Annotated in this window: 442 protein-coding genes, 4 tRNA genes, 4 pseudogenes and 1 other annotated feature (2 of these 451 running past the window's edge); of the genes and pseudogenes, 340 read left to right on the top strand and 110 right to left on the bottom strand. The window is 42.2% G+C overall.

The window, feature by feature from the left end:
• The 14 genes from ACZ5C4_RS07590 to ACZ5C4_RS07655 form a co-directional block, all read left to right on the top strand.
• Window positions 1–82: the 3' portion of a sodium:solute symporter family protein gene (locus ACZ5C4_RS07590; protein WP_464520467.1), read on the top strand. 1,448 nt of this gene lie to the left of the window's left edge; only the last 82 of its 1,530 coding nucleotides appear in the window; its start codon lies beyond the left edge, outside the window; the stop codon is at window positions 80–82.
• A 146-nt stretch (window positions 83–228) separates the two neighbouring features.
• Entirely contained in the window at window positions 229–360 is a 132-nt protein-coding gene (locus ACZ5C4_RS07595) for a hypothetical protein (protein ID WP_464520468.1), read from the top strand.
• A gap of 134 nt (window positions 361–494) precedes the next feature.
• Complete coding sequence (locus ACZ5C4_RS07600; protein ID WP_464520469.1) at window positions 495–2,111, top strand: hypothetical protein; 1,617 nt, start codon at window positions 495–497, stop codon at window positions 2,109–2,111.
• Window positions 2,112–2,896: 785 nt separating this feature from the next.
• A complete protein-coding gene (gene recA, locus ACZ5C4_RS07605; protein ID WP_464520470.1) occupies window positions 2,897–3,985 on the top strand; it encodes a recombinase RecA in 1,089 nt (362 codons plus the stop codon).
• A 3-nt stretch (window positions 3,986–3,988) separates the two neighbouring features.
• Window positions 3,989–4,603 carry a regulatory protein RecX gene (locus tag ACZ5C4_RS07610; RefSeq protein WP_464520471.1) on the top strand — a complete coding sequence of 205 codons (615 nt, stop codon included), beginning with the start codon at window positions 3,989–3,991 and terminating at the stop codon, window positions 4,601–4,603.
• Window positions 4,604–4,685: 82 nt separating this feature from the next.
• The gene (rny, locus tag ACZ5C4_RS07615; protein ID WP_186874950.1) at window positions 4,686–6,239 is read left to right on the top strand and encodes a ribonuclease Y; all 1,554 of its coding nucleotides are present in this window, start codon (window positions 4,686–4,688) and stop codon (window positions 6,237–6,239) included.
• A gap of 107 nt (window positions 6,240–6,346) precedes the next feature.
• A complete protein-coding gene (locus ACZ5C4_RS07620) occupies window positions 6,347–6,892 on the top strand; it encodes an NUDIX hydrolase (protein ID WP_464520472.1) in 546 nt (181 codons plus the stop codon).
• A 52-nt stretch (window positions 6,893–6,944) separates the two neighbouring features.
• Window positions 6,945–7,484, top strand: a complete 540-nt coding sequence (locus tag ACZ5C4_RS07625) for a stage II sporulation protein M (RefSeq protein WP_464520473.1) — start codon at window positions 6,945–6,947, stop codon at window positions 7,482–7,484.
• Window positions 7,485–8,297: 813 nt separating this feature from the next.
• The gene (locus tag ACZ5C4_RS07630) at window positions 8,298–9,608 is read left to right on the top strand and encodes a phenylacetate--CoA ligase family protein (protein WP_464520474.1); all 1,311 of its coding nucleotides are present in this window, start codon (window positions 8,298–8,300) and stop codon (window positions 9,606–9,608) included.
• A 1-nt stretch (window position 9,609) separates the two neighbouring features.
• On the top strand, window positions 9,610–11,355 hold the full coding sequence (iorA, locus tag ACZ5C4_RS07635; RefSeq protein ID WP_464520475.1) for an indolepyruvate ferredoxin oxidoreductase subunit alpha: 1,746 nt from the start codon (window positions 9,610–9,612) through the stop codon (window positions 11,353–11,355).
• Window positions 11,356–11,357: 2 nt separating this feature from the next.
• Window positions 11,358–11,927, top strand: coding sequence for an indolepyruvate oxidoreductase subunit beta (locus tag ACZ5C4_RS07640; RefSeq protein WP_186874945.1), 570 nt, complete (start codon window positions 11,358–11,360; stop codon window positions 11,925–11,927).
• Between the two features lie 23 nt (window positions 11,928–11,950).
• Window positions 11,951–12,373 carry an ACT domain-containing protein gene (locus ACZ5C4_RS07645; RefSeq protein WP_464520476.1) on the top strand — a complete coding sequence of 141 codons (423 nt, stop codon included), beginning with the start codon at window positions 11,951–11,953 and terminating at the stop codon, window positions 12,371–12,373.
• Window positions 12,374–12,408: 35 nt separating this feature from the next.
• The gene (locus ACZ5C4_RS07650; protein WP_464520477.1) at window positions 12,409–13,740 is read left to right on the top strand and encodes a phenylacetate--CoA ligase family protein; all 1,332 of its coding nucleotides are present in this window, start codon (window positions 12,409–12,411) and stop codon (window positions 13,738–13,740) included.
• Window positions 13,741–13,758: 18 nt separating this feature from the next.
• Complete coding sequence (locus tag ACZ5C4_RS07655) at window positions 13,759–14,202, top strand: amino acid-binding protein (protein ID WP_464520478.1); 444 nt, start codon at window positions 13,759–13,761, stop codon at window positions 14,200–14,202.
• A 134-nt stretch (window positions 14,203–14,336) separates the two neighbouring features.
• On the opposite strand, the gene ACZ5C4_RS07660 is transcribed toward ACZ5C4_RS07655, so the two are convergent.
• Window positions 14,337–14,534: a cold-shock protein gene (locus tag ACZ5C4_RS07660; protein ID WP_004840409.1), complete on the bottom strand. Its 198-nt coding sequence runs from the start codon at window positions 14,532–14,534 to the stop codon at window positions 14,337–14,339.
• Between the two features lie 348 nt (window positions 14,535–14,882).
• Here ACZ5C4_RS07660 and ACZ5C4_RS07665 point away from each other — a divergent pair, with 348 nt between their 5' ends.
• From ACZ5C4_RS07665 to ACZ5C4_RS07710, 10 genes are all read left to right on the top strand, one after another.
• Window positions 14,883–15,635 carry a DeoR/GlpR family DNA-binding transcription regulator gene (locus ACZ5C4_RS07665; RefSeq protein WP_464520479.1) on the top strand — a complete coding sequence of 251 codons (753 nt, stop codon included), beginning with the start codon at window positions 14,883–14,885 and terminating at the stop codon, window positions 15,633–15,635.
• Entirely contained in the window at window positions 15,632–16,552 is a 921-nt protein-coding gene (pfkB, locus tag ACZ5C4_RS07670) for a 1-phosphofructokinase (protein WP_464520480.1), read from the top strand. Before ACZ5C4_RS07665 ends, pfkB begins: the two co-directional genes overlap by 4 nt.
• A gap of 13 nt (window positions 16,553–16,565) precedes the next feature.
• A complete protein-coding gene (locus ACZ5C4_RS07675) occupies window positions 16,566–18,500 on the top strand; it encodes a PTS fructose transporter subunit IIABC (RefSeq protein ID WP_464522318.1) in 1,935 nt (644 codons plus the stop codon).
• Window positions 18,501–18,551: 51 nt separating this feature from the next.
• Entirely contained in the window at window positions 18,552–18,809 is a 258-nt protein-coding gene (locus tag ACZ5C4_RS07680; RefSeq protein ID WP_186874938.1) for an HPr family phosphocarrier protein, read from the top strand.
• Window positions 18,810–19,000: 191 nt separating this feature from the next.
• Window positions 19,001–19,525, top strand: coding sequence for an RNA polymerase sigma factor (locus ACZ5C4_RS07685; RefSeq protein ID WP_464520481.1), 525 nt, complete (start codon window positions 19,001–19,003; stop codon window positions 19,523–19,525).
• A complete protein-coding gene (locus tag ACZ5C4_RS07690) occupies window positions 19,515–19,892 on the top strand; it encodes a hypothetical protein (protein WP_464520482.1) in 378 nt (125 codons plus the stop codon). The genes ACZ5C4_RS07685 and ACZ5C4_RS07690 overlap by 11 nt, the downstream gene beginning before the upstream one ends.
• The gene (locus tag ACZ5C4_RS07695; RefSeq protein WP_464520483.1) at window positions 19,889–20,779 is read left to right on the top strand and encodes a zinc ribbon domain-containing protein; all 891 of its coding nucleotides are present in this window, start codon (window positions 19,889–19,891) and stop codon (window positions 20,777–20,779) included. Before ACZ5C4_RS07690 ends, ACZ5C4_RS07695 begins: the two co-directional genes overlap by 4 nt.
• 267 nt (window positions 20,780–21,046) lie before the next feature.
• Window positions 21,047–22,378 (top strand): putative DNA modification/repair radical SAM protein, encoded by a 1,332-nt coding sequence (locus tag ACZ5C4_RS07700; RefSeq protein WP_464520484.1) that lies wholly within the window; start codon window positions 21,047–21,049, stop codon window positions 22,376–22,378.
• A 21-nt stretch (window positions 22,379–22,399) separates the two neighbouring features.
• On the top strand, window positions 22,400–23,203 hold the full coding sequence (locus ACZ5C4_RS07705; protein ID WP_464520485.1) for a TIGR03915 family putative DNA repair protein: 804 nt from the start codon (window positions 22,400–22,402) through the stop codon (window positions 23,201–23,203).
• A 46-nt stretch (window positions 23,204–23,249) separates the two neighbouring features.
• Window positions 23,250–25,616 (top strand): ATP-dependent DNA helicase, encoded by a 2,367-nt coding sequence (locus ACZ5C4_RS07710; RefSeq protein ID WP_464520486.1) that lies wholly within the window; start codon window positions 23,250–23,252, stop codon window positions 25,614–25,616.
• On the opposite strand, the gene ACZ5C4_RS07715 is transcribed toward ACZ5C4_RS07710, so the two are convergent.
• Complete coding sequence (locus ACZ5C4_RS07715; protein ID WP_464520487.1) at window positions 25,613–26,491, bottom strand: LysR family transcriptional regulator; 879 nt, start codon at window positions 26,489–26,491, stop codon at window positions 25,613–25,615. The two genes, ACZ5C4_RS07710 and ACZ5C4_RS07715, sit on opposite strands and share 4 nt — an antisense overlap.
• A gap of 102 nt (window positions 26,492–26,593) precedes the next feature.
• Between ACZ5C4_RS07715 and ACZ5C4_RS07720 the strand changes: the two genes are divergently transcribed.
• The 7 genes from ACZ5C4_RS07720 to ACZ5C4_RS07750 all read left to right on the top strand — a co-directional run bounded on the left by ACZ5C4_RS07720 (window position 26,594) and on the right by ACZ5C4_RS07750 (window position 34,126).
• Window positions 26,594–27,274 carry a TIGR01906 family membrane protein gene (locus ACZ5C4_RS07720; RefSeq protein WP_464522319.1) on the top strand — a complete coding sequence of 227 codons (681 nt, stop codon included), beginning with the start codon at window positions 26,594–26,596 and terminating at the stop codon, window positions 27,272–27,274.
• A gap of 146 nt (window positions 27,275–27,420) precedes the next feature.
• Window positions 27,421–31,173, top strand: coding sequence for a phosphoribosylformylglycinamidine synthase (locus tag ACZ5C4_RS07725; protein WP_464520488.1), 3,753 nt, complete (start codon window positions 27,421–27,423; stop codon window positions 31,171–31,173).
• A 267-nt stretch (window positions 31,174–31,440) separates the two neighbouring features.
• Window positions 31,441–31,513 (top strand) — tRNA-Val (locus tag ACZ5C4_RS07730).
• Window positions 31,514–31,526: 13 nt separating this feature from the next.
• Window positions 31,527–31,600, top strand: a tRNA-Met gene (locus ACZ5C4_RS07735).
• 366 nt (window positions 31,601–31,966) lie between these two features.
• Window positions 31,967–32,428 carry a hypothetical protein gene (locus ACZ5C4_RS07740; RefSeq protein WP_464520489.1) on the top strand — a complete coding sequence of 154 codons (462 nt, stop codon included), beginning with the start codon at window positions 31,967–31,969 and terminating at the stop codon, window positions 32,426–32,428.
• Between the two features lie 3 nt (window positions 32,429–32,431).
• Window positions 32,432–32,983 (top strand): 2-C-methyl-D-erythritol 2,4-cyclodiphosphate synthase, encoded by a 552-nt coding sequence (ispF, locus tag ACZ5C4_RS07745; RefSeq protein ID WP_464520490.1) that lies wholly within the window; start codon window positions 32,432–32,434, stop codon window positions 32,981–32,983.
• Between the two features lie 18 nt (window positions 32,984–33,001).
• Window positions 33,002–34,126 (top strand): GNAT family N-acetyltransferase, encoded by a 1,125-nt coding sequence (locus ACZ5C4_RS07750; RefSeq protein ID WP_464520491.1) that lies wholly within the window; start codon window positions 33,002–33,004, stop codon window positions 34,124–34,126.
• Between the two features lie 93 nt (window positions 34,127–34,219).
• On the opposite strand, the gene ACZ5C4_RS07755 is transcribed toward ACZ5C4_RS07750, so the two are convergent.
• Window positions 34,220–35,266, bottom strand: coding sequence for a LacI family DNA-binding transcriptional regulator (locus ACZ5C4_RS07755; protein ID WP_464520492.1), 1,047 nt, complete (start codon window positions 35,264–35,266; stop codon window positions 34,220–34,222).
• Between the two features lie 337 nt (window positions 35,267–35,603).
• On the opposite strand from ACZ5C4_RS07755, the gene ACZ5C4_RS07760 reads away from it, so the two are divergent.
• The 14 genes from ACZ5C4_RS07760 to udp all read left to right on the top strand — a co-directional run bounded on the left by ACZ5C4_RS07760 (window position 35,604) and on the right by udp (window position 48,664).
• Complete coding sequence (locus ACZ5C4_RS07760; RefSeq protein ID WP_464520493.1) at window positions 35,604–36,887, top strand: ABC transporter substrate-binding protein; 1,284 nt, start codon at window positions 35,604–35,606, stop codon at window positions 36,885–36,887.
• A 106-nt stretch (window positions 36,888–36,993) separates the two neighbouring features.
• Window positions 36,994–37,881: a carbohydrate ABC transporter permease gene (locus tag ACZ5C4_RS07765; RefSeq protein WP_464520494.1), complete on the top strand. Its 888-nt coding sequence runs from the start codon at window positions 36,994–36,996 to the stop codon at window positions 37,879–37,881.
• Window positions 37,878–38,717 carry a carbohydrate ABC transporter permease gene (locus tag ACZ5C4_RS07770; protein WP_464520495.1) on the top strand — a complete coding sequence of 280 codons (840 nt, stop codon included), beginning with the start codon at window positions 37,878–37,880 and terminating at the stop codon, window positions 38,715–38,717. The genes ACZ5C4_RS07765 and ACZ5C4_RS07770 overlap by 4 nt, the downstream gene beginning before the upstream one ends.
• Window positions 38,718–38,719: 2 nt before the next feature.
• Window positions 38,720–40,078, top strand: coding sequence for a glycoside hydrolase family 32 protein (locus ACZ5C4_RS07775; RefSeq protein WP_464520496.1), 1,359 nt, complete (start codon window positions 38,720–38,722; stop codon window positions 40,076–40,078).
• Window positions 40,075–41,511: a hypothetical protein gene (locus ACZ5C4_RS07780; protein WP_464520497.1), complete on the top strand. Its 1,437-nt coding sequence runs from the start codon at window positions 40,075–40,077 to the stop codon at window positions 41,509–41,511. Before ACZ5C4_RS07775 ends, ACZ5C4_RS07780 begins: the two co-directional genes overlap by 4 nt.
• A complete protein-coding gene (locus ACZ5C4_RS07785) occupies window positions 41,498–42,598 on the top strand; it encodes a glycoside hydrolase family 172 protein (protein WP_464520498.1) in 1,101 nt (366 codons plus the stop codon). Before ACZ5C4_RS07780 ends, ACZ5C4_RS07785 begins: the two co-directional genes overlap by 14 nt.
• 98 nt (window positions 42,599–42,696) lie before the next feature.
• Window positions 42,697–42,920, top strand: a binding site (T-box leader).
• A gap of 55 nt (window positions 42,921–42,975) precedes the next feature.
• The gene (gene epsC, locus ACZ5C4_RS07790) at window positions 42,976–43,662 is read left to right on the top strand and encodes a serine O-acetyltransferase EpsC (protein ID WP_464520499.1); all 687 of its coding nucleotides are present in this window, start codon (window positions 42,976–42,978) and stop codon (window positions 43,660–43,662) included.
• A 29-nt stretch (window positions 43,663–43,691) separates the two neighbouring features.
• Entirely contained in the window at window positions 43,692–45,098 is a 1,407-nt protein-coding gene (gene cysS / locus ACZ5C4_RS07795) for a cysteine--tRNA ligase (protein ID WP_464520500.1), read from the top strand.
• Window positions 45,083–45,535, top strand: coding sequence for a Mini-ribonuclease 3 (locus ACZ5C4_RS07800; RefSeq protein ID WP_186874918.1), 453 nt, complete (start codon window positions 45,083–45,085; stop codon window positions 45,533–45,535). The genes cysS and ACZ5C4_RS07800 overlap by 16 nt, the downstream gene beginning before the upstream one ends.
• Before the next feature lies 1 nt (window position 45,536).
• Complete coding sequence (rlmB, locus tag ACZ5C4_RS07805; RefSeq protein ID WP_464520501.1) at window positions 45,537–46,286, top strand: 23S rRNA (guanosine(2251)-2'-O)-methyltransferase RlmB; 750 nt, start codon at window positions 45,537–45,539, stop codon at window positions 46,284–46,286.
• 20 nt (window positions 46,287–46,306) lie between these two features.
• Window positions 46,307–46,918, top strand: a complete 612-nt coding sequence (locus ACZ5C4_RS07810; RefSeq protein ID WP_464520502.1) for a sigma-70 family RNA polymerase sigma factor — start codon at window positions 46,307–46,309, stop codon at window positions 46,916–46,918.
• 25 nt (window positions 46,919–46,943) lie between these two features.
• On the top strand, window positions 46,944–47,390 hold the full coding sequence (gene dtd, locus ACZ5C4_RS07815; RefSeq protein ID WP_464520503.1) for a D-aminoacyl-tRNA deacylase: 447 nt from the start codon (window positions 46,944–46,946) through the stop codon (window positions 47,388–47,390).
• Window positions 47,391–47,423: 33 nt separating this feature from the next.
• On the top strand, window positions 47,424–47,831 hold the full coding sequence (cdd, locus tag ACZ5C4_RS07820) for a cytidine deaminase (RefSeq protein WP_464522320.1): 408 nt from the start codon (window positions 47,424–47,426) through the stop codon (window positions 47,829–47,831).
• Between the two features lie 41 nt (window positions 47,832–47,872).
• Complete coding sequence (udp, locus tag ACZ5C4_RS07825; protein WP_464520504.1) at window positions 47,873–48,664, top strand: uridine phosphorylase; 792 nt, start codon at window positions 47,873–47,875, stop codon at window positions 48,662–48,664.
• A 110-nt stretch (window positions 48,665–48,774) separates the two neighbouring features.
• On the opposite strand, the gene ACZ5C4_RS07830 is transcribed toward udp, so the two are convergent.
• Together ACZ5C4_RS07830 and ACZ5C4_RS07835 are read right to left on the bottom strand one after the other, a co-directional pair.
• Window positions 48,775–48,847 (bottom strand) — tRNA-Thr (locus tag ACZ5C4_RS07830).
• Window positions 48,848–48,982: 135 nt separating this feature from the next.
• The gene (locus ACZ5C4_RS07835) at window positions 48,983–49,954 is read right to left on the bottom strand and encodes a helix-turn-helix domain-containing protein (protein WP_464520505.1); all 972 of its coding nucleotides are present in this window, start codon (window positions 49,952–49,954) and stop codon (window positions 48,983–48,985) included.
• Between the two features lie 216 nt (window positions 49,955–50,170).
• On the opposite strand from ACZ5C4_RS07835, the gene ACZ5C4_RS07840 reads away from it, so the two are divergent.
• From ACZ5C4_RS07840 to ACZ5C4_RS07850, 3 genes are read left to right on the top strand one after another with little or no spacing between them, the layout of a single operon-like run.
• Window positions 50,171–50,749 carry an MptD family putative ECF transporter S component gene (locus tag ACZ5C4_RS07840; protein ID WP_464520506.1) on the top strand — a complete coding sequence of 193 codons (579 nt, stop codon included), beginning with the start codon at window positions 50,171–50,173 and terminating at the stop codon, window positions 50,747–50,749.
• Window positions 50,746–51,486 (top strand): energy-coupling factor transporter transmembrane component T, encoded by a 741-nt coding sequence (locus ACZ5C4_RS07845; RefSeq protein ID WP_464520507.1) that lies wholly within the window; start codon window positions 50,746–50,748, stop codon window positions 51,484–51,486. Before ACZ5C4_RS07840 ends, ACZ5C4_RS07845 begins: the two co-directional genes overlap by 4 nt.
• Window positions 51,487–51,491: 5 nt before the next feature.
• On the top strand, window positions 51,492–53,072 hold the full coding sequence (locus ACZ5C4_RS07850; protein ID WP_464520508.1) for an ABC transporter ATP-binding protein: 1,581 nt from the start codon (window positions 51,492–51,494) through the stop codon (window positions 53,070–53,072).
• On the opposite strand, the gene ACZ5C4_RS07855 is transcribed toward ACZ5C4_RS07850, so the two are convergent.
• On the bottom strand, window positions 53,008–54,000 hold the full coding sequence (locus ACZ5C4_RS07855; protein WP_464520509.1) for a helix-turn-helix domain-containing protein: 993 nt from the start codon (window positions 53,998–54,000) through the stop codon (window positions 53,008–53,010). The two genes, ACZ5C4_RS07850 and ACZ5C4_RS07855, sit on opposite strands and share 65 nt — an antisense overlap.
• A gap of 199 nt (window positions 54,001–54,199) precedes the next feature.
• Here ACZ5C4_RS07855 and ACZ5C4_RS07860 point away from each other — a divergent pair, with 199 nt between their 5' ends.
• From ACZ5C4_RS07860 to ACZ5C4_RS07900, 9 genes are all read left to right on the top strand, one after another.
• Window positions 54,200–54,784 carry an MptD family putative ECF transporter S component gene (locus ACZ5C4_RS07860; protein WP_464520510.1) on the top strand — a complete coding sequence of 195 codons (585 nt, stop codon included), beginning with the start codon at window positions 54,200–54,202 and terminating at the stop codon, window positions 54,782–54,784.
• Window positions 54,781–55,524, top strand: coding sequence for an energy-coupling factor transporter transmembrane component T (locus ACZ5C4_RS07865; RefSeq protein ID WP_464520511.1), 744 nt, complete (start codon window positions 54,781–54,783; stop codon window positions 55,522–55,524). Before ACZ5C4_RS07860 ends, ACZ5C4_RS07865 begins: the two co-directional genes overlap by 4 nt.
• A 16-nt stretch (window positions 55,525–55,540) precedes the next feature.
• On the top strand, window positions 55,541–57,022 hold the full coding sequence (locus ACZ5C4_RS07870) for an ABC transporter ATP-binding protein (protein ID WP_464520512.1): 1,482 nt from the start codon (window positions 55,541–55,543) through the stop codon (window positions 57,020–57,022).
• Between the two features lie 226 nt (window positions 57,023–57,248).
• The gene (locus ACZ5C4_RS07875; protein ID WP_464520513.1) at window positions 57,249–57,863 is read left to right on the top strand and encodes a TetR/AcrR family transcriptional regulator; all 615 of its coding nucleotides are present in this window, start codon (window positions 57,249–57,251) and stop codon (window positions 57,861–57,863) included.
• Window positions 57,864–58,021: 158 nt separating this feature from the next.
• Window positions 58,022–59,776: an ABC transporter ATP-binding protein gene (locus ACZ5C4_RS07880; protein WP_464520514.1), complete on the top strand. Its 1,755-nt coding sequence runs from the start codon at window positions 58,022–58,024 to the stop codon at window positions 59,774–59,776.
• Entirely contained in the window at window positions 59,773–61,539 is a 1,767-nt protein-coding gene (locus tag ACZ5C4_RS07885) for an ABC transporter ATP-binding protein (protein ID WP_464520515.1), read from the top strand. The genes ACZ5C4_RS07880 and ACZ5C4_RS07885 overlap by 4 nt, the downstream gene beginning before the upstream one ends.
• A 75-nt stretch (window positions 61,540–61,614) precedes the next feature.
• Complete coding sequence (locus tag ACZ5C4_RS07890) at window positions 61,615–62,214, top strand: MptD family putative ECF transporter S component (RefSeq protein ID WP_464520516.1); 600 nt, start codon at window positions 61,615–61,617, stop codon at window positions 62,212–62,214.
• Window positions 62,214–62,909: an energy-coupling factor transporter transmembrane component T family protein gene (locus ACZ5C4_RS07895; RefSeq protein ID WP_464520517.1), complete on the top strand. Its 696-nt coding sequence runs from the start codon at window positions 62,214–62,216 to the stop codon at window positions 62,907–62,909. The genes ACZ5C4_RS07890 and ACZ5C4_RS07895 overlap by 1 nt, the downstream gene beginning before the upstream one ends.
• On the top strand, window positions 62,906–64,294 hold the full coding sequence (locus tag ACZ5C4_RS07900; protein ID WP_464520518.1) for an ABC transporter ATP-binding protein: 1,389 nt from the start codon (window positions 62,906–62,908) through the stop codon (window positions 64,292–64,294). Before ACZ5C4_RS07895 ends, ACZ5C4_RS07900 begins: the two co-directional genes overlap by 4 nt.
• 76 nt (window positions 64,295–64,370) lie before the next feature.
• On the opposite strand, the gene ACZ5C4_RS07905 is transcribed toward ACZ5C4_RS07900, so the two are convergent.
• Entirely contained in the window at window positions 64,371–65,342 is a 972-nt protein-coding gene (locus ACZ5C4_RS07905) for a helix-turn-helix transcriptional regulator (RefSeq protein ID WP_464520519.1), read from the bottom strand.
• Window positions 65,343–65,524: 182 nt separating this feature from the next.
• Here ACZ5C4_RS07905 and ACZ5C4_RS07910 point away from each other — a divergent pair, with 182 nt between their 5' ends.
• The 21 genes from ACZ5C4_RS07910 to ACZ5C4_RS08010 all read left to right on the top strand — a co-directional run bounded on the left by ACZ5C4_RS07910 (window position 65,525) and on the right by ACZ5C4_RS08010 (window position 91,687).
• Window positions 65,525–66,136 carry an MptD family putative ECF transporter S component gene (locus ACZ5C4_RS07910; protein ID WP_464520520.1) on the top strand — a complete coding sequence of 204 codons (612 nt, stop codon included), beginning with the start codon at window positions 65,525–65,527 and terminating at the stop codon, window positions 66,134–66,136.
• Window positions 66,133–66,855 carry an energy-coupling factor transporter transmembrane component T gene (locus ACZ5C4_RS07915; protein WP_464520521.1) on the top strand — a complete coding sequence of 241 codons (723 nt, stop codon included), beginning with the start codon at window positions 66,133–66,135 and terminating at the stop codon, window positions 66,853–66,855. The genes ACZ5C4_RS07910 and ACZ5C4_RS07915 overlap by 4 nt, the downstream gene beginning before the upstream one ends.
• Window positions 66,856–68,334, top strand: coding sequence for an ABC transporter ATP-binding protein (locus ACZ5C4_RS07920; protein WP_464520522.1), 1,479 nt, complete (start codon window positions 66,856–66,858; stop codon window positions 68,332–68,334).
• Entirely contained in the window at window positions 68,331–70,097 is a 1,767-nt protein-coding gene (locus ACZ5C4_RS07925; RefSeq protein WP_464520523.1) for an ABC transporter ATP-binding protein, read from the top strand. Before ACZ5C4_RS07920 ends, ACZ5C4_RS07925 begins: the two co-directional genes overlap by 4 nt.
• Window positions 70,087–71,796 (top strand): ABC transporter ATP-binding protein, encoded by a 1,710-nt coding sequence (locus ACZ5C4_RS07930; RefSeq protein ID WP_464520524.1) that lies wholly within the window; start codon window positions 70,087–70,089, stop codon window positions 71,794–71,796. Before ACZ5C4_RS07925 ends, ACZ5C4_RS07930 begins: the two co-directional genes overlap by 11 nt.
• A 61-nt stretch (window positions 71,797–71,857) precedes the next feature.
• A complete protein-coding gene (locus tag ACZ5C4_RS07935) occupies window positions 71,858–72,808 on the top strand; it encodes a helix-turn-helix domain-containing protein (protein ID WP_464520525.1) in 951 nt (316 codons plus the stop codon).
• 127 nt (window positions 72,809–72,935) lie between these two features.
• On the top strand, window positions 72,936–74,750 hold the full coding sequence (locus ACZ5C4_RS07940) for an ABC transporter ATP-binding protein (RefSeq protein ID WP_464520526.1): 1,815 nt from the start codon (window positions 72,936–72,938) through the stop codon (window positions 74,748–74,750).
• Between the two features lie 2 nt (window positions 74,751–74,752).
• Window positions 74,753–76,489 carry an ABC transporter ATP-binding protein gene (locus tag ACZ5C4_RS07945; protein ID WP_464520527.1) on the top strand — a complete coding sequence of 579 codons (1,737 nt, stop codon included), beginning with the start codon at window positions 74,753–74,755 and terminating at the stop codon, window positions 76,487–76,489.
• Between the two features lie 138 nt (window positions 76,490–76,627).
• On the top strand, window positions 76,628–77,236 hold the full coding sequence (locus ACZ5C4_RS07950) for a TetR/AcrR family transcriptional regulator (protein WP_464520528.1): 609 nt from the start codon (window positions 76,628–76,630) through the stop codon (window positions 77,234–77,236).
• Window positions 77,237–77,295: 59 nt separating this feature from the next.
• Window positions 77,296–79,098 (top strand): ABC transporter ATP-binding protein, encoded by a 1,803-nt coding sequence (locus ACZ5C4_RS07955; RefSeq protein WP_464520529.1) that lies wholly within the window; start codon window positions 77,296–77,298, stop codon window positions 79,096–79,098.
• Window positions 79,017–80,867 (top strand): ABC transporter ATP-binding protein, encoded by a 1,851-nt coding sequence (locus ACZ5C4_RS07960; RefSeq protein WP_464520530.1) that lies wholly within the window; start codon window positions 79,017–79,019, stop codon window positions 80,865–80,867. Before ACZ5C4_RS07955 ends, ACZ5C4_RS07960 begins: the two co-directional genes overlap by 82 nt.
• Window positions 80,868–80,968: 101 nt before the next feature.
• Window positions 80,969–81,910, top strand: a complete 942-nt coding sequence (locus tag ACZ5C4_RS07965; RefSeq protein WP_464520531.1) for a helix-turn-helix domain-containing protein — start codon at window positions 80,969–80,971, stop codon at window positions 81,908–81,910.
• Between the two features lie 158 nt (window positions 81,911–82,068).
• Window positions 82,069–82,650, top strand: a complete 582-nt coding sequence (locus ACZ5C4_RS07970; protein WP_464520532.1) for an MptD family putative ECF transporter S component — start codon at window positions 82,069–82,071, stop codon at window positions 82,648–82,650.
• On the top strand, window positions 82,647–83,339 hold the full coding sequence (locus ACZ5C4_RS07975; RefSeq protein ID WP_464520533.1) for an energy-coupling factor transporter transmembrane component T: 693 nt from the start codon (window positions 82,647–82,649) through the stop codon (window positions 83,337–83,339). The genes ACZ5C4_RS07970 and ACZ5C4_RS07975 overlap by 4 nt, the downstream gene beginning before the upstream one ends.
• A gap of 14 nt (window positions 83,340–83,353) precedes the next feature.
• Entirely contained in the window at window positions 83,354–84,829 is a 1,476-nt protein-coding gene (locus ACZ5C4_RS07980; RefSeq protein WP_464520534.1) for an ABC transporter ATP-binding protein, read from the top strand.
• Window positions 84,830–84,851: 22 nt separating this feature from the next.
• Window positions 84,852–85,853: a class I SAM-dependent methyltransferase gene (locus ACZ5C4_RS07985; protein WP_464520535.1), complete on the top strand. Its 1,002-nt coding sequence runs from the start codon at window positions 84,852–84,854 to the stop codon at window positions 85,851–85,853.
• Window positions 85,854–86,005: 152 nt separating this feature from the next.
• Complete coding sequence (locus ACZ5C4_RS07990; protein ID WP_464520536.1) at window positions 86,006–86,617, top strand: TetR/AcrR family transcriptional regulator; 612 nt, start codon at window positions 86,006–86,008, stop codon at window positions 86,615–86,617.
• Window positions 86,618–86,741: 124 nt separating this feature from the next.
• A complete protein-coding gene (locus ACZ5C4_RS07995; protein WP_464520537.1) occupies window positions 86,742–88,682 on the top strand; it encodes an ABC transporter ATP-binding protein in 1,941 nt (646 codons plus the stop codon).
• Window positions 88,679–90,463, top strand: a complete 1,785-nt coding sequence (locus tag ACZ5C4_RS08000) for an ABC transporter ATP-binding protein (RefSeq protein ID WP_464520538.1) — start codon at window positions 88,679–88,681, stop codon at window positions 90,461–90,463. Before ACZ5C4_RS07995 ends, ACZ5C4_RS08000 begins: the two co-directional genes overlap by 4 nt.
• A 169-nt stretch (window positions 90,464–90,632) precedes the next feature.
• The gene (locus tag ACZ5C4_RS08005) at window positions 90,633–90,962 is read left to right on the top strand and encodes a hypothetical protein (RefSeq protein WP_464520539.1); all 330 of its coding nucleotides are present in this window, start codon (window positions 90,633–90,635) and stop codon (window positions 90,960–90,962) included.
• Between the two features lie 20 nt (window positions 90,963–90,982).
• Window positions 90,983–91,687 carry an NUDIX domain-containing protein gene (locus ACZ5C4_RS08010; RefSeq protein ID WP_464520540.1) on the top strand — a complete coding sequence of 235 codons (705 nt, stop codon included), beginning with the start codon at window positions 90,983–90,985 and terminating at the stop codon, window positions 91,685–91,687.
• Between the two features lie 106 nt (window positions 91,688–91,793).
• Here the strand turns inward: ACZ5C4_RS08010 and ACZ5C4_RS08015 are convergent, their stop codons facing one another.
• Window positions 91,794–92,684 (bottom strand): LysR family transcriptional regulator, encoded by an 891-nt coding sequence (locus ACZ5C4_RS08015; protein WP_464520541.1) that lies wholly within the window; start codon window positions 92,682–92,684, stop codon window positions 91,794–91,796.
• A gap of 150 nt (window positions 92,685–92,834) precedes the next feature.
• On the opposite strand from ACZ5C4_RS08015, the gene ACZ5C4_RS08020 reads away from it, so the two are divergent.
• The 4 genes from ACZ5C4_RS08020 to ACZ5C4_RS08035 are packed head-to-tail and all read left to right on the top strand — an operon-like array spanning window position 92,835 to window position 95,151.
• A complete protein-coding gene (locus tag ACZ5C4_RS08020; protein ID WP_464520542.1) occupies window positions 92,835–93,317 on the top strand; it encodes a cyclophilin-like fold protein in 483 nt (160 codons plus the stop codon).
• 25 nt (window positions 93,318–93,342) lie between these two features.
• On the top strand, window positions 93,343–94,212 hold the full coding sequence (locus tag ACZ5C4_RS08025; RefSeq protein WP_464520543.1) for an aldo/keto reductase: 870 nt from the start codon (window positions 93,343–93,345) through the stop codon (window positions 94,210–94,212).
• Window positions 94,213–94,229: 17 nt separating this feature from the next.
• Complete coding sequence (locus ACZ5C4_RS08030) at window positions 94,230–94,763, top strand: flavodoxin family protein (RefSeq protein WP_464520544.1); 534 nt, start codon at window positions 94,230–94,232, stop codon at window positions 94,761–94,763.
• Window positions 94,764–94,782: 19 nt separating this feature from the next.
• Window positions 94,783–95,151 carry a cyclophilin-like fold protein gene (locus ACZ5C4_RS08035; RefSeq protein WP_464520545.1) on the top strand — a complete coding sequence of 123 codons (369 nt, stop codon included), beginning with the start codon at window positions 94,783–94,785 and terminating at the stop codon, window positions 95,149–95,151.
• Between the two features lie 147 nt (window positions 95,152–95,298).
• Here the strand turns inward: ACZ5C4_RS08035 and ACZ5C4_RS08040 are convergent, their stop codons facing one another.
• Entirely contained in the window at window positions 95,299–96,303 is a 1,005-nt protein-coding gene (locus ACZ5C4_RS08040) for an NADH:flavin oxidoreductase (RefSeq protein WP_464520546.1), read from the bottom strand.
• A gap of 109 nt (window positions 96,304–96,412) precedes the next feature.
• Here ACZ5C4_RS08040 and ACZ5C4_RS08045 point away from each other — a divergent pair, with 109 nt between their 5' ends.
• The 8 genes from ACZ5C4_RS08045 (at window position 96,413) to ACZ5C4_RS08080 (ending at window position 101,088) form a co-directional block, all read left to right on the top strand.
• Window positions 96,413–96,757, top strand: a complete 345-nt coding sequence (locus ACZ5C4_RS08045; RefSeq protein ID WP_464520547.1) for a winged helix-turn-helix transcriptional regulator — start codon at window positions 96,413–96,415, stop codon at window positions 96,755–96,757.
• 38 nt (window positions 96,758–96,795) lie between these two features.
• Window positions 96,796–97,692: a LysR family transcriptional regulator gene (locus ACZ5C4_RS08050; protein WP_464520548.1), complete on the top strand. Its 897-nt coding sequence runs from the start codon at window positions 96,796–96,798 to the stop codon at window positions 97,690–97,692.
• Between the two features lie 231 nt (window positions 97,693–97,923).
• Window positions 97,924–98,148, top strand: coding sequence for a MerR family transcriptional regulator (locus ACZ5C4_RS08055; RefSeq protein WP_464520549.1), 225 nt, complete (start codon window positions 97,924–97,926; stop codon window positions 98,146–98,148).
• Window positions 98,149–98,158: 10 nt separating this feature from the next.
• Window positions 98,159–98,806, top strand: a complete 648-nt coding sequence (locus ACZ5C4_RS08060) for an aldo/keto reductase (RefSeq protein ID WP_464520550.1) — start codon at window positions 98,159–98,161, stop codon at window positions 98,804–98,806.
• Between the two features lie 13 nt (window positions 98,807–98,819).
• The gene (locus tag ACZ5C4_RS08065) at window positions 98,820–99,671 is read left to right on the top strand and encodes an aldo/keto reductase (RefSeq protein WP_464520551.1); all 852 of its coding nucleotides are present in this window, start codon (window positions 98,820–98,822) and stop codon (window positions 99,669–99,671) included.
• Window positions 99,672–99,688: 17 nt separating this feature from the next.
• Complete coding sequence (locus tag ACZ5C4_RS08070) at window positions 99,689–100,201, top strand: nitroreductase family protein (RefSeq protein WP_464520552.1); 513 nt, start codon at window positions 99,689–99,691, stop codon at window positions 100,199–100,201.
• Between the two features lie 96 nt (window positions 100,202–100,297).
• On the top strand, window positions 100,298–100,771 hold the full coding sequence (locus ACZ5C4_RS08075) for a flavodoxin (RefSeq protein WP_464520553.1): 474 nt from the start codon (window positions 100,298–100,300) through the stop codon (window positions 100,769–100,771).
• A 20-nt stretch (window positions 100,772–100,791) separates the two neighbouring features.
• Entirely contained in the window at window positions 100,792–101,088 is a 297-nt protein-coding gene (locus tag ACZ5C4_RS08080) for a Dabb family protein (protein ID WP_464520554.1), read from the top strand.
• A gap of 421 nt (window positions 101,089–101,509) precedes the next feature.
• On the opposite strand, the gene ACZ5C4_RS08085 is transcribed toward ACZ5C4_RS08080, so the two are convergent.
• Window positions 101,510–102,970: a sodium-dependent transporter gene (locus ACZ5C4_RS08085; RefSeq protein WP_464520555.1), complete on the bottom strand. Its 1,461-nt coding sequence runs from the start codon at window positions 102,968–102,970 to the stop codon at window positions 101,510–101,512.
• Between the two features lie 218 nt (window positions 102,971–103,188).
• Between ACZ5C4_RS08085 and ACZ5C4_RS08090 the strand changes: the two genes are divergently transcribed.
• Both ACZ5C4_RS08090 and pdxR read left to right on the top strand, forming a co-directional pair.
• Window positions 103,189–104,856 carry a glutamine--tRNA ligase/YqeY domain fusion protein gene (locus tag ACZ5C4_RS08090; RefSeq protein ID WP_464520556.1) on the top strand — a complete coding sequence of 556 codons (1,668 nt, stop codon included), beginning with the start codon at window positions 103,189–103,191 and terminating at the stop codon, window positions 104,854–104,856.
• 301 nt (window positions 104,857–105,157) lie between these two features.
• Window positions 105,158–106,573 (top strand): MocR-like pyridoxine biosynthesis transcription factor PdxR, encoded by a 1,416-nt coding sequence (gene pdxR / locus ACZ5C4_RS08095; RefSeq protein WP_464520557.1) that lies wholly within the window; start codon window positions 105,158–105,160, stop codon window positions 106,571–106,573.
• 62 nt (window positions 106,574–106,635) lie between these two features.
• Here pdxR and ACZ5C4_RS08100 read toward each other — a convergent pair whose 3' ends face one another.
• Window positions 106,636–106,905, bottom strand: a complete 270-nt coding sequence (locus ACZ5C4_RS08100) for a hypothetical protein (protein ID WP_464520558.1) — start codon at window positions 106,903–106,905, stop codon at window positions 106,636–106,638.
• A 200-nt stretch (window positions 106,906–107,105) separates the two neighbouring features.
• Here ACZ5C4_RS08100 and cls point away from each other — a divergent pair, with 200 nt between their 5' ends.
• On the top strand, window positions 107,106–108,665 hold the full coding sequence (gene cls, locus ACZ5C4_RS08105) for a cardiolipin synthase (protein ID WP_464520559.1): 1,560 nt from the start codon (window positions 107,106–107,108) through the stop codon (window positions 108,663–108,665).
• Between the two features lie 121 nt (window positions 108,666–108,786).
• Here cls and ACZ5C4_RS08110 read toward each other — a convergent pair whose 3' ends face one another.
• On the bottom strand, window positions 108,787–109,341 hold the full coding sequence (locus ACZ5C4_RS08110) for a DUF5067 domain-containing protein (RefSeq protein ID WP_464520560.1): 555 nt from the start codon (window positions 109,339–109,341) through the stop codon (window positions 108,787–108,789).
• Window positions 109,342–109,629: 288 nt separating this feature from the next.
• Window positions 109,630–110,733, bottom strand: coding sequence for a serine/threonine protein kinase (locus ACZ5C4_RS08115; protein WP_464520561.1), 1,104 nt, complete (start codon window positions 110,731–110,733; stop codon window positions 109,630–109,632).
• A 103-nt stretch (window positions 110,734–110,836) separates the two neighbouring features.
• On the opposite strand from ACZ5C4_RS08115, the gene ACZ5C4_RS08120 reads away from it, so the two are divergent.
• On the top strand, window positions 110,837–111,259 hold the full coding sequence (locus ACZ5C4_RS08120) for a helix-turn-helix domain-containing protein (RefSeq protein WP_464520562.1): 423 nt from the start codon (window positions 110,837–110,839) through the stop codon (window positions 111,257–111,259).
• A 119-nt stretch (window positions 111,260–111,378) separates the two neighbouring features.
• The gene (locus tag ACZ5C4_RS08125) at window positions 111,379–112,659 is read left to right on the top strand and encodes an adenylosuccinate synthase (RefSeq protein ID WP_464520563.1); all 1,281 of its coding nucleotides are present in this window, start codon (window positions 111,379–111,381) and stop codon (window positions 112,657–112,659) included.
• A 304-nt stretch (window positions 112,660–112,963) separates the two neighbouring features.
• Here the strand turns inward: ACZ5C4_RS08125 and ACZ5C4_RS08130 are convergent, their stop codons facing one another.
• Window positions 112,964–114,421: an IS1182 family transposase gene (locus ACZ5C4_RS08130; protein WP_464520564.1), complete on the bottom strand. Its 1,458-nt coding sequence runs from the start codon at window positions 114,419–114,421 to the stop codon at window positions 112,964–112,966.
• 305 nt (window positions 114,422–114,726) lie between these two features.
• Here ACZ5C4_RS08130 and ACZ5C4_RS08135 point away from each other — a divergent pair, with 305 nt between their 5' ends.
• The gene (locus tag ACZ5C4_RS08135; protein WP_464520565.1) at window positions 114,727–114,894 is read left to right on the top strand and encodes a hypothetical protein; all 168 of its coding nucleotides are present in this window, start codon (window positions 114,727–114,729) and stop codon (window positions 114,892–114,894) included.
• Here ACZ5C4_RS08135 and ACZ5C4_RS08140 read toward each other — a convergent pair.
• Window positions 114,880–115,122, bottom strand: a complete 243-nt coding sequence (locus tag ACZ5C4_RS08140) for a hypothetical protein (RefSeq protein ID WP_464520566.1) — start codon at window positions 115,120–115,122, stop codon at window positions 114,880–114,882. The two genes, ACZ5C4_RS08135 and ACZ5C4_RS08140, sit on opposite strands and share 15 nt — an antisense overlap.
• 196 nt (window positions 115,123–115,318) lie before the next feature.
• Here ACZ5C4_RS08140 and ACZ5C4_RS08145 point away from each other — a divergent pair, with 196 nt between their 5' ends.
• The 9 genes from ACZ5C4_RS08145 (at window position 115,319) to ACZ5C4_RS08185 (ending at window position 123,365) form a co-directional block, all read left to right on the top strand.
• Window positions 115,319–115,834, top strand: coding sequence for an SEC-C metal-binding domain-containing protein (locus ACZ5C4_RS08145; protein WP_464520567.1), 516 nt, complete (start codon window positions 115,319–115,321; stop codon window positions 115,832–115,834).
• Window positions 115,835–116,584 (top strand): YdcF family protein, encoded by a 750-nt coding sequence (locus tag ACZ5C4_RS08150; protein ID WP_464520568.1) that lies wholly within the window; start codon window positions 115,835–115,837, stop codon window positions 116,582–116,584.
• A gap of 30 nt (window positions 116,585–116,614) precedes the next feature.
• The gene (locus ACZ5C4_RS08155) at window positions 116,615–116,821 is read left to right on the top strand and encodes a hypothetical protein (protein ID WP_464520569.1); all 207 of its coding nucleotides are present in this window, start codon (window positions 116,615–116,617) and stop codon (window positions 116,819–116,821) included.
• A gap of 300 nt (window positions 116,822–117,121) precedes the next feature.
• Window positions 117,122–117,988, top strand: coding sequence for an aldo/keto reductase (locus ACZ5C4_RS08160; RefSeq protein WP_186874898.1), 867 nt, complete (start codon window positions 117,122–117,124; stop codon window positions 117,986–117,988).
• A gap of 93 nt (window positions 117,989–118,081) precedes the next feature.
• Entirely contained in the window at window positions 118,082–120,016 is a 1,935-nt protein-coding gene (gene thrS / locus ACZ5C4_RS08165) for a threonine--tRNA ligase (protein ID WP_464520570.1), read from the top strand.
• A gap of 51 nt (window positions 120,017–120,067) precedes the next feature.
• A complete protein-coding gene (locus ACZ5C4_RS08170) occupies window positions 120,068–120,394 on the top strand; it encodes a DUF1540 domain-containing protein (RefSeq protein ID WP_464520571.1) in 327 nt (108 codons plus the stop codon).
• Between the two features lie 123 nt (window positions 120,395–120,517).
• A complete protein-coding gene (locus ACZ5C4_RS08175; protein WP_464520572.1) occupies window positions 120,518–121,897 on the top strand; it encodes an AI-2E family transporter in 1,380 nt (459 codons plus the stop codon).
• Window positions 121,875–122,795: a homoserine O-acetyltransferase MetA gene (metA, locus tag ACZ5C4_RS08180; RefSeq protein WP_464520573.1), complete on the top strand. Its 921-nt coding sequence runs from the start codon at window positions 121,875–121,877 to the stop codon at window positions 122,793–122,795. Before ACZ5C4_RS08175 ends, metA begins: the two co-directional genes overlap by 23 nt.
• A gap of 30 nt (window positions 122,796–122,825) precedes the next feature.
• Window positions 122,826–123,365, top strand: coding sequence for a cob(I)yrinic acid a,c-diamide adenosyltransferase (locus ACZ5C4_RS08185; protein ID WP_464520574.1), 540 nt, complete (start codon window positions 122,826–122,828; stop codon window positions 123,363–123,365).
• A 52-nt stretch (window positions 123,366–123,417) separates the two neighbouring features.
• Here the strand turns inward: ACZ5C4_RS08185 and ACZ5C4_RS08190 are convergent, their stop codons facing one another.
• A complete protein-coding gene (locus tag ACZ5C4_RS08190; protein ID WP_464520575.1) occupies window positions 123,418–124,770 on the bottom strand; it encodes a dicarboxylate/amino acid:cation symporter in 1,353 nt (450 codons plus the stop codon).
• A gap of 342 nt (window positions 124,771–125,112) precedes the next feature.
• Between ACZ5C4_RS08190 and ACZ5C4_RS08195 the strand changes: the two genes are divergently transcribed.
• The 14 genes from ACZ5C4_RS08195 to ACZ5C4_RS08260 all read left to right on the top strand — a co-directional run bounded on the left by ACZ5C4_RS08195 (window position 125,113) and on the right by ACZ5C4_RS08260 (window position 141,552).
• Window positions 125,113–126,627: a YjjG family noncanonical pyrimidine nucleotidase gene (locus ACZ5C4_RS08195; protein ID WP_464520576.1), complete on the top strand. Its 1,515-nt coding sequence runs from the start codon at window positions 125,113–125,115 to the stop codon at window positions 126,625–126,627.
• Between the two features lie 19 nt (window positions 126,628–126,646).
• Window positions 126,647–127,825, top strand: a complete 1,179-nt coding sequence (locus ACZ5C4_RS08200) for a PucR family transcriptional regulator (RefSeq protein WP_464520577.1) — start codon at window positions 126,647–126,649, stop codon at window positions 127,823–127,825.
• A 200-nt stretch (window positions 127,826–128,025) separates the two neighbouring features.
• Window positions 128,026–129,240, top strand: a complete 1,215-nt coding sequence (locus ACZ5C4_RS08205) for a M20 family metallo-hydrolase (RefSeq protein WP_464520578.1) — start codon at window positions 128,026–128,028, stop codon at window positions 129,238–129,240.
• Window positions 129,237–130,508 carry a dihydroorotase gene (locus ACZ5C4_RS08210; protein WP_464520579.1) on the top strand — a complete coding sequence of 424 codons (1,272 nt, stop codon included), beginning with the start codon at window positions 129,237–129,239 and terminating at the stop codon, window positions 130,506–130,508. The genes ACZ5C4_RS08205 and ACZ5C4_RS08210 overlap by 4 nt, the downstream gene beginning before the upstream one ends.
• On the top strand, window positions 130,492–131,235 hold the full coding sequence (locus tag ACZ5C4_RS08215; protein WP_464520580.1) for a dihydroorotate dehydrogenase electron transfer subunit: 744 nt from the start codon (window positions 130,492–130,494) through the stop codon (window positions 131,233–131,235). Before ACZ5C4_RS08210 ends, ACZ5C4_RS08215 begins: the two co-directional genes overlap by 17 nt.
• A complete protein-coding gene (locus ACZ5C4_RS08220) occupies window positions 131,236–132,138 on the top strand; it encodes a dihydroorotate dehydrogenase (protein ID WP_464520581.1) in 903 nt (300 codons plus the stop codon).
• Window positions 132,139–132,297: 159 nt separating this feature from the next.
• Window positions 132,298–133,479 carry an aminotransferase class I/II-fold pyridoxal phosphate-dependent enzyme gene (locus ACZ5C4_RS08225; RefSeq protein ID WP_464520582.1) on the top strand — a complete coding sequence of 394 codons (1,182 nt, stop codon included), beginning with the start codon at window positions 132,298–132,300 and terminating at the stop codon, window positions 133,477–133,479.
• A gap of 152 nt (window positions 133,480–133,631) precedes the next feature.
• The gene (gene nrdD / locus ACZ5C4_RS08230; RefSeq protein WP_464522321.1) at window positions 133,632–135,752 is read left to right on the top strand and encodes an anaerobic ribonucleoside-triphosphate reductase; all 2,121 of its coding nucleotides are present in this window, start codon (window positions 133,632–133,634) and stop codon (window positions 135,750–135,752) included.
• Window positions 135,753–136,244, top strand: coding sequence for an anaerobic ribonucleoside-triphosphate reductase activating protein (gene nrdG / locus ACZ5C4_RS08235; RefSeq protein ID WP_464520583.1), 492 nt, complete (start codon window positions 135,753–135,755; stop codon window positions 136,242–136,244).
• A gap of 70 nt (window positions 136,245–136,314) precedes the next feature.
• Window positions 136,315–136,827, top strand: a complete 513-nt coding sequence (locus tag ACZ5C4_RS08240; protein WP_464520584.1) for a dCTP deaminase/dUTPase family protein — start codon at window positions 136,315–136,317, stop codon at window positions 136,825–136,827.
• Between the two features lie 147 nt (window positions 136,828–136,974).
• The gene (locus ACZ5C4_RS08245) at window positions 136,975–137,640 is read left to right on the top strand and encodes a transglycosylase domain-containing protein (RefSeq protein WP_464520585.1); all 666 of its coding nucleotides are present in this window, start codon (window positions 136,975–136,977) and stop codon (window positions 137,638–137,640) included.
• 123 nt (window positions 137,641–137,763) lie between these two features.
• Complete coding sequence (locus ACZ5C4_RS08250) at window positions 137,764–139,131, top strand: spore germination protein (RefSeq protein WP_464520586.1); 1,368 nt, start codon at window positions 137,764–137,766, stop codon at window positions 139,129–139,131.
• A 125-nt stretch (window positions 139,132–139,256) separates the two neighbouring features.
• Complete coding sequence (locus ACZ5C4_RS08255; protein ID WP_464520587.1) at window positions 139,257–140,654, top strand: MATE family efflux transporter; 1,398 nt, start codon at window positions 139,257–139,259, stop codon at window positions 140,652–140,654.
• Window positions 140,655–140,688: 34 nt separating this feature from the next.
• The gene (locus tag ACZ5C4_RS08260; RefSeq protein WP_464520588.1) at window positions 140,689–141,552 is read left to right on the top strand and encodes a DegV family protein; all 864 of its coding nucleotides are present in this window, start codon (window positions 140,689–140,691) and stop codon (window positions 141,550–141,552) included.
• Between the two features lie 104 nt (window positions 141,553–141,656).
• Here the strand turns inward: ACZ5C4_RS08260 and ACZ5C4_RS08265 are convergent, their stop codons facing one another.
• Both ACZ5C4_RS08265 and ACZ5C4_RS08270 read right to left on the bottom strand, forming a co-directional pair.
• Window positions 141,657–143,012, bottom strand: a complete 1,356-nt coding sequence (locus ACZ5C4_RS08265) for a sodium-dependent transporter (protein WP_464520589.1) — start codon at window positions 143,010–143,012, stop codon at window positions 141,657–141,659.
• A 191-nt stretch (window positions 143,013–143,203) separates the two neighbouring features.
• Window positions 143,204–144,532 (bottom strand): sodium-dependent transporter, encoded by a 1,329-nt coding sequence (locus ACZ5C4_RS08270; RefSeq protein ID WP_464520590.1) that lies wholly within the window; start codon window positions 144,530–144,532, stop codon window positions 143,204–143,206.
• 341 nt (window positions 144,533–144,873) lie between these two features.
• Between ACZ5C4_RS08270 and infC the strand changes: the two genes are divergently transcribed.
• The 11 genes from infC (at window position 144,874) to ACZ5C4_RS08325 (ending at window position 156,198) form a co-directional block, all read left to right on the top strand.
• Window positions 144,874–145,368, top strand: coding sequence for a translation initiation factor IF-3 (infC, locus tag ACZ5C4_RS08275; RefSeq protein WP_464520591.1), 495 nt, complete (start codon window positions 144,874–144,876; stop codon window positions 145,366–145,368).
• 56 nt (window positions 145,369–145,424) lie between these two features.
• On the top strand, window positions 145,425–145,622 hold the full coding sequence (gene rpmI, locus ACZ5C4_RS08280) for a 50S ribosomal protein L35 (protein WP_464520592.1): 198 nt from the start codon (window positions 145,425–145,427) through the stop codon (window positions 145,620–145,622).
• Between the two features lie 29 nt (window positions 145,623–145,651).
• A complete protein-coding gene (gene rplT, locus ACZ5C4_RS08285) occupies window positions 145,652–146,008 on the top strand; it encodes a 50S ribosomal protein L20 (RefSeq protein ID WP_186874876.1) in 357 nt (118 codons plus the stop codon).
• Between the two features lie 279 nt (window positions 146,009–146,287).
• Entirely contained in the window at window positions 146,288–146,893 is a 606-nt protein-coding gene (locus ACZ5C4_RS08290) for an MptD family putative ECF transporter S component (protein ID WP_464520593.1), read from the top strand.
• A 1-nt stretch (window position 146,894) separates the two neighbouring features.
• Entirely contained in the window at window positions 146,895–147,575 is a 681-nt protein-coding gene (locus ACZ5C4_RS08295; RefSeq protein ID WP_464520594.1) for an energy-coupling factor transporter transmembrane component T, read from the top strand.
• A gap of 12 nt (window positions 147,576–147,587) precedes the next feature.
• On the top strand, window positions 147,588–148,991 hold the full coding sequence (locus ACZ5C4_RS08300) for an ABC transporter ATP-binding protein (protein WP_464520595.1): 1,404 nt from the start codon (window positions 147,588–147,590) through the stop codon (window positions 148,989–148,991).
• 59 nt (window positions 148,992–149,050) lie between these two features.
• On the top strand, window positions 149,051–150,019 hold the full coding sequence (locus ACZ5C4_RS08305) for a helix-turn-helix transcriptional regulator (protein WP_464520596.1): 969 nt from the start codon (window positions 149,051–149,053) through the stop codon (window positions 150,017–150,019).
• A gap of 59 nt (window positions 150,020–150,078) precedes the next feature.
• Complete coding sequence (locus ACZ5C4_RS08310) at window positions 150,079–151,860, top strand: ABC transporter ATP-binding protein (RefSeq protein WP_464520597.1); 1,782 nt, start codon at window positions 150,079–150,081, stop codon at window positions 151,858–151,860.
• Window positions 151,853–153,631: an ABC transporter ATP-binding protein gene (locus ACZ5C4_RS08315; RefSeq protein WP_464520598.1), complete on the top strand. Its 1,779-nt coding sequence runs from the start codon at window positions 151,853–151,855 to the stop codon at window positions 153,629–153,631. Before ACZ5C4_RS08310 ends, ACZ5C4_RS08315 begins: the two co-directional genes overlap by 8 nt.
• Window positions 153,632–153,679: 48 nt before the next feature.
• Window positions 153,680–154,225 (top strand): nitroreductase family protein, encoded by a 546-nt coding sequence (locus tag ACZ5C4_RS08320; RefSeq protein ID WP_464520599.1) that lies wholly within the window; start codon window positions 153,680–153,682, stop codon window positions 154,223–154,225.
• A gap of 587 nt (window positions 154,226–154,812) precedes the next feature.
• A complete protein-coding gene (locus ACZ5C4_RS08325) occupies window positions 154,813–156,198 on the top strand; it encodes a TrpB-like pyridoxal phosphate-dependent enzyme (protein WP_464520600.1) in 1,386 nt (461 codons plus the stop codon).
• Between the two features lie 297 nt (window positions 156,199–156,495).
• Here the strand turns inward: ACZ5C4_RS08325 and ACZ5C4_RS08330 are convergent.
• A tRNA-Leu gene (locus ACZ5C4_RS08330) sits at window positions 156,496–156,580 on the bottom strand.
• A 197-nt stretch (window positions 156,581–156,777) separates the two neighbouring features.
• Between ACZ5C4_RS08330 and ACZ5C4_RS08335 the strand changes: the two genes are divergently transcribed.
• Window positions 156,778–157,119, top strand: a complete 342-nt coding sequence (locus ACZ5C4_RS08335; protein WP_464520601.1) for a helix-turn-helix domain-containing protein — start codon at window positions 156,778–156,780, stop codon at window positions 157,117–157,119.
• Between the two features lie 83 nt (window positions 157,120–157,202).
• On the opposite strand, the gene ACZ5C4_RS08340 is transcribed toward ACZ5C4_RS08335, so the two are convergent.
• Together ACZ5C4_RS08340 and ACZ5C4_RS08345 are read right to left on the bottom strand one after the other, a co-directional pair.
• On the bottom strand, window positions 157,203–157,757 hold the full coding sequence (locus tag ACZ5C4_RS08340) for a sugar O-acetyltransferase (protein WP_464520602.1): 555 nt from the start codon (window positions 157,755–157,757) through the stop codon (window positions 157,203–157,205).
• Window positions 157,758–157,869: 112 nt separating this feature from the next.
• On the bottom strand, window positions 157,870–158,088 hold the full coding sequence (locus ACZ5C4_RS08345; RefSeq protein ID WP_186875762.1) for a helix-turn-helix transcriptional regulator: 219 nt from the start codon (window positions 158,086–158,088) through the stop codon (window positions 157,870–157,872).
• Window positions 158,089–158,235: 147 nt separating this feature from the next.
• Here ACZ5C4_RS08345 and ACZ5C4_RS08350 point away from each other — a divergent pair, with 147 nt between their 5' ends.
• Entirely contained in the window at window positions 158,236–158,577 is a 342-nt protein-coding gene (locus ACZ5C4_RS08350; protein WP_186874707.1) for a helix-turn-helix domain-containing protein, read from the top strand.
• A gap of 504 nt (window positions 158,578–159,081) precedes the next feature.
• A complete protein-coding gene (locus ACZ5C4_RS08355) occupies window positions 159,082–159,291 on the top strand; it encodes a hypothetical protein (protein WP_464520603.1) in 210 nt (69 codons plus the stop codon).
• A 321-nt stretch (window positions 159,292–159,612) separates the two neighbouring features.
• On the opposite strand, the gene ACZ5C4_RS08360 is transcribed toward ACZ5C4_RS08355, so the two are convergent.
• Window positions 159,613–160,791: an iron-containing alcohol dehydrogenase gene (locus ACZ5C4_RS08360; RefSeq protein ID WP_464520604.1), complete on the bottom strand. Its 1,179-nt coding sequence runs from the start codon at window positions 160,789–160,791 to the stop codon at window positions 159,613–159,615.
• Between the two features lie 314 nt (window positions 160,792–161,105).
• On the opposite strand from ACZ5C4_RS08360, the gene ACZ5C4_RS08365 reads away from it, so the two are divergent.
• The 23 genes and pseudogenes from ACZ5C4_RS08365 (at window position 161,106) to ACZ5C4_RS08475 (ending at window position 184,677) form a co-directional block, all read left to right on the top strand.
• Entirely contained in the window at window positions 161,106–163,037 is a 1,932-nt protein-coding gene (locus ACZ5C4_RS08365; protein WP_464520606.1) for a BglG family transcription antiterminator, read from the top strand.
• 41 nt (window positions 163,038–163,078) lie between these two features.
• The gene (locus ACZ5C4_RS08370) at window positions 163,079–163,537 is read left to right on the top strand and encodes a PTS sugar transporter subunit IIA (protein WP_464520607.1); all 459 of its coding nucleotides are present in this window, start codon (window positions 163,079–163,081) and stop codon (window positions 163,535–163,537) included.
• Window positions 163,538–163,573: 36 nt separating this feature from the next.
• Window positions 163,574–163,882, top strand: coding sequence for a PTS fructose transporter subunit IIB (locus ACZ5C4_RS08375; RefSeq protein WP_464520608.1), 309 nt, complete (start codon window positions 163,574–163,576; stop codon window positions 163,880–163,882).
• A complete protein-coding gene (locus tag ACZ5C4_RS08380) occupies window positions 163,882–164,967 on the top strand; it encodes a PTS fructose transporter subunit IIC (protein ID WP_464520609.1) in 1,086 nt (361 codons plus the stop codon). The genes ACZ5C4_RS08375 and ACZ5C4_RS08380 overlap by 1 nt, the downstream gene beginning before the upstream one ends.
• A 414-nt stretch (window positions 164,968–165,381) precedes the next feature.
• Entirely contained in the window at window positions 165,382–166,572 is a 1,191-nt protein-coding gene (locus ACZ5C4_RS08385; protein WP_464520610.1) for a CaiB/BaiF CoA transferase family protein, read from the top strand.
• Between the two features lie 32 nt (window positions 166,573–166,604).
• Window positions 166,605–167,015: a MaoC family dehydratase gene (locus tag ACZ5C4_RS08390; RefSeq protein WP_464520611.1), complete on the top strand. Its 411-nt coding sequence runs from the start codon at window positions 166,605–166,607 to the stop codon at window positions 167,013–167,015.
• Window positions 167,016–167,020: 5 nt separating this feature from the next.
• A complete protein-coding gene (locus ACZ5C4_RS08395; protein WP_464520612.1) occupies window positions 167,021–167,785 on the top strand; it encodes an enoyl-CoA hydratase/isomerase family protein in 765 nt (254 codons plus the stop codon).
• Window positions 167,786–167,797: 12 nt separating this feature from the next.
• Window positions 167,798–168,541: a 3-oxoacyl-ACP reductase FabG gene (gene fabG, locus ACZ5C4_RS08400; RefSeq protein WP_464520613.1), complete on the top strand. Its 744-nt coding sequence runs from the start codon at window positions 167,798–167,800 to the stop codon at window positions 168,539–168,541.
• 253 nt (window positions 168,542–168,794) lie between these two features.
• Complete coding sequence (locus tag ACZ5C4_RS08405) at window positions 168,795–169,679, top strand: class II fructose-bisphosphate aldolase (protein WP_464520614.1); 885 nt, start codon at window positions 168,795–168,797, stop codon at window positions 169,677–169,679.
• Between the two features lie 21 nt (window positions 169,680–169,700).
• Window positions 169,701–170,336: a nuclease-related domain-containing protein gene (locus tag ACZ5C4_RS08410; RefSeq protein ID WP_464520615.1), complete on the top strand. Its 636-nt coding sequence runs from the start codon at window positions 169,701–169,703 to the stop codon at window positions 170,334–170,336.
• Window positions 170,337–170,348: 12 nt separating this feature from the next.
• Window positions 170,349–170,573, top strand: a complete 225-nt coding sequence (locus tag ACZ5C4_RS08415; protein ID WP_464520616.1) for a hypothetical protein — start codon at window positions 170,349–170,351, stop codon at window positions 170,571–170,573.
• Between the two features lie 15 nt (window positions 170,574–170,588).
• A pseudogene (locus ACZ5C4_RS08420) lies at window positions 170,589–171,524 on the top strand (class I adenylate-forming enzyme family protein); the annotation flags it as partial.
• 117 nt (window positions 171,525–171,641) lie between these two features.
• The gene (locus tag ACZ5C4_RS08425) at window positions 171,642–171,959 is read left to right on the top strand and encodes an AMP-binding enzyme (RefSeq protein WP_464522322.1); all 318 of its coding nucleotides are present in this window, start codon (window positions 171,642–171,644) and stop codon (window positions 171,957–171,959) included.
• Entirely contained in the window at window positions 171,953–173,536 is a 1,584-nt protein-coding gene (locus ACZ5C4_RS08430) for an acyl CoA:acetate/3-ketoacid CoA transferase (RefSeq protein ID WP_464520617.1), read from the top strand. Before ACZ5C4_RS08425 ends, ACZ5C4_RS08430 begins: the two co-directional genes overlap by 7 nt.
• 14 nt (window positions 173,537–173,550) lie before the next feature.
• The gene (locus tag ACZ5C4_RS08435; RefSeq protein WP_464520618.1) at window positions 173,551–174,429 is read left to right on the top strand and encodes a 3-hydroxyacyl-CoA dehydrogenase family protein; all 879 of its coding nucleotides are present in this window, start codon (window positions 173,551–173,553) and stop codon (window positions 174,427–174,429) included.
• A gap of 39 nt (window positions 174,430–174,468) precedes the next feature.
• Window positions 174,469–175,647: a thiolase family protein gene (locus ACZ5C4_RS08440; protein WP_464520619.1), complete on the top strand. Its 1,179-nt coding sequence runs from the start codon at window positions 174,469–174,471 to the stop codon at window positions 175,645–175,647.
• A gap of 208 nt (window positions 175,648–175,855) precedes the next feature.
• Window positions 175,856–177,403, top strand: a complete 1,548-nt coding sequence (gene pap, locus ACZ5C4_RS08445; RefSeq protein ID WP_464520620.1) for a polyphosphate:AMP phosphotransferase — start codon at window positions 175,856–175,858, stop codon at window positions 177,401–177,403.
• Window positions 177,404–177,483: 80 nt separating this feature from the next.
• The gene (locus ACZ5C4_RS08450) at window positions 177,484–178,485 is read left to right on the top strand and encodes a deoxyguanosinetriphosphate triphosphohydrolase (RefSeq protein WP_464520621.1); all 1,002 of its coding nucleotides are present in this window, start codon (window positions 177,484–177,486) and stop codon (window positions 178,483–178,485) included.
• Between the two features lie 59 nt (window positions 178,486–178,544).
• Window positions 178,545–180,320: a DNA primase gene (gene dnaG / locus ACZ5C4_RS08455; RefSeq protein WP_464520622.1), complete on the top strand. Its 1,776-nt coding sequence runs from the start codon at window positions 178,545–178,547 to the stop codon at window positions 180,318–180,320.
• 54 nt (window positions 180,321–180,374) lie between these two features.
• Complete coding sequence (gene rpoD / locus ACZ5C4_RS08460; protein ID WP_464520623.1) at window positions 180,375–181,493, top strand: RNA polymerase sigma factor RpoD; 1,119 nt, start codon at window positions 180,375–180,377, stop codon at window positions 181,491–181,493.
• A gap of 10 nt (window positions 181,494–181,503) precedes the next feature.
• Complete coding sequence (locus ACZ5C4_RS08465) at window positions 181,504–182,208, top strand: tRNA (adenine(22)-N(1))-methyltransferase (protein WP_464520624.1); 705 nt, start codon at window positions 181,504–181,506, stop codon at window positions 182,206–182,208.
• Window positions 182,198–182,980: a Nif3-like dinuclear metal center hexameric protein gene (locus tag ACZ5C4_RS08470; protein WP_464520625.1), complete on the top strand. Its 783-nt coding sequence runs from the start codon at window positions 182,198–182,200 to the stop codon at window positions 182,978–182,980. The genes ACZ5C4_RS08465 and ACZ5C4_RS08470 overlap by 11 nt, the downstream gene beginning before the upstream one ends.
• Before the next feature lie 26 nt (window positions 182,981–183,006).
• Complete coding sequence (locus tag ACZ5C4_RS08475) at window positions 183,007–184,677, top strand: uridine kinase family protein (RefSeq protein ID WP_464520626.1); 1,671 nt, start codon at window positions 183,007–183,009, stop codon at window positions 184,675–184,677.
• A gap of 10 nt (window positions 184,678–184,687) precedes the next feature.
• Here the strand turns inward: ACZ5C4_RS08475 and ACZ5C4_RS08480 are convergent, their stop codons facing one another.
• Window positions 184,688–185,398 (bottom strand): hypothetical protein, encoded by a 711-nt coding sequence (locus tag ACZ5C4_RS08480; RefSeq protein ID WP_464520627.1) that lies wholly within the window; start codon window positions 185,396–185,398, stop codon window positions 184,688–184,690.
• Between the two features lie 196 nt (window positions 185,399–185,594).
• On the opposite strand from ACZ5C4_RS08480, the gene ACZ5C4_RS08485 reads away from it, so the two are divergent.
• The 7 genes from ACZ5C4_RS08485 (at window position 185,595) to ACZ5C4_RS08515 (ending at window position 193,483) form a co-directional block, all read left to right on the top strand.
• Window positions 185,595–186,626: a glycosyltransferase gene (locus tag ACZ5C4_RS08485; protein ID WP_464520628.1), complete on the top strand. Its 1,032-nt coding sequence runs from the start codon at window positions 185,595–185,597 to the stop codon at window positions 186,624–186,626.
• A gap of 15 nt (window positions 186,627–186,641) precedes the next feature.
• Window positions 186,642–187,238, top strand: coding sequence for a hypothetical protein (locus ACZ5C4_RS08490; protein ID WP_464520629.1), 597 nt, complete (start codon window positions 186,642–186,644; stop codon window positions 187,236–187,238).
• Between the two features lie 10 nt (window positions 187,239–187,248).
• Window positions 187,249–188,277 carry a lysylphosphatidylglycerol synthase transmembrane domain-containing protein gene (locus ACZ5C4_RS08495; protein WP_464520630.1) on the top strand — a complete coding sequence of 343 codons (1,029 nt, stop codon included), beginning with the start codon at window positions 187,249–187,251 and terminating at the stop codon, window positions 188,275–188,277.
• Window positions 188,278–188,346: 69 nt separating this feature from the next.
• Window positions 188,347–190,161, top strand: a complete 1,815-nt coding sequence (locus ACZ5C4_RS08500) for an ABC-F family ATP-binding cassette domain-containing protein (RefSeq protein ID WP_464520631.1) — start codon at window positions 188,347–188,349, stop codon at window positions 190,159–190,161.
• Window positions 190,162–190,281: 120 nt separating this feature from the next.
• Complete coding sequence (ilvN, locus tag ACZ5C4_RS08505) at window positions 190,282–190,782, top strand: acetolactate synthase small subunit (RefSeq protein WP_186874684.1); 501 nt, start codon at window positions 190,282–190,284, stop codon at window positions 190,780–190,782.
• Window positions 190,783–190,884: 102 nt separating this feature from the next.
• The gene (gene ilvC / locus ACZ5C4_RS08510) at window positions 190,885–191,904 is read left to right on the top strand and encodes a ketol-acid reductoisomerase (protein ID WP_464520632.1); all 1,020 of its coding nucleotides are present in this window, start codon (window positions 190,885–190,887) and stop codon (window positions 191,902–191,904) included.
• A 220-nt stretch (window positions 191,905–192,124) separates the two neighbouring features.
• A complete protein-coding gene (locus ACZ5C4_RS08515) occupies window positions 192,125–193,483 on the top strand; it encodes an MATE family efflux transporter (RefSeq protein ID WP_330604842.1) in 1,359 nt (452 codons plus the stop codon).
• 47 nt (window positions 193,484–193,530) lie between these two features.
• Here the strand turns inward: ACZ5C4_RS08515 and rpsT are convergent, their stop codons facing one another.
• Complete coding sequence (gene rpsT, locus ACZ5C4_RS08520; RefSeq protein WP_117975538.1) at window positions 193,531–193,794, bottom strand: 30S ribosomal protein S20; 264 nt, start codon at window positions 193,792–193,794, stop codon at window positions 193,531–193,533.
• Between the two features lie 257 nt (window positions 193,795–194,051).
• On the opposite strand from rpsT, the gene gpr reads away from it, so the two are divergent.
• The 24 genes from gpr (at window position 194,052) to ACZ5C4_RS08640 (ending at window position 222,087) form a co-directional block, all read left to right on the top strand.
• A complete protein-coding gene (gpr, locus tag ACZ5C4_RS08525) occupies window positions 194,052–195,029 on the top strand; it encodes a GPR endopeptidase (RefSeq protein WP_186874682.1) in 978 nt (325 codons plus the stop codon).
• Between the two features lie 57 nt (window positions 195,030–195,086).
• Complete coding sequence (locus ACZ5C4_RS08530) at window positions 195,087–195,239, top strand: hypothetical protein (RefSeq protein WP_464520633.1); 153 nt, start codon at window positions 195,087–195,089, stop codon at window positions 195,237–195,239.
• A gap of 62 nt (window positions 195,240–195,301) precedes the next feature.
• Window positions 195,302–196,417 carry a stage II sporulation protein P gene (gene spoIIP, locus ACZ5C4_RS08535; RefSeq protein ID WP_464522323.1) on the top strand — a complete coding sequence of 372 codons (1,116 nt, stop codon included), beginning with the start codon at window positions 195,302–195,304 and terminating at the stop codon, window positions 196,415–196,417.
• Window positions 196,418–196,512: 95 nt separating this feature from the next.
• Window positions 196,513–198,435, top strand: a complete 1,923-nt coding sequence (locus ACZ5C4_RS08540; RefSeq protein WP_464520634.1) for a DNA gyrase/topoisomerase IV subunit B — start codon at window positions 196,513–196,515, stop codon at window positions 198,433–198,435.
• Window positions 198,436–198,477: 42 nt separating this feature from the next.
• The gene (locus ACZ5C4_RS08545) at window positions 198,478–200,721 is read left to right on the top strand and encodes a DNA gyrase/topoisomerase IV subunit A (protein ID WP_464520635.1); all 2,244 of its coding nucleotides are present in this window, start codon (window positions 198,478–198,480) and stop codon (window positions 200,719–200,721) included.
• A gap of 187 nt (window positions 200,722–200,908) precedes the next feature.
• Window positions 200,909–201,376 (top strand): ribosome maturation factor RimP, encoded by a 468-nt coding sequence (rimP, locus tag ACZ5C4_RS08550; protein ID WP_186874676.1) that lies wholly within the window; start codon window positions 200,909–200,911, stop codon window positions 201,374–201,376.
• A gap of 19 nt (window positions 201,377–201,395) precedes the next feature.
• Window positions 201,396–202,595 (top strand): transcription termination factor NusA, encoded by a 1,200-nt coding sequence (gene nusA / locus ACZ5C4_RS08555; RefSeq protein ID WP_186874675.1) that lies wholly within the window; start codon window positions 201,396–201,398, stop codon window positions 202,593–202,595.
• Between the two features lie 20 nt (window positions 202,596–202,615).
• Window positions 202,616–202,894 carry an RNase P modulator RnpM gene (rnpM, locus tag ACZ5C4_RS08560; protein ID WP_186874674.1) on the top strand — a complete coding sequence of 93 codons (279 nt, stop codon included), beginning with the start codon at window positions 202,616–202,618 and terminating at the stop codon, window positions 202,892–202,894.
• On the top strand, window positions 202,881–203,201 hold the full coding sequence (locus ACZ5C4_RS08565; RefSeq protein ID WP_186875758.1) for a L7Ae/L30e/S12e/Gadd45 family ribosomal protein: 321 nt from the start codon (window positions 202,881–202,883) through the stop codon (window positions 203,199–203,201). Before rnpM ends, ACZ5C4_RS08565 begins: the two co-directional genes overlap by 14 nt.
• A gap of 15 nt (window positions 203,202–203,216) precedes the next feature.
• The gene (gene infB / locus ACZ5C4_RS08570) at window positions 203,217–206,048 is read left to right on the top strand and encodes a translation initiation factor IF-2 (protein WP_464520636.1); all 2,832 of its coding nucleotides are present in this window, start codon (window positions 203,217–203,219) and stop codon (window positions 206,046–206,048) included.
• Between the two features lie 40 nt (window positions 206,049–206,088).
• Window positions 206,089–206,457, top strand: a complete 369-nt coding sequence (rbfA, locus tag ACZ5C4_RS08575; protein ID WP_464520637.1) for a 30S ribosome-binding factor RbfA — start codon at window positions 206,089–206,091, stop codon at window positions 206,455–206,457.
• A 12-nt stretch (window positions 206,458–206,469) separates the two neighbouring features.
• Window positions 206,470–207,444: a DHH family phosphoesterase gene (locus tag ACZ5C4_RS08580; protein WP_464520638.1), complete on the top strand. Its 975-nt coding sequence runs from the start codon at window positions 206,470–206,472 to the stop codon at window positions 207,442–207,444.
• Window positions 207,441–208,361 (top strand): tRNA pseudouridine(55) synthase TruB, encoded by a 921-nt coding sequence (truB, locus tag ACZ5C4_RS08585; protein WP_464520639.1) that lies wholly within the window; start codon window positions 207,441–207,443, stop codon window positions 208,359–208,361. The genes ACZ5C4_RS08580 and truB overlap by 4 nt, the downstream gene beginning before the upstream one ends.
• A gap of 5 nt (window positions 208,362–208,366) precedes the next feature.
• Window positions 208,367–209,305, top strand: a complete 939-nt coding sequence (locus tag ACZ5C4_RS08590; RefSeq protein ID WP_464520640.1) for a bifunctional riboflavin kinase/FAD synthetase — start codon at window positions 208,367–208,369, stop codon at window positions 209,303–209,305.
• 143 nt (window positions 209,306–209,448) lie between these two features.
• Window positions 209,449–209,715, top strand: coding sequence for a 30S ribosomal protein S15 (rpsO, locus tag ACZ5C4_RS08595; RefSeq protein ID WP_186874668.1), 267 nt, complete (start codon window positions 209,449–209,451; stop codon window positions 209,713–209,715).
• A gap of 488 nt (window positions 209,716–210,203) precedes the next feature.
• Window positions 210,204–211,058, top strand: coding sequence for a PRD domain-containing protein (locus ACZ5C4_RS08600; RefSeq protein ID WP_464520641.1), 855 nt, complete (start codon window positions 210,204–210,206; stop codon window positions 211,056–211,058).
• Between the two features lie 96 nt (window positions 211,059–211,154).
• Entirely contained in the window at window positions 211,155–212,585 is a 1,431-nt protein-coding gene (locus tag ACZ5C4_RS08605; RefSeq protein WP_464520642.1) for a PTS transporter subunit EIIC, read from the top strand.
• 38 nt (window positions 212,586–212,623) lie between these two features.
• Window positions 212,624–214,048 (top strand): 6-phospho-beta-glucosidase, encoded by a 1,425-nt coding sequence (locus ACZ5C4_RS08610; RefSeq protein ID WP_464520643.1) that lies wholly within the window; start codon window positions 212,624–212,626, stop codon window positions 214,046–214,048.
• A 93-nt stretch (window positions 214,049–214,141) separates the two neighbouring features.
• Complete coding sequence (locus ACZ5C4_RS08615; protein ID WP_464520644.1) at window positions 214,142–214,945, top strand: ChbG/HpnK family deacetylase; 804 nt, start codon at window positions 214,142–214,144, stop codon at window positions 214,943–214,945.
• 2 nt (window positions 214,946–214,947) lie between these two features.
• Window positions 214,948–215,421, top strand: coding sequence for a PTS sugar transporter subunit IIA (locus ACZ5C4_RS08620; protein ID WP_464520645.1), 474 nt, complete (start codon window positions 214,948–214,950; stop codon window positions 215,419–215,421).
• 57 nt (window positions 215,422–215,478) lie between these two features.
• Window positions 215,479–216,666 carry a MupG family TIM beta-alpha barrel fold protein gene (locus ACZ5C4_RS08625; protein WP_464520646.1) on the top strand — a complete coding sequence of 396 codons (1,188 nt, stop codon included), beginning with the start codon at window positions 215,479–215,481 and terminating at the stop codon, window positions 216,664–216,666.
• Between the two features lie 18 nt (window positions 216,667–216,684).
• A complete protein-coding gene (gene nagA, locus ACZ5C4_RS08630; RefSeq protein ID WP_464520647.1) occupies window positions 216,685–217,833 on the top strand; it encodes an N-acetylglucosamine-6-phosphate deacetylase in 1,149 nt (382 codons plus the stop codon).
• Between the two features lie 556 nt (window positions 217,834–218,389).
• Window positions 218,390–220,477: a polyribonucleotide nucleotidyltransferase gene (locus ACZ5C4_RS08635; protein ID WP_464520649.1), complete on the top strand. Its 2,088-nt coding sequence runs from the start codon at window positions 218,390–218,392 to the stop codon at window positions 220,475–220,477.
• Between the two features lie 293 nt (window positions 220,478–220,770).
• On the top strand, window positions 220,771–222,087 hold the full coding sequence (locus tag ACZ5C4_RS08640; RefSeq protein ID WP_464520650.1) for a replication-associated recombination protein A: 1,317 nt from the start codon (window positions 220,771–220,773) through the stop codon (window positions 222,085–222,087).
• Here the strand turns inward: ACZ5C4_RS08640 and ACZ5C4_RS08645 are convergent.
• From ACZ5C4_RS08645 to ACZ5C4_RS08660, 4 genes are all read right to left on the bottom strand, one after another.
• Entirely contained in the window at window positions 222,073–222,960 is an 888-nt protein-coding gene (locus tag ACZ5C4_RS08645; protein WP_464520651.1) for a sensor histidine kinase, read from the bottom strand. The genes ACZ5C4_RS08640 and ACZ5C4_RS08645 overlap by 15 nt on opposite strands.
• Window positions 222,961–223,008: 48 nt before the next feature.
• The gene (locus ACZ5C4_RS08650; protein ID WP_464520652.1) at window positions 223,009–223,836 is read right to left on the bottom strand and encodes an ABC transporter permease; all 828 of its coding nucleotides are present in this window, start codon (window positions 223,834–223,836) and stop codon (window positions 223,009–223,011) included.
• On the bottom strand, window positions 223,829–224,743 hold the full coding sequence (locus ACZ5C4_RS08655; RefSeq protein ID WP_464520653.1) for an ATP-binding cassette domain-containing protein: 915 nt from the start codon (window positions 224,741–224,743) through the stop codon (window positions 223,829–223,831). Before ACZ5C4_RS08655 ends, ACZ5C4_RS08650 begins: the two co-directional genes overlap by 8 nt.
• Window positions 224,744–224,827: 84 nt before the next feature.
• Entirely contained in the window at window positions 224,828–225,493 is a 666-nt protein-coding gene (locus ACZ5C4_RS08660; protein ID WP_464520654.1) for a response regulator transcription factor, read from the bottom strand.
• A 217-nt stretch (window positions 225,494–225,710) separates the two neighbouring features.
• On the opposite strand from ACZ5C4_RS08660, the gene spoIIIAA reads away from it, so the two are divergent.
• The 32 genes and pseudogenes from spoIIIAA to ftsH all read left to right on the top strand — a co-directional run bounded on the left by spoIIIAA (window position 225,711) and on the right by ftsH (window position 261,189).
• Complete coding sequence (gene spoIIIAA / locus ACZ5C4_RS08665; protein ID WP_464520655.1) at window positions 225,711–226,667, top strand: stage III sporulation protein AA; 957 nt, start codon at window positions 225,711–225,713, stop codon at window positions 226,665–226,667.
• Window positions 226,640–227,158 (top strand): stage III sporulation protein AB, encoded by a 519-nt coding sequence (locus tag ACZ5C4_RS08670; protein ID WP_186874660.1) that lies wholly within the window; start codon window positions 226,640–226,642, stop codon window positions 227,156–227,158. Before spoIIIAA ends, ACZ5C4_RS08670 begins: the two co-directional genes overlap by 28 nt.
• 97 nt (window positions 227,159–227,255) lie before the next feature.
• A complete protein-coding gene (gene spoIIIAC, locus ACZ5C4_RS08675; protein ID WP_178057698.1) occupies window positions 227,256–227,450 on the top strand; it encodes a stage III sporulation protein AC in 195 nt (64 codons plus the stop codon).
• A 25-nt stretch (window positions 227,451–227,475) separates the two neighbouring features.
• Window positions 227,476–227,862 (top strand): SpoIIIAC/SpoIIIAD family protein, encoded by a 387-nt coding sequence (locus ACZ5C4_RS08680; RefSeq protein WP_186874659.1) that lies wholly within the window; start codon window positions 227,476–227,478, stop codon window positions 227,860–227,862.
• Window positions 227,859–229,076, top strand: coding sequence for a stage III sporulation protein AE (locus ACZ5C4_RS08685; RefSeq protein ID WP_464520656.1), 1,218 nt, complete (start codon window positions 227,859–227,861; stop codon window positions 229,074–229,076). Before ACZ5C4_RS08680 ends, ACZ5C4_RS08685 begins: the two co-directional genes overlap by 4 nt.
• 38 nt (window positions 229,077–229,114) lie before the next feature.
• Window positions 229,115–229,471 (top strand): stage III sporulation protein AF, encoded by a 357-nt coding sequence (locus tag ACZ5C4_RS08690; RefSeq protein WP_464520657.1) that lies wholly within the window; start codon window positions 229,115–229,117, stop codon window positions 229,469–229,471.
• Window positions 229,461–230,057, top strand: coding sequence for a stage III sporulation protein AG (locus tag ACZ5C4_RS08695; RefSeq protein WP_464520658.1), 597 nt, complete (start codon window positions 229,461–229,463; stop codon window positions 230,055–230,057). Before ACZ5C4_RS08690 ends, ACZ5C4_RS08695 begins: the two co-directional genes overlap by 11 nt.
• Window positions 230,058–230,068: 11 nt before the next feature.
• A complete protein-coding gene (locus ACZ5C4_RS08700; protein WP_186874655.1) occupies window positions 230,069–230,680 on the top strand; it encodes a SpoIIIAH-like family protein in 612 nt (203 codons plus the stop codon).
• Window positions 230,681–230,824: 144 nt separating this feature from the next.
• Window positions 230,825–232,417: a peptide chain release factor 3 gene (locus ACZ5C4_RS08705; RefSeq protein ID WP_464520659.1), complete on the top strand. Its 1,593-nt coding sequence runs from the start codon at window positions 230,825–230,827 to the stop codon at window positions 232,415–232,417.
• A 107-nt stretch (window positions 232,418–232,524) separates the two neighbouring features.
• Entirely contained in the window at window positions 232,525–232,908 is a 384-nt protein-coding gene (locus tag ACZ5C4_RS08710; RefSeq protein WP_186874653.1) for an Asp23/Gls24 family envelope stress response protein, read from the top strand.
• Window positions 232,909–233,089: 181 nt separating this feature from the next.
• A complete protein-coding gene (nusB, locus tag ACZ5C4_RS08715) occupies window positions 233,090–233,488 on the top strand; it encodes a transcription antitermination factor NusB (protein ID WP_464520660.1) in 399 nt (132 codons plus the stop codon).
• 13 nt (window positions 233,489–233,501) lie between these two features.
• Entirely contained in the window at window positions 233,502–234,707 is a 1,206-nt protein-coding gene (xseA, locus tag ACZ5C4_RS08720; protein ID WP_464520661.1) for an exodeoxyribonuclease VII large subunit, read from the top strand.
• A 28-nt stretch (window positions 234,708–234,735) separates the two neighbouring features.
• The gene (xseB, locus tag ACZ5C4_RS08725; RefSeq protein ID WP_464520662.1) at window positions 234,736–234,951 is read left to right on the top strand and encodes an exodeoxyribonuclease VII small subunit; all 216 of its coding nucleotides are present in this window, start codon (window positions 234,736–234,738) and stop codon (window positions 234,949–234,951) included.
• Window positions 234,941–235,837, top strand: a complete 897-nt coding sequence (locus ACZ5C4_RS08730) for a polyprenyl synthetase family protein (protein ID WP_464520663.1) — start codon at window positions 234,941–234,943, stop codon at window positions 235,835–235,837. The genes xseB and ACZ5C4_RS08730 overlap by 11 nt, the downstream gene beginning before the upstream one ends.
• A 13-nt stretch (window positions 235,838–235,850) precedes the next feature.
• On the top strand, window positions 235,851–237,743 hold the full coding sequence (dxs, locus tag ACZ5C4_RS08735; RefSeq protein WP_464520664.1) for a 1-deoxy-D-xylulose-5-phosphate synthase: 1,893 nt from the start codon (window positions 235,851–235,853) through the stop codon (window positions 237,741–237,743).
• A gap of 14 nt (window positions 237,744–237,757) precedes the next feature.
• Window positions 237,758–238,585 carry a TlyA family RNA methyltransferase gene (locus ACZ5C4_RS08740; protein WP_464522324.1) on the top strand — a complete coding sequence of 276 codons (828 nt, stop codon included), beginning with the start codon at window positions 237,758–237,760 and terminating at the stop codon, window positions 238,583–238,585.
• A gap of 10 nt (window positions 238,586–238,595) precedes the next feature.
• A complete protein-coding gene (locus ACZ5C4_RS08745) occupies window positions 238,596–239,429 on the top strand; it encodes an NAD(+)/NADH kinase (protein WP_186874647.1) in 834 nt (277 codons plus the stop codon).
• A 4-nt stretch (window positions 239,430–239,433) separates the two neighbouring features.
• A complete protein-coding gene (argR, locus tag ACZ5C4_RS08750) occupies window positions 239,434–239,892 on the top strand; it encodes an arginine repressor (protein ID WP_186874646.1) in 459 nt (152 codons plus the stop codon).
• Between the two features lie 8 nt (window positions 239,893–239,900).
• Window positions 239,901–241,613 (top strand): DNA repair protein RecN, encoded by a 1,713-nt coding sequence (recN, locus tag ACZ5C4_RS08755; RefSeq protein WP_464520665.1) that lies wholly within the window; start codon window positions 239,901–239,903, stop codon window positions 241,611–241,613.
• A complete protein-coding gene (gene spoIVB / locus ACZ5C4_RS08760; protein WP_464520666.1) occupies window positions 241,585–242,757 on the top strand; it encodes a SpoIVB peptidase in 1,173 nt (390 codons plus the stop codon). The genes recN and spoIVB overlap by 29 nt, the downstream gene beginning before the upstream one ends.
• A 126-nt stretch (window positions 242,758–242,883) precedes the next feature.
• Entirely contained in the window at window positions 242,884–243,675 is a 792-nt protein-coding gene (spo0A, locus tag ACZ5C4_RS08765; RefSeq protein ID WP_186874644.1) for a sporulation transcription factor Spo0A, read from the top strand.
• Window positions 243,676–243,790: 115 nt separating this feature from the next.
• Window positions 243,791–245,239: a glycogen synthase GlgA gene (gene glgA, locus ACZ5C4_RS08770; protein ID WP_464520667.1), complete on the top strand. Its 1,449-nt coding sequence runs from the start codon at window positions 243,791–243,793 to the stop codon at window positions 245,237–245,239.
• Window positions 245,240–245,278: 39 nt separating this feature from the next.
• Window positions 245,279–246,154, top strand: a pseudogene (gene metF / locus ACZ5C4_RS08775) (methylenetetrahydrofolate reductase [NAD(P)H]).
• Between the two features lie 4 nt (window positions 246,155–246,158).
• Complete coding sequence (locus ACZ5C4_RS08780) at window positions 246,159–246,809, top strand: vitamin B12 dependent-methionine synthase activation domain-containing protein (protein WP_464520668.1); 651 nt, start codon at window positions 246,159–246,161, stop codon at window positions 246,807–246,809.
• On the top strand, window positions 246,806–249,196 hold the full coding sequence (locus ACZ5C4_RS08785) for a homocysteine S-methyltransferase family protein (protein ID WP_464520669.1): 2,391 nt from the start codon (window positions 246,806–246,808) through the stop codon (window positions 249,194–249,196). Before ACZ5C4_RS08780 ends, ACZ5C4_RS08785 begins: the two co-directional genes overlap by 4 nt.
• 125 nt (window positions 249,197–249,321) lie before the next feature.
• A complete protein-coding gene (locus ACZ5C4_RS08790; protein WP_464520670.1) occupies window positions 249,322–250,833 on the top strand; it encodes a 4Fe-4S dicluster domain-containing protein in 1,512 nt (503 codons plus the stop codon).
• Between the two features lie 32 nt (window positions 250,834–250,865).
• Window positions 250,866–253,505 (top strand): alanine--tRNA ligase, encoded by a 2,640-nt coding sequence (gene alaS / locus ACZ5C4_RS08795; protein WP_464520671.1) that lies wholly within the window; start codon window positions 250,866–250,868, stop codon window positions 253,503–253,505.
• 125 nt (window positions 253,506–253,630) lie between these two features.
• Complete coding sequence (gene rpsU / locus ACZ5C4_RS08800) at window positions 253,631–253,807, top strand: 30S ribosomal protein S21 (protein WP_004054229.1); 177 nt, start codon at window positions 253,631–253,633, stop codon at window positions 253,805–253,807.
• A 267-nt stretch (window positions 253,808–254,074) separates the two neighbouring features.
• Window positions 254,075–254,611 carry a putative ABC transporter permease gene (locus ACZ5C4_RS08805; RefSeq protein ID WP_464520672.1) on the top strand — a complete coding sequence of 179 codons (537 nt, stop codon included), beginning with the start codon at window positions 254,075–254,077 and terminating at the stop codon, window positions 254,609–254,611.
• Window positions 254,612–254,896: 285 nt separating this feature from the next.
• Entirely contained in the window at window positions 254,897–256,231 is a 1,335-nt protein-coding gene (gene gdhA, locus ACZ5C4_RS08810) for an NADP-specific glutamate dehydrogenase (protein WP_464520673.1), read from the top strand.
• A gap of 438 nt (window positions 256,232–256,669) precedes the next feature.
• Window positions 256,670–259,285 (top strand): cation-translocating P-type ATPase, encoded by a 2,616-nt coding sequence (locus ACZ5C4_RS08815; protein ID WP_464520674.1) that lies wholly within the window; start codon window positions 256,670–256,672, stop codon window positions 259,283–259,285.
• A 65-nt stretch (window positions 259,286–259,350) separates the two neighbouring features.
• Entirely contained in the window at window positions 259,351–261,189 is a 1,839-nt protein-coding gene (gene ftsH / locus ACZ5C4_RS08820; RefSeq protein ID WP_464520675.1) for an ATP-dependent zinc metalloprotease FtsH, read from the top strand.
• 186 nt (window positions 261,190–261,375) lie between these two features.
• On the opposite strand, the gene ACZ5C4_RS08825 is transcribed toward ftsH, so the two are convergent.
• Together ACZ5C4_RS08825 and ACZ5C4_RS08830 are read right to left on the bottom strand one after the other, a co-directional pair.
• On the bottom strand, window positions 261,376–262,134 hold the full coding sequence (locus ACZ5C4_RS08825; protein ID WP_464520676.1) for a type 1 glutamine amidotransferase: 759 nt from the start codon (window positions 262,132–262,134) through the stop codon (window positions 261,376–261,378).
• Window positions 262,131–263,492: a MurT ligase domain-containing protein gene (locus ACZ5C4_RS08830; RefSeq protein WP_464520677.1), complete on the bottom strand. Its 1,362-nt coding sequence runs from the start codon at window positions 263,490–263,492 to the stop codon at window positions 262,131–262,133. The genes ACZ5C4_RS08825 and ACZ5C4_RS08830 overlap by 4 nt, the downstream gene beginning before the upstream one ends.
• Window positions 263,493–263,643: 151 nt before the next feature.
• On the opposite strand from ACZ5C4_RS08830, the gene ACZ5C4_RS08835 reads away from it, so the two are divergent.
• Together ACZ5C4_RS08835 and ACZ5C4_RS08840 are read left to right on the top strand one after the other, a co-directional pair.
• On the top strand, window positions 263,644–266,079 hold the full coding sequence (locus ACZ5C4_RS08835) for a cation-translocating P-type ATPase (protein WP_464520678.1): 2,436 nt from the start codon (window positions 263,644–263,646) through the stop codon (window positions 266,077–266,079).
• Window positions 266,070–267,101 (top strand): 3-deoxy-7-phosphoheptulonate synthase, encoded by a 1,032-nt coding sequence (locus tag ACZ5C4_RS08840; RefSeq protein ID WP_464520679.1) that lies wholly within the window; start codon window positions 266,070–266,072, stop codon window positions 267,099–267,101. Before ACZ5C4_RS08835 ends, ACZ5C4_RS08840 begins: the two co-directional genes overlap by 10 nt.
• A gap of 35 nt (window positions 267,102–267,136) precedes the next feature.
• Here ACZ5C4_RS08840 and ACZ5C4_RS08845 read toward each other — a convergent pair whose 3' ends face one another.
• The 6 genes from ACZ5C4_RS08845 to ACZ5C4_RS08870 form a co-directional block, all read right to left on the bottom strand.
• Window positions 267,137–268,606, bottom strand: a complete 1,470-nt coding sequence (locus ACZ5C4_RS08845) for an ABC transporter ATP-binding protein (RefSeq protein WP_464520680.1) — start codon at window positions 268,604–268,606, stop codon at window positions 267,137–267,139.
• A complete protein-coding gene (locus ACZ5C4_RS08850; RefSeq protein ID WP_464520681.1) occupies window positions 268,603–269,286 on the bottom strand; it encodes an energy-coupling factor transporter transmembrane component T in 684 nt (227 codons plus the stop codon). Before ACZ5C4_RS08850 ends, ACZ5C4_RS08845 begins: the two co-directional genes overlap by 4 nt.
• The gene (locus ACZ5C4_RS08855) at window positions 269,283–269,879 is read right to left on the bottom strand and encodes an MptD family putative ECF transporter S component (RefSeq protein ID WP_464520682.1); all 597 of its coding nucleotides are present in this window, start codon (window positions 269,877–269,879) and stop codon (window positions 269,283–269,285) included. The genes ACZ5C4_RS08850 and ACZ5C4_RS08855 overlap by 4 nt, the downstream gene beginning before the upstream one ends.
• Window positions 269,880–269,969: 90 nt before the next feature.
• Window positions 269,970–270,953: a helix-turn-helix domain-containing protein gene (locus ACZ5C4_RS08860; protein WP_464520683.1), complete on the bottom strand. Its 984-nt coding sequence runs from the start codon at window positions 270,951–270,953 to the stop codon at window positions 269,970–269,972.
• A 109-nt stretch (window positions 270,954–271,062) separates the two neighbouring features.
• Window positions 271,063–272,799, bottom strand: coding sequence for an ABC transporter ATP-binding protein (locus ACZ5C4_RS08865; RefSeq protein ID WP_464520684.1), 1,737 nt, complete (start codon window positions 272,797–272,799; stop codon window positions 271,063–271,065).
• 2 nt (window positions 272,800–272,801) lie between these two features.
• Complete coding sequence (locus tag ACZ5C4_RS08870) at window positions 272,802–274,619, bottom strand: ABC transporter ATP-binding protein (RefSeq protein ID WP_464520685.1); 1,818 nt, start codon at window positions 274,617–274,619, stop codon at window positions 272,802–272,804.
• 302 nt (window positions 274,620–274,921) lie between these two features.
• On the opposite strand from ACZ5C4_RS08870, the gene ACZ5C4_RS08875 reads away from it, so the two are divergent.
• Together ACZ5C4_RS08875 and ACZ5C4_RS08880 are read left to right on the top strand one after the other, a co-directional pair.
• Window positions 274,922–276,964 carry a DNA/RNA helicase domain-containing protein gene (locus tag ACZ5C4_RS08875; RefSeq protein WP_464520686.1) on the top strand — a complete coding sequence of 681 codons (2,043 nt, stop codon included), beginning with the start codon at window positions 274,922–274,924 and terminating at the stop codon, window positions 276,962–276,964.
• The gene (locus ACZ5C4_RS08880; protein WP_464520687.1) at window positions 276,951–277,337 is read left to right on the top strand and encodes a (deoxy)nucleoside triphosphate pyrophosphohydrolase; all 387 of its coding nucleotides are present in this window, start codon (window positions 276,951–276,953) and stop codon (window positions 277,335–277,337) included. Before ACZ5C4_RS08875 ends, ACZ5C4_RS08880 begins: the two co-directional genes overlap by 14 nt.
• Window positions 277,338–277,535: 198 nt before the next feature.
• Here ACZ5C4_RS08880 and ACZ5C4_RS08885 read toward each other — a convergent pair whose 3' ends face one another.
• Window positions 277,536–279,290, bottom strand: coding sequence for an IS1182 family transposase (locus ACZ5C4_RS08885; RefSeq protein WP_464522314.1), 1,755 nt, complete (start codon window positions 279,288–279,290; stop codon window positions 277,536–277,538).
• A 198-nt stretch (window positions 279,291–279,488) separates the two neighbouring features.
• On the bottom strand, window positions 279,489–280,532 hold the full coding sequence (locus tag ACZ5C4_RS08890; RefSeq protein ID WP_464520688.1) for a LacI family DNA-binding transcriptional regulator: 1,044 nt from the start codon (window positions 280,530–280,532) through the stop codon (window positions 279,489–279,491).
• Window positions 280,533–280,837: 305 nt separating this feature from the next.
• Between ACZ5C4_RS08890 and ACZ5C4_RS08895 the strand changes: the two genes are divergently transcribed.
• The 13 genes from ACZ5C4_RS08895 (at window position 280,838) to ACZ5C4_RS08955 (ending at window position 295,491) form a co-directional block, all read left to right on the top strand.
• Entirely contained in the window at window positions 280,838–282,187 is a 1,350-nt protein-coding gene (locus ACZ5C4_RS08895; protein ID WP_464520689.1) for an ABC transporter substrate-binding protein, read from the top strand.
• A gap of 97 nt (window positions 282,188–282,284) precedes the next feature.
• Complete coding sequence (locus tag ACZ5C4_RS08900) at window positions 282,285–283,163, top strand: carbohydrate ABC transporter permease (RefSeq protein ID WP_186874619.1); 879 nt, start codon at window positions 282,285–282,287, stop codon at window positions 283,161–283,163.
• A 16-nt stretch (window positions 283,164–283,179) separates the two neighbouring features.
• Window positions 283,180–284,010, top strand: a complete 831-nt coding sequence (locus ACZ5C4_RS08905; RefSeq protein WP_464520690.1) for a carbohydrate ABC transporter permease — start codon at window positions 283,180–283,182, stop codon at window positions 284,008–284,010.
• Between the two features lie 6 nt (window positions 284,011–284,016).
• The gene (locus ACZ5C4_RS08910) at window positions 284,017–286,128 is read left to right on the top strand and encodes an ADP-ribosylglycohydrolase family protein (protein WP_464520691.1); all 2,112 of its coding nucleotides are present in this window, start codon (window positions 284,017–284,019) and stop codon (window positions 286,126–286,128) included.
• A 2-nt stretch (window positions 286,129–286,130) separates the two neighbouring features.
• Window positions 286,131–287,048, top strand: coding sequence for a carbohydrate kinase family protein (locus ACZ5C4_RS08915; RefSeq protein ID WP_464520692.1), 918 nt, complete (start codon window positions 286,131–286,133; stop codon window positions 287,046–287,048).
• Window positions 287,041–288,171 carry an SIS domain-containing protein gene (locus ACZ5C4_RS08920; RefSeq protein WP_464520693.1) on the top strand — a complete coding sequence of 377 codons (1,131 nt, stop codon included), beginning with the start codon at window positions 287,041–287,043 and terminating at the stop codon, window positions 288,169–288,171. The genes ACZ5C4_RS08915 and ACZ5C4_RS08920 overlap by 8 nt, the downstream gene beginning before the upstream one ends.
• 13 nt (window positions 288,172–288,184) lie before the next feature.
• Window positions 288,185–288,589, top strand: coding sequence for a secondary thiamine-phosphate synthase enzyme YjbQ (locus ACZ5C4_RS08925; RefSeq protein WP_464520694.1), 405 nt, complete (start codon window positions 288,185–288,187; stop codon window positions 288,587–288,589).
• Between the two features lie 14 nt (window positions 288,590–288,603).
• Window positions 288,604–289,539 (top strand): nucleoside phosphorylase, encoded by a 936-nt coding sequence (locus ACZ5C4_RS08930; RefSeq protein ID WP_464520695.1) that lies wholly within the window; start codon window positions 288,604–288,606, stop codon window positions 289,537–289,539.
• A 5-nt stretch (window positions 289,540–289,544) separates the two neighbouring features.
• Window positions 289,545–290,528: a nucleoside hydrolase gene (locus tag ACZ5C4_RS08935; protein WP_186874612.1), complete on the top strand. Its 984-nt coding sequence runs from the start codon at window positions 289,545–289,547 to the stop codon at window positions 290,526–290,528.
• Window positions 290,525–291,256, top strand: a complete 732-nt coding sequence (gene deoD / locus ACZ5C4_RS08940; RefSeq protein WP_464520696.1) for a purine-nucleoside phosphorylase — start codon at window positions 290,525–290,527, stop codon at window positions 291,254–291,256. Before ACZ5C4_RS08935 ends, deoD begins: the two co-directional genes overlap by 4 nt.
• A 1-nt stretch (window position 291,257) precedes the next feature.
• Window positions 291,258–292,493, top strand: coding sequence for an MFS transporter (locus ACZ5C4_RS08945; protein WP_464520697.1), 1,236 nt, complete (start codon window positions 291,258–291,260; stop codon window positions 292,491–292,493).
• A complete protein-coding gene (locus ACZ5C4_RS08950) occupies window positions 292,481–293,671 on the top strand; it encodes a hypothetical protein (protein WP_464520698.1) in 1,191 nt (396 codons plus the stop codon). Before ACZ5C4_RS08945 ends, ACZ5C4_RS08950 begins: the two co-directional genes overlap by 13 nt.
• A gap of 542 nt (window positions 293,672–294,213) precedes the next feature.
• Window positions 294,214–295,491, top strand: coding sequence for a hypothetical protein (locus ACZ5C4_RS08955; RefSeq protein WP_464520699.1), 1,278 nt, complete (start codon window positions 294,214–294,216; stop codon window positions 295,489–295,491).
• A gap of 363 nt (window positions 295,492–295,854) precedes the next feature.
• On the opposite strand, the gene ACZ5C4_RS08960 is transcribed toward ACZ5C4_RS08955, so the two are convergent.
• Together ACZ5C4_RS08960 and ACZ5C4_RS08965 are read right to left on the bottom strand one after the other, a co-directional pair.
• Window positions 295,855–296,754, bottom strand: coding sequence for a B12-binding domain-containing radical SAM protein (locus ACZ5C4_RS08960; RefSeq protein ID WP_464520700.1), 900 nt, complete (start codon window positions 296,752–296,754; stop codon window positions 295,855–295,857).
• Window positions 296,755–297,170: 416 nt separating this feature from the next.
• Window positions 297,171–297,845, bottom strand: a complete 675-nt coding sequence (locus ACZ5C4_RS08965) for a transposase (protein WP_464522325.1) — start codon at window positions 297,843–297,845, stop codon at window positions 297,171–297,173.
• Here ACZ5C4_RS08965 and ACZ5C4_RS08970 point away from each other — a divergent pair.
• The gene (locus tag ACZ5C4_RS08970) at window positions 297,777–297,977 is read left to right on the top strand and encodes a hypothetical protein (protein ID WP_464520701.1); all 201 of its coding nucleotides are present in this window, start codon (window positions 297,777–297,779) and stop codon (window positions 297,975–297,977) included. The two genes, ACZ5C4_RS08965 and ACZ5C4_RS08970, sit on opposite strands and share 69 nt — an antisense overlap.
• 65 nt (window positions 297,978–298,042) lie before the next feature.
• On the opposite strand, the pseudogene ACZ5C4_RS08975 reads toward ACZ5C4_RS08970, so the two are convergent.
• A pseudogene (locus ACZ5C4_RS08975) lies at window positions 298,043–298,294 on the bottom strand (transposase); the annotation flags it as partial.
• Window positions 298,295–298,464: 170 nt separating this feature from the next.
• Here ACZ5C4_RS08975 and ACZ5C4_RS08980 point away from each other — a divergent pair.
• From ACZ5C4_RS08980 to ACZ5C4_RS08995, 4 genes are all read left to right on the top strand, one after another.
• Entirely contained in the window at window positions 298,465–298,791 is a 327-nt protein-coding gene (locus tag ACZ5C4_RS08980; protein ID WP_464520702.1) for a winged helix-turn-helix transcriptional regulator, read from the top strand.
• Window positions 298,792–299,035: 244 nt separating this feature from the next.
• Window positions 299,036–299,674 carry a Fic family protein gene (locus tag ACZ5C4_RS08985; RefSeq protein WP_464520703.1) on the top strand — a complete coding sequence of 213 codons (639 nt, stop codon included), beginning with the start codon at window positions 299,036–299,038 and terminating at the stop codon, window positions 299,672–299,674.
• 481 nt (window positions 299,675–300,155) lie between these two features.
• Window positions 300,156–301,322, top strand: coding sequence for a hypothetical protein (locus ACZ5C4_RS08990; protein ID WP_464520704.1), 1,167 nt, complete (start codon window positions 300,156–300,158; stop codon window positions 301,320–301,322).
• Window positions 301,323–301,487: 165 nt separating this feature from the next.
• A complete protein-coding gene (locus ACZ5C4_RS08995) occupies window positions 301,488–301,946 on the top strand; it encodes a low molecular weight protein-tyrosine-phosphatase (protein ID WP_464520705.1) in 459 nt (152 codons plus the stop codon).
• Here ACZ5C4_RS08995 and ACZ5C4_RS09000 read toward each other — a convergent pair.
• On the bottom strand, window positions 301,935–302,648 hold the full coding sequence (locus ACZ5C4_RS09000; RefSeq protein ID WP_464520706.1) for a J domain-containing protein: 714 nt from the start codon (window positions 302,646–302,648) through the stop codon (window positions 301,935–301,937). The genes ACZ5C4_RS08995 and ACZ5C4_RS09000 overlap by 12 nt on opposite strands.
• A 184-nt stretch (window positions 302,649–302,832) precedes the next feature.
• Between ACZ5C4_RS09000 and ACZ5C4_RS09005 the strand changes: the two genes are divergently transcribed.
• A complete protein-coding gene (locus ACZ5C4_RS09005) occupies window positions 302,833–303,882 on the top strand; it encodes an alcohol dehydrogenase (protein WP_464520707.1) in 1,050 nt (349 codons plus the stop codon).
• 75 nt (window positions 303,883–303,957) lie between these two features.
• Complete coding sequence (locus ACZ5C4_RS09010) at window positions 303,958–304,731, top strand: C39 family peptidase (RefSeq protein ID WP_464520708.1); 774 nt, start codon at window positions 303,958–303,960, stop codon at window positions 304,729–304,731.
• A gap of 194 nt (window positions 304,732–304,925) precedes the next feature.
• Here the strand turns inward: ACZ5C4_RS09010 and ACZ5C4_RS09015 are convergent, their stop codons facing one another.
• On the bottom strand, window positions 304,926–305,645 hold the full coding sequence (locus ACZ5C4_RS09015) for a FadR/GntR family transcriptional regulator (RefSeq protein ID WP_464520709.1): 720 nt from the start codon (window positions 305,643–305,645) through the stop codon (window positions 304,926–304,928).
• Window positions 305,646–305,895: 250 nt separating this feature from the next.
• Between ACZ5C4_RS09015 and ACZ5C4_RS09020 the strand changes: the two genes are divergently transcribed.
• The 40 genes from ACZ5C4_RS09020 to ACZ5C4_RS09215 all read left to right on the top strand — a co-directional run bounded on the left by ACZ5C4_RS09020 (window position 305,896) and on the right by ACZ5C4_RS09215 (window position 349,163).
• On the top strand, window positions 305,896–307,188 hold the full coding sequence (locus tag ACZ5C4_RS09020; RefSeq protein WP_464520710.1) for a nickel pincer cofactor-dependent isomerase, group 22: 1,293 nt from the start codon (window positions 305,896–305,898) through the stop codon (window positions 307,186–307,188).
• A 14-nt stretch (window positions 307,189–307,202) separates the two neighbouring features.
• On the top strand, window positions 307,203–308,348 hold the full coding sequence (locus tag ACZ5C4_RS09025; RefSeq protein WP_464520711.1) for a substrate-binding domain-containing protein: 1,146 nt from the start codon (window positions 307,203–307,205) through the stop codon (window positions 308,346–308,348).
• 44 nt (window positions 308,349–308,392) lie between these two features.
• The gene (locus ACZ5C4_RS09030; protein ID WP_464520712.1) at window positions 308,393–309,880 is read left to right on the top strand and encodes a sugar ABC transporter ATP-binding protein; all 1,488 of its coding nucleotides are present in this window, start codon (window positions 308,393–308,395) and stop codon (window positions 309,878–309,880) included.
• Window positions 309,881–309,900: 20 nt separating this feature from the next.
• A complete protein-coding gene (locus ACZ5C4_RS09035) occupies window positions 309,901–310,920 on the top strand; it encodes an ABC transporter permease (protein WP_464520713.1) in 1,020 nt (339 codons plus the stop codon).
• 2 nt (window positions 310,921–310,922) lie between these two features.
• The gene (locus ACZ5C4_RS09040; RefSeq protein WP_464520714.1) at window positions 310,923–311,624 is read left to right on the top strand and encodes a cyclase family protein; all 702 of its coding nucleotides are present in this window, start codon (window positions 310,923–310,925) and stop codon (window positions 311,622–311,624) included.
• A 74-nt stretch (window positions 311,625–311,698) separates the two neighbouring features.
• On the top strand, window positions 311,699–312,520 hold the full coding sequence (locus ACZ5C4_RS09045; protein ID WP_464520715.1) for a transketolase: 822 nt from the start codon (window positions 311,699–311,701) through the stop codon (window positions 312,518–312,520).
• Window positions 312,520–313,452 carry a transketolase family protein gene (locus ACZ5C4_RS09050; RefSeq protein ID WP_464520716.1) on the top strand — a complete coding sequence of 311 codons (933 nt, stop codon included), beginning with the start codon at window positions 312,520–312,522 and terminating at the stop codon, window positions 313,450–313,452. Before ACZ5C4_RS09045 ends, ACZ5C4_RS09050 begins: the two co-directional genes overlap by 1 nt.
• A gap of 68 nt (window positions 313,453–313,520) precedes the next feature.
• The gene (locus ACZ5C4_RS09055; RefSeq protein ID WP_464520717.1) at window positions 313,521–314,384 is read left to right on the top strand and encodes a phosphogluconate dehydrogenase C-terminal domain-containing protein; all 864 of its coding nucleotides are present in this window, start codon (window positions 313,521–313,523) and stop codon (window positions 314,382–314,384) included.
• Window positions 314,385–314,411: 27 nt separating this feature from the next.
• The gene (locus ACZ5C4_RS09060; protein WP_464520718.1) at window positions 314,412–315,380 is read left to right on the top strand and encodes a D-2-hydroxyacid dehydrogenase; all 969 of its coding nucleotides are present in this window, start codon (window positions 314,412–314,414) and stop codon (window positions 315,378–315,380) included.
• A 169-nt stretch (window positions 315,381–315,549) separates the two neighbouring features.
• On the top strand, window positions 315,550–316,791 hold the full coding sequence (locus ACZ5C4_RS09065) for a D-alanyl-D-alanine carboxypeptidase family protein (RefSeq protein WP_464520719.1): 1,242 nt from the start codon (window positions 315,550–315,552) through the stop codon (window positions 316,789–316,791).
• Window positions 316,792–316,929: 138 nt separating this feature from the next.
• Complete coding sequence (locus ACZ5C4_RS09070; RefSeq protein ID WP_464520720.1) at window positions 316,930–317,820, top strand: metallophosphoesterase; 891 nt, start codon at window positions 316,930–316,932, stop codon at window positions 317,818–317,820.
• 67 nt (window positions 317,821–317,887) lie between these two features.
• On the top strand, window positions 317,888–318,652 hold the full coding sequence (locus tag ACZ5C4_RS09075) for a segregation and condensation protein A (protein WP_186874554.1): 765 nt from the start codon (window positions 317,888–317,890) through the stop codon (window positions 318,650–318,652).
• On the top strand, window positions 318,634–319,203 hold the full coding sequence (gene scpB, locus ACZ5C4_RS09080; RefSeq protein ID WP_464520721.1) for an SMC-Scp complex subunit ScpB: 570 nt from the start codon (window positions 318,634–318,636) through the stop codon (window positions 319,201–319,203). The genes ACZ5C4_RS09075 and scpB overlap by 19 nt, the downstream gene beginning before the upstream one ends.
• Before the next feature lie 59 nt (window positions 319,204–319,262).
• A complete protein-coding gene (locus ACZ5C4_RS09085) occupies window positions 319,263–320,513 on the top strand; it encodes a D-alanyl-D-alanine carboxypeptidase family protein (protein ID WP_464520722.1) in 1,251 nt (416 codons plus the stop codon).
• A gap of 100 nt (window positions 320,514–320,613) precedes the next feature.
• Window positions 320,614–322,605 carry a 2-isopropylmalate synthase gene (locus tag ACZ5C4_RS09090; RefSeq protein ID WP_464520723.1) on the top strand — a complete coding sequence of 664 codons (1,992 nt, stop codon included), beginning with the start codon at window positions 320,614–320,616 and terminating at the stop codon, window positions 322,603–322,605.
• A gap of 854 nt (window positions 322,606–323,459) precedes the next feature.
• On the top strand, window positions 323,460–324,899 hold the full coding sequence (locus tag ACZ5C4_RS09095) for an acyl-CoA carboxylase subunit beta (protein WP_464520724.1): 1,440 nt from the start codon (window positions 323,460–323,462) through the stop codon (window positions 324,897–324,899).
• A 14-nt stretch (window positions 324,900–324,913) separates the two neighbouring features.
• Window positions 324,914–325,690, top strand: coding sequence for an OadG family transporter subunit (locus tag ACZ5C4_RS09100; protein ID WP_464520725.1), 777 nt, complete (start codon window positions 324,914–324,916; stop codon window positions 325,688–325,690).
• A 16-nt stretch (window positions 325,691–325,706) separates the two neighbouring features.
• Complete coding sequence (locus tag ACZ5C4_RS09105; protein WP_464520726.1) at window positions 325,707–326,078, top strand: biotin/lipoyl-containing protein; 372 nt, start codon at window positions 325,707–325,709, stop codon at window positions 326,076–326,078.
• A gap of 20 nt (window positions 326,079–326,098) precedes the next feature.
• Window positions 326,099–327,250: a sodium ion-translocating decarboxylase subunit beta gene (locus ACZ5C4_RS09110; RefSeq protein ID WP_186874547.1), complete on the top strand. Its 1,152-nt coding sequence runs from the start codon at window positions 326,099–326,101 to the stop codon at window positions 327,248–327,250.
• A 17-nt stretch (window positions 327,251–327,267) separates the two neighbouring features.
• Complete coding sequence (locus ACZ5C4_RS09115; protein WP_464520727.1) at window positions 327,268–328,683, top strand: oxaloacetate decarboxylase subunit alpha; 1,416 nt, start codon at window positions 327,268–327,270, stop codon at window positions 328,681–328,683.
• Window positions 328,684–328,841: 158 nt separating this feature from the next.
• A complete protein-coding gene (locus ACZ5C4_RS09120; RefSeq protein ID WP_464520728.1) occupies window positions 328,842–330,626 on the top strand; it encodes an aminopeptidase P family protein in 1,785 nt (594 codons plus the stop codon).
• A gap of 23 nt (window positions 330,627–330,649) precedes the next feature.
• Window positions 330,650–331,573, top strand: coding sequence for a MurR/RpiR family transcriptional regulator (locus ACZ5C4_RS09125; protein ID WP_464520729.1), 924 nt, complete (start codon window positions 330,650–330,652; stop codon window positions 331,571–331,573).
• On the top strand, window positions 331,566–332,804 hold the full coding sequence (locus ACZ5C4_RS09130; RefSeq protein ID WP_464520730.1) for a BaiN/RdsA family NAD(P)/FAD-dependent oxidoreductase: 1,239 nt from the start codon (window positions 331,566–331,568) through the stop codon (window positions 332,802–332,804). The genes ACZ5C4_RS09125 and ACZ5C4_RS09130 overlap by 8 nt, the downstream gene beginning before the upstream one ends.
• A 478-nt stretch (window positions 332,805–333,282) precedes the next feature.
• Window positions 333,283–334,824 carry an ABC-F family ATP-binding cassette domain-containing protein gene (locus tag ACZ5C4_RS09135; RefSeq protein ID WP_464520731.1) on the top strand — a complete coding sequence of 514 codons (1,542 nt, stop codon included), beginning with the start codon at window positions 333,283–333,285 and terminating at the stop codon, window positions 334,822–334,824.
• Between the two features lie 47 nt (window positions 334,825–334,871).
• Window positions 334,872–335,546 carry a response regulator transcription factor gene (locus tag ACZ5C4_RS09140; protein WP_464520732.1) on the top strand — a complete coding sequence of 225 codons (675 nt, stop codon included), beginning with the start codon at window positions 334,872–334,874 and terminating at the stop codon, window positions 335,544–335,546.
• Window positions 335,547–335,632: 86 nt separating this feature from the next.
• Complete coding sequence (locus ACZ5C4_RS09145) at window positions 335,633–336,550, top strand: ABC transporter ATP-binding protein (protein ID WP_464520733.1); 918 nt, start codon at window positions 335,633–335,635, stop codon at window positions 336,548–336,550.
• Window positions 336,543–337,382, top strand: a complete 840-nt coding sequence (locus ACZ5C4_RS09150) for an ABC transporter permease (protein ID WP_464520734.1) — start codon at window positions 336,543–336,545, stop codon at window positions 337,380–337,382. Before ACZ5C4_RS09145 ends, ACZ5C4_RS09150 begins: the two co-directional genes overlap by 8 nt.
• Before the next feature lie 16 nt (window positions 337,383–337,398).
• Window positions 337,399–338,307: a sensor histidine kinase gene (locus ACZ5C4_RS09155; protein WP_464520735.1), complete on the top strand. Its 909-nt coding sequence runs from the start codon at window positions 337,399–337,401 to the stop codon at window positions 338,305–338,307.
• Window positions 338,308–338,396: 89 nt separating this feature from the next.
• Window positions 338,397–339,053, top strand: a complete 657-nt coding sequence (gene cmk, locus ACZ5C4_RS09160; protein ID WP_464520736.1) for a (d)CMP kinase — start codon at window positions 338,397–338,399, stop codon at window positions 339,051–339,053.
• Between the two features lie 11 nt (window positions 339,054–339,064).
• The gene (gene ispH / locus ACZ5C4_RS09165; protein ID WP_464520737.1) at window positions 339,065–339,919 is read left to right on the top strand and encodes a 4-hydroxy-3-methylbut-2-enyl diphosphate reductase; all 855 of its coding nucleotides are present in this window, start codon (window positions 339,065–339,067) and stop codon (window positions 339,917–339,919) included.
• On the top strand, window positions 339,900–340,997 hold the full coding sequence (rpsA, locus tag ACZ5C4_RS09170; RefSeq protein ID WP_464520738.1) for a 30S ribosomal protein S1: 1,098 nt from the start codon (window positions 339,900–339,902) through the stop codon (window positions 340,995–340,997). Before ispH ends, rpsA begins: the two co-directional genes overlap by 20 nt.
• Window positions 340,998–341,172: 175 nt before the next feature.
• Complete coding sequence (locus tag ACZ5C4_RS09175) at window positions 341,173–341,808, top strand: CatA-like O-acetyltransferase (protein ID WP_464520739.1); 636 nt, start codon at window positions 341,173–341,175, stop codon at window positions 341,806–341,808.
• A 267-nt stretch (window positions 341,809–342,075) separates the two neighbouring features.
• Window positions 342,076–343,395, top strand: coding sequence for an electron transport complex subunit RsxC (rsxC, locus tag ACZ5C4_RS09180; RefSeq protein ID WP_464520740.1), 1,320 nt, complete (start codon window positions 342,076–342,078; stop codon window positions 343,393–343,395).
• 14 nt (window positions 343,396–343,409) lie between these two features.
• Window positions 343,410–344,342 (top strand): RnfABCDGE type electron transport complex subunit D, encoded by a 933-nt coding sequence (locus ACZ5C4_RS09185; protein WP_464520741.1) that lies wholly within the window; start codon window positions 343,410–343,412, stop codon window positions 344,340–344,342.
• Window positions 344,342–344,956: an RnfABCDGE type electron transport complex subunit G gene (locus ACZ5C4_RS09190; protein WP_464520742.1), complete on the top strand. Its 615-nt coding sequence runs from the start codon at window positions 344,342–344,344 to the stop codon at window positions 344,954–344,956. Before ACZ5C4_RS09185 ends, ACZ5C4_RS09190 begins: the two co-directional genes overlap by 1 nt.
• Entirely contained in the window at window positions 344,949–345,668 is a 720-nt protein-coding gene (gene rsxE / locus ACZ5C4_RS09195; RefSeq protein ID WP_464520743.1) for an electron transport complex subunit RsxE, read from the top strand. Before ACZ5C4_RS09190 ends, rsxE begins: the two co-directional genes overlap by 8 nt.
• 12 nt (window positions 345,669–345,680) lie before the next feature.
• The gene (locus ACZ5C4_RS09200; RefSeq protein ID WP_464520744.1) at window positions 345,681–346,271 is read left to right on the top strand and encodes an electron transport complex protein RnfA; all 591 of its coding nucleotides are present in this window, start codon (window positions 345,681–345,683) and stop codon (window positions 346,269–346,271) included.
• 13 nt (window positions 346,272–346,284) lie between these two features.
• Window positions 346,285–347,079, top strand: coding sequence for an RnfABCDGE type electron transport complex subunit B (locus tag ACZ5C4_RS09205; RefSeq protein ID WP_464520745.1), 795 nt, complete (start codon window positions 346,285–346,287; stop codon window positions 347,077–347,079).
• 776 nt (window positions 347,080–347,855) lie between these two features.
• The gene (locus ACZ5C4_RS09210) at window positions 347,856–348,761 is read left to right on the top strand and encodes an Rpn family recombination-promoting nuclease/putative transposase (protein ID WP_464520746.1); all 906 of its coding nucleotides are present in this window, start codon (window positions 347,856–347,858) and stop codon (window positions 348,759–348,761) included.
• Between the two features lie 6 nt (window positions 348,762–348,767).
• On the top strand, window positions 348,768–349,163 hold the full coding sequence (locus ACZ5C4_RS09215) for a hypothetical protein (protein ID WP_464520747.1): 396 nt from the start codon (window positions 348,768–348,770) through the stop codon (window positions 349,161–349,163).
• 45 nt (window positions 349,164–349,208) lie between these two features.
• On the opposite strand, the gene ACZ5C4_RS09220 is transcribed toward ACZ5C4_RS09215, so the two are convergent.
• Entirely contained in the window at window positions 349,209–350,183 is a 975-nt protein-coding gene (locus tag ACZ5C4_RS09220) for an FAD:protein FMN transferase (protein ID WP_464520748.1), read from the bottom strand.
• Between the two features lie 122 nt (window positions 350,184–350,305).
• Between ACZ5C4_RS09220 and ACZ5C4_RS09225 the strand changes: the two genes are divergently transcribed.
• From ACZ5C4_RS09225 to ACZ5C4_RS09280, 12 genes are all read left to right on the top strand, one after another.
• Window positions 350,306–350,662, top strand: coding sequence for a NusG domain II-containing protein (locus ACZ5C4_RS09225; RefSeq protein ID WP_464520749.1), 357 nt, complete (start codon window positions 350,306–350,308; stop codon window positions 350,660–350,662).
• Between the two features lie 34 nt (window positions 350,663–350,696).
• A complete protein-coding gene (locus ACZ5C4_RS09230; protein ID WP_464520750.1) occupies window positions 350,697–351,194 on the top strand; it encodes a Gx transporter family protein in 498 nt (165 codons plus the stop codon).
• A gap of 60 nt (window positions 351,195–351,254) precedes the next feature.
• A complete protein-coding gene (gene ruvA, locus ACZ5C4_RS09235) occupies window positions 351,255–351,854 on the top strand; it encodes a Holliday junction branch migration protein RuvA (RefSeq protein WP_464520751.1) in 600 nt (199 codons plus the stop codon).
• A gap of 46 nt (window positions 351,855–351,900) precedes the next feature.
• Complete coding sequence (gene ruvB, locus ACZ5C4_RS09240) at window positions 351,901–352,893, top strand: Holliday junction branch migration DNA helicase RuvB (RefSeq protein WP_464520752.1); 993 nt, start codon at window positions 351,901–351,903, stop codon at window positions 352,891–352,893.
• Window positions 352,894–353,249: 356 nt separating this feature from the next.
• The gene (locus ACZ5C4_RS09245; protein WP_186874521.1) at window positions 353,250–353,660 is read left to right on the top strand and encodes a cell division protein ZapA; all 411 of its coding nucleotides are present in this window, start codon (window positions 353,250–353,252) and stop codon (window positions 353,658–353,660) included.
• Between the two features lie 147 nt (window positions 353,661–353,807).
• A complete protein-coding gene (locus ACZ5C4_RS09250) occupies window positions 353,808–356,240 on the top strand; it encodes a U32 family peptidase (RefSeq protein WP_464520753.1) in 2,433 nt (810 codons plus the stop codon).
• A 14-nt stretch (window positions 356,241–356,254) separates the two neighbouring features.
• Window positions 356,255–357,712 (top strand): FtsW/RodA/SpoVE family cell cycle protein, encoded by a 1,458-nt coding sequence (locus ACZ5C4_RS09255; protein ID WP_464520754.1) that lies wholly within the window; start codon window positions 356,255–356,257, stop codon window positions 357,710–357,712.
• A 37-nt stretch (window positions 357,713–357,749) separates the two neighbouring features.
• Window positions 357,750–359,099 (top strand): peptidoglycan D,D-transpeptidase FtsI family protein, encoded by a 1,350-nt coding sequence (locus ACZ5C4_RS09260; RefSeq protein ID WP_464522326.1) that lies wholly within the window; start codon window positions 357,750–357,752, stop codon window positions 359,097–359,099.
• 36 nt (window positions 359,100–359,135) lie between these two features.
• Entirely contained in the window at window positions 359,136–359,486 is a 351-nt protein-coding gene (locus ACZ5C4_RS09265) for a hypothetical protein (protein ID WP_186874519.1), read from the top strand.
• The gene (locus tag ACZ5C4_RS09270) at window positions 359,486–360,379 is read left to right on the top strand and encodes a DUF2953 domain-containing protein (protein WP_464520755.1); all 894 of its coding nucleotides are present in this window, start codon (window positions 359,486–359,488) and stop codon (window positions 360,377–360,379) included. The genes ACZ5C4_RS09265 and ACZ5C4_RS09270 overlap by 1 nt, the downstream gene beginning before the upstream one ends.
• Window positions 360,380–360,415: 36 nt before the next feature.
• Window positions 360,416–360,829 (top strand): GerW family sporulation protein, encoded by a 414-nt coding sequence (locus tag ACZ5C4_RS09275; RefSeq protein ID WP_186874517.1) that lies wholly within the window; start codon window positions 360,416–360,418, stop codon window positions 360,827–360,829.
• A 54-nt stretch (window positions 360,830–360,883) separates the two neighbouring features.
• On the top strand, window positions 360,884–361,021 hold the full coding sequence (locus tag ACZ5C4_RS09280) for a hypothetical protein (protein WP_186874516.1): 138 nt from the start codon (window positions 360,884–360,886) through the stop codon (window positions 361,019–361,021).
• Between the two features lie 80 nt (window positions 361,022–361,101).
• Here the strand turns inward: ACZ5C4_RS09280 and rpmB are convergent, their stop codons facing one another.
• Complete coding sequence (rpmB, locus tag ACZ5C4_RS09285) at window positions 361,102–361,287, bottom strand: 50S ribosomal protein L28 (RefSeq protein WP_186875747.1); 186 nt, start codon at window positions 361,285–361,287, stop codon at window positions 361,102–361,104.
• 193 nt (window positions 361,288–361,480) lie between these two features.
• Between rpmB and ACZ5C4_RS09290 the strand changes: the two genes are divergently transcribed.
• The 8 genes from ACZ5C4_RS09290 to ACZ5C4_RS09325 all read left to right on the top strand — a co-directional run bounded on the left by ACZ5C4_RS09290 (window position 361,481) and on the right by ACZ5C4_RS09325 (window position 368,399).
• Window positions 361,481–362,086, top strand: coding sequence for a cytidylate kinase-like family protein (locus ACZ5C4_RS09290; protein ID WP_186874515.1), 606 nt, complete (start codon window positions 361,481–361,483; stop codon window positions 362,084–362,086).
• 95 nt (window positions 362,087–362,181) lie between these two features.
• Window positions 362,182–362,541, top strand: coding sequence for an Asp23/Gls24 family envelope stress response protein (locus ACZ5C4_RS09295; RefSeq protein ID WP_186875746.1), 360 nt, complete (start codon window positions 362,182–362,184; stop codon window positions 362,539–362,541).
• A gap of 14 nt (window positions 362,542–362,555) precedes the next feature.
• On the top strand, window positions 362,556–364,214 hold the full coding sequence (locus ACZ5C4_RS09300; RefSeq protein ID WP_464520756.1) for a DAK2 domain-containing protein: 1,659 nt from the start codon (window positions 362,556–362,558) through the stop codon (window positions 364,212–364,214).
• Window positions 364,215–364,218: 4 nt separating this feature from the next.
• A complete protein-coding gene (recG, locus tag ACZ5C4_RS09305) occupies window positions 364,219–366,279 on the top strand; it encodes an ATP-dependent DNA helicase RecG (RefSeq protein ID WP_464520757.1) in 2,061 nt (686 codons plus the stop codon).
• Window positions 366,280–366,455: 176 nt separating this feature from the next.
• Window positions 366,456–366,662: an alpha/beta-type small acid-soluble spore protein gene (locus ACZ5C4_RS09310; protein WP_087160530.1), complete on the top strand. Its 207-nt coding sequence runs from the start codon at window positions 366,456–366,458 to the stop codon at window positions 366,660–366,662.
• 90 nt (window positions 366,663–366,752) lie between these two features.
• A complete protein-coding gene (rsmD, locus tag ACZ5C4_RS09315; RefSeq protein WP_186874512.1) occupies window positions 366,753–367,322 on the top strand; it encodes a 16S rRNA (guanine(966)-N(2))-methyltransferase RsmD in 570 nt (189 codons plus the stop codon).
• Window positions 367,316–367,816 (top strand): pantetheine-phosphate adenylyltransferase, encoded by a 501-nt coding sequence (gene coaD, locus ACZ5C4_RS09320; RefSeq protein WP_186874511.1) that lies wholly within the window; start codon window positions 367,316–367,318, stop codon window positions 367,814–367,816. The genes rsmD and coaD overlap by 7 nt, the downstream gene beginning before the upstream one ends.
• On the top strand, window positions 367,809–368,399 hold the full coding sequence (locus ACZ5C4_RS09325) for an ATP synthase subunit B family protein (RefSeq protein WP_464520758.1): 591 nt from the start codon (window positions 367,809–367,811) through the stop codon (window positions 368,397–368,399). Before coaD ends, ACZ5C4_RS09325 begins: the two co-directional genes overlap by 8 nt.
• Here ACZ5C4_RS09325 and ACZ5C4_RS09330 read toward each other — a convergent pair whose 3' ends face one another.
• A complete protein-coding gene (locus ACZ5C4_RS09330) occupies window positions 368,400–369,344 on the bottom strand; it encodes a transporter (protein WP_464520759.1) in 945 nt (314 codons plus the stop codon). It lies immediately after the preceding gene.
• A 163-nt stretch (window positions 369,345–369,507) separates the two neighbouring features.
• Here ACZ5C4_RS09330 and ACZ5C4_RS09335 point away from each other — a divergent pair, with 163 nt between their 5' ends.
• The 29 genes from ACZ5C4_RS09335 (at window position 369,508) to rsfS (ending at window position 394,336) form a co-directional block, all read left to right on the top strand.
• Window positions 369,508–370,347, top strand: coding sequence for a M23 family metallopeptidase (locus ACZ5C4_RS09335; protein ID WP_243207043.1), 840 nt, complete (start codon window positions 369,508–369,510; stop codon window positions 370,345–370,347).
• Window positions 370,348–370,416: 69 nt separating this feature from the next.
• On the top strand, window positions 370,417–371,808 hold the full coding sequence (locus ACZ5C4_RS09340; protein WP_464520760.1) for an RsmF rRNA methyltransferase first C-terminal domain-containing protein: 1,392 nt from the start codon (window positions 370,417–370,419) through the stop codon (window positions 371,806–371,808).
• Between the two features lie 18 nt (window positions 371,809–371,826).
• Entirely contained in the window at window positions 371,827–372,531 is a 705-nt protein-coding gene (locus ACZ5C4_RS09345) for a pseudouridine synthase (protein ID WP_464520761.1), read from the top strand.
• Complete coding sequence (locus tag ACZ5C4_RS09350; protein ID WP_464520762.1) at window positions 372,525–373,199, top strand: HAD family hydrolase; 675 nt, start codon at window positions 372,525–372,527, stop codon at window positions 373,197–373,199. Before ACZ5C4_RS09345 ends, ACZ5C4_RS09350 begins: the two co-directional genes overlap by 7 nt.
• Before the next feature lie 3 nt (window positions 373,200–373,202).
• The gene (locus ACZ5C4_RS09355; protein ID WP_464520763.1) at window positions 373,203–375,083 is read left to right on the top strand and encodes a YgiQ family radical SAM protein; all 1,881 of its coding nucleotides are present in this window, start codon (window positions 373,203–373,205) and stop codon (window positions 375,081–375,083) included.
• Window positions 375,080–375,847: an SDR family NAD(P)-dependent oxidoreductase gene (locus ACZ5C4_RS09360; protein ID WP_464520764.1), complete on the top strand. Its 768-nt coding sequence runs from the start codon at window positions 375,080–375,082 to the stop codon at window positions 375,845–375,847. The genes ACZ5C4_RS09355 and ACZ5C4_RS09360 overlap by 4 nt, the downstream gene beginning before the upstream one ends.
• A gap of 12 nt (window positions 375,848–375,859) precedes the next feature.
• Window positions 375,860–376,438 (top strand): hypothetical protein, encoded by a 579-nt coding sequence (locus ACZ5C4_RS09365; protein ID WP_464520765.1) that lies wholly within the window; start codon window positions 375,860–375,862, stop codon window positions 376,436–376,438.
• Window positions 376,439–376,456: 18 nt separating this feature from the next.
• The gene (locus ACZ5C4_RS09370; protein ID WP_464520766.1) at window positions 376,457–377,458 is read left to right on the top strand and encodes an RluA family pseudouridine synthase; all 1,002 of its coding nucleotides are present in this window, start codon (window positions 376,457–376,459) and stop codon (window positions 377,456–377,458) included.
• Window positions 377,439–377,972 (top strand): Holliday junction resolvase RecU, encoded by a 534-nt coding sequence (locus ACZ5C4_RS09375; protein ID WP_464520767.1) that lies wholly within the window; start codon window positions 377,439–377,441, stop codon window positions 377,970–377,972. The genes ACZ5C4_RS09370 and ACZ5C4_RS09375 overlap by 20 nt, the downstream gene beginning before the upstream one ends.
• A gap of 76 nt (window positions 377,973–378,048) precedes the next feature.
• The gene (gene hisZ / locus ACZ5C4_RS09380; protein ID WP_464520768.1) at window positions 378,049–379,302 is read left to right on the top strand and encodes an ATP phosphoribosyltransferase regulatory subunit; all 1,254 of its coding nucleotides are present in this window, start codon (window positions 378,049–378,051) and stop codon (window positions 379,300–379,302) included.
• A 12-nt stretch (window positions 379,303–379,314) separates the two neighbouring features.
• On the top strand, window positions 379,315–379,977 hold the full coding sequence (hisG, locus tag ACZ5C4_RS09385; RefSeq protein WP_186874499.1) for an ATP phosphoribosyltransferase: 663 nt from the start codon (window positions 379,315–379,317) through the stop codon (window positions 379,975–379,977).
• Window positions 379,967–381,265, top strand: coding sequence for a histidinol dehydrogenase (hisD, locus tag ACZ5C4_RS09390; protein WP_464520769.1), 1,299 nt, complete (start codon window positions 379,967–379,969; stop codon window positions 381,263–381,265). The genes hisG and hisD overlap by 11 nt, the downstream gene beginning before the upstream one ends.
• Before the next feature lie 2 nt (window positions 381,266–381,267).
• Window positions 381,268–381,855 (top strand): imidazoleglycerol-phosphate dehydratase HisB, encoded by a 588-nt coding sequence (hisB, locus tag ACZ5C4_RS09395; protein WP_464520770.1) that lies wholly within the window; start codon window positions 381,268–381,270, stop codon window positions 381,853–381,855.
• Window positions 381,856–381,869: 14 nt separating this feature from the next.
• On the top strand, window positions 381,870–383,153 hold the full coding sequence (gene hisIE, locus ACZ5C4_RS09400; RefSeq protein ID WP_464520771.1) for a bifunctional phosphoribosyl-AMP cyclohydrolase/phosphoribosyl-ATP diphosphatase HisIE: 1,284 nt from the start codon (window positions 381,870–381,872) through the stop codon (window positions 383,151–383,153).
• Window positions 383,154–383,323: 170 nt separating this feature from the next.
• Window positions 383,324–383,638 (top strand): hypothetical protein, encoded by a 315-nt coding sequence (locus ACZ5C4_RS09405; RefSeq protein ID WP_464520772.1) that lies wholly within the window; start codon window positions 383,324–383,326, stop codon window positions 383,636–383,638.
• A gap of 81 nt (window positions 383,639–383,719) precedes the next feature.
• Entirely contained in the window at window positions 383,720–385,585 is a 1,866-nt protein-coding gene (locus tag ACZ5C4_RS09410; protein ID WP_464520773.1) for a TIGR03960 family B12-binding radical SAM protein, read from the top strand.
• Window positions 385,569–386,285: a TIGR03936 family radical SAM-associated protein gene (locus ACZ5C4_RS09415; protein WP_464520774.1), complete on the top strand. Its 717-nt coding sequence runs from the start codon at window positions 385,569–385,571 to the stop codon at window positions 386,283–386,285. Before ACZ5C4_RS09410 ends, ACZ5C4_RS09415 begins: the two co-directional genes overlap by 17 nt.
• A 20-nt stretch (window positions 386,286–386,305) precedes the next feature.
• The gene (locus tag ACZ5C4_RS09420) at window positions 386,306–387,523 is read left to right on the top strand and encodes a ribonuclease E/G (protein WP_464520775.1); all 1,218 of its coding nucleotides are present in this window, start codon (window positions 386,306–386,308) and stop codon (window positions 387,521–387,523) included.
• Between the two features lie 94 nt (window positions 387,524–387,617).
• Window positions 387,618–388,097 carry a Cys-tRNA(Pro) deacylase gene (ybaK, locus tag ACZ5C4_RS09425; protein ID WP_464520776.1) on the top strand — a complete coding sequence of 160 codons (480 nt, stop codon included), beginning with the start codon at window positions 387,618–387,620 and terminating at the stop codon, window positions 388,095–388,097.
• A 105-nt stretch (window positions 388,098–388,202) separates the two neighbouring features.
• A complete protein-coding gene (locus ACZ5C4_RS09430; RefSeq protein ID WP_464520777.1) occupies window positions 388,203–389,522 on the top strand; it encodes an aspartate kinase in 1,320 nt (439 codons plus the stop codon).
• A 31-nt stretch (window positions 389,523–389,553) separates the two neighbouring features.
• Window positions 389,554–389,967, top strand: a complete 414-nt coding sequence (locus ACZ5C4_RS09435) for a CBS domain-containing protein (protein ID WP_186874489.1) — start codon at window positions 389,554–389,556, stop codon at window positions 389,965–389,967.
• Between the two features lie 135 nt (window positions 389,968–390,102).
• A complete protein-coding gene (gene rplU, locus ACZ5C4_RS09440; protein ID WP_186874488.1) occupies window positions 390,103–390,411 on the top strand; it encodes a 50S ribosomal protein L21 in 309 nt (102 codons plus the stop codon).
• A gap of 12 nt (window positions 390,412–390,423) precedes the next feature.
• Complete coding sequence (locus tag ACZ5C4_RS09445; RefSeq protein ID WP_186874487.1) at window positions 390,424–390,756, top strand: ribosomal-processing cysteine protease Prp; 333 nt, start codon at window positions 390,424–390,426, stop codon at window positions 390,754–390,756.
• Window positions 390,757–390,761: 5 nt separating this feature from the next.
• Complete coding sequence (rpmA, locus tag ACZ5C4_RS09450; RefSeq protein ID WP_059069518.1) at window positions 390,762–391,046, top strand: 50S ribosomal protein L27; 285 nt, start codon at window positions 390,762–390,764, stop codon at window positions 391,044–391,046.
• Between the two features lie 100 nt (window positions 391,047–391,146).
• Window positions 391,147–392,430 (top strand): GTPase ObgE, encoded by a 1,284-nt coding sequence (gene obgE, locus ACZ5C4_RS09455; protein ID WP_464520778.1) that lies wholly within the window; start codon window positions 391,147–391,149, stop codon window positions 392,428–392,430.
• Window positions 392,431–392,448: 18 nt separating this feature from the next.
• Entirely contained in the window at window positions 392,449–392,739 is a 291-nt protein-coding gene (yhbY, locus tag ACZ5C4_RS09460; protein WP_464520779.1) for a ribosome assembly RNA-binding protein YhbY, read from the top strand.
• A gap of 9 nt (window positions 392,740–392,748) precedes the next feature.
• Window positions 392,749–393,402, top strand: a complete 654-nt coding sequence (gene nadD / locus ACZ5C4_RS09465) for a nicotinate-nucleotide adenylyltransferase (RefSeq protein ID WP_464520780.1) — start codon at window positions 392,749–392,751, stop codon at window positions 393,400–393,402.
• A complete protein-coding gene (yqeK, locus tag ACZ5C4_RS09470; RefSeq protein ID WP_464520781.1) occupies window positions 393,395–393,973 on the top strand; it encodes a bis(5'-nucleosyl)-tetraphosphatase (symmetrical) YqeK in 579 nt (192 codons plus the stop codon). Before nadD ends, yqeK begins: the two co-directional genes overlap by 8 nt.
• 12 nt (window positions 393,974–393,985) lie before the next feature.
• On the top strand, window positions 393,986–394,336 hold the full coding sequence (gene rsfS, locus ACZ5C4_RS09475) for a ribosome silencing factor (protein WP_464520782.1): 351 nt from the start codon (window positions 393,986–393,988) through the stop codon (window positions 394,334–394,336).
• A gap of 147 nt (window positions 394,337–394,483) precedes the next feature.
• Here the strand turns inward: rsfS and ACZ5C4_RS09480 are convergent, their stop codons facing one another.
• The 3 genes from ACZ5C4_RS09480 to ACZ5C4_RS09490 form a co-directional block, all read right to left on the bottom strand.
• Window positions 394,484–394,810, bottom strand: a complete 327-nt coding sequence (locus ACZ5C4_RS09480) for a thioredoxin family protein (RefSeq protein WP_464520783.1) — start codon at window positions 394,808–394,810, stop codon at window positions 394,484–394,486.
• 20 nt (window positions 394,811–394,830) lie between these two features.
• Window positions 394,831–395,793 (bottom strand): permease, encoded by a 963-nt coding sequence (locus ACZ5C4_RS09485; RefSeq protein WP_464522327.1) that lies wholly within the window; start codon window positions 395,791–395,793, stop codon window positions 394,831–394,833.
• A gap of 132 nt (window positions 395,794–395,925) precedes the next feature.
• Window positions 395,926–396,234 carry an ArsR/SmtB family transcription factor gene (locus tag ACZ5C4_RS09490; RefSeq protein WP_464520784.1) on the bottom strand — a complete coding sequence of 103 codons (309 nt, stop codon included), beginning with the start codon at window positions 396,232–396,234 and terminating at the stop codon, window positions 395,926–395,928.
• A gap of 222 nt (window positions 396,235–396,456) precedes the next feature.
• Between ACZ5C4_RS09490 and ACZ5C4_RS09495 the strand changes: the two genes are divergently transcribed.
• From ACZ5C4_RS09495 to ACZ5C4_RS09505, 3 genes are all read left to right on the top strand, one after another.
• Window positions 396,457–397,065: a recombinase family protein gene (locus ACZ5C4_RS09495; RefSeq protein ID WP_464520785.1), complete on the top strand. Its 609-nt coding sequence runs from the start codon at window positions 396,457–396,459 to the stop codon at window positions 397,063–397,065.
• Between the two features lie 205 nt (window positions 397,066–397,270).
• A complete protein-coding gene (locus tag ACZ5C4_RS09500) occupies window positions 397,271–397,732 on the top strand; it encodes a hypothetical protein (RefSeq protein WP_464520786.1) in 462 nt (153 codons plus the stop codon).
• Window positions 397,711–398,316 carry a BppU family phage baseplate upper protein gene (locus tag ACZ5C4_RS09505; RefSeq protein ID WP_464520787.1) on the top strand — a complete coding sequence of 202 codons (606 nt, stop codon included), beginning with the start codon at window positions 397,711–397,713 and terminating at the stop codon, window positions 398,314–398,316. Before ACZ5C4_RS09500 ends, ACZ5C4_RS09505 begins: the two co-directional genes overlap by 22 nt.
• Window positions 398,317–398,447: 131 nt before the next feature.
• Here the strand turns inward: ACZ5C4_RS09505 and lexA are convergent, their stop codons facing one another.
• On the bottom strand, window positions 398,448–399,065 hold the full coding sequence (lexA, locus tag ACZ5C4_RS09510; protein ID WP_464520788.1) for a transcriptional repressor LexA: 618 nt from the start codon (window positions 399,063–399,065) through the stop codon (window positions 398,448–398,450).
• A 216-nt stretch (window positions 399,066–399,281) separates the two neighbouring features.
• Here lexA and ACZ5C4_RS09515 point away from each other — a divergent pair, with 216 nt between their 5' ends.
• The 3 genes from ACZ5C4_RS09515 (at window position 399,282) to ACZ5C4_RS09525 (ending at window position 401,918) form a co-directional block, all read left to right on the top strand.
• On the top strand, window positions 399,282–399,695 hold the full coding sequence (locus ACZ5C4_RS09515; protein WP_464520789.1) for a LysM peptidoglycan-binding domain-containing protein: 414 nt from the start codon (window positions 399,282–399,284) through the stop codon (window positions 399,693–399,695).
• A gap of 353 nt (window positions 399,696–400,048) precedes the next feature.
• Window positions 400,049–401,125 carry a tyrosine-type recombinase/integrase gene (locus ACZ5C4_RS09520; RefSeq protein WP_464520790.1) on the top strand — a complete coding sequence of 359 codons (1,077 nt, stop codon included), beginning with the start codon at window positions 400,049–400,051 and terminating at the stop codon, window positions 401,123–401,125.
• Between the two features lie 40 nt (window positions 401,126–401,165).
• Window positions 401,166–401,918 carry a tRNA 2-thiocytidine biosynthesis TtcA family protein gene (locus ACZ5C4_RS09525; protein ID WP_464520791.1) on the top strand — a complete coding sequence of 251 codons (753 nt, stop codon included), beginning with the start codon at window positions 401,166–401,168 and terminating at the stop codon, window positions 401,916–401,918.
• A gap of 85 nt (window positions 401,919–402,003) precedes the next feature.
• Here the strand turns inward: ACZ5C4_RS09525 and ACZ5C4_RS09530 are convergent, their stop codons facing one another.
• From ACZ5C4_RS09530 to ACZ5C4_RS09560, 7 genes are all read right to left on the bottom strand, one after another.
• Window positions 402,004–402,651 (bottom strand): cytidylate kinase-like family protein, encoded by a 648-nt coding sequence (locus tag ACZ5C4_RS09530; protein ID WP_186874475.1) that lies wholly within the window; start codon window positions 402,649–402,651, stop codon window positions 402,004–402,006.
• 168 nt (window positions 402,652–402,819) lie between these two features.
• Window positions 402,820–403,734, bottom strand: coding sequence for an RluA family pseudouridine synthase (locus tag ACZ5C4_RS09535; RefSeq protein ID WP_464520792.1), 915 nt, complete (start codon window positions 403,732–403,734; stop codon window positions 402,820–402,822).
• A 2-nt stretch (window positions 403,735–403,736) separates the two neighbouring features.
• Entirely contained in the window at window positions 403,737–404,276 is a 540-nt protein-coding gene (gene lspA / locus ACZ5C4_RS09540) for a signal peptidase II (protein ID WP_186874473.1), read from the bottom strand.
• Window positions 404,277–404,306: 30 nt separating this feature from the next.
• Window positions 404,307–405,104, bottom strand: coding sequence for a YlmH family RNA-binding protein (locus ACZ5C4_RS09545; protein WP_464520793.1), 798 nt, complete (start codon window positions 405,102–405,104; stop codon window positions 404,307–404,309).
• Between the two features lie 26 nt (window positions 405,105–405,130).
• Window positions 405,131–405,679: a cell division protein SepF gene (locus tag ACZ5C4_RS09550; RefSeq protein ID WP_186874471.1), complete on the bottom strand. Its 549-nt coding sequence runs from the start codon at window positions 405,677–405,679 to the stop codon at window positions 405,131–405,133.
• 72 nt (window positions 405,680–405,751) lie between these two features.
• Window positions 405,752–406,450, bottom strand: a complete 699-nt coding sequence (locus ACZ5C4_RS09555; protein ID WP_186874470.1) for a YggS family pyridoxal phosphate-dependent enzyme — start codon at window positions 406,448–406,450, stop codon at window positions 405,752–405,754.
• Window positions 406,451–406,470: 20 nt separating this feature from the next.
• Complete coding sequence (locus ACZ5C4_RS09560) at window positions 406,471–407,859, bottom strand: biotin/lipoyl attachment domain-containing protein (protein ID WP_464520794.1); 1,389 nt, start codon at window positions 407,857–407,859, stop codon at window positions 406,471–406,473.
• Window positions 407,860–408,020: 161 nt separating this feature from the next.
• On the opposite strand from ACZ5C4_RS09560, the gene ACZ5C4_RS09565 reads away from it, so the two are divergent.
• The gene (locus tag ACZ5C4_RS09565; protein ID WP_186874468.1) at window positions 408,021–408,227 is read left to right on the top strand and encodes a DUF378 domain-containing protein; all 207 of its coding nucleotides are present in this window, start codon (window positions 408,021–408,023) and stop codon (window positions 408,225–408,227) included.
• A gap of 64 nt (window positions 408,228–408,291) precedes the next feature.
• Here ACZ5C4_RS09565 and ACZ5C4_RS09570 read toward each other — a convergent pair whose 3' ends face one another.
• The 38 genes and pseudogenes from ACZ5C4_RS09570 to ACZ5C4_RS09755 all read right to left on the bottom strand — a co-directional run bounded on the left by ACZ5C4_RS09570 (window position 408,292) and on the right by ACZ5C4_RS09755 (window position 444,578).
• Window positions 408,292–409,329, bottom strand: coding sequence for a D-alanyl-D-alanine carboxypeptidase family protein (locus ACZ5C4_RS09570; RefSeq protein WP_464520795.1), 1,038 nt, complete (start codon window positions 409,327–409,329; stop codon window positions 408,292–408,294).
• Complete coding sequence (locus tag ACZ5C4_RS09575) at window positions 409,313–409,708, bottom strand: methylglyoxal synthase (RefSeq protein WP_059070455.1); 396 nt, start codon at window positions 409,706–409,708, stop codon at window positions 409,313–409,315. The genes ACZ5C4_RS09570 and ACZ5C4_RS09575 overlap by 17 nt, the downstream gene beginning before the upstream one ends.
• 16 nt (window positions 409,709–409,724) lie before the next feature.
• Window positions 409,725–410,834 carry an FtsW/RodA/SpoVE family cell cycle protein gene (locus ACZ5C4_RS09580; protein ID WP_464522328.1) on the bottom strand — a complete coding sequence of 370 codons (1,110 nt, stop codon included), beginning with the start codon at window positions 410,832–410,834 and terminating at the stop codon, window positions 409,725–409,727.
• A gap of 23 nt (window positions 410,835–410,857) precedes the next feature.
• On the bottom strand, window positions 410,858–411,067 hold the full coding sequence (locus ACZ5C4_RS09585; RefSeq protein ID WP_186874466.1) for a cell division topological specificity factor MinE: 210 nt from the start codon (window positions 411,065–411,067) through the stop codon (window positions 410,858–410,860).
• 10 nt (window positions 411,068–411,077) lie between these two features.
• Window positions 411,078–411,869, bottom strand: a complete 792-nt coding sequence (gene minD / locus ACZ5C4_RS09590; protein WP_186874465.1) for a septum site-determining protein MinD — start codon at window positions 411,867–411,869, stop codon at window positions 411,078–411,080.
• 35 nt (window positions 411,870–411,904) lie between these two features.
• A complete protein-coding gene (locus ACZ5C4_RS09595; RefSeq protein ID WP_186874464.1) occupies window positions 411,905–412,549 on the bottom strand; it encodes a septum site-determining protein MinC in 645 nt (214 codons plus the stop codon).
• 20 nt (window positions 412,550–412,569) lie between these two features.
• Window positions 412,570–415,410 carry a penicillin-binding transpeptidase domain-containing protein gene (locus ACZ5C4_RS09600; protein ID WP_464522329.1) on the bottom strand — a complete coding sequence of 947 codons (2,841 nt, stop codon included), beginning with the start codon at window positions 415,408–415,410 and terminating at the stop codon, window positions 412,570–412,572.
• Between the two features lie 28 nt (window positions 415,411–415,438).
• A complete protein-coding gene (mreD, locus tag ACZ5C4_RS09605) occupies window positions 415,439–415,972 on the bottom strand; it encodes a rod shape-determining protein MreD (RefSeq protein ID WP_464520796.1) in 534 nt (177 codons plus the stop codon).
• A 14-nt stretch (window positions 415,973–415,986) separates the two neighbouring features.
• Window positions 415,987–416,850, bottom strand: coding sequence for a rod shape-determining protein MreC (gene mreC / locus ACZ5C4_RS09610; RefSeq protein ID WP_186874462.1), 864 nt, complete (start codon window positions 416,848–416,850; stop codon window positions 415,987–415,989).
• Window positions 416,851–416,852: 2 nt separating this feature from the next.
• Window positions 416,853–417,872 carry a rod shape-determining protein gene (locus tag ACZ5C4_RS09615; RefSeq protein WP_464520797.1) on the bottom strand — a complete coding sequence of 340 codons (1,020 nt, stop codon included), beginning with the start codon at window positions 417,870–417,872 and terminating at the stop codon, window positions 416,853–416,855.
• 21 nt (window positions 417,873–417,893) lie between these two features.
• Entirely contained in the window at window positions 417,894–418,589 is a 696-nt protein-coding gene (gene radC / locus ACZ5C4_RS09620; RefSeq protein ID WP_186874460.1) for a RadC family protein, read from the bottom strand.
• Window positions 418,590–418,665: 76 nt separating this feature from the next.
• Complete coding sequence (locus ACZ5C4_RS09625) at window positions 418,666–420,243, bottom strand: NAD(P)/FAD-dependent oxidoreductase (RefSeq protein WP_464520798.1); 1,578 nt, start codon at window positions 420,241–420,243, stop codon at window positions 418,666–418,668.
• The gene (locus ACZ5C4_RS09630) at window positions 420,236–421,456 is read right to left on the bottom strand and encodes a BaiN/RdsA family NAD(P)/FAD-dependent oxidoreductase (RefSeq protein ID WP_464520799.1); all 1,221 of its coding nucleotides are present in this window, start codon (window positions 421,454–421,456) and stop codon (window positions 420,236–420,238) included. The genes ACZ5C4_RS09625 and ACZ5C4_RS09630 overlap by 8 nt, the downstream gene beginning before the upstream one ends.
• The gene (locus ACZ5C4_RS09635) at window positions 421,453–422,760 is read right to left on the bottom strand and encodes a methionine gamma-lyase family protein (protein WP_464520800.1); all 1,308 of its coding nucleotides are present in this window, start codon (window positions 422,758–422,760) and stop codon (window positions 421,453–421,455) included. Before ACZ5C4_RS09635 ends, ACZ5C4_RS09630 begins: the two co-directional genes overlap by 4 nt.
• A gap of 7 nt (window positions 422,761–422,767) precedes the next feature.
• The gene (gene miaA / locus ACZ5C4_RS09640; RefSeq protein WP_464520801.1) at window positions 422,768–423,733 is read right to left on the bottom strand and encodes a tRNA (adenosine(37)-N6)-dimethylallyltransferase MiaA; all 966 of its coding nucleotides are present in this window, start codon (window positions 423,731–423,733) and stop codon (window positions 422,768–422,770) included.
• An 11-nt stretch (window positions 423,734–423,744) separates the two neighbouring features.
• Window positions 423,745–425,727, bottom strand: coding sequence for a DNA mismatch repair endonuclease MutL (mutL, locus tag ACZ5C4_RS09645; protein WP_464520802.1), 1,983 nt, complete (start codon window positions 425,725–425,727; stop codon window positions 423,745–423,747).
• A 29-nt stretch (window positions 425,728–425,756) separates the two neighbouring features.
• On the bottom strand, window positions 425,757–428,408 hold the full coding sequence (mutS, locus tag ACZ5C4_RS09650) for a DNA mismatch repair protein MutS (protein WP_464520803.1): 2,652 nt from the start codon (window positions 428,406–428,408) through the stop codon (window positions 425,757–425,759).
• Between the two features lie 119 nt (window positions 428,409–428,527).
• Window positions 428,528–428,944 (bottom strand): putative ABC transporter permease, encoded by a 417-nt coding sequence (locus ACZ5C4_RS09655; RefSeq protein ID WP_464520804.1) that lies wholly within the window; start codon window positions 428,942–428,944, stop codon window positions 428,528–428,530.
• Window positions 428,945–429,021: 77 nt separating this feature from the next.
• Window positions 429,022–430,467: a tRNA (N6-isopentenyl adenosine(37)-C2)-methylthiotransferase MiaB gene (miaB, locus tag ACZ5C4_RS09660; protein WP_464520805.1), complete on the bottom strand. Its 1,446-nt coding sequence runs from the start codon at window positions 430,465–430,467 to the stop codon at window positions 429,022–429,024.
• Window positions 430,468–430,483: 16 nt separating this feature from the next.
• Window positions 430,484–430,666, bottom strand: coding sequence for a DUF4250 domain-containing protein (locus tag ACZ5C4_RS09665; protein ID WP_186874452.1), 183 nt, complete (start codon window positions 430,664–430,666; stop codon window positions 430,484–430,486).
• Entirely contained in the window at window positions 430,636–431,217 is a 582-nt protein-coding gene (locus ACZ5C4_RS09670) for a 5-formyltetrahydrofolate cyclo-ligase (protein WP_464520806.1), read from the bottom strand. Before ACZ5C4_RS09670 ends, ACZ5C4_RS09665 begins: the two co-directional genes overlap by 31 nt.
• Window positions 431,195–431,416, bottom strand: a complete 222-nt coding sequence (locus ACZ5C4_RS09675) for a DUF896 domain-containing protein (RefSeq protein WP_464520807.1) — start codon at window positions 431,414–431,416, stop codon at window positions 431,195–431,197. Before ACZ5C4_RS09675 ends, ACZ5C4_RS09670 begins: the two co-directional genes overlap by 23 nt.
• A gap of 83 nt (window positions 431,417–431,499) precedes the next feature.
• Window positions 431,500–431,859: a hypothetical protein gene (locus ACZ5C4_RS09680; RefSeq protein WP_464520808.1), complete on the bottom strand. Its 360-nt coding sequence runs from the start codon at window positions 431,857–431,859 to the stop codon at window positions 431,500–431,502.
• A gap of 48 nt (window positions 431,860–431,907) precedes the next feature.
• Window positions 431,908–433,581: a putative polysaccharide biosynthesis protein gene (locus tag ACZ5C4_RS09685; protein ID WP_464520809.1), complete on the bottom strand. Its 1,674-nt coding sequence runs from the start codon at window positions 433,579–433,581 to the stop codon at window positions 431,908–431,910.
• A gap of 16 nt (window positions 433,582–433,597) precedes the next feature.
• Window positions 433,598–434,095: an rRNA maturation RNase YbeY gene (gene ybeY / locus ACZ5C4_RS09690; RefSeq protein WP_464520810.1), complete on the bottom strand. Its 498-nt coding sequence runs from the start codon at window positions 434,093–434,095 to the stop codon at window positions 433,598–433,600.
• Window positions 434,095–435,084, bottom strand: coding sequence for a PhoH family protein (locus tag ACZ5C4_RS09695; RefSeq protein ID WP_464520811.1), 990 nt, complete (start codon window positions 435,082–435,084; stop codon window positions 434,095–434,097). The genes ybeY and ACZ5C4_RS09695 overlap by 1 nt, the downstream gene beginning before the upstream one ends.
• The gene (locus ACZ5C4_RS09700; protein WP_464520812.1) at window positions 435,047–436,312 is read right to left on the bottom strand and encodes a sporulation protein YqfD; all 1,266 of its coding nucleotides are present in this window, start codon (window positions 436,310–436,312) and stop codon (window positions 435,047–435,049) included. Before ACZ5C4_RS09700 ends, ACZ5C4_RS09695 begins: the two co-directional genes overlap by 38 nt.
• A complete protein-coding gene (locus tag ACZ5C4_RS09705; RefSeq protein WP_464520813.1) occupies window positions 436,309–436,623 on the bottom strand; it encodes a YabP/YqfC family sporulation protein in 315 nt (104 codons plus the stop codon). The genes ACZ5C4_RS09700 and ACZ5C4_RS09705 overlap by 4 nt, the downstream gene beginning before the upstream one ends.
• Window positions 436,624–436,697: 74 nt before the next feature.
• Window positions 436,698–437,222 carry a DUF3877 family protein gene (locus tag ACZ5C4_RS09710; RefSeq protein WP_464520814.1) on the bottom strand — a complete coding sequence of 175 codons (525 nt, stop codon included), beginning with the start codon at window positions 437,220–437,222 and terminating at the stop codon, window positions 436,698–436,700.
• A 189-nt stretch (window positions 437,223–437,411) separates the two neighbouring features.
• Window positions 437,412–438,002, bottom strand: a complete 591-nt coding sequence (locus ACZ5C4_RS09715; protein WP_464520815.1) for a hydrolase — start codon at window positions 438,000–438,002, stop codon at window positions 437,412–437,414.
• Window positions 438,003–438,055: 53 nt separating this feature from the next.
• Window positions 438,056–438,760, bottom strand: coding sequence for a 3'-5' exonuclease (locus ACZ5C4_RS09720; RefSeq protein WP_464520816.1), 705 nt, complete (start codon window positions 438,758–438,760; stop codon window positions 438,056–438,058).
• A 116-nt stretch (window positions 438,761–438,876) separates the two neighbouring features.
• Entirely contained in the window at window positions 438,877–439,938 is a 1,062-nt protein-coding gene (locus tag ACZ5C4_RS09725) for an FUSC family protein (protein ID WP_464520817.1), read from the bottom strand.
• 297 nt (window positions 439,939–440,235) lie between these two features.
• Complete coding sequence (locus ACZ5C4_RS09730; RefSeq protein ID WP_464520818.1) at window positions 440,236–440,517, bottom strand: DUF3990 domain-containing protein; 282 nt, start codon at window positions 440,515–440,517, stop codon at window positions 440,236–440,238.
• Window positions 440,518–440,657: 140 nt separating this feature from the next.
• Window positions 440,658–440,738: pseudogene (locus ACZ5C4_RS09735) on the bottom strand (cysteine-rich KTR domain-containing protein); the annotation flags it as partial.
• A 48-nt stretch (window positions 440,739–440,786) separates the two neighbouring features.
• Window positions 440,787–441,581 carry a CPBP family intramembrane glutamic endopeptidase gene (locus ACZ5C4_RS09740; protein WP_464520819.1) on the bottom strand — a complete coding sequence of 265 codons (795 nt, stop codon included), beginning with the start codon at window positions 441,579–441,581 and terminating at the stop codon, window positions 440,787–440,789.
• A gap of 95 nt (window positions 441,582–441,676) precedes the next feature.
• On the bottom strand, window positions 441,677–441,973 hold the full coding sequence (locus ACZ5C4_RS09745) for a hypothetical protein (RefSeq protein ID WP_464520820.1): 297 nt from the start codon (window positions 441,971–441,973) through the stop codon (window positions 441,677–441,679).
• Window positions 441,974–442,053: 80 nt separating this feature from the next.
• The gene (gene rlmH, locus ACZ5C4_RS09750; RefSeq protein ID WP_464520821.1) at window positions 442,054–442,533 is read right to left on the bottom strand and encodes a 23S rRNA (pseudouridine(1915)-N(3))-methyltransferase RlmH; all 480 of its coding nucleotides are present in this window, start codon (window positions 442,531–442,533) and stop codon (window positions 442,054–442,056) included.
• Window positions 442,530–444,578: a HelD family protein gene (locus tag ACZ5C4_RS09755; protein ID WP_464520822.1), complete on the bottom strand. Its 2,049-nt coding sequence runs from the start codon at window positions 444,576–444,578 to the stop codon at window positions 442,530–442,532. Before ACZ5C4_RS09755 ends, rlmH begins: the two co-directional genes overlap by 4 nt.
• A gap of 205 nt (window positions 444,579–444,783) precedes the next feature.
• Between ACZ5C4_RS09755 and ACZ5C4_RS09760 the strand changes: the two genes are divergently transcribed.
• The gene (locus ACZ5C4_RS09760; protein ID WP_464520823.1) at window positions 444,784–445,314 is read left to right on the top strand and encodes an FKBP-type peptidyl-prolyl cis-trans isomerase; all 531 of its coding nucleotides are present in this window, start codon (window positions 444,784–444,786) and stop codon (window positions 445,312–445,314) included.
• A gap of 56 nt (window positions 445,315–445,370) precedes the next feature.
• Here the strand turns inward: ACZ5C4_RS09760 and ACZ5C4_RS09765 are convergent, their stop codons facing one another.
• From ACZ5C4_RS09765 to alr, 15 genes are all read right to left on the bottom strand, one after another.
• Window positions 445,371–445,862: a pyridoxamine 5'-phosphate oxidase family protein gene (locus ACZ5C4_RS09765; protein WP_464520824.1), complete on the bottom strand. Its 492-nt coding sequence runs from the start codon at window positions 445,860–445,862 to the stop codon at window positions 445,371–445,373.
• Between the two features lie 39 nt (window positions 445,863–445,901).
• A complete protein-coding gene (locus ACZ5C4_RS09770; protein ID WP_464520825.1) occupies window positions 445,902–446,306 on the bottom strand; it encodes a C-GCAxxG-C-C family protein in 405 nt (134 codons plus the stop codon).
• Between the two features lie 109 nt (window positions 446,307–446,415).
• On the bottom strand, window positions 446,416–447,810 hold the full coding sequence (gltA, locus tag ACZ5C4_RS09775; RefSeq protein ID WP_464520826.1) for an NADPH-dependent glutamate synthase: 1,395 nt from the start codon (window positions 447,808–447,810) through the stop codon (window positions 446,416–446,418).
• Window positions 447,810–448,697 carry a sulfide/dihydroorotate dehydrogenase-like FAD/NAD-binding protein gene (locus tag ACZ5C4_RS09780; protein ID WP_186874427.1) on the bottom strand — a complete coding sequence of 296 codons (888 nt, stop codon included), beginning with the start codon at window positions 448,695–448,697 and terminating at the stop codon, window positions 447,810–447,812. The genes gltA and ACZ5C4_RS09780 overlap by 1 nt, the downstream gene beginning before the upstream one ends.
• Window positions 448,698–448,834: 137 nt before the next feature.
• Entirely contained in the window at window positions 448,835–450,016 is a 1,182-nt protein-coding gene (locus ACZ5C4_RS09785; protein WP_464520827.1) for an iron-containing alcohol dehydrogenase, read from the bottom strand.
• Window positions 450,017–450,132: 116 nt separating this feature from the next.
• Window positions 450,133–451,584 carry a chitobiase/beta-hexosaminidase C-terminal domain-containing protein gene (locus ACZ5C4_RS09790; RefSeq protein WP_464520828.1) on the bottom strand — a complete coding sequence of 484 codons (1,452 nt, stop codon included), beginning with the start codon at window positions 451,582–451,584 and terminating at the stop codon, window positions 450,133–450,135.
• 11 nt (window positions 451,585–451,595) lie between these two features.
• Window positions 451,596–452,435, bottom strand: a complete 840-nt coding sequence (gene folD / locus ACZ5C4_RS09795) for a bifunctional methylenetetrahydrofolate dehydrogenase/methenyltetrahydrofolate cyclohydrolase FolD (protein ID WP_464520829.1) — start codon at window positions 452,433–452,435, stop codon at window positions 451,596–451,598.
• Between the two features lie 12 nt (window positions 452,436–452,447).
• Entirely contained in the window at window positions 452,448–454,118 is a 1,671-nt protein-coding gene (locus ACZ5C4_RS09800) for a formate--tetrahydrofolate ligase (RefSeq protein WP_464520830.1), read from the bottom strand.
• A gap of 36 nt (window positions 454,119–454,154) precedes the next feature.
• Entirely contained in the window at window positions 454,155–456,680 is a 2,526-nt protein-coding gene (locus tag ACZ5C4_RS09805) for an FtsK/SpoIIIE family DNA translocase (RefSeq protein WP_464520831.1), read from the bottom strand.
• A gap of 68 nt (window positions 456,681–456,748) precedes the next feature.
• Window positions 456,749–457,486 (bottom strand): ClpP family protease, encoded by a 738-nt coding sequence (locus ACZ5C4_RS09810; RefSeq protein WP_464520832.1) that lies wholly within the window; start codon window positions 457,484–457,486, stop codon window positions 456,749–456,751.
• A gap of 226 nt (window positions 457,487–457,712) precedes the next feature.
• Complete coding sequence (locus tag ACZ5C4_RS09815) at window positions 457,713–458,987, bottom strand: O-acetylhomoserine aminocarboxypropyltransferase/cysteine synthase family protein (protein WP_464520833.1); 1,275 nt, start codon at window positions 458,985–458,987, stop codon at window positions 457,713–457,715.
• A 24-nt stretch (window positions 458,988–459,011) separates the two neighbouring features.
• Window positions 459,012–459,764 carry a CFI-box-CTERM domain-containing protein gene (locus tag ACZ5C4_RS09820; RefSeq protein WP_464520834.1) on the bottom strand — a complete coding sequence of 251 codons (753 nt, stop codon included), beginning with the start codon at window positions 459,762–459,764 and terminating at the stop codon, window positions 459,012–459,014.
• Between the two features lie 12 nt (window positions 459,765–459,776).
• Window positions 459,777–460,508 carry a YebC/PmpR family DNA-binding transcriptional regulator gene (locus ACZ5C4_RS09825; RefSeq protein WP_464520835.1) on the bottom strand — a complete coding sequence of 244 codons (732 nt, stop codon included), beginning with the start codon at window positions 460,506–460,508 and terminating at the stop codon, window positions 459,777–459,779.
• 118 nt (window positions 460,509–460,626) lie between these two features.
• Window positions 460,627–460,974, bottom strand: a complete 348-nt coding sequence (locus tag ACZ5C4_RS09830) for a type II toxin-antitoxin system PemK/MazF family toxin (protein ID WP_186874417.1) — start codon at window positions 460,972–460,974, stop codon at window positions 460,627–460,629.
• Window positions 460,975–461,108: 134 nt separating this feature from the next.
• Window positions 461,109–461,373 carry the 3' portion of an alanine racemase gene (alr, locus tag ACZ5C4_RS09835; RefSeq protein ID WP_464520836.1) on the bottom strand. Its footprint extends 902 nt past the window's final position, so only the last 265 of its 1,167 coding nucleotides appear in the window; its start codon lies beyond the right edge, outside the window; its stop codon occupies window positions 461,109–461,111.

Consider the following 461,373-nt stretch of genomic DNA (forward strand, 5'->3'; position numbering starts at 1 on the left):
GAAAAAAGAAAAAACAAGCCAAATATTCCAGTGCTATGAAGAAAAAGTGACAAGTACAAAGAAAAGATCACTGGAGATATAAATATACAGGCATAAATCCATCTCCTGCTAACAGATGGCTGAACTGACACCAATAAAATCCTTTCAGCTGAAAAATGATTGAACTTTTAAGAAAAAACAGCTATAATTACTGCATATAATTTTATTTCAAATGGAGGATTGACAGAAATGAGAGCACAGAGCATACTTTTGGCAAGCAAGCAAGCAAGCAAGCAAGCAAGCAAGCAAGCAAGCAAGCAAGCAAGCAAGCAAGCAAGCAAGCAAGCAAGCAAGCAAGCAAGCAAGCAAAGTAAAGTGTAACTCTGTCCTTTTTCATGTCAAGTCTCAAAACATACAAAAAAGTAAAGGCGTATTCTGCCCGATTTACAAGGGGAGGAATGCGCCTTTTTGTATGCATGAAATTCTATATTTTATTTAAAGAAAGGGAAATTGCTATGAAAACAAAATTGAAAAGTAAAATAGTATCCGCGCTGCTGGTCTGCATGCTTGTAGTTGGATTTGTGCCGACAACTGTTTTTGCGGCAGATACGGCAACAGTAGAAATCAACGGACAGCAGCTGGAAGATGGTGTACCGGTACAATGCGGTGAAGGAACTGCTGTTTTGGATACACAAAACAAGACACTGACACAAAACAATGCGACGCTTACTGAAACAAATGATTCATCTGTTATTAGAGTTACAACAGGAGAACTGAAAATTATTCTGAATGGTGAAAACAAGATTATATCAAATGATAAGCGGCCATTTTACGGTCAATATGCCGATATTACAATTCAAGGAACGCAGGCAGACTCGCTGACAGTGGAAACAGATTCGGACGGGATACAGGCAGATCAAGGCAATTTAACGGTCGATGGCTGTAATATTCATGTGACCTCGACAGCTTGGGGAGGACTGATGTGCTGGGACGGCACCTTAGCCATAAAGAATCAGGCAAATATAACAGTTGACAGTTATGAAAATCCCATTGTAGGTAGCAATGGAATTTCGATCACTGACAGTACGGTAAACGCTACCTCAAACAGGGACGGAACAAATGTAATCAACAGTAATGGCGATATTTCCATTGACAATTCCAACGTGACAGCAACCGGTACATCAGAAGAAGCCTATCCTTCTATTTATGCGGCAGGGAATATAAATGTTACGAATAAAAGTGATGTTACCGCAACATCCGAGGGGATGCGGGGAATCTTTACGGACAGTAATATGACAGTAAATGACAGTACTGTGGCTGCTACAGCTACGACGCAAGAAGGAATGGTTGTAGTGGGAACGCTGAATTTAACAAATTCAAGGCTGGCAGCTTCCAGTAAGCCAGATGATATTATTCCCGCTATTGTGACAAAAAGCTTTAACATTACTAATTCAGAGGTAACTGCAAACGGTGGTTTGGATTTGTTCGACTGGAATAGCGGTGAAACAGATGGTATCTCTTTCAGTATTACACCTGGTAATGAAAAATTGATGGAATTTAAAGTGGATGGCAATAACTGGGATGGTTCTGCGGCTATACATTTTAAAGAAGGGAGCCAATCGCCCTATGATACAGTAATAAACTTTAGTGCTGATGAGATGAACTGGCTTGGTGCGTACCGCTATATTTACATTGGTGAACATATTCATACAGGCGGCACTGCAAATTGTGAAATGCCTGCTATTTGTGAGGATTGCGGCAGACAGTATGGAAATAGTAATCCTGATTACCATCAATATATAGTAAAAGTCAAAGAAAAAGAGGCAACCTGTACCGAAGAAGGCTATACCGGTGATAAAGTCTGCAAAGTATGCGGAGAAATAGTGGAAAAAGGAAAAGTGACTGCCAAAACCGCACATAACTTCAAAGACGGAAAATGTACTGTTTGTAAAGCCGCTGATCCGGATTATGTATCGGTAGAACCAACTGCTTCTGACAAGGGAAATACGGATTCCCCTCAGACTGGAGATTCCGCCAATATTGTTCTTTGGCTTGTTGTTATGCTGGCGGCAGGTGCGTCTCTGACCATTACGGCCTTTTTAACGAAAAGAAAAAATAAAGCAGGTAAATAGTATTAAGCAGGATTGGTTTCCCATTTCTGCAGACCTTCAATTAGAAGTATCTATACTACTTCCGATTGGAAATGCATAGCAACGTGAAGCCGATTTTTTCCGCCCGGAACTATAAACTTAAGCTGCGAAAATGTGAGTGTGAAAGAGATGCTTTGCGTGAGTGAGGAATTTCGGCGAAGCCCTGACGAACGTTGCAAAGCATCTCTTTCACACGTCCCTTTTGCCAATTTCCGCAGTGCCAGCTCAATTCCGCATACGCTTCATTTCGCTATCGGCAGTCGCCGAATGAAAAGAAGCAGACAAACTTCTGTTTACATGCAAGCATGACACAGAGTTTGCCTGTTCTTTTCGTACTGCTTGTTGCTTCGTTAAATTTATATTTAGTCTTGTTTGTGAGGCGTGCACGTGTTATGATAAATGAGACACAGGATTTTAGTTTCTGACACAACAGCATTCATGGCGTTTCTGCCGGCTGGTTTTGTTAAATTTTCCCAATTATAATGATTAAATGTAATTTGTTTTAGAGAGTAAAAAATAATGCAAATGGCAGAAAAAGGATCTTAGATGTAACAGTAACTGCTGGTTTGCCGGAATAAATGCAAGTAATTGAGTAATGAGAGATTTATTTTTAAAGAAGAAAAAGGAAAGATAAGACCGTTTTATTGTACATGTAATATTGTATAATAAAAACAAGAAAATTCTATTGACATTTTCGAAGCAATATAATACTATAATAAACAGAATCGAACGATTGTTCGAAAAAGCGAAAAGGAGTAACGGATACTATGGCAAATAAAATAGAGATGACAAAGGCTGTGAATACGGAAGAAAAGAAAAAAGCTCTGGATGCAGCGATTGCAAAATTAGAGAAGGATTTTGGAAAAGGAACAGTTATGAAGCTTGGAGAGCCGGGAGCGCAAGTGGCGGTTGAGACAGTACCTACAGGATGCTTAAGCCTGGATTTGGCGCTGGGACTTGGTGGTGTACCCAAAGGACGCGTCATAGAGGTATATGGTCCGGAATCCAGTGGTAAAACTACAGTGGCGCTGCACATGATTGCAGAAGTACAGAAAAGGGGCGGTATTGCAGGGTTTATTGATGCAGAACACGCGTTGGATCCGGTATATGCGAAAAACATAGGGGTCGATATTGACGAATTATATATTTCCCAGCCGGACAGCGGAGATCAAGCCTTGGAGATTGCAGAAACAATGGTACGCTCTGGAGCAATTGATATTATTGTTATAGATTCCGTTGCGGCGCTTGTACCAAAGCAGGAAATTGAAGGGGATATGGGGGATAGTCATGTAGGGTTGCAGGCAAGATTGATGTCCCAGGCGCTTAGAAAACTGACGCCGGTTATCAGCAAGTCTAATTGTGTAGTTATTTTCATCAACCAGCTTCGTGAAAAGGTGGGAGTGATGTTTGGAAATCCAGAGACAACAACAGGAGGACGAGCGCTGAAATTTTATGCTTCTGTCCGTATGGATGTCAGAAGAACGGAGACATTAAAACAAAGCGGAGAGATGGTTGGAAACAGGACTCGTATTAAAATTGTAAAAAATAAAATTGCACCTCCGTTTAAAGAGGCGGAATTTGATATTATGTTTGGAAAAGGAATTTCGCGTGCTGGAGATGTGCTGGATCTTGCAGCAGGAATTGATCTGGTGAAAAAAAGCGGGGCATGGTATGCTTACGAAGGAGAGAAGATTGGGCAGGGGCGAGAAAATGCAAAAGCTTATTTAGAATCTCATCCAGAAGTAATGGAAGAATTAGAACAGAAAGTAAGAGCACATTATCATTTGAACGGCGAAGGGGATTCTGGAGAAACGGCAGAGGATTTAAAGCTTACTCCTAAAACAGAAAAGGAATAAGGTATGGTTGTCACAAAGATCGAGGCGTTGACAAAGATAAAATATAAAATTTACATAGATGGACAGTTCGCTTTTGTTTTATATAAAGGCGAACTGTCATGCTATGGCGTTGCAGAGGAAGAAGAGATTTCGCAGGAGACTGTTGAGAAGATCCGGACAGAGATTGTACTGAAAAGAGCAAAACGGCGTGCGCTGCATCTTTTGGAGGATATGGATAGAACAGAAGAGGAGCTTTCCAGAAAACTGATACAAGGAATGTATCCAGGGGATATTGTAGAAAAGGTGTTGGAATATGTAAAATCTTTTGGATATTTGAATGATTTACGTTATGCAGAACAGTTTATTTTAAGTCGGAAAGATAAGAAAAGCCGTAAAGAAATATATGCGCTGCTTACGCAGAAAGGAATTGATAGAGAAAAGATAGATCAGGCATTTGTTACCTGTTATGAGGAGGAAGCAGAAAAAGAAGCGATATTAGCAGTATTTCGTAAAAAGCGGATAGACCCAAGAAAAATGGACGAAATGCAGATGCATAAAATATACGCGTATTTGGCGCGAAAAGGGTTCCGATATGAGGCAGTCCGTCAAGTGATACAAAATTGTAATGACAATGCTTGACAGAGTTGTGAAAACAGTATAAAATTTAAGTGTTGTATTTAAGTGAATTTGTACAATGAAAATTAAATAAGGAGGTGCTCCTGTGCCGATAATTGGATGTGTAGTTATTGCTGTGGCCCTCGCGTTGATAGTTGGTATCATTACTCATTTTGTAACGATTTCTAATCTGAAAAAGAATGCAGAATCTAAGATAGGAAATGCGGAAACGAAAGCAAGAGAAATCATTGATGATGCTGTGAAAACTGCTGAAGCGACGAAAAAGGAAGCTCTTTTGGAAGTCAAGGAAGAGTCAATTAAGACGAAGAATGAACTGGAAAAAGAGACAAAGGAGAGACGGACTGAATTGCAGCGCTATGAAAAAAGAGTGCTAGCGAAGGAAGAAGCCGTAGATAAACGTTCAGAGGCTATCGAACATCGAGAAGCTAAATTTGTAGCGAAAGAAGAGCAATTAAGACAACGTGAAGCCAAGGTAGAAGAACTGAATCAGAAAAGAGTACAGGAACTGGAACGAATCTCAGGATTAACCTCCGAACAAGCAAAAGAATATCTGTTGAAAACTGTTGAAGAAGATGTGAAGCATGATACAGCTAAAATGGTCAGAGAATTGGAGTTACAGGCGAAAGAGGATGCAGACAAAAAAGCGAAAGAATATGTTGTCAATGCAATTCAAAGATGTGCGGCTGACCATGTAGCTGAGACTACAATTTCAGTTGTGCAGCTTCCAAGTGATGAGATGAAAGGCCGAATTATAGGGAGAGAAGGAAGAAATATCAGAACTCTCGAAACACTGACAGGTGTAGAATTGATTATTGACGATACACCAGAGGCGGTTGTTTTATCCGGCTTTGATCCTATTAGAAGAGAAGTTGCGCGAATTGCCCTAGAAAGACTTATTGTGGATGGGCGTATCCATCCCGCCAGAATAGAAGAAATGGTGGAAAAGGCTCAAAAGGAAGTCGACGCCATGATACGGGAAGAAGGAGAAGCGGCGGCAATCGAGGTCGGTGTACCCGGTATTCATCCGGAACTGATCCGACTTCTCGGACGTATGAAGTTCAGGACAAGTTATGGACAAAATGCATTAAAGCATTCTATAGAAGTGGCACAGCTATCGGGGCTTCTTGCCGGAGAAATCGGGCTGGATGTAAGAATGGCAAAGCGTGCAGGACTTTTACATGACATTGGGAAGTCAATCGATCATGATGTAGAAGGATCGCATATACAGATCGGAGTAGATTTGTGCAGAAAATATAAAGAATCTGCTACGGTTATTAATGCGGTGGAATCACATCATGGAGATGTGGAACCGCAGACATTAATTGCGTGTGTAGTTCAGGCTGCAGATACAATATCCGCAGCAAGACCAGGGGCAAGAAGAGAGACAATTGAAACGTATACCAACAGATTAAAACAGTTAGAAGAGATCACCAATCAGTTTAAAGGTGTAGATAAATCTTTTGCTATTCAAGCGGGAAGAGAGATTCGTGTAATGGTAGTTCCGGAGCAAGTATCTGATGACGATATGGTACTTATGGCCAGGGATATCGCGAAGCAGATTGAATTTGAATTGGAATATCCAGGTCAGATTAAAGTAAATGTAATTCGTGAATCACGGGCTACAGACTATGCCAAATAGATAGAATCAGAACAAGCCAGTGAAAGCAAAGCCTTTGTCAGTTGACAAGGGCTTTCTTTAGTTAAAAGCGGTATTCTGTATGATAGAAAAATAGAAGGAGGAGAATAATGGAAAATAAAATTAAAAGGCTTAGTAGAGAGCTAAAATTTAAAGGGGAAATTTTGGAATTTTATCAGGACACAATGGAGATTGACGGAACACATACAGCAACCTGGGATTTTATCAAACATAAAGGTGCGGCCGCGGTTGTACCTGTTACAGATGAGGGGAAAATTTTAATGGTCAGGCAGTATAGAAATGCGTTGGAGAGATATACATTGGAAATTCCGGCGGGTGCGCTTGACAGTACAGATGAACCGGGAATTTCCTGTGCATCAAGAGAATTAGAAGAAGAAACAGGATTCCGCAGTGAACATCTAAAGTGGTTGATTACCTTGCGGACGACGGTAGCATTTTGTAATGAAAAAATCGAAGTATATGTGGCAGATAAGCTGATACCTTCCAGACAACATTTGGATGAAGATGAGTTTATTGAGATACAGGCATATACAATAGAAGAATTAAAAGAAAAAATATTTACAGGAGAAATAGAAGATGCAAAAACAATCTCCTCTCTTCTTGCGTATGATGTGAAATATGGAAAGAAAGAATAAATAATAGTAGCGGGCATATAATGAAATATCTTAACGATAGGGGGAACACCTTGTGAAGATACTTCATACGAGAAAGCAGCTATTTATTTTCTTTATGCCTGGATTTCTTGCCGGTATTCTTTATATTAATCTGCTTGCAAAACAGTATGTAGCAGAGCCGGGGATTTTCAGCGATTATTTTTTAAAGCAGTTTGGAAATGTTGAAATTATTATGGAGGAATATATTTGGTATTTGCTGCGATTGCGTATTCTTCCGTTTTTGGTTCTGCTGGGATTGTCATTTACAAAAATGAGAAAGATTTCAGCAATCCTGTTTTTGGTGTGGACGGGCATTTCCAGCGGTATCTTGATTTCAGCAGCGATATTAGAACTAGGAATTAAAGGGAGTTTGTTGTGTATTGTTGGAATTTTTCCGCAATTTCTGTTTTATATACCGGCCTATGTGGTTCTTATCTGGTATTGCTATTCCTATCCGCAAAACCGATGGAATTCACAGAAGTCCATTTTTGTTGCTATTATGATATTTATAGGAATAATTGTAGAGGCATATGTGAATCCCATACTAGTAGAAGCTTTTTTATCAACTTTATAAAATATAAATTTAACGAAGCAACAAGCAGTGCGAAAAGAACAGGCAAACTCTGTGTCATGCTTGCATGTAAACAGAAGTTTGTCTGCTTCTTTTCATTCGGCGATTGCCGATAGCGAAATGAAGCATATGCGGAATTGAGCTGGCACTGCGGAAGCTGACAAAAGGGACGTGTGAAAGAGATGCTTTGCATCGTTCGTCAGGGCTTCGCCGAAATTCCTCACTCACGCAAAGCATCTCTTTCACACTCACACTTTCGCCAGCTTAAGTTTATAATTCGTAACGGAAAAAATCGGCTTCACGCTGCTATGCATTTCCAATCGGAAGTAGTATAGATACTTCTAATTGGAAGTCTATAACAACGTGAAGCCGTTCTCTTTTTTATGATTTTCAGTTAGGGTGCCACCTTCCTATAGACGAAGGAAAAACTTCTGACTGGGAGTCTGCAGCAGTGTGAAACCGGTTCTGTTCTGTCTGAAATTGTGAATTTAATTGGGGAAGAACGTAAGCAGAAAGAGAAGGCAGTGCATAAGCAGGGAATTTTAAGCGGAGCGTGGTAGATACAGATTGTTCTGTTTGTTAAGTGGGAAGCATGGAGTTCTAATGGACGATATGCTTCTACACTGTTACAAACATTCAATCGGATTTACCACAGTGGAGCCCTGACCTGCGTTGCACTGCCTTCTCTTTTTGCGTACCATTCTTTCGTCAATTAACTTTATATTTCATTTTTTCTCTTTGCTACTTTAATTCGAAAAAGTATTGTGGTATACTGGAAAAGACAAATGTTTGAAAGCCTAAAGGAGGAAAAAGGACATGATATGGGCAAAGGAAGAAACCCTGCCAAGAAGCGAAATTGAAAACATCCAGCTTAACAAGCTAAAGGAAACGGTTCATTATATTTATGACCGCGTCCCGCCTTACAGAGCTAAGATGGATAAGGCAAAAGTAAAGCCGGAGGATATCGTTTCTTTAAAAGATTTGAAAAAACTTCCGTTTACATATAAAGCGGATTTTCGGGATAATTATCCGGACGGTCTGTTTGCGGTAGACAAAAAGGAGCTTGTTCGTTATCACGCCAGCTCGGGCACGACGGGAAAGCCTACAGTTGTAGGATATACAAGAAAAGACTTAGATGTGTGGCTTAACAATGTGGCGCGTATTGCCTGTATGGGCGGAGCGACACAGGAGGATGTAGCACAGATTTCATTTGGCTACGGAACATTTACTGGAGCATTAGGCCTGCATGGAGGTTTGGAGAAAATCGGTGCTTCTGTTATTCCGATGTCATCGGGAAACACAAACAAACAGATTATGTTTCTCCAGGATATGGGGGTAACACTGCTTGTAGCAACGCCTTCCTATGCACTTCATTTAGGTGAGGTGTTAAGAGAACGGGGAATCGATCCGGCGAAAGATTTGAAAATCCATATCGGGCTGTTCGGCGGAGAAGGTATGACAGAGCCGATGAGAGAAGAAATGCACAAGGTATGGGGAGAGCAGTTTGTCTGTACACAAAATTATGGGATGAGTGAATTGTGCGGTCCGGGAGTCTCGGGGGAATGTACGGAATTATGCGGCATGCACATCAATGAGGACTGGTTTATACCGGAGATTATTGATCCTGAGACAGAGGAAGTGCTTCCGCCGGGAGAGACAGGGGAACTGGTGATTACCTGTTTAGGAAAGGAAGCGCTGCCGCTTGTCAGATACCGCACAGGAGATTTGACCAGACTTATGTATGAACCATGCAAATGCGGAAGAACAACGGCAAGAATGGCGAATCTGTCCGGACGTGCAGATGATATGCTTGTGATACGCGGTGTCAATGTATTTCCGGGACAGATTGAGGAGGTGCTGTTTAAGATAGAGGAAATCGGCCCTCACTATGAGATTTTGGTGGAGAGAAAGAACCGCCTGGATGTTATGACGATCACAGTAGAGTTAGTGGACGACAGACTGCTTGACAGTTATGGGAAATTGAGTGCTCTGGAGCTGCGTATCAAGTCGGCTTTAAAATCACAGCTTGGACTTGCTACCCAGATTCGCCTGGTAGCTCCGAATTCTCTGCAGAGATTCGAGGGAAAAGCAAAGAGAGTAACAGATTTACGAAAGGATGGGCTGTAAAATGGCAGAAAAAGTAATCATGCTCGGTAATGAAGCGATTGCCCGCGGCGCATATGAAGCAGGAGTGAAAGTGTCCTCTGCATATCCGGGAACACCGAGTACAGAAATCAGTGAATATCTGGTACAGTACAAAGAGGATGTCTATGAAGAATGGGCGCCGAATGAGAAAGTGGCGGCAGAAGTAGCAGTGGGAGCGAGCCTTTCTGGAGTTCGGGCTATGGCATGTATGAAACATGTAGGATTAAATGTGGCGGCAGATCCGCTGTATTCGGTTTCCTATATGGGAGTAAACGGCGGATTGGTTCTGGTTGTTGCAGATGATCCAGGGCTGTACAGCTCTCAGAATGAGCAAGATACACGTATGGTAGCGCGTGCGGCACAGATTCCAGTTATCGAACCGTCAGACAGTGCAGAGGCAAAGGACTTCTTTAAAACGGCATTCGAATTAAGTGAGAAGTATGATCGTCCGTTTATCTTCCGCACAACAACACGTCTTGCGCACTCTCAAGGACTTGTGGAATTAAAAGAGAGAGAAGAAATACAGGACAAACCATATGAAAAGCAGATTCAAAAGAATGTTATGATGCCGGGGAATGCAAAGCTGCGTCATATCGAAATTGAAAAACGGAATCTGGAGCTTGCCGAAGCAGCCAATACACTTTCTATAAATAAGGTAGAGATGAACGATACCAAAATCGGCGTCATTACAAGTGGAATTCCTTACCAGTATGTGAAAGAAGCTCTGCCGCAGGCCTCTGTCTTAAAGCTTGGAATGGTAAACCCTCTTCCGAGAAAATTGATCGAAGAATTTGCAGCTAAGGTAGAGACGCTGTATATCGTAGAAGAACTGGATCCGGTGATTGAAGAGCAGGTAAAAGCTTGGGGAATCCAGGCGATCGGAAAAGAAATTTTCACTGTACAGGGAGAATACAGCGCCAATATGCTGCGCAAGGGAATTTTAAAAGAAGAGCTTGCGTTGGAACAGCCGGCAGCCGCGCCGGGGCGCCCGCCGATTTTATGTCCAGGATGTCCACACAGAAGCGCATTTTACGTATTGAAAAAGTTAAATATGCATGCGGCTGGCGATATTGGCTGTTATACGTTGGGAGCTGTGCCGCCTCTTGGCGTAATTGACACAACGATGTGTATGGGCTCTAGTATATCTACTCTGCATGGTATGGAGAAGGCAAAGGGAAAAGAATATATTAAAAACTGGGTTGCGGTGATCGGAGATTCCACTTTTTTACATACAGGTGTCAATTCGTTGATGAACATGGTATATAATAAGGCGACCGGAACAGTGATGATTCTGGATAATTCTACCACAGGAATGACCGGCCATCAGGATCATGCAGCTACGGGCAAGACATTGCAGGGAGACATAACCTACGCGATAGATATTGCGGGGCTGTGTCGAGCAATGGGAATTAAAAATGTAGTGGAGGTCAATGTCTTTGACCTTGCACTTTTAGAAAAGACAATCAAAGAAGAAGTAGCAAAAGACGAGGTTTCTGTTATCATTACAAAATCTCCGTGTGTCCTTCTAGATAAATCTAAAAAGCCTTTATACGTTGCGCATGAGGACAAATGCAAAAAATGTGGCATGTGTATGAAACCAGGATGTCCGGCGATGACAAAAAATGCGGACGGAACCATTCATATTGACGATACAATGTGTACGGGATGTGGTCTGTGTGAATCCTTATGTAAATTCGGTGCAATAGAACTGGTAAAGGCAGGTGAATAAAGATGGCAGCAAAAAATATTATGATAGTAGGCGTCGGCGGACAAGGAACACTGCTTACGAGTCGGATTTTAGGAGGGCTTACGATTGCAGGCGGATATGACGTAAAATTATCAGAGGTACATGGAATGGCACAGCGAGGCGGAAGTGTTGTTACATTTGTACGTTATGGGGAAAAGGTAGCTGAGCCGATAGTGGAAGAGGGGCAGGCAGATGTTATTATTGCATTTGAACGGTTGGAGGCGCTTCGGTACGCACATTTTCTGAAAAAAGACGGGGTGCTGATCATCAATGATTGGCGTATTGATCCTATGCCGGTTGTAATCGGAGTGGCAGAATATCCGCAGGGAATTATAGAGAAGCTTGAGAAGGAGCATAAAGTTTATAAAGTGAATGCCACAGAAGAATCCAAAAAGCTGGGAAATCCGAAAGTGTTTAATTTAATTGTTTTAGGGGTTGCTGCACAGCATATGGATTTTACAAAAGAGCAGTGGTATGACGTAATTGAAAAGACAGTACCGCCCAAAACAATAGAAATTAATAAAAAAGCGTTTGATGTAGGGTATCATTTATAATAAAAAAGAAGGCAGGTGAAAGGATGATTAAACAGATTTCAGTATTTGTAGAAAATCAGCCGGGAAGTATGATGAAAGTAACATCTGCCCTGGTTGAGGCACACATTAATATTCGGGCGATTTCTACGTTTGATACACCAGAATTTGGAATTATGCGTTTGGTCGTAGACAAGCCAAAAGAGGCAAAGGAGTATTTGACAAAGAGGGGATTTGTAGTACGTGTCAGCGAGGTGATTGGAGCAGAATTAAAAGATGAGAAGGGAAATTTGAATCAGATGCTTACAATTCTGGCAGAAGGAAAGATCAATATCAATTATATCTATTCTTTTGTGATTCGTGCTGGCAAGGCACCGGTAATGGTGTTTCACACCGATGATTTCAGTCGGGCTGAGGAAGTGTTAAAAGCAGCGGACGTCAGGATTGTGGAAGAGGACGGGCTGGATTAAAATAAGAAAATATCAACAGATAAGGAGTAAAAAAAATGGCAGCAGTATCGTTGGAGAACTGGAAGGAACGAATCAGAGATCCGAAAATTGAGTGTATGAGCAGTGATGAAATGACGCATCTGCAAAGTGAACGTCTTGTAGATGTGGTAAACAGAGCTTACCGCAATGTGGAATTCTATCATAAAAAGATGAAGGAGCAGGGAGTGGAACCTGGAGATATAAAAGGAATTGAGGATATTCATAAGCTCCCATTTACGACCAAAGAAGATTTGAGAGACAACTACCCCTTTGGACTTCTGGCAATTCCGAAAAAGGATGTTGTACGAGTGCAGGGAACATCTGGAACGACAGGAAAACTTACCATTGCACCCTACTCTAAAAAAGATGTGGAAGTGTGGGGAGAATGTGTGGCCAGATGTCTTACAATGGCAGGTCTTACGGCGGAGGATATACTCCATGTTTGTTATGGCTATGGACTGTTTACGGGTGGACTGGGTTTGGATTACGGCGCGCAGGCACTCGGTGCGATGGCGATTCCGATGTCTGCCGGAAATACAAAAAGACAGATGATGTGTATGGAGGATTTGGGAGCAACCGCGTTTGCGTGTACACCGTCCTATGCGCTTCATCTCGCTGAGTCTATGCAGGAGGCAGGTGTTGTAGAGCGCTTGAAAATCAAAGCAGGAATCCACGGAGCAGAGCCCTGGACGGTAGAGATGCGCAAGAAGATTGAAAGTATTCTTCATATCAACTGTTTTGATATTTATGGATTGTGTGAGATTTCTGGGCCTGGCGTAGCGCAGGATTGTATTCACCACGAAGGACTGCATGTACATGCAGACTATTTCTACCCAGAAGTGCTAAATCCATCTACACATGAAGCATGTGGAGATGGGGAGACGGGAGAGCTGGTATTTACAACACTGGCGAAGGAGGCGATGCCGCTTATCCGGTACCGCACAAAGGATTTGACAAGTATGAATCGCAGCAGATGTAAATGCGGAAGAACACTGCCGCGTATTTCTAAATTTACGGGACGTACAGATGATATGAAAGTCATCAGAGGAGTAAATGTATTCCCAACACAGGTAGAGACAGCACTTTTGAGTATGGGTGGAGCAGTAGCACCACACTATATGATGATTGTGGACAGAGAAGACAACATGGATGTACTGACAGTTATGGTAGAAGTCGATGAGAGTATGTTCTCTGATGAAATCCGTAAACTGGATGCACTGCGTGACAAGATTGGAGCAGTATTAAAACAGGCATTGGGTGTGTCCGCGCGTGTGAAGCTGGTAGAGCCAAAGACGATCCAGAGAAGCGAAGGCAAAGCAGTGCGTGTAATTGACAACCGGAATCTGTAGGAAAGAGAGGAAAAGACAATGGGTATCACAATTCAACAATTATCTGTATTTCTGGAAAACAGGGAAGGCAGGCTAGATGAGGTGTTGTCGGTGCTTGCAGGAAATGAGATCAATATCGTGGCATTGAGTCTGGCGGATACGTCAGACTATGGAATGCTTAGAATGATTGTGTCTGATCCAAATAAAGGCAAAGCAGTGCTAAGAGATAACGGCATTACGGCGATGCTTACGGATGTGGTGGCGCTGCGCGTACCGCATGAGACAGGCTCCTTAAGCAAGGCAATGCACCAAATTGTGGAAGGAGAGGTAAACATAGAGTATATGTACGCTTTTGCAAATGGAACGGACGCATCCGCCGTACTAAAAACCGATGATCCTGCCAGAGTCGTGGACATTCTAAGAGGCAGTGGATTTGATGTGTGGGAAGCATCTGAAGCATATGTTTCCAACATCCGTGAATAAATAAAAGGAATTGGAAAAGAGCCGTACGCACGATAAATTCGTGCGGCGGCTCTTTTTTTAATCTCATTTCTCTGTATTGCTTTTAAATATTAAATCCACAATTTATATATTAAAAGGTACATAAAAAAATCTGATTAAAGTTTTACTACGTTTGTTGCCTGAGGTCCTTTGGCGCCTTCTGTCACTTCGAATTCAACAGCCTGGCCTTCTTCTAAGGATTTGAATCCGTCCATAACCAATCCGGAATAATGTACGAATACATCATTTCCTTCGGAATCGGAAATAAATCCATAGCCTTTTTGGTTGTTAAACCATTTCACTGTACCTGTCATTTTGTTGTCCTCCATAAAAATTGAAAATAATATAGTTCTATATCGTTTTAACTTTGAAAAACGATACTGTGTCAGTTTAGCATGTTTAACAATAAAAGTCAACGGATTTATTGAAGGTTTCGTAAAAGTATACAAAAAGTGTCGAAAGACAGTGCTTTGCCTGGATTTTTAAGCCTGAAAAGAGTTATAGACGGGGTGAATTTCCTATAAGTTCATATAGATGAAAATGGAAATGTATGTTTGTGCGTGGCTGAATTTGGAATAATTTGATTGAATATAGAAGAAAGTGATTGACATTGGTTGGAAATGAGTGTATCTTATAATTAGAAAAAGAAAGAAGGTGGCGTTATGTTGACAGAAGAGCGATTTTCAGAGATTTTAAAAATCGTAAATGCGAGAAAATCAGTGACAGTCCAGGAATTAAAAGAAATGCTTGAAACCTCAGAATCTACTATACGAAGAGATTTGACAACACTTCATAAAAAGAAGCTTTTAAAGAAGGTTCATGGAGGCGCTACAGCGATCGGGATGAACTATGAAACAAAAGATATGACGGTGGCATCGCGAATGGATATGAGTTCTGAGGAAAAGGAACAGATTGGAAAATATGCTGCACAGCAGATTCAAAAGGGAGATTTTGTTTATCTGGATGCAGGGACAAGTGTCAGCCATATGGTGGAATATATCACCGAGACAGACGCTGTCTATGTCACAAACGGTATTTCCAATGCCCAGCAGCTTTCGAAAAAAGGGTGTCGTGTATTTTTGCTCGGAGGGAGATTTAAAGCTGCTACAGAAGCCACTGTAGGGACAGAAACGATCAGGAGTCTGAAAAAATACAATTTTACAAAAGGCTTTTTCGGAACGAATGGGGCGGACAGGGAACATGGATTTACAACACCGGATGAAAGTGAAGCGGCAACAAAGGAGACGGCAATGCAGCGCTGCCGACAGAAATATGTGCTTGCTGATACGACAAAGATAGGAAAGATTTCCTCCGTACAATTCGGGGAATTTGAAGAGGCATTTATTATTACTACAGAAATTCAGGATGAAAAGCTGAAAAAAGAAAAGAATATAATTGAGGTGAAGAAAAAATGATTTATACAGTTACATTCAATCCATCTTTGGACTATGTCATACAGATAGAGAATATGGAGCTGGGCCGGATCAACCGGACAAAAAAAGAGAACATTTATCCGGGCGGGAAGGGAAACAATGTATCGGTCATTCTGTCAAATTTGGGGCTTGAAAACAGGGCGCTTGGATTTAAAGCGGGCTTTACAGGGGAAGCAATGGAGGAAATGTTAAAAGAATATGGATGCCAGACAGACTTTATTTCACTGCCGGAGGGAAATAGTCGGATCAATGTCAAGATAAAATCGGATAAAGAAAGTGAAATCAATGGACAGGGGCCTGAAATATCAAAGGAAGCTGTGGAGCAACTGTATACAAAATTAAAGAGCCTGACTCCGGATGATGTTCTTGTATTGGCGGGCAGCATCCCAGATACGCTTCCTAAAGACGTATATGAGCAGATTATGGGATGTCTGACTGAAAAAGAGGTACGTGTTGTGGTGGATGCAACAGGAGAGCTTTTAAAAAAGGTATTGAAATATAACCCTTTTCTCATCAAACCTAATCAGTATGAATTAGGAGAGCTGTTTGGAGTCAACATTCAAACAGAGGAAGAAATCATTGAGTATGCAGGAAAACTACAGAATATGGGCGCGGTGAATGTACTGGTTTCTTTGGCTGAAAAAGGTGCGCTTTTATTGTCAGAGGATGGAAAGATCAGGAAAATGAAGCCGCCTAAGGGAAAGGTAGTAAATTCGGTAGGAGCAGGAGACTCTATGGTAGCTGGCTTTCTGGCAGGATATTTGAATACAAAGGATTATGAGAAGGCACTGGAACTTGGGACTGCGGCGGGAAGTGCCACAGCGTTTGTTTCCTGGCTTGCGACAAAGGAAGAAATTATTGGAAAACTTGTAAGACCGGCATCTGAATATGGATTATAGGGAGGAGAAAGTGATGAGGATTACAGATTTGTTGAAACCGTGTAGTGTAGAATTAAATGGGACGGCTTCCTCAAAAGAAGAAGTTATCTGTAAAATGGTAGATCTGATGGCGGAGGCTGGAAATATCAGCGATAAAGAAGCATACAGGGCTGGTGTCTTTAAAAGAGAAGAAGAAGGTACGACGGGAATTGGAGAGGGAATTGCAATACCACATGCCAAGACAGAGGCAGTAAAAGCGCCTGGTCTTGCGGCGATGGTACTTCGAGATGGCGTGGACTATGATGCGTTGGATGGCGAGCCGGTACATCTGATTTTTTTGATTGCTGCGCCGAATACAAAAGATAACGTGCATCTGGAGGTGTTAAGCCGCCTTTCCATGCTCTTGATGGATGAAGGCTTTAAAGAGCGTCTCATAAACGCAGAAAGCGTAAAAGAATTTTTGGAATATGTGGATCAAGCTGAACATACAAAGGCAGAAGAAAATAAAGAAAAAGAGGCGCCTGCACAGGGGTATCAGATACTCGCTGTTACAGCATGCCCGACTGGAATTGCACACACATATATGGCGGCAGAAAGCCTGGAAAATGCTGCAAAAGAGATGGGATGCAGTATCAAAGTAGAAACCAATGGTTCCGGCGGAGATAAAAATGTCCTGACAGCCGAAGAGATTGCCCAATGTACGTGCATTATTATCGCCGCGGATAAAGATGTAAAAATGGCAAGATTTGATGGAAAACCAGTGATTGTGACAAAGGTGGCAGATGGAATTCATAAACCAAAGGAGCTGATAGAAAAAGCATTGAGTAAAACGGCGAGTATCTATCATAGTAGTGGGACAGATAAGAGTGAAGCCGGAAGTATCGGAGAGGAGAAGCTGGGGAGAAAAATATATAAGGCACTGATGAATGGAGTGTCTCATATGCTTCCATTTGTAATTGGCGGTGGAATTCTGATTGCACTTTCTTATATCTGCGACAGTGCAAATGCAGGGACAGAGGTCTTTGGAACAGGAACGGAACTGGCGAGGTTCTTTAATTTGGTTGGAAATGTATCCTTTGGGATGATGTTTCCTATTTTAGCGGGCTATATTGCAATGGCGATTGCGGACAGGCCTGCCTTGATGCCGGGAATTGTCGGGGGATTACTTGCAAAAGCCGGCACTTCGGTGGCTTTGCCGGAAGAACAATGGATTTCCTCTGGCTTTTTTGGAGCTTTAATTGCAGGTTTTCTGGCAGGGTTCTTCATGCTCTTGATAAAAAAGCTCTTAGAAAAGCTTCCGCGTGCACTGGAGGGAACAAAGCCGGTACTCTTATATCCGTTTTTAGGAATACTGTTTATGGGTGCTGTGATGATTTTTGTCGTAAATCCTCCAGTGGGGGCGTTTAATACGTGGCTGAATGACGGTCTTTCGAGTATGGGAGAGGGAAGCAGGATACTGCTGGGACTTCTCTTAGGAGGAATGATGGCGATCGATTTTGGAGGACCTTTTAATAAGGCGGCATATGTATTTGGGACAGCGTCTATTGCGAGTGGACAGTTTGATATTATGGCGGCAGTTATGGCAGGAGGAATGGTACCTCCGATTGGAATCGCTTTGGCGACAACATTTTTCAAAAATCGTTTTACAAAGAATGAACAACAGACAACAGTGACAAACTATATTATGGGGCTTTCATTTATTACAGAAGGTGCGATCCCATTTGCAGCGGCAGATCCGCTTAGGATCATACCGCCGAGTATTGTAGGCGCCGCAGTGGCAGGAGCGCTGTCCATGGTATTTGAGTGCGGATCGCGGGCGCCTCACGGAGGAATTTTTGTAATTGGAATTATGGATCATGCGCCGATGTTTCTGGCAGCAGTTTTAGCAGGGGCGGTGGTCAGCATGCTTGGCATTGTTTTATTAAAAAAACCTATAAAAGTAGAGAAAACGCAGATTGAAAAACAATAGAACATGGTATATACTTAATTCATAATTACCATATCAAGGAGGAAATGAAAAATGAAAGAATTCAAATATGTGGTTACAGATCCGGAAGGAATCCATGCAAGGCCGGCAGGGATACTTGTAAAACAGGCAGCAGGTTATCAGTGCGATGTAAAAATTGCAAAGGGAGATAAAAAAGCAGACGCAAAGAGAATTTTCGGAGTTATGGGGTTAGGTGTTAAGACTGGGGAAGAAGTGACGATCTCCGCAGATGGAGCAGATGAGGACAAGGCGATTGAGGAGCTGGAGGCATTCTTCAAAGAGAATTTATAAAAGCAGATAAAAGAATCAGCGCTGTGAAAGAAAGTGTGTAGGTTTGAGAAGAGCAAATTCAAAACTTACACACTTTTTATTGTGCGGGAAACTTCGTTCCCTATACAATAAAACATGCACACTGCAGAAAAAAATGAACCTCATACAAAGTTATGGCGAATATAGGGTGAACAGGCAGTGGAGGTGAAACGGTGAATGCAAGAGAAGTGGAAAAATGTATAGACGATTTCGGTACAGACATATATAGATTTTGCTTGAAACTCTGCGCGGACAAGACAGATGCCGAGGATTTATATCAGCAGACTTTTTTAAAAGCATTAGAAACAGACTGGACACTTGACTGGGAGAAAAATCCGAAAGCGCTGTTTTTCTCTCTGGCATATAACCTTTGGAAAAGTGACAGGAGAAAACAGGCGCGCAGGAACAGGATTGCCCCTTGCAGCAGCTATGAAGATGAAATAGAAACAGCAGTACATTGTGAAGAAAATATTGAAGAAAGCTATCTTCAAAAGGAATTTGTTACGGAAGTCCGTCAAATCATACAGAATCTTCCGGAAAAATTTCAAGTACCATTGATATTATTTTATTTTTCCGATTGTTCCATAGAGCAAATAGCGATGATTATAAAGAAACCGCCTGGTACTGTGAAAAGCCGATTGTTCAAGGGAAGAAACTTAATTAAAAAAAGATTGGAGGATGCTGGTTATGAAAGATAATCGTTCCGATATAGAAATGGAAGAAGCTATTCGGGCTTCTATGAAAATGACAGATATTCCGGCACCGGAGCTGGATAAGAAACTCAAAGTGGCTTTGTACCAAAAAGAAGCCATCCTGCAAAAACAACATGCCGTGCATAAAGTATCGCTTTGGTATCTGCCAATGGTTTTGAATTTGTTAACCTTTTCTCTGCTGGCTCTTTTGGCCCTGTTGATGATTGAAAATATATATGTATCTTACCTTGTCGCCGGTATCTGTCTCTATGTGGGAATGGCTGGCATATTGCTTACCATAGCAGGAGTAAAAAAAGCGAACATAAAAGAGGATATTACAATACGCATTGAGAAACGAGGTGTATGTGTATGAAGCATGTGAAAAAGAAGAAACTTCTGTTTTATATTGGGATTCTGGTTATTTTATTACTGCTCTTTCTCAGGTTTGGCTTGTATTATCTGAAAAGTGATGGTTTTAGTGGACTTTCCATGTTACTTCCTGTGCTGCTGTTCTGCTTTCTCTTTTTCGCGGCATGCACCGCGGCTTTTTTTGCGGCATGGGTGTATCAGGACTGCAAAAAACGTAAGGCTGACCCTGTATTATGGGTGGTTGTAGTTTTTGTAGCTACGCCCTTTATCGGATTACTGATTTATTTTCTGCGCCGTCCGGAAATCAAAACGATATGTCCGGCTTGCGGCCAAAGAATTTCAGTCAAGGCAAAGTATTGTGAGGAGTGTGGAACATATATTGAAAAGGAGGAAAATGATAGTATGGTTAAAGAAGGAACACATCACTTAAAATTTATTGCTGCGGGTATTGCGAGTATGGTGCTTATGCTGGTATGCCTGACAGGGTTTGTTGTTAGTGTGGCTGCGGGAAAGGGGATTAATACGAATGTGGCTTCCAGTGAGAGGGTCTGGAATATGGGGGTGATCACTATGGAGTACAGCACTTATCTGGACGGGGTATGGAATCTGGATTTTAAGAGCGCCAGCAATGGTTTTGTGGAAGAACAGAATATGATGATTACGGATGCAGACACGCAACTGCTTTACGCAGACATTTCCTGCGGTACGGTGCCAGATGGAGCAACACTTGTCTTGTGGCTGGTGCAGAAAGATGTGGTAAAATCTATAGATGTTACAAATCTTGACAAACCATTGGAATACCCTTTGCATGAGTTTGAGAATGGAAAGGTTCATGTCAGACTGCAAATCAATGGTGTGGAGAATACTGTTTCAGAAATATCTATTCAATAATCAGTAAAGCAGTGGCGGTTCGGTAATGACGAACCGCCTTTATTATTATTAAGAAGCTCCTTTCCCTATACAATAAAACCCTCCGGGGATGCATAGCGCGCAAGTGGAAAATAGCTGCTCACTTAGCCGCGCTTCAGTGCGAGAATACGCAAAGCACGTTCTGCTTTATATAAGATTTAAAAATGCATTTTAAGTTCTTGTAATTTGACAAGGCTTGTGATATTATAAAAACAGAACATATGTTCTGTATAAAACGGAGGGACTGGGATGTACGATAAGATTCAAGAAAAGATGTCTATTTATGATAAATTGCATATATTGTCTGACGCGGCAAAATATGACGTGGCATGTACCTCCAGTGGTGTAGACAGAAATGGAGACGGCAGAGGAATGGGAAACTGCAGCAGTGCGGGGATTTGCCACAGCTTTTCTGCGGATGGAAGATGTGTATCTCTGCTGAAAATTTTGTTTACAAATGAGTGTATTTATGACTGTAAATATTGTATTAACAGAGCTTCGAATGATGTGCTTCGCACCTCTTTTACACCGGAGGAGGTATGTACGCTTACGATGGAATTTTACCGCAGAAATTATATTGAAGGTCTGTTTTTAAGTTCTGGGGTATTGAAGAGCCCTGATTATACAATGGAGCTGATTTATGCGACATTGTACCAGTTGCGGCATGTGTATCATTTTCAGGGGTATATCCATGTAAAAACGATTCCGGGAGCAGATGCAGAAATCATAAAGAGAGTTGGATTTCTGGCAGACAGGATGAGTGTGAATCTGGAATTGCCTACAGCCGAAGGGCTGAAGCTGTTGGCGCCGCATAAAAACCGGAGGAATATTCTGGCTCCTATGCGGCTTGTACAGAATAAGGCGAATGAGAACAAACAGGAGATTGCCTTGTACAAAAACACGCCGCAGTTTGTTCCGGCGGGACAGAGCACCCAGATGATTATTGGAGCAACGCCGGAGACGGATTTTCAGATTTTGAATGTAGCGGAATCTTTATATAAGAAGTTTGAACTAAAACGAGTATTTTATTCTGCTTTTGTGCCGGTGAATAAAGAGTGTTCTCTGCTTCCTAAGCGGACGGAGGAGGGGCCGCCTCTGCTAAGAGAGCACCGACTGTATCAGGCGGATTGGCTGCTGCGTTTCTATCATTTTGAGGCACAAGAATTGCTGGATGAAAAGAACCCTAATTTTAATGTTTTTCTGGATCCAAAATGTAACTGGGCACTGAAGCATCTGGAGTATTTTCCAGTAGAGGTAAACCGAGCTGATTACAGAATGTTATTAAGAGTACCGGGAATTGGATGCAAGTCGGCGTCCAGGATTGTGAAGGCGCGAAGGTTTGGAAATTTGCGGTTTGAGGATTTAAAGAAAATGGGGGTGGTGCTCAAGCGGGCGCTCTATTTTCTGACATGCAGCGGAAAGATGTTATATCCTGTGAAAGTAGAAGAGGATTATATTACAAGGAATCTTCTGCGTACAAAGGAGAAACTGCCGGACAGCATGACATACCAGCAGTTGTCTCTGTTTGACGACATGGGATTTGGAGAAAAACAGGCAAGGCAGATTGTCAGCCAGTCGTAAAAGAAAAGTGAGGCAGACAAAGTGAGAACGATTAGAAAAATAGAAGGAGGTGCCGGACAAATGACAGATGTCTATCTGTGCTGTGATACGATAACGGGACTGTATTCCGCTATTTATGACGCCTGGAGAGAACACCGGGAAGGAGAGGCAAAGATCGCGGTGCAGGGGAATATGGAGCCGGAGCTATTCTGTGAATACCAGGAAGTAAAAGAGTCTCAGAAAAAAGCGCGGGCAGTAGAGCAGTTGATTCGCGTGAATCTTGGAGAGGAGGCTTATAAGGAACTGTATTACGCCCTTTTATCAAAAGATGCCGGCAAAGGAAATGCAGTGTTTTGGACAATGCAGGAAGCAAGGAAATTAAAAGACAGCAGAAAAATCATGGAACATCTGGATCATCCTGCTGTGGCAAAGGTATTTGAACTGAGTAGAAATGTTGCGAATGAAGCCCATTGTTTTATTGAATTTATAAGATTCAGAGAACTGAAAAACGGGATTCTTTTTTCGGAAATAGCGCCCAAAAACCAAATACTGACTTGCATAGGGGAACATTTTGCCGACAGATTTCCTCTGGAAAATTTTATGATTTTTGACAAAACGCATCAGGTGTTTCTGGTACACAAAGAGAAAAGTCCCTGGTATCTTCTGTGGGGAGAAGTTCCAAGCGAAGAGGCAATCCACTGTGTCTCAGACAAGGAATTAGAATATGAAAAACTTTGGAAAAACTTTTTTCATACCATAGCTATCGAGGAACGTAAAAATCCGGCTTGCCAAAGGAATCATCTTCCTGTGCGCTATCGTGCGGATATGCTGGAATTTGGCGAATGAAGGAAAAGATTGGTCTTGTGCCGTCAAATGAGGTATAATAGACTGCATGGAAAAAGAAAAAATAATGAAAATATCAGTCCGCAGTCTCGTAGAGTTTATTTTGCGGGAGGGGGACATTGACAACCGAATATCAGGCGGAATGGAAAAGGACGCAATGCTGATGGGAAGCCGTCTTCACCGAAAGATTCAAAGGAGGATGGGATCGGATTATCACGCAGAGGTGAGCTTGAAAATACAGGTGCCCTGTGAGGGATTTCTTTTGCAGGTGGAAGGCAGAGCAGATGGAATTATAAAGAAAGAAGATACAGACGAAGTTACAGTAGATGAAATCAAAGGTGTCCTAAGAGACTTAGAATATCTTACTGCACCGGTTGGAGTACATCTGGCACAGGCAAAGTGCTATGCCTATATGTATGCGAAACAGGAGGCATTAAAAAAGATATACGTCCAGATGACATACTGCCATCTGGAAAGTGAAGAGCTGAAACAGTTTACAAGGGAATATTTGTTTGAAGATTTGGAGGAATGGTTTCTAAGTCTGGTTGGGAAATATGAAAAATGGGCAAAATTTCAGATTATGTGGAGGGAAAAACGAAATACGTCTATTCAGGGGCTTATCTTTCCTTTTTCCTACAGAGATGGACAGAGAGAATTGGCCTACAGTGTGTACCGGACGATCCTGCGCAGAAAAAAGCTGTTTATTCAGGCGCCTACCGGAGTGGGGAAGACAATGGCCGCTGTATTTCCGGCTGTAAAAGCAGTGGGGGAAGAACTGGGGGAGAAGATTTTTTATCTTACTGCGAAAACGATCACGCGGACAGTCGCAGAACAGGCATTTTTGACCTTAAAAGATCAGGGGCTCTCCTGTAAAGTGCTCACACTGACTGCCAAGGAAAAAATTTGCTTCATGGAACAGACAGTCTGTAATCCGGAGGCCTGCCCTTATGCAAAAGGGCATTACGATCGTGTCAACGACGCTGTGTTTGACCTGCTTACCGCACAGAGCACATTCACACGAGGCGTACTAGAAGAGCAGGCGCAAAAATACAGAGTATGTCCCTTTGAAATGTCTCTGGATATATCCAATTGGGTGGATGCGGTGATCTGTGATTATAATTATGTTTTTGACCCGAACGCGCATCTGAAGCGGTTTTTCTCTGAAAGTACAAAAGGAGAATACCTCTTTTTGATTGATGAGGCACATAATCTGGTAGAACGAGGGCGAGAAATGTACAGTGCAGTCCTGTACAAAGAGGACTTTCTTTTGGCGAAACGCCTTGTTAAAGGGGAGGACAGAAAGCTGCACGGAAGGCTTGGAGAGTGCAACAGGCTTCTGCTTGCCTTGAAAAGAGAATGTGAAAATTATGAAGTTTTAAACAGTGTTTCTCATATTGTGTTGAAGCTGATGAATCTAATGTCAGAGATAGAACGATTTCTTGAAGAATGTAGTGATGAGGAGAAACGGGAAAAAATTTTAGAACTTTATTTTCGGGCGCGGGATTTTGTCAATATACATGATTTACTGGATGAAAATTATGTAATCTATACAGAACTGGAACCAGACGGAAGATTTAAGCTTAAGCTGTTCTGCGTAAACCCGTCGGTGAATCTTGCCTCTTATTTAGAACAAGGGAACAGCACGATATTCTTTTCTGCCACATTGCTTCCTGTCAATTATTATAAGAAGCTGCTCAGTGTGGAAGAGAAGGATTACGCGGTATATGCAAAATCTTCTTTTCCAGAGAAAAATCGGCTTCTTTTGCTGGGAACGGATGTAAGCACAAAGTATACTATGCGAGGAGACGTGATGTATGAAAGATTTGCCGATTATATTTTGAAAATGGCAGAATCGCGGAAGGGGAATTACATGGTCTTTTTTCCTTCCTATCGTTTTCTAGAAGATGTCTATGAAAGATTTGCAGGAAGAACGGCAGATAGGCCAGAACTGGAGAGTATCATACAGTCTCCCTATATGGGGGAAGAACAAAGAGAACAATTTCTTGAGAAATTCGAAGAAGACAGGGAGACGACATTGATTGGGTTTTGTGTCATGGGCGGCATTTTCTCTGAGGGGATCGATCTGTCCAGAGACAAACTAATCGGCGCTGTTATCGTTGGAACCGGATTGCCGCAGGTATGCAACGAGCGAGAGATATTAAAACAATTTTTTGACAAAAGAAATATGCGGGGGTTTGACTTTGCCTATCTATATCCGGGAATGAATAAGGTTCTGCAGTCGGCAGGAAGAGTGATTCGCACAGAAAAGGACAAGGGGGTTATCCTTCTGCTGGACGAACGGTTTCTGGGAAGTCGGTATCAGGAAATTTTCCCGCGGGAATGGAACCAATACCAAACATGCAGCCTGGAAAATGTAGAAGGACTGGTCAGAAACTTCTGGGACAGCCGAGACTAGGAAGAAAAATAGCTTAAGAATTCCTGGGCTGCTTTGGAAAGAGGAATCTGTTCATTGTACGCGATTACCAGTTCTCTTCCAGGCAGCTCTTCTTTTGTTTCCACAATGAACAGTCCGGACATATTGCCTGCGATACAATAGTCTGGAAGAAAGGCAATGCCAAGTCCGATCCGCGCCAGATCGATAAGCAGATCGTTGCTTGTCAGCTCGATCTCCGGCACAAGATCCAGCTGATGCTGCTGAAAGAGCCGGTGGAGAAATTCATTGGTGGTACTATTTTTATCCAGCATTAAGATTGGATAATGAGAGAGCTCTCTTAAGGTAAGCCGTTCATTTTTCAGGCTCTTAAAAGCGTCTCCTGCAATAAAGATATCGTGAAATGTCTTTATTTTCTGGATAGAGGAGACATTACTTAAATAGGTGTTTGGATAATTTACCACAATTAAATCTACCTGCCCATTTTCTAAAAGCTCCACACATTTGACGGAGGTCTGGTTTATAACTTTGATATGGGCATTAGGAAAAGACTTGTGAAAACGTTCCAGATAAGGGACAAGAAAATACCGGCAAATGGTGTCGCTGGCGCCAATGCGGATTTGCCCGCCGGTAGACGCCGCATCCAAAAGCTGTGCTTCTCCGCGCTGAATCAGATGCATGGCAGGCTCAATGTGGCGCAGAAGAATTTCCCCTTCAGGGGTGAGCTGTACCCGTTTTGTACTGCGGATAAAAAGCGTCTGATCCAGTTTGCGTTCCAGTGTCTTGATGGACTGGCTGACTGCGGACTGGGAAATAAAAAGAAGCTTAGACGCCTCGGAAAAGCTTAAGGTAGATGCCACGTGAAAAAAAACTTTATATAATTCATAATTGATGTCCATTCATTAGACCTCCTAATAAGTACTGCTTGTATTATAAGGTAAAAATGGATGAATTACAATGTGAAATTTGATATGATAGAAAAAACGGGAAAGGATAAGGACATGAAAAAACTACACTGGTTTCTGGGAATTCTATGTTCTTTTTCATTGATTGTTATTTTGCTGATTTCAAGCTTTGAAGCGGCAATGTATGCAGATTTTGGATTTTATGAAAAGGAATATGAGAAATATGATGTACTGCCTGAGCTGGACATGGAGATGGACGACGTAATGTATGTAACCCGGGAGATGATGGCGTATCTTAAGGGGGACAGAGAGACTCTGGAGGTCTATACGACAGTGGAAGGAAGAGAGCAGGACTTTTTTAATGAACAGGATCGCTTCCATATGGCAGAGGTAAAGGAGCTTTTTATCGGAGGACTACATATCAGGTGGGGAGCTCTGGCAGTGGCAGCAGTATGTCTGCTCTTGCTGCTTTGTATGAAGGCAAGGTTAAAATTTTTGCTCTGTCGTTCGTACCAGATTGCACTTGCGGTGTCAGGCGGACTGACACTGCTTCTGGGAATTGCCGCTGCGGTTGATTTCAATGCCGTATTTATAAAATTTCATCATATCTTTTTTGACAACGATCTTTGGCTGTTTGATCCTGCAGAAGACTATATGATTCGCATGTTGCCGGAAGGATTGTTTGCAGACATGCTTGGACGAATTGGAATTTTGTTTGGAGGAGGACTATTGCTCCTTCTGGCGGTGAGTATTTTATTAGGAAGAAAGAAAAATTAATTGTACTTATTAATTAGTTTAATTATATTAATTGTACTAATGAGAATGAGTATGGTAGGATAGAAAACAGGAACTATGGGTGTGAAAAATACAGCAGGACGATTTTAAGAAGCTTTTAGAGTCTGGGAGAGAAAAGGAGAGAATGTATGAGCAATGTAAGACGGGTATATGTGGAAAAGAAGCCAGAATTTGCCGTTCAGGCAAAGGAACTGAAACATGAAATCAAACACTATCTCGGGATTGGTACAGTGACATCCGTTCGTGTGCTGATTCGATATGATGTAGAAAATATTTCGGAGGATACGTTTCAAAAGGCCTGCCAGGGTATATTTGCAGAACCACCTGTAGATGTACTCTATCAGGAGAGCTTTCCGCGAAAAGAAGGAGACTATATCTTTTCTGTTGAATATCTGCCGGGACAGTTTGATCAAAGGGCAGATTCTGCAGAGCAGTGTGTCCAGTTTATCAAAGAAGAGGAAAAACCGGTGATAAAAACTGCGGTGACATATGTGTTGGAGGGAACTCTTTCTGAGGAAGAGCTTGCCGCTGTAAAAAATCACTGTATCAATCCAGTAGATTCCAGAGAGACAGGATTAGACAAGCCAGAAACACTTGTAAGTGTATTTGAAGAACCAGAAGATGTAAAGATATTCGAAGGCTTTAAAGATATGCCGCAGGAGGAGCTAAGAGAGCTGTATGCTTCTTTGAATCTGGCCATGACATTTAAGGATTTCCTGCATATCCAGACGTATTACAGCACAAAAGAGCACAGGAATCCTACTATGACAGAAATACGGGTATTAGATACGTATTGGTCCGACCACTGCCGGCATACAACCTTTTCAACAGAATTAAAAGAGATTGCTTTTGAGGAAGGCGATTATAAGGAACCCATTGTGAATACATATAAGCAGTATCTAAAAGATCACAGTGAGATATTTGCCGGAAGAGAGGATAAGTTTATATGTCTGATGGATTTGGCTCTGATGGCGATGCGAAAGTTGAAAAAAGAAGGAAAATTAAAGGATCAGGAAGAATCCGAAGAGATCAATGCCTGCAGCATTGTTGTGCCAATTCGGGTGGATGGTGTGGAAGAGGAGTGGCTGATTAACTTTAAAAATGAGACACACAATCATCCCACAGAGATTGAGCCATTCGGAGGTGCGGCAACCTGTCTTGGCGGTGCAATCCGCGATCCGCTTTCAGGACGTACGTATGTATATCAGGCGATGCGCGTAACTGGCGCGGCAGATCCGACAGTTTCAGTAAAACATACACTGAAAGGAAAGCTCCCGCAGAAAAAGCTGGTAAGAGGCGCCGCCCATGGATACAGCTCTTATGGCAATCAGATAGGGCTCGCGACCGGAGGGGTCAAAGAAATTTATCATCCGGATTATGTTGCAAAACGTATGGAAATCGGAGCTGTTTTGGGAGCTGCACCGCGGCGCGCGGTTATTCGTGAAACTTCCGATCCGGGAGATATTATCATTCTCTTGGGAGGAAGAACCGGAAGAGACGGATGTGGAGGAGCTACAGGATCTTCAAAGGTACATACAGAAGCATCTATTGAGACATGCGGCGCAGAGGTACAGAAAGGAAATCCACCTACAGAGCGCAAGATACAGCGTTTATTCCGCAGAGAGGAAGTAAGCAGGCTAATCAAAAAGTGTAATGATTTTGGCGCAGGCGGCGTCTCTGTGGCAATAGGAGAATTGGCAGATGGACTGCGGGTAGATCTGGACAAAGTACCGAAAAAATATGCAGGTCTGGACGGAACAGAGATTGCAATTTCTGAATCCCAGGAGAGAATGGCTGTTGTAGTAGACAAAAAGGATGTAGAGCAGTTCCTTATGTATGCAAAGGAAGAAAATCTGGAGGCAACCGAGGTGGCAGTTGTGACAGAGGAACCGCGTCTGGTGCTTGTATGGCGTGGAAAAGAGATTGTAAACATATCCCGCGCATTTTTGGATACGAATGGAGCACATCAGGAGACAAGCGTGGAGGTAGAAATACCGGCGCGCAAAGACAGCTTATTCGTGAAAAAGGAAGTGAAGGATGTAAAAAAAGAATGGCTGCGTACTTTGAGTGACTTAAATGTGTGTTCCCAGAAAGGGCTGGTAGAAATGTTTGACGGCTCTATCGGGGCCGGCTCTGTCTTTATGCCTCACGGAGGAAAGTATCAGATGACAGAGACGCAGGCAATGGTGGCAAAAGTACCGGTACAAAACGGAAAGACGGACAGCGTCTCTATGATGAGCTATGGATTTGATCCATATCTGTCCAGTTGGAGCCCGTATCATGGCGCTGTTTATGCGGTGACAGAATCTGTGGCAAAGATAGCAGCGGCAGGCGGAGACTGCCGGAAGATACGCTTTACTTTCCAGGAATATTTCCGCAGGATGACAGAAGATCCGAAGAGATGGAGCCAGCCATTTGCAGCACTTTTAGGCGCGTATGCGGCACAGCTTGGATATGGGCTTCCTTCCATAGGCGGAAAAGACAGTATGTCGGGTACTTTTCAGGATATAGATGTGCCGCCGACATTGGTTTCCTTTGCAGTAGATATGGCGGTAGAAAAAGAGATCATTACACCAGAGCTGAAAAAGGCAGGGAATAAATTAGTATGGATGCGCATAGAAAAGGACGAGTATGAACTTCCGGTGTACAGTCAGGTGATGGGAGCATACGGGAAAATCACCGAGGATATTCACAGCGGCCGGATTGTATCTGCGTATGCACTGGACCGTCATGGTGTGATTGCGGCAGTCAGTAAGATGGCATTTGGAAACGGATTGGGGATAAAACTGGAACACAGCATGGATGCGGGAGAGATGTTTTCTCCTGCGTTTGGAGATATTGTTGCAGAAGTTCCGGCAGAGCAGGTAGGAAATCTTTGTATTTCGTACACTGTGATTGGAGAAGTGACACAGGAGAAAAAATTCACATACGGCAGTACAGAGATTTCTTTGGAGGAAGCACAAGAGGCATGGACAGGAACACTTGAAAACGTATTTGCGACAAAAGCTTCAGATAATACAGAAGTAATAGAGGAGAAACTTTACCGGACATCAGACATTCATATATGCAGCCACAAGATCGGACAGCCTACTGTATTTATTCCAGTGTTCCCGGGAACAAACTGTGAGTATGACAGCAAAAAGGCGTTTGAACGTGCGGGAGCAAAGGTGATAACGAAAGTATTTAAAAATTTAGATGCAAAGGATATTCGGGATTCTGTGGCAGAGTTTGAAAAAGCAATCAGACAAGCGCAGATGATCATGTTCCCTGGCGGATTCAGCGCGGGAGATGAGCCGGACGGCTCAGCGAAATTCTTCGCAACGGCATTCCAGAATGAGAAGCTCAAAGAAGCGGTGGAAAAACTACTCGGTGAAAGAGACGGGCTGGCGCTGGGTATCTGTAACGGTTTCCAGGCACTTATTAAACTAGGGCTGGTACCAAATGGGAAAATTACCGGACAGACAGAGGAGTCTCCTACACTTACTTATAATACTATCGGCCGGCATATTTCCAAAATGGTCTATACGAAGGTTGTCACTAATAAATCGCCATGGCTTATGAAGGCACAGCTGGGGGGAGTATATACAAATCCGGCATCCCACGGCGAAGGAAGATTCGTGGCGAGCGAGGCTTGTATTAAGAGCCTGTTTGAGAATGGACAGGTGGCGACGCAATATTGTGATTTAGAGGGAAAGATTCGTATGGATGAGGAATGGAACGTCAATGGGTCTTACTGCGCTATTGAAGGAATTACAAGTCCTGATGGAAGAGTGCTCGGAAAGATGGCACATTCTGAAAGACGGGGAGACGGTATTGCAGTAAATATTTACGGAGAGCAGGATATGAAGATCTTTGAGTCCGGAGTAAGCTATTTTAAATAAGAGACAGTAACGCCGGTGTACAAGAGGAGAGGACAACTGGTGTGCAGTAAGTCGCAGGACGGTTATTTCCATCTTGCCATCCTGCGGCTTAGCACAATATATATGTTAAACGTATATATCTATGGCGAAACATAAATTGAGAGAATTGTTTGAAAAATTTTAAAAATTTATTTTAAAAAGGTGTTGACATTTGGCGGAATTTGATAGTATAATAGCAAAGCAGGTTACGGATAGGAAAAATATTCATGTCTGCAGAACAGATAATATGGGGTCTTAGCTCAGCTGGGAGAGCATCTGCCTTACAAGCAGAGGGTCATAGGTTCGAGCCCTATAGGCCCCATATATATAAATATGGCGGAATAGCTCAGTTGGCTAGAGCACACGGTTCATACCCGTGGTGTCGCTGGTTCAAATCCAGTTTCCGCTACTTTTAATAAGATGCTGTGCTTTATAGCGCGGCATTTTTGTATAATAGGATTAGGGTGTCAAAAGGTAACTTTTGCAAATGCTTCCGGCAATTTTCACAAAAAGATAACTTGCCAGACGACTTTATGCGCGATGGAGATGAAACTCAAAAATCAAGGAAGCCTTTGCTGACGTGATTTTCGTATTAAGAGGTTCATTGGAATGCTCCGCGCACCGGAGCGCAAAGTGGACGAGCCCCTCAAGAGTGCGGGGCTTGCCCACTTTGTTCTGTTTGCAGGAAACATTTTTAGTGGTATTTATGAATAGAGTATGATAGAATTTTAAAGACAAGAGACAATCATTCTTTCATTACGGAGGATAAAAAAATATGAGAAACAATCGTACAGGGAATATATTTCGAATCATTGCAGGAGCATATCTCGCCTATCTGGGAGTGCAGCTTGTGACGCAGACTATACAGCAGAAGCCGACGAATGAAATATTTAATATTGTAATGGGGGTTCTGTTTATCGTTGTAGGAGCCTGGTTTGCAATCGGAGCGCTAAGAGGTATTTTAAAAGAACAGAAACAGGAGAGAGAAAATATTACCCTAAATTCCCAACCGGCGGAGAAAAGTTCAGAAGAAGACCTGGTGGAGGCAGTGGAAGACACAGAGGAAGGGTCTGAAACAGAGAGGATAGAAAAAGAAACAGAAACGACGGAAGAAAGAGCAGAAAAAACTGCAGAAATCAAAGAAGAAACGGCAACAGTTCAAGAAAAAGAACCGGATGAGGAGAAGCAGGAAAACGAAAAAGCGGAAGAACTGGAGACAGATTACGAGGAGAAATAGAATATGAGAGTTGGAATGGGTTATGATGTCCATAAATTGGCAGAGGGAAGAAAGCTGGTGCTTGGAGGAGTTGAAATACCATACGAAAAAGGACTTTTGGGTCATTCTGATGCGGACGTTTTAGTCCATGCAGTGATGGACGCCCTCTTGGGTGCGGCGGCATTAGGAGACATTGGCAAGCATTTTCCTGATACAGATGAAAGGTATAAAGGGATTTCCAGTATTATACTTTTGAAATACGTGGCAGAGCTGTTGGATAAGGAAGGCTATATAATAGAGAATATTGATGCGACAATCGTCGCGCAGAGACCGAAGATGCGTCCTTTTATCGAACAGATGGAAAAAAATATGGCAGAGGCCTTAAAGATTGAAACCGAACAGATCAATGTAAAAGCAACGACAGAAGAAGGGTTGGGATTTACCGGAACAGGAGAGGGGATTTCTGCACAGGCGGTATGTGCCCTGGAAAAGTATACCAACTACGGCAGCTATGACGTTGCGGAAATGAGAAAATGTGCGGGATGCAGCGGCTGCGCAAAAGAAAATCTGGCATAAGGAGTATGAATTTCTGAAATGATAGTAAGAAAATTGGAACAAAAGGAACATAGACAGACAAGAGAGCTGTGGGAGAAGGTTTTTGCAGAGGATACAAAGGCATTTCTGGATTATTATTATTTTATCAAAACGCGGGATAATGAAATCTATGTGATTGAAGAGGATAGAAAAATCCGATCTATGCTTCATCTGAATCCATATCTGGTGCAGATTGAGGACAGGCAGTTTCCGTGTCATTATATCATTGCAGTGGCGACGGAGGAGAATTATCGAGGCAGAGGGTATATGAGAACACTTTTGTGCAGAGCGCTGGAGGAAATGTATCGCAGAAAAGAGCCGTTTACTTTTCTCATGCCTGCCGCGGAAGCGATCTATACTCCCTATGACTTTCGGTTTGTTTACAGGCAGAATATAGGTGAAACAAAGGGAAACGACGGACATTTGCAGGCGGAAGTAAAAGAAGCAGAGCTTTTTGACGCGGCAGACATGGCAGCATTTTTTAATCAATATTTCCGTGACAAATATCAGATCTGTGCTGTGCGGGACGAGGCGTATTACCAAACAATGATTCTAGAACAGAAGAGTGAGAATGGCGGTGTATGTCTGATTAAAGAAGCGGATAAGATTCGTGGAATGTTTGCTTATGCCAGAGAAGATAGGCTGGACATCAGAGAGCCAGTGTATCTGCCGGAATGGGAATCAGAATTTTTAAAAGCAGTTGCTATGTTTAGGGGAAAAGAAGAGAAAAGTGCTGCCCTGTATGCGTGCAGTGATCTTTTTACCGCAAAAAAGAAACCAGTCATAATGGCGAGGATCCTGCATCTGGAGGAGCTGTTAAAGGCTATGAAAGTACAGAGTGGGGAAACTATTTGTTGCTCTTTTGCGGTGATCGATCCGATTCTTGTAAAGAACAGTCGGGTCTGGAAAATAGAGTCAGAAAAAGGACAGGATAGTCTGTCAGTTGCAGAAACAGAGGATTCAGAAGGTGTATTGCCGATTGGGGCGCTTACTTCATTTTTGTTCGGGTACAAGACACTGGAAGAAGTGAAGGAAGAGGATGGGGTGATTCTTACGCCGCACCTGGAGGTGGAACTAGGGAAGATAGAACAACTGTGCAAAATTTATTTGAATGAAATTGTATAGCAAGGCAGAAAAATAAAAAGAATAAGACAGAGGTATATAGAAGAGGAATCATAATATATACTTCTGTCTTATTTTTTTATTTATAAGAAAACCTCATCGAAAAAGTGTAGATGTGCGCATTTTGATTTTACCGTTTAAGTAGAGTGTCACAGGCGGCAGATATGGACTTTCTATCTGATTTAGAATGATGCGCGTAGCCAAAATTCCCATTTCCTGGCTAGGAGTCTGGACAGTGGTTAATGTGTTGTCCATAGGAGTCAGGCTTAGAGTGTCGTCAAAACCGCAGATGAGTATATCTTGCGAAACTTGTATGCCCATCTGTTTAAGCGCCGCGATGGTTTTCCATGCTAGAAGGTCATTTGCACAAAAGAACAATTCGGGAAGTTCTGGCATATTGCCAAGTGCATCGTATAAGAAAAGCGGATCCTGGAAGTAGTGATCTTCATCTTTGATGCAGTAAGATTCATGGAATGGAATCCCTCGGATGTTTAATGCATTCAGAAACCCCTCGTAACGTTCGTGAAAGCTGATACAGTGGCAGACATCCCCGATGAATCCAACTTTGCTTAAAGGCTGTGCCGAAAGAATCTCATTCATCATACGAAATGTACTGCAACGGCTTTCCATCAACAAAATATTGGCATTTAATGGACTGCTTTCAGGTGAATAGTAGGAATCAAAGAAAAGTACAGGTTTTCCAAGCGAACATACCATTTCTGAATATGCTTTATTGAATAATTCAATACACAAAATCGCGTCAATCTGATCCAGACGAAAGTTTTCTGGGAGATGTAAACTTTGCACGTCGTCTGGGTTAAGCATATAGATAGTTAGAGAATACCCATATTTGCGCATTTCTTGTTCCAGGCTTGCCATAATAGAGGTGGCAATGTGAAAATGTTCCGGAATATAATTAGCAAAAAGAGCAAAAGTACCACCTTTTTTAGGAATTATACTCGGTGCGTCCGCTGCATTGAAGTAAGAGAATTGTTTATAATTAAGCTTTCGTGCCATTTCTAAAACATTATTTATGGTTTTTTCCGGCATATGAGGAGCTCCGTTGAGCGCTTTGGACACCGTTGTGCGAGACAGTCCCAGGGCATCAGCGATATCTTGTATAGTAACGCGTTCCTTATTCATTCTGTTGTACGATCCTTTCTTCTTTGTTATGAGATTGCCTTAATTATAAAATATATTGAGACAAAAATCAATAAAAATCGTATATATATTTGAACAAATGTAAATTAAAATTGCATAAAAGACGATATAATAAGTTGTTAAATGTGAATAAAAAATATGAAAAAAGTAAAAAAATATTGACATATATAAATTGTAATGATAATTATAATAATATAAATGTTAAATAAAAACATACATATAAAAAACAAAATTTAACAAATGTAAAACAGGAGGTGAAAAAGAAAAGAATAATTGATAATTGTACAAAGTCAAAATACAGAAATGGAGGTAAAGCAAAATGAATAAGTGGAAAAGAATTGGAAGTTTTGGATTGGCGTGTACCATGGTGACAATGCTTTTGGCAGGATGCTCTGGCGGAAAAGAGGAAAAAGAGAAGACAGAAGAGGAGTCAGCTACAATCTCTTTGTTAAATACAAAATCGGAGCTAGTGGATCAGTTTGAACAATTAGCCAAAACCTATAAAGAAGCGACAGGGATAACAATCGATGTACAGTTTACAAATGATGTTGTCAGCACACATTTATCAGAAAAATATGCTTCTGGTAGTCCATATACAATTATGATGGTTGACAGAACCGATGTCTATGCTTTCCAGGATTATCTGCTGGATCTAAGCGACCAGAAATGGATTGAAGACGGAGGATCGGAATACGGTGTTAATATCGACGGAAAAACATATAGTTTTCCTCTTTTAGTAGAAGCGGTAGGTCTGCTCTATAATGCACAGGCAATAGAAGAGACTACAGGAGAAGAATTTAACTGGGAAGATTATAATACACCCGAAAAGTTTGAGGCATTGCTTAAAGAACTTTCCGAGAAGGGGATGGAAAGACCTGTAGCAGTAAATAAAGATGACTGGTCCCTGGCAAATCATTATTTTGGACAGCTTTATGATCAGCAAGGAAATGCAGAAGAAACATCGCAGGCATTTGTAGATTCTCTGAAATCAGGAGAAATGAAGCTTGGAGAAAATACAAGATTCCAATCTTTAATGGACAGTTTCGATATGCTGCTGGAATACAATATAAACAGTGCAGATCCTCTTGCAGCAGACTACGATATGAACAATGAATACTTTGCCAATGGAGATGTTGCTTTCTGGTTTAATGGAAGCTGGGTGACAGACGTATACGACAAAACTGAAAAAATTGGAATCATGCCGCTGCCTCAAAGTGATGCATCAGATGAAGCGAATGACTATCTAATCGCGGGAGCGAGCAAAACGTTCGTGATTGACAAAGAATATTCTACTGAGGAACAGCAGGAGGCGGCAAAGGACTTTTTGAATTGGCTGGTTTATGAGGAGGAAGGACAACAATTTATGGTGGACGACTGTGGGATTATACCGGCATTCGGAAATATTACCAAAGAAGTGTCTGCACCGATCAGTGTTTCTGCACAGCAGTTTATAAAAGAGGGAAAAACACAATACTGGTATCAGGCAATCCCAGGTGATCATGGCACAGAGGTTGGAGCAGCTATTCAGAAATATATGAGTGGAAATATCGACAGAGAAGAACTTGCAGCAGAAGTAGAAAATTACTGGAAGGGTCAGGAGTAAAGAGGAAAGGGACGTCATGCTGAAAGGTTATCTGGCAGGATGACGTTCCTTTCCTGTTTCTGGAAGAAAATGTATAGAAGTAATCGAAAAGAAGTGAGGAAAAATAATGAGGAAAAGGAATACATTCCGATATAAACTTGTTCTATTTCTGGTATTTGCAGGACCGGCAGCATTTTGTTTTTTAATGGTAATGATTGTTCCGTTTTTTTACGGAATATATTTGACATTCACAAGCTGGGATGGGATTTCAGCTGTAAAAGAGTTTGTAAATATAGAAAATTATTCCGCAGTATTTGCTGATAGCCAATTCTGGCGTTCTTTGCTGCTGACGGCGGTGTATTCGTTGATTTCGGTTGTTCTGGTAAATATTCTGGCCTTTACACTGGCGTATCTCGTGACAGGAAAAGTAAAAGGGCAGAATTTTTTTAGAGCAGGATTTTTTACACCGAATTTAATTGGGGGACTGGTTTTAGGATATATATGGCAGTTTGTGTTTTCCAGAGCGCTTGTTTGCGTTGGAACGGAGCTAGATATAGGAGTGCTGTCCACTTCTTGGCTTTCGGATCCATACAAGGCTGTTGCGGCGTTAATTATTGTCTCTGTTTGGCAATATTCTGGCTTTATGATGCTGATTTACATAGCTGGTTTTACAAGTGTGCCGAAAGATCTGATAGAGGCAGGGTTTATTGACGGATGTAATAAATGGCAGGTACTGAAAAATGTGATTCTTCCTCAGATGCGATCTTCTTTTGTCATCTGTATCTTCCTGTCCATAACCAGATGTTTTATGACGTATGACTTGAATTTGTCTTTGACGGAGGGAGGACCTTACGGGGCTACGCAGATGGCCGCGATGTATGTCTATCAACAGGCGTTTGTGTCAAAGGATTATGGAGCAGGGCAGGCAGAAGCGGTCATTCTATTTGCCATCTGTGCTGTAGTTTCTGTTATACAGGTGTATATTGGGAGAAAAAATGAGGAGGTTTTACAATGAAGAACCAAAAAAACAAATACGGTGTAAAATTTTGGGGACTTAGCATGGTCTTTCTTCTCTATATTCTTCCGTTTTTTATGGTAGTAATCAATTCTTTGAAGGAAAAGAAAGATATTATAAGAGATCCTTTGGCATTGATCGGAGAACACGGTGTTACATTTTCAAATTTCGTAGATGCGGCTGAAAAGATGGATTTTTTTCGGGCACTGGCGAATTCATTATTTATAACAAGTATCAGCACCATATTAATTGTACTCTTTTCGTCAATGGCAGCATACATTATGAGCAGAAAAAACTGGTTAGCATGCAGAGGACTGTTTCTCCTTATGATTTTGTCGTTGGCGATTCCGTTTCAAGTATTAATGATTCCTCTGGTTTCAATCTATGGAGGGATTTTCCATATTTTAAATCATAGGACTACGCTGATATTTATGCATATTGGATTTTGTGTCAGCATGAGTAGCTTTTTGTTTTACGGGACTATTAAATCGACCATTCCGATAGAATTAGAAGAGGCGGCGAGTATTGACGGATGCGGACAGTTTCAAATATTCCGAAAAATTGTATTTCCACTTCTGAAGCCTACAATTGCAACGACAATTATTATCAATGCCTTAAACATATGGAATGATTATCTTCTTCCTAGTTTGATATTAACAGATAGTAAGATGCAGACACTGCCGATTGCTACTCGGGTATTTTATGGTGCATTTTCGGCTGATTTGGGACTTTTGATGGCAGCGCTTGTTCTTATGATAGTACCTATTCTTGTTCTGTATTTATTCTTACAGAGACATATTATTGACGGTGTAGTTGCAGGAGCAGTGAAGGGATAGCTATGAATAAAAAAGAAATGATGAACAATTTTGAGAAACACAGGCCTATCTATCATTTTTCTAGTAAAAAGGGCTGGATAAACGATCCGAATGGATTAATCTATCATGGAGGGTATTTTCATTTGTTTTATCAACACTATCCGGAAGGGGTTGTCCATGGGCCGATGCATTGGGGGCATGCACGTTCGAAACAACTAATAGACTGGGAAGAATTGCCGATTGCATTATATCCAGATGAAAAGGGAACAATTTTTTCAGGATGCATTGTGTATGACCAGGAAAATACAAGCGGATTAGGGAAAGAAACAGCTCCTTTGGTTGCAGTCTTTACGCAAAATCAAGAAAAAAATGGCCTTACACGGCAATATCAGAGTCTTGCTTATAGCACAGACGGAGGAATGACATTTGAAAAGTACGCGGGCAATCCCGTGCTGGATTTGGGGTTGAGTGATTTTCGGGATCCTAAAGTTTTCTGGTATCCAGAGGAAAAAAGATGGATTATGCTGGCAGCGGTTTTAGACAGTATTTTTATATTCAGTTCAAAAAATCTGCGGGAATGGAAGAAAGAAAGCATATATTACACAGGAGATCTGGAAAAGAATGAAATTTGGGAATGTCCAGATTTGTGTCTGTTTAAAACAAGAGAAGGAATTCAAAAGTGGGTTTTGATTGTAAGCCAGAATACACTGGATTATAAAAAAACAGGTGTACGCTATTTTGTAGGAAAATTTGATGGAAAGAAATTCTATGAGGAAAATAGTGAAGAGGTGTTGTGGCTGGACTTCGGACGAGACAATTATGCCGCAGCTACATTTGCTGGTATTGAGGGAAGAATTGTACAGGTAGGATGGATGAACTGCTGGGCATATGCTCAAAAACTGCCAGAACAAGGATTTAGAGGCAGCATGACCATTCCAAGAGAACTGTATCTTCTACAGACACCAATGGGGCTGAGACTGGGACAGATGCCGGTAGAAGAGGTAAAGGAATACCTGAATGTTTACAGATTGTCAGAGGGTACACTGGAGATGGACATTTTATTAGGCGCATTTCTTATTGATATACATAATGGAAAAGGGAAAATATGTCTGTCGAATAAAAAAGAAAGATTTATGATTGACATAGACTTTGACAAGCAATACATTGTAGTTGACAGGAGCAAATGTGGTGAAAATCTGGGAAAAGAATTTACGGAGACGAAAAACAGAAACTTTCATATCTCCAGGCAAAGGCAAATTCTATTGATTATAGACATAACAAGTGTAGAGATTTTTACAGCCGGAGGAGAAGTTGCAGGCTCTTTTCAGTATTTTTCCAAATATCCATTCCAGACAATCAAAGTACAGGGAGGTACATTGTGAAAGGAAACCATTACATTTTTTATACACCAGAAGAGCAGTATCCAGGTATGCCGCATGGGGAGATGTGCGGAGATTTGATGCCTTTTTATTGGGAAGGAAGATACATTTTTTTCTTTTTGTATAAATACTGCATCTATGCAACAGAGACACGAGATTTTGTACATTATACAAAGGCCAGGCTGGTGCTTCAAAACGGAAGTCCAGATGAACAAGACTGGCATGTGGCAACGGGAAGTGTATGTTATGCAAACGGGAAGTTCTATTTCTACTATACTGGTTTTTGTGAGGGAAATAGAAATGAAGAAGGAAAAAATGAGCAGGCGATTTTAAGGGCAATAAGTAAGGATTTATATACATGGGAAAAGGATAAAACATTTTGCTTCACGCCGGATATAAACCGCTTTGAAAACCTTCATTGGCGGGATCCACAAGTATTTTGGAATGAAGAAAAGGGAACGTATTCTATGCTGGTGACTGCGACAACGAAATATGGAGATTACCTGCGAAATGGCTGTACGGCGGTTTATGCTTCCGATGATGTATCAGAATGGCGGTTTGATGAAGTGATTTACTCTCCGAGAATATACCCTACCCATGAATGTCAAGATGCTTTTAAAATAGGAGATAAATGGTATCTTGTTTTTTCGACGTATAGTAAATGGTGGGAAACACGTTACAGGATAGCGGAACATTTTTCAGGTATGTGGGAGACGCCTCTTTTGGACGATATGTTTGATGGCAGAGAGTTTTATGCGGCCAAAACTGTTACAGATGGGGGAAAAAGATATTTGGTAGGATGGCAGGCAATTCGAAAAGATTGCAGAGATGAAAACCCCTTTGTTTGGGGAGGGAATGTGATTGTCCATGAGCTTGTCCAACGAAATGACGGTACATTAGGGGTGAAGCTGCCAGATAAAATAAGATCGGTTTTTAAAAGGCAGATACCACTCGCTTATCAAAGAAAAGATGGGACACCTGGAGAAGATTGCTTCCATGAAATATGCGAGGAAGGGTTCTGCTGGAGACAAATAGGAAATTTGAGTAAAACTGTGCTTTTTGAAGGAGTAGTTTCCTGGAAGGAAGGAACACAGGCAGTGGGGCTGATGTTGCATACCGCTGGAAGCCGTCTTGAAAAGTGGTGCCAACTGCGAATCGAACCTTACCACGGAAGGATTGCGATGGAGAGATACAATCAGATAGATGGGGATCAGATGTATGTGGATGAAAGAAGAATACAATTTAATAAAAATGAGGCGACCGTTTTGCTTCTGGTAAGCGGAAATATAATGTTGGCATATATAAATGATACAGCGCTAACTACTAGATGCTACAGTGTGTCAGACGGGGGAATCGGAATATTTGTAGAATGTGGAGAAATGCGATGGACAAAACTTGCCTTGTTGAAAGGAGAAGAGTCGGATGAACATATTTGATATAAGTGATGTGACACGAATTACAAAGGACAGAAGCCGAGCAGTAAATGCAGAAAATCCAACTGGAGAAAAAGGAAGTGGAGGAAAGGCATCTAGTTGTCTTGGAGCTTCTAGGAAAGGTTCTCCATGTATTCCTGAAATAAAGTCGGGGGAGACAAAGATACTTGCAGATATTTCTGGTCCAGGAATTATAAAGCATATCTGGATGACGGTGACGGATAAAATAAGTCCGGAAAATCGCTTTGTCCTTCGGGATTTGGTGCTGCGTATGTACTGGGATGATGAAACTCTCCCATCTGTGGAATGTCCACTGGGAGATTTCTTCTGCTGTGGTTTTGGACAGACATATTTTGTAAATTCTGTTCCGGTAGTGGTAGCACCCAGAAGAGGAATGAATATGTATTTTTCTATGCCTTTTCGTAAAAATGCCAGAATTACGATAGAGAACCAAAACACACAGAGTATTCCGTCATTCTTTTATCAGATTGATTATTGTTTGAAGGATGTACTGCCGGACAATATAGGATATTTCCATGCGCAGTGGAGAAGAGAAAAGCTAACCACACCTGGGAAGGATTACGTGCTGCTGGACAACGTAAAAGGAGCAGGCAATTATGTGGGAACGTTTCTGGCAATATCAGCTCTTGAACGGTACTGGTGGGGAGAAGGAGAGATGAAATTTTACCTGGACGGAGATAAAGAGTATCCGACGATTTGCGGGACAGGGCTGGAGGACTATTTTGGGGGAGCGTGGAGCTTTGCGAAAATAGAAAATGGAAAGATGGAAGAACAGACTTTCTGTACTCCTTTTTTGGGGTATCCGTTTTATTCTAGGACGGATGAGGAAATACAGAGTGATTATCACAACCGAGACTGCCCTCCGATGAGAGCGTTGTACCGTTTTCATCTGCCGGATCCGATTTCTTTTTGTGAAGACATCAGAGTTACTTTACAACAGATAGGCTCTTGCCATAGCGGGATCTTTGAACGACAGGATGATGTGTCCTCTGTTTCCTATTGGTATCAGACGGAGCCGCATAAGCCATTCCCTAAATGGATGGCAGCAAAAGAACGATGGCCTAGATAGAGCGCCAGTAAAAAGAGGAAAGGTTGTGTGCAGCGGGAAATTCTGGTTGACAAAATGATAAAATTTGCATAATATATATCTATATTCGGAAAATGCAGAGAAAGGCTGAGAACGAAAAGAGTAGCAGGCTTGAAGCTGCCAGAGAGGAACTGTCACCGGCTGAAAGCAGTTCTAAGGGGAGGGCTTGTGAAGTGCATTCGGGAGCTGATTCCGCGAAGGGATACTGGTAGCGGAGTACGTATAGGACATACGTTACATGTCAGAAAGTGAAAGAAGAAATTCTTTTAATAGAGTGGAACCGCGGATAGACTTCGTCTCTAAATGAGACGGAGTCTTTTGTTTTCTGCGTTGTTTTAGACCAATAAGGAGGCCTTAAAGTGGGAATCATATCTTATATCAGAGAGGAAATTCAAGTCATAAGAGAACGTGACCCTGCAATTAAATCGAATATGGAAGTGTTGCTTTATCCGAGTTTTAAAGTAATACTTCGATACCGGATTGCGCATAAGCTGTATATAAAGAAGCATTATTTCCTGGCGCGGTGGATTTCCCAGAGAGCAGCGCGAAAGACTGGGATTGAAATTCACCCCGGGGCGACGATCGGCAAAGGGCTGTTTATCGATCATGGAAGCGGAGTGATTATCGGAGAGACGACGATCATAGGCGACAATGTAACACTATATCAAGGGGTTACTCTTGGCGGTACAGGTAAGGAGCAGGGAAAACGCCATCCTACCTTGGAAGACAATGTGATGGTCAGCGCGGGAGCGAAAATATTAGGCTCTTTTACAATCGGAGAAAATTCTAAAATCGGTGCTGGCTCCGTTGTGTTGGAAGAGGTTCCGCCTAACTGTACAGTTGTTGGAGTTCCAGGACGTATTGTACGTATGGGAAATAAGAAGGTACCCCGCAGCGACATGGATCAGATTCATCTGCCGGATCCGGTGTTGAATGACATTCGTTCCCTACAGGCAGATAATGAAAAAATGCACAGCCAGCTCATTGAAATGCTCAAAAAGATGAAATGTATGGAAGAAGATGGCTATGAGTGCGGCCAAAAATAAAAAAGAGATAAGAAGAGAGGAGATACAAGATGAAGCTGTATAATACAATGTCAAAAAGAAAAGAAGAGTTTGTTCCCCTGGAGGATGGAAAAGTAAAGATGTACGTCTGCGGCCCGACTGTCTATAATTTTATTCACATCGGAAATGCCAGACCTATGATTGTGTTTGACACAGTGCGCAGATATTTTGAATATAAGGGATACGAAGTGAATTTTGTGTCGAATTTTACAGATGTGGACGACAAGATCATTAAAAAAGCGATAGAAGAAGACGTGACGGCAGAAGAAATTTCGAAGCGTTATATTGCAGAGTGTAAGAAGGATATGGAAGGGATGAATATTAAACCGGCTACAAAGAATCCGTTGGCGACGGAGGAAATTTGTGGAATGGTAGATATGATCCAGACGCTGATCGAAAAAGGGTATGCGTATGAGAAGAATGGAACGGTTTACTACCGTACACGTAAATTTAAAGAGTATGGAAAGCTGTCTCACAAAAATTTAGATGACCTTCAATCCGGAGGACGTTCCCTTCTTGTGACTGGAGAGGATGAAAAGGAGGATTCTCTTGACTTTGTGCTCTGGAAGCCGAAGAAAGAAGGGGAGCCGGCATGGCAGTCTCCATGGGGAGAGGGGCGGCCTGGCTGGCATATAGAATGTTCAGAGATGTCTAAAAAATACTTAGGAGAGCAGATTGATATTCATGCAGGCGGAGAAGATCTGGTATTTCCGCACCATGAGAATGAGATTGCGCAAAGTGAGGCGGCGAATGGAAAGGAATTTGCAAAATATTGGCTGCACAATGCCTTTTTGAATATTGACAATCGTAAAATGTCCAAATCTCTTGGGAACTTTTTTACAGTGCGGGAGATCAGTGAAAAATACGATCTGCAGATCTTACGGTTTTTTATGTTGAGCGCACACTACAGAAGTCCATTAAATTTCAGTGCAGACTTGATGGAAGCGGCAAAAAGCGGGCTGGATAGAATTGTAACTGCGGCAGAAAATCTGCGGTTTTTAAAGGAAAATACAACACGAAGAGAAATGTCAGAGACAGAAAAAGACGCTTACGCAAAAACGCAGGAATTTGTAGATGGGTTCGAGAAAGCAATGGATGACGACTTTAACACTGCGGATGCTATTGCCTCTGTATTTGAACTGGTGAAATATATCAATACCACTGTAAATGCTTCTTGTTCTGCGGAGTATCTGGCGTGCCTGCTTGACAGACTGGCAGTGTTGACGGATGTACTTGGAATTATAACAGACAAGAAAAAGGAAGTGCTGGATGAAGAAATAGAAGCTTTGATCGCCGAGAGACAGGCGGCGCGAAAAGAAAGAAATTTTGCGCGTGCAGATGAGATCAGAGATATGCTGCTTGCAAAGGGGATTATTTTGGAAGATACAAGAGAAGGAGTAAAATGGAAAAGAGCATAAAACAAGGACTGGATTTTTATATAGAAAAGATTCTTGATATAGGGAAAATGGATGTGGAAGTATATTCTCCTTTAGCGCTTGCCTATATTGGTGACTGTGTCTATGATTTGATTATTAAAAGCTGGATTATGAGCAGAGGAAACAGGCAGGTTCACAAAATGCATGAAGAAACAAGCGAATATGTGAAGGCTTCTGCACAGTCCTTGATGATGCGCACAATGCAGGGATATTTAACCCAGGAAGAACATGCGGTATACCGGCGGGGAAGAAACGCAAAATCGGTTTCTCCCGCTAAAAACCAGTCTATTACAGATTATAGAAGAGCGACAGGATTTGAGGCTCTTGTAGGGTACCTGTATTTAAAGAAAGAATACCAAAGACTAACGGAGCTTGTAAAAATCGGGCTGGACAGCCTTGAGGGGAAGGAAGAAAAGTAAGATGCCAAAGAAGGAACATACACTTTTATTAGAAGGGCGCAATGTAGTGCTGGAGGCATTCCGATCTGGAAAGCCGATTGACAAAGTATTTATTTTAGACGGATGTCAGGATGGACCGGTCAGAACGATTGTAAGGGAAGCGAAAAAGAGAGATACACTTCTCCAGTTTGTCAGCAAGGAAAGGCTGGCGCAACTGTCAGAGACGGGGCAGCACCAAGGCGTGATTGCCTATGCTGCGGCATACGAGTATGCGACGATAGAGGAGATGTTTGAACTGGCCAAAAAGCGGGGAGAGGATCCATTTTTTATTTTATTAGACAATATCGAAGATCCCCATAATTTAGGAGCGATTATCCGTACGGCGAATCTTGCAGGAGCGCATGGAGTGATTATACCTAAAAGAAGGGCAGTGGGGTTAACCGCAACGGTGGCAAAAACGTCGGCGGGCGCCCTGCATTATACTCCTGTGGCAAAGGTGACGAATCTGGCAAAAACAATAGAGGAACTGAAAAAAAGAGGAATGTGGTTCGTATGTGCGGATATGGACGGAGAAAGTATGTACCGGCTGAATCTCAAAGGCCCAATCGGGCTGGTTATAGGCAGTGAAGGAGAAGGCATAGGACGTCTTGTAAAAGAAAAGTGTGATTTTGTAGCAGGTATTCCAATGAAAGGGGACATTGATTCACTGAATGCATCTGTAGCGGCAGGTGTGCTTGCCTATGAGATTGTCAGGCAGAGGATGCTGCAGTGAAAAGAAACGGGAAAGAAAGCATGGGAAAGTATGAGAAAATTCCGGACGAGCAGCTGATTAAAAAACTGCGGGCGGGAGAGAGTGACATCATGGATTTTATCATGGTGAAATATAAATCAATGGTAAGGAAAAAAGCCAGAGCAATGTATCTTCTTGGAGGAGAGAACGAAGATTTAATCCAGGAGGGAATGATCGGCCTGATTAAAGCGGTAAGAGATTTTGATGAATCTCAAGGGGCTTCATTTTTCAGTTTTGCGGAATTATGTGTTTCACGCCAGATGTATACAGCGATTGAGGCGTCAAAGAGAAAGAAACACCTGCCTTTGAATTCCTATGTATCTTTATATGAAGAGAGTGAAACAGAAGGAGAAGGAAAGAGGCTTGCCCTGATAGACACGATTGAGCCGGAGCAGGAGAATAATCCAGAGGCGCTGTATTTCGGAAAAGAATATACAGAGGCGCTGATCGAAAATCTGAAAGAAAATTTAAGTACGTTAGAAAACCATGTTTTGTATCTGCATCTCATGGGAACAGACTATAAAACGATTGCAGAGCTTTTGGACAAAAGCCCGAAAGCAATAGATAATGCGCTTCAGAGGATTAAAAATAAGGCAGAAAAAATGTTGAGATAAAGGAAAATCAGGAAGGAGAAATACGGTGAGATTTGTAATACAAAGGGTGACGGAGGCGTCTGTTTCTGTGGAGGGGAATGTGATTGGAGAAATTGACAAGGGTCTGCTTGTTCTGATAGGAGTGGCAGAAAGTGATACTTGCGATATAGCAGATAAACTTGTAAAAAAACTGATCGGACTTCGAATTTTTGAAGATGAAAACGGAAAGACAAATTTATCCTTGTCAGATGTAAACGGCAGTCTTCTGCTCGTTTCCCAGTTTACACTTTATGCGAACTGTAAAAAAGGAAACCGCCCTAGCTTTACAGAGGCGGGGAATCCTGAAAAGGCGGAGAAGCTATATACGTATATTATAGAAAAATGTAAAAAAGAGATTCCCTGTGTGCAGACGGGAAGGTTTGGGGCAGAGATGAAGGTCAGCCTGGTAAATGACGGCCCGTTTACTGTTCTGCTGGATTCTGAGAATCTGTAGCCGCCTGGTTATCAGAAAGGAAAGACAGTAATGATAGAAGAGAAGAAGATTTTTCAGTTAATAGAATCCGCTTTGGAACAGAGAAAGTTTTCTTATGCCCCATATTCTGGCTTCCGCGTGGGTGCGTCTTTGCTTACCGAAGACGGAACGATATATACAGGATGTAATATTGAAAACGGAGCATACAGTCCGAGTAATTGTGCCGAGAGAACCGCTTTTTTTAAAGCAGTAAGTGAAGGGGCGAAAGAATTTCAGGCAATCTGTATTGTGGGAGGACCAGGAGAGGAGGAGCCAAAAGAGCTGTGCCCGCCGTGCGGCGTATGCCGGCAGGTGATGTTGGAGTTCTGTAAGCCGGATTTTCAAGTGGTTCTGGCGGTAAGCAGAGAAAAGTATCAGATCTTTGCATTGGAGGAATTGACTCCAATGGGATTCAAGCTATAAGAAACAAAATATGGCAGCAGGCTGGAAAGGGGAAATAGGAAATGGTAGATTACACAGAAGGAGCAGGGATACAGTACCATGTAGGACTAAAAGAAGGCGATGTAGGAAAGTATGTGATTCTTCCAGGAGATCCAAAACGATGCCGGAAGATAGCACAGTATTTTGATGATCCTGTGCTTGTGGCGGACAGCCGGGAATTTGTCACTTATACAGGGACGCTTGACGGAGTCAGGGTCAGTGTCACCAGCACTGGAATCGGCGGCGCCTCCGCCTCCATCGCACTGGAAGAGCTTTGTAACTGTGGCGCGGATACCTTTATAAGAGTAGGTACCTGCGGCGGTATGCAGACAAAAGTATGCGGAGGGGATCTGGTGATTGCTACAGGGGCTATACGGATGGAGGGAACAAGCAAAGAATATGCACCAATCGAATATCCGGCAATTCCAGATTTAGAAGTGACGAATGCACTTGTCAGCGCTGCGAAAAAGGGCGGCGTTCCGTACCATACCGGAGTGGTGCAGTGTAAGGATTCTTTTTACGGTCAGCATCAGCCGGAAAAACATCCCGTCGGCTATGAGTTGATGGAAAAGTGGAACGCATGGCTTGGAATGGGGTGTATGGCGTCAGAAATGGAGTCGGCGGCATTATTTATTGTGGGGGCATATAGAAGAGTAAAAGTAGGGTCTGTATTTTTGGTTGTGGCGAATCAGGAACGGGAAAAACAAGGACTTCCGAATAAACAGGCACATGATACGGAAAGTGCAATCAAAGTGGCAGTGCAGGCAATCCGCGAGCTGATTTGGGAAGAAAAGCAGAAGGGCATGAAAAGATAAAATATATCTGCTATAAGAATTTTATAACAGAAAAGGAGTTGATTCATACAAAGAATCAACTCCTTTTCTATAAACAGGTTCTAAAAAAGAAGACATCGCTTCCTTTATAAAGCTGCCTAGCGGACTTGAACCGCCGACCTCCGCCTTACCAAGGCGACGCTCTACCTACTGAGCCAAGGCAGCCTATGCACAGCAAAATACAACTGTACGCAACGATATAAATATACAACAAAACACCAGAGGTTGTCAAGAAGTTTTGTTATGCCTGGTGTAAAGCATTTAAAAAGTCGTTTACCTGCGGGCAGCCGGATATGTAAATTACAGAGCAGACAATTTCTTGGCGCGGCGGTATTCTAAAGGGGATAATCCAAATTGTTTTTTAAAGATAGCGGCGAATTTCCCTTGATTGCAATATCCTACCTGTTCGGATATTTCTGCAATCGGACGTTTTGTTTCTGAGAGAAGTCTGGAAGCGGTGTTCATGCGAAACTCGCGAAGATAAACAGAAATATTTTGTCCGTATACTCCGCGAAAATAATTTTTCAAGCTGCTTTCACTGACGGAAAAAGATTGAGCGATTTGGCGTATAGGAATATGTTTCTGTAAATTATCCGTAAGTATTTTAGCCGCTTGTTTAGCAATCTCAACTTGGGTTTCTGTATAGAAGCCGCAGGCCTTAGAGGGGTGCACTCCCATATTCAGCAGTATATAAAGAAGTTCGAGTGTATAAATTCGTAAATAAAATACAGAATTTTCCTCAGAGGCTTTCCAAAGCTTCCAAAAGGCTTCTGACAGCTTATTATCAGCTTCGTTGATATAGGTTTTTCTCTTGTTACAAAACTTTTTTTCCAAATCGGGAAAATCAATAAAAAAGTAATCTGTAATCTGGCTACAGGATTGCAGAAGAGGCATATCGAGATATATTTTTAAGCCCTGGTATTCTCCTGTCGGGAAGATATACTCTTTTTGCGCTGTTTGTCCGCTGACAGAGAAGTCATTTTCTTTCATATAAATATAAGAGCCGTCGTCTAAGAGCAATTCACTCCGGCCGGAGATACAATAATTTATTAATAGTGGTTTCAATTCTGTATTTGCATCTGATTCCGGCCATTTTAACGCATTGACGTGAATCTGTGCGAGCGTAAGCCCGGGGAAAAGCGTATGAAAGAACATCCGGCCTTTACCAGAGGGCTGATTCAGTTGTAATTCGTAACCATTTGGGCTTTTCTTTAATATCACTCCTGAAACGGAGTTACTATTTTCTAATATATTCTGCACGATGTCCTTCAATTGTCTTTCCCTCCCTCTTTCATAAACAGCATGTTCTGAATGTATTATAATTACAGCCACGTAAGAGGTCAACCTTTATTCTGTATGGATAGAAAAACTGCTTGCTATACGGGCCTAAAATACTTATATGAGCATAGAACTATGAATTGAGATATGCTATGATTACGTACGGTTAGCTAATCCTAACATAATATATTTTACAGAGGAGGACGTTCAATGAATAAGTTACAGGGAAAGGATTTAATCAATATTGGTATTTTTACGGCGATTTATTTTATCGTCATTTTCGCTGCAGCTTCGATTGGCTTTATCCCGATTTTTATTCCTCTAATCAGTGTAATTGTACCCTTAGCAGGCGGCATTCCTATGATGCTGTTTTTTTCTAAGATTAAAAAATTCGGTATGCTGACGATTTGTGGGCTGCTGCTTGGGATTATTATGCTGGTTGCCGGTATGGGATACTGGTGTATTCCTACGGGAGTGATTTTTGGGTTAATCGCAGATCTGATGATGAAAGCATGCGGCTATAAAAATGCAAAGCGTGAAGTCCTGATTCATGGTGTGTTTTCTATGTGGGTGATTGGTGCGTTCATTCCGATTATTGTAACGAGGGATGCATATTATCAGAACTTAATTCCCGGATATGGAAAAGAATATGCAGATACGTTGATGGCTTATATGCCAGACTGGATTTTGCCGGTACTTTTAGCGGCAGCTTTTATCAGCGGGTTAGCCGGCGGACTGATTGGACGGAAAATTTTTAAAAAGCATTTTGAACGGGCAGGAATTGTATGATGAAGCGAGAACTTCTTGCAAGCAAAAGAAATGACAGCGGTATTCTGTTAGATCCGCGCACAAAGCTGGCGGTTTTACTTACGATTGCCGTCTTTATTCTGGGCGGATCGCACAGGTCTGTTATGCAATATTACATAATTATATTGGCGGCAATTCCGCTGTTGCTTTTGATGGCTGCAAAGAGGTGGAAAGGAGTGCTTTTCTACATCGTGTTTTTTGGCGGAAGCTTATGCCTGGAGATGTTTGGACTGGCAAGACTGACCGGAACAGCGAATTATATTGCAGTTGCAGCCGTCGGCCTGCTGCTTCGTTTTACTCCGAGTGTAGTAATGGGATATTTTGTAGTAACAACAACTACGGTCAGTGAATTTATGGCAGCTATGGAAAAGCTCCATATGCCAAAACAGATTACAATTCCTATGTCTGTCATGTTCCGCTTTTTCCCTACGGTGGCAGAGGAGTGGAGTGCGATTGGGGACGCCATGCAGATGCGCGGCGTCCGTTTTGGAGGCGGGAAAGCGAGCGATATTTTGGAGTATCGGATTGTTCCTATGATGATCTGCTCTGTAAAAATCGGAGAAGAACTTTCAGCGGCAGCGCTTACCCGCGGACTTGGAGGGCCGGTAAAAAGAACAAATATTTGTAAAATAGGATTCCATACGCAGGACATTCTTTTTCTGCTGATTTGCGCCGGTGCATTTTTATTACAAATATATGTACTTGCTTCCAGGGGGTGAATGAAATGATTGAATGCAGAGACGTTTCTTTTTCTTATCCGGCAAGTCAACTGCAGGGAAAAGAAATGCAAGACGGCGGCGCCTTAAAAAATATTTCCTGCAAGATTGAGGCAGGTTCTTTTGTATTACTATGCGGGACATCCGGCTGTGGAAAAACTACATTGACACGTATTTTCAATGGCTTGATTCCTCACTACCATGAGGGAACATTTACAGGCTCTGTATATATAAATGGAAAAGATACAAGAGAACTGTCCTTATTTGACCTTTCACAGAGTGTGGGTTCTGTATTTCAAAACCCACGTTCACAGTTTTTTAATGTCGATACGACCAGTGAGCTTGCATTTGGTCCGGAAAATCATGGAATGAAGAAATCTGTTATACGTAAAAGAGTAGATGAGATTGCAGAGCAGCTTCAGCTTCATTCTTTGCTTGACCGAAGTATTTTTTCTTTATCCGGCGGTGAAAAACAGAAAATAGCCTGTGGATCAGCGGCCGCAATGCAGCCGGATATTTATGTATTCGACGAACCGTCATCCAATTTAGACACTTATGCGATTGCTGACTTCCGGCAGCTTCTTTCTATTCTAAAGTCTCAGGGAAAAACGATTATCATATCAGAGCACCGTTTGTATTATTTGTCTGGTCTTGCCGAACGGGTGCTCTACTTGCACGAAGGTAAAATTCAAGGAGATTACACCGCAGAAGAATTTCGGAGCTTGCCGGATAAACAGAGGGAAAAAATGGGGCTTCGCCCGCTTGAGCTAAGAGGACTGAAGGATGTGACGGGTTTTACGAGAGCTGGAAACGGTTCTATGTGGGAAATCAAAAACTTTTCCTTTGCATATAAGCGGGAACCGGAAATTTTACACGTATCGGAAGCGACATTTCCTGCAGGCAGTGTCACTGCAGTTATCGGACACAATGGCGCTGGAAAATCAACATTTTCCAGGTGCTTATGCGGACTGGAGAGACACTGTAAGGGCAGTGTGCTGTATCAAGGGAAAACCTATTCCAGAAAAGAACGTTTAAAGCTCTGCTATATGGTGATGCAGGATGTCAATCACCAGCTTTTTACAGAAAGCGTGTCAGATGAAATTTTTTTGAGTATGAATAAAAAGGACTATAAGAAAGCGGAAGCTCTGCTGGAGGAAATGGATTTACTTCCATATAAGGATTGTCATCCTATGGGGTTATCCGGAGGACAAAAACAACGTGCGGCAGTTGCTTCTGCCCTGGCATCTGAAAGACCGCTTGTATTATTCGACGAACCCACCAGCGGGCTGGATTTGTTTCACATGAGGCAGGTGGCAAAAGTAGTAAATTATATAGCTTCCGTCGGGAAAACCGTAGTCATAGTGACACATGATCCGGAATTTATATTAAGATGCTGCAATTATATCCTTCATTTTGAACATGGACGAATTCAAGAAAGGTATTCTATAGATTCCACAGATGGCAGAAACCGGCTGTTAGAATTTTTTCGGGATGGAATGGAACAGAGCGTATCCCAGACAGAGACTACGAGTGTTCCAAATGCTTCAAACGCCGATATTCCAGAGGAGCCAGACCGAACTGCTTTTTAAAAACAGCGGCGAATTTACTTTGATTCATATAACCAACCTGCATTGCGATCTCGGATACGGGAAGTTTTGTTTCGACAAATAATTCGGCGGCTTTTTTCATACGGACTTCACGGAGATAGACAGAGATATTTTGTCCGAAGACACCACGAAAATAATTTTTCAGACTGGTTTCACTGACGGAAAAGCGTGCGGACAGTTCTCTGACGGGATGGTGCACACGCAGATCAGATGTGATGATTTTTTCTGCACGTTTTGCAATGCCGGCCTGTGTTTCAGTCAAGAAGGTACAAACCTGTGACGGTGGTATGTCACGAAGGTCCGATAAGTAAGAGAAGACGGACAGAGTGTAAATTTTCATCTGTGTGATAGAGGCAGGAGTAAAGGAAGAAAATAAATTCCATATATGTTCAAAGATATTCCGGATTTCAGACGGAGCTTCACATATATAGGTGTTTTTGTCCGGACAGTAGAGCTTGGCAAGATTGTAAAAGTCGATCCCGAATTCCTGGCATAGCCATGGGTTTTCTGTCATTACGGTATCTATATCAACAAAGAATTCCAGACCTTCGTAGATATGCCGCGGATATTGGTAGGGTTTCTGAGCAAAACGTTCTGTCAGAGAAAAATCGTGCTCTTTTACATATACAAAATTTTCAGTGTTAAGCGCAATCTCACAGCGGCCCGCTACACAGTAGTTCAAAAGCAGCGGCCCTGTCTTATTGGAGCCGTTTTCGGAAAAATCCGGTACCGGCCATGTAGAGGAATTGACAAAAATATATGCCAGGCTAAGCCCAGGAAAAAGAGGAAAGAAGATCATGGAGCTCTTTCCTTCTTTTTTATGCAGGATCAGTTCTGTACTATATTTTTCATATTTAATGGATATATCGGGGAGTTCGGTACATTTTTTGATAATATCACAGAGATTCATTTTATACTCCTATGCCTGCGAATGTATTTTGCGGAATTTTCTTTGTTATTATAAAGCGGAAATGGCTGCGGGTCAATACTGTAAATTCGATGCTGTTTGGAGCTAAAAAGACGATTGGATGTAGAGGAACCCATGCAGATGTGCTATTCTATTTGTCGTTAGAGAAAGCTAACCAAAATAGATACGGAGGTATTTAAGTATGAATAACAAATTGCAGGCAAAAGATTTAATCAACCTTGGCTTATTCACAGTGCTGTATTTCGTGATTGGCTGTTGTGTAGCTATTCCGATTGGCTTTGTACCCATCTTTCTGCCGGTTCTGGGAGCATTATGGACATTGATTACAGGGATTCCTTTTATGCTGTTTTTAACGCGGGTGGAAAAATTTGGTATGGTGACAATTATGGGAATCTTAAGTGGATTATTGATGGGCTTGACCGGCATGGGATTTTGGGGTGTTCCTATGGGTGTGATATTTGGGCTGCTGGGAGATCTGATTTTAAAATCCGGCGGCTACAAGAGCGTAAAGAAAAGTCTGATTGGATATGCTGTGTTCAGCCTCTGGATGATTGGTACATATATTCCGATGTATTTTATGGTAGAAGATTCCTGGGACAGCTTCGCAGCTAGCTTTGGTGAGGAATATGCCGATAAGGTAATGGCTGTTATGCCGATGTGGAGCATTATTTTAGTTGCTGCCGGAATTTTTATTTTTGCAATTCTTGGGGGAGTATTAGGAAAAGCACTTCTGAAAAAGCATTTTGCAAAAGCAGGGATTGTATGATGGACATGGTATCCTTATCAGCTGCAGCAGAAAAAAGAAAAGGTATTTTATTTGACCCTCGTACAAAGCTGCTGCTGTTGCTGACTGTTACTACCTTGATGTTCAGCACTGGCAACGAAGGAATTATGAATATAGTGAAGCCGCTGCTGAGTATGCTTCCTTTTGGATTGATTCTTTCAGAACGGCGATTCAAAACAGCCGGAAAATATTTGATTTTGTATATTGCCTGTTTTGCAGCAGAACGTGCTGCTCTTATCTGGTTAAGTGGAGTTCTTTCTTTTATTTTACTGGCTGTTACATCTGTTATGACGCGGTTTGCCCCAGGGATTATGACGGGGGCTTACTTGCTTTCTTCAACTTCAGTCAGCGAATTTATCAGCGCAATGGAGCGTATGCATGTGACAGAGAAAATCACAATTCCGTTGTCTGTAATCTTCCGCTTTTTTCCAACGATCAGTGAAGAATACAAGGCAATCAGGGATGCTATGAAGATGCGTGGAATATGTGCGGGAGGGAAAAGTCCGTTATTGATGATAGAATACCGGCTTGTCCCGCTGATGGTTTCCGTAGTTAAAATCGGAGACGAGCTCTGCGCAGCCGCGCTGACACGCGGACTGGGGGCTGATGTAAAGCGGACAAATGTTTGTCAGATCGGGTTCCATATCCAGGATTGGATCGCAGTGTCCGTCTGTGTCATATGCTTTGGATTGTTTCTCATTCAGCAATACATTGTTCTTTAAACGGGGAGGTAAAAAAATGATACAGATAAATCATGTAACCTTTTCTTATGGAGAAGAAAATGGAAATGCTGGCGGTGTACAGGATATTAACTTACATATAGACGATGGACAATTCGTTGTACTCTGCGGTGAAAGCGGCTGCGGAAAAACTACGGTTACACGTCTGATGAATGGTTTAATTCCCCATTATTATAAAGGGAGAATGGAAGGTACGGTGTGGGTAAACGGAAAAGAAGCTTCTGCACAGCCGATGTACGATACTGCTAAAATGGCGGGAAGTGTGTTCCAGAATCCTCGCTCTCAATTTTTTAATGTGGATACAACGAGCGAAATTATATTCGGATGTGAGAACCTTGGAATGCCGGAACAAGAAATAAGAAAACGATTTGGGAGAACTGTCCATGATTTTAGGCTGGAACATTTAGTAGGACGAAATATTTTTCACCTGTCTGGAGGGGAAAAACAGAAGATTGCATGTGCCGGAGTATCTGTCATGGAGCCGGAAGTTTTTGTGATGGATGAACCCTCGTCTAATCTGGATGCCGCCTCTGTTCTTGAGCTACGAAAGATACTCTCTTTTTGGAAGGCACAGGGGAAAACAATCGTTATATCAGAACATAGGCTGTACTATCTTCGGGGGCTGGCAGACCGTTTTATCTATCTTTCAGACGGAAAAATCAGTTGTGAGTATTCGGCGGCAGAATTTGAGCAATTAACAGAACAAAAACGGGCGGACATGGGACTGCGTACTTTTGTATTAGAAAATTTGCAGCCTCTTAGATGGTCTTGGAATTCGGAAAAGAAACTAGAGCTGCGCCAATTTCGTTTTGCTTATAAGAATGAACCGGAAACATTGCATATTAAAGATTGTAAAATTCCTGCGGACAGTATTGTCGGAATCATCGGAAACAATGGGGCTGGAAAATCTACCTTTTCAAGATGTTTCTGTGGATTGGAAAGGCGCTGTGGAGAAATTATCTGGAATGGCAGAAGGTATCGCCCGAAAGACAGGTTAAATACCTGCTATATGGTCATGCAGGAAGTGAATCATCAGCTTTTCACAGAGACGGTTTTAGATGAAGTGCTGATCAGTATGGAGAAAGAAGATAAGCAGCAGGCAGAAGAACTTCTGGAGGTTTTGGATTTAAAAGAATTAAAAGACAGACATCCCATGTCTCTCTCAGGAGGACAAAAACAAAGGGTGGCGATTGCTTCAGCGATAGCCTCAAAACGATCCATTTTATTCTTTGACGAGCCGACCAGCGGACTGGATCGCAGGCACATGAAGGAGACTGCAAATATTTTGAAGAAAGTAAAAGACTCCGGTATTACGGTATATGTCATTACGCATGATCTGGAATTGATTTTGGAATGCTGTACGGATATAATTCGTTTAGAAAGCGGAGAAATTACAGAGCAGTACTCTATGGATGAAGAGAGACTGGAACGAATCCGAGAATATTTTGTAGGAGAGGGAAGCTGGAAACAAAGAAAATAAGATGTGTTCTTATCCCCTCTGACATCACATATGCTTTTGAAAAAAAGATTTTTAAGAACCGGACTGCCAATGATGGGGAACGGTTCTATTTTTTTGCGTTATACGGTGTTTTATGTTCTATGGAAAAAGTTGAAACAAGAGTGCCTTGACAGTGGGGTATTTCCATGATAATATATCAGTGATATATATCACTGATATATCAGGCGGGGAGGAGGGAAATTGCATAGTGGAATATTCAGAAACTCAACGAAAGATACTTGAAATCGGAAAAAAAGAATTTCTTGCAAAGGGATTTAAGGACGCGTCATTGCGGGGAATCGTTAAGGAAGCGGGCTTTACGCAAGGCGCCTTTTATGGATATTATCCAGATAAGGCTTCGCTTTTTGAAGCATTGGTATCAGAGGCGGCGGATGGTCTTATAGAACAGTTCAAGGCGGCGCAGCAGGCACATTATGACTTAATTCCAGAGGACAAAGCAGCGCAAAGCGGGGAACTGTCAACAGAGTATTTGAATTATTTTATCAACTATATTTATGATAATTATGATGCTTTTAAGCTAATTATCTGCTGTGCAGAAGGAACAAGGTATTCCCATTATATCCATGACTTGGTAGAGATTGAAATTGCTCAGACAACAAAGTATTATGATTGCTTGCGGCAGCTGGGGAAAGTAGAAGGAGCTGTAAGCGAGGAATTCCACCACATGATTACAAGCGCCTACTTCACTGCTGTTTTTGAGACGGTGGCCCATGATATGACAAGGGAACATGCTGTGAAATATGTAAATGAGCTTGCGATGTTTTTTAATTGTGGATGGGAGGGAATTTTAAGGCTCAAATGAGCCTTGATTTTTCCATGTTGGTTAGTTAGTTCTAACCTACACTCTATAAGTTTAGAGTGAAACATGATTAAGGAGACGGATCTGCGAGAAGGAGAGAGCTTATGCAATATCTGGCAGCATGCGCGGGACAGTCTTAGAAAAAATGAAAGGAGCAGTAAATGGAACAGGCAAAAAACAATACATTTAGTTGGATTCTGCGGTTTGCAACGCAGTGTAAGGGGAAAATGACGGCTTCTGTTTTGCTGGCGGTACTTGGATCAGTGTGCGGGGTTGTACCCTACTTTGCAGTTTCGCAAATTGTGATTCGGATTTGCAGTCAGAATTATGACCTTACCTCTATAAGTCTCTGGGCTTTCACTGCACTTCTCGGGCATTTTGGGAGTACATGGCTTGGGACGGTTTCTACAATACTCAGCCATCGTTCGGCGTTTATGATTTTGAAGAATATCCGTATGGAATTAACGGAAAAGCTCTTACGTGTACCGATGGGCTATATTCTGGATACACCGTCCGGCAAATTCAAAACCCTATTGGTAGATACGGTGGAAAAGCTGGAGCTTCCGCTGGCGCATATGATTCCGGAATTGACGGCGAATATTCTGGTTCCAATCCTGATGCTGCTATATCTTTTTATTCTGGATTGGCGCATTGCCTTGATCGCGCTGATTACAATCCCTATTGGCCTTGTGTGTTATATGGGAATGATGAAGGACTATACAAAGCGGTATGATCGTGTATTGACCGCAGGGAAAAATATGGATGCTGCCATTGTGGAGTATATAGGCGGGATAGAGGTAATCAAGGCATTTAATCAAAGCACAGCGTCTTATGGCAGATATGCGGATGCTGTAAAAGAAAATGAAGGGGCAAAGGCCACCTGGTTTAAACAGACGAACAGCTTTTATGTGGCGGGTATCTCTATTATGCCGTCCTGCCTGTTGGGGGTGCTGCCTTTAGGCGCATATCTGTATATACAGGGCAGCTTGGAGGCTCCCGTTTTAATTACTTGCATTATTCTCGCGCTTGGATTAGTTAAGCCGCTGATACAGGCGCTGCAATATACGGATAGCCTGGCGATGGTGGATTCCACTGTCAAAGAGATTACGGGGCTGCTGGAGGCTGATGAAATGCAGCGGCCAACGAAACCGGTAATGCTTACGGATTCTCATATTTCTTTCCGGAGGGTTTGTTTTGGATATGGAGATGAGGAAGTGCTGCACCAGATCAGCTTCGACGCAGTACCAGGCGGTATAACTGCTATTGTCGGGCCTTCCGGTTCGGGCAAGTCAACGGTAGCGCGTCTGATTGCTTCTTTTTGGGAGGCAGACAGCGGAGAAGTACAAATTGGCGGCGTGGATGTACGCGCCCTTCCCCTCTCTCAGGTTATGGATACAGTGGCGTATGTCTCGCAGGATAATTTTCTGTTTCATCTGACAGTGAAAGAAAATATACGTATGGGAAAGCCGGAAGCAACGGAGGAAGAAATTGTAAATGCTGCAAAGCAGGCAAGCTGCCATGAATGTATTTTAGCCCTGCCTCATGGGTATGATACTCTGGTTGGAGACGGCGGCGGAAGTCTGTCAGGCGGAGAGCGCCAACGCATTGCCATTGCGCGGGCAATCTTAAAAAACAGTCCTGTAGTAGTTTTAGACGAGGCAACCGCTTTTACGGATCCGGAGAACGAAGCTGTCATTCAAGCTTCTATCAATAAGCTGGTGCAGGGGAAAACACTGATTGTCATTGCCCACCGCCTTTCTACGATCGTGGGAGCAGATAAGATTCTGGTGCTGGATCAAGGGCAGATAAAAGCGCAGGGAACACATGAAGAGCTATTAAGCAGCAGTTCTCTTTACAAGGAATTGTGGATTGCGCATATCAGTGCAAAAGACATAAGAGAGGAGGCGTTGGCATGATTCAACTGATAAAACGGCTGTTAGATTTTTCGGGAAAACAGCGAAAGAATTTGATTGCTTCGTTCGTGTTCAGCCTGCTGGATTCTATTTTTGAGATGCTGCCGATTTTGGCAATCCTAACCGTCTTGTCAGGGCTGCTTTTTGCAGCGGAGGGAGGTGGCATGCCGGTTTCCTCTGTTTGGGTATCCTTTGTCGTTATGGCAGTGAGCATTGTTGGAAGAATCCTTTTTAACAATCTATCCTGTACCAGGAGAACATTGAGCAGCTTTTCCATGTGTTCAGAAAAACGGCTGGAAATAGGCGAACACATGAAACACGTTCCCATGGGCTACTTCAATGAAAACCGGCTGGGCGAAATTGTTGCCGCTGTAACAACTACCTTAGGAGATATTGAGAGTAATGCCGTTATGGTTCTGGAAAAAGTGGCGGGAGGTTTTATCCATGCTCTTGTAATAGGTGTCTGGCTACTTTTTTATGAATGGCATATCGGGCTTTTGATGTTCGCGGGGTTAGCTGTTTCCATGTTGGTTTACGGGGGCATCCAGAAGGCAGGCAAAAGGCTGTCTCCCAGGCGGCAGGCAGCACAGGCGAATCTTGTGACGGGCTTTCTGGAATACATTCAGGGAATGGGTGTCGTGAAAGCCTTCGGATTAGGGGAAATGTCTGGGAAAGCTGTAAATAAGGCAATCAAGGAAAGCGCGGATGCAAACAGTATCCTGGAGGGGACTTTTTCCTTACTGATCGGTGTTTACCAGACGATTTTCAAGCTGGCAAAGTCAGCGATTTTAGTCGTTGCCCCGTATTTGCTGCTGGGAGGTGAAATCACACCTGTCAAGTGTCTGCTCTTGCTGGTATCCAGCTTTATGATTTACTCCAGTGTGGAGCTGGTGGGAAGTATGGCCTCGGTTGCCCGCGTCATTGACGCTTCTCTGGATCGTATGAATACGGTTATGGATACGCCGGTATTGGATGAGCATGGTACAGATATTCAGCTGGAGCACTATGACATCAAGCTGGATCATGTTTCCTTTGCCTACGGACAGGAAAATGTACTGCAGAATGTGAGTCTGACTATTCCGGAAAAAACAACCTGTGCCATTGTAGGCCCTTCCGGCTCCGGCAAAACAACCCTTGTCAGCCTCGTCGCCCGCTTTTGGGATGTGCAGAAAGGGAACATTTATGTAGGAGGCCGCGACGTAAAAGAGTTTACCTGCGACAGCCTGCTGAAAAATTTCTCTATTGTGTTCCAGAATGTCTATCTTTTCGAGGATACGATTGAAAATAACATCAAATTTGGCAGGGCGGACGCCACACATGAAATGGTAGTTGAGGCAGCAAAAAAAGCCTGCTGTCACGATTTTATAATGGCATTGCCTGAGGGCTACAACACCCTTGTCGGTGAGGGCGGAGCTTCTCTTTCCGGCGGGGAACGGCAGCGTATTTCTATTGCCCGCGCTATCTTGAAGGATGCGCCGATTATTATTTTAGATGAAGCGACGGCAAGTGTCGATCCGGAGAATGAACGGGAATTACAACGGGCGATTACGGAACTGACTAAGAATAAAACAATCCTTATGATTGCTCACCGGCTATCTACAGTCCGAAATGCAGATCAGATTGTTGTATTGGATAAAGGAGAGATTGTCCAGCGCGGCACACACAGGGAACTGATGCAGGAGCAGGGACTGTACCGCCGTTTCATCCAGATGCGTGAAGCGGCAATCGGCTGGAGCCTCAAGGAAAAAGAGGAAAGTAGCTGCTGACACAGCCGCGCTTCGGCGCGAACATGTGAAAAGCACATTCTTTTTAATAAAATGAAAATCAGGAGGAAAATTTGAATGAAAACAACGCAGAAATGGAACGTCAAGGATGTAATTACTACGGTGCTGCTTACCGTACTGCTCATTGTCATTCAGCTTATTGTGAATATGGTATGCATGGCAAATGATTTCGTCAGCATGGTGCTGTCAGTGGGCTTTACCATGTTTTTGTGCGCGCCTGTTTATTTTCTTATGGTAAGCAGGGTACATAAACGCTTTGTGTCTCTTATTTACATGACGATACTTGGACTTGTGTTCCTCATCATGGGAAACTGGTATCTGCTGCCTTATTATATTGTTGTGGGAATGATCTGTGAGGCGATTCTGTGGAAGGACGGCTGGGAATCGAAAAAGAAAATGACGGCTGCCTGGTCAGTGGCAAGCCTGCTGTATAATGGTGTGAATCTTCTGCCCATCTGGTTCTTCTGGGATGCCTATGAAGCGTTTGCGCTCTCCAGCGGCATGGAACAGAGCTACATTGATTCCTTTGTCCAGTATTATACTTCCACAGGGTGGCTGGTGTTTATTATCCTGTTTACAGTACTTGGAGGTTTTCTTGGCAGTCTGGTGGGCGGGAAACTGATCAAGAAGCATTTCAAAAAAGCGGGAGTTCTTTGATGAGTCGCAGGAATTTGGCCGTTCCGGTGAAGCTGTGGGCTCTGGCCTGCACGATCACCGGCATATCCCTGACCGTCAATCCTGTGCTAACCTGTGTGCTTACAAGCGTGGGCTTTGCATATCTGGCAGAGCAGCGCAACTGGAGATTTCTGCGCTCTATGGGAATGTTCTATGTGGTGCTTGCGATACTTTTGTGCTGGATCCGGTTCTACGACTTCCATCCGGTTGTTTTTTCAGAATTTTATGTGCTGATGTTCTGGAACCTGGCGCCGGTTTTCCTTGTATCCTGGGATCTCATTACCACCCCTCCCGGAGAGCTTGCGGCGTTTTTGTCCCGTATTCACATGCCTACATCTGTGATTCTCGGGCTGCTGGTTATGTTTCGCTTTTTCCCTACAATGAAGTCGGAAGTGAAGCGTGTCTGGCTCTCCATGCGCAACCGAGGCTTGACGACATTTACACAGCTTGTAAGCCATCCGGCGGTATCCTGTGAATATGTGCTTGTACCTTTGCTGCTGCGCTGCCTGCAGATTGCCGATCAGCTCTCGGTTTCTGCTGTATCACGCGGAGCAGAACGGCCGGGAGGGCGGGGCAGCTATTATGGAAAAAGCGCCGGCTTTCGCGACTATATATGGCTGACAGTCTGGACGGTTGTGACAGTTGGGTTTCTTAGTATAGGAGGTGTACGTGTATGATTGCTCTGCGGAATGTGACATTCCAATATGAAGGCTGCAAAGAGGGTGTCCGAGATATTGACCTTACTGTACATGACGGGGAATGTGTCGTGCTGACAGGTCCGTCAGGCGGCGGGAAAACAACGCTGACAAGGCTGATAGGCGGTTTGGCTCCATCCTATTATCAGGGAACTCTAAGGGGTTCCATACTGGTAAATGACACTGAGATTACCGCACTTCCAAGCTGGCGGATAAGCAGGGAAATCGGCAGCGTGTTTCAGGATCCAAAGAGTCAGTTTTTTTCTTCGGAGCTTGCAGGAGAGGTCGCCTTTGCCTGTGAAAACTATGGAATGTCAAAGTCGGAAATACGGGAACGTACAGAGGAAGCAATTGCATCTTTTGGATTGGAGGGCCTGCGTCTGCGTCCCTTAGATGTCCTTTCCAGCGGCGAGAAACAGCGTGTGGCGGTCGCGTCAGTTTATGCATTGCGTCCTCATACGTATGTCTGTGATGAACCTACGGCAAATCTGGACGACGAAGGGGCAAAAAGTCTCTCCGACACTTTTAGAAGGCTGAAAAACGAAGGAAATACGCTCATTATAGTGGAGCACCGGCTTGCATGGCTGCATGGTATTGCCGACCGTTTCATATATATTGCAGACGGAACCGTACAATGGGAAAGGACATTGGCACAGATGCGGGAATTACCGGAGGAAGAACGAAGGAGATATGGCCTGCGGGAAACGGTAGAAACAGAGTATTTTCCGCCGTCGCTTCCTAAGAGTATCGGAAAAGAAAATCTTTCCGTCACGCACCTGTCTTTCAGACGCAAAAAGTCTTTTATTTTTGAGAATCTGAATTTCTCTCTGCCTGTCGGGCGGATCACTGCACTGACCGGTAAAAACGGCGCCGGCAAAACTACGCTCGCTATGGTATTGACAGGACTGTGGAAACAAAGCGGCGGGGAAATATATATAAGCGGCAAAAGCCTATCGGCAGGAAAACGCAGGAAAGCTGTGTGGTATAGCTCTAATGATACGGGAACGCAATTTTTTACAAACAGTGTCACAGATGAATTATTGCTTCATTCAGAGACTTCTCCCGGACGGCTGGAACGTGCCAGAACCTTGCTGAAAACACTAGGGTTGTATGCCTATAAGGACGTACATCCGGCCGCCCTTTCCGGCGGGCAGAAGCAGCGGCTTTCCATCGCCTGCGGGCTGTTATCGGACAGGGAGATTTTGCTGTTTGATGAACCAACGTCGGGGTTGGATGGGGGAAACATGCGTATCATTGCTTCTGTGTTGACAAACGCTGCAGCCGGAGGAAAAACGATATTGGTAATTACGCATGATAAGGAGTTGATGCAGGCGTGCTGCAATTTTCGATGGGAGCTGGGACAATAAACGCGAAAAATCAAACTACTGGAATACGTAAAAGTAAGACCGGGCAGAGAGAAACTGCCCGGGTGGATAAAGAAGATTATTTTTTTTGCGCTATTTTGCGATATTCAATCGGTAAAATTCCAGTATTTTTTCGGAATAGCTCCGCAAATCGGCTGGAAGTAGAATAGCCAATCATTTCTGCAATCTGCCCCATTGAAAAATCGGTATGTATCAATAAATGTTCCGCCTGGCTCATACGCCGCTGCTGAATATATTCCGTAATCGTGCAGCCATGTAATTGTTTAAAAGATAATTTCAATTTTGTTGTTCCCATACAGGCGATCTTTGCCAGACGCTCCAGGGGAATTTCAAAAGCGTAATGGTCATTCAAATATGCGGTCACATTTTCTAAATGAGCAATGTCTTGCTGTGTTAATTTCTTTTCTTCTTTTTGAAGAAGCTTCTTTTGTTCCTCGAAGACGAGTGAAATTGCTTCGGAAACTTTCCCTTCATAGAACAGACTGGCCGCAATCCCACTTCCCTGATAATTTTTCACCTCATAAAGCAGCTTGGCCATCGCCGGAAAATCCGTTGTCTGGTCGATTTTTTTAAATGCGGCAAGAGGATTCGTATAGAGCCCCGGATATTGCTTTTTCAGGTAGCTCTCATAGTAAGCGGGCATGACCTCTATACCAATCGAACGGATGGGGATGCGTTTGTGTATCAGCGCCTTATACGGCTTATAGCCGCCGATAAAGGCTTTGATACAGCCGGCAGAAAGCCGCCGGTATGGATTGAGCTCTTCTCCTGAAATGGATTCGTATTGCGTAATACTCAAACACTCCGGCAGATCAAAGTCTATAAAAAAATCCTCATGGAAAAGAAAATCGTGAATTTTTATATCATACAAATCTTTTTGTGCATAAACCCAATAAAATCCTTCTCCTACTTCGGGAGAGAGCTTCCAGCATTGACCGGCAGCATTAAAGCCTTCTCTGCTGCCGACAGGAATAAAATAATTGCTTTCCAGCAGCCGCCCGTAGTAATCCGTAAGTATATTACTATCCAAAATATAACCTCCTTGCAACGATCAGACGAACCTTTGCAACGATTGGACGAACGTTCATCCAAAGCATTGAAGTCCAATCTGGAAATGAGTATCGTATGAAGTGTGGTTAGTGAGCACTAATCGCATCATAACAGATTTTGGGCGTTCAGTCAATCGCCCGGAAACACAAGGAGGAGTTTATAATGACAAATCAAAACAGCATCCATCAGAAAGGCTTATCTGTCAAGGATTTAGTCACTACTGGTATTTTCAGCGCCATCTTTTTTGCTTTTACGATGATCGGCGGCGCATTTTTTGCAGTCAATCCGGTCTTAACGTTCTATATGCCGATGGGCAGCGCGCTTCTTTGCGGCCCTGTTTACCTGCTGCTGTTAGCAAAGGTACATAAACGCTTCAGCATTACAATACTCGGCATTATCATGGGAATTATCTGGTTTGTAACAGGTATGCACTGGGCGTTTTCTCTGGGATATATTGTGATGGGAATGATTGCAGATCTGTTGGCTGGACTGGGGAAATATAAAAATAAGAAAATCAATGCCTTGTCTTATATGCTGATGTCACTTGGCAGCGTTTATACCTATGTTGTTTATTTTATTGACCCGAAGGGCTGGGCCGGTACAATGCTGAAAAATGGTACAGAACAATCTTACATAGACGCTATGAACGCTGCGGCGTCCTCTTGGCTTTTAGCGGTTATTTTCCTTGGCACTTTCGTAATTGCGGCGTTCAGTGCATGGGTCGGCGGAAAAATGCTGAAGAAGCAGTTTGAAAAAGCAGGGATTACCGCATGATGGGAGAGTATCAAAAGAGAGGACTTTGGCTTGACCCGCGCACAAAAATCCTGTTGCTTCTGATCTGCGTTCTGTCGGCCATGTTTGCCCCATCCTTACAATATGAATTTGTATTCGTTGTCGTGATCGGGCTTCTGGGCGTTATTTGCGGCAGATGGAAGTATGCGCTGAAAGGGATTCTGTTCTATGCGCTCGTGTATCTTTTTACCATATTGGTGATGGGAAACATGACGGGATCCTTACGGACAATGTTTATTGCTTTTCTCGGTCTTTTTCATAAGGTTTATCCCTGCGGGATGTTATCTGGTATTGCCCTTTCTACAACAAAGGTAAGTGAATTCTTATCTGCTATGAATCGGATTCATGCGCCCAAAAAGCTGGTAATTCCTTTAGCCGTTATGCTTCGATACATTCCTACGATTCGGGAGGACTGGCATTTTATAAAGGATGCGATGAAAATGCGGGATGTTTCCCCATCCTTCAAGGGATTGGTTACGAATCCGGCAATGACCGTAGATTGTATCTATGTTCCGCTTATGATGGCAGCTTCAAAAGCGGCAGATGAGCTCTCGATAGCCTCTGTTACACGTGGAATTGAAAATCCGAAGCCTCGTACATGTTTCGTACAAATTCATTTTCGAGTAACAGACTGGCTGATGATTGCCTGCTTTTTGATTGTTCTGTTCATTGGACTCTATTTAAGGGGAGGCGTTATGTAGATGATTGAATTACAAAATGTGTCTTTTTCCTATCCAGAACAAGAAAACGGGAGCCTGCATAACATCAACCTAACAATTTCAGACGGCGAGTGCATACTTCTTTGCGGAAGAAGCGGCTGCGGGAAAACAACAGTCACCCGTTTAATCAATGGTCTCATTCCTGATTTTTATTCCGGTGAGCTGACAGGAAGGATATTGATTGAAAAGCAGAATATAGCGGATCTGCCTATGTACCAGATTGCAGAAAAGGTTGGCTCTGTTTTCCAGAATCCGCGCACGCAATTTTTTAATGTTGATACAGACAGTGAAATCGCTTTTGGGATTGAAAATGAGGCCCGTCCGCCGAAAGAATTAGCCGAGCGAGTGGAACAGACGACAAGAGAACTACACATTGAAAAATTAAGGGGCAGAAATATTTTTGAATTATCTGGTGGTGAAAAGCAGAAAATTGCTTTTGCCTCCGTCTATGCCATGAATCCAAATATTTATCTCTTGGATGAACCGTCCTCTAATTTGGATATGACCGCGATTGATGAATTCCGGAAGCATTTACACTTAATCAAGTCCCAGGGAAAAACTATATTGGTTGCAGAACACCGGTTATATTATCTCATGGATATAGCTGACCGTATTGTATATTTGGAGAAAGGCCATATTGAAGGGATTTACACACCGAATGAATTTCGCAGACTAACCGGAGAAAAACGAAAACAAATGGGCTTGAGGGCTGTGGATCTAAACGAAGAAATTCCTGATGCAAGGTCTGGAAATGAACGTGCCCCTGTTTTAGAGCTGCGGGATGTTTCGCTTTATTACAAGAAGAGGAGAATTCTGGGGCATTTGAATATATCAGCCGCGCCGGGGGAAGTGATTGCGGTTGTCGGACACAATGGCGCGGGAAAAACGACATTTTCACGCGCTCTGTGCGGGCTGCATAAAAATTGTACAGGAACATTTCTGTGGAACCAAACGCCGCAAAATCATAAAAACCGATTAAAATTGTCCTACCTGGTTATGCAGGATGTCAACTACGAACTATTTGCGGAGAGTGTAAAGGCAGAGTGTTCCTTCGGAATAAAAAATCCGGATGAACGACTTGTGGAACGGACAATAGACATGTTAGGGCTTGCGCCATTTTGTGAACGGCATCCTAATACGCTGTCCGGCGGACAGAAACAACGTGTGGCCGCAGCAGTCAGTATGATCTGCGGCAAGGCGCTTTTAGTTTTTGACGAACCAACCAGCGGTCTCGACTATGACAGTATGTCACAGGTTGCAAATTTAATGAAAGAGCTTTCGGCTACGGGGAAGATTATATTCGTTGTGACCCATGATTATGAATTTGCCTGCCGTACCTGTTCTCGCGTGCTTCATTTTGATGAGGGAGAAATGTCCGATGATTTACTGGTGGAGCCGGATAATCTTTCAAAACTAAAAGAGGTATTTGCCGTTTCAGAAAGGAAGGGTGATATGGAATGAAACAGAAAAAGAAAAACAGGGTGGCGCTGTTGCTTCATTGGGCAGGAGGCCACAAATTTTGGCTGTTTTTGGCTGTCCTGCTCTCACTGATTAGCGGTTTATGTACCATGATTCCTTATGTCGGAATCTATCAGCTTATGGATGCCGCGTTTGCAGGCGTTTGTACAAAAGAGCTTGCCGCGCAGACAGCTATTTTAATCGCAGCAGCGATTACGCTTCGTTTTGCTTTATTTGGCTGCTCCGGCGTGGCCTCTCATAAAGGCGCTTACGGCGCGTTGTTTAAGGTTCGCTGCATGGTAGCCGATCACATGGCAAAAGTACCTCTTGGCGCTTTGAATGAACGCCGTACAGGTGATATTAAAACGGTACTGAATGAAGACATTGAAAAATTAGAATTATTTTTAGCCCATAACCTGCCGGAGATGGTGGGCTATCTTGTAGGGCCGGTTGTCATCTTTATCTATCTAATGACGGTAAATGTACCGCTGGCGTTTATTTCTCTGCTTCCTCTGGCTGCGGCTGTGCTTGTCATGGGGATTATGTTCCGCAATACGGACAGCCTGATGGACAGAGCAAACCGTTCCATTACCTCGCTTAATTCTGTAATGATTGAATATATCAGCGGAATGAAGCTGATTAAAGCCTATAATATGGGAAGCAAGTCTTTCCAGAAGTATTCGGAGGCCATACAGGAAGAAAATGATATGTGGAATGAAATGTCCCATCGTATGGGGCCGCCCTATGCGGCTTTCGTCGTTATTATTGAGTGCGGTATGCTGCTGATGGTTCCTTTTGGCGGAATGTTCTTTCTAAATGGTTCTCTGTCTGCCAGCGCATTACTCCTGTTCATATATGTAGGCTCTTTGTATCTGACGGAAATTCGTCCGCTTCAAGAGCTGGGAACGAACTTTGCGAATGTGCTGAATGCAGTTACTAAAACCGATGAAATTTTGCGTATTCCAATTTATGAGGGCGGCACAGCGTTTCCGGAAAAACATGATATTGAATTGCGGGAGGTCACTTTTTCCTATGATGGAAAAACAAATGTGCTGAAGCATTGCAATCTCAAGATCAAAGACGGGGAGCGCGTGGCCTTGGTAGGCCGGTCTGGAGCCGGTAAAAGTACCATTATTGAACTGATTTCCCGATTCTATGACGTGCAAAAGGGGGAAGTGCTGATTGGAGGACGGAATGTAAAAGATTTAAACTATGACACGATATTGAAAAATGTTGCCATTGTCTTTCAGAAAACATTTCTGACACGTGACAGTGTGTTTGAAAATATCCGCATGGGCAGCAATGCCAGCTTAGAGGAGGTACGGGCTGCCGCAAAGGAGGCACAGATTGACGAGTTTATTATGGGTCTGCCGGAGGGATATGATACAAAGGTGGGGAGCTTTGGCTCTCGCTTTTCCGGTGGTGAAAAGCAGCGAATCGCCATTGCGCGGGCGATCCTGAAAAATTCTCCGATTTTGATTCTCGACGAGGCGACAAGCGCCTCCGACCCTGAAAATCAGATGGAAATTGACAAGGCAATTCAAAATCTTTGCAGAGGAAAAACGGTGATCGTTGTAGCCCACCGTTTAAGTGCATTGAAAACCTGCAATCGGGTGGCAGTTGTGGAAAACCACACGATCACCTGTATGGGAACCCATGAAGAAGTGCGCCGGAAAAATGACTATTACCGTAAGGCATGGGCGGACTATGAAAAAGCCCGCAGCATTACTTATCAGTTGGAGGGAGGGGAGCGCCATGACAGGTAAAGATGTGTTGAAGAAGAACAAAAATTTTTATATCGGTGTGTTTGGGACGGTTCTTGAGGGCCTGCTCTCCGGCAGCCTGTTTATGCTGCTGTATTTTGTTATGCAATCTCTATGGGACGGAGAGTTTGACCTTCAGCGTTCTCTTATCTTGACCGGCGCTCTGGCAGTCATCTTTATGTTTCGCGTTCTGATTTATAGCTTCGGCTATACCAAAGCACAGATCGGCGGCGCGCAGGTGAGCAAAAATATACGCCTGTTTATGGGCGATAAAATCAAGAAAATTCCGCTTTCTAAATTTACTAAGGGACAGACCGGAGAGTATATCAATACCATTACGAGTGATGTCAATAACTATGAAAAAATATTGACGCATAAGATAGGAGATTTAGCAAAAGGGATCACCCTTTCTCTTATATTAATCGCATTTGTAATGACCTTGTATGTTCCTGCCGGAGTGATTTTACTGGCTGGGGATCTGCTGCTGATTCCAGCGCTGCGTCTCTCTTTCCATATGGTTCGAAAATATGGAAAAGAAAAAAATGATATTTGTGCGGAAAATGTAAGCAGCATTGTAGAGTATGTTTCCGGAATTCAGACCTTCCGCGCATACGGCGTTGGAGGAACAAAAAATAAAACCGTTACAAAAGCCATGAAAGATTTCTGTGACATCAGTTTTGTCTATGAAGCGAAGGTGCTTCCTATCGGCGCCGGCTTTGGCATTTTATCCTGGCTGACATGCCCGCTTGTGATATGGGTAGCTTATACGCCATGGGCCGAAGGTGCATTGGATACGGTATCCTATCTGCTGATCTGTATGCTGCCTCTATTCTGTGCGAAGCTGGCCAATACGATCTTTGTAGACTTAACCAGTTATAAAAACCTGATGATCTCTAAAGAAAAAATCTTAAATGTTATGGAGGAAGCCGAAGAAACCGGCAGCATGGAACCACTTGCCGTAAAAACCCATGAGATTGCTTTTCAGGACGTCACATTTTCCTACGTCAAAGACGAATCTGTACTTAAGAATACAAGTTTCCTTATACCAGATCAGAAATTGACCGCGATTGTCGGCGATTCCGGCTCGGGGAAATCTACAATCTTAAATTTGATTTCTAAATACTATGAGCCAAAAAGCGGTACAATTTCTATAGGCGAAAAACCGATCAACCATGTGGCGGCAGAGCGAGTTTTGGAACAGATTTCAATGGTAGATCAGGAGGTATTTCTGTTTGATGATACTATCCGCGAAAATATTCGTCATGCCCGCCCTGACGCCACCGATGCAGAAATTGAAGCTGCGTGCAGGGAAGCAAACTGTGACGGCTTTATCCGTAAAATGGAAAAAGGGTATGACACGCCGACGGGAGAAAACGGCTGCCTCCTTTCCGGTGGTGAACGCCAGAGGATTTCCATTGCCCGCGCCATTTTGAAAAACAGTCCTATTCTGCTGCTTGACGAAGCCACAGCCTCCCTTGACATTGAAAATGAGCTGGCGGTGAAAGAGGCGATTGCCAATTTATTGAAAGCAAAAAAGACAGTGGTAATGATTGCGCATACTTTATCAATCGTAAAAAATGCCGATCAGATACTCGTTGTATCCGGCGGCAGAATTGCGGAGGCCGGCACCCACGATGAATTACTGAAAAAAGGTGGAAAGTATGCGGCTATGTGGAATGCAGAACAGAAAATATCTGTATAAGGGGCAATAAATAGTGTATACTGTTCTGGTGAGTGATAATTAACTTTTGGAAAGGAATGGTATGATGGGGGTTCATTTTAAACAAGAATGGTATGGTGCGCAAGCCAAGATTATAGAACAAGCGGAGGATTTTATCGTTGTGGATTATGGCTGCCAGGGGCGCGGGATCATCACAAATTACTTCCTTTTCGATGGGATACAGCTTTGCTTTTTAGATTTTGATACATCTGACTATATGCCTTCGCAAAAATTCAATCCTGATATTATTCAAATTACATATTGTCAAGAAGGCAGATATGAATGTGAATTTGCAAACCATACGGTGTCTTATCTGCCAGAGGGGTATTTTGGAGTTGCAGGAACACGTTACTTACCAGTATCATTTTCTTTTCCATTAAAGAGGTGCTTTGCTGTGAGCCTTGTGATTGATAAACAAATGCTTTCGACGTCTACCCGCAAGATAATGGAAGAAATTCCTGTCAATCCTGATAAAATAGGCGAAACACTGGGAATTGAGAAAAAGTGGTATGTAGGACAGCCGTCGGCAAGCCTTTGGCGTTTATTTTCAGAGATATATGAGGCAAAAGACTGTGAGCGTGCAGGATATTTTAAAATTAAATCGCTTGAATTACTTTATTATATGGAACGATTAACACAAATAAATAGCTGTGAGTTTAAATATTTTGACAAAAGACAGATACAGGCTGTAAAAGCAATCAGAGATTATCTTGTAGAACATTTAGACGAAAAAATTTCATTGGAGTGTTTAGCAAAGGAAGCACACCTGAATCTTACAGTATTTCATAATATTTTTTCTTATATATATGGAGATACTCCTTATGCTTATTTGAAAAAATATAAAATGAATCTTGCCGCAAAGCTTCTGTTAAATGGAAAGAGGAAAATTGGAGACATTGCTTTGGAACTAGGGTATAGTAATGCAAGTAAATTTGCAAAAGCCTTTCAATCGGTCTATGGAGTATTGCCAAAGGATTATCGGAAAAACAAATAGGAGGAATGGGCTATTTTTGCCTTAACCTTAAAGAAACAGAGTAGAAACACCTAACTGAAAACGATACAATAATGGCGTGGTTAGAAAAAGCTAACTGCGCCATTATTGTATTAGGAGGTATCGTGCAATGTCTGACACAAAGTCAAAAAAGACAAAATCAAAGACGGGACTGGCGCGCTGCATGGAATTAGCTTCTGATAGAAAAGGATTGATTTTTCTGTCTGCTCTCCTTTCTTCTTTAGCAGCGATTGCTTCTTTTATCCCGTACATAGCGGTTTACTTTATGATCCGCGAAATTTTAAATGTATTCCCGAATCTTGTCCAACTGGATATGGGAAGGATTATGAATTATGGGTGGCTGGCATTAGCCGGAATCATTGCGAATATTCTGCTTTACTTTTTGGCTATTTTTAGTTCGCATATAGCAGCTTTTGGCACGCTTTATGATTTGAAGGTGTTATTTGCAGACCACATTACAAAAATTCCTTTAGGATATCACCTTACAATCGGCAGTGGGCGCTTACGGAAAATCATGGACGAAAATATTGAAAGTGTGGAAGGCTTTATTGCCCATCAGTTTCCGGACTTTGTAGCGTCTATTACTGCTCCGATCGTAATGGTCATTATCCTTTTTGTTGTGGACTGGCGTTTTGGCCTTGCTTCCCTTGCCGGAATTATTCTGGCTTTTATAGTAGAATTTATTGGATTTGGCAGCGGAGCTATGAAAGAAAATATGGGAAAATATCAAAAAGCATCTGAGGAGATGAATAACGCTTCTGTAGAATATGTTCGTGGAATGTCAGTTGTAAAAGCATTTAATCAGACCGCGTCCTCATTTAAAAAGCTGCAAGAAGCTATCAGTGGCTATACAGAATGGGTTTTGAAATTTTCTCTGGGATGGCAAAACTGTATGCCGGCTTTCACAACCATTATCAACAATATTTATCTGATTTTAGTTCCGGTTGGAATTTTAATCGGATCAAACACAACTGATTTTAAAGAGTTTTCAATGAAGTTTATTTTCTACCTGTTATTTGTTCCTGCGATTGCAGGTGTTCTGAATAAAATTATGTATATTTCAGAATCCTTTATGCAGATTGATGGTAATGTTGCCCGTATGGATGAGATTTTAAATATCCCGGAAATGCCGGAAACAACTAATCCTCAAAAACCGCAGGGAGAAGATGTAGTTTTTGATCATGTAAGTTTTACTTATACTGGAAATAGCGAAGAAAAAGCATTGGAGCAAGTTTCTTTTTCAGCAAAACAAGGGCAGATTACTGCGATTGTCGGGCCATCCGGCGGTGGGAAAAGTACGATTGCCAATCTGATTTCCCGATTTTGGGATGTGTCTGATGGAAAGATTACAATCGGGGGCATAGATTTGCGAGACATGGCGCAAAACGATCTTATGCGTCAAGTCAGTTTCGTATTCCAGGATATTTTCTTGTTCAAACAGAGTATTTTAGATAATATCCGCATGGGGAATAAAAACGCCACAGAGGAACAGATAATTGCGGCCGCAAAAGCTGCACAATGCCACGAATTTATTTCAAAACTTCCAGATGGCTATCATACGATTGTTGGAACAAAAGGCGTTCATTTATCAGGCGGGGAACGACAAAGAATTGCGATTGCCAGAGCAATTATTAAAGATTCTCCGATTATTGTGCTGGATGAGGCGACTGCATTTAGTGATCCGGAGAATGAGTATTTCATTCAGAAAGCCTTTGAAAAACTTATGCAGAATAAAACAGTTATTATGATTGCCCACAGACTTTCTACGATTCGTAATGCGGATAAAATTATTGTTATGGAAAAAGGGCATATAGTAGAATCTGGCAAACATGATGAGCTGGTTGCTGCTGGCGGCCGTTATTCCCAAATGTGGAATCACTATACAGAAGCAATCAACTGGAAACTCAATGGAAAGGCGGTATAACAATGAGTAAATTACAGAAAGCCCTGTTTTTATCAGATAAAGGATACAAAGACTTAAAAAAAGCAATTTGGGCATGTACTTTGACAAATTTAACGCTGCTCCTTCCTTTCTGTGTTACGGTTATGATATTTAGCGAAATCCTGACACCCGTAGCAAACGGAGGGAATGTTCAGTGGAATCATATCTGGCTGTTATGGGGAGTTGGAATTATATCTGCTTTATTGGTTTTCCTGGCAGCCAAAAATGACTATCGTAAAACGTATATTGCATCTTATCAAGAATCCAATGCCACGAGGCTGCGGATCGCCGATCATTTAAGAAAGCTCCCGATGAGTTTTTTCAACACAAAAGATTTGTCCGAACTTACAACAAATATGATGTCCGATTGCAGTAGCATGGAATCCTTACTTAGCAGTACAATTCCACCTCTGATTGCAAATGGGATTACGGTAACTCTTACCTGTATCTTGCTTGCGTTCTTTGACTGGAGATTAGCTCTGTGCGTATTCTGTACAGTGCCTCTTGCTTTTCTGATTATCTGGTTAAGCAGAAAACAGCAGATCAAGTTGTTTGAAAAACAGGTCAAAGCAAAATTGAACGCTTCCGATCAGGTTCAGGAATATCTTGAAGGAATGAAAATTATTAAGTCCTGCGGATTAAGCGGCGTTCATTTTAAGTCTTTGGATCATGCTCTTTTAGCTATGAAAAAAATTGCGGTCAAAGTGGAAATGGCAGTTGGCGTCTTTATGTCCAGCGCAAGCATGATACTGCAGGCTGGTATTGGCATTACTATTTTTGTTGGGGCATTGTTATTGACAAGCGGAGAGATTGAGTTGCTTCCTCTACTGATGTTTTTATTGATGGTAACGCGCATTTATGGTCCTATTTTGTCCATTCTTGCCAACCTTTCTTCCCTGCTGAATTTGAATGTTGTTACGAACCGTATGCGGACGCTTTTGACAACTCCAGCTATGGAAGGAAAAGAAAAAGAAGTAGAAAATTGTGACATAGAACTTTCGCATGTTACGTTTGCTTATAATCAGGAAAATGTAATTAAAGATATTTCCTGTAAAATTCCACAGGGCAGCGTGACAGCGATTGTAGGACCTTCCGGAAGTGGAAAAAGTACCATTTCAAAACTAATTGCACGTTTTTGGGATGTTCAAAAAGGAGAAATTACGATTGGAAGGAGAGATATAAAGACTATAGAACCAGAAAGTCTGATGTCCTATATGTCTTTTGTGTTTCAGGATGTTACCCTGTTTAATGATACGGTTATGAATAATATACGGATCGGCAATCCAAATGCCACAGATGAACAGGTAATTGCAGCAGCGAAAGCAGCGTACTGTGATGAATTTGTTTGTGAAATGCCGGAGGGATACCAAACACTTTTAGGAGAAAACGGAAGTACATTGTCCGGTGGAGAACGTCAGCGTATTTCTATCGCACGTGCATTACTTAAAAACGCGCCTATCATTCTTTTAGATGAGGCAACCGCATCGCTTGATCCGGAAAATGAAGTTCTGGTTCAAAAGGCAATCGCAAAGTTAATCGAAGGAAAGACGGTCATTATGATTGCCCATCGGCTGAGGACTGTAGTAGATGCCGATCAGATCTTTGTTTTAGAAAATGGAGAATTAGTAGAAAGTGGCACGCACAGTGAATTGATGAAAAAGCAAGGCTTATATCAGAAATTATATCATATCCAGCAGGAAAGCATGGGGTGGGCTGTATAAGGAGGGGTAATAAAAAAAAACGAATATTTTAAATAAAATAGTCGCTAAAGTATTGACGCTTTTACGGCGGCATGGTATAGTTTTAATGCGACCAAAATAAAAATAACGGTCGCAAAATGGACATGGAGGTGAAAGACTATGTCGCCTAAAATATTTACTACCACCCAGAGGGAGGATCTGCGTATTAAAATGCTGGACGCAGGATTTGAACTCATTAAGCAGCATGGTATGACGCATGCGTCGGTGGAAAAGATCACAAAGGCAGCCGGTTTGGGAAAGAGTACCTTTTACAACTTTTTTTCCTCTAAGGAAGAGTTTGTGACTGATATTATGGAATACCAGAGAGACAGGGTGAAACGGTATTTTGAACAGATTTTGGACGGCAGGGAGAAAATGACTGCCGCTGAAGGCCGAGAGTATTTAAAGCTGATCGTGTTCAGCAGGAACAGTATCTATCAGTATCTTACGGCAGAGGATATGGAGAAGCTGCGAAACGCCTCATCTTCTGAGTGTACAACTCCGGATGACGCAGTCTATGACCAGAGAGAGAGGCAGATCATGGAGGGACTGCTGGCTCATATGGAAGGAGTGCGCGAGGATGTCGATATCCATGTGGCCGCGAATCTGATTAAGATCATGGCAATGGCTAAAGTCAACAGGGACGCTCTTCATACGGATGCTCTCGATAAAACACTGGAGCATATTTATGAACTGCTGTTTTCATTGATCTTTGAAGAGGACGCCTGACTGCGTCTTTCTTTTTTGACTGCTGGTTAGATATTACTAACCAAGAAAGGGTGGAGGATATGAAACAAACATCAAAAAAGGAGAAACAGGGGATTGCCCGTCTGTTTGAACTGGCAGGAGAGAGGAAGAATAAACTGACGCTTGCCTGCATTCTGGCCGTACTTTCTTCCGCGGCGCGGATCGTACCGTTTTTTACAATCTACGGAGCAGTGACGGAACTGCTGAAGCATTATACAAGCGTGGGAGACATAGACCAGAGAAAGCTGTTTACGCTTTGCGCCGTTACTTTCGCAGCGGCGCTGGTATATGGTATCTGCGCCTATGCTTCGTCCGCATTATCGCATACGGCGGCGTATGATATTATTTATGAGCTGCGGCTTCAACTGATGGAAAAGCTGGGGCGTATTTCCTCCGGCTACTTTACAAGTACCACACAAGGGGCGATAAAAAAAATCGTCTCCGATGACTCTGAACAGATTGAGGCGTTTCTGGCGCATCATCTGTGTGAGATCGCCGCAGCGGTAGCGACGCCGGTATTTACCCTGCTGTATTTATTTTACATGGATTGGAGGCTGGCGCTGGTGACGCTGCTGCCTATACTGATCTCTGTTTGTATGCTGGCGTCCTGCCTGCGTCAGCCGGATAAGGCGGCGCTTCAGGTGGAGCTTCACGATGCGCAGGAACAGATGCAGGGAACGATCGTGGAGTATATTCATGGTATGAGCGTAGTGAAAGTATTTAACCGGACGCTCAGCGCATTCAAAAGATATGAGGAGGATCTGGATCATTTTACGGACGTGGTGGATCGGACGGCGCGTGCCAACGCCAAACCAATGGGAGCATACTATGCATTCTTCGGGGCGCAGCTTCTCTTTCTTCTGCCTGCGGCTTTGCTGCTGATTCCTTACGCGGACAGCTATCTCGACTTTCTTCCGGTTATTCTGCTGTTCTTTTTAGTGGGCGGTGGTCTGAAAGAGCCGTTGGAAAATATGATGCAGATGGTAATTCTCTCCAACCGCATCATGGAGGGGGTCAAACGGATAGATAACATCTTACACCAGCCGGAGCCGGACAAGAATGGAACAGGTGCTCCTGCCGATTTTGACGTGGAGTTTTCAGATGTGGAATTTGCCTATAATGAAAATGCTCCGGCGGTGGAGCATGTTTCGTTTCGGCTACCTCAAGGAACGGTTACCGGACTGGTGGGGCCGTCCGGCGGGGGAAAATCCACTCTGGCACAGCTTTTACTGCGTTTTTATGAACCACAGGCAGGGAGTATCAAGATCGGGGGAGTGGACATCTGTGAGATTCCACCGGATCGTCTTGCTGATCTGGTGTCGTACGTTTTTCAGGATTCTGTACTGTTTACGGATACGGTCGAAAATAATATCCGAATGGGAAATACCGTCGCTTCTATGGCGGAGGTGGAGCAGGCGGCGAAAAATGCCGGAATCCATGACGTTATCATGGCGCTGCCCGACGGCTATCAGACTGTAGTAGGGAAGGACAATGCGTATCTTTCCGGCGGAGAAAAACAGCGCCTTGCCATTGCAAGAGTATTTTTAAAGGACACGCCTATCGTGATATTGGACGAGGCGACCGCCTATGCGGATGCGGAGAATGAGTCAAAGATACAGGCGGCTTTCAAGGAGCTGTCCCACAGTAAAACGGTGTTGATGATCGCGCACCGTCTAAAAACAGTGGAACGGGCAGACCAGCTTTTAGTGATGGAGAAAGGGTGCCTGGTTGGAGCCGGAACGCATGAGGAGTTGTTTTCCTCATGCAGGACATACAGGAATCTTGTAGAAGCCGACCGGCGGCGAGACCGTTGGAGCATTGGGAAAGGAGTGGCAAAGGGATGAAGATAAAGGAATGGTTTCGTATGATGACTCTGGGGCAGCAGGAGAAATACCTGAAGCTTATGCTGTGGTGTCTGTTTGACAGTGTCGTGATGTCTGTCCCATACGGGCTGATGCTGGGAGCTGTCTACTATCTGCTGACGCCGTTAGAGCAGACGAAAGCTTCACTTCCGACGACAGCGCTCTGGCTCGTGGCGGGAGGATTTTTAGCACAGCTTATCGTATATTTCTTTATACGGCAGAAAACTTACATAGACGCAAGCACAGGATACGCGGGGATCATCAAGGAATCGCAGATCACTTTGGGAGAACATCTGCGGCAGCTTTCTATGGGATTTTATTCTGTACGGGACGCGGGAGACTTATCGACCGTACTTTTGCGGGACTATCAGACTGTGGGAGATGTGTCGCAGATGATGCTTCCGCAGGTGGCAGTCATTTTGATCCGATTTGCTCTGGCAGCTGTGCTGCTCGCCATATTCGACTGGCGTATGACGTTTGCCGTCTTTCTGGTTATTCCTCTGGCGCTTCCGTTTGCTTTTGTGAGCCTGCACCGTATGGGGCGGATCAGCGTAGAGCTGCAAAAGGCACAAAGAGAGGTGGCGTCCGGCATTCTGGAATATGTGAATGGGATACAGACTCTCCGCGCTTTCCATGTGGCGGGGGAACGATTTCAAAGCCTGAAACGTTCTTTTGAACAGGAGCGCAGCGCGGCGATCCACATGGAGACAGGGGCGGCAGCTCCAGTCAGCATGATCGGGCGTTTCGTGTTAAGCTGCGGGATCGGTGTAGTGATGCTGGCCGGCGGAGTCCTTCTGACCAGCGGAGAATTAGAGCCGTTTTATTATCTGGCGTTTATGATTCTGACGCTCACGATCTATGAGCCGGTGCTTACTTTGTTTACCTTTATCGCTGATTTTTCACGCACTCGCCGCAGCGGGGAGCGTATCAGAGAGCTGTTTTTGGAAAAGTCCCTGCCGGAGCCGGAAAACGGCCAGAACCCGAAAGGGGCGGACATTACGTTTGAACATGTCTTCTTTGCCTATGGAGAAAAAGAAGTGTTACATGACCTGTCGCTTAAGTTTCCGGAGAGGAGTATTACGGCTCTGGTCGGCCCGTCCGGTTCAGGGAAATCCACTATCACTCGATTGGCGGCTCGCTTCTGGGATGTGACGAAAGGAACGGTGCGGTTAGGCAAAACAGATGTGCGGGATATGAAAACGGACGAGGTGCTAAGCAGGGTGAGTGTGGTCTTTCAGGATGTATATCTTTTCCATGATTCGGTAGAAGCAAATATCCGTATGGGGAAACCGGACGCTTCCATGGAAGAGATCATAGAAGCTGCAAAAGCGGCGGCATGCCATGACTTTATCATGGAGCTGCCCGACGGATATAAGACGGTCATAGGCGAGGGAGGCTCTACACTGTCTGGCGGCGAAAAACAGAGAATATCCATTGCCCGCGCACTTTTAAAGGATGCGCCCATCGTTCTGCTTGACGAGGCGACGGCATCCCTGGATCCGGAAAATGAAGTTATGATCCAACAGGCGATCTCCGCGCTGGTGGAAGAGAAAACAGTTATTGTAATCGCACATCGCCTGCGTTCTATTATGAGTGCTGATAATATCATTGTACTGGAAAACGGACGCGCAGCCGAGCAGGGAACACATGAACAACTGTTGGAGCAGGGCGGAATTTACGCCCGGCTGTGGGAGGAACAGAATCAGGCGGGAAGCTGGCGTCTGACAGATGGCTGTTCAAAAAGTAAGTAGAGTGCTATAATTGAGTCAGTGACCTTGCACATTCTTTTTTAACAAAGGAAAGACGGCTGTGACAGGAGACAGGAAAATTACAAAAAAGGAGACAAGCCGATATGCAGGAATTGAGATATTTGCGGGATAAAATTAAATCACCGGGGCCGGCCCCTTTTGTGACCCATGCTACCTATCCTGTGGAGGAAGGCCATGCCGATCTGTGGGTGTATGAGATTTTCTCTGGTGTTCATCTGATGGTGACAGATTTTGTGTGTGAGACCTGTTTTGAGGAGGGGATGGAGCAGGATGTCGTTTGTATTCATCATTGCGTTAAAGGGCGGTTTGAGTGTGTGTTTGACTGTAGAAATTATGTCTATATGGGTGAGGGAGATACCGCGCTCAACAGTATGCTCCGTCCGCCCATCGGAGCATCTTTTCCATTGCGGTACTATTTGGGCTCTACCATATCACTGATTCCGGAAGAGTGCGATGGTATTCCGGAGTTTTCTGCCTTTGGAATCAATGCTCGGGGAATATTTGAAAAATATTCGCTTGCAAAGCATTGCCGGCTGTTCCGCCGCAATGAAGCGACGGAGAGGATATACCAGGAGATATATGATTCCCTCCATGACCCGCAGCTCCCTTTTTTACGCTTAAAGTTGCTGGAATTACTGTACTATTTCCAGAACAGGCAGACAGTGCTGGAAGAAAATCGAGATTATATTCCAAAGAGTGTGACGGAAAAAATCAAGCACGTAAAGGAGCATCTTCTGGAGGATACGGAGAAACGACCGGGACTGCGGGAGCTAGCCTGTGAACATGGTTTAAGCCTGACCCAATTAAAGACAGGATTTAAACAAATTTATGGGGAGACGCCTTACGCTTATCTAAAACGGTATAAAATGCATCGGGCAGCAGCGCTTCTGACGGAAACGGATAAAAAAGTAGGGGATATTGCACAGGAGAGTGGCTATCAGAACGCAAGTAAGTTTGCCGATGCTTTCCGAGATGTGATGGGTATAACTCCTCTGCAATATCGAAATAAAAAAGAAAATCGGTAAAAGCATACTCCTCGAAAAAGAGGAGTATTTTTTTGACTTTTTGGAGCATTTTAGCTGTTTCATAATCCTTTTGGAGTAGCAGAGTCAAAAAGAAGTCTGTTATACTGTTGGTTAGTAGCAACTAACTAACAACTTTTTATAGAAAGAGGTAATTACATATGAAATCTAAGCTGACAACAAAAGACGTGATCGCAGCCGGCGCGTTTGCCGCTATCTACCTGGTATTGCTTACAATGCTGGCGGTGATGGTATTGCCCATTGTGCCAGTTTTGTATCTGGCTACTCCGCTTATCGCAGGTATTCTGCTTGGCACAGTATATATGCTTTACTGTGTGAAGGTTCCCCGTACTGGTGCAGTACTGATTCTGGCTGTCCTGGTGGGCCTCATTACATCTATGGCGAGTATCTATCCTATGATTGCCGCTGTGGTATGGGGGCTCCTTGCGGAGATAATTCTGGCAAAGGGCCGACGAAAATCTCCCAATGCGCTTTTGGTAAGTTACTGCGTGTTTAACCTTACCGCTATGGGGCCGTTCTTCTCTTTGCTTCTGGCAAAGGACGCTTTTCTTAAGACATGCGCTGTCTATTACGGTGAACAATATGCCCAGACTATTGACCGCCTGACTCCAAGCTGGATCATACTGATTTTTGTAGGGCTGGCACTGCTGGGTGGTCTGTTGGGAGGACTTTTTGGAAAGCGGATTCTGAAAAAACATTTTGATAAGGCAGGAATAGCGTGAGAGTTGGGTTCAAGATGGATCCGCGGAGCAAGCTGGCAGTATTTATAGCCGTTTGTCTGAGTGTCTTTTCCGGTATGTCGCGGATACAGGAGCTTACCCTGCTTGCTGTGTGTCTGTTCACTCTGCTGCTTTGCCGGCGGTGGAAAGGAGTGCTGTTGGCGACTGCCTTGTTTGCTGCCATGTCTTTGGGAGATGCCTTCCTTGTAAACAGGTTTACCGGAGCAGCGCAGTATCTGGTTTTACTTACCTGCAATGTACTTCGTTTTCTTTTGCCGCTGTTTATTTCGTTTTATGTGGTAACCAGGACTTCTACGGTGGGAGAATATATCAGCGCTTTTATGGCTATGCATTTGCCGGAGGTTGTTATCATGCCTATGGCGGTGATGTTCCGATTTGTTCCTACTATGAATGAGGAATGGCAGGCAGTGAGTCAGGCTATGAAGCTGCGTGGGCTGGCAGTGAGCTGGGGAAATTTCCTGCGCAAGCCTATGGTTATGCTGGAAATGGTGCTGGTACCCTTTTTACTCCAGTGTTCTACAGTTGTGGATGAGATGTCTGCAGCGGTAATGGCCAGAGGCTTTGACAAAGACCGACCTCGCAGCAGTTACAGGAAGGTGAAGATGCGGGCGGCAGACTGGATTTTTCTGACAGTTTCCATAGCGATTACTGTGTGGAATCTGTTTTGGTAGAAGGGAGGGATTGAATGCTTCGATTTGAAAGTCTTTCTTATGGCTATCCGGGCCGAGAAGAAATATTTGCCCTGCGGGATATTTCCCTTCGTGTCGCCTCCGGCGAGTGTGTCGTCCTCTGCGGACGCAGCGGCTGTGGAAAGACTACGCTCCTGCGTACAATCAACGGTCTGATCCCACATTTCTATGGAGGGAAACTAAAAGGAAGCGCAACGGCTGCCGGAATAGATATTGCTGCAGCCAGTTTGCCGGAAATCGCCCGGGTGGTGGGGAGTGTGTTCCAGAATCCGCGTACGCAGTTTTTCCACATGGACACCACAGGGGAATTGGCTTTCCAGTTAGAAAATCAGAATATGCCGCGTGAACAGATGCAGGAACGTATCAGGGAAGCAGCGGAGGAACTGAAATTGCAAAATCTTCTGGATCGGGATATTTTCGCGCTGTCAGGGGGAGAAAAGCAGCAAATTGCCTGCGGCAGCGCGTGGGCGGCCCGGCCGCAGGTGGTAGTAATGGATGAGCCTTCCTCCAATCTGGATATGTCAGGGATCAGACGGCTGCGGAGATCCATTCAGATGATGAAAGCAGCCGGAACGACGATTGTAATCTCGGAACACCGCTTATGGTATCTCTATGGCATTGCAGATCGGTATCTTCTGATGGAGGAGGGGCGCCTTCAGAGAGAATATGCACCCGTAGAACTCGTCGATCTTTCAGAGGCGAAGCGCCGCCGTTTGGGGCTGCGGGCAGTTTGCAGGGAACAGTTGCTTTCCATGTACCCCGAGGGCGGAAAAGTACCAGAAGCCGAGACAGGATTGGAGGTTGAAAGTCTTGTCTGTAAGCGTAAAGGGAAATTGGTGTTGGAGATTCCCCGTCTTTCTGTTCCGAAAGGAGCGATTGTGGCGGTCATTGGAGAAAATGGTATGGGAAAATCCACACTGCTGCTATGTCTATGCGGGCTGTTGAGGCATCAAGGTAAAATTCGTTTAGGCGGCAGACTGGTTCCCTTCAAAAAATTGCCCCAAATGGCTTATCTGGTGATGCAGGAGGCGGGGCATCAGCTTTTTTCCGATACAGTACTGGGAGAAGTGATGCTGAATCATCCCGAATTGACAGAGAGTGCAGGCTCTGGCTTCCTGGAGGAGATGGGGCTTGGAACAATGGGAGAGCGCCATCCAGGTTCGCTTTCCGGCGGCCAGCAGCAGCGGCTGTCTTTGGCTGTGGCGCTGTGCAGCGGCCGGAGACTATTGCTCTATGACGAACCTACCAGTGGGCAGGACGGGGAAAACCTGATTCGTACAGCGCGGCTGATTCAAAGAGCAAACGAGCAGGCAGAATGCTCACTTATCGTTTCCCACGATTCTGAGCTGATTCTGAAGTGTGCCAGTCATTTGATGGTGCTTCGGTCCGGACAAATGGAACAGTTCTTGCCCTTGGATAAAACGGGGGCAGAAGTTTTATGGAAAGTATTTGGTGAGAATCCAAACTATTAATGCAAAGAAAAGGAGACAAATTATGAATCATGTAAATGTATGGGAGCAGCTGGTTCGGCTGCCGTATCTTAATCTTTACAGCAAGCTGGTGAATGCTGCTTTGGAACTGGATGTTTTTTCTCAGCTTACTAAACCGGTAACGGCAGAAAATCTGGCCGCAAAGATGGGGTGGAATACAGCCAATACAGGGTATTTGCTGGGAGCCTTGTCTGCTCTGGGATTTGTGAAGCAGGAAGAGGGACAATATAAAAATACAGAAGAATCCATGCGATACCTGGTTAAGAGCAGTCCGGAATATTTGGGGGGATTTATTCTCTTTTACGGACAGAACGAGGGCATGGTTCCGATGGACGTAAAGAAACTCCTTGCCGAAGGCCCGCAGCCTATGCCGCAGATGGAAATGGAGCAGAATCTGGATTTCGCTCAGTACGGACAAATGCTTAGGATGTCAGAAGAGGGCTACCGTCAGCAGGAGCTCCTGCGTATTGTCCGCGCATTGCCGGAAAACGATGCTATCCGCAGGGTACTGGATGTAGGGTGTGCCACAGGGCTTTTGGGGCTTTCAGTGATCGGCGATCATCCAGAACGCAGCGGCCTGCTCTTTGATCAGATTCCTTCGCAGATTATTCAGGAATCTATCGAACGTATGGGGCTGCAGGGACAGGCCGAAGTACGGCAGGGGAATTTCCTTACGGATCCCGTCGGAGAAGGCTATGATTTGATTTTAGCTGTTTCCATCATGCTTTTTGCCAAAGGAAATATGGAGGCGCTGCTGAAAAAGTTTTATGACGCATTAAATCCGGATGGCGTACTGCTGGTGATCAGCGAAGGGATTGCACCGGACTTATCCAATCCCTGGGATATGGTAACGGGATACCTGCCTTATTATCTCAATGGTATGGATATGGGAGTAAAAGCGGGAGAAATTCCGGCGGCGGCCAAAAAGGCAGGATTTACCCGCGTAGAGACACATGCAGAAATCCTTTGTTCCGGTGAACAGGAAATTCATGTGCTGCGGAAATAAAAAATCTGCCGTTGCGGGAAAAAGTGTTTTGGCAGCGGCGGCTTGACAATTTGGGTTAATAAGAGTATATTTCAGATAGACACTCGTTCTGTATAAATAAGTTTCTATATTAAAGTTTAGGTTCGTAAAAATTCATTCGCAACAGACGGGAGGTGTGTGGTCTGAAAAAGAACAGTAAAAAGCCAGAAGTCAGACGCCAGGAATTGATTGATGTTGCCTCTGCACTTTTTGCAGAAAAAGGCTATGAGGAGGTTTCCGTTCGGGATATTTTGCAGATAGTAGGCGGAGCGCCAGGGATGTTCTATTACTATTTCAAGTCTAAGCAGGATATTTATATTGCAGCTATGGATCAGTATATTACCCGGCGATTGGAACGGAAATGCAAGATGCTTGAGGATGAAGCGGTTCCTTTTGATGAAAAGCTGTCCGTTTTTCGCAGCATGGTTGAAGAAGATATACAAGGTTACATGAAACGCTTTGTTCCGCAGGATAAGACCGCTATTTCTGATACGTCCTATAAACTCTATGATCTGGTGCACATGCTGGGACGTATGGCTGCTCCTTATTCCAAATTTATTTTACAGGGCATACGGGAAAACCGGCTGAATAACCGTTTCCATATTACGGAGGAAAATGCAGAAGCCTTTGCAACCTTTGTGTTATATGGCGCATGGGGAATGATCTACAATAACAAATTTACTGGCAGCGGTGGTTCTTATGATTTAGAAAATATATTAAAAATCACCGACCAACTATTTTATTGACCTTAAAACAAATTCATATATGACAATCACAACGGGAATGTTCCGCAAGGAGCATTTCCGTTGTGTCGTTTTAGGGGTACAGAACGAATTCGGTCTGTAAAAAAAGAAAAGTGAGGTTTGAAAGATGAAGCAAAATGAAATCACATGGGATACCTCTACGCCCTCCGGCAAAAAAGAGGAGAAGTCGAAACAGGGGATTCCCCGACTGTTGGAAATTTCCGGTGAAAAGAATACATCTTTTGCGGCCAGTGTTCTTTTTTCCGTACTCGGAACACTGTTTCAATTGGTTCCGTTTCTGTCCGTCTATCAGGTAATGGCGGAGCTTTTGCGCCATACAGCTACCGGCGCAGCACTAAACACAGCATTTATGATTCGCTGGGCTCTGTATGGGCTATCTGGTCTGCTCGTCGGGTATGGGTTGGCTTACGCTGGTGGTATGATGGCCCATACCTTTGCATACCGCGTAATCTGCGGCGTCCGTTTGAAAGTAGCGGAGCATATCGGCAGACTTCCGATGGGGTATGTTACCAAACATTCCATCGGAAAAACAAAACAGGTTTTGGACGCAGATGTGGAACAGATTGAAACCTTTCTGGCCCATCAGCTGCCGGATTTTGTAAGCACCCTTGTTATGCTGCTTACTATGTTTATCATCATGTTTTCCCAAAATGTCTGGCTGGCGCTGGCGTGTCTGATTCCAATAGCAGTCGGCTTTATCTGCCAGCTTGCAGTGATGTTAAAAATTTTAAAAAGCGGCGGTTTAAAAGAAAATTTTGACGCACTGGAAAAAATCAGTTCTTCTTCTATCCAATATGTACAAGGGATGCCTTCCATTAAAATATTTGGACAGACCGTAAAATCCTTTCGGAAGTTCTACGACGATATTATCAGCTATCGAGACTTCACTGCCAAAATGACCGAAGTAATTCGGCCCGGTTTTGTTCTCTTTCGGATGTTTGTACTGTCTGCGGCTACTTTTATTGTACCTGTCGGTCTGCTTCTGTTTTTACGAAATCCAGATGATGTATCATTTATGGTGACGTTTTTGTTTTTCTTGATTTTAGGACCCGGAGCAGCCGCGCCAACCTTAAAGCTGCGCAGTTTTTCCGAGAGCATGAATGTCATTACCGAGGGTGTAAAGCGTGTGGAGGAAGTGTTGAACGAAAAACCGCTGGCAGAATCGTCATATAAGGAAAGTCCGTCAGGGCAGGGAGAAGATCTGAACCGGCGGAGTAAAACCTCGGCGGACTTCGATATTTCTTTCCATAATGTGTCCTTTTCATACGAAAAAGAGGGACGGAAAATTCTTGACAATGTTTCCTTCTCCGCCAGACAAGGAGAGATTACTGCGCTTGTCGGCCCGTCCGGTGCAGGAAAGTCTACGATTGCAGAGCTAATCCCTCGTTTTTGGGATGTGACGGCTGGCAGTATTGAAATTGGCGGCGTCAATATTAAGGATATGTCGGTTTATGATTTAACGGAGCAAATGTCATTTGTGTTTCAGGAGAGCTTTTTATTTTCAGACACGATTTTTAACAATATCGCATTTGGAAAAACGGATGCCACGCAAGAGCAGGTAGAACAGGCTGCCAAAGCTGCCAGGTGCCATGATTTTATTATGGCGCTCCCGAATGGCTACCAGACGAAAATCGGTGACTGCGGCGTATATCTGTCTGGTGGAGAGCAGCAGCGTGTGTCTATTGCAAGAGCAATTCTGAAAAATGCACCCATCTTGATTTTGGATGAGGCCAGCGCCTATACAGACGCCGAGAACGAACATGAAATACAGATCGCGTTAAGCTCTCTGATACAGAATAAGACAGTGATTATGATTGCCCACAGGCTGAAAACAATTTGCAATGCCAACCAAATTTTAGTGATAGATAAGGGGCAGGTTAAGGAATACGGCACACACGAGGAACTCTTGAAGAGGCAAGGGCTGTACGCTTCTATGTGGGAGGCGGGCGTCAACTCGGATACATGGAGCATTCGGGACAGAAATCCTCAGGAGGACACGCCTGTGCCATCCGGTAAAAAAGACAGAAAGGAGATTGCGGAAGAATGAAACAATTGCTGAATGCTATTACCTGTAATGAACCAAAACGATTATTAAAGCCGGTATTTTGGAACGCCCTTGCAAATCTGTCAAACTTACTGCCATTTTTGTGTCTGGCTTATATTGTCGGTCAGATCTATAAGTATTTTGTAAGCGGGACACCAAACGGCAATTCTCTGTGGGCGGCATGGGCTGTTATGCTGATTTGTTTTGCTGTTACATGGATTTTTGAGAATATTGCCTGCAAATTAACGTACAGGGATGGTTTTATGGCGTCCGCCAACGGCCGGATTCAGTTGGCCGAACACATCCGCCGGCTGCCGTTGGGCTTTCTTATGAGCCGAAAATCCGGCGAAATTGGAAATACCATGATGAATGACTTTTCCCGAACCGAATCTGCTATGACGCACATCCTGCCGCAGATTATCAGCGGAGCAATTATGGCGTTGATTGCCTCCGGCGCTCTGCTGGCTGTAGACTGGCGCATGGGACTTGCCATGTTTGCGGGCTTTCCTGTCTCGCTTCTTATTATGTTTGGAATGAAGGGATTGGAAAGGCGGCTGGATACGCAGCTTTCACAAGCGAGAGTGAATCAGGCGGGAAAGCTTCAAGAGTATCTGTATGGGATGCGTATTATTAAGTCCTACAATATGCAGGGGACAAATTTTGAAAAACTAAAAAAGGCTTGTACAGACTACAGGGATGCTTGTATCAAGGTGGAGGGGAAAATTGGCCCTCTGAATCTGGTTGCGGCGGCGTTTCTTCGCTGCGGTTTACCTCTTATGACAGTAGTTGGCGTATTTCTTGTTGACGGCGGTACATTGACGGTGCCGGAGTTTGCTTTGTTTCTACTGGTGGGAACCCGTGTGTTTGACCCACTGACTGTTGCCGTTATGAATTATTCAGAACTGATGATGTGCAGTATGTCGGGAGAACGGATTTGTACCCTGCTGAACGAACCGGAAATGACAGGCAGCGGCGATACCCCGAAAGGACATGAAATTTGTTTCGAACATGTGAGCTTTAGTTACAAGGCGAATCTCGCTGAAAACAAAAGCGAAGGCGTGCCGGGACGCGGTGAAAAAGAGGTTTTGCATGATGTAAGCGTCCGGCTGGAACCAGGAACCATGACTGCCATTGTAGGGCCGTCCGGTTCAGGCAAAAGTACAATGCTGCGGCTGATTGCCCGTTTCTACGACCCTACGTCCGGCAGAGTATTGCTTGGCGGTTCTGATGAAAAGGAAATGGAGCCTGAAAAATTGATGAAAAACATTTCTATGGTTTTCCAGGAAGTGTATTTGTTCCAGGACAGTGTGGCAAATAACATCCGCTACGGAAAAGAGGACGCTACTCAAGAGGAAATTGAAAATGCGGCCCGCCTTGCAAACTGCTATGATTTCATTATGAAAATGCCGGAGGGCTTTGACACAATGATTGGCGAGGGCGGTTCCACGCTTTCCGGCGGTGAAAAGCAGAGAATCTCTATTGCGCGGGCAATATTGAAAAACGCACCGATTGTTTTGCTTGATGAGGCAACTTCATCCCTTGATCCCGAAAATGAGGCGGAAATTCAACAGGCAATCAGCCGTCTTGTGCAAGGTCGTACGGTTGTTGTGATTGCCCATCGCCTGAAAACAGTGATAGGGGCCGATACTATTCTTGTGCTGGAGCAAGGTCGGATTGTGGAGCAAGGTACCCATGAACAGCTTCTTGCCCGAAATGGCTTGTACGCAAAACTGTGGAATTTGCAGATTTTTGCTGAAGGATGGAAAATAAAGGGAAAAGAATAAGCAATGCGTGTATTGTAAGGAGGCAGCCGAGGCGGCTGTGAATGCAGTTAAAAGGAAACATAATAAAAATGCAACGATTTTTTACAATACGATAAAATGTCAGAAATATGTGGTATACTGAATACTAAGAGTTTGAGGTGTAGAACCAGTACAGATATAGAGAAAATGTATGAGAGTACCGCAAAGAGAAGAATTAGCGCCGCTTTGCGACGCACTGAAAGAAATGCTCGTTTTTCTGAAACAAAGTAAGAAGGCCAAAAGACCGTATTTCTGTCGTTTCCTGGATGCGATGAAAAACAATATTGAGATAGGAATGCACTTCAAGCTAGAGGATACAGAAGGGCTAGGCAAAGTATTAGTAAGAGATTGGTCTGCCGCCAACGACAAGCTGACGGGGATTCCTGACTATTGTATTTTACTGGAAGCAGAGGAAAAGAACAGGGAGGAAATCGCTTATTTTATAAGTCTTACGGAGAAAGTAGGAAAATTTTTCAAGTAGGAGAAAGAGAGGAGTTTCATATGCCGGCATTTTTAAAGGATATTTCTGCATTTTATGGGACTGGAGAAAAAAATGAGAGTGGACAGACGCTGGAAGAATTTCTGAAAGCCTATAATCCATATAAATATAAGACGCCCAGCTGTACAGCGGATGCAGTGGTGTTTGCTTATGAAGGGGAACAGATAAAGAATGTAGAGGAATTAAATCTTCTGCTTGTGAAACGTAAGAATCATCCAAGCATCGGCTTTTGGGCGCTTCCAGGCGGGTTTATCAATTTGCAGGAAAATTTAGACGATACGGTACGCAGGGAATTAGAGGAAGAAACAGGAGTACAAGGAATTTCTATGGAGCAGATAGGCACCTGGGGGAATTACAACAGAGATCCGAGAGCAAGGGTAATAACAACTGCCTATATGGCGCTGGTAAAGAAAACAGAGGTGAAGGTGCAGGCAGGGGACGACGCCGCGGCTGCTCTGTGGTGGGAAATCGGGTTAAAAGAAACAGAACATATTGAAAAGGACGGATGGAGCCAGACAGAATATCTTCTTCAATTAGAAAATAAAGAACAGGAAAGAAAAACAACGGCAGTTGTAGAAAAAAAAGAGAGAACAGGACTCATTCGTGAACAAAAGCTTTATGTCAAAGAACAGGGAGAAATTGCCGTAGATCATGCGGCTATTATTGTACAGGCATTGTTGATATTAAAACAACGAATAGAAAGTTAAATTGAATGTGTTAAACTAAATTGGCTGTTTAGCCTTATTATGTTATATCAAAAGCAATAAGATTCTTGTTATGTTGAATAGAGGTCAGAGCTGATAAAAAGCCCCGTTAAAGCGGGGCTTCATCTACATACGCCTGTAATTTGTTCAGAAATATTTTCACCGCAGGAGAAAAGGTCTGATATTTTTTCGTTACGATATAAAGTTCTACAGAAAGTTCGGGAACAATTCGGCGGAAGGACAGATTTCTTCCTTCGGTGTTTACAAGCCGATCAAGACAAAGGGCATAACCAACGCCGTGTTCTACTAGAAAGGTAGCATTATAAATCAGGTTATAAGTTCCAACAACATTCATTACAGAATAATCTGCGCCGAACCATTCTAGTTCCTGATGTCCGGAAAATGTCTGTTCTGCTAAAATGACAGGCAGAGTTTTTAATTGGTCAATATTGACTACCTCCTGAGAGGCCAGTTCGCAATCCTTTGGCATTAGAAGTCCAAATACATCTTTTTGATGAATGTTTAAGTAATTATATTTTTCCTGTCGGATTGGACCGAGTAAAAGTCCCATATCAATAAGTCCTTTATCAAGACGTTCTAATACTGTGTCCGCATCCCCGCTGTGAAGGCGTATTTTTACATGGGGATGCTGTATATGAAATTCTGAAAATATTTGGGCGATATAGTCCATGGCAACAGTTTCGCCGCAGCCGATCATAATATTTCCGCTTAAATCTTTTTTATCCATGTGGAAAGCTTCTTCTGTATTGTCCAATAATTGTAAAATTTCTCTGGCGCGGTCACGCAGAAAAAGCCCTTCTTCTGTTAAAGTCAATTTACGTTTACCGCGGATAAAAAGTTGTTTTCCCAGTTGTTTTTCCAGATCCATCATCTGTTTTGAGAGCGTGGATTGGGTTATGAATAATGTCTCGGCGGCTTTTGTTATATTTTCTTCTCGGGTGATTGCTAAAAAATAGTGTAAAAGTCTGGTTTCTATCATTAGTTCACCTCATATCTGCTGTTGGATTCATCTTAATTATATCTCACCTATCATTCCTGTCAACGATAATAGTTCATTATTAACAACTGTTTGTTATTTTATTGAGCTTCGTATATGATAAAAACAGAAGAAACGAGAAATCAAAAGTAAATGGAAGGTGAGAGAGTGAAAGGCTTATGCGTTGTGGTTTTGGCTTTAGTCATGGGGCTTGCTGGATGCGGCTCTGAATTAAACAATGAAAACCGTACAGAGAAACAGAGTACAGCATTAAGAGAAAGGGCAGAAACAATGAAAATCAGAGTGACGAATGAGGAATATGAAATTGTTTACCAATTAAATGACAGTACGGCGGCAAAAGGATTGTATGAACAACTCCCGCTTACATTAGAGGTAAAAGATTTTAGTACAAATGAGAAAACTTTTTACCCGCCAAAGGAACTGGATGTGACAGATACGCCAGTAGCAAATGCGGATAAAGGAACTTTGGCCTATTATGCACCGTGGGCGGATGTGGTAATGTTTTACGACTATTTTGGAACAGGAAACAGTTTATATGAGTTGGGCGAAGTGGTTTCTGGTAAGGAGAATATAGAGAATTTGCAAGGTACAATCATAGTGGAAGTTGTGGAATAAAAATTAAATTTAGGAAGGTAAGACCATGATAAAAAATATGAAATTAAACAACGGGGTAGAAATGCCTATGGAAGGTTTCGGAGTTTTCCAGGTATCAGATTTGGCATTGTGTGAGCAGGCTGTTTCGGATGCGCTGGATTGCGGGTATCGCTTGATTGATACAGCAAGTTCTTATCAGAACGAGGAGGCTGTCGGCAGGGCAATCCAGAGGAGCAATGTTCCCCGGGAGGAGCTTTTTATCACTACAAAAGCGTATATCCAACAGATGGGATATGACAATACGATGAAGGCGTTTGAAGAGTCCCTAAAGGCCCTTGGGGTGGAATATTTAGACCTTTATCTGATTCATATGCCTCTTGGCGATTATTATGGCTCATGGCGGGCAATGGAGGAGTTGTATAAAGCAGGGAGAATCCGTGCCATTGGCGTAAGCAATTTCCTTCCGGATCGTCTTATGGACTTATGCTATAACGTAGAAGTGATTCCGGCGGTAAACCAGATTGAAAGGCATCCTCATTATCAGCGGGCAGAGCATCTGGAAGTAATGAGAAAGCTTGGCGTACAGCCTCAGGCATGGGCGCCGTTTACGGAAGGGTTAAAGGGAATGTTTACGGAGCCGATTTTGACAGAGATTGCAGAAAAGCATGGAAAGACAGTCGCACAGGTGATTCTCAGGTGGAATGTACAAAATCAAGTGATTGTTATTCCCAAATCTGTCCATAAGGAGAGAATGGAAGAAAATCTGAATATCTGGGATTTTGAACTGGATGAAGAAGATATGGAAAGGATTTGTATTTTGGATAAGAATTGTCCGTCCATGTTGGACACATTGAAACCGAGCGAAGTAAAAAGAGTATATGATTATCTGAATAATCCGGTGCTGACGAGTTTATAGAAATGGGGAGGTATGAAATGAAGATTACAATCTTGGAAGGAAGTCCACATAAAAAGGGCTCATCAAATTTACTGGCAGAGCAGTTTATCAAGGGTGCAGAGGAGGCTGGACACATGATTTCTGTACTTGATGTAGCACACATGGATATACATCCATGTATGGGCTGTGGTCATTGCGGCATGAATGGAACGTGCGTTTTTAAAGATGACAATGCGGTTGTCAGGGAGGCTTTGCTTCATGCAGATATGGCAGTGTTTGTTACTCCTATTTATTATTTTGGAATGTCAGCTCAGCTAAAAATGGCAGTGGATCGGTTTTATAGCTATACAACGGTGTTGTCCGGCAAGCATTTGAAAACAGCATTGATCACTGCGGCATGGGATTCTGACGAGGATGTAATGCCTTATACAGCACAGCATTATCAGAAGTTATGCCGTTATATGAATTTTGAAGATTGTGGAATGATTTTGGGAACTGGCTGTGGTACGCCGGAGCTGACCAAAAAGACAGAGCATATGAAAGCAGCGTATGCTCTTGGGAAATCACTGTAAGGACAGGGGAGTGAAAGCAATGTTGAATATAGAAGTTCATGGAGCAGTGTTGAAAGTCAAGATGTGTGAAAATAGTTCTGCAGAAGCGGTAAAAGAATTACTGCAAAAAGAACCTGTGACTATGGAAATGAAAGACTATGCACATATGGAGAAATTCGGTGATTTTGGAGTGCATCTGCCGAAAAATGATAAATACATTACAACTTCTGCAGGAGATGTTATTTTGTCAGAGGGAAATCTGCTGGTCATCTATTATGCTCCAAACACTTGGAATTTCACGAAGATCGGAAAGGTTCAAGGGGTATCAGAGGCAGAACTGAAAAAAATTCTTGGAAAAGGGAACATCAAAGTAACTTTAACATGGGATGAAGAGGAAATGAAAAATTAGGAGGTTAGACGTATGTTTTGAAATTTTACTTACTTTCAGAGAAAGTCTTTCATTTAAAATGTAAAAGATAAGGAAAAAATGCTTCTTGGCGGAAGCGTTCCCCAAGAGGCATTTTATGTAATTATCTTTGGTATCAATCATTTGTCTTTATAATGACAGAATGATCTGTTTTGCCAAATCAGAATTTCTTAGTATGGCTCGTCCTATTCCTATCATATCGGCTTTTTCTGTCTGTAATAATTCTTCTGCCGCTTCTTTCGTAGTAATTCCACCCGTAAGGATGACCGGAATATGAACTGCTTTTTTGATTGGTTCGGAAAGTTCGCTAAAATATCCCTGTCGCTTTGTTTTGGGAGAGATATAAGAACAAAAACCGCCTGAAATATCTAATAGGTCAATTCCGGCCTTTTCAAATTCTTTACATGCGGCAATACTGTCTTCGATAGTGATACCGCCTTCCATATAATCGCAGGCTCCCAGCCGCAAAGCAATCGGATAGGAATTTCCTACTCGTTTCCGAACAGCATGAATAATTTCCAGATGTAATTCCATTCTTCCCTGAAGGGTTGCGCCGCTATATTTATCGGTTCTTTTATTTGTGAGTGGAGAAAAAAACTGATTTAATAAATAGCCGTGTGCTGAATGAATTTCCACACCGTCATATCCGGCGCTTTTGGCTCTGAATGCGCCCTCTGCAAAATCAGCAATCACTTTATCAATATCACTTTGTGTCATTTCTTTTGGCAAAAACATATTCGTTCTTCCAGCGGGCAGAGGTACGGCGCTGGCGCTTAAAAGGTCGAAACCCGTTATTTCTTTTTGGGTTGCGCCTCCGGCATGATTGATTTGTGCAAATACTTTCGTATTGTGATTGTGAATGACAGATACGATTTTTTCCAGCTCTTTTATATCGCTGTCCATGGAAATAGAAACCTGCCCTTTGTGAGCTTTTCCCTGCCTGGATATGAAACTGTGTTCTGTTATAATGAGGCCGAAATAGCCTCCCTTGGATTTTTCTTCGTAGTATTCACAAAGTTCGTTTGTCACCTTTCCGGCCGGACTTGCTTTGGCAGTTGCCATAGGCGGCATAACCAAGCGGTTTTTAATTACGAAATCTTTGACTTGAATTGGTGTATTTAATAAACCCATCATATCGTCTCCTTTACGCAATCATCCATATCTGTTATTATTATACTGCATGATTCAGAAAAGGAAAGAACGCACTTTTTTCATAGATACTATCAAAAAGGAGAGTGATATAATGGGACAGAAAGAATGTACAAAAGAAAATATAAATGTCAAACCATTTGCATACGCGATTTCACTGATAAATGGAAAGTGGAAAATGCACATATTGTTTTGGTTATGGAAAAAAGAAATACTCCGATACAGTGAATTAAAGCGTTTATTAGGGAAAGTAACGCATAAAATGCTTAGCAGTCAGTTAAAAGAATTAGAAGAAAGTGGAATTATTATCCGTACGGAATATCCCCAAGTTCCTCCTAAGGTGGAATATGCTCTTTCTGACATGGGAAAAAGTATGATGCCGATTTTACAATCCTTTTGTAAATGGGGAATGGAGCATATGCCTGCTGATTGGGAATGAGAAACAAATATATACGATAAAGAAAGAAGGGGATTCTTATGGATATTCGTGTTTTAGAGTACTTCCTCATGGTTGCAAGGGAGGAAAACATCACAAAGGCGGCGGGCCTTCTCCATGTAACACAGCCGACGCTTTCCAGACAGCTTATGCAGTTGGAGGAAGAACTTGGTACAAAGCTGTTTGAGCGCACCAATCACAGTGTGATACTCACAAATGAAGGAATGTTATTTCGCAGGAGAGCGCAGGACATTGTGTCCCTTGCGGAAAAGGCAAAAAGCGAAGTCACGCAAAATGAGGATACGCTGTCGGGGATTATTTCCATTGGCTGTAATGAACTGAAAAGCGTACGGGAGCTTGCGAAAAATATGACCGTTTTTCAGGAGCGCTTCCCGAAAGTGAAATTTGAGCTGTACAGCGGTTCCAATGAAGAAATACAGGAGCGCATGGAACAGGGAACGCTGGATATCGGACTGTTTTTACAACCCTTTGGACTGGAGAAGTATGAGACTCTGCCCATGCAGACAAAAGAACGGTGGGGTGTCCTGATTCATAAAGAGGCTCCTCTTGCAGAGCAGGCGGCAATATATCCCGGTGATTTAGTCGGAACTTTGGTCTTTACTATCCATATCAATACGCCCGCGCATACAGAATTGAAAGAATGGTCGGGAGAGTTTGCCAAGGATATGGATTTCAGCGCAAATTATAATGTACTGCACAATGCGGTGATTGTTGCCCGTGAAAGAAAAGGTGCGGTGATCTGTCTGGAGCAGGATTGCCATTATGACGATATGAAATTTTTGCCTCTTGATCCGGAGTTATCCGTCGGGTCAACGCTGGCGTGGAAAAGAGGACGGGTCGTTTCTCGGGCGACGAGAACCTTTCTTCAATTTTTACAGGAACAAAAGGCGCAGGAGGAAGGAAAGGGATTTCGCTAAGTATTTTACGAGTGTTTATGGCGGAAGATTGAAATGCAAAAAACGAATGACGGTTGTATGAATATAAGCATTTTACATTCTTATGTCGTTCTTTTATACTGTATGTGTACAAAACAAAAGGGAGTACACATACAGTTTTTTTCTTTCGCAGGAATCTTTGTTCCTTGAGAAAAAAGTCCTGCCGGACGGGAAGCTGAAGCAGGCGTGTTCGCTTTGATGAGAGGAGGCGTGATGGAAACAGAGGAGACACTAAGATGCCGGCTCCGGGAAATAGGGTTTTCCGAAGAAGAAATTCACTATTACTTTAAGTTACTTGCCGCCGGAGAGTGTTCAAATTTAGAACGGTTACGGATGTTGGGCGATAAGCGGAAGGAAACTTTGGAGCAGATTCATAGTCTGGAGCAGAACATTATGGAAATGGATATTATGAGAAGTGAAATAAGGAAGAAAGATTAGGAGGTTTTTTATGGAGTACATTACGTTAAGCAATGGGGTAAGGATACCAATGCTTGGCTACGGCTGTTTCCTGATTAGTCCGCAGGAATGTGAGCGCTGTGTGTCCGACGCGATTGAAGTGGGATACCGCGCCATTGATACGGCGCAGGCCTATTACAACGAGGAAGGCGTGGGAGAGGCGGTCAGCAAGGCGATTGCCGCAGGAAAGGTAAAACGCGGGGACTTATTCCTTACCACAAAAGTGTGGATTATGAACGCGGGCTATGAAAAGGCGAAACAGTCCATTGAGGAATCCTTACAGAAGCTGAAAACCGATTATATCGATTTGCTGTTGATTCATCAGGCATTTAACGATTACTACGGCACATGGCGGGCCATGGAGGAGGCGTATAAAAACGGAAAAGTACGGGCAATCGGCGTCAGCAATTTTTATGCAGACCGCTTTCTGGATTTGGCGCTTTTCAGCGAGATAAAACCCATGGTCAATCAGCTCGAAACCCATGTGTTCCAACAGCACAGAAACGACAGGAGTTTCATGGAAAAATATGGGGCGCATATAGAAGCGTGGGCGCCGTTCGCCCGCGGGGAAAATATTTTTATGAATCACGAGGACGCGGCGCAGATGGAGAGTTTCTTTGCGCGGTTCAAAGTGAAATAAAGGAGGGAACGACATGGAATATGTAACATTAAGAAACGGCGTACAAATGCCGATACTTGGCTATGGCGTCTATCAGATTGACAACGAAGCAACCAAAAGATGCGTACTGGACGCGATAGATGTGGGTTATCGTTCTATTGACACCGCGCAGGCGTACTACAACGAAGAAGGTGTCGGAGAAGCGGTGGCGCAGGCAGTCGCAGAAGGAACGGTAAAGAGAGAGGAGCTGTTTCTGACGACAAAGGTCTGGATTCGTCATGCGGGATATGAGAAAGCGAAAGCGTCCATTGACGAATCCTTGCAAAAACTTAGGACGGACTATGTCGATTTGCTTCTGGTTCATCAGCCCTTTGGGGATTATTACGGCACATGGCGCGCCATGGAGGAAGCCTATAAAGCGGGAAAAGCGCGGGCAATCGGCGTCAGCAATTTTTATCCCGATCGATTTGTGGATTTGGCGAATTTCTGCGAGATCCGCCCCATGGTCAATCAGGTGGAAACTCATGTGTTCCAGCAGCAGAAAGCGGCAAGGCCGTTTCTGGAGAAATACGGGGCGCAGATCGAATCCTGGGGGCCGTTTGCCGAAGGAAAGATGGATATATTCACCAATCCCGTCTTGACCGTAATCGGCAAAAAGTACGGAAAATCTGCGGCACAGATTGCTTTGCGTTTTCTTGTACAAAGCGGTGTGGTCGTGATTCCAAAGTCTGTTCGCAGAGCGCGCATGGAGGAAAATTTCAACGTGTTTGATTTTTCATTGAGCGTGGAGGACATAAAGGCAATCGAAGCGTTGGACGGCGGAGAAACCTTGTTTTTGCATCACCAGAAACCGGAGACGGTGGAGTGGTTTATGACGATTTTATAAGTGGGAGGTAAGGAAAAATGGAATTTTCAGAAGTAATCAAAAACCGGTATTCCTGCAAGAAGTTCGACGGACGGCAGGTAGAAAAAGAACAGTTGGACGCAATTTTGGAGGCGGGACGTCTGGCTCCGACAGCGAAGAACCTGCAGGAACAGAAAATCTATGTGGTTCAGACAGAGGAAGGGCTGGCGAAAATCGATAAGGTAACGCCTTGCCGTTACGGGGCAGGCACAGTCCTTGTGGTCGCGTATGATAAGGAGAATGTATTTACTTATCCGGGAGAGAAGCGGGATTCCGGCGTGGAGGACGCGACAATCGTAGCGACCCACCTGATGCTGGCGGCTCAGGCAAACGGGGTGGACAGTTGTTGGATCAATTTCTTTGATCCGGAGGTCATGGCAAAGGAGCTTGCACTGCCGGAAAATGAAGAAGTACTGATGATGCTCGATTTGGGCTATGCCGCGGAAGGAACAGGGCCCCTTGCCCCGCATAGCCGGAGAAAAGAACTTTCAGAAACCGTCGTTTATTTATAAGATTCCGAATATTTTGCAGAATTGTGGGAGCACGTAGTGCGAAACAATTCGTCTGGAATCTTTTTACAGCTTAATCTTTATAAGGAGGTACCTAAAATGAGCAAAACTTTAGTGGCGTATTTTTCTGCCAGCGGAATAACGGCGAAGCTGGCAAATACTTTAGCAGAGACAGTCGGCGCGGATTTATATGAAATCCGTCCGGCAGAGCCTTATACCAATGCGGATTTGGACTGGACGAACAAAAAAAGCCGAAGCAGCAGGGAGATGGAGGATAAATCCTTCCGGCCGGCGATAGCGGGGAAAGTAGAGAATATGGAACAGTATGACCGGATTTTCGTGGGTTTCCCGATCTGGTGGTATGTAGCGCCGACCATTATCAACACATTTTTGGAGCAGTATGATCTTACGGGGAAAACGGTCATTCCCTTTGCTACATCCGGTATGAGTGGCATGGGAAACACCAATGCAGAGCTCAAAGATTCCTGCAAGGGAGCCAACCTGAAAGAAGGAAAACGCTTTGGCGCAAGAGCGAAGGCTTCTGAACTGAAAAGCTGGGCAGAAAAATTTTAAGAAAACAGGAGGAGACAAAGATGATTCGTCATATTTTTATGTGTACGATAAAAGATGGTGTGTCTGATGAAGTGGTAGAAAAGAAAATGGCTGAAATGCGCGGGATGAAGGACAGCGTGCCGGAGATTGAAGCGATTACGGCGGCAAGGAATCTGGGCTTAGCAGGCCCGAGTAATGTGGTTACTATGATTGTTGATTTGAAGGATAAGGCGGCCTTCGAGGCGTTGATGGCAAGCAAGGCGCATACAGAGGTTGCGGCGAAGGCGGACGAGGCGTTTCGTACCGACAGTTTCGTATTGGCGCAGATTGAAATGTAGGCAAAAGGGGCTGATTTCTAAATGTGAAATCGGCCCTTCATTTATGAAAAAAGAAATTGGCAAACGCTGAAAGTTTAAGCCAAATATATTTTTATAGATGGCAGCTAGCAGAGCTACGTTCCGCAGGTACAGTCGAAAAAATAAATCAGCAATTTGCTTTAAAGAGAATCTGTTTGAAGGCGATATATATGTGATACGGGGCAGGATATAGGAGAACACTTCCCTATAGACGAAGGAAAAACTTCTGACTGGAAGTCTGTAGCAGCGTGAAGTCGATTCTTTTCTGTCTGAAATTATAAACTTAAGCTGGCGAAAGTGTAAGTGCAAGAAGGCGTGTGTTGCAAAAGTGAGGAATTCCGGCGAAGCCCTGACGAACGTTGCAATACACGCCCTCTTGCGCGAACTATTTCGTCAATTAACTTTATATTTTTTTCTTTTTTTGGCTGACAGCCAGTATCATAAACAGGAAGGAGAAGGCAATCAGCATCCATATGACAAATACGGACGTACTTTGTTTACTGAACATGTCATAATATCCTTTCAGGTAAATGATGACAACAATCCAGGGGAGTACATAGGTCATATAACCGCGGACAAATTGAGGAAATTTTAAGCCTTCTCCGGAATTTGCTTCTTGGATAAAGTTATCCCACCCCCAGCCATTCTTATGCGTACAGAAGAGCAGATACACAACAGAACCAAGAGGAAGGATGTTGTTGGATACGAGGAAATCTTCCATATCCATGATTGTAGTGCCTGCTCCGAGGGGCTGAAATCCGGATAACAGATTGAATCCCAGAATACAGGGGATACTTAACAAAGTGATCAATACGATATTAATTCCCACAGATTTTTTTCGGGTGAAATGGAATAAGTCCATTCCAAATGAGACAATATTTTCAAATACGCCAACAATCGTGGAGAGGGCAGCGAAAAATAAAAACAGAAAGAATAAAGCGCCCCATAGACGGCCTCCGGGCATCTGTGCGAAAATATTCGGCAACGTGACAAAGACGAGACCGGGGCCTACATCCGGTTCTACGCCAAAAGCAAAGCAGGCTGGAATTACAATCAGGCCTGCGGTGAGCGCCACGAAGGTATCAAGAAGAACAATGCTCAAAGACTCTCCTGTAAGAGAACGGGATTTGTCCAGATAACTGCCGAAGATTGCCATACCGCCCATTCCAATACTCAAGGTAAAGAACGCCTGACTCATAGCGCCGAAGATAACGTTTCCGATGCCGTTTTCCTTCATTCTTTCAAAGTCAGGTACAAGATAAAATTTAAGACCTTCAGCGGAGCCGGATAAGGTGACGGAGCGTACGGCAAGAATGACCATAATGGCAAGCAGACAGAGCATGGTGATTTTCATGATCTTTTCAACACCCTTTTGCAGGCCGATGCTGCAGATTCCAAATGAAATCAGAACTACGACAACTGTCCAGAATAAAAGGAGACCTGGAGACTGCAGCATGGCCTCATATTTTTGTGTCACTTGCGCTGTATTTGCATTCAGAAATTCTCCTTTCGCCATGCGGAAACAATAATAAAGCATCCATCCGCCGACGCAGGAATAGAACATGACAAGGATATAATTTCCGGCAATTGCAAACCAGCGGGTGTGATGCCAGCGTGAATGCGGAGGCTCCAATGTATTGTAGGAGGTGGCAATGCTTTTCTGGCTGGCACGCCCTACACTAAATTCACAGACAATGATCGGCATGCCAAGGATAATAAGGAACAAAAGATAAATTAAAATAAATGCAGCGCCGCCGTATTTACCTGTCATGTACGGGAATTTCCACACATTTCCAAGCCCTATGGCACAGCCGGCTGAAACAAGAATGAACCCGAGACGGGAACCGAATTTTTCTCTTTTCATATAAGTAGTCCTTTCCAATCAAAATACAAATCAGGAACTTTAAACATCAGTATAAAACCGCAGTAACTTCTTCAGTATACCATAGATAGGGAGAAAGGGAAATAAAAACAATTAAGAAACATCAAGTGAAACAATAAGAAAGGTCAAGACAGGCCTTGTGAAGCCTCTTTTTTTATGGTAAGATTAGTGGCGTAAAAGTTCGAATTTAGGAGGAAATTATGGAAAATGAAACCGTTTCAAAAAATTTTATAGAGCAGGAAATAGATAAAGATCTGGCAGAAGGTGTTTATGACCACGTCTGTACTCGTTTCCCGCCGGAACCAAACGGCTATCTTCATATCGGGCATGCAAAGTCCATACTTTTAAACTATGGGCTGGCACAGAAGTACAATGGAGAATTCCATATGCGTTTTGACGATACAAATCCGACAAAGGAAAAGGTGGAGTTTGTAGATTCCATAAAAGAGGATATTAAATGGCTGGGGGCAGATTGGAAGGAACATCTGTACTTTGCATCCAGTTATTTCGAAAAAATGTATGAATGTGCAGTAAAGCTGATAAAAAAAGGAAAGGCATATGTCTGTGATTTATCTCCGGACGAGATTAGACAGTATCGCGGGACACTGACAGAGCCTGGGAAAGAAAGCCCATACAGAAATCGAAGTGTAGAAGAAAATCTGGAGCTTTTTACTGCGATGAAGGAAGGCAAATTTCAGGACGGAGAAAGAGTTTTAAGAGCAAAGATTGATATGGCATCCCCCAATATTAACATGAGAGATCCGATTCTCTATCGTGTGGCGCATATGAGCCACCACAATACAGGGGATGCATGGTGTATTTATCCGATGTATGATTTTGCGCATCCGATAGAGGATGCCATTGAGGGAATTACCCATTCTATATGTACGCTGGAATTCGAAGATCACAGGCCGTTATATGACTGGGTTGTAAAGGAATGCGAATTCAAAAATCCTCCGCGGCAGATTGAATTTGCAAAGCTGTATTTGACAAATGTAGTGACAGGAAAAAGATACATTAAAAAGCTGGTAGAAGACGGTATCGTAGACGGTTGGGATGATCCGCGCCTTGTCTCTATCGCCGCACTTAGAAGGCGGGGCTTTACACCTGAATCCATTAAAATGTTTGTGGACATGTGCGGGGTATCCAAAAGCCAGAGCTCTGTAGATTATGCGATGTTAGAGTACTGTATTCGGGAAGATTTGAAGATGAAAAAGCCAAGAATGATGGCAGTATTAGATCCGATCAAGCTGGTAATTGACAATTATCCGGAAGGACAGGTAGAGTATCTGGATGTTGCAAATAATCTGGAGAATGAGGAGCTGGGCAGTCGGAAGGTTCCGTTTTGCAGAGAATTATACATTGAGAGAGAGGATTTTATGGAGGAGCCCCCAAAGAAATATTTCCGGCTGTTCCCGGGAAACGAGGTTCGTCTGATGCATGCATATTTTGTGAAATGTGAAAGCTTCGTAAAAGATGAAAACGGGAATATTACAGAAGTACACTGCACGTATGATCCGGAAACGAAAGCAGGCAGCGGGTTTACCGGCAGAAAGGTAAAGGGAACTATTCACTGGGTGCCGGCTCCTTATGCGAAAAAGGCAGAAGTACGGCTGTATGAAAATTTGATTGATGAGGAAAAGGGCGTTTATAATAAGGAGGACGGTTCTTTAAACCTAAATCCAAATTCTTTGAAAGTGATAAAAGATGCATATGTAGAGCCAAGCTTTGACGGAACAAAAGCGTATGACAGTTTCCAGTTTGTAAGAAACGGGTATTACTGTGTGGACGCGAAAGACTCTGTACCGGAAGCACTCGTATTTAACAGGATTGTCTCTTTAAAAAGTTCATTTAAGCTGCCGAAATAGTGAAAATGAGAAGATAAAAGAAGAAAATCGGCAGATTTAAGAGATGAAATGGCAGGTGTCTTTAAGATGGAAGGGCAGCCTGCCTCGTTTTTATATCATAGGAAAGTCCTTCGGACTAATTTATGATATAAAAGCCCTTCGGGCGGGATGCGCACGCCGCAATAAGGAAATTTTACCGCTTTGCGGTATTGCGGCGGCGCGCAAAGTGAACAAGCCCATCAAGAGTGAGGGGCAGGGGAGTTGAAGTGGGCTTGCCCACTTTGTTCTAAAAAGTAGCTTGGTCTAGAAAGGAAAAATACATATGAACGAACTGACCATTCATCTACATCCTGATTCGAAAACTCCATTATACGAGCAGATTTATGCTTATATTAAACAGGACATACAAGAAGGGAGAATAAAAAGTGGGGAAAGACTGCCGTCTACAAGACAGCTTTGCCGGTATTTAGAGGTGAGCAGAAGTACGGTAGAGCTTGCCTATGAGCAGCTTTTGTCAGAAGGGTACGTAGAAGCGCAGCCATGCAGAGGATATTTTGTCTCTGATGTGGAAGGGCTGTACAGGCTGAAACGGTCTGTAAAAACAACAGGAGAAGAGACGAAAAAGAAAAAGCAACAGTACACTTACGATTTTACGCCAAATGGAGTAGATTTGAGAAGCTTTCCTTATAATGCGTGGAGAAAGCTTTCCAGGGAAAGCCTGGGGGATGATAAAGCAGAATTATTTCGTCTGGGAGATCCGCAGGGTGAATATGGGCTCAGGAGTGCGATTGGCAGCTATCTTCATCAGGCAAGAGGGGTCAACTGTGAGCCGGAGCAGATTATTGTGGGAGCAGGGAATGACTATCTTTTGATGCTTCTGACTACAATCATAGGAACAGCGCATAAGGTAGCGTTGGAGAATCCAACATACAGACAGGCATACCGCCTGTTTAAAAACCTTTCCTATGAGGTTTGTACGGTAGATATGGATGCAAAAGGCATGTGCATTTCAGAATTAAAGAAGTCAAAGGCGGATATCGCGTTTGTCATGCCTTCTCATCAATATCCTTTGGGAATTATTATGCCGATCAAGAGGCGGATGGAGCTGCTAAAATGGGCGGAGGAGGAAGCGGGGCGTTATATAATTGAAGATGACTATGACAGTGAATTCCGCTATAAAGGAAAGCCGATTCCGGCGCTGCAGGGATATGACGTACATGAGAAAGTAATTTATACAGGGACATTTTCCAAATCGATTGCTCCGGCAATTCGAATGGGATATATGGTTTTGCCAAAACCGATTTTAGAACTGTATACAGAGAAATGCCGGTTTTTAAATTCCACAGTGTCTAAAGTCGATCAATTGATTTTGCAGAGATTTATAGAAAACGGATATTATGAGAGGCATCTGAATAAAACAAGGGCGCTGTATAAAAGCAGACATGACACACTTCTTAATTGCCTGAAGGAGACAAAAATAAAATGCAGCATTTCAGGCGAAAATGCAGGAGTGCATCTTTTGCTTCATTTTTCAGATGTGGAAGAAGCAGTACTGCTAGAAAAAGCGGCGCAAAGGGGAATCAAGGTATATGGGCTTTCTGAATATTTTGTCGGAGACAGGAAAGAAAAAGAAGAGCAAATGCGAAAAAAAGAGGCGGTTATTCTGCTGGGATATGCGAATATGGGAGAACAGAAAATACAGGAGGCTGTAAAGCTGCTTAAGGAAGCGTGGGAATGAAGTCAGATAAAAGGCGATGTTACAGACAGAAATACTGTATTTGTAACATCGCCTTTGACATATTAAACTTCCTTCTGCGTATCAGATTCTTTTTCTTTTGAAGCTTCTTCTGTATTTTCTTTTTCATTTTTCTGAAGTGAAACATATTCCCTGTCAGAAACCGGTTTTAAATCAATATCTAAATCAAAATCCTCATCTTCTGTAAAATCAGAATCATCTCCGGCTAAACAATTGTCGTCTGAACAATTTCCCTTACAGAAATATGCAATAATAAGTCCGATTGCAGTACCGACGGCAGCCAGAACCAAAAAACATTTTAAAAACTTTTTCAATGCAACGGTCTCCTTTCTGTCAGATGACTGCCTGCCTACAAAAGCAAAGACAGGTAAATCAATATTCATTGTAATACTTTTTTTATATAAAGACAAGGCTTGATAACTTTTATTTTGCAAATATAGTAATTTGTGCTAAACTGATACCATGTTAAGCAGGGGAACACAAAAAGGGCAGCGTATAAAGGAGCAAAAAGGAAATGGAAAACAGGGCTGCGAAAAAGGCAAAAAAGGGAATTTTAAGCGTGATATTTGGGCGGACTGCCCTGATTCTGGCATTGATATTGGTTCAGCTGTATTTTATGCTTACAGTTGCGACGATCCTGCATGAATATGCGGTTTATGTATACGGAATATCGACGGTCATAGGCGCTGGAGTCATTGTTTATATTATAAATGAAAGAGGAAATCCGGCGTTTAATATGACATGGGTTCTGCTGATACTAATTTTTCCAGCGTTCGGATGTCTGTTTTATCTCTATGTGAAATCCCAGATAGGAACCAGGTATATTGGAAAACGCTTAAATAAACTGCGGCTTGAAACCCATCCTTATATGGAACAGAGAACGGAAATTATAGAAAACTTAAGAGAGAGCAAACCGGCGGATGCAAATCTTGCCTATTATATGAAATATCAATTAGATTTTCCTACATATCAGAATACACAGATGGAGTATTTCCCAAGTGGAGAAGCATGGTTTCCTGTTCTTATGGAGGAGCTGAAAAAAGCGGAAAAATTTATTTTCATGGAGTATTTTATTGTGGCGGAAGGAAAGATGTGGGACAGTATCCTTGAAATTCTAAAGTCCAAAGCAAAGCAGGGAGTGGAAGTTCGATTTATGTATGACGGCATGTGCAGTATGTCCCTTTTGCCTTATGGGTATCCAAAAGAAATCAGGAAATTGGGGATTCAATGCAAGATGTTCAGTCCTATCCGTCCTGTGCTTTCCACAACGCAGAATAATCGGGATCATAGAAAAATCTGTGTGATAGATGGGAAGACTGGGTTTACAGGAGGTCTGAATCTGGCAGATGAATACATCAATGAAAAAGAAAGGTTTGGCTATTGGAAGGATACGGCGATCCTGCTCCGAGGAGACGCGGTGCAGAGTATGACGATGCTTTTTCTCCAGATGTGGAATGTAACAGAAACGCGGCCAGAGAACTATAAAGCATATTTGACAAAAATGAAACCGTATATTGATAAAGAAAGCGGATTCGTGCTTCCTTATGGAGACAGTCCATATGACCATGAAAATGTAGGAGAGGAAGTGTATTTTCATATTTTAAACCACGCCAAAAGGTATGTGCACATTATGACGCCATATCTGATTTTGGACAATGAGATGCTGGATACGCTGACACATGTTGCGAAAACAGGAATTGAGGTCAGCATTATCATGCCGCATATACCGGATAAGTGGTATGCGTTTGCAGTGGCAAAGACATTTTACAAAGATTTGATTCAGTCCGGTGTACAGATTTATGAGTTTACTCCAGGATTTGTACACGCAAAAAGCTTTGTGTCTGATGATGACACAGCGGCAGTAGGCTCTATCAATTTGGATTACAGGAGCTTGTATCTACATTACGAATGTGGTGTCTTTGTCTATGATAATCCCGTAGTGGCAAAAGTGGAACAGGATTTTCAAGAGACGCTTGAAAAATGTCAGCTGGTGACGCTAGAGGATGTGCGTAGGTGTAATCCATTTATGAAACTGTGCGGAAGGGTGTTAAGACTGATTGCGCCCTTGATGTAACCCGAACATTTGGTGTTTATAAAAAGAAGGTATCCAAGACGGAGCGTTTTAGAACGCGTCTATAATCCTGGATACCTTCTCAATGTATTCGAAGGATAAGCCTATTTTGGTTGAACTATTTTTACTGAAGTTCTATTGTCTTTGTTCCGAGCTCTTCCCCCATAAAGCTGGCAGTAGCAGTTAAGGTAATAGGCTTATCTGCATAGTTTGCATTATAGGTAATACAGGTGGTTACAGTACCTCCTGGTTTTACTTCAGCCATACTTGCGCTGACCAGGGCGTCGTATGGTTCTCCCGTCGGAGCAACCCCAGAATTTAATGTTTCAACGGTGGCATCGGTTTCCTGCGTTAAAGTCATATAAAGCGGCCATACAGCGACAGGTGACTTGTTTTCGTCACTGTTGTTTGTATATTCATAAGTAATAACGACAGCAGGTACACCAAGGCTGTAATTGTTTTCCGCTGGAATAATTTCTGTGTTGGTGATTTTGATGATACAATCCTCTGTCTGAAGTACATCATCTTTGAAGTAAACAGTCTCTTCTTCTGCTTCCTCTTCTGCGGGAGCTTCTGTCTCCTCTTTGGCTTTTCCAGAATCATCAGAGGAATCTCCACATGCGGCGAGGCCGAAACATACAGTAAGTGCCAATAAAGTTGCAAGAATTTTCTTTTTCATAGATTTTCCCTTTCTTTTTGTTTTTCTTTTTCAGTATACTTAGAAAAGGCAGAACAAAGTGGGCTTGCCCACTTTGCGCGCCGCCGCAATACCGCAAAGCGGTAAAATTTCCTTATTGCGGCGTGCGTATCCCGCCCGGAGGGCTTATTATATAATAAAAGCCTTCTGTACCTAATATACAGAAGGTAAGTGGGTTTTGGTATGCACAGAGCATACTTGATGCAGAGCATATATTCTTTTAGGAGGGCTTTATTGTATAAGGAACGAAGCTTCTTATACAGTGAAAAGTCAAAGAATGACTTCCCATACAAGTACATATAAAAATAGAATAGAGAAAGAGAATAGAAACAGTGCACATTTTAATAGAATACGGTAAATGGCAGGCCAGTTGGAAAAATTTTTAATATGGGCTTCATAATTTCCAATATTTCCAAAAATTCCAAAAGGTACATAAAAAAGAAAAATCAGTATCATCCAGTAGCTGGCTGTTTCAGAGCCAAATGGAAGGGTTAAATCCAGAGAAGAAACCGTTAGGATAATAAGAAGTAGATAGCCGAGGATACTGCACAGAATATGCAGGGGTTTCTTTTTGTGGAAGCCAGGGAGCAGAGTCAGAAGTCTCTGGAAAGGCCTGTATGTTTTGGCAGCAGAGGTACATGCAGGGTACTTTATCTGGCAGTGTCTAAGGGCAGACTGCAGCTCTTCGATAGAAGAAAAACGGTTTTTTGGATCGATCTGCGTGCACCGAAGGATAATACCAGAAAAGGCGGTATCCGAGGAAATCTGTTCTGCAGGAAGTTTACCTGTAAGCATATAATTGAGAAGCACACCGAGCGAGTAGATGTCGCTTCGTTCGTCGGTCTGTCCAAAACCAAACTGTTCTGGCGGAGCAAAACCGGCAGTTCCAAGAAGCACTGTATCCTGCGACTGATTTGGCTTTTTGAAACGTGCGATTCCAAAATCAATCAATTTGACAATATGATCTGTGGAAATTACAATGTTCCCGGGTGTAATGTCTCGGTGAATGATCCCTTTTTTATGTAAAAAGGAAAGAACATTGCATAGCTGTAATATATAGGAAAGGGTACCCTCTCTGGAAAAAAGGCTGCCCTGCTGGATTGTCTGAGCAATTGTCTTTCCGCTGACATATTCAGTCAGCGCATAGTAATGGCCATCAAGCATATAGGTTTCAAATATCCTGGATAAATTTGGATGTGAGTATTCTTTTAGAATTTGGTATAATTCATACTGCTCAAGAGTAAGCTGTTTTTTGACGGCAAGCGTACCTGTCGATTTTTCCTTTACAAGAAAGGTAGAACAGTCCTTCCCGTCCTGTAAAGGAGAGAGAAGCTCGTATGCATTTTCCAGATAGGCACTTTTTAAATTGGACATGGGACACCGCCTTTGTTGATTTTTTTATAGAAATATTTTATCATAAGTAATACGTTTGTAAATAATATTTCCGATATATATATAAGGAAATAAGGAGGGAAGTATGGGAGAGAAAAGTACGGACGAGCTGCTTAAAATATTGAAAAGTAAAAAGAGCTATGCTGAATATTTGAGAGAAGAACCTGTGTTTTATACAGGTAGTTTGGAAGAAGAGCTGGAAAAGCTGGCAGAAAAAAAGGGGCTGACAAAAGCAGAAGTAATTGAACGTTCAGGATTGGACAGAACATATGCCTATCAGATTTTTTCAGGCAGGCGCAAACCGGCGCGGGATAAACTTCTTGCCCTGGGATTCGGTATGGGACTTGCGCTGGAAGAAATGCAGAAGCTTTTGAAAGTTTCAGAATATCCGGTTTTGTATGCAAAAAATAAGCGGGACAGTATCCTGCTGTTCTGCTTGGACAAAGGAGTGTCTCTGATTGAAACAAATGAGCTTCTCTATGAAATGGGAGAAAATGTGATAGAATAAGAGAAAACGGGAAAATATCATTTTACAGAATTGGAAAAGTATAGTATAATTCTTACGGCGGTTTTGTTATTGAGAGAGCCGGTAAAGATGAAAAAGCGAAATACGCAGGAGGGTTTAAAATGGTAAAAGCAGTAGTTGGCGCAAACTGGGGCGATGAAGGAAAAGGAAAAATCACAGATATGCTTGGCAAGGAAGCAGATATCATTGTCCGGTTTCAGGGCGGGGCAAATGCAGGCCATACCATCGTAAACGATTATGGAAAATTTGCACTGCATACGCTGCCTTCAGGAGTGTTCTACAGCCATACAACCAGTATCATCGGTAATGGAGTGGCACTGGATGTTCCGGTATTATTTAAGGAAATACAGACGATTACAGAGCAGGGAGTGCCCAGACCGAAAATCCTTGTGTCTGACAGAGCCCAGATGGTAATGTCCTACCACAAAAATCTGGATGCCTATGAAGAGGAAAGACTGGCAGGAAAATCATTTGGTTCTACAAAGTCAGGAATTGCGCCATTTTATTCTGACAAATATGCAAAAATTGGTTTTCAGGTCAGCGAGCTGTTTGATGATGAACTGTTAAAGGAAAAGGTTGTACGTGTGGCAGAACAGAAAAATATCCTGCTGGAGCACTTGTACCATAAACCCGCAATCCATCCTGATGATTTATATGAGGAGCTCATGGGCTACAAAGAAATGGTGGCGCCGTATGTGTGTGATGTTTCTTTGTTTCTTAATAAAGCGCTGAAAGAAGGCAAGAGTATTCTTCTGGAAGGACAGCTTGGTTCCTTAAAGGATCCAGATCATGGAATCTATCCGATGGTAACTTCCTCCTCCACACTGGCGGCATACGGGGCAATCGGCGCGGGGATTCCTCCTTATGAAATCAAGCAGATCATCACTGTGTGTAAGGCGTACTCAAGCGCGGTGGGTGCAGGAGCGTTTGTCAGTGAAATCTTTGGAGAAGAAGCAGAGGAATTAAGAAGAAGAGGCGGAGACGGAGGAGAATACGGTGCTACGACCGGCCGTCCGAGGAGAGTGGGCTGGTTTGACTGTGTGGCATCCAAGTATGGATGCAGGATGCAGGGCACAACAGATGTAGCCTTTACTGTTTTAGACGTTCTGGGATATTTAGATGAGATTCCGGTTTGTGTAGGATACGAGGTGAACGGAGAGGTGATTACAGATTTTCCTGTCACACATCTTCTCGAGAAGGCAAAACCAGTATGGAAAAAGCTGCCGGGCTGGAAAGCAGATATCCGCGGTATTAAAAAATATGAAGAACTTCCGGAAAACTGCAGGAAGTACATTGAATTTGTAGAAGAGCAAATTGGATATCCGATTACAATGATTAGTAACGGGCCGGGAAGAAACGACATTATCTATAGAAAGAAATAGAAAAAAAGTGCTGTGTCTTAAAAGATGCGGCACTTTTTTTATATAATAGGAAATTTTGATAAATTTCCTATTATATAAAAAGCCCTCCGGGCGGGATGCGCACGCCGCAATAAGGAAATTTTACCGCTTTGCGGCATTGCGGCGGCACGCAAAGTGGACAATCCCCTCAAGAGTGAGAGAGGGCACTGAAAAACATAAGTTTTTCAAATTTTATTCTTAAGGACATAAGAAATCCACCAGTCTCAAATTGAGTTCTTGTGGATCTTCTGAAGTCTATATTGATTGAATGATATGCTGAATCTGATTATTTTTCGTCCATTAACTTTATAATCCTTTTCAGGTTTACTGCAAATATAGTCATTGCTCCCTGCATTTCCATGCCAATAAGACCTGACGATGACGCAACGTCATAACCATGTCTACGCTTTAATTCACTATTCTTGGCTTCTATTTTATATCGTTCTTTTGCCTTGCTTTTAAAATATTCCGTTTCCTGAAATTGTGCCTGTTCACTATGGCTGTCGCAGATAAGGGTTTCCGTATATTGTTTCGACTTTGCACCCTCTTTATAACAGCCATCCCTATACGAACATCTTTTACATTTCTCAACATCGAAAAAGTATACGACTTTTGGATTTTTACCTTCTGCCTTCCTGCTGTCTTTTGCCTTTCGTATTGCTAGATGCCCTGCTTTACATTGGTACATACCTGCATCTTTATTAAACTCAAATTCATCTGGCTTTGTACGGTTCCCTTGGGTAACAATACTGTTTAACCGGGATATAAGTTCATAATCGCCCTCTTTAGCTGCATCTATATTTTCCTTGCTTGAATACGCTTTGTCTCCAATTACGGTTTTAATTTTCATCCCCGCTTCCCGGCTTTTCCGAACCAACTCCGGTAATTCTTTTCCGTCTGTTTTTTCTCCGCTGGTAACAGTTGCTGCTGTAATGAGCCGTTCTTCTGTCATGGCGATATGGGTCTTATATCCAAAGAAAGATGTATCGACTGTTTTATGACCGATTTTTGCATCTCCATCCTTTGATGTTTCCAGATGTTCCATATCATCACTGACGGATTCTTCCAACAGATTTAATTTTTCCTGCACTTTCGGATAACTGCATAATTCTTCATTTCTCTTGATAACTGAGATAAGCTGTTTACAGTATTCTAATTCTTTTTCTAAAGAATCTTCGGTGTTTTTACTGGGGAATTTATCTTTCATTGTCTCATCTATTTCATAGATGGTACGCCGCAGTTTCTTAGATTGATCCTGAAGTGCCTGTCTCGGTGTTTTTTGGTTATACCTTGATTTTGTATGAGTGGCATCCACAATAATGGATTTTGATTTTATGATTCCTTTATCCAGTGCAATCTGAACTGTTTTAGCAATCAGCATATCCAGGAGGTCCATATCTTTTAAGCGCAGCCTGCGGAATTTAGTCAATGAACTAGGGTTTATGACCTCATCTTCTGGTGCCATATCAAGAAAGTATTTAAAAGACATATCATATTTAGAACGTTCTACAACATCAACATCAGATAAATCATAAATAGATTTTAAAAGAAGGTACTTAAACATCCGGATAGGTGAAACCGCATTCCGACCATTATCAAGACAATACTTATCAATTAATTCATCATATATAAAACCAAAATCAACTAATTCTTTTATCTGTCGAAGTAGATTATCTTTAGGAACTACTAATTCATATATTTGCATGTAAGGACTTAATACAAATCTCTGTTGTTGTTCAACCATAATAAACACCGCCTATATTTGATATTTACATTATATCAAACATAAACGGTGCCATCTACTTTTTCAGTGCCCTCAATTGAGGGGCAGGGGAGTTGAAGTGGGCTTGCCACTTTGCTCTTTCTTTCTATAAAATGAAAATAAGAATTTCTTAAGAATCCGATAATTAAAACTTTAGAGATTTTCCATAAGGAGTACACAATTGACAGATAGAATAGAACTATGCTAGAACAAAAAAATTAGCATATTTAAAAGCAGGGGATAATATAATATAAAGCTGGGGTTTAAATTAAAAAGGAGGTATTTTTATGCGTCAGAACAACATGGGAAGAAACCAGGAGATAATATCGCTGGAAGAATACCTGCAAAAGAGACAAGCGATAAGAGAAAAGGAAACACAAAAAAATATACATAAGAAAAAAAGAGCAGGAGAAAACACAACCGCCCTGGAGCTGGCAGAACTACTGTATGTCTGATTGGGAGTCAACATGTTTGGAAGACTTTTCATTTCGTCTGTCAGCCAGACGGTAAACGAGAATACAGGCATACAGTAATACAGGAAGTAAAATTGTCAGCGCAATAGAGGCTGTCAGTAATTTGAGAGAGAGCTCTGTGTTGATAAACGCAAAGACTAAGGTACTGCCGTACATACAGACAAGCAGTACTGCCGAAATAAGGGCGAGAATACGTTTTGATTTTTTCATAGGGAATCCTTTCTTTATTTGCATGAAGTATAAATGTGCCGGTATCCGTAAGAGGAAGAAGTGTCCTTTTTGGAAAGAACCTTCTTATTATACGGCTCTACAGAATGATTATATACCAAAATAGTAGTTTACGGCAAAGAAAATTTGGTATATAATAAGTTCGCAGCTGAATTTATAGATAAAGGAGCAATATACAATGAGTGAGAAGAGTTTATTAGAACAGTGGAGAGCGACTGCCTATAACAGAGAGTTGTCCAAAGACCAGCTGGAAAGATTCTGGGGGAACTACTTTCAGATAGAAAAAGAAATTTATGAAAAGCTGCTGGCAGATCCAGATGTAGAAGTGAAAGGTTCCGTAAAGGAGCTGGCCGAAAAATATGGACAGAGTGTTATGACTATGGTGGGCTTCTTAGATGGAATCAACGATAGCTTAAAGAAAGAAAATCCGATCGAGACAATGACAGAAGATACAGTTGTAAGTCTTGGATTTGACAAAGAGAAGCTATATAAAAACATGGTGGATGCAAAGGCTGACTGGCTGTATGAGCTTCCGCAATGGGAAAATATTTTTGATGAGGACACAAGAAAGCGTCTTTACCGTGAGCAGAAGCAGTCGGGGACAATCCGCAAGGAGAAGAAAATCGGAAGAAATGACCCCTGTCCATGTGGAAGCGGCAAAAAATATAAAAAGTGCTGCGGAAGAAATGTATAAATGAGAATGTACTTTTTATTTGCAGGTATTTTTGGAATTGCTTATTATCTGATACTTGCAGTTTATTCAAAGAAATGGAATTCTACGTTTGTAGGGTTTTGGTTGGTGACAGGCGGTGCACATTTTATCTTATGGTGTGCGCCGCTTTCTTCTAATATTAAAAAAGGAATATTTGTCATATGTCTTTGTGGATGGGCGCTCTTCTTGCTTGTGGAGGCATGTATTTTTCGGACAATGAAAAGTTCTTGTACAGTACGGGTAGATTATCTGATTGTACTTGGGGCACAGGTGCGGGGACGAAAAATTACGAACTCTCTTTTACGCAGACTGAATACTGCTTTGTCGTATCTTCGTGTCCATACGGACACAATGGTGATTGTGTCTGGAGGGCAAGGGCCAGGAGAAGAGATAACAGAAGCCCAGGCAATGGCAGAATACCTGTATGAGTGCGGAATCGCAAAAGAACGGATATTGAAAGAAGAAAAATCGACTACCACAAGAGAAAATCTGCGGTACAGCAGACAGCTTATAAAGTCTTCCAAAGATACAGTTTGTATTGTGACAAATGATTTTCATTTATATCGGGCGCTCGCAATAGGCAGGCAGGAGGGATTCCAGAATCTGGCTGGGATTGCAGCAGATTCCAATCCGATATTTCAGCTAAACTATCTGGTAAGAGAATTTTTTGCTGTTCTGGCCCTCTGGTGTTTTGGCAAAATCCGGTTGACAAAAGGGCGCAGAATGTTATAATGAGGCTATGTAAAAAGTGACAATGCGTGGATGAGAAGAGTAGGATGTGAAAAAGGACACAGAGAAGGAGGTCAAAGGCTGGAAGCTTCCTGTCTGGAACCATCTGAAAACTACCTCGGAGTGGCTGCAAAACAGTCCGGTGATACCGTTATCATCAGAAATAGAGTGGTTCTGGCTTTTGCCGGTTCAATCAGGGTGGAACCGCGGGAATATCCCGTCCCTTTCTGCATTTTGTAGAAAGGGACGTTTTTTTGCGCGAAAGCACAGAGCCGTGCACTTCTGTATAGCGGCAGACAGAACAGGTATGTTCTGATCTGACGGTATACAGAAGTATAGGGCGAGAGTACGCGACCGAAACCCCGAAGGGGTTGAGGTGCGGGCACGGCGAAAGCCCGAAAGGGTCGAGGTGCGGGCATGTCGGAAACCCGAAGGGGCTGAGGTGCGGGCACGGCGGAAGCCCGGAGAGGTTGAGGTGTAGGCATGGCGAAAGCCTGAAGGGGTGAGGTGGAGCACGACGGAAGGGAAAGGAGTATCTGTATGAAAAATATATATGACTGTTATACACTGCGCAACGGATTAAAAATTCCCTGCATGGCGTATGGGACTTACAAAGCAGCGGAAGGAAAGAGCGCAGATATTATCGGAGACGCGATAAAAGCCGGATACCGGTATTTTGATACCGCTTCTTTTTATGGAACGGAGGAATATCTTGCAGAGGCGATTTTGAAGAGTCAAATTCCGAGGAAGGAATTTTTTATAGCAACGAAGCTGTGGAAAGATGAAATGGGATACGAGAATGCGAAGACAGCATGCAAGAAAAGCCTGGAAAGACTGAAGACTGACTATATAGATATGTACCTGATTCATTGGCCGCTTCCTGAACCGGGATACAAAGAATGGAGGCAGTTAGATCAGGAGACATGGAAAGCATTAGAAGAGCTGTATGAGGAAGGTCTGGTAAAATCCATTGGATTGAGCAACTTCCTTCCACACCATATTGAAAATATATTAAAGGTATGCCGCATTGCGCCGATGGCGGATCAGCTGGAGTTCCATCCGGGATACAGTCAGGAAGCAGCAGTGCGCTACTGTCAGGAGAAGGGGATTCTGGTACAGGCATGGAGTCCGATAGGAAGGACTAGAGTGCTTGAGGCCCCTCTTATTCAGGAGCTTGCCGGAAAATATCAGAAATCGGCAGCGCAGATATGCCTGCGTTACGCAGTACAAAGAGGTGTAGTGCCATTGCCGAAGACTTCTTCCTTAGAACGGATGAAACAGAACCAGGATGTGTTCTCATTTGAATTAAGTACAGAAGATATGTATCGGTTGGAGACAATGCCGCAGTGCGGCTGGTCAGGAGAACATCCGGACTGCAAAAGAGTGCCTGCACAGCAGGCAGAATAAAAAAGGGCAGACACCAAGTCTGTGTCGGTGCGAAACAGCAGACAAGCACCATATAAAAATAAAAACAATAGGATAGAAAGGATGAATAAACAGATGAAAATTACATTAAAAGATGGTTCCTGTATGGAATATGCAGAAGGAAAATCAGTGATTGAGATCGCCGCTGACATCAGCGAAGGACTTTCAAGAGTGGCAACGGCAGGAGAGGTAAACGGAGAAATTGTAGATTTGCGCACAGTCCTTGAAAAAGACTGTGAGCTGAATATTCTCACCTTCAAGGATGAGAGAGGAAAAGGAGCATTTCGCCATACTGCTTCCCATATTATGGCACAGGCAGTCAAGAGACTGTATCCAGATACAAAGCTGGCGATCGGCCCTTCTATTGCAGATGGCTTCTATTATGATGTGGACAGAGACACGCCGTTTACGGCAGAAGACCTGGAAAAAATTGAAGCAGAAATGAAAAAGATCGTAAAAGAAAATCTTCCGATAGAGCAGTACACGATGCCGCGAGAGGAGGCGCTCGCATATTTTAAAGAAAAGAACGAACCCTATAAAGTGGAGTTGATTGAAGATCTTCCTGAGGGAGAGGTTATCAGTTTCTATTCTCAGGGGGAGTTTACGGATCTCTGCGCGGGGCCGCACCTGATGTCTACGAAACCGGTAAAAGCATTTAAACTGACGTCTCTCGCAGGCGCATACTGGAGAGGCAGTGAAAAAAATAAAATGCTGCAGAGAATTTACGGAACCGCATTTCCTAAGAAGGCCGAATTAGAAGAATACCTGCATATGCTGGAAGAGGCAAAAAAGAGAGATCACAGAAAATTAGGAAAAGAATTAGGGCTGTTTATGATGCGCGAAGAGGGCCCGGGCTTCCCGTTCTTCCTGCCAAAGGGGATGGATTTAAAAAACACGCTGCTGGATTACTGGAGAGAAATTCACAGAAGGAACGGATATGTGGAAATCTCTACTCCGGTGATATTAAGCCGTCATCTCTGGGAGACATCCGGACACTGGGATCACTATAAAGACAATATGTACACGACAGTAATAGACGAGGAAGATTTCGCGATAAAGCCGATGAACTGTCCGGGAGGAATCCTTGTCTATGAGTCAGAGCCACGTTCTTACAGAGATTTGCCGCTGCGTATGGGCGAATTGGGACTGGTGCACCGCCATGAGAAATCAGGACAGCTCCACGGACTGATGAGAGTGCGCTGCTTTACACAGGATGATGCGCATATTTTTATGACTCCGGAGCAGATCCGCGGAGAAATTAAGAATGTGGCGAAGATGATAGATGAAGTATACAGCCTGTTCGGATTTAAATATCATGTAGAGCTCTCCACCCGTCCGGAAGACAGCATGGGAAGTGACGCTGACTGGGAGATGGCAACCGATGCCCTTAGAGGTGCGCTGGATGATCTGGGGCTTCCTTATGTAGTAAATGAAGGAGACGGTGCATTTTATGGCCCGAAGATTGATTTCCATCTGGAAGACTCCATTGGAAGAACATGGCAGTGTGGAACTATTCAGCTGGATTTCCAGCTTCCGCTTAGATTTGAACTGGAATATACAGGCGATGACGGAGAGAAGCACAGGCCGATTATGATCCACAGAGTGGTATTTGGTTCTATCGAACGGTTTATTGGAATTTTGATCGAGCATTTTGCAGGGGCGTTTCCGACATGGCTTGCTCCTGTACAGGTGAAAGTGCTTCCGATTTCCGATAAATATATGGAGTATGGAAAGGCTGTGTTAAAAGAATTGGAAGATGTCGGAATACGGGCAGAAATCGACAGTCGTGCAGAAAAGATCGGGTATAAAATCAGAGAGGCACAGATGCAGAAAATTCCATATATGCTGGTAGTAGGAGCCAAGGAAGAAGAGGAAGGGGTTGTCTCTGTAAGGAGTCGTTTCGAAGGAGACGAAGGACAAAAAAGTATGGCAGAATTTATCAGCGATTTGAAAAAAGAAATTATGGAAAAAGCAGTGCGTGAAGTGAAAAAGCAGGAACCGAATAAATAAAAAAATGCGGGGCATAATGATACTGAATCTGTAAAAAAGGAGGGTATCATTATGCCAGAATTAAAATGTACCGTGCAGACATGTGTGCACAATAATCAATTTTTGTGTGAGCTGGACAGGATACAGGTTGGAGGAAGCAGTGCAAAAACTGCACAGGAAACCTGCTGTGACAGCTTCCAGGAGAGAAAAGAAGGATATACAAACAGCTATGCAAACAGTATGACGGCGGCGTCAGATTGTGCCTGTGTAGACTGCCAGGCGACAGATTGTAAGTACAATGAAAACTGTCAGTGCAATGCAGGGAAGATCAGTGTAGAAGGAAGCAATGCCTGTCATTGTGACGGAACAGAATGTGCGACATTTTCATGCCGCGGTTAAAAAAGAAGGCGTTTCCCAAAGCGGGAGATGCCTTTTTCTATGTTGTACCTTTTTCTATGCTGTTGACGCAGACTTATGTAAGGCGTTATAATAAAACGTACAAAAATGAAAGGTGGACAATGAATGAAAGAAGAAACACAGCAGGATGTTCAAAAAAGAGAACCTCCTAAAAGTGGATATTACATAAAACAGCCAGTGCTGAAAAATAAAGGAGCCTCTAAGCTGAGACAGCAATTTGGAAAGGGAATGACAATTTTTATTGTAATTGCAGCGTGTATCCTTTTTTATTTTGCACTGCTGCGCCTTACGATTATTTCTGATATTCTTGCGAAAATTATCCATGTACTAAAGCCAATCATTTATGGGATGGCGATAGCATATCTATTGAATCCTATTGTAAAATTCGTAGACAGACATCTGTTGCCTGTAATAAAAAAGAAATTTCCCAAATTAAAGAAAAAAGAACAGCTGACAAGGGGAATGGGGATTATGGCAGGGCTGCTGGTGTTGATAGCCGTTGTAGTGGCGCTGTTTAATATGATGATTCCAGAATTATACCGGAGTATAAGAGACATGGTGATTACAGTGCCGAGCCAGATGAATCATTTTTTGGAATCATTTTCTAAAATGAACGCAGAGAATTCTGCTATCGGTAAATTTGCGGCGGGAGTTTTGTCAGAGGCGGCAAAATTTTTACAGAATTGGATGCGCACGGATCTTCTGGAACAGGTAAATGTGGTGATGTCCGGTCTGACAGTCGGAGTGATCAACATTATCAGCGAGCTGCTTAACATTGTCATTGGAATGATTGTCTCTGTGTACGTGCTCTTTAGCAAGGAGAAATTCTCCAGGCAATGTAAAAAGATTGTGTATGCAGTATTTAAATCCTCTAATGCGAATATGATTCTTCACCTTACGATAAAAAGTAATGAAATTTTCGGTGGATTTATAATTGGAAAAATCATAGATTCTGCTATCATAGGAGTGCTCTGCTTTATCGGGCTTTCTCTTTTGGATATGCCATATACAATGCTGGTCAGTGTTATTGTCGGAGTGACCAATGTGATTCCTTTTTTCGGGCCCTATATCGGCGCGATTCCGAGTGCAATTTTGATTTTGTTATCAGATCCAAGGATGGGAATTTATTTTATTATTTTTGTATTATGTCTGCAGCAGTTAGACGGAAATATTATCGGTCCAAAGATTCTGGGGGACTCAACAGGTCTGTCAGCATTTTGGGTAGTATTTTCCATTCTGCTTGGGGGCGGTCTGTTTGGATTTCTCGGAATGATTCTGGGGGTTCCTACATTTGCCGTAATTTACTATATTGTGAATATGATTGTGAACAATCGGCTGGAGCGTAAAAAACTGCCGACAAATACAGACTGTTATGACAAATTCAGTTATGTGGATTCGGATGGAACATATGTACATTCCGATGAAAATGAGATGAACAACATAGAAAGAGGAGAGAAAAAGCATGCCGATTCGAGTACAAAATGATTTGCCGGTAAAGGAAATATTAGAACAAGAAAACATATTTGTGATGGATGAATATCGGGCGGCGCACCAGGACATTCGGCCGATCAGTATAGGGCTTCTGAATCTTATGCCGCTGAAGGAGGATACAGAGCTGCAGATTCTGCGTTCCCTTTCTAATACGCCGCTGCAGGTAGATGTAACCTTCGTGCGGGTATCCAGCCATGTGTCAAAAAATACATCTACAAGCCATATTTATAAATTTTATGAATCATTTAAGGAGGTCAGAAAACGAAAATTTGACGGCTTTATTATTACCGGCGCTCCGGTAGAGCTGCTGCCGTTTGAGGAGGTAGACTACTGGGAGGAATTAAAAGAGATTATGGACTGGACAACGACCAATGTGACTTCCACCCTGCATTTGTGCTGGGGAGCACAGGCAGGAGTATACTACCATTATGGGATTGACAAAGTAAAGCTGCCCAGGAAGAAGTTTGGAGTATTCAAGCATCACGTGAGAAACAGAAAAATTCCGCTTGTCAGAGGGTTTGATGATGTGTTTTACGCGCCCCATTCCAGACATACAACAGTTCCGGAAGAATTGCTTCAGAAAGATGAACGGATTACGATCCTGGCGGATTCCGAGGAAGCAGGCGTATTTCTATGTATGGCGGAAGATGGAAGAAAGATTTTTGTCATGGGGCATCCTGAGTATGACCGGATGACACTGGATGGAGAGTATAAAAGAGATCGGGCAAAGGGAATGGATATCCAGATTCCTGCCAATTATTATCCGGACGGGAATCCGGATAATAAGCCTTTGCTTACGTGGAGGGCATGCGCAAACAATCTTTATACAAATTGGTTAAATTACTATGTTTATCAGGTAACTCCGTATGACTTGTACGGAACGCCGTTTTAAGCATCCATTTATAATAGAAAAGGTCAAGGTATGGGAGTAATGAACGAAAAAACAGGATTGATACACATTTATTTTGGAAATGGGAAAGGCAAGACAACCGCAGGTATGGGGCTGTGTGCCAGGGCAGCAGGTTATGGATATAAGGTTTTGATTTATCAATTTATGAAAGATAATACGACAAGCGAAAGAAATATTTTAAAATGTTCGGAAAATATCACGATTTTGGATGGACTTGAACAGGAAAAATTTAGTTCTAGCCTTACGGAGGAGGAACGTCGCGAACGGCGTATATTTTATACCCGTCAGTTTCAAGAGGCAGTACAGCAGGCAGAACGAGGATATGATGTATTGTTTCTGGATGAAGTTATCTATACAATACAAGCAGGCTTATTGGATGAAGAAATAGTAACGGATTATTTGGAAAAGAAGCCGGAGCACCTTGAGGTTATACTGACAGGAAATTCTCCGAGCAGCAAATTGATAGAAGCAGCAGATTACGTATCGGAAATCAAAAAGATAAAACATCCTTTTGACAGCGGGCAGGGCGCAAGAAAAGGAATTGAGTTGTAGAAAAGCATCTCCTCAGGTTATGGCTGAGGGGATGCTTTTCTGTTATATGCTGTTATTTTACAGGGCTGTTATAAACGGTTTCATTCAGCATATTTTCGGATTTGGCAACATAGATACATGTACATGAATCGCCGACTACGTTCAAAGAAGTACACAACATTTCAATCGGTCTGTTGATAGCCAGTATCAGACTATATGCAAGCAGCGCGCTGTCTGTTGTGAAACCAAATCCAGACAGGATAGTAAAAAGGATGACAGCGCCGGCTCCCGGGGCCGCCGGTGTACCAGCCGCACATAGAGTAGCCATGACGGCAATCATGATCAGCATGGGGATTGTTACTTGCTGTCCAGAACATCCAGCAATAAACAGTGTGGCAATTACCTGCATAATTGCGGTGCCATTCATATTAATCGTCATTCCAAGAGGAAGGACAAAAGAGGCTACTTTTTCGTCCACACCTAATTCCTGAGAGGTAGTCTCAAGATTCAAAGGGAGCGCTGCGGCACTGGAAGAAGTAGAAAAACCAAACATTGCGACTTTGGAAATCTTTTTTACAAAAGGAACCGGATTTAATTTGGTTCCAAACCGGATGATCAGGGCATATCCGATAAAGAGATAGATTAGAAGCAGGAGGATAGTTGTTATTACGTAGACAAGCGCAGGACGCAGATAGTCGATGCCATATGTAGCGAATGTTCTTGACAGAAGTACAAAAATGGCAACAGGGCCAACTTTTGTTACTACAAAATTTAAGAAAATAACAACCACGTCATTTATTTCCTGGAATAGTTTTTTTAAAGTACGAGTTTTTTCCTCTCCGAGTACATTCATACACAGACCGACCACGACAGCAAGAAATACAATGGCAAGGACAGCGGTATTGTCGCTGAATACCGCGGCAATATTAGAAGGAACCGCATTTAAAATAACGAGCAGTGGATTAGAGGCTGTAGAACCTTCAGAGGCAGAAAGTCCAGTAATATTTGCGTCAAAAAAGCCATTATAGTACAGGAACATTCCAACTATGCCCGCCAGGAGCAGTGCAAAAAAGTAACATAAAAGAAACCAGGCAATCGTCTTAAAAGAGATACGACCCAGTGTACGTGTGTCGGAGATTGTACCGATGGCGAGAGCGATCGAAGTAAAGACCATAGGGATGATAACAAGCTGCAGGGCGCGGATAAACATCTGTCCGATAATATAAAAAAGACCGATAGCACTGGATGCTCCTTCGGCAGAGATATCCTGGAATAAGAGAGAGTTGATTGTGTTCCAGATATCTTCATTGCCGGAGGCATTTAATGTCTCCCTTAGCCACATGAAGAAAAAGCCGACGATAATGCCAAGAACAAGAGCTATGACCATTCTTCGTGCCAGAGAATGTGCAGATTTTTGTTTTTTCATTGTTGAATCCTCCTTGTGAAATGTTACGTTTCTGCAGAAACTCAAAAAGCGGCGTAATAAGCGTGCCTTGACTATGTATGCTTATTACGCCGCTACTTTATACTGTTATATTAACGAATGAGATCTATCCTTACAATTACCAGACGGACAAAAAAGCGACAGGAATTTTGTCTTTTTTAACAAAGATTTTATATGCTATTTATATTATGTTTAGGATATGTAAAAACATAAGAAAAGTAATTGACAAAACAAAAATGATGATGTAATATAATATTTTCTTGTTAAAAAGAAAGAAAATTAAATGCAAAAAGTGTAATAGTCTGGTAATTTGGAGGTAATGAGATGTATAGCAGCATGGAGACGATCGGATTTTCAACTTACTTTAATGATGTGGTGAATTATTTTTACGAAGATGAAAGACTCGTAGTTCAGTTTGGACAAAAGCTGGGATTTGATGTGAGACAGGATATGTTTTTAGGGGTGGTGTTCCTTTACCCTTCTACAGAGCAGGGAACATTTGAGGAAAAAGAAAGACTAAAGAAGCATTTGGACCAGATGTGTGCGCTGCCATCCATCAACAAGAAAGTCGGCTCGAATCAGATGTTTTATGTAGATAACGGAGTGGCGACTTTTTTAGTAGGACATACAAAAGACGAACTGGCAGAAATTCTTCCGGAATTTAAAAAGGAAGCGGTGGAGCGTTTGGAGACGCTTGGAGGGAATAAAAAGGTCCGCGTAGGGATTGGACTGCCGGAAAAAGGGATTGCCGGAATCAAGCGCACATATACATACGCTATGAAGGCGGCAAAAGCAGGCGAGATTTTCAAAAAAGAGAGAGTTATCTTAGATTATATGGGAATGGAGATTTATAGTTCTATTAATGCAATGGTAACAAATTATGGCAAGCAGATTACAGATATCGTATTTAGCCAGCTCGGGAAAATGGAGATCAATGTGCTTGCCAAATATTATAAATGTAAAGAAGATATAGATATGACAGCGAAAGTGCTGGATATTCCGTCTGACTTAGTGAGAGAATACCTGGCGAATGTAAAAAAGTCAACCGGACTGGACGTACATGACACTGAGGACAGCTTTAAACTTCATCTGCTGATGATTGCAAAGAAGGTGCTGGATACAAATAAAAAGATAGATAAGATGAAAGCGATAAAACAGTATGAATATATTCTGTTGGATATAGATGATACACTTTTGGATTTTCAGGCAAATGAAAAAGAGTCTTTTGTACGTGTATTAAATGAGTATGGATATAAAAACCCGCTTTCCTATCTTCCTGTATATAAAAAAGTGAATGATAAGTTATGGGAAGACTATGAGCAGGGAAAGATAGAAAAAACAGAGGTTCTGAACACAAGATTTTCAAAGACTATGCGGGAATTTGGCATAGAGATAGATGGAAGTGAGTGGGAGGCAAAATATCGTTCCTACTTAAACGAAGGAGCACAGATGATAGAAGACGCGGAAGAAGTCTGCCAATGGCTGAAAGGAAAATACCGTTTGTTTATCATCAGTAATGGGGTAGCTGTAACACAGAAAAGACGGTTGAAAGCTTCCGGGCTTGAAAAATATTTTGAACAGGTCTTTATTTCGGAGGAGGTAGGGGCACAAAAACCTTCTGAAGAATTTTTTTCATATGTAGAGAAACATATTCCGGGCTTTGACAAGAGGAAGGCGCTGATTGTAGGAGATTCTTACAACTCTGATATAAAAGGAGGTCTTCGGTATGGCATTGATACATGCTGGTTTATAAGAGAGGATGGAAAAGAACTGGAACAACAAGAGAAAAGTACATACAGAATCAGCAGATTAAAACAGTTAAAAGATATACTGGATTAAGTACAGGGGTTGACGAAAGATGGCTAAACTTAGGGAATTATTAAAGTTCAAGTCACTTAAAAACCTGGAACTTGTCACAAGCACAGAATGCCTGGATGTCAATGTAGGAACAGTGACGGTGATGGAGGTACCGGATGTGATCCAATGGTTAAGGGGTGATGACTTTCTGATAACAAGTCTGTATTCTATCGGAGATGACGAAGAAAAACAGTGCCGGCTGCTCTATGATCTGATGGAAACTCACAGTGCATGCCTGGCGATTAAAACAGGAAAATATGCACACTATATTTCAGACAAAATGATTGCGATTGCAGATAAAAACCATTTTCCATTACTACGGATTCCCTATGAAATGACGTATATAGACATTATTATGGATGCTATGAATGTCATTATGACAGAAAGCAACAAAAGGGAGATGCTTGGAAAATATTTATCCGATATTATTTTTCATCCTTCAGCGAGTAATGCTATGCTTAAAGAAGAAGGGCGACTTCTCAATGTAGATATTGAGAATGACTTTTTTCAGGCAGTCATAATTAAAGCAGGCACGCAGGAGTTCTATGAAGGGAATAAACATAGAATGGTCAAATTTGCGGCGGACAGACTTTCTAATTTTACTGAAAGGTTGTCAAAAGGATTGCTTAGTAGTAATTTTGCACTAGAAAAAGGCATCCTGTTTATGCTGTATAGTAGAGAAAAAGCATGTTTAGAACAATATTTACCGTTTGTCTTGACAGAGATGAGGGTGATATTGGATAGTCTGGCGATTCCAGGAGAGTATCATGTAGGAATCGGAACGGCATGCACAAAAGTGACGGGTATCCGGCGTTCTTATGAAGAAGCAATGCAGGCGCTTGAACTAGGACAGATTATGGAAAGAGCTAAAAAAATCCACTTATTTTCAGAACTGGAGCTATACAGCAGTCTGCGTGAGATGCTGCAGAATAAACCGAAAAGTCTTTTTTCAGATATTTTAGGAAAATTGAAAAATCAGGAGCTAGTGGATACATTGATTATCTATTTTGAATGTGATGGGAATATGGATGAGGCAGCGAGCCGGATGTATACACATAAAAATACAATAAAATATCGCTTAAATAAAATAAAAGAGCTTACCGGGCTGGATATAAAACGTCAGGAGGATAACTTTAAATTATATTTTATGGTACTGGAGAAAAAGCTCTGCGGCAGATAAACAAAAAGCATATTCTTTTGTCTAAATAAACAAAAAGAGTATGTTTTTTTTGCGTCTGTGAACATATCATTATGAACGGCCTACAGATATACTGTTTTCATAAAGATATGGCTGTCAGGGCTACTGTTTCTAAAGCTTTATAAAGAAAGAAATGCCTTTACACCGATACTTATGAAATGATAAAGTAGGAGGAGACAGATATGATACATAGTCGTAAGGACATGCAGTACTGTGAAGAACTTTTTAAGGGATTCTATAATATAGGAGCTACTGCGGACGGAGGGGTTACACGTCTTGGCTATACACAGACAGAAGATCAGATGCATGAGACGCTGATAGCGGCCGGCAGACAGATGGGATTTACCGAAATGGCAGATGAGGTGGGAAATACCTATATTTGTAACAGTGCAGAAGACAATTATTATTTAATCGGTTCACATTTGGATTCTGTTGTAGAAGGCGGCAGATATGACGGTGTGGCAGGCGTGATAGCTGGAATGATGGTGCTGCGGTGGGCGAAAGAGGACGGATTAAATGTACCTATTCGGGTAGGGGCTTTCCGGTGTGAAGAATCCAGCAATTTTGGATGTTGTACGATTGGAAGCGGTCTTATCACGAAAGAAGTGTACAAACAGGACATTGAAGGCTTGGTGGCAAAAGATGGAAGGCTTCTGGGGGACATCTTTGAGGAACGCGGATTGAACATCCGTCCAAAAAAGATAGAAGGCGTACGTCAGTATCTAGAGTTACATATTGAGCAAGGCAAAGTGCTGAATGAATGTCATACAAAAATTGGCATTGTCAGTACGATTGCAGGGCCTATTCGCTATAATATGTACTTTCATGGAATGGCGGAACATTCTGGAACAACGCCGATGATGATGAGAAATGATGCTCTGTGTGCAGCGTCGGAAGTCGTGTTGGACGTGGAACGGATTGGGCAGAGAGAATCTATGTATCAGTCTGTTGCAACGGTCGGAGTTTTACATAATAGACCAAATGCAATGAATGTGATTCCGGGAGAAGTACAGCTCGGGATCGATATTCGTGGAATTGACAGGGCAAGTCTTGACAGAATTGAGAAGGGCGTGTTAGACTCTGCAAGAACGATATGCAGGAAGCGTAAAGTACAGCTTATCGAAGAAAAATTAAGCAGTATCCCGCCTATAGAGATGACGAAGGAACTGGAAACGAAGCTGGAAGAGGTGGCTCGCAGGCTGCATATATCAAATCGTATTATGGTCAGCGGTGCGGGGCATGATGCAATGTCATTTGCGGCAATCTGTGATACCGCAATGCTTTTTATACCATGTGACAAGGGGAATAGTCATAATAAAATGGAGTTTGCCGCGATCGAGGATATATGTAATGGAGCAAGAGTTATATATGAACATATCAGGAGGGAGAATCAGTGATTTTAATTAAAAATGGCAGGGTGATTGACCCGAAGAGTGGAACAGATGAGACATTGGATCTTTTAATTGAGGATGGAAAGATTGCGGGAATCGGAAAATATAAGCGCAGCAATGACTATGAGCGCGTGATCGAGGCAGAGGGAAAAATCGTTGCGCCGGGACTCATTGACGTACATGTACATTTCCGCGATCCGGGACTGACATATAAAGAGGATATTGAAAGTGGTGCGAAAGCGGCGGCGGCAGGTGGATTTACGACTGTGGTGTGTATGGCAAACACAAAACCGCCGGTGGATAATCCGGAGACGCTTTCCTATGTATTGGAAAAAGGAAAACAGACAGATATTCAAGTATTGTCTGTGGCAGCAGTGACAAAAGGAATGCAGGGAAAAGAACTGACCGATTTTGTGGAATTAAAAGCGGCGAAGGCAGTGGGATTAAGTGATGACGGGATTCCTATTCAAGACAGCCGGCTGATGTATGAGGCGTTAAAAAGGGCAAAAGAAGTAGGACTTGCGATCAGCCTGCATGAGGAAGATCCGGCATTTGTACTGCAGGCGGGCATTAACAAGGGGCATGTCTCTAAGGCGCTGGGAATCGGAGGCGCTATGGCACTTTCCGAAGAGCTCATGGTGGCAAGGGACTGTACATTGGCGTTGGAGACGAAAGCGAGAGTCAGTATCCAGCATGTAAGTTCCAGAGTGTCGGTAGAGCATATCCGGCTGGCACAGAAGCTGGGTGCAGATGTGTGGGCAGAGGCGACGCCGCAGCATTTTTCACTGACGGAAGAAGACGCACTTGTGAAGAAAAACTTTGCAAAGGTCAATCCGCCTTTACGTACAGAAGATGACCGACGCGGAATCATAGAGGGGTTAAAAGATGGCACGATACAGATTATTGCGACCGATCACGCGCCTCACTCTGCGGAAGAGAAAAGCAGGGAGATCACGAAAGCGCCAAGTGGAATGATCGGATTGGAGACGGCTTTGGCACTTGGGATTACAAATCTTGTCCGTACAGGAAGCCTTACAATGGAATGTTTCTTGAAAAAAATGACGTTCAATCCGGCAAAGCTATATGGATTAGACAGTGGATATATTGCAGAAGGGGCACAGGCGGATCTCGTTATCTTCGATGAGTTTGAGAAATGGAAGGTAGAGAAATTTCATTCAAAATCCAACAATTCTCCATTTATTGGAGAAGAACTATACGGTAAAGTAAAATATACGATCTGTAAGGGAAGAATCGTGTATGAAGATAAAGAATAAGACAAGGGGGCTAAGTATGGGAAGAATACTGGCAAATAAAAAACTGTCAGATGATTTTTATCTGATAGAGGTGGAAGAAAAAAATCAGGTGAAAGCCGGGCAATTCTATATGCTGCGAGGCTGGGAGGAGTATCCGGTGCTATCAAGGCCTATCAGCGTATTCGATGCAGATGGAGACAGGATATCCTTCTTGTATAAGAAAGTGGGAAAAGGAACGGAATTGATAAGCCGTCTGGAACCCGAAAAAACACTGACGCTCAACGGTCCTTACGGCAATGGTTTTCCGATGGATATAAAAGGAAAGATTGCCATGGTAGGAGGCGGTGTCGGAATTGCTCCCTTTTACTATACAGCGAAAAAATATAAAGAGGCGGGAATCAGCAGCCAGATAGATATTTACCTGGGCTTCAGTCAAAAACCTGTTCTGGAAGAAGAATACAGAAGCGTTGCAGATAATCTGTATCTAGATATCGGCGGGTTTATTACAGATTTGGTCAATCCTTTGGAGTACGATGTGATTTTGACATGTGGCCCGGAAATTATGATGAAGGTTTTATATGAAAAATGTAAGAAAATGGACGCAGGAGCTCCTTTGTATGTCTCGATGGAGAACCGTATGGCGTGCGGGATAGGCATGTGTAAGGTCTGTACCTGTAAGACAAAGAACGGGAACAAGACAGCGTGCAAGGACGGCCCGGTATTTTTAGGAAGCGAGGTGTTTGCATAGATGAGCAGATTACATACAGAATTTGCAGGGATTGCCTTTAAAAACCCAGTTGTCCTGGCATCCGGTACATGTGGATTTGGCAGGGAGCTTGCAGAGTGTTTTGACATTGAAAAATTGGGAGGGCTTTCCTCAAAAGGACTGATTATTCATCCCCATGGAGGCAATGACGGGATCCGGATATGGGAGACGCCAAGCGGGATTATGAACAGTGTAGGGCTGGAAAATCCGGGAATTGAGGCATTTATAGAACAAGTTCTGGATTGGATCAATGAAAAAGACGTAGTCAACATTGTAAATATGGGAGGACACTCGAAAGAGGATTATTTTTGCGGAGCAGAACGCCTGAATGATGTAAACATAGATATTCTGGAATTAAATATTTCCTGTCCCAATGTAAAAGAGGGCGGTATGAATTTTGGGGTCAAGACAGAGGCGGCCAGAGAGCTTGTGCGCGAGGTGAGGAAAATCAGCAAACACAAGCTGGTAGTAAAACTTTCTCCCAATGCGGAGGATATTGTAGCTCTGGCAAAAATGTGCGAGGAGGAAGGAGCAGATGGAGTTTCCCTTGTCAACACGTTTCTTGCGATGGCAGTGGATATAGATAAGAAAGCAATGGTATTTCAAAATGGATATGCGGGACTGTCTGGTCCGGCGATCAGGCCGATCGCTCTGCGTATGGTACATCAGGTGTGCAAAGCGGTGAAAATACCGGTTATGGGGATGGGCGGTATTACGACATGGCAGGATGCAATTGCATTTATTATGGCAGGGGCACAGGTTGTACAGGTGGGAACTGCCACATTTATGAAACCGGATATTTCTCTGGATATTATCGCCGGAATGGAAAAATATATGGAGGATAACCACTTAGACTCGCTAAATGAGATACGGGGAATTCTGTAGGAAAGACAGGAAGTTTGTACTTAGATATAAAATATGGTATGCTAAATAAGCGGCAGCAGGTTACACTGTTTCCGCTTGTTTTATTATTCCAGAGAAAAGATATAGCAGGCAAGGACATAAAAGGTTTGAAGATGCAGTCTATTTATTAAGGAGGAACAGATGAAGAAAATTGAATTTTCCGATAAGGTAAACCAGTTTGAAACAGGAATATTTGCGGTGTTAAATGAAAAGAAGAAGGAACTGATAGGGCGGGGAAAACAGGTATTTAATCTATCGGTAGGAACACCGGATTTTGCTCCGGCTGCACACGTGATGGAAGCGATGAAAAAGGCGTGTGAGAATCCAGAAAACTATAAATATGCGCTCGCCGATCTGCCGGAGCTGATTGAAGCAGTACAGTATCGTTACAGGCACCGCTTTGGGGTAGAACTAGAAAAAGAAGAAATTACATCGGTTTACGGCACACAAGAAGGAATGGCACATATCGGCATGGTTCTGTGTAATCCGTCAGATACGGTCTTGGTGCCGGATCCGGGCTATCCGCTGTTTGAGATGAGTGGAGTTATGGCAGGAGCCAAGGTGGAGACTTATCCTATAGAGGAAAAGAACGGGTATCTGCCTCAGCTTTCCAAAATTCCAGAAGAGGTGCGCAGACGGGCGAAATATATGATTGTGTCTTATCCACTCAATCCGGTATGCGTGTGCGCGCCGGATGCATTTTACAGAGAGCTGATTGCGTTTGCGAAAGAAAACGAGATTGTTATTCTCCATGACAACGCGTATTCTGACATTATATTTACAGATAAAAGAGGAAGCTCTTTCCTTGCCTTTGACGGGGCAAAGGACGTAGGTGTTGAGTTTTATTCTCTGTCCAAATCATATAACCTTACAGGTGCGCGAATCTCCTTTTTAGTTGGAAACAGTGAAATAATACAGAAACTGAAGATTTTTCGATCGCAGATTGATTACGGAATCTTCCTTCCTGTACAGTATGCTGCTATAGCAGCGCTGACGGGGCCAGATGGTTTTATTGAAGAGCAAAGAAAAAAATATGAGGAACGAAATCATATGTTGTGCAGTGGGCTTAGAAAGATTGGATGGAATGTGCCGGACAGCCAGGGAACAATGTTTGTATGGGCAAAAATTCCAGACAATTATGAGACCTCTTTTGATTTCTGCATGGATTTGATGGAGAAAACAGGCGTTATTGTGACGCCTGGAAGTGCATTTGGCAGAGGCGGCGAAGGGTATGTCCGCATGGCGCTGGTGGCAGATAGCATAATGATAAAGGAAATCATAAAAAAACTAGAGGAATCAAAAATATTTTTAGACAAAAAATAAGGAAGAAGCAGGAAATATTTTTGTGGAACATTCCAAGTTGACTGTAGATGGACAGGGTGGTAGTATGGATAGTACTGATATACTATATAGGGTATGAAAATAGTAATAAAACACAAAATATGGTAAAAATAGGCAGGGAGGGAGCAGACAGAATGATTAAGGTGATCAAAAAAGACGGTACAAAGGAGGACTTTAATGTACAGAAAGTCGTTGTTGCCGTGAATAAATCGGCATATCGCGCTTTGATTAAATTTACAGACGAAGAACTGGACTATATCTGTAAATTTGTAGAAGAAAAAGTAAAATGTATGCATATTACAGAAATTCCGATTGCAGAAATGCACAATGTGGTGGAAGGGGCTTTAGAAAAGGTAAATCCAGTGGTTGCGAAAAGCTACAGAGATTATCGGAATTACAAGCAGGACTTCGTGCAGATGCTGGACGAAGTATATAAGAAAAGCCAGTCTATCATGTATATCGGAGACAAAGAAAACAGCAATACGGACAGTGCGCTCGTATCTACAAAACGGAGTCTGATTTTCAATGAACTAAACAAAGAGCTGTATAAAAAATTTTTCTTGACAGTTGAGGAAATTCAGGCTATCCGCGAAGGGTATATTTATATCCATGATATGTCGGCGCGGCGTGACACGATGAACTGCTGTCTGTTTGATGTGAAGAATGTTTTAAACGGCGGGTTTGAGATGGGAAATCTCTGGTATAATGAGCCGAAGACGCTGGACACTGCATTTGATGTGATCGGTGATATTGTGTTAAGCGCTGCAAGTCAGCAGTACGGCGGGTTTACTGTGCCGAGCGTAGATGAGATATTAGAGCCTTATGCAGAAAAATCCCATAGACGCCTGATAGAAAAGTATAGAAATCTGGGGCTTGAGGAAGAAAAGGTACAAGAGGTTGCTTGGGCAGATCTGGAAAAAGAAATGGAGCAAGGCTTCCAGGGATGGGAATATAAGTTCAATTCTGTTTCCTCCAGCCGCGGAGATTACCCGTTCATCACAGTGACTGCCGGAACAAGGACAAGCAAATACGGGAAGCTGGCTACCATTAAGATGCTGGAGGTACGCAGAAAAGGACAGGGGAAAGAAGGACATAAAAAACCGGTGCTGTTTCCCAAGATTGTATTTTTGTATGACGAAAATCTGCATGGGCCGGGAAAGCCTCTGGAGGACGTATTTGAGGCAGGCATTGAGTGCTCCAGGAAAACAATGTACCCGGATTGGCTGAGCCTGACTGGGGAAGGCTACGTGCCGAGCATGTATAAGAAGTATGGGAAAATTATCAGCCCGATGGGATGTCGTGCTTTTTTGTCTCCATGGTATGAAAGAGGCGGGATGGAGCCGGCAGATGAACAGGATGTTCCGATTTTTGTGGGGAGATTCAATATCGGCGCTATCAGTCTGCATCTTCCAATGATCTATGCAAAGTCTATGCAGGAGAGCAAACCATTTTATGAAGTATTGGATTATTATCTAAATTTGATACGAAAGCTGCATCAGAGAACCTATGATTATCTCGGTGAGATGAAGGCGTCGACGAATCCACTTGCCTATTGTGAGGGAGGTTTCTATGGTGGAAATTTGGGTCTGTATGACAAAATCAAACCACTTTTGAAATCTGCCACAGCTTCCTTTGGCATAACAGCGTTAAATGAGCTCCAGCAGCTGTATAATAAGAAATCGCTTGTTGAGGACGGGCAGTTTGCATTGGACACACTGCAGTATATCAACGATCAGATCGATATATTTAAAAAAGAGGACGGACATTTGTATGCGATCTACGGAACACCTGCAGAGAATCTATGTGGCGTGCAGGTGCAGCAGTTCCGCAAGAAATACGGCATTATAGAGAATGTTTCAGACAGGGAATATGTAAGCAACAGTTTCCATTGTCATGTGTCGGAGGACATCACCCCGATTGAAAAGCAGGATTTGGAGGGACGTTTCTGGAATTTAAGCAACGGCGGGAAAATTCAGTATGTGAAATATCCAATCAGCTATAATAAAGAAGCGGTAAAATCTTTAGTCAGGAGAGCGATGGCAAAGGGATACTATGAAGGAGTGAATCTTTCTCTCGCTTACTGTGACGACTGTGGGCACGAGGAATTAGATATGGATGTGTGTCCAAAGTGCGGCAGTAAGAACCTGACAAAAATCGACAGAATGAATGGGTATCTCTCTTACTCAAGGGTAAAAGGAGACACCCGTCTGAATGATGCTAAAATGGCGGAAATAGCAGAAAGGAAAAGTATGTAGATGCGGTACCACAATATTACAAAAGACGATATGCTAAACGGTGATGGACTGCGGGTGGTATTGTGGGTGGCAGGATGTTCTCACGGATGTCCTGGCTGCCATAATCCGGTGACATGGGATGTAAACGGAGGGGTGCTTTTTGATGAAGAGGCAAAAAAAGAACTGACAGATCAGCTTGAAAAGGAGTATATAAGCGGGATCACATACAGTGGCGGCGATCCGCTTCATATGGTAAATCGCGCAGAGATTACTGCCCTGGCGAAAGAGTTAAGAGAACGGTTTCCGCAAAAGAGCCAGTGGCTGTATACCGGATATTGCTGGGAAGAGATACAGGGAGAAGAGATTCTCTCCTATGTGGACGTGGTGGTGGATGGAAGATTTGAAGAAACATTAAAAGATACACAGCTGCATTGGAAGGGAAGTTCAAACCAAAAGGTAATTGATGTAAAAAGAAGCCTGGAAGCATGTAAAATTGTATTGCACGATTCATAATAAAGCGTGCAGCGCGTTTTTTTGAATAAAAGGCAGTATGACGCTGACAAACTGAAAGGAAAGAATACAGATGAAAAGAATAGCAAAATTTCATAAGGTAAGCCTGGAACAATTTAAGAAGGACTGGATGGATACATTTGGGCCGGAGGAAGCATGTAAGATAGAAGAAATTTACAACCAGATAAAGCTTCCCAAAAGAGCGACAGCGGGAAGCGCGGGGTATGATTTTTTTGCTCCGGTGCGGATTGTACTCGCCCCAGGGGAGACGGTGAAGGTTCCTACAGGTATTCGGGTAGAAATGGAGCCAGAGTGGGTACTGAAATGTTACCCGCGCAGCGGACTTGGATTCAAATATCGCCTGCAGTTGAACAATACGGTGGGAATTATAGACAGCGATTACTTTTATTCGGACAATGAAGGACATATGTTTTCCAAGATAACCAATGACTCTAAGGAAGGAAAAACAGTGGACATTGGAAGCGGAGAAGGATTTATGCAGGGAATTTTCGTAGAATACGGTATTACGGTGGATGATGATGCAACTGAAATCCGTAATGGTGGATTTGGGAGTACTACGAAATAGGAGGGATTACAGATCTTACAAAACTGTAAGCAAAATTAAGAAAACTGTAAGGAAATATTATGGAAGAATGCAGCTGTTTTCGGTATACTGTACCTGTAACGTAAAGAGAGCAGATAAAAGAGTACGAAGGAAAAGGTGACAGACAGTATGAAAATAATCAAACGGCTGTGTTCTTTTGTTTTATTATGTGCGCTTGTGTTTACCGCTTATCTTACATGGCAGGGATATGAAGGGTATCGCGAGGCACTTTCTAATAAAAGTATAGAAGAGATGGTCAGCGAAATAGAGGCAAAGGACAATTACACAACATTGGAGGAAATGCCGCAGGCCTATAAACAGGCAGTCCTTGCCGTAGAGGATAAACGGTTCTATAAACATCCGGGAATCGATCCGATTGCGATAGGGCGCGCGATTTTTCACGACATACAGGCAGGGGCATATGTGGAGGGCGGCAGCACAATTACACAACAGCTCGCGAAGAATCAATTCTTTACACAAGATAAGAAAATGGTGCGTAAGGTTTCGGAGATGTTCATGGCATTTCGAATTGAGAGGACACTTAAGAAAGATAAAATACTGGAGCTATATTTAAATTCCATTTATTTTGGCAACGGATATTACTGTGTGATGGATGCAAGCCTGGGGTATTTTGGCAAATATCCCTGGGAGATGGATTTTGATGAGAGTACGCTTTTGGCGGGTATACCGAACGCGCCGAATGACTATAATCCTCTAACGAATCCGGAGCTTGCAAGACAAAGGCAGGCTCAAGTCCTGGAGAAGATGAAGAAGGCTGGATTTATAGAAGAATAATACGTAAGAAATCTGCATAATTCAGGAAGAAGTGGGGAATCTAACCATAGAGAAATACCGCAGCGCAAGGAGCAGGAGACTGTATTCTAAAAGAAAGACGCGCTCAGAAAGGAAACAGATTCTATGGTTGAGAAGATTACAAAAACAATCAGCAGTTCATTCGAGGAGAATATTGATTTTATGGATCGGATTCTGCCGGTGGACGAAAGCTTTGATATTATTCGGCGTAATCTGGAAGTCGGAGGCAGAAATGCAGTCTTTTATTTTATTGACGGATTTGTAAAAGATGAGACCATGCTAAAGCTGATGACTTCTTTTATTGCACTGACAGAAAAGACAATGCCGGAGGATGCCAGTGCGTTCTGTAAAAAATGTGTACCCTATGTGGAAGTAGATGTATTGGGGAACTTTGATCAGGTAATAAGAAATGTACTGTCCGGTGCGGCGGTATTGTTTATAGAAGGATATGCCGCGTGTATCTGTATCGATTGCCGGACGTATCCGGCCAGAAGCGTAGACGAACCGGACAAAGATAAGTCGATGCGGGGCTCCAGGGATGGCTTCGTGGAAACGCTTGTATTTAATACGGCACTGATGAGAAGAAGGATCCGAGATCCACACCTGGTAATGGAGATGACGGAGGCGGGACAGGTATCCAGGACAGACATTGCTATCTGCTATATGCAGGATCGAGTAGATGCAGAGCTGCTGAAAAATGTCAAGACCCGGATAGAGGAACTCAAGATACAGGATTTACGGATGAATCAGCAAAGTCTGGCAGAAGCACTGTTTAAGAGGAAGTGGTTCAATCCATTTCCAAAGTTTAAATATACTGAGAGGCCTGATACAGCAGCAGCATGTCTCTTAGAAGGGAAAGTGGTAATTATGGTGGACAATTCTCCATCAGCAATGATACTTCCTACTTCTATATTAGACATGATTGAGGAGGCGAATGATTATTACTTTCCGACATTGACCGGAATTTATCTGAAAGTAACTCGGACGCTGATTACGATAGCAACCGTATTCTTGACGCCGTTGTTTCTTTTGTTTATGCAGAACTTAAACTGGCTTCCAGAGGTGTTTTCTTTCATTGCGGTCAGGGATGTGGTAAACATTCCTCTGATTTTTCAGCTTCTTATACTGGAATTGTCAATTGACGGACTCAGACTTGCAGCGATGAACACACCGAGTATGCTCAGTACCCCATTGAGTGTAATTGCCGGTATTGTTATGGGAGAATTTTCTGTACAATCTGGCTGGTTTAATTCAGAGGTTATGCTTTATATGGCGTTTGTGGCAGTGGCAAATTATACACAGCCTAACTTCGAATTAGGATATGCATTGAAATTTATGCGGCTTATGCTGCTGATATTGACCGCATGCTTTAACTGGATTGGATTTTTAGTAGGCTGCATATGTATTCTCTGTTTCCTTATATTCAATAAGACACTCTCCGGACGAAATTATCTGAATGTGAAGCTGAACTAATTGCTGACTCCCTTTTCCAGCCATGTTATAATAAGGAAAAATGTGCTTTGTACATTCTCGCGCCATAAAAGAGAAGGGAAAGGGAGTTTTGAAATATGCAGGACAGTAGGCGAGGAAGCAGCAATATGATAGAAGAGCGCGCAGCGGATACTTCGAAGCAAGACGAACGTCTGGGGACGGAGCCGTTGGGAAGGCTGATAGTAAGCCTGGCAGTCCCTTCTGTAGCAGCACAGATTATCAATGTGCTGTACAATATTGTAGATAGAATCTATATTGGACATATAGCTGGGTATGGAGATGTTGCACTGACAGGAGTTGGAGTGACATTTCCTATTCTGATGGTGATTGCAGCATTCAGTGCATTTGCCGGTATGGGTGGCGCTCCACTTGCTTCTATTGAAATGGGGAAAGGCCGACATGAAGAGGCGGAGAAGATTTTGGGAAATTGTGTAGGGCTGTTGCTGTTGTTTTCCATAGTTCTTACGATCGGATTTCTTATATTTAAACGTCCGGTTTTGTATACATTTGGAGCAAGTAACGCTACAATTGTTTACGCAGAAGAATATATCACCATCTATTTGATTGGTACGGTTTTCGTGCAGCTTGCAGTGGGACTGAATACATATATCAGCGCACAGGGAAACGCAAGGATAGCGATGCTGTCTGTGTTAATCGGGGCAGTGCTGAACATTATACTGGATCCTATTTTTATTTTTGCATTTGGAATGGGAGTAAAAGGGGCTGCCTTTGCTACGATTCTTTCACAGGCGGTCAGTGCCGCGTGGGTTGTGAGATTTTTGACATCGAAAAAAAGTGTGATACGTATCCGGCGCAAGTACATAAAACTAAACAAAAAAACAGTCGGAAAAATTGCGGCGTTAGGTGTTTCTCCGTTTGCCATGCAAAGTACAGAGAGCCTTGTCGTGATTACTCTAAATGCAGGACTACAGAGGTACGGCGGAGATCTATATGTGGGGACGATGTCTATTCTGACCAGCATTATGCAGTTGATTACGATACCAGTACAAGGAATTACACAGGGAGTGCAGCCGATTTTAAGTTACAATTTCGGGGCGGGAAAGATAGGGCGCGTGAAGGGAGCATTTGTACGGATGGTGGCAGTCTGTCTGACAGCTACGCTCCTTTTGGCGGGAATCGCAGTCTTTTTTCCGCAGATTTACGTACAGCTTTTTACGGATAAAAAAGAACTGATAGATCTGACCTGCCAGGTGATGCCGGTTTATTTTATGGGGATTACTATTTTCGGAATTCAACTTGGCTGCCAGACTACTTTTTTATCTTTGGGAGAAGCAAAGGTATCTTTATTTATCGCACTTTTGCGTAAAGTTATCCTTTTGATTCCAATGGCAGTGATTTTTCCTAAATTTATGGGAGTTATGGGGATTTACAGGGCAGAACCTGCGGCAGATTTTACCTCCGTAACTGTGACAGTGATTCTCTTTATTTTCACTGCGAAAAAAATTTTGCGAAATACAGGGAAAAATGATATGATAAATAAATGAGATGAAAATATATAAGCGGTGGAGGAATATAAGAATGAGAGATTATGTAATCACAGTAAACAGTACAGTTGATTTGCCAAGAGAATGGCTGGAAGAAAGGAATGTACCTGTCATTCCTCTGCGATATACGATCGATGGTGAGACATATACAGATATGTACGGCTTGTCGGCAAAAGAGTTTTTTACGAAGATACGAGAAGGAAAAATGTCGGTGACTTCTCAGGTAAATCCAGACGAAGCTGTTGCAGCGCTGGAACCGTTTTTAAAAGAAGGAAAAGATGTATTGCACTTGGGATTTTCCTCTGGCTTAAGCGGCACCTACAACAGCATGCGGATTGCAGGGGAGGAATTGGCAGAGAAGTATCCGGAGGCAAAGGTGATCGTGATTGATACTCTTTGTGCGTGTTTAGGTGAGGGACTTCTTTTATACCATGCGCTGAAGCTGAAAAATGCAGGAAAGAGTATAGATGAGGTTGCACAGTGGGTAGAAGAGAATAAACTGCATGTGTGCCATAATGTAACGGTAGATGATTTGCACCATCTTCACAGGGGCGGAAGAGTGTCAAAGACAACCGCTATCGTTGGTACCATGATTCAGATAAAGCCAATCATTCATGTAGATAATGAAGGAAAGCTGCAGGTAATTGGAAAAGAGAGGGGAAGAAAACGTTCCTTAAATAAGATTGTAGATATGGCAGTGGAGCAGTCGAAAGGCTGGGACAATGATATGATTATGATCACGCATGGTGACTGTGTGGAAGAGGCAGAATATGTTGCGGGCCTGGTGAGAGAGAAGATGGGCGTAGAACAAATACTGATTAACAATATCGGTACTGTAATTGGAAGCCATACAGGTCCTGGCGTGCTGGCAGTATTCTGCATGGGCAACAAGAGATAAGGAAGCTCTCTGTAAAGACAGAGTTAGTTATAAAAAGAAACAGAAAAAAGGAACGGTCTCAAGCATATAGAGCCGTTCCTTTTATAATGTTTATACTGGCTTTGTTATAGGGTAATAATCCCAAACGCGTTCATAACGGAGCTTAAAAGGATTGCAACGAGAAAGATTGGAGCGATCCATTTAATCATAACGGTGAAAAGCCCTTTGCTTTTGAACTTTGCGCCTTCTGCGCACGCTTCGTCGATGATCGTTTTTGGTTTAATAAAGAATCCGACAAAGATGCAGGTGATAAGCGCAACGATTGGCATGAGTACGCTGTTGCTTAAGAAATCCCATGCATCCAGAATGGACATGCCAAGCGGTTTTATAAAGTCCCATACGCCAAATCCAAGAGAAGAAGGAATTCCCATCAATATAACATACACAAAAACAATGATACAGGTCATTTTGCGTCCCCATTTGAATTTGTCCATTAGAATGGAGACGATTGTTTCCATCAGTGAGATGGAAGAAGTCAGCGCTGCGAAAAATACCAGCAGGAAGAAGACTGCACCGATAATATCGCCGATCGGCATACTGTTGAACACTTTCGGCAGAGTGACAAACATCAGGGACGGCCCTGCTTTTAGTTGTTCTAAATTTCCCTCAGAAAAGATGAATACAGAAGGAACGATCATCAGACCGGCAAAAAATGCAAATCCAGTATCGAAAAACTCGATCTGTTTGACGGAAGTTCCCAGATTCGTTTCTTTTTTCATATAAGACCCATATGTGATCATAATTCCCATTGCCAATGACATGGAATAGAACAGCTGTCCCATAGCGGCGAGCAATGTCTTGATAGAAAAGTCAGACATATGAGGAAGGAGATAATATTTTAATCCATCTATGGCCCCTTTCTGAGTAAGTACATAGACGCAGATTCCAAGTGTGAGCACGACGAGAACCGGCATCAAAAATTTGCTGACATTTTCGATTCCCTTTTCAACGCCGAAGATAACGACCACAGCGGTCAGAATGACGAAGAGAAGGAACCAGAAGATCGGTTCGGAAAGACCGCCGACAAAGGTGTTGAAATACGTATCCTTCGCCGCATCCGCCGTATGTCCCGTAAGAGAGGTAGAGAAGTATTTGATGACCCACCCGCCGATTACAGAATAATACGGAAGAATAATGATAGGAACAATTGCCGCGAGAACGCCGAGAAAACCAAATCGTTTGTCCAGTGACTTAAACGCACCGATTGCGCTTAAACGTGTCTTTCGTCCCAATGCGATCTCTGCGGTCATTAAAGTAAAACCAAAGGTGACAGACAAGATGATATAACAGATAAGAAATGTTCCGCCTCCATACTGTGCTGCAAGATAAGGAAAGCGCCACAGGTTTCCCAGCCCGACCGCCGAACCGGCAGCCGCCAGGACGAAGCCGACTTTTCCGGTAAAATTACTTCTGTCTTTCATAAAAATTTCCTCCTCAATCTCTTTTGTTTCAATAGATATGAAATTTCCTCATCTGACAAGAGCACATATACTCTAAGATAAGCGTGTGTATTCTTGTCAAATGAGGATATCGACATTATGACATGAACAGAACAAAAAAACAAGATAATTCCGATAATTTCCTATATAATTTGTAAGAGTTTTACGCGCGCCTATCCGATTCCCCCATAAAAAATCCCCAAAATATATACGAGAATACAGACTCCGCAGAATACATATTTTGTCATTGGCTCAAACCATCTGCCGAGCGTCTTATTTCTTCCGGTCTGAACTGCATTTCGTGCAAATCCTTTTTTACAGATCCAGAACATAGTGATTCCGGCAAGAAGAGCTCCCAGAGGAATCACATAGATAGAAATCGTATCCATCCAGGGGCTTAAAAGTGTGCCTTCTACAAAAATACCGACCAGAATGGTAATAACGCCAATAATGGATATAGAAAAAATTCTGGACAAACCGAAGTGCTTCTGGAGCGCTTCAACAGGACTTTCCAGCAGATTCATTAAAGAAGTTACCCCGGCGAATAGAACGGCAAGGAAAAAAATGACTGCGAAAAGCTGTCCAAAGGGAATACTCTGGATTACAGCAGGTATTGTGATGAATAAAAGTCCAGGGCCAGAGCCAGGCTCCATTCCATAGGCGAAAACAGAAGGAATAATGACAAGACCGGCAAGAAGCGCCGCAAGTGTATCGAACAAGGCGACATATTTGGCGCTGCTGACAATATCTACGTCCCATTTCAAATAGCTTCCATAGACAACGGTACCGCTTCCGGCCAGGGAAAGCGAGAAAAATGCCTGCCCCATTGCGTATACCCAGGTTTTGGGGTTTGCCATCGCAGACCAGTCCGGTTTGAACAGATAGGTATATCCTTCATAAGCGCCGGGAAGAAAAGCGACTCTTATGGCAAGAAAAAGAAAAAGGAGGAAAAAGGCAGGCATCATAATCTTGTTTACCTTTTCGATTCCTTTGGAAATACCAAAGGACATACAGACGAGTACGAGAACCAGTCCCAGTATATGCCAGGAGATGCTGCCGAAGTTCTGCGACAGGTCTGCAAAGAGAACCTCCGGATTGTTTCCGCTTACAATGGTTCCGGTGATGGAATCAAATAGAAATTTTAGAATCCAGCCGATAATGACACTGTATCCGATTGCAATACCAAGAGAACCAATAACAGGAATCAACCCGATGAAAGTCCCGATTCGTGAGTTCCTCTGCTGAAATGCTTTACGAAACGCACCGAGAGGGCCGGATTGCATAGCCCGCCCAAACGCCATTTCTCCGATGACACCGGAAAAACCGATGAGAAGAACAAAGAGGATATAAGGGATCAGAAAGGCAGCGCCGCCGAATTCTCCTATTCGGTATGGGAACAGCCAGATATTCGCCATTCCGACGGAGCTTCCTATACAGGCAATGATAAATCCCCATTTATTCTGAAACTTGTCATTGGAGTTGGTTTGGTGTATACTTTTCATAATTGCTCTCTCTTTCGTGTGAAGTAGCACTATTATATCATATTTTGTGAGAAATTTATAGCAGAAAATATATTGACAAAGAATAGGGAATATGATATTCTAAACACTGCGTGAGGCAAAAAACAAAGTAGAGTATCCACTCTCACCATAGCACAATGGAGTGACTATTGGTCTGATATTGAACAAAGTCTTTTCTGAAGTTTTCTACGGTTAAGTATAGGGCGCAGGAAGATTCTTTTGTTGAGAGTCGGGTGGATATTGCATTCACTCGTTTTTTTGTGTTTTCGCACAGAACCTGAAGGAAATTCATTTGACGGAGGTATACGACAATTAGCGATTTAATGATTAACGAGCAAATCAGAGACAAAGAGGTGCGTCTGATTAGTGAGGATGGGGAACAGTTAGGGATCATGTCATCCAGAGAAGCTTTGAAGCTTGCAATGGAAGCTGAACTTGATTTAGTGAAAATTGCACCCACAGCCAAACCGCCGGTCTGCAAGATTATTGACTACGGCAAGTATAAATATGAGCAGACAAGGAAGGAAAAAGAGGCGAAGAAAAAACAAAAGACTGTTGAGATTAAGGAAGTGCGTCTATCACCGAACATTGAAACAAACGATCTGAATACGAAGGTGAATAACGCAAAGAAGTTCATTACAAAAGGAAACAAAGTAAAGGTTACACTTCGTTTCCGCGGAAGAGAAATGGCACATATACAGCAGAGTAAACATATCCTTGACGATTTTGCCGAACTGCTTTCGGATATTGCAGTGATTGAGAAACCGGCAAAGCTCGAAGGAAGAAATATGAGCATGGTTTTAACTGAAAAACGTTAAGAGATTGTTCCGGAATGAAAATCCGGCAGGGCATCACAATAAAGGAGGAAATCATTATGCCAAAAATTAAGACAAATAAAGCGGCAGCAAAACGTTTCACAAAGACAGGGACAGGAAAACTGAAGAGAAATAAAGCTTACAAGAGCCATATCTTAACAAAAAAGACTACAAAGAGAAAAAGAAATCTCAGACAGTCAGCGATTACAGATGCAACAAATGTAAAGAACATGAAGAAAGTGTTACCTTATCTGTAAGATTCGGTAGTTAGAAGGAGGATTAAGAAATGGCAAGAATCAAAGGCGGAATGAACGCAAAGAAGAAACATAACAGAACACTGAAACTGGCAAAAGGATACAGAGGAGCTCGTTCCAAACAGTATAGAGTTGCAAAACAGTCAGTGATGCGGGCTCTTACATCTGCTTATGCGGGAAGAAAACAGCGCAAACGTCAGATGAGACAACTTTGGATTGCGCGGATCAATGCAGCGGCAAGACTGAATGGCCTGTCCTACAGTAAATTTATGCATGGACTCAAGCTTGCGGAGATCGATATTAACAGAAAGATGCTTGCAGAGCTTGCAGTGAGTGACAAAGAAGGATTTACTGCATTGGCAGAGATTGCAAAGGAAAAGATTGCATAAGTGTATACCCAAAAGGGTATACCGTAATACATTCCCTTCGGGAGGGCGGGCTTCGCCCGATAAGGTATAGGATTAGAATATAGAATCGTATATATGAATGAAAAAAACCTGCGGCTTAAAAAGCAAAGCAGGTTTTTTCTTATCTAAACGGGACTAGCCTGCCGTTTAGGGACAGACAAAAAGAAAAACCTCTGATATGGTAGATAAGAAGGCGTAGAAAGTACGCATTTCTTTTTACTAACAGGTTAGTAAAAGCTAACTAAAGGAGGAGGTTTAAAAATGTCTGTAGGAACACAGAAAAAAGGGCTGAAAGGAAAAGATTTAATTACAATTGGAATTTTTTCTGCGATTTATTTTGTTATTAATTTTATTTTCATGCTGTTGGGAGGGCTGCATCCAATTTTGTGGATTCTGATGCCTGGATTTATCGCACTGTTTACAGGAATTCCATTTATGCTGATGTGCGCAAAGGTGCAAAAATGCGGGGCAGTATTGCTGATGGGACTGATTACAGGACTTATCTATTTTGTAACAGGGCAGTTTACAGTTGTGATTTTGCTAAGCTTTGTATTAAGCTGCGGTTTGTCGGAAATCACAAGAAGAGTGAGCAAATATGAAAGTTTTACAGGGAATTTACTTTCCTTAGTATTCTTTTCTCTTGGAATGACCGGTTCTCCGCTTCCAATCTGGATTATGCGGGAAAGTTTCCTGTCCCAGATTACAGAACAGGGGATGCCAGAGGATTACATAACGGCGCTTGAGGCGGCATCCTCTCCTTCCATGCTGATTGTTCTGTTTGCAGCGCCGGTTATCGGTGCCGTAATTGGAGGGCTAATCGCGAAAAAAATCTTTCAGAAGCATTTTGAGAAAGCAGGGATCGTGTAAGATGAAGCAGACAAGAACAGGCAGAGCTTCTATCGATCCCAGGACAGGACTGGTCCTGCTGGTTATGGCGAACCTGATTGCATTGGGACAGAAATCCATCTGGGTAGAAGCTGGATGGATTTCTGCGCTGATACTGTTATTTGCTGTGTGCGGATGCTTGCGGACAGCAGGGAAATGGCTGTGCGGCTTTTTCCTTCTGCTGATGCTTCAATACTACGTGCTGCCTGCTTCTCCTAAATGGATTGCGACAAGCTTTTCTATCTTTATCAACTATGCCAGGAGAATGCTTCCGTGCCTGATGACAGGCAGCCTTATGCTGAAAACAATTTCACTTCGCGCTTTTATTGTAGGACTCCGTAAATGGAAGATACCACAGAAACTAATTATTCCGATTTCTGTGACACTTAGGTACTTTCCGGCGATTCGGGAAGAGACAGGATATATTCGTGACGCCATGCGGCTGCGCAGTATAAAGGGAATAAAAAAGGCAGAGGCGTTAATTGTGCCGCTTATGATTTCTGCTGCCGGAACGGCAGAAGAGCTGTCTGCGGCAGCGGTGACGCGGGGGATTGAAAATCCGGTAAAAAAGACGAGCGTGCTGGAACTTCATATAAACATGATAGATATTATATCTATCGCGGCGGCAATGGTTTTTGTAATAGCGGCATTTTTCATACGATGAAGGAGGACAGTGGTGATTACAATAAAGAATGTGTCTTTTTCATATACAGAGGAACAGGCAAAGGAGAACAGAAGCGGGACGGTAAGGAACATACAGCTCCAGATCGAAGCAGGAGAATGTGTTCTGCTCTGCGGGGAGAGTGGCTGCGGAAAGACAACGGTGACAAAGCTGATAAATGGACTGATTCCGCATTTTGCCCACGAAGGTGTGCTGCAGGGAGACGTTTTCGTCTGCGGGAAAAAAGTGGCAGAAACGCAGATGTATGAGCTGGCAAAACAGACAGGCTCCGTATTTCAAAATCCGAAGAGCCAATTCTTCAGTTTGGATACAGACAGTGAACTTGCCTTTGGGCTGGAGAATGCAGGAGCAGAGCCGGAATACATGAAGAAAAGGCTGAAGGATACAATAAAAAACCTGCATTTGGAAAAACTGGTGAACAGGAATATTTTCTCTTTGTCAGGAGGGGAAAAGCAGATGCTTGCATTTGCCAGCGTCTATGCCATGAACCCGTCGGTTTATGTACTGGATGAGCCGACTGCCAATTTAGATTATGAAGCGGTTCGGCGGCTGCGGGAGCAGATATGTACTTTGAAAAAAGAGGGACATACGGTCGTGATTGCAGAACACAGGCTTTCCTTTCTTGCCGATTTGATCGATCGGGCGTATTACTTAAGACATGGCAGAATAGAACAGATATTTACGGGAGAAGCGTTTCGTTCTCTTTCAGAGCAGGAACGAACGAAGATGGGACTGCGCAGCATAAAGGAAACAAAGCTGTCTCTCCCGACTGTGAGAAAGGCAAAGGGGATTCGCGGGCTGAAGGTGGAAAATCTGACCTGCGGATATAGGAAGGCTTTGCCGGTCTTTGAAAATCTGTCCTTTTTGGTTGAACCAGGACAAGTCCTTGCAGTTACGGGGAAAAATGGAGCCGGAAAAAGTACTTTGGGAAGGACAGTATGTGGGCTTTTAAAGGAACAGTCCGGACAGATTTTCTTTAATGGAGAAAAAATGAATGTAAAAAAGCGGCGTCGGAATAGCTTCTGTGTTATGCAGGATGTCAACCATCAGTTGTTTTATGACAGTGTATTCGGAGAGTGCGAACAGGTAGCAGGCGGCAGAACAGAAAGAATAGAAGAGATTCTGGAAAGCTTTGATCTGCTTACATTAAAGGAGCAGCATCCAATGGCGCTTTCAGGAGGACAGAAGCAGCGCCTGGCGGTAGCGACAGCGCTTTTGTCCGGTAAGGAGATATTGATTTTTGATGAGCCGACAAGCGGGCTGGATTACCGCCATATGCAGGAGGTATGTCAGGTGGTGCGGCGTCTGGCAGATGAAGGCAAGGTTCTTTTGCTTATTTCCCATGACAGAGAATTTATGAACAGATGCTGTGATTGTGTCCTTTATATGGAGTGCTGAAGGACGGTTGTATATATAAGTAGTTTCTATAAGAAAGAAAACAGGGAAAGGAAGAAAAAATGCAGAACAAAAAAGCAGACAATATGTTTGCATTTTCATGTACACAGATGACAGAGCTTTTGCAGGATGAAAACCGCGGGATCTATCAGGTGAAAAATGAGACCGGAGAAGGGGTATTTACTATGTATACGGTTTTTCCGGGAGTGATGATTTCTTATAATGATTTCCATATGCGTTATTTTGACTCGGACTTTGTTCCCAAAAGAGAGGTATTCTGTGTCGATCACTGCAGAGAGGGACGGCTGGAATACAATGCCAGAGAAAACGCGTATTCTTATGTGGAGGCGGGAGACTTGAAACTGGACAGACGGCTGACACATAAGGGACACTTTGAAATGCCTCTGTCACACTATCATGGGGTCACAATTACCTTTGACATGCAAATGGCACAGGAGTCACTGGAAGGCGTGCTGGACGGCTTCAAAGTAAATATAGCAAAATTAAGGGAAAAATACTGTCCGGATAAATATCCGGTAGTTATGCATAATCTGCCTTCTATAGAACATATTTTTGGGGAGCTGTATGCAGTGCCGGAAAAAATTAAACTGCCGTATTTTAAACTCAAGATATTGGAGCTTCTTTTATATTTAGAAGCGTTGGAAATAGCAGCGGAGCCTGCAAGACGGCCGTATTTTTACAAGACACAGGTGGAGAAGGTCAAGGCAGTGCAGAGCTTTTTAACAAAGCATCCGGACAGAAATTATACGCAGGAGCAGTTATCCAGACAATTTGACATTTCCTTAACTACTATGAAGCAGTGCTTTAAATCTATATACGGGACTTCTATCGGGGAATGGATGCTGAAATACCGGATGAACCAGGCGGCAGTCCTGTTAAGATGCGACAGGCAATATACAGTTGCAGAGATAGCCGGAATGTATGGATATGACAGTCCCAGTAAATTTGCCATTGCATTCCGTAAAGTGATGGGAATGTCCCCGACAGAATATAGAAACGCTATCCGTTGATTTTGCTGTCCGGACAGGACAAGGCAGACGATATAAAGTGGATGAAAGGAAGGAACAGAATGAAAAAAGAAAACTGGCTGAAAATTCTTCTCGGGTATGCATCCCCATGCAGGGGAAAGATGGCAGCATCTGTAATATGCGCGGTAATCAGCGTAGCGGGAGGATTTGTGCCGTATCTGGGAGTATACTGGATTTTGAAACTATTTATTGAAGAGGAGGCAGAGCTTTGGAAGATAGTATTTTTGGGTTTCATTTGCATGGCGGGATACCTTGTGAAAATCTTGTTTTATGGTATTTCTACAGTATTGTCGCATGTATCTGCCTATACGATTTTAGAGAGGCTGCGTCTGGAGATTTCGGAGAGGCTTTTGCATGCGCCACTTGGGAGTGTGCTCGCAAAGCCAATCGGGCATATGAAAAATACGATTGTAGATCGGGTGGAGGATATAGAACCGCCTCTCGCACATATGATACCGGAATTATCCTCTAATATGCTGCTTCCGGCGGTGGTTATCGTTTCCCTGTTTGTGATTGACTGGCGTATGGGACTCGCTTCTCTGGTGACCATTCCGATAGCAGTGATTCCAATGGCTGCAGGAATGAAAACCTTCAATAAGAATTATGCGGCTTATATGGCGGCAAACGATCATGTAAACAGTGTGATTGTGGAATATGTAGAGGGAATTGAAGTGGTGAAGGCATTTAATCAGACGTCAGGTTCCTATGAGAAATTTGCAGGAGCAGTAACAGCCTTTCGGAATTTTACAATGGCATGGTTCCAAAGTACATGGGTGCCTATGAATCTGACCTTTTCTATTCTGCCCACGACGCTGCTTGGCACACTTCCGGCGGGGATTGCTCTATATTTGAAGGGAGAGCTGGAGCCGGCAGAGATTGCGCTTTGTTTTATGCTGGTTCTGGGAATTATCAGTCCTCTTATGAAGGCGACGCAGTTTATAAATGAAATGAAAAGTATGGAATATGCAGTAAAAGATGCGAAAGAGCTTCTACATATAGCACAGCTTGCAGAGGTGGGAGAAACAGAAAAAACAAAGAGCAGCCAGATAGTATTGGAGCATGTATCCTTCTCCTATACAGGGGAAAAAGAACAAGAAGTGTTGCACGACATGAATCTGACACTTCCAGAAGGGAGCTTTACAGCCCTGGTGGGTCCCTCCGGAGGAGGAAAGTCAACGGTAGCAAGGTTAATTGCCAGGTTCTGGGATGTGTCAGAAGGGCAGATCAAAATCGGAGATACAGACATTCGAGAGATGTCTCTGCGGCAGCTGGCACAGTCAGTAAGCTTTGTTACACAGGACAATTTTCTCTTTGACTGCTCTTTAAAAGAGAATATACGGCTTGGAAATCCGAAAGCAGATGACAGAGAGGTTTTTGCCGCTGCGAAGGCGGCTATGTGTGAAGAATTCATAGGCAGGCTTGAGAAGGGGTGGGATACGCCGGCAGGCGAAGCAGGAAAACAGCTTTCCGGAGGGGAACGGCAGAGGATTGCGATTGCGCGGGCGATCTTAAAGAATGCGCCGATTGTTATATTAGACGAGGCGACCGCTTTTACAGATCCGGAAAATGAAGACAAAATTCAAAGCTCTGTCATGGCATTGTCTCAGGGGAAAACATTGCTCGTAATTGCACACCGTCTGTCAACGATCCAGAATGCAGATCAGATTGCAGTGCTTGAAAAGGGACGGCTTATAGATATAGGAACCCAAAAGGAATTATTGGAGAGATGTTCGCTCTATCAGAAAATGTGGCAGGCACATATCGGCGCACAGGGCTGGGCAGTCGGAAATGGAAAAAGAAAGGAGGAGAAACACTATGTTTAGAAGTATCGGGCGGATTCTAAGGTGGACAGGAGAATATAGAAAAAGACTGTATGCAGGCTGTATCTGTTCCTTTTTTGCTACCTGGTGTACGGCAGGGCCGGTTATGGTAGCGGCATGGGCGCTGGGAAAAGTAATTGAGGATTACCGCGGAGGAGAGCAGATAAAGGGAAGCTTTATCTGGCTGTGTCTGGGCGCGGTGGCGGGCTTTATATTTTTGCGCTTTGTGTTTACTTATGCGAAGAATCGCCTGCAGGAGAGTATCGGTACAGAACGGACGGCAAAACAGAGAATGGAAATAGGAGATATGCTGAAACGAGTGTCTCTGGGATATTTTTCGAAAAATAATATGGGAGATATACTTGCCGCTGTTACAACAGAGCTTTCTACATTAGAGCTCAATGGCATGAAAATGATTGACGCGGTAATAAACGGCTATATACAGGTAGCAGCCATCATCTGTTGTCTTGCGTTTTTTTCTCCCCTCGCGGCGCTTATCAGTATTGCAGGAGTAGTGCTTTCTGCCTTTGCGCTTAGGGGTATCAACAGACAGAGCAAATGTACCGCCCCGATAGGACACAAGGCAAAAGAGGATCTTTCTGCCGCGGCAGTCGAGTATATCCGCGGGCTTTCGGTCGTAAAGTCTTTTGGAAAAGAGGGGGCATCTATACAACGTTTTCAAAAGGCGGCAAAGGAAAACAAAGATATCTGCATTAAAAATGAATTTGGCTTTGTACCATGGAATTGTCTGCATTTGTTTTTCTTAAAAGGTACCTCTGTTGCACTTGTACTTACGGCAGCATGGGAGACAGTGAACGGAGAGCTTGCGCTTCCGGTACTTCTGATGATTGCCCTGTTTTCTTTTACCATATATGGAGGAGTGGAAAATATCAATGATGCGGCGCATATTTTATCTGTGATTGATGCGGCGATGGATAAACTTGAACGACTGGAGGAGACAGAGTTTATTGACAGGGATGGCAGGGAGATTTCACTTAACGATTACCAGATAGAATTTGCACATGTTTCATTTGGATATGACAAGCGTGAGATTCTACATGATGTTTCCTTTGTAATTCCACAGAATACAACGACGGCGATTGTAGGTCCGTCAGGGAGTGGAAAGAGTACGATATGCAGTCTGCTTGCCAGATTTTACGACGTAAACAGTGGAAAGATAACTGTGGGCGGACACGATATAAAAGAATTTACGTGTGACAGCCTGTTAAAGAATATATCTATGGTATTTCAAAATGTCTATCTGTTCCATGACACAATACGCAACAATATTCGTTTCGGGAAACCAGGTGCTTCGGAGGAAGAGATCCGCGCAGCGGCAAAGGCAGCCAGATGTGATGCGTTTATTATGGAACTGCCTGAGAAATATGACACCATTATAGGAGAGGGTGGCTGTACACTGTCCGGAGGAGAGAAGCAGAGAATCTCCATTGCCCGCGCAATGTTAAAAAATGCACCGATTATTATATTAGATGAGGCGACTGCGAGTGTGGATCCAGAGAATGAGCAGGATATACAGAAGGCAATTTCTGCTTTAGTGCATGGCAAAACCATTATTACAATTGCCCACCGGCTGCATACGATTGAACATGCAGATCAGATCCTCGTTGTAGAGGAGGGAAAAATCAGCCAGTGTGGTACCCATGAAGAGCTTTTAAGCCAGAAAGGCCTGTACCGTCATTTTGTAGAGAGGAGAGAGAAAGCGGAAAAGTGGCATATCACCGGCACTTGTACATCCGGAAAAGCTGTGCTATAGTCAGAAGAAAAGAAACAAAAATAGCTGACCAATCAGGAGGGAGAAGGAATGGATTTTGAAGCATTGCACAGGGTGAGGGAAAGCTGCCGTATTTACAGCGACAGAAAAGTAGAGAGGGAGATATTGACACATCTGGTTGACATAGCCAGATTATCTCCCAGTGCATGTAATTCTCAGGCATGGCATTTTATTATTGTAGATGAAAAAGAGGCGCTTAGAAAATTACGAGACGGGCTGGATGACGACGGGCTTACGGGCTGCCCCTGGAAAGAAAATGTACCGGCATTTATTCTGATTTGCGAGGAGAGAGCACATTTAAGACCGGCGATAGAAGAAAGGTACGGCTCACAGTATTTTACACAGATGGATATAGGAATGGCGGCTGTGACCTTATGCTACGGAGCAGCAGATATAGGGCTTGGCACTTGCATGATCGGCGTGGTAAATCAGAAAAAACTAAAGGCTGCATTTCAAATTCCTGAGGAATGTACCGTACGTCTTGCAGTTGCCGTCGGGTATCCGAAGAAGGCAGGGACGATACGACAAAAGAGCCGGAAGGAATTAAAGGAAATAGTAGGGTATAATCAGTGGTAAAATAAGTTAAAAAAGATGATTGACAATCCGGCGTATTAGTGATAAAGTTTTTTTAAACCGTTGAAGAAGAGCAAGTACTTTCTGACAGCTTACCTTACAGAGAGCTGCGGATGGTGGAAAAGCAGCAGGCAAAGGCAGAGAGGAATGGGCTTCGGAGGGTGAGCTGAACGGCAGAGAATGGCTGTCAGTAGGCGAACCGGAGAGAGTACTCCGTTATCAAAGGCAGCATATGTTAGTATGCATGAGTGGATGTAGTGTTACATCAAGCTGGGTGGCACCGCAGGAGTTTTTAGACGAATAAAGCTCTTGTCCCTGCAATGTAAAAAGTTGTATGGGACAGGGGCTTTTTATTATTGTATAGGAAACTTCGTTTCCTATACAATAAAACCCTCAGAGGGAGGCACACTGCGTGCAAGTGGAAAATGGCTGCTGACACAGACGCGCTTCGGCGCACAAAGTGTATAAGCCCCTCAAGAGTGAGGGGCAGAGGAGTTGAAATGGGCTTGTCCACTCTGTTCTGAGAAAATATGCCGCAGTCCCAGAGAGTGTGCCGGATAGAATTTCGGCAGTAAGAAAGGAGAAGAAAAATGAGCGAGAAAAAAATCCCTTACAAAATCTATCTGGAAGAAAGTGAGATGCCCAAGGAATGGTATAATGTTCGGGCAGATATGAAAAATAAACCGGCTCCGCTTTTAAATCCAGGAACATTAAAACCAATGACGGAAGAAGAATTATCCGGCGTATTCTGTAAAGAACTGGTAAAACAAGAGCTGGATAATGACAACCGGTATATTGAGATCCCAGAGAAAATTCGAGATTTCTATAAAATGTACCGTCCGGCTCCGCTGGTGAGAGCGTATTGTCTGGAAGAGAAGCTGCAGACTCCGGCAAAGATTTATTATAAATTCGAGGGAAACAATACAAGTGGGAGCCATAAGCTTAACTCTGCGATTGCTCAGGCGTATTATGCAAAAGAGCAGGGATTAAAGGGAGTGACAACGGAGACGGGAGCAGGGCAGTGGGGAACCGCGCTGTCTATGGCGTGTTCTTATCTCGAGTTGGACTGCAAAGTCTATATGGTGAAATGCTCTTATGAGCAAAAACCATTCCGTCGGGAAGTGATGCGGACTTATGGTGCAAGTGTGACACCGTCTCCATCTGAAACGACAGAGGTGGGAAGAAAGATCCTTGCTGAGCATCCTGGAACGACAGGAAGTCTTGGATGTGCAATTTCTGAGGCGGTGGAGGTAGCTACCCATACGCCAGGGTATCGGTATGTGTTGGGAAGTGTGTTAAATCAGGTATTGCTTCACCAATCTGTGATTGGCGTAGAGACGAAGATAGCTATGGATAAATATGGAATCAAGCCAGACGTCATCATTGGATGTGCGGGAGGAGGTTCTAATCTGGGCGGACTGATTTCACCATTTATGGGAGAGAAACTTAGGGGAGAGGCAGATTACCAGTTTATTGCTGTAGAACCAGCGTCCTGCCCAAGCTTTACAAGAGGTGTCTATGCGTATGACTTCTGCGATACCGGAATGGTTTGCCCGCTGGCGAAAATGTATACACTGGGAAGCGGCTTTATTCCGTCTGCAAATCATGCGGGAGGTCTGCGCTATCATGGTATGAGTTCCGTTCTTTCCCAGTTGTACGCGGATGGATATATGGAAGCGCGTTCTGTTGAGCAGACAGCAGTATTTACTGCGGCAGAGCAGTTTGCGAGAGTGGAAGGAATTCTTCCTGCACCGGAGAGCAGCCATGCGATCAAGGTTGCCATTGATGAGGCAATGAAATGCAAGGAGACAGGAGAGGAAAAGACTATTCTCTTTGGTCTGACAGGTACAGGGTATTTCGACATGGTAGCATATGAGAAATTCCATAATGGCGAGATGACAGACTATGTACCTACAGATGCCGATTTACAGGTGGGATTCAATGGGATTCCTAAATTTACGGGAAATATGGAATAAGGAAAACGTGTATTAAGACAAAATAAATCAAGGATATAACTAAGAGACAGGGGCTATTTTTGGCCTCTGTCTTTTTGTCTATGGTTAAATACTCGTGATAAAGAAAAAAGAAAGAACAAAGTGGGCTTGTCCACTTTGCGCGCCGCCGCAATACCGCAAAGCGATAAAATTTCCTTATTGCGGCGTGCATATACTGCCCGAAGGGGTTTTATATCATAGGTCAGTCTGAAGGACTTTCCTATGATATAAAAAACGGGAAATTTTGTTCTGCACAAAATTTCCCGTTTATATGATACATGCGGAAGATGGGACTTGAACCCACACAAGCGCAATGCTTACAAGATCCTTAGTCTTGCTCGTCTGCCAGTTCCGACACTTCCGCATTTTGGCATGTATGATAATATCCACACGCCACGAATAATATAATACCTGTTATCGGATTAAATGTCAATCACTTTTTTGAGTTTTTTTAAATATCCTGATACGCATATAAACGTATCCATATACATTGTATCAGGATAGCAGAAGTCATCAGAATCTATAAAATACAAATATAGAATAATATAAGGATGTGAAACGGTGGAAAACAGAGTAAGAGAACTTAGGAAAGAAAGAGGACTTACCCAGATGGGATTAGGTTCTAGAATCAATGTGTCACAACAGGTTATCAGCGGTATCGAACGTGGGAAAAAATCTATGGCAGCGGATATTTTAGTTCAGCTGGCGCGTTTCTTTCATGTTTCTGCAGATTACATACTGAAAATTTCAGATACGAGAATGACGGTAGAATACCAGATTGAATTTAGAAAGTTTCCCAATAAGTATATGGAAATGTATAGAATATACGATCTGCTGAATCAGGAGAACAGAAAGCTAATTTATGAACTGATGACAAAGCTTGAAAAAGGACAGGACAATTAGAATAGGATCTGTAATATAGCATTATGCAGATAAGGTCAAAAGAAATGGGGTGTACAAGGAGAAAGTCTCCTTGTACATTGCAATTAGGAAAGCGTTTTGATTACTCTTGCCGGAACTCCGGCGAGGAGAACGTTATCACCAAAAGATTTTGTGACAACAGAACCAGAGGCTACAACGACATTTTTCCCAAGTGTCACACCAGGATTGATGACGCTATGGCCTCCGATCCAGCAATTCTCACCGAGTTTGATAGTACGCCCATATTCCTGACCGGTAAGCCTTTCATCAGAGTCTAGAGGATGATTGACTGTATAGATGCCTACTTGCGGGCCTATTTTTACATGATCCCCAATGATAACCTTTCCGACATCGGCAATAACACAATTGTAATTTATAAATACATGATTTCCTACATAGATATTTCTTCCGTAATCACATTGAAATATAGATTTTATATTGACATCTTCTCCCATATGTCCCAGCAGCTTTTTTAATGTATCGTACCGTTTTTGCTTTTGACTGTTGTCGAGCTGGTTCAACTCAAAGATAACATGGTTGCAAAAAACTCTCATTTCCTTTAGCTCAGGAGCAGACGGAGAAATGAGTTCACCCTGCAGCATTCTTTCGTATTCGTTCATAAATGTTCTCCTTTAGTGAAATACTTACTATATGTACACTATGGCTTATTATACTCTATAGGAGAAGAAATTTACAAGCAGTGAAAGGAACTTGGCTGCCAAAGCTGACCGTTTATTTGAGAAGCTGTTTTCTGCCGACTAATTCATCCAAAGTTATATTATAAATATCAGCCATCTGAATTAGAATAAAAATATTTGGGATGCTGATTCCACGTTCGTATGCGGAGATAGTTTGTCTTTGTATACTTAATTTTTCGGCAAGATCAGACTGATTCATATTATGCTGTATACGGAGTTCTTTTAATTGGTTTCCCAACGTATTAGATAACATTATTCATCACCAGATTTATTGTAACATTGGATATATGGATAAAATAGAAATACATCATATTGGAGTATACATAAACCTTATAATTGGATAGCACTGCGGCTGGTATCCGATACAATAATAAGTAGATTATTAAAGGGTGTGAACACAGTGGATAACCGGGTAAAAGAGCTCCGAAAAGAACGAAGGCTAAAGCAAGAAGAGTTAGCCGCTAAAATCAATGTCTCACAGCAGACTATCAGTAGAATTGAAAACGGTGAAAATTCTCTGCCGGCAGATATTTTGATACAACTATCCCGTTTTTTTCATGTATCTATCGATTATATTCTGAAGATGTCGGATAAAAGGCTTACAGAGGAATACTGGATTGAATTTCAACAATTTACAGAAAATCATATAGATATATGCAGGATGTACAGTGCTCTGAATAAGAGAAAGCAGAATCTAATTCACGGGCTGCTAAAAGAAATGTATGAGGATGAAAAAGCATAAAGAGAAAAGGAAAGTAAACTGTACCCTAATAGTAAGACACAGAAAAAGAGATTGTGTTGAACTATTAGGGTACTTTTGTCATATTTGAAAAAAATAGAGGAAGTGCATATGGGACGGAAAAGGGGAATCACGGCTCACAGAAACAGAGATTTTACAAAAGAAGAAATTGTGATATTATCTTTAATCCTAATGATAAAAATGTTTCTGTTAAACAAATAAATTATACGATGTGTTTAAAATTCATTTCTTGGAACAGTATCAAACTGGAAAGATATCTTTAGAAATTTTTACGTAAGCAGTTTTTGGAAAAATATTTGAACAAGAACGGATTGATAATGTGGAGGCAGGTTGAAAAAGGAAAACAAATCGTCCTGGAGGTGTGTGTGATTAAAAGAAAGGATATTTCGGCAAGAGAACTGTTAATAGCAAGGACTTAAATTTAAAAGAGAAAAATTTTTATATGAAACAACAGAATTTCTATTTATGACAGGAGAGCTCTTTTCTGTGAGAAATATAATGATTGAAAAGTCAGTCAATGACCAAGGGAAAATAAAATCTGCTCTTAAATATCAAATTATTCAGGCGTCTTTAGCAAAAAATAATTGTCCTTTTTCTATCCGCTATCTTTGTATGCCAGACAGGCGTCTCTCGATAGGGATACTATGCATAGATAAAGAATTCAAAAAGAAGTCTAAAAGACAATCAAGCATATGAGATATAGGAGGATGGTTTGTTTCACTCGGCTCAGGAGGCACAGTATACGAACAGAGCAGCGGGTAATCTTCTTAAGGAGATACCTCCATACACAGTCCATGTCCAGATGCGGCAATTGCTGGGATAACATTCTGCAAGAATCCCTTTTAAGGGCATTATATCTATTTAACAACTGGCAAAAATCCGTACTAAAAGGCGCTGAAACATAAGTATGAATCAACGCCTTCTTTTTTGTCCTTAATAAAGGGTACAGCTTATTATGATTGACCGTTTTCTTATTTTACGCTATTTTTTCTGTGTCCACGTTAAGTATTGGATATACTATCTTGCCATTTCATATATCCGTATAATGTCTTCTTTATATAAGGTTTTAAAGAAACCGACATGTCCACCGCCTGTAGCAACGCATTTTTCTGCAAGTTCTTCAATTTGCGAATCAGTGGGGGCTATGCCTAGCTCATGCAGATTAGTCGGCATACCGATCCGATGGCACCAGTTTTCCCATGCTTCAATACCGCGAAGTGCAGTATCTTCTATGTCAAAGAAGTTTTCAGGTACATCAAATACGCGTACTGCAAATTGTGCAAACCTAACAGGATTTACCTTGTATACATATCTTGCCCAACTTCCCCATATAGCACATAGACCAGCGCCATGAGCAACATCGAACATACCGCCCAGTTCGTGTTCGATCTTATGAGAAGCAAAATCGCCGATCCGGCCAGTTCCCGTCAGACCATTGTGAGACAGGCTACCCGCCCACATTAACGTTGCGCGTGCTTCATAATTTTCAGGTTCTCTTATAGCAGTCAGAGCAGCTTCACGTACAGAGACGAGAAGTCCTTCAGACATACGATCGATAAGCTCTGTTCCAGTTACATTTGTAAAATAGCGTTCCATCGTATGCATCATAATATCAGCGGCACCACTCGCAGTCTGGTAAACCGGAAGTGTATAAGTCAGTTCAGGATTCATAATGGCAAATTTTGGACGTGCACAGTCATGGTTATAAGAGCGCTTGAGCATTCCATCTTCAATTGTGATAACCATAGAGTTACTTGTTTCCGAACCCGTCGCAGCAATAGTAGAAATGCAGCCGAGTGGGGCGATTTTATCTGTGGTTACTTTTCCAAGAAGTAAGTCTTCAAGATCAAAATCATTGGCCAGTCCATAAGCGATACCTTTAGCAGAATCAATAGGACTTCCTCCGCCTACAGGCAGAAGAAAATCAACTTTTTCCTCTTTACAAAGCCGTATTCCTTCTTTTACAAGAGAAAGCCTTGGATTTGGAACCACTCCGCCCAGATCCACATATTCGAGTCCGCAGTCAGTTAAACCTTGATGGATATGCTCCAAGGTTCCGCTTTTTTGGAGATAATCACCTCCAAAATGGACAAGTACTTTGTGTCCACCTCTTGATTTGATTTCCTTACCGGCTTGGGTTTCGGTATTTTTTCCGAAAATAACCTTAGTTGGACTATAAAACTCAAAATTGATCATGATATAAACCTCCTTATTTATATATTTAATATTCATAATACAGAAGTTTTCCGGAACTGAATAATCATAAAATTGCACTTACTTAGTGCAATAAAATCAGAATAGAAAACAAAAGATTCGTGATATGAACAGCTTGCACAAAAAAGTGTTTTATAATTTAGGAAAATTCACAATAAAAAAGTGAAACATTGTAATAATATAGTACAAAAAACAAATTGTTGCACTAAGTTTGAAAATGATAGTGAAATTATATGAATTGTAAACGCAAATATGGTTAGCTATAATACACTCAAACAGCAAGGAAAGGTGGTTAAATGTTCTTATCAAGAGAAAAAAGGATACTAAATTTACTTTTAAAAAATGAAAAAAAGTTTACAATATCCCAGATTGCCGCTGAATTAAATGTCAGCCAACGTACTATCAAAGCGGACATTAAAAAAATTAACGAAGAGCTAAGACAAACTTCCTGCTGTATTCATACAAAGCGTGGGGTTGGAGCATGGCTTGTCTGTGATGAAGAAGGAAAAAAACATCTGAAAATGGCTGTTTATGCAGAACAAGATTTTTATATTTCTGCAAAAGTCAGGAAATATTATATAGCTGTACTTCTTCTGAGCTGTGACGGATTTATTTCTATGGAAACAATAGCAAACAGGCTCTATGTGAGTAAAGGGAGTGTTGTAAACGATATTGGCGCTCTAGATTTATTTTGGAATAAGTTTGAGATTACTATAGTAAAGAAAGTGAAATATGGAATTCGCATTTTGGGTACAGAAAAGCAGATCAGGTTGGCTTTTATTGAGGCGCTGAAGAAAATTGCGGAAACAATGGAAAAATTGGAAAGAATGAAAGAGGAGCTTTTGTTCTCAAGCGTAATGCCTGAACAGTTAAAGTCCATAATAAAGGATGCCGAAAAGAAATTCTGTTTTGTTCTTACAGATACATATTTCCAAGAACTTCTTATACAAATGATAGTAATGGCAGAACGGTTGGAAAAGGGATTCGTAATGGAAGGAGAGACAGGAGATAATCAGTCGAGTGGAAAAGTTTGGCACATCAGTAGTTTTTTGCGTGAGCAGATGGAAAAAGTAATGCGAATAGATATATCAAATGCAGAGAATTTATATCTGGTAATGTGTCTAAAAAGTTTACGTTTCCAGGTTTCCATGGAAGAGGACGTAGAAAGGGAACAGAAGGGAGAACCAGATATATTTGATTATATGATAGAAATCCTAAGGGAAATTGATGAAAAGTACCATTTGGATATTGCAGATGATACAGAACTTACAAGTGTGTTGCTCAAACACCTTGAGACTATGCTCTACCGGATTCAGAATAAACTTTTTGTTATGAATCCAATTCTGGTATCTATTAAAAAAGAAATGTTCTATGAATATGGGATTGCGACATATTTCATTGCAAAATTTGAAGAAAAATACAAGATTAAAGCTACAGAGAGCGAAATAGGATATATAGCTTTTCACATTGGTGCAGCCATAGAACGTAAGGCAAGGAAATATAAAAAGGTGGTTCTGGCATCCCTGGTCTGTATAACAGGGATTGGTACATCTCAGTTTCTTTCAGCAAAGCTACAAAGGGTGTTTCCTAATTTGAAAATACACAGGATTATTCCGGGAAATATGGTAGGAAATATGGTGGAGTGTGAGGAAGAGATTGTCATTTCCACCGTTCCTTTAGATTTGAAAGGGAGTGATGTGATACAAGTTTCTCCGGTTTTAAACGAAGAAGATATAGCGAAAATCGAAAAGTACCTTTTGGCCAAAGAAAATCAGATTTTACAAAGTGACAGTCACTATGGATGTTTGAAGAACCTTATCTACGAGGAGCTCACTGTTTTAAACTGCGATCTGAAATCGAAAGAAGAAGCTATTGAACTGCTTGGAAAGCGGATGTTTCGGGAGAACTATGTGGATGAAGGATATGTAAAATCAGTATTTAATAGAGAGCAAGTCTCTGATACATCAGTGGGCAGCCTTGTAGCAATACCACATGCTTTTGGAGGACATATCCTGAAGCAAGGAATTGGTCTTTTGACATTGCAAAAACCTATTATATGGGGAATGGAAAAAGTGCAGCTGATCTTCATGTTGGCCCTCAATCCTAATGGAGAAATTAGTGTGCAGGATATTTTTGAAGAACTTCTGGATTTGACAAAGAATTTTAAAAATATAGAAAATATTTTAAGGGCAAGAAAATATAACGAAATAGACATTTTGAGAAAGTAAAATTAAGTTGTAAAAAGCAGAAATAAGGAAAGGAAAATTTTATGAATATCGCAGAAATGATTGATGAGAAGCTGATAAGATTTGATTTTGACGCTAAGACAAAGGATGATGTCATAAAAGGCGTCAGCAAAATGATGTATGATGCAGGAAAAGTAAATGACCTGAATGCATATTTAGATGGAATTTACGAAAGAGAAGCAGAATTCTCGACGGGAATAGGGAATGGCATTGCTATTCCTCATTGCAAATTGAACTGTGTCAGAGAAGCAGCATTTACATTAGTCAAATTGAAGGCTTCAGTGGAGTGGGGCTCATTGGACGGGAGACCGGTTGACTATGTGATAATGCTTGCAGCGCCAAACACATCGGAAAATGTACATTTAAAAATGCTTTCCGGGCTTGCAGAAAATCTTATGGATGATGACTTTCGAAATGCGCTGAAAGACGCGGAAAACATTGAAGAAATTAAACAGTTGTTTAAAAAACAGGTATCGATGTGAGAAGACGCATTAATCTAAAAAGAAAGGAGGGATAGTATGTTTATCGTAGCAGTAGCCAGTTGTCCGGTAGGAATTGCACATACATATATGGCAGCGGCAAATCTAAAAAAGTATGCAGAGAAAAAAGGAATTGAGATTAAAGTAGAGACTCAAGGTGCTTCGGGAATTGAAAATGAGATTACAGCAGAGGACATTGCAAGGGCAGACGGTGCGATCATTGCAAGTGATGTAAAAATAAAAAATCCAGGACGCTTAGATGCTATACCTACATTGAGTGTAAGCGTCAGTGAAGCTGTAAAAGATGCAAAGAGTGTAATTGAAGAATTAATGGAGGCGTTAGAATAATGGCAGAAATACAGAGGAAGAAAAAACGAAGTTTAGGAAGTATTATCAAAGATGCTATTATGACTGGTATTTCTTATATGATTCCGGTTATCGTGGGCGGAGGTGTAATTACAGCTATCGCCAAAATGCTTGGTGGATACAATATCGGTGCAGATGCAGCGGCTATGGATACGCTGGCAAAAGTAATCTATACAATTGGAAATAATCTGTTTACATTTGCAGTACCGTGCCTTTCTGCTTTTATCGCTTATGCGATAGCGGACAAGCCGGGAATTGCGCCGGGGTATGCGATGGGGGTTCTTGCAGGAACTATGAATACGGGCTTTGTCGGCGGTCTGATCGGTGCTTTATTAGCAGGCTGGTTTGTACTGCAGATGAAGAAGCTTAAGGTTCCAAAAGCACTTCAAGGCGTCATGCCGATCATGTTTATTCCGGTTATTTCAACACTGGTCTGTGGGATTCTGATGTGGTATGTCATCGGAGTCCCGATCAGTTGGTTTATGACATGGCTGACAGGACTTCTGACATCCCTGAGTACGGTTTCTAAATTTGGTCTGGGCGCTGTGATTGGTGCCATGATGTGCTTTGACAACGGAGGTCCGGTAGGAAAGACAGCAGCGTTATTTACGAACGGTCTGAATGCGGATGGATTTTTTATTCCCACATCTGCGAAAATGTGTTCTGGGATGACTGCGCCGTTGGGAATGGCAATTGCAATCTTCCTTGGAGGGAAAAAGAAATTCTCTGAGAGCGAGAGGAAGCAGGCGATTACATGTTTACTTTTATCATGCTGCTATATTCAGGAATGTGTAATCCCGTTTCAGTTAAAAGATCCAATCAGACTAACGACAAGTATCATGATTGGTGGCGCAATTACAGGAGGCCTTTGTATGGCATTTGGCTTGGAGTCTCCGGCTGTACACGGAGGTGCGTTTGTTATTGCCATGACTTCGAATCCGTTACTGTATATTGGGTTATGGTTATTGGGTGGCGTTATTTCAGGTGTCCTCTATGGCGTATTCCTACGAAGACCTCTCCCAGAAGACTATGTTGACGAAGAGATGGACAATCCGATGATTGGTTAGATTGAAATATAAAGAAGAGGTGTTGAGGTAGCTGCCTGACACCTCACTCTTTTAAGAGATACAGTTTTAATGAAAGAGAAAAATATGCATGTATCAATACTAGCGAAGTGATTATTGAATCCGCTGAAGAAAAACACTTTGCAGCTATGCTTAACTCCTTGCCCGAATAGATAAAGATATTGCTCTGCTGCCTTGTTGTTATATATTAGAAAACTTAGGTGGTATCAATAAAATCAATGTATGTATAGACATTTTCTGATATGCTGCAGAAATAACAGCTAAGAATGTGGCGGAAAATCCTGAATTGAATTAGAAAGAAGAACTCCGAATGTCTATTTGGAGCGATGTTTTGCTCGGAATTGCCGCTGTTGCTGGGAGTGTGAATGGGTTATTGCAAAGCGCATGGGAGGTTTTATGGAAGGACTATTAAAAGGAATTCGGATATTAGATTTGGGACGGTTCATTTCTGCCCCTTTCTGTGGGATGTTACTGGCAGACATGGGTGCGGAAGTACTAAAGATAGAAAAAGTGGAAACCGGAGAGGACGGACGACGCCTCGGTCCGTATAAAAATGGAATCAGTGTGTATGTCACCGCATTTAACCGCAATAAAAAGGGGATGACACTGAATTTCAGAAGTGAGGAAGGAAAAGAAATTTTTCGTAAACTAGTTGCTAAATCAGATGTTATCATTGAAAATTTCAGACCGGGAACAATGGAAAAGATGGGATTTGATTATGAGACATGCAGGACTATTAATCCCCGCATAATTATGTCATCTATTTCTGGTTTCGGGCAGAAGGGAAGGTATAGTCATAAGGCCGCATTTGACGGAATCGCTGCGGCGATGAGTGGTATGTATGCCATTAATTTTACAGAGTCAGGACCAAGGCCCACGGGTATCCCAATGGGGGATCATATCTCTGGCATTTATAACGCGCTGGCGATAATGATGGCACTGTATGATAGGGAACGTACCGGGCAGGGACAATACATAGATACGGCAATGCTAAACTGCCTGTTTTCTGTATTTGAAACCCGTCTGCCAGGATATGCTCTCAACGGAGAAGATATCGGTGTGATGCCAAAGTATGGAACTGGTGACCCTTTGGCATGCCCTTCCAATGTGTATCGCTGTAAAGATGGTTATATATGTCTTCATGCGGGCACAGATCCTAATTATAAGCGTTTTGCAGAGGTAACGCAGGATTCACGGCTTATGCAGGAAAAATATACGAAGATAGAAGGGCGTATGGCAGATTATTTTACAGTGGATGCGCTGACGGCAGAATGGTTTGCAGGGCAAACGGTGGAGAGAGCAGATGTACTGCTAACAGATGCAGGAGTTCCTTGCGGAATCGTATGTAATCTTAAGAAGATTCTGGAAGATCCGAATTCAAAAGAGCAGGAAATGGTGGTTTATACAGAAGTACCAGGGTTGGGGCAGGTGCCTTTTGTGGGCAGCCCCATCAAGTTAAAGACAAGACCGATCAAAAACAGGCGGCGAGCTCCACTCATAGGGGAAGACACAAATGATATTTTAAGAAATCTTATAGGCTTCACTGATAAGCGTCTGGCTGAATTAAGAAGAAAAGGAGTCATTTAAATTTATGATAGTAGTGGAAGAGGAGAAAGAATATGGTATATACATACAGCCGGCTTCAGGTTGGCGACAGTAATGAATTTGAAAAAACGATTACAGCGGCAGATGTCCTATTGTTTTCAGCGGTCTCGGGAGACTGTAATCCTATGCATATTAATGATGAATTTGCAGGAAAATCAAAATTTAAAAGGAGAATTGCCCACGGTGCCTTGACGTCAAGCTTGATTTCTACTGCGTTGACAAATGCGTTTCCTACATCGATCTATATATCCCAACATTCGGAGTTTAAGGGTCCGGTGTACTTGGGCGATACGATAAAAGCAGTTGTAACCTGTAAGGAGAAGCTTGGAAAAGGGAGAGTGAAAATGGAGACAAACTGCTACAATCAGAGAGGTGAATTGGTTCTGGAGGGGGAGGCAATTACCAGGTTAGCAAGGGAGGAATAGCTGGAATGGACTATCAGAATATTACGTTAGAGGTGCAGGACAGGATCTGTAGCATCACAGTAAATCGCCCACCTGTCAACGCAATTAATGGAAAAACATATCAAGAGTTGACCGATGCATTTACAGCCATTAATTTTCGGGATGACATTAGTGTGGTGGTTTTTAAAGGAGCAGGCAGGGGATTTATTGCAGGAAACGATATTAATGATATTAAGTTGATGACAAAGGAAAATCACCATGCATATCAGGATGTATTGTGCGGATGCGCCATTAGTATTATGAAATGTAAATATCCTGTGATCGGAGCGATCCACAAATTTGCTCTGGGAGCAGGTCTGGTTTTTGCAGCAGCCTGCGACATTGTTATTGCATCCGAAGGTACTAAATTTGGGCTTCCTGAGGTGACATTAAGCATTGTATCTGGTTCTAGTTTTTTAAGTCTGATGGTTCCAGACAAAATTGTGCGATATATGGCGCTAAGCGGGAAGCCTTTGACTGCCGAAGAACTGTTCCGTCTGGGAGGGATCAACAAAGTGACTCGGGAAGAAGATTTATTTGATGAAGCGCTTATGCTCGCAAAAGAAATGGTGAGGAATTCTCCCACTGCCATGCAGTTTTCCAAAGAGGCGATGAACATTAACCGGAATGCACAGATTGAGAAAAAGTTTTTGACAGAAACGCTATATACGGACAGACTGCTTGGTTCTCCGGAAAAAGCAGAGTGTACCAATGCGTTTTTTGAAAAGAGAAAACCAAATTTTGGATTTTAGGAGGAGAAGGCTATGAGATTAGAAGACAAAGTAGCAATTGTGACGGGAGCCGGTAGAGGACTTGGCAGAGGGATTGCATTGAAACTGGCAAGAGAAGGAGCAAAAGTTGTTGTGGCAGATATGACACCGTCAGAGGAAACAGTAGCCCTTATCAAAGAAGCAGGGGGCACGGCGAGTGCATTCACTGTAAACATGTCGAAACAAGAAGAAGTACAGGATTTAGTAAAGTATGCTGTGGAGACTTATGGCACTCTGGATATTATGGTCAATAATGCGGGGATCAATCGTGACGGTATGCTGCATAAAATGCCGGTGGAGAATTGGAATATTGTTATTGATGTGAATCTGACAGGAACTTTTTATGGGACACAAGAAGCTGTGAAATATATGAGAGAAAATGGGAGTGGACGCATCATTAATATCTCTTCTGGAAGTTGGCTTGGTAATATCGGACAGGCTAATTATGCGGCATCAAAGGCAGGGGTTGTAGGTTTGACAAAGACGGCTGCAAGGGAAAATGCGCGAAAAGGGATTACATGCAATGTTATCTGTCCGGGCTTTATTGAGACGGATATGACACTGAAATTAAAAGAAATTAATGACGGGGCTGCGTGGGAGAGTATGATGCAGAGAATCCCGGCGGGTTATGCAGGAAAACCGGAAGATGTAGGAAATATGGTGGCGTTCCTTGCGTCTGAAGAGGCATCATATATTACTTCGGAAGTCATCAATGTGGGCGGCGGCATGATTGTGTAGAGATTACTATGCATACGAGATATTTGAAGAGGGATATCATGATAGAAAGGGAAAATATATGGAATGAGTGGGTAACAAAGAAAGCGTCTCCAGTAGAGTGAAATAAAATATAAATAATTGGATTCGCCGCAAATTTTATGCGATTTGTCAAGTGTTAAAAAAGTGGGTGATTTTTGGGGATAGAGTCTGAAGGTCTTATAAAATCGGGACTGAAGATTTCAAGAAGTTATTAAAAATAACAGGAGGAAGAATTATGTACGTATCAATGAAAGAAATGCTGCTTCACGCACATAAAAACAATTATGCGGTGATGGCGATAAACTGTGTGAATATGGAGCAGGCGAAAGCGATCATCGAATCGGCGGAAGAGGAAAAGTCGGCTGTGATCATCAACATTTCCCCAAGGCAGATGAAAGCGCACGGACACGGTGAGATCATGGCTCCGATGATACGAGGGATGGCGGAGAGAGTTTCTGTTCCCGTCGCTTTTAATCTCGATCACGGCGCAGCGTTTGAGGATATTGTGAATGCCATGAAATACGGATTTTCTAGTGTAATGATCGATTCGTCCAGTTTTCCGTTCGAAGAGAATGTAAGGAGGACACAGCAGATCGCGTCCCTTGCACACAGTATGGGGCTTTCCTGTGAGGCGGAGCTTGGACATGTAGGACAGGCTTCTCAGGATGACAACAGCAACGCAGATTTGTACACAAATGTGGCGCAGGCGAAGGAATTTGTGGAGAAGACAGATTGTGACTGCCTGGCGGTGGCGATCGGGACGGCGCATGGCGCATATCCAAAGGGAATGGTTCCAAGATTGGACTTTGACCGGTTAAAGGAGCTGAAAGAGGAACTCAATATGCCGCTTGTCCTCCACGGCGGAAGCGGTGCAGGCGAGGAGAATATTAAAAAGGCTGTAGCGTACGGTATCAACAAGATCAATGTGTGCACAGATCTTTTCAGACATGTGGTCAACGTGACAATGAGTACGCTGAAAGAAAATCCATCTATCGACTATATGGATCTTTGTATCGCGGCACAGAATGCAATGAAGGATTTTATCAAATCTTATATGCGTGTAATTGGTTCTAGCGGAAGATATTCATTTGAGCAAGGCAGTGGGCCGGAATTGGATTAATAACAATACAGGAGGCAGAGGATGGGAGTTTGGAATGAAGTACTGATAGGACTCGTACTTGTGGCGGGCGGCTACTGGGTCATCAGGACGATCTGGCAGTGGAGAATATTCCGCAGAAGTGTATATATTGAAATTTATTCAAGCTATGTTGAATATGCATTTCGCAGAAAAAATATTCGAAGATTATCAGAGAGCTTTTACCTGAAAAATGAACTCGGAAAGCACAGGATCTTTTATCAGCTCGCACAGGTGAAGGGAGAGGATACGCCTCAGGCATACATCCTTCTGCTTCTAAATACAGGAATTTATATATTAAATATCAAAAATCAGAGTGGGGAAGTCATTCTGAAGAGACATGGTGGCAAAAACGGGAAAAGCCCTGTGGAGGAGTGCAGGTTTTTTGAGAAGAGACTCCGGCAGAGGCTTGGAAATGTGGATATACCGATGAAATCTGTCGTGGTATTTCCACAGAAGACCAGTCTGTCGTGGAATGGCAGCAGCGATCCGGAGATTCCGGTTATCAGGAGAAAAGAACTGATCGGAACGGTCAAAGAATTATCTGGAAGCGCGGAAGCAGTGCTTACAGATCAGCAGATCGATGCGTTTTATCATCAGCTTGCTGATGAGACCATAGTGCTGGAAAGAAGCAGAGGGTGAAAGGAGACGGAGATGATAGCGGGAAAGAAAGTCTGGCCTGACTGTATGACGGAAGGCATGGACATTCGGAAAATTTCAGGACAGGAAATATTTACTTTCGTGCACATGAGAAACAACTATTACGAGGTGCTTGAGGACAGTATGGTGAAATATCCGGACAGAACTGCTTTTATAGATAACTGGGGACGCACATATTCATATCAGACGTTCGTCCGGATGGTAGATGATTTTGCATAGCTTCTATACAGGCGGGGAGCAAAACACGGGGATCATATCGGATTGCTCCTGTATAATGGAATCGAGTTTTGCACAGCATTTTACGCGGCGTGCAAGATCGGGGCGGTGACAGTTCCTTTCCCGAGCAAATACAGAAAGCATGAGCTTCAGGCTTTAATAGAGAAAGCGGATCTTCAGTATCTGATCGCGGCAGACAAATTCCGCGAGTGGACAGAACCGTACGAAGAAGCTATGCAGTGTATCTATTCTGTGGATGAAGAACACGGTTACGGGTTCCGTCATATCGACATACCAGTCGGTAAAAGAGGCGGTTCAAAGGGAAGCCTTGAAGACGAAGCGATCCTGATGTTCACATCGGGGACAACATCGGCGAGTAAGGGAGTTGTGATGAAAAACTATAATATTCTGCACGCGGCGATGATTTACCAGAGGTTGTGCAATGTCACCTGTGATGACCGCACTGTAATACCAGTTCCGATCTATCATGTCACAGGTCTGATTGCTCTGCTCGGCGTATTTGTATTATCAGGTGGTACGGTCTATTTACAGAAGAAATATAACGCAGAAAGGATCCTAAACTGTGTCATGGAAGATAAGATCACGTTTATGCATGGCTCACCCACTGTATTTGGAATGATGATGGATCTGAAGGAAAAATATCCAGAGCTTCCGTCTGTGAGGATGATACTGTGTGGCAGCAGTTATATGCCGGTCGAGAAATTAAATGAACTGCATGGATGGATGCCGGATGCAGAGATTCGGACTGTGTTCGGGATGACAGAAACCGCCAGTCCAGGAACTCTGTTTCCATCGGATACGCCGACCGGAAGATATCCGTCATCCGCAGGTATCCCCATTCCGGGCCTGGAATTAAAAATTCTTGATGATGACGGCAGGGAAGTTGAGAACGGAACCGTCGGAATGGTCTATATCAAAGGCACCAACGTGGCTGAATATTATTATAAAACAGACTCTCCTCTTTACACCGAGGACGGCTGGCTCAATACCGGCGATATGGGATATGTCAATGACGATGCGTATGTGTTCTTTGTTGACCGCAGGAAAGACATGATCAACAGAGGAGGGGAAAAAATATGGTGTACAGATGTAGAGGAAGAGCTTGTCAGCCTAAAGGAGATCAAAGACGCCGCGGTAGTCGGGATTCCTGACCTGAAGTATGGAGAAGTCGCGGCGGCGGCCGTCGTGCTAAGAAAAGGATGTACGGTCACGGAGGGGGAGATCCGCAGTAGACTTCTCGAAAAGATGGCAAGGTTTAAAGTGCCGGAGAGGATATTGTTCCTAAAGGAAATTCCAAGGACACAAGGGTTAAAGACAGATAAAAAATACATCCGATCACTTTTTGAACAGGAGAAAGAAATATGTTAAAGGCAAACTTTATAACAGCCGGCGAGGCAGCGGAGAAAATTGCGGACAATTCTACAGTGTGTACGATTGGCATGACGATGGTCAGCGCCAGTGAAGCGGTATTAAAAGCAATAGAAAAACGCTTTGAGACTACCGGACATCCCAAGGACATTACCCTTGTTCATTCTTGCGGACAAAGTGACAGAAAAGACGGAATACAGCATTTCGCACATGAAGGGCTCGTGAAGCGAATTATCGGTTCGCATTGGGGACTGCAGCCGAAGTGGATGGAGATGATCGCAGAGAGCAAGGTCGAGGCGTATTGCCTGCCGCAAGGACAGATTGCACAGCTTTACAGGAGTATGGCATGCGGACTTCCGGGGAAAATGTCGAAGGTGGGGCTGGGAACATTTATCGATCCCCGTATCGAGGGCGGAAAAATGAATGAGAGGACGAAGCCGATGCCGGATATTGTGGACATTATCGAATATGGTGGCGAAGAGTATATGTTTTATAAAGAGATACCACTGGATGCTGTACTGATCCGTGGAACAGTATGTGATGAGGCCGGCAATCTGACGACAACGGAGGAGGCTATGAAACTGGAGGTTCTTCCTGCTGTTATGGCGGCAAAAAGATACGGAGGAAGAGTCATTGCGCAGGTGAAGCAGGTAGTGCAGTCTGGGACGCTCAATCCGAAAGACGTGACTGTACCAGGAGTGTTTATCGACGATATTGTTGTGTGTGAGAATCCGTTTGAAGACCACAGACAGACGTCTTCATGGTATTTTGACCCGTCTTACAGCGGACAGGCGAGAGTTCCGGCAGCGAACATTGAGCCTGCACCGTTTAACGAGAGAAAGTTCATCGCAAGAAGAGGAACGCAGGAACTGTACAAAGGGGCTGTAGTCAATCTGGGGACGGGTATTCCTAACGATATGGTCGGTAAGGTGTGCAATGAGGAAGGTGTTTCTGATGACATTATGATCACGGTTGAGTCCGGAATCTATGGAGGAGTACAGGCAGGTGGGATCGACTTTGGGATCGGACAGAACCTGACTGCGATGATCGGGCACCATGAGCAAATGGATTATTATAACGGAGCCGGTGTTGATATCACTTATATGGGACTTGGGGAACTCGACGGAGAAGGGAATGTGAACTCTACGAAGATGGGCACAAGGTGCACCGGAGCCGGAGGGTTTATAGATATTACGCAGAATGCGAAGAAGGTTATATTTCTCGGAACATTTACGGCCCGAGGTGCAAAGTATGAATTCAGTGACGGAAAGCTTAAGATCCTCAGAGAAGGAGAGGTTTGCAAGATGGTCGAAAAAGTTGCACAGCTCTCCTTCAACGGCCCGCTGGCGAGAAAGAAAGGGCAGGAAGTCATGATCGTTACGGAACGGGCCGTGTTTAAACTCTGTAAGGAAGGTGTTATGCTCGTAGAGATTGCCCCGGGGATCGATCTACAGACACAAGTGCTCGACAGAATGGAATTTACACCGAACATCAGTGATGACCTGAAACGAATGGATGAAGCGTTGTTTATCCAAGATGGCCCGTTCGGTCTCCGGTTAAAAGAAAAAAATAAATAAGAGAGGTAAGGAAAATGGAAAAGAACAAAGTGGCAGTCGTTGGAGCCGGTCTGATGGGAAATGGTATCGCACAGGCATGTGCGACGGCTGGATATGAAGTTGTAAATATAGATACTTTTGAGGCGGCTATTGAGAAGGCGCAAGAAACGGTTGAAAAACTGTTCAATAGAAAAGTGGCGAAAGGTTCTATGACAGAGGAGAAGAAAGCCGAGATACTGGGGCACCTTACATACAGCGGTGATCTGGCGGATGTAAAAGGCGCGTTTCTTATAATAGAGGCTGTGCCAGAAAAGATCGAAATTAAGAAAGAAACATTTAAAAAGGTGGATGAACTCGCGGATCCGGAGGCAGTGATTGTGTCCAATACTTCAGGGCTGAGCATCTCGGAGATCGCATCTGTCACAAACAGACCGGATAAAGTGATGGGAGCCCACTTCTTCTATCCGGCTCCGGTGATGAAATTACTCGAACTGGTACGCGGTCTTGTCACATCAGACGAGACATATGATACAGTGAAAGAATTTGCGGGAAAAATCGGAAAAACAACGGTGGACGCTCCGGAATTTCCTGGCTTCATGGTCAACAGGATCCTTGTACCGATGCAGAATGAGGCAGCCTTCATGGTAATGGAGGGAAGCAAGCCCGAGGATGTGGACAATGCAATGAAACTTGGCTGTAACCATCCGATGGGGCCGATCGAACTGACGGACTTTGTCGGCATCGATACGATGCTTGCAACGATGACAGGACTTTACAATGGATTCCATGACAGCAAATACCGCCCGTGTCCGTTGCTCGAGACAATGGTGAAATCAGGAATGCTTGGAAAGAAGTCTGGACAGGGTTTTTACAAGTACGATAAAAAAGGCAACAAGATCGGATCAAATTTCTGATTTTCAGTCAATTTACAACTAAAATAGGAGGAAACGAAAATGAAAGATGTAGTTATAGTAAGTGGCGTAAGGCTTCCGGTAGGAAGCTATGGCGGCAGCCTGAAAGATATTTCCGCGATCGATATGGGAGCGATGGTGGTAAAAGAAGCTGTCAACCGTGCCGGAATCGATCCTGCTGTCGTGGATGAAGTGATCATCGGTCAGGTGGGAGAAGTCGCTGAGAACGGATTTATTGCAAGAGCTGTCAGCCTGAAAGCAGGCATGCCGAAAGAGACAACGGCATACTCTGTTAACCGTCAGTGCGGATCCGGATTACAGTCGATCGTTGAGGCGGTGATGGAGATTAAGACCGGACAGGCAGATGTGGTAGTTGCCGGAGGAACAGAGAATATTTCAAGACTTCCGTATTATGTAAATGACGCGCGCTGGGGAGCGAGAATGGGGCATAAAGTATTCGAGGATGGTGTCATTGATATCCTTACATGGCCGCTTGACGGTAACCATAACGGTGTGACAGCGGAAAATGTAGCTGAAAAATATCATGTTACGAGAGAAGAGCAGGATGCATTTGCTGTGCGGAGTCACCAGAGAGCATGCGCAGCGATCAAAGAAGGAAAATTCAAAGATGAGATCTTTCCGGTTGAACTAAAAGACCGCAAAGGCAATGTTACAATATTTGATACAGATGAAGGACCGAGAGAGGGGCAGAGTATAGAGAAACTTGCAAAACTCCGTCCGTGTTTCGTGAAAGATGGAACGGTCACGGCTGCGAACTCCTCCAGCCTGAATGACGGCGCGGCGGCAGTAGTGCTCATGTCCAGAGAAAAAGCCGAAGAGCTTGGCATTGCGCCGAAAATGAAGATCGAGGGCTATGCTGTAGCAGGATTTGATGCAGAACTGATGGGATATGCACCGAAGCTGTCAAGTGAGAAGCTGGCGGCCAAGCTGGGACTGGATCTGAAATCGATCGATATGTTTGAGATTAACGAGGCATTTGCAAGCCAGGCTTACGCTGTAAGCCGCGATCTCGGACTGGATCCAGAGAAGGTCAACATCTACGGCGGCGGAATCTCTATTGGACATCCGATCGGCGCAACAGGAACAATCCTCACTGTCAAAGTAATGTACGAGTTGATGCGTACTGACAAAAAAGACGCCATGATAAGCATGTGTATTGGCGGTGGTCAGGGAATTTCCATGTATTTTACAAAATGTTAAATCCTTATTCTTAAATAGTATATTTTAGGAAAATAAGAAAAAATGGTCGCAATCTAGTATTTATGCAGGTTTGCGGCCATCTTATTTTATATCACAACTGCGGACTAGCCAATGCATCAGCTACTTGATACAATTATAAGAAAAAGAGATATAATAAACATAAACTGGTCAATACTAATATAGAAGAATTGTGAACCGGAGGAAAATCATGTTAGAGAAAGTAGATTTAACAAAAAAATTGTCAAAAGAAGAATATAAAGCAAAAATGCCAATGCTAGAAACCAAGCTTTCCTGTCTGCAAAGGCAGTGCAGGGAGATGAAGATTCCGGTTATCATTGTGTTTGAAGGCTACGGAGCAGCCGGAAAAGGGCTGCAGATAGGAAAGCTGATACATGGCATGGATCCGCGTGGATTTGAAGTATATACAGTAAAGAAAGAGACAGAGGAAGAGGCGATGCATCCGTTTTTCTGGAGATTTTGGACAAAAATGCCTGCAAAGGGAAGAATTGCAATTTTCGATGGAAGCTGGTATCGAAAGGTATTGATAGATCGTTTTGAAAAACGGACAAAAGAGCGTGAGCTTCCAGAGGCGTATTATTCGATCTGTTCTTTTGAAAAACAACTGACAGATGATGGAAATGTAGTTATCAAATTCCTGCTTGATATTGACAAAAAAGAACAAAAGAGACGGCTTGAAAAATTGAAGGGAAATAAAGAGACGGCGTGGCGGGTGAGCCAGGGCGATTTGGAACGCAATGCGCGGTATAGAGAGTATCAAATGATGATGGAAGAAATGTTACAGAAAACGGATACAGATTATGCTCCCTGGACGATCATTGAAGCGACAGATAAAAGATTTGCCACAGTGAAGATCTATACGACTGTAATTCGTATTCTCACAGAACAGATTGAGAAAGTGAAGAAGGAAAAGGCGAAGCTGCGTGCTACGGAAGTATTGGATGAGATAGAGGAACAGAAAAAGGAAACAGATATGCATCAGAAGGAAAAGCAGCAGATTCGTGAGCTTCAGGAATCCATTCTGGCAAAAGCAGACTTGACATTGTCTCTGACGAAGGAAGAATACAAAAAGAAACTGAAGAAGCTACAGAAAAAGCTCGAAATACTGCATGGAGAATTATATCGCAGAAGGATTCCGGTCGTACTTGGATTTGAGGGATGGGATGCCGCGGGAAAAGGCGGAGCAATCAAGCGTCTGACAGAAAAATTGGATGCCCGCGGATATGTAGTGACACCAATCGCATCCCCAAATGACATTGAAAAAGCGCATCATTATCTTTGGCGGTTTTGGAAAGCTATGCCCAAAGACGGCCACATTGCGATCTTCGACCGGACATGGTATGGACGTGTGATGGTAGAGAGGATAGAAGGATTTTGCACAAAGGAAGAATGGCAGAGAGCATATAAAGAAATCAACGATATGGAAAAAGATTTGGCAGATGCAGGAGCGATCGTGCTGAAATTCTGGATGCATATTGACAAAGAAGAGCAGAAGAAACGTTTTACAGCACGGCAGGAAACGCCCCAAAAGCAATGGAAAATAACAGAGGAGGACTGGAGAAACAGAAAAAAGTGGGATCAGTATGAGGAAGCAGTTAATGAAATGCTGCTTCGGACTTCTACGGAGTATGCTCCGTGGGTCGTTGTAGAAGGAAACAATAAATATTATGCGAGAATCAAGGTACTCCAGACTGTGGCAGAAGCGATTGAAAAGCGTATAAAAGAAGAGAGAAAATAGAGGAAATATACGGAAGATACAGAATATAATTAATATAGAACAATTTCACAAGGTTTCAAGATGGATTCGAGGTAATGCCAATGACCATAAGAGAACAGTTGGAAGAACGTGAACTTGAGTATTTAAGTCCTTACGCTACGTTGAGCAAAAATTCAAAAGGAAGGGTAAGAGAGGAAGAACAGTGTGATATACGTCCGGTATTTCAAAGAGACAGGGATCGAATTCTGCACTGTAAGGCGTTTCGCAGATTGAAGCAGAAGACGCAGGTATTCCTTCTGCCCAAAGGAGATCACTACCGTACCAGGCTTACACACACGCTGGAGGTGTCACAGAATGCAAGGACGATTGCCAAGGCTCTGAAGCTAAATGAAGATCTGGTAGAAGCAATTGCCCTGGGACATGATTTGGGCCATACTCCTTTTGGACATGCAGGGGAGCGAGCTTTAAACAGGGTGTACCATTTCGCGCATCATATACAGAGCCTGCGCGTCGTTGAATGTGTGGAGAAACAAGGACGGGGGCTGAATCTGACCTGGGAGGTACGGGATGGAATTTTAAACCATCAGACAGCCGGACATCCACATACACTGGAGGGACAGGTTCTAAGGCTCTCGGATAAGATTGCTTATATCAATCACGACATAGATGACGCCATCAGAGGCGGAATTCTGACAGAAGAGGATATTCCGGCAGGATTTAGGAAAGTGCTGGGATATACAAGCAAGGAACGACTGAATACGATGGTGCATGACGTGATTATAAACAGCATGGATAAGCCGGAGATCTGTATGTCAGAGGAAGTGGAAGCAGCGATGACCGGCCTTAGGAAATTCATGTTTGAAAATGTATATATGAATCCGAAGGCAAAGGGAGAGGAAGACAAAGCGGTACATATGATAGAACAATTATACGAATATTATATCCGGCACCTGGATTTGCTGCCGCAGCAATTTTTAGACGCCCTTTCCAACACAGACAGCAGTAGAGAACAGATTGTATGTGATTATATAGCAGGAATGACGGATTTGTATGCAGTGAAAAAATATGAAGAATTTTTTGTGCCGGAAGCGTGGAAAAATTAAAGGAAAAAGAAAGGCTGTGTCGAATATAATAATATAGGGCATTATTTTAGGAGGAAGACATGTACTATTCAGAGGATCTGATAGAAGAAATCAGAATGAAAAATGACATCGTGGATGTAATATCAGGGTACGTCAGACTTCAGAAAAAGGGAAGCTCCTATTTTGGTCTCTGCCCTTTTCACAATGAGAAATCTCCGTCTTTTTCTGTCAGTCGGGGAAAGCAGATGTATTATTGCTTTGGCTGTGGCGCCGGAGGAAACGTATTTACTTTTCTGATGGAATATGAGAATTTTACGTTCCTGGAGGCAGTGAAGGTTTTGGCAGATCGGGCAGGAGTAGAGCTGCCGGAGATGGAATATTCCAAAGAGGCAAAGGAAAAAGCAGATTTAAAAGCATCGATTTTAGAAGTGAACAAAACGGCGGCAAAATATTTTTATGCGCAGTTGAAGTCCCCAAATGGTATGCAGGCTTATACATATTTAAAAAACAGATCCCTGTCTGACGAGATGATTACTGCGTTCGGCCTGGGATATTCGAATAAGTACAGTGATGATTTATACAAATATCTGCGGACAAAAGGGTACACAGAAGAGCTGATTCGGAAAGCGGGGCTTGTAAATACGGACGAACGACATGGCATTTACGATAAATTCTGGAATCGGGTTATCTTTCCGATCATGGATGTGAACAATCGGGTAATTGGCTTTGGCGGGCGTGTCATGGGAGACGGAAAACCAAAATATTTGAATTCTCCGGAGACAGTGGTGTTTGACAAAAGCCGGAATCTGTACGGGTTAAACCGCGCCAGAACTTCGAAAAAACCGTATTTTTTGCTCTGTGAAGGGTATATGGATGTGATTTCTCTCCACCAGGCGGGATTTACGAATGCAGTGGCTTCTTTGGGAACAGCGCTGACTTTGGGACATGCATCACTGATGAAACGATACGTCCAGGAGGTTTACTTGACGTATGACAGCGACGACGCCGGAACCAGGGCAGCATTAAGAGCAATGCCGATACTGAAAGAAGCAGGGATTTCGGCGAGGGTGATACGGATGGACCCCTACAAGGATCCGGATGAATTTATTAAGAATCTGGGAGCAGAAGAGTTTGAAGGACGGATCAAAGCGGCGAGAAACGGTTTTTTGTTCAGCCTGGAAATAGCAGAGAGAGAATTTGATATGCATTCTCCGGAGGGGAAGACCGCGTTTTTCAATGAGGCAGCGCGGCGGCTTCTTGGCTTTGAGGAGGAATTAGAACGGAATAACTATATAGAAGCCGTGGCAAAGAAGTATAAGGTCAGTGAAGAGAGCTTAAGAAAGCTGGTGAGCAAGACTGCAGTAAGAGAGGGAATGGCAAGGCCGGTAAGCAGGCCGAAACAGGCAAACGGCCAGGAAAAGCCAAAGGAAGATCCAAGCTTGGTTTCCCAGAAGGTACTTCTTACATGGATGATTGATAAGCGGAAGCTGTTTGAGATTATCAGCCGATACATAAGCCCGAAGGACTTTACAGAAGAGCTCTATCAGACCGTTGCCGGCTTTGTGTATGAGCAGTATCAGACAGGAGACTTGAATCCTGCAAAAATACTGAATCATTTTACAGCGGAGGAAGAGCACAGAGAGGCAGCATCTTTGTTTCACACAAGAATTAAAGAGCTGAAAACAAAAGAGGAACAGGAACAGGCGCTGAAAGAAACGATAGTAAGAGTGAAGGCACACAGTATTGATAAGCAGACCCTTGACCTGGAACCGACGGATATGGCGGGACTACAGCATCTGATGGAAGAAAAACGGAAGCTGGAGGATTTGAAGAAACTGCATATTTCTATTGAATAAGGATAAAATAAAACAAGACAGCCTGCGCTTTTGCGGGTAAGGAAGGATGGACACATGGAAGAAAACATACAGAAATTTGAAGAAAGATTAAAAGAGCTTGTTGCACAGGGCAAGAAGAAAAAGAGCATACTGGAGCTTCAGGAAATCAATGATTTCTTCAATGACATGGAATTGAACGCGGAACATATGGAGAAGGTATATGATTACCTGGAAGCAAACAATATTGATGTTCTGAGGATTAGTTCTGATGCAGATGATGATGTGGATGTAGATATTGACGTGATTATTTCGGAAGACGATGATGTAGATATGGAAAATATCGATCTGTCAGTTCCGGAAGGCGTCAGTATTGAAGACCCTGTGCGTATGTATCTGAAAGAAATAGGTAAAGTCCCTCTTTTAAGCGCAGAGCGTGAGATTGAACTGGCAAAACGGATGGAGGAAGGCGATGAGGACGCTAAAAAAGAACTTGCGGAGGCAAACTTACGTCTTGTTGTCAGCATTGCAAAGCGGTATGTCGGCAGGGGGATGCTGTTTCTAGATCTGATTCAGGAAGGGAATTTAGGTCTGATAAAAGCAGTGGAGAAATTTGACTATCATAAGGGATATAAATTCAGTACGTATGCAACCTGGTGGATTCGCCAGGCAATCACAAGAGCGATTGCAGATCAGGCGAGGACGATTCGTATACCGGTGCACATGGTAGAGACAATCAATAAACTCATTCGCGTATCCAGACAGCTGCTCCAGGAATTGGGTAGAGAGCCGATGCCGGAGGAAATTGCAAAGGAGCTGGACATGCCGGTGGAGCGTGTCAGAGAGATTTTGAAGATTTCTCAAGAACCGGTGTCTCTGGAAACGCCGATCGGTGAGGAGGAGGACAGCCATTTAGGAGACTTTATTCAGGATGATAATGTGCCGGTTCCGGCAGAGGCAGCGGCACAGACACTGCTGAAAGAGCAGCTGGACGAAGTGTTAGATACATTGACAGAGAGAGAACAGAAGGTTTTGCGTCTGCGCTTTGGAATGAATGACGGACGGGCAAGGACGCTGGAGGAAGTAGGCAGGGAGTTTGATGTGACAAGAGAGCGTATCCGCCAGATCGAGGCAAAGGCATTGAGGAAGCTTCGGCATCCAAGCCGCAGCAGAAAGCTAAGAGATTATCTGGATTAAAGGAGCGTTTATGGAGTTATCGAAAAGATTACAGGCGGTTGCAGCTCTGGTGACCACTGGATATAAAATAGCGGATATAGGCACAGATCATGCCTATATCCCGATTTATCTTGTAGAAAATGGGAGTGTGCCTTCTGCAGTGGCAATGGATATTCATGCCGGCCCTTTGAAAAGAGCAGAAGAGCATGTGCGCAGCCATGCCCTGGAAGAGAAAATTGATTTGAGACTGTCAGACGGCATGGAGCAGATAGTTCCGGGAGAAGTACAGTGCGCAGTGATCGCGGGAATGGGAGGCAGCTTGATGATACATATTCTGGAACGCGCAAGAGAGACGGTATACTGCCTGAAAGAATGTATTTTGCAGCCACAGTCGGAAATCGCAAAAGTGAGAGCCTTTCTGTTACAGGAGGGTTTTTTGTTTATACAAGAAGAGATGGTGGAGGAAGACGGAAAATATTATCCTATGATGAAGGTGGTTCCAGGAGGAGGCAGACAGGAGAAGCAGTGGAATGAGACAGAGCTCCAGTATGGAAGGCTTCTTTTAGAAAAGCAAAATCAGGTATTGTACCGTTTTTTGAAAAAAGAAATAGCGATAAAGCAGCAGATACTGAAACAGTTGGAGCAAACGGATTCAAAACGGATTCAAACGAGGAAAGAGCAATTAAAACGAGAATTAGTACGGGCAGAGAAAGGAATGAAATATTATGCTTTGTAAAGAAATAACAAAAGTGATAGAAGCGTCATATCCCAGGGAAGCAGCGCTGGACTTTGACAATGTAGGGCTTTTGGCAGGCAGAAATGAAAAAGAAGTACACAGAGTGTATATTGCGCTGGATGCGACAAAAGATGTGATAAAGCAAGCAGAAGCAGCCGGAGCAGATATGCTGATTACCCATCATCCTCTTATTTTTTCTCCTTTAAAGAGTGTGACAGATACAAATTTTATAGGCAGAAGACTTGTAGAACTGATTCAGTCTGACATTGCGTATTATGCAATGCATACAAATTATGATGTGCTAAGGATGGCATATGTGGCAGAGAAAATGCTGGGACTGGAAAAGACGGAGGTGCTGGATACTACAATACAAATAGAAGGAAAAGAAGAGGGAATAGGAAGAGTGGGTGTACTGCCTTATAAAATGTCTTTGAAAGAATGTTGCGACTATGTGAAACATAAACTAAAATTAGATTCCCTGAAAATATTCGGAGACATGCACAGAGAGGTGAAAAGACTTGCGGTCTCTCCGGGAAGCGGACATAGCGCTATACAAGCGGCAATTGTGAAAAAAGCAGATGTGCTTGTGACAGGGGATATTGGACACCATGACGGTTTAGATGCTGTGGAGCAGGGACTGTCTGTGATCGACGCCGGACACTACGGGACAGAATATATTTTTATCGACGACATGAAACGATTCTTGGAAAAGAATTTTCCGGACCTGGAAATTATGACGGCGCCGATTGTGCATCCATTTCAAGTTGTATAATAGTATACAATCAATAAGGAGGCAGGATGAAAGAGAATAATTGCAAAGTAAAAATTGGAAATGAGACAAGGATATATAAGGCAGGCACAACATACCAGAAGATAGCCGAAGAATTTCAAGAGAGATACGCACACCAGATTGTACTGGTTTACGTAAACCGGTTCCGGCTGCAGGAACTGACAAAGACGGTTGAAACAGATTGTGAGATTTCTTTTTTGACAACGGAAGATCCAATCGGGCATGCCACTTATAAAAGAAGCATGTGCTTTCTTCTGGTGAAGGCAGTGCATGATGTAGGCGGACACGATACGGTAGAACGTGTACGGATTCATTTTTCTATGAGCAAAGGATATTACTGTACGATAGAAGGAGAGGTAGAGCTGAACCAGGAATTTCTTGCAAAGGTGGAGAAAAGAATGCGCAGTCTTTGCAAAGAGAGAATTCCGATAGAGAAACGTTCTATTCATACATCGGAGGCAGTTGACCTGTTCCGAAGGCATGGGATGTATGACAAAGAAAGGCTTTTTGAGTATCGAAGAGTGTCCAAGGTCAATATTTACAGCATGAATGAATTTGAGGATTATTACTATGGATATATGGTACCAGATGCAGGATGCCTGAAGTATTTTTCGCTTCATCTGTATGATGCAGGATTTGTCATACAAATGCCGGTGAAGGAAGCGCCGGAGGAGGTCGCGCCGTTTGTCCCGAGTCCGAAGCTGTTCCATGTGCTGAAGGAATCGATCGAGTGGGGAGACAGCCAGGAAATTGATACGGTGGGCGCACTCAATGACATGATTACAAAATACGATATGCGGGAAGTGGTGCTCGTCCAGGAAGCCTATCAGGAGAGGCAGATTGCAGAGATCGCCAAGAGGATTGCCGGACGAAAGGGCGTGAAGTTTGTATTGATTGCCGGGCCTTCGTCGTCAGGAAAGACAACATTCTCACATCGCCTGTCCATACAGCTTAGAGTAAATGGAATGAAACCGCATCCGATTGCGGTAGATAACTATTTTGTAAACAGAGAGGATACCCCTCGGGATGAAAATGGCAATTATAATTTCGAGTGTCTTGAGGCAATTGACGTGGAAAAATTCAACGAAGACATGGAGAATTTACTTGCGGGGAAAGAAGTATATCTGCCGATATTTAATTTCAAAACAGGCATCCGTACCTTTGATACAAAGCCAAAGAAGCTTGGAGAAAATGATATTCTTGTGATTGAGGGTATACATTGTCTGAATCCAAAACTAACGGCAGCACTTTCTGATTCGAATAAATTTAAAATATATATCAGCGCACTGACACAGCTAAACATTGACGAGCATAACAGAATACCGTCCACAGACGGACGGCTGATCCGAAGGCTGGTAAGAGACGCAAGGACGAGGGGAGCATCTGCAAAAAAGACAATCGCAATGTGGCAATCTGTGAGAAGGGGAGAAGAAGAGAACATTTTTCCGTTCCAGGAAGAGGCAGATGTGATGTTTAATTCTTCCCTTTTATATGAATTGGCGGTGCTGAAACAATATGTAGAGCCTCTTTTATTCGGTGTGGAAAAACATTCACCGGAATATTCGGAGGCAAAAAGGCTTTTGAAATTTTTTGATTATTTTGTAGGTATTGGGAGCGAATATGTGCCGACAAATTCCCTGCTTAGAGAATTTATCGGCGGCGGATGTTTCCACGTGTAAAATCTTTCGGCTATGCATTAGACTTATATTTGCGTATCAGACAGGAAATCACCCCTGCTGCGCACAGTCCAAACAGGACATTGTGTAAGGAACCGTAGACATCCAGAGCGCCTTTGAGTCCGTATAAGACCTCCGGGGACTCTGGAATAAAACGGTTTAGGAGAAAGGCAAGGTAGGAAGAGACAAACACCGCAATGAAGGAAAACATACCTCTGCCGGTGTCCTCTTTCCAGGAAGTAAAGCCGTTTCTGACTCTTGTGCGTGTCATTGCCCACAGAAGAGAGAGGAGCTCAAACAGCAGAAAAACAGCCACTACACTGAAATATGCGGCAAGAACGGGCGAAATTTCCATTGTTTCAAAGGCTTCTACTATATCTCCGTAGAGGGCACTTCCACGCCAGAAGTTATAAGCTGCAAAACACATAATTGACAGAATCAGGATGACAGAAAGCTGGCGGATTAAGGCGCTGGAAAATTTAGAAAGCGCTTTTCCGCCCTTTCGTATGGGCGCTGCAAGAGGGACTAAGCTATGGTCTCGCCTTTTCCTGCGGACGATAGGAGTGTCGTCATATTTGTCATATTCATCATATTCTACTTCTTCAAATTGCCTCTGTCTGGAGGCGTCTGTATGATAATCGTCAGTAAAGACAGACGGTTCTTCTTCATAAGTAACTTCAAAATCATCATCGAATATAGTAGAGAGTTTTTTTCTTGAACTCATAAAATCCCTCACTTTCATAAATAACTCTATATATGGTATAACTTTTTTTGGCTGTACTCAAGCATTGAAAGAAAAATTTAGAAAATTCTAAGATTTTAAGCACAATATCTTAAGAAATCTCTCCCGCTGATTTTAAGAAAAGCACGATAAGCTGTATTGGAAAAAGGAAAAAAAGACGACCAGGAGGAATGGCAAAATGAAATATCTTACAGTTACAGTGCCGTGTTTTAATTCAGAGGAATATATGAAAAGATGTATAGATTCTCTTTTGGAAGGCGGGGAGGATGTAGAGATTTTGATTATTGATGACGGTTCTTCTGACAATACAGGACAGATTGCAGATGAATACGAAGCAAACTATGCAAATATAGTAAAGGTGGTACATAAGGCAAATGGAGGACATGGATCCGGTGTGAACATGGGTATGGAGCTGGCACAGGGCGTCTACTTTAAAGTCGTGGATTCAGATGACTGGCTTGACAGAGATGCTTACAAAAAACTTCTGACTCAGATAAAAAATTTCTGCCATATGGAAGAAAACACAAAAATACCAGATTTATTCGTGTGCAACTATGTTTACAATCATCTGGATGAGGGAACTACACATTCTATTCATTATAGGAATGTATTTCCAAAGGAAAAAATGTGCGGCTGGGATTCGATAGGACGTTTCCGTCCTTCCCAGTATTTAGTTATGCATGCCCTTATTTTTAAAACAGAAATCTTAAGAAAGAGCAAAGTGAGGCTGCCAGAACATACCTTCTATGTGGACAATCTGTTTGCCTATCAGCCATTGCCTTTCGTAAGTCAGATCTATTATATGGATGTGGACTTGTATCAGTATTATCTGGGCAGAGAGGATCAGTCGGTCAATGAAAGGGTTCTGATGCAACGAATTGATCAGCAGATCAGAGTGACAGATATAGTGGCACGTTGTGTAGACTTAAAAGCAGTAAAGGCGATTTCGCCAAAGCTGGCCTCCTATATGACAAGAAATATTTCTATTATGCTTACTATATCTTCCATTCACTTACTTCTGATACAGACAGAAGAGGCACGCAGGAAACGTAAAGATATGTGGGAAAAAATCCGCGAAGAGAACAAGGCATTATACTACCGTCTGCGCTATACGACCTTGAGTGGTTTTTCCTATCTTCCAGGGAAGCTGGGAGGAAAAATCACAGTAGGGGGATACAGAGTGGCACGAAGGCTTTATCAGTTTCAGTAGGAGGGGGGACAGGAGATGGCAGAAATTTATATTGCATTTGTAGATACACCAGGGTTCTTTGCTCGTATGATCCGAAAGAGGCTGAAACAGAAATATATCCATGTAGTGGTGTCACTAGACGCCTCCTTGACGGAAGCATATAGCATAGGGAGAAGGCATCCTTCTATTCCTCTTATAGCAGGGTTTGAGAAGGAAGATAAGAAAAAGATACTGCGGGCATTTCCGCAGGCGGACTACATGATCTGTAGAATCACCTGTTCGGAAGAACAAAAGGAATATATAGAGCATACATTGCAGAAAGCAATGAAAAAACGGTTTCGGTATCACTATGCAGTTCTGGGGCTTTTCTTTATTCTGATGAACCGTCCTTTTTACCAGAAAAACCATTATACTTGCTCATCTTATATAGGAAAGCTTTTTGAAGACGCAGGTATATGCCGGTGGGGGAAGCATTTCTCTTTGGTAACGCCAAAGGATTTTTATGAATATCCAGAGAAAGAAAAAATTTTTGAGGGAAAGTTAAGAGACTTATGCACACACAAAGAGAGCTTTTGTCTGCAAAAAGGCAGAAGGTACCGGCCATCTCGGCTGCTTTTGCCGGAGAATCTGTGAGGGACAGGGTATGGGCATGAAAAAGAGAGTACTTCAGATTGGATTTTTCTTTCTCGTTATGGGACTTACCTTTTATACCCTGTTTTATGGACAAGATCTGTGGCAGATTCAGAGGGCTGTTCTTCAGATGTCTCCGGTTTGTCTGATACTGGCGGCAGGGCTCGCTTTATTTTTTGTCAGTGCAGAAGGCACAATGATCTGGTATCTGCTTCGTTCCATGGAAGGGAAGAGTGGGCTTATGCGCTGTATTGCTTATTCATTCATCGGCTTTTTCTATTCTGGTATCACACCGTCGGCAACAGGCGGACAGCCAGTACAGCTTTATTATATGAAGAAAGATGGAAACAGAGTTTCTGACAGCACTGTTGTTCTAATGACCGTTGCCTTAATCTATAAATTTGTGTTGGTAGGGATGGGAATTGGGCTTCTGTTGTTTTGGTACGGACAGCTTAAAGCAGAATTAAAAGGGTATTTTCTGTTATACCTGACAGGACTTTCCTTAAATATACTTGTAGTTGTGTTGATTCTTTCCATTATGCTTGTTCCGCACATAATAAAGAAGGCAGCAGCTTTTTTTGTAAGGCTGGGAGTACGGATGAAGGTAATGAAACCATCCATTGCTCGTCAGGAAAAACTGGAAGGGTTCGTAGAGAATTACCAGAGAGCTGTGCAGTATTTATTTCTGCACAAGAAAAAGATTTTCATTGTGATCGGTATTACCTTTTTACAGAGAGTCAGCCTGTTTGTTTTAACGTATATGGTGTATTTAGGTCTTGGAATACATGGGACAGGCGGTTATAAGGTGATTCTTTTACAGGCATGTATCTATATAGCTGTGGATATGTTGCCATTGCCGGGCTCGCAGGGGATTACAGAGCTGATGTACAAAACCGTATTTTTACAGGTGTTTTCAAGTCTGTATCTGATTCCCTCTATGCTGATCAGCAGAGGACTTAATTTTTATTTTTTGCTGATAGTGAGTTTCTTTGTAGTCATATGGAATCAATTGAAAGGCAGGAACAGGCAGGGCTCTTGCTAAGAGCGCATAAATATTTTATGATAGAGAGGTGCTGTAAGAAACGACAAAGAGGAAAGGCGAAATGAGTCTATGAATATTTTAAATATAGAACACATCAGCAAAATATATGGCGAAAAATGTATTTTGGACGACGTCTCCTATGGAATCCAAGAGGGGGACAAGATTGGAATCATTGGGATTAACGGAACTGGGAAAACTACTTTTTTAAAAATTATCGCTGGATTAGAGACGGCAGATGCAGGGCAGGTTGTCACGAAAAATGGAGTTCAGATTGCCTATCTTCCTCAAAATCCGGTCTTTACAAAGGAAGAGACGGTACTATCGTATGTGATGGCAGGAAAAATACAAAAGGAAGAATGGAAAATGGCCAGTGAAGCAAAGCGTATCTTGAACCGCCTTGGGCTTTTGGAACATGGGGCAGATGTACAGCAGCTTTCCGGCGGTCAGAAAAAGCGTGCCGCCCTTGCAAGAACTCTGATAAATCCGGCGGAAATACTGATTCTGGATGAGCCGACGAACCATTTGGACAATGAAATGGTGGTGTGGCTGGAGGAGTATCTGAACCGGTTTAAGGGAAGCGTTATTATGGTAACGCATGATCGGTATTTTTTGGATAGGGTGACAAACCGAATTTTAGAAATCAGCCATGGAAAACTTTTTGAATACGAAGCAAATTACTCAAGATTTCTGGAGCTGAAGGCATTAAGAGAAGAAATGGAGGCCGCTTCACAGAGGAAGAGAAACAGCATATTGCGGGCGGAAATAGAATGGGCGAAGCGCGGCTGCCGCGCACGAAGTACAAAACAAAAGGCAAGGCTTTTAAGGCTTAAGGAACTAAAAAATCAGGCGGATCCAAATCAGGATAGGACAGTGGAGATAGAGGCTGTACAAAGCCGGATGGGAAAAAAGACAATCGAACTGTCCCATATCTACAAAGGATATAAAGAGAAGCCGCTTCTTACGGATTTTAGCTATATTGTGTTGAAAAATCAAAGACTTGGAATTATAGGAGAGAATGGATGCGGTAAGTCTACTCTGATGAAGCTTCTGGCAGGAGAATTAGAACCAGACAGAGGGACAATTGAGATTGGAGAGACAGTAAAGATAGGATATTTTGCACAGGAGACACCGCAGATGGACACAACACAGAGAGTGATCGATTCCATTCGAGAGGTAGGCGAATATGTTCCGGTAAAAGAGGGAAAGATATCGGCGTCTCAAATGCTGGAGCGTTTTCTGTTTGATGCTGCCCTACAGTATACTCCTGTATCGAAATTGTCAGGAGGGGAGAAACGTCGGTTGTACTTATTGAAGGTTTTAATGAGTGCTCCGAATGTTTTGCTGTTAGATGAGCCGACGAATGATTTGGACATTCCTACACTTCACATACTAGAAGAGTATCTGGATTCTTTTGCGGGCATTGTCATTGCAGTTTCCCATGACCGGTATTTTTTGGATACCATTGCAGACCGGATATTTGCTTTTGAAGGAAACGGCAGGCTTGTGCAATATGAGGGTGGATATACGGACTATCTGGAGGCGAAGCAGGCAAAAGAGGGAGAGAAAGCACCAAGAGAACCAAAAGAGAAAAAAGGAGAAAAGGACAAGAAGCAGACATGGAAGAAAAATCAGCCGGCAAAGCTTAAATTTTCTTATCAGGAGCAGAGAGAATATGCGTGTATTGATGAGGAGATTGAGAAACTAGAAAATACGATACAGAGCTTAGAGGAAGAGGTGCTTAAGAATGCGACGAATTCCGCGCGTCTGTATGAGATTATGAAAGAAAAGGAACAAGTAGAAAAGCAGCTGGAAGAAAAAACAGAACGGTGGATATATTTAAATGAACTCGCAGAACAGATAGAACAGCAGAAGATGGAAAGATAAGAAATATTTATGATCGGATTCTCTTGACAAAAGAAGAAGCAGTTGTTAATATTATAGAAAACAGAACGCACTCTGTTTTTCCTTTTGAAAGTCAGAGCAATCAGGAAAGTGAGGAAGTAAATGAGAAAACAGGTCTATTCATTATTGGTTGACAATAATCCTGGCGTGTTAAGCCGGATTGCAGGTCTGTTCAGTAGAAGGGGATACAGTATCGACAGTATCACCGCAGGGATGACAGCAGACCCAAGATTTACAAGGATTACTGTGGTTGCTTCGGGGGATGAACGGATTCTTTCACAGATTGAAAAGCAGGTTAGAAAACTGGAGGATGTAATCGAGATCAAGCTTCTAAAAGACGGAGAATCTGTATATCGGGAATTGATTATGGTAAAGCTTCGCGCCAATGCTGCACAGAGAGGCGAGATTATTTCAGTGGCAGACATTTTTCGGGCGAAAATTGTAGATGTGGAAGAAGAATCTCTGATGATCGAGCTTACGGGAAATCAATCAAAATTAGAGGCGTTTTTAAATCTACTCAAGGATTATGAGATTTTGGAGCTGGCAAGGACTGGGATTACCGGTCTGTCCAGGGGCAGCAAGGATGTTACATATATCGATTGAGCTTTGCAGTACAAAGGAAAGCTAAGGGGATTGCCCTTAACTATATATTTTTAGAAAACACGGCATGAAGATGCCGAAGTGAAAATTTAGGAGGAATGAAAAATGGCAGCTAAAATTTATTATCAGGAGGATTGTAATCTTTCTCTGCTCGAGGGAAAAACAATCGCAATCATCGGTTACGGAAGTCAGGGACATGCACATGCACTGAACTTAAAAGAGTCTGGATGCAACGTAATTATCGGACTTTACGAGGGAAGTCGTTCCTGGAAAAAAGCAGAAGAACAGGGCTTTGAAGTATTTACTGCAGCAGATGCAGCAAAAAAAGCGGACATCATTATGATTCTGATCAATGATGAAAAACAGGCTGCTCTTTATAAAAAGGATATTGAACCGAATCTGGAAGAAGGCAATATGCTGATGTTTGCACATGGATTTAACATTCATTTCGGACAGATTGTACCGCCGGCAAATGTAGACGTGACAATGATTGCCCCGAAGGCTCCGGGACATACAGTAAGAAGCGAATATCAGGCAGGAAAAGGAACTCCTTGTCTGGTGGCTGTTTATCAGGATGCTACAGGAAAGGCGCTTGACAAAGCACTTGCATATGGTCTTGCAATCGGCGGTGCGAGAGCAGGTATCTTAGAGACTACATTCAGAACAGAGACAGAGACAGATCTTTTTGGAGAACAGGCTGTACTGTGCGGCGGCGTGTGTGCATTGATGCAGGCGGGATTTGAAACATTGACAGAGGCAGGCTATGACGCAAGAAACGCATACTTTGAATGTATCCATGAAATGAAGCTGATCGTAGACTTGATTTATCAGTCTGGATTTGCAGGAATGAGATATTCTATCTCTAATACAGCGGAATACGGCGATTACATCACAGGACCGAAAATTATCACAGATGAGACGAAGAAAGCTATGAAACAGATCTTAAAAGATATTCAGGATGGATCTTTTGCAAAAGAATTCCTGTTGGATATGTCAGAGGCAGGAGGACAGGCACACTTCAGAGCAATGAGAAAGCTTGCATCTGAGCATCCTGCAGAGAAGATTGGCGAAGAGATCAGAAGCCTTTACAGCTGGAGTGATGAGGATAAGCTGATCAACAACTAAGATTTTTTTGATAGTCAGACATGGAGAAGTAAAGAGTCAGCCGGGATCGGCAAAAGGAAGAATACACATATCATGCCCGTGTTGATATGTGTATTCTTTTTGCACGATAAGCCCGTCAGGCAGCCGCCATGCTTGCATAAGCGGATATTTGACGGGCAAGTACAGAGAATGGCTTTGTGTGAGCTGCACTGCATCGCGGTGGATAGGGGAAGGAGAAAGTGTGGAGAGTAGAAACGATTTCAGCAAAGGAAATATAGCGAAGAATATTCTAAGCCTGGCACTGCCGATGACACTGGCGCAGCTGATCAATGTGCTTTACAGCATTGTAGATCGCATTTATATCGGGCATATTCCTCATACCTCTGCGGAGGCACTGACGGGAATCGGGCTGGCGCTTCCTATCATCACAATTATTACGGCATTTGCAAATTTATTTGGAATGGGAGGGGCGCCTCTTTGTTCTATTGCACGCGGGGGACATGAAGAAAAGAAAGCACAGTGCATTATGGGAAATTCCTTTTCTATGCTGCTTTTATGCGGGAGTATTCTGATGCTGGGCTGCCTGGCGTTTAAGAGACCGCTTCTGTATCTGTTCGGAGCCAGTGATGCCACATTTCCATATGCAGATGCCTATCTGACGATCTATCTGTTTGGAACCATATTTGTTATGATAAGTCTGGGAATGAATAACTTTATAAACTCTCAGGGGTTTGGCAGGATAGGGATGCTCACAGTTTTATTAGGGGCAGTGCTGAATATCATTCTGGATCCGATTCTGATTTTCGGATTCCATATGGGAGTAAGAGGAGCCGCCGTCGCTACAGTTATTTCGCAGGGGGCGTCTGCTCTGTGGGTGCTTAAATTCCTTACAGGGGAAAAAGCGATATTGAAGCTGAATAAGGAAGCTATGCGTCTGAATCTGAAGCTAATCCGAGAGATCGTTTTACTTGGAATGGCGGGATTTATCATGTACATAACAAATGGAACTGTACAGATTGTATGTAATGCAATGCTTTCTCGATATGGGGGAGATGCCTATGTAGGAATTATGACAGTCATCAATTCGGTGAGGGAAATTATCACGATGCCGGTAACGGGCTTGACTTCAGGGGCGCAGCCGGTGATCGGATACAATTATGGGGCAAAGTGCTATGCACGTGTAAAAGCTGCTGTCAAATTTATGGCGGGGAGCTGTATGATATTTACTGTGCTGATGTGGGCAGTTCTTTTCTTTGAACCCCGCTTTTTCCTGCAATTGTTTACAAGTGAACCAGAGCTGATTCAGAAAGGAATTCCGGCTATGCGGATTTATTTCTGCGGAATATTTATGATGGCGCTTCAATTTTCCGGACAGTCTACTTATCAGGCACTCAATCTCCCCAAACCGGCAATTTTCTTTTCTCTGTTCCGGAAAATCGTTATTGTGGTGCCGCTTACAATTCTACTTCCTATGATAGGAAATTTAGGGACGAATGGAGTATTTTTAGCGGAACCGATTTCAAACGCTGTAGGCGGTACGGCATCCTTTGTCACTATGCTGATTATGGTATGGCCTACACTAAAAAAGACATCCGCCTGACGGAAGCGGATGTCTTTTTTCTTTTTTATTTTCTCTATACCAGACAATTAAGCAATTGTATTTACAGCCTTTGATAAACGAGAAATCTTTCTGGAAACAGTTTTTTTGTGATAAACACCTTTGCTTCCGGCTTTTGAGATTTCAACGATAGCTGCATGCAGCGCAGTTTTTGCAGCCTCTGCGTCTTTCGCAGCGATGGCAGCTTCTACTTTTTTCACAGCAGTTTTCACTTTTGATTTGATTGCTTTGTTTCTTGCAGCCTTTGTCTCATTCACTAAAATTCTTTTCTTAGCAGATTTAATGTTAGCCAATCTGTACACCTCCAAATATGCGAAATTTCAAATGTAATCTTAGTATTCCATTGGACTCGGACACGGACGTTCCAATGGAACATACTCATTCATTTTATGCCAAGTATTGGGGCTTGTCAATACATATTTATGAAAAATACGGTAAAACTAGTAACAGTTCAGCCCGCGTCATTCGTAAAACCGCACTGCGTGCTTATTGTGGCTGCCGCCGCCGTTTTACTCATTGACGCGAACAATCAGTAAAGTGAGGATGGAGTATGTTGGATAAGTATAGTATTCGGACAGACCTTGCATTGGAGGAGAAAGAACGGTTTGAATCGGATAATGTAGAAGTACAGGGAGTAATACTGGAGGAGCACTATGACGAAGAAAAGGAGATCCGGGTGACAAGAGTACGGATCGAGACAGAAAAAGGAGCAAAAGTGATGGGAAAACCAGTAGGCACGTACCTGACCTTAGAGGCCCCCAATCTGTCTGTTCCGGATGAAGATTATCACAGAGAAGTTTCCGAGGAATTGGCAAAATATATCCAGGAATTAATTGAAACGAATAAGTTCAACAAGAAAGACGTCTCTATACTGGTAGTGGGGCTTGGGAACCGGCAGGTAACACCGGATGCGCTCGGCCCTAACGTCGTCGATCATTTGACTGTAACCAGGCATATTGTAAAAGAATATGGAAAATACGCGATGGGTATGGAGCATGCAGATATGCTAAGCGCGATTGTGCCGGGCGTTATGGGACAGACAGGAATGGAGACAGTGGAAATTGTGCGCGGTGTAGTGCAGGAGACAAAACCAGATTTGATTATTGCGGTAGACGCTTTGGCGGCCCGCAACAGTAAAAGACTGAATCGTACCATTCAGATTGCAGATACGGGAATTCATCCCGGCACAGGAGTGGGCAACAACCGAAGCGGTTTGAACAAAGAATCTTTGGGAATACCGGTTATCGGGATCGGAGTCCCAACGGTGGTGGACGCGGCGACGATTGTAAATGACACGATGGAAAATTTTATAACGGCGCTGGAAAGCTCCAAGACGCTGAAAAAAGCAGGGGAAGTATTGCGCTCCTATACTGCGGGTGAAAAATATGAGCTTGTAAAAGAATTGATTGCGCCGCACTTGAATGGGATGTTTGTAACACCGAAGGATGTAGATGAAATGGTAAATCAGATAAGCTATACGATTTCAGAGGCATTGAATATATTGTTTGTAAAAAGAGAAGAGGCATAATCCGTAAAATCAATCATACAATGTAAGAAAGGGTCTGACCGACAGGAAAGGACTTTTATGTGCAAAACAAAAACGGTTGTATTTAGCAGCCGTACTCTGACGGCAGCCTGCACACTGCGTGCAAGTGGAAAATGGCTGCTGACACAGCCGCGCTTCGGCGCGAGAATGTGTTTTGCACATTCTTTTTATAGAGGAGAGAATAAAGATTGAATTATATAAAACAGAGACGTTTTAAAGGAGCGTTTTTTGTCTTTTGTATTGTGGGAACCTGTATGATTTGTCTGTTTGGAAAAACAGCGGCAAAAGAGTTCGGATATGAGATGCAGGGAAGCCTGGTACAACGTGCAGAAGAAATGTACATGCCGGGAATGGCTTATCTGGATGAAAAGCCAGAGCAGGGAATTGGTGAATGGATTATGCGTAAGGCATATGTCTGGCTGCCGGTCGTGCCGTATGTAGAGGAAAAGAGAACATATGAGGCGACAATGGAGGATGAAGAGACAATCGCCAAGATTTTAGAAAGTCAGGCGAATGACGAGCATGCAGTAGACGAGAACGGAAAGCTGATTGGGGAGGCAGATACGACAGAGACACAGAATACACAGCCGGTGTCCTCCTCGATCGATATGTCTATAGAAAAGCTAAGAGACTTTGACTATCTTCTGAGTAATTTTTATACGGTGGACAGCTCTACTATGATAGGTCCGGAGCAGCTAAATGCGGACGACCTGCTTGGACGCAGCATGAAGATCGATACCAGCACGGGAGGGCCGAAGGTTTTGATTTTCCATACACATTCCCAGGAGGAATTTATAGATTCTACGCCGGGGGATACGAGTACAAGTATTGTAGGAGTGGGAGAGTATCTGACCAAGCTTTTAAACAGCAAAGGAATTGAGACGATTCACGATACGGGGGTATACGATATTATCAACGGACAGCTTGACAGAAGCAATGCCTATGAAAATGCAGAGGCCTCCATCCGTCCGATTTTAGAAGCAAACCCTACGATAGAGGTTGTGATTGATCTGCACAGAGACGGGGTGGCGGACGATACACATTTGGTGACAGAAGTAAATGGAAAGCAGACGGCAAAGATTATGTTTTTTAACGGACTGAGCAGGACACGCACAAACGGAGATATTGATTATCTGTATAACCCTTATATACAAGATAATCTCGCCTTTTCGCTGCAGATGCAGCTGGCATGTGAAAGCTCCTATCCGGGATTCGCCAGACATATCTATCTGCGCGGATACCGGTACAATCTGCATTTGGTACCGAAATCACTCTTAATTGAGGCGGGAGCACAGACGAATACGGTTGAGGAAATGATGAATGCAATGGAAGTGCTGGCGGACACGCTGCAGCAGGTACTTGTGGAATAAAAATAATTTGAAAAGCCCTATCTTATGTGCTAGAATTAACCAATAGCGCGGGTGTGTATACCGTGGACAGGTGTAAAAGAAGTAGGAGAGTAAGTATGGGAAATCAGAATACATATGATGCGGACAGTATTTCGGTACTAGAAGGCTTAGAGGCAGTCCGGAAGAGGCCGGGAATGTACATTGGAAGTGTTTCAACAAAGGGTCTGAATCATTTGATTTATGAGATTGTAGACAATGCGGTGGATGAGCATCTGGCCGGATTTTGTTCAAAGATTGATGTGACGCTGGAAAAAGACGGCTCCGCAACGATTGCTGACAACGGGCGGGGGGTTCCTGTCGATATGCATCAGAAGGGAGTTTCTGCCGCACGTCTTGTCTATACAACGCTGCACGCAGGCGGAAAGTTTGACGACTCTGCCTATAAGACAAGCGGAGGCCTGCATGGGGTAGGATCTTCCGTAGTAAATGCATTGTCAGTCTATATGGATGTGAAGATAAGCAGGGACGGATATGTTCATCACGACAGATATGAAAGAGGAATTCCGGTTATAGAACTGGAGGACGGGCTTCTTCCTAAGATTGGGAAAACGCGGAAAACAGGGACAGAAGTAAATTTTCTGCCAGATGACGAAATATTTGAAAAAACATGGTTTCGGGCGGAGGAGGTAAAAAGTCGTCTGCATGAGACTGCCTATCTGAATCCAGAATTGACGATCACATTCGAGGACAAGCGGTCAGAAAAGACAGAGAAGATACTATACCATGAACCAGACGGGATTGTTGGATATATCCAAGATTTAAATAAGAAAAAGGAAACGCTGCACGCTCCGATTTATTTTAAAGGAGAGGCAGAAGGAATAGAGGTAGAAGCGGCGATTCAGTATGTCAATGAGTTCCATGAAAATGTACTTGGGTTCTGTAATAACATATACAATGCGGAAGGCGGTACACATCTGACCGGGTTTAAGACAACCTTTACTTCCGTTATGAATCAATATGCCAGAGAGCTTGGAATTTTGAAGGAGAAGGATGCGAATTTTACAGGGGCGGACATACGAAACGGAATGACCGCAATTGTCTCTATCAAGCATCCAGATCCGCGGTTTGAAGGGCAGACAAAGACAAAGCTGGACAATCCGGACGCGGCAAGAGCAGCAGGGAAGGTAACCGGAGACGAGATAGTGCTGTATTTTGACCGGAACTTAGAGGTGCTGAAAAAGGTACTTTCCAGTGCGGAGAAGGCAGCGAAGATTCGAAAGACCGAGGAAAAGGCAAAGACAAATCTTTTGTCAAAGCAGAAGTATTCCTTTGACAGTAACGGAAAGCTTGCCAATTGCGAGAGTAGAGATCCAAAAAAATGTGAAATTTTTATTGTGGAGGGAGATTCCGCAGGCGGTTCAGCGAAAACAGCCAGAGACAGAAGCTTTCAGGCAATTCTGCCTATCCGCGGGAAGATTTTAAATGTAGAGAAGGCAAGTATTGACAAAATTTTGGCTAATGCAGAAATTAAGACAATGATTAACGCCTTTGGCTGTGGATTTTCCGAAGGCTATGGGAATGATTTTGATATTACAAAGCTTAAGTATGATAAAATTATTATCATGGCGGATGCAGATGTGGACGGTGCACATATTTCTACATTGCTTCTGACTTTGTTTTACAGGTTCATGCCAGAATTAATTTATGAAGGGCATGTCTATATTGCTATGCCTCCTCTTTATAAGGCGATGCCGAAGAAGGGAGAGGAAGAGTATTTATATGATGATAAGGCACTGGAGAAATACAGAAAGACCCATGACGGCAGTTTTACATTACAGCGTTATAAAGGGTTGGGAGAGATGGATGCGCAGCAGCTTTGGGAGACGACTCTGGATCCCCAGAGAAGGCTGTTAAAGCTGGTAGAAATTGAAGATGCAAGAATGGCCTCCAGTGTAACGGAAATGCTGATGGGAACGGAGGTGCCTCCAAGAAAAGCGTTTATATACGAAAATGCTACGGAGGCAGAGCTGGACATATAGAAAGAAGCAGTTTCTGTATTAAGGTGACAAGGAGAAGAGAAAATGAACAGTGAATCACAGATTATAAGAACTGAGTATTCAGACCTTATGAAAAAGTCATATATTGATTATGCCATGAGTGTGATCATTGCACGTGCGCTGCCAGATGTGAGAGACGGACTGAAACCGGTGCAAAGAAGGACACTCTATGATATGCACGAGCTGGGCATACGCTATGACAAACCGTACCGTAAATGTGCGCGTATTGTAGGAGACACGATGGGAAAATACCATCCGCATGGGGACAGTTCTATTTATGAGGCGCTGGTCGTCATGGCGCAGGAATTTAAAAAAGGTATGATCCTAGTGGACGGGCATGGAAATTTTGGCTCCATAGAGGGAGACGGTGCGGCGGCGATGCGTTACACAGAAGCCAGGCTTACAAAGTTTACCCAGGAAGTGTACCTGTCTGATTTAGATAAGGATGTCATTGACTTTGGCCCTAATTTTGATGAGACAGAGAAAGAGCCGACAGTGCTTCCGGTACGGATTCCAAATCTGCTTGTAAACGGTGCAGAAGGAATTGCAGTGGGGATGGCAACCAGCATTCCGACACATAATCTGGGCGAAGTGATTGACGCTGTAAAAGCATACATGAAAAATGATGAAATCAGCACAAAGCAGTTGATGAAATATATCAAAGGCCCAGATTTCCCGACAGGGGGAATTGTTGTCAATAAAGACGACTTGCTTCAGATCTATGAAACCGGTCAGGGGAAAATCAAAGTCCGCGGAAAAGTAGAGGTAGAAGAATTAAAAGGAGGAAAGAAGCAGCTCGTTATCACAGAAATTCCTTATACAATGATTGGAAGTGGAATCGGCAAGTTCTTAAACGACGTCGCTGCTTTGGTGGAGTCGAAAAAAGCGTCGGATATTGTGGATATTTCTAATCAGTCCTCCAAGGAAGGCATCCGGATTGTGCTGGAACTAAAAAAAGGAGCAGACGTCGAAAATTTAAAGAACATGCTTTATAAGAAAACCCGTCTGGAAGATACATTCGGCGTCAATATACTGGCTGTGGCGAACGGCAGACCGGAAACCCTGGGGCTAAAGGCGATCATTGATCATCATGTGGATTTTCAGTTTGAGCTGGCAACAAGAAAATATAAAACCCTGCTGGCCAGGGAAGAAGAAAAGCGGGAAGTCCAGGAAGGGCTTATCAAAGCATGCAATGTCATTGATTTGATTATCGAGATTTTGCGGGGAAGCAAATCTGTAAAGGACGCCAGGGAATGTCTGGTAAATGGTGTGACGGACAATATCAAATTTAAGTCCGGCATTTCTAAAAAGATGGCGGCACTGCTGCGCTTTACCCAGAGACAGGCGACGGCAATTCTGGAGATGCGCCTGTATAAATTGATAGGGCTGGAAATTGAAGCACTGCAAAAAGAACATGATCAGACTCTAAAAAATATTGCAAGGTTTGAAGACGTTTTGAACAATTATGATTCCATGGCGAACCTGATTATGGAAGAACTGGATTCTTATAAAAAGGAGTATGGAAGAAAGCGCCGTACAGCAGTAGAAAACGCAGAGGAAGCTGTCTTTGAAGAAAAGAAAATCGAAGAGCAGGAAGTTGTGTTTATGATGGATCGGTTCGGATATGCCAAGACGGTAGATGTCTCTGTGTATGAAAGAAATAAAGAAGCGGCGGACAGCGAGAATAGGTATATTGTGCACTGCATGAACACCGGCAAAATCTGTATGTTTACGGATACCGGCAGGATGCACCAGGTCAAAGTACTGGATCTTCCCTATGGAAGATTCCGCGACAAGGGAACACCAATTGACAATGTGAGCAATTATTCCAGCAGTGAAGAACAAATAGTTATGGTGTGTGATGCAGAGCAGATGCGTTTTGCCAGGTTACTGTTTGCGACCAGGCAGGGAATGATAAAAAGGGTAGACGGAAGCGAATTTCAAGTGGCGAAGCGAACAATTGCAGCGACGAAGCTGCAGGATGGTGACAGGCTTCTTTCTGTCTGCGTTGTCAATGAGAATCAGAATATTGTCATGCAGACAAAAGGAGGGTATTTCCTCCGGTTTCCGGCAGGTGAGGTGCCAGAGAAGAAAAAAGGTGCTGTCGGCGTAAGAGGGATGAAGCTGCAAAAGAAAGACGAACTGGAACAGATATATGTGTTTGAAGAAGGGACAGAAGTAAAGGCTGTGTATAAAGAAAAGGAAATTGCTTTAAACAGGCTGAGACTCGCAAAAAGAGACGGAACCGGAACGAAAGCACGCGGCTAAAAGAGAAGGGTGACGAAATATAAAGAATTTCCTTGCAATTTAAAGTGATTAGTGTTATACTGCTATACAGTTACATAGGAAGCCGACAGAAGAGTGAACGAAAGTTCACTCTTCTTTATTGCCGGAGATTTTCCGGCAAAGCAGTCCTTTGAACAAGTAAGTATATACCAGAGAAAGGAAGTTTGGTGTGTCAAGAAGAGAAGAATATGAACAGAAAACAGAAGAGCTTCTAGAGCCGATTGTAAGAGAGAACGGATTCGAACTGGTGGATGTAGAATATGTAAAAGAAGCGGGGACATGGTATCTGCGCGCCTACATTGACAAACCTGGCGGAATTACAGTGGACGACTGTGAGACAGTCAGCAGAAAGTTTTCAGATATTCTCGATGAAAAAGATTACATCGAGGATTCATACATTTTTGAAGTGAGCTCTCCGGGACTTGGAAGGCCGTTGAAAAAGGAAAAGGATTTCAAGAGAAGTCTCGGTGAAGAAGTGGAAATCCGGACATATCGGGCAATAGAAAGACAGAAGGAATTTGTCGGGATTTTAAAGGAATACGACAAAGAAACTGTGACGATTGCTTATGAAGATGAGTCCACACAGACATTTAAGAAAAGTGAAATCGCGCTGATTCGTTTAGCTTTGGATTTTTAAATTTTAGGAGGAAATAAAAATGAATACAGAATTACTGGAAGCGTTGACGATTCTTGAGCAGGAAAAGAATATCAGCAAGGATACGATGATGGATGCCATAGAAAATTCATTGATCAGTGCCTGCAAAAATCATTTCGGCACAGCAGACAACATCAAAGTGATTATGGACAGGGAAACCTGTGATTATGCTGTCTATGCAGAGAAGGAAGTGGTGGAGGAAGTGATGGATCCGGCGCTGGAAATTAGTCTTGAGGAGGCGGAAAAAATAGATTCCTCTCTTCAGATTGGCGATGTGGCACAAATTCCGGTACAGTCAAAGGAATTCGGACGGATTGCGACACAGAATGCAAAAAACCTGATATTGCAGAAGATAAGAGAAGAAGAAAGAAAGGTTGTATTTGACCAGTACTTCGAGAAAGAGAAAGACATTGTGACAGGTATTGTACAGCGTTATGTAGGCAAAAATATCAGTATCAATCTGGGGCGGGCAGATGCGATGCTGACAGAGAACGAGCAGGTAAAAGGTGAGACATTCAAGCCAACAGAACGGATTAAGCTGTATGTGGTAGAAGTAAAGAATACGCCGAAGGGACCGAAGATCCTGGTTTCCCGTACACATCCGGAGTTGGTGAAGCGTCTGTTTGAGGCAGAGGTTGCAGAGGTAAGAGACGGTACGGTAGAGATAAAGAGTATTGCGCGTGAGGCAGGTTCACGTACCAAGATGGCAGTGTGGTCCAATGATGAGAACGTAGATCCGGTAGGAGCCTGTGTCGGCATGAACGGCGCGCGGGTAAATGCGGTTGTACAGGAGCTGCGGGGAGAGAAGATAGATATTATCAACTGGGATGAAAATCCGGCGCTTTTGATTGAGAACGCGCTAAGTCCGGCGAAAGTCATTTCTGTTATGGCAGACCCGGAGGAAAAGGTTGCAAGTGTTATCGTACCGGACTATCAGCTTTCTTTAGCTATCGGAAAAGAAGGACAAAACGCAAGGCTTGCTGCAAGGCTTACGGGATATAAGATTGATATTAAGAGTGAGACACAGGCAATTGAATCCGGTGAACTCCCGGAAGACTACATGGAACAGATGGGAATGATGGGAGAGGAAGGATATACCGGAGACTATGAGAATTATGAAGAAGACTATGAGGATTCTTATGAAAGTCCGGAAGAGTATGAAGAATATGAATTCGTGGAGACAGACGAGAGCGAAGCATAGAATTAACAGAGGTGACTTGTTTGGGAAATAAAAAGAAAATCCCCATGCGTAAATGTGTGGGATGTCAAGAGATGAAGCCGAAAAAAGAACTGATGCGGGTTCTACGGGACGAAAACGGGACGTTTTCTCTGGATATAACCGGAAGAAAAAATGGCAGAGGAGCGTACTTGTGTCTGTCACAGGAATGTTTTGAAAAGGCCGTAAAGACAAAAGGATTAGAACGTTCCTTTGGGCAGGCAATCCCTGCGGAGGTTTATGAAAAGCTGGAAAGGGAGATGGAAGGTATTGAGGCAAGATAAGATATTGTCCCTGATTGGGCTTGCAACGAAAGCGGGAAAGACTGCAAGCGGGGAATTCCTGACAGAAAGAGAGACCAAGACAAGAAAAGCGTTCTTGGTGATTGTCGCATCGGACGCATCTGATAATACGAAGAAAAAGTTTCGGGAAATGTGTAAATTTTATAAGGTTCCAATTTATTTTTACGGAGATAAAGATACCTTAGGGCATGCAATGGGAAAAGAATTCCGTGCATCTCTGGCGATATTGGACGAAGGATTTGCAAAAGGAATTCAGAAGGAATTAAAGACGAGAGAGGATATTGCATAAAGGAGGTAGTAATATATGTCAAAAATGAGGGTACATGAACTGGCAAAAGAGCTGGGAATGGACAATAAAGAGCTGATGGATATTCTGGAAAAAAAGAATATAGAGGTGAAAAGCCACATGAGCTCTCTGGAGGAAAATTTAGTGGAAGAAATTAAGAAGGAAGCAGGTAAGAAGGAACAGAAAAAAACAGAGGAAGCGGCCCCAAAGAAGAAGAACCTTGCTTTTGTAATTCGTCCGCAAAATTCTAAGAATGGAAGCAGAATACAGGGAAACAGAGCAGGTGTGAAAGGACAAAAACCGTCTGGAGGAGCACGACCGGCATCAAACGGACAGAGTGTGCGTACAGCAAGGCCGACTCCTGGAGTGCGGCCAGGTGGAAATACACCTCAGAACGGAAACCGTCCGGCGGGCAGTCTAGCGCAGGGAAATGCACGTCCAGCGGGAGCTGCTTTGCAGGGAACAGTGCGTCCGGCGGGAAATCCGGTGCAAGGAAGCACTCGTCCGGCAGGCAGCCCCCAGCAGGGAGCTGCGCGCCCGGCGGGAGATTCGGCACAGAGTGCGCGTCCGGCAGGAAACGTAAAGCAGGGAAATGTGCGCCCGTCTGCGCCTGTATCCTCGGAGAGTAACCGTCCGGCGGCTGGTACGCAGGGACAGAACCGTCCAAAGGGAAATACTGTACAGGGCGGAAACCGTTCTGCGAATCCAGTACAGCAAAACTCTCGTCCGGCAGGAAATGCACCGCGCAAGGATGTCCGGACAGGAGGAGCCGGACAGGAGAATCTCCGTTCGTCCAGACCTGGAAGAGATGGAAGAGATGGACGAAACAACGGCGGAAACCGTCGGTTTGACAATCAGAGTCAGCGCTCATCAAGAGGAGATTCCAAGAGAGAGGACAGAGATTCCTTGTCTATGCCAATCGTAGAACAGCCAAAAAGTCAGCGCAGCAAAGTAAAAGACAAAGAGAAAGACTACAAGAAAAAGGAATTAAGAGACGAGGCTTTTGAGAGTAAAGGCAAGAAGGGAAAGAAGCAGAAAAATACGGTTGAGGTGAAAAAGCCGCAGCCAAAACCGGTAGAGAAGAAGGAAGAAGAAATTAAGCAGATTGTCATTCCAGAGGTGCTTACGATCAAGGAGCTGGCAGACAAGATGAAGATCGTGCCTTCTGTCATTGTAAAGAAACTATTCTTACAGGGGAAAGTGGTCACAGTAAATCAAGAGATCGATTTCGAGACAGCAGAAGAGATTGCAATGGAATTTGAAGTGCTCTGTGAGAAAGAAGAAGTGGTCGATGTGATCGAAGAGCTGCTCAAAGAGGAGGAAGAAGATGAGAATATGATGGTGAAACGTCCTCCTGTCGTCTGCGTAATGGGGCATGTAGATCATGGTAAAACGTCGCTTCTTGATGCCATCCGCCATACGAATGTCATTGATCGTGAGGCCGGAGGAATTACACAGCATATCGGCGCTTATGTGGTAGAGGCAAATGGAGAGAAGATTACCTTTTTGGACACACCAGGACATGAAGCATTTACGGCAATGCGTATGCGAGGGGCAAATTCTACGGATATTGCTATCTTAGTAGTTGCGGCGGACGACGGTGTGATGCCGCAGACAATAGAGGCGATCAATCACGCAAAAGCGGCGGGGATTGAGATTATCGTTGCGATCAATAAGATAGATAAGCCAAGCGCGAATATAGAACGTGTAAAGCAGGAATTGACAGAATACGAACTGATTCCAGAGGACTGGGGCGGAAGCACTATTTTTGTTCCAGTATCAGCACATACAAAAGAAGGAATTCCGGAGCTTTTGGAAATGATTCTTCTGACAGCAGAGGTGATGGAATTAAAGGCAAATCCGGATCGTTTCGCGCGCGGGCTTGTGATTGAGGCAGAGCTGGATAAAGGGAAAGGCTCTGTGGCGACAGTTCTGGTTCAAAAGGGAACACTTCATGTCGGAGATGCTATCGCGGCGGGAAGCGCTCACGGAAGAGTACGTGCAATGATGGATGATAAAGGAAGGCGTGTAAAAGAGGCAGGGCCTTCCCAGCCAGTGGAGATTCTTGGTCTGAATGACGTGCCAAACGCCGGCGAAGTATTTGTCGGCTGTGAATCAGAAAAAGAGGCGCGAAGCTTTGCAGAGACATTTATCGCGCACAACAAAGTAAAACTTCTGGATGATACAAAATCCAAGATGTCCTTAGATGATCTGTTTACGCAGATTCAAGAGGGCAATCTAAAAGAATTGAATATTGTAGTAAAGGCAGATGTGCAGGGGTCTGTAGAAGCGATCAAGCAGAGTCTTCTCAAGCTTTCCAATGAGGAGGTTGTGATTAAGATTATCCATGGGGGCGTAGGTGCCATCAATGAATCGGATGTCATTTTAGCGTCCGCATCCAATGCGATCATCATCGGATTCAACGTGCGTCCAGACGCGACGGCAAAAGAGATTGCAGATCGCGAGGGTGTGGATTTGAGATTATACAGAGTCATCTACAATGCGATCGAAGATGTAGAGGCGGCAATGAAAGGGCTGCTGGATCCGGTATTTGAAGAGAAAATACTGGGACACGCGGAAGTACGTCAGACTTTCAAGGCATCTGGTGTGGGTACGATTGCCGGCGCATATGTCAAGGACGGTATATTCGAGAGAAATTGTTCTGTGCGTTTGATTCGCGATGGCATCGTAGTATTTGACGGGCCGCTTGCATCTTTGAAGAGATTCAAAGATGATGTAAAAGAGGTCAAAGCCGGATATGAGTGCGGTTTCGTATTTGAAAACTATAATGACATCAAGGAAGGCGACGAAGTAGAGGCATACAAGATGGTAGAGACAGAAAGAAAGTAAGGCCGGAGATAGAATTCGGCGGTGAAAAGGGGAGCTTATTATGAGGAAAAACAGTATCAAAAATACAAGAGTAAATGCGGAGGTACAAAGAGAATTAAGCAATATTATCCGCGGCGGAATCAAAGATCCCAGAGTGGCTCCGATGACTTCCGTCGTATCGGTGGAGGTAGCTCCGGATTTGAAAACATGCAAGGCTTATATCAGTGTGCTCGGAGATGAAAAAGCCCAGGAGGATACGATCAAGGGGCTGCAGAGTGCTGAACGGTATATCCGGCGTGAACTCGCGAGAACTATCAATATGAGAAATACGCCGGAAATTAAATTTATTGTGGATCAGTCTATTGAATATGGTGTAAATATCAGTCATAAAATAGATGAAGTAACCAAGAATTTAAAAGACGAGACTTAGGTGGTAGGAAGAATGGTATTAGCCGATTTGTTAAAAGGAAAGAGACGGATTGCATTAGGCGGTCATGTGAGACCGGACGGAGACTGTGTGGGCTCTACAATGGGACTGTATTTGTATCTAAAGGAACAGTATCCGGATATAGAAACAGATTTATATTTAGAAGAAGTTCCGCAGGCATTTCAAATCATTCATCATACAGAGGAAGTGAAGACAGAGCTTCCAGAAGCGGTACAATATGATTTGTTTATTTGTTTAGACTGCGGCGACATAAAACGTCTCGGATGTTTCAGTACGTTGTTTGAGCAGGCGGGGGAGACCGCCTGCATCGATCATCATATCAGTAATGAGGCGTTTGCCGATTATAATTATATTGTACCCGACGCAAGCTCGACATCAGAGCTTGTCTTTACCCTTCTGGAGGAGGAAAAGATAAGCCGAGAATGTGCAGAGGCGCTCTATATGGGGATTGCGCACGATACGGGAGTGTTTCAGTACTCCTGCACTTCTCCGGAGACGATGGAGATTGCAGCGAAGCTGCTGCGCAAAGGAATCGACGGGAACGAAATTATCGACAAGACCTATTATGAAAAGACATATGTGCAGAATCAAATACTCGGGAAAGCACTTTTAGAGAGTATGCTTATTTTGAATAAGCGCTGTATTGTCTCGGTGGTCACGATGAAGGACATGGAATTTTTCCAGGCAGCTCCCTCGGACTTAGAAGGAATCGTAAGCCAGCTGCGTCAGACAAAAGACTGTGAGGTGGCGTTGTTTTTGCATGAAATTTCTTTTCATACATTCAAGGTAAGCCTGCGCTCGAAAGGAACGGTAGATGTAAGTAAAATCGCGCAGTATTTCGGCGGAGGCGGCCATGTGAGGGCGGCAGGCTGTACACTAAAGGGAACTAGCCATGACGTGATCAACAACGTGAGCAGTCAGATTTTACTTCAGTTGAATCAGGAGAAAGTACAGGACAACGAGGAATGATAAATGGGATCTTAAACATATATAAAGAAAAAGGCTATACATCCCATGATGTGGTGGCAAAATTAAGAGGAATTACAAAGCAGAAAAAAATCGGGCACACAGGAACATTGGATCCGGATGCCCGGGGAGTTTTACCCGTATGTCTCGGAAAAGCGACAAAATTGTGCGGCATGCTGACGGAGAAAGACAAGATCTATGAATGTGTTCTGCTTTTAGGAATAGAAACAGATACACAGGATATATCTGGGAGTGTCCTTGTAAAGAAAGAGACGGCGGAACTGGAAGAAAAAGCGGTGAAGGATTGTATACATGGATTTATCGGAACATATAGTCAGGTTCCGCCTATGTATTCTGCTTTGAAGGTGAACGGGAAAAAATTATATGAGCTTGCCAGAGAAGGAAAGGAAGTAGAGCGTGCGCCTCGACAAGTACGGATTTATGATATTGAAATTCTTAAGATAGCGCTTCCAAGAGTGCGGATGCGGGTAAGCTGTTCAAAAGGAACGTATATTCGTACATTATGTCACGATATTGGTGCAAAGCTTAGATGCGGAGGCTGTATGGAAGAGCTGCTTCGCACAAAAGTAAGCTGTTTTAGAATAGAGGACAGCCACCCACTGGAGGAAATTCAACGATACGTCCAAAATGGGGCGCTTGACAAAGTACTGATTCCAATAGATGCTATGTTCTCCGAGCAAAAAAAGATCGTTTTAGAGAAAAAAGAGGCAAGGCTTGCCTATAATGGAAATGATTTTACGGTTAAGGCAGGAACAGACAGCATAGAGTGGCAAGCGCAGGAAGAAGTAAGGGTCTATGATGAAGAACAGCGTTTTATCGGAATGTATTATTATGACGGTGAAAAGAAATGCTTCCGTATCAGAAAAATGTTCTTAAGTCAGGAGGAACGGAAAGGATAAAGAGCATGCAATACATTACAGACATCCAGTCTTATCAGGGGAAGAAACGGACAGCGGTGACCCTGGGAAAGTTTGACGGCCTGCACAGAGGACATCAAAAGTTGATTGAGAAAATAAAAGAGTATGCAGAGAAAAACTGTGAGAGTGTTGTATTTGCATTTGACATGGGCAGGGACTGTCTTATGACAAATGAAGAACGCAGAAATAAACTGGAGGGGCAGATTGACTGCCTGATTACTTGTCCATTTACAGAAGAATTGCGCACAATGGAGGCAGAACGGTTTATACAGGAAATCCTGGTAAAAAAGCTACAGGTAAAGTATATTGCCGTAGGAGCCGATTTTCGTTTTGGATACGAGAAAAAGGGGGACGTCCGTATGCTGGCGTCTTTCGCTGCAGAGTACGGATACCAGTTAGAAGTGGTAGAGAAAGAAAGATATAAGGGCAGAGTGATCAGCAGCACGTATATCAAAGAAGCGCTTTCCCAGGGAGCAGTGGAGCTTGCAAATACACTCTTAGGTTACCGGTACGGTATGGCAGGTATTGTGGAGCATGGCAAGCAGCTTGGCAGGACGTTGGGGTTTCCGACTATGAATGTGGCTCCTGAAAAAGGAAAAGTTCTGCCGCGGTTTGGAGTGTATGCCTGTCGGATAAAGGTGGAGGGAATCTGGTATGAAGGGATTGGGAATGTAGGGGTGAAGCCTACTGTTTCTGATGAAAGGAGGCTTCTGACAGAAGTGTATGCGTTTGCATACCATGCAGATGCTTATGGAAAGAAGGCAGAGATTGAATTCTACACGTTTGAGCGCCCGGAGACGACGTTTTCTTCTGTAGAAGAGCTAAAAAAGCATGTAGAGCAGGATATTGCCTATGGAAAAGCAGTTTTTGAAGAGCAGAGAGAGGAAAGTCAAGAGGCAGAAGCCGGCGGGATAATAAATATGTAGAGGCATAAAATAAAAGGCTTTACACAGAAAAGGTCTTATGTTATACTAAGCAAGTATGAAATCAGCCGATGTTCGGTAACCGGAAAACTCCGGCCGTTACTTAATATCTGGCGGTTAAAAAGAAGTTTAAGGAGGAAGCAGACATGATTGCAAAAGAAAAGAAACAGGCGATTATCGCAGAGTATGGAAGAAGTGAAGGAGATACAGGATCTCCGGAGGTACAGATCGCAATTCTTACAGCAAGAATCAACGAACTGACAGAACACTTTAAAGCAAATCCAAAGGATCATCACTCAAGAAGAGGACTTTTAAAAATGGTAGGTCAGAGACGTGGTCTGCTCGCATATCTGAAAAAGATAGATATCGAGAGATACCGTAGCCTGATCGAAAGACTTGGATTAAGAAAATAATCGAGACAAAATACTGCCGTACAAAATAATTGGTATGGCAGTATTTTATTGCAAAAAAATGAAAGCTAGGTCAGTACAGTGATAAAATATACCCTTAAGTGGGCAAGATGAATAATTAAAATCTGCTTAAAGGGGAAGCCTATGTAAGGATGTTGCCGCGTCCGAGATTTCCAAAACATAGCATGAAATAAAGTGTTTAGAAGGAAACTAAAAGAGGGATGTTTTGAATTGTACTTTTTAAATATAGAAATATACACATATGTTAATAATAGAATAATACCGAAAGAAAAGGGCAAATTAAGGAGAAATAAAATTCTTGACAACTGAGTAAAATGTAGTTTATAATACAGTTGTAAGACGGATTGTTACTTTAATTAGGCAAGGACGTTAACACAGTTATATAATATTTTTGGATTGTTACTTTTCAAGGCATAACCATTATATTCGAGATGGTATCCTTGATTTTTTTTATGAAAAAAGGAGCTGATATGAAAGCGGTAAAAAGGCTTAACAATAATGTTGTTGTTTGTACTGACAGCAAGGGCAGGGAACTTATTGCAATTGGTAAAGGCATTGGATTTGGAGAAATGCCTAAAGATATTTCGATTAATGACATTGAAAGAACGTTCTATGATATGAAATATTCTGAACAAAATATTTTGAAAGATTTACCAATGGATGTTGTTGTCTTTACAGCTGATTTAATGGATATTGTTAAAAATGAACTGCCTTATGAGCTGAATCCTAATGCGACTTTGACAATGGCTGATCATATAGCATTTTCCATAAAGCGGGCTGCTCAAAATATTTCAGTGAAAATGCCATTATTATATGATGTTCAGCAAATGTACCCACTTGAATATAAGATTGGAGAATACATTTTAAGAAAAATTGAAAAACAATTTCAAGTGTCTTTGCCTAAAGATGAGATTGCAGGCATTGCATTAAATTTAATCAATTCTGGATTAAACAATAAAGAAATTATAGATACGAGCAGAGCCCAAGAGTATGAAAATATGCTATATGAGATTACAGAAATAGTTGAGCATACACAGAAAATGATTATTGATAAAGACAGTTTTGACTATTCTAGGTATGCAACCCATTTATTATATCTGTTTCAAAGAATTCAATCTCATAAGACTATTAACAGCGCAAATTATGAAGTATATGAAGATATTGTTGAAAAATTCCCTTCTATTGAGTTATGCGTATCAAAAATTTGCCAATACATAGAAGGAAAATGGAAAGTAGAACTATCCAAAGATGAAAAATTGTATTTAATGTTACATATTAATCGGATATGTACGAAAAAGGATTGTAACCTAAAAGACAGGGCATAACCTCCAAAAGGACACAGTATTAACTGTACTTTGGAGGTTTTTTGTTTGGTTAAGGTGATTATGCACTGAATATTGAGTAGGAAAGGATGAGAAGAAATGAAAGATATTCAAAAATCATTAGAAGAGATTATACAGTATATTGGGGGTATAGGTAATATAGCGAATGTAACGCATTGTATGACAAGACTTCGATTAGTACTAAAGGATGAAAGTTTAGAAGAGAAAGAGAAATTAGAAGAGGTAGAAGGCGTCATTAAGGTTGTTCATGCTGGTGGTCAAGTCCAAATTGTAATTGGTCAACAAGTAGGCAAAGTTTATGATGAATTATGTAAGATAGGCGGTTTTGAAAAGAACCATTCTATTGACGAAGAAGAACATGAAGAGAAGAAAAAGGAAAAACTGACGATAAAATCGGTTGCTAAAAATATTATGAGTACTTTAAGCGGATGTATTATTCCAACATTACCTGTGATAATTGTAGCGGGAATTTTTAAGATGTTAGTCATTTTGTTTGGCCCAGAACAGTTGGGATGGCTGGCTGAAGACGGTGATTTAATCGCCTTATTTGAAATGGTTGGAAATGCTGGCTATTATTTCTTGCCTTTCTTTGTTGCATATAGTTCAGCAGTAAAGTTTAAAGTTAGCCCAATGATGGCATTGCTATTCGCAGGAATTATGTTAAGTCCTAATATGCTAGAGATTGTAGAAGCCCAAAAAGCATTTACCGTTTTTGGCATACCTATGCATTTAACAAGTTATGTACAAGCAGTTATCCCTATCATCATGATTGTTTGGATTATGTCATATGTAGAAAGATTTTTAAAGAAGCATATTCCTGATATGCTAAGAACTGTAGGCATTCCGGTTTTAACAATCACCATTATGCTGCCAATTGGTTTATGTATTTTAGGACCAGCATGCTATATAGTGATGAGCTTAGTTGCTGATGGGTTATTATGGTTAACTGCAAATTTTGGATTGTTAGCGGCTATTACTGTTGCTCCATTGTGGCCGTTTGTTCAGATGTTTGGAATGCATGTTCCAATTCTAACAGCCCTGCTTCCGGCACAAATGGAAATAGGATATGACATGATTGTATATCCGGCGCTGATAGCAACAACATTTACATATATGGGATTATTTTTAGCATATGCATTACGTGCAAAAGGTACAAAGAAAAAGAGCTTGGGATGGAGTTGTCTTACGACAATGACATTAGCAAATATATCAGAACCAGGATTATATGGCATTGTTTTATCAGATTATAAAGCATTGATTTATACTATGATCGGAAATATGTGTGGAGCATTAACCTGTTATTTGTTGAGGGCTAAAGTCTACATTTTTGCCGGAGTAGGCTTTCCATTTTTAAATTCACTGCGTTTTGGAGAAGATATTATACAAGGAACAATTGGGTGTATAGTTGCTTTAGCAGTAGCTTTTACATTAGGTATTATTTTTGGATTCCAGGGTGAAGGTAAGTTGCAAATTGGTAAAAAGAAATTGCAAATTAGTAAAAAGGAATGAATATATAGTTAAAATTTGATAGAAAAGAGGATCCAGAAATGGCATTTCCTAAAAATTTTTTATGGGGTGGAGCACTTTCTGCCAATCAATGCGAAGGTGGATGGAATGAAGGTGGCCGCGGACTGGCTAACAGTGATATTCTGCCTTATGGAAAAAAACGAACAGATATTATTAAAGGGAAAGTGGTACGAAGCGAACCCGTACAGGGAGAATATTATCCGGCGCAAAATGCAATAGACTTTTACCACCGTTATAGAGAAGATATAGCTTTACTTGGAGAAATGGGTTTTAAAATTTTGCGAATATCTATTTCATGGAGTCGTATTTTTCCACATGGAGATGAGGCTCAGCCAAATGAAGAGGGGCTGCAATTTTACGAAGATGTATTTAAAGAATGTAAAAAGTATGGAATAGAACCATTAGTTACCATTACACATTATGATATACCAATGTATTTAGTGACTGAATATGGCGGATGGAAGAATCGTCAATTAATTGATTTTTATAAAAAGTTAGTGAAGATTTTATTTAAACGTTATAAAGGTATGGTAAAGTATTGGTTAACATTTAATGAAATTAATATTATGGTAAGTGCATGTTTTATGGCAGCAGGCTTAACTTTTGATAATACTGAAAATCAGTATACAAGTATTTATGATGCTGTACATCATGTTCTTGTTGCAAGTGCATGGGCAGTTAAGATAGGTCACGAAATTGATAGTGAAAATCGAATTGGATGCATGTTGAATGCTGGATTATTTTATCCAGCAACATGTAATCCTTTAGATGTTCAGGCGGCTCAACAAGAAAATAGGCAGCACTATATGTTTACAGATGTTCAAGTGAGGGGAGAATATCCTCGATATATAAAAAAAGATTTTGAGAGAAATAATTACGAAGTTCCATTTTGCGAGGATGATGAAGAAATTTTAAAGACAAATCTTGTTGATTACATCTCGTTTTCATATTACTCGACAAGAGTTGCAAAAGCTAATAGTGAAGGAGAATTTGATTCTAATTTATTAAAATCAGCACCAAATCCCTATTTGAAAGTTGAACCGTGGGGCAGATTTATAGATCCATTAGGTTTGAGAATAACCATGAATGAAATATATGATCGTTATCAAAAACCGCTATTTGTAGCAGAAAATGGATTAGGTGCTTCTGATACACCTGATCGTTATGGTAATATCAATGATGATTATCGAATTGAATATTTAAGAGAACATATTAAAGCAATGAAAGATACAATAGAAATAGATGGATTACCAGTTATGGGGTATACTTGCTGGGCGCCTATCGATTTGGTTTCTGTAGCGACTGGGCAAATGTCCAAGAGATATGGATTTATATATGTTGACTTAGATGATGATGGAAACGGAACGTTAAAGCGTAGTAAGAAGAAATCATTTGATTGGTATAGAAAAGTTATTGCTTCGAATGGGGAAGATCTTGGACATTGATCTTTGTTGAGTAGATTTTCTTCTCGTCTTTCTTAGAATAGAGATTAATTTCCATTAACTCTTACTAACCTCAATTCTGAAAGGGGGTTATTTATGAAATTATTAATACAAGCAGATGATTATGGAATAACAAGAGCAGTATCAAGAGGTATTATTTTTGGAATCAATTATGGGCTTATTCGCAATACAGGCATATTTACAAATATGGACTGGACAGAAGAGTGTTTAGATATGATAAAACCATATCTTGCTCAAATAGATTTAGGCATTGATTTGAATATTTCTACTGGAAAACCTATTTCACCTGCAAATCAAATACCAACATTAGTCGATCAAGAAGGAGTGTTCTTAACGAGTTGGGAAAGTCGAAAACGAGATGAGGCTTATGAGAACAAAAATCGTGTTTCCATGAAAGAAGTCTATCAGGAATTTGAAGCTCAAATTCAAAGATTTATTAAGCTTGTTGGAAAAAAACCAGATTATATTCACAGCCATGCTTATACGACTGCGGAAATTTTCCAAGTCCAAAGATTATTAAGCCGAAAATATGGAATTCCATATACATCAGATATTTGGGAAAAACTATTTGGGTTTGATGTATCTGGCTATAGAATACCTTGGTACATAAAGCCGGCAACTTTGGATAATCAAATCCATTCTTCTTTATCGCAATATCTGCTTAGTCACAAAAATGAACTTTTAAAAAAAGAGTATTGTTTAGTTGTTGGTCATATGGGGTATGTTGATGATGAACTGTTAAAATTATCCAGCTATCATTTATATAGAATAAAAGATTTAGAAGGTATTACTAATTTAGAAGTTATGAATTGGGTAAAAGAAAGCAACGTTTCACTTATTCGTTACAGTCAGATCTGTAATACCGAGAAAGGAAGATGAAATTGTTTAATTTTATAAAAAGAAATTCGGAACAAGTTGTTGCACCAATTAGTGGGAAATGTATATCTATCACTCGAGTGAATGATCAAGTTTTTTCCTCAAAGAGTCTGGGAGATGGATTTGCAATCATACCTAATGATTGTATGGTTGTTTCACCTGTTGATGGGAAAATTACGCTGATTGCGGAAACGAAACATGCGTTTGGAGTGAAAACAGAAAAAGGCGTAGAAATATTGGTACATATTGGATTAGACACGGTTCAGTTAGAGGGCAGAGGATTTGCTGTTCATGTCAAACAAGGGGAAAAGGTTAAAGCCGGTGATCAAGTTATTAGTTTTGAGAAAGCATATGTAGAAGATTCTTCAATTGATATGACAACTATGACTGTCTTTACTTCTGGGATGACTGAAGAGGTTCGTCTGGGATATTATGAAAAACAAGTCACTCAAGGGGATATTCTTATCTCAAAGATATAAAGGGTAAGGGCAGAATCTATAGAAAAAACGTAAATTTTAATGAGTGGAGGTATAAAAATGACTGAACTAGGTGTATTGGCTTATCCAGATTTAAGTCCAATGGAAAAAATTAAAGAATATTTACAGCTCGCATCAAAGTATGGATTTACAAGAGTATCTTCCAGTATGCTCTCAGTGGAAGGAACGAATGAGGAAATCATTTCATATTTTAAAGAGTTTAATCAAATTGCACACAAATTTGGAATGAAGGTTTCTTTAGATGTGAATACAAATTTTTTAAAACGAATGAATCAATCTTATGATGATATTTCTTTATTTCATGACATTAATTGTGACATTATCCGTTTAGATGGTTCTTACGGAGCAGAAAACGATTATATAATGATTCAAAATCCTTATGGTATAAAAATTGAAATGAATGCGACTTCATCAAAGATTGCTAAAGAAATTGCATATTTCTATGAGAAGGGAGTATCTAAAGAGCGAATTTTATTAGGGCATAATGCGTACCCTCAACGATATACAGGTTTGAAATGGAAAGATTTTTTAGAAAAAAATCATCAGTTAAAATCTTATGGCTATAAAATTGCAGCTATTGTAAGTTCAAATGCACCAAATACTCATGGAATATGGAATGCTGAGGATGGACTTCCAACAGTTGAAAGGCTGCGTGACTTACCAATTGATTTACAAACAAGAATTATTCTGGCTACTGGAGAAGTTGATGATATTTTGATTGGAAATGCATATGCAACAGAAGCAGAATTAAAAGCTATTTCCGAAGTCGTTAAACCGACTAAGGCCTTTGAAGACTCTCCTATTTATGCTGAAATTAAAGCATACGGACCTATTTTACCTAAATTTGGTCCATGCAAGAGATTAAAAGTAATTCTTGAAAAAGATATAACAAAAATTGAAAAAGAAAATCTTTTGGATCTTGTTCCTCAATTAGATAATGGCGATTCTTCTGAGTGGATTTGGCGTTCAAGAAGTGGACGATTAATAAACAGGAACAGGCCGATTCCACCTAGAAATTATGATGGAGAATATTTTCCGGTTGGAAGTGTTGTTGTTGTCAATGATGTTAATAAGCATTATTCTGGCGAAATTCAAATTGTAAAAATTCCAATCAAGAATGATGGAAAAAGAAATCTAATTGCAAGATTAGCTCCTAATGAGGAACAGATGCTTGAATTAATAAACAATGAAGATCTTGTGGAATTTATTGAATACTACGAATATTAGAAGGAAGGTGAAATCGTTATGCTCATAAAAAGTAGAAGAGTTTATGTAGGGGACCGATTTATTCCATGTGTCATTGAGATTGAAAAAGACAAAATTATTAATATTTTTTTAGATAAAGACTGTCAAGTAGATAAGGATTATGGTGATAAACGTATAGTTCCTGGTTTTATTGATATTCACACACACGGCGCGTATGGATTTGATACCAATAGCGCTGATGAGATTGGGTTAAAGAATTGGCAAAAACGCTTACCCGAAGAAGGTGTTACATCCTTTTTGCCAACAACTGTAACAGCATCAAAAGATAAGTTATTGAAAGCGTTAAAAAATATAGCAAAAGTTAAACACGAAAATTACCCAGGAGCTAATATTGTTGGGATTCATTTGGAAGGACCGTATATTGATCAAAAGTATCATGGAGCTCAACCAGTCAATGCAGTGGTTAAACCAACCGTAGAAGAATTTCAGGAATATCAGGATGCGTCTAACGGACTGATTAAAATTATTACTTTAGCGGTAGAACATGATCCTAATTATATATTGACGAAATATTGTGTAGATAACCATGTGGCTGTTTCAATCGGTCATAGTTCAGCGACACTTGAGCAAGTTATTTTTGCGGCTGCCAATGGAGCAAAGTCTGTTACTCATACTTTCAATGGGATGAGTCCGCTTCACCATCGGAAAAATGGTGTTGCTGGTGCTGCCTTATGTTGCGATTCACTGTATAGCGAAATCATTTGTGATTGTCATCATGTCACTCCAGAGGCGATACAATTATTTTTCCGTTCTAAAGGAAAAGAAAAAGCGATTATGGTAACGGATTCTTTAATGTGCAAAGGATATAAACCAGGCGAAATATTTCATTTTGCTGATCTTGATGTTGAAATTTATTCTGATGGCAGCGCTCATCTGGTTAAAGAGGGAAATTTTGCCGGAAGTACATTAAAAATGAATGAAGGATTAAAAAATCTTGTAGAGGTAGCTTTTATTCCATTTGATACCGCGCTTCAATCATGTACATTGAATCCTGCAAAATTACTCAAAATAGATGATAGAGTTGGCAGTTTAGTAGTAGGCCATGATGCGGATATTGTTGTATTAGAGGATGACTATTCAATCATTGAAACATATTGTAAAGGGGTTTCTCAATTAGGAACTCAGTAAGCAAGGTATAAAAAACTCGCTTTTTCGGTTACAGTTTGCAGAAACTCAAGTTTTCCAAGTGAAACTTGAGTTTCTTTGCCTTTATAGAAAACGTCTGTTTTTCTTTTCCCTTTCTTACAGTTTCAAAGTTCCGCTGCCTTAGTCCATTTATTGCGATAAAGGAGGCTCCGGTTGGACTTCAGGTGGATTACGTAGTAATTCTGCTTCAGTTGCTCGAGTATGAGTAAGATTTTATTTTTATCATAACCGCGTTCCATAACAAAAGTCGCCATCCCGAAAAGAACAGAAGCAAGAGAGAGGATTCTTTATATTTTTGGCATTTTTTAAAAGTTGTGAATAATAGAACCAGGTAGAGTTATCTTGTGGGGATAATTTTGCAGAACTCAGGGGTTCTTTATGATTGCCTAAATACCGGCAATATGCTATAATATAAAAGATTGCGGACTAAAAGCGTAAAGCCGAGACCACTGAAAAGGATATTAACTTTGATAATATGTTTTTCAGTAGTTTCGGAGCTTTAGTCTGAAAATGTGTGAAAGAGAAAAAGGAGAAAGACATGTACAAGAAATTTGAAATGGAACTTGCCGGCAGAACTCTTCGTGTAGATGTGGATCGAGTGGCAAAGCAGGCAAACGGCGCTGTGCTTATGCACTACGGGGATACGACAGTGCTTTGTACGGCGACAGCATCAGAAAAGCCAAGAGATGGGATTGATTTCTTTCCGCTAAGTGTGGAGTATAATGAAAGACAGTATGCAGTAGGAAAGATACCGGGCGGCTTTAACAAAAGAGAAGGAAAGGCATCAGAGAACGCAGTGTTGACCTGCCGCGTCATAGACCGGCCAATGCGTCCGCTTTTCCCGAAAGACTATAGAAATGACGTCACACTGGAAAATTTAGTCATGTCAGTAGATCAGGACTGCAGTCCGGAACTGACGGCAATGCTCGGTGCGGCAATCGCGACAACCATTTCGGATATTCCGTTTGACGGCCCGATTTCTACGACGCAGGTAGGATTGGTGGACGGTGCATTTGTATTCAATCCGACAGCAGCACAGAAAGAAGTTTCCGATCTTGCCCTTACAGTTGCTTCTACAAAAGAGAAGGTAATTATGATTGAGGCTGGAGCAAACGAAGTGCCGGAAGAAAAGATGATTGAGGCGATTTTTGCGGCACATGAGCTGAACCAAAAGGTGATTGCTTTTATTGACACAATTGTTGCAGAGTGTGGAAAGCAAAAGCATGCGTATACAAGCTGCGCCGTTTCAGAAGAACTGTTTGAAGCGATAAAAGAGTTGGTTCCTCCGGCACAGATGGAAGAAGCAGTCTTTACAGATGACAAGCAGACCAGAGAAGAGAATATCCGCCAGATTACAGAAAAGCTGGAAGAAGCGTTTGCAGAGAAGGAAGAATGGCTGGAAGTCTTAGGAGAGGCTGTTTATCAGTATCAGAAAAAGACGGTTAGAAAGATGATTTTAAAAGATCACAAGCGCCCGGATGGACGTGCCATTGATCAGATCCGTCCGCTTGCGGCAGAAGTAGATTTGATTCCAAGAGTACATGGTTCTGCGATGTTTACAAGAGGACAAACACAGATATGTACAGTTACGACACTGGCACCGTTGTCCGATGCGCAGAGAATCGACGGGCTGGATGAGGCGGAAACCTCGAAGCGGTACATGCACCATTATAATTTCCCGTCTTATTCTGTAGGAGAGACAAAACCGTCCAGAGGGCCCGGACGCCGCGAGATCGGACATGGAGCGCTGGCAGAGAGAGCGCTGCTTCCAGTACTTCCTGATGAGACCGAATTTCCGTACGCAATCCGTACAGTTTCCGAAACCTTTGAGTCAAACGGTTCTACTTCTCAGGCAAGCGTGTGTGCTTCAAGCATGTCTCTGATGACAGCAGGTGTACCGATAAAAGCGGCAGTAGCAGGAATCTCCGCAGGACTTGTGACAGGAGAAACAGATGACGAGTATTTGGTGCTGACAGATATTCAGGGGCTGGAAGATTTCTTTGGAGACATGGATTTTAAGGTCGCAGGGACACATAAGGGAATCACTGCCATTCAGATGGACATCAAGATTCATGGCTTGACAAGGCCGATCATAGAGGAGGCAATCGCTGCTACAAAGAAAGCGAGAACATATATTCTGGATGAAGTAATGAGTAAAGCTATCAGTGAGCCAAGACCAGAGGTTGGGCCTTATGCTCCGAAGATCATTCAAATGCAGATAGATCCGCAGAAAATCGGGGATGTAGTCGGTCAGAGAGGAAAAACGATCAATGCCATTATCGATGAGACAGGTGTAAAGATTGATATTACAGACGACGGCGCCGTTTCGATCTGCGGAACAGAAAAAGAGGGAATGGACAAGGCAGCGAAGCTGATTACTACGATTGTGACAGAGTTTGAAGCCGGACAGGTGTTCGAAGGAAAGGTTGTCAGCATAAAAGAATTCGGTGCGTTCTTAGAATTTGCACCGGGCAAAGAAGGAATGGTTCATATTTCTAAAATTTCTAAGGAAAGAGTGAATAAGGTAGAAGACGTTCTTTCCATTGGAGACGTTGTGAAGGTTGTATGCCTTGGGAAAGATAAAATGGGCAGATTCAGCTTCAGTATGAGAGACGTGGCAGAGTAAAAATAAAAGAAATACAAGGGGATTGTTATAGAAGCAGGGAGATCTGCGGCATGGCAGTCCTCCTTTTTATATAATAGGAAATTTCCTATTATACAAAAAGCCCTCCGGGCGGGATGCGCACGCCGCAATAAGGAAATTTTACCGCTTTGCGGTATTGCGGCGGCGCGCAAAGTGGACAAGCCCCTCAAGATTGAGGGGCAGGAGATTTGAAGCGGGCTTGCCCACTTTGTTCGGTAATCAAATAGCAGGGCAATAGAGTGTGCAAATAAGGTGAAATAAGGAAGTGGAGACAGATGGAGCAGATGACACTGTTTGAGGAACGGCCGGCCATGGCACCGCTTGCCAGCAGATTACGGCCGGATTCTCTGGAGACGTTTATAGGGCAGGAGCATCTTTTGGGCAGAGGGAAGATATTAAGACAGCTTATTGAACGGGATCAGATTTCTTCTATGATATTCTGGGGGCCGCCGGGAGTGGGCAAGACGACGCTTGCCAGTATTATAGCGGGAAAAACAAAGTCAGAATTTATTAATTTCAGTGCAGTTACAAGTGGGATCAAGGAGATTAAGGAGGTGATGCAGCAGGCAGAAAACAGCCGGCGCATGGGAAGGCGTACGGTCCTGTTTGTAGACGAGATTCACCGGTTTAACAAAGCACAGCAGGATGCGTTTCTTCCTTTTGTTGAAAGAGGAAGCATTATTTTAATTGGTGCGACAACAGAAAATCCATCTTTTGAGATCAATGCGGCGCTTCTCTCAAGATGCAGGGTGTTTGTGTTAAAAGCGCTGGAGGAGAAGGATATAGTAAGACTTTTAAAGAATGCGCTGGAAAATCCGGCAGGCTTTAAAGACCAGAATGTACAGATTACAGAGGATAAACTACAGGCGATTGCAGTATTTGCAAATGGAGATGCGCGAACGGCGTTAAATACACTGGAGATGGCAGTGTTAAATGGAGAAATCAGTGCGCAGGGAATTACGGTTACGAAGGATGGGATGGCACAGTGTATCAGCCGCCGTTCCCTTTTGTATGACAAAACAGGAGAGGAACATTACAATCTTATATCTGCACTTCATAAGTCTATGCGCAACAGCGATGTGGATGCAGCGATATACTGGATGTGCCGTATGTTGGACGGAGGAGAAAATCCACTGTATATTGCCAGAAGACTGGTGCGGTTTGCAAGCGAGGATATTGGAATGGCCGACAGCAATGCACTGCAGGTAGCAGTTGCGGCATACCAGGCATGCCACTTTCTGGGTATGCCAGAGTGTGATGTGCATTTGACGCATGCGGTTACTTATCTTGCGGCAGCGCCCAAATCCAATGCATTGTACCGCGCCTGTGAGTCCTGCAAACAGGATGTAAAGACAATGCCCGCAGAGCCGGTGCCTCTGCATTTGAGAAACGCACCGACAAAGCTAATGAGAGAGCTGGAATATGGAAAAGGATATATTTACGCCCATGATACGGAAGAGAAAATTGCACATATGCAGTGTATGCCAGATTCCTTAAAGGACAGGCGCTATTATATTCCCACAGATCAGGGAGCAGAAGAAGGAGTAAAGAAACGTTTGGAAGAAATAAAAGCACGTTTAAGGAAAAAATAAATGGATACTTAATATTTGACGGCAATATTTTGCGTCAATGGTTCCGTTCATCTGCTCTGTAAGTATTTTCGCGATAGAAAGCCCGAGGCCGGTAGATTTGGAGGCTGTCTCGACTGTGTAAAAGCGGTCGAACAGCCTTTTTGCCTGTACCTCATCCATGTTGGAGGTATGATTGGAAAAAATGATTTCGCCGGTTTCCTTCAGGGTGATTTTTAAATCTCCTTCACTGTATTTGAGCGCATTGCTCAAAATATTTGCAAAAATGCGCAGAAGCATATCAAAATCCAGCATACGCTGGATTTTTTTCTCTGGTATAGAGACCTCAGGATGGATATTTTTTTGCTTGAATACCGCATAGTATGCCGAGAGACTGTCCTCGAGAGCCCTATTTAAAATAACAGGCATGAATTTTATCTCTTTTGAGAGAGAAGAAAATACAGAATAACGGAATAACTCTTCTGTAAGCTGTTTTAAAATGTCTGTGCGTTCCCGAATGATATGCAGATAGCGCTCTGCATTTTCTGACTTTTCTTCTCCTTCCAGTAAATCCAGATAACCAGAGATTGCAGTGAGGGGAGTGCGCAGGTCGTGGGAAATATTAGTAACAGCCTCTTTTAATTCTAAATCTCCCTGTGAGAAACGGTGTCTCTGGGCACGAAGCTCCTTTAACTGCAGATTGATCTGGTCTGCTAATTTTCTCATATATTTATCGCGGCAGGATATATCGATCAAAACATTGGTATTCTCTTTTAATCTGGCGGAAAACTGCATTTCAATTTCCCTGGCAGACTTTTTTAACAGCCAGATTTTTAAAAACAGCCAGATTAGGAGAATCCCCAGAAAAAGAATCGCTCCCCAAAGATAAAATTCCATATGCCTGTAAAAGCTCCTTTCTATACGTTTCTTTGTTTCCTCATTTTATTATTTAATATCCTTTCGTTTAAAGACTACAATTCCAACTCCGGAGGCGATAAGACAGATACCTGCCGAGGAAAGGGCGGATACGACTGGATCATGGGGTTGCATCTGTGTGAGCTGGATAGACTGTCCGGTTGGAAGCGCGTCAAAAAGAAACTGATACATTTTACGCTTGCCGCCAGTCAAGTAGTAAGGATTGGGTTCTTCTGCCTCCTCTACAATCTGTCCGGAATCCGTTTCATATATATAAGAATCATAAGTCTTTGGCTCCTGCAGGCGAGCATTGATATAGGCCGCAAAAAACAGAAGGATAAAGACTCCCAGTATATTGATGACGGATGCTATGGCGCGGTTTTGCCTGAGCATGGAAACCAGTGTCAAAAGAGAGACAAAGGCAAAGGTCATAGCAAAACTTAAGAAGAGAAGAAGCAGGATAGAACGTAAATCTGCCGAAAAAAATCCAAACAGCGGGATGCCGATTATCAATGTAGGAAGAATAAAGCTAAAGCACATGACAAGTCCGGCGAAGCAGCAGGTAAAAAGATTCGTAAGATAGATGGCCGTTCGGGTATGTCCGATAACAATTTTGTTCCGGATAGTGCCGTCACTGTATTCTGTACCGATAAAAAGGCTGACAAAGGCAGCAAGTAAGATGCCGACAAAGGTACAGTAGGTAAAAACCATCTCATCTAAGACAAATGTAAAATTTTCTATGCTTCTGTAATAAGTAATCTGCAGGAAAATAGAAAAGGCGACCATGAAAAGATTGCATATCCAGAAGGATTTGTCTTTTTTTAAACGGGAAAAATTCGCGGCAAACAGTTTATTCATTGCGTACACCTCCAATCAGATTGACGTAATAGCTTTCCAGTGTTTCCTCCCGTTCTGTGACAGAGAGAATATCGCAGTCCTGTTTAGAGAGTGCGAGTGCAAGCTGAGAAATATTTATTTTTGCAAAAATGTCTGCCATTGTATCAGACAAAATATGGTAGTCAATTCCCATGCGGTCTAGTGTCAGAGCAAGCGGCTTTATAGTCGATACCTGTATACGGATACATTTACGGCATGCAGCCTCTAACTCCTTTGCGCCGATTTCTTTTACCATGCGTCCGTTGTCTATAAAGCCATAACAGGTAGCGAGACGGGACAGCTCATCTAGAATATGGCTGGATATTAATACAGTAATTTGCTTTTCGCGGTTAAGCTTTAGAATGAGTTCCCGCATTTCAATGATGCCCTGTGGATCTAAACCATTGACGGGTTCATCCAGAACAAGAAAATCAGGACTTCCCGCCAGCGCTACAGCGATACCAAGTCTCTGGCGCATGCCGAGAGAAAAGTTTTTAGCTTTCTTTTTTCCTGTATCGTTTAGTCCGACGAGACAGAGAAGCTCTGGAATGTCGGCAAAGGAAGGAAGCCCTAAAATACGATATTGCTCTTTTAGGTTTTCCTCTGCTGTCATATCGAGATAGATAGAAGGGGTCTCGACGACAGCACCCATTCTGCGCCGGCACATACTGATACCCTTATGGGTGTTTTCTGTCCCGTATAATGTGTAGGTTCCCTTCGTCGGTTTTTGCAGTCCGCAGATAAGACGGATAAAGGTTGTCTTTCCAGCACCATTTTTTCCGACAAATCCATAGATAGCTCCTTTGGGAATATGCATGGTAAACCTATCCAATGCTTTAAAATTGCCGTAATGCTTGGAAAGTGCGTCTGCTGTCAGAATATACTCCATAGATGTATAACCTCCTTGTTGATGATACGGTTATTCTAACGTATGCGGGTTAAGAAACCGGTAAAGGAAAAGGTAAAGAAACAGTTAAGAATCTTCTCTTAGTTTAAACCCGATTCCCCATACAGATTCGATATAATCCCTGTCCGAATCCTCTTTCAGCTTTCTGCGCAGATTACTGATATGAACCTTTAAGGAAGTCTCTACGCAGTCGGGAGTATCCGCGCTGATCTCTTCAAGCATGACAGATTTTGTTATGACTTGAGATGGATTTTGTAATAAAAGCTTTAGGATTGCGTATTCCGTTTTTGTCAGATGAATGGGAATATCGTTTACAGAGACACAGTGAGAAAGAAGATCCATCTGTATACCGTCAAAACGCAGGACGGAAGAACAGGCAGATACTTTCGTTCTCATCTGCACTTCGATCCGAGCGAGTAATTCCTGGGTATCAAAGGGCTTTGTAATATAATCGGCAGCGCCGCCGCGAAGGAGTTCTACCTTTCCACAGACATCTGCCTTGGCACTGACGACAATCACAGGCAGATTCTTTATCTGCGGAAGGAGCTCCTCCCCGTTCAATCCCGGCAGCATTAAATCCAGTAAAATCAAATCCGGTGTTTGGTTTTTTAAATAAAGAAGCGCTTCTGTGCCGGAATAGGCGCGGGCAACACCGTATCCCTCGCGGGAAAGCACTTCTTCTAGCATATTTCCAATCGATACATCATCATCTACAATCAAAATAGTTTTCAAGCAGCTTCACCTCGGATAAAAATATTTATAATTTATTGTAACGAGTAAAAAATAAAAAAGCAACGGGTAGCGTCGATGTATAAGGGGCAACACGCTTCAAACCACGTAATTTTGTCCTTCATCGATCGTATTGCCCCTTGTACACCGATGCTATTCCTTTTATTTTATAGTCATAATTTAAATATCCCCTCATATATTGTTTAAAGAGGTGGATAAGATGGATACAGAGAAAAGAAAATCACAGATTCTCCAGGTTCTGGCAAAGTCAGTCAGGAAGGTGCTGGAGGATGAAAGGCTGGATTTTACTTATCTTCAGGAAATCCGGCTCCGAATCGGACAGCCCTTGCGCATGATATATAGAAATGAAGAGAAGACTCTGCCGGTAAGGGAAAAGGAAAAGTATATTGTGACAAAGGAGGAGGTCAGGGAGACAATGGAATATATCAGCCATTACTCTCTGTATGCATATGAGAATGAATTAAAACAGGGATTTTTGACAATAGAAGGAGGACATCGGGCAGGCGTGACAGGAAAAGTAATTGTAGAACAAGGAAAAGTAAAGAATATACAATACATTTCATCGATCAATATCAGAATGTCGCATGAAATTCTGGGATGTTCTGAGAAAATTCTTCCCTATATCACGAAAAACAGGCAAGTATGCCATACATTGATTATTTCTCCGCCAAGATGCGGAAAGACGACACTGATTCGTGATTTAGTCAGGCAGATTTCAGATGGGAATACATATGTAAAAGGATGTACCGTAGGGGTTGTAGACGAACGTTCAGAATTGGGAGGGTGTTATCTGGGAGTGGCACAGAACCATTTAGGGAGCCGGACGGATGTACTGGACTGTTGTCCTAAGGCAGAGGGGATGATTATGTTGATTCGCTCTATGGCGCCGCAGGTGATCGCGGTGGATGAGATAGGTACGCAGGAGGATATTCATGCGATCGAATATGCTATGCAGTGCGGCTGCAAAATGATTGCCTCTGTACACAGCACATCGATGGAGGAAGCAAAAAAGAAACCAATTTTGGGGGAATTGATACGGCGGAAGAGGTTTGAACGGTATGTAGTGCTGCAAAACGAGGAAAAACCTGGGGAAATTCAGGGAATCTATGACGAACGGGGGAGTATGCTGTGCAAAGAGTGCTGGGAAGCCTTTTAATTATTACAGCCACTACATGCGGAGGCCTTCTGTACGCGGCAGAACTGAAAAATTATTTGGAAAAGCTGCTTTATATCCGGCATGTTATTTATTTGATTCAAGGAGAGATGGAATATACAAACGCACCGCTAAGTGAAGTATTCGGAAAGATAAGCATGCGTGTAAAAGAGCCCTATCGCACTTGGTTAAAAGCAATGGTGCAAGAAGTAGAAGAAAGAAGGGAACAGGGATTTGCAAAGATATGGAACCGTTCTATAGATAAATACTTATGTGAACTGCACTTAAAAAGCACACATTCGATCCAGCTAAAGGAACTGGGGACGTTTTTAGGGCAATTGGACAAGGAAAGCTTTCGGCACACCATGCAGATGTATTTAAACCGTTTGGAATTAGAAATTGAGAAGGTGCGGGAAGGGATGGCTTCAAAAAGAAGAATCAGCAGTTGGCTGGGAGTAATGGGAGGGATCTTCCTGGTAGTGGTGCTGCTTTGATATAGAAAGCCTGTCTGGTTGTCTTTAGAGAAAATTTCTGTGAAAGAAGTCTCTTTTGCCGCATGAAGCCAAAACAAAGAGAAAGCAGGAGGAAGCCATGACGATAAATCTGATATTTAAAATTGCAGCAGTGGGAATCCTGGTATCTATTTTAAGCCAGGTATTAAAGCACAGTGGGAGAGAAGAACAGGCTTTCCTGACAAGCTTTGCAGGCTTGATTTTAGTTCTGTCATGGGTTCTGCCCTACATATATGATTTGTTTTTGTCTATTAAGCAGTTGTTTTCCCTGTAAGCGTTTCAAAAGAAGAGGTAAGAATATGAGTGTATTGCAAATAGGGATTATCGGAGTAATTGGAACGCTGCTTGCGATCCAGTTTAAAGGTGGGAAAACAGAATACGGGATTTATATGGGCGTGGGTGTGAGTATCCTTTTATTTTCCTGTATTGTAGACCGTCTGGAGATATTTATCCGGACAGTGGAGCAGTTAAGCCATTTTATTAAAGTAGACACAGGCTATATCTCCACTATGTTAAAAATGATAGGAATTACTTATATCGCTGAGTTTTCTTCCAGTATATGTAAGGACGCAGGGTATCAGACAATCGCAGTGCAGATAGAAATCTTTTGCAAACTGACAATCTTAGCGCTGGGTATGCCGGTTTTACTGGCTCTGTTAGAAACCATTCAGGAGTTTTTGGCATGAAATATGTATATCCATTTAGAGGACTGCTTTTCGTACTGCTCTTTTTTCTGTTTTTAGGTGGGGTATGGAATCTCCATTCAGTGACAGGCTATGCTAAGGAAGAGCAAAAAGAGGAGGAGCAGGGGGAAGAACTGACAGAGGAGGAAGAAGCGCAGATACAAAAAGAAGTGGAGGAAGCGCTGGTAGAAGAATTTGATTTTTCAGAGGTAGACGACAGCTTAAGACAGATGTTTCCCACGCAGAAGTTAAAATTTGAGGATGTACTTATGCCGTTATTATCAGGAGATATAGAAGAAACAGGAGAACTGTTTCTCCATTTCCTGGCGGATCAATTATCTTATGAATTTCGATACAACAGACAGAATCTGGTATACATACTGCTGATTGCACTGATAGCGGCTGTCTTTACGAATTTTTCTAATGCATTCCAGAACAGACAGGTATCGGAAATCAGCTTTTATGTACTATATATGCTTTTAATCGCCTTATGTTTAAGTTCCTTTCGGATTGCAATGGATGGGGTGGAGGAAAAGCTCTCCCTTCTCGTTGATTTTATGAGAGTATTGTGTCCAAGCTATTTTCTTGCAGTGGCGCTTGCCTCAGGCAGTGTAACCTCCCTGTTTTTTTATAATGTCATTTTACTTCTGATATACGTAGTGGAAATACTGATTCTTGGATTTGTTCTTCCTCTTATTAATATCTATATTATGATACAGGTTCTAAGCAAATTGACAGGGGAGGACTTTTTATCCCAGTTTGCAGGACTTTTACAAAGGCTTGTGGCTTGGATATTAAAAACGCTGCTGGCATGTATTATTGGAATTAATGTGGTACAAGGACTCCTGGCGCCGGCAATTGATTCCTTGAAAAGGGGAGCGCTTACCAAAACTGCGAAGGCACTGCCTGGCATCGGTAATGCTATCGGCGGGGTGACAGACGTGCTGCTGGGAACTACAGTACTGATAAAGAATGGAATCGGAATGGCAGGAACTGTGATTGCAGTCGGAATTTGTGTGGTTCCTCTTCTTCAAATGCTTGTGATGGCATTTATGTATAAACTGGCGGCAGCGCTGGTACAGCCAGTATCAGACAAACGGATTACCGGATGTATTGGAAGCGTTAGTGAGGGATACGAATTGATTGTAAAAGTGATTTTTTCTACAGGGATTTTGTTTCTTCTGACGATTGCGGTTGTGGCAGTTTCCACCACTTGATTTTTAAACTTGTATTGCCGCATATAAAGGAGGGGCAGATGCTGACACAGTTATATGAGTGGATGATGAATATTGCCGCATATTTGATTATTGTCGCTGCGGTATTGCAGGCGATACCAGGAAAAGAATACAAGAAATATATTCAATTTTTTTCCGGATTGGTTTTAGTACTGTTTTTATTTTCGCCGATTTTGAAGCTGTCAGGTATGATGGACACGTTTACAGAGCTTTACCATAGTAGGGAATATGAGATGGAAAAACAGGAAATCCAGCGTAAAACGGAATATTTTGAGGATTTGGATATTATGGATTTTGTACCGGAACAATATCAGGAAAATACGGGGGAAGAAAATGGCAACCGGATAGAGGTGGAGGAGATTGAGATTGGAGAATAAATTAAAAGAATGGCTGTCCAAAATCAGAAAAAATGAAAAGCTCCCCCAAAAGAGTCAGATACTTATTGTATTTCTGATAGGCGTACTGCTTCTTGTCATTGCCTTTCCAGTACCTGAAAAGAAAGAGGAACAAACAAGGCAGACAGAGAAAAAAATGCAGACAGAAGATACACAAATGTCTCAATATCAGGAATATTTGGAAACAAGGACAGCACAGGCGCTCGAGGAGGTAGAAGGAGTGGGGAAAGTATCTGTAATGATTACACTGAAGTCCTCTGCTCAAAAAGTGATTGAAAAGGATCAGCAGTCAACCAGTCAGACGACAGAGGAGGAAGACAGTGAAGGAGGTACGCGCAGTACCCAGGATAGTTCCTCTGACAGAACGAGTGTGTATGAACAGAGTTCTGACGGCAGCCAGTCTCCCTATGTGAGTAAAGAGCTCACTCCGGAAGTGGAAGGGGTGATCGTGATAGCAGACGGAGGAGATAATGCGATAGTAGTACAGAATATAACTGAGGCGGTTCAGGCATTATTCGGCGTAGAGGCGCATAAGATTAAAATAATGAAACGTCACAGTACATCATAAAGGAGGATTCCATGAAACGTTTATTTAAGAAAAACCAAATTATTATCACAACGCTGGCGGTAATGATTGCGATTGCCGGATATCTGAATTATTCAGGCAAGCTGTTTGGAGGAGAAGAAAAAAGTACGACAGAAGCAAATGCAGATTTGGCAAATCAGGAGTTGCTTGATATTTCCCAGGAGGATATTGAGACAGGTTCCGAGGATATTCAAAGCAATGATTCGGATGTAGAAGGGACGCCGGGAGAAGCTGTGCTGACAAGCGGAGGTGCAGATACAACAGTAGCGCAGGCAAAAGTATCAAGAGAACAGGTAAGAGCACAGAACAAAGAGACGCTGCAGGCAATCATTGACAATGTTGACCTAAGTGATGCAGAGAAACAGGATGCCGTTGCGCAGATGGTCGCTCTCACAGAGATCTCGGAGCAGGAAGTGGCGATTGAAACCCTGATGGCCTCGAAAGGCTTCACAGAGGCTGTTGTAAGCCTGACTGCAGATTCGGCAGATATTGTAGTAAACTCTGAAGAATTAACGGACGCAAACAGGGCGCAGATTGAGGACATTGTGACGAGAAAGACAGATATTGCCCCTGAAAATATTGTAATCACACCGATACATGAATGACTTGACCTTGCAGTCTTTTTCTACATATGCTAAACTAGATTCGTATGTCCAGATGGAGGGCAGTGCCGGCATACATGGTAAAAAGGAAGTTTAAGCCATGTATACCGGTGTTGTAGAATTTTATCAACAGGAGAATAAAAAGCTATGTCGGAAATAACGAATGAGATAAAAAAAAGAAGGACGTTTGCGATTATTTCTCATCCAGATGCGGGAAAAACGACACTTACAGAAAAATTTCTTTTATATGGAGGGGCGATCAACTTAGCCGGCTCTGTCAAGGGAAAAGCAACTGCAAGACATGCGGTGTCGGACTGGATGGAGATAGAAAAAGAAAGAGGGATTTCAGTGACGTCCTCTGTACTGCAGTTTAATTATGGAGGATTTTGCATCAACATCCTGGATACGCCGGGACATCAGGATTTTTCTGAAGATACGTACCGTACGCTAATGGCGGCGGATTCTGCCGTAATGGTGATTGACGCGTCCAAAGGGGTAGAGGCACAGACGAGGAAGCTGTTCAAGGTATGTGTTATGAGACACATTCCAATTTTTACATTTATCAATAAAATGGACAGAGAGGCAAAGGATACGTTTGATTTGCTTGATGATATTGAAAAAGAGCTGGGGATCGCAACTTGCCCCGTAAATTGGCCGATTGGTTCAGGTAAGGCGTTTAAGGGAGTATACGACAGACAAAAGAAAGAAGTCGAATTATTTTCAGATACGCATAAAGGGACGACAACAGGGGAAGTTAAGACAGTAGAGGCAAATAATCCAGAGTTGGACTGGCTGATAGGAGAGGAAGCAAAGACGACTCTGCTAGAAGAGATTGAACTTTTAGATGGTGCGTCGGCGGAATTTGATCAGGAATTAGTAAATAAAGGGGAGCTTTCTCCTGTATTTTTTGGTTCTGCACTTACCAATTTCGGCGTGGAGACCTTTTTAAAGCATTTCTTGAAAATGACAACCTCTCCGCTTCCCAGAATGTCGGATCAGGGGGAAATCGATCCGATGACGGAACCGGATTTTTCTGCATTTGTGTTTAAAATACAGGCAAATATGAATAAAGCGCACCGAGATCGGATCGCGTTTATGCGGATCTGTTCCGGAGAATTTCATGCCGGCATGTCGGTATACCACATACAGGGGAAAAAAGAAGTGCGTCTTTCTCAGCCGCAACAAATGATGGCAAGTGAGAGAAGGATAATCGAAAAGGCATGCGGAGGAGATATTATCGGTATCTTTGACCCGGGTATTTTTTCTATCGGAGATACGCTTACCACCTCCAAAAAGAAGTTCGCCTATGAAGGGATTCCGACCTTTGCACCGGAACATTTCGCGCGTGTACGGCAGGAAGATACGATGAAGAGAAAACAGTTTGTCAAAGGGATCAACCAGATTGCACAGGAGGGAGCGATACAGATCTTCCAGGAATTTAATACAGGTATGGAGGAAATCATCGTCGGTGTGGTCGGCGTTCTACAGTTTGATGTATTGAAATACCGGCTGAAGAATGAATACAATGTAGAGATCCGCTTAGAAACACTTCCTTACGAATATATCCGGTGGGTGGAAAACGAGGAGATAGACATAAGCAGGCTGACGGGGACGTCAGACATGAAGAAAATCAAAGACTTAAAGGGCCGGCCGCTGCTTTTGTTTGTGCATGAGTGGAGCATCCGTATGACACAGGAGAGAAACGAAGGGCTGATCTTATCCGAATTCGGGCGCTCCTGATGATTTCTCTTTGCAAACAGAGGGATATTTGTTATAATAAGAAAAGAGAAGAAAACAAAAAGAGCTTAGATATAAAAGAGTGGAAACGAAACAGGAGGTTTTTTACGATGGCAAGGGACGAAAGAAATACGTATACAATACAAAATGATGCAAGCATGGGAGAGGTAAAGATTGCAGACGAGGTGGTTGCGATTATTGCTGCTCTGGCCGCTACAGAAGTGGAAGGCGTTGCGTCTATGGCAGGAAATATCACGAATGAATTGATCAGCAGACTGGGAATGAAGAATCTGTCGAAGGGTGTGAAGGTAGATGTGCTGGAAGGTGTTGTGACGGTATCCCTCGCCCTGAATTTGAAATATAATTACAGCATTATGGATGTCTCCGGCAAAGTCCAAGAGAAGGTAAAAAATGCAGTGGAAAATATGACAGGTCTGGAGGTTGCAGATGTAAATATTAAAGTGGCGGGAGTGGAAATGGAATCCCAGGAGTAACCTTTTATTGCCAAAGAGCGTATTCATGTAGTATAATAAAGGATGTCGCAGGACATCCTTTTTATTGTACAGGAAATTTCGTTCTATAATAGGAAATTTCGATAAATTTCCTATTATATAAAAAGCCCTCTGGGCGGGATGCGCACTGCGTGCAAGTGGAAAATCCTTTGGAGGAGCGAATATGGTAAGAACAAAACTTCGGGAGCATATTTTTAAAATGTTGTTCCAGATTGAATTTAATAAACCAGAAGATATGCCGGAACATGTAATCTTGTATTTTGACAGTCTTCCGGATGCAAAAGAAAAAGACAGAGAGTATATACAGAAAAAGTATGAGGCAGTTGCAGGGAGAGTGCCGGAGATTGACCGGATTTTGAATGAGAAGACGAAGGGCTGGAAAACAAGCCGCATGAATAAAGTAGATTTGACGATTCTGCGCCTTGCTGTCTATGAGATTTTGTGGGATGATGACATTCCCACATCTGTTGCGATCAATGAGGCGGTAGAGCTGGCAAAGCGATTTAGCGGAGAGGATGGGCCGTCCTTTGTAAACGGCGTCCTTGCAAAATTGGCAGAATAAACGGGAGGCATTTATGCACAATGTTTATACAGTGAGGCAGGTCAATGCATATATCAAAAATATGTTTGCGCAGGACTTTATGCTAAACCGTATCTATGTAAAAGGAGAGGTATCCAATTGTAAATACCATACTTCAGGCCATATTTATTTTTCGCTGAAAGATGAGTCCGGATTGATAGCCTGTGTCATGTTCGCAGGTTCACGGTCAGGACTTTCTTTTCGTATGCAGGACGGACAGCAGGTTGTAGTTTTAGGAAGTGTCAGTGTATATGAAAGAGACGGCAAATATCAGCTCTATGCAAAAGAGATTCTGCCAGATGGCGCGGGGCTTTTGCATGAGAGGTTTGAAGCATTGAAAAAAGAGCTTCAAGAGATGGGGATGTTCGCACCGGAATATAAGCAGCCGATTCCTAAGTATGTGCATACGGTGGGAATTGTGACGGCATCTACCGGGGCGGCAATAAGGGATATTATTCACATTGCTTCCAGGAGAAATCCATATGTACAGCTTTTACTGTATCCCGCACAGGTACAAGGGGAGGGGGCGGTGGAAAGTATTGTCCGCGGAATCCGGATGCTTGAGAAAAAAAAGGTGGATGTTATGATTGTCGGGAGAGGAGGCGGCAGCATAGAGGATCTGTGGGCGTTTAACGAAGAAGCGGTAGCCCGCGCCGTATTTGAATGTTCTACTCCGATTATTTCAGCAGTGGGACATGAAACAGACACAACAATCATAGATTTTGTTGCGGATATGAGAGCGCCTACTCCTTCTGCGGCGGCGGAGCTCGCAGTGTACGACTACCGAGATGTGAAGGCTGCGTGCGACGAAAGAAGAGCCAGAATACGAAGACAGATGGTGCAGAAGATAGAGCAGGAACGCGCAAAGGTAAAACAGACAGCTTTAAAGCTTAAAATGTGTCATCCCAGGCAGAAATTACGCAGTGACAGGCAGTATGCATCAGAACTGGAGAGCCGGATACACACGCTTTTTGAAGAAAAGTTAAAGGCAAACAAGCACCGGCTTGCCATTTATATTGAAAAAATGAAGGGCTTATCCCCCCTTACCAAATTGAGCCAGGGATATTCTTATATTGAAAATAACAGAAAAGAAAATATAAAATCCGTTTTGCAGGTGGAAAAAGAGGAGATACTGAATTTGTATATGACCGACGGAGTTGTAAAAGCGAAGGTTTGTGAGATTAAGAGGAAGCATAAATAGTCTTTAAGACAAAAGAAGGAGCAAGGCTATGGCAGAGAAAGAAAAGCGTGAAAATCTGGAAGATTTATTTGAAAGGCTTGAGAGCGTTATTACAGATTTGGAAGGAGAGAATGTGACATTAGAAGAATCCTTCCAGCTTTATGATCAAGGAATGAAGCTTTTGAAAAAATGCAGTGAGACAATCGACGAGGTTGAAAAAAAAGTAATGATTCTGGATGAGGATGGAGAAGCGTATGAATTTTAAAGAAGAAATCCAAAGGAAGGCAGAGCAGATTGAGCAGATTTTAAAACAGTATCTGCCAGAGAAAGAGGGAGAGCAGGCTGTCATTATGGAAGCGATGGAGTACAGCCTTATGGCAGGAGGAAAACGCCTGCGCCCTATGCTGATGCTGGAGATATATCATCTGTTTGGAGGAAGAGAAAAACTGATCGAGCCATTTATGGCGGCAATAGAAATGATTCATACGTACTCTCTTGTCCATGACGACCTGCCGGCAATGGATAACGATGCATATCGCAGAGGAAGAAAGACAACCCATATTGTCTATGGAGAAGATATGGGGATTCTCGCGGGAGACGCACTTTTAAATTATGCGTTTGAGACGGCGTGCCGTGCATTTGATTTGGAGTCCACAGGCAGTAAAAGGCTTGGGAGGGCATTGCAGATTCTGGCAGGAAAAGCCGGAATCTATGGAATGATCGGCGGCCAGGTGGTAGATGTAAAGGAGTCCGGACATGCAGTGCCGGAAGAAACCCTTCGTTTTATTTACCGGCTAAAGACAGGCGCACTGCTCGAGGCGTCGATGATGATCGGAGCTGTCCTGGCAGAGGCAGGAGAGGAAACTATAAAAAAGACAGAGCAGATAGCCAGAAAGATAGGGGTTGCATTCCAGATACAGGATGACATTTTAGATGTGACCGGTACAATGGAGGAATTGGGAAAACCACTTCACAGTGATGAGAAAAATGAGAAAACCACGTATGTGACACTGCATGGACTAGAGGAAGCAAAAAGAACGGTGGAGGTTTTGACCAAACAGGCAATTGAACTGTTAAAAGAGATGGACACAGAGGATTCTTCTGTATTTTTAGAGCAACTGTTGAAATCTCTGGTCTATAGAAAAAAATAGGGAGGGATTCCTTATGCTGCTGGAGAAAATCCAGAAAGAAAACGATATAAAGAATTTGGAGCCGGAGGAATTAAAACCACTCGCTGAGGAAATCCGGCAATTTTTGATAGAAAAGATCAGCCATACAGGCGGACATCTTGCTTCCAATTTAGGAGTTGTAGAGCTTACAATTGCACTGCACCTCGCCTTAGAATTTCCGCAGGATAAGCTTATCTGGGATGTAGGGCATCAGTCCTACACGCACAAGCTTTTGACGGGAAGAAAGGCGGGATTTGACGGCTTACGCAAATATGGCGGATTAAGCGGTTTCCCTAAGAGAAAGGAAAGCGCGTGTGATGCATTTGATACGGGACACAGCTCTACCTCTATTTCAGCAGGGCTTGGGTATGTGACGGCACGCGATCTGCTTGGAGAGAAGCACCGTATCGTCTCGGTCATAGGAGACGGCGCAATGACTGGAGGAATGGCATACGAAGCGTTAAATAATGCGTCGCAGCTAAAGAGTAATTTTATCATTGTGCTCAATGACAATCATATGTCGATCTCAGAGAACGTAGGCGGAATGTCCCGCTACCTTGACGGTCTTAGAACGGCACAGGCGTATGCAGAATTGAAAAAGGGGGTAGAAGATACCCTGCGCAAAATTCCGAGACAGGGCGAACGGATCGTACATCAGGTAAAAAAGACGAAGAGTGGGATCAAACAGCTTTTTGTACCGGGAATGTTTTTTGAGGATATGGGGATCACTTATTTAGGGCCGGTAGACGGGCATGATATTCGCAAACTTTATAAAACCTTCTGCGAGGCAAAGAGAGTAAACCATGCCGTACTTGTCCATGTGCTGACGAAAAAGGGAAAAGGGTATCCACCAGCCGAGGAAAATCCTTCCAGATTCCATGGCACAGGGCCTTTTGATATAGAGACAGGAAAGACAGAGGGAAAAAAGGGGCCGGATACATATACGGAAGTATTTTCAAAGGTATTTTTGGACATTGCACAGCATGATGAAAAGGTAGTAGGGATCACCGCGGCGATGGAGGATGGGACTGGACTTGGCAGATTCGCCAAAAAATATCCGCACCGTTTTTTTGACGTTGGAATTGCAGAGGAGCATGCAGTGACTTTCGCAGCAGGGCTAGCGGCGGGGGGACTGAAACCAGTGTTTGCTGTGTATTCCTCTTTTTTGCAGCGAGCATACGATCAGATGATCCATGACGTCTGTCTGCAGAATCTGCCGGTTGTGTTCGCAGTGGATCGGGCTGGATTGGTGGGAAGTGACGGAGAGACGCACCAGGGAGTATTTGACTTGTCCTTTTTATCTATGATTCCCAATCTGACTGTCATGTCTCCGAAAAACAGATGGGAAATGGCAGATATGCTGCGGTTTGCAGTCGAGCTGGCAGCTCCGGTGGCGCTGCGTTATCCGCGTGGAGAAGCCTATGAGGGCATGCAGAGATTCCGTTCTCCTATTGTACTTGGCAAGAGTGAGATTTTGTATGAGGAAGAAAGCATCGCCTTAATCTTTGCGGGACATATGGCACCTCTTGCAGATGAAGTGCGCAGAGAATTAAAAGAGATAGGATACAGCTGTAGTCTTATCAATGCCCGGTTCATAAAACCGCTGGACACACAGATGCTGGAATATCTGGCAATCGATCATTCCCTTATTGTTACAATAGAGGAAAATGTGCTTTCCGGAGGCTTTGGAGAGCAGGTGCTTGCATATGCTGCGAAAGCAAAGCTCAATGTAAAAGTACGTAATATTGGGATTCCGGATGAGTATGTGGAGCATGGCAATGTAGAAGTTTTGCGCCGGGAGGTAGGTCTGACACCGGAAGTGATTGTAAAGCAGATTATTACAGATTATGCAGCGGTGATAGAAGGCGTATGGAAAAAGACAGTTTAACAGAGGAAAAGAGCATGAAGGAACGTTTAGATGTACTGCTTGTAAAAAGGAATTTAGCGGCGTCCAGAGAAAAAGCAAAGGCAATTATTATGTCTGGAAATGTCTATGTAGACGGACAGCGGGAGGATAAGGCGGGAACCACATTTCCAGAGGAGGTGCAGATTGAAGTCAAAGGACACGCATTAAAATACGTCAGCAGAGGCGGCTTAAAGCTGGAAAAGGCACTTGCAAATTTCCAGACAGACGTAAGTGGGAAGGTCTGTACAGACGTAGGAGCTTCTACTGGGGGATTTACAGACTGTATGTTAAAAAATGGTGCAAGTAAGGTATATGCCATTGATGTAGGATATGGACAGCTGGACTGGGGATTGAGGCAGGATGCACGTGTCGTCTGTATGGAAAAGACAAATATTCGTTATGTGAAACCGGAAGATATAGGAGAACCGATCGACTTTTCTTCCATTGATGTCTCTTTTATTTCTTTGACGAAGGTGCTGCTGCCGATTCAAAATTATTTAAAAGAAGAAGGGGAGATCGTCGCTCTGATTAAACCACAGTTTGAGGCAGGCAGAGAGAAGGTCGGGAAAAAAGGGGTCGTGCGGGAAAAGAGTACACACGTAGAAGTGATCCAAAAAGTAGTGGACTATGCGCAGGAGATTGGCTTTGCTGTCCTGGCGCTGGATTTTTCCCCAATCAAAGGGCCAGAAGGAAATATTGAGTATCTCGTGCATCTGAAAAAATATCCGCCGGAAGGAAGGAATGTAAAAAGCCAGGCAGAAACAGAAATCACTGCCGACATTATCAGGACTGTAGATACTGCATTTGACACACTGGCAAAATAAGAGGAAAGCTATGGAACGATTTTATATTATTACAAACAGGCTGAAAGACAAAGATTATAAAATTACACAGGAAATAAAAGCCTATATCGAGCAAAATAAAAAGGTATGTATTCTGTCGCAAAAGGATGCGCTTGGACATATTATCCCCGAAAGTATTCCAGAAGATGTAGAATGTGCGCTGGTGCTTGGCGGAGACGGAACACTGATTCGTGCGGCGAGAGAATTGGGGGGATATAATATCCCGCTTTTAGGAATCAACTTAGGTACACTGGGATACCTGGCGGAAGTAGAACTGAAAGAATGCAAAGCTGCGCTTGACATGTTGTTTAAAGGGACGCCGGATATTGAAGAAAGGATGATGATCCAGGGGACAGTAGATCAGGTGGTCAGTGACATGGCATTAAACGATATTGTCCTGACGCGGGAGGGCGGCCTTAGAGTGGTACAGTTTGACGTCTATGTAAACGGAACACTTCTTAATACGTATCTGGCAGACGGATTGATTATATCTACACCTACGGGGACAACGGGATATAATCTCTCCGCAGGAGGCCCTGTTGTGGAACCGACGGCGAGTATGTTCGTGCTCACTCCTATCTGTTCCCACGCCCTGAATACAAGCAGCATTGTTCTCTCGGCAGAGGATAAGATCGAGGTGGAAATCTGCAAAGGAAGATATGGCAGAAAAGAGCATGTTCTTCTGACATTTGACGGGACAGAAGGAATTCCTCTTGTGACAGGAAACAGAGTCTGTATAAGAAAGGCAAAAGAGACGACAAAGCTGATTAAGCTAAGCAGAGAAAGCTTTATGAAAACCATGCGTAAAAAAATGAAAGGAAACTAGAAAAATGAAAGTCAGCCGACATGCAAAAATTATTGAATTAATCAGTCAGTATGACATTGAGACACAGGAAGAGCTTGCAGAACGCTTAAATAGTTCAGGGTTTAAAGTGACGCAGGCGACCGTATCGCGCGACATCCGCGACTTAAAGCTTACGAAGGTTTCTGTGGATGGCGGAAAACAGAAATATGTCATCCACAGGCAGGATGAAGAAGGCATGAGTGAGAAGTATGTGCGGGTATTAAAGGACGGGTATCTTTCGATGGATATGGCGCAGAATATTCTTGTTATCAAGACAGTGTCCGGAATGGCGATGGCGGTCGCGGTGGCGGTGGATGCTATGAAGTGGAATGAGGTGGTCGGCTGTATCGCCGGAGACGATACGATTATGTGTGCGATACGAAGTGTAGAAGAGACAGTAGCTGTGATGGAAAAAATACGAAGGATTGTATCAAAAGGGATATAGGTAAACATATGTTACAAAATCTGCATGTAAAAAATTTAGCTTTGATCGACGAGGCGGAAGTGGAATTTCAATCGGGCCTTAATATACTGACAGGGGAGACAGGGGCAGGAAAATCGATTTTACTGGGCTCTGTGAACCTTGCTCTAGGTGGGCGGTATACAGGAGATATTTTAAGAAACGGTGCTAAATCCGGTCTGGTGGAGCTTGTCTTTTTGGTGGAGGATGAGAGGCTTAAAGAACAGCTTAAGGAATATGATATTTTTCCAGAAGACGGGATGCTGGTGTTAAGCAGAAAATTAATGGAAGGGCGCAGTGTCAGCCGGATTAACGGAGAAACAGTCAGCATGAATATTCTAAGGAGCGTAGCAGGGCTGTTGATTGACATTCATGGCCAGCATGAGCATCAGACATTGCTCGATAAAAAGAATCACCTTGCTCTTTTGGATCTGTATGCGAAACCAGAGATTACATCTCTGAAAGAAAAGGCAGAGGAGACATTTAAAAAATATAAAAAATGCACAAGGAAGCTGGAAGAATCGGCCTTGAACGAAGAAGAACGAAAAAAAGAAATGGCGTTGGCTGAATTTGAGGTCGCAGAAATTAAAGAAGCTTCTTTAGAAGACGGAGAGGATGAAGAGTTAGAAACCCTTTACCGGCGCATGGTAAAGAGTCGAAAATTAAAAGAAGGGATAACAGAGGCCCATCAGTATACAAGCGAAGATGCTGCAAGTAACGCGAGCGATTTATTAAGTCGGGCAATCAGGGCGCTTTTGGAGGCTGCGGACTGTGACGAAAAAGGAGAACAGCTGTATAACCAGCTTTTAGAAATCGACAGCCTTCTCAATGATTTTAACCGAGAATTGTCAGATTATGCGAAAAGTTTTGAATTCTCTGAAGAAGATTTTTATGAGACAGAAAACAGATTGAATCAAATCAATCATTTAAAGGCAAAATATGGCAGTACGATTCAAGAAATTCTGACATATTCTGACGAAAAAATACAGAGACTAAAAGAGCTGGAGGATTACGACGCTTATATTCTAAAACTGGAGCAAGATACAAAAAAAGCAGAAAACGAATTGAAAACGATTTGTGAGAAGCTGCACAATGTGAGAAAAAAGGCTGCAAAAGCATTTTCAGAAGAGATTCAAAGCCAGTTAGCAGATCTGAATTTTCTGGATAATCGGTTTGAGATACGTATTTCCGATCTGGGGCATTATACAGCGAACGGAAGAGATGCCGCAGAAATTTATATCGCAGTGAATCCGGGGGAAGCCTTACGGCCGCTTGCTTCTGTAGCCTCAGGAGGAGAACTATCCAGAATCATGCTGGCGGTAAAAACGGTTCTTGCAGATGAGGAAGATACACCGACTCTGATTTTTGATGAGATTGATACAGGAATTTCAGGGATAACAGCAGGAAAAGTAGCAGAGAAGATGCGTGTGATCGGCAGGAACAGACAAGTCATTTGTATTACGCACCTTTCGCAGATTGCGGCGGCGGCGGACACGCATTTTTTGATAGAAAAAACGGCAGAAAATGGAGCTGCCAGCACACATATCCGCGCACTTGACAGAACAGAATCTATTGCGGAGCTTGCACGTATTTTAGGCGGTGCCAATGTCACAGAGAGTATTTTGGACAGTGCAAAGGAATTGAAAGATTTGGCAGCGGGTGAGAGGAAATACCAGTGTGAAAACGAAAAAAAGCTCACATACTAAAAGCGGGTACTTAAAAGGTATCCGTTTTTTTCTTTACGATACGGAAGAAAGGATGTGGGCAGATATGACAAAAAGTGGAGAAAAAAGCAGAAATAGCGCTATCTTCTCCTTTCTTGTGACGGCGGCGCTTCTTACCTGTCTGATTGGATATCAGGCACAAAGCAGCAAAAAAGAAAGCTGGCAGACAGAGGCGGGCACTGAGGCGATCTCCGATAATACAGTGCTTCTTGGAGGGATGCCGGTTGGTATTTATATGGAGACAGATGGAGTTATGGTTTTAAATACGGAGGAAATAGAGGGAATAGACGGGCAGGAGTATGAACCGGCGGGACATCTTGTGAAAGCCGGAGATTACATTACAGGATTCAATAACCAGGAAATCCATAATAAAAAAGAACTTCTCAAAGCGTTAGAAAATCTGGATGATGATGAAGTGGTACTTACATTGCGCAGAGATGAGGAAAAGCTGGATGTTAAGTTAGAGCCGGTAGAAAGCAGTCCAAATGAATATAAACTAGGTATCTGGGTCAGAGATAATGTACAGGGACTCGGAACGATTACATTTTTGAATGAAAAGAGCAGATTCGGGGCATTGGGGCATGGAATTCACGATGCGGACACGAATGTACTGATGAATATTGCCGACGGCAGCTTATACAAAACAAGCATTCAGTCAATCAAAAAGGGAGAAAATGGAATTCCCGGAAGTATGGAAGGGATCATCGTTTATAATGGATATAACAGGCTTGGGACGATAGATAAAAATACGGATGCCGGTATTTATGGAACGGTAGACAAAATCGACGGTGTGTTTGAAGAACAGATACCGATCGAGACGGCGTCGAAGGAAGAAATTGAAATTGGCAAGGCGACAATGCGTTGCTTTGTCGATAATCAGATACAAGAATATGACATAGAGGTGACAGATATCGACACCTCTGAAAAAGAGATCAACAAAGGATTGGTCATACAGGTGACAGATGAAGCCCTTCTGGAAAAAACAGGGGGGATTATACAAGGCATGAGTGGAAGCCCAATCATACAGAATGGAAAGCTGATCGGAGCAGTCACCCATGTGTTCGTACAGGATTCGACAAAAGGGTATGGAATTTTTATCGAAAATATGCTGAAAGAGGCCGAGTAGCTTTTTGTCGAAAGGGTGTCGAATTAGTGCAACAAATTCTCCTTGATTCTGCATAAGCGTGTAGATATAATAAGCAATGTGGCGTTTTCAAAAAGAGGTTTTCTGTCTAAAGGAGAAAAAGGAGTTATGGAGCATTTGAGTGTAGCCATCGCTGATGATAATCAGAGAATCCTCGATTTGATGGAGGAGATTATCAACATGGACAAGGAGCTGAATGTAGTAGGGAAGGCAAAGAATGGCGAAGAGATGTGTCAGATTATCAGGAATAAGCAGCCGGATGTTGTACTGCTGGATCTGATTATGCCGAAAATGGACGGCCTGACTGTGATGGAACGTGTCAGTCAGGACAAGCTGGTGAATAAGCGTCCCTATTTTATTGTCGTAACAGCGGTTGGCCAAGAGAAGATTACAGAAGATGCCTTTAATAAAGGGGCAAATTACTACATTATGAAGCCGTTTAACAACGAAATGCTGTTAAACCGGATAAAATCTGTCAGAAAAATGTTCCGAAATTATGAGAAAAAGAACGAAGATACAAAGGGGGATGCTGCAATCAGAGAGGAGGATTTGGAAAATCGTGTCACCAATATGCTGCATGAAATAGGGATACCGGCACATATTAAGGGCTATCATTACCTGCGTGATGCTATTATTATGGCGGTAGATGACATGGATGTTTTAAACGCGATTACCAAGGTTCTCTATCCTACAGTGGCGAAGAAATATCAGACGACTTCCAGCAGAGTAGAAAGGGCGATTCGACATGCGATTGAAGTGGCTTGGAACAGAGGCAAGCTGGATACGCTGGATGAATTGTTCGGCTATACAGTCAGCACAGGGAAAGGGAAGCCTACCAACTCAGAATTTATCGCGCTGATTGCGGATACAATCCAGTTAGAATACAAGCATAGGGGCTAAAAGCACATTTTCAGACAGCCTCAGAAGATAAACTTCTTTTCATTACAGTGAAAATGAGGTATAATGAACTACAATAGAGATTGTTCTTAATATACCTGGAAATGGAGGGGAAAAGATGAAAAACATTTTATTTGCGTCCTCAGAGTGTGTGCCATTTATCAAAACCGGCGGTCTTGCTGACGTAGTGGGGTCGTTGCCCAAATATTTTAACAAGAAAAAATATGATACCCGCGTGGTACTGCCGAAATACAGCTGCATGAAACAGGAATGGAAAGAAAAACTGGAATATGTAGATCATTTTTACATGGATATTGCAGGACAAAACCAGTATGTGGGAATTTTGAAATATGTATACGATAAAATTACTTTTTATTTTATCGACAATGAACACTATTTCAGCGGCTTTGCTCCATATGACGGAGATCCGAAATGGAACATTGAAAAGTTTGCATTTTTTTCCAAAGCAGTTTTAAGTATTTTACCGGTTATCGGGTTCCGTCCGGATCTGATTCATTGTAATGACTGGCAGACAGGACTGATACCGGTATATCTGGATAATTTCCGGTATATGGGCGAATATTACAGGGGAATCAAGACGACGATAACGATACATAACCTGAAGTTCCAGGGAGTGTGGGATACAAAAACGGTGAGGGAAATTACAGGATTGCCGGAGTATTATTTTGTACCGGATAAGATGGAGGCATATAGAGATGCGAATCTCTTAAAAGGCGGGATTGTCTATGCAGATAAGGTGACGACAGTCAGCCAGACGTATGCCGAGGAGATTAAAACTCCATTTTTTGGAGAAGGATTGGACGGGCTGATGAGCGCCAGATCCAATGATTTGTGTGGAATTGTAAATGGGCTGGACTATGAGGAGTACGCTCCATTTTCGGACAACAAGATTGCAAAAAAATTTACAGTAGATACATTTCGTAAGAATAAGGTTGCCAATAAGCTGGCTCTGCAGGAGGAATTAGGGCTCAATAAGGATGCGCATGTGATGATGATCGGGATTGTTTCCCGCCTGACAGACCAGAAAGGCTTTGATTTGATTGATTATGTGATGGATGAGCTGTGCCAGGACGCTGTGCAGATTGTGGCGCTTGGAACAGGGGAAGTAAAATATGAAAATATGTTCCGCCATTTTGCATGGAAGTATGCGGGAAAGGTTTCTGCGAATATTTATTATTCAGATGAACTTTCTCACAAGATTTACGCATCCTGTGACGCATTTCTTATGCCGTCATTGTTTGAACCATGTGGTTTAAGCCAATTGATGAGCTTAAGATACGGAACGCTTCCAATTGTAAGGGAGACAGGCGGACTCAAAGATACAGTAGAGCCATACAATGAGTATGAAAAAACAGGAACAGGCTTTAGCTTTGCAAACTACAATGCCCATGAGATGCTAAATACGATCCGGTATGCAGAGCATATTTTCTACGATAAAAAAAGAGACTGGAATAAAATTGTAGAGCGTGCGATGATGAAGGATTTCTCATGGAAGAACTCGGCAAGACAGTATGAAGAGCTGTATAAGAGCCTGTTGGGAGAATAGACATAAAGAAAAAACATAAAGTTACAGACAGGAGATTACATGAAGATTATTGACAAACTAAGAGAAGAGAGAATTCATATTTCTTTTGAGGTGTTTCCGCCCAAGACAGAAGCAGGATTTGACAAAGTGATGGAAGCAACAGAGAAAATTGCCAAGCTTACGCCGGCATATATCAGTGTTACCTACGGCGCCGGAGGAGGAACGAGCAAGAATACGGCAAAGATAGCCTCCTATATCAAACGGGAGTTAAACGTGGAGAGTATTGCGCATCTGACCTGTGTTTCTTCTACCAAAGAAGAGGTCAGGAAAGTAATTGCAAATTTAAAGGAGCTTGGTATTGAGAATATCCTCGCACTTCGCGGGGATATTCCTGCGGGCGCGCAGTTTCCGTCCGGCGATCGGTTTCACTATGCATATGAGCTGATACAGGAAATCAGAAAATAGGGGGATTTTTGTATCGGTGCGGCATGTTATCCGGAAGGACATGTGGAAAATGAACATAAAGTAGACGACATCAAATATCTGAAGCAGAAAGTAGACTGCGGCGTTGATTTTTTGACGACGCAGATGTTTTTCGACAATGATATTCATTATAATTTCCTGTATCGGATACGGGAAGCCGGAATTACAGTACCGGTTCTGCCCGGTATTATGCCGATCACAAGTGCAGCGCAGATGAAACGCAGCCAGGAGCTCTCCGGTACTGTGTTTCCGCGCAGATTTCTGGCTATTTTAGATCGTTTTGGAGACTCGCCGGAAGCGATGAAGCAGGCAGGAATCGCCTATGCGACAGACCAGATTATTGACCTGCTGGCTAATGGCATAAGGAATATCCATATCTATTCCATGAATAAACCAGAAATTGCATCTGCTATTATGCAAAATTTATCTGAGATTGTAAAATGCCAGGGGTGACAGTATGGAGAAACGGGTCAAAGAGGCCATACGTTATCTGGGATTTGGCAGAAATGCGGTAGATGATCAGACTCTTGCGATGATTTCAGATTCTTTTAAAGAACTGGAACAAGCGGCAAGCTTAAAATCCATCTATCGTATTTTTGATTTCAGACAGATAAACGATACAGAGATGATGGCAGGAAGTTTGAAGATAAAAAGCAGGAATTTGGGAAAAAATTTAAGAGGATGCAGTGATGTGATTTTTTTTGGCGCAACGCTTGGAACAGGTGTAGATGCTCTGCTGAGAAGATACACGATTACAGATATGGCAAAAACAGTTGTCTTGCAGGCATGTGCAGCGGCAATGCTGGAGGAGTACTGCGATATATGTCAGAAAAAAATAGGGGAAAGACTGCGAAAAGAAGAAAAATATCTTCGTCCGAGATTTAGTCCCGGATATGGAGATTTTGCGATTGAATATCAGAAATCACTGATACGAATGCTGGACTGTGCCAAGACAATCGGGCTTACCATGACAGACAGTTGTATGATGACTCCGACAAAGTCAGTCACAGCGGTGATCGGTGTAAGTACAGTGGAAGAAAAATGTCATATAAAGGGCTGTGAGGCCTGCGAAAAAAAAGACTGCATATACAGAAGGGATACGTTATGATACGAGAACGTTTGGGAAAAGATCTATTGTTTTTTGACGGGGGAATGGGAACGCTTCTCCAGGAGGAGGGGCTTTTGCCCGGAGAACTGCCGGAAAGCTGGAATATTACACATCCGGAGATCATTCAGAGTATACACAGGAAGTATATAGAGGCGGGGAGCGACATCATACTGACCAATACATTCGGAGCAAACGCGCTGAAATTCCATGATGATACGCTGTCCTTGAAAGCGATTGTACAGACTGCCGTTTCCCATGTACATGCGGCGGCCAAAGCGGCGGCCTGCGGCAGAAGGATTTATACTGCTTTAGATATTGGCCCTACCGGAAAGCTTTTAAAACCTATGGGCGATCTGGATTTTGAGACGGCATATGAGGCATTTAAAGAAGTGATGGTTTATGGAAGTGAAGCGGGAGTAGATGTCATTCATATTGAGACAATGAGCGATACATATGAGTTGAAGGCGGCGGTGCTCGCGGCAAAAGAAAATACAGCGCTTCCGGTTTTTGTCACGACTATATTTGACGAGAGAGGCAAGCTTTTGACAGGGGCAGACGTCCCTTCTGTGGTTGCTCTTTTGGAAGGACTGCGTGTAGACGCTTTGGGGATAAACTGCGGGATGGGGCCAAGTCAAATGCTGCCTGTTTTAGATGCGCTGTTGAAGTATACGTCATTGCCTGTGATTGTAAAACCAAACGCAGGGCTGCCCAAACAAAAGGACGGTGTTACCTATTATGATGTGGAGCCGGAAGCGTTTGCGGATACGATGGAACAAATCGTAAAAAAAGGTGCAGCGGCGGTGGGAGGCTGCTGCGGAACTACACCGGAACACATTCGGGCAATGGCAGAGCGCTGTAGAGGAATTCCTGTGAAGGCGGCGGAAAAAAAGGAGCTTACAGTGGTGTCGTCTTACGGACAGGCAGTATTTTTGGAGGAAGGCTCTAAAATTATTGGAGAACGGATTAATCCCACCGGAAAGAAAAAATTCAAACAGGCATTAAAGGATCATGATTTGGATTATATTTTAAAAGAAGGAATTATGCAGCAGGATAAGGGCGCCCATATTCTGGATGTCAATGTGGGACTTCCGGATATTGACGAGCCGGCTATGATGAAAGAGGTGGTAGAGAGTCTGCAGAGTGTTACAAGCCTGCCTCTTCAAATTGATACGGTAGATACAGAGGCTCTTGAGACGGCGCTGCGTATCTATAACGGCAAGGCAATGGTGAATTCCGTCAGCGGAAAACAAGAGTCCATGGATCAAGTTTTTCCTCTGCTTGCAAAATACGGCGGTGTGGTAATCGGACTGGCGTTAGATGAAAACGGTATTCCGCAGGACGCAGAAGGAAGAGTACAAATCGCGCGGAAAATCATTGACGAAGCCGCGAAATATGGAATAGAGAAAAAGGACATAGTGATAGATGCCCTCGCTATGACGGTGAGCTCAGAGCCGGAGGGAGCGAAAGTCACTTTGGAGACGTTGAGAAGACTGCGCCAGGAATTGTGCGTCCATACGGTACTGGGGGTATCGAATATTTCCTTTGGACTTCCAAGCCGTCCAGTTATCAATGCGGCATTTTACACAATGGCAATGCAAAATGGGCTTAGCGCAGGGATCATCAATCCTGCCTCCGAGGATATGATGAAATCCTGGTATGCATATCATGCATTGATGAATCTGGATGCAAATTGTGAAAGGTTTATCGAAAAATATGCAGCCGCAGACACAAAGCCAGCTGCTTTGGCCGCAGCATCTCACGATATGACACTGCAGACGGCAATTGAGAAGGGGCTGAAGGAAGAAGCGAATACAATCGCGGCAAGACTGGTGATGACAGAAGAACCGCTATCGGTTATCAACGAATATATGATTCCGGCGCTTAATAATGTGGGAAAGGGCTTTGAAAAAGGCACTGTATTTTTGCCGCAGCTTTTAATGAGCGCAGAGGCGGCCAAAAGTGCGTTCGCAGTTCTGAAGGAGAAGATGGAGGAAAAAGGAGGTTCCCAGGAAAAGAAAGAGAAAATCGTACTTGCTACGGTAAAGGGAGACATCCACGATATTGGGAAGAATATTGTAAAAGTACTGTTGGAAAACTATAGTTTTGAAGTGATTGACTTAGGAAAGGACGTTCCGCCTGAAAAGATTGTAAAGACTGTATGCGAAGAAAATATCCGTCTGGTAGGATTGAGCGCACTTATGACAACTACAGTAGTGAGCATGGAAGCTACGATACAGGAATTGAGAAAAAAGGCACCTGCATGCAAGGTGATGGTAGGGGGCGCTGTCTTAAACCAAGAGTATGCGGACATGATAGGGGCGGATTTTTATGGGAAGGATGCCATGCAGTCTGTGTATTATGCGCAGAGCGTATTTGAGAAGAAATGACAAAAGGAGGTTGTATCGCTTTTTATACAAATAAGCGTGTTGACAATGTTTTAACAGGGCGTTATATTTGTTAAAGGAAAAACACCTGCTATGGGCAGGGGAGGAGAATCAGGAGGAAGGAATCTATGATGAGAGGATTGCAGACACCGGTGAGGGCAATACGCAGAAGGGTGTTTACAGAGGTTGCAAAATTAGGATTCAAAGCAGACGCGAAAACGTTACTGGATGATATGGAAGCGATACCCTATGAAATTGTAAATGATGACACGCAGAAATATAGAGAAAGCACGTATCGTTCTCGTGCGATTGTGAGAGAGCGCTTGAGACTGGCGATGGGGCTTTCTCTTCGGCCGGAGAATAAGCCGGTGCATTTAACAGCAGGAGTAGAGGCAAGCAATATTTCTGAAAAATATTATGAGCCGCCGCTTATGCAGGTGATTCCATCGGCATGTGAAAGCTGTGAGGAGAACAAATATGAGGTAAGCAATATTTGTAAAGGGTGTCTTGCACATCCTTGTCAGGAGATCTGTCCGCGCGACGCGATTTCTATGGTAAATGGGCGTTCCTATATCGATCAGGAAAAATGTATCAAATGTGGAAGATGTAAGTCTGTCTGTCCATACGACGCGATTGCCAAGAAAGAACGTCCCTGCCAGAAGGCATGCGGGGTAGGAGCGATCGTGTCGGACAAATATGGACGTGCCTTCATTGACAATGAAAAATGCGTATCCTGTGGAATGTGCATGGTAAGCTGCCCATTTGGAGCAATATCTGACAAGTCACAGATTTTCCAGCTTGCGAGGGCACTTTCGGAAGGCGAGGAGATTGTGGCTGAAATTGCGCCGGCATTTGTCGGACAGTTTGGTAAAAATATTACACCGCGCAATATCAAGGCGGCACTGCGTGAACTTGGATTTACAGAGGTATACGAGGTTGCACTGGGCGCGGATATTGGTGCGATTGCGGAAGCGCATCATTATGTAGACAAAGTAGTGACGGGGGAACTGCCGTTTCTTCTGACCTCCTGTTGTCCGTCCTGGGCGGTAATGGCGAAGAAATTCTTCCCTGATGTCATCGATCAGATTTCGCAGGAACTTACACCGATGGTAGCGACAGCGCGTACGATCAAGCAGGAGCATCCGGACGCAAAGGTAGTATTTATCGGTCCATGTGCGTCAAAAAAACTAGAGGCATCCAGAAGAAGTGTACGAAGTGATGTAGATTTTGTCGTAACCTTTGAGGAAATGCAGGCGATGTTTGACGCGAAAGGAATTGACTTGACGAAATATGAGGCGGAATCTTCCTTCCATGATGCTACTGGAGCTGGACGTGGATATGCCTGCGCAGGCGGTGTGGCAGAAGCAATTGAAAAGTGTATAAATGAATATTATCCAGACGTTCAGGTCAATATCGAGCACGCGGAAGGGCTTGCCGAGTGTAAGAAAATTCTGACTCTGGCAAAAGCAGGACGTATGAATGGATGTCTGATAGAAGGAATGGGATGTCCGGGCGGCTGTATCGCAGGTGCCGGAACAAATATCCCTGTGGCAACGGCAAAGAAGGATCTTGCGGCGTATGTGAAAAATTCCAGCAAGTCGATTCCGCCGAAGGAGCTGGAGGAAATCGAATTAAAATAAAAATTGAAATCAAAGAACCAGGAGGATAAAGAATGCAGCGCGTTGGAGTAAACCAGTTAAGAAAGATGTTTTTGGAGTTTTTTGAGAGTAAGGGACACCTTGCACTCAAAAGCTTCTCCTTAGTGCCCCATAATGATAAGAGTCTTCTGCTTATTAACTCTGGAATGGCACCTTTGAAACCTTATTTTACAGGACAGGAAATTCCGCCGCGAAAACGCGTAACTACCTGCCAGAAGTGTATTCGCACCGGAGATATTGAAAATGTAGGAAAGACGGCGCGGCACGGCACTTTTTTTGAGATGCTGGGTAACTTCTCCTTTGGAGATTATTTTAAAAGAGATGCGATCAAATGGTCTTGGGAATTTTTGACAGAAGTAGTAGGACTGGACGCTGACAGACTGTATCCGTCTGTTTACCTGGAGGATGACGAGGCATTTCAGATATGGAACCAGGAGATGGGAATTCCGGCGGAACGTATTTTTAAGTTCGGGAAGGAAGATAATTTCTGGGAGCATGGCTCCGGCCCCTGCGGTCCATGTTCAGAGATTTATTATGACAGAGGCGAAAAATACGGATGCGGCAAGCCAGGCTGTACAGTGGGCTGTGAGTGTGACCGCTATATGGAGATCTGGAATAATGTATTTACGCAGTTTGACAATGATGGAAACGGCAATTATTCAGAATTGGAACAGAAGAATATTGATACCGGCATGGGCTTAGAACGTCTGGCTTTGGTTGTGCAGGACGTAGATTCGATCTTTGACGTAGATACGATAAAAGCACTGCGGGATCATGTATGTGCTCTTGCGGGAGAAGAATATGGAGAAGACAGCGGAAAGGATGTATCTATCCGCGTTATTACAGACCATATCCGATCTGTGACCTTTATGATTTCAGATGGAATTATGCCTTCAAATGAAGGAAGAGGGTATGTACTGCGCCGCCTGTTGAGAAGAGCATGCCGTCATGGACGACTGCTGAATATCAAGAAGGGCTTTCTTCCGGAGCTGGCACAGACTGTGATCGATGGATCGAAGGATGGCTATCCGGAGTTGGAAGAAAAAAGAGAGTTTATCTTAAAGGTCATTGCGAAGGAAGAAGAGCAGTTTAACAAGACGATCGATCAAGGACTGGGGATTCTTTCTGAGATAATCGCGCAGATGGAAGAGAAACATACAAAGCTTTTAGAAGGAAGTGAAGCATTTAAGCTGTATGACACCTATGGTTTTCCTTTGGATTTGACAAAAGAAATCCTGGAAGAAAAAAATTTAAACGTAGATGAGGCAGGTTTCCATGCGGCAATGGAAGTGCAGAGAAAGACGGCGAGAGAAGCCAGAGAGGTTACCAACTATATGGGGGCAGATGTAACCGTCTATGAGTCGATCGACCCGAATATTACCAGCACCTTTGTAGGATACGACAATTTATGCTGGGAGTCGGAAGTGACGGTATTGACAACGGAAAAAGAAATCGTGGATGCACTTTCCGATGGGGAGAGAGGAACTATATTTGTCCAGGAGACTCCGTTCTATGCGACTAGCGGCGGGCAGGAGGCGGATACAGGAAGTATTTCTACAGCAGACGGAGAATTTCTGGTAGAAGATACGATCAAGCTTTTAGGCGGTAAAATCGGCCATGTCGGCAGAGTCGTGCGGGGAATGATAAAGGTTTGTGACAAAGTGACTTTAAAAGTAGATACAGAAAAGCGCGTGCTTTCTGCCAGAAACCACAGTGCGACGCATTTGCTTCAGAAGGCGCTTAGGACAGTGCTCGGCACCCACGTAGAGCAGGCGGGCTCCAGTGTAAATGAAGACAGACTTCGTTTTGACTTTACGCATTTTTCTGCGATGACGCCGGAGGAACTTAAAAAAACAGAGGAAATCGTCAATGAGCAGATTGGAAATGCACTTGCTGTTTCCATAAAAAATATGCCAATCGAAGAAGCAAAAAAGACAGGCGCGCAGGCGTTGTTTGGTGAAAAGTATGGAGACATTGTCCGCGTGGTGGATATGGATGGATTCTCCATTGAGTTCTGCGGTGGTACACATGTAAAGAACACCAGTGAAATTATGGCGTTCAAGATTATTTCAGAGACAGGGGTAGCGGCTGGGGTCAGACGAATCGAGGCGCTCACGTCAAAAGGGTTGATGAAATATTACGACAGCTTAGAGAAGCGTTTGAAAGATGCGGCAGCTCTTTTAAAGGCAACACCGGAGAATTTGGCGGATAAAATCGCTCATATGCTGGCAGATAATAAGACACTTCATTCAGAGGTAGAAAGTTTAAAGAGCAAGATGGCGCAGGAAGCGGCCGGAGATGTTCTTGACAAAGTGCAGGAGATAGCGGGGATAAAGCTTCTCGCGGCAGAGATAGACGGCGTGGATATGAACAGCTTAAGAGAGCTGGGAGATCAGTTCAAGGAAAAATTAGGGGAAGGCGTTGTTGTGCTTGCCTCCGGAGCAGAAAATAAGGTCAGCCTGATGGCAACCGCGACAGAAGGTGCGATAAAGCAGGGAGCCCATGCCGGCAATCTCGTAAAAGCGATCGCAGGTCTTGTCGGAGGCGGAGGCGGAGGACGTCCGAATATGGCGCAGGCAGGCGGAAAGAACCCTGCAGGGATAAACGACGCGCTTTTAAAGGCAGCGGAGGTGCTTAAAGACCAGGTTTCTTAAGTTTTTGCAGGAAAATAGTTGACGGAACTGAAAAATATGGTATAATCTTTTGTAGTGCAATAAATATACCCGAACAGTCGTATGATGCACAATACAAGGCTGGAGGGGAGGTTAGGTGTGAGACTATGTCGAATGTAATCGTGAAAGAAAACGAGACGTTAGATAGTGCTTTACGCAGATTCAAAAGAAACTGTGCGAAAGCAGGCATTCAGCAGGAAATTCGTAAAAGAGAGCATTACGAAAAACCAAGCGTAAGACGCAAGAAAAAATCTGAAGCCGCTAGAAAACGTAAATATAATTAATGATGTGCAGATAAATAGAGTGTTGAATTTCAACACTCTATTTTTATTCTATAGGAAATTTATCAAAATTTCCTATAGAACAAAAAAGCCCTCCGGACGGGGTGCTGCGTGCCAGTGGCACGCGTTTAGCACCGACCGAAGCGGAGACTGCACACAAGTGCGAAGAGGAAATATGACGCTTAAGTGTCCGCACTTGGCGCGAGAAGTTCGCAAGTGAACTTCTTTTATAAGGATAATTTGGCGCTTTTAGGAAGGGGGAGCGTACATATGTGGAATAGGATTATTTTTGGAAGAGATGTATACCATGTGGTTATGTGGTTTCTTACTTATAGTATACTAGGATGGATCGTAGAATCTGCCTATATGTCAGTGTGCAACAGGAAATGGACGAACAGGGGATTTTCCAGAGGGCCGTTCTGCCCTATTTACGGAGTAGGGGCACTGACTGTTTATTTTATACTATATCCATACAGTCATAACAAAGTGCTTCTTTTCATATTGGGTGCTGTGCTTGCAACACTGATTGAATGGGCAACGGCAAAAATTATGCAGAAGGTATTCGGAGAAATCTGGTGGGATTATAAGGACAAGCCTTTTAACTACAAAGGAATCCTGTGCCTGGAAAGTACGATTGCATGGGGATTTTATACACTGATTTTATTTGGTATTCTGCAAAAAACAGTGGAGAGAATTGTAAATGGTATTCCCAGAGGTCTGGGAGAGAAGCTGGGAATTTTTATTATTATAGTCTATCTGCTGGATTTTTTGACGATTGCATATAAAGAGAGAAGAAAAATTTCTTGAAAATAAAAGAAAAATGAATAAATAGGATTGGATTCCTGCAAAAACAAGAAGGATAAAAAAAGAGATAAAAACTATATATACGAATTTAATAAATAAAAACAGCTAAACAGTGAGAAAGTAATTATGTGCAATTCGTTATAATAAAGTGATAAAGTTGTAAATAAAATGAAATTTTTTATTGACAAAGCTGCATTTTGATTTTAGAATAGACGAGTAGGCAATTCTGCGGCAGTTATCCGGCGGTATTGTCTGCCAGCTATTTTGTATTTTCAGGAGGTAAAAAGGATGTCATATGTAGATGAAGTAATTGATTTGGTTGTAAAAAAGAATCCTGCAGAGCCAGAGTTTCATCAGGCTGTCAAGGAGGTTTTAGAATCCTTGCGTGTAGTTGTAGAAGCAAATGAAGAACAGTTTCGCAGGGACGCTCTTTTAGAGAGAATGGTAGAGCCTGAAAGACAATTAAAGTTCCGCGTGCCGTGGGTAGATGACAACGGGCAAGTGCAGGTAAACACAGGATACCGTGTACAGTTTAACAGTGCAATCGGGCCATACAAAGGAGGGCTTCGGCTTCATCCATCCGTAAACCTCGGTATTATAAAATTTTTAGGATTTGAGCAGATTTTTAAAAATTCTCTGACAGGGCTTCCAATCGGCGGAGGAAAAGGCGGAGCTGATTTCGATCCGAAGGGAAAATCAGACAGAGAGGTGATGGCATTTTGCCAGAGCTTTATGACAGAGCTTTGCAAATATATTGGCGCGGATACAGATGTTCCGGCAGGAGATATTGGAACAGGCGCGAGAGAAATCGGATATATGTACGGACAGTATAAACGTATCCGCGGACTGTCCGAAGGGGTTCTGACAGGAAAAGGATTAAGCTACGGCGGTTCACTGGCGCGTACAGAAGCAACGGGATACGGTCTGCTTTATCTGACAGAGGAAATGCTGAAATTAAACGGGCAGGACATCAAAGGCAAGACGGTCGCGGTTTCCGGCTCTGGAAATGTTGCGATTTACGCGACACAAAAAGCACAGCAGATGGGGGCGAAGGTTGTGACTGTAAGCGACTCCAACGGCTGGGTATATGATGCAGAGGGCATCGATGTGGAAGCATTAAAGGAGATAAAGGAGATAAAGAGAGAAAGACTGACTGAATATAAAAAATACCGTCCGAATGCCGAGTACCATGAGGGAAGAGGCGTTTGGAGTGTGAAGGTGGATATTGCCCTTCCATGTGCAACACAGAACGAGCTGCTGCTGGAGGATGCAAAAACACTCGTGGCAAACGGATGTATTGCGGTTGCAGAGGGAGCAAACATGCCAACCACACTGGAAGCGACAGAATACCTGCAGGCAAACGGAGTGCTGTTTGCACCTGGAAAGGCAGCAAATGCAGGTGGTGTTGCGACATCTGCTCTGGAGATGTCACAGAATAGTGAGAGATTAAGCTGGACCTTCGAGGAGGTAGACAGCAGACTGCAAAGAATTATGGTGGATATCTGCCACAATATGGCAGATGCAGCGGAGAGATACGGCTTTAAAGGAAATTATGTCGTAGGAGCCAATATTGCCGGATTTGAAAAAGTAGTAGACGCTATGAATGCGCAGGGAATTGTTTAGAATAGGTTTTTTTATACTTCCCGCACACTGTATGGCTGAACCGTTACTATAAAATCCCAAAAGATTCTGTTTAAGTTTACAATAGAAGGAAACACTGTTAGTATAGAAGAAATGGCTTAGCATGCCAGAATGTGAAAATATTGTAAACAGAATTGACAGCAGATAAAAAATGCATTATAGTATTTTTTGTAAAAGGGAGTAACTGGCGTTTATAAAATAATAAAACGTTTGCGATGTCGTCAGTACGATGGAAATCCATCCGTATCGTGATTAAACAGTGAGACTTTTATTGCATTTGAGTTATGCAATGAAGGTCTCACTTTTTGTTTTATTAAAATACTTTAGCACGCGGGTTGATTATCCCATAAAAACCAATAAAGGAAAGATGCGTAAGACAAACAGTGCGATTCTTTACAGAGAGAAAAAGGAGGTTGAAAAATGGGAAATTATTACCAGATGACTGGAGAAGAAACCTTGCAGGAGCTTAACGGGACGGTGGAACCGCTAAGTGCCTCCCAGGTGAAGGAGCATCAGGAAAAATACGGGCGAAATGAGCTGGTGGAGGGCAAGAAAAAGACAACGCTGCAGATTTTCCTGGAACAGTATAAAGATTTTCTTGTCATTATATTGATCGCGGCGGCAATTGTGTCCGGCTTTTTAGGAGATGTGGAGAGTACAGCGGTTATTCTGATCGTTATCACTATGAATGCCATTCTTGGAACGGTGCAGACAGTGAAGGCAGAGCAGTCTCTGGCAAGCTTAAAGAAGCTTTCAGGGCCGGAGGCAAAGGTGTTAAGAGACGGCAATGTCATTCAGATCCCATCCTCTGAGGTGACGGTGGGAGACAAGGTGATGCTTGACGCAGGAGACTATATTCCGGCAGATGGGCGTCTCTTAGAATGTGCGAGCCTCAAGGTCGATGAAAGCGCTCTGACAGGAGAAAGTCTCGGCGTGGATAAATCTATTGATACGATACAAGGAGAGGTTCCACTGGGCGATCGGATCAATATGGTATATTCCGGCAGCTTTGTTACCTATGGAAGAGGCGCTTTTGTTGTGACAGACATTGGAATGCAGACAGAAGTGGGGAAGATTGCAAGCCTTCTAAAGACAACTTCAGAAAAGAGAACACCTCTTCAGATTAATTTGGATCAGTTTGGACAGAAGCTGTCTATTTTGATTTTGGTTTTCTGTGGAATTTTATTTGGAATCAGTGTATTTAGAGGAGACAATATAGGAGATGCGTTTTTATTTGCGGTAGCTCTGGCGGTAGCGGCAATTCCAGAGGCATTGAGCTCCATTGTGACGATTGTACTTTCCTTTGGAACACAGAAAATGGCGAAGGAGCATGCGATTGTGCGTAAACTCCAGGCAGTGGAGGGACTGGGCAGTGTTTCCATTATCTGTTCGGATAAGACAGGAACTTTGACACAAAATAAGATGACAGTGGAAGACTATTATGTAGATGAAACCTGTATTACGGCAGAAGACATTGACGTGCAGAATCTCTCCCACAGCAGGCTGCTTCTGGCAAGTATTCTCTGCAATGATTCTACCAATGTAGATGGAGTAGAAATCGGAGATCCTACAGAGACTGCGCTGATCAATCTGGGTACCCGCTTGGGTGTCTGTCCGGAGGTGGTAAGAGAGAAATACCCTCGTGAAAGTGAGAATCCTTTTGACAGTGACAGAAAACTGATGTCGACAAAGCATACAATGGAAGGAAATCCGACAATGCTTGTCAAGGGGGCGGTGGACGTCCTGATGGAACGTATAGAGAAAATACAGATCGGGGAGGAGATTCGTCCTGTAACAGAAAAAGACAAAAGGCAGATTGCGGCGCAGAATCAGGCGTTTTCCAGAGAAGGTCTCAGGGTGCTGGGGTTTGCATATAAAATTGTGTCGGATGAGCTGGAATTGTCGCTGGAAGACGAATACGGACTGACGTTTCTCGGGCTTATCGCGATGATGGATCCACCGCGGGAGGAGTCAAAAGCAGCAGTGGAGGAATGTAAAGGTGCGGGAATACGCCCGATTATGATAACGGGAGATCACAAAGTAACAGCAGCGGCGATTGCAAAGAGAATAGGTATTCTTGAAAAAGAGTCGGAAGCTTGTGAGGGAGCAGAGATCGACGGAATGTCGGAGGAAGAATTAAAGAAATTTGTAGAAGGTATCTCTGTATATGCACGCGTATCGCCGGAACATAAGATACGGATTGTGCGTGCATGGCAGGACAAAGGAAATATCGTCTCTATGACGGGAGACGGGGTAAATGATGCGCCTGCCTTGAAACAGGCAGACATCGGAGTGGCAATGGGAATTACAGGAAGTGAAGTCTCGAAGGATGCCGCTGCAATGGTGCTGACGGACGACAATTTTGCAACGATTGTAAAGGCAGTGGAGAATGGAAGAAACCTGTACCGTAATATCAAAAGTGCAATTCAATTCTTGTTGTCTGGAAATTTTGGAGCGATTCTGGCCGTGCTGTATGCCTCCATTATGGCTTTACCAGTTCCATTTGCCCCCGTACACTTGCTGTTTATCAATCTGCTGACCGACAGCCTGCCAGCGATTGCGCTGGGGCTGGAGCCTCATTCAAAGGAGGTAATGAAGGAAAAACCAAGACCGATGAACGAGTCGATTCTGACGAAGGATTTCCTTTTTAAGGTGGGGACAGAAGGATTGTCCATAGGGGTGACAACCATGATCGCGTTTTTGATTGGGTATCATTCCGGAGAAAATGCGCTGCTTGCAAGTACAATGGCATTTGCGACCTTATGTTGCGCAAGGCTGTTTCATGGATTTAACTGCAAATCAGACAGACCGGTTGTCTTTACAAAGGCAGTGATAAATAATATATATTTGATTGGAGCCTTTATTCTCGGCATAATATTGATCACCTGCGTGGTAATGATACCGGGGCTTCATAGTATTTTTAAAGTACAGACACTTACTATATCACAGTTATTTACGGTATATGGGCTTGCAGCGCTGAATATTCCGATTGTCCAGCTTCTAAAGGCGGTCAAAATAGCAGTGCGCAGAAAATAGAGGAGGCATCCAGGATGGACAAATGAAAAAATGAAAGAAGAAAAAACAAAAAGGAGGAAATGAAAATGCAGCAGGTGAAAAAGCCAAAAAGACCATTGTATATATATTATCTGATTGCGCTGGCTGTCCTGATTTTTCTGAATGCCCTTATTTTTCCGAAATTTATGGGACAGTCGGTGGAAACAGTGGATTACGGTACCTTTTTGAAGATGGTAGAAAACAAAGAAGTATCGAAGGTGCAGATTGAAAATGAAAATATCTATTTTACGGATAAGAGTGAAGAGCCGCAATATTACGAAACGACTACATTTGATGATCCGGAATTAGTGGATCGGCTGTATGATTCAGGCTGTTCCTTTGGCAGAGTAGTAAAAGAAGAGATGAATCCGATTTTTAGCTTTCTGCTCACCTGGATCGTGCCTCTTTTGATTTTCTGGGGATTGGGGCAGCTCCTTGCACGAAGAATGATGAAGAAAATGGGAGGAGGCGGCGCAGGAAATCCTTTCATGCAGTTTGGAAAGAGCAATGCCAAAGTATATGTAGCGTCTACAACCGGCATCAAATTTGAGGATGTGGCGGGGGAGGACGAGGCAAAAGAACTGCTGACGGAAATTGTAGATTTTTTGCATAATCCACAGAAATACCAGGAAATCGGGGCAATGTGCCCGAAAGGCGCTCTTCTTGTAGGACCGCCGGGAACAGGAAAAACACTTTTGGCAAAAGCGGTGGCAGGGGAGGCAAATGTTCCTTTCTTCTCTATTTCCGGTTCTGAATTTGTAGAAATGTTTGTGGGGATGGGGGCTTCCAAAGTGCGTGACCTGTTCAAACAGGCAAATGAAAAGGCGCCCTGTATCGTATTTATTGATGAGATTGACACAATCGGAAAGAAGAGAGATGGTCAGGGATTTGGAGGCAACGATGAAAGAGAACAGACGTTGAATCAGCTTCTAACGGAGATGGATGGATTTGATGCTTCCAAAGGGGTTGTGATACTTGCAGCGACAAACCGGCCGGATACATTAGATCCTGCTTTGCTAAGGCCGGGCAGATTTGACCGCCGAATACCAGTGGAGCTTCCAGACTTAAAAGGAAGAGAAGAAATACTAAAAGTACACGCCAAGAAAATAAAATTAGCAGACAATGTAGACTTTCATGCAATCGCGCGTGCGGCCTCCGGCGCCTCCGGTGCGGAGCTTGCCAATATGATCAATGAAGCAGCACTGCGGGCGGTCAGAGAGGACAGAAAGTATGTGACGCAGGCAGATCTCGAAGAGAGTATCGAAGTGGTGATTGCCGGATACCAGAAGAAAAATAAGGTACTTTCTACAAAGGAAAAGTTAATTGTAGCTTACCACGAGACAGGACATGCTCTTGTCGCTGCGCTACAGTCACATTCAGCTCCTGTGACAAAAATCACGATCATTCCCCGTACATCAGGAGCACTGGGATATACAATGCAGGTAGACGAAGGGGAGCGTAATCTGATGTCAAAAGAAGAAATTCAGAATCGCATTGCGACGCTGACAGGCGGCAGATGTGCGGAGGATTTGATTTTCCACTCTATCACGACGGGCGCGTCCAATGACATTGAACAGGCAACAAAATTGGCGAGGGCAATGGTTACCAAATACGGTATGTCTAAGCAGTTTGGAATGGTGGCTCTGGAGACGAGTGTCAACCCTTATCTAGGCGGGGACAGCAGCTTAAGCTGTGCGCCGGAAACGGCAAAAATGATTGACGAGATGGTAGTGCAGACGGTAAAAGACGCCTATGATAAGGCAATGAATCTGTTAAAAGAAAATGAAACGAAGCTTCACGAGCTGGCAAAATATTTGTATGAAAAAGAGACGATAACAGGAGAAGAATTTATGGAAATACTAGAGAGAAAAAATCTGCCGCAGTGACAAGTGAAGAATGTATATAGATTATAGATAGCGTCGGTGTACAAGGGACCGTATTGCCCCCTGTACACCGACGCTAAAGTAGGAGAAAGCCTCCGCCCCCCCAAAATGCTACAGACGCACTGTCATGCTGTAAGTAGATAAAATCTGCACTTTTTCAGCATATAACAATGCGTCTGTAGTTTGTTTTTAAGTATGACGTTTGATGGTCTCTTTCAGGATGTATTTTTTATCGCTGTACCGGTCTACAATGTATTGATTTGCTTTGTGCTCCAGTTCATCAGGCAGAGAGGGAAGCGTTACATCAGGGCCATATTTTCTCTTCAGCGCCCGTTCAAGCAGGTAATCACAAACGTGAGGGTTTTTAGGCAGGAGAGGGCCATGCAGGTAGGTGGCGATTACATTTTTGTAAACCACTCCCTCGTAGCCAGATTTTCCGGTATTTCCAAGTCCGTAGAAAACTTTTCCAAAAGGGGTATGGTTTCCAATGTAAGTGCGTCCGCCATGATTTTCAAACCCTACAACAGGAGTATCGAACAGAGGGCTGTTTAAAACGATATTGCGTATCAGGCGTTCAGGCTGCCATTCCGTCGTAATGTCAAGGATAGAAAGCCCCTCGATTGTCTTTTTGTCTGTTTTATAATATTTCCCGAGAAGCTGATATCCTCCGCAGACAGCAAGGACAACGCCGTCCTCTTCAACGAAGGACTGAAAATCTGTCTGAATGTCTTTTAAATAATTGCAGACAATCTCCTGTTCCCGATCCGAGCCGCCGCCTAAAAGTACAATATCCAGTTTGGAAAAGTCGATGGAGTCCCCCGACAAAAAGGGAATGACCTCTGCCTCCATACCGCGCCACTCAAGACGCTTGCGAAAACACTGGATATTCCCGCGGTCGCCGTACAGATTCAGTAGATCAGGATATAAATGTCCGATTGTCAGTTTCATGCGTGATTCCCTCCTTCCGGTTCTTTTTCCAGCTCTGTCAACAGATGGTTTGTTCGGTACAGACCAGAATAGTTGACAATGACATAGAGATTTTTTGTGCCGTTCTTGGCCCGTTCCAAAACGGTGGTGCGCAGATCCGTAGTAGAGGTACAGGGAATATCTTCATATTTCAGGCGAAGTCCCATATCGTGTCTTCTGGTTCCAGCAGTGATAATAGACTGTGCATGGCTGTCTGCGAGATATTGGAAGTCTACGTCCCACAGCCAGGAAATGTCTTCGCCATCCTGATACGTGTCGTTAATCTGTATGATAATATCTTTTGGCTTTTCATCTTTTAAAACCAGAGATACCTTCTGTTGGAAACCAATTGGATTCTTGGCTAGGTGAAGCTGTACCCTTGCACCCCTTATTGTAAATATACTTTCACGGTTATTGCCGTAATCGAATGCCTCGATCATAGACTTAAAATTACGGTAGCCTGCACCTAATGTCTTTAAAGCTGTGTAAGCGGAGAGTGTATTATATATGTTGTAAGGTGTACGTGCTGTTGAATCAATAGAAAGTCCGTCCATATCAAAGGAATAAACCTCCTCATGGAATTGGATATTCTCGGCCGTATAATCTGGAACCGGACGTTCCCATCCGCAGTTTGGACAATGGTAGATTCCAAGCTGTCCATAGTGGAAAAAATCGTAGTAAAGCTTTTTACCACAGTTGCGGCAGAAGATGCTTTCCCGTATTTCTGAACGGGAAATATCGTCAAATATCTGTTCACTGATCCCATAGGTGACAAACGGATTTTGACTTTTTTCTGCAAGAGAGTAGGAAAGAATATCGTCACAGTTGATAATGAGGATAGTATCCGGTACGCTTGTCACAGCGTTCAGCAGCTTATTATAGGTAATATCTACCTCACCGAAGCGGTCTAACTGATCTCGGGATATATTGGTCAGCAGCGCACAGTCAGGCTTTAGCTTCGGCAGAACTCCTACAGAAGCAATTTCATCTACTTCGATACAGGCATAGTCGGCGTCGAGAAGCCCATGACGATCGGTAGAGAGTACGAATGCAGAAATAATACCATTTAACATATTCGCACCGGTGCGGTTGATGATGACTTTTTGATTTTCTGCTGCTAAAGCCTGATAGAGAATTGCATTCGTGGTAGTCTTTCCGTTTGTGCCCATAGTTACGATAATTTTTTTTCGAACCTGACCGGAGAGCTCCTTTAAAATATCTGGATCAATCAGACGGGCGACATATCCAGGAAGAGTAACGCCGCTTCCGCGGTTTAATTTTTTAATCAGGGCGCTTGTCCCTTTTGCACATTTGATTGCAAATTTACTTCTTAATCTCATAATGATAACCCAACTTTTTGTCTATACTTGTATTTTACCTAAATACTTGTATTATTATAAGGGAAAAGGTCATAGAAAACAAGGAGTTATTATGTTAGAATAACATAGAAATATGAAGAAAAGAGTATTCCAGAAGGAAGGTAATTGATATATGGCGAGAAAGCAGAAGATAAAAGCAGAAGAAAAGGCAGACAGAAGAATTCCTACAACCCGCTATTGTCCAGAATACCGAGAAGGACTGACCGGTGCACAGGTACAGGAACACAGGCTGCATGGCTGGACAAACAGGGCAGTAGATCCTCCTTCTAAGACGACAAAGGAAATTATACATGAAAATGTATTTACGTATTTTAACCTGATTTTTACAATACTGGCGGTGCTTTTATGCATTGTAGGGTCTTTCAGGGATCTGACATTTCTGCCGGTGATTGTTGCAAATACCTTGATTGGGATTGTACAGGAAATCAGGGCGAAGCGAGTATTGGATAAAATGACGATGCTCAATGCTCCGCATGCACTTGTAGTCAGGGACGGAAAAACCTGGACGATTGACGCTGAAGAATTGGTGCTCGATGACATTGTTATTTTTCGTGCCGGAAATCAGGTTTGTGCGGACGCAGAGGTATGTGCAGGAGAGGTACAGGTCAATGAATCCCTGCTGACCGGAGAAGCGGATGAGATTACAAAGCGCAGAGGGGACAAGCTGATGTCAGGGAGCTTCATTGTCTCCGGACAGTGTCATGCCCGTTTAGATAAAGTCGGCGCAGATTCCTATATTTCGAAGCTGACCATACAGGCGAAAGAAATGCAGGAGGGGGAACAGTCAGAAATGATTCGTTCACTCGATAAACTGGTAAAATGCGTGGGAATCGCTATCATTCCTATTGGTCTGGTGTTGTTTGGACAGGCGTTTTTCCTGCAGGGAGAGGGCTTTCGTTCCAGTGTGACTTCCATGATCGCTGCTGTGATTGGCATGATTCCGGAGGGGCTATATCTGCTTGCCAGTGTGGCGCTTGCGGTAAGCTCTATCCGTCTTGCGCAGAAGAAAGTTCTGCTGCATGACATGAAGTGTATAGAGACGCTTGCGCGGGTAAATGTACTTTGTGTAGATAAAACAGGAACGGTTACAGAAAATACAATGAAGGTGCAGGAGATGATCCCTTCCGGAGAATATGAGGAAGAGCAAAGAGAGCCCTTGCACATGCTGATTGGAGACTTCGCGGCGGCAATGAGCAGTGACAATATTACAATGGAAGCGGTAAAAGCATATTTTTCTGTTGCCTCCGGAAGAGAGGCGGTTGCAAAGACGGGATTTTCCTCTGCGACGAAATATAGCAGCGTAACCTTTGCGGACGGCGCGTATGTCTTAGGAGCGCCGGAATTTGTGTTAAGAGAAAAGTATCCTGCATATGAAGCAGAAATTTTAAACTATGCCTCGAAAGGGGCCAGAGTGCTTGTCTTTGGCAGCTATGATGAGGAGATTGATGGAAAGCCTTTGCATCACGGAATTGTGCCCCTTGCTTATCTTCTGTTGGCAAATCCAATTCGCGAAGCCGTACAGGAGACGTTTCGGTATTTTGCAGAACAGGGAGTAGAAATCAAGGTCATCTCCGGAGATAATCCGGTGACTGTCTCTGAGGTGGCAAAACAGGCGGGCATAGCAGGAGCTGAACAATATGTAGACGCGTCTTCTCTGCACACTCCGGAGCAGGTAAGAGAAGCGGTTTTAAACAATACTGTGTTCGGAAGAGTGACGCCGAACCAGAAGCGACAGTTTGTACAGGTACTAAAAGAAGCAGGACGTACAGTTGCCATGACAGGAGACGGCGTAAATGATGTTCTTGCTTTAAAGGACGCAGATTGCAGTATCGCTATGGCATCAGGGAGCGAGGCGGCTGCGCAGGCCTCACAGTTAGTTCTGCTGGAATCGGATTTCTCCTGTATGCCGCAGGTTGTTTTAGAAGGAAGACGGGTGGTAAACAATATTCAGCGTTCTGCCAGTCTGTTTTTGGTAAAAAATATTTTCTCCTTTCTGTTAAGCCTGTTGTCAGTGGCATTTATGTTTACCTATCCGCTGGAGCCGTCGCAGGTTTCGCTTATCAGTATGTTTACGATTGGAATACCGGCGTTTTTCCTGGCGCTGGAGCCAAACAAAAATATCATAAAGGGAAGATTTTTGACCAATGTATTTTTAAAGGCATTGCCGGCTGCACTTACGGACGCGATTGCCGTAGGCGCGTTAGTGATATTCGGTGAGACGTTCGGGGTGAATACAACGGATATTTCTACCGCAGCAACGATGCTTCTGGCAATTGTCGGGTTTATGATTCTGTATACAATCAGTGCACCGATGAATAAACTGCGGATTGCTATTTTTGCAGGCTCCATAGCAGGGCTGTTGTTCTGTAGTTTTTATTTGAACGATTTGTTTGCAATTACGGGGATGTCGACAAAATGCATTATGCTGTTCATTGTATTTGCGATTGCGACAGAGCCGGTGCTGCGTTATTTAACAAGGCTTGTAGAAAAACTGAGGATTTATTATTTAAGATTGCGTCGAAAAGGAGAGGAAGAAGAATGTCTATGATACAAAACCATGAGTTGCCGCTGCCGGATACGCTGAAAAAGGAATATCCGCTGCCGGAAAAGCTCAGACAGAGAAAAGAAAAAAGAGACAGAGAGATACAGGATATTTTTACAGGAAGATCGGAGAGATTTCTTGTCATTGTCGGCCCCTGCTCCGCAGACAATGCAGACTCTGTCTGCGAATATGCAGGCCGTTTAAAAAAAGTAGTAGATGAGGTAGCAGAAAAACTGCTGATCATACCGCGGGTGTATACGAATAAACCCAGAACAACGGGTGAGGGATATAAGGGAATGTTACATCAGCCAAATCCGGACAAGGCACCGGATTTATTGGCCGGTATTATTGCAATCCGAAAGCTCCATATCCGCGTGTTAAAAGAGACAGGACTTTCTTCGGCAGATGAGATGCTGTATCCGGAGAACAGGAGTTATTTGGACGACGTGCTGTCCTATGAGGCGATTGGCGCCCGTTCTGTAGAAAACCAGCAGCACCGTCTGACCGCAAGTGGAATGGACATTCCTGTAGGAATGAAAAATCCTACGAGTGGTGATTTATCTGTCATGTTAAACTCTGTGATTGCCGCACAGCATCCACACCGTTTTATTTACAGAGGCTGTGACGTAAATACTTCCGGAAATCCTCTGGCACATACGATTTTAAGAGGAGGCGTGGATAAATATGGAAAGAATATACCGAATTATCACTATGAAGATCTGATGCGCCTTCAAGAAATGTATGAAAAGCAAAAGCTTTGTAATCCAGCAGTGATTATTGATACAAATCATTCCAATTCCGGCAAACAGTTTAAAGAACAACCGAGGATTGTAAGCGAAGTCCTGCACAGCAGAAAATATAATGAGAAATTAAGACAATTAGTAAAAGGTGTGATGGTAGAGAGTTATCTGGTAGAAGGCCGTCAGGATATTGGAGAAAATCATGTATATGGGAAATCCATTACAGACCCTTGTTTGGGCTGGGAAGAGACGGAAAAAATGCTGTATATGATTGCGGAGAAAGTCTAAAGGACAGCAGCGCCTCTTATTAATGGAACAGTACCTCAGGCTTTATCCATACAAGAGAAGAATGCCCGCAGCTTTTTTATACCGGAATCGTCTAATGCATACTGTTCCTGTACCCGTCCGTCTTCCATATGAATGATACTGTCACAGACAGACGCAATCAGTTCATAGTCATGCGTTATAATAAAAAGAAAGACGTCTTCTTTACGGAGACTTTCTAAAAGCTCGCATGATTTTATCATGTGACTGAAGTCAAGACCTGATGTCGGTTCATCAAAATATAAAAGCTTTTTTCCACAGACAAGTGCAGAAGCGATAATTACCCTCTGCTTCTGACCACCGGATAAGGTCATAGGGTGACGCTCGGAAAGTTCCTGAATGTCCAGCGATTTCATAATCGTTTCCAGATTTTTTTCTTCCGGACTTTTCTTGCCTAAGACAATTTCTTCTTGAACGCTGTCTGAAAAAAGCTGATGATTTACTTCCTGCATAACCAGATAGCTTTTTTGTATCCGTTTTTGTTTGCTTTGTTTTTTGGCGTCCAGAAGAAATGTACCTGTCATCTTTTTTAAAAGTCCGCATAAACAAGAAACAAAGGTAGACTTGCCTGCCCCGTTTGTACCGATAATTGCTGTGATACGCCCCGATGAAATAGTAAGATCGGGAATGGTCAGAATTTCGGTCTGTCCATAAAAGCAATGAATATCTTTTAGACAAATGGTATGCTGTTCCGGAGATACAGACCGATATGAAACAGGGTATGAAAATAAATCTACCGTCCTGATTCCGCTGTGAAGCTGTTCGTTTCTGGATAAACGAGACAATTCGGGCATAGAATACTCGCGGACAATTTTCCCCTCCTCCATATAGATTGCCCGATCTGCCAAATCTTTTAGATAATAGATGCGATGCTCTGCAACAATAATTGTTTTTCCCTGCTGCTTGAGCAATGTTAAAATTTTACGGATCTTTTCAATTGTCTGAACATCCAGATTTGAAGAAGGCTCGTCAAGTACATAAATCTGCGGAGACATCGCATAAATACTTGCGAAGGCGATGATCTGTTTTTCTCCTCCGGATAAATGAAAAATATTTCGGTTCAAAAGAGGTTCGATTTTTAATTCTTTTGCGGTTTGTTCTATGCGTGCTTCTATTCTTTCAGGCTCCATGCCCAGATTTTCACAGCCAAAAGCAATTTCACTTGTTGTATTTACCGTATAAAACTGTGTTCTTGGATTTTGAAAAACACTGCCTACCTGTTTGGAAATTTCATACATAGGCATCTCTGACAAATTTTTCCCATCTAACAGAACGGTTCCATGTATCTCTCCTTCATAAAAATTTGGAATCATGCCATTGAGCAGGCGTGTCATGGTTGTTTTTCCACAGCCGCTTTTTCCGCAGAGCAGTATACATTCTCCGTCTCGAATGTCTAAGCTGACGGAATCCAGACTTTTTGTTCCTTTATTCTCCTGATAAGAATAGGAAACATTTTGAAGAGAAATCATAATATTCCTTCCCCCTTTAGAATGATTGCGGTGACTGCTAAAATGCCGGTCACTGCCCATACAAATACATCTGCACGATGGAAACGTACTCTGACCAAACTGCTGTGCCTTTCGGGATTATCCAATCCACGACAGAGAGCTGCGGCTGAGAGTTCCTCGCTGACATTGACTGCGGACATCAACAGTGGTACCATCACATGTTCCAGAGATATATGAATGCCCCGCATTTTCATTGCTGCGCGGATAGAAGCCCATTCTTCCTTGATTGTGGGAAAATAGCGAAACACAACGGACAGAGGAATAATTGCAGCTTGCGGAAACCGAAGCTTCCACATCACTGCAACAAATTCACTGACTTCTGTCTTTGTTAAAATCCACTTTCCTAAAATAAAACAAGGCAGAAATTTCCGCAGTGCTACTGTGATAAAGGATACCAAAGTAAAGAAAAATCCACTCATATAAGGTGTGAATAGTTGGTCGATACTCAACATAATGAAAAATATGATGAGGAAATGGAAGGCGCTCTTGCATTGACCGTCTATTGTAATTAGAGACAAGCACCCCAATACTAAAACGAATTCAAAGATCAGAGAGTGGCTGAGAAGTAAAAAAAGATTCACAACCAATATCAGCATCATCTTTGTACGCAGATCAAATTTTACTTCTCGTTTTTTCATCATATCATTCCAGCTTTCTCAAAGTGTTTTTTAAACATTTTTTTACCAATTACACAACCGATAAGCGCAAAAATAATTGTCCCGATAATCATAAGTAATAATACCCAAATCGGCGTCATCGCTTCCAGAGTATTACAAAAATCGGCGCTCATACCACGTTCCAGCGTATCTGCAAAATAGTAATCCCGCATCATCCAAATGGGAAGGAATCCTCCCAGCAAATTTTGAGAAAAAACTACATAGCTTAAAGCGTTCAGCTTGTTATTTTTGAATTTCCCAATTCCTGCAATTAGTTCAGCCAGAATTCCGGCTACCGCGCCAGTAACTGCTACTATCCAAATATTTCCCTGAAGCAAAAGGAATAAGCAGGGAAGAACAGCGGCAATGAAAATCGGGCCGTGCACAGGAGCTTTTGCCAGCAGCATGAAATAGACTGGCGCTGCTGCAAGAGCAATAAAACTAGACATACAAAGATAAAGGGGCGGTATTGGCATACAACACATACCGATAATCACAAATACTACGAAATACAAGGCGATAAATACCCCTGCGGATACCAGCCGCTTAGATTTTTGGGTGTTGTTTTTTTCGTTCATTTTATGTACCTCCAAAAAGATAGAATTACGGACATTCGCAATCCGCATTGCTGCCTGCTCATAACCTCAGCGTGACAAGCGTACGTGAGGTCACATTCCACACCGGCTCTGCCGCCGATATTCTAATGGGGTTTCCCCTAAAAAATTTTTAAATGCCGCAGAAAATTTGCTTGCGTTTTCATATCCGACGTTTGCTGCGATTTCGGCCACAGGCTGATTACTTTCCCGCAGAGCCAGAGAAGCTGTGGCCATTCTGCTTTCTCGCAACCAAGCAGAGATATTTTTTCCATATACGCCTTTAAAATAGTTTTTCAAAGAAGACGGGCTGATGCCAAAAGAGGAGGCCAGACTTTCAATGGAATAGTGTTTACTCAAATCAGCGCTGATGATTTCCATAGCCTGTTTAGCAATCTGTACCTGCCCCATTGTCATAACGGAGCTTTCGTCACTCTTTTTGGGCATTTCTGAAGCGCTAAGCAATAGGAGAAGCTCCATGAGCTTTAATTGAAGATAAGGAATTTTACACTCGGCGGGCGCAGTTTGCATTGCTTCAAAAAGCTGCCGGAATTTTTCGTCTGCGCGAACAACATAATTTTTTGAATCTCTGCAAAACCGCGTCTGTACCTGTTTTACGGTCAGTCCAAAATCTTCTAGTATTTTCGGCGCTTCTGTACTTAATGCAGAGGAATGGAACAAAAGCTCTACTCCATGATAATGCCCGCAGGGAAATTGGAAACGATCTTGAGCTTTCCGCGTATCAATACTTAAATTTCCTGGTTCCATGAACAGAAACATATTATCCGACATTCGCACTTCCATACGTCCTTCTAAGCAAAAGTTGATTTTTAAGCTGTTCCCTATTTCTTTACTTTCTGCCAAATGAAAGGATTTACAGTGAAAGCTGTGGAACTGCAATACTACGCCTGGAAAGAGTGTGAATACTTCCACTGTGCCGGAGCCGTCAATGCAATCTATCTGATAGACAATTCGATCAGACGTATGTGTCAGTACTCGTATGTTATTCTGCATTTTTAATTCATTCATATAAGTGGGAAGAATAGCAGCAGGTTCCAAATAATCACCTCCGTTTGTTTGAGTTAGCTTTTTCTAACTTTCTTAGCATATCATTATTGACTGCCTTTTTCTACTCCGCAGAGCAAAAACAATCCTGCTGACATTGAGTTTAAACTGCCCATTCCTGACTTTCCGACTGAATCTGATATAGATGATGGTATAAACCATGTTTTTCAAGCAGCTGTGTATGTGTTCCGCTTTCTTCAATTTTTCCATCATTTAAAACAAATATCTGATCCGCATCTACGATCGTACGAAGCCTGTGCGCAATTACGAATACCGTTTTTCCCTTAATTAAATTAGAAATAGCATTTTGAATCAGAACTTCATTTTCTGGATCTAAGGAGGCGGTGACTTCATCTAACAAAATAATCGGCGCATCCTTTAACAGTGCGCGGGCAATGGAAAGCCTCTGCCGTTCTCCGCCAGAGAGAGTGCTGCCATTTTCACCTAATATTGTATTATATCCATCAGGCAGTCTTTGGATAAAAGCATCACAGCAGGCGGCTTTTGCCGCCGCAAGAATCTGTTCGTCTGTTGCAGATAAATTTCCGATTTTTATATTATTCCAAACTGTGTCATTGAACAATGTAACATCTTGAAATACAAAAGACATCATTCCCATCAGGTATTCGGGATCCAGTGTTTTTATATCCACGTTTCCTACCTTGATCATGCCGCTGTTTACATCCCAAAATCGGGCGATTAGTCTTGACATAGTAGTTTTACCACTGCCGGAAGGCCCTACCAGAGCTGTGATTTTTCCTTCTGGGATAATTGCGTTTATATTTTTTAACACAGGTTCTTTATTGTAAGCAAAACTTACACCCTCAAAAGTAATAGTATGATTTTGGATTGGTACGTCTGTGCGTCCGGTCATGACTGGAATACTTGCCAATTCTCTCATTCTCTGCGTCGATACCAACGTATGAAACAGCATGGGAAGAAGGGTAAGAATTGTCAAAATTGGGCCGTATATACGGCAAACAATCACGAAAGATAACAGCAATGGCAAAACCGTAATGCTTCCGCCTGTAAGCAAATGAACTCCTACAAAAACCGTAATACCGATTCCAGCCTGTAATACAAACTGTGCTATGGAAATAAATATACTGGTTCCCAGCTCCATATGAATAGATTCCTGTTTCAGTTCTTTTAATGCGTCATTTATTTGAGAGAATTTTTCTCCGTCTAAATGACAAGATTTAATAATACGAATACCATCTAAATACTCTTGTTCTTCTTCGGACGCTTTAAGCTTTGCCGTTACCTGCTTTAGGCTTCCCTGTTCTTGAAGCTTCCGGCTTCCCCAAATAATGAAGAAAGACAATGGCAAAGTACAGAAGATGGAAAGCCCCATACGCCAATCAAAGAGCATCACACAAATACATATGAGTGTACAGGAAACAGCATTGGCCATCAATGGCGGTACAATATGACTCATGGAATGTTCAATACTTGCACAGTCCGCCATCATATTTGTTGTCAGTTCTGTTAAATCTTTATCGTTAAATACACGCATAGGAAATTTTCGAACCATTTCTGCAATATGGATACGAGACTCCTCTGCTGCTGTATAGCAGGATACATATGTCTTTCTATAATCGTTTTTACTACATAAAAAATGTATGATCACTGCCAGAATACCGGCTCCAAAGAAAAGCCACATTTTACTCCATGAAACCGCTTCTCCGATCAGCGGCTTTAAAACCTCCAGAAAAATTTGAACCGTAACTACTACCGACAGCATAAGAGAAAGATTTGTCAGAGTACAGGCAAAAATACCTCTTTTTAAATCCTCTGCACCACGTTTAGAGAGTTGGAACATTTCTTTTAAATGGAACATGATTATGCCTCCTTTCCTGCGTTAAATTTCCATTTCAAGGATTTCGTATAGTTATTCCACAAGTCTTGATAACGTCCGTTTTTAGATAGTAACTCTTTGTGACTGCCGGACTGTACCAGCTGTCCCTGATCCATTACCAAAATTTGATCCGCATTTTGAACTGTAGAAAGCCGGTGGGCAATCATAATGACCGTTTTGTCTTTCATCAGCTCTACGAGAGCCTGTTGAATCAAGCGTTCATTCTCTGGATCGCTAAAAGACGTCGCTTCATCCAATACCAGGATAGGAGCATTTTTTATAATAGCACGTGCGATGGCTATCCGTTGAATTTGTCCTCCGGATAATTTTATACCACCTTTTCCAAAGATCGTATGATAACCTTCTGGAAGATCTGATATAAATGCATGGCACTGTGCAGCTTTAGCGGCAGCAACGACTTCTTTTTCATCTGCATTTGGCCGTCCCATACGGATATTTTCAAGAATACTTTGTTTAAATAGAAAATTGTCCTGGAATACGAAACTCACTGTGTCCATTAAATCTTTTGTACGCATATCACGAATATCCAGTCCACCGATACGAATGGCCCCTTGTTCTACGTCATAAAAACGGGGAAGCAAGCTGGCAATCGTGCTTTTACCTCCGCCAGAAGGCCCTACAATAGCAGTAACTTTTCCTTGAGGTGCGGTAAAGGATACAGACTTAAGAGCAGCATTGGTTTCATCTTCCGTATAGGAAAATGTCACATGATCATAAACCACATCGTATGTACTTGGTTTTATGGATGTTTCCTTTTCCATAATTTCAGGCTCTGCCAGCACTTGATCCATACGTTCTACTGCATTTCCAACTTGCATAGCGTTTACAGACGCATATAATACTTTCATTAAAATAGATGCAATCGCAGGCACAAAAATCAAATAGAAGATAAAAGGAGCAATAAATGCCTCATAGTCATCCGTAGAGCTTCCAATCCAGATGCCTGTCGGGATAATAAACAAATAGATTCCATTCAAAGCTGCGGTAAAGGCTGCAGTCATTAATTCCTGGCTTAAGGAATAAGGGATTACTGTTTTTGTATAATTCTTAATAGAACTATGTAGTCGCTTAAAGGAAAAGGCTGTTTGCTGAAATGCCTTCACCACAGCGATTCCCCGTACATATTCCACAGAAGCATTGCTCATATCTTCCAGCGAAGCCTGATAGTCCTCCATCAATTTTTGCGTCTTGTTTCCGCCAGATGTTACACCATATACTAAGAAAGAAACAAGAATACCTGCAAAAGCTGCCAGACCAAACCGCCAATCTACCGCAAACACCAGTATCAACATAATTACAGGAGCTACAAAGGCGGACACCATATTAGGAAGAGCATGGGCAATAAAGCTTTCCAGGCTTTCAATATTATCGTCCATAATTTTACGCAGTTTTCCGCTTCCCATTTTTAAATGGTATCCCAGGGGAAGCTTTGTAATATGGGAAATATAGCTGATTTTACATTGATACAACGTTCCATAGGCTGCAATATGGGAGAGCGCTGCAGAAATCGTATAAAATAAAACATTCAGAAGAACACCGCCCAAAGCGAATCCTCCATATCTTAAAACGGCTGAAACCTCTAATTGTTCAAAGTGCGGATAGATATGGGTGATTTCCTGAATAATAAAGTAAATAGCCAGATAGGGTAAAAATGAGGCGGCAGCTGACAGTGCTGAGAAAATCATTCCTCCAATCATAGGCGCTTTTTGCGTCATTGCCAACTCCATAAGGCGTGGCAGCCCTTTTTTGGGTTTGCATTTCTGGTTTTCTTTTTTTGCCATAGAAATTTCCTCGCTTCTTAATAAAATAAGTTAGCTTTTACTAACCAAAATTCATTATAGACATATTCTTATTTTTCACCAACTCCCATAAATTAAAAATAATCTGTCTGACAATGAAATTTCCAAATGAATTTTCAACCTTATATTTAGTTGTATACTCACCAGAGCATATCTTTCCATGCTTCGATAGCGTTGCTATTATTCCGATAATGAGGTATATTATTTTTAAGTTAGATGAAAATTTATACATTATACATATGTCAATGAGCTAGTTGCTCTGTTGAAAAAGGAAGATGACGTTTATGACATATTTTAAGCATATTGGCAATGAAATTGAACTATATTTTGACGGGAAACCTTCAGAGGAAATTCGCACCCAGATGAAAGCATTAAGAATATGGTGGAATCCAAATAAGATGTGTTGGCATGGCAAAAATACACCGGCTGTATTGGCACTTGCACAAAGTCTATGTGGCGCTAATCATTCACCTAGTATTCCCGCTTCAGGAAGAGTGGACATTCTGAAGAATAAATCAAGATGCTGTTATTATGGAACTGTTGGAAAATTTCTTGAAGAAGATAAAATAAAGTGGTTGAAAACAATGAAAGCTTCCTTTCAAGCGTCCTATTCTATGCCGTTGGGGGAGGCCCAGATTCGGGCTTGGGAAGACTGCTTTGATGTACTTCAGAAAGAATTACCAGCGGTGAATACTATGCATCCTGGTTTGCAGATTATCTTTGAGTATGGGCTTCCATTTGAATCAGGAAGACGCCCTGATGTTATTCTCTTAAGTAAGGAATATGTGATCATTCTAGAATTTAAGCAGTATGGAGTAGTTCGTCCTGCCGATATGGACCAAGTGAAAGCGTATGCTAGAGACTTAAGAGAGTATCATTTTGAATCTCGCGATAAGAAGGTCATCCCTATTCTGATGTTGACAGGAATACGTACACAGAGACCAGAGCAGTATCATGGAATCATGCTTTGCAGTAAGGGCTGGCTTTATGAACTTATGAATCAAGTTATGGTTGAAGGTATTACGCCATGTAATGCACAAGCTTGGATGGATTCAAAATATGAACCATTGCCTACCATTGTGGAGGCAGCACGTGCTTTTATGAAGCAAGAAGAACTTCCGAGTATTCGTAGGGTGAATAGTACCGTTATTCCGCAGGCAATTCAATGCTTAACAGAGATAGCCAGGGATGCACAGGAAAATAGAAAACATGTACTTGCTTTTGTCACAGGAGTGCCAGGTGCGGGGAAAACATATCTTGGGTTACAATATGTCTATGACATATGTGAATCAAATACATATGCGAATTCCGTTTATCTGTCTGGAAATAGCTCTCTTATTAGAGTACTTCAAGATGCCCTTAATAGTAAGGTGTTTGTGAAAAATGTACATACTATCGTAAATGAATTTATATCAGGAAAGATGAATGCATTTGAAAAAAATGTGATAGTATTTGATGAAGGACAAAGAGCTTGGAATGTAGAACAGATGCGGTCAAAGCGTAGGATTTATAAATCTGAACCGGATGTGATAGTAGAATTATGTGATACAAAGCTAAATTGGTGTGTGCTTCTGATTCTAGTAGGAGAAGGACAAGAGATTTATAACGGGGAAAATTCAGGACTTGTCCAGTGGAATACAGCGATTGGAAAGACAAGAAACGATTGGCAGATTGTATGTCCAAATAAATTGGCTAGTAGTTTTACAATTCCAGTACAGACTTACAGTGTACTTAATCTCAATCAGTCATTAAGGACGCACACTGCTGGTGAGGTAAGTAATTTTGTAAATGCTTTTATTGATGGAAATCTTTCTGTAGCAGCGGCTAAAGCGAAAGATATTCTTTCTAGTGGATTTGATATGTATTATACAAGAAAACTGGAGGTGGCTAAGAAATATTGTCGGGATAGATACTCTATGTATGACAATAAGAGGTATGGCTTGATGGCTTCTTCTAAGAGCAAAAATCTTGATGTATATGGAATGAAACCTAAATTTAAAGCAGATGTTGCAACTTGGTTTAACAAAGAGCCATCAAATCCGGCATCCGCATGTGCATTACATGTGACAATCTCTGAATTTGATTGTCAAGGACTTGAAGTGGATATGGCTATTATCGGATGGGGGAATGATATTAGATGGGATGGCACTAGGTGGATTCCATCTGGTGTTACACAGGAGGAAAAAGAGTATAGGATAAATAGCTACAGGGTGTTGCTTACAAGAGGGCGGGATGGCTTTATTGTTTTTATTCCACCAACAGTAGATATGGATAGAATCGAAGAAGTTTTTAAAAGAGTAGGAGTAAATAGACTTGAAGAGAATTAGAGTGGTAGCGGCAGTAATCCGTGAGCAAGATAAAGTATTTGCGAATGCGAGAGGGTATGGAGAGTTTAAAGGGCAGTGGGAATTTCCTGGCGGGAAAATAGAAGAAGGAGAGACACCGCAGCAGGCATTGGCAAGGGAGATAAAAGAAGAACTGAATGTGAACATTGAGGTTGGAGAGTTGATTGATACAATTGAATATGAGTATCCTACATTTCATCTTTCTATGGATTGCTTCTGGGCAAAGATTATAAAGGGAAATCTAGAGCTTAGAGAAGCAGAAGCTGCTCAGTGGTTAACGAAGGAAACACTAGATTCTGTCCGGTGGCTTCCAGCGGACGAGATTATTATTAAGAAGATTATGGAAAGATTATAGTGGTAGGTAATTGGTGCAGAAAAAGGGGAAATCGGTTAATGCCGATTTCGACCGATTATAAAAAGAAATAGAGGTATCCCGCAGGAATGCGTGCCTTACGGCACTGGCATATTTTGCGGGGTATCTCTATTTCTAAGATTCATAAGTATTTTTGAACGCACAAAATAAAGGGTGTCTATCGAATTGTCGCGCTTTTCATTATGCTGCGTTTTCTTCCTTTTTCCCTTCAAATTTCTTGAGCTTATTGCATTGGAATCGATGGTATTTATTCATATTTCTACCAATCGCATAGAGCATAAACTCTTTATACACTTTTTCTGCTGAACGATGATGGAATCGTCGAAAGCCATCATTTTCCTTGATGTCTCCAAAGTGTCCTTCCGTTTGAATCGAACGTATCTGACGATTTAGAATCCCTTTCTCACTCTGGATATTTGCATGAGAGTGTTCTTTTAATTCTTCCCAACGTTCATTTATCTTCATAACCTTATTTTTATCGGCATCTTTTTCCGGGTTATATTTGTAAAGGCATTTTGCTTTGTATTCGCAGTCACTACAATCGGCACATCCGTACACTTCAAGAGTCTGTGTATAGCCGCCCATGTCTTTTTCTTCTGTGCGGATATGTCTTAATTCTCTTCCGTCATGACAGATATAGTAATGCTCATCTTCAAATATCTGCATTGTCATGTTATGGTATTTTCCTATGTTTTCCTTATAGGCACGGGTCTTTCTTTGTTCATGCTCCTGCAGCTTGATATAGCTTTCGATGTTGTGTTCTTTTAGAAACAGTAAGTTTTTCTCGCTGCAATAGCCACTATCTGCAGTGACTTCCTTTACTGTTTCACCAAATGCATAGATATGTTTTTGGACAACGGGAATCAGGGGATTGTAATCGGTTCTGTCATTACTTACATAACCATGAATGATAAAGTAATTCTCCACAGCAATCTGAACATTGTAGGCTGGTTTTAACTGGCCATTCATCATGTGATCCTCTTTCATTCGCATGAAAGTTGCTTCTAAATCTGTTTTCGAATAGCTGTTACGGTCGTTCCCCATAATCTCAAAACTCTCTTTATATGCCATAAGTTTTTTACCACAGGTTTCTAATTCTTCGTAAAGCTGCTGAATCCTGGACTTTTTCCTGCCTTTTCCATAAACGAACGCAATCCCTTCTCCCTCTGCGATCGCCGATAAGTTCTTTTGCAATTTTAACAAGTCCAGTGGGGAACAGTTGTCTATTTCAAGAATACGATTGTTTGACAGTTTTTTATGTTTTGTAAGTTTTCGCCTGCGATTCTTTTCGATTACTTCACGCACTTTGTCCATGCCTTCGATAATGAACATCTGCGCATTTCCTAATTTGTATTTTCTGCCATATCCGCTTTCTTCTAATAGTACATTGTACTTTGTGTAAAGAGAGTCAATACTCTCCAGCAGTCCTGCCAGATGATAGTTGAGCGTTCCTCGCCACACAAAAGTGTAACGGTTTGCATTTGCTTCTATCTTTGTTCCGTCGATAAAGAGAGATTCTAACGTAATCAGGCCTTCCTTTTTTAAACGTCGTAGTAATTGATAATTCAGGTCATCCAGGATTTCAGCTGTCAGCTTTTTATTTATGAAATCATAAAAGGCATCCCGTTTTGGCTGTTCGTCCTGCGTCAGCCAGATGAATGCCAGGTCTCTTTGACATAGTTCAACGATGCGGTCAATCTCACGAATCCCCCGCATGTTTGCATATGTGAGAACTCCATATTTCATGATTGGGTTAAACCCGCGTTTCCCCTTATCTGAATACTGCGCTAATAAAGCAGTAAAATCCATTTCCTCCATTACTTTTTTTAGGGTAAAGACCGGATCGTCGTCAGGTAAACTCAATTCATAAAATTTAAAGTTCATTTTCTGTTGCCCTAATTCAAAAAATTCGTTATAATAATCTTGTTTTTGCATAGTTACATTATAACATGTAACGGAGAGAAGATGGTTATCGTTAGCCATCTTTTTCTCTTTTATAGGGATAATTTTAGGGAAGGCAGTGACTCGGACAAGTCACTGCCTTCCCTATTCATCGCTATCTATTAACCGATAGCCCCTTTGACAGTTTGACTCTAGGTGTATAGTTCGAAGTTTGTCTCTTGTACACCGATGCTATAGTAATTTTTTGTCAGCGCTTCTTGGCAATGCACAGCTTTTCCGCTGAATTAATGCAGGGGGATAAAGATAATCCTGATGGAGACGATCGGGAGTATCAATCCGATCAATCAAAATCTCACATGCGCGGCGCCCTAATAGCTCTATGGGCTGGCGGATTGTTGTCAGAGGAACCGCACACAAATGAGCGATAGAACTATCATCGTATCCTATAAGTGAAAGCTCCTCGGGAATAGAAATATTGTATTCTAAAGCAGCTCGCTGTACACCTAGCGCAATTTGGTCGCTGAATGCAAATATGGCAGTAACATTTTGTTTGAAAAGTTCTATAGCTCCGTAGTAACCGGTTTCAACCAAATATAAACCTTCGTAAACAAACGAAGGATTGTAAGGTATCCCATGAGAAGAGAGAACCTCTTTATAACCTGCGAGGCGGCGCTTAGAACCGTAATCAGAGAGAGAGCCTGTAATACAACCAATACGTGTATGCCCCAGACGGATGAGGTGTTCCGTAGCAAGTGAACCACCTAACTGATGGTCTGCGGCAATATAGTCATGGAAGATATCATGGATTGCTCGATCTAAAATAATATATGGAATACGACAACTGTTTAATTTTTCCTGCAATGCGTGAAGCTGTCCAGGAACGGCGTTAATTGTTTCCGGTGGTTGTAAAATAAAACCATCAATACAACGACTTTCTAGCAGATCAATATTGCTGACACAGCGCTGTACTTGTTCATCGCAATTGCAGATTAGAACGCTGTAATCGTGGGAACGCGCATTTCTTTCCACTCCTACAGCCAGTTCAGAATAAAATGGATTGAGCATGTCAGCATAAATCAATCCGATTGTATGTGTTTTTTTTGTAACCAGTGAAACAGCTACCTGATTGGGAACATAATGCATCTGCTCGGCAATCTGTCGAACTCGCAATTTTGTCTCTTCTGATATGCGGCATTCTTTTCCGCGAAGTACCAATGAAACAGTGGAAACGGAGACATCGGCTGCCAGAGCGATGTCTCGAATAGTACAAGCCAAAACAAAGCCTCCTTCAGATATATTTTTTTGACATTATAACAGGAAACGGGGAGAGGTGCAATAGATTTGACCAGATATTTCAATAATTTATAGATAAAACGATTTATCATATGTTGGAAATGGAATTGTAATTCGGCATTATATACAAAAAAAGAATGAAAATATGTGTAAAAGTGTTGAAAATATTTAATGTTGTTGACAAATAGGGGGGGGGGTGATAGTATTTATACTATAAAAACCCGAGTTAAGAAGGGCAAAAGAGCGTGATAAAACGTTTTATTAAAAGAAAAGGAGGATGTGATACTATGAAAAAGCGAATTTTAAGTGTGATGCTGGCTCTGGCTATGTGTACGGGATTGCTTACGGCCTGCGGAAGTGAGGGGAGCGAGGAAGGAAAAAAGGATAGTGATGTAGTGGAATTATCCATGTGGTTCTGGGGAGCTACTTCGGAGCAGCAGGAAGCTATGTCAAAAAATCTGGTAGACAAATTTAATGAGGAACATCCAGGATTTAACCTGACGGTTGAGTCCCGGTCTTCTGTTAATAAGGATATGGCAGTTGCGTTATCTGCCGATGAAGGGCCGGACATTATCTATGAATCTTCACCATCTCTTGCATTAACCTATATTCAGGCCGGCAAATATGCTAACCTGGATGAATATGCAGAAAAATACGGATGGGAAGACAAGATTTTAGGATGTATGTATGATTCTGGATTATATGATGGTTCGTTATATTCCCTTCCTATGGGGATGAATGTCATTGGTATGGTATACAACAAAGAGGTTTTGGAGGAAAATAACTGGGAAGTACCGACCACCGTGGATGAGCTTACAAAGATCATGGATGAAGCAATGGAAAAAGGTATGTATGCATCTGTGACAGGAAGCAAAGGTTGGCAACAGACAAATGAAGACTATACCTCTCTTTTCCTGAATTCATTCGGCGGAACGGATAAGGTCTATGAAGCATTGACAGATGCAACACCGTGGACGGATGAAGCTTTGACTGGCGCGATACAGACATCTGCAGACTGGTACCAGAAAGGATACTTAGGTACAGACTACCTGTCTTTAGATTGGGCGGATTCTGCCGCACTGCTCGCGGAAGGAAGAGCGCCGTTCTTCTTCGGCCCTATGAAGTTTATTCAGAACTTAATGGATTATGCTGATGAAGACTTGTTTGGATTTACTGCATTTCCTGCAGCGGATGCAGATACCCCGGCTGTTTATACAGTAGGAGCTACGGGTCTGCTGGCAATTAATGAAAAGACAGAATACAAAGATGAATGTGCAGAGTTCTTAGACATGATGATGACCAATGAATTTGTCGCAAGTATGGCGAATGACTGGCCTGGTTATTGGGCAGTGCCTCTGACAACATTAAGCGAGATCGATATGAACCAGTTCACCGGTCTTCCATTGATGTTTATGCAGGGAATCTCTGAAGCATGTACTGCGATCGACCAAGGCAATTTTGGATACTACAATTCCTCTTATATGCCGGCAGAAGCATTTGACCTGATGTATAAAGTGGATTCTGTGTGGCTGGGAGAAAAAGACGCGGATACGTTTATGCAGGAGGTTGATGCTGCATTCCAGAAAGATTTTGATGCGGGTTCCTGCCCGATATGCCCGGCACCGTCAGGCGAGTAAGGCAATATGAAATTTTTATGGCGGTACTCGTACAAAAGAGTACCGCTGTTCTTATATTTGGCTGGTCATATATGAAAAGAGAAAGAGGTGGCGTTTCATGTCATTCAATTGGATAAAACAAAAAATACCATATTATCTGTTGATAGCGCCGGCAGTTATTTTAAGTACCTGTGTGATTCTGATCCCGTCTGTTACCACAATTATTTCTTCTTTTACGGATTGGAATGGTATATCAGAGGACATGACATTTATCGGTCTTCAAAACTATAAAGAGCTGTTTAGTGACGAAGTCTTTGTCACTGCATTGGGGAATAACTGTAAGTGGATGTTTATTTATTTGATTATTCCAGTTTCGATTGCGCTGATTGCAGCTGTCGGGCTGTTAAAGCAGAAGAAGAAAAGTGCACTTTTTCAAGTGATGTTTTTGTTCCCTTATGTCGTTGCTCCTATTGCAAATGCCCTTATCTGGCTAAATATGATCTATAGTCCGCTTACCGGTCTGGTTGGATTTATGAAAAATATATTTGGTCTTGACTGGATGGCATCTCCGCTGACTCAGCCGAATACTGCACTGTTTGGAGTGGCGGCAGCGGACATCTGGCATTACTGGGGATATCTTGCAGTTGTATTTTTCTCAGCGCTTCGTCAGACTCCTTCAGATTATGTGGAGGCGGCAACAATGGATGGATGTAACGGACGGCAATTATTCAGATATATTTATTTTCCGAGTATGCTTCCGACTTTTAAAATGATGCTGGTTCTGATTATAATCCAATCTTTTCTACAGTTTGATTATGTATACCTTCTGACCTCAGGAGGCCCTGCACATTCTACAGAAATGCTTGGAACTTTGACTTATAATTATGCGTTTAGTCTTTTCCAGTTTGGAAAATCTGCCGCAATTGCCGTGATTATGTCTCTTCTGGGATTGGTTGCTTCTATTGCATACGCGAGAATGAGCCGTAATGAATCATAGGAAGGAGAAGATAGAAATGAAGAGGAAAAGGAAAAAAACTTCTGTCTGGGCAGTAGTGGTGCTGGTACTTCTAGCAGTGATCTGTATGCTGCCTATGTTGATGGTACTGCTCAATAGCTTTAAAACGCATACAGATATTATTATGAATCCACTGTCTGTCAAGTTTTCAGCAGGTCTTGAAAACTACATAAAAGCATGGCACGATGGAAACTTCGGACAGGGCATTCTAAATAGTATCGTATATACCGGATGTACAGTGATTGTCGTACTTCTATTCGCATCACTGGCAGCGTATGTGATCGGAGGACGCAAAATACGCGGTACTTCCGTAATACATGGTTATTTTTTAGTCACTATGACGATGCCGGTATATTTGTTTCTCGTTCCACTTTACAGGGTATATGCAAAAATGGGGTGGCTTGGTAACCATGTGGCCGTATCATTTATATTGGCTGCCACATCACTTCCTCTGGCAATTTCACTTTTAAGGGCCTTCTTTATGGCGATTCCAAAGGAGCTGGAGGAGGCAGCGCGCATCGACGGAGCAGGAACTTTACAGGTAATTCGCCATATTATTCTGCCACTTTTGTCACCAGGGCTTGTAACGGTAGGAATCATTACAGGGTTAAATTCATGGAATGAATTCCTTGTATCATCTACTTTCCTTACAGGAGAAGAAAATTTTACGGCAATGTTATCTTTAATGTCTCTGAATGGAACGAATACAGCAAACCAAGGTACAAATATGGCAGCGACAGTAATTATTGTTGCACCGATTATTATTTTCTTCGTAATTATGCAGAAGAGATTCGTGGAAGGTATGGTAAGCGGTGCGGTGAAAGGATAGAAAACGATGGGATTATCAAAAAAATATAAAGATAAGATATATGCGGGTGTACTTGGAAAAATGATAGGTGTGTATCTGGGGAGACCGGTGGAGGGCTGGCCGTACCAATCTATCATAGATCGGTTCGGGGAGATTCCTTATTATGTCCATGAAGAACTGAAACTACCACTGATCGTGGCAGATGATGATCTTTCAGGTACGTTTGCTTTTTTTAGAGCAATGGAAGATAACGGCTGGAAAAAGGAGCTAACAGCAGAAGAGATTGGAGAGACATGGCTGAATTATATTATTGAAGACCGTTCCATTCTCTGGTGGGGCGGCATAGGAAACTCTACGGAGCATACGGCGTATCTTCATTTAAAACAAGGGATACCGGCACCTAGAAGCGGCTCCATAGAACTAAATGGCCCCGTTCTCTCGCAGCAGATAGGGGCGCAGATCTTTATGGATGCTTATGCCATGATGTGTCCTGGAGATCCGGAATATGCGAATTACCTCGTGCGTGCATGCGCGAGCGTATCACATGATGGAATCGCGGTGGATGCGGCGGGATTTTTAGGGGCAATGGAAGCTGCTGCTTTTGATGAAAAGAAGCTGGACAGATTGTTTGATGACAATTTACGCTTTATTCAGACGGAGGAACTTTGCAGCCTTGTCGATGATGTAAGAAATATCTGTAGTAGGGAAAATGACTGGCGAAAAGTGCGTGAGAAGCTGGATGAAAAATATGGATATCATATTTATCCGGGGCCATGTCATATGGTTCCGAATCATGCAATGGTCTTGGCAGCACTTTTGTGTGCGGGTGACAGCTTTTCAGAATCAATAAAAATTGCCGCGTCCGCAGCATGGGACACCGATTGCAATGCAGGAAACGTTGGATGTCTAAATGGGATCCGTCTAGGATTAGAGGGCATGGAGGAAGGCCCAGACTTCAGAGGGCCTGTATCTGACAGGATTTTGGTTATCACTTCAGATGGCGGCGAGGGAATCTCTGATGCGGTGAAAGAAACCCGCAGAATTGTCCGTTCAGCTGAGACTGTACGGGGAATGAAAAGTGAAGAGAAACAGCCGCGTTTCGCCTTTGAATATCCTGGAAGTGTTCAAGGATTTTCTATCTGTCCGTATGTCGAACATATAAAATGTGTACCTTTGATTTCAAACGGAAATCAGGTGGGAGACGGAAATGGGCTTAGGGTGACATTTGATACTTTGGCGGAAGGAGCAAATGCAAATATCAGCGTGGCTACATTTCTGGATATTCACGAAGAATACCGTAATTATGAAACATACGTGTCGCCTACACTTTATACTGGCCAAGAGGTTACAATATGTCTGGACTGTCCGGAAAAGAACGGGCCAAAAGTACGCCCATACATCTGGTATGCAGACAGGGAGAGCAGATTAAAAAGAATGTGTGGAGAATGGGTACAGGCTTTGCCGCAAGGAGTGGTTCTGACATGGAACATTCCTGATAATGGCGGATTGCCGATTCTTCGATTTGGATTAGAATTTGCTTCAGTGAGCCGATATCAGGGGGATGTATTTGTCCGTAGTATTGACTGGAGCAATACGCCTGTGCGGTTGGAACAAAAAGGTATCATGATGCGCGATATGTGGGACACAGATCCGTTTTGGGCCAAAATGTTTGTTTCTAGTGCGAAGCATTTTTCCCCCAATTTAAACTGTACTTACTGTATCAGCCATGATGAACCAGGGGGAGTTGCTACGATTGGAACAAGAGATTTTAAAGATTATACAGTTTCATCCGTATTAAAATTTAGTTTACACAAAAGAGGCGGACTGGTGGCCAGAAGTGTGGGACATCGCAGATATTATGCGGCGGCGGTATCCGGCGGAGACACATTTCAGATTATTAAACGTAAAGACAGTGAAGAGAAAGTGTTAGCAGAAATACGTATCAGCTATATGCAGTTTGAAAAATATCCAATGTGGTTTTCTGTATGTGGCAATAAGCTGCAGGCAGGCTTTGACAATATAGTACTTATCGCAGAAGACAAGGAAGATGCATATATGTGCGGAGCTGCTGGATATTTAGTAGATGAAGGCGCGGTATTCATTGACGGATTTTGTCTTGAAAAGATAAAGGAGTGTTAAAGATGGAATATGTGATTGCAACAACGGTTTCTACGGATGAAGTTCATCTGGCGGATGGTACGGTATTTGCAAACCAGCCAGGGAGCGCTGGATTTTATGCACTGGCAGGAATGCGTGTATTTACCGATAAGGTAATGATATGTGGAGGTATAGGGCCAGAATATTTATCCAGACATGGAGAATGGTATAAGAAAAATCATGTGTCTGTCGAAGGATTGGTCGTTCGTTCAGAAATATCGCCTACTATTGTAATTCACTATTATAAAGACGGCAGCCGTATTGATGAGCCAAATATTGGATTACATGAGTTTAGAGCGCTTGACCCGTCTATAGATGAAGTATTTCGATGCTGTGATAAAAATACAAAGGGAGTTTATGTATTTAAGGCGGCAGAACGGGAATATTTGGATGCTTTGATCAGAGGAAAACGACAGTTTGGTTACAAACTGATGTGGGAAATATCGGAGGATGCATGCAGACCAGAAAATATTGAGATGATTGAAGCTTATTTAAAAGAGATTGATGTTTTTTCCATCAATCGTGGAGAGGCAAAGCTTTTATATGGAACAAAGGATGAATGGGAAGCAGGAGAAAGGCTTATGAAGGCAGCGCCAAACTGGGTATTTTTCAGAAGAGGAGAGGAAGGGGCGTATATATTTGCAGAAGGAAAAAAATATGAATGCCCGAGTATATCCGGTATTACAGTGACGGATACAACAGGAGGAGGAAATAGCTCGTCTGCCGCGGTGCTTTATGCCTGCTGTGAGGGATACGATCCACAGATGGCAGGATGCATGGGGGCAGCGGCAGCGGCGGAAATTATTGCTCAGTTCGGTGTACCGGAGGTTTTTACAGAAGAGATGAAAAGACGTGCTATGAAACGAGCAAAAATGTGTAAGGAGGAGATTAACAATGGATGAATTTGAAAATGCAATGCTTCATCAGGTATTAAGCGTACCTGAGCTATTAGAAGAGGTATATCCTGATGTAGAACCACAGGTGAGATACGTAATGACAACACCGGAGATCTACTCTGTAAAAAAAGTAGTCCTGACGGGCTGTGGTGATGGGTATGCTGCATGTCTGACGGCAAAACGTACATTTGAAAAATTTCTTCAAATACCGATTGAGGTGGTGGAGCCTCTTTCTTTGTCAAGATATTATCAGATGAAATGGGTAGGAGAATCACCATGTGATCCTTTAGTGATAGCATTTAGTAACTCTGGACGGGTCACAAGGGTTGTAGAAGCGGTGAAACGTATGCGCTTACATAAGGCTATGACAATTGCAGTCACTTCAAATCCAGACTCTCCACTTGCGAAAACAGCGGAAAAAGTAATTATACCGAGTATTCCGAAATTTGAAAATGCACCGGGAATCCGTTCTTATGCAGTACTCCAGATGATCGTGTATCTGCTGGCTATCAGAATGGGGGAGGTGAGGCTGAAATATACAATGGAACAGGCAAATATGTATCGACGGGAATTAAAATGTCTGCCCAAAGAATTTTTGAATAATGCCGACCGGATATGTGCGCTGGCACTAGAAGCAGCCAAACAATTTAAGGAAGCTAGCAGTGCGGAGATGATAGGCTGTGGGGCCGATTATGGAACTGCATGGTATGCACACGAAAAGATGTATGAAGCAGTAGGACTGCCAGCAGTGTATTCAGACAGTGAAAACTGGTTTCATGTAAATTATTTTGCAAGAGATATAAAACGGATATTGACTATGGTATTTGCGTCGAAGGAAGATGAGGCTCATAGCCGTACCTGTGAGCTGATAGAACGGCTGAACCAGATGGGGCGGGACATTATATTAATCACAGATGATGAGAGCCTTCAGGCAAAATATCGATTCTTGATGCCTGCTTCGGATACATGCCTGTTCCAGCCTGTGGCCGCATATATGGTTCCGGCTTTAATTGCAGGGTATCTCACAGTACTTAGAGGAGAAACTTATAGCAGAGGATTTGAGGGAATATGGAAGGAAGAAAAAGGAATGTATTCGACTACAGTTTCAGAAACTGTACTAATGGATTAAGGAGGGAACATAAATGCTAGAGAGAATACAGTTTCAGACAACAAAAGACGGGGTAATCTCGCTGACCGATCAGATAAAAGAGTGTGTGGAAAAGTCAGGTGTAAAGAGTGGCATTTTATGTGCATTTATCACACATACAACGGCAGCTTTGACAGTAAATTCTTTTTGGGATCCATTGGGGCATGAGGATATCCAAGATGAGATACGCCGATTGATACCAACACGTGTTGACTTCAAGCATCAGCATGACACACCGGAGGATGCGGCAGGGCATGTTAAGTGTACATTGATTGGCCCTTCTATGTCATTTATCATCGATGATGGAAAATTATTGCTGGGGCACTCCCAGGGAATTTATTTTCTGGAATTTGATGGACCGCGTAACAGAGAATGTTATGTAAAAATTGTGCCAGAGTAAGGAGGGAAAATGGCATGAAGAAAAGCGAGGCTATTCGAAATAAACCATCCATTAAGCTAATGCAGGAACGCTATGAATACTGGGAACGGGTTCCTTATCCGGGGTTGGTTATAGATAATCGACCTGCAATTACTCAGGTCGATATTGACAAGGTGGGAGACTATCTGATTTATCTGGTGCGTGATCCTTTGGGAGCATATGGCGAGGATCCAGCAGTACGTCTGGCGAAGAGAATGGAAGATGCAGAGTGTATAGGAAATTCAGGAATGTTTTTGAGCTATACCGGTATATATAAAGGTGCAAAGATTACATGTGTCAGTGGTGGAAGTGGGTGTCCGGAGGTAGAACTGGCAATAAATGACTTTATGGAATACACAGACTGCTCTACATTTCTTCGGGTGGGAACCTCGGGTGGCGTGGCAGAGAAGGTCGAAGTAGGCGATTGCGTGATTACGACAGGCGTATTCCGTGATGATGGAACTTCGCGCGCCTATATTGCAGACGGGTATCCGGCATATTGCCATTATGAGGTGGTGAACGCTATGGTTCAGGCTGCTGAGCAATTTAAACTGCCATATAAACTGGGAGTTACGGCATGTATGGACAGTGATTTTGTTGGAAATGGCCGTCCGTCAGTGGGCGGATATCTTCAACCGGACAATATCCAGAAGCTTGGGATATATAATCGGGCAGGAGTGCTGAATACGGATAGAGAATCTTCAATTATTATGACAATGTGTAATTTATTCGAGCGACGAGGCGGGGCAATTTTTAATGTAACAGATAACTTAATTTCAGGACAAAAATTTGAGGCGGGAGCAGGAACTGAAGTGTCTATAGATCTGGCATTGGAAGGAATTGCAATTCTTCATCAGATGGATCTTCAAAAAGAGGCTGCCGGTAAGATGAACTGGTTTCCAGAAATTGAGAAAACAATAGAAAGGAAATGATGAATATGAGTGAAAAAAGGAAGATTATTCTTGATTGCGATCCGGGAACGGACGATTCTGTGTGTATTATTATGGCATTGACATATCCAGATGTGGAACTTTTGGGCATTACGACAGAAAGCGGAAATCTGCCGGCAGATAAGACTGCGTCAAATGCTCTGCGTATCCTGGAATATATGGACAGGGGGGACATTCCGGTCGCACAAGGGATGATGCACCCTATGTTGAGGGAATATCCGAAAGACCCTTATAGCCATGGGGAAGATGGATTGGGAAATCATTTTTTTCCGGAACCTAAATTAAAACCGGTTGATCAGTCGCCGGCACAGATGATTATTGACGCGGTGTTGGCAAACCCTGGCGAGGTAACTTTGATATGTACATCTTGTCTGACCAATATTGCTGTGGCGTTTATGAGCAGGCCGGAAATTATTCCGCTGGTAAAAGAAATCTATCACATAGGCGGGGCTTACGGAATCACGGAGTATGCGTTCCGGAATGCGACCGGAGACAACCCGATGAGCGAATGGAATATCTATGTGGATCCGGAGGCTGCCAGAATTGTCTATGAGTCAAAGGTGAAGCTGACAACGATCGGCCTGGACATAGCATTTAATCCGGAAGCTGTGAATATCTCGGAGGATACGATTCAGAAGCTGAAAAACCTTAATAACCGGCAAGCAAAATATGCTTTGGAAATAATTGAATATATCGACGGTAACAACTCCATAGAGGAACAGGGAATATTTATCAATGGGCCTATTGATACAACTGCAATGTGTTGTTTTCTAGATCCAACTATTATGACGGATGTAAGGGAGATTAACGTGGCGATTGACTGTGGTGAGCAGTTAACCAGAGGCATGACAATCTGGGACAGAAGAGATCACTTCAGATGGGAGCACCTGCCGAAAATCCGTACCGTATTTGAAATTGACGGAACAAAGTATCAAGAGACATTTTATAAAGCATTAGGAGGAAAAGTGTGATTGGAGGAGGAGAAAGTTTGACACAGACACCAACTATACATAATGCAGCAAAATGTGGAGAGATTGCTCGGACAGTTCTGATGCCGGGCGATCCGCTGAGAGCGAAATATATAGCGGAAAAATTTCTGACAGAGCCAGAATTGATTAGTGATGTGCGGAACATTTACTGTTATACAGGCAGATATCAGGGGGAAAAGGTTTCTGTTATGGCGAGTGGCATGGGGGCAGGCTCTATGAGTATTTATTCATATGAACTGTTTCACTTTTATAATGTAGATAGTATTATTCGCGTCGGTTCAGCGGGCGGCTTACATCCAAGCTTACATCTCAGGGATATTGTTATTGCAATGGCCTCCTCTACAGATAACGGATATGCCACCCATTTTGAACTGCCGGGTACGTTAGCGCCTTGTGCGGATTATTCACTAATCGAAAAAGCTGTCGCATATGCAAAAAAGCATGACATTCCGGTACGTGTAGGGCCTGTTATATCAGGAGAGGGATTCTACTACTCTGACGAATGGCTGGACAAATGGACAAAGATGGGAATGTTAGCTGCGGAGATGGAATCGGCAACGCTGTATATGAATGCGGCAGAAGCAGGAAAAAAAGCAGTGGCTCTATGTACTATTTCAGATTTGATGTTTAATGGGAAATCTTGCTCGACAAAAGAACGTCAGGAAAGTTTTGATGAAATGCTTCAAATGGCGCTGTCCATGGTAGAGTGAGATGAAAGATGAAAAATTTAATTGGAAACTTTCACTTTGCATTTCTCTATTTTCCTTTTCGAGCTATGTGACACAACCGCTGTACAGTGCGTTTGTTCCATCTTTATTGGCAGAACGCTTAAGTAGTACAACACAGGTGGGCTTGATCCTTTCTTTCTGCAATTTACTTGCTATGATATTACATCCGGCTGTGGGAGCGATTTCTGATCGAACCCGCTGTAGATTTGGGCGTCGCAGACCGTATATTTTGTCAGGCGCTGTTTTTGCCGGAATAAGTTTTATGTTAATTCCGTGGCTGAACACATTCTGGCAGTTTGCGGCTGTATTGATATGCTATAGTCTTACTCTGGCATACTGGAAAGCGCCGATTGGGGCGATTCAGGTTGACTGCGTGAAACCAGAATATATTACCCGTTCGAATGCGGTTGCTTCTTGTGTACTGGCACTTTCCAGTGTCATAGCATATTTAGCGGGAAACCGATTAACGGCTTCTGGGCTGGATGAACGTGACGTGTTTCTATTTGGGGGCGTGGCGATGATTATAACAGCGGGGATTGGATGTATGACAGTACATGAGCAGGATTCCAGAAATATGAATTTTCCTAAGAAACACAAAAAAAGAAGTATATTAGAGACATTTTTAACTATTGAGAGAAAACGGCGGAAAGATATGTTATTGATGCTTTTAGTCATTCTATCTGCCTTTATAGCAAATTATGGATTCGAGTATTTCTTTGTTCTTTTTGCGGAAGAAAGAATGATGCTGACAGCGGGGCGTGCAACTTTATATCTTGCTGTATATATGTTTTCATATCTTATAGCTTCATTTTGTTTTAGCTGCATGCGTGGAAAGGTTTCAGCGGAAACTTTGTCACGTATAAGCCTTGGCACTGCAGCTATAGTAATGTCAGGTTTCTTTATATTATGTTGTATGAAGGGCGTGGAACTGCGAGGAATATTGTGGGTGATCTGTATTTTATATGGAGTATGCTGGGGAACGTTCAATATATACATATATCCATTATGGCTGACCTTTTTAAAGGATGGTAACTCTGGGAATCTGATGGGAGTATACTTTGTGTGCACAGGACTTGCAATGGCAATTATGCCGGCTTTATACGGAGTGATCCGTGACGTAAGCGGAACATATGTCAGTATTTTTGCATTTTGCAGTGTAATGTTTTTATTCGCATGGGGAATTTTGAAAATAAGGAGAAAAGTAATATGGAACAATTGAAAATAAAACTTTTGATGGGACCATCTGAAAGCCGGAATGAAAATTTTCAGTTGACCTGTATAGAATTTCTCTCTAAGCTAGGAGAAAAGCTTGGGAGAGAGATGATTTGTGCTGATATGGAGGAAGTAAGCAAACAACCTCTTCCAATTTATTTTGTGGCTTCGGGTGGAGCAGAGGGTGGATTTGTAAACTGTTATACACAGACAAAAGAACCTTATATACTATTGAGTACACAGGAACATAACTCTCTTGCAGCATCCATGGAAATTATGGGATATTTGCAGGAACAGGGACTTCGAGGAGAAATCATTCATGGTTCTTTTGAGGTGATGGCAAAGCGTCTGAAAGTTTTCCTAAGAGTAGCAGAAGCAAAAAGAAAATTGAATGGTATGAAGCTGGGATGCTTTGGCATGCCGGATGGGCTTGTAGCGAGTGGCGCTAATTTTTCTGCATTCAGCACGGCATGTAAAGCAGAGGTTTTTATGATAGACACGAAAGAACTGCTTCAGGAATATCAAAGGGGCGGATACTGTGAGAATATTTATACAGAAAGCCTGAAAAGAAAGAACTTTGACAGAGGTGAAATAGAAAGAGCCTTGAATGTGTATGGTGCATTGAAGAGGTTGATTGAGAGGTATGGACTGGATGGACTTACTGTAAAATGTTTTGACCTTCTGGATAAAGTACATACGACAGGTTGCCTTGCACTGGCAATTTTAAATGCAGAAGGGATACCAGCAGCCTGCGAAGGAGATCAGAAGAGTATGATTAGTATGGCAGTATTACATGCTCTGACAGGTCAATCAGGGTTTATGGCCAATCCCAATAGTCTGGATGCCGACAAAGATGAAATTATATTTGCACATTGTACTTTACCCCTTGATATGCCAGAACACTACGAGCTGATGTCACATTTTGAGTCAGAAAGTAGTGTAGCTGTCAGCGGTGATCTTAAGCCTCAAAAACTAACAGTATTCAAGTGCAATGATACGTTGGAGAAATTTTACGTAGACGGGGCAGAGCTGCTTGAAACTATGCACAAGAGTGGATTATGCCGTACTCAGATGCGAATGAGACTAGAAAAGGGAGTGGAGTATTTTCTGCGCCATCCAATTAGTAACCATCATATCATTTGTAAAGGCGATTGGAAAGACGTGATTGAAGAGTACTTTGCTTAAGTTTTTTACGTATTTAAAAGGAAAAAGTCTGGATGTTTTATTGCTAAGACAAACAGTATTTAGACATGAAAACAGAGCCTTTACTGTGGTATACTAAATATGTATTACAGTAAAAGGTTCTTTTTTAGAAAGAAATAAAAAATTTTATAGATGGAAGTTAAAAAAACAGATAAATTGCCTAAAGGGAAAAGTGAATGCCTGGTACTTAGAGAGCGAGTCAGAGAATTACAAAGATTTAAAGATTGGGAAATTGCATTTGCTGGAGATAGAGTAACAGAATTGAATTAGTAGATTAATATACAATACAAAATGGCTGTGGGTATAGCTCTATACATATATATTAAGAGAGGTAATTAGTTACAAACAGGATAGGATGTTTTTGGACGTTGTCAAAATGATAAATATTTATTATTAGGTGAGGCTACATTAGATGGGAAAGTTGGCTTTTTGCATTTGGATAAAAACGATAAAACATGGTTCTTTAGAATGAAAAATTTATAGAAGCAGCGTTTCCAAAAAGTGCAGTAATGAAAGGGGAAATTATGGCAGTATGTTATTTGTTTGCGAATTATGAAGTGCAATATAAATGCGAATATATTTTGAAAAAAGAATTTATAGAAGTTGATATTGATTACGATATTGAAAAGGAGATAGAAACAGAAAATGGAATTATTTTATGGGGAAATAATATAAAGTTTGAAGAGAGAGATATTTTAATTATTGATTCTCAAAACAAAACAAATTATTTGTTGAAGAATGCTTATTATGCTGGGAGGAGTAGCATATACGGAACACCGGATGGTGGAAGCAAAACAAAATTTAGAACAATAAATTATTTTAAACATGGAAATTATGAGAAATTAATAGATTTGAAAACTATGCCAAAGGTATCAAGAATAAGAGTGTTTTCTAAATCTATTAATAAACTAATTGGTTATCCTAGTTTGAAAATGGAAAAAAGTGATAAAGAGTATGTAATTAAATTATCAAAAGAAAAATCAAATAAAAGTATCAGCTTAAATAATGATGGGATTAAAGACATTGTCGTATCGGATGATTGGACAAGCAAACGAGAGAAGACAGGAAATTTGATCATTAATTTTAATGGGTACATCGAAATTACTTTAACAAAAAGAAATAATTATACAGAGGTCTCTAGTTTTGTTAATGAATTAGTGATTTTTATGCAGCTATATTTTCCAGATAATTTTTCTGTGGATAAGATATGGTGTATGGTGGATGAAAATTATTATGAATTAATTACTAATCAAATGGAAGTAAAGTGTACCAAAAGATATACTGAAAAGACTGTTGAAGTAGGATTATTAGAATTTTTAAGTAATTGTTATAACAAGATTCCTTATAGGAAGAGTAAGAATGAAATCAGAAATATTCCATACATTGTTATAAATACCTCTAGAAATATTGAAGATAATTTTTTGATGTTCTATAGATTTATAGAATGTTATTATAAAAAGCAGAATATAACCAATATTAGAAAAAGATTCGTATCTTATAGCATAAGAAATAATTATGCTTCAGCAATTAATTGGACTGATGAACAGATTGAAAGTTATTCACAGGAAATAACATGTCTGAGAAATCACTATGTGCATTCAGGATATTTCATAAAGAATTCTAGCTTAAAAATTTCTTTTGAAAAGATAGATGGGAAGAAAAATCCAAAAGATTATACGGTAAGTAATTTAAATATAAGTTGGATTTATGAAAGAACAAAAATTCTATATAGAATTACTCTAGACATTATTTTTAGAGAAATGTTAGGATATGACGATTATAATTTCGAGAAACGCTTTTGATTTTATAGTAACATATCTATATTCTTACTACGTTTTTATTACTTTTGACGATCTCAATAGTCCGCATTTTACCATGTTTTGCTTAATTTGTAATTATTTTAATAATTTCGGAGGCAGTTATATACCTGGCAAATAGCGGAAAAACAGAGCAAATCTTAGCAAATTAGGAGGACTTTAAAAATGATAAAAATACTTTTTATTTGTCATTGAAGGAGTTTCCCAATCTCTTGATTTTCTTTGTTTTATACGGTTCTTGAGAAAATAGAGTTGTATTTTACAGCAAGTTTACAACTTTTGAAAAGTCCTGATATGAAAAATTGCAAGGGAAAGATTGTTCTACCTGTAAATTGCATAGAATCCCACCTATAAATGATGCAGATTTGTTCTGTAATTTCGTAGTTCCTTTTCATCTGCGCTTTTGATAATTTTATCCAGAACAGATACAACTTTTTTCTTGTCCTTCGGGAAAGTTCCCTGTATCGGAATAGCATTAGAAGCACCGCCGACAGCAAACCATACGGGAATGTTCAAGTTATCTGCAAGCGTCCTCAACTCTCTATATTTTTCAATTTCTGTTTCTTCATTCCAATGACCTGCTTCTATTTCCTTATACAGCTCAGAATTGGGGAAAATAGTAAGCATACTTGCTCCGATAATCTGCGGGTTAAGCTGATTGCAGACATTCGCTGTATCTCTTGCCCCTTTTTCTCCTTTTCCCAGACCTGAAATACCTGTAAGATAGAAAAAATGATAATGAATACCGGCATTTTCTAATCTTTGGCATTGCGTAATAATATCTTTGGCCTGATACCCTTTATTTATAAAAGCCAGTGCGTCATTATTGCCCGTTTCTATTCCGATAGTTATACCGTCATACCCAGCTTTACGAAGTGCAGATAATTCTTCCTCTTTCTTTATGGCAATATCCGTTATCCTCGCAAAACAGCCGATAGACTGATTACTGGGAAAATACTTCTGTATAAGAGAAGCTATTTCCAATAATCGGCTGGATTTCAGCACAAAAGGATTTGCACCAACTAAAAAAGTTCTTGATACCTTTCTAAAATTCCATAATTTGTAATGTTCCTGTGCTTCCTTTATATCTTCCTCAATATCCTCTAAAGGCGACACTCTAAATTTAAATGGAAGGTTATCATAAAGTGTACAAAACTTACATTTGTGATGCGTACACCCGGCAGTTACTTCTATAAGCAATGATGACGCTTCATAAGGTGGTCGCCAGACCGTTCCTGTGTAGTGCATTTCTATCGCTCCTTTCTCAATTTCTAACACTCATTATATCTATGTACGATATTTTTACAAGTACGGTACTTTTATGTAGTACCAATTCAAAAAACTATACATTGATTTTTGGTTACTTGTTTCATATAATACATAGAGATGAGCAAAACGCACAAATTTAAAAATAAAATTTAGAGGCTGGTCTCCCCTCTTTGTTAGCAAGAGCTTTTTATGGCACAGCAAAGCTAACGTAAGTCAAGAACCTACGAAGATCAGACGATATGAGGGTTTTGTAATCATGCAAGCCGTTTTAGTGTTTTCAATCTGCGGTAAAGCGAATTGGAATGTGAAGCAATTGCAGTGGCTGCAACAGCCAGCAGACTGATGTGTGCAAGAGTGTTCAGATTAGTGACGGAGGATTTGTTGCGTACCCACATTCATTCTTGACCTGTATTTTTAAATCGGGAATTGTACCGTTCGCATTCTGTACGAAGAGCGTAGTTACTTTTAAAATATTTACTGTTTCTGTCGATAGAAAGCCTTAGGTCATTGAGAAGGGTAACATATTTCGTGCAGCCGTGGTGCTTCTTTCCATTAAAAAACTTTGAGTGAGCAATCGGGCATGTTCCGGAATATTTAAAGGGACAGCAGTATTTTTGCTTTATGCGGTTCTGGTCATAACATCTGCCGTCACGTTTCATGGCAAGTCCGGCTTTACAGGAGGGGACGCCGGCAGGAAGAAGATGAGTGTTTTTGGTATTACGTTTATTTAATGGAATGATACATTCACCGTTATAAAGTTCTTTGACTTTGTTATAAATATGTTTGACATCATACCCTTTATCAGCAAGAAAAGTACAGCTGGTAACAGGGAGAAAATCATGGGTTCTGGCAAGGATATCAAGGGCAGCTGTGGAATCAGCAGCTTCAGCAGTAGTAGTGAATTGGTAAATAGGGAGACCTAAAATGCAGTCTATAAGAACATGATTTTTATATCCCCAGTAGAATTGGTAATTCTTTTCATTTACCCGATTGGAAGCAGAATGGACACCAAGCTTGCAGTCCTTATCTGCAGTGGGCAGGTTATCAGGGTTAAATTTATTAGAAAGGATTTCGGATTGTTCTGGGAGGTGTTGGCAGAAACGGGAGTGGAGTCCATCCCAATAAAAGAGGTGTTGATAACCCCTTTCTTAGAAAGAGACAAAACTTGTGAGCGCATGATAGCAGAGAGGGAATCGGGATGAAAATTTTTAAGGAAACGGACAAATGTCCAGTAAGAGGGAAGGGGCAGAGAAATATCAAAACTGCAGTAGTGTGCAATAAGAAGGTTGTTATTCAGATAATCAACAAGAGCAGTAATCATGGAGAACCCTTCGCATTTCATAACAATAAAAGCACAGATCATAGAGTGGTTCGAAAAGCCTTTTCTACCTGTTTTCGGATATTCAGGAATGAAAGAGAGATCAAGGTTTAAGAAAAGGGAATCATAAAATTTATCAGCAGGCTGAGAGGTAAAGAGGCGGATGTCTTGTAAAATTTCTTGACGATAGATAACAATCAGCTCCTTTCAGGTAGATTGATGTTGACAACTTAATTATACCATTAGGAGCTGATTGTTACTATAAATTAGTAGTGATAAAGAGGTAAGTCATGCCTCGCAAAACCGTATAAATACTGGATGTGTGGAGTTTTTCTCATGGCTAATAATACAAAAAAAGGAGTGAAGCGAGCATGCAAAAAACAGAACAAGCCATACAGAGATGTGTTACGATATCAACCGTACAAAAGATACTAGGTGGGAAATGGAAAATAGAAATCCTCTATTACATCGGAATACAAAACATTCATAGATTTGGCGAGCTTCGCCGTCATGTAGGAGAGATAACGGAATCGTCATTGACGAAACAGCTCCGTGAATTAGAAGCCGACGGATTTATTAACCGATACGATTTTAAAGAAGTTCCCCCACATGTAGAATATACACTTACACCACTAGGCGAAAGCTTTATGTCTGTGTTGAAAGTTATTAAACAATGGGGAGATTTAAACTTAAAATAGAAATCTGCGAACAAGCTTATTCATTTATCCTTTTGTCTGTCATTTACAAAAAATAAAAAGCCCTGTTAAAAATTTGGAGATTTTGTATTATTCCGATAATAAGGTATACTATTGTTTAAAGCGAGGTGTGGATTTATGTACATGACAGTAAAACAGGCTGCAGAGAAATGGGGATTTCAGATAGAAAAGTAAGAACACTTTGTTCAGAAGGGAAGATACCAGGCGTTATCCGTGAAGGGCGTAGTTGGAAAATACCAGAAGATGTAAAAAAACAGAGGATGGACGATATAAGTCTACGGAGAATCTGTTGGAGATGACTGATAGAAAGAAAACAGAATTGGACTCCAAACGTCCGCTGACAGAGGGAGAGGCGGTCGGACATAAAGAAGCTTTTTACTTTGTACGGGATCTGGTAAAAGAGCAGGCGCCATTATCAGAGAGTGTGATAAAACAGATTCATTATCTGGTATTGGCGGATAAAACAGATGACCGTAGGGTTTACAGAAGGATTCCAGTAAGAATTATGGGAGCAAAACATGAACCACTACAGCCCTATCTTATCCAATCTAGGATGGAGCAGTTGTTGGAAGGGTATAGAAACAGCACCGAGCATATTATTACAAGACTTGCACGGTTCTATATTGAATTTGAAGGCATTCATCCGTTTATAGATGGTAATGGCCGTACGGGGAGACTGCTTGTAAATCTGGAATTAATGAAAGCAGGGTATCCGCCGATTGATATTAAATTTGCAGATCAAATTGCTTATTATAATGCGTTTGATGAATATTATGTCAAGCATAATTTAAGAGCAATTGAAAAATTATTTGCAGGGTACGTAAATGAGAAGCTAGATAGTTATTTGACTATATTGAAAGAATAAAAGCGAGTTGAAGAAAATAATTTTTAAACGATATGATAAAGAATTTGTTTTTTAGAAAGTGCGATGAGCGTTTATGTTGAATTATCTAAACAATAATTTAGTGTTAATTAATCATATATATATGTATTGATTAATTATTTTACAACTTTTGACTGTCGAAATATGAGAATTTATAAGAAGATACAGAAACTACAAGAAAATGAAAGTTGTAAAAAGCCTTTAAATACAAGGGAATATGACGATTTAAGGAGATAAAGAACATGATAAAAGGACTTTTTGTTTGCCACGACAGGAGTTTCTCCTTTTCCTAAATTTCTTTATTTTATATGGCTTTCCTCACAATAGGAGAGTATATTACAACGATTTTACAACTTTTGAAAAGTATTCCGATATGATGAACATAGAGAGATTTTCAGCATAAAAAAGGTTATATGCAAAAATCAAAATGAAATTAGTGTAGGATGGTGAAACGATACAAAAAATGAACGAATATAAAAAAATAGCTATAATGGATATTATACAATCCTCAAATACAATTGAAAAAGTAGAAAAATTTAAGGCATATGAATTCCTATTAAGCGATTGTCGGATATTTTTGTTTGATGAGAAATATTCAAATTTTGCTGATTCTGTAAAAAACAAGAAGATAGGAAAGTGTGGGATTTTTGGAATAGGAGATTATACAAAAACATGGATTTTGGATTCTAGACATCTTTCGGAAAGAAGTTTAGTGAGTGTTGGTAAAACAATAGATTTTGATCTGAATATTATTACTTACTTAAATAGAATAATGACAGGTCGCAAAATAAATATTGATAAAAATGAATTTGTGAAATATCTTAACTATATAAAAACTGAAGGATTTCAAATTGGAATAACCACTGCCCTTATGGAGAGAGTACGAACTAAGATTGATTTGAATATCCTTTCTGAAATGATAACATCTTTTGTGAAGCTAGATAATCTTTCAACAATTAATGAGAAAGTTGAAAATATTTATTTGTCGGAAAAGGATTATACGAGAATAAAACAAATATATGATATGGCACTTGCTCAAGTAAATGAAAATTTAGAACAATTTAATATCGTATGTTGTTGTGTCATGAAAGCATTTTTAATAAAAACTTACGATAATAGTTTAGAGAAAAACAAAAAGGTCGATATGTTTATAAAATATTGTTTAGATGTATTGAATTGTTATTTAGAAAAAGAAATTGTTATATTATCTTTATATATAATGGATGATAGTAGCACTCATAGAGTATTCAAAAAAATAAAAAATAATACAGATGTGATAAAGAATATCTTAAATGTTGTGTGGGATATTTATCACATTAGGCTTGTAGAACAGATTATGCTAAGAGATAATATGAAAAATACGAAGCAAGTTGTTCTTTCGTACTTTGGAACAGCAGATAATGGTGTTATTGATGCTATGCAAATTAATCCAGTAAAGGCTTTTGTTATAGTGAATGATTACCCGATTTCATTCCATCAAATAAATATTAATGACATATGTAAAAATGAGGAACTTTTAGAAAGTGGATATTTAAATGCAGGTGCAAGGGTAAAAAAAATTAAAGAATTAAATTTTATGCAAATTAGAAAACAATTAGAAAATGAGATTTTAGCCCAAGTAAATAACTAGTATAAAAGATTTATCTTTATGCGATGAAAAATACAATTTATTTTACAACTTTTGACTGCCAAAACATGAGAATTTATAAGAAGTTACAGAAACTAGAAGAAAAATGAAAGTTGTAGAAAGCCTTTAAATACAAGGAAATACGACAATTTAAGGAGATATAAAAACATGATAAAAATACTTTTCATCTGCCACGGCAACATCTGCCGTTCTACAATGGCAGAATATATTATGAAGGATTTAGTAAACAAGGCTGGCTTAGCGGACTCATTCTATATTGATTCTGCTGCTACCAGTCGGGAGGAAATTGGGAATCCGGTCCACCGCGGCACGCGCCGGAAACTTGCAGAAGAGGGAATTCCCTGCGGGAATCACAGGGCGCGGCAGATGGAAAAAGGAGACTATGAAAAATTTGACTATCTGATCGGAATGGAAGAGTGGAATCTGCGGAATATGCTGCGGATTTTAGGGACAGATCCAAAAGAAAAGGTATGCCGGCTTCTGGACTTTTCAGATACCCCCAGAGACATTGCGGATCCTTGGTATACCGGCGATTTTGACACAACCTATGAAGATGTAAAAGAGGGCTGTGAAGCCCTCCTTGAAGAATGTCTCCTACGCCTCTAAAGCGTAGGAGAGCAGTTTTTTTAAATTGTGATGAAACTGGCGGTTATGGGATTTTAACCGGAGCTTTTCAGTGCTGGATTTATTTTGTTCTACGAAAGCATCATATCTGGAGAATAAAGCAAGATAGTCCATATTCTGTTTTTGTCCCCAGCGGACGAGTACCCAGTTCATAGCGTCGGGATTCCAGTAATCCATTGGGATCTCGGCACTTTTTAAAGTAGCAATATATTGAATTGCCTGGAGGGATAATTGATTTAGTTGTTGGAGTCGAAACGTATCCTTTTTTGTGTCTTTTCCTATTTTTCTAAATATTTTCTGTGGCAGGCTTTTTTTCTTTGCCTTATATTCCATCAGATGGATGCTTTTTTCGATTGTTTCATTGAGCTTGCAGGCGGCGTTCCAATATGTAACGAAAGAAGGAAAATCGGTATCTTCCTCTTTTGCATCGGTCATGGTATAAGTACGGAAAACCCGCTGCTGCTTTCCAAATAATTTTTGGTTATATTTTTTCCGTTTGTCCGGATTGGATAATATCCGGTAAGCCTCTAATATTTCCTGCATATATGCGGTTGTATCAATATCATTTTGCATATTTGCATCTGGATGATATACTTTTGCCAGTGCATTTTTTGCGCTGGTAATTTCTTCCAGTGTTGCATCGCGGGATACGCCAAGAATTTCATAATATGTACGAGTCCCCATGCCTGCCTCCTTATTCTTATAAATTATTTATTCTACCCATGATAAATATACGCTATACTGGAAGAAAAATCAAGAAAAACGGCAAGGAATCTATCTTGCGCGTGAAGAAGAGCGTGGTACAATATAGAGGCACTGTAATGTAAAAGGAACAGGGAATACAGAAAAAAGGAAAAGGAGACCAACTATGAAAGCAGTAGTATATCATGGAAATGGAAAAATCGGACTGGAAGAACGGCCGCTTCCAGAAATAGTAGAAGATACAGACGCGCTGGTAGAAGTAACACTCGCTACAATATGTTCCAGTGATATTCACATTAAGCATGGGGTGGTACCAAGGGCGAAAGAGGGAGTCATACTGGGACATGAATTTGTAGGAAGGGTTGTAAGGACAGGAAGCGCAGTTAAAAAAATAAGATCGGGAGACAGGGTGGCAGTAAATGTAGAGACATTCTGTGGAGAATGTTATTTCTGTAAAAGAGGATATGTCAATAACTGTCAGGATGCGAATGGAGGATGGGCACTAGGATGCAGAATTGACGGAGGGCAGGCGGAGTATGTCCGGATTCCCTATGCAGACAATGGGCTGACGAAAATACCGGATTCTGTCAGTGACGAAGCGGCTCTTTTTACAGGAGATTTGCTTTCTACTGGCTATTGGGCGGCGAAAATGTCAGAAATTCATCCGGAAGATACAGTAGCAGTTATTGGTGCAGGGCCGGCAGGAATGTGTACGATGCTGTGCATGGCTTTATATCACCCTGGAAAGCTGGTTGCTATAGACATAGATACAGACAGGCTAGAAGCAGTAAAAAGGGAAAAAATTGCGGATATAGTGTTGAATCCTAGTAAAGACCGCGTAGAAGAAAAAATACGGGAACTGACAGAAGGAAGAGGCGTGGATTTTGTAGTGGAAGCAGCCGGAACCTCCGCGACCTTTGAACTTGCATGGAAGATTGCAAGGCCCAATGCGGTTGTCGGGATTGTAGCGATGTATGAAAATCCGCAGGTACTGCCGCTTCCAGATATGTATGGGAAAAACCTGACTTTTAAAACCGGAGGGGTAGATGCAGCAGATTGTGAAAAAATATTAAAGGAGATAGAAAAAGGAAACCTGAATACGACATGTATGATTACCCATCGTACTACATTTGATCATATTATGGAGGCATATGATATTTTTGAACATAAAAAAGAAGGCGTTATAAAATATGCAATTCGTGTGAAAGGAGCATGAAATTTCTGTGAAAACCGCTGACGAAAGAAAATATGGGGTAGAATATAGATACAAAAAGAAGGGACCTGAATAAGGATGAAAAAAAGTCAGAAGATAACGGCCGCAATATTAACTGTACTCGTAATTAGTTTTAGCGGCTGTAAAAGTGCGGCAGTAGAAGAGTTACGGTTTTCAGATAAGGAAACAGAAGTACAGGATGCGTCAGCCTCTGCCGAAAAGTATGAGGAGAACGGAACGAAAAATAAAAAAGAGGAAATGAAAGAGATAGAAGAGAAGCGCCTTCCACGTTCTGTTATTTTAGATGTAGAAGCTATCTATCAGGAACCAGAGCTGCCTACAGGCTGTGAGTCGGTTGCGCTGACCATGCTGCTGCAATACGAAGGATTTGAACTGGATAAAACAACGATTGCAGAGGAATATCTGATTTACAGTGAAAATTGGAATTTTGATGAAGGATATGTCGGTGATCCTGCCTCCTATGAAGGGGCGGGGTGTTTTCCACCCACACTTGTAAAAACAGCACAGGCATATCTGGATGAACAGGAATCTTCAATAAATCCAGTGGATCTTACAGGGAAAAGTATGGAGGAGTTGCTCCACTATGTAGCCTGCGGTCATCCGGTGGCAGTGTGGACTTCTATGTATATGGAAATGCCTGTTTTAATAGAGCAGGAGGACAGTGCATTTCCATGGTACGACACAGAACATTGTGTAGTTCTTTCCGGCTATGATTTAGAAGAGGGGATACTGACTGTACAAGATCCGTTGATGGGAACGATTAAGCGGGAGAAAGAGGCATTTGAGGAAATATACAATATCATTGGACAATATGCAATTGTCCTGCTGTAAGAAGAGATTAGAGTTCTATTTTTTCACTCCCTTTACTATATTGGTAATAGACGATATAGTAGAGGGAGTTATTTTATGAAAACAATTGGTAGTGGAAGAGATACCAAAAGGAAACTAGTGGTATCGGGATGCTTAACTATTATATTTACTATAACATAAGATAGTGCAGCAACTGCTACTGGAAGTTTTTGTGTCTATTCCTTTTTTGACGGATTCTGTAATACAGACCAGGTGGTTACAGAATTTGTGATTACTTCTTCAATTCTGTTGGTGTTTCGCGCCTTTATCACATCTATGATATCTTTATGAATCTTATAGACAACTTCGCCGTGCTGATGCTTGTGTGTAGCGATAATGGAAGGTTCCATAAATTCCATAATAAAGTCATAAATACGCTCGAACAAAATGTTATGTGTTGCCTTACCAAGAAGGTGATGGAATTCCATATCATTTTTTGCAAGTTGTTTTGGAGAAGCTTTTTCTTTTATCATATATTCTAGATCTTTTAAATTTTGTTCCAGATCCATGCGCTCCTCTTCATTCTCGAAATAGTGTTTTTCGATCAGTTTCATAATGTCAATCTCAAAAGAATGTCTGAGCTCATATAGATTTTCTACGTCAGGGTTGGATAAAAAGAAACTGAAGAGAAAAGAATCCATCATACCGTTTCCGATAGACTCACACACATAAGTTCCATTTCCAACACGTATATCTACTAATCCAAAGGCAGATAAAATTTTCATAGCTTCCCGAACAGAACCCCGACTGACACAGAGCCCTTCAGAAATCTCCAGCTCATTTGGAAGCCGATCGCCAGGCTTCAATTTTCGGTCTATCAAAAGCTGCTTGATGTTATTGACAACAATATCTACGGCGGACTGCCTTCTATCATTTCTCTCAAATAAATTTGACATAATTATAATCCTTCTAAAATTAAAATATTATTATCAGTATAGCACAAAAACATAAAACGTCAAATGTTTACGGAGAAAAAATATAAATAATTGTAAAAAATATCCAGAAAAATATGAAATTTTTATTTTTTATAGTGAAAAATATTGACAATAAAAAACATATATGATATACATTAAACATCATATGATTAATGTTTGATAAATAATGACTTGACAATAACTACACAGAATATTTTGGGAGGAGCATCATATGGAAATCAAAATCGGAGAAAAAGTTTTCGGAGATTTGCAATATGATTTGTACCCTAAACTGGTAAAAGTAAGACAAAATTTTGAATCGGTGCGGGAAGACCACATTGAAAAAAGAATTGAAAAAGAAATTATGAAAGAAGAAATTGCAGGAACCATACATAAAGGAGATTCTATCGCGGTCTTAGTAGGCAGTAGAGGGATTGCAAATATCAGAGAGATTGTTTTTGAGACAATACAGCAGTTGAAATGTCTGGGGGCGAAGCCATTTATTGTTCCGGCTATGGCAAGCCACGGAGGAGCCACAGAGCAAGGACAGATGGAATTGTTAGAGTCCTATGGCATCACAGAAGAATTTATGGGTGTGGAAATTCGTTCTACTATGCTCCCTAAATATATAGGAACCACTTCCTCAGGGGTCAAAATTTATTTTGATGTGAATGCTCTGTATGCAGACGGTGTAGTTCCAATCAATCGAATTAAGGCGCATACGGCGTTCAGAGGAAAGTCAGAAAGTGGTCTGATTAAGATGTGTACTATCGGAGCAGGGAAACAAAAAGGGGCGGAATCTTTACATTCACATGGTGCAGATACATTTGCCACTCTTCTTCCAGAAGCTTTTGAGATTGTTAGGAAAAAAGCTAAGATCCTTTTTGGTATGGGAATCGTGGAGAACGCATATGAAGAGACTGCAATTATTGAAGCGATTCCGGCAGAAAAAATATATGATCGAGAAGTAGAACTACTGCAAAAAGCAAATCAATATATGGCGAAGATTCTAATTGATAAATTTGATTGTCTGATTGTAGGAGAGACGGGGAAAAACATCAGTGGAGACGGAATGGACCCGAACATCATGGGACGTTTTGCTGTACCCGGTATGCAAGGTGGGCCAAAATATCAGAGAATGGCCGTGTTAGATGTGACGGAAGAATCTCACGGAAATGCAGTGGGTATCGGTTTGGCGGATGTAATCCCAAAAAAAATTCTGGAAAAAGCAAATTTTGCGTTTATGTATATGAATGCGTTCACTTCTAAAATGGTAATTCCCATTGTAAAGATACCGATGGTAGCGGCAGATGATCGGGAAGCGATCGGAGTCATGTTGCGAACCTGTGTGAGGGTAGAAATAGGGAAAGAAAAAGTAATTTATATCAAAAATACTCTAGACCTGGGGGAAATATGGGTGTCGGAATCCTTGGCAGAGGAACTGAAAGGAGATGAAAGATTTGAGATTTTATCAGAACCGATGCCGATGCAGTTTGATACAGAAGGTAATTTAATATTTAAATAAAATGGAGGAAAAGGATGAAAAAGAAATTTATAGCGATTTTAATGAGTAGCTTTATGGTGCTAGGAATGTTGGTAGGATGTAGCTCTGATAAGAGTAACTCAGGAGGCGCATCTGAAGACAAAAATGGCGGAGAAGTATCTGAGGTGGTACAGAGTGCTATTGACCGCACAGAACAAAGAACAGCATCCCAGACAGAGTGGGACGGCCCTACAAATGGCCCAAAAGCAGCGGAAGGAAAAGAGATTGTATGTGTCAACGCCAATTCCGAAAATGCAGTGGAGGCAATGTGGGGAGAATCTGTTGAGGAAGCTTGCAAACGAATCGGATGGGAATGTACAGTGCTGGATGGAAAAGGCACAACACAAGGGCAGACCACAGCGCTAAATCAAGCGATTTCCATGGGAGTGGATGGGATTGTGACATCCGCAGATGTAGAACCACTGCAAGCAACAATTCTGGAAGCAAAAGAGATGGGCATCCCTACAGTGGGTATACATGGCTCTAATGTAAATGGACCGGATGACGAGTTGAATATGATTTATAATGTGACATCTAGTGGTACAGAGATCGGATATGCCCTGGCAGATTACGTGATTGCCGACTCCAATGGAGAAGGAAGGGTCGTGATTTTATATGATGCACAGTACGCGATTGCTAGAGAAAAGGCGGAAGCTATGAAAGAACGAATTGAGGAATGTGATGGAATGGAGCTCCTTGATTATGTGAATTCACCATTGTCAGAGATTTCAACGAATATGCCGACCTTAACATCCTCTTGGGTATCAAACTTTGAGAAACCATTCTATGTAATTACAATCGCGGACTCTTACTATGACTTTGTAACACCGACATTGAGAAACGGCGGTGTCAACCCAGAAGATGTTATTCTTGTGGGATCTGACGGAACTAGCGCTGCATATGACAGGATCCGAAACGGAGATTATCAAGTAGGAACAATTCCTGAGCCTGCAAATCTATTGGGATACATTGCTGTAGATGAGTTAAATCGCTATTTTAACGAAGAAGATGTCGTAGTCTATGAGCCAAGCATCTTCATTGTAACGAAAGATAATATCGAGGAAGAAGGCGGCGACCAGGATATGTACATTCCGAGTAATAACTATGCGGATGAATATGCAAAGATCTGGGGAGTAGATTAACAGCAATATTTTATAAAAGTCCCAAAGGAGGATTCTAAGTAAGTATGGAACCACTTTTACGTATCAAAGGAATAACAAAAACATTTGCGGGAACCAAAGCTTTAGATCATGTGGATATCGATATCTATTCCGGTGAGATCCATGCTCTTCTGGGGGAAAACGGAGCCGGCAAATCTACATTGATTAAGATTCTCTGCGGTATTTATGATTGCAAAGAAGGCAGTCTAATATATAAAGAAGAAGAAATCGGACTGGATGTAAAAAAACTTTCACTGTCTGTGATCCATCAGGATTTGGGATTGGTAGATGACATGAGCGTGGCAGAAAACATCGCGCTGACAGCAGGATACAAGAAAAGAGGAAGCTTTATCTCTTGGAAGGAAAATAAAAAGCAGGCAGTAAATTTGCTGAAAAAGCTGGATTGTGAAATCAATCCTGACGCGAAAGTATCCATGCTTTCCTCTGCGGAGAAATCTATGGTGGCAATCTCCAGGGCATTGGCTCAAAAGACAGATATCCTGATTTTAGATGAACCTACGGCAACGCTTCCTCAGAAGGATGTGGACAAACTTTTTCAGGTTCTTCACAGGCTGAAGGAAGAAGGGATTGCGATTATCTATGTCACTCACAGACTAGACGAAATTTTTGAGATCTCTCAGAAAATTACAGTCCTTAGAAATGGAAAATTAGTAAAGACTTCGTATACAAAAGATGTAACATCAGAACAGCTGGTATTTGATATTATTGGGAAAAATGTACAAGACGTATTCTCCAGAATAGAAGGCACACTGACAGATAAAGTACTTTTGAAAGTGGATAAGCTGGATACAACATTTGTAGGGCCGGTATCCTTTGAAGTCAGACAGGGCGAGATTCTTGCCTTGTTTGGACTACGAGGTTCCGGGCACCATGAAGTGGGAAGATGCCTTTGGGGATTGGAACCTCTGGACGGAGGAAAGATATATCTGGACGGAAAAGAGATTTCCATTCCAAATTCTGCTACAGCGATAAAATATGGATTTGGTTTTGTTTCAAGCAAGCGTCGTGAAGAAGGAATGGCGGCAAGCTTCAGTGTTAGGGAGAATATTTACATTAATCCATCCGTGAATGGGCATGGTATGTGGAAATTTATGAATCTGAAAGAAGAACAGAAAAAATGTGATGATATTATTGATAAATTTTCCATCAAAACTAGTGGAAGAGAAGCACCCATAGGAACCTTAAGTGGAGGAAATCAGCAAAAAGCCATGGTGGCGCGCTGGTTTGAGGCTAACAGCAGGATTATGATATTTGAGGAACCCACGATTGGAGTTGATATTGGGGCGAAGGCGGATATTTACCATTTGATAAACCTAAGTCTCAAAGAGGGAAAGGCAGTAATTTTAATCTCTTCAGATTATGAAGAGGTGAGTATGATAGCCCACCGTGCAATTGTGTTTGATCGTGGTGGTGCAATTGGAGAAGTGCCTAGGGAAAAGATGAGTAAAACATATTTAAGCGGTCTAGCAACAGGAGCCATAGAAATAAGTTAGTAAGTCTGGAGGAAACGAACTTGGGAAAAAACACAAATGTAAAAAAAGGATGGTTTTTGAGCCACATTTTAACAAAATACAATTTACCAATTATTTTAGTGTTGATGTTTTTAGTATTTTCAATTATGCTTCCAAATTCTTTTCCAACACTATTTAATGTAAAATCAATTTTGAATTATCAGTCGGTGGTCGTTCTTTTAGCATTGGCGGTAATGATACCGATTGCGGCAGGGCATTTTGATCTGTCTGTGGGATATAATGTATGTCTGCTGCATATTTTGACAATCGGTCTTATCACAAAGCAGGGACTTCCCTGGCCTCTCGTCATTGTGATTGTCTTGGCTACAGGAAGTCTGATAGGATTTATCAGTGGGGTGTTGGTAACGAGAATTGGAATCGATTCATTTATTGCTACTCTTGGAGTCGGTAATCTTTTATATGGGCTAGCATTCTGGTACAGCGATGGAAAACAGGTGTTGGGAGAGCTACCAGAGGGATTTACAAAAATTAATTCCAGTGTAGGAATACTGCCGACAACATTCTTGATTATGGTGCTGGTTGCCATCATCATTTATATTGTAATGGAATATCTTCCGGTCGGACGTTTCTTCTATTTCCTCGGCGCAAATGCGGATGCAGCAAATCTTTCAGGAATTTCTCCGAAGAAATATCTTTTACTAGCGTTCGTATCATCAGGATTTTTGACTGCAGTTTCCGCAGTTCTGCTTGCGTCTATATTCCGTGTCGGACAGGTGTCTGTAGGACCGGATTATTTGATGAATTCTTTTGCCGGAGCATTAATGGGGTCGGTGGCATTTAAAGCAGGTAAAGTAAATGTACCGGGAACAATCAGTGCGGTTCTTTTAATGGCAACCGTTGTAGCTGGATTACAGCAGATGGGAGCGTCTTATTTTGTGGAACCTTTGTTCAACGGTGGTATGCTGATCCTGGCGGTATCTCTGGCAGCAATTACAGAGCGAAAAAGAGCGACGAAAGTAAAAGAAGAGAAGGTACGGGAAATCAGGAAAAGGAGGGAATAAAAATGATTGAGCTAAAAGGAGAACATGTGGTAGATTTGTCACAGACTATAGAGAAGGATATACCGGGTCCGGTGGGATTCCCGAATCCTCAGCTCAACTTTTTCCGAGAAATATCAAAAGGAGACGTCATCAATGTAGAGAGCATTGAAATGGGATTACACTGCTGTACTCATATCGACGCGCCTTACCATTTTATAAATGACGGGCTCACTATAGAGAAAGTAGTTCCAGAGTGCATTCTCGGAACGGCAGTGATTGTGGATTTAAGACATTTAAAAGGAAGCGTTCCGATTGAGGCCGAAGAAGTACAGAAGTGGGAGGAGAAGACCGGCGAGACAATCCAAGAAGGTGACGCGGTTTTGTTGATGACAGATTTCTCAAAACTTTGGAAGGTAGGAGAAGGAAATAAAGAATTCCTGGAGACAGGGTGGCCCTATATTACTAAGAGTGTAGCGCAGTACCTTGTGAATAAGAAGGTACGCTTGGTGGGTGTGGAAAGTATGGATTTGGATCTGATTGATCCGTATGATCTGTCAAAATCTGAGTTTATCGGGCACAGGACATTTTTGTCACATGGAATCTATATAGTCGAAAATTTAGTTAATCTGGACAAAATACCAAAGACTAGATGTGATATCCTTGCGACTCCGTTAAAGATCAAAGGAGGTACAGGTTCCCCGATAAGGATGATTGCTTTGTACTAAAATGTATAGCTAAAAACATATGATGTTTTATGTTCGATGAATAAAAAGATTTATCAAATATAAGGAGGACTTTTATGAATACGGAGGAATTAAAAAAAATAGCCCAGGAACTAAGATTCCAGGCAGTTGATATGGTTTATAAAGGGAAGGATGGGCATCCTGGACCAGCCCTATCTATCGCGGACATTGTTACTGTTTTATATTTTGATAAGATGAACATTCGGCCGGAAGATCCAAACTGGGAAGACAGGGACAGATTTGTACTGTCTAAAGGACATTCCTGCCCGATTTATTACGCAGCTTTGTCGAAAAAAGGATATTTTTTGAAACCTATAAAAGATTTTAGGTTGCGCGGATTAGGAAGTATGTTCCAAGGACATCCTGTGATGAACAAGACCAAAGGCGTAGATATGACCTCTGGTTCCCTAGGAAATGGAATTGCAATTGCCAGCGGAATGGCTATTGCAGGAAAATACAGGAAGAAAGATTATATAGTATACTGCATTGCCGGTGATGGGGAATTACAAGAAGGAGTCTGCTGGGAAGGAATCAACGTAGCGGCTGGACATAAGTTGGATAACTTGATTGTATTTGCAGATAAAAATGGTTGGCAAAGTGGGGGGACTGTGGAAGAAACTGTCGGTTCCAATAACCTGGCAGCACGATTCAAAGCTTTCAGGTGGGATACTCAGGAGATTGATGGACACGACATGGACGCTATTAAAGATGCCATCGAAAAAGCTAAAGCAGTGAAAGGCATACCTCACGTAATTATATGCGATTGCATCAAAGGAAAAGGGGTGTCCTATATGGAGAACAACAATGCCTGGCATAAAGGTGTGCCGTCCGACGAGCAGTATGAGATTGCAAAAAAAGAATTAGGAGGTGCGAAGTAATGGCAAATTTTAAGGGAACAAGAGAGGCGTTTGCACATGCTATCATCGATATGGCGAAGACAGATGACCGGATTATGTTTGTTTCTCCGGATTCTCTGAAAGCAATGCGCGCGACAACATTTGCAGAATTGTACCCAGAACAATATGTAGAAGTGGGAATCGCGGAACAGGCGGCTGTGGATGTAGCAGCTGGACTTGCGTCTTGCGGGTTAAAGCCCTTTGTGGGAACATATGCCGGATTCTTGACTATGCGGGCATGCGAACAAATGCGTACGTTTGTGGCATACCCAAATCTGGATGTGAAATTTGTAGGCATCAATGCTGGACTTTTGGGAGGAGAGAGGGAAGGAGTGACCCACCAGTTCTATGAAGATGTGGGAATCCTATCCAATATCCCTAACTTTACCATTTTGACACCGGCGGATGGTCCGCAGACTTATCACGCTGTAAAGGCAGCGGCAGAAATTCCCGGTCCAGTCTATGTGAGAGCAGGAAGCGGAAGGGAAGTGGAAGTCTATGATAGGAAAACGTCTTTTACGATGGATGGTATTCGCATTCTGAAAGAATTTGGAAATGATACTTTACTTCTGTCTAGCGGTTTTGTTTTGGACAGAGTGCTGAGAGCAGCTGACCTGCTAAAGGAAGAAGGTATTTATGTAACGGTAGGTGATGTAAATATTATCAATGCGAAGGACCCTTCCAAAGTACTGGAAGCGATGGGCAAGGTGAAGAAGATCGTGACGGTGGAAGACCATAATATTCACGGAGGATTAGGAGCTTATATTAGTAAATTATCGGCAGAAAATGATCCAAAACAGATAAGGAGAATAGGACTTACCACATTCGGAGAATCAGGAGCTGCCGTCGAACTGGCAGATTACTACGGGTTTTCCGGAGAAGACATTGCTAAGGTGGTAAAAGAGAACTTATAAACGCATATATAGAGAAAGTAAGGACGCAGTTTTTTCGTGTAGAACTGTTTAGAGAAAGGAAAGGAAATATGGGAAAAATAACAGTAAGTGTAATCGGGGCAGGTGGAAAGATGGGCACCCGTACAAGTAATAATCTTGCAAAAAAACCGGAAGATTTTGAATTACTTCTTGTGGAATCATCTGAAGCAGGCATTAAAAGTGTAAAAGACAGAGGATTTGAGTTGACACCAGTGGAGGAAGCGCTAGCAAAATCAGATGTGGTTGTCTTCGCAGTGCCGGATACACTGATCGGAAAACTTTCAGATATGTATGTACCACAGTTGCAGCCAGGGGCAGGATTTATTATACTGGATCCAGCGGCAGCAGTGGCAAAGGAATTGACTCTGCGAGATGATTGCACATTCGGTGTGGCACATCCCTGCCATCCTTCTTATTTCTTAGACCAGGATACCTATGAGGCACGCCAGGACCGTTTTGGCGGGTGCGGCGGTAAACAAGACATTGTGATGTCTATGATTCAGGGAGAGGAGGAGCGTTTCTCGCAGTGTACGGAGGTTGTAAGACAGATGTATGCTCCTGTGGAACATGTATATGTGATGTCTTCTAAGCAGATCGCGTTCCTTGAGCCGACATTGGTAGAACTCTTAGGGGCAACTTGTCTGTACGCTATGGCAGAGACAGTGGAAGAGGCAGTGAAAAGGGGGATTCCGAAGGAAGCGGCTGTATCTTTCCTAACAGGGCATATTTACAATCTTTCTGCCAATTTCCTCGGCTATATTCCTGGAAATCCACCGGTATCCGATGCTTGTAAAGTAGCCATCGGACTTGGTAATCGCCTCGTTATGAGAGAAGACTGGAAGAAAATATGGGACGATGAAGTACTTGACAAAGTTATCGCTACCATGCTTCATCCAGATAATCCGCAGATTTGATATATGCGAAAAGTAGGAGGAAAAAGAATGAAGATAGTCGTTTTAGACGGATACTGCCTGAATCCAGGAGATTTATCTTGGGGACAGATGGAAGCATTAGGAATATGTACGGTATATGACAGAACTTCACTGACAGATATGGAAGAGATCGTATCTAGAATTGGGGACTCGGAGATTGTGTATACCAATAAGACACCTCTTACTAGAGAAGTGCTGGAGCGATGTCCGAATCTTAGGTTTATCGGCGTGCTGGCCACTGGGTACAATGTAGTAGATATAAAAGCCGCTAGGCAGAGAGGAATCCCTGTGGCAAACATACCGACTTATGGAACGGATTCTGTGGGACAGTTTGCTATTGCATTGCTTCTGGAAATCTGCCACCATATTGGGCATCACGACCAAGCGGTTCACCAGGGAAAATGGGAGAGCAACCCAGATTGGTGTTTCTGGGATTATCCTTTGATAGAGCTGGCAGGAAAGATAATGGGAGTTATTGGATACGGCCGTATCGGACAGGCTACGGGACGAATTGCACAGGCATTAGGTATGAAGGTGCTGGCCTATGATACATATAAGAATCTGGAACTGGAGACGGCAACCTGCAGATATGTAGAGTTGGAGGAACTGTTGGGCGAGTCCGACGTCATTGCACTTCACTGTCCGTTGTTCTCAGAGACAGAAGGCATTATCAACAAAAATAATATCAGTAAAATGAAAGATGGAGTTATCATTCTGAATAACTCCAGGGGACCTTTGATCGTAGAAAAAGATCTAGCAGAAGCGTTAGACAGTGGAAAGATAGCCGCTGCAGGGTTGGACGTCGTATCCATAGAACCTATCCGGCAGGACAATCCGCTTCTGACAGCTAAGAACTGCATCATCACTCCACATATTTCTTGGGCGCCAAAGGAGTCCAGGCAGAGGTTAATGGATATCGCGGTGGAAAATCTGAAGAAATTCCTGCAGGGAACCCCGATAAACATCGTCAATCCATAATGACAGATATGTTCAGTCCAGACAAAAAGCTATTTCATAGATATGACAGTGAAGGATGAAAGGGCAAAAACCGGTATTAATTGACCGCCCTTTCAGAGGATTTAGAGTTCTATTTTTTCACTCCCTTTACTATATTGGTAATAGACGATATAGTAGAGGGAGTTATTTTATGAAAACAGTTCTGGGAATACTCTTAAGCGCCTGTTTGTGTGTACAGAGTGTGTATGCGATGCCGGCGCCGCCGGATATTTTGTATGAGGAAGAGCAAGAAGAAACAACTGTAGAAACACAGGAAAATGAAGAAACAGAAGAAAGCGGCAAACAGGCGGCCGGCCCAGAAGTCAGCGCGCCGTCAGTGATTTTGATGGAAGCTTCCACCGGTACTGTCATTTACGAAAAGGATGCAGATACGGCAAGGCCGCCCGCCAGTGTGACGAAAATTATGACCTTGCTTTTGATTTTTGATGCATTGGAAGAAGGAAAGATTTCTTTGGAAGAAGAGGTCACGACCTCAGAATATGCCGCATCTATGGGTGGCTCACAGGTGTTTCTGGAAGTGGGAGAGAAGCAGACGGTGGATACAATGATAAAATGTATCTCTGTGGCGAGCGCCAATGACGCATGTGTAGCAATGGCAGAATACATAGCAGGGAATGAAGAAGAGTTTGTCCGCCAGATGAATGAGCGTGCCAAAGAACTGGGAATGGAAAATACAAACTTTGTAAATTGTAATGGGCTGGATGCAGATGGACATGTAACCAGCGCGAGGGACATTGCGCTAATGTCCAGAGAGTTGATCACAAAATATCCGCAGATACACGACTACTGTATGGTATGGATGGAAAATATTACACATACGACAGACAAGGGGAGTTCAGAATTTGGACTTACCAATACCAACAAACTGGTAAGGCAGTACGAGTATACGACAGGACTGAAAACAGGATCTACAGGAGATGCGAAATTTTGTGTTTCGGCGACAGCAGAGAAAAACGAAGTGGAATTGATTGCGGTTGTCATGGCAGCGGAGAATTCAAAGCTAAGATTTCAAGATGCTACGACATTGCTGAATTATGGATTTGGAAAATGTCAGGTATACCAGGATAAGGAGCCGGAGAAGATGAAGCCGGTTTCTGTAGAAGGCGGTGTACAAGAGAAAGTTTCTTGCAGCTATGCAGATACATTTTCCTATTTAGATACAACTGGGTCGAACCTAAACCAGATTACGAAAAGTGTGGATTTAAAGGAACCGGTAAAAGCGCCTCTAAAAAAAGGAGAACAGATAGGAAAGGTTGTATATAAATTGGACGGCAAAGAAATAGGCAGTGTTCCGATTATTGCAGGAGAGAATGTTGAAAAAGCAGGAGTTTTTGATTATTTAAAGGATGCTTTTAGACAGTGGTGTGTTTAATGCTGTTTCTATATATTTACTGAACACTAAGAGAAAACAAAGGCTGTACCAAAGGTGCCTTATGCCTTATAATAGAAAAAGGCAGTACCGATTTTATTGGACAGCGCAGTTGATGAAAGACTTAAGGAGGAGGCATAAGTGAGAGGAATAGGGATGCTGATTTCTGCTATGGCGGCAGTGGGTTTATGTATTGCAGAGATGTGCAGAGAGCAGAGATGCTTTCAGGTTACAAAATATATGTTTCAAACGGAAAAAGTTTCCAGCGTATCGGGAAAGATAAAAATTGTATTTCTTAGCGATCAGCATAATAAAGTATATGGAAATAAAAATAAAATATTGTATGAGTCTGTAAAAGCGGAAAAGCCGGATCTTATACTGATTGGCGGAGATATGCTGATTGGGAAAAAAGGGGTCTTGGCAGAGCCGGCATTGGACTTTGTGCGTCGGCTTCCGCTTATTTGTCCGGTTTATTATGCAAATGGAAACCATGAGCAGCGAATGAAAGAAAGGACTGCATATTTCGGAAATACATATCACGAATATAAGGAGAGGCTTCTAAAGGCAGGGGTTCACTTCCTGGAAAATGAAACAGTCCATCTGAAAATAAAAGGTACAGCTCTATGCATCAGTGGGCTGGAGCTGCCGCTGTATACATACAAAAAATTTCAGACATTTCCTATAAAAAAAGAGGATATAAGGAAACGGATTGGAACTGCTGCAAGGGATGAATTGCAAATATTGCTGGCGCATAACCCCGCTTTTTCAGAAATTTATAAAGAATGGGGGGCAGACCTTGTACTAGCAGGACATTTACATGGAGGGCTTGTCAGAGTACCGGGATTCAGAGGTATCATTACGCCGCAGCTTAAGTTATTTCCAAAGTATTCTGGAGAAATGAGAAAGGATAAAAATCAAGCTGTGATTGTGAGCAGGGGACTTGGCATGCATACAATTAAAATCCGTCTGTTTAACAAAGCAGAGGTTGTTTCTGTCTGCCTGTGTGGTCCGGATGGAAAGAATCACTTGTGAAATTAAGAAAATTCACTTATAATGAGTAACGTTGGTGTACAAGGACAAGCAGTAAGATGGAGGAAATATGGGGATTCCGGTAAAGCTGGAGGTGTTTGAAGGTCCGCTGGATCTTCTGTTGCACCTGATTGATAAAAATAAAATAGATATTTACGATATCCCGATTGTGGAAATTACAAATCAGTATATGGAATATATAAGGAACATGCAGAGGAAAGACTTAAATGTGATGAGCGAATTCCTTGTTATGGCAGCGACCCTTCTGGATATTAAATGCAAAATGCTGCTTCCAAAGGAAGTAAATGAAGAAGGGGAAGAAGAGGATCCACGTAAAGAACTGGTAGAACAGCTTCTTCAATATAAAATGTACAAATACATGGCGGAAGAATTAAAAGGACGACAGACGGACGCAGAGTGTGTGCTCTATAAAAATCCGACCATACCATTGGAGGTTAAGGAATATGAAGAACCGATAGATTTAGACATGCTGCTAAGGGATCTGACGCTTACGAAGCTGCAGGCAGTTTTTCAAGACGTTTTAAAGCGACAAGACGAAAAAATCGATCCGGTCAGGAGTAAATTTGGAAGGATTGAGAAAGAAGAAGTTACTTTAAATGACAAGCTTTCTTATATTAAAGAGTATATAGAAAAGTATCAAAGATTTTCTTTTCAAAGCCTGCTTGAAAAACAGAGAAGCAGAATACAGACAGTAGTTACGTTTCTTGCCGTATTGGAGCTTATGAAGCTGGGGACAATTCGGGTGGAGCAGGCAGGCATCTGCGATGAAATTATGATTGAAAGGAATGGACAAGGATGGAAATCGAAAAATTAAAGGGAATTATAGAAGCAATTCTCTTTACAATGGGTGATTCGGTAGAGCTTGAAAAAATAGCGGCGGCGATTGAGCACGATGAAGATACAACGCGAAGGATCATCCACAATATGATGGACTGCTACGAAGAAGAAAACAGAGGTGTGCGCATCATTGAACTTGACAATTCCTTTCAGATGTGCACAAAAAAAGAGGACTATGAATATTTGATCCGAATAGCCAAACAGCCAAAACGATATGCTCTTACAGATGTTTTGTTAGAGACACTTTCGATCATTGCTTATAAACAGCCAGTGACAAAACTAGAAATTGAAAAAATTCGGGGAGTTAAATCAGACCATGCAGTAAATAAACTGGTAGAATATGGGCTGGCAGAAGAGGCAGGAAGGCTGGAAGCGCCGGGAAGGCCGCTTTTATTTAAAACCACAGAAGAGTTTTTAAGAAGGTTTGGCGTGCAGTCTTTGGAGGAACTGCCTTCACTCAATGAAGAACAGATAGAACATTTTAAGGAAGAGGCAGAAGACGAGGTGCAGCTGAAGCTGGATATATAAAGTTCTATTTCCTAATGTAAAAGCATACATAGTAGTAAGGATGTGCTGTGGAGGAAAGAATGAAAAAAAGGATATTGTGTGCAGTTCTTTCTCTGGCGCTTTTTCTCTGCCTGTTGCCAGGAATCGTAATAAAGGCTGCACCGACAGAAGAAATAAAAAAGAAAATAGAAGAACCAGAGAATTTATACGCCCAGTCGGCAGTGTTAATAGATGCGGACAGCGGGCGTATTTTATTTGCCAAAAACGGACAAGAAGAACGTCCAATGGCAAGTACAACGAAGATTATGACGTGTATTCTGGCGTTGGAGCTTGGAAATATGGAAGAAAAAGCGGCGGCAAGCGCACAAGCGGCGGCCCAACCAGAGGTAAAACTGGGAGTGAAGGAAGGACAGGAGTTTTATTTAGAAGATCTTCTTTATTCTCTGATGCTGGAGTCTCACAACGATACGGCTGTTGTAATTGCAGAGCATATTTCGGGAAGTACAGAGAAATTCGCTGAAAAAATGAATGAAAAAGCAGAAGAATTAGGATGTAGCCATACATATTTTATCACTCCGAATGGACTGGATGCGCAGGATGAAATTGGCATTCACCATACTACGGCAGAGGATCTGGCTGTAATTATGAAATACTGTATTATGGACTCACCAAAAGCAGAGGAATTTCTTGCGATCACACAGACGAAGGAATATCAGTTTTCAGATTGTTCCGGAAATGGGAATTACCACTGCTCTAATCACAATGCATTTCTGAATATGATGGATGGAGCGCTCTCCGGAAAAACCGGATTTACTGCAGATGCAGGGTACTGCTATGTAGGAGCGTTATCCGATGGAGAAAGGACATTTATCGTAGCACTGCTTGCCTGCGGATGGCCAAATAATAAAGGATATAAATGGAGCGATACTAGAAAGCTTATGACATACGGACTTGAAAACTATCAATACAGGGACGTATGGAAAGAAATAGAAGAGAGCAAAGTTGTTGTAGAAAATGGTGTAACAGAAGATTCATTTCCGGGAGAAAAACTGGAAATAGAAACCAGAGTGAAGGGAAAAAGCTGTATGCTCCTTCTGCGGGAGGATGAGCAGGTAGAAGTGACCTGTGAAATGCCGGATAAATTGAAAGCTCCTGTACAAAAAGGATATGTGGTTGGAAAAGTTATATATACACTTGGAAATGAAAAGGTAGCAGAGTATGAGATTGTGACAGATGAGACAATTGCAGAACGTTCTTTTTCTTGGAGCTGTTCCTTTATTTTTCAGAATTATTTTTTGAACGAAGATAGGGAGATTAAAATAAATCAATAAAAATGATTAATTTTACCACTGGTATATATGGAGGCGCTGTGATAGTATAGGGTAAGATAAAAAAAGACAACCAAATTGATAAAATATAAGGAGAAAGAAAATGAAAAATTGTGCGAAATATGAGAGAACCTATTTCATGCCTCCAGAGGAATGCTATGACTGGGTAAAAAAAGATTATATAGAAAAGCCGCCTATCTGGTGCAGCGTGGATTTAAGAGACGGGAATCAGGCGTTAATTGAACCTATGAGCCTGGAGGAAAAATTGGAATTTTTCCAGCTTCTTGTAGATGTAGGTTTTAAGTCGATAGAGGTAGGATTCCCCGCGGCTTCAGAGACAGAATATCAATTTTTACGTGCACTGATAGAACAAAACATGATTCCGGATGACGTTACAATTCAAGTGCTTACACAGGCGAGGGAGCATATTATAAGAAGAACATTTGAGGCAGTAAAAGGAGCGCCACACGCTGTAATACATGTATACAATTCTACTTCTGTGGCACAGAGAGAACAAGTATTTAAAAAAGACAAAGAGCAGATCAAAAAGATTGCAGTGGACGGCGCGAAACTTTTAAAAAAGCTGGCACAAGAAACAGATGGAAATTTTACATTTGAATATAGTCCGGAAAGTTTTCAGGGAACGGAAGTAGATTATGCATTGGAAGTGTGCAATGCAGTTTTAAAAGTATGGAAGCCTACAAAAAAGAACAAGGCAATCATTAATCTTCCTACAACTGTAGAGAATGCGATGCCTCATGTATTTGCAAGCCAGGTAGAATTTTTCCATAAGCATCTTCTCTACAGGGAAAATGTGCTTCTTTCTCTGCACCCGCACAATGACAGAGGTTCAGGAATCAGTGATGCAGAGCTTGGAATCCTCGCGGGGGCGGATCGTATCGAGGGGACGCTCTTTGGAAATGGGGAGAGAACAGGAAATGTAGATATTATTACACTGGCTATGAATATGTTTTCCCAGGGAGTAGATCCGGGACTGGATTTTTCAGATATGAGTGATATATGTGAAGTCTATGAGCGCGTTACCAGAATGAAGGTATCACCACGTCAGCCTTATGCAGGAGAGTTGGTATTTACTGCATTTTCCGGTTCCCACCAGGACGCAATCGCCAAAGGAATGGCATGGCGGGAAGAAAAAAACTGTGAGACATGGACGGTTCCATATCTGCCGATTGATCCCCAGGATGTGGGCAGAAGATATGATTCGGACGTAATTCGGATTAACAGTCAGTCAGGAAAGGGCGGTATCAATTATATATTAAAACAAAGCTTTGGAATCAGTCTTCCGGAAAAGATGAAGGAGGAAGTGGGATACCTTGTAAAGGATGTATCGGACAAAGCACATAAGGAATTGACGCCAGACTGGGTATATCATATTTTCGAAGACCATTATATCAATGCAAAGAGTATTTTTACAGTAGATGCGTGTCATTTTAAACAGGAAGATGGAATTGTGGCAGAGGCGACGATTCATCATAAGGGAAACAACCGGCTGATTACAGGTGTGGGAAATGGACGTCTGGATGCAGTCAGCAATGCGATCAAACATTATTTTGACGTCAGCTATGAACTGGCCTTTTATGAGGAACATTCTCTGACAAAAGGCTCCTCTTCTCGGGCGGTTGCCTATGTAGGCGTTATCTGCAATAAAAAGAAATACTGGGGTGTCGGCATAGATGCCGATATTATTAAGGCATCTGTAGAGGCGCTGGTTGTAGCAGTCAATAAAATAGAAGAAATCGCTAATTTAGATTCCTGTAAAGATGAACGGCTTCTGGAGATTACAAATTACATTTATGCGAATTATAAAGAAGTGACCTTAGATGATTTGTCAGAGAAATTTTATCTCTCTAAGCCATACCTTTCTAAATATATCAAAGAAAAGTCCGGCATGACTTTCGGAGATATACTTAAAAAAGTAAGAATGAAAAAGGCAAGGGCATTGCTTAGGAGCAGCAACGCCACCGTAGAAAGCATTGCAGAATCAGTAGGTTATCAGAATGTAGAACACTTTAACCGCATATTCAAAAAAATGTATAATATCACACCAGTACAGTTTAGAAACAGAAAAGCTTAATATAAAGTTAACGAAGCAACAAGCAGTGCGAAAAGAATAGGAAGGCCCTGTGTCATGCTTGCATGTAAGCATGACACAGGGCCTTCCTATTTCTTTTCATTCGGCGACTGCCGATAGCGAAATGAAGCGTATGCGAAATTGAGCTGGGACTGCGAAAATTGGCAAAAAGATACGTGTGAAAGAGATGCTTTGCATCGTTCGTCAGGGCTTCGCCGAAATTCCTCACTCACGCAAAGCATCTCTTTCACACTCACACTTTCGCCAGCTTAAGTTTATAATTCGTAACGGAAAAAATCGGCTTCACGCTGCTATGCATTTCCAATCAGAAGTAGTATAGATACTTCTAATTGGAGGGCTATAACAACGTGAAGCCGTTCTCTTTTTTATGAATTTCAGTTAGGGCACCACCTTCCTATAGACGAAGGAAAAACTTCTGACTGGGAGTCTGTAGCAGCGTGAAACTAGTTCTGTTCTGTCTGAAATTGTGAATTTAATTGGGGAAGAACGTAAGCATAAAGAGAAGGCAGTGCATAAGCAGGGAATTTTAAGCGGAGCGTGGTAGATACAGATTGTTCTGTTTGTTAAGTGGGAAGCATGGAGTTCCAATGGACGATATGCTTCTTCACTGTTACAAACATTCAATCGGATTTACCACAGTGGAGCCCTGACCTGCGTTGCACTGCCTTCTCTTTTTGCGTACCATTCTTTTGTCAATTAACTTTATATTTCACTATGTGAAAAAAATGTCATTTTGTATATTTATGAATTGAAATTTTAGGACAAGTAGTATATACTAAAATAGGCAGAAATTTTGGTTTATGTAAAACAAATTTATTTATATGGAGGGCTAGAATATGAGCTACAATGCAACAGGAAACTCAGCAAGCAGAAGAATTGCCGCTATGCTTGATGAGGGAAGCTTCGTTGAAATCGGCGGTGCTGTTACGGCCAGAAGCACAGATTTCAATCTGCAGGAAAAAGAGACTCCGTCTGACGGTGTTATTACAGGGTATGGAGTTATCGATGGAAATCTTGTGTATGTATACAGCCAGGATGCCACTGTATTAAAGGGAGCAGTTGGCGAAATGCACGCAAAAAAAATTGCCAACATATATGATATGGCAATGAAAATGGGAGCTCCGGTTATCGGTCTGATTGACTGTGCAGGATTAAGACTGCAGGAGGCGACAGACGCCCTTGAAGCTTTCGGCAGTCTTTATTACAAACAGTCTATGGCATCTGGTGTCGTACCACAGATTACGGCAATTTTTGGTATGTGTGGCGGAGGTCTTGCAGTAGTGCCGGGACTGACAGATTTTACGTTTATGGAGAGCAAAGAAGGAAAATTATTTGTGAATTCTCCAAATGCACTGGAAGGAAATGAAATTTCTAAATGCGATACATCAAGCGCGGAGTATCAGAGCAAAACGGCTGGACTGGTGGACGGCATTGGAACAGAGGAAGAAATTCTCGGGCAGATTCGTTCTCTTGTGTGCATGATTCCGGCAAATTATGAGGACGACCTTTCCTATACAGAATGTACAGATGATTTGAATCGTGTCTGTGGAGAGATTGTAAATGCTGCGGAGGATACATCTATCGCGCTTTCTATGCTTTCTGACAGCCAGGTTTTCTTTGAAACAAAGAAAGAGTATGCAAAAGATATGGTGACGGGATTCATTCGTTTGAATGGAATGACTGTAGGCGCTGTGGCGAACCGTTCTAAAGTGTACAATGAGGAAGGAAAGGTTGCAGAGGAATTCGACTGTGCTCTTTCAGTAGACGGCTGTAAAAAGGCAATTGATTTCGTGAATTTCTGTGATGCCTTCTCTATTCCGGTACTCACGCTGACAAATGTAGCAGGATTTGCCGCAACAGTTGAATCTGAGAAGAACATGGCAAGGGCAGTCGCAAGAATGACGTATTCTTTCGCAAATGCGACTGTTCCGAAAGTAAATGTCATTGTGGGAAAAGCATATGGCAGTGCATATGTAGCTATGAACAGTAAATCGATTGGCGCGGATATGGTGTATGCGTGGCCGTCATCCGAGATTGGTATGATGGATTCCGCGCTTGCAGCAAAGATTATGTATGCGGATGCAGATGCGGACACATTAAAGAAAAAAGCGGCAGAATATAAGGAACTGCAGTCAAGCCCGGTTTCTGCGGCAAGAAGAGGGTATGTAGATGCAATCATCGAGCCGGCGGATACAAGAAAATATGTGATCGGAGCATTTGAAATGCTGTTCACAAAAAGAGAGGATCGTCCGGATAAAAAACACGGAACGGTTTAGTGAGGTGAGGCGAAGTGAAGAAAAAAATTAGTTTATTAGGACTTGTCCTCATTCTCGTCCTTGGATTTACAGGATGTGGCAGCAAGTCCTCTGATGCGGCAGAATATGATAAAGCAACTCTGGAAAGTCAGGCAGAGGCCATTTTGTTTAGTTTCAGCAACATGACGGACGCAGATTTTGAAGTCTTTGAAGACATGTCAGACTTAGAACTGAATCTGACATTGCTCCAATCAGGAATAAAAATGGAGCCGGCGGATTTTCTGACGATGATTGAGGCATGGAAAGCTGGACAGGAAGAATGTGGCACCTATCTTCAAAATGAAGCGTTTGAAATGGAGACTACAAATGAAGGCGTAAAGCTTACGGCACCGGCTGAATTTGAGGATAGAAGTGGGACAATCGAATTTGCATTTGATGAAGAAATGAATATGGAAAGCCTGACTGTCAGTGCAGAGTATTCAATGGGAGAAATTCTTGAAAAGGCAGGACTTAATACAATATTGGGAATGGGAACCGTATTCGTAGTACTGATTTTTATTTCATTTATTATTTCCCTGTTTAAACTTATCCCTGCAATTGAAAAGAAATTCAAAAAACAGGCAAAGACAGAAGCAAAGGCAGAGCCGGCAAAGGTGCCGGAGGCAGTAGAAGAATCTGTTGCGGAGCCTGATTTGGGAGACGAGGAGCTGGCGGCGGTTATCGCGGCGGCAGTTGCTGCTTCTGAAGGAACTTCTACGGATGGTTTTGTGGTTCGTTCAATTAAGAGAAGAAAATCAAATAAATGGAATTAATCAGGAGGAAATAAAAATGAAGAATTATACAATTACAGTAAACGGAAATGTATATGATGTGACAGTAGAAGAAAAAGGAGCAGGTGCAGCACCGGTAGCTCCAACACCGGCAGCGGCTCCAAAGGCAGCTCCGAAAGCAGCGCCGGCTCCGGCTCCAAAAGCAGCAGGAACAGGAAGTATCCAGGTAAAAGCAGGGGCGGCAGGAAAAGTGTTTAAAATTGAGGCAAATGTAGGACAGAGCGTTCAGGCGGGAGATCCTGTTGTTATCATTGAAGCAATGAAGATGGAAATCCCAGTAGTAGCCCCAGAAGCGGGTACAGTTGCTAGTATCGATGTAGCAGTAGGCGACGCCGTTGAAGCAGGAGCAGTACTGGCTACATTAAACTAGTTTACCAGGAGGTTTGACAAATGGAATATATTTCAAATACGCTGGGGAATCTTGTACAGCAGACTGCCTTTATGAACCTTACGGTCGGAAACCTGATCATGATTGGCGTCGCATGTATATTTCTCTATTTAGCAATCAGACACGGTTTTGAACCGCTTCTGCTCGTTCCGATTGCGTTTGGTATGTTGCTGGTTAATATTTATCCAGATATTATGCTTCATGCCGAAGATGCGGCAAATGGAACAGGCGGGCTTCTCTATTATTTTTATGTACTTGATGAATGGTCAATTCTCCCATCTCTGATTTTCCTCGGAGTCGGAGCAATGACAGACTTTGGCCCCTTGATTGCAAATCCGAAGAGCTTCCTGCTCGGTGCAGCAGCTCAGTTCGGTATTTTCGCAGCATATCTCGGAGCAATGGCGATGGGATTTTCAGACAAGGCTGCCGCGGCAATTTCTATCATCGGCGGGGCAGACGGGCCGACTTCTATTTTCCTTGCGGGAAAACTGCAGCAGACGGCAATTTTAGGACCAATCGCGGTGGCAGCATACTCGTATATGTCACTGGTGCCGATTATCCAGCCGCCGATTATGAAACTACTGACGACAAAGAAAGAACGTCAAATCAAGATGGAACAGTTAAGGCCAGTATCCAAACTGGAAAGAATTCTGTTCCCGATTATCGTTACAATTGTTGTATGCGTGATTCTGCCTACGACGGCTCCTCTGGTAGGTATGCTGATGCTTGGTAACCTGTTCAGAGAGTGCGGGGTTGTAAGACAGCTTACAGAGACAGCATCTAACGCACTGATGTATATCGTAGTTATTTTGCTTGGCACATCTGTAGGCGCAACAACAAGTGCAGAAGCATTCTTGAATTGGGATACCATCAAAATCGTAATCCTTGGATTGATTGCATTTGCATTTGGTACAGCGGCAGGGGTACTGTTCGGTAAGCTGATGTGTTGGGCTACTAAGGGAAAGGTAAATCCGTTGATCGGCTCTGCAGGTGTATCTGCGGTGCCTATGGCAGCCAGAGTTTCACAGAAAGTCGGAGCAGAGGCGGATCCTACGAACTTCCTGCTGATGCATGCGATGGGACCAAATGTTGCCGGCGTTATCGGTACTGCGGTTGCAGCCGGAACATTTATGGCAATCTTTGGCGTTAAATAAAAGTGGAGGAAAAGCAAATGGCAGAAATTGAAAAGAAACCAGTTAAAATAACAGAGACCATTCTGCGTGATGCACATCAGTCATTGATTGCAACCAGAATGACGACAGAACAGATGTTACCAATCGTAGAGAAAATGGATAAGGTTGGATTTCATGCAGTAGAGTGCTGGGGAGGAGCGACATTTGACGCATCTCTTCGTTTCCTGCATGAGGATCCGTGGGACAGACTTCGCAAATTCCGAGATGGATTTAAAAACACAAAATTGCAGATGCTCTTCCGCGGACAGAATATTCTTGGTTACCGTCCGTATGCAGATGATGTAGTTGAATATTTTGTACAGAAATCCGTTGCAAACGGAATTGATATTATCCGTATTTTCGACTGTCTAAATGACATCAGAAACCTTCAGACTGCAGTGACGGCTGCAAATAAAGAGAAGGCACATGCACAGGTGGCAATGTCCTATACATTGGGAGATGCGTATACCTTAGAGTATTGGATGGAGCTGGCAAAAAGAATTGAAGATATGGGCGCAAATTCTATCTGTGTCAAGGATATGGCAGGTCTGCTCTGCCCGTATCAGGCGACAGAGCTTGTAACAGCGCTGAAAGAGGCTGTTGATATTCCGATCGAGATGCATACACATTATACGTCCGGTGTAGCTTCCATGACTTATTTAAAAGCAGTAGAAGCCGGTGCAGACATCATTGATACGGCAATGTCACCGTTTGCCCTGGGAACTTCACAGCCGGCGACAGAAGTTATGGTAGAGACTTTCAAGGGCACTGCGTATGACACAGGCCTGGATCAGAATCTGCTTGCGGAGATTGCGGATTACTTCAGACCGATCCGAGATGACGCTCTGGAAAGCGGACTGTTAAATCCAAAGAATATGGGTGTTAATATCAAAACCCTTTTATATCAGGTTCCAGGAGGCATGCTTTCTAACCTGACCTCTCAGTTAAAAGAACAGGGCGCAGAGGATAAATTTTACGATGTTCTGGAAGAAGTACCGCGTGTGCGCAAAGATTTAGGAGAGCCTCCGCTTGTCACACCGTCTTCACAGATTGTCGGTACACAGGCAGTATTTAATGTTTTGATGGGCGAACGGTATAAGATGGCTACAAAAGAGACGAAGGATATTTTGTCTGGCAAATATGGCGCTACAGTAAAACCGTTTAATGAAGAAATACAGAAAAAAGTAATTGGAGAAGATGCAGAAGTAATTACATGCCGTCCGGCAGACTTAATTCCAAATGAACTGGAAACACTGCGTAAAGAGTGTGAACAGTGGATACAGCAGGATGAGGATGTTCTCACTTATGCACTTTTCCCACAGGTTGCAGTGGACTTCTTTAAATACAGAGAAGCGCAGCAGACAAAAGTAGATGCAAAAGTAGCAGATACAGAGAATGGTTCCTATCCGGTTTAGAAAATAATGTGTAAAAGCGAAAAGGGTAAATGGCATTTTTGAAAAAGGATGCGGTTTACCCTTTTTCTTTGTCCGATTGCAGCTTTATTCTGTATGAAATTCATTTGTGCTGGAAATGCTTTCGTGATATAATGTTACAGGTCAAGAGGAGGCATTTTATGGATCGAAAAGAGAGGATTGGCAGATTAAGAGAATACATGGAGTCTGCTAAGATAGATATATGTGTTGTCCCGACTGCGGATTATCACCAGAGTGAGTATGTGGGAGAACATTTTAAGCTGCGGGAATATCTGACAGGATTTACCGGATCGGCAGGTACAGCCGTTTTTACCAAAAACGAGGCCGGGCTTTGGACAGATGGAAGATACTTTCTTCAGGCTGCCAGACAGCTTGAAAAAAGTGAGATCAAATTGTACCGTATGGGGGAGCCAAAAGTCCCTACGGTGGAAGAATTTCTAAAAGAAAAGCTGCCGGACAAAGGTGTGATCGGAGTAGATGGCCGGACAATAGGAGTAAATACAGGATGTATATATGAGGAGATTGCAAAAGAAAAAGGCGGAGTACTCCTGTATGATATAGATATAGCGTCCTCTGTGTGGAAAGAACAGCCCGCTTTATCACAGAAGAGTGTCTTTCCCCTTCCTTTGAAGTATACTGGAAAAAGTACAGCGCAAAAGCTTGAGCAGATAAGAAAGGTTATGAAGGAAAATAAAACAGATGTGCATGTGCTTACGAGTCTGGATGATATTGGCTGGATTTTAAATCTTCGGGGACAGGATGTAGAATACTTCCCTTTGTTTTTGTCCTATATGATTATCAGACTGGATACAGTCGAGCTCTATGCGGATGAAAGAAAATTTTCGGAAGAAATAAAAAGAGAACTAAAAGAAAATAAAATTACGATTTTGCCTTACAACCGTATTTATGAACAGATAAAAAAATTGCAGAAGGATACGGTGCTTTTAGACAAAGACAGAGTAAATTATACATTATACCGGAAGCTTCCAGGACAGACAAAGACCGTCTGGAAAGAAAATCCGGAAATTATGATGAAATGTGTAAAGAATCCGACAGAGGTGGAAAATATAAGAAGAGCCCATTTAAAAGACGGAATCGCACATACAAAATTTATGTACTGGCTGAAGAAAAATGCAGGTGCAAAAGAGCTTACAGAACTGGAAGCTTCTAAGAAGCTAGAGGCTTTTCGTGCAGAGCAAGAAGGGTTCCTGTGGCCAAGTTTTGCGCCGATTTGTGCATATGGGAAGCATGGCGCTATTGTGCACTATAGTGCAAATGAAGAGACAAACGCACAAATTTTAGAAGGAGGACTTCTTCTTACAGATACAGGAGGAAATTATCTTGAGGGTTCTACAGATATTACACGGACTGTAGCTATCGGTGAAGTGAGTCAGGAAGAAAAAAATCATTTTACACTGGTCGCAGCAGGAATGCTCCGCCTGGCTGCCGCAAGGTTTCTCTATGGATGCAGTGGAGCCAATTTAGATTATGCGGCAAGAGAACCATTTTGGAGAGAAAATTTAAACTTCAACCATGGAACCGGACATGGAGTAGGGTATCTGGGTAATATTCACGAGCCGCCTATTGGATTTCGCTGGAAATGCAGCAAAAGCGATATGCATCCGTTAGAAGAAAATATGGTGATTACGGATGAGCCGGGGATTTATATCGAAGGATCCTACGGAATCCGATTAGAAAATGAGCTTCTTGTGCGCGCAGGAGAAAAAAATGAATACGGGCAGTTTATGTATTTTGAAACGCTTACTTTTGTGCCGATTGATTTGGATGCCATCAATCCAGAAAAGCTGGAAGAAAGAGAAAAAGAACTTCTGAATGCCTATCATGCAGAGGTATATAGAAACATTGCACCGTATTTATCAGAAGAAGAAAGAAGCTGGCTGAAAGAATATACAAGATCAATATAAAAAGGACAGGTAGAAACATGGAAATGGGAGAAAACAGTGCAAATGAACTATTGATGCGCATGGAAAATAAATATGCAAAGTTGAGCAAGGGGCAGAAGCGTCTTGCCGATTATGTGCGGGAAAATTATGATAAGGCAGTGTTCCTCACTGCCTCAAGACTGGGAGAAGTAGTCGGAGTAAGTGAATCTACGGTAGTTCGGTTTGCAACACAGCTTGGATATAAAGGGTATCCGGGATTTCAGAAAGCGCTGGAGGAACTGGTGAGGACGCGGCTGAATTCGATTCAGCGAATGGAAGTGACTTACGGAAGAATCAGCCAGTCGGAAATTCTTGCCACCGTATTGCAGTCCGATATTGAAAAGATCAAGCTCACACTGACGGGGATTGATCAGAAGGCATTTGAGCTTGCCATTGATACAATATTGAATGCAAAAAAGATTTATGTAATTGGAATCCGCAGTTGCGCTCCACTGGCCTCTTTTTTGAGTTTTTATCTGAATTTAATATGTGAGGATGTTGTGCTGGTAAATACAAACAGTTCCAGTGAGATCTTCGAACAGCTTATTCGAATCAATGAGAAGGATGTAATCATCGCAATCAGCTTTCCGCGATATTCCATGCGTACGTTAAAAGCGCTCGAGTTTGCAAGTAACCGGAAAGCAAAGGTGATTACACTGACAGACAGTGTACATTCCCCCATGAATTTATATTCTTCCTGCAATCTGATTGCCAGAAGTGATATGGCGTCTATCGTGGATTCACTGGTAGCTCCTTTGAGCGTAATCAACGCATTGGTAGTGGCGCTGTGTATGAAGAAGCAAAAAGAAGTGATCAGCACGTTGGAAATGCTGGAGGATATATGGGATGAGTATCAGGTGTACAGCGGAGACGAATTGAACCATGTAAGTGATATGAAGCTTCAGAAGGAGAAGAAAGAAAATGAGTAGAGTGCTCATAATCGGCGGCGGCGCCGCAGGAATGGCGGGGGCAGTATTTGCAGCGGAAAAAGGCAGCGAAGTACATGTATTTGAAAAAAATGAGAAGCTGGGGAAAAAACTATTTATTACTGGAAAAGGTCGCTGCAATTTTACAAATGCTGCAGATGCAGAGGTGTTTTTTTCTTCTGTGGTTCGAAATCCTAAATTTTTATACAGTGGATTTTATAGCTTTACAAATGAACAGGCGATTGATTTTTTTGAAGGGCTTGGTGTAAAAACAAAGATAGAACGAGGCGGCAGAGTTTTTCCCGCTTCCGATCATTCTTCTGACATTATTCAGGCGTTGAAGAGAAAAATGGAGAAGCTGGGCGTGCAGATTCATCTGCATACGGAGGTAGCGGATATACTGGTAAAAGACAAAAGATTTTATGCTGTTCGTCTAAAAGACGGAAAAACGATAGAGGGAGACGCCTGCATTGTAGCGACCGGAGGACTTTCGTATCCTTCTACCGGTTCTACAGGAGACGGGTACCGGTTTGCAAGGAAATGCGGGCATACAGTGACAGAACTGTTACCGGCGCTTGTTCCAATAGAAGTAAAAGAATGGTATGCGAAAGAGCTGCAGGGACTTTCCCTTAGAAATATTCGTGTACAGATTACGGATGGGAAAAGGAAGGTGTATGAAGAGTTCGGTGAAATGCTGTTTACACATTATGGTGTAACGGGTCCGGTCATTTTAAGTGCAAGCAGCATTGTAGGAAAAATACTGAAAAAGAAAGAGTTGATGTTGCATATTGATTTGAAGCCGGCGCTCTCTGTAGAAAAGTTAGAGCAGAGAGTCCTGCGTGAATTTGAGTCAAATCATAACAGGCAGTTTAAAAATGTGGCGGCAAGTCTTTTTCCATCCAAATTGCGTCCTGTTATGGTAGAATTATCAGGCATTCCTTCTGAAAAGAAAATAAATGAAATTACTAAGGAAGAACGCAAAAGATTTATTAGCCTCATAAAGGATTTCCAGATGACGCTTACGAGAACAAGGGAGTACAAAGAAGCAATTATTACGCAAGGCGGTGTAAATGTCAAAGAAATCGATCCGGGGACAATGGAGTCAAAGTTGGTAAAGCATTTATATTTTGCAGGAGAAGTGATAGATGTAGATGCTCTGACCGGAGGATTTAACCTGCAAGTCTGTTGGAGTACGGCATACTTGGCCGCTGCTGCTGCATCAGATACGATTTAAAAAGAGAAGAAGATATAGAAAAGGAATTTAGAGGAGTTATCGTATGGGATTATATATGGAAAATAAACTTCCGCCTAAGCAGAAGCTTTACTCTGTGCAATTCAATCCGATGAAACATTGTGCAGAGTATCGTATGAGAGTATACATTTGATTTCATCGGAAAAAGCAGGGCAATTTGTAAAAGGGAGAAATCTTCTTTTATTATTGCTCCTTTTTCCGTATCGTATTATGTATAGCGGGCTATGGACAATGTTTGTCTGTAGCCTTTTGTTTATTCAGGGCGGATACCATATGCTAAGAAAGGATAAGTCCGTCTACAGAAAAAAGAACAGAAGGCAGATACAACTTGTATCTATCTTCTGTTCTTTTTTTCTATTAGGAAGGACTGCAGAGAGTAAGATTTCAGGGGCGAGGGCGTAGAGTGGAATCGCGCGGGTTACCTTAAAAATAAAAAGAGATAGAAAAGAGAGGAAAAACAATGAGTTTACTGGAAATTATAAAGTTAAGTCATTCTTTTGGAGATAATATTTTGTTTAAAGACGCCTGCTTTACTTTAAATAAAGGAGAGCATATAGGAATAGTTGGAAAAAATGGAACGGGAAAAAGCACATTCATTAAAATCTGTACAGAGCAGATTATCCCAGATGAAGGCAGAATAATATGGCAGCCGGACGTAAAGCGAGGATATCTGGATCAATATGCACAGATAGATAAAACGCTTACAATAGATACATTTCTGAAAACAGCGTTTGTCAAGCTATATGAGATGGAAAAAAAGATGAACAGCCTTTATGAAGAGGCAGAGAAGTGCAGCAATGTGTTGAAAAGGGCGGCACAATATCAAGAGGAGTTAGAACGCCAGGAATTTTATCTGATTGATACAAAAATCGATCAGATAATGGAAGGGCTGGGGTTGACAGTATTAGCAAGAAACCATCCTGTAGGACAGATGAGTGCAGGGCAGCGTGCGAAGGTTATCCTGGCAAAGCTCTTACTGGAAAAGCCAGATATACTGCTTTTGGACGAACCGACAAACTTTTTAGACAAAGAGCATGTACACTGGCTTTCAGAGTATCTTTCAAAACTACCGAACGCTTTCTTGGTAGTTTCCCATGATAAGTCGTTTTTAGAACAGATATGTACAGGGGTCTGTGACATCGACCAGAAAAAGATAGTAAAATATAATGGGTCTTATCCAGAATTTTTAGTAAAAAAAGAACGGATATATAAAGAATATAGCCGGAAGTACAACGCGCAGGAAAGACAGGTAAAAAAGACAGAAGAGTTTATTCGGAAAAATATCGCTGGAAGAAAATCTAAAATGGCGCGAGGCAGGAGAAAGCAATTAGAACGAATGGAAAAAATAGCTCCGCCAGCGCAAGAAGAAAGAAAACTATTTTTTAGTTTCCAAAAGGCTCCTGTGAAAAAGACAGAATATTTAAAAATAAATGGGCTTTCTGTGGGATACCATATTCCGATCTTAGCAGAGCTTAATTTTTCTGTGAAAGGAGGGGATAAGATTGCAGTAACAGGCTTTAACGGAATTGGAAAATCAACATTTCTAAAAACATTAATGGGGAAAATTCCACCTATAAAAGGAGAATTTTGTTTTTCAAGTCAAGCGAAAATCGGATATTATGAGCAAGATTTTAACTGGCTGGATTTAAGAAAGACACCGGTGCAGATACTTTCCGATTCTTATCCTTCCCTTAAAACAAAAGAAGTGAGAGAATTACTTGCGAAATGCGGAATTTCGCAGAGGCAGGCCGCACAGGAGATAAAAACGTTAAGTGGAGGAGAACAGGCAAAAGTACAATTATGTCTGCTTATGCACACACCATATAATTTTCTGATTTTGGATGAACCTACAAACCATCTGGATATTCCATCTAAAGAAGCATTAAAGAAAGCTTTGAAAGAATTTGAAGGAGCTGTTCTTCTTGTCTCCCATGAAGAAAGCTTTTATCAAGACTGGATAAAGAAAGTAATACATATTGAAAAGGCAGGAAGTTGGCAGTAAAATAAAACAGGTACTATGACAAAAAATTTAAAGCCAGAGGGATGAAAATGAATGAGATATTAATTGTAGAAGATGATATGCATATAAGCGCTCTGTTAAAAGAAGCGCTTCAAAAAGAAGGATATTGCTGTACACAGGCATTTTCAGGAACAGAGGCAAGGCTTCTTTTAACGATGAACCGATATGCTTTGGTACTCCTGGATCTGATGCTGCCGGGAATATCGGGGGAGGATGTGCTGCAGGAAATCCGCAGGCAGGGACAGACTCCGGTTATCGTACTGACGGCGAAAGATACGATTGACGTAAAAGTGGAATTTTTGAAAAAAGGCGCAGATGACTATGTAACGAAACCATTTGATATTAAAGAGGTACTTGCTCGAATAGAAGTGCAGCTGCGTAAAAGTACAAAGGAAATTCAGAAAACGAAAATATCCTATCAAGGAATGGTATTAGATAAAGATACACACCAGGTATTTATAGATGAAAGAGAATTACCTAAAATTACAAAACAAGAATTTTCCATATTGGAACTGCTTTTAAAACATCCCAAAAAAGTATTTAGTAAGGAAGAAATTTTCGAATATGCTTGGGAAGAGGTATATATGGGAGAGACAAAAACGTTGGATGTACACATCAGCAATATCCGCAAAAAGATAAAAGAGGTTTCTGACAAAGAATATATAGAGACAGTATGGGGGATTGGTTTCCGCCTCCACCCGTAATCTTTACTCTTTTTTTACGATTTATTTGCGATTCATTAGGAGTTGAGAGATAAGATGATTGCAGATACGAAAAAGGAGGAAATAGAATGAACGAATATCTGTTGAGTACGTATAATCTGACGAAACAGTTCGGGCACAAAAAGGCAGTGGATCAGGTCAGTATTCATATAAAAAGAGGCGCGATCTATGGCTTTATCGGCAGAAATGGTGCGGGGAAAACGACTTTTTTGAAAATGATAAGCGGGTTGGCGCAGCCGACTAGCGGTGAAATCGAAATGTTCGGATATAGAGGAAAGGAGTTAAAAAACGTTCGTTCGCGTGTCAGCTGTCTGATTGAATCACCGGGACTGTATGGAAATATGTCTGCTTATGATAATCTTTTAGTAAAATGTAAGCTGTTCGGTATCAGCGGTAAAACGTATATCCCAGAGATTTTAAGAACAGTAGGATTGTCTGATACAGGAAAGAAGAAGGTGAAACATTTTTCTCTCGGGATGAAACAAAGACTTGGGATTGGGCTGGCACTTATAGGAGAACCGGATCTGCTTGTTTTGGATGAGCCAATCAACGGACTTGACCCACAGGGAATTGCGGAAGTGAGGGATACGATTATACAACTGCAGGAGGAACGGAATATGACGATTCTCATTTCCAGCCATATTCTGGAAGAATTGTCAAAGATTGCAACCCACTATGGAATTATCCATAACGGAAGCCTTTTACAAGAATTGACAAGAGAGGAATTATTGAAACGATGCAGTGAAAGGATAGAAATAATACTAGATGATCCCCAAAAAGCGATCCCAGTGCTTGACAAGATGGGATTTGTAAATTATCAAGCTGTGGATAAAGAAAGGATCTATATATATGAACGGCTTTTTGAGAGCGCCGCTGTGAATATGGAGCTTGCAAAAGCAGGGATTTCAGTGAAGGGCATTGGAATTACAAGTGAGGAACTGGAAAGCTATTTCTTAAATCTGACGGGAGGTGCGGACAATGCTTAACATGATTCGAATGGAATTTTTCAGAATGTTCAAGTTAAAAAGCCTTTATATTATCTGGATTATTATGGCAGTTGTAATTGGATGCACCACCTATATGTCGGTGGAAGAGCTGGATATGATGACACAGGAAGAAAAGCAGCAGATGTATGAGGAAGAGCAAAAAAGTGAAGTAGCATTTGGTCTGGCAGTAACAACACCTACGAAACCGGATGCGCAGGTGTCTGTGTATGATATGTTCTACGCCAATATGAAAGGAAAAATTATTGCGCTGTTTATGGTAATTTTTACAGTGCTGTACAGTACAGGAGATATCTCAAGCGGTTATGTTAAAAATATAGCCGGCCAGGTAAAGAATCGGAGAGCACTGATTTATGCAAAGGCGACCTCCTTATGCATCTATACGCTCTGTACAGTGGCTGCGGCGGTACTTATACAGGCAGTCTGCAATCAGTTATTTGTAGGTACCATTATATGGGGAGATGCAAAAGCGTTTGCCGCTTATGCCGGATTACAGACAGGGCTTCATTTTGCCTTTCTTCTGGTTGTGATGTGTATGGCGATTCTGATAGAAAGTAATGTGTTTAGCGTCGCTTTTGGCATCTGCTTATGTATGAATATTATGACAATTATATATGGATTTATTGACAAGATGGCAGAGAAGGCTGGCTTTGAAAACTTTCAAATGATAAAATATACATTGACAGGAAGAATTTCTATGTTAGGAATGGATGTTTCGCAAAAGGCAGTGTATGCAGCAGTATCAGTAACGGTTGTATTCGCAGTTGCGGCTCTGCTGATAAGCAGTACGGTATTTAAACAGAGAGATATATAGTTAAGAGAGGCGGCAAATGTATATTATAATAGCAGGCTTGTGTGGCGTGGTTTTAATTTTGACAGTGGTATTTTTGAAATATCAGCGGCAGGTGAAGGACATCTGCCGCCAATTGTATTTTTTAAAGGAAAACGAAAGTAATATGTTGATTACAAAAGAAATAAATTGGGGAGGAATCGGAGAGCTTTCCAGTCTGTTGAATTCTCTTCTTTTAGAAAGAAAAGAAGAGAAAAGACAGTATGTAAAAAAGGAGCAGATGATCGCAGATACTTATACGAATCTGTCCCATGACATCCGAACACCCCTCACCTCTTTGGACGGGTATTTTCAATTGCTGGAAGAAAGCAAAAGTGAGGAGGAAAGAATCCGCTACTTGAAAGTGATACAGGAGAGAATTGACAGTCTGAAAGAAATGCTGGAGGAATTATTTACCTATACGAAGCTGCAGAATGAATCATATGAGTTGGCGTCTGAACGTCTGAACTTGACGCAGGTTTTAAAAGAGACTTTGTTTTCCTACTATGATAACTGGATAGAATATGGGATAGAACCAGAGCTTGCGATTACAGATAAAATAATATGGATCGAGGGAAACAAGCAGGCGATTTGCAGGGTGGTGCAAAACATTATTAAAAATGGACTAGAGCATGGCGAAAAGAAAATCGGTGTTTCTCTGTCAGAAGAGGGAAAAGAAGCAGTTCTGACATTTGTAAATGAAGTAAAAGATCCAGAACGGATCGACGTAGAAAAAGTATTTGAACGGTTTTATAAGGCAGATGCAGCGAGAAGCAAAAATTCTTCCGGTCTGGGACTTGCGATTGCCAGAGAATTTGTCAGAAAAATGGGAGGAGAAATTTCTGCAAGGCTTAACAAAAATCAGTTCTTTATAGTAATAAGGCTAAAAAAAGCAGACGGAGGAATCTGATTTTGTCTACTTGTTCGCAGGGAAAATATACGCTATACTATTTTTGCCGAACAAAGATAGAAGAAAACAAATATAAGGAGTGTACACAAATGGGGTATAATGTGGCGATTGACGGTCCTGCAGGGGCAGGCAAAAGTACAATAGCAAAGCTGGTAGCAAAGAAGAAAGGGTATATCTATGTAGATACAGGAGCAATGTACCGCGCGCTTGCCGTATATTTCCTGGAGAAAGGAATAAAGGCGTCTGAAACAGCCAAAATTATAGAGGCATGTAAAGACGCAGAGGTGAAGCTGTCCTATAAAGATGGAATACAGCAGGTTATTTTAAACGGGAAAAATGTAACAGACAGATTGAGAAGTGAGGAGGTAGGCAATATGGCATCTGCCACGTCGGCGATTCCAGAGGTGAGGAAGGCGCTTCTTTTTCTCCAAAAAAATCTGGCCCAGAAAGAGGATGTTGTTATGGACGGACGGGACATAGGAACAGCCATCCTGCCGAATGCGGACGTAAAGATTTATCTGACAGCCAGCGTGGATACAAGAGCCAAGAGACGATATAAGGAGTTAAAAGAAAAGCAGATTTCCTGTGAACTTGAGAAAATCAAACAGGACATAGCAAAGAGAGATGAGCAGGACATGAATCGCAAAACCGCGCCGCTTAGACAGGCAGAGGATGCCGTTTTGATTGATAGTTCTGATATGACGATCGCGGAGGTTGTTGAGAAAATTTGCAGCTTATGCAGATGAAAGGGAGAAAAATGAAGGTAATAAGAGCAAAAACAGCAGGGTTTTGTTTTGGCGTCAGGCGCGCGGTTGATACGGTATATGAACAGCTCGGCAAAAATGAGCAAAAGAAGATTTATACGTACGGGCCGATTATCCATAATGCGGAAGTTGTAAAAGATATGGAGAAAAAGGGCGTGGTTGTTCTACAATCAGAAGAGGAGCTGGAGGCTCTTACAGAAGGAATTGTTATCATACGTTCTCATGGGATTGAAAAAAGAATTCACGAAAAACTCAGCAAACGAAATATTACGGTGGTAGATGCGACCTGTCCGTTCGTGAAGAAGATACATAGGATTGTTGAACGGGAGAGTGCGCAGGGAAAGTATATCATTATTATCGGAAATCCGGAACATCCAGAGGTAAAAGGGATTAAGGGATGGGCAGGAAAAGAGTCTGCTGTAATACAAAATGCAGCAGATATTGAAAAACTTTCTGTCGAAAAAGGGGAAAAAATCTGTATTGTAGCACAGACGACATTTAATTACAATAAATTTAAAGATTTAGTTGAAATTATTTCTGAAAAGAGTTATGATGTAAGTGTTTTAAATACAATCTGTAATGCTACAAAAGAACGCCAGACTGAGGCACGAAGTATTGCAGAAGCGGTGGATGCTATGATAGTAATTGGCGATAAACATAGTTCCAATACCCAGAAGTTATTTGAAATATGTAACAAAGCATGTAAAGATACGTACTATATACAGACGCTTGACGATTTGGATTTGAATCAATTAGGGTCAGTGGAAACAGTAGGTATTACAGCGGGGGCATCCACGCCCAACAATATAATTGAGGAGGTTCAAAATAATGTCAGAATTATCTTTTGAACAAATGTTAGATGAGTCATTCAAAACAATTCATAATGGAGAGGTAGTCGAAGGTACTGTAATCGATGTGAAGCCGGATGAGATTATCCTGAATATCGGTTATAAGGCAGATGGTATCATTACAAAGAATGAATACTCCAATGACCCGTCTATCGACCTTACGACAGTTGTTTCAGTCGGGGATACGATGAGTGTTAAAGTTTTGAAGGTAAATGACGGTGAAGGACAGGTATTGCTTACTTATAAGCGTCTTGCTGCTGAAAAAGGCAATGAAAGATTAAGAGAAGCATACGAAAACAAAGAGGTATTAAAAGCAACGGTTACACAAATTCTTGGCGGAGGTTTATGCGCGACTGTAGAAGAAGCGCGTGTATTTATCCCTGCAAGCCTCGTATCAGATTCTTATGAGAAGGATTTGAGCAAGTATGAAGGACAGGAGATTGAGTTTGTGATCAGTGAATTCAATCCGCGCAGAAATCGTGTGATTGGAGATAGAAGGCAGCTGCTTGTTGCAGAGCGTGCAGAGAGACAGAGAGAGCTGTTTGAAAAACTGCAAATTGGAGATACGGTGGAAGGTACTGTGAAGAATGTAACAGATTTCGGCGCATTTATTGATTTAGGTGGTGTGGACGGACTGTTACATATTTCAGAGATGTCCTGGGGCAGAGTAGAGAATCCTAAAAAGGTATTTCAGGTAGGAGATACGCTGAAGGTACTTGTTAAGGATATCCATGATACAAAAATTGCGCTTAGCTTAAAATTCCCAGAGACGAATCCCTGGGCGCATGCTTCAGAAGATTTTGCAGTGGGCTCTGTGATTCAGGGTAAAGTCGCACGTATGACGGATTTCGGAGCATTTGTAGAACTAGCGCCGGGAGTAGATGCGTTACTTCATGTTTCACAGATTTCCAGGGCACATGTGGAGAAACCTTCGGATGTTCTTACTATCGGACAGGAGATTACAGCAAAAATTGTGGATCTCAATGAAGCAGAAAAGAAAATCAGCCTGAGCATGAAGGCTTTAGAACCAGAAGCAGAGGTAGCGCCGGCTGAGACCGAAGAAAGTGTAGAAGAATAAATAAATTGTAAAATAAAAAGGCGGTGATTGTGACCGCCTTTTATTTTTTACGCGCCATGAGCGCACGTTCAGGTGATTAACTCAAAAGGCGGCGGCTTGTTTTCTCTGCGCTGGTATCATGCGGCAGGGTGTGACGTCCGGTCTGTATATCCGAAAGAAAGAAGGGGGATAAAAAATGGATTATAAATATTTAAATATGGAAACTTACAAAAGAAAAAATCACTTTGAATACTTTAATAGTTTGGCCTACCCATATGTTGGACTGACAGTAAATGTATATATTACAGATCTGATGAAAACGATTAAGGCGAAAAAACTTCCGTTCTTTTTGTCAATTTGCTATTGTGTTTCCAGATCTGTAAATCGGGTGCCGGAATTTAGGCAAAGGATTCTTAATAATCAGATTGTAGAATATGATTATTGCTTAACCTCTCATACAGTAGCAATAAGTGACGGCACATACTGTTACTGCGACCTTGACAGTAATCGCTCCTTTGAGGATTATATTTATTACGCTGTAAACGAACAGGAAAAAGCAAAACAAAAGAACTCAATCAATGAGGAAGCAGACGATATATTAGGTAAAATTTTTATATCTACAATCCCGTGGGTTTCTTATACTGCGCTTATTAACCCTACGCCCATTCCGGCAGACAGCAATCCGCGAATTACATGGGGAAAATATTTTATACAGAATGAAAAAATATTTCTTCCAGTGTCTGTGCTATGCCATCATGCATTAGTGGACGGCTTACACATTTCTAAATTTTATGATTTTTTAAACGAAGAAATTGCGGCCGTTGCGCGATAGTCCATAACTTATCGGCAAGATAGAAGGATAATAGAATAAGGGATGTAAAAATATGTCCTGCCAGGAGAATCTCTCTTATGGCAGGACATATTTTTATATGGGTAATTTGGAATGAAGGAGAGATAAAATGGGGCTTTTACATGTTAAAAAATCGACAAGATGTATGGATAAATGTGCAATTATTATTTTTCAAATACTAGATTTTGTATGTAGAATTTAGTAAAATAAATGTATTGTGAGACAAGAAGGGAAAGGAAGGGAAAAAGAATGGGACTTTTAACATTTAAAGGCGGGATTCATCCAAATGATGGGAAAAGCCTTGCAAAAGACCAGCCAATTACGCAGATTCTTCCAAAGGGACAGTTGGTCTATCCACTTTCACAACATATAGGCGCTCCGGCAACTCCCGTTGTAAAAAAGGGAGATCGTGTGTTAAAGGGGCAGGTGATAGCGGAGGCAGGCGGGTTTGTTTCTGCTCCTGTGTATGCTTCGGTATCTGGAATTGTCAAGGGATTAGAACAGCACTTTAATCCGGCCGGAAGCAAAGTAGAGTGTATCGTGATAGAAAATGACGAAGAATATAAAGAGGTAAAATATGAGCCAGTAAAGCCTCTTTCCGAGTTATCAAACGATGAAATTTTAACAAAGATTGGCAATGCGGGGATTGTAGGAATGGGCGGCGCCGGATTCCCGACAAAGGTAAAGCTCTCCCCGAAGGAACCAGAGAAAATCGAGTATATCATTGCCAACTGTGCAGAATGTGAGCCTTACATAACCGCAGATTACCGCCGTATGCTGGAAAATACAGAAGAACTGGTAAGTGGTATGAAGGTGATCCTTTCTTTGTTTCCTAAAGCAAAGGGAGTTTTTGCAGTTGAAGATAATAAGAAGGACTGCATTGAAAAGTTAAGTAAAGCGACTGCGGATGAACCGAGGATAGAAGTAAAAATATTGATGACAAAATATCCGCAGGGAGCAGAACGTCAATTAATTTATGCTGTGACAAGACGTGCAATCAATTCCACTATGCTTCCGGCGGACGCAGGCTGTATTGTGGACAATGTCGAAACAATGATTGCGATACACAGGGCGGTGATTGAAGGAAAACCGTTGACAGAGAGAATTGTGACAGTAAGTGGCGATGCTGTGGAACATCCGGGAAACTTTAAAGTATTGCTCGGTACGAACCACAGAGAGCTGATAGAAGCGGCAGGAGGGTTTAAAGAAGCACCGCAGAAATTAATTTCCGGCGGGCCGATGATGGGATTTGCGATGGTTTCACTGGATGCTCCTGTGACGAAAACCTCTTCTTCTATTTTAGCATTCAAAGAGGATATTGTATCGAAGGCGCCTGCCACAGCATGTATTAACTGCGGACGCTGTGTGGAGGTTTGCCCGAGCCGCATTATCCCTTCACGTCTGGCGGATTATGCAGAACGGATGGACGAGGAGTCATTTACAAAGCTGCATGGGTTAGAATGTGTAGAGTGCGGCTCCTGCAGTTATGTCTGTCCGGCAAAAAGACAGTTAAAACAGGCGATTGGCTCCATGAGAAAAATTGCATTGGCAAATAAGAGGAAAAAATAAGAGAGGTGAAAAAAGTGAACGAAAAAATGAATGTATCATCCTCACCGCACATTCGGGATAAAGTGACAAGCAGTAATATTATGCTCATGGTTGTGATTGCATTACTTCCGGCAACTGTATTCGGGATTTATAATTTTAGGCATGAGAACGCATGGCTCTTGGTGGTTGTTACAACAGCCGCCGCTGTATTGTCTGAATATATCTATGAGAAACTAATGCATAAGCCGATTACAATAAAAGATTTCAGTGCGGTTGTAACAGGGCTTTTGCTTGCGTTAAATCTTCCGCCTACCCTTCCTTGGTGGATGGGAGTACTAGGCGCAGTGTTTGCTATCATTGTTGTAAAACAGCTTTTTGGAGGGCTGGGACAGAACTTTATGAATCCGGCATTGGGAGCAAGGTGCTTCCTCCTGATTTGCTTTACTGGGAGAATGACATATTTTGTATATGATGGAGTGACAGGGGCGACCCCTCTCGCAAAGCTGAAAGCTGGTGAGGCTGTCAATACAATGGACATGCTGATTGGAAATATCCGCGGTACGATTGGTGAAACCTCCGTTATTGCGATCATGATAGGAGCTATGTTTTTGCTCCTGATGGGGATCATTGATCTTCGGATTCCAGGTACATATATTGTAACCTTTGTAATTTTTATCACTATTTTTGGAGGGCATGGTTTGGATGCGCAGTATATTACAGCGCATCTGTGCGGCGGCGGCCTTATGCTTGGCGCATGGTTTATGGCTACAGACTATGTGACGTCTCCGATTACAAGCAGCGGTAAAATATTGTATGGGGTCTGTCTGGGAATTCTGACAGGTCTGTTCCGGTTGTTTGGAGGTTCAGCAGAAGGGGTTTCCTATGCGATCATTATCAGTAACCTTTTAGTACCGCTGATTGAAAAGGTTACGCTTCCCAAACCATTTGGTAAAGGAGGAGAAAAATAATGAATAAAATAGTTAAGAATACATTGATATTAACCGCAATTACGGTGGTTGCCGGACTGTCCCTCGGGCTTGTATATGGTATTACTGAAAAACCGATTCAGGCCGCGCAGGAAAAAGCGAAACAAGAGGCATTTCAGGCGGTGCTTTCCGATGCGGATTCCTTTGAGACATACAAGGAATTTGACGCAGATACCGCGGCTGCTCTTTTAAAGGAAAACGGATATACCCAGGATGACATTATAGAAGTTGCAGAGGGAAAAGGCGCAGACGGTGAGACGATTGGCTATGTTGTCAATGTCACTTCCCATGAAGGATACGCAGGGGACATTGAAATGTCTGTAGGAATTTTAAATGACGGTACTGTAAAAGGAGTGGAAATGCTTTCTATCGGTGAGACGGCTGGTCTTGGAATGAAATCAGACGAATCAGATTTTAAAAATCAATTTAAGGATAAGCAGGTAGAAAAATTCTCTTATACAAAAACCGGAGAAGAGGGCGATGACAAAATCGACGCTATCAGCGGCGCGACAATTACGACAAATGCCGTCACGAATGCGGTGGATTCTGCACTTGTATATTTTCAGAATGAGTTAGGAGGCGGTGTGAATGAATAAGTGTATGGAACGAATCTATAACGGCGTTGTAAAAGAAAATCCAACCTTCGTCCTTATGCTTGGAATGTGTCCGACTCTGGCAGTTACGACATCAGCAACAAATGGAGTAGGAATGGGGCTTTCCACGACGGCAGTGCTTGTTATGTCAAATATGCTGATATCTATGCTGCGCAAGATTATCCCAGATTCGGTAAGAATGCCTGCATTCATTGTAGTTGTTGCCTCTTTTGTGACGATTGTGGATTTCCTCTTGGAAGGGTTTATACCAAGTCTGTATGATTCTCTTGGGCTTTATATTCCTCTTATCGTTGTAAACTGTATTATATTAGGAAGAGCAGAGAGCTATGCTTCCAAAAATCCAGTTCTTCCCTCTATCTTTGATGGAATTGGCATGGGACTTGGCTTTACCATCGGGCTTACCTGTATTGGAATCGTCAGAGAGCTGCTTGGTTCTGGAAAAATCTTTAATATGCAGGTGCTGCCAGATTCTTACGAGCCTCTTACTATTTTTATTCTTGCTCCCGGCGCGTTCTTTGTTTTGGCAGGACTTGTTGCCCTGCAAAATAAATTGAAAAACAAAGCGGCAAAAAAAGGGCGAAAAGAGGCTGCGTTAAGTTCCGGCTGCACGGAGGGCTGTAGCTCCTGTGCAAGCCAATCCGTATGCGGCGGACATATTTTTCCGACAGGTACTGACAAGGAAGAAAAAGAATAGGAGGAGATGGCAGTGAAAGAGTTATTATTGATTGCAGTAGGGTCTGCACTTGTAAATAATGTGGTGCTTAGTCAGTTTCTTGGCATCTGTCCTTTCCTGGGAGTCTCCAAAAATGTAAAGACTGCCGCCGGAATGGGCGGAGCTGTTGTATTTGTTATAACAATTGCTTCTTTTGTGACTGGACTGATTTATAAATTTATACTTGGAAATAAAAATATTATGGACGGAAAACTGGAGTATCTCAATACAATTGTGTTTATTCTGGTTATCGCCGCACTCGTGCAATTCGTTGAAATGTTTTTAAAAAAGGCAATGCCCCCGCTTTATAATGCACTCGGCGTATATCTTCCTTTGATTACGACAAACTGTGCGGTTCTCGGAGTTGCGTTGACAAATGTACAGGATGGATACAATATCTTTACAGGGGTAATAAATGGCTTTGCCACAGCGGTAGGGTTTTTGATAGCGATCGTTTTAATGGCAGGAATTCGGGAAAAAATCGAACACAATGATATTTCGGAATCTTTCCAGGGAACACCGATTGTACTTGTGACAGCCGGATTGATGGCAATCGCATTTTTCGGATTTTCAGGATTGATATAGGAGGGACGAACGTATGAGCATAGGAGCAATTATATTAGCCGCTGCTGTCGTCGGCGGTACAGGGTTATTCATCGGAGTCTTTCTTGGCATCTCTGGAAAAAAATTCGCTGTTGAGGTAGACGAAAGAGAAGAGGCAATTCTTGAAGTGCTGCCTGGAAATAACTGTGGTGGCTGCGGTTATGCGGGATGTTCCGGGCTTGCCGCTGCGATTGTCAAAGGAGAGGCCGAAATCGGAGGATGTCCGGTAGGTGGTGCACCGGTAGCCGCAAAGATAGGGGAAATCATGGGCGAGGCAGCCGGAGAACAGCAGCGGAAAGTTGCTTTTGTAAAATGTGGAGGCACATGTGAGAAAGCAAAGACAGAATATGAGTACTTTGGAATTAAAGACTGCGTGATGGCGAGTCAGATGCAGGATGGAGGAGCAAAAGGGTGTGCCTTTGGCTGCCTGGGGTATGGAAGCTGTGTGAAAGCATGCCCCTTTGATGCGATTCACATAAAAGACGGAATTGCGGTGGTGGACAAAGAAGCGTGTAAAGCGTGCGGAAAATGTATTGCTGCCTGTCCAAAACATCTGATTGAACTGATTCCTTATAAGCAGCAGACATTCGTACAGTGTAACTCTAATGAAAAAGGGAAAGCGCTGATGAGTGTATGTGAGGTAGGCTGTATCGGATGCCGCCTGTGTGAGAAAAACTGCGAGGCAGGAGCAATCACAGTCAAAAACTTCCTTGCACATATAGATGCAGAAAAATGTACAAACTGCGGTATCTGCGCAGAAAAATGCCCTAGAAAAATAATTAAAATATAAAGTTAATTGACGAAAGAATGGTACGCAAAAAGAGAAGGCAGTGCAACGCAGGTCAGGGCTCCACTGTGGTAAATCCGATTGAATGTTTGTAACAGTGAAGAAGCATATCGTCCATTGGAACTCCATGCTTCCCACTTAACAAACAGAACAATCTGTATCTACCACGCTCCGCTTAAAATTCCCTGCTTATGCACTGCCTTCTCTTTATGCTTACGTTCTTCCCTAATTAAATTCACAATTTCAGACAGAACAGAACCGGCTTCACGTTGTTATAGCCCTCCAATTAGAAGTATCTATACTACTTCCGATTGGAAATGCATAGCAGCGTGAAGCCGATTTTTTCCGTTACGAATTATAAACTTAAGCTGGCGAAAGTGTAAGCGCAAGAGGGCGTGTGTTGCAAAAGTGAGGAATTTCGGCGAAGCCCTGACGAACGTTGCAATACATGCCCTCTTGCGCGAATCATTTCGTCAATTAACTTTATATTTATTTTTCTTGTAGTTTGTTTTCTGATATGTTAAGGTAAGGATATCTTTTCTATTATATTTTTGGAAAGGGAAGTATCTTTATTTCTTATATAAGAAATCTATATTCTAAAAATTTACATGTATCATTCTATTTATGTTCATCTGATGGACAATCGGTTTTCCGGCAGTTAGCTGTCTGGATATTCTGAATCTTTACCCAATGGAACAAAAGAAACTGCTGTGTAACTTAAGGGGAAAGTGTTGTAAAGTGTTAGGCTTTTCCCTATAATAAAAGGAGGAAAAGTAAATATGGAACAAAAACAAAAAACATTGAAGGATTTGAATCTGCTGGATCGTTTTTTATTTTCACAGGCTGCTGATGATCCGGATACAATGCGGGACATGCTGGAGATTATTCTGGGAAGGGAGGTTGTCTTAAAGCTCCTGCCCCAGACAGAAAAAGAGCAGCGCACCCATCCCTTGAACCGGTATGTCCGTCTGGATGTCTGGGCAATGGATGAAGAGGAACGCATATACAACACAGAGGTGCAGAGAGAGGATACCGGAAATCTGCCGAAACGGAGCCGGTTTTACCAGGCGCTTATCGATTCCAACCTCTTAAAGCCGGGAGAAGTGGGATTTCAAAAGCTGAATCCCGTCTACATTATTCTTATCTGTCCCTTTGATCTGTTCGGCTATGGGTTATACCGATATACCTTCCAGATGCAGTGTAAGGAAGTACCGGGGTTATTCTTGCAGGACGGCGCTGTACGGATATTTTTAAATACCCGCGGACAGCACACAGAAGGAGTATCACAAGAACTGATAGAGCTGCTAAGGTATATGGAGCACACCACAGAAGAAGTAAGCGCCTCCTGTACCAGTGAGAGGATACATAATATCCAGAAACGGATCCACGCCATCAAATCCAGTGAAAAGATTGGAGTGAAATACATGCAGGCATGGGAAGAAAAGATATTGGACCAGGAAAAAGCACGCAAAGAGGGGCGCGAAGAAGGCCGTAAGGAAGGTCTTGCTGCGGGACTTTCGGAGGGACATGCTTCCGGTTTAAAAGAAGGTTTAACACAAAAATTAAAAGAACTGGTAGAAAAGAAAGTACAGAAGGGATATGCAGCGGAAGAAATTGCGGAAATGCTGGAAGAAGATACAGAAACCATTCAAAAATTGATAGAAGAATATAATAAACATATTTAAGGGGTGTTGAAAATGGAATGGGTATGGTTCTTACTTATTATTGTGATAAAAATAGTCTTAGAAAAAGGATTGATGTTAGGACTTATTTTGCTAACAGTATGGGGAAAAGGAATTTCCATAAAGAAAAATCCTGTTGAATGGGACAAATATTTTCTATCCATGAAAGAAGAATTTTTAAACAGATATATAATCGTGCTTTACTGTATTTCCATGATTTTATCTTCATGTATGGCCTATGCGCTCTTTCATGTCTTTGGATTTCAAAATCCTCTGTTCAAGACAATTCTACTCTCCCTGGTGTGTATCGTCCTTTTTGAAATGAGATTCAGAAAGAAAGGAAAACAGGCAATCAAAGATGGATTAAATAAGGCTAAAAAATCTGCACTAGAAGAGCAGATATAGCCAGAGCGTTGCCCCCTCTTGCGCGAACCATTTCGTCAATTAAATTTATATATCATTACTGTAGTGTAGTTGATAGTCATCTGTTACGAATATGGCCTCTACGTTGTCCAGGCTTTGAATGAGTTCCATACCTTTTTCTAGTCCAAGATTGTAGCAGGCAGTGCTTAAGGCATCTCCGTCTATGGAGCTATCAGATAGAATCGTGACTTGCAGGAGATTGTTTTCGCATGGATACCCTGTATCTGGATCAAGAATATGGTGATAAATTTTGCCGTCTTTTTCAAAATATCTTACGTAATTTCCAGAAGATACAACAGAACGATCGGTAACCTCTAAGTATGTAAGAGCAGTACCGGTTTCATCGAATGGTTTTTGAATTCCAATTTCAAAGGGGGTTCCGTCATAATGACCGCCGAGGGCAAGAATATTTCCGCCCAGGTTAATGAGCGCATGCTCAATTCCGGCACTCTTAAGATATTCTTTTAACTGATCTGCGATATATCCTTTGGCGATACCACCTAAGTCGATCTGTGTTTCTGGATCTGTCAGTGTGACGGTATTTCCGGTTACTTTTACATTTTGATAATTGACATGAGAGAGTGCTTCTTCGATCGATTCTGGATCTGGAAGTTGTTTTTCTTCATTGTCCTGAAAGTCCCATAGGCGATTGACTGTACCAATGGTAATATCGAATTTTCCGTTAGAGCAAGCTGCATAGTCAAGACTTTTCTGTATGAGCTCTGCTGTTTCGTCTGAAACGGTAACAGGAGTTCCTCTGGAGGAATTGATGCGGGATACATCACTGGTTTTTACAGTACGGCTGAATAAATTTTCATATTGTTCACACAACTGTTCACAGTGTGCCAGAATTTCGTCGTCCGCACCCCAGACAGTGAGTGTGACAACCGTGTCAAAATAGACTCCGGTAATCTGTTGTTTCTCATTCGCGGGAGGAGAAGAACAACCAAAAAGAGACAATATGACAGAGAAAGAAAGAATAAAGGGAAGAAAACGTCTCATAAGTACCTCGCTTATCATATAATTATTTTTTATTATAGTGGGTTTTGTAAAAAAGTACAATCGAACATGTGATTGCATTCTAAATAGTGGTATGCTATGATAATCCGTAAAGAGGTTAAAAGATGAAAAAAAATGACTGGATTTTACTGGGGATTGTTTTCGCGGTGGCTGCATGTTTTTTTGGAATTTGGCTTTTAAAACCGGAAAGTGAAAAAAAGCAGGTGGAAGTCACAGTGGATAAAAAATTCTATGGAACCTATAGACTGGATGAAGATCAGACGATAGACATAAGCGGTATGAACGTACTTGTAATCGAAAACGGACAAGTTAAGATGAAAGAGGCGAGTTGTCCAGACTTATTGTGCGTCCACCATAAGGCGATCTCAAAAGACGGGGAGAGTATTATCTGTCTTCCGAATAAAATCGTGGTAACTATACGCGGTGAAGAGGAAAATACAGTGGATGCGATGACGAATTAATACAAGCAGTGAAACCTACGGGAAAGGAGATATTTTGAAAAACAGGGCGGCATATTTTGGTGTATTTACAGCGTTGGCGCTGATTTTCAGTTATGTGGAAACTTTGATTCCCATTCAATTTGGGATTCCCGGAGTGAAATTAGGACTTGCAAATCTTATCATCGTGATTATGCTGTATAAAGGAACTGTCAGAGAAGCATTTTTGCTTTCAGTTGTACGGATTCTTCTTTCCGGCTTTTTGTTCGGCAATCTTTTTAGCATCGTATACAGCTTGGCAGGAGGGATTTTCAGTCTGCTTGTGATGTATATTCTAAAAAAGAGAGGGACTTTCAGTGTCATTGGTGTAAGCATTGCAGGCGGGGTCTTTCACAATATAGGACAGCTTGGTATAGCGATGGCAGTAGTAGCGACGGTGAAAATCGGATATTATCTTCCTGTCCTTCTTGTGGCGGGTGCACTGACAGGCGCGCTGATCGGCGTGGTGTCTGACGCTGTGCTGAAACGTACTGCAAAAATGAAACTAGGACAATGAAGGAACCGGATTGAGAAAACAGAGTGGATTTTGTAATCTAATTAAAGAAAGGAAATACATATGATTTCATATATCAGAGGGGAACTTGCATCGCTTGAGAGGGAAAAAGCAATTGTGGATGTAGGCGGAGTGGGATATGGTATCTATATGCCGGAGCAATCGATGGGACTTTTACCGGCATTAGGCAGTGAGGTTAAAATATATACGTATCTGAATGTCAGAGAGGATGCAATGCAGCTATTTGGATTTTTGACGAGAGATGACTTAGAGCTGTTTAAACTGCTCATTGGTGTTAGTGGAATTGGCCCGAAGGGTGGATTGAATATTTTATCCAATCTGTCTGGTGATGAGCTGCGTTGTGCAGTGCTTTCCGGAGATGCCAAAGCCATTTCCAAAGCTCCGGGAATCGGGAAAAAGACGGCGGAAAAGTTGATTATTGAACTGAAAGACAAGCTGGATATAGAGGAAATTTTAAATCCAGGAAGAAATGCGGTGTCTACAGAGACGGACGCTCTTACAGGTGAAATTCAGTCAGAAGCAGTACAAGCATTGGTTGCGCTTGGATATGGAAGCTCTGAAAGCCTGCGGGCAGTCAAAAAAGCTGGAAATCTTGCCACTGTCGAGGAGACTCTAAAAGAAGCGTTGAAACATTTATTCTAAAGAAGGAGATTCCAAATTGGAAAATAGTATAGAATAGGCGGGAAAAATGGGAAAACGAATTATTACAACAGAAAATCTGGAAGAGGATATTAAAATTGAAAGCAGTCTGCGTCCGCAGCGTTTAGAGGAATATATTGGTCAGGAAAAGGCGAAAGAGACACTGGCTATTTACATTAAGGCGGCAAAGGAAAGAAAAGAAGCACTGGATCATGTTCTTTTTTACGGCCCGCCCGGGCTGGGAAAAACAACTCTGGCCGGAATTATCGCAAATGAGATGGGCGTGAATCTAAAGGTGACGAGTGGGCCGGCTATAGAAAAGCCAGGAGAAATAGCGGCGATTCTAAATAATTTACAGGAAAAAGATGTACTGTTCGTGGATGAGATCCACAGATTAAACCGGCAGGTGGAGGAAGTACTGTACCCTGCAATGGAAGATTACGCCATTGACATTATGATTGGAAAAGGAGCTACCGCACGTTCGATTCGCCTGGATCTTCCTAAATTTACGCTTGTTGGAGCTACAACCAGAGCAGGTATGCTGACGGCACCATTGAGAGACCGATTTGGAGTGATACACCGGCTGGAATTCTATACAGAGAAGGAGCTTGCAACAATTATTATACGTTCAGCCGCATTGCTGGGAGTGGAAATTGAACCAGAGGGGGCGATAGAACTAGCAAGACGTTCCAGGGGAACGCCGCGTCTGGCAAATCGTCTGTTAAAAAGAGTAAGAGATTTTGCACAAGTGAAATATGACGGTGTCATAACAGAGGAAGTGACAAATCTTGCATTAGATCTTTTAGATGTCGACAAATATGGACTGGATACGATAGACAGAAATATTTTAAAGACTATGATAGAAAAATTTCAGGGCGGTCCTGTAGGGCTTGATACATTAGCGGCGGCGATTTCGGAAGATGCAGGTACACTAGAAGACGTGTATGAACCGTATTTATTAAAAAACGGATTTATCCAGAGAACTCCGCGCGGCAGGATTGTGACAGACTTTGCATATACACATCTGGGCCTTTCGCTCTAGATATTCTAAATATGATTCGGGTGTCAAAAGGTAACTTATTTAAATTCTCTTGTCACTTTTCATAAAAAGTAACTTTTCAGACTCCGGTGCGCGGAGCATTCCGATGAACCTCTTAATACGAAAATCACGTCAGCAAAGGCTTCCGAGATTTTTGAGTTTCATCTCCATCGCGCATAAAGTCGTCTGGCAAGTTATCTTTTTGTGAAAATTACCGGAAGCATTTGCAAAAGTTACCTTTTGACACCCGAATCCTAAATATGCAAAAAATGTTACTTCCTGGTTGAGATACCAAAAAATAGTTGGTTTTTATCTGTAAATAGTTTATAATAACAGTTAAGAAACGCGAGGAGGAAGTTATGAGTTCAGCAAAGCATTATACAGAAGTATTAATTGGAGGAAAAGTTTATACCTTAAGCGGTTTTGAAGGTGAGGAGTATCTTCAGAAAGTATCTTCCTATCTGAACCATAAAATTACAGAGTGCGCAAACAGCGAAGGGTATCGCAAACAGAGCGCTGATACGCGGAATGTACTTCTTGCCCTGAATATCGCGGATGATTATTTTAAGGCGAAAAAACAGGGAGATTCCCTGGAAAGTGATATTGAACTGAAAGACAAAGAAATGTATGATTTAAAGCATGAATTGATTTCCGCCCAGATTAAACTGGAAAATGCGGAGAAAGAGCTTGCCAAGATAAAAGAGGACAATAACGACCTCCAGATGCAGATTGTAAAATTAGAGACAGAGATGAAGAACCGGAGAAGATAGGAATCTGCCATTGAAAGTCGGAAAAGCTTCATTGTAAGATAAATATGGGGTGTTTGGCTTTTGCCGGACATCCCATCTCTTATATGCAGAAGCAGGCGTGTAAGCTGTCCGCTTTTAACAGAGAAAATAACGCAGGAGAATAAAAGTATGTCCAGAATGGAAGAAAAAATAGAAATTTTAGCGCCGGCAGGGTCCTATGATAGCTTTGTCGCTGCCATAAATGCAGGCGCCGACGCTGTGTATGCCGGAGGCATGCGCTTCGGAGCGCGCGCCTATGCAGATAATTTTACGTCCCAGCAGCTTTTGGATGCAGTGGATTATGCACATCTGCACAAAAAGAGGCTGTATCTGACTGTGAATACACTTTTAAAGGACAGTGAGATGAAGGAATTGTATGCCTATCTAAAGCCGTTGTATTGTCAGGGATTAGATGCTGTAATTGTGCAGGATGCAGGTGTTTTGTCCTTTGTCAGAGCTTATTTCCCTGATTTAGAAATACACGCCAGCACACAGATGACAATTACGAATGTATATGGAGCACAATATTTAAAAGAATATGGTGTAAAAAGAGTTGTTCCTGCCAGAGAACTGTCACTTGCAGAGATTCGCAGGATACGAAGCGAAACGAAGATGGACGTAGAATGCTTTGTACATGGAGCCTTGTGTTATTGTTATTCCGGTCAATGCTTGTTAAGCAGCTTTATTGGAGGCAGAAGCGGAAACAGAGGACAGTGTGCCCAGCCATGCAGACTTCCATATACTGCAAAAGAGAAAAAAGGATACCTTCTAAGCTTAAAAGACATCTGTACATTGGAGCTGCTTCCAGAGATGGCAGAGGCAGGGATAAATTCATTTAAAATAGAAGGCAGAATGAAAAAACCGGAATATGTGGCGGCAGTCATTGCTATGTACCGGAAATACCTAGATATGTATTATGAAAAGGGGAAAGCGGGTTATAAGGTAGACCAGGCAGATTTAGAACAGCTCAAGGATATTTATAACCGCGGAGGCTTCCATACAGGATATTATAAAAAACACAATGGCAGGGAGATGTTGGCCTTGGACAGGCCCAATCATGCCGGAGTACCTGCTGTAAAAATACTTGTACAAAAGGGCAGAGAGGTGACGGCTGAGGCGCTTACGGATATCCATAAGGGAGATATACTAGAGTTGACAAAAGAACGGGATAACTATACGTTTGGAAAAGAGTTTCATAAGAAACAGAGGGTGTCTTTTTTAGTCCCGAAACATACATACTACAAGAAGGGGACAATATTAAACAGAATCCGGAATCAGGCGCTTTTAGATGAACTGGATAAGAAATATGTGTTTTCAAAAAAACAGGAGAAAATACATGGACTTTTTCGTTTATTAAAAGGAAAACCGGCTGTTTTTATTTTGACAATGAAAGACGTGTGTGTCCAGGTGCAGACAGAAGCATGTGTTCAAAAAGCACAGACAAGACCTCTTGAAAGAGAGGAGATAGAGGCGCAGCTTAGAAAAACAGGAAATACCCCGTTTGAATTTGAAACGCTGGAAATTGAAATGGAGGAAGGAGCATTTCTTCCCGTGCAGCAGATAAAACAAATCAGAAGATCTGCGCTCGAACAGCTGGAAAGAGAGGTATGTCAGATATATAGAAGGAAAATGAAAGTCAAGGAAGCAATGGCGGATACCCCTCTAACAGTAAGAGAAAAAGAGGAACAGATAAACAAAGAAAACCTATATCCTCTGTTATCTGTGCTGGTAGAGTCAGAAGAACAGCTTCTCGCGGTGGAGGAATTTTTTAAAGGAGAGGCACAGCGGCAGGAAAAAATCCGGCTGTTTCGCGTGTATTTGGACGTTGGGGTTAGCGGAGGGCTTATGCCTTCAAAGGAAATTCGGGCAGTCTGTGAAAATCTGCAGCGTAAGAATATAGAAGTTTTCTATGCGCTGCCGCATATATTCCGAGAGGAAGCGGCTGTGCGTTTAAAAGAGGCATACAGCGAATTTTATGCCGCAGGTATGGACGGAGTACTTGTACGAAATTATGAAGAAATTCAATTTTTAAAGGAACAGAGATTTGACAAGCAGATAATTCTGGACCATAATCTATATGTATTCAATCAGTCTGGCAAACATTTTTTTCAGGCACAGGGACTGAGAGAATTTACGGCTCCGTTGGAGCTAAATGCAAAGGAACTGGCGCAGTTAGGAATTGAAAATGCAGAGTTGATTATATATGGGCATCTTCCGGTGATGATAAGTGCACAGTGTATTACAAAAACCGTTCAAAAATGCAGGGGTGAATCTGGAATCTGCATGCTGACTGACCGGTATCAGAATCAATTTCCGGTTAAAAATTATTGCAGTCTCTGTTATAATGTGATGTATAATACCTCCGCACTTTATCTGGCAGATTATACAGAGACGATAGAAAAGCTGGCGCCAAAAAGCGTGCGTCTTCAGTTTACAGTGGAAAGAAAAGAACAGACTTTGGAAATACTAAAGCAGGCGGATTTGCATCTCGCCGGAAAAAGAACAGCTGACACGTCCCAATCTGTATATACCAGAGGGCATTTCAAGCGGGGAATTATTTAAGAGCAGGTGAAATTGTGGTTAATATCATTGTAGAATTATCGAAATATATCATTATTATTTTAATGGCGGCATATACATTTTCATGTTTTTCTATTTTTGCGCAAAACTATGAAGATGATGAAAAGCGTGTGCTCATCAGACAAGATGTATTGATGTTTACATTGCAGCTGGTGGCATATATTGTAATGTATTTGAAGACAGAGGATATGAAGATCCTGTTTATATATGCGGTGCAGGCGATTGTATTTCTGGCGGTTATTTTATTATATAATCTTATATATCCGAATGTATCCAGATTGGTTGTCAATAATATGTGTATGCTGATGAATGCGGGAATGATTATGATTACCCGTTTGTCGTATGACAATGAGGTGCCTTTTGACAATGCCATAAAGCAGATGATTTTTATTGCGCTCGGCGTGACATTCGGGCTGATTGTGCCAATATTGATAAAAAAGCTGAAGTCCCTTGCTGACTGGACTTATATCTATGCAGGCGTGGGAGTGGCAGCCTTGCTGCTCGTGGCGGTTTTTGCAGTGAGCTCTGGAGGTGCGAAGCTGGGATTTACAGTATTTGGCTTTGGAATCCAGCCGTCAGAATTTGTGAAAATTCTGTTTGTATTTTATGTGGCGGCAAGTCTAAAGAAGTCTACAAATTTTAAAAATGTTGTGATTACTACTGCTGTGGCAGCGGCACATGTGTTGATTCTCGTACTGTCTACAGATTTAGGGGCCGCGCTTATTTTATTCGTTGTGTATTTGATTATGCTTTATGTAGCGACGAGAAAACCTTTATATGCTGCGGCAGGAATTGCGGCAGGAAGCGCGGCGGCGGTGATTGGGTATCACCTGTTTGCACATATTAAAGTAAGAGTATCTGTCTGGAAGGATCCCTTTGCCTCCTACAGTGAAGGCGGATATCAGGTGGCACAGTCCTTATTTGCCATTGGAACTGGAAGCTGGTTTGGTATGGGACTGTTCCAAGGCCTGCCGGACAGTATTCCGGTAGCAGAGACGGATTTTATTTTCTCGGCGATTGCAGAGGAGATGGGGCTTATTTTTGCACTCTGTCTGATTCTAATCTGTGTAAGCTGTTATGTTATGTTTCTGAACATTGCGATGGAAATTCGCAATCAGTTTTATAAGCTGGTAGCATTAGGGTTGGGAACCTGTTATATTTTCCAAGTATTTCTGACAATCGGCGGGGTGACAAAATTTATCCCCTCTACCGGTGTGACGCTTCCACTTGTAAGCTATGGGGGCAGTTCGATGCTGAGCACGATGATTATGTTTGGTATTATACAGGGACTCTATATATTAAGAGAAGATGAAGAGGCAAAGATAGAGAAAAGACGTGAAAGAGAGTTAAGAAAAGAGAGAGAATTAAGAGATGAATCGAGAAGGACGACCAAAAAGAAAACAACAAAAGAAAAACCACGTTTCGAAGAAGTCCCGAAACAAAGAATTCGCTAGGGTTACGTATCTTTTTGTAATTCTGTTTCTTGCACTGATGGCGTATATTGTTTATTTTAACATTGTAAAAGCAAAAACGATTGTAAACAGTCCCTATAACGAGAGACAGGATGCATTTGCTAACCGAGTGGTACGGGGAAGTATTACGGACAGAGACGGAAATGTGCTTGCCCAGACAGACGTTCTGGACGATGGGACAGAAGCAAGAACATATCCGTATGGAGCAGCATTTGCTCATGTAGTCGGATACAGTAATGAAACAGGAAAAAGCGGACTGGAATCTGTGGAAAATTTTGAACTTCTGACCTCCAATGCTTTTTTTGTAGAAAAAATCACAAATTCTTTTAAGGGAGAAAAAAACATCGGAGATACGGTTGTGACAACGCTGGATGCAGATCTGCAGCAGGCGGCATATGATGCCCTCGGGAGCAATAAAGGGGCGGTAGTGATTATGGAGGCAGACACAGGAAAGATTCTTTCTATGGTTTCAAGTCCTACTTATGATCCTAATACGGTCGAGAGCGAATGGGAATATTTAAATACGGAAGGGAATGGAAGCCCTCTTTTAAACCGTGCCACACAGGGGTCTTATGCCCCGGGGTCTACATTTAAAATTGTAACAACGCTGGAATTTATGCGTGAGAATGAAAATTATGAAGACTACAGCTATGACTGTACGGGAGAGATTACAGCAGAAAATACAACAATTCCTTGCTTTGACGGTACCGTACATGGGTGGGAGGATTTGCGCAGCTCCTTCGCGAATTCCTGTAATTCATCTTTTGCAAATATCGGACTGTCTCTGGATAAAACTTCTTATAGAAAAACGGCAGAGGATTTGCTGTTTAATAAGTCTCTTCCGTCTGTGCTGGATTACTCTAAGGGTTCGTTTGCCGTAACAGAGGATACAAGTGGATCTGAAATGATGATGACAGCTATGGGGCAGGGAAAGACATTGGTAAGCCCTTACCACATGGCGCTGATTACACAGGCGATTGCAAACGGCGGCACATTGATGGAGCCATATCTGGTAGACAAAGTGACAAATTATACGGGCAGTGAGATACGAAAGAATGTGCCCAAAAGCTATAAGAAGCTGATGTCTTCTTCGGAAGCTTCCAAGCTAAAGGAATATATGGAAGCGGTTGTGCAGGAAGGGACAGGCTCTTTGTTTAACGGCGGCTCTTATACTGTCGCGGGAAAGACAGGGACAGCAGAATACAGTATGACAGATGGGGAAAAGATGCATTCCTGGTTTGTAGGATTTACAAATGTAGAAAACCCTGAATTGGTAATCAGTGTCATTATCGAAGGGTATGACGGAAATGACGGGGCAAAGGCTGTTCCGATAGCAAAGCAGATTCTGGATTCGTATTATTATCAATAGAAAATAATAGCGTCGGTGTACAAGGGGATATAGACAATGCAGATGACATTTTACTGTGATTTATATATGAGTGACGTCTGGAAGAATAAAAAAGAGAAAATTGTGGAAAAATTACAGAAAAACAAATTGCAGCCGCAAGTCTATATCATTGCGCTGGCACAAGGGGAACAAAACCAATTGGAAATCTTTTCAAGTATGCTTATAAAACAGCATGTTTTTGAAAATGCCAGTCTTTTTATTGTAGGGATAGTTTCTGGGTACGAGGAAGCGCTCTTAGTTATAGAGGAGATTTCCAGAAAGGTATACAAAGAAACAGGAGAGCTTCATATACGCCGTTTTTTGTTAAAGCGGCAGGAAGAATTTGAAAGGGCAGGGTATAAAGGCTGATGGTACATATCATTCTGTTCACGTTACAGATTTTAGGCTGGATCCTTCTTATCATATTTGTTCTGTTCCTTCTTCTAAGCCTGATACTCCTTTTTGCAGGATTTCATTACAAGGGCAAGGTAAAATGCTTAGGAAATATAGAGACGCTTGGAATGGCGGCAGAGTTTTCCTATTTGTTTCATCTGATAAGAGGAAGAATTCTCTATGAAGATGGAGCTGTAAAGTGGAAAATCCGCATTTTATGGAAGAGATTTTCTTCCTATAAAAAAACAGAGAAGCCCGTTGCCTCTTTTTCAGATACAAAGAGTACAAAAAAAGGAACAGAAGCATCAAAGGAGGAAAAGGAAAAGGTAAAGGAAAAACAAGAGGATGCGCCAGGACGAGAACGAACAGAACAAAGAAAAGAACCAAAGGAATGTGTAAAGAAAAATGAACAGCCAACAAAGAGTGTTGGCGGCAGGAAGAAAATAGGCAGCAAGATTCGATATACATTCCGAAAAATCTGTGATACTATAAAATCATTCATAAAGAAAAAAGAATATATTCAAACATTTATCGCTGCAGAGGCTCATAAGATGGCTTTCAAAAAAGGGATAAAAGAGACAAAAAGATTCTTTGCTTTTTTAAAGCCAGACGTGCTTGAAGCAAGCCTTATATTTGGCTTTTCGGATCCTGCGGTAACAGGTTATGTACTTGGAGGTATCAGCTTAATCTATCCATTTATCGGAGAACATGTACAGCTGGAACCAGACTTTGAAAATAAGATATTGAAAGGACAAGCATATATACAGGGAAAAATACGGGGAATATATATTGTAATCTTCTTATGGAATATGCTGTGGAATAAGCAGGTGCGGCAAACAATCAAAGACATAAGAAATTTTCAGTTTTAGAACAGATAAAAACAATCATCAAGGAGGCATTTTATTATGGCAGAGGAAACAAATTTTAAATCAACAGTAGAATCATTGTTTAAAGGAATGGACGGTGTGATATCCTCTAAGACAGTGGTGGGAGATGCAATTCATATTAACGATACAATCATCCTCCCTCTTGTGGACGTATCATTTGGAATCGGTGCGGGTTCCTTTCTGGGTGATAAGAAAGAAAAGGGAATGGGAGGGATTGGCGGAAAAGTCACGCCCAGCGCGGTGATTGTCATTCAAGGCGGAAAGACCCGACTTGTAAATATTAAAAACCAGGACACCATTACAAAAATTCTGGATATGGTACCGGATGTAGTAGATCGTTTTACATCCAAAAAGGAGGATAAGGTTACAGAAGATGACGTTATGGACATTTTAAATTCTGAAACGAAAGAGGAGAAAAAGGAGCAGGAATAATAAGGAGCTCCGAGTCATAAAATAGAAATAAGCAAGCAGCCGGAAGTGAAAGAGATGAAACGAGTAATTGGATTCGCGTTGTTTTGGATGGCTTTGGGAATGTTTCTAATGATGCTGCTTTCAAATTTGGTATGGGGAGTCATCATTATCATTGCCTTTCTTATATTAGGGTATAAGCTGTTTTGCTGTTAATAAAACTGCCATCTATAGAAGAAGTAGAATCGTTCCTCTATATATGGCAGTTTTTCCGTATCAGTAAACATTGATTTTTATTATGCGCGTTCCACGCGTCCGGATTTCAGACAGGATGTACATACATACATTCTTTTGGATCCGCCTTCTGTTTTTACACGAACGGATTTTACATTTGATTTCCACATTTTTGGTGTTTTTCTATGAGAGTGACTTACATTATTTCCAAAGTGAGCACCCTTTTCACAAATAGCACATTTAGCCATCATTGCACCTCCTAACAATCTGAACTCGTCCATATAGGCTCATAACAATGATATTCTAACAGAAAGATGAAATGAATGCAAGCATTTTTTCTATTTTATCTTTTCAGGTTCACAGATTTCTTTTTTCATGTTAAAATTACAGTAAGAAAATGCCATAGAAATGATTGAATATAAGCAGAAAGCGGGGTCAGTTATGAAAAAAAGGATTATTACGATAGGAAGACAATATGGCAGTAATGGACGGTCTATTGCACAGAAGCTCTCAGAAAGGCTCGGCATTCATTATTACGATAAAGAGCTGATTTATCTCGCCAGTAAAGAGAACAATATTTCTTACGAGGAATTGCTGAAGGTAGATGAAAAAAGGGCAGATCCGTGGAGATATCCGGTAGAGGACGACATGCAGATGAACCGCCGTTTCCGCTATGAGCCTATGAATGATGTTTTGTTTGAGACTGAAAAAGAATTGATTTTAGAGCTTGCAGATAAAGAAGATTGTATTATTGTCGGCAGATGTGCAAACTATATACTAAGAGAAAGAGAAAATGTCCGCAATATCTTTTTCTATGCTCCGTTTCATAAACGTGTGAAGACGATCATGGAGCGTGCTTCGGTGGACGAGAAAGAGGCCGCGTATCTCATTAAAAAAATTGACAAGCAGAGGCGGTATTACTATAACACTTATACGGACTGCCGCTGGGAGGATATGGAGCAGTATGACATTTGTATGGACACAGCGGGCATGCCGACAGATTCTATATTGGACATTTTAAGCGCAGTTTATGAATCTATATTGTAAATTTGTGGAAGAGATAGTATAATACACGTATCAGCGTCCCAGATATGGACGCTGTTTGTGAGCGAAATCCATTTCAGAATTGGAGGGAATATATGATGAAAGGAAGTATGAGCACAGAACTTGGAATTATTACAGTAAATCCAGAAGTGATTGCAAAATATGCCGGTTCCGTTGCTGTGGAGTGTTTCGGAATCGTTGGTATGGCAGCGGTGAATATGAAGGATGGCCTGGTAAGACTTCTAAAGAGAGAAAGTCTGACACATGGAATCCAGGTTGAGATTTCAGAGGACAACATTCTGACATTGAATTTTCATGTGATTGTATCATATGGGGTGAATATCTTGTCTGTTTCTGATAACCTTATGAACAACGTAAAATACAAGGTGGAAGAATTCACCGGAATGACGGTAGATAAAATAAACATCTTCGTTGAAGGTGTCAGAGTGATTGATTAAGGAGGATATTTATCGTGAGTATTAAAACGATAGACACTAAGATGCTTCAGAAAATGTTTCTTGCCGGTGCGGCAAATTTAGAAGCGAAAAAAGAATTTATCAATGAACTGAATGTCTTTCCAGTTCCAGATGGAGATACGGGAACGAACATGACCTTGACGATCATGTCGGCGGCAAAAGAGGTAAGTGCGCTAAAAGAAGCGGATATGACTGCGATTTCCAAGGCTATCTCCTCTGGTTCTCTGCGTGGGGCAAGGGGAAATTCAGGTGTGATTCTTTCACAGCTTTTAAGAGGATTTACAAAAGAGATAAGGGACTGCAAAGAGATCGATGTTCCGATTTTGGCGAAAGCGTGCGAACGGGCAACTGCGACGGCTTACAAAGCTGTTATGAAGCCAAAGGAAGGTACGATTCTTACTGTGGCAAAAGGAATTGCGCAAAAGGCGGCAGAGCTGGCAGAAACAACAGATGATTTGGAAGAGTTTCTTCCGGAGGTTCTCTCCCATGCACAGGAGGTACTCGATAAAACGCCGGAGCTTCTTCCGGTATTAAAAGAGGCAGGGGTCGTAGATTCCGGCGGACAGGGGCTTTTAGAAGTACTGACCGGTGCGTATGATGCGTTTCTAGGAAAAGAAATCGATTATTCAGCGATAGAATCAAGCGGCGGTACTAAGATTGTAAAGCCAAGCGCGCAGGCAGAGGCAGACATCAAATTTGGGTATTGTACAGAATTTATCATTATGACAGAGAAAGCGTTCACAGACCAGGAGGAGACAGAATTCAAAGCATATCTGGAGTCGATTGGGGATTCGATTGTCTGTGTGGCAGACGACGACATAGTAAAAATTCATGTCCATACAAATGATCCCGGACTTGCGATCCAAAAGGCGCTTACTTATGGCCAGCTCTCACGTATGAAGATTGACAATATGAGAGAGGAACACCAGGAAAAACTGATACGGGATGCAGAAAAAGTGGCCGCCCAGCAGAAAAAAGAGAAGAAAGAACCGCGCAAACCAGTGGGATTTATTGCAGTTTCTATAGGGGAAGGCATGAATGATATTTTCCGTGAACTGGGAGTAGACTATATCATTGAGGGCGGTCAGACGATGAATCCGAGTACGGAGGATATGCTGACGGCAATCGACCATGTCAATGCGGAGCATATTTTTATACTTCCTAACAATAAAAATATCATTCTGGCGGCAAACCAGGCGCAGTCTCTTACAAAAGACAAGGATATTCTCGTGATTCCTACCAAGACTGTACCGCAGGGAATTACTGCGGTTATCAACTATATGCCTGAGGCAGACATTGACACCAATGTGGATGTGATGAAGGAAGGAATCGCCAATGTAAAGACCGGACAGATTACGTATGCCGTAAGGGATACGCGCATTGATGACAAAGAAATCCACGAGGGCGACATCATGGGAATTGGCGATGCCGGAATTCTCTCGGTAGGTCAGTCTGTAGAGCAGACGGCAAAGGAAATGCTCTCTAAGCTGGTGGAGGAAGATTCTGAATTGATCAGTCTGTACTATGGTCAGGATGTTTTAGAAGAGGACGCTCTGCGCTTTGCAAAAGAAGTAGAAGAATTATATCCGGATGTGGATGTTGACATGCATGCGGGCGGACAGCCAATCTACTATTATGTAATATCTGTGGAGTAGGAAAATGGATATAAATTCCAGAATCAGTGCCTTAAAGGGTGTGGGAGAAAAGACAGAAAAACTGTTTGAGAAGCTCCATGTTTATACAATCAAAGATTTACTTTCTCTTTATCCGAGAAGCTATGAGGTATATGAGCCGCCTGTGGCGATCCGAGAGGCAGAGGAAGGAAAAACGGTTGCTATATCGGGCGTTGTTTTCGGCAGGGTGCAGACAGGCGGAAGCCGGAATATGCAGATTACGACCATTTATGTCAAAGATATAACCGGAACAATGAAAGTAATCTGGTTTCGGATGCCATTTTTAAAAAACACGCTTTCAAAAGGCGGAACTATTATATTACGGGGGCGGATTGTCAGGAGAAGGGATCAGCTTCTTATGGAGCATCCGGAAATTTTTTATCCGGCTTCTAATTATGAAAAGAAGCTGGATACTATGCAGCCTGTCTATCCGCTTACAGCAGGTCTTACAAACAATGCGGTAGGAAAGGCTGTAAAGCAGGCGTTTACACTGCTCGATCCAAAATGGGATTTTCTTCCGTTGGAAATTTGTGAAAGATACGGACTTTGCTGCTATGCAGATGCAGTACAAAAGATGCATTTTCCAGAGGAAAAGGCATCTTTTTATCGTGCAAGAAAAAGAGTCGTATTTGATGAATTTTTAATTTTTATTTTATCGTTAAGACAGATGAAAGCAGGCGGGGAACGTGTTAAAAATCACTTTCCCCTGCGAAGGCGGCCTGAAATTGATAAATTTATTGACGCTCTGCCGTATGAGCTGACAAATGCTCAAAAGAAAGTCTGGGAGGAAATCTGTACAGATTTAGAGGGAAAATATGTAATGTCCAGGTTGGTGCAAGGAGATGTAGGTTCAGGAAAGACGATTGTAGCCGTTCTGGGACTTTTGTCTGCCGCCCTAAACGGGTATCAGGGAGCACTGATGGCACCTACAGAGGTTCTGGCGCGCCAGCATTACGCAAATATCACGAAAATACTGGAAGAGTATGGATTGCAGGTGCAGACGGAACTTTTGACAGGGTCAATGGGAGCAAAGGAAAAACGTCTTGCATATGAACGGATTGAAAGTGGCAAAGTCCAGATTATTATCGGGACACATGCGCTGATACAGGAAAAAGTTTCCTATCACAGGCTTGCTTTTGTAGTGACAGATGAACAGCACAGGTTCGGTGTCAGGCAAAGAGAGGCGCTGGCAGGAAAGGGAAAGTGGCCACATATTCTTGTTATGAGCGCCACGCCGATTCCCCGCACGCTTGCGATTATTTTATACGGAGATCTGGATATTTCCATTATCGATGAACTACCGAAGAACAGGCTTCCAATTAAAAATTGTGTGGTGGATACCGGATATCGGAATACCGCATATTCTTTTATGCAAAAACAGATTGCGGCAGGAAGACAATGCTATATCATCTGTCCAATGGTAGAAGAAAGCGAACATCTCGAAGCGGAAAATGTGTTGGATTATGCGAGAGAGTTAGAAAGCGTGATGGGAAAAGAAATCCAGATTGGCGTTTTGCACGGCAGGATGAAGCAGGCGGAAAAAGACAGTATTATGGAAGCTTTCTCAAAAAACGAAATTCAGATACTTGTATCTACTACAGTGGTTGAAGTTGGAATTGATGTCCCCAATGCAACGGTTATTATGATTGAAAATGCGGAACGCTTTGGACTTGCGCAGCTTCATCAGCTGCGTGGCAGGGTAGGACGTGGAAAGGAACAGTCCTACTGTATTTTTATGAGCGCTTCAAAGACAAAAGAGACGCGGAAACGTTTGGATATATTGAACCATTCCAATGACGGTTTTTACATTGCCGGAGAAGATTTAAAGCTGCGGGGGCCTGGAGATTTGTTTGGAATACGGCAAAGTGGGATTATGGATTTTAAAGTAGCGGATGTCTTCCAGGATGCAGAAGTTTTAAAGCAGGCAAGTGAAGCAGCGGACTGGATTTTAAACACCTCCTGCTCTTATGAAGAACCAAAATACCAGGAATTAAAAAAGCTGCTCTGGCGGTATATGTCAGAGGTTATGCTGGAGACAACCCTTTAAACTGCGGCAGAAATAAAAACAAGACTAAAAATGCAAAAATGTAGCAAAAAAGGAAGTAATTTCTAGTGTAAAAGATAGAATCCTCCATATACTATGGTTGTAACTTAAAAAGGGTTACAAAATACTTGAGACGTAACGATTAGTTACAAAAAAGTTGCAAAAGGAGGAAAAGTAACATGGCAAGTCGTTCATCTAACAGAGCAGCTGTACCAGAAGCTAAGGGTGCACTGGACAAATTTAAGTATGAGGTAGCAAATGAATTAGGAGTACCGCTTACTGACGGATACAACGGAGACCTTACTTCCAAACAGAATGGTTCTGTTGGCGGTTATATGGTCAAGAAAATGATTGAACAGCAAGAAAAACAGATGGCTGGTAAATAAGTATTTTTTTATAGAGGAAAGCACTTAGGATTGACCTGAGTGCTTTTTTCTGCTAAAATTCAGCGTAGTTGAAGCTGGTGAGGTGGCAGTATGAGAGTGATTGCAGGAAGTGCAAAGAGATTACAATTAAAAACTCTGGATGGTCTTGAGACTAGACCGACAACCGATCGGATCAAGGAGACATTATTTAATATGATTGCCCCCTTTCTTTATGACTGTGTCTTTTTGGATTTATTCAGCGGCAGCGGCGGAATTGGAATTGAGGCGTTAAGTCGGGGAGCGAAGGAGGCTGTGTTTGTTGAAAAGAATCCAAAAGCGATGGAATGTATCAAGAGTAACCTAAAAACGACAAGGCTGGAGAAAAAGGCGCTGACACTTACGAAAGATGTCATGGCAGCGCTGTATTGTCTGGAAGGAGAACGAACATTTGACTATATTTTTATGGATCCTCCTTACCACCAGGAACTGGAAAGGGAAGTACTTCATTATCTGAAAGACTCTGAACTGGTATATGAAGACACAGTCATTATTGTGGAGGCTGCAAAGGATACCGATTTTTCTTATATCGAAGACTTTGGGTATGCAGTGATAAAGACAAAAGAATATAAAACAAATAAACATGTATTTTTGGAACGTGCCGGAAAGGAAGAAATATGTTGAGAGCAATTTATCCGGGAAGCTTCGACCCGGTTACATACGGACATCTGGATATTATACACAGATCTTGTAAAATAGTGGATGAATTGATTGTCGGAGTATTGAATAATAATGCGAAAATGCCGTTGTTTTCTGTAGAAGAACGTGTTAAAATGTTAAAAGAAGTGACAAAAGACATAACGAATGTAAAAATTGTCCCGTTTCATGGATTGCTGATTGATTTTGCAAGAGAGACGAAAGCGGATGTTGTAATCAGAGGACTGCGGGCAATTACAGATTTTGAATACGAGTTGCAGATGTCACAGACAAATCACAAGTTGGAACCCAATGTCGAGACCATGTTTCTGACGACCAGTATTGAATATTCTTATTTGAGTTCTACAACAGTGAAAGAGATTGCCGCTTTTGGGGGAGACATTTCACAATTTGTGCCGGGAGCAGCAGCTGTTAAATTAAGGGAAAAGATGAACGCAAAAGGAGAGTGTAATAATGAGTAGCCGTATTGAACAGATTATTGAAGAGATTGAAGAATATATTGACAGAGACTGTAAATTTCAGCCCTTGTCAACAACGAAGATTATTGTAAATAAGGAACATTTAGATGAGCTGTTAAGAGAGCTGCGCATGAAGACGCCGGATGAAATTAAGAGATACCAAAAAATTATCAGCAACCGAGATGCTATCCTTGCAGATGCAAAAGCGAAAGCAGACGCGATGATTGAGGAAGCACAAGTGCAGACAACAGAACTTGTCAGTGAACATGAGATCATGCAGCAGGCGTATGCCCAGGCAAACGAGATCGTTACACAGGCGACAGCTCAGGCACAGGAGATTATAGACAACGCCACTTCAGATGCAAATGCGATCCGGATTGGGGCCATCCAGTATACAGATGATTTACTCGCCAACGCGGAGAGCATTATCGGACATACATTGGACAGCTATGCAACCAAGTATGATGGCCTGATTAATTCTTTACAGGAATGTTATGACACAGTGCGCTCTAATCGTGCTGAACTGGAGATTCCAGACGAAAACGCACAGGATTATCCAGAGCAGAACAGTCTGGAGGAAATGTGATTATAAGGTAAGACCTTGCAAAAACAGATAACATAATGCCAGGAGACTGGCTGCCAGTGCGGCAGCCAGTTTTTCTATGATGTAAGGAAGAATCGGAAACCCGGTTTTTTGAATCATACACTGCGTCTGTGCAATGGAACAAAGCCCTCCGAAAGAGGTAAGGGCGAGAATAGCCGGATATTCTAAAATAAACGGAAAAGAAAACTGATGAAGTATTAAGATCCCGTTTGTTACCTCCAATGTAGGCAACAGGAGGTTTAAAGCCGGATTTTCCCAGGGCAGCTCCTTTATAAGTGTCAGCAGTACAGAAAACAATATGATATAGCCGCCCACCTTTACAATCGCTTCAAAACTGTTCATCATACAGGCATCTACAACAGTAAAATCTAGTTTTTTCTTTTCTTGTTTTGCTGTGCGAATGTCGGGAAAGCAGGAAGCCCCCTTCAGATAAAAACGTCGTGTGAGAAAGCTTACAAACATGGGGGACAGTATCAGAATGAACAGTGTTGGAAGAGCAAGACTCTCTTGTCCCAGTGTTTTCCATACAATAAAATTGAGAATAAATACAGGACTTGTGTTGTTACAAAAAGACAAAAGATACCTTCCTTCAGCTTCCGTTATTTTATTGGAGGTGACCAGATCCGCAGTCATCTTGGCACCCATAGGGTATCCGCACAGAAAACCGACGAGCAGTACGAAGCTTCCGTTACCTGATACGCGGAAAAGGAAACGCAAAGGCCGCGCTATGCTGCGGGCGATATAATGAATACTGTCTGTCAGCAATAAAAGATTCGTGATCAAAAGAAAGGGAAACAGTGTTGGAATAATAATCTGAAACCAGAGCAGAAGCCCTTCACTTGCACCGTTGAAAACTGCTTTTGGGAATGCGAGCATTGCTGCAAATGTAAGAATACATAGAGCAATAGTAAAATATCGTTTTGCCATAATGAAAGACCTCCGCAATCGTGCTCATTTAGATATATGAAGCAGCACCGGCTTTTATGTATAAAAAAGGCAGGGAGCCTTTGGACAGGGAGTATTTTATGCGGGCTGCCAAAATGTATTTTTTGTTTTCTGAATTCATATAGTAAAAGAAAAAGAGGATTTTTTGAAAAGGAGAGTATATCGTCATTATCTGATTTTTAATTTTTTCCTTCTTCTTTTTTTATCTATTTCTATTCATAAGGTAATGGAGCGTGCATCGGAAAGCCGCCTATCAGAGAGAACAATTGAAACAGAGGGGTTTCGAATGCAGCCAGTCAGTGAAGAAATGCTCAAACAAGTAGAAGATATGGAAGCACCCGGGGAGCTCCTTGCCCTTTACTGGCTGGAAACTGACTTTGAGGCAGAAGGAAAAAAGTCCTTTTATCCGGTGGAAACACTGTGTCTGACAAAGGAAAAGTGGGAAAGGGTGAATGGATGGGACACCTATGTTAAGGCATGCAAGGCAATCTGGAACGACTTGAAATATTTTCCGGTTCCAGAGGCTTCCAATCATCCGGATGTGTCCGTCACTTTTGAAAATTCCTGGATGTTCTCAAGGAGTTACAAGGGCGAAAGAGGACATGAAGGGACGGATATTATGCCGTCCAGGGACAAAAGAGGGTATTATCCGGTCGTCAGCATGACAGACGGAGTAGTGTCCCAAAAGGGCTGGCTGGAACTTGGCGGTTATCGTCTGGGAATTGAGACAGAAAACGGCGCCTATTTTTATTATGCACATCTGGATTCTTACGCTGAAGTTGAGGTGGGCGACTACGTGCATGCAGGAGATCTGCTCGGGTATATGGGAGATACTGGTTACAGTAAAAAGGAAGGGACAACAGGAAATTTTCCGGTTCATCTGCATGTAGGAATCTATCTTACGCTAAACGGAAAAGAAATCAGCGTCAATCCTTATCCGGCACTAAAATATTTAGAAAAACGAAAGATTTCCTGTGTCTATTAAGCGGAGAGGCAACAGGGTAGTTTTACACAGGGATTTATGCTATAATCATTCACATGTGGAGGAAAGACAATGAATTTACCTAAGCCATTTGAAGAAAAGATGCGCGCACTTTTAAAAACAGACTATGAGAAGTATCTAAAATGTTTTGAGGAGGAGCGCCATTATGGCCTGCGGGTCAATACAAATAAGATTTCTGTTGAAGAGTTCTTAAAAATTGCTCCTTGGAGCTTAGAGCGTATTCCCTGGATACAGAATGGATTTTACTATGACGGCGATGTGATACAGCCGGCAAAGCATCCCTATTATTTTGCAGGGCTTTACTATCTGCAAGAACCAAGCGCCATGACTCCCGCAGACAGACTCCCTGTCACGCCGGGAGAGAAGGTGCTGGATCTCTGTGCTGCTCCTGGCGGAAAGGCTACAGAACTGGGAGCAAAATTAAAAGGGGAGGGGCTCCTGGCGGCAAATGACATCAGTGCCTCCAGGGCGAAGGGACTCTTAAAAAATTTAGAGCTGTTTGGAATCGGAAATCTTCTTGTATTAAACGAAGAACCAGGGAAGCTGTCGGGAGTGTTTGAAAATTTTTTCGACAAAATACTTATCGATGCACCTTGTTCTGGTGAGGGAATGTTTCGGAAAGACAAAAAAATGATAAAGGCATGGGAGGAACATGGGCCTTCCTATTTTTCTAAAATTCAGAAGAGTATTATTGTACAGGCGGCTTCTATGCTGAAACCTGGCGGAATGATGCTGTATTCGACCTGTACGTTTGACCAAAGTGAGAATGAGCAGGTGATCTCCTGGCTTTTAGAGCAGTGTCCGGAATTCGAACTCTGCGAGATGGAAGGATATGAAGGGTTCTCACATGGTATTGGGAACGGAGTACAGGCAGAGAACGCAGACCTTGAAAAGACAGTGCGTATTTTCCCCCATCGCATGAAAGGGGAAGGACATTTCCTTGCATTGTTGAAGAAAAATGGAGAAATTCCGGAAAAAGAGCCGACAGGGAAAGCGCGCGCTTTTGAAAGCAGGATGCCGGTAGAATTAGAGGAATTTTTACAGTCCATCAAGCGGCCGTTTGACAGGACAAGACTGGAAATACGCGGCGAAAGGGTCTATTATATGCCAGAAGGGATCCCACAAAAGAAAAAACTGCGTTTCCTTAGAACAGGATTACTTTTAGGAGAGCTGAAAAAGAACCGTTTTGAGCCGAGCCAGGCACTTGCAATGTATTTAAAACGTGAAGAGTATCCCTATATTTTAAATTTTCCCTGCGAAGATGAGAGAGTAGTGAAATACTTAAAAGGAGAGACTCTGGAAGTCTCGGATCTTGTTTCAGATACAGAAAAAGGATGGTATCTAGTCTGTGTGGATGGATATTCTTTAGGCTTTGGAAAGCTTTTAAACGGGATGCTTAAGAATAAATATCTGCCGGGATGGCGCTGGCAGTCAGGCAGATAAAAAAGGGACGGGTATTGTATGAAAATAAGACTGGACAAATATCTTGCAGATATGTCAGCGGCCACACGTGGAGATGTAAAGAGACAGATTGTAAAAGGTATGGTAGAAGTAGACAAAAAAGTAGTGAAAAGGCCGGATACAAAGATTGACACAGATATAAATCGTGTATATGTGTCAGGAAATGAGGTGCACTATGCGCCCTATGTCTATTATATGATGAATAAACCGGCAGGGGTGGTGTCTGCAACACAGGATAAAAAAGAAAAGACCGTATTATCTCTTATGGAAAATCCAAGAAAAGACTTGTTTCCAGCGGGAAGACTGGATAAAGATACAGAGGGACTTCTTCTGCTTACGAATGACGGAGGATTTGCACATAAGATACTTTCCCCGAAAAAGCATGTGGACAAGACCTATTTTGCCAGGATTCAAGGAAGGGTAACACAGGCGGATATAGAGTCCTTTGCAGAAGGGATAGATATTGGAGAGAAAAAAAGGACATTGCCGGGGAAGCTAAAGATTCTTTCCTCTGGTGAAGTTTCCGAAATTGAACTGACTATCCAGGAGGGAAAGTTTCATCAGGTAAAACGGATGTTTCATGCGGTTGGAAAGCAGGTGCTGTATTTGAAACGGATCCAGATGGGAAATCTTGTCCTAGATCAGACATTAAAGCCGGGAGAGTACCGAGAATTAACAGAAGAAGAAAAGGAGCAGTTATGTTAAAAGAGAAAAAAGCGGTAATTTTTGATATGGATGGTTCCCTGATAGATTCTATGTGGATCTGGCCGGAGGTAGACAAAGAATATGTACAAAAGTATCATCTGACTTTGCCGGAGGATTTTCATAAGGCAATCGAGGGGAAAAGCTATACAGAGACAGCGGCCTATTTTGTGGATATGTTTCCCGGCCTACATAAGACGGTAGAAGAAGTCCAGGCAGAGTGGACGAATATGACGATGGAACTATATAAGACAAAGGTGTGTCTAAAACCTGGAGCCAGAGAATTTTTAAATAAAATGCAGGAGCAGAACGTCCTGCTTGGCATTGCTACAAGCAATGGGCGTACCCTTGCCGAGACAGCCTTAAAAGCACTGAAAATCGAATCCTATTTTGCTTCTGTACGGACTGCATGTGAGGTGGCTTCTGGCAAGCCCAGTCCGGACGTGTATCTGAAGGTAGCAGAGGACTTGCAGATGAAGCCGGAAAATTGCCTGGTATTTGAGGATATACCAAACGGTATTCGTGCAGGAAAAAATGCAGGGATGGAAGTCTGTGCGGTAGATGATGCATTTTCCCGCCCGCTGACAGAAGAAAAGAAGAGACTTGCAGATTATTTTATTCGTGACTATTTTGAAATTTTTAACGAGACATATGAAAGATGTGGAATTTAAACAATGAGCCGGAAATTTTTACCGATTTGTAGGGAAGACATGGTAAAGCGCGGGTGGAAACAGGTAGATTTTGTCTATGTTACCGGAGACGCCTATGTGGATCATCCCTCCTTTGGACATGCGATTATCAGTCGGCTCCTGGAATCCCGCGGTTATAAGATTGGAATGATTCCGCAGCCTGACTGGAAGCGAAAAGAAAGTATTATGGAGTACGGAGAGCCACGTCTTGGATTTCTCGTATCAGCGGGAAACATGGACTCTATGGTGAACCATTATTCCGTATCCAGAAAAAGAAGAAAAAAAGATGCCTATACGCCCGGTGGAGTTATGGGAAAACGGCCGGACTATGCGTGTACCGTATATGGAAATCTCATTCGACAGGTATATAAAAATGTGCCCATTATCCTGGGCGGGATAGAAGCAAGCCTTAGAAGGCTTGCCCACTATGACTACTGGTCTGACAAACTGAAGCGTTCCATTCTGTTAGATTCTGCGGCAGACATCATCTCCTACGGGATGGGAGAACGCTCCATTATAGAGATTGCGGAAGCCCTGGATGCGCATATTGCTGTACAGGATCTGACATATATAGACGGAACGGTAGTCAAAGTGACGGATGCAGATGCAGTGTATGACAAGCTTCTTCTGCCTTCTTTTGAGGAGCTAAGAGAAGACAAAAAAAGGTATGCCAAGAGCTTCTATACCCAGTATTGTAATACCGATCCATTTTCGGGGAAACGTCTCGTTGAAAAATACAGCGAGCATGTATATGTGGTACAGAATCCCCCTTCTAAACCGCTTACACAGATGGAAATGGACGATATATATGCATTGCCTTATACGAGAACGTACCATCCGTCCTATGAAAAAGCAGGCGGAATTCCGGCACTCTCAGAAGTGAAATTCAGCCTTATCAGCAACCGAGGCTGTTTTGGCGCCTGTAATTTCTGTGCGCTGACGTTCCACCAGGGGAGAATTATCCAGACGAGAAGCCATGAGTCTCTTGTTATGGAAGCAGAGAAGCTTACCGAAGAAAAAGACTTTAAAGGATATATCCATGATGTAGGAGGGCCGACAGCGGACTTCAGACATCCGTCCTGTCAGAAGCAGCTTCACACAGGAACCTGTAAGAACCGGCAATGCCTGTTCCCTACACCTTGCAAAAATTTAAATGCCAGTCATAAAGACTATATACAGCTGCTGAAAAAACTAAGAAATATTCCAAAAGTAAAAAAAGTATTTATCCGTTCGGGAATCCGGTTTGATTACGTATTAGCAGAGAAAGACCGGACATTTTTGAAAGAACTGTGCGAGCACCATATAAGCGGACAGCTGAAAGTTGCTCCGGAACATGTATCCGACGCAGTGCTCAATAGGATGGGAAAACCGAAAAACAGCGTTTATCAGGAGTTTTGCCGAGAATATGAAAAAATGAACAGACAGATAAAAAAGGAGCAGTATCTTGTGCCTTATCTGATGTCTTCCCATCCGGGCTCTTCTTTAAAAGAGGCAGTAGAGCTGGCAGAGTATTGCAGGGATTTAGGGTATATGCCAGAGCAGGTACAAGATTTTTACCCTACTCCATCTACGATTTCTACCTGTATGTACTATACGGGTGTGGATCCCAGAACAGGGAAGAACGTCTATGTTCCGAAATCTCCACACGAAAAGGCAATGCAGCGGGCACTGATTCAGTATAGGAATCCGGAAAATTATGAATTGGTGTATGAGGCATTAAAAAAAGCAGGAAGAATGGATTTGATCGGATATGAAAAGCACTGTCTGATCCTGCCGCGCAGGAGAAAGAAAGCGGCGGCAGATACGAAATATGCCGGAAAGAAAAAGAAGATACGAAACATGCATAGAAAAAAGGAGAGTATATGAAAATTGCGGTTATAACAGGGGCTTCCTCTGGTATTGGAAGAGAATTTGCAAGACAAATAGGACATTTTTACCAGACGTTAAATGAAATATGGGTCATTGCACGGAGAAAGGATGCGCTGGATACGCTTTCTTTGGAAGTAAATGTCCCCGTAAGAGTGATCAGCGCAGACTTGATGAAAAGTGAAATATATGAGAGACTTGCACAGCTTCTTAAGACAGAAAAACCGGATATACGGATGCTGGTGAATGCTGCCGGTTTCGGAAAAAGCGGAAATATCGAAGATATATACAGAAATGACGCAAAAAGCCAAATACAGATGATTGATTTAAACTGCAAGGCACTGACAAGGATGACACTGACCTGCCTGCCCTATATGTCGGTGGGAAGCAGGATTTTAAACCTCGCTTCTGCCGCCGCATTTTGTCCACAGCCTGGATTTGCAGTATATGCCGCGACAAAATCCTATGTTTTAAGTTTTTCCAGAGCATTAGGGGCAGAGGTGAAACAAAAGAGCATCTATGTAACCGCTGTTTGCCCTGGTCCGGTAGATACTGCATTTTTTGAAGTTTCAGGTCCGACGGACAGTCGACTGAAGGAAAAAGTGATGGTAAAAGCACCGCAGGTGGTAAGAAGGGCGCTTTTAGACGCACGCGCCAGAAAAGCGGTGTCTGTATATGGAATTCCTATGAAAGGGGCGCAGATTGCCGCTAAGCTTCTTCCGCATGCTTTGGTATTAAGGTTAGAGAGAATTGGAAAGAATTAAGAGGTTTTACACATGAAAAAAGTACAAAAGGGTATGCCTGGTTATTTGAATTATAAAAAGAAAGCAGAGATTTTTCGTACAGTTATTTATTTTGGAATTGTGATTCTGATTTTTCTGCTCGGTTACAGTCAGACACACACACGTCTGAATATGCTTACAGTCGTGGCGGTTCTGGGCTGTCTGCCTGCTTCCAAAGCGCTGGTAGGTGTAATCAGCAGATTCCCGTATCCTTCTGTGGAGGAGAAGCTGACAAAAGAAGTGAACCATGTTACTACACATCTGACCGTTGGATATGATATGATTATTACAAGTCGGGAAAAGATCATGCCCGTTGACTGTGTCGTCATATCCGGGTGCACAGTAGTCGGCTATACCCATTATAGTAAAGTCGATGTAAATGAGGCTTCCAGATATATCAGAAGTATTCTGATCGAAAACCAGTTTTCCGGCGCGCATGTAAAAATATTAAATCAGTATAAAGCGTTTCTGGCACGCGCTGAAGGAATGGACAATATAGCGGCAGTAGAAAAGGAAGATACAAAAGATATAGAGGCGCGTATTCTGCATACGATTTTAAATATTTCTATGTAGAGAGCAGGTAAATAAGACATGAAAGAAATTAATATCTGTGAAAATGAAGCAGGGCAGAGGCTGGACAAGCTGCTTGGAAAATACTTAAAAAATGCTCCGAAAAGTTTTCTGTATAAAATGCTGCGCAAGAAAAATATTACGTTAAATGGAAAAAAAGCAGCGGGGAATGAGAAACTAAATACAGGGGATATAGTAAGGCTCTTTTTATCAGAGGAGACTATCAGCAAATTTTCGGATACACGTATACAATACACGAAGAAAGCGCTGCATATTCTGTATGAAGACAAAAAGGTAATTTTTATCAATAAACCGGTAGGTATGCTTTCACAGAAAGCACACCCGGAAGACGAATCCTTAGTAGAACATCTTCTTACATATCTTCTAAAAAGCGGGCAGATGAAAGAAGAAGAGCTGCTTACTTTCCGACCTTCTATCTGCAACCGGCTGGACAGAAATACAAGCGGAATCGTCGCGGCGGGAAAAACGCTCGCGGCTCTTCAGCAGTTAACTGCCTGCTTTAGAGAACGAACCGTAAAAAAATATTATCTGTGCCTGGTAAAAGGAAACATACAATCTTCAGAGTGTATTCGTGGGTTTCTTACTAAAGACAAAACGTTAAATAAAGTTACGGTTCTAAAAAAATCAGATAAAAAGGAAGGACACGAGGAGGAAGCCTATATTGAGACAGAATATGTTCCGCTTATTTCTATGGAGGACACGACTCTTTTAAAGGTACATTTGATAACCGGAAAAACACACCAGATACGTGCGCATCTGGCAAGCATTGGGCATCCTTTGATAGGGGACTATAAATATGGAGACCGTAAAATAAACGAATCATATAAAAAAGAGTTTGGCTGTCGTTCACAATTGCTGCATGCATATCGGCTTGTCATGCCCGTTTGTGAAGGCGAGTTAAAAGAAATTTCCGGTATGGTAATTACAGCGCCTCTCCCGTCTCTTTTCGAAAGGATACTGCGTGTGAAAGGAGTGAATCCAGATGGCGACATGGAACTCTAGAGGACTTAGGGGCTCCACGCTGGAAGATTTCATAAACAGAACAAATGAATGGTATGAGGAACTGGGCCTGGCTCTTATTCAAAAGATTCCTACGCCCATTACACCTGTGAAAATAGATAAAGAACACCGTCATATTACGCTGGCATATTTTGATAAAATCAGTACGGTGGATTATATCGGGGCAGTGCAGGGAATTCCTGTCTGTTTTGATGCAAAGGAGTGTAGTACAGATACATTTCCCCTACAAAATATCCATGAGCATCAGATACAATTTATGGAAAAATACGAGGCGCAGGGCGGCATTTCTTTTCTGCTTCTCTATTTCAGCCATAAAAATGAGCTGTATTATATGCAGTTTACAGAGATATTAAAATTCTGGAAAAGAGCAAAACAGGGAGGCCGGAAAAGTTTTCGGTATGAAGAATTAAATCCTGGATTTTTTATGGGATTTAAAAACAATTGTTTTGTACCGTATCTGGACTATATTCAGAAGGATTTGGACTGCAGGGATTGACATAGAAGAAGAAACTTCGTATAATGACAAAAGGATTTTAGTGTATTAGCACGATAAAGTGAGGAGAAGGATAATTATGGAAGAAAAGCTCCATACACCGGAAGGAGTTCGGGATATTTATAATACAGAATGTAAGAGGAAGCTGACACTGCAGGAAAGACTGCTGGACACCCTGTATTTATATGGGTATCAGGATATACAGACGCCGACTTTCGAGTTTTTTGACGTATTTCGTAAAGAGATCGGTACAATTTCTGTACAGGAATTATATAAATTTTTTGACAGGGATGGGAATATTTTAGCCCTTCGGCCGGATATTACCCCTTCTGTGGCACGTGCTGCGGCGACACTTTTTGAATCAGAAGATTTTCCGATTCGTCTGTGCTATGTGGGAAATACTTTTATTAACCATTCTAGTTATCAAGGGCGGTTAAAAGAAAACACACAGCTTGGCGCAGAGCTGATTGGTCTGGATTCAACCGCAGCAGATGCAGAAATGCTCGCTATGGTAATTGATGGATTAAAAAAGGTCGGATTAAAAGAATTTCAGGTCAGTGTCGGACATGTCGACTTTATCCAGAGTCTTATGGAGGCGACCGGACTGGAGGAAGAAAAGAAAGAAGAGCTTCATTCTTTAATTACAAATCGGAACTATTTTGGCGTAGAAGAGATTCTGGATACTTACCGTGTAAAGGGAAGCATCAAAGAAGCATTTCGTATTCTCCCAGAATTGACAGGAGGCCCTGAGATTATGGAGAAAGCGGCGCAGGCTGCACCGTCGGTCAATGCGCGGCTTGCGATTGTAAGACTGCTGAAAATATATAAGCTGCTCACCTTGTATGGAGTAGAGCAGCATATTACGTTCGATTTGAGTATGAGTGGAAGTTATGGGTATTATACTGGAATCATTTTTAGAGCATATACATATGGGACAGGAGATGCCATTGTTCGTGGAGGCCGTTATGACCATCTTCTAGAGAAATTCGGAAAAAGCACGCCTTCCATTGGATTTGCCATCATTGTAGATGAATTGATGAGCGCATTAAACCGTCAGAAAATTGCAGTGGAAACAAGAGAAATCCATCTGATCGTTTATACAGAGGATACAGAGAAATGGGCGCTTTCGCTGGCAAAGAATTTTCGTGCGAAGGGGAAATGTGTCGGCATGTACAAAAGGGAGACCGGAGAGCAGAAGGAGCATTTTATGCAGTATGCAAAGAGACAGAATGTAGTGAGTATGCTATATTTAAGAGACGACTTGAAAATAGAAATGATAAATTTAAAGACCGGAGATGAAAAAACTGTAGATGCAGCGAGAAAGCCGGATTAGAAGGAGCAGATTATGAGATATTTGACATTTGCCCTTACCAAAGGGCGCCTGGCGAGTAAAACGCTGGACATGCTGGAAAAGCTGGGAATTACCTGTGAAGAGATGAAAGATAAAGCTTCCAGGAAACTTATTTTTGTCAATGAGGATTTAAAACTGAAATTTTTTCTGGCGAAGGGGCCTGATGTCCCTACCTATGTCGAGTACGGTGCCGCAGATATAGGAGTCGTCGGAAGAGATACGATTGTAGAAGAAGGAAGAAAAGTCCATGAGGTATTGGATCTCGGGTTTGGCGGCTGCAGGATGTGCGTCTGCGGCCATGAAGAGGCAAAAGAGCTGCTCAAGCATCACGAATTGATCCGAGTTGCCACGAAATATCCGAATATTGCAAAAGATTATTTTTATAATAAGAAACACCAGACCGTAGAGATTATCAAAATGCATGGCTCTATTGAACTGGCTCCGATTGTAGGACTTTCCGAAGTGATAGTAGATATTGTAGAGACAGGTTCTACCTTGAAGGAAAATGGACTGGTTGTCCTGGAGGATGTCTGCTCTTTGTCTGCCCGCATGATTGTAAATCCAGTCAGCATGCGTATGGAAAATGAACGGATCAAAGAATTGATTGTAAATCTTAGAAGGCTGTTGCAGGAAGGGGAGAAAAAAGATGCGCATTGAACAGTTAAACGAAGGCTCAAAGAAGAATCTTTTAGAAGCATTGTTAAAAAGAAGCCCGAATAATTACGGAGAATATGAAGCAAGCGTACAGCAAATCATTGAGACAGTAAAAGAAAAAAAAGACGAAGCACTTTTTGACTATACAGAGAAATTTGATGGTTTTCACTTATGCGCAGATACGATTCGGGTGACTGAAGAAGAAATTAAGGAAGCCTACCAGAAGGTAGATGAAGAGCTTCTTAAGATTATCCGCCAAGCGCTGAAAAATATCAGGGATTACCATGCAAAGCAAATGCAGTATAGTTGGTTTGACAGTAAACCAGACGGTACGATACTGGGACAAAAAGTGACTGCGATACAAAAAGCTGGTGTCTATGTTCCAGGCGGAAAGGCAGCATATCCCTCCTCTGTTTTGATGAACATCCTTCCCGCAAAGGTAGCGGGGGTGGAAAAAATTATCATGGTCACACCGCCGGATAAGGAAGGGAAGATTACGCCGACTACACTGGTGGCAGCAAATGAGGCCGGCGCAGACGAGATCTACAAAGTCGGAGGCGCCCAGGCAATTGCAGCGCTTGCCTATGGGACGGAGAGTATACCGAAGGTAGATAAAATTGTAGGGCCCGGGAACATCTATGTTGCGCTGGCAAAGAAGGCTGTCTATGGACATGTGAGTATTGATTCTATTGCAGGGCCAAGTGAGATTTTGGTTTTGGCGGACGAGACGGCAAATCCGCGGTATGTGGCGGCAGATTTGCTGTCTCAGGCAGAGCATGACGAGCTTGCCTCTGCAATTTTAGTGACGACGAGCCGCCCGCTTGCAGAAGAAGTCTCCAGACAGGCAGAGCAGTTTATCGCAGAGCTTTCCAGGGGAGAGATTATCTCGAAATCTTTAGAGAATTACGGACATATTCTGATAGCGGATACAATGGAGGAGGCAATTGGCGCGGCAAATGAGATTGCCTCGGAACATCTGGAAATTATGACGGCGAACCCGTTTGAAGTAATGACAAAAATTCGAAATGCGGGTGCAATTTTTATCGGGGAATATGCAAGTGAGCCGTTAGGTGATTATTTTGCAGGGCCGAATCATGTCTTGCCTACAAACGGAACAGCCAAATTTTTTTCCCCGCTTTCGGTTGACGATTTCCTGAAGAAATCCAGTATCATCTCCTACTCAAAGGAGGCTCTTAAGGCTGTTCATAAAGAGATTGAACAGTTTGCCAGGGCGGAAAGACTGACAGCGCATGCAAACTCCATCAAAGTCCGTTTTGAAAAGGAGGACTGATTATGAAACGTATAGGAAGCTGCACAAGAAAGACAAAAGAAACGGATATTTCTCTGACCATTTGTCTGGACGGGCAAGGGCAGAATCATATTGACACAGGAATCCCATTTTTTGATCATATGCTGGATGGATTCGCGCGGCATGGTTTGTTTGATTTAGATGTCTGTGTACGCGGGGATTTTGAGGTAGACAGCCACCATACCATTGAAGATACAGGAATTGTACTTGGACAGGCGATAGCAAAGGCTCTGGGGGACAAGGCAGGGATCAAACGATATGGATTTTTCATCCTGCCGATGGATGAGACACTTGCTTTGAGTGCCGTTGATTTGTCCGGCAGGCCGTATTTTAAATATGATGCTTCCTTTTCCGTTCCATTTCTTGGGAAAATGGATACAGAAATGATCAAAGAATTTTTCTATGCAGTATCTTATAGCGCAGCGATGAACCTCCATTTGAAAATTCTGGAGAGTGGAAACAATCACCATATGGCGGAAGCGCTGTTCAAGGCATTTGGAAAGGCGCTGGATGCTGCGACAACAGAAGAACCCAGGATAAAAGAAGTGTGGTCTACAAAGGGCAGCTTATAAAGGAGAAAGGACAAATGAGCTATAAAAGATTGACTCCATGTATTTTTATAGATGGAGGAAAAGCGGTAACTTGGTTTGACAATAGAGAAGTCATTGCAGCGGACGTTGTTGCTTTGGCGAAGCATTACAGTGAAATGGGCGCAGATGAACTGATTATTTTTGACTTGTCTAATTCCGATGAAGAGCATGATGAGGCGATTGACTTGATGAAGAAAATTCATCGTGTGATCCGTATTCCAATGATAGCGGGCGGAAATATTCGCAGGCAGGAGGATGTGAAAAAGATTCTCTACGCCGGAGCCAAACGGGCAATGCTCAATTTTTCCAAACAGACATCTATAGAACTGATTGAAGAGATATCCAAACGGTTTGGAAAAGAACGGATTGCTGTTTCTCTGAATGATTTTGACGCTCTGTTTAAACAACAGCATTTAATTGAGGAATACAGTACAGAGATTGTATTCATGCATCGGCTGGACTTAAATTCCGTAATGAATATTACAGAAATTCCATGTGTCGTGGTCACCGATACAATGGAACAGAATGAAATTCTTAAAATTTTAAAATGCGACGGGGTAAAAGGTGTATCTGGTATGTTTATCAGCCAGAAAAGTATGGACTTTAATGCGTTTAAGGAAATCTGTGCAAAAGAAGGAATTAAGATGACCTCCTTTGAAAGCTTGATGGATTTTTCAGAGTTTCAGTTAAATTCCGATGGCCTGCTTCCCGTTGTCGTGCAAGATTTTAAGACAAATGAAGTGCTGATGATGGCATATATGAATGAGGAGGCATTTGAAAATACGGTAAAGACAGGCAGGATGACTTACTACAGCAGAAGCCGGAAATCCCAGTGGGTCAAAGGAGAAACGTCCGGTCATTTTCAATATGTGCGGACACTTGCTATAGACTGTGATAAGGATACCCTTCTGGCAAAGGTAGAACAAATTGGGGCGGCATGCCATACTGGAAACAGAACCTGCTTTTATCAGCCGATTGTAGGAAATGATTATGATGCTAAGAATCCTCTCCAGATTTTTGAAAATGTATATCATACGATTTTAGACAGAAAGGCACATCCCAAAGAAGGGTCTTACACAAATTATCTGTTTGAGAAAGGCATCGACAAGATATTGAAGAAGGTAGGAGAGGAAGCAACAGAAATTGTAATTGCGGCAAAAAATCCGAATCCGGAAGAAATCAAATATGAAATTTCAGATTTCCTTTATCACGTGATGGTTCTTATGGCGGAAAAAAATGTAACATGGGAAGACATCACAAAGGAACTTGCCGAGCGCTAGTGTGGCGGACGATTGTACATCTGCCGTTACCGTTCTAAAAAAATTTTTAAAGACATAGGATATGGTAGAAGCTGTATCCTATGTCTTTTGTTTATTGTATAGGGAACAAGATTCCCTATACAATACTGAGCGCAAGTAGAAAATGGAATTTTGAAAGGAGTGCTGTAATATTGACAGAATCAGAAAAACGGCGCCGCGATCTTCTGCGCCAGACACGAAAACTATATGATGAAAATACCTCTCTCCCGGCGGTTCATCCACGCTACGGAAACTTAATTCACGAATTGTATGACAAAGAGGGGCAGGAAGAACCGCACAGCAGCTTTTTCATTCGCGCTGCGTTGGGGATATTGTGTTTTGTCTGTTATGTATGCATAGACACAAATAAAATAGAAGTAGCAGAAGTCGGAAGCGAACAGATTGTCAATCAGATTGAAAAACAAATGAACGTAGAGGCTTTGGAGGAAGTCTGGAAGCAGTTGTAAAATGAAATATTTCTTGTGAAGATACCCTGAAAATGATATAATGAAGCCGCTGCAAATGAAAAAAATATATAGGAGAATCCTATGCGAAAATTAGCATTAGAAGATGAAATATTATTAAATATTGAAAAACCTGCGCGTTATATAGGCGGGGAATTAAATGCCGTTATGAAAAAACAGGAGGAAATAGACATTCATTTTGCCATCTGCTTTCCAGATGTGTACGAAGTAGGAATGTCTCATTTAGGTATTCAGATTCTGTACGATATGTTCAATAAACGAAGTGATGTATGGTGTGAACGGGTGTATTCTCCCTGGACTGATCTGGACAAAATTATGAGGGAGAGGGAGATTCCGCTTTTTTCTCTGGAATCACAGACGCCTGTCAGAGAGTTCGATTTTCTTGGAATTACGATCCAATTTGAGATGTGTTATACCAACATTCTGCAGGTGCTTGATTTAAGTAAAATTCCACTTCACGCAAAGGAGCGTCAGGACAAAGATCCCATTGTAATCGGCGGAGGACCTTGCACATATAATCCGGAACCTCTGGCAGAATTTTTTGATTTGTTTTATATCGGAGAGGGAGAGACGGTATATGATACGCTGTTCGATGTATATAAACAGTGCAGACGCGAAGGCAGAACCAGGACTGAATTTTTAGAACGCGCTGCCAGGATAGAGGGAATCTATGTGCCGCAATTCTACGAAGCAGAATATAACGAGGACGGAACACTTGCGGCATTTTACCCTACGAACCCGCATGCGCCCTCTGTGGTAAAAAAACAGATTGTAATGGATGTGACACATGCGCCCTACCCCGAAGCTCCGGTTGTTCCTTTTATCAAAGCAGTACAAGACAGAGTTGTTTTGGAAATTCAGAGAGGTTGTATACGTGGATGCAGATTCTGTCAGGCCGGCATGCTGTACCGTCCTACAAGAGAGAGAGATGTGGAACACCTAAAACAGCTCGCAAAAAGAATGTTGAAGAATACAGGACACGAGGAAATTTCCTTAAGTTCACTAAGCTCCAGTGATTATTCCAAGTTAAAGGAGCTGGTTTCATTTTTAATCGATGAATTCCATGAAAAGGGTATCAATATTTCTCTGCCATCTCTGCGAATTGACGCGTTTTCTCTGGATGTTATGAAAAAAGTACAGGATATTCGGAAAAGCAGTTTGACGTTTGCACCGGAAGCGGGCTCCCAAAGAATGCGCAATGTCATCAACAAAGGACTGACGGAGGAAATGATTTTAGAGGGGGCCGGACAAGCCTTTGAAGGAGGCTGGACAAAAGTGAAGCTGTATTTTATGCTGGGGCTTCCGACAGAGACAGAAGAGGACATGAAAGAAATTGCGCGTCTTTCGGACAAGGTGGCGCGAAGATATTATGAAATTCCAAAGGAACAAAGGTATGGAAAATGCCAGATTACGGCAAGTTCTTCCTTCTTTGTTCCCAAACCCTTTACACCATTTCAATGGGCGCCAATGCTGACAAGCAGTGAATATATGCATCGGGCGGCAGTTGTAAACCAGGAGTTTAAAGAGCAGCTCAACAGAAAAAGCCTAAAATATAACTGGCATGATGCACAAGTCACTGTCTTAGAAGGCGTGATGGCACGCGGAGACAGGAAAATAGGACGGGTGATAGAAGAGGCATATCGTTTGGGGTGTCTTTATGACTCCTGGACAGAGTCTTTTCATAATGAACTTTGGATGCAGGCATTTGAAAATACAGGCACAGACATCGCATTTTATACACTTCGTGAAAGAGACGAAAAAGAACGATTCCCCTGGGAGTTTATTGATATTGGAGTAACACGTGGATTTTTGAGAAAAGAATGGGAACGTGCCATGAAAGGGGAGATAACTTTAAACTGTAAAGAAAAATGTTCTGGCTGCGGGGCTGCATCCTTTGGAGGAGGTGTCTGTTTTGAAAGCAAGAATTAAATTCAGAAAATACGGAGCTATGCGTTTTATCGGGCATCTGGATGTGATGCGCTTTTTCCAGAAGGTCATGCGCAGGGCAGAAATACCGATTGCATTTACAGGAGGATTCAGTCCCCATATGATTATGTCTTTTGCGAATCCCCTGGGTATTGGACTTTCCAGTGACGGGGAATATTTTGACATTGAATTAAAGGAACCGATAGAAAGCAAAGAAGCTGTCAGACGAATGAATGAAGCGTGTGTAGAAGGGATAGAGGTCATTAGCTTCAAAAAAATTGCAGATGAGAAGAAAATGACCGGTATGACAATCCTAGCTGCGGCAGATTACCTGACAAGCGTTGCAGCAGGACAGCTTCCGACAGATTGGACAGAACAGCTTACATCATTTTACAGTCAGCCGGAAATATGGATTTTAAAACAGACAAAGAGAAGTGAACGGGAAGTAAATATCCGTCCTCTTATTTATCGGCTTGAACCACAGGAAGACAAAATATACATGCAGGTAGCTGCCGGAAGTAAAGAGAATGTAAAACCAGGACTTGTTATGGAAGCATTCTTAAACTTTCTGCAGCTTTCTCCCAAAGAGTTCAAATTTTTCCACCATCGAATGGAGATGTATGCAGATACAGGAGATGAGAAAGAAAAGAAACTGGTTGCACTAGAAGCATTGGGAAAAGATATAACACAGACGTATGCCTGAACATATTTGGAGGAAAAACGATGTGTCAAAAGAGAAAAGTTTTGATCATTCTTAAGGAAACGACGGTATGGACTTACTTTTTAGAAGAGGATAAAATCGTTGAGATACACTGCTCTTCCTTAAAGAATGAAGATCAGAAAAGAGAGCCGGAGCTTGGAAATATTTATGTAGGAAGAGTCAAGACAATCGTGGCAAATATTGGAGCCGCCTTTATCGAAATTCAGAAAGGAATTACCTGTTATTACGATATAAGCCAGGCAGAACATGCTTTTTTTACAGATAAAAAGGGAAAAAAGCCAATTTGTATAGATGATGAGCTGCTCGTGCAGATAAATAAAGAAGCAGTAAAAACAAAAGCGGCGACTGTCACAAGCAACATAAGTCTCACAGGCCGGTTCGCTGTTTTGACACATGGAAATACCCGCATCGGTGTATCAAGCAAATTGCCGAAAGAACAAAAAGAAGCATACAAAGCAGAACTTGCCCATCTTAAGAATGATGCTTTTGGAGTGATTGTCCGTACCAACGCGGCGACAGTTTCTTTTGATGAAGTGCTCAAGGAAATATACAGGCTGAAAGAAGAATATGATGCTATTTTGCAAAGGGCCAGGACAAGACCCTGTTATTCCTGTCTAAAATCGGCACCTCCGGCTTATATTACAGATTTAAAAAATGTGTATACAGAGGGACTAGAAGAAATTGTTGTAGAAAACAATGAATTGTATACAAGAATACATAATTATTTTGAAAAGGAACAACCTGAAATCCTGCCTAAATTGAGGCTTTATGAGGATAAACAACTCCCTCTTTCTAAATTATACAGTACAGAGCAGGCATTAGAGCGAGCATTGAAAGAACATGTGTGGTTGAAAAACGGAGGATACCTGATTGTTCAGCCGACAGAAGCGCTGACGGTAATAGATGTCAATTCCGGTAAGTATACTGCAAAAAAGAAATGCCAGGATGCAGGCTTTAGGGTGAATTTAGAGGCTGCAAAAGAGGCAGCACATCAAATTAGAATTCGGAATCTTTCTGGAATAATTATAGTGGATTTTATCAATATGGATTCCAACGAAGAATGGAAGGCGCTCCTAAAGGAATTCAAAGCATATCTAGAAAAAGACCCAATACAGACAACACTTGTAGATGTCACACCATTGCAATTAGTAGAGATAACAAGGAAAAAAGTGCGCAAGCCATTGCACGAAGTAGTTGCTGCTATAAATTGCATACAATAATACGATTTATTTTTGTTTTGTATAAGAATTGTATTTTTAAATATTACTTCGCTTCTAAGATTGTATAATCGTATATAATGATAAAGGAGGAAACATGAGTAAAAAAGAATTAAAGACAAATGCTATGCGGATTTTAGACAGAAATAAAATTCCATATGAATACCAGACTTATGACTGTGCTGTTTTTATAGATGGAATTACTGCGGCAGATAAAGCCGGACTTCCACGCGCACATGTGTATAAAACCCTTGTAACGACAGGAAAAAGCGGGGAATATTATGTATTTGTCATACCGATAGAAGCGGAATTAGATTTAAAAAAAGCGGCGCGTACAGTAAAGGAAAAGGCATTGGAAATGCTTCCGGTAAAACAATTGCTCGCTGTGACAGGTTATATAAGGGGCGGATGCACTGCAATCGGGATGAAAAAACAATATTCTACGGTGATCGACACCACCGCCCAAAATCTGGAATTTTTGTACGTCAGCGGTGGAAAACCAGGCATGCAGATAAAGCTGCGTCCGGATGATTTGAAAGAGACAGTGGGTGCACAATATGCGGACGTCATAAAATAAAGATTTACAAGACTTTAAAGAAGCGGTATAATATGGTACTAGAATGCGGAGAATACAGGATTTTCCCACTAATAGTGAAAAAACTGTCTGGAGGAAATAGAAAAGATGAAGAAAGTAGTAAAATTTGGCGGAAGCTCTCTGGCAAGCGCTGAGCAATTTAAAAAGGTAGGAGAAATTATCCGCCAGGATTCGGCAAGACGTTATGTAGTTCCGTCTGCTCCGGGGAAACGCTTTTCAGGAGATACGAAAGTAACGGATATGCTGTACAACTGTTATGCAGCGGCAGTGAAAGAAAAAAAATTTGTAGATTTGCTGGAACAAATTCACGAAAGATATCAGGAGATTATAGACGGCTTAAATCTGGATCTTTCCTTAGAAAAAGAGTTTCATATAATACAGGAAAATTTCAGCAAAAAAATCGGAAGAGATTATGCCGCTTCACGAGGAGAATATTTAAACGGAATTATTATGGCAGCATATTTAGGATTTGAGTTTATTGATGCCGCGCAGGTTATCCGTTTTAATGATGACGGCAGCTTTAATGATGAGGTTACAAATATACTGCTGTCTGAAAGACTGGCGAATATGGAGAACGCTGTGATACCTGGATTCTATGGGGCAAAGGAGGATGGCACTGTTGTAACGTTCTCAAGAGGCGGCTCTGATGTAAGTGGTTCTTTAGTTGCGCTGGCAGTGTGCGCGGATTTATATGAGAACTGGACAGATGTATCTGGTTTTTTAATTGCAGATCCACGAATTGTCAAGAATCCAAAATCTATTGAGACAATCACATATAAAGAACTTCGGGAGCTTTCTTATATGGGCGCCAGTGTCTTACACGAGGATGCAATTTTCCCTGTGAGAAAAGCGGGAATCCCGATTAATATCCGTAATACCAATGCCCCCCAGGATAAGGGAACACTTATTGTGGAAGGAACATGCAGGCAGCCCAAATACACGATTACAGGAATTGCAGGAACAGACGGCTTTGTTTCTATTACGATTGAAAAGGCGATGATGAATTCAGAGATTGGATTCTGCCGGAAAGTTCTGCAGGTATTTGAAGAAAATAATATTTCGATCGAACATATGCCTTCTGGCATTGATACAATGACTATTTTTGTGCACAAAAATGAATTTGAAGAGAAGGAACAGAGAATTCTTGCAGGTATCCACAAGGCAGTAAATCCAGATCACATTGAGCTTGAGTCGGATCTTGCACTGATTGCTGTTGTAGGGCGTGGTATGCGTTCTACGCGCGGGACAGCCGGAAGAATTTTTTCCGCCTTAGCACACGCCCATATTAATGTAAAAATGATCGACCAGGGCTCCAGTGAGTTAAATATCATTGTCGGAGTCAGACATGATGAATTTAAAAATGCGATTCGGGCATTATATGAAATTTTTGTATTGACACAGATTTAAGCGGATAAAAGAAAAAAGGCGGCGGAATCAAATGAACATTTTGTTCTTTTTAAAACCCAAAAATGAAGTTGCGTATATTTATGACTATGCTACGCTTCGCCAGGTGCTTGAGACTATGGAATATCACAAATATGCGTCCATTCCTATGTTGAACCGTGAAGGAGAATATGTGGGTACAATTACAGAAGGTGACATTCTCTGGGGAATTAAAACCTATACGGATTTAAATTTAAAAGAGGCCGAATCCATCCTTATACAGGATTTCCCACGTAAAGCAGATTACGACGTGGTATCTGCAGATTCAGACATGGAGGACTTGGTTAAAAAGGCAATGAATCAAAATTTTGTGCCTGTGGTAGATGATCAGAAGAAATTTATTGGCATTATAACGCGGCGAAGCATCATTGAATACTGCTATGAACGGCTGGAAGACTGTGATAAATAATTTTTTTGAAATCTATTGACGTATTGAGAATGATTATGATATACTACACTAGTATGCCGCACAATGAGGTATTTTAAGTTCTGCTTTTGCAGGCAGACACCATAATTGGCGAGTAATGTTAATAGGAGGTGCCATATGTACGCAATTATAGCAACAGGTGGTAAACAGTACAAAGTAGCTGAAGGCGATATCATTAAAGTAGAAAAGCTTGGTGTAGAAGCCGGTGAAACTTATACGTTTGATCAGGTACTTGCAGTAAATAATGACAAACTGGTTGTTGGAAACCCGACAGTTGCAGGGGCAACAGTAACAGCTTCTGTAGTTGAAAACGGAAAAGCAAAAAAGGTAATTGTTTACAAGTACAAGAGAAAAACTGGATACCATAAGAAAAATGGTCACAGACAGCAGTATACAGCTGTTAAGATTGAAAAAATCAACGCTTAACCAGGTGTTTTGATGATTCAGATTACAATTTATAAAAACAAAAAGCATGAATATATGGGATTTGATGTAGACGGACATGCAGGATTTGACGACAGCGGACATGATATTGTCTGTGCTGCTGTATCTGCACTTGTTATTAACACAATAAATTCTGTTGAAAGATTTACTTCAGATAAGACAAGTTCTGTTTCAGATGAAGAAAAAGGCAGAGTAGAGTTCCGTTTTTTAAATTCCCCTTCGCAAGACGCGGAGCTTCTGTTGAAGTCGATGATTCTCGGAGTTGAGGAGATTGAAAACAGCAGAGAATATGATTCATACATTGACATAATTTTCAAGGAGGTGTAAATACTATGATGAAGATGAACCTTCAGTTTTTTGCGCATAAAAAAGGAGTTGGTTCTTCCAAGAACGGACGTGATTCCGAGTCAAAAAGATTAGGAGCGAAAAGAGCAGACGGACAGTTTGTAAAAGCTGGAAATATCCTTTACAGACAGCGCGGAACCAGAATTCATCCAGGCGTGAATGTCGGCCGCGGCGGAGACGATACTTTATTTGCATTGGTAGATGGTGTCGTAAGATATGAAAGAAAAGGAAGAGATAAGAAACAGGTTTCTATCTATCCAGTGGCTGAATAATAGTATAACAGTGAAGCCTCAGACTTTTCGGTCTGGGGCTTTTATGCTATTTTTCTTAATAAACTTAGAAATATAGAACAAATGGTAAAAAGGAGTATTTATGTTTGCAGACAGAGCAAAGGTATTTATAAGATCCGGTAAAGGCGGCGACGGGCACTGTAGCTTTCGCAGAGAATTGTATGTTCCAAATGGAGGGCCGGATGGCGGCGACGGAGGTAAAGGCGGCGATCTGATTTTTGAAGTTGACAAAGGACTAAATACCCTGGTAGATTTTAGACATAAAAGGAAATATGCAGCGGGTGACGGGGAAGAAGGCGGAAAGCGAAAATGCCACGGAAAGGACGGAAAGGACTTAATCCTGTATGTTCCGGAGGGAACGGTTGTCAAAGAGGCAAAAACCGGCAAAGTAGTAGCTGACATGTCCGGCGATAATCAACGGCAGATTGTGTTAAAGGGAGGTAAAGGCGGGCTTGGCAACCAACATTTTGCCACTGCAACTATGCAGGTTCCCAAGTATGCACAGCCAGGGCAGCCTGCAATGGAGCTGGAGGTTTTGTTGGAATTAAAGGTAATTGCAGACGTCGGGCTGGTTGGTTTTCCAAACGTAGGAAAGTCTACCTTGCTTTCACGTGTCACGAATGCCGATCCTAAGATTGCCAATTATCATTTTACGACCTTGAATCCGAATCTGGGTGTTGTAGACTTAGAAGGAGCAAAGGGATTTGTGATGGCAGACATACCTGGATTGATTGAGGGAGCATCTGAAGGCGTGGGACTTGGACATGAATTTCTACGCCATATTGAACGTACAAAGTTAATGATACATGTTGTAGATGCCGCTGGTACAGAGGGACGTGATCCAGTTGAGGACATCTATAAAATCAATGCGGAATTAAAAGCATATAATCCAGAAATTGCAAGGCGCCCACAGGTGATTGCGGCAAATAAGACAGACTTGATATATGATAAAGAAGCAGATCCGGTGGAACGTTTAAGAAAAGAATTTGAGCCGCAGGGAATACCTGTATTTCCTATATCTGGTGTTTCTGGACAGGGAATTTCCAAGCTTTTATACTATGTAAGCGGACAGCTGGAGTCCATGGATGATGCGCCCGTTGTATTTGAACAGGAATATTTTCCGGAGGATGAGTTAATCTATGAGGATCTTCCTTTTACAGTAGAGAAGGAGGAGGACATCTATGTAGTAGAAGGCCCTAAGATTGAAAAAATGCTTGGATATACCAATTTAGATTCAGAAAAAGGATTTGCATTTTTCCAGAAATTTTTAAAGGATACAGGTATTTTAGAACAGCTTGAACAGGCAGGTATCCAGGAAGGGGATACCGTAAAAATGTACGGGCTTCAGTTTGATTATTATAAATAAGAAACAGGAGAAAAAGAAATGACGACAAAACAAAGAGCTTATTTAAAGAGCCTTGCTATGACAATGGAGCCTATTTTTCAAATAGGAAAGTCCAGCATGACGCCAGGCTTGACAGAGGCGGTTTCCGAGGCTCTGGAAGTACGAGAGCTGATCAAATTAAGCGTGCTGCAAAACTGTGGGGATGATCCAAAAGAGCTGGCGCAGATTTTAGCAGAAAGAACACACGCGCAGGTTGTACAGGTGATTGGCAAGAAAATTGTTCTATATAAAGAGGGGAAGGATAATAAGAAAAAAATTGTTCTTCCATAGGTGAGATGTATGAAAATAGGGATAATGGGCGGTACGTTTGACCCTGTCCATATAGGACATCTTCTGCTTGGAGAGTTTGCCTATGAGGATTTCGGGCTGGATGAAATCTGGTTTCTTCCAAATGGCAATCCGCCTCATAAGGATACGGCTACACATAACGACAGAACAGAGGATGAGAAGGCGTTAAAACACCGTGTGGAGATGATACGTCTTGCTATTTTGGGAGTGCCTCATTTTAGGCTTTCTCTCCATGAAGCTTCTGCGGTGAGACACTCTTATACGTATCGTACTATGCAGGAGTTTAACAGCGCATATCCAGACTGCGAATTTTATTTTATTTTGGGGGCAGATTCTCTTTTTGCGATTGAGCAGTGGCGTTTTTTTAAAGAAATTTTTCCTACATGCACGATTCTTGCAGCCATGCGGGACGATAAGGATGTAAAAGATATGGAACGCCAGATTGCTTATCTTTCTGAAAAATACGGCGCTCGTATCGAGCTTCTGCGCGCACCGCTTCTGGAAATTTCCTCGACAACGATTCGCCAGAGGGCGTCAAAAGGATTGAGTATACACTATATGGTGCCAGACTCTGTCGCAGAATATATAAAACAGAATTCTCTATACAGAGAAGAAAGTGATAAGGCAGGGAAGCAAGATGGATGAAAGATATTTAGAAATACAGGCTCTCTTGAAAAAAAAATTGAAGAAGGAACGGTATGAACATACTCTGGGTGTTATGTATACGGCTGCTTCGCTTGCAATGTGCCACAGTGCGAATCTGCATCAGGCAATGCTGGCAGGCCTTTTGCATGACTGTGGAAAGTACGGTACTTCCAAAGAGCAGATCGAGCAATGTAAAGAGAAAGAGATTTCGCTTACTGACGCAGAGCTTATAATGCCTTCTCTGGTACATGCCAAGCTGGGGGCATATCTGGCAGAATATGAGTATGGTATTGCGGATGGCGAGATTTTATCTGCAATCCGCTTTCATACGACCGGCCGTCCTGAAATGACACTTCTGGAAAAGATTATCTATATTGCAGATTATATAGAACCAGGAAGGAGAGAAATACCAGGACTTTCTGCTATAAGGGCAGCGGCGTTCCATAATATTGACAGGGCAGTAGCGTTTTCTGCAAAGGGGACAATCGAGTATTTAAATACAGCAGGGAAACCGATTGATGCTATGACAATAGAAACGTACGCATATTATAAAAAAGAAGAAACAAAATGAAAGGGTAGGAATATGGAGCAGGGAAAAGAAATGGCGCGTCTTGCATGGCAGGCGCTGGATGAAAAAAAAGGAGAGGACATACAGATAATTGACATTACAGGAATTTCTGTTATGGCGGATTATTTTCTGATTGCAACAGGAAACAGCGACAGTCAGGTACGCGCCCTCGTTGAAAATGTAGAAGAAAGCCTTCAAAGGGGCGGATATTTATTAAAGCAGCGGGAAGGTTATCAGTCCGGAAGCTGGGTTTTACTGGATTTTGGAGACATTATTGTCCACATCTTTGATAAAGAAAACCGATTGTTTTATGACCTGGAAAGAATCTGGCGCGACGGGAGAGTTGTAAGCTTCGAAGAACTGTAGGCAAGAAAATCTTATATTTAGCTTTCGCAGAAAGTAAATTATCAAAGTTAAAAGATACTTAGGCTTGTAAGTATGACGGGAAAATCTTAAAGATTTTCCCATCAACGTGGTCTAATCACTCCGTCGGTTATTGAAATATTCGGCAAATTAAATATCCTTTTGCAAAATTACTTTTATTGCCTCAATCGATAATACTTTCCCATATGATATGACCTTTCCATTTAGCACAAGAGCCGGTGTAGACATAACACCGTAACTTGCAATTTCTGTAAAATCGGTTATGTGTCCGACAGGGATATCTATTCCCATTTGTGAAACTGCCGTAAGAACATTATATTCTAATTCCATACATTTTGAACAGCCAGACCCTAAAATCAGAAGTCCATTTTTAGGCTCTGCATTTTTTGTGTTTTCAGTGTTACGCTGTCTATCACAGTTACAAGTTTTTACTTCTTTTTTTCCAAATAATTTCATTTTGATTTCCTCCATACAAATTATAATAAAACCGCATGAAACAAATTAAACATATATCCGACTATCATAATACCTATGGTACAAATCCCGATAAACAAGACAAGTAATCTAGGCTTTACTGCTTTTTTCAGCATAATCATCGAGGGCAGACTAAGCGTTGTTACTGCCATCATAAAAGCTAAAATCGTTCCGAGTTGTGCCCCTTTTGCAAGTAATGCCTCCGCAATTGGGATTGTTCCAAAAATATCAGCATACATAGGAACACCGACGAGTGTAGCGAGAATAACACCAAATGGATTGCTACCGCCCAAAACTGTTTCAATCCACTGTTCAGGTATCCAATTATGAATAACTGCTCCGATACCGACCCCTACAAGGATATAAGGAAATACCTTTTTGAAAGTGCCTATAACCTGTTCTTTTGCATAAATGACCCGTTCTTTTTTTGTCAATACCATAGCTTCAATATCAACGCTACCTGCATTTTTGATAAATTCTTCCACATATTTTTCCATATGCAGGTGTTCAATCAACGTACCACCAATAACAGCCACAATAAGACCGATAATTACATAGGCAATCGCTACTTTTGCTCCAAAAATACTCATCAACAAAACTAAACTTCCCAAGTCTACCATAGGGGAGGAAATCAGGAAAGAAAAAGTAACTCCCAGAGGAAGCCCCGCACTGGTAAAGCCAATGAAAAGCGGAATAGAGGAACATGAACAAAACGGTGTTACCGTTCCTAATAGGGCAGAAATGATATTTGCTCTTATTCCATGAAAGCGTCCTAATATCTTTTTGCTTCTCTCTGGCGGAAAATAACTTTGTATATATGAAATAATGAATATGAGCAGGCATAACAGCACTGTTATTTTTACCACGTCATACATAAAAAACTGAATACTTCCCCCAAGTCGAGAGGTACTGTCTAAGCCAACACCATTTAATAATTTTCCTATCAAGACATTCAACCATTTCATACCAAGTATCTCGTCTTGAATGAATAAAAAGACAGCCTGTAAAACCTCCAATTTCAAAACCTCCTTTCTTCAAAACACATCAAAATTATTTGATGTGAAAGTGTTATAGAAAAGCCACCCAAAGATGACTTTTTATTTACAATATTTTGTGTAATTTTCCGTAGTTGGTGCTGTGAGTTCTGATAGGCGATTGATTGCATGTTCTCTGCCGTTCTTGCTTAGTTGGTAATGCGTCCATTTTCCTTCCTGTCTGCCGATAACCAATCCAGACTCACATAAGACTTTCATATGATAGGATATGGACGATTGCCCCATATTCATTTCCTCAATCAATACACACGCACATTTTTCGCCGCTTCGCAACAACTCCAATATATGCAGACGCTTTACGTCACATAGAGCTTTGAAAATTTTAGCATCTTTTACATAGTCACCTTTCATTTTTTTGCACCTCACATCAAAAATATTTGATGTGATTATAATATTCCTTTTTCGTTTAATTGTCAATATTTACTAGCTGTGTGATAAGATGTATCTTCGCAATGGCAGAAGTCAGATTAGAACAACTAAATATTTTTTACGAAGCATTTTACTTTTACAGTAAGGTGCTTTTTTATTTTATGATACTTCCATATATCCATAACAAAGGAGGAGTGATAAAGAATGGCACAAATTTATGGGTATGTACGGGTTTCAAGTATAGACCAAAACGAGGAACGACAGATTGTTGAACTATTAAAAAGGAATGTACTTCCTAAAAATATCTACATAGACAAACAGTCTGGAAAAAGTTTTGAACGTCCCCAATATAAAAAACTCGTCAGAAAGCTAAAACAAGGCGATTTGCTTTATATCCTAAGTATCGACCGTTTAGGCAGGAACTATCTTGAAATACAGGAGCAATGGAGGATATTGACGAAAGAAAAAGGGATTGATATATGTGTCATCGATATGCCCTTGTTGGATACCAGAAACGGAAAAGATTTAATGGGAACGTTCATTGCTGACCTCGTATTACAGATACTATCATTTGTGGCACAGAATGAGCGTGAAAACATCAGAAAAAGACAGGCACAGGGTATTGCAGTTGCAAAAGCAAAAGGAATAAAATTTGGCAGACCTGAAATTGCACTTCCAGAGAACTTTGGGGCGCTTGTTCATGAATGGGAAAAGAAAAGACTTCCTTTATCGGAAGTCTTGAAAGCATGCAAGATGAGCGAAGCCACATTTTACAGGAAATTAAGAGAATACCGTCTGTTAAAACAAGAGTAATCTGTTCTAAACTCTCAAAAGGTACACCTTTTGAGAGTCCATTATTTCTATTCAAGTATAACTGAAAATTCCTATTTTTTCAATGTTTTTTTATCTTAAACGGATTTAAGGCTGTTATTTTTTTACTTTGAATGATAGTTTCAGCTAAGATATGTCTTTTGCAAAAAGTGTACCTTTTGAGAATGGTCTAGGAATGGAGGAAAATATGATACGAAAGCATTTAAAGAAAGCCGGTGCATTTCTGGCGACAAGTGTAATGGTACTGACGTTGTTTTCACCTTTTAGCGCTAACATCGAGGTTCATGCACAAGAAAAGCAATTTCCCACTAAAGCACAGTTTGTGACCGTTGATGAATTAAAAACTTTTAACACGAATGATTATGACGGGGAAAGAAATCCGGCAAAGATCTATTTTGGTAACGATAATCAACAATGGTGGATTGTGGGAAGTCAACAAGAAAAGGGATTGACGTTGTTTGCGGCAAGTCAGCTGACAGCACAGCCATTTGAGGAGGATTATATATTAGGGTCTGTAGACTCTAAAACATATGACAGTAGTTATAATTGTGCATACCCAAATGTTGATCCAACTGAAATCTATGTAAATCATTATGGTGCAAGTTCAATAAGAAACAAAGTACTAAAATGTTCCCTGCTGATTACATAGTTGCAGAACAAAACGGTATCATCGTTACAAGAGATAATGAAAATCAGATTACCGTATCGGGAACGCCGACGGCTGATGTGGATATAACGCTAACACCGGCAACAAAGAAAGTTTACAGCATGACTTTAGATGGTAACGGAACATTTACAGGAATCTGCGTAGGATATGAACCAATTACCGCAAATGAGTTTACTATCACAAATACCGGAAATGTCGATTTAGAGAATGTCAATGTATCTATTACAGGAAGTGGTGCTGATAAGTTTGAATTGAGTTGGGATAAAACTACTACGATTCAGCCAAACGGAACAATTAAGGTAACGGTAAAACCAAAAGACGATTTAACAGTTGGAGCGTATAAAGCAACACTTTCTGTATCAGCAGATAATGCAACCGAACAATCAATAGATTTACAGTTTACAGTAAGAGAAAACAAGAACAACACCACTTCAAATACAGATAAGCCAGATGCAGCAGTACAGACAGGCGACACTACGAACATCTTATTATGGAGCATGGCAACGGTCATTTCCCTAGTAGGAGTGATAACGGCATTATTCTTCAAACGCAGAAAAAGCAGATAAGCAAGGAAGCTGACGCTTTAACGATTAATAAATCGTGGAGCGTCAGCTTCCTTTTCCTGTCAATGTATTCTGAATCAACTCCGTGTTTCGAATTTCTGGAATTGATACATACCCAAAAATCTATGCTGTTTTTAATTAAAAAATCGAAATACGCCTATTACTTTACCGAGTATCATTAATTCCTTTACAAGGATTGGATCCATATTATCATTTTCAGGCTGGAGCCGAAAAATACCTTCCTCTTTGTAGAATGTTTTCACAGTCGCACCATCCTCTATAAGAGCGACAACCATGTCTCCGTTAGAAGCAGTATGCGTCTCCTCCACTAGAACCATGTCACCATCCAGAATACCGGCATTGATCATACTTTCTCCTTTTACTCTCAGCATAAAGGTCTGATTATTCGGCATGATTTCAGCAGGTATAGGAAAATAATTCTCTATATTTTCCTGAGCAAGAATCGGTTCGCCTGCAGCTACCTGTCCGACAATCGGGACATTTACAAGCTCCCGACGTGTCAGATTAAAAGTATCGTCCAGAATTTCTATGGCCCTTGGCTTTGTCGGATCGCGGCGGATATATCCGTTTTTCTCCAGTGTCTCCAGATGCGAGTGGACAGAAGAGGTGGATTTTAAATGTACTGCCTCACATATTTCGCGGACAGCAGGCGGAAAACCGCGCTCCAATATCTGTGATTTAATGTATTCTAAAATCTCCATCTGTTTCTTGCTGATTTTCCCCTGTGACATGAAATTCCTCCTCAATCATTCATTTATTGTTATATCTGTCTTTTCAAATAATTACTAATATAGTACCATAGCTTCTGCAAAAAAGCAAACACTTGTTACGAAAATATGTTCGAATATTTTCAAAAATACTATTGACAAACATTTGTTCGTATAATATAATAAAAACATCAAAAAGAACATTTGTTTGTATAGTTTATTTACAGGGGAGAGAATAGTATGAACAGGGGAAATAGAAATACAACAGCCAGAAAAGCAGATATACAATATATAAGGAACAAGAAGGCAGTGCAGATAAAAAAGAAAAAAACTTCTGCATTGTACAGAGGCGTTTTCTCTGTGGCAGCCGGAATTTTGCTGATTGCCGTTTGTTGTTTCTTTTTCAATACATTTTTTGTTTCCGCACATGGCAATCAAGCAGAGGAACCTGTTTCTTTTACATATTATAAAAGTATCGTGATTCAGCCAGGCGATACACTATGGGATATTGCAGAAGAAAATATGACTTCAGACTGCCAGTCTGTTGAACAATATATAGATACATTAAAAACATTAAATTCTTTGGAGTCTGATGAAATACATGCCGGAGAAAGCTTAATGATTGCCTATAATGATACAGAGTTTCTTCCATAGTATATAATGGAAGTTATTGGATACGGCTGTATTAGGCAGGCTACGGAGTGTAATTATTATTTTAATATTGGTATCAATATACATCCCTATGTATTGATATATAAAACTCACCCAGCAGCAGTGCATATAATAAGGCACTGCTGTAATTTTATTCTTCAAAACAGGCATTATCTAAAATAGGTTATTTTATATTACGGATTAATCTATACGACAAATACTGATTTTTCAAATAGATATAGACATCAAAATAGAAACATGTTATCATGGACTATAGGAAACGCGCAAAACACAGTTTTAGAGATGCGGATTCGTCTGGATCTAGTGGTTTTTACTGAAAAAAGGGGTTTTAATATATGGGAGAAAAACAGACAGAGAAACGGAAAACATATCACGAACAAAATTATATAGATAATACATTAAGGCTGCGGGAAATCTTAAAAACATTGCCGCCGTTTGCAAAAGATTATTTTCGTGCAGTGGAACCGACTACGTCGGCAAAAACCAGAATTTCTTATGCCTATGACATACGCGTGTTTTTTCATTTTTTAATAGAAAATAACCCAGTATATAAAAACTATACTGTAGATATGTTTACTGTACAGGATTTGGAACGTCTAAAAGCGGTGGACATTGAGGAATATCAGGAATATTTAAAGGTATATCAGAATCAGGAAGACAAACAAATTACAAATACAGAGAAAGGACTTGCCAGGAAGATGTCTGCACTGCGCAGTTTTTATGGATATTATTTCAAACATCAGATTATTTCCAGCAATCCTACGTTGCTTGTAGATATGCCGAAACTGCATGAGAAGGCAATTATACGCCTGGATACAGACGAAGTCGCGTCTCTGCTTGATTATATTGAGCATGGCGGCGACGAACTGACCGGACAGAAAAAAGTATATTACGAAAAGAACAAAAACCGCGATTTAGCAATTATTACACTCTTACTTGGAACCGGTATCCGCGTATCAGAATGTGTCGGATTAGACTTACAGGATGTAGATTTTAAAGACAATGGCATCAAAGTGACACGTAAGGGCGGAAATGAAATGGTCGTATACTTTGGCGAGGAGGTAGAGCATGCGCTGAAGATGTATCTCTATACAACCAGAAAGACCACTGCTCCTCTCTCCGGCCACGAAAATGCATTATTTCTCTCCACACAGCGAAAACGGATCGGCGTCCAGGCAGTGGAAAATTTAGTAAAAAAATATGCGCGCCAGGTCACTCCTAATAAAAAAATTACGCCTCATAAGCTGCGCAGTACATACGGCACCTCTCTCTATAAAGAGACGGGAGATATTTACCTTGTTGCGGATGTATTAGGTCACAAGGATGTCAATACGACCAAAAAGCATTACGCTGCGATTGATGAGGATCGAAGAAGGCAGGCAGCAGGCGCGGTTAAATTAAGAGATGTATAAAAATTTGTAATCAACAAAACAGAAAGGAAACCATATACATATGCAGTTACAGAGGTTGTTAAGCTATACAAGGAAGGCAGTAGATGAATATAATCTGATACAGGAAGGGGATCATATTGCCGTTGGAATATCCGGAGGAAAAGACAGTCTGACTCTTTTATATGCGCTGCACGGCTTGAAGCGTTTTTATCCAAAAAGGTTCCAGTTAAGTGCCGTCTCCGTTGATTTAGGGTTTGACGACTTTGATTTAAGTCCGGTTCAGGTGCTCTGTAAAGAGTTAGATATTCCCTATCAGATTGTAAAATCAGATATTTACCATATTTTATTTGATATTCGGAAGGAATCGAATCCCTGCTCTCTTTGTGCGAAAATGAGAAAAGGTGCTTTGAATCAGGCTGTCAAAGAAATGGGATGTAATAAGGTTGCATATGCCCATCACAAGGACGATATTGTTGAAACAATGCTGCTGTCCCTTATATTTGAGGGAAGATTTTATTCCTTTTCACCTAAGACATATCTGGATCGAATGGATTTGACGGTCATTCGCCCGATTATGTTTGTTGAGGAAAAAGACGTCATCGGGTTTAGAAATAAATATGAGCTTCCTGTCGTAAAAAGCAAATGTCCTGTCGACGGTTACACAAAAAGACAGTATGCAAAAGAACTTCTGCACAGCCTTGATAAGGAGCATCCAGGTGCGAAGGAAAGGATGTTCCACGCTATTTTAAATGGAAATATAAAAGGCTGGCCAGAACGAATACAGGTAAAGCCGTATCCAAAAGAAATGTCTTAAAAGAAAAAACAGGGCAGGCATTTCCCTAATCCTAATTGTGAATGGGAAATGCCTGCCCTGCTCTCTTTGTATTGTGTAGGAAATATTAAACCTTACGTTCGGCTGCAGGGATGCTTTCCTTCAAGGCAACATACTGTTCGATCAATTTGGCTGTCCCTTCTACGCCGAGTTCTGAGCTGTTCAGACATAGTTCATAGCTGTCCGCATTAGACCACTTCTTATTTGTATAGTAATTATAATAGCTTGCACGTTTCTTATCTGTTTTTACGATCATATCCTTTGCTTTCGCATCGGTCAAATCATAGATCCGCGCAATACGGCGGATTCGCGCGTCCATATCAGCATGGATAAAAATACTTACTACATTTTTATAGGACTCCAGTGCATAATCAGCGCACCGACCTACCAGAATACATGGCCCTTCATCTGCAATCTTTTTGATTGCATCAAACTGTGCCAAAAACACTTTATGATTAATCGGCATATCTGTATACGTATTTCCGGAATACCCCATTGAATACGTATCCATCACAAGGGAATATAAAAAGCTGTTGGTCGGTTTCTCATCATGGGATTCAAAAATTTCTTCACAGATTCCACTTTCTTTAGCAGCGCGTGCCAGCATTTCTTTGTCATAAAGCTTAATTCCGAAATAGTCCGCTACTTTGTAGCCAATCTCTCTTCCGGCACTTCCAAATTCACGTCCAATGGTAATAATAGTGTTTGTCTTCATACCAGTCATCTCCTTTACCGAACAATCCAGCATCATTTAAACCATACGGCAAAATAACACTTTTTCTATATGCAATATTATAACGAAAAACTCTTATTATTACAATGAAAATGTGCAAATTCTTTTCTTGTTGGAAATGTTTTCGTTTCTTTTGTTGAGCAAAAAATTTCAAAATTTTCGCAGCCTTTGGAGTAAATTCGAAAAATATTCTGGAAGCGGTGCGTCAAATTCCATATATTCTCCTGTGGACGGATGTGTAATGCCAAGTATTCTGGCATGAAGTGTCTGTCCCTGCAAATGAAACGGACATTTTGCAGGCCCGTATATTTCATCACCTAGAATCGGATGACCGATACTGGACATATGCACTCTTATCTGATGTGTGCGTCCGGTTTCCAGTTTACATTCAATATAGGTGAACTGTCCGAAGCGCTCTAAAACCTGATAGTGAGTGATTGCCGGACGGGCATTTTGTGCATGCGTGCTCATTCTTTTCCGTTCTACAGGATGTCTCCCTATCGGTGCATTCACTGTTCCTGTATCTTCCTTTATATTTCCATGTACAATGGCACTGTATTTTCGGGTAATCGTATGTTCCTTTAGCTGCTCTGCAAGAATTTGATGAGCGCGGTCATTTTTACAGATTAAAAGAGAGCCTGTCGTGTCCATATCAATACGGTGCACAATTCCTGGACGGGCAACTCCATTGATTCCAGACAAATGTTCTCCGCAATGATACAATACGGCATTGACTAAGGTATGGCTGTAGTGTCCGGGAGCCGGATGTACAACCATCTGTTTCGGCTTATTGACAACTAAAATATCTTCATCTTCATATAGAATGTCCAGAGGAATATTTTCCGGCAGAATATCTGGAATTTCCGGCTCTGGAAAATAAATGTGTATTTCATCTTGAAATGCTACTTTATAGTTTGCTTTCACGCAATTTTTATTGACAGTGATATTTCCGTCCTTTAAAAGCTTCTGCAAATAAGAACGAGAAATATCTGGAATACGTTCAGAGAGAAATTTATCAATTCGGATTTTTTCTTCCTTGTCTGATTTTATAAAAAGTTCTTCCATATTTATTCCTTCTGTCCCTTCCCTCTGCGTATTTTTAGACTTAAGGCATGCAATTCCTCATCCTTATAAAAAAACAGTATCAATACGACAAAGAGAATTCCAGCTATCACTACATAACAATCGGCGACATTAAATATAGGGAAATCGATCCACTCGAAATAGAAAAAATCAATTACATAATGGAGCCTTATTCTATCTATCATATTGCCGACAGCACCTGCACATAAAAGAACCGAACAAATCCGTAAGGGATAGTATCGAGGGCTATGAGGCATACGGATATAGAGAAAAAAAACAAGAACCAGGATAATCAGTGCCCCTGCTACAAAAAAAAGCTGCTTATCCTGGAACATTCCAAATGCAGCGCCTCTGTTTTCCAGATAATGCAGTTGAAATACTCCGTCTATCAGAACAAATGATTTTTGATCCTTTAAATGGATGACTGCGAGAAATTTTGTATACTGATCCAGAAGAACAAAAGCGGCAAAGCCAATGAACGCCAGCAGTATACTTTTTATGCCTGTTTTTTTCTCTTTTCCCATATATGCCTCCTAGAAATCACATGTGAATATTTATATAAATTTGTGAATAACTACATAAATTCTATTCTTTTTTGTTTTTGAAAGTTCCCCTGCATACAAAAATTTTCCCATACCTCTTACAGAAATAACATCATTTTCTTTTACCTGATAGCCATTGCTGGTAATAAGCTTCCCATTTACAAACACCTTCCCGCCTTCAATCAAAGCGCGCAGACGCGTACGGGAAGAAGCAAATGCAAGCGGCATGAGACTGTCTAAGCGTACCGATGCGACCGTTCCCCTGATTTCTTCAAACTGAGGGACATAGGAAAAGGCAGTATCCTGCCGTTCTCTTACTGACACAGCAGTATGGCGAACTCTTGTCAACTCTTTTTCCAAAAATGACTTCATACTGTTATGTGCAAAGAAAAGGGCTTTTTTATCTTCTACAAGAATATCACCGATTTTAGAACGTTCAATTCCAAGATTCAGCATTGCACCGAGGTAATCCCTGTGCGTTAAAGCTTCTGCATATTTCTGATAGAGAGGTACAATCTCAAGAATAGAAAAGGGAAAGGAGGGATGCTCTGACTCCTCCCACTCTTTCCAACGCAAATAAAGAGCATCAGGGAGAAATGCCGCCATCTGACGCTCTGCTAATTCGTAGCCTCCAAAGAGAATATACTTTGTATACAGCTCCTCTTTTGGCAGACTATGCAATATATTTAATTCATTCAAATTCAGAAAATCTGAATAGGTTATAATATCCCGCTGATAAGCGAGTCTGGAAAGCTCAAGAATTCTCTTCTTTAAAAGCTGTTCTTCCTTTTGTTGGTTTTCTTTCTGCATATTCTTATTATTGCGCCTGTTCTCTTTTAATATCTTCCTCTGACGCTGGGAGTCTCCATAGAGCCACCCAAAAGATCCTGGAGATCTCCGGAAATATCCACATTCGTCGGTGTCACAAGAAATATGTAATTTGAAATCTTCTGTAGATTCCCATTGATTGCAAACGTAGCTCCCGATATAAAGTCAATGATCCTCTGCGCAATCTCTAAATCCATTCCTTCCAGATTCAAAATAACGGTACGCCCTGAAAGAAGTGTTTCTGTAATTTCACGCGAATCATCTACGGAAGTTGGCTTTACAACGCATACCTCCATATTGCCGCTGCTGTTCCTTCTGGCTGCTGGCTGCCGCATTGGAGTAACCTTACTGCCGGCTGCCGGCTGGAACTTATTTTCTTCCTCCATATCGAAGTCGTCATAGTTATCTTTATTGTTTTTCTTTCCGAACAGAGAACGACGCGGCTGCTTTTCTTCATAGTCATCTTCATAAAACTCGTCATCATCATAAAAATCATCGTCATCGTAGTCGTCTTCGTTCAATTTCATGATGTCCAGAAATTTATCAAACACACCCATATTTACACTCCTATCTCATGCCGATCCGCAGGCATTCTTTTTTGTTTTCTACTTTCATTCCAGTAGCCTGTCCTACATTTTCATGCCGTAATCTCTGGCACCAAAGATTCCTGTTCCGACCCGTACCATAGTGGCCCCTTCTTCGATCGCAACTTCATAATCATTGGTCATCCCCATAGAAAGTATACTCACATTACTATTATCAACGTTTTTATGTCTAATGTCAACAGATAATTTCCGCAAATCCGCGAAAATAGGACGATTTTTTTCTGGATTTTCTACAAATGGGGCAATTGTCATAAGTCCGCATACATTTATATGTGGATATTTGGAAATTTTATCTACAAATGGAATCACTTCACTCGTTTTTAAACCAAACTTGCTTTCTTCCTCAGCTACATTTACTTCTACTAATATCCGTGCTATACAGTTTTTCTTTTCTGCTTCTCTTTCAATAGTCTCTGCCAGTTTTAGAGAATCCACAGAATGTATCAGTTCTGCCTTGTCTACAATATATTTGACTTTATTTGTCTGTAAATGTCCAATCATATGCCAGTGAATGTCTGAAGGCAGCTGCTCATATTTTTCGGTTAACTCCTGCACTTTATTTTCACCGAAAATACGCACACCTAAATCATATGCTTCTTTTAGAACTTCTATAGGCTTTGTCTTGCTCACTGCAATCAATGTAACCTCTTCACGTTTACGCCCTGCTCTTTTGCATGCTGCCTGAATTCTTCTTTCTACTTCTGTAAGCTGCGTTTTCAACATAGTCTCTTCTCCTGCCTTTCTTATTGAAATACAATTTCATCTTCCTTCATACTGTTTCCATCCTGCACAATATGGTCATAATTGTTAAGGCCATAAGCATCTCCATCCTGCACAATATAGTATTCATCACTTTCACAGAGAATATCTACTACTTTAAATACGGCGTATCCCTGGTTGATATTATATGCTCCCTTCAAAGGCTTCTTTTCCTTTATCGTATATGTTTCAGAGGATTCCGGTTTTATGAGTATCGTTCCCTCTTCAAAATCGGAGAGGCTTACATACACTTCCCCTTCTTCCGAAATGTCATAAATATCAATGGTTTTAAACTGTGCTTCTTTTCCCTCTGTCTGTACCAGCACGCCGGAGTCGGAACTGTCGCCGCCAGTCGTAATATATTCTTCTGGAATGACATAGAAATCTTTTTCTACCACAGATGTCCTTGGGATTTTCAAGCCTGTCTCATCCTCTAAAATGAGTTCTATATTTAAATAACGCTCCTGTGCATAACGTATCATAGAATTATCAAAATCCAGGCAGCCATAAAATTTTCCATCTTTTTCTATGACAGAAAAATCCGCCCACATTGTTTCGCTGTCTTTGTCGATTCTGGTTTTTATGCTCTGTGTTTCTTTCAGTTCTTCTGCTGTTTCTTTATCAAGCTGAACAATCACAGACCAATTTTCGCTTGTGACCAGTTTATAAGCCGGCTCCCCTGCCTCTATCTGCATTTGATCCTGTAATTGGATACTCTCATAGCTGCTTCGGTCAAAGTTTTCTTCTGTAAACGTGTCTTTTGTTACAGATTCATATCCATCTACTGTCATCACAACGATTCCATCCTGAGATGTCTGAAAAGAGGAAACATCTTGTCCGCTGGATGCTATGACAGCCGCGAGCTGGGAGGTTTTTGTCTGACTGCCTATATTCTGCAGTGATGTGGTAATTTCATTCTTCAAAGAATACACAGAAGAATATTTCTGAGGATCATAATTTTCGTTAAATTGCTGCATCTTAAAGATCAGATTATTCTGCATATCCTCGTTTAAATCCGCTGTCTCTTCCTCTGCTTTTTCTTCTGTGGGAACAGTCAGCTTTTGTGAGGAAACAGCATAGACGGATGCCCCCGCCTTTACTTTGCTGTTTTCATTCTGATAATAACTGATATACCCGCCTATATCAGAATACACAACACTTTCCTGGCGGACAACAAAGCCGGTATATGAGTTATCCTTTACAATGCTTCCTTTACGCACCTCGTAAGCAGAAACCTTTTTACTCGTAGCATATGTAAAGACTGTCACGATCAGATAAATCAGTACAACGATAAAAATAACGATACCTACATTCCATTCGCGCCTGTTTTTATATTTTTTTATATTAATGGAATTATTTTTCCTGGATGCCAAATGAATTGTCTCCTCCTTAATATAATGAATATAATACCTTTCAAATACAATGCAAATACTTACATAGTCGCTTCGCACGTTAAAGTATACCATTTTTAAATGTATATTTCCAGTTTTTGTGGAAATAATGAAGGTATGGATACAAAAAAGGAGGAAACAACATGAAGTGGTTTGATAACACTGCCCTTACTATTGTCATTATTGGAGCAGTCAACTGGCTTTTAGTAGGTATTTTCCGTTTTGATCTCGTTGCATTCCTTTTTGGGAATCTAAGCTGGATTTCTCGGATTGTATATGCGGTTGTAGGTCTTAGCGGACTATATCTTATCAGTCTGTACGGCAGAATACACAGCATGTCAGAATCATAAAAAAGAAAGGCCCGTATCTATCAACAACATCCGTTCAGATAGATACGGGTCTTTTATTCGCCTGTCAGTCCGCAATTCCCCTTGCCAGTAATGCTGACATTTCATCGTATAAAATACTCTTTTCATCTGCTCCCATAACAATGGATATATAAGGGCGGTTTTCTATATCTTCACTGTAAAGAATAAGGCAAGAACCTGCTTCATCTGTGGTTCCAGTCTTTCCGCCCAGTACACGGACACCATCAGGGGCCTTAGCTTCGCCCAGGGCATAATAATTCGTTGGGCTCCACTCCTGCGTACGAGCCGTACCGTCTCCGCCTGTAATAGAAGCAGAATAAGTGGTTTTCTCAAGAATTTCCACAAATCGCTCATCCTGCAGCGCCGCATTAAACATCAGATACAAATCATAGGCAGTCGTATAGTGATTTTCATCCTGCAGGCCATGAGGATTTGTAAAGTTAGTCCCTGTAGCTCCTAGTTTTTTTGCCTCTTCATTCATCAGAGAGACAAAAGCCTCTTCACTTCCTGAAACATGTTCTGCAATGGCAATTCCTGCATCATTTCCTGACTGCAGCAGCAATCCGCAAAGCAGATCGTATAAAGTCAATGTGTCTCCCGCCTGTAAACCACAGACAGAGGAATCCCATTCCAAATCAACAGCATGCTCACTGACTGTTACGGTGTCTTCCAAATTTCCATATTTCAACGCTACATAAGCAGTCATAACCTTTGTTGTACTTGCCGGAAACAGTTTTTCATACAGATGGTACCCATAGAGAACGTTTGCCTCATTTATGTCAAACAGCCCTGCCGCATGAAGACTGGTATTGTCTGTAAAGCCTGCTAAGGCTACATCCGAATCAGAAACACAAAGGTTTTCTGCAAACATATCTCCTTCGAAGAGTTTCTGATTATACGCTGTCCTTTCATACTCGGCGGTATAATTTTTCTGGCTGTCCCGGTATGCCAGCACTCCTATGACACCTGCAGACACGAGAATTACCACCAGACTTATACATAAAAGAAGCCGGCGTATCCGTTTCTTTCGCTGTCTGATTCTCTGTCTTCTTCTTAAATTTCTGCTCTTATCTGTACATTTCACGCCAGTCTAAATCTCCTCTGTCCAATGCTAGAATCAAAGCCTCCGCAGTTGCAATATTTGTCGCTATCGGAATATTATACATATCACATAATTTTACAATGTCGTTGACATCTGGTTCATGTGAACGTGAGGTAAGCGGATCTCTGAAAAAGATAAGCAGATCCATTTCGTTGTGCTCTATCTGTGCTCCGAGCTGCTGCTTTCCTCCCAGATGGCCCGCAAGATATTTGTGGATGCTCAAATTTGTCACACTTTCTACCAGCACCCCTGTTGTCTCTGTAGCAAACAAAGAATGTTTGCTCAGTATTCCGCGGTATGCGATACAGAAATTTTGCATCAGTTTTTTCTTCGCATCATGCGCTACTAATCCTATGTTCATATTCGCATTCTCTCCTCTATTGATATTTGTTAGGCTGTAAGCCGACATTCAAGACGAACCCAATTCCCATAAAAAAACACACAACAGAAGTCAGTCCGTAGCTTACAAAGGGCAGAGAAATTCCTGTATTCGGGAATATCATGGTAGCCACACTGATATTGATAAAGCTCTGTATTCCTATCAGTGCGGCGACTCCGGCACAGATGATGCGCCCTGCCGTATCTTTTGCCCGCAAGCCTATTAAAATACAATCTATTACTATTAATAATAACAAAATTATGACAACACAACAACCCACAAATCCCAATTCTTCTCCAATTATAGCAAAAATAAAGTCTGTTTGAGGTTCAGAAACAAAATTTCCGTTTTTTACAGATACTGTAGAATCATTGTTATACCCTTTTCCGGTTAATTGTCCAGAGCCGATCGCCGTTATCGAATTAAGCTGCTGGTAGGCCTCCTCTGATTCATACTTCTCTGGTTCCAGCCAGGCAAGAATACGATTCTGCTGATAGTCCTTCAAAAAAGGCTGGTTTGGCTGAATTACAACTGCGAGTAAAATTGCTGCGGTTGGAATGATAATGGCCAGGACTGTACCTATGAACTTATAGCTAAGCCCGCCCATAAACATCAATACACAGAACAGCGCACCGACACAGATCGTAGTAGACAGATTCGGCTGTTCATATATGAAAAACAGAGAAGGCAGAATCAGGGCAATCCCCTGAAGAATCGTCTTTTTATCATTGATTGCGGCTTCTCTGTCTGACAAAAACCTTGCAAAAAATAAAATCATCAGGATTTTCGTAAGATCCGAAGGCTGGAACTGTGTAATACCGATATCCAACCACCGTTTTGCACCATTTGCAGACACTCCGAATAATGGTACAGCCACAAGAAGCAGCAAATTGACACCATATAAAATCCAATAAAAGTTCAGTACCCATTTATAGTCGACAAGGGAAATCACCGCCATAGCGCCGATTCCAATAAATACGCCCATAATCTGCTTTGTCTGAAGATCCGGACGGGCACTTCCAACCATAAATATGCCAATAACGGACAGAATCAGCACAAGAATAATCAGGCTGAATTTATAATCTTTTATATGATACCTCTGTTTCATGTTCTGAATGTATAACTTTAATTTCAATGATTTTCTCCTGTATATTTGATATGTATATCTGTACGTGTTATCTGTATGTTAAAATTCTCCGGTTTGATTTCCATATATTTAGATACGGTATGATATAAATCGGAAGATAAACGCTCGCATGCATCGGGTGTACACTGCATTCTGTCTGCATTCAGCAGATTTTTCAGTCTTTCTTTCGCAACAAAAACAGATGGCACACTCATGTAAGACCTCCTAATTCTTTCTAAAAAGATTAGAAAATCTGGTAAGCAGTCCTTCTGCATGAGAAAAGTCCGTAATCGGGATTTCTTCTCCGAGAAGCCTTCTGCATACTTTATCATAAGCTTGTCCAGAGGGGCTATCTTCTCCGACAACTGGTTCTCCCTGGTTTGTGGCAATTACTACCTTTTCATCATCAGGTATGACTCCCAGAAGGTCAATGGCAAGTATTTCTGTGACATCTTCCACAGACATCATATCTCCTCTTCTGACCATATCTACCCGCAGACGGTTGATCAAAAGAGAATTTTGCTTAATACCTTTTGCCTCCAAAAGTCCGATAATTCGATCTGCATCCCGTATTGCCGAGACTTCTGGTGTTGTCACGATAATGGAACGATCTGCTCCGGCAATCGCATTTTGAAAGCCCTGTTCTATTCCAGCGGGACAGTCCAGAAGGATGTAGTCAAACTCATTTTTTAAATCTTCAATCAGTTTTTTCATCTGTTCTGGCGAGACGCTTGTTTTATCTTTCGTCTGTGCGGAAGGAAGCAGATATAGTTCCGGAAAACGTTTGTCTTTGATCAAAGCCTGTTTCAGACGGCAGCTCCCTTCTATGACATCAACCAGGTTATATACGATTCTGTTTTCCAATCCCATAACAACATCCAGATTTCGAAGTCCTAAATCTGTATCTATTACGATCACTTTTTTACCAAGACGTGATAACCCGATTCCTATATTTGCTGTCGTAGTCGTCTTGCCGACTCCGCCTTTTCCTGATGTAATGACAATCACTTTGCCCATGTCTTTCTTCCTCCTACAACTTCTTATTCCTTTGATTACTCTACAAGTGGATCTAGATAAATATGGTTTCCCTCGGCTACTGCAATTTTGGGGCCATCTATGGAGAGACTTTCCTGAAAAATGATCTGGCGTTTCGCTTCAATCCCTCCAATGCGAAGCTGTTTGGGCTGCATAGACAGTGCGACGACAAAAGCACTTGTATCACCGGAAGCGCCGGCATGGACAGTCCCCTGAAGAGTTCCCACAACTACGACACTTCCTTTGGCAACTACCCTGGCACCCAGCTCAACATCTCCTAAAATCACAATACTGGAATCTGATTCTAATACTTGCCTTCTACTCAAGGTTCCTCTGTAAAACTGCCCTTCCCGTTTCTGAATATTGGATAGAGTCTGTTCTACAACGCTTTTGTACATCCATTCCTTCTTTTCATCTTGTTCTATAATACATAAGATGTCAATTCCTGTTAATTCAGAAATCAAATCAAGAATTACATGCTCCTCCTCTTCTGTAAGCTTGCGCCCTGTCAGAGAAAGTGCCATATGAGCACCTTCAAAAAAACGGGCGGAATTCTTCAGTTTAAAAATCAGTGCGCTTTTTAATTCGTCAAAAGGCACCTCTGAATGTAAATGAATTTCCATTCCATAACGGCTACTTTTGATGGTCACCAGTCTGTCCATGTATTTTCTCACATCCTTTACTAATCCCCTGCGAGTGCCGTGCCTAATTCTGCTGCGGAACCAGTAATCAACTCATCGGAGCCGGACAACCCGTATTTGATTTTCACAATATCTCTGCCAATCTCAGCTGTATATCCGGAATTGTATCCATTGGCAATCCGGACTGAAATTGCAATCTCCGGATCTTCTGCCGGAGCAAACCCTACAAAAAGTGCATGGTCTGGATGAATGTCACTCTGCTGTGCCGTACCGGTTTTTCCCGCCATAGTTATCTCCAGCCCGTTAAAGCTGGAAGTGCTTGCAACCATGTTGATCATTCCCTGATGTACCAGATCCCAAGTTTCATCACTGATGTCATCCATTGTGTTTACAACCTCAGGTTCATATTCTTTGATAAGCTTTCCTTCTGCATCTGTAGTCTTTTTGAGAAGCGTCAGATCGTATACGGTTCCGCGGTTTGCAACAGTGGCTACATAACGGTTTAACTGGCTTACAGTATAGTTGTTAGTCCCCTGCCCGATTGCAGAAAGAATCGAGTACTCGTCTGAAATCTGTGGTTCAGATTCTGGGATTTCCAGACCAGATTTCTCACCCAACCCGAATGCTTTTGCATATTTTGCCAATGTATCCGTTCCTCTGTCACTGTCATAATTTCCATTCCCGTCCATGCTCATGTCATATCCAAGTTCATAGAAGAACACATTACAGGAAACCTCCAGTGCTCCGACTACACTTAAGTCTCCGTGTCCATTCGGATAGGCCCAGCAGCGCGGACTTGGTGTTACTTTTTCAAATTCTCCGTTACAGAAATGTAATGTGTCCGCACTGATCGTTCCCTCTGTTAGGCCTGCTACAGAAACAAGCATCTTGTAAGTAGAACCAGGAGCAGTTCGTTCTTGGGTTGCATTGTTATAAAACGGTCGGGATAGTCCTGTTACCAGTTTGTTATAATACTCAGAATCCATTGTATTAGCGAGACGGTTATTGTCATATCCTGGATAGGATACACAGGCAAGCACTTCCCCTGTATTTGGATCGCTGACTACCGCCGAACCAGTACACGGCTCCAAAGCCAGATCGCCTGGTGTGATTTCCAGATTCTCTATTTTACCGTACAGCCAGGAAAATGCATTCACACTGCCGTCAATCAGTCCATTGTAAGCTGCTTCATCCATAGACAAAACTCCCTGCTCATATACAATGGCACAGATCTGAGCACCACTGATACTCCCTGATTTTATAAGATATTTATAGAGAAGTTTGTCGAAATTCATATCCGAACTCAAATAATCTTGTAAAAATTTTAAAATTCCCTGATAAATTTCCGCAGAATCCGAATATTTTTCCTCTGATACATAATCACCTAGTTTGGAGGTGTCAATCCAGTTTTTGGAAATCGCATAATTTAAGTATTGATTTATATTGATCGTTTCTTCTTTTGTCCATGCCTGATAGGTTTCATCACTGACATCTATGGCATCGTTTATTAAAATTCCTGTATCCTCCAGAAGCACATCAATGGATATATAATCCAGATATGCCTGCATCTCTGCGGAGAGCTCGTTGTAGGCAGCAGCATCTGCATCCTGCATATAGTTGATAATTTCCGGAATGGCAGCATTTTTTCTTTCTTCGAAAACGGAATATACTGCCTTTTCCACCGTACCTGCATCCTCTGCTCCAAAATGTGTTTCATCGATAATTTCATTGGCAATGAATGCGTTGTAGGCATCTCCTACCGGAATAATAATATCACTGGCATCCTCAGCAGTACTTGGATCGTAATCCAGCATATCATGCAGCTTAGAAAGAATAATACCGGCAAGCTTTTCTTCTAAAAGCTGATACGTCTTTTCCTGCAGGTCTTTGTCAATCGTAAGATACACATCATTTCCAGCTCCGGGATCTGTACTGCTTACTGTTTCCGTTACTTTTCCCAGACTGTCTACATAGAAGGTTCGTTCTCCTTTACTTCCCTGAAGCACCTCATCCATTGTCTGTTCCAGCCCAGATTTTCCGACAATATCGGAAAGAGAATATTTTTTCTTATCATTTTTATCCAGGGCGTCATATTCTTCCTGTGAAATCTTTCCAGTATATCCGATGATGGACGCGAAATATTTACTGTCTGTATAACGACGCAGAGAATCCTCTTCTACATCTACTCCCGTCAGAGAATCTTTATTCTCCATAATCGCCGCCACCGTCTCCTCACTTACGTCAAAGGCAAGCGTCGTAGACATATACTGCTGGAAACTATTTAGATTGATTGCATAACGCATATTTACCATCTTCAGGATGTACTCTTTGTCCAGCTTCTCATCATCCAGCCCGTACCCATACACCTTATCCGTACAGAGATAATGGATAATCTCTTCGGCAGACTGATTCTTCTGTTTTTCTGTCAGCTTGTCAATCGTAGTCAGGCCGTATACATCTGCAACAAAACGAAGCCGGAGTGTCTCGTCCGTCTGGGAGAACTGATAATTTCCCGCAGAATCCAGTACAATTCCGAAATCACTGATAACGGAATCTCCATGAGATTCTACGATATTTAGTACAGAATCCAATATACCATTTAAAATTTCGTTTTTCTCTGCTACTGTATTGGATGTAATCGTATCTTCGATCGTCACAGAATATGCCAGCTCATTGTATGCGAGAAGGTTTCCGTTCCGATCATAGATATTTCCGCGAGTCCCTGGTATTTCCTTTGTTTTTCGGATCGTCAGTTCATAATTTTCCAGGTAATTCTCTCCCTTTATAATCTGAAGGTAAAACAATCTGCCCACTAAAATAACGGACATCGTGCAAAATACAAAAATCAGCACAAAAAGCCTGGATTTAAACATTTGTAGCATTCCATCTTTGATTCGTTCTAAAATGTCTCTAAACAAATTTACTAGCACTCCTTTTTTCTTCCGCTTCTAGTCTGTGGTTGATAAACAGAATCAGCGGATATAAACCAAGGGTTATTACAATTGTGTAGATGAGTTCCGGAATAATAATATGATTCAGATAAAACCAGAAATAGAACTCACTGCGCAACATAAACATCAGAAAATAGACAATCAGTCCAAACACGAATTCACTTGCCGCAATCAAAAACAACGGCAGCTTAATGTCTTCGTCATAGTACATCTGCATAAACATGCCATTCACATAACCTATCAGAAGATAAATCAGCGCATACATGCCTATTATGGTTCCATACTGTATATCAATCAGCAGACCTGAAAAGAAGCCTACGAACATGCCTTCTTTTGAGCCCCTCATAAACCCTATAGAAGAAATCAGTATAATCATAAGATTCGGCTTAATCCCCGCGAGCTCTAATGAGGAAAATACCGTACATTGAAGCAGGTAGCAGACGAGAATCAAAACCGCCGTTATGCCTATTCGTTTTATCTTTATTTTCTTCATGCAAACAGCCCTTTCTATTCACTTTCCCCTGTCAGCTCTTCTTTGGTTGTCGTAATGACTAAAACCTCTTGTAGGTTTTTGAAATCAACAACGGGCGTTATATAGCCGGAACGCGTAAGGTTATTAGAGTCTACATTCACTTCGCTGATATAACCGATTAAGATTCCCTGCAGATATTTATCACTGATGTAGGAAGTTACAATCTGATCTCCTACCGCCACTTCATTTTCATTATTTTCCATCTGCTCAAACCGGATCTTCCCGTCATTCATTAAAGTAAGATCTCCGTTTACAATACAGCGATCTGAGGTAGACAGCACCATGCCGCTTACATTGCTGGAATCATCAATGATAGAACGTACCGTAGCCCAGGTAGGGCCAACCTCGGTTACAATTCCTACCAGCCCGCTTCCAGCCATGACATTCATATCTTTTTTGATTCCGTCAGAGCTTCCCTTGTCGATGGTAAAAGTACTGAACCAGTTTCCGGAATCCTTTCCGATTACATGGGCGGCAGTTTTTTCGTAGTCCGCATAGCTTTGATCCAGCTTGTATAATTCCTGGAGACGTTCCAGTTCATATTTCTCTTCCTGGAGATTATTATTTTCTGTGACAAGCTCATCCACTCTTGCCTGCAGTTTCTCATTCTCCTTGCGCACCTGTTCTAATGTCTCAAAATTTTCACTCATATCTGTAAGCCATCCGCCGATCTGGTTTATGCCCTGCTGCATAGGAATCACTGTGATATTTGCCAGCACCTTGAAGGGGCCTTTTGTCTTGTCAGAAAAAACAGAAAAGAGCATGAGCATGATACAGAAAAGAGAAAGGCCCAACAGCCAGTATTTATTTGTTCCGGTCGTCTGATTCTTCTTTTTCATAATTATCTTAACCACCTATAATCTTCATCCAACATGGAATACATAAGTTTCTTAAATTCTTTGTTCAATATGATTTTCTTAAGTCCTCTTACTGCACAGAGCTCTGGATTGCTCGCGACAGTGACAGCCAGGCCGGTACTTTCTTTTAAGTATGTAGAAAGTCCTCTTAAGTTTGCAAGTCCTCCTGTCAGATAGATACCGTTATCTTCAATTCCTCTGCGCACATCGGGAGGCGTCCTGTCAAACATAGACCGGATCGCTTCTACACATTCTTCCAGCGGCTCTTTCATAGCAGCTCTTACAAGTCCTATCGAAATACTTTTTTCCTGCGGCACTCCATGCACGAGATCTCTTCCAGAAACAGTAAGGGAGGCGTCTGTCGCCTGGTCAAACACACCAAATTCTCTGCGCAGACGTTCTGCCGTCAGTCTTCCAATCAGGAAATCTCGGTGATGACGAACCTGATTTAAAACAGCCAGGTCAAAATGCTCTCCTCCTATTTTTATGAGACGATTTAAGACCATACCACCGTTTGAAAGTACAGAAATTTCTGTTGTTCCTCCTCCAAAATTTGCGATCATCATTCCCTTTTCTTTCCAGATATCCGCGCCAAAGCCGACGGCATCTGCAATTCCGCGTTCTACGATCTTTACAGATTTCGCCTTTGCCGCCGAATGGAAAACAAGATCGTAAAAGGCTCTTTTTTCTACCTCTGTTACATCCGTTGGAACAGCGACAAGATATTCGGAACGTGCAAACTGGTGCTCCTTTTTCAGAAGGCTCTCGAGAAGATACTGCATGTCGTCGAAATGCGCGATTACCCCTTTTTTCATAGGAAATACCACTTGAATATTATCCGGTGCCTTTTCGTACATTTCGTACGCTTCATCTCCGGCAGAGAAAATATACCGCTTGTCTTTCATGGCAATGACATCTTTTTCTCTGCGGATTTCATCCGTCTTTTTATCGTATATTTTTATTTCATATGTCCCTAAATCCAATCCATAGACATTTCTTGCCATGTTAACCCCTTCTTTAAGCTTCTATATAAATCCTTTCTCTCTTAGGCTCGTAAAACAATTATTTCCGATAACAATGTGATCTAACAGCTCAATTCCTATTAACTCCCCTGCATCCCGAACTCTTCTTGTTATCAGGATATCCTCCTTACTCGGCGTAGGATCTCCACTGGGATGATTGTGCAGCAAAATGATCGATACGGCATTTTTCTGCAGGGCCTCTACAAAAAGCTCGCGCGGAGAGACAATGGATGCGTTGATAGTGCCCTTAGAAATATTGCTTTCCCCGATAAGTCTGGTTTTCGTATTCAACAACAGAAGCTTTATTATCTCCTGTTTTAAATGGCGCATATCTTCCATATAGTATTGCGCAATTGATGCAGGAGTAGAAAAATTTAAACCAGTATATGCGGACGCTTTTGCGAGACGTTTGGCAAGCTCCGACAGGCATAGAATCTGAATTGCCTTTACCTTGCCGATCCCCTTAAGCCGCATAAGCTGCTCCATAGACCATTGATGAATATTTAAGATACCATCCTGAGCAAAAACAGGATGCAGAATCTTCTCCGCCAGCTGAATCGAATTTTCTCCCCTTGTACCTGTACGTAACAAAACAGCAAGTAATTCTACATCTGTCAGATTACCTGCCCCAAACTGTTCACATTTTTCATATGGACGTTCTTCTAAGTACATTTCTTTGATTGTATTTGTGCTTTTCATTCCTCTTTCTGCTGTGATGACACAATACAATGATTTATTTTAGCACAATTTAAAAATCATGTATAGGTTTCCATTCTTAATTTTTTGTGAAGAATGCTAAGACAGCTTCTGCCGTCTTGATTCCATCCATTGCCGCGGATGTAATACCTCCGGCATATCCGGCCCCCTCTCCGCAGGGATAAATCCATGGAATACTGCCTGTAAAATTTTCATTTCTTACAATACGTATCGGAGAAGAGGTACGGCTCTCTACACCGGATATAAGAGCATCCGCATCGGCGAATCTATGGATTCTTTTGTCCATTTTTTGTATTCCCTGCTCAAGAGACAGGGCAAGTACAGGTGGAAAAATCTGCCGGACATTCGCAAGACTATACGCACCCTTGATATTGGGGCGGCATACTCCAAAGGTGGTACTTACGCAGTTGGCTCTGAAATCCTCCAGTCTTTGAACCGGTACTTTTCCCTTGCCTGCATTCCAAGCATTCTTTTCTAATGTACGCTGAAACTCAATGCCTGCCAAAGGATGGGAACTTTTAAAATCCTCCGGTGTCACAGTTACAATGACAGCGCTGTTTGCATTCTCCCCTGAACGTCCATGATAACTCATTCCATTGACGGCCAGGTATCCTTCCTCAGAGGAGGCGTTGACTACATAACCACCCGGACACATACAAAAGGTATAGACACCGCGTCCATTCTCCAATTTTTCTGCCAGTTTATAGGAAGCCGCAGGAAGTCTTTTTCTGTCCTCCCTGCCATACTGTGATTTGTCAATCCATCTTTGAGGATGCTCGATACGTACCCCTACTGCAAACGCTTTCGCCTCCATAGAAAGCTGATGCTCATAAAGCATGGAAAATGTATCTCTGGCACTGTGTCCCAACGCCAAAACAAGTACATCCGTATCTATCCACTCCTTATGATTTATCTGAATCCGCTTTTGCTTTTCGTCAATCTCTGTCAGTTGATGGTGAAACAGCACTTCGCCTCCTAATGCGATGATTTCCTTTCGCATATTTTGTATGACCTCTGCAAGTATATCTGTGCCGATGTGCGGTTTTTGCTCGTATAGAATCTCTGCCGGCGCGCCAAACTTTACAAAGGTTTCCAGGACATAGCGGTTTCTGCCGGAAGCATCTTTTACAAGTGTATTTAATTTTCCATCTGAAAAGGTACCCGCGCCCCCTTCTCCAAACTGCACATTACAATTTGGATTTAAAATGCCGTTTTTCCAGAAACGTTCCACCGCTGCTTTTCGTTCTTCTATACTGCCTCCTCTTTCGATTACAAGAGGCGCAGCCCCTGCCTGTGCCAGCAGATAAGCGCAAAATAACCCCGCAGGGCCGCTGCCGGTCACGACGGGGCGGGAAGAAAACGAGATGCTACCTTTTGGGGGAAGGGCATATTTTACATCGGCAACTCTTTGTACCCTTCCTTTCATTCTCCGCAGGAGCAGTTCTTCTCTTTTGACAGAGAAATCCACTGTGTATACAAAGAAAAGCTCTGGTTTCTTTCGCGCGTCCAGAGATTTTTTCCGAATTGTGAAATCGATAAGCTCATCGGGAGCAATGGAGAGTACCCGGAGCAGTTTGTCCTGGATATCCTTAAGACAGTGGTTTTCCTTTACTTTTAGCTGATTGATTCTAAGCACCTTTCGAAGCCTCCCTTCCTGCAATATGCCCGCTTGACCAGCAGAATTGAAGATTATATCCGCCTGTAGCGCCGTCTACATCCAGAAGCTCCCCTGTAAAGTACAGACCTGGAACGTACAGGGATTCCAGCGTATCAGGATTTACCTCCCGCGTATCTACACCGCCTGCACACACTTGTGCCTGTTCAAATCCATTCGTCTTTGTAACAGTCACAGTAAAATTTAAAATCAGGTTTGCAAATCGCGCAATATCCTCCTTTGTCCACTGACCTACCTGTTTTGTACGGGGGATACCGCTTAGCTTCACCCAAAGCTCTGCCAGCTTTTTATGAAACAATCCAATAAAGAATTGCTCTGTCGTCTTTGCAGGACGCATGGAAATACGTGCTTTTAAAAAGGCTGTAAACGTCTCCTGTGAAAAATCCGGCATAAAATTTAATACTGCTTTTACCTCCTGTCCCCGATACAGTGCATCAGAGGCATAGCGACTGATCTGAAATACCGGAATACCAGAGATACCATAATTGGTAAACTGGATCTCCCCAGTTTCCTGTGCCACACAAGTTCCATTTTCATAGAGACTTACTTTTCCCTGTGCCCTGACACCAGAGAGGCTTTTAAAAAAGGGCTCTTTACAGTGCAGCTGCACCAGGGCCGGAAGAACCGGTACAATACGGTGTCCAAGCTTTTTCGCCAGTGTATAGCCAGAACCGTCGGAACCAGTGAAGGGCGCAGCTTTGGAACCGGCTGCCAGAATCACTCTGTCTGCAAAAAGCTTCCCTTTTGTTGTCTGAATTTGGAACTGTTTTTTCCCGGGCAGAATATCCAGACATTTTGTCTCTGTCAAAATGTCTACATGCAGTCTTTCTAATTCCATCCGAAATGCTTCTAAAACTGCGCTGGCCTGATTGGAATTCGGATAGAGATACCCATTCCGATTTCTGGAATACACGCCCAGCTTAAGAAAGAAGGAGATCGCATCCTGCGCGTTGAATTTTTCTATAATATGCCAGGGAAACGCTACATTTTCCGAATGATAATAGATTGGCTCTTGATCTAAATTTGTAAAATTACATCTTCCATTTCCTGTAGACAAAAGCTTCTTTCCGATTCGTTCCTTCTGCTCGATAAGTAAAATTTGCGCTCCTTGTGCGGCGGCTGCTACCGCCGCCATCATTCCGGATGCTCCGCCTCCGATCACTGCGATTTTCATATGATTTCTCCTTCTTTTTTATTCAAGCAGAGACCTCCCGCATCTATCAATGCCTGCACAGACTTTAGTATCCCCAGTTTTGCATGGTACCAGGTAAGTCCTCCCTGGAAATATACTGCATAAGGAGGTTTAATAGGGCCGTCTGCACTCAGCTCGATAGAAGACCCTTGTACAAATGCCCCCGCCGCCATAATCACATCACTGTCGTATCCGGGCATTGCCCAGGGCTCCGGACTTACATAACTATCCACCGGAGCTGCCGCCTGAATCCCTTTGCAGAAGGCAATGACTCTTTCCGGCGTACCAAGCTCTACTGCCTGGATAATGTCATGTCGGGACTCCCGACTGTCTGGTACGACAGGAAATCCTAATTTTTCATAAATATTCGCTGCAAATACTGCCCCTTTGAGAGCACTGCAGGTCACTGTAGGAGCCAGAAAAAAGCCTTGAAAAAAGGCGTTCATCACTCCGAGAGTCGCGCCCACTTCTTTTCCCAGACCTGGTGAGGTCAGACGGTAAGCACAGTTTTCGATCAAGCTTTCTTTTCCTGCGATATAGCCGCCGATTGGCGCAAGTCCCCCGCCTGGATTTTTTATCAGAGAGCCTACGATCATGTCTGCGCCCACATCACTTGGCTCTGTACGTTCTACAAATTCTCCGTAACAGTTGTCTACCATACAGATGACATCCGGACGCCGTTCTTTGATAAAGGAGATCAATTCCCCAATCTGCTCTACTGAATAGCTGGGGCGTGTCTGGTAGCCTTTTGAACGCTGGATGGTTACGAGCTTCGTATGTGCATGCAGTGCTTTTTCAATTGCAGGATAATCAAAATATCCGTTTTCTAAAAGCTCTACCTGCCGGTATGTGATGCCATATTCTGCGAGTGAACCTTTGGACGGGCGGATCCCGATCACCTCTTCTAATGTGTCATAAGGCTTCCCCGCTGGGGACAGCAATTCATCACCGGGACGTAAGTTTGCCGCCAGCGCAATTGCAAGGGCATGGGTACCGCAGGTAATCTGTGGACGCACCAAAGCTGCTTCTGTATGGAAGGTACTGGCATAGACAGCCTCCAATGTATCTCTGCCTATGTCATTGTAGCCATAACCGCTTGTATGGTTAAAGCAGGCTTCGCTTACTTTGTTTTCCTGCATCGCATACAGCACTTTCAATTGATTGTATTCCGCAGTCCGGTCGAATTCGCGGAAGCGGGGTTCTAAACTTTTTTCTATTGTTTCTCCAAATTCCCATACCTCTCTGGAGATACCAAGCTTTTTGTATATTGTTTCCATCTCTGTCATTTTTCTTTCATTCCTTTTTGTCCAATTGTATTTTTTTCTCTTTTAAAATGAAAAGCATTTTTTCCAGAATCGCCGCTTCATCCCCTGCAAAATCCTGTCTGTTAAGCCAGATAACGTCCCGTTCCCTCTTAAACCATGTAATCTGCCGCTTCGCAAAATGACGTGTATCCCGTTTGATAATGTACACTGCTTCCTCAAGGGAAAGCTTGCCATCCAGAAAGGCAAGCAGCTCCTTATACCCTAATCCCTGCATAGAGACCATCTTTTCATGCATTCCCATCGCTTTTAGTTTTCTGACCTCATCTAAAAGCCCTTCTTCCATCATCTTATCTACCCTTCTGTCAATGCGTTCATAGAGCTGCCGGCGTTCATCGTTTAACACGAAATAAGCCGAAAGATACGGAGAACATTTTGCACGTTCGTGTGCATTATGCTCCGATATTTTTTGGCCGGTCAGATGATAGTATTCTAATGCGCGGATAATACGCTTTGTATTGTTTGGGTGAATTTCCTCTGCCGCTTTTTCGTCGAGCTTATACAACATACTGTGCAGCCAGGCGCTTCCTTTCTCTTGGGCCTGCCTTTCAAGCGCTTTTCTGTATGTCCTGTCACCCTGCTCCTTGGAAAAATCAATATCATAGAGCAGCGCTTGGATATAAAATCCCGTTCCGCCTACAACAATCGGAATTTTTCCTTTCTCATAAATCACATCCATTGCATGCTTTGCCATATCTTGAAAAGCCACTACATTAAACTCTTCATCTGGTTCCAGCACATCAATGAGATGATGTGGAATCCCTTCCATCTCCTGCGGCTTAATTTTTGCCGAACCAATATCCATATGGCGGTATACCTGCATAGAGTCTGCGGATATAATCTCACCGCCTATGCATTTTGCAAGCCTTATAGAGATTTGTGTCTTTCCCACTGCTGTCGGGCCAGTCAGTATAATCAATGGTTTCTTTGTACACATATTTTTGCGTCCTATACGATTCTTTTAAATTTCTTTTCTAGTTCCCGTCGGGACATTGCGATAATTGTCGGCCTCCCATGCGGGCAATGATACGGATTGTCCAATGTCAGAAGCTCTCCTATCAACGTATCCATTTCTTGTGCAGAAAGCCGATTGTTTCCCTTCACTGCCGCCTTGCACGACATAGATGCCACCTTTTCATCGATCAAATCTGGCGTCATCTCTGTCTTAAGCCCGTCCGCCAGGTCATCTAACATTTCCAGCAGCAGTTCTTTTTTTGCAATACCAAACAAATTGTCCGGCACAGCACGTACAGCATATTCCTCACCGCCAAAAGGCTCTATCTCAAATCCAATCCTTTGAAAGCGCTCTATATTTTCTTTCAGCAATGCTTCCTCTTGCATAGAAAGGCTTAAAATAATCGGTGGACTCAAATACTGGGAGGTAAACTCCCTGTCCTTCATATTTTTTAAAGTCCTTTCATAGAGAACTCTTTCATGCGCGGCATGCTGGTCAATGATATACAAATTATCCTGAAATTCTACCAGCCAGTAAGTATCAAACACCTGTCCGATCAATGTATATTCTGCTTTCCTCTCCCGTTTTAAAAGATTTTCTTCAAATAAATCCAACTGCTGCGGTTTTATCGCAGACAGCGGCTTTTGTTCTCCGGCAGAAGCTTCCATGTCTGTATGATAAGTGCCGCATTCCCGCACCGTCTGCAGCTCTTTCCCTCTCGCCTGTCTGACAGACTCCATAATCCGTTCTTTTTGTACATCTGGATTGAGAAGCGCTTCTTTTCCAGATATTTCTGCGCTGGAGGAACGCTGATGATACGCGGTCACCCGTTCCTTCATCTTACGGATAAAATAGTCTTCGTCCATGACAGGAGGAGCCTTTGTCTCTTCAGAAAGGGGCTCCTTCTTTTCTTGAACTGTCTGCGGCCGTAACAAAAATGGACTTTCTGATATCGGTGTCTTGGGAAGCGCGACCTTTTGAATCAGCTCTGGTTCCAGAAGCTTTCTGTGAACCCCTTCAAATACAGCGCTGTAGACCTCCTGCTGCTTCTGAAAACGCAGCTCCATCTTTGTAGGGTGCACATTTACATCTACTTCCTCTCCGTTTACATGAAAATGAAGCACTACAAATGGAAATTTGTGCTGCATGACAAAATCTTTGTACGCATCCTCCACCGACTTAGATATCATGGAGCTCTTTACATACCTGCCGTTTACAAAGAAGTTTTCAAAATTTCGGTTTCCTCTTGTAATTACAGGCTTTCCCAGATAACCTGTGATGTGGATACCGCCTTTTTCAAAATCTATGTCCAGAAGATTCGCGGCAACGTCTCTGCCGTAAATCTGGTAAATCACATCTTTTAATTTTCCATTTCCAGACGTTCTCAATTTTTCCTGTCCGTTGTTGATAAACTGAAAACAAACCTCTGGATGGGAAAGCGCCAGATGCATGAGAAGATCTTGAATATGCCCGGCCTCTGTCATAGGAGTTTTTAAAAATTTTCTTCTCGCCGGCACATTATAGAACAGCTGGCGGACAAGAAATGTCGTTCCGTTCGGCGCACCGGTATCCTCCAGCAGCTTTTCCTGCCCTCCCTCAATTACATAGCGTGTTCCATTCATTTCTTCTTTTGTCTTTGTAATGAGTTCTGTCTGCGTCACCGCAGCAATACTGGAAAGCGCCTCGCCGCGGAATCCTAAGGAAGAAATGTGTGCAAGATCCTCCACATTTTGAATTTTGCTTGTAGAGTGACGCAAAAACGCATTTCTGACATCTGCGCGCTCAATTCCGCTTCCATTATCTGTGATACGTATAAAGGAAATCCCGCCGTCTTTGATTTCTATTGTAACCAGAGACGCTCCGGCATCGATCGCGTTTTCCACCAGCTCCTTTACAATGGAAGCAGGCCTTTCTATGACTTCGCCAGCGGCAATTTTATCAATTGTAATCTGATTTAATATCTGTATATGCGGCATAGGCATTCCTCCTGTTCCTTCAAAAAGCATTACCAGCGGTTCTTTAGTTTATTCTGAAGACGGTAAATCGTATTGAGCGCGTCGATAGGTGTCAGATTGCCGACATCTATATGCTTGAGTTCCTCAATTACATCGTCATCCTTTACCGTATCGAAAAGAGACATTTGCGCGATGTCTACTTCATCATATTTTTTCACCCGCGTTTTTTTCTTCGAAGCGTGCTCCTTTGCAGCAATCTCACTGACCCGCGTAGTAATATCCTCATCGCTCAATTCCTCGACGATCTCTTTGGCTCTGTCGATTACCAAATCTGGAACTCCCGCAAGCTTTGCCACCTGGATTCCGTAACTTTTATCGGCTCCGCCTTTGACAATCTTGCGCAGGAACACAATATCGTCGCCCTTTTCCTTGACAGCAATGCAGTAGTTATGTACATTTTCTATTTTTCCTTCCAGCTCTGTCAATTCATGGTAATGTGTCGCAAAGAGTGTCTTTGCTCCCAACAGCCTGGTGTCACTGATATATTCAATCACTGCCCAGGCAATAGAAAGTCCGTCAAACGTGCTGGTTCCCCGTCCGATTTCATCCAGAATTAAAAGGCTTTTGCTTGTCGCGTTGCGTAAGATATTCGCCACTTCTGTCATTTCCACCATAAATGTACTCTGGCCACTCGCCAGATCGTCAGAGGCTCCCACACGTGTAAAGATTCTGTCCACCAGACCGATATTTGCTTTGGAGGCAGGGACAAACGATCCGATCTGCGCCATCAAAACGATCAGTGCTGCCTGCCGCATATAGGTTGATTTTCCCGCCATGTTCGGCCCTGTGATAATAGAAATCCGCTGTTTCTTATCATCCAGATAGGTGTCATTGGAGATAAACATATCATTTGGAATCATTCTCTCCACTACAGGATGCCTTCCGTCCTGGATGTCAATGACGCCTTTTTCATTGATATTCGGACGGACATACTGATTGCGTTCCGCCACCAGGGCGAGAGAGGCAAATACGTCCAGCGCCGCCACCGCCTTCGCTGTTTTCTGGATTCTCTCCACTTCTGCTGCTATCGTATCTCTTACGGTACAGTACAGCTCATATTCTAATGCATACAGCTTATCTTCTGCCCCTAGAATCGTGTCTTCTAATTCTTTGAGCTCTGGCGTAATATAACGCTCTGCATTGGCAAGCGTCTGCTTTCTGGTATAATAATCCGGTACAAGAGCTTTATAGGAATTTGTAACCTCCAGATAATAACCGAATACTTTATTGTAACGGATCCGCAGATTTTTAATGCCTGTCTTTTCCCGTTCCTTATTTTCTAACTTTGCAAGCCAGTCTTTTCCGTCCGACTTTGCTCTTCTAAGGCTGTCTACTTCCTCGCTGTAACCATCCTTGATAATCCCGCCCTCTTTCATCGCAATAGGCGGTTCTTCTGTGATCGCAGAACAGATAAGAGTGCATAAATCTTCCAATGTATCCAAATCTTCACAGATATTTACAAGAAGAGGCGCTTCCATATCCTTTAAAATATACTTTACGGACGGCAGCATTTCCAGAGAGCTGCGAAACGCCGTCAAATCCCTTGGATTTGCTGTTCCGTATGTAATCTTTGTAATCAGTCGTTCTAAATCGTACACAGCAGACAGATATTCACGTATTTCTTCTCTTGAGATCGCCTGCTCTTTCAGCTCTTCCACTGCATTGAGCCGCCGTATAATCTCTGTCTTGTCTATCAATGGCTGTTCCATATATTTGCGCAGCGTACGCGCTCCCATCGCAGTCCTTGTCTTATCCAGCACCCATAGAAGGGAACCTCTTTTCTGTTTTTCTCTAAGAGTCTCGCAAAGCTCTAAATTCCGCCTCGTAGAGCTGTCAAGCATCATAAATTTTCCTGTCACGTAAGGGGTGATATGGGTCAGATGGGACAGAGTATTTTTCTGTGTTTCCAGGAGATATTGAAGCAGTGCCCCTGCACTGATGATTCCACAGTCATAATCCATAAGCCCCAGTCCTGCAAAAGAAGATACTTTAAAATGTTCCAAAAGCTTCTTCTTGCAGATGGCATCATCAAAGTACCAGGAATCCAAAGCATATATAGTGATTCCAAGCCTTTGACGCAAATCCTCTAAATCCATGCCACTCATATAAAAGGACTCATTGCAGATAATTTCAGAGGGCATAAATTTACATATTTCATCCAGAAGCTTCCCACTGTCCGGCAGCTCTGTCACAAAGTAATCACCGGTTGAAATATCGGCGATAGATAATCCATACCGGTCTGCTATGTATACGATGCACATGATATAGTTGTTTTTTGTTTCATCCAACGCCTGTGTATCAAGATTTGTTCCAGGTGTGACGATACGAACGACTTCTCGTTTCACAATTCCTTTTGCCTGCTTGGGATCTTCTACTTGTTCACAGATGGCAACCTTGTATCCCTTGGATACCAGTTTATTCAAATACCCTTCCACTGCATGATAAGGGACACCGCACATGGGTGCCCTCTCTTCCTGTCCGCAGCTTTTGCCGGTCAAGGTGATCTCCAGTTCTTTTGATGCTGTCAATGCATCCTCATAAAACATTTCATAAAAATCGCCTAATCTATAAAATAATATACAGTCTTTATATTGAGCCTTTGTCTCAATATACTGTTTCATCATTGGTGTAAGTTCAGCCACAATTCTTCTCCTTTTACATAACTTAACAGCATTTCTACATAAAAACACTGCTATTCATTATAGCATTTTTACAAAATCAGTTCAATGAACAGGTTGAAAATTTCTCTCATCTACTTATCTTACAATACATGAAAGCTTGGCTTCTTTTCCCCATACAGCCAGTACAGCAGATAGCCACTCAATAAGATACCAAAGGCACACAACCCAGAAAAGATAATCAGAAAAGGAAGGCAGATCTGCCCCATAAATTGAAAAGGCTGGTCTGTATAATCCCATACCTGCCATCCCAGCCATTTATTCACAATTATACCCGTTATAAATTCACAGGCACCTACAAAGATTACACACCAAAATACCTGCTGTAAAAAAGGAGCATCCCACCCCGTCCACATACCCTGCTGTGCACAGAATACAAGACAGATTCCTCCAAGGACAAACATAGACCAGTGTGAAAATCCTCTGAACAGCATCTCAAACGTATAATACAGTATTCCTCCAAGAGTCCATAGAAACAAATATTCACTTAATCTTTTCACAAAAAACGTCCTCTCTATGTTCAAATCATATACATAGTTTGGACGTTTTCCCTTAAAATTATAGGTGGAAGTTCCTGTTATACAAGCTCCCCGATATAATAAAACCCTTTACACTCTGTAAGCTTCACTTCTTTTAATTGCCCGATCGTATCAGAAGATGCCGGAAAATGCACAAGCAGGTTGTTACTTAATCGTCCTGTCATCAGCGAAGCGTCCTGCTCATTGACCGCTTCTACAAGAACACTTTGTACACTTCCTTCGTGTACGGAACATACCTCCTCCGCAATTCTTTGTACCTCCGTCAATAGACGATGAAAGCGTTTCTTTACAATTTCATCTGGAACCTGCTCCTCCATCACTGCCGCAGGCGTACCGGTACGTTTGGAATAAATGAAAGTAAATGCACTGTCATAACGTACCTTCCGGACGACATCTAAAGTCTCTTCAAAGTCCTCCTCCGTCTCTCCGGGAAATCCCACAATAATATCGGTTGTAAGAGATAGATCTGGAATGGCCGTCTTTAATTTCTCCACCAGGCTTAAATATTGTTCCTTCGTATACCTCCGGTTCATCTTCTTTAAAATCCGGCTGCTTCCAGACTGAACAGGGAGATGTAAGTGGCGGCAGATTTTTTTAGACTGTGCCATAACCTCTATCAATTCGTCGGACAGATCTTTTGGGTGGGAGGTCATAAAACGGATCCGTTTCAGACCGTCAATGTTTTCAATTTCCTTCAATAGCTGGGCAAATGTAATGGGATTCTCTAATGTCTTTCCATAGGAATTGACATTTTGTCCCAGAAGCATCACTTCTACCACTCCGTCTGCGACAAGCCTTTTGATTTCCTCTATAATCGCCGCAGGCTTACGGCTCCGTTCTCTGCCTCTTACATAAGGCACAATACAATAGCTACAGAAATTATTACATCCGAACATAATATTGACGCCGGATTTAAACGGAAACTTTCGTTCACTGGGGAGATTTTCTACAATCTTGTCCGTATCTTTCCAAATATCGATTACCATGCGGCTTGATTCCAGTCTTGTTGCAACCAGCTCCGCAAATTTAAAAATATTGTGCGTGCCAAAGATCAAGTCTACAAAACGGTAGCTCTTTTTTAATTTTTCTACTACCTCCGGTTCCTGCATCATACAGCCACATAATCCAATCCGCATATATGGGTTCGTTTTCTTTACCCTCTTAAGCTGTCCGAGACGCCCATACACCCTTTGATTAGCGTTCTCCCTCACTGTACATGTATTGAAGATAACAAAATCTGCTTTTTCTTCTTCCGGCTCTTCTATATATCCGATCTGCTCCAGTATACCCGTCAGTTTTTCAGAATCTCTGGCGTTCATCTGACAACCAAAGGTAGTTACGCAGAAGGTAAGTTTGCGCCCTGCTTCTTCTTCCTGTTTTTTTAATATTGCTCTCGCTTTCGCGATAAAATAATACTGTCTTTCCGGCTCAACCTCCGGCGCTTCCTTTGACAAGTCTATCTTCGATAAATCTAAAATTTTCATATATGTAACACCTTAATTAAACAAATTGGTTTTTCGTATTGTCATACTCATAATCTATTTCTTTTAGTTTCTCTAAAATCATATCTTTTGAAACCTGCATGTCCTCACATAAGTCATCCAGGTTTTGATAGAAATCCCGTAATTTCGTATTCACTACACTTAAAAGAATTACCGGATCGTTTGGCAGCTTTGAGAACATAATAGATTTCCTTTCTCTGTCATAATTCTTTGTACCGGCATATCCTGTTCCTGCACCGGAACTGTATCGATAAGCTGGACGGAATAAAAAAGTCCGATACTCAAAAGCTTGGGATGTGCTTTTAGATATGCATCATAAAAGCCTCCTCCATATCCTATCCGGTAGCCGTTCTTGTCATAGGCAAGACCCGGAACAAGAATAAGTCCGGCTTCACCCTCTGCCAGCCGTCCACGTCCTTTTGGCTCTAAAATTCCTTTAAAGCCTGGTTTTACCTCTTCCATACTATCGATATAATAAAATTCCATCTTCCCAGGCCCTGACACTTTGGGAACCGCTACTTTTTTTCCTTCTTTAAGCGCCTGCTTTAAAATCCCCTTCGTAGACACTTCTTCCCCGTAGGAAATATAACAGTATAGTTCTTCTGTCTGGCAGAATACCGGAGAGGAAAACAGCGCTTTTTCTATCATCTTTCCTGCTCTTTTTCTGGAGTCTATCGGCCAGGAGGCTCTCTTTTTTAAATATGCAGCTCTAATTTGCCTCTTTGTTTCCAAATTTTTCACCTAAATTTACAATCTTTCCATCTTTTTCTTCAATGTCAATGTGATTGAGCTGCGTTCTTAAATTCTTACGTACAGCAGCGATATATTCCATCCTGAGAAGCTTTTGTTCTTCTGCCTCTTTAGCGTTTAGCCCTTCAGCCTTTGACTTTCTATATAATTCGTTGATCCTTTTTATCTTCTGTTCGTCCATATCTTCCCTTCCTAAAAAACAATTTTTATCATACACTATTTTGGGCGGCAGATCTACCGCTTTATTGTCTTTCTTCTTTCTCTCTAGCTAGAATAATTTTCAAGAAACGCATACAGCTCCTTCTCTGTTTCTATATGTTTCCCTGTGTGAATTTCCTGTTGCACTTCCTCTGGCAGATCTGTAAGAGGAATTTCTGTAAATTCATAAATTGTTGATTTATCACTTAAATATACTACTATAAATCCCTGTAATTCGCAGAGATAATATCCTTCATTTTTTACTGCCTCTCCTTTTGTAGAAATACTTTTCGTCTTGGATGGCATCTCTGATTTTGCTTCTCTTAAATCCAGTGCATGCTGGTAACTCACCTGATATCCGATTCCAAGCAACACAACCAGAAACAATATTGCGGCCAAAAAACCAATACAGTACTTTGTTTTCATAAGGAACCGACTCCTTTTTTACATACAGTATTGGCTTTTTTCACAAATTTATTCAGCCGCTAACAAATGGAATTTTCTGCACAGTCTCAGTAATTTTTTCCCCTGTGGGAAACCAGCGATTTCTTTTGCTGTAAGTACACCCAATTTCAAAATTGCTACAGCGTACACAATCACCGCAATAAAAATGGAAATACAGGTTGGAATAAACCTGCCGCCGATTATAAGGTCTAAACACAAATGAACCGCATATGTAACAGCGCCCATAATAACTGCAGCTAATAAAGGCTTTAAAAACGTAAATACAATTTCCTGATGATACCCACAGGTTTTTCGGATTGCCCTTTCATTTAAAAGACACATACAGATACCAAATACAATGTTGCTTCCTACAAGTGCATAGATTCCCATTTTGCAAACAACCAGCATAATCAGCAGTGCAACGATATGAATGACCAGAGAAATTCCGGCATTTTTTGCAGGCACCGACATTTTATCCAGCCCCTGTAAAATGGAATTGCTTACGGTAGACCAGCTGTACAGTATCACAGTAATTGCCCCTGAAGCCAGCAGAATCGCAGGAGTCTTGCTGGAATCATTATATAAAAGAACCATCAGCGGCGACGCCAACACTACAAATCCTACAAAGCATGGAATCGCAATCAGCATTGTAAAACGCATTGTCTGGCTGATTTTTTGGTGCACCAGTGATTTCTTTCTGCTCGCCAATGCTACGGTAAGACTTGGTATCACAGATGCTGCAAGTCCGTTTGCCATTGCAAGAGGGACATTGATAAGTGTATTGTACTTTCCTGTATAAATGCCTTGCAGCGCCATATATTCTTTTTCTACATATCCCTGTGCATCCATAATAAAATTAAAAACAGTTAAATCTAGTATCTGATTAATATTATAGATTGCTGTGCTGAAAATAACAGGCGCGATTGTAATCAGAAGAATTTTCAAAATATGCCCGTAGCTTTCCTGTCGGCGTGACCGATCTAAATGAATTTGACGCCGGATAATACGACGGTAAAGCCAGAACACAAAGATAAGAAAGAGCAGTGCAATCAATGCACCTGTGATTGTTCCAAGCGTTCCGCCAGCAGCGCCATATGCCGGCCCAAGCAGCTCATTGCCCTTCTCTTTGCCTGCCTGTATTCCGATTTTAAGCAAAATACTTGCTCCTGCAATACTGACAACCGCATGAACGATCTGTTCTAATATCTGCGAAATGGCAGTGGGAACCATTGTCCCAAGTCCCTGGAAATATCCCCGCAAAACTCCGAGTATTGCCACGATAAAAAGCCCTGGAGCAAGCACCTTGAGCGCATATGCGCTCAGAGGGGATTTCATCATATGTGTAGAGATCGCATCTGCTCCAAAGAAAATAACCAGTGAAATAAACAAACCTACGATTACGGCAAAGGCGAGTGCACATAAAAAGACACGAAAGGCATTTCTTCTTTGTCTTTGTGCCATTCTTGCGGAGACAAGCTTCGATACCGCAATGGGAAGACTGAAGGAAGACAACATCAGCGCCATGGCGTAGATTTCATAGGCATATCCGTAGAAACCATTTCCTTCATTTCCCAGTATATTTGTCAGGGGGATTCGGTAAACAACCCCAATAATTTTTGTAATGACCGCAGCAGCAGCTAAAATGGCGCCCTGGACAAGGAAATCGTCTTTCCTGGGCTTTTTATTCTTTTGCATATCTGCCATAACTTTCCTCCATCAGCTATCGTAAAATCTCGATTTTTTCCATAATTTCATTCTGCTTTTTTTCCATAACCGCCCGTTCGGTTTCTTCTATATGGTCATAACCGCACAAATGCAGCATACTGTGGGCAATCAAAAACGCATATTCCCTCTTCACAGAATGTCCATATGCTTCTGCCTGCGAAAGTACCTTTTCTTTTGAAATCACAATATCTCCTAAAAGCAGTTCTCCTGATTCAGGGTCAAACAAGTCCGATGTTTCCTCCCCAATACCGGAAAAATCTCCCGAACGCTCAAATTCCAGCATGGGAAAAGAAAGCACATCTGTCGATCTGTCAATCTGACGGAACATACGATTTAACTCCTGTATCGCCTCGTCCGTTGTCAAAAGAAGATTGACCTCCGCCTCATAGGGGCAGGATACCTCCTCTAATACCGCATGCACAACCAGTTTCGCGATTTCTTCTGTATCAACAGGGAGCATAAGCTGCCCTTCCTCCTCCATGTACAAGCTCATTACTTTCTCCTTTTCACTGTTTTGGGTTTACTGCTTTTCTTTTCATATTCTTCATATGCTTTTACGATTTTCTGCACAAGAGGATGACGTACCACATCCTTACTGGTCAGCGTACATACGGTGATATCATCTATATCTTTCACAACCTTGACTGCCACGTCCAGTCCGGATACCATTTGGGCAGGCAAATCCTTTTGCGTGGCGTCTCCAGTAATCACAACTTTAGACCCGAATCCAATTCGAGTCAAGAACATTTTCATCTGTGCAGGTGTTGTGTTCTGCGCTTCATCTAAGATAATAAATGCATTATCCAGCGTCCGTCCCCTCATATAGGCAAGCGGTGCGACCTCAATCAGTCCTTTTTCTGAATTCTTTATAAAGCTTTCTGCACCCATTATCTGATACAACGCATCATAAAGCGGACGCAAATATGGATCGATCTTACTTTGCAGATCTCCCGGCAGAAACCCTAATTTCTCCCCTGCCTCGATTGCAGGTCTGGTGAGAATGATCCTGCTTACTTCATTGCTTTTGAAAGCGGTAATCGCCATTGCCATTGCCAGATAGGTTTTGCCGGTTCCGGCAGGCCCCAGTCCAAAAGTAATCATTCCGTCCCGAATAGCATCTACATACCTCTTCTGTCCCAATGTCTTCGGTTTGATTGGTTTTCCCTGCAGTGTATGACAGATAAGTTCTCTGTCAATCTCCACAATCCCAGCTTCCTGGTTCTCATATACGAGTGAAATGGCATAATCCACCTGTTGCTCTGTAATATGATTTCCACGCATAGAAAGTTCACAGAGCTGTTTAAGAATGCGCCTTACTTTCTCTGCCTGTACATTCTCTCCGACAATTTTTATTTTGCCATCTCGTATGATTAAGGTAGTATGGAAGGTTCTCTCTAGTTTTTTTGCATATGCATCAAACTGGCCAAACACATTTTTTTCGTGTTCAGCCGGTATCTCCATCATCAGTTCTGCCAGACTCATCCTGTTCAACCCTTTCAATTGTTAATATCTCTGTATCGGCCTCTTCGGTAATAGGCTGGTTTAAATAAAGTATGCCCGAAGCGGTAGCCTCTGTTTGGTCTATGTGTATTTTAACACTATTTTCCTTAATTTGAATACCTTTTTCCTCCAATTCCATGCAAAATTGGTGGAAATTTTCACTGAGCTGCTCTTTTAACTCTTTTTTTGTATACTTTTTTTCTCGAAAAGCATACGATTTTACATTTTTAGCGCCGAACGAAATGGGAAGATAAAAATTTTCTCCCATTCTTACCTGATGTTCCTCTGTAGAAATTTCAGCATGTTTATATGTATTCTTTATTGTTCCGACAGAAAAACGCCAGTCTCCAAGCTGGAGATAGTATTGTGTTCTGTGCTTTTTATCATATATTTTCTCTTGATAAGAAAGCGGCATACTGTCCGAATATTCCATGACCGTATCCGCATATATATCTGCATCCGCGACATGATACTGATAGTCGATTATCTCTCCACTGTCGTCCACAACATCTACTCTGCCAGATACCAATATGTCTCCTTTTGATACAGTATCGCCGATGTGTACCTGTGGAACGCCAGAACGTGTCACAATTTTTGTGATAACGCCGTCTTCAGTAGCGATTAAGTCTTTCGCCGCTGTCTCTTTTGTTCCGGCTTCCTCTCCCAGCAGCCGATCCTCATTTTCTTTTATCTGAATTTTGAGCCGCGTGCCATCTATAGATGCAGATACCCATACAATATCATTATACTCCTTACGGATTTCTTTTACAATTTCCGGGCAATCCACTTCACTTTTTCGCATAAAAGGTGTCACTTCTCTTGAAGCTAAAAATTCTGTCAGGTTTTCATCTGTCCATTTTTCATTTCCCTCAAAATGAATGTCCCAAATAAAACCGGAATAGAGATACATAAGTACCGCGCATATAAAGAATCCTGCAAAAAACAATTTCCTTTTTCTGTATCTATACATAAAAAAAGGAAATCCATATCTTCCTGCCACATTGATTTTCGTGTGTGTTTTTCGGATAATTGGTTTCAGCTTGTAGAATCCTTTTAAGCTTATATACATCTCATAGGCATTTTTTGCCGGAACAAGCCCCCAAATATAAATATGGTGATGCCTGCACAGATTTAAAAACCTTTCCGGAGAATACCCTTCCACACGGATTTTTAAATATCCTTTAAGACAGCGTATCAGCGTTTGAATCACGATTCTGTCCTCCTGTCTCCAAATTCGAGTGCCTGAATCCTTCCCGTTATCTTCATCTCATCATTGGTATAATACTCTATCTGCAAATGTTTTCCCGACAGCTTTATCAATCTTTCTTTTGTCTGTACACGTATCAGATTTTCTGTATATTCAAGAATTCCCCGATAATTTTCAATACATACTTCACAGGTTCCTAAAACTGTAATAACTGAAGCGCCCAATACTACATCTTTCGGCATACTTGCAGCGGATGCCAGCTTTTCCCTGATATGTTCACGCTCTTGTTCTCTTCCCATAAAAATGCCACACATACGCCTTTTATAAATAGTATATGTGCGGCAGTTGTACGCTTATTCCTTCTCTTATATACGATTTTGCTTTTATCTTACTTCTCTTCTTTCAGCCTTGCATACGCCTCTTTTGTAAATCTATGATATTCCAGCCCAAATGCATCCTCTTCTATATAATATACATACACATCTGGATTTCCGTCAGTAAACCAGACTGCCCATTCACTCTTTGTTTCTTTATCCACCGATACCTTCTTTGAAAAAGACTGAAATACTTTAAGGGCATCTTCTAATTTCTTGTCCGGTGTTGTAATTACGCGAAGCAAGGCCTTTAAAAATACATTCTCAGGAATATTTTTATGGATATACTGCGTCCCTTCCGGAGGAATTTTTACACAATATCTTCCGCGTTCTTCTGTCTCTTTTATTTCTATATCTCCTAGTTTTCCCTTCATCTGGCAGCAGAACTCTTTTATTTTTAAAGGAAGCTCCACCGAATCGGTACAGAGAAGCTCCAACAAAGACTCCTCCGGATAATAAAGCCGAAGCTCTTCCTTCCGGTACCCAATCTTTATCTCCCATTCCTTTACTGTATCGTAAATATTTCTTTCTAGATCCATATGCCCTCCTTTATACAAAAAAATCATATGATTGATTATAACATAATCATCCAGAAAACATTACATCTTTCTTTTTTTATGTTTTATCCAGAGAAAACATATAGATTCAAAAAAATTGTCAAGAGATTTTCCGCAATTTAGAAAATCTCCTGACTTTCCTTTAAATTTTGGCTTCTTTTGTTCTACGAATTATACTCCCATTTCCTGCATTTCACATTTTATCTGTTCTTCACACGAACGCATTGCCAGGATTGTTTTTTCAAACAATTCTTCCAATTCCCACCCCAGTTGTTCTGCTCCTCTTTTTATAACATCTCTGGAACACCCTGCCGCGAAGCGTTTATCCTTGAATTTTTTCTTTACGCTGGAAACCTCCATATCCATCACACTTTTTGAAGGGCGCATCAATGCTGCTGCACCAATCAGACCTGTCAGTTCGTCTGACGCAAACAATATTTTCTCCATCTCGTGAACCGGTTCGATATCACAGCAGATTCCATATCCATGGGAACAAATAGAACGTATCATATCTTCCCCCACTCCTGCTTCTCTTAATAATTCTGGTGCTTTTTTGCAATGCTCCTCCGGATAAAGTTCAAAGTCAATGTCATGTAAAAGTCCGACGATTCCCCAGTAATCCTGCTTGTCAGTGTATCCTTGTTCAGCGGCATACCAACGCATGACCCCTTCTACTGTCAACGCATGCTGAACATGGAATGTTTCCTTGTTATATTTTCTCAATAATTCTATTGCTTCTTTCCGTGTTATCTGGTTTGTCATGTCTATCGTTCCTTTCATTTTTATCTGCATACTGCGCACAGTGCTTATATTTTCTATCCCAAATTGCCCGACAGTATTCTCTCAATCATCTGCGACGCCTCATTTTTTGTCAGTTTCTTCTTGTCTAACTCGATATCCAGACCTTTTTGTTTTACCAGACGTTTTAAAAGAGACAACTGCTTTTCTGTAGCTGGAAAGCTGACTGTAGCAGAACATTTTAATGGTTCAGGAGCAAATACCGACGGCATCTTTTCTTCATAATAATGCGCCAAAGTCTGGTATAGCTTTGCCGTTGCAAGTGCATCGTGATAGGCGCGGTGTGCTGAATGATTCTGTATTTGATAATGTTCACATAAGGCGCCCAATCTTTTGGAGGGCATCGATGGATGAACAGCCTTGGCAATTTTCAGAGTATCTATTCCTTGATGTTCAAACATATATCCATTTTTATGTGCATGATTCCAGATAAAGCTAAAATCAAACTGTACATTGTGCCCGATTAAAATGTCTTCCTGGCAGAATTTTACAAAATCAGAAAGTACCTCTTGGCAGCTTCTCGCTCCTTCTACCATTTCCTCTCGAATTCCTGTTAGTCCGGTGATTTCTGCAGGAATACCAAATTCTGGTTTAATAAATTCTATAAATCTTTCCGCTACTTTTCCTTCCCGTACCTTTAGGGCCCCTATTTCGAGAATTTCATGTTCCTGTGGGTTTAGTCCTGTCGTCTCAATATCGAAAGCAATATACGATTTTTGCATATGAGCTTCTTTTTAACTCCCTTTTCTTTTGTATTATGTTTACATTTCCTTCTTTCTTATTTTCGTATAAACTCCCTGAAATGTCAATAAAGCAACACACATTTGGAAAGAATCCTTCAATACTTTCCTTTGTCACTTCTCCCTGTCGTTTTATCAATTAGTCCATTTACTGTCTTTTCCATCATCTGCCCATATACCGAGCCACATATATTATTAAAAATTCTAAAAAAAACTGCTCCAGGAACTCCAAGAAATCCGACTGCAATCGCCATTGCCCCCAGAGAGTTAAAGACCGCCTGCCATTGGTATGTCGCTGACAAGCCTACACCAATTCCGCCTAAAATACCAATGTAGGAATAAAAACTTTCAGGTAAAACCAACGAAATGGCTAAAAATATGATTCCCCCTGCTATATTGCCGGGGATTCTCTTTTTTACTCTGTCTTTCAAATCAGATTGGAACGGAAGCAATACAGACATTGCTGCAATTCCCGCCCACATTCCACGCGGCAAATGGAATACCTCAAAAAAGTAAAGTATTGTAGCTACCCCTATTGTCAGTGTAAACTGCCATCTTGTCCTAGAAGAGTCAAGGCGTATCTCCTCTCGGATAGATTTTATATTTCTTTTATATTCCTTATGATGATGCCCACGGTAATAAACAACCGCGGTAACAACTGCCCCTGCCGCCAAACCGACAATACGAAGCAGATATGCCCGCCCTGTGACATCATAGCCATAGAAAAGCAAATATCCAAGAACCAGTGTAGAGTGGTTCGCCATCATTACGTTATGGCAACCTAAAAAAACAAGCGCTCCTATGAATACCAGATTGATTATCAATCCGCCTGTTGGATTCAGCTCATTAGCAAGTCGTGGCCCTACCGCAAGCATACCAAAAATCAAAAATAAAATTCTGATTCCTTCCCTGGTCTGAATCCCGAAATCAGCGTATCGAAAGACCATAACGCAAAGAAGGACAACTACTCCTGTTATACTGTTATCCTCTCCAAAAAGCTGGGTATAGCCAATCACAAATATCATACAAAAAGCCATTGTCAATAAAATTTTAAACAGATAGACCATGATATGATATATTCGTTCTTTCTTTTCTGATGTGTTTTTTATCAAATTCTTAGAACCAGACTGATTCAACTGCAGCTCCTGATAAAAGGTCATATAATTGTTTCCTCCTTCACGCTTATATCTGCCGTTATCGGGGAGGAAGTATATCATCCCTGTTTCTTTTTGTCAATTTTTCCGAGATAATTTATGTATATTTAATAATCTATCTGTTTTGCTTCTTTCTAAAATATTTCAAAAGACAAAATACAAATCTATTCCATACTGTGCCGATAATTTTTCCGCATCTTCGGCTCGAAACAATTCTTTTGCATCTGGCTTTGTATAAATCGTTACCCATGCCGGAGGAACGGGACCTGATGCTTATCAATCTGATACGTTGGATATTTAAACTTAATCAATTCCCAAAAAACAGCTTTTGATACCTCTGCGGCATTCGACCACAAACTGAAGCCATTCTTCTGTCATTTCATCAAAGATTTTTGTTTTCAAATCGGCGTTTTCTTTATATTCATATTTATTGACAATATGATATTTTCTTTTTGTTATAGCCCAGCGCCTCGCCTGCTTCTCATAAATTATACAGTAAAATCCGTAACCAAAATCTTTATAAAACCCATTCTCTAAGATTTGCGGGGTGATCACTGCAACATTACTCCCATGATATAAAGTCATACAGCAGCTTCCTTTCTTTCATTACAAAGTCTATAATATCACCAATCAAATATTCTATTCACAATATGTAGAACATATCATAATACAAAAATATTTTAAATCCTCAGTTTATCAAACTAGAATTTACTTAGCAGACTTGTTTATCCACTCATCAAGAAGTTTTTAAGTTCTGTATCTTTCCGCAATTTTATTCGCGTCTTACTTTTACAAATAGGGTATAGAAGCCATTCTTTTTTTCATACCAACCCCTCACCATTGATTTACTCATACTATTCGTCTGTTTTTTTGTTGTATATCACAACAGTTAAAATCGAAACAAATACAATCACAGTATTTGCTACAACAGTTCCTGCCCAAGATGTTGTAGTAGTTGCAAAAACAGAATAAGCAGCATTAAACAAGGTATGAAATAGTACGCACATGAACACATAGCTTTTGCCTGATATTTTGCAGATCGCTCCAAAGAAAAACCTCAAAGCCATACATTGTATGGCAAACATTCCAAAATTGATAAGTCCCTCTTCATGATTTGTTCCTGGTATGAAAAAAAGCGGAATATGCCATGCAATCCAAATAATACCGGATAAGATACAAGATAGAACATAACCAAATTTCTTATTCAGTCCTGGTTGCAAAATATATGCCCAACCTGTTTCCTCCAAGCCTCCGATAAAAAGATTACCTGGTAAGGAAAGAAAAAATGTATAAAATGGGAGCGTTAATTCTACACTTCCTGTAATAAGAGCGTGTATTGAAAAGTACAAAATAAGTCCTGCAACAACAAAGAAATAGGGGTATATGTTGTTTTTAACGTAAAAAACAGTTTTTAACCATTCCCAAAGGTTTATTGTTTTGTTATTTTTCTTTAAAACAAAGTAAGAGGTAATAGCTGGTGACAGAATATATATCGCAAAAGGAATATCCATACAAAATTGCGGTAACGTATTAACCCAACCATAAACTCTATATCCCAATTTTCCAAGAACAATTAAACTGCCTGATACAAGATAGGCTATACAAAATGTTAGGACAGTAAAATGCACTATAATTTTTTTATCAGTCAAAATTTTCTCCCCCTCATATCATCTGTATAGTTTCTGTACTGTATATGCGCTATACAAAAAAGGCAAAAAAGAATATTTCGTATAAATAGCTATTATCAATTTTTATTCTCAGCAATTTGTTTGTCAAGGAATTGCTCAAATTTTTTTAACATCTTAAACAAATCGTTATAAGCACTTTCTGGTATTTCTCTTAATGCTACAAAGATTTCATCACTTAGCTGCTCATGAAGTTTTTTATGCCCTTCATAATAGTTGTCCTCCATAACTTCCAATTTGTCACCCTGATTTCTTTCATTATACCATTCGTTTATTTCTCTGTCATTGTATTTCTCTCTCATAAGAAAAGAGAGCAGATTCTCATCTGTTCGCTCTCTTCCCGAATTATTTCTCATCACATCATGCCCTGTGTAAAAATCCCACTTAATTTATGATACGGCTGTGCATAACATACCCAACTGATAAAAAAGCGCACTTATTTGTGGTACGGCTCTCCACTGTTAATCCGAAAGCTTCTGTAAATCTGTTCTAGCAATATCACTCGCATCAACTGATGTGGGAATGTCATCTTGGAAAAACTAAGTGAAAAGTCCGCACGCTTTAGAACCTCTTTTCCTAATCCTATTGAGCCGCCGATGACAAATGCAATGCTGCTTTTCCCCTGTATACCTAAATGTTTTATCTTCTCCGCCATTTCTTCCGAAGTCAGCATCTTGCCTTGTATCTCCAATGTAATCACATACATATCGTCTTTGATATATTTTAAAATACGCTGGCCTTCTTTATCGCGAATCCCCTCCTCCACTGTTTGACTTGCTGTATCCGGCGTTTTTTCATCTGCCACCTCAATCATTTCCAGCCTGCAATATTTAGAAAGTCTTTTTGTATATTCCGCAATGGCATCTCTTAGATATTTTTCCTTTATCTTTCCTACTGTCAGAATTGTAATTCTCATCTTTTTTCTCCTGTCTGATACATATAGAGTTCATGCAGCGCCCTGGTTGCACAGATATATGCCGCCTGCTTGTACAACGGATTTTTGTCATCATTTAAAACAGCAAATACCTGGTCAAATTCCAGCCCTTTTGCCAGATAAAATGTTGTGACAGTAAGTCCCTTTTGGAAGGTACTACTGTTTCTATCCACATAGTTGGCATGCACATTCCATTTTTTTAGCAAAGAAAACAGATGCCACGCCTCTCCTTCTGTCATTGTGAGAATCGCCGCTGTTTCATACGTATCTTCTCCAATGGATACATTCTTTAAGATTATATCCAGAAGCTCTTTCTCTGTCTGAAATTGCTGTTCATCTACCTCCTTGCCATGTCGGTGAAACAGCTCCAAATCTGTAATACCGCTGATACGTTCTGCGAACTTAGCGATCTCTACTGTATTACGATAACTTTTCTTTATTTCAATACTGCGGTATTTTTTTCCAAATATTTTCGTAAAAAACTTCAAAACATCCTGCGGTTCTGTTCCTAATGTCTGCGCCTTATCTCCCAATATCGTCATCCGGCAGGAAAACAGACTATGAAGTATAAGATATTGTATATACGAATAATCCTGCATTTCATCAATCACCAGGTGCTTGATATTTTTGTGAACTGCTTTTTTCTTAAGGCGGTATTTCAGATACAACATTGGATACACATCCTCATAGCAGAGCTTTCGTCTTTCATAAGGCACCTCCGGCAGCGTATCCATACCGCACCATGCAAGCAGCCGGTTATAAATCTCATAGATGTCCTTAGTCATGTACAGCGCGTCAAATTTTCTTTTGAGATAGTCCTTTTCTTCATCAGAAATGTCTCGGCTATACAGCGTTTCGTATGAGTCCACAAAATATTCCATCAACGCGTCCATTCTTTCAAGCAGCGGTGTATCTTGAAATTTGAAATAAAATAAGCGAATTAACTCTTCTTCTGTCAGTTTCATTCCCTTGAATGTAATCTCCTTGAACTCCATCAGCTCATCTTCCAGTACCGCCAGAAATCCTTCTATCTCTCCTGCGAATTGTGCTGACTGTTTACTGTTGAATGTATCTGCCTGCACGCAGTCCGGATATTTCATTCTGCGCTCTAAATCCTGGTACTTGTCTTCACAGTCTTCAACTATATCCTTTAACTCGTGATAGGCAAACACATCAAAACTCATCTCCTGGATGTTCTCTTCCCCCAGCTCTGGAAGGATATGAGAGATATAATCCGCAAAGACACTGTTTGGAGAAAGGATCAAGATATTAGAAGATTTCAGATTCTTTCTGTCATGGTACAGAAGGTATGCAATTCTATGCAGTGCTATCGATGTCTTCCCACTTCCGGCAGCTCCTTGAATAACAAGAATTTTATCGTTTAAGTTGCGGATAATTGCATTTTGTTCTTTCTGGATTGTACGCACAATATTTTTCAGGCGTATATCTCCATTTTGTCCTAACTCCTGCTGCAAAATTTCGTCATCAATCTTCGTATCACATTCAAAAGCATATATCATTTTTCCGTTTCTTATTTTATACTGCCATTTTGCACATACTCTGCCTTTTACTGTGCCGGACGGGGCTTCATAGGCAGCGTCTCCATTGTCTGCATCATAAAAAAGGCTGCATACCGGCGCTCTCCAGTCATAAATAAGAGGGGTCATACCGGCTCTCAATGCAAAATTTCCGATACCGATATAAAACGGCTCTTTCTCGCTCTCTCCCTGAAAAAGAAAATCTACCCTTCCAAAAAAAGGTTCTCTGTACATTTTTTCAAAACGTTGTTTTAAGAGAAGCTTTTCCTGATTGATATTTATCTGGCTGAAAAGGGCCTGTTGATTATCATACTCTTCATAGCCATACTGATCCATTTCCGCATAATTTTCCCAGTAATATTCTTGTATACTGGCAATTTCTCTCTGCCCTTCGCTCAAAGTCTGTTCTATCTCTTCTATACGGTCTTTCAGCTTTTCCGTAACCTCTTTTAAAAACTGTATTCCATCAAAATAACTGTACTCTTTCATTTCTTCCCTTTCTGCGATTTATGTCTTCTAAGCCTTTCCTTCTTTAAGCACTGAAGGTACTGCGGACGATAGTCTTATGGGATAGTATATCATGTATTTTGTAAAAAATAATCACATTTTCTTCATATTTTCATGCTAGAATAAACAGGTCGAAAATACAACGACTGCAAGGAAATATATTTAAGATGAAACGAGGTACTAAGTTTTGAAAAAAGAAAATCGCAAATTGGCACAGCAGCAGAGAGCTGCTGAAAGAAAAAAGAAAGAATTAACAAGAAAAATTAAGAAGTTTCTTGTTATTTTTATTCCCCTGCTGGCTGTTCTGCTTCTTGTTGCTGTCCTTGTATGGGACTCTATCCGTTCAGATTCATCCGATAATGCTTCCGCCTCTGCCTCTTCCTCGGACTCCCAGACAGATACAAATAACGGCGGCACAGATACATCTTTGTCAACGGATTCTTCCTTAAGTGTTGCGGACGGAAATACAGTAAATATTGACTATGTAGGCACTGTAGATGGCGTAGAATTTGATGGGGGAAGCACAAATGGCGCCGGTACAGATCTCACCATAGGTTCGGGGCTTTATATTGACGACTTTGAAGAACAGCTCATTGGTTCTCATCCAGGAGATACAGTAGAAGTTCATGTAACTTTTCCGGATCCCTATACAGGTAATCCTGATTTAAGCGGAAAAGATGCTGTGTTTACTGTAACGATAAATGGAATCTATCAGTAAAAAGCTGCCGGTATCTGCTCTATAACGGATGAAGCGGGAGTACAATACACTTGTTTTTATTTCGGCTCCCGCTTTTTCCCTGTAAACTCTGTCACATCAATACGATATACGGCGACACGATGCAGCATCTCTTCCTTAAACTGAATTTCTGCCTCTGGAGCCAAATGTTCCATTAAAAGCTTCAGTCCATATATTTTTTCCTTATTTTCCTCGATTCTGTGTATAGTTCCATTCCCCATAATGCTGCGGTACGCATAGGAATAGCTGCATGTATAGTCTCCCTGAATCAGTGCATGCGTACAGTCCATTTCAAATGCAACCTGCACATTTTTTTTGAATGCCTCCGCCTTTCTTCCTTCACATGCACTGTGCACATACAGCTTTAGCTTCCTTTCTTCCTCTGAAAACACATATCCGAAATTCATTGGCACGATAAACATTCCATGTTCGTCACAGGAGCCAATACGAACTACTTTACATTCTTCCAATATTTCCTGCATTTCTTTCATATCGTGAATCTCTCTTTTATGGAGACGCATTGGGTACATTTTATTTCCTCCTCTCTTTTACAGCTTTCGCGCTTGTTCTTATTTTTCACTTAAAAATACTTCTGCCAGCGTAACAGCATCTGCAATACATTTGTCACAAGGGGAAAGAACCTTTCCTGTCGCAACTCCTTTCAGCTCACGACAATATACAGAGCCAGTTTTCTCGCGGAATTTATCTGCATAATCTCTCACCTTCTTATACGTATCCGCTTTTGTTAATCCCGCATTTACAGTGCCGCCGCTATTTTTCATTCCTATTAACATGAACAGACCTGTCAGGGCGCCGCATGTATCCATAGAACCCATGCCAAGTCCAAACCCTTCCGCCAGCTTATAGGCTTGTTCCTCTTCTATTCCCAATTCTTTGCAGAAAGAACACAATACCGCCTGTGCACAGTTATACCCTTTTTTGTGATTTTCAAGGGCAAGTTCTTTTTTTGTCATTTTCCTTATCCTTTCTTACAGAAAATGCTCCGCATAAGTCTATTTGCCTGGTTATACCGGACACAGATCTGTGCGGAGCTTGATTTTGTTACATTTTGCTGTTTACTTCTTATTTTTCTTTATTCTTTAAATACTCGTCGATTCCTTTCGCGCCTGCTTTTCCCGCACCCATTGCGAGGATAACTGTGGCAGCGCCGGTTACGGCGTCGCCGCCTGCAAATACGCCTTCCTTAGATGTCTGCCCGTTATCTTCATCTGCAACAATACATTTTCTGCGGTTTGTATCCAGCCCCTTTGTGGTAGAAGAAATCAATGGGTTTGGTGAAGTACCAAGCGACATAATGACTGTATCTACCTCAATATCATACTCGGATCCGGAAATTTCAACAGGACGTCTTCTTCCGGAAGCGTCCGGCTCTCCCAATTCCATTTTGATAACCGTCATACTTGTAATGTTTCCATTATCATCTACGTTGATCTTCTTTGGATTTGTAAGAAGATCAAAGATAACGCCTTCTTCCTTCGCATGATGCACTTCCTCTACCCTTGCCGGCAACTCCGCTTCACTTCTTCTGTATACAACATGCACTTCGGCGCCAAGACGCAGCGCTGTTCTGGCAGCATCCATAGCCACGTTTCCACCGCCAACTACCGCAACCTTCTTTCCGGCTGCAATCGGGGTGTCATAAGAGTCGTCGAACGCTTTCATTAAGTTACTTCTCGTCAGATATTCATTTGCAGAAAATACTTCATTTGCATTTTCTCCTGGAATTCCCATAAACATCGGAAGTCCTGCCCCAGAACCGATAAATACCGCCTCAAAGCCTTCTTCCTCCATCAACTGATCAATCGTAGTAGACTTTCCGATCACTACATTGGTTTCAAATTTTACGCCTAACTCTTTTACCTTTTCGATCTCTTTTGCCACTACCTTCTGTTTGGGAAGACGGAATTCTGGGATTCCATATACAAGAACGCCTCCCAATTCGTGAAGAGCCTCGAAGACTGTCACATCATAGCCCAGCTTTGCCAGATCGCCGGCACAGGTAAGTCCCGAAGGGCCGGAACCAATTACAGCTACCTTATGCCCATTCTTTTTCTCTGCTCCTACTGGTTTTATATCATGTTCCAGAGCATAGTCAGCGACAAATCTCTCCAATTTACCGATAGATACAGGCTCTCCCTTGATACCGCGGATACATTTTCCCTCGCACTGCGATTCCTGCGGACACACACGGCCACAGATAGCCGGCAGAGCAGAAGATTTTCCAATCACCTTATATGCTTCTTCAATATTGCCTTCCTTTACTTCATGTATAAATCCAGGAATATCAATTGCGACAGGGCACCCCTGCACACATTTTGCATTTTTGCAGTTTAGACATCTTGCCGCCTCTTCCACTGCTTCTTCCTGATTATATCCAAGACAAACTTCTTCAAAGTTTGTTGCACGCTCTTTTGGATCCTGTTCTCTTACAGGCACCTTCTTCATTACATTTCCCATTAGTTGTCACCTCCACAATGTCCACAGCCGCCGTGATGTGTGTCACCTTCCTGAAGCTTCAGCATCGCACGTCCTTCTTTTGTCTTGTACATCTGGCTTCTCTTCATCGCCTGGTCAAAATCTACCAGATGTCCGTCGAATTCCGGACCGTCTACACAGGCAAATTTGATCTCATCGCCTACCTGAAGACGACAGGCTCCGCACATTCCGGTTCCATCTACCATAATCGGATTCATGCTGACAATTGTAGGAATCTCCAGCTTTTTCGTCAGCAGACATACGAACTTCATCATAATCATAGGGCCAATGGCTACGCATACATCATAATGCTTTCCTTCGTTTACCAGCTCTTCTACCATCGTTGTAACCATACCTGCATGTCCATATGATCCGTCGTCTGTACATGGATAATAATTACCTGCTACTTCCTTCATTTCTGATTCCAGGATCAACATATCTTTTGTTTTGGAACCGACAATTACATCTGCATCAATTCCATGCTCATGCAGCCATTTCACCTGCGGATATACAGGAGCTGCTCCGACGCCACCTGCAACAAACAGCATTTTTTTCTTCTTCAGTGACTCCATATCTTCGTAAACAAATTCTGAAGCGCATCCAAGAGGACCTGTAAAATCGCGGAAACTGTCACCTTCTTTTAGTTCACCCATCTTTGTAGTAGAAGCGCCAACCTCCTGCACAACGATTGTAATTGTGCCTGCTTCTCTGTCATAGTCGCAGATTGTAAGGGGAATACGCTCTCCTTTTTCATCCATTTTTACAATTACAAACTGGCCGGGCTGACAATGACTAGCTACACGCGGTGCATGTACATCCATCAGAAAGATTTTATCAGCCAGTTTTTCAGCTTTTAATATCTTATACATGTTCTTCCTCCTTGTTAAAATCACCCTTTCCCTATAATACGCTATTTGCTGCGGAAAGGCAAGTATTCTTTCATGTCTGTACACACAACAGGGACAGACACAATCTCTTGCGCCTGTCCCTGAATGTATTCTTCCTCTTAGAAGTCAACCTCTGTTCCGTAGTATGTACATGTAAACAGTTTTTCCATTGTTGCGGGATCAATTTCACGCGGGTTGGAACCTGTACAGGCATCCCCTACTGCTAATTCTGCAATTTTAGCAATTTTCTCCTTGAATTCTTCTTCATTGATTCCGAAATCTTTCAGAGTCTTTGGAATATTCAGTTTTACATTGAATTCATCAATCTTTGCTACAAGACTGTTAATCAGCGCTTTTTCTGATGTTCCAGGAAGTCCCATTCTACGTGCGATTTCTGCATAACGTTTTGCTGCTATCGGGTCTTTTGCATTATATTTGATAACATAAGGAAGATAAATTGCATTTGCACATCCATGTGGAATATGTCCTGTTGAGAATGCAGCACCTGTCTTATGTGCCATAGAATGAACAATTCCGAGCAGTGCGTTTGAAAATGCCATTCCTGCCAGACACTGTGCATAATGCATCTGCTCTCTGGCTACCATATCGCAGTTATAAGAAGCCGGCAGATAATCCAGAACCATTTCAATTGCCTGCAAAGCAAGTGGATCTGTAAACGGTCCGTTCAGTGTTGAAACGTAAGCTTCAATTGCATGTGTCAGTGCATCCATACCTGTGTACGCAACCTGTTTTACAGGAAGTCCTGAAACAAGATCTGGATCTACAATCGCAACATCTGGTGTAATGTTAAAGTCTGCTAAAGGATATTTCACACCTGTTTCATAGTTAGTGATAACAGAGAATGCTGTTACTTCTGTAGCCGTTCCTGATGTGGAAGGAATTGCCGCAAATTTTGCTTTTTGTCTTAATTCTGGGAAACCAAACGGCACACAAAGCTGTTCAAATGTCACATCTGGATATTCATAAAATGCCCACATTGCTTTTGCTGCATCGATCGGTGAACCACCTCCCATAGAAACAATCCAATCCGGTTCAAAGGCACGCATCGCTTCAGCGCCTTTCATAACTGTCTCTACAGATGGATCTGGTTCAACACCTTCAAATACCTGAACTTCCATTCCAGCCTCTTTCAGATAATTAACGGCTCTGTCAAGAAAGCCCTGGCGTTTCATAGAACCGCCGCCCACTACTAAGATCGCCTTTTTTCCTTTCAAATTTTTCAGCTCTTCCAGACATCCTTTTCCGTGATAGATGTCTCTTGGTAAACAAAATCTGCTCATAATCTGCATCTCCTTTTGCTTATGTTATTTTTTTAACGAGTATATTATAGCACCTAAAAAATAGTTATACAAGTATTTTCTCCAAATTTTTAAACAGATTTATTATTGTTTAGCTACTATTCTTTTTCATAGGTTTTAGTTCTGACTTGAGTCATTTTTCCATTCTGATTGTTTACTAAAACTGCCTTAAAAACAATTCTTTCTCCATCTTGCAGCTCTGAAATTTCAACCGGAGCTGTATATTGTATGGACGCTGTAGTAGGCTCACTTCCATCCAGTGTATAATATGCAGTGTATCCCTCCGGCACAGTAACAGTTATTTGCATAGGAAAATTATGTTTGCCTGTAGATGGATTGACAGATGGTGCGTCTGCAATCGGGAACTCAATATTGTAGCTTTTAGAAACAACAACACTTGGAATTCCTTTTTTATTTACTGCAAACGCCTGTATCTGTGTTTTTCCTTCCTCCATTAACAGAATCGGCTCTGTATACTGCGTGCTTGAAGTTGTCGGCCTGGTTCCGTCTGTCGTATAATAAATTGTATTCCCATCTGCCTCAATGGATACCTGCTGTACTTCATCATAGGTTGCATCATCCTCAAGACTGAACTCTGGTGCGGGAGAGACATACGCCTTTACTTTTGACAGTACACTTTCGTCCTCACATCCCTGCAAAAGCTCTGAAATCTTTTCCAGCTGTTTGGTATCCATATAAAACTGGATTGCAGCCTCATAAATATCTGCATTGGAAGGCTGTGTTTCCAATGCTGCCAAAAAGACTTCCTCAGCCATCTCTAAATCTTCCTGCTGCATATATACTTCAGCCAATCCTGTATAGGCTTCTGGCTTTCCAGGGCTTCTTGCAATTGCACGATTAAAAAGGCTTTCCGCCGAACTATACTCACTGGTTTTAAGTGCCTGGTATCCCTGGTTTACAATCCCCGTATAGGAATTGCGGTAAAGCAGAAAACCTGCTATTCCAAGCAATATCACAAATACGAGACAAGCAATAAGAATTTTCTGCATTCTTTTTTTTGCCGCCTGTTTTCTTTTTGCCTGTTGTTGTCTGCGCCTTGCTTCGGGACTTTTCCGGATCATACCTGTATTTGTCCTCATGTTGGATGTTCCCTGTCTGTTTTGACGCATATTCTCTGTATTTTGCCGCATGGCTCCGGTATTTCTTTTCGTACGCATACTCCCAGTTTCACGTTCCTGTCTCATACGTCCGGTTCCTCTGCCTTGCTGCACATTTCCAGTGTCTCTTCCCTGCGCTAAGTTTTCCTGTCGTGCCTGGTACTGCCCTCTTTTGCTTCCCCTAATTCTGTCAAGCTCTCCCTGACTTAGGACACGTGTGGAATTTCCATATTCTATTGTTTCTTCTTTACGTATCCTCCGCAAATCTTTCGTCCCAATCGGTCGCGTGGCGTCCTCTACAGAGCCTTTCACCTGCTGCGCAAGGACATCCTCCAGAGGATTATAATCCGGCACAATCTGAATTTGCGTACCACATTTTGGACAGATCAGCTCTTCATCCGAAAATACAGCTCCACAATGCCTGCATCTCATAGTACTTCCCCCTACCTGCGCGCTGTTTCTACACAGTTATTCATCAACATGGCGATTGTCATCGGTCCCACTCCTCCTGGAACAGGAGTGATTGCAGATGCCTTAGGCTCTACATCTGCGAAATCGACATCCCCGCATAAACGGTTCTGCGCATCTCTGTGCATTCCGACATCAATTACCACTGCCCCCTCTTTTATATATTCTGACGTGATAAACTGTCTTTTCCCTATGGCTACAATCAGAATGTCTGCTCTTTTTGTAATTTCTTGTAATTTCTTTGTACGGGAATGTGCAACCGTCACAGTTCCATTTTCTCTTAAGAGCAGTGCTGCCATTGGTTTCCCCACAATATTGCTTCTTCCGACAATGACACATTCCTTTCCTTCTATAGAAATACCGGAACGTTTCAAAAGCTGTATAATTCCCGCTGGTGTACAGGATAAAAATCCTTTTTCTCCGATCCAGAGCCTGCCTACACTTTCCGGATGAAAGCCATCTACATCCTTTTGGGGAGAAATTGCCTGTATGATCCTGTCCTCATTGATGTGCTTGGGAAGCGGCAACTGCACAAGAATTCCGTTCACTTCCGGAGAGTCATTTAATCTTTTCACAAGATCTACTAATTCTTCCTCTGTCGTACTTGCAAGCAATTCATAGGACTGTGACTCAATCCCTATATAAGCACATGCCTTTTTCTTATTATTTACATATACAGTAGAAGCAGGATCCTCTCCCACCTGCACAACTGCCAGACAGATATTTTTCCCTTCTTCTTTCAGATGTTTTACTTCTTCTTTTAATTCCTCTTTTATCTCTTTTGAAATTCTCTTTCCGTCAATTAATACTGCCATCGACCTCTCCTTTTAAAACAAACCTGTGATTTTTCCGTCTTCAGATACATCAATTCCATTTGCTGCCGGCACCTTCGGTAGTCCTGGCATTGTCATAATCGCACCCGTCAGAGCAACGACAAATCCTGCTCCTGCATTAACGTATACCTCTCGGATATGGAGGTCAAAATTTTCAGGGCGCCCAAGTCTGTTCGCATCATCTGATAAAGAATATTGATTCTTTGCCATACAGACGGGAAATGTATTAAATCCCAAAGAAGCAATCTTCGCAAGCTGCTTTTTTGCTGCCGGCTCATAGAGCACATTTGCTGCTCCGTAAATCTCTTTTGCAATTGTTTCAATTTTATCTTCCAGAGACATTTCATCTGGATAAAGTGTATGGAATTTGCTTTCTTTGTGTTCTAACGTATCCAGTACTTTTTCCGCCAGAGCAATGCCGCCTTCTCCGCCTTTTTCCCATACCTCTGACAACGCGAACTGACATCCCTTTTCTTCACAAAATCTACGGACAAATTCATGTTCTGCTTTTGTATCCGTAACAAAGGAATTCAGTGTGACAATAATAGGCACACCATATTTCTGCATATTTTCTATATGTTTTTCTAAGTTTACAATCCCCTTTTCCAGAGCCTCCAGGTTCTCTTTTGCCAGCTCTTCCTTTTTCATACCCCCATTATACTTTAACGCCCTCACCGTTGCAACTAAGACGACCGCATCCGGCTTCAGACCTGCCATACGGCATTTAATATCCAGGAACTTCTCTGCCCCTAAGTCTGCACCGAACCCCGCCTCTGTAATTGTAATATCACTTAATTTCATGGCCATTCTCGTCGCGCGCACACTGTTGCATCCATGCGCAATATTGGCAAAAGGTCCGCCATGCACAAGAGCTGGTGTATGTTCCAGTGTCTGGATCAGATTTGGTTTTATTGCATCCTTTAAGAGCGCCGTCATCGCTCCCGTTGCCTGTAAATCTTCTGCGGTGACAGGCTCTCCGTCAAAATTATATGCCACAATAATTCTTCCCAGACGCTTTTTTAAATCCTGCAAATTTTCTGCCAGGCATAAAATCGCCATAATTTCAGAAGCGACCGTAATAACGAAATGGTCTTCTCTTACCATACCGTCCATTTTATTTCCAAGCCCTACCACAATATTGCGCAATACGCGATCATTCATATCCAGACAACGTTTCCAGACAACCTGTCTTGTGTCTATCTTAAGTGCATTTCCCTGCTGAATATGGTTGTCCAGCATAGCGGCAAGCAAATTATTTGCCGATGTGATGGCGTGGAAATCCCCTGTAAAATGCAGGTTTAAATCCTCCATAGGAACTACCTGTGCATATCCTCCTCCGGCAGCCCCTCCCTTTATTCCAAAACAAGGGCCCAAAGAAGGTTCCCGCAGTGCAATCAAAGCGTTCTTTCCCAATTTTACCATTGCTTGTCCAAGCCCTACTGTTGTTGTTGTCTTTCCCTCACCGGCAGGCGTCGGATTGATCGCGGTTACAAGCACCAACTTTCCATCCGGCCTTTCCTGGATTCTCTCCCACAATTCCTCTGACAGTTTTGCCTTATATTTCCCGTAAAATTCAAGCTCGTCCTCTTCTATTCCAATCTGTTCTGCCACCTCTTTGACAGGCTTCAATTGTGCTTCCTGTGCGATCTGAATATCTGTTTTCATTTGTGTTATCCTCCTGAATTTTTATATTTTATCAGCCTACGGGTTTTCCTCTATAAACTGTTCAAATTCTTCCTTTGACATCAGAACTTTTCTCGGCTTTGTTCCTTCTTCCGGCCCTACAACACCTGCTTCACAAAGTTGATCCATAATGCGTGCTGCCCGGTTAAATCCAATTTTAAACATCCTTTGCAGCATACCAATAGAAGCTTTTTCTTTTTCTACAATCAGTCTTCCTGCCTCTGCAAAATATGTATCCCTGTCATTTTCACTCTCCTGTCCTGGCCCAGACGTTCCTTCCCCTTGCCCCGCGGCGTTTAAGCTTACGTGCTCTTCTATTTCCTTGCTGTAAGAAACATTCCCGCTTTGTTCGATAAGATAATCAACGACTTTTTGCACCTCTTTATCCGACACAAAAGATCCCTGTACACGTACTGGCTTTGGATAGCCTGCTGGGTAAAACAGCATATCTCCTTTTCCCAGCAGTTTTTCCGCCCCATTCATATCTATGATCGTTCTGGAATCCACACCGGAAGATACGGAAAATGCAATTCGCGAAGGCATATTTGCTTTAATCAGGCCGGTAATGACATTGACAGAAGGACGCTGCGTCGCAAGAATCAGATGCAATCCCGCTGCTCTGGCAAGCTGTGCCAGCCGGCAGATTGCCCCTTCCACTTCTCCTGGCGCTACCATCATCAAATCCGCAAGCTCATCTACAATAATGACAATCTGCGGCATTGTTTTTGGAACCCCTTCGCCTGGCTCCATCTGTTCCATTTTCTCATTGAACCCTTTTAAGTCACGAACGTTATATTCTGCGAAAAGCTGATACCGCTTCATCATCTCCGCTACCGCCCAGTTAAGAGCACCTGCCGCTTTTTTCGGATCTGTGACAACAGGAATCAGTAGATGAGGAATCCCATTATAAACACTCAATTCTACCACTTTTGGGTCGACCATAATTAGTTTTACGTCTTCTGGGTTTGATTTATATATGATGCTCATTATCAGTGTATTGATACAGACGGATTTACCAGAACCTGTTGCACCGGCTACAAGCAAATGCGGCATTTTCGCAATATCTGCCACAACAACCTTTCCCGCAATATCTTTTCCTACTGCGAAGGAAAGCCCCGATTTACTTGTTTTAAATGCATCTGACTCCAACAGATCCCTTAGCATAACCGCTGTATTCTCACTGTTTGGGACTTCAATTCCAACCGCTGCTTTTCCTGGAATCGGCGCTTCAATACGCAGATCTGCAACTGCAAGATTTAACTTAATATCATCGGCAAGCCCGACGATCTTGCTCACTTTCACACCCTGTTCCGGCTGCAGCTCATAACGTGTAACAGAAGGGCCGCAGCTTGCATTTGTCACGTGCACTCTGACTCCAAAATTCTGGAACGTCTGCTCCAGTTTCATAGCCGTAGCGCGCAGATGTGCATCGGAATCCCCACTGCTTTTTTTCCCTTTTTTCAGCAAATTCAGCGGCGGTATAGCATATTGCTTTGTCGGTTCTTCTTCCTGCGCCTGAATAGACTGTGCCACATTCTGCATCTGCTCTTGCACCTGCGCAGCACTCTGCTGCGTCTTTTTCTGCCTGGACATCTTCGGCAAATTTTCTTCTGTTGCAAAGCCAGATAAGCTGCCGCTTTCCTCTGCTTTGTCCACAGAAGGAACAGACTCTGCACGAGTGATGAAAAATTCTTCCAGAGGCTCTGAAGAAAAGGAAGATGCTTCTAATGTGTTTGTATCTTCTTTTGCAGGCAGCCCTGCCGAAAGCTCTTGAAGCTCCGGCGATTTTTTCTTTCCTTTTCTCTGTCTTGCCGGCGTTTCTTCCTTTTCCTTCTGTACATTTTCGTCTGTTAAAGTTGTCGCAAAGGACACACCGGAAACTTTTTTATCACTGCGCTTTGCTGCTTTTTGTGCACTGCGTGCTTCTCTTCTTTCCTGTCTTAACACTTGCGTATGCTCGTGCTTTTTCTTCGCTCCTTCATAGGCTTTCTTTCCCTGGTTTCCAAGCGGTGTTAAGAGCGATTTTTCCGTAATCAGGATGATACAGATAATTGCCAGAATAACAATTACAACATAGGCGCCCGCTACCCCTATCAACGGACACAGCAGGCTTATCACAACACCTCCTGCCAGTCCTCCTGCATTTTGGCGCGCTCCTGCCTGATGATAATAGTCAAGCAGAGAGGTATCTGCATGATATTTATTGATAACCAGCTCCAAAAAAGCCGCAATCAGTATAAATAGTAAAATCCCTGCAATTACTTTTATGTATGCCCGCGTGTTCCCTCTATTCAGTATGACAAAGGCAATGCAGGCAAACAGGGCGAACGGAAGCACATACGCCATATACCCAAACAGTCCAAACATAATAGAAGAAACAGCCTCCCCTGCCATTCCCCCAAATCCAAAATTGCTGATTACCAGCAAAATACAAACTGCCAGAGAAACTAAAATTATAATTTCTTCTTTTAATCCCGTATTTTCCTGTGTTTTTCCTGGTCTGCGTTTTGTGTTTTTTTTCCTTTTCGTTGACTTTGCAGCCATATAACTCCCCCTTAGGTAAATAAACATACTATATCTAGTATAGCATTATTTAAAAATCATGTCATTATTTATTTTTTACAATCTTCCTTGCTGCTTTTTTCCAGCTTTTCATCTATCAGTTCATGGAGTTTTTCAAACGCCTGACTGATCCCTCCAACCTCATCGATCAGCCCTTCTTTCACAGCTTCTTTTCCCTCTAGCATGGTTCCTACATCTTTTACAAGTTGTGTGGAATCCAGCATAAGCTCTAAAAGACGTTCCTGGGTAATATGCGAATGCTCTGCTATAAATTGTGTGATTCTATCCTGGGTTTTCTCCATGTTACGGTAGCTCTGAATCACACCGATAAACATGCCTGTGGAACGCACCGGATGTATAATCATTGTTCCGGTAGGCACAATAAAAGAATAGTCAGCCGATACAGCAAGAGGCCCTCCGATAGAATGGCTCCCTCCAAGCACTAAGGATACGGTCGGTTTGCTCAAGGAAGCAATCATTTCTGCAATAGCCAGACCTGCTTCGACATCCCCTCCCAGTGTATTAAGTAAAATCAGAATCCCATCTGTCTCGTCCTCCTCCGCCTGCGCCAGTCTGGGCAAAAGGTGTTCATATTTTGTAGCCTTTGTGTTGCCAGAGACTGCTTCATGTCCTTCAATCTCTCCTATAATCGTTAAAAGCTGTATCTTATGCTTTCCTTGACTTTCTGAAAGCTTCAGCGCTCCCATTTCCTTTATTGCCTCATTTTCCTCTTTTTCTTTCTCTTTCCTCTCTTCTGCCTGTCCAACTTCCCGCTGTTCTTTTTCCATGTTTGATATCCTCCTGTTGTTTTTGCACATTGCTTTTACTTAAGCTGCACCTACTCTTAGTATCTGGATATCCCACAGAATTTATTCTGCTTTTCATAAAGTTTCCTAATCGCGCGCGTGCGCATCTCGCCCGGAGGGCTTTTTATATAATAGGAAATTTATCAAAATTTCCTATTATATAAAAATGGTATGAATGTAAATTGTATACATCCATACCATTTTAAATTCACTTAAGTGCCTGTTCTAAATCGGCAATTATATCATCAATATTTTCAATCCCTACACTGAATCGAATCAAATCAGGCTGTACTCCTGCTTCCTTCAATTCTTGCTCATTCATCTGGCGGTGTGTATGGCTTGCCGGATGAAGCACACAGCTTCTGGCATCTGCCACATGTGTCACAATCGCAATCATTTTTAGTTTGTCCATCATTTCAACTGCTGCATCTCTTCCTCCCTTTAATCCAAAGGTAAGAACACCACATGTCCCGTCCGGCATATATTTTTGTGCCAGCTCGTAGTACTTATCCCCCGGCAGTGACGGACAGCAGACCCATGCCACTTTTTCATGCTCCTGAAGATACTTGGCTGCTTTTTTTGCATTCTCACAGTGCCTTGCGACTCTCAAATGAAGCGTCTCCAGCCCAATATTTAAAAGAAATGCATTCTGAGGTGCCTGAATAGAGCCCAAGTCTCTCATCAACTGCGCTGTAGCTTTCGTAATATATGCGCCTTTTCCAAATTTTTGTGTATATACAATCCCGTGATATGTCTCATCGGGTGTTGTAAGGCCGGGAAATTTTTCTTTCTGTGCTTCCCAGTCAAAATTCCCGCTGTCTACAATTGCCCCACCGACGCATGCTGCATGTCCGTCCATATACTTTGTGGTAGAATGTGTCACAATATCCGCCCCCCACTCTATAGGACGGCAGTTAATCGGAGTGGCAAATGTGTTATCAACAATAAACGGAACACCATGCGCATGCGCCGCCTTTGCAAATTTTTCTAAATCCAGCACAACCAAGGCAGGATTGGCAATTGTCTCGCCGAAAACGGCTTTTGTATTCTCTTGAAATGCAGCGTTTAACTCTTCTTCTGTACAATCCGGATCTACAAAGGTCGCCTCAACCCCCATTTTACGGATTGTATGTGCGTAAAGATTATAAGTGCCTCCATAAAGTGCAGACGCACAGATAATATGATCCCCTGCCCCTGCGATATTCATAACTGCATAAAAGTTAGCTGCCTGACCGGAAGAAGTCAGCATCGCCGCTGCTCCGCCCTCCAAATCGCAGATTTTGGCGGCTACCGCATCATTGGTAGGATTTTGCAGTCTTGTATAGAAATACCCTGCCTCTTCCAAATCAAAAAGGCGTCCCATCTGCTCACTGCTTGTATAGCGAAATGTCGTGCTCTGGTAAATCGGAAGAATTCTAGGTTCTCCGTTTCCTGGTTCATAACCGGACTGTATGCATTTTGTCTCTATTTTATAGTTACTCATCTTCTCTCCTTCACCTGTCTTTTCTTATGAATATAAATATTTTTCTTCCAGCTTCCTGACCATATCTGTATATAGCGCTTTACATTCTTCTTTTTTATTTTCTTCAATCAAATGAATGCAAGGGCTTAAGTACACTTCCCATATATTTCTGTAAATCTCTGCCGCTTTCGGTTCCTTGTCTATTCTTTTTACAATAGTAGGGGCAATGTTGTAATATTCCTTCACAATCTCTTCCCCCTCTTTGGTTGCAAGCAAATACTGGTCTCTATATTCTCTAAGTGTAGTCAATTCATAACAGTCATCCGGTCTGTCGAGGCTTTGGCACACCGCTGTAGTTATATAGCAGAAAATCCCTTTCTTAAAGCCGCCTTGTATGCCGGAGACTGTAGAATGTCCAATTTTAAACTCCGGCATCTTTTCATTCCAGATTTCCACCATTTTTTGTGTCATCTCTTTTGCCATCAGTGACGGCGCTTCTCCCATCAAGGGCACAAAATAGGAAACCATATTCATATTGTAATCTAACGCAGCAATCTCCCGTTTCCTTTTATTTGGCATCTTTGCAAGCTGCTCTGCCACATACTCTGGTACACAGGAAGCTACTTCTGTCATGTCCTCCTCTGTCCCCTCACATGCAGATGCCACGTCTTTGAGCAGTCCGGCATATGTATCTTTTAATTCATTGATATCTGACTCATATGTTTTTTTCTGGAATTTATAATCAAACGTTTTCTTATACAGCTCGATCATATCTTTCTTAAGAGTATCCTGAATCATAGTTCCTCCTTGTTATTCATTCCAGTTATGATACACATCCTGGACATCATCATCTTCCTCCAGCAAGTCTAAAGTTTTCTGGATATTTTTTATATCTTCCTCATTCGTAAGCTCTACATAGGTCTGGGGTATCATAGTCACTTCTGCGTCTGCCATCGCAATGCCAGCTTCCTCCAGCTTCAAACGCACCTCACTGAAGTCCTCAGGAGCCGTCAAAATTTCATAGCTGTCCTCTTCTTCTGCAAAATCTTCAGCGCCTGCGTCCAGAGCTATCATCATCAACTCATCTGCATCCATTTTACAGTCTTCTTTTGCCACGAAAATCTGTCCCTTTTCATCAAACATAAAAGAAACGCATCCCGGGGTTCCAACATTTCCGTTTCCTTTTGTAAAGGCATTCCTTACATTGGACGCTGTCCGGTTTTTATTATCCGTCAATGTCTTTACAATAATTGCCGTCCCGTTTGGGCCATACCCTTCATATGTAATATGTTCATAATTGTCAGCAGAGCCTTCTCCAGCCGCTTTTTTAATATTTCTTTCAATTGTATCATTCGGCATATTGTTTGATTTTGCTTTTGCAATTACATCACGCAGCCTGCTATTGTTCGAAGGATCCGGCCCGCCGCCTTCCTTTACCGCAACCGCCAATTCTCTTCCGATTTTGGTAAAGATCTTTCCCTTTGCGGCGTCATTTTTTTCTTTCTTATGTTTAATATTCGCGAATTTAGAATGTCCTGACATCTCTTTTTCAATCTCCTCTTCTATCTTCCTGTATTACTTTCTAAAATTATAAGGCCTCAAATCTGCCTTTTATCACGCCATACAATTTTAGCACTCTTTTCCCATTCTGTAAAGCGTTCTATGTAGGAAGCTCTAGACTGATCCGGATTGCCTCATCTACTTTTCGCATCATGCCAGTATCAATATGGCAGACAAACTCCTTGAGCCGCTGCTTGTCAATCGTCCGAATCTGTTCCAGCAAGATGACGGAATTCTTTACGATTTGGTAGTCTTTCGTGCTGATCTCTATATGTGTAGGGAGCTTCGCCTTATTCATCCTGGATGTAATTGCCGCACAGATAACAGTCGGGCTATGACGATTTCCCACATTGTTCTGTATGATTAATACTGGACGGATCCCGCCCTGTTCTGACCCGATCACCGGGCTTAAATCCGCATAATATATATCCCCTCTTCTAATAATCAATTTTTTCACGCTCCGATTTTTTTACTTTGCCATGCATGGCACCATGCCGGACAGATATATCTGCCCTTTGCATCTGCTTTTCTTTTCTGAGTATTTCCATTTTTTTCGGAGGTATTCAATAAAGAGGGAAAGGTTTACGAAAAGGAATCTAACTGCCGGATCAGCTTTCCATCCCTCCAATAATTTCTTGGAATTCTTTTCCCTAAACAGCACACAAACTCATAGGGAAATCTGCCGCTTAAATCACTGAGCTCCTCAACTGTAATTTCTTCTTTTCCGTCCTTTCCAACCAGAACCACTCTGTCCATGAAAGAAACATTCTGAATATTTGTCACATCTACCATAAACTGATCCATACAAATACGCCCAAGAATCTTTGCCCTTTTCCCATGTATCAGG

The organism is Mediterraneibacter flintii, from assembly GCF_055387595.1.

Coding starts and splice junctions, on each gene's coding strand:
- ACZ5C4_RS09545 (WP_464520793.1), bottom strand. CDS start 405,104: ATGCAGAAAGAAAACCAACAAAAGGAAGAACAGCTTTTAAAGAAGAGA.
- ACZ5C4_RS08145 (WP_464520567.1), top strand. CDS start 115,319: ATGAGTGAGAAGAGTTTATTAGAACAGTGGAGAGCGACTGCCTATAAC.
- ACZ5C4_RS08855 (WP_464520682.1), bottom strand. CDS start 269,879: ATGAACGAAAAAAACAACACCCAAAAATCTAAGCGGCTGGTATCCGCA.
- ACZ5C4_RS08080 (WP_464520554.1), top strand. CDS start 100,792: ATGATTCGTCATATTTTTATGTGTACGATAAAAGATGGTGTGTCTGAT.
- ACZ5C4_RS08175 (WP_464520572.1), top strand. CDS start 120,518: ATGAAAGAAGAAACACAGCAGGATGTTCAAAAAAGAGAACCTCCTAAA.
- ACZ5C4_RS08155 (WP_464520569.1), top strand. CDS start 116,615: ATGAGAAGAGTAGGATGTGAAAAAGGACACAGAGAAGGAGGTCAAAGG.
- ACZ5C4_RS09280 (WP_186874516.1), top strand. CDS start 360,884: ATGAAACGAGTAATTGGATTCGCGTTGTTTTGGATGGCTTTGGGAATG.
- ACZ5C4_RS09290 (WP_186874515.1), top strand. CDS start 361,481: ATGAAAAAAAGGATTATTACGATAGGAAGACAATATGGCAGTAATGGA.
- obgE (WP_464520778.1), top strand. CDS start 391,147: ATGTTTGCAGACAGAGCAAAGGTATTTATAAGATCCGGTAAAGGCGGC.
- ACZ5C4_RS08260 (WP_464520588.1), top strand. CDS start 140,689: ATGAGAGATTATGTAATCACAGTAAACAGTACAGTTGATTTGCCAAGA.
- ACZ5C4_RS07985 (WP_464520535.1), top strand. CDS start 84,852: ATGAATCATGTAAATGTATGGGAGCAGCTGGTTCGGCTGCCGTATCTT.
- ACZ5C4_RS08730 (WP_464520663.1), top strand. CDS start 234,941: ATGAATTTTAAAGAAGAAATCCAAAGGAAGGCAGAGCAGATTGAGCAG.
- ACZ5C4_RS08590 (WP_464520640.1), top strand. CDS start 208,367: ATGCAATACATTACAGACATCCAGTCTTATCAGGGGAAGAAACGGACA.
- ACZ5C4_RS07920 (WP_464520522.1), top strand. CDS start 66,856: ATGATTGAATTACAAAATGTGTCTTTTTCCTATCCAGAACAAGAAAAC.
- ACZ5C4_RS09045 (WP_464520715.1), top strand. CDS start 311,699: ATGAATACGGAGGAATTAAAAAAAATAGCCCAGGAACTAAGATTCCAG.
- ACZ5C4_RS07855 (WP_464520509.1), bottom strand. CDS start 54,000: ATGAATCTCTGTGATATTATCAAAAAATGTACCGAACTCCCCGATATA.
- yhbY (WP_464520779.1), top strand. CDS start 392,449: ATGACGACAAAACAAAGAGCTTATTTAAAGAGCCTTGCTATGACAATG.
- ACZ5C4_RS09435 (WP_186874489.1), top strand. CDS start 389,554: ATGAACATTTTGTTCTTTTTAAAACCCAAAAATGAAGTTGCGTATATT.
- miaB (WP_464520805.1), bottom strand. CDS start 430,467: ATGAAAATTTTAGATTTATCGAAGATAGACTTGTCAAAGGAAGCGCCG.
- ACZ5C4_RS09800 (WP_464520830.1), bottom strand. CDS start 454,118: ATGAAAACAGATATTCAGATCGCACAGGAAGCACAATTGAAGCCTGTC.
- ACZ5C4_RS09040 (WP_464520714.1), top strand. CDS start 310,923: ATGATTGAGCTAAAAGGAGAACATGTGGTAGATTTGTCACAGACTATA.
- ACZ5C4_RS08085 (WP_464520555.1), bottom strand. CDS start 102,970: ATGAAAAGAGAAAAATTCGGTTCCCGTCTCGGGTTCATTCTTGTTTCA.
- ACZ5C4_RS07630 (WP_464520474.1), top strand. CDS start 8,298: ATGATATGGGCAAAGGAAGAAACCCTGCCAAGAAGCGAAATTGAAAAC.
- ACZ5C4_RS08020 (WP_464520542.1), top strand. CDS start 92,835: ATGGAAGGTGAGAGAGTGAAAGGCTTATGCGTTGTGGTTTTGGCTTTA.
- ACZ5C4_RS07845 (WP_464520507.1), top strand. CDS start 50,746: ATGATGAAGCGAGAACTTCTTGCAAGCAAAAGAAATGACAGCGGTATT.
- lexA (WP_464520788.1), bottom strand. CDS start 399,065: ATGTCACAGGGGAAAATCAGCAAGAAACAGATGGAGATTTTAGAATAC.
- truB (WP_464520639.1), top strand. CDS start 207,441: ATGATAAATGGGATCTTAAACATATATAAAGAAAAAGGCTATACATCC.
- ACZ5C4_RS08625 (WP_464520646.1), top strand. CDS start 215,479: ATGACTGAACTAGGTGTATTGGCTTATCCAGATTTAAGTCCAATGGAA.
- ACZ5C4_RS07890 (WP_464520516.1), top strand. CDS start 61,615: ATGAAAACAACGCAGAAATGGAACGTCAAGGATGTAATTACTACGGTG.
- ACZ5C4_RS08910 (WP_464520691.1), top strand. CDS start 284,017: ATGGGATTATCAAAAAAATATAAAGATAAGATATATGCGGGTGTACTT.
- rpsU (WP_004054229.1), top strand. CDS start 253,631: ATGTCGAATGTAATCGTGAAAGAAAACGAGACGTTAGATAGTGCTTTA.
- ACZ5C4_RS09220 (WP_464520748.1), bottom strand. CDS start 350,183: ATGAGACGTTTTCTTCCCTTTATTCTTTCTTTCTCTGTCATATTGTCT.
- ACZ5C4_RS09310 (WP_087160530.1), top strand. CDS start 366,456: ATGGCAAGTCGTTCATCTAACAGAGCAGCTGTACCAGAAGCTAAGGGT.
- ACZ5C4_RS09825 (WP_464520835.1), bottom strand. CDS start 460,508: ATGTCAGGACATTCTAAATTCGCGAATATTAAACATAAGAAAGAAAAA.
- ACZ5C4_RS08075 (WP_464520553.1), top strand. CDS start 100,298: ATGAGCAAAACTTTAGTGGCGTATTTTTCTGCCAGCGGAATAACGGCG.
- ACZ5C4_RS08920 (WP_464520693.1), top strand. CDS start 287,041: ATGGATGAATTTGAAAATGCAATGCTTCATCAGGTATTAAGCGTACCT.
- ACZ5C4_RS07860 (WP_464520510.1), top strand. CDS start 54,200: ATGAATAACAAATTGCAGGCAAAAGATTTAATCAACCTTGGCTTATTC.
- nadD (WP_464520780.1), top strand. CDS start 392,749: ATGAAAATAGGGATAATGGGCGGTACGTTTGACCCTGTCCATATAGGA.
- ACZ5C4_RS08475 (WP_464520626.1), top strand. CDS start 183,007: ATGAAAGAGAATAATTGCAAAGTAAAAATTGGAAATGAGACAAGGATA.
- ACZ5C4_RS09075 (WP_186874554.1), top strand. CDS start 317,888: ATGGGGATTCCGGTAAAGCTGGAGGTGTTTGAAGGTCCGCTGGATCTT.
- xseB (WP_464520662.1), top strand. CDS start 234,736: ATGGCAGAGAAAGAAAAGCGTGAAAATCTGGAAGATTTATTTGAAAGG.
- ACZ5C4_RS08205 (WP_464520578.1), top strand. CDS start 128,026: ATGATACATAGTCGTAAGGACATGCAGTACTGTGAAGAACTTTTTAAG.
- ACZ5C4_RS07620 (WP_464520472.1), top strand. CDS start 6,347: ATGGAAAATAAAATTAAAAGGCTTAGTAGAGAGCTAAAATTTAAAGGG.
- ACZ5C4_RS07995 (WP_464520537.1), top strand. CDS start 86,742: ATGAAGCAAAATGAAATCACATGGGATACCTCTACGCCCTCCGGCAAA.
- dnaG (WP_464520622.1), top strand. CDS start 178,545: ATGTACTATTCAGAGGATCTGATAGAAGAAATCAGAATGAAAAATGAC.
- ACZ5C4_RS09445 (WP_186874487.1), top strand. CDS start 390,424: ATGATTCAGATTACAATTTATAAAAACAAAAAGCATGAATATATGGGA.
- ACZ5C4_RS09805 (WP_464520831.1), bottom strand. CDS start 456,680: ATGGCTGCAAAGTCAACGAAAAGGAAAAAAAACACAAAACGCAGACCA.
- ACZ5C4_RS07850 (WP_464520508.1), top strand. CDS start 51,492: ATGATTGAATGCAGAGACGTTTCTTTTTCTTATCCGGCAAGTCAACTG.
- ACZ5C4_RS08615 (WP_464520644.1), top strand. CDS start 214,142: ATGAAATTATTAATACAAGCAGATGATTATGGAATAACAAGAGCAGTA.
- ACZ5C4_RS08915 (WP_464520692.1), top strand. CDS start 286,131: ATGGAATATGTGATTGCAACAACGGTTTCTACGGATGAAGTTCATCTG.
- ACZ5C4_RS09665 (WP_186874452.1), bottom strand. CDS start 430,666: ATGTTCTCAAAGCTGCCAAACGATCCGGTAATTCTTTTAAGTGTAGTG.
- ACZ5C4_RS08600 (WP_464520641.1), top strand. CDS start 210,204: ATGAAAGCGGTAAAAAGGCTTAACAATAATGTTGTTGTTTGTACTGAC.
- ACZ5C4_RS07970 (WP_464520532.1), top strand. CDS start 82,069: ATGAAATCTAAGCTGACAACAAAAGACGTGATCGCAGCCGGCGCGTTT.
- ACZ5C4_RS07965 (WP_464520531.1), top strand. CDS start 80,969: ATGCAGGAATTGAGATATTTGCGGGATAAAATTAAATCACCGGGGCCG.
- hisG (WP_186874499.1), top strand. CDS start 379,315: ATGAGATATTTGACATTTGCCCTTACCAAAGGGCGCCTGGCGAGTAAA.
- ACZ5C4_RS08250 (WP_464520586.1), top strand. CDS start 137,764: ATGGTTGAGAAGATTACAAAAACAATCAGCAGTTCATTCGAGGAGAAT.
- ACZ5C4_RS09210 (WP_464520746.1), top strand. CDS start 347,856: ATGGAACAAAAACAAAAAACATTGAAGGATTTGAATCTGCTGGATCGT.
- ACZ5C4_RS08485 (WP_464520628.1), top strand. CDS start 185,595: ATGAAATATCTTACAGTTACAGTGCCGTGTTTTAATTCAGAGGAATAT.
- ACZ5C4_RS08710 (WP_186874653.1), top strand. CDS start 232,525: ATGGCAAGGGACGAAAGAAATACGTATACAATACAAAATGATGCAAGC.
- ACZ5C4_RS07870 (WP_464520512.1), top strand. CDS start 55,541: ATGATACAGATAAATCATGTAACCTTTTCTTATGGAGAAGAAAATGGA.
- spoIIIAA (WP_464520655.1), top strand. CDS start 225,711: ATGGATACAGAGAAAAGAAAATCACAGATTCTCCAGGTTCTGGCAAAG.
- ACZ5C4_RS08010 (WP_464520540.1), top strand. CDS start 90,983: ATGCCGGCATTTTTAAAGGATATTTCTGCATTTTATGGGACTGGAGAA.
- ACZ5C4_RS07680 (WP_186874938.1), top strand. CDS start 18,552: ATGAAAGAATTCAAATATGTGGTTACAGATCCGGAAGGAATCCATGCA.
- ACZ5C4_RS07900 (WP_464520518.1), top strand. CDS start 62,906: ATGATTGCTCTGCGGAATGTGACATTCCAATATGAAGGCTGCAAAGAG.
- ACZ5C4_RS08270 (WP_464520590.1), bottom strand. CDS start 144,532: ATGAAAAGTATACACCAAACCAACTCCAATGACAAGTTTCAGAATAAA.
- ACZ5C4_RS09260 (WP_464522326.1), top strand. CDS start 357,750: ATGGCGTATATTGTTTATTTTAACATTGTAAAAGCAAAAACGATTGTA.
- spo0A (WP_186874644.1), top strand. CDS start 242,884: ATGGAGCATTTGAGTGTAGCCATCGCTGATGATAATCAGAGAATCCTC.
- ACZ5C4_RS09595 (WP_186874464.1), bottom strand. CDS start 412,549: ATGGACAGACTGGTGACCATCAAAAGTAGCCGTTATGGAATGGAAATT.
- ACZ5C4_RS07910 (WP_464520520.1), top strand. CDS start 65,525: ATGACAAATCAAAACAGCATCCATCAGAAAGGCTTATCTGTCAAGGAT.
- ACZ5C4_RS08030 (WP_464520544.1), top strand. CDS start 94,230: ATGAAGATTACAATCTTGGAAGGAAGTCCACATAAAAAGGGCTCATCA.
- ACZ5C4_RS07715 (WP_464520487.1), bottom strand. CDS start 26,491: ATGGACATCAATTATGAATTATATAAAGTTTTTTTTCACGTGGCATCT.
- miaA (WP_464520801.1), bottom strand. CDS start 423,733: ATGTGTACAAAGAAACCATTGATTATACTGACTGGCCCGACAGCAGTG.
- ACZ5C4_RS09370 (WP_464520766.1), top strand. CDS start 376,457: ATGAAAGAAATTAATATCTGTGAAAATGAAGCAGGGCAGAGGCTGGAC.
- ACZ5C4_RS07930 (WP_464520524.1), top strand. CDS start 70,087: ATGACAGGTAAAGATGTGTTGAAGAAGAACAAAAATTTTTATATCGGT.
- ACZ5C4_RS09190 (WP_464520742.1), top strand. CDS start 344,342: ATGAATAAAATAGTTAAGAATACATTGATATTAACCGCAATTACGGTG.
- ACZ5C4_RS08935 (WP_186874612.1), top strand. CDS start 289,545: ATGAGTGAAAAAAGGAAGATTATTCTTGATTGCGATCCGGGAACGGAC.
- ACZ5C4_RS08045 (WP_464520547.1), top strand. CDS start 96,413: ATGGGACAGAAAGAATGTACAAAAGAAAATATAAATGTCAAACCATTT.
- ACZ5C4_RS08440 (WP_464520619.1), top strand. CDS start 174,469: ATGAAAGATGTAGTTATAGTAAGTGGCGTAAGGCTTCCGGTAGGAAGC.
- pdxR (WP_464520557.1), top strand. CDS start 105,158: ATGAACGAACTGACCATTCATCTACATCCTGATTCGAAAACTCCATTA.
- ACZ5C4_RS08195 (WP_464520576.1), top strand. CDS start 125,113: ATGTATAGCAGCATGGAGACGATCGGATTTTCAACTTACTTTAATGAT.
- rsxC (WP_464520740.1), top strand. CDS start 342,076: ATGGGACTTTTAACATTTAAAGGCGGGATTCATCCAAATGATGGGAAA.
- ACZ5C4_RS08295 (WP_464520594.1), top strand. CDS start 146,895: ATGAAGCAGACAAGAACAGGCAGAGCTTCTATCGATCCCAGGACAGGA.
- ACZ5C4_RS08540 (WP_464520634.1), top strand. CDS start 196,513: ATGGGAAATCAGAATACATATGATGCGGACAGTATTTCGGTACTAGAA.
- rlmH (WP_464520821.1), bottom strand. CDS start 442,533: ATGAGAATTACAATTCTGACAGTAGGAAAGATAAAGGAAAAATATCTA.
- ACZ5C4_RS08385 (WP_464520610.1), top strand. CDS start 165,382: ATGGAAGGACTATTAAAAGGAATTCGGATATTAGATTTGGGACGGTTC.
- ACZ5C4_RS08900 (WP_186874619.1), top strand. CDS start 282,285: ATGTCATTCAATTGGATAAAACAAAAAATACCATATTATCTGTTGATA.
- rsfS (WP_464520782.1), top strand. CDS start 393,986: ATGGAGCAGGGAAAAGAAATGGCGCGTCTTGCATGGCAGGCGCTGGAT.
- ACZ5C4_RS08740 (WP_464522324.1), top strand. CDS start 237,758: ATGAAGGAACGTTTAGATGTACTGCTTGTAAAAAGGAATTTAGCGGCG.
- ACZ5C4_RS09575 (WP_059070455.1), bottom strand. CDS start 409,708: ATGAACATAGGATTAGTAGCGCATGATGCGAAGAAAAAACTGATGCAA.
- ACZ5C4_RS09365 (WP_464520765.1), top strand. CDS start 375,860: ATGAAAAAAGTACAAAAGGGTATGCCTGGTTATTTGAATTATAAAAAG.
- ACZ5C4_RS09135 (WP_464520731.1), top strand. CDS start 333,283: ATGAGTTTACTGGAAATTATAAAGTTAAGTCATTCTTTTGGAGATAAT.
- mreC (WP_186874462.1), bottom strand. CDS start 416,850: ATGAAAAAGAAGAATCAGACGACCGGAACAAATAAATACTGGCTGTTG.
- ACZ5C4_RS09420 (WP_464520775.1), top strand. CDS start 386,306: ATGTGTCAAAAGAGAAAAGTTTTGATCATTCTTAAGGAAACGACGGTA.
- ACZ5C4_RS08470 (WP_464520625.1), top strand. CDS start 182,198: ATGCTTTGTAAAGAAATAACAAAAGTGATAGAAGCGTCATATCCCAGG.
- gltA (WP_464520826.1), bottom strand. CDS start 447,810: ATGGGAAATGTAATGAAGAAGGTGCCTGTAAGAGAACAGGATCCAAAA.
- ACZ5C4_RS09565 (WP_186874468.1), top strand. CDS start 408,021: ATGAAGTGGTTTGATAACACTGCCCTTACTATTGTCATTATTGGAGCA.
- ACZ5C4_RS08305 (WP_464520596.1), top strand. CDS start 149,051: ATGCAGAACAAAAAAGCAGACAATATGTTTGCATTTTCATGTACACAG.
- ACZ5C4_RS09630 (WP_464520799.1), bottom strand. CDS start 421,456: ATGAAAATCGCAGTGATCGGAGGCGGAGCATCCGGAATGATGGCGGCG.
- ilvC (WP_464520632.1), top strand. CDS start 190,885: ATGGCAGCTAAAATTTATTATCAGGAGGATTGTAATCTTTCTCTGCTC.
- infB (WP_464520636.1), top strand. CDS start 203,217: ATGTCAAAAATGAGGGTACATGAACTGGCAAAAGAGCTGGGAATGGAC.
- ACZ5C4_RS09225 (WP_464520749.1), top strand. CDS start 350,306: ATGAAAAAAAATGACTGGATTTTACTGGGGATTGTTTTCGCGGTGGCT.
- ACZ5C4_RS07865 (WP_464520511.1), top strand. CDS start 54,781: ATGATGGACATGGTATCCTTATCAGCTGCAGCAGAAAAAAGAAAAGGT.
- ACZ5C4_RS08245 (WP_464520585.1), top strand. CDS start 136,975: ATGAAAATAATCAAACGGCTGTGTTCTTTTGTTTTATTATGTGCGCTT.
- ACZ5C4_RS08650 (WP_464520652.1), bottom strand. CDS start 223,836: ATGAATAAACTGTTTGCCGCGAATTTTTCCCGTTTAAAAAAAGACAAA.
- rpmI (WP_464520592.1), top strand. CDS start 145,425: ATGCCAAAAATTAAGACAAATAAAGCGGCAGCAAAACGTTTCACAAAG.
- recA (WP_464520470.1), top strand. CDS start 2,897: ATGGCAAATAAAATAGAGATGACAAAGGCTGTGAATACGGAAGAAAAG.
- ACZ5C4_RS08055 (WP_464520549.1), top strand. CDS start 97,924: ATGGAAACAGAGGAGACACTAAGATGCCGGCTCCGGGAAATAGGGTTT.
- ACZ5C4_RS08345 (WP_186875762.1), bottom strand. CDS start 158,088: ATGTTATCTAATACGTTGGGAAACCAATTAAAAGAACTCCGTATACAG.
- ACZ5C4_RS09030 (WP_464520712.1), top strand. CDS start 308,393: ATGGAACCACTTTTACGTATCAAAGGAATAACAAAAACATTTGCGGGA.
- ACZ5C4_RS09820 (WP_464520834.1), bottom strand. CDS start 459,764: ATGATTCAGGATACTCTTAAGAAAGATATGATCGAGCTGTATAAGAAA.
- metA (WP_464520573.1), top strand. CDS start 121,875: ATGCCGATTCGAGTACAAAATGATTTGCCGGTAAAGGAAATATTAGAA.
- ACZ5C4_RS09675 (WP_464520807.1), bottom strand. CDS start 431,416: ATGGACGAACAGAAGATAAAAAGGATCAACGAATTATATAGAAAGTCA.
- ACZ5C4_RS08700 (WP_186874655.1), top strand. CDS start 230,069: ATGAAACGTTTATTTAAGAAAAACCAAATTATTATCACAACGCTGGCG.
- ACZ5C4_RS08895 (WP_464520689.1), top strand. CDS start 280,838: ATGAAAAAGCGAATTTTAAGTGTGATGCTGGCTCTGGCTATGTGTACG.
- hisIE (WP_464520771.1), top strand. CDS start 381,870: ATGAGCTATAAAAGATTGACTCCATGTATTTTTATAGATGGAGGAAAA.
- ACZ5C4_RS08805 (WP_464520672.1), top strand. CDS start 254,075: ATGTGGAATAGGATTATTTTTGGAAGAGATGTATACCATGTGGTTATG.
- lspA (WP_186874473.1), bottom strand. CDS start 404,276: ATGGGAAAAGAGAAAAAAACAGGCATAAAAAGTATACTGCTGGCGTTC.
- ACZ5C4_RS08240 (WP_464520584.1), top strand. CDS start 136,315: ATGAAAAGAATAGCAAAATTTCATAAGGTAAGCCTGGAACAATTTAAG.
- ACZ5C4_RS09725 (WP_464520817.1), bottom strand. CDS start 439,938: ATGACCTTTTATCAGGAGCTGCAGTTGAATCAGTCTGGTTCTAAGAAT.
- ACZ5C4_RS09745 (WP_464520820.1), bottom strand. CDS start 441,973: ATGAGAAATAATTCGGGAAGAGAGCGAACAGATGAGAATCTGCTCTCT.
- argR (WP_186874646.1), top strand. CDS start 239,434: ATGAAAGTCAGCCGACATGCAAAAATTATTGAATTAATCAGTCAGTAT.
- ACZ5C4_RS08640 (WP_464520650.1), top strand. CDS start 220,771: ATGGAGCAGATGACACTGTTTGAGGAACGGCCGGCCATGGCACCGCTT.
- ACZ5C4_RS08070 (WP_464520552.1), top strand. CDS start 99,689: ATGGAATTTTCAGAAGTAATCAAAAACCGGTATTCCTGCAAGAAGTTC.
- rsxE (WP_464520743.1), top strand. CDS start 344,949: ATGAATAAGTGTATGGAACGAATCTATAACGGCGTTGTAAAAGAAAAT.
- ACZ5C4_RS09330 (WP_464520759.1), bottom strand. CDS start 369,344: ATGGCAAAACGATATTTTACTATTGCTCTATGTATTCTTACATTTGCA.
- ACZ5C4_RS07675 (WP_464522318.1), top strand. CDS start 16,566: ATGAGGATTACAGATTTGTTGAAACCGTGTAGTGTAGAATTAAATGGG.
- ACZ5C4_RS08375 (WP_464520608.1), top strand. CDS start 163,574: ATGTTTATCGTAGCAGTAGCCAGTTGTCCGGTAGGAATTGCACATACA.
- ACZ5C4_RS07750 (WP_464520491.1), top strand. CDS start 33,002: ATGATAGTAAGAAAATTGGAACAAAAGGAACATAGACAGACAAGAGAG.
- spoIIIAC (WP_178057698.1), top strand. CDS start 227,256: ATGACGATAAATCTGATATTTAAAATTGCAGCAGTGGGAATCCTGGTA.
- ACZ5C4_RS08365 (WP_464520606.1), top strand. CDS start 161,106: ATGTTCTTATCAAGAGAAAAAAGGATACTAAATTTACTTTTAAAAAAT.
- ACZ5C4_RS08960 (WP_464520700.1), bottom strand. CDS start 296,754: ATGCACTACACAGGAACGGTCTGGCGACCACCTTATGAAGCGTCATCA.
- ACZ5C4_RS08115 (WP_464520561.1), bottom strand. CDS start 110,733: ATGTCCAATTTAAAAAGTGCCTATCTGGAAAATGCATACGAGCTTCTC.
- ACZ5C4_RS09110 (WP_186874547.1), top strand. CDS start 326,099: ATGGAATATATTTCAAATACGCTGGGGAATCTTGTACAGCAGACTGCC.
- ACZ5C4_RS07840 (WP_464520506.1), top strand. CDS start 50,171: ATGAATAAGTTACAGGGAAAGGATTTAATCAATATTGGTATTTTTACG.
- ACZ5C4_RS08830 (WP_464520677.1), bottom strand. CDS start 263,492: ATGAGATTAAGAAGTAAATTTGCAATCAAATGTGCAAAAGGGACAAGC.
- ACZ5C4_RS09105 (WP_464520726.1), top strand. CDS start 325,707: ATGAAGAATTATACAATTACAGTAAACGGAAATGTATATGATGTGACA.
- rpsO (WP_186874668.1), top strand. CDS start 209,449: ATGATTGCAAAAGAAAAGAAACAGGCGATTATCGCAGAGTATGGAAGA.
- ilvN (WP_186874684.1), top strand. CDS start 190,282: ATGAGAAAACAGGTCTATTCATTATTGGTTGACAATAATCCTGGCGTG.
- ACZ5C4_RS08865 (WP_464520684.1), bottom strand. CDS start 272,799: ATGTTCCATTTAAAAGAAATGTTCCAACTCTCTAAACGTGGTGCAGAG.
- ACZ5C4_RS08325 (WP_464520600.1), top strand. CDS start 154,813: ATGAGCGAGAAAAAAATCCCTTACAAAATCTATCTGGAAGAAAGTGAG.
- ACZ5C4_RS09140 (WP_464520732.1), top strand. CDS start 334,872: ATGAATGAGATATTAATTGTAGAAGATGATATGCATATAAGCGCTCTG.
- ACZ5C4_RS07955 (WP_464520529.1), top strand. CDS start 77,296: ATGAAACAAACATCAAAAAAGGAGAAACAGGGGATTGCCCGTCTGTTT.
- ACZ5C4_RS07785 (WP_464520498.1), top strand. CDS start 41,498: ATGAACATATTTGATATAAGTGATGTGACACGAATTACAAAGGACAGA.
- ACZ5C4_RS08225 (WP_464520582.1), top strand. CDS start 132,298: ATGAAGAAAATTGAATTTTCCGATAAGGTAAACCAGTTTGAAACAGGA.
- ACZ5C4_RS09345 (WP_464520761.1), top strand. CDS start 371,827: ATGAAAATAAGACTGGACAAATATCTTGCAGATATGTCAGCGGCCACA.
- recG (WP_464520757.1), top strand. CDS start 364,219: ATGGATATAAATTCCAGAATCAGTGCCTTAAAGGGTGTGGGAGAAAAG.
- ACZ5C4_RS07645 (WP_464520476.1), top strand. CDS start 11,951: ATGATTAAACAGATTTCAGTATTTGTAGAAAATCAGCCGGGAAGTATG.
- glgA (WP_464520667.1), top strand. CDS start 243,791: ATGAAAAACATTTTATTTGCGTCCTCAGAGTGTGTGCCATTTATCAAA.
- pfkB (WP_464520480.1), top strand. CDS start 15,632: ATGATTTATACAGTTACATTCAATCCATCTTTGGACTATGTCATACAG.
- ACZ5C4_RS09360 (WP_464520764.1), top strand. CDS start 375,080: ATGAAAATTGCGGTTATAACAGGGGCTTCCTCTGGTATTGGAAGAGAA.
- ACZ5C4_RS09375 (WP_464520767.1), top strand. CDS start 377,439: ATGGCGACATGGAACTCTAGAGGACTTAGGGGCTCCACGCTGGAAGAT.
- ACZ5C4_RS09270 (WP_464520755.1), top strand. CDS start 359,486: ATGGTACATATCATTCTGTTCACGTTACAGATTTTAGGCTGGATCCTT.
- ACZ5C4_RS08140 (WP_464520566.1), bottom strand. CDS start 115,122: ATGAAAAAATCAAAACGTATTCTCGCCCTTATTTCGGCAGTACTGCTT.
- ACZ5C4_RS09710 (WP_464520814.1), bottom strand. CDS start 437,222: ATGGATCTAGAAAGAAATATTTACGATACAGTAAAGGAATGGGAGATA.
- ACZ5C4_RS09530 (WP_186874475.1), bottom strand. CDS start 402,651: ATGAAGACAAACACTATTATTACCATTGGACGTGAATTTGGAAGTGCC.
- rpmA (WP_059069518.1), top strand. CDS start 390,762: ATGATGAAGATGAACCTTCAGTTTTTTGCGCATAAAAAAGGAGTTGGT.
- ACZ5C4_RS08685 (WP_464520656.1), top strand. CDS start 227,859: ATGAAATATGTATATCCATTTAGAGGACTGCTTTTCGTACTGCTCTTT.
- ACZ5C4_RS09155 (WP_464520735.1), top strand. CDS start 337,399: ATGTATATTATAATAGCAGGCTTGTGTGGCGTGGTTTTAATTTTGACA.
- ACZ5C4_RS09325 (WP_464520758.1), top strand. CDS start 367,809: ATGAGTAGCCGTATTGAACAGATTATTGAAGAGATTGAAGAATATATT.
- ACZ5C4_RS09005 (WP_464520707.1), top strand. CDS start 302,833: ATGAAAGCAGTAGTATATCATGGAAATGGAAAAATCGGACTGGAAGAA.
- gdhA (WP_464520673.1), top strand. CDS start 254,897: ATGTCATATGTAGATGAAGTAATTGATTTGGTTGTAAAAAAGAATCCT.
- ACZ5C4_RS09485 (WP_464522327.1), bottom strand. CDS start 395,793: ATGAAATGGTTGAATGTCTTGATAGGAAAATTATTAAATGGTGTTGGC.
- ACZ5C4_RS07740 (WP_464520489.1), top strand. CDS start 31,967: ATGAGAAACAATCGTACAGGGAATATATTTCGAATCATTGCAGGAGCA.
- rsmD (WP_186874512.1), top strand. CDS start 366,753: ATGAGAGTGATTGCAGGAAGTGCAAAGAGATTACAATTAAAAACTCTG.
- ACZ5C4_RS08135 (WP_464520565.1), top strand. CDS start 114,727: ATGCGTCAGAACAACATGGGAAGAAACCAGGAGATAATATCGCTGGAA.
- ACZ5C4_RS09525 (WP_464520791.1), top strand. CDS start 401,166: ATGCAGTTACAGAGGTTGTTAAGCTATACAAGGAAGGCAGTAGATGAA.
- ACZ5C4_RS09490 (WP_464520784.1), bottom strand. CDS start 396,234: ATGAAAGGTGACTATGTAAAAGATGCTAAAATTTTCAAAGCTCTATGT.
- rplT (WP_186874876.1), top strand. CDS start 145,652: ATGGCAAGAATCAAAGGCGGAATGAACGCAAAGAAGAAACATAACAGA.
- ACZ5C4_RS07915 (WP_464520521.1), top strand. CDS start 66,133: ATGATGGGAGAGTATCAAAAGAGAGGACTTTGGCTTGACCCGCGCACA.
- nusA (WP_186874675.1), top strand. CDS start 201,396: ATGAATACAGAATTACTGGAAGCGTTGACGATTCTTGAGCAGGAAAAG.
- ACZ5C4_RS08780 (WP_464520668.1), top strand. CDS start 246,159: ATGGAGAAACGGGTCAAAGAGGCCATACGTTATCTGGGATTTGGCAGA.
- ACZ5C4_RS07945 (WP_464520527.1), top strand. CDS start 74,753: ATGAGTAAATTACAGAAAGCCCTGTTTTTATCAGATAAAGGATACAAA.
- ACZ5C4_RS09705 (WP_464520813.1), bottom strand. CDS start 436,623: ATGTGTGGCATTTTTATGGGAAGAGAACAAGAGCGTGAACATATCAGG.
- ybeY (WP_464520810.1), bottom strand. CDS start 434,095: ATGAGCTTGTACATGGAGGAGGAAGGGCAGCTTATGCTCCCTGTTGAT.
- ACZ5C4_RS07935 (WP_464520525.1), top strand. CDS start 71,858: ATGATGGGGGTTCATTTTAAACAAGAATGGTATGGTGCGCAAGCCAAG.
- cysS (WP_464520500.1), top strand. CDS start 43,692: ATGAAGCTGTATAATACAATGTCAAAAAGAAAAGAAGAGTTTGTTCCC.
- ACZ5C4_RS08480 (WP_464520627.1), bottom strand. CDS start 185,398: ATGAGTTCAAGAAAAAAACTCTCTACTATATTCGATGATGATTTTGAA.
- ACZ5C4_RS08310 (WP_464520597.1), top strand. CDS start 150,079: ATGAAAAAAGAAAACTGGCTGAAAATTCTTCTCGGGTATGCATCCCCA.
- ACZ5C4_RS08035 (WP_464520545.1), top strand. CDS start 94,783: ATGTTGAATATAGAAGTTCATGGAGCAGTGTTGAAAGTCAAGATGTGT.
- ACZ5C4_RS08655 (WP_464520653.1), bottom strand. CDS start 224,743: ATGGAGTATATTCTGACAGCAGACGCACTTTCCAAGCATTACGGCAAT.
- ACZ5C4_RS09550 (WP_186874471.1), bottom strand. CDS start 405,679: ATGGGTGTGTTTGATAAATTTCTGGACATCATGAAATTGAACGAAGAC.
- ACZ5C4_RS08580 (WP_464520638.1), top strand. CDS start 206,470: ATGGTATTAGCCGATTTGTTAAAAGGAAAGAGACGGATTGCATTAGGC.
- ACZ5C4_RS08995 (WP_464520705.1), top strand. CDS start 301,488: ATGATAAAAATACTTTTCATCTGCCACGGCAACATCTGCCGTTCTACA.
- ACZ5C4_RS09615 (WP_464520797.1), bottom strand. CDS start 417,872: ATGGCAAGAAATGTCTATGGATTGGATTTAGGGACATATGAAATAAAA.
- ACZ5C4_RS08825 (WP_464520676.1), bottom strand. CDS start 262,134: ATGAAACTGACAATCGGACATTTATATCCTGATCTACTGAATCTGTAC.
- ACZ5C4_RS09720 (WP_464520816.1), bottom strand. CDS start 438,760: ATGCAAAAATCGTATATTGCTTTCGATATTGAGACGACAGGACTAAAC.
- ACZ5C4_RS07665 (WP_464520479.1), top strand. CDS start 14,883: ATGTTGACAGAAGAGCGATTTTCAGAGATTTTAAAAATCGTAAATGCG.
- ACZ5C4_RS08945 (WP_464520697.1), top strand. CDS start 291,258: ATGAAAGATGAAAAATTTAATTGGAAACTTTCACTTTGCATTTCTCTA.
- ACZ5C4_RS09480 (WP_464520783.1), bottom strand. CDS start 394,810: ATGAAATTATTTGGAAAAAAAGAAGTAAAAACTTGTAACTGTGATAGA.
- ACZ5C4_RS08845 (WP_464520680.1), bottom strand. CDS start 268,606: ATGATTTCTCTTCAAAATGTTTCCTATTCTTATCAGGAGAATAAAGGA.
- ACZ5C4_RS09085 (WP_464520722.1), top strand. CDS start 319,263: ATGAAAAAAAGGATATTGTGTGCAGTTCTTTCTCTGGCGCTTTTTCTC.
- thrS (WP_464520570.1), top strand. CDS start 118,082: ATGAAAATTACATTAAAAGATGGTTCCTGTATGGAATATGCAGAAGGA.
- ACZ5C4_RS09175 (WP_464520739.1), top strand. CDS start 341,173: ATGGATTATAAATATTTAAATATGGAAACTTACAAAAGAAAAAATCAC.
- ACZ5C4_RS09580 (WP_464522328.1), bottom strand. CDS start 410,834: ATGAAACAGAGGTATCATATAAAAGATTATAAATTCAGCCTGATTATT.
- ACZ5C4_RS08040 (WP_464520546.1), bottom strand. CDS start 96,303: ATGATGGGTTTATTAAATACACCAATTCAAGTCAAAGATTTCGTAATT.
- ACZ5C4_RS08690 (WP_464520657.1), top strand. CDS start 229,115: ATGCTGACACAGTTATATGAGTGGATGATGAATATTGCCGCATATTTG.
- ACZ5C4_RS09715 (WP_464520815.1), bottom strand. CDS start 438,002: ATGACAAACCAGATAACACGGAAAGAAGCAATAGAATTATTGAGAAAA.
- ACZ5C4_RS09770 (WP_464520825.1), bottom strand. CDS start 446,306: ATGACAAAAAAAGAACTTGCCCTTGAAAATCACAAAAAAGGGTATAAC.
- hisB (WP_464520770.1), top strand. CDS start 381,268: ATGAAACGTATAGGAAGCTGCACAAGAAAGACAAAAGAAACGGATATT.
- ACZ5C4_RS07660 (WP_004840409.1), bottom strand. CDS start 14,534: ATGACAGGTACAGTGAAATGGTTTAACAACCAAAAAGGCTATGGATTT.
- mutL (WP_464520802.1), bottom strand. CDS start 425,727: ATGCCGCATATACAGATATTAAATCAGATTACAATTGATAAAATTGCC.
- ACZ5C4_RS07980 (WP_464520534.1), top strand. CDS start 83,354: ATGCTTCGATTTGAAAGTCTTTCTTATGGCTATCCGGGCCGAGAAGAA.
- ACZ5C4_RS08170 (WP_464520571.1), top strand. CDS start 120,068: ATGCCAGAATTAAAATGTACCGTGCAGACATGTGTGCACAATAATCAA.
- nagA (WP_464520647.1), top strand. CDS start 216,685: ATGCTCATAAAAAGTAGAAGAGTTTATGTAGGGGACCGATTTATTCCA.
- ispH (WP_464520737.1), top strand. CDS start 339,065: ATGAAGGTAATAAGAGCAAAAACAGCAGGGTTTTGTTTTGGCGTCAGG.
- ACZ5C4_RS08610 (WP_464520643.1), top strand. CDS start 212,624: ATGGCATTTCCTAAAAATTTTTTATGGGGTGGAGCACTTTCTGCCAAT.
- ACZ5C4_RS07950 (WP_464520528.1), top strand. CDS start 76,628: ATGTCGCCTAAAATATTTACTACCACCCAGAGGGAGGATCTGCGTATT.
- ACZ5C4_RS08125 (WP_464520563.1), top strand. CDS start 111,379: ATGGTAAAAGCAGTAGTTGGCGCAAACTGGGGCGATGAAGGAAAAGGA.
- ACZ5C4_RS07810 (WP_464520502.1), top strand. CDS start 46,307: ATGGGAAAGTATGAGAAAATTCCGGACGAGCAGCTGATTAAAAAACTG.
- ACZ5C4_RS07710 (WP_464520486.1), top strand. CDS start 23,250: ATGGAAAAAGAAAAAATAATGAAAATATCAGTCCGCAGTCTCGTAGAG.
- ACZ5C4_RS09500 (WP_464520786.1), top strand. CDS start 397,271: ATGATACGAAAGCATTTAAAGAAAGCCGGTGCATTTCTGGCGACAAGT.
- ACZ5C4_RS08160 (WP_186874898.1), top strand. CDS start 117,122: ATGAAAAATATATATGACTGTTATACACTGCGCAACGGATTAAAAATT.
- ACZ5C4_RS08785 (WP_464520669.1), top strand. CDS start 246,806: ATGATACGAGAACGTTTGGGAAAAGATCTATTGTTTTTTGACGGGGGA.
- ACZ5C4_RS08190 (WP_464520575.1), bottom strand. CDS start 124,770: ATGAAAAAACAAAAATCTGCACATTCTCTGGCACGAAGAATGGTCATA.
- ACZ5C4_RS09050 (WP_464520716.1), top strand. CDS start 312,520: ATGGCAAATTTTAAGGGAACAAGAGAGGCGTTTGCACATGCTATCATC.
- ACZ5C4_RS08185 (WP_464520574.1), top strand. CDS start 122,826: ATGGGAGTAATGAACGAAAAAACAGGATTGATACACATTTATTTTGGA.
- ACZ5C4_RS08370 (WP_464520607.1), top strand. CDS start 163,079: ATGAATATCGCAGAAATGATTGATGAGAAGCTGATAAGATTTGATTTT.
- ACZ5C4_RS09250 (WP_464520753.1), top strand. CDS start 353,808: ATGTCCAGAATGGAAGAAAAAATAGAAATTTTAGCGCCGGCAGGGTCC.
- ACZ5C4_RS07595 (WP_464520468.1), top strand. CDS start 229: ATGAGAGCACAGAGCATACTTTTGGCAAGCAAGCAAGCAAGCAAGCAA.
- iorA (WP_464520475.1), top strand. CDS start 9,610: ATGGCAGAAAAAGTAATCATGCTCGGTAATGAAGCGATTGCCCGCGGC.
- ACZ5C4_RS09205 (WP_464520745.1), top strand. CDS start 346,285: ATGAGCATAGGAGCAATTATATTAGCCGCTGCTGTCGTCGGCGGTACA.
- ACZ5C4_RS09120 (WP_464520728.1), top strand. CDS start 328,842: ATGGATCGAAAAGAGAGGATTGGCAGATTAAGAGAATACATGGAGTCT.
- ACZ5C4_RS07960 (WP_464520530.1), top strand. CDS start 79,017: ATGCAGGACATACAGGAATCTTGTAGAAGCCGACCGGCGGCGAGACCG.
- xseA (WP_464520661.1), top strand. CDS start 233,502: ATGCACAATGTTTATACAGTGAGGCAGGTCAATGCATATATCAAAAAT.
- ACZ5C4_RS08970 (WP_464520701.1), top strand. CDS start 297,777: ATGGACACCAAGCTTGCAGTCCTTATCTGCAGTGGGCAGGTTATCAGG.
- ACZ5C4_RS09520 (WP_464520790.1), top strand. CDS start 400,049: ATGGGAGAAAAACAGACAGAGAAACGGAAAACATATCACGAACAAAAT.
- ACZ5C4_RS09090 (WP_464520723.1), top strand. CDS start 320,614: ATGAAAAATTGTGCGAAATATGAGAGAACCTATTTCATGCCTCCAGAG.
- coaD (WP_186874511.1), top strand. CDS start 367,316: ATGTTGAGAGCAATTTATCCGGGAAGCTTCGACCCGGTTACATACGGA.
- ACZ5C4_RS08025 (WP_464520543.1), top strand. CDS start 93,343: ATGATAAAAAATATGAAATTAAACAACGGGGTAGAAATGCCTATGGAA.
- ACZ5C4_RS09350 (WP_464520762.1), top strand. CDS start 372,525: ATGTTAAAAGAGAAAAAAGCGGTAATTTTTGATATGGATGGTTCCCTG.
- ACZ5C4_RS09730 (WP_464520818.1), bottom strand. CDS start 440,517: ATGACTTTATATCATGGGAGTAATGTTGCAGTGATCACCCCGCAAATC.
- ACZ5C4_RS07690 (WP_464520482.1), top strand. CDS start 19,515: ATGAAAGATAATCGTTCCGATATAGAAATGGAAGAAGCTATTCGGGCT.
- ACZ5C4_RS09340 (WP_464520760.1), top strand. CDS start 370,417: ATGAATTTACCTAAGCCATTTGAAGAAAAGATGCGCGCACTTTTAAAA.
- ACZ5C4_RS08635 (WP_464520649.1), top strand. CDS start 218,390: ATGTACAAGAAATTTGAAATGGAACTTGCCGGCAGAACTCTTCGTGTA.
- ACZ5C4_RS08340 (WP_464520602.1), bottom strand. CDS start 157,757: ATGAACGAATACGAAAGAATGCTGCAGGGTGAACTCATTTCTCCGTCT.
- ACZ5C4_RS09505 (WP_464520787.1), top strand. CDS start 397,711: ATGTTCCCTGCTGATTACATAGTTGCAGAACAAAACGGTATCATCGTT.
- ACZ5C4_RS09065 (WP_464520719.1), top strand. CDS start 315,550: ATGAAAACAGTTCTGGGAATACTCTTAAGCGCCTGTTTGTGTGTACAG.
- minD (WP_186874465.1), bottom strand. CDS start 411,869: ATGGGCAAAGTGATTGTCATTACATCAGGAAAAGGCGGAGTCGGCAAG.
- ACZ5C4_RS09010 (WP_464520708.1), top strand. CDS start 303,958: ATGAAAAAAAGTCAGAAGATAACGGCCGCAATATTAACTGTACTCGTA.
- ACZ5C4_RS08545 (WP_464520635.1), top strand. CDS start 198,478: ATGAACAGTGAATCACAGATTATAAGAACTGAGTATTCAGACCTTATG.
- ACZ5C4_RS07880 (WP_464520514.1), top strand. CDS start 58,022: ATGGAACAGGCAAAAAACAATACATTTAGTTGGATTCTGCGGTTTGCA.
- ACZ5C4_RS08110 (WP_464520560.1), bottom strand. CDS start 109,341: ATGAAAAAGAAAATTCTTGCAACTTTATTGGCACTTACTGTATGTTTC.
- rpoD (WP_464520623.1), top strand. CDS start 180,375: ATGGAAGAAAACATACAGAAATTTGAAGAAAGATTAAAAGAGCTTGTT.
- ACZ5C4_RS09815 (WP_464520833.1), bottom strand. CDS start 458,987: ATGAGTAACTATAAAATAGAGACAAAATGCATACAGTCCGGTTATGAA.
- ACZ5C4_RS08490 (WP_464520629.1), top strand. CDS start 186,642: ATGGCAGAAATTTATATTGCATTTGTAGATACACCAGGGTTCTTTGCT.
- ACZ5C4_RS08200 (WP_464520577.1), top strand. CDS start 126,647: ATGGCTAAACTTAGGGAATTATTAAAGTTCAAGTCACTTAAAAACCTG.
- ACZ5C4_RS09020 (WP_464520710.1), top strand. CDS start 305,896: ATGGAAATCAAAATCGGAGAAAAAGTTTTCGGAGATTTGCAATATGAT.
- gpr (WP_186874682.1), top strand. CDS start 194,052: ATGTTGGATAAGTATAGTATTCGGACAGACCTTGCATTGGAGGAGAAA.
- ACZ5C4_RS08435 (WP_464520618.1), top strand. CDS start 173,551: ATGGAAAAGAACAAAGTGGCAGTCGTTGGAGCCGGTCTGATGGGAAAT.
- hisD (WP_464520769.1), top strand. CDS start 379,967: ATGCGCATTGAACAGTTAAACGAAGGCTCAAAGAAGAATCTTTTAGAA.
- ACZ5C4_RS08360 (WP_464520604.1), bottom strand. CDS start 160,791: ATGATCAATTTTGAGTTTTATAGTCCAACTAAGGTTATTTTCGGAAAA.
- ACZ5C4_RS08120 (WP_464520562.1), top strand. CDS start 110,837: ATGGGAGAGAAAAGTACGGACGAGCTGCTTAAAATATTGAAAAGTAAA.
- fabG (WP_464520613.1), top strand. CDS start 167,798: ATGAGATTAGAAGACAAAGTAGCAATTGTGACGGGAGCCGGTAGAGGA.
- ACZ5C4_RS09130 (WP_464520730.1), top strand. CDS start 331,566: ATGAGTAGAGTGCTCATAATCGGCGGCGGCGCCGCAGGAATGGCGGGG.
- ACZ5C4_RS08645 (WP_464520651.1), bottom strand. CDS start 222,960: ATGGAATTTTATCTTTGGGGAGCGATTCTTTTTCTGGGGATTCTCCTA.
- ACZ5C4_RS09295 (WP_186875746.1), top strand. CDS start 362,182: ATGAAAGGAAGTATGAGCACAGAACTTGGAATTATTACAGTAAATCCA.
- ACZ5C4_RS08425 (WP_464522322.1), top strand. CDS start 171,642: ATGATCAACAGAGGAGGGGAAAAAATATGGTGTACAGATGTAGAGGAA.
- ACZ5C4_RS07940 (WP_464520526.1), top strand. CDS start 72,936: ATGTCTGACACAAAGTCAAAAAAGACAAAATCAAAGACGGGACTGGCG.
- ACZ5C4_RS09585 (WP_186874466.1), bottom strand. CDS start 411,067: ATGAGTGTGCCATCTGTTTTTGTTGCGAAAGAAAGACTGAAAAATCTG.
- ACZ5C4_RS08320 (WP_464520599.1), top strand. CDS start 153,680: ATGGATTTTGAAGCATTGCACAGGGTGAGGGAAAGCTGCCGTATTTAC.
- ACZ5C4_RS09245 (WP_186874521.1), top strand. CDS start 353,250: ATGAGTTCAGCAAAGCATTATACAGAAGTATTAATTGGAGGAAAAGTT.
- ACZ5C4_RS08850 (WP_464520681.1), bottom strand. CDS start 269,286: ATGATGAAAAAACGAGAAGTAAAATTTGATCTGCGTACAAAGATGATG.
- ACZ5C4_RS09785 (WP_464520827.1), bottom strand. CDS start 450,016: ATGAGCAGATTTTGTTTACCAAGAGACATCTATCACGGAAAAGGATGT.
- alaS (WP_464520671.1), top strand. CDS start 250,866: ATGCAGCGCGTTGGAGTAAACCAGTTAAGAAAGATGTTTTTGGAGTTT.
- ACZ5C4_RS08495 (WP_464520630.1), top strand. CDS start 187,249: ATGGGCATGAAAAAGAGAGTACTTCAGATTGGATTTTTCTTTCTCGTT.
- ACZ5C4_RS07755 (WP_464520492.1), bottom strand. CDS start 35,266: ATGAATAAGGAACGCGTTACTATACAAGATATCGCTGATGCCCTGGGA.
- ACZ5C4_RS08000 (WP_464520538.1), top strand. CDS start 88,679: ATGAAACAATTGCTGAATGCTATTACCTGTAATGAACCAAAACGATTA.
- ACZ5C4_RS08015 (WP_464520541.1), bottom strand. CDS start 92,684: ATGATAGAAACCAGACTTTTACACTATTTTTTAGCAATCACCCGAGAA.
- ACZ5C4_RS07655 (WP_464520478.1), top strand. CDS start 13,759: ATGGGTATCACAATTCAACAATTATCTGTATTTCTGGAAAACAGGGAA.
- ACZ5C4_RS09430 (WP_464520777.1), top strand. CDS start 388,203: ATGAAGAAAGTAGTAAAATTTGGCGGAAGCTCTCTGGCAAGCGCTGAG.
- ACZ5C4_RS09755 (WP_464520822.1), bottom strand. CDS start 444,578: ATGAAAGAGTACAGTTATTTTGATGGAATACAGTTTTTAAAAGAGGTT.
- nusB (WP_464520660.1), top strand. CDS start 233,090: ATGGTAAGAACAAAACTTCGGGAGCATATTTTTAAAATGTTGTTCCAG.
- ACZ5C4_RS08835 (WP_464520678.1), top strand. CDS start 263,644: ATGGCGAGAAAGCAGAAGATAAAAGCAGAAGAAAAGGCAGACAGAAGA.
- ACZ5C4_RS07610 (WP_464520471.1), top strand. CDS start 3,989: ATGGTTGTCACAAAGATCGAGGCGTTGACAAAGATAAAATATAAAATT.
- ACZ5C4_RS08150 (WP_464520568.1), top strand. CDS start 115,835: ATGAGAATGTACTTTTTATTTGCAGGTATTTTTGGAATTGCTTATTAT.
- ACZ5C4_RS08875 (WP_464520686.1), top strand. CDS start 274,922: ATGACATATTTTAAGCATATTGGCAATGAAATTGAACTATATTTTGAC.
- ACZ5C4_RS07725 (WP_464520488.1), top strand. CDS start 27,421: ATGAGCAATGTAAGACGGGTATATGTGGAAAAGAAGCCAGAATTTGCC.
- ispF (WP_464520490.1), top strand. CDS start 32,432: ATGAGAGTTGGAATGGGTTATGATGTCCATAAATTGGCAGAGGGAAGA.
- ACZ5C4_RS07695 (WP_464520483.1), top strand. CDS start 19,889: ATGAAGCATGTGAAAAAGAAGAAACTTCTGTTTTATATTGGGATTCTG.
- ACZ5C4_RS08930 (WP_464520695.1), top strand. CDS start 288,604: ATGAAGAAAAGCGAGGCTATTCGAAATAAACCATCCATTAAGCTAATG.
- ACZ5C4_RS08050 (WP_464520548.1), top strand. CDS start 96,796: ATGGATATTCGTGTTTTAGAGTACTTCCTCATGGTTGCAAGGGAGGAA.
- spoIIP (WP_464522323.1), top strand. CDS start 195,302: ATGATTTGTCTGTTTGGAAAAACAGCGGCAAAAGAGTTCGGATATGAG.
- ACZ5C4_RS09680 (WP_464520808.1), bottom strand. CDS start 431,859: ATGAAAACAAAGTACTGTATTGGTTTTTTGGCCGCAATATTGTTTCTG.
- ACZ5C4_RS09555 (WP_186874470.1), bottom strand. CDS start 406,450: ATGTTGAAAACGCAGCTTACAGAAGTAGAAAGAAGAATTCAGGCAGCA.
- hisZ (WP_464520768.1), top strand. CDS start 378,049: ATGGAAGAAAAGCTCCATACACCGGAAGGAGTTCGGGATATTTATAAT.
- ACZ5C4_RS09635 (WP_464520800.1), bottom strand. CDS start 422,760: ATGACAGAGATGGAAACAATATACAAAAAGCTTGGTATCTCCAGAGAG.
- ACZ5C4_RS08745 (WP_186874647.1), top strand. CDS start 238,596: ATGGAACGATTTTATATTATTACAAACAGGCTGAAAGACAAAGATTAT.
- ACZ5C4_RS08390 (WP_464520611.1), top strand. CDS start 166,605: ATGGTATATACATACAGCCGGCTTCAGGTTGGCGACAGTAATGAATTT.
- ACZ5C4_RS08990 (WP_464520704.1), top strand. CDS start 300,156: ATGAACGAATATAAAAAAATAGCTATAATGGATATTATACAATCCTCA.
- ACZ5C4_RS08255 (WP_464520587.1), top strand. CDS start 139,257: ATGATAGAAGAGCGCGCAGCGGATACTTCGAAGCAAGACGAACGTCTG.
- ACZ5C4_RS07885 (WP_464520515.1), top strand. CDS start 59,773: ATGATTCAACTGATAAAACGGCTGTTAGATTTTTCGGGAAAACAGCGA.
- ACZ5C4_RS08090 (WP_464520556.1), top strand. CDS start 103,189: ATGGAAAATGAAACCGTTTCAAAAAATTTTATAGAGCAGGAAATAGAT.
- yqeK (WP_464520781.1), top strand. CDS start 393,395: ATGGATGAAAGATATTTAGAAATACAGGCTCTCTTGAAAAAAAAATTG.
- ACZ5C4_RS07760 (WP_464520493.1), top strand. CDS start 35,604: ATGAATAAGTGGAAAAGAATTGGAAGTTTTGGATTGGCGTGTACCATG.
- ACZ5C4_RS08410 (WP_464520615.1), top strand. CDS start 169,701: ATGGGAGTTTGGAATGAAGTACTGATAGGACTCGTACTTGTGGCGGGC.
- ACZ5C4_RS09015 (WP_464520709.1), bottom strand. CDS start 305,645: ATGTCAAATTTATTTGAGAGAAATGATAGAAGGCAGTCCGCCGTAGAT.
- ACZ5C4_RS09810 (WP_464520832.1), bottom strand. CDS start 457,486: ATGGAAAAAGAACAGCGGGAAGTTGGACAGGCAGAAGAGAGGAAAGAG.
- ACZ5C4_RS08065 (WP_464520551.1), top strand. CDS start 98,820: ATGGAATATGTAACATTAAGAAACGGCGTACAAATGCCGATACTTGGC.
- ACZ5C4_RS08840 (WP_464520679.1), top strand. CDS start 266,070: ATGTCTATGATACAAAACCATGAGTTGCCGCTGCCGGATACGCTGAAA.
- ACZ5C4_RS08980 (WP_464520702.1), top strand. CDS start 298,465: ATGCAAAAAACAGAACAAGCCATACAGAGATGTGTTACGATATCAACC.
- udp (WP_464520504.1), top strand. CDS start 47,873: ATGGTAGATTACACAGAAGGAGCAGGGATACAGTACCATGTAGGACTA.
- ACZ5C4_RS08130 (WP_464520564.1), bottom strand. CDS start 114,421: ATGGTTGAACAACAACAGAGATTTGTATTAAGTCCTTACATGCAAATA.
- ACZ5C4_RS07600 (WP_464520469.1), top strand. CDS start 495: ATGAAAACAAAATTGAAAAGTAAAATAGTATCCGCGCTGCTGGTCTGC.
- nrdG (WP_464520583.1), top strand. CDS start 135,753: ATGCGGTACCACAATATTACAAAAGACGATATGCTAAACGGTGATGGA.
- ACZ5C4_RS08955 (WP_464520699.1), top strand. CDS start 294,214: ATGGCAGTATGTTATTTGTTTGCGAATTATGAAGTGCAATATAAATGC.
- ACZ5C4_RS09695 (WP_464520811.1), bottom strand. CDS start 435,084: ATGAGTCTGGCAGAACTGATGATGGAGATACCGGCTGAACACGAAAAA.
- ACZ5C4_RS08680 (WP_186874659.1), top strand. CDS start 227,476: ATGAGTGTATTGCAAATAGGGATTATCGGAGTAATTGGAACGCTGCTT.
- ACZ5C4_RS07925 (WP_464520523.1), top strand. CDS start 68,331: ATGAAACAGAAAAAGAAAAACAGGGTGGCGCTGTTGCTTCATTGGGCA.
- ACZ5C4_RS09765 (WP_464520824.1), bottom strand. CDS start 445,862: ATGTACCCAATGCGTCTCCATAAAAGAGAGATTCACGATATGAAAGAA.
- ACZ5C4_RS08315 (WP_464520598.1), top strand. CDS start 151,853: ATGTTTAGAAGTATCGGGCGGATTCTAAGGTGGACAGGAGAATATAGA.
- ACZ5C4_RS08415 (WP_464520616.1), top strand. CDS start 170,349: ATGATAGCGGGAAAGAAAGTCTGGCCTGACTGTATGACGGAAGGCATG.
- ACZ5C4_RS09780 (WP_186874427.1), bottom strand. CDS start 448,697: ATGTATAAGATATTAAAAGCTGAAAAACTGGCTGATAAAATCTTTCTG.
- ACZ5C4_RS08220 (WP_464520581.1), top strand. CDS start 131,236: ATGAGCAGATTACATACAGAATTTGCAGGGATTGCCTTTAAAAACCCA.
- ACZ5C4_RS08405 (WP_464520614.1), top strand. CDS start 168,795: ATGTACGTATCAATGAAAGAAATGCTGCTTCACGCACATAAAAACAAT.
- ACZ5C4_RS07650 (WP_464520477.1), top strand. CDS start 12,409: ATGGCAGCAGTATCGTTGGAGAACTGGAAGGAACGAATCAGAGATCCG.
- ACZ5C4_RS09265 (WP_186874519.1), top strand. CDS start 359,136: ATGCAGATGACATTTTACTGTGATTTATATATGAGTGACGTCTGGAAG.
- ACZ5C4_RS09150 (WP_464520734.1), top strand. CDS start 336,543: ATGCTTAACATGATTCGAATGGAATTTTTCAGAATGTTCAAGTTAAAA.
- ACZ5C4_RS08925 (WP_464520694.1), top strand. CDS start 288,185: ATGCTAGAGAGAATACAGTTTCAGACAACAAAAGACGGGGTAATCTCG.
- ACZ5C4_RS08380 (WP_464520609.1), top strand. CDS start 163,882: ATGGCAGAAATACAGAGGAAGAAAAAACGAAGTTTAGGAAGTATTATC.
- ybaK (WP_464520776.1), top strand. CDS start 387,618: ATGAGTAAAAAAGAATTAAAGACAAATGCTATGCGGATTTTAGACAGA.
- ACZ5C4_RS09145 (WP_464520733.1), top strand. CDS start 335,633: ATGAACGAATATCTGTTGAGTACGTATAATCTGACGAAACAGTTCGGG.
- scpB (WP_464520721.1), top strand. CDS start 318,634: ATGGAAATCGAAAAATTAAAGGGAATTATAGAAGCAATTCTCTTTACA.
- ACZ5C4_RS08430 (WP_464520617.1), top strand. CDS start 171,953: ATGTTAAAGGCAAACTTTATAACAGCCGGCGAGGCAGCGGAGAAAATT.
- rlmB (WP_464520501.1), top strand. CDS start 45,537: ATGCCAAAGAAGGAACATACACTTTTATTAGAAGGGCGCAATGTAGTG.
- ACZ5C4_RS08395 (WP_464520612.1), top strand. CDS start 167,021: ATGGACTATCAGAATATTACGTTAGAGGTGCAGGACAGGATCTGTAGC.
- dxs (WP_464520664.1), top strand. CDS start 235,851: ATGCTGCTGGAGAAAATCCAGAAAGAAAACGATATAAAGAATTTGGAG.
- rbfA (WP_464520637.1), top strand. CDS start 206,089: ATGAGGAAAAACAGTATCAAAAATACAAGAGTAAATGCGGAGGTACAA.
- ACZ5C4_RS07720 (WP_464522319.1), top strand. CDS start 26,594: ATGAAAAAACTACACTGGTTTCTGGGAATTCTATGTTCTTTTTCATTG.
- ACZ5C4_RS09000 (WP_464520706.1), bottom strand. CDS start 302,648: ATGGGGACTCGTACATATTATGAAATTCTTGGCGTATCCCGCGATGCA.
- ACZ5C4_RS08870 (WP_464520685.1), bottom strand. CDS start 274,619: ATGGCAAAAAAAGAAAACCAGAAATGCAAACCCAAAAAAGGGCTGCCA.
- ACZ5C4_RS08265 (WP_464520589.1), bottom strand. CDS start 143,012: ATGAAAGACAGAAGTAATTTTACCGGAAAAGTCGGCTTCGTCCTGGCG.
- cls (WP_464520559.1), top strand. CDS start 107,106: ATGGAAAACAGGGCTGCGAAAAAGGCAAAAAAGGGAATTTTAAGCGTG.
- ACZ5C4_RS09515 (WP_464520789.1), top strand. CDS start 399,282: ATGAACAGGGGAAATAGAAATACAACAGCCAGAAAAGCAGATATACAA.
- mreD (WP_464520796.1), bottom strand. CDS start 415,972: ATGAAGAAAATAAAGATAAAACGAATAGGCATAACGGCGGTTTTGATT.
- ACZ5C4_RS09790 (WP_464520828.1), bottom strand. CDS start 451,584: ATGAGATGCAGGCATTGTGGAGCTGTATTTTCGGATGAAGAGCTGATC.
- ACZ5C4_RS07700 (WP_464520484.1), top strand. CDS start 21,047: ATGTACGATAAGATTCAAGAAAAGATGTCTATTTATGATAAATTGCAT.
- ruvB (WP_464520752.1), top strand. CDS start 351,901: ATGGGAAAACGAATTATTACAACAGAAAATCTGGAAGAGGATATTAAA.
- ACZ5C4_RS08705 (WP_464520659.1), top strand. CDS start 230,825: ATGTCGGAAATAACGAATGAGATAAAAAAAAGAAGGACGTTTGCGATT.
- ACZ5C4_RS08815 (WP_464520674.1), top strand. CDS start 256,670: ATGGGAAATTATTACCAGATGACTGGAGAAGAAACCTTGCAGGAGCTT.
- ACZ5C4_RS09410 (WP_464520773.1), top strand. CDS start 383,720: ATGCGAAAATTAGCATTAGAAGATGAAATATTATTAAATATTGAAAAA.
- ACZ5C4_RS08005 (WP_464520539.1), top strand. CDS start 90,633: ATGAGAGTACCGCAAAGAGAAGAATTAGCGCCGCTTTGCGACGCACTG.
- ACZ5C4_RS09355 (WP_464520763.1), top strand. CDS start 373,203: ATGAGCCGGAAATTTTTACCGATTTGTAGGGAAGACATGGTAAAGCGC.
- infC (WP_464520591.1), top strand. CDS start 144,874: ATGATTAACGAGCAAATCAGAGACAAAGAGGTGCGTCTGATTAGTGAG.
- ACZ5C4_RS09060 (WP_464520718.1), top strand. CDS start 314,412: ATGAAGATAGTCGTTTTAGACGGATACTGCCTGAATCCAGGAGATTTA.
- ACZ5C4_RS08060 (WP_464520550.1), top strand. CDS start 98,159: ATGGAGTACATTACGTTAAGCAATGGGGTAAGGATACCAATGCTTGGC.
- ACZ5C4_RS09535 (WP_464520792.1), bottom strand. CDS start 403,734: ATGGAAGAACTTTTTATAAAATCAGACAAGGAAGAAAAAATCCGAATT.
- ACZ5C4_RS07800 (WP_186874918.1), top strand. CDS start 45,083: ATGGAAAAGAGCATAAAACAAGGACTGGATTTTTATATAGAAAAGATT.
- ACZ5C4_RS07640 (WP_186874945.1), top strand. CDS start 11,358: ATGGCAGCAAAAAATATTATGATAGTAGGCGTCGGCGGACAAGGAACA.
- ACZ5C4_RS08950 (WP_464520698.1), top strand. CDS start 292,481: ATGGAACAATTGAAAATAAAACTTTTGATGGGACCATCTGAAAGCCGG.
- ACZ5C4_RS09495 (WP_464520785.1), top strand. CDS start 396,457: ATGGCACAAATTTATGGGTATGTACGGGTTTCAAGTATAGACCAAAAC.
- ACZ5C4_RS08885 (WP_464522314.1), bottom strand. CDS start 279,290: ATGCAAAAACAAGATTATTATAACGAATTTTTTGAATTAGGGCAACAG.
- ACZ5C4_RS08530 (WP_464520633.1), top strand. CDS start 195,087: ATGTGCAAAACAAAAACGGTTGTATTTAGCAGCCGTACTCTGACGGCA.
- ACZ5C4_RS07895 (WP_464520517.1), top strand. CDS start 62,214: ATGAGTCGCAGGAATTTGGCCGTTCCGGTGAAGCTGTGGGCTCTGGCC.
- ACZ5C4_RS07765 (WP_464520494.1), top strand. CDS start 36,994: ATGAGGAAAAGGAATACATTCCGATATAAACTTGTTCTATTTCTGGTA.
- ACZ5C4_RS08790 (WP_464520670.1), top strand. CDS start 249,322: ATGATGAGAGGATTGCAGACACCGGTGAGGGCAATACGCAGAAGGGTG.
- ACZ5C4_RS07770 (WP_464520495.1), top strand. CDS start 37,878: ATGAAGAACCAAAAAAACAAATACGGTGTAAAATTTTGGGGACTTAGC.
- ruvA (WP_464520751.1), top strand. CDS start 351,255: ATGATTTCATATATCAGAGGGGAACTTGCATCGCTTGAGAGGGAAAAA.
- ACZ5C4_RS09600 (WP_464522329.1), bottom strand. CDS start 415,410: ATGCTACAAATGTTTAAATCCAGGCTTTTTGTGCTGATTTTTGTATTT.
- ACZ5C4_RS08465 (WP_464520624.1), top strand. CDS start 181,504: ATGGAGTTATCGAAAAGATTACAGGCGGTTGCAGCTCTGGTGACCACT.
- folD (WP_464520829.1), bottom strand. CDS start 452,435: ATGGCAGTATTAATTGACGGAAAGAGAATTTCAAAAGAGATAAAAGAG.
- rpmB (WP_186875747.1), bottom strand. CDS start 361,287: ATGGCTAAATGTGCTATTTGTGAAAAGGGTGCTCACTTTGGAAATAAT.
- pap (WP_464520620.1), top strand. CDS start 175,856: ATGTTAGAGAAAGTAGATTTAACAAAAAAATTGTCAAAAGAAGAATAT.
- rpsA (WP_464520738.1), top strand. CDS start 339,900: ATGTCAGAATTATCTTTTGAACAAATGTTAGATGAGTCATTCAAAACA.
- ACZ5C4_RS09685 (WP_464520809.1), bottom strand. CDS start 433,581: ATGGCAGATATGCAAAAGAATAAAAAGCCCAGGAAAGACGATTTCCTT.
- radC (WP_186874460.1), bottom strand. CDS start 418,589: ATGAAAAGCACAAATACAATCAAAGAAATGTACTTAGAAGAACGTCCA.
- ACZ5C4_RS08905 (WP_464520690.1), top strand. CDS start 283,180: ATGAAGAGGAAAAGGAAAAAAACTTCTGTCTGGGCAGTAGTGGTGCTG.
- cmk (WP_464520736.1), top strand. CDS start 338,397: ATGGGGTATAATGTGGCGATTGACGGTCCTGCAGGGGCAGGCAAAAGT.
- ACZ5C4_RS07775 (WP_464520496.1), top strand. CDS start 38,720: ATGAATAAAAAAGAAATGATGAACAATTTTGAGAAACACAGGCCTATC.
- ACZ5C4_RS08450 (WP_464520621.1), top strand. CDS start 177,484: ATGACCATAAGAGAACAGTTGGAAGAACGTGAACTTGAGTATTTAAGT.
- ACZ5C4_RS08215 (WP_464520580.1), top strand. CDS start 130,492: ATGAAGATAAAGAATAAGACAAGGGGGCTAAGTATGGGAAGAATACTG.
- ACZ5C4_RS08605 (WP_464520642.1), top strand. CDS start 211,155: ATGAAAGATATTCAAAAATCATTAGAAGAGATTATACAGTATATTGGG.
- ACZ5C4_RS09095 (WP_464520724.1), top strand. CDS start 323,460: ATGAGCTACAATGCAACAGGAAACTCAGCAAGCAGAAGAATTGCCGCT.
- ACZ5C4_RS09275 (WP_186874517.1), top strand. CDS start 360,416: ATGGCAGAGGAAACAAATTTTAAATCAACAGTAGAATCATTGTTTAAA.
- ACZ5C4_RS09115 (WP_464520727.1), top strand. CDS start 327,268: ATGGCAGAAATTGAAAAGAAACCAGTTAAAATAACAGAGACCATTCTG.
- ACZ5C4_RS09125 (WP_464520729.1), top strand. CDS start 330,650: ATGGGAGAAAACAGTGCAAATGAACTATTGATGCGCATGGAAAATAAA.
- ACZ5C4_RS09025 (WP_464520711.1), top strand. CDS start 307,203: ATGAAAAAGAAATTTATAGCGATTTTAATGAGTAGCTTTATGGTGCTA.
- ACZ5C4_RS08290 (WP_464520593.1), top strand. CDS start 146,288: ATGTCTGTAGGAACACAGAAAAAAGGGCTGAAAGGAAAAGATTTAATT.
- recN (WP_464520665.1), top strand. CDS start 239,901: ATGTTACAAAATCTGCATGTAAAAAATTTAGCTTTGATCGACGAGGCG.
- ACZ5C4_RS09055 (WP_464520717.1), top strand. CDS start 313,521: ATGGGAAAAATAACAGTAAGTGTAATCGGGGCAGGTGGAAAGATGGGC.
- ftsH (WP_464520675.1), top strand. CDS start 259,351: ATGCAGCAGGTGAAAAAGCCAAAAAGACCATTGTATATATATTATCTG.
- rplU (WP_186874488.1), top strand. CDS start 390,103: ATGTACGCAATTATAGCAACAGGTGGTAAACAGTACAAAGTAGCTGAA.
- ACZ5C4_RS08500 (WP_464520631.1), top strand. CDS start 188,347: ATGAATATTTTAAATATAGAACACATCAGCAAAATATATGGCGAAAAA.
- nrdD (WP_464522321.1), top strand. CDS start 133,632: ATGATTAAGGTGATCAAAAAAGACGGTACAAAGGAGGACTTTAATGTA.